Raw genomic sequence first — 461,373 nt, 5'->3', positions numbered from 1 at the left:
CACAGAATACGGTGTTTAAGGAATTCCGTATTACATTAAAGAAATAGCGGCCTGCAGGCTTTACATATCATTATTCCCGATAACCCTGTTGATAATTCCTAGAGCCACCAGCACCTTTACGGACGTCTGGTGGCTATTGTTTTTGTATATGCCCGCTCAATTTTGCTTAGGTTTGCAGCCGGTAGATTATTAACAGCGTATGCGTATAGCAGTAAACGCCGCGAGTCTGTTACAAGACAGTGCAGCGGATAATGGCAATGTGGCGACAGAGATATTGTTTCGCCTTTGTAGTGATCATCCGGAGCATCAGTTTATTCTGATCACGGACCGGCAGTTAGCGTTGGACAGGATATGGCCGGAGCATGTATCCTGGGTGGTGCTTCCTTTGACGGGGAGTACTTTGTTCAGTCAGTACCGGTGGAGAGAGTGGTCTTTGCCTAAGGTGCTGAAGGCCCAACGTGCTGAGATGTTATTGGGAATGAACGGTAGCCTGCCATTGCGGAGTAAGTTGCCCGGTAGTTTGTTGATCCGGGATCTTTCTTTTCTGCATGGGGTAGCCGGGGAGTCTGCCAGTGCACAACGCAGGAAAAAGCAGCAGTTAGACCGGTCTATTCGTGCGGCACAGCGGATCGCTGTGGTGTCCCAATACCTGGTGGATGATCTGCGTACGCATTATCCCACTTTACAGCAGGTGGAGCGGGTTGTTCCGGCGGTTCCGGCGGATTACCGGCCATTGGAGTGGGAGGAGCGGGAAGCGGTGAAGCGTGCCCATGCAGGTGGTGTAGAGTATTTTATTGCGGTAGGCAGTATGCATCCCCGTAACAATATATTGCCCTTGTTAAAAGCATTTTCGTTTTTGAAGAAGCGTCACCGGTCGAATATGAAGCTGGTATTGGTAGGGCGTGCTATGGCGGCAGGTGCGGAGCTGATCGCTTCGCTGGAGAGTTATCGTTTCCGGCAGGATGTGGTGTGGTTGAAAGAGGCAGATCATGCTTTGCTGGCGCAACTGATTGGGGGCGCCTATGCATTGGTACATACGGCGCGATTTGATGGGCTGGCTATGCCGATATTATATGCCGGCGCCTGCCAGGTACCGGTGATCGCGATTGACAGTGCAGCGGCCCGTGAAGCGGGAGGGGAGGCGGCCTTATATTGTAATCCTGCCCAGCTGGAGGAATTGGCAGATAATATGGCCAGGGTATATAAGGACGAAACGCTGCGTAACGGCCTGTTACAGAGGATCTCACCTCATGAAGGCAGTAGTATGGACGTATTGCTGGGCCGGTAATTGGGAACCTTTTGCGTTGGCTGATAGGATACGCTTATTAAATCATTATTTTTGCGATCTAAAAAAAGAGAAGGATTACTATGGGAAAGACATCGACCATTCAAATACAGGTAGGGCTGGATGATAATAAAGTGCCGGAGAAAATCCAGTGGAGTGCGACTGACAGTAGTGCGGAGCGCTTGAACGAGGCTAAAGCCATGATGGTGGCTTTTTGGGATAGTGGAGAGAAGTCTGCCCTTCGCATTGACCTTTGGACCAAAAGCATGATGGTAGACGAAATGGCTGATTTCTTTTATCAGACGTTGATGACGATGGCTGATACTTACAAGAGAGCTACTAACTATACCGATCAGGCGGATGATCTGCGGGCTTTCGCCAAAGATTTTCTGAAGAAATTCGAAGACAAGCAGGCGAAGGAGCAGTAAGGCTCATTAATCTGTTCATCCGATTAACCGTAAAAAAAATACTATGTCACTGGAATTAACGATAAACGACGCCATTAAGAAGGCGATGCTGGCCAAAAGCGAGGCGGAACTGCGTGCATTGCGTGCCATTAAGGCGGCTATTCTGCTGGCTAAGACAGCAGAGGGATCTACGGGCGATCTGTCTGAGGCGGAAGAGAGCAAATTATTACAGAAGCTGGCAAAGCAACGGAAGGATTCTCTGGATATCTTCCGTCAGCAACAGCGGGAAGACCTGGCAGTGAAAGAGGAAGAGGAGCTGGCAGTGATAGAGCAATATCTGCCGAAGCAGATGAGCGAAGCTGAATTGCGTGCTGCTGTGGCGCAGATCATCAGTGAAAGCGGTGCATCCAGCCCTGCCGATATGGGTAAGGTGATGGGAGTGGCTACCAAGCAACTGGCTGGAAAAGCTGACGGTAAAGCTATCTCTGCACTCGTAAAGGAGTTGTTGGCTAAATAGGCCATCCTGCTGCTGTTATGGGCATAGATATCATTTTTGCCATCCTACTTGTGCTGGCTATTTATAAAGGATTTACCCGCGGCCTTATCGTCGCGGTATTTTCTTTTGTAGCGGTACTGTTAGGGACGGCAGCGGCATTGAAGCTGACTACTGTCGCTGCTTTGTATGCCCAGGAGCACTGGGAGATACAAAGCCGGTGGTTGCCTGTACTTTGCTTCATTTTATTGTTCCTTGCTGTGGTAGTGGTGGTGCGTATAGGCGCTATTGCCATTCAGAAAATAGTAGAGGCTGTGATGTTGGGATGGCTTAACAAGCTGGGGGGTATCTTACTATATGCCGGTATTTTTACTATTCTGTACAGTGTATTGTTGTGGATCGCTAATCAGCTGTACTGGCTGAGCCCCGAAGTGAAACTCCAATCTGTCGTTTACCCCTACATTTCTCCTATTGGACCAGCTGTGATGAATGGTGTCGGTAAATTGATCCCTGCATTCAAGGACATGTTTACTACACTTGAATCTTTTTTTGACAAGGCAGCGGCGGCTATTCAGGCAAAATCATAGCACAGGTTGGTATACTTTGTGTGAAAATATATGCGTTAATGGTATTGGCGGATTAATCACACGGTGGAATATTCCCATTCTCCCAGGGATTATGCAGATAAATAGCCAGGAAATTTTACACGCCTGCAATCTTTAAGCTGTGATTCAACGTAACTTTAATAGGAAGAGCTACTAACGGACAGGGATAAGCGAATGGGCATTGTTACCATAATTTCACATCTATTTTGTACGCTATTGGAATATTCTTTGTTATTATTGTAGAAGAATAGAATTGTATCATGCTGGCACGTGAACTCATATCGACGGTTATACCGGTGTTACATCCGATGGATGCTGCATCCAGGGCGTTGCGCCTGATGAATGAATATCATCTTACGCAACTTCCGATGGTGGTAGAGAACCGTTATATGGCGTTGGTGGAAGAAGATGATATTCTGGACCTGGAAGAGCCGGATACCTTATTGGAAGCTATGGAGTACAATGGGGTGAAGCCTGCCATCCTGGAAAATGCGCATTTGTTTGAGGCCCTGAAGTTGTTTTATGACCTGAAGCTCAGTGCCATACCTGTGGTGACCAAGGAGAATGAATACCTGGGTATGATCACTAAGGATAATCTGTTGGGTACTTTAGCGCAGCTGAACGGGGTGAAGGAGGTCGGGGGTATCCTGGCACTGGATCTTGATCCCCGTGATTACAGCCTAAGTGAGATTGCCCGTATTGCTGAGTCAAATGATGTTTCATTGTTAAGTGTTAACACTATCACTAACCCTAGCACCGGCCGGCTGGAAGTACTGCTGAAGACGAACCGTCTGGAGCTGCACAGCCTGATAGCTACCTTCGAGCGATTTAACTACATTATAAAATACACGATCTCAGAAGAACAGGAGGAAGATCTGTTGAAAAAGAACTATGACCTGTTGATGAACTATATCAGCATGTAAGGTCGGGAGCTTGTCCGTGTATCGGTGCACATCTTTCTTTATATAACTACCTCACTGTTTACTGTCGGACCTACAATGAATAGTTTGCGATATTGGATAAGCCTATGTTGCCTCCTGTTTGGACCCTTGCTTGCTGCTGCCCAGCAGACGGAGCCATCCCCCGCCGCCACTCCGGTCAGGCAGGACACTTCTTATATTGTAGTTCGTGAAGTACTTATCCAGGGAAATAAGAAGACCAGGACCTCTATTATACTCCGGGAGTTAAGCACAGTACCCGGGGATACCATTTATCTGCGTGAGTTATCGGAAGTATTGGAAGAGCGCCGTAAGCAGCTGCTCAACACGTCCCTGTTCCTGAATGTGACGGCAAATATCAGGAATTGGTCGGGGGATCATGCGGATATTGTATTCGAGGTATGGGAGCGGTGGTATACGTTTGCGTTTCCGATATTCAAGTTGGCAGATCGAAACTTTAACCAATGGTGGGTGGAGCAGAAGAGGAGTCTGGACAGGGTGAACGTAGGGGTGAAAGGTTACCAGGAGAATATGACCGGCCGTAACGACCGGCTTAGCGCCGAGGTACAACTGGGCTATACACAACGTATCGGCGCCGCTTACAATTTGCCGTACATAGACAAACGGTACCGGCATGGGTTAGGATTTTCCTTTGCCTATTCCCGCAACAGGGAAGTGAATGACAGTACGGTCGAGAATAAGCAGCAATTTTTCAGGAAACGGGAGTTTCAGCGACAGCAATATACAGCTGCGCTTACCTATACTTACCGGCGGGCGATCAATACCCGGCACCAGGTGATCCTGTCTTATAATTTTGAGAAGGTGAGCGATTCTGTGGTGATCCGTAATCCGGATTATCTGGGCAATGGCCGGCACCGGGTGCAATACCTGGATCTGATGTACCGGGTAAGTTATATCAAGGCAGATAGCTGGCAGTATCCGTTGAAGGGGGTTAGTCTCGAAGCGGATATCAGCAAGCAAGGTATTCCGCCTTTTGATGATATCAGTCATGTACGTATTCACCTGAAGGCGATAAGATATTGGGAGCTATTCAGGAAGACCTATGCGGCATTGGGCATACGGGCACAAGCCAAATTTCCGGCAGACCAGCCTTATATCAATCAACGGGCGATCGGGTATATGGATGATTATTTGCGGGGGCTCGAATATTATGTGGTAGATGGTACCAGTTATGCGATTTTTAAGTCTACCTTGCGACGTGAAATGGCGGCATTCAAGATGCATTTGCCGATCGTTCCGAAGAAATTCAATACCGTACCTATTCGTCTGATGGCCAAAATTTACGGGGATGTGGGATATGGCTACAGTAAGTTTCCTGGTGGTCCTCTGAACAATCGTCTGTTATATACCGGCGGGGTCGGTTTAGATATTGTCACCTTTTACGATGCTTGTCTCCGGCTGGAGTATAGTATGAACCAGTTAGGTCAAAAAGGGCTATTTTTACACGGTCAGCTAGATATGTGAGATAGCCATGGCAGGCCTGTTGTAACGGGCTGGCCTTTCCGGAGTATCCAATTATCCGGTATTAATATTCAGCCAAATAATTATGCAGATAGCGTTATATAGTCGAGGGTTTATTACAGAAGATCTGGGAAGTATACAGTTTTTGCTGGATCAGTTGCTACGGGAGGATATAGAGATCCTGGTATATGAGCCGTTTTACAGTAGTATTAAGGCCCATATAAAATGGGGAAAGGAACCGGCATTATTTTCCAGGGCGGAGGATCTGCATGGCAGGATCGATCTGCTGATAAGCCTTGGGGGAGATGGGACATTACTGGACACGGTATGTTATGTACGGGATAAAAATATACCGGTGGCGGGGATCAACTTTGGTCGTCTCGGTTTTCTGGCATCTATTGGTAAAGAGGAGATACATACGGCGGTACAGGCTTTGTTGAACCGTACCTATATGGTGGAGAAGCGGGCACTGCTGCACTTGGATGCCAATATTCCCTTATTCGGCGATGTACCTTATGCGTTGAATGAGTTTACTATTCATAAGAAGGACACCTCTGCGATGGTGAAGATACATACCTATCTGAATGGTGAGTTCCTTAACACCTATTGGGCGGATGGTCTGATCGTATCGACGCCTACCGGTTCTACTGGTTATTCTCTAAGCTGCGGTGGGCCTATTGTTTTTCCCGAGGCTGGCAGCATTGTTATTACCCCGGTTGCTCCTCATAATCTGAATGTGCGACCTATTATTGTTCCGGATGATAATGTCATTTCTTTTGAGGTAGAGGGGCGAAGTGATCAATTCCTTTGCACATTGGATTCCCGTATGGAAACAATTGATAACACGGTACAGCTGGCTGTTAAGAAGGAACGGTTCACGTTTAATCTGCTGCGGCTGGAAGAGGGTAACTTCCTGAATACCTTACGAAATAAGTTGCTTTGGGGGATTGATGCAAGAAATACCTCCTGGCGTGTATAGCTGTCAGTAACATGTCACATTTTTTTAATTACATTTGTTTAATTTTCTTAATACCAAAAGTAGGGACTATTGCGTTTTTAAGAAGGACAGTATGAAGCAGATACCTATTTTTAATCCTAAGCGGATATTACTATCCGGTCTTTTATTGGCGGGATCCCTATTTTCCCTCCCTTCTTTTGCGCAGAATGAATTGGAGTATACGGGGGAGTTGGGATTTTCGGTAGGAGGCGCCCATTATTTTGGAGATCTTAACACCCGGGGGGCTATCAACCGGCCTAAACCTGCTATTGGGGTGTTTTACCGCAAATACCTGAATGATTATGTGGGCGTAAGGGCGCATCTCCGGTTTATGCAGCTGGGGTATTCTGATATTTACAATAAAAATGATTTTCAGCGTCGTCGTAACCTGAGTTTTAATACTAACCTAGGGGAACTGGCTATACAAGGGGATTTTAACTTTTTCCGTTTTGAGCCAGGTAGCCAGGAGTACAGGTTTTCGCCTTATTTCACGGGCGGGGCCAGTGTTTTCACCTTTAATCCCTATGCTTACCTGGACGGCACGAAGTACAGTTTACAGCCTTTGCGTACGGAGGGGCAGGGTTCTGCTATGTATCCGGACCGTAAGCCTTACAGTTTAGTCTCTTATGCCTGGCTGTTGGGAGGGGGATTTAAATATAATATTTCCCGTAGCGTCAATGTAGGGTTGGAGGTGCTTTTCCGGTTTACGCAGACGGACTACCTGGATGATGTCAGTACGACTTATGCCGGGCCGGCGGTATTTCCCAATAAACCTGACGGAACGCCGACGGTAGCATATCTGTTGCAGGATCGTTCTTATGCGACCGGCGACCGGATCGGGGTAGCGGGGCGGCAGCGCGGGAACAGCCGTGATAAGGACCAGTTTGCTACTATTGAATTGACTTTCAGCTTTCTATTCACAACATATCGTTGTAAGTTTTAATAAAATTATTTAAGGAGGTGTCTAATTGTGTGAGTGGCTACCTATCGTTAAAAATGGGTGGCTCATCGGTTTATTTGCCTGAAATATCTAGAAAAATTCCCATGTAAAAGGAAGGTAAAAAGGGGTTTTTGTAACATTTCCGTGGGAGGTCGATTGCTCGATAATGCCCACTGGTAGGGGATTCCGCTGTTAAAACTACGTTAAAACACCTTTGCCTGTTTTGCCAGGAAAGGCATATATCTATTTTTGTATCTTTGCACACTTTTAGTGAATCTGTTATTACCAGTTTTAATACGCCTGAACACTCATGAGCTTGAAGGATTCTTTGGACTTACAACGGTTACCACGCCATATCGCTATCATTATGGATGGCAATGGGAGGTGGGCGAAAGAGCGTGGACAGGACAGGCTGTATGGTCATCATGAAGGGGTTGAAAGTGTGCGGACCATTGCGGAAACCTGTGCGGAGTTGGGTATTGGTTACCTGACTTTGTATGCTTTTTCGACCGAAAACTGGGACCGCCCAGAATACGAAGTAAACGGTATTATGGAGCTGTTGGTCAATACTATCCGTAAGGAGGTGGCCACGCTTACCAAGAACAACATAAGGCTGCATGTCATTGGGGACATGAATATGTTGCCTCCTCACTGCAAAGCAGAAATGGATGAGGCGATTGCATTAACGGCAGGCAATACCGGCCTGAATCTGGTGATGGCGTTGAGTTACAGCGCGCGTTGGGAGATCGTTAATGCTGCCCGCAACATTGCGCAAGACGTAAAAGACGGAAAACTGCAACCAGCAGATATATCACCTGATATGTGGCAGCAATACCTCTGCACTGCAAAATTGCCAGACCCTGAACTTATCATCCGGACTAGCGGAGAATACAGGATCAGTAACTTTTTATTATACCAACTGGCTTACGCGGAACTGTATTTCACAGATACCCGCTGGCCTGACTTTCGCAAAGAAAACCTCTACGAGGCTATTTTGAACTTCCAAAAAAGAGAAAGGCGTTTTGGCAAAACAAGCGAACAAATCCAGCAGAATGAAGAAATTATTTCCTAAGAGCCTATTGGCCATAGCATTATGTTGCTGTGCAGGCATACGTGTATCCGCTCAACAGCAGGACACCGTACCATCCCCCGCACAGGTCAATCCGCCCGCAGGAGCGCCTTTTGCTTTGGGAAACCCACAATCGTACGAAATAGCGGACATCACTGTATCAGGGACACAATACCTGGATAAATCACTGTTGGTCTCTTTATCAGGCCTTAACGTAGGAGACAAGGTAATGTACCCCGGCGGCGACCAGTTTTCCAAAGCTATTCAAACTCTCTGGGGACAAAGACTGTTTGCCAACGTAGCGATCTACGTTACTAAAATACAGGATGGTAAGATCTGGCTGGAAATCTCTCTGGTAGAGCGTCCCCGCCTTTCTTCCTTTATATTCAAAGGAGTTAAAAAATCCGATGCTACGGAGATCTCCAACAAAGCCGGACTCAGAAAAGGGAGTGTGGTAACAGAGAGTATGAAACAAAATGCTATCGCTGTTATCAACAAATTCTATGGTGAGAAAGGTTTCCGTAATGTTACCGTTAAAATTGAAGAAACCCAGGATGCCAAGCAGGTAAATGCTGCGGATCTGGTATTCAATATCAACAAAGGCGGTAAGGTGCGTATTAATCAGATCAATATCGTGGGCAACGATAACATATCTGATTCCAGGATCAAGAAAAAGATGAAGGGCACCAAAGAGCGCTCTCACTTTACCTTACATCCGGATGTAGAGCATGTATATGAAGATTCTTCCAAACTGGTCAGTAACTACTGGAGCACTTTCGGATTCCTGCAGCCTACCCGTACCCTGGAGGAGCTAGACCCTTATTTCCGTTTTAAATTGTTTGCTTCTGCGAAATTCAATGAAGCCAAGTATAACGAGGATAAGGAGAAAGTGGTAGGACTTTATAACTCCAATGGTTATCGCGATGCGGTAATCGTGAGGGACACTACTTACAAATCCCAATCCGGCAATCTGAATATTGATATGCAGATCAAGGAAGGTAGAAAGTACTATTTCGGTGATATTACCTGGAAAGGTAATACCCGTTATAACGACTCTTTGCTGACCCGTGTACTGGGTATCAAAAAAGGAGATACCTATAACCTTGAATTGCTGGAAAAGCGCTTAGGTAAGCAGCTTTCCCAGGAGGGCGGTGATATCAGTGGTATGTATATGGACTTCGGTTACCTGTTCTTCCGTATTGAGCCGGTAGAAATCGGGATCCGCGGCGATACCATCGATTATGAGATCCGTATCACGGAAGGTCCGCAGGCGACTATTAAAGAGATCCGTATTGCGGGTAATGATAAGACCAATGAGCATGTTATCCGTCGTGAGCTGCGTACGATCCCCGGTGAGAAATTCAGTCGTCAGGATCTGATCCGTAGCCAGCGTGAGATCGCGAACCTCGGTTTCTTCAACCCGGAAAAGATCACGATCAATCCGGTACCTAACATCCAGGATGGTACGGTAGATATAGATTATGGTGTGGAAGAAAAAGCCAATGACCAGCTGGAGCTTTCTGCCGGTTGGGGTGGTTATATCGGTCTGACCGGTACACTCGGGGTCACCTTTAACAACTTCTCTATCCGTAACATCTTCCGTAAGGAAACCTGGGATCCGCTGCCTAGTGGGGATGGTCAGAAATTGTCCGTGAGGGTGTCTTCCAACGGTAAAGCTTACCGGAACTATAACTTCTCCTTTACGGAGCCATGGTTGGGCGGCAAGAAGCGTAACCAGTTTTCTGTGAGCTTCTTCAGCAGTTATCAGAATCCGAATGCTTACCGTGATTATATATATGGCACTGCCAGTAACAATGCCTACTTCAAGGTATTGGGTGGATCCGTATCGCTGGGTAAACAGCTGAAATGGCCGGATGACTATTTCACCTTGATCTACTCCCTGAACTATCAGCAGTATTCACTGAAGAACTATAACTACTTTAACATCCCTGGTTTCGAGAGCGGTACATCCCGCAACGTGAACCTGAAGATTACGTTGGCCAGGTCTTCTGTGGATCAGCAGATCTTCCCCAGAAGTGGTTCCAACTTCATGATATCCGGTCAGTTTACGCCACCGTACTCTATGTTCAACCCCGGTAAGGATTATACTAAAGATCCGATTTCCAAACAGTTTAACTTCATTGAGTACCAGAAGTATCGTTTCAATGCGGAGTGGTATGTGCCATTGAGCAAGCCGAAGGGAGCTGATAATAAGGCTTTTGTACTGAAAGTAGCGGCTAAGTTTGGATATATCGGCCGTTATAACAATCGTACTACCTTGTCACCTTTCGGCCGTTTCGAATTGGGTGGTGATGGTCTGAGTAACTTTGCTATCTATGATAGGGACATTATCTCCCAGCGTGGTTACCCGGTATATTACACTTCCGATCCGAGAGACAACCGTGATCAGGGACAGCCTGTGGGATATGAAGGATTTACCATCTTCAACAAGTATGTGATGGAGTTGCGTTATCCGTTCAGCCTGAATCCAAGTTCTACGATCTTCGGTCTGGCATTTATCGAGGCGGCAAATGGTTACCGTGACTTTAAGGAATACGATCCGTTCCGTCTGCGTCGTTCTGCTGGTGTGGGTATGCGTTTTTACCTGCCGATGTTTGGTCTGCTTGGATTTGACTATGGCATAGGATTTGACCGCATCAAGTCCGGCGGCGGATTGAAGGATGCTGCTAAGTTCACCTTCATGCTGGGCTTTGAACCTGAATAATAATGTTAAAATAAACTATATATTGCAAAGTTGGAAGTGACGGTTCGGGAAGGCGATATATAACCTTTAAATTACGATACATGAAAAAACTATTTATCATCCTAGGAGTAGTACTGACCACTAGCTTTGCTGCCAGTGCACAACGGTATTGCGTGATTGACACCAAATATATATTGGAAAGTATCCCTGATTATAAAGATTCTCAGAAGAAGCTGGATGCTATTGCTGAGCAGTGGCAGAAGGAGATCGACGCGAAATTTCAGGAGATCGACAAGATGTATAAGTCCTATCAGGCGGAGCAGGTAATGTTGACGGAGGAGTTGAAGCGTAAACGTGAGGATGAGATCGTTGGTAAGGAGAAAGCGGCGCAGGAGCTGCAGAAGAAGCGTTTTGGTTATGAAGGGGATTTGTTCAAAAAGAGAGAGGAGTTGATAAAACCTATACAGGATAAGATATATAATGCTGTACAGAAGCTGGCAGCCAGCAGGATGTATGATTTTGTGCTGGACAAGGCGAGTGGAGCTACTGTTATGTTCGCTGATCCTAAACTGGATAAGAGTGCGGAGATACTCGGTTCACTGGGTATTAAAAAGTAAGTGGTAAGAGATATTATAGTTATATAACGGGTCACACAGAAGAGCGAAGACGAGATAAGCATTACACGAAGGGGGTATAAATTATTGGCAATATTTCATGTAATTCGCCTTTATTTTCCTGAGGGGGAATTGTACTGTCAATAGCGGCTCACGGAGACCATCTAGGCTGGTAAACTATTTTTAACCAATAAGTATTAAAATTTTTTTAAACACAGACAACATCATGAAGAAGTATGTAATTATTGCTTTCGTGGCAGTTTCAGGATTGTTTAGCGTAAACGCAATGGCACAGGCAAAAGTGGCCCATATCAATGCGCAGGCGCTGATAGAGGCAATGCCGGAAGCAAAAACAGCTCAGACTACCCTGGATGCTTTTGCGAAGGAGCTGGAAAAGGATGGTAAAGCCCTGGTAGATGAGTACACTCGTAAGATGAAGGAGTTTGATGAGAAGGCAGCTAGCATGACCGAAAACATGAAAGAAATCAAAGGCCGGGAAATACAAAGCGCACAGAAGAACATTCAGGACTACCAGGCAAATGCCGAACAGAAGATCGACGCTAAACGCCAGGAAGTACTGAAACCGATCTATGACAAAGCGCGTAAAACCATCGAAGATGTAGCGAAGGAGAAAGGTTATGGTTATGTAATTGACAGCTCTGCTGGTATTCTGTTGGTTTCTCCTGCCGGAGATGACCTGATGCCTGCTGTTAAGACTAAACTTGGTATTAAATAATTCAGGCTTATAGGCCTCTTAAATCCCAGATTCCGTGAATGTTACACAGTGTCTTCCGGAATTTGGGATTTCTTATTTGTATTTTGAATTATTTACGCTACCTTTGCCTTCCGTTTTAAAAACAGGATTCAATCCCGTACTGCAACTATGCGGGATTACCAATTAGTATAGTACAGGTAAAAAACAAAAAGAAATGAAACGTACTTTTCAACCGCATAACAGACGCAGAAAGAGCGTTCATGGGTTCAGAAAGAGAATGCAAACTGCCAACGGCAAGAAAGTATTGGCTTCCCGTAGAGCTAAAGGTCGTAAGAAATTGACTGTTTCTGATGAAAGGAAGCTGAAATAAGCATTGGTAGATTAGTATTATAAATCGTAATCGCCATAAAAACTTATTCTTTTACAAAGGAAGAAAGGTTAAAAAGCAGAAAACTTATTGAAACGCTTTTTCGGGAAGGAAAAGCGTTTTCTGTTTTTCCATATAGGGTTGTGTATATGCCGCTGCCACCAGCGGATAGTAAGTACCCTGTACAAGCTGGTTTTAGTGCCAGCTCCCGGCATTTCCCCCATGCTGTGGATAGGAACCGCGTCAAACGGCTGACCCGGGAATGTTACCGGTTACAGAAACATTCCCTTTATACTCACCTGGAACAACAAGCCACTCAGCTGGCGGTATTCTTCATTTATACCGACAAAAAAATAGCGGACTTTTCCACCCTTCAACACAAAATTTCGGTAATTTTAAATCGTTTGAAGAAGGAAACAGGTATCACTAAGGCTTAACCGTATTGGGATACCTGGTGTGATCAACCGGAAAAGATTACTTATGAGGATTTTGCGCTGGCTGGGGTACCCTTTAGTGGGGCTCATCAAAATATACCAGTGGTGTATATCACCGCTTCTGGGCAGTAAATGCCGATATGTACCCACCTGCTCCCAATATGGCATAGAAGCCCTTAAGAAACATGGGATCTTTAAAGGAGGATATCTCACCATCAAACGTATCCTCTCCTGCCATCCCTGGGGTGGCCATGGATATGACCCTGTACCATGACCGACCTACTAATTACCGCACCATTTACCATCTACTTATAAAACCGATCTGCCACTATGCATAAAAAAGGAACGATACTGCTGGTCCTCCTGTTACTGACCGGAGCAGGGATCTTCGCGTTCAATGAGAGCGATAAATACTTCCAGATCGCCAAGAACCTGGATATTTTCGCCGCTTTCTACCGCGAGCTGAATACCTACTATGTAGATGATCTCTCGCCTGAAAAGGTCATGAATAAGGGCATTGAAGCGATGCTGGAGGAGACAGACCCCTATACCGACTTTGTACCGGAAGAGAACCTGGATGAGCTGAAGTTTCTGGCTACCGGCAAATATGGCGGGGTGGGAGCTTCGATTAATACGATGGGTGAATGGACTACCATCACGGATATTTACGAAGGGGGACCTATGAATAAAGCGGGTGTAAAAGCCGGTGATATTATCGTATCCCTGGATGGTAAATCAGCGAAAGGGCTGGAACATGAAGCGGTTAGCCGTCAGCTGAAAGGTGCTCCGGGCACTATACTCACTATGGTAACGCGTAATCCGTCTACTAATGAAGAGCGCACCAAAAAGATCATCCGTGAAGAGATCAACGTACGGCCTGTAAGCTACTCTGGGTTGCTGAGCAAGGATATCGGTTATATCAAAATGACCCAGTTTACAGAGAATAGCGGCGCCCAGGTACAGCTGGCATTTGAGCAGCTGAAGCAGCAGAATGCCGGTCTTAAGGGGGTGATCCTTGATCTGCGTGGGAACCCGGGTGGGTTACTGGATGAAGCGGTGGTAGTATCTAATATCTTCATCGATAAGAATAAGCTGGTAGTAAGTACCAAAGGCAAAGTAAAGAACTGGGACCGGGAGTATCGTACCTCGCAGCCCCCGGTGGATGTGCAGATGCCGCTGGCGGTGTTGACTAACCGTTCTACGGCATCGGCGGCAGAGATCGTAGCGGGTGCCATTCAAGACCTGGATCGTGGATTGGTGATAGGACAGCGATCATTTGGTAAAGGACTGGTACAAACGACCCGTCCGCTGCCTTATAACGCCAAACTGAAAGTAACCACTGCCAAGTATTATACACCCAGCGGCCGTTGTATACAAGCTATCGACTATTCGCACCGTAACTCTGATGGAGAGGTGGATTATGTGCCGGATTCCCTGAGACGTTCCTATAACACAGTATCCGGACGTGCGGTAAAAGACGGAGGCGGTATAGAGCCTGATCAGAAAGTGACGCCTACGTTCCTTAGCCAGGTAGCAATCACCTTACTGCGGAAACAATACATCTTCGACTACGCTACTGATTATTTCTACAGTCATAAGACGATCGCAGCGGCCGGAACGTTTGCGCTTACCGAGCAGGAATTTGCTGACTTTGTACATTACCTGGAGAACAAGGATTACAGTTATAAAACACATAGTGAAGAGGCGTTAGAGAATTTTCAGAGCACTGCCCGTAAGGAGAAATATTACGATGCAGTAGCAAAGGAGTTTGAAGTGTTGCAGCAGAAGATGAAACACGATAAAAAACAGGATCTGCTGAAGAATAAGCAGGAGATAAAAAGATTGCTGGAAGAAGAGATCGTTAACCGTTATTATTTGCAGAAGGGGCGTATTGAGAAAGGGCTGGCTTGGGATGATGATGTGATCGCGGCAGTAGACGTTCTGCATAAACCGCAGCAATATCACCAGTTGCTGAAATCCGGTAAATAGTCGTTATTCGACCAAGTTATACACTGGCCTGTCCTTTGGGATGGGCCTTTTTTTATGACTATTGCTCTGATGAAGCTTAGCGTTTCATTTTGCCGGGAGGAATACCGAATTTCTTTTGGAAGGCATTGCCAGAATGCTGGACGGAGAAGTAACCTAGTTCATAAGCCAGCTTTTTGATGGAAGTGGTGCTGCTGTTTAGTGCGCAATAATATCCGTATTGGTAAACCTGGCGCTACGGGTTGCATCATAAGTTGTGGCACTATCAGCAGCAGTTGGGAGGATGGAAGATCAATCGCTCTAATAAAAATACCGGGCGCGAAAGCCCGGTATTGGTAGTCTAACCTGATCTGTGTATGAATCTGTATACTATCTAGTTGCTTGGATAAAGTGCTTTCGCTGCTTTTTTGTCTTTGTCGGAGAATACGGTGGCGCCGGAGTTACATTGTCCGCCGTTCATGAGTGATTTGCTGTCGGTACCGCCAACGCCGGGAACGGGATCACCATCGTTGGTACCGGCATTGGTATGGGTGAAGGATACGTTGTGTCCCATTTCGTGAGTGATGGTACGCTGGCGTTGTTCGAAGCTGTTGTTCGCGATTGCGGACTTGTTGATCCAGATGGAATCGCCTGCTTCGCCGCCGGATGGGAATGTTCCCCTACCGCAGGTAACGCGTCCCGGAGGGGCAGCCAGTGCTTTATTGGTCATATATACATCCCAGGAGGAAGCACTGGACGATACTTTCACCCAATGGATGTTACAACCGTCGATGCGGTTCCATCTCGCGATGGCGGTGTCTATTTCTGCGGACATGCTGCTCAGGCTGGCATCTACCTTTAAGCGGATGTTAGATACGCGGGTATCATCCACCAGGTCACCTGTGTAGTATTGTTCTGTGCGCGGTTTACTGTTGTCAGGTACTTTCATGTTTTTAGGGAATACCATATCATCTTCTACGATGAAGGCATTACCTTCTTCCCGGATGACGGCAGACTTAAATCCGAGGGAGTGTATGTAGGCCAGTACTTGCTTGGCATTGTCCGGTTGCAGGTTGCTGTTGGACGCAGGCGTGTCGGCATTTTTGTTACAGGCAGCCATAATCATGCCCAGCCCGATTGCCCAGGCAATGGGTTTGAGGAGTTTTTTCATGTTTCTTGGAATTTAGATTTTTAGTTGATTAAAAGATGTTTGGTTAATAAGCGAGATGACTGAGGTGGTGATATAAATTTGATTGGGTAAAAGCCGCCTCCTGAAGAGGCTGGCTTTTTTATATAGGGTTTTCGTTTTTACTTATGGATACATGTGTTCTACTGCGTCGAGGTCACCTTGTGACAGGGCGCGGCGTTGTGTGGTGTAAGTAGTGCCGTCCTTTTTGGTGATAGTGGGCTTTCCGTTTTTGCTGAAAGCATTATAAGGATACATCATGATAGAACCGAAATCCAAGGTATCCAATTCGAAGCCATTACCGGAGGCATACTTGTTAAAGTTGCCGGCTTTCCCACTATCAATATTGGCGGTATAAATAATGATGTATTTATCGCGATCTCTCCTGGATTGTTCGTGGTAGAGGCCCACGGCATGTCCTATCTCGTGGATGGCATTGCCGGTGCTACAACCGCTACCTATGCTCAGATCCTGTGCGCCTTTTACCATTCCAATGCTGGAATAACAGCCATCATCCTGGATGACGTTGATGTAATTGCTGATACTTTCCGGATCGTCGAGGGTGTCTTTGTTAATGAACACCAGGTCGGTGTTGTCCATCCAATGTTTGACGGCTGATTTGAATTTGGTGCGGGTGCTTTCGTCTGTGCTGCTGGAGTCGAAGGAGAAATATACCGTTTTGTTCGGCCACTTTTTCAGGGCGCTGGTAATGCCGGTGCGTTCTCCGCTTACAGCGGCATTGGTTAGTTGGCTGGGATCGATTATGATGTCGCCTTCCAGGAGCAATTTATCATCGGCTTTCACGAGGGTAACAGGATCGCCGTTAAAGTAGCTGTCCATGGTCCCTTTTATCAGTTTGGGTACATATTGCTCTACGATACAGGCCTGACAGGACGGATCGTATTGTTCACTGATTGGCTGGTCAGATGATTGTTTACAAGAAAATAGCCAAATAGCGGCGGTTAACAGCAATAGGTTCTGTTTTTTCATGTGATATGATTTTGCGTTGATAAAGGCTCAGATCTTGGTTATACACGGGTTTTAGGAACAAAAGATATTGTTCACACGTGGAGTTGTTCCTACTTGGTGTTACTATAATAGATACAAGTGTTATTGCTTTTTTACCCAGCGAAATAAAAAAAACTGAAAATATTATTTTCAGGGCTGATCTGATTTTCACTTTTCATGATAGAAACGTAACCGGGTGTATCAATCATAATCTTTTTGTAGGAGATTAGAGATACAGTGGACCGTACTAATATCATCTACAGCCAGGAATAAGGGGTAAATAAGGAGCACCAGGTATCTATATCAACAGGAGTATACATCTACCAAAGACCTGTAACGTTACGTCTGAAGTGACTTGACGCGTATATTAAACACGTTTGCATGCATGCTTTACCGGAGGGAGATGAACAATGGGAACGCCTGAGACAGGGCGAAGAGAGTGCATTGTTTTCCATTTATCAGCAGTATTACAACCAGCTTTACAAATACGGTCTGCGTGTTACGGGCGATGCGTCGCTGGTGGCGGACCATATCAACCAGGTATTTATGGAGTTGTGGGAGCATCACGGCAGTCTTAAAGAGGTGCGGAATGTAAAAGGTTATTTGCTGACCTATCTGAAGCGGAAGATATTCCGGGATCAGGAGCAGCGAAGGCGACATGATCTTTTTTTGAAGGAGCAGGTAAACGAGGATCTATCGTTTCAGCTATCTGTGGAGGAGCATATGATACAGTTGCAGTTGCGGGAAGATCAGCGGCGGCAGCTGTTAGCGGCTGTAAATAACCTGAGTTTACGGCAGCGAGAGCTGATACGGTTACGGTATTTCGATGAGCTGAGTTATGAAGAGATCGCGCGTAAGACCCGGTTATCAACCCGGACGGTGTATAATAACATTTCGTTGGCTATCCATGCATTGAAGAAGGCGTTGCTAATAGGGTTGCTGATTTAATAGTATTTTCGCTTCATTTTAATATTCTAAATTATTTCCCAATAATTTTATATGTAAACAGGTAAATCTGTCGCGATCGTTGCACTATTAGATACAACCCAATCGCTTATGCCGGACTATACTCAATTTGATGTAGCAGATTTCCTGGAAGATGCGGCGTTTATTGCCTGGTGTAAGGGAGATGTTATTGCATCAGGGCATGACTGGGAGGCCTGGTTAGCGGCCTACCCGGAGCGGCGACCGGATGTGGAGGCTGCCCGTACGCTTTATTATGCGATGAGTGGTGAGTTGCCGGCGGATATTATTGAAGCGAGAGCGGAGGGTCTCAGGCAATTGATGTTGGCGCAGCCTGTTGCGCCTGCCCGCCTGGGAATGAGGCGTGTACTACGCCGGTATGCTGTACCTGTTGCTGCTATGTTGGCGGGGTTGGCAGTTATGGTGTTGTATTACTGGCAACGACGGGATAGCGGACACGTGTACCGTAGCGATGCCGATGACCGGCGGACGTTGCAACTGTCGGACGGGAGCCGGGTGACTTTATATCCTAACAGCCGGTTGACAGTACCGGCGCATTATAATACTACTGATCGCCGCATCAACCTGGATGGGCAAGCATTTTTTGAAGTGGCGTCTGTACCAGACCGGCCTTTCACCGTTGTTACTAACCAACTTTCTACGACCGCACTGGGTACTTCTTTTATGGTGCGAGATTACAATGACCAACAGGGTACGCGTATATCCCTGATGACCGGTAAAGTAGCAGTCGCCGGTATACCTGGGGCGCAATCTTCTCTTATCCTTACACCGGGGGAACAATATATACAAGGTGATCCTGTTAAGGGATCGGGTAAGCATCTTTTCGATACACTCAGTGTGCGTGCGGTGGAGCGGGGGCTGTTAACTTTTAAAGATGCCAGTTTCAACGAAGTAGCAGAAAAACTAGCCGCCTTTTATGGCGTAACGATCCATGTTGATCCGGCACTGCATGATATTAAACATTTTACCGGCCAATTTGAGCACGAGCCTTTGTCACACGTACTGGAAGTGCTACGTATCATCAACGGTTTTACCATTCTTCAGGAGGGGAGTACTATATACATTTCAACAACAGTGAAACATTAGTCTTACAATTTCTGTCGCTTCATTACTCATTAAAAATCAGTCCATGTTATCAGCTTTAATTCCACTATGCAGGAAGCACTATTACCTATGGCTTTTATGTTGTATGCTATTGTCTTACCGTTCAGCATTTGCCGGTGATGAGGTACAATGGGAACAGGGTAATAATCCCACGCTAACACTAGGATTTACGAATGCATCTGTGCTGGAAGCATTCCGGCAGATCACGGTGGTGACGGGTATGCAATTTTCCTATAACAAGGAGGATATTGATACCGGTCGCCGGATACGATTGGTCAGTCAGAAAAGGAAGTTGACCGAGTTATTAGATGCTATTGGTCAACAGGTACATTTAAAGTTTACGCAGGTCAACAAGACGATTGCGGTAAGTGTGCCGGAGCCGGAGCAGTTGCCTGCCTCTGCGGCGGGACCTATGTTGACACCGCTGATGGCAACAGATACGGTGCCTGCAGGTGTTGGTAATATGACGATCAAGGGGCGTATTACTACGGCCCGTAATGAACCATTGCCAGGGGTAACGGTAAAAGTGAAAGGCAGCAATGCGGGTGCTGTGACCAATGGAGAAGGGTACTATACGCTCTCTAATATATCACGGGATGCGATGCTGATATATTCGTTTGTCGGTTATCTGCAACAGGAAGAGCGGGTATCGGGGCGTCAGACCATTGACGTGCAGCTGCAGGAAGATACCAGGAAGATCAACGAGGTGGTGGTGACGGCATTAGGTATCAAAAGACAGAAAAAGGAAGTAGGCTATTCCACGGAGAAAGTGACAGGTGTGGAGATTGCACAGGCAGCGGCTCCTAACATTGTGAATGCGCTGAGTGGTAAGATGGCGGGTGTAAACGTTGTGCAGCCGGGCGGTGTAGAGGGAGGCAAAACGCGTATCACTATACGAGGTAATACGAGTATCAAGGGGAATAATGAGCCATTGATCGTTATCGACGGTTTGCAGTTTGAAAATGACGGAGGGATATCCAACAGTATAGAGTCTGGTAAGGACTGGGGATCTGCTATCAATAACATTGACCCTAATGATATAGAAAGCATAGATGTATTGAAAGGGCCGACAGCGGCGGCATTGTATGGTGCACGCGGTGCCAATGGGGTGATCATGATCACGACGAAAAAGGGACGTAATAAGAAGGGATTGGGTATTGAATATGCCGGTGAGTTTAAGCTGACGAAAGCTAACATGTTTCGCGATGTGCAGAATGAATTTGGGATGGGCGGACCTGCCTGGGGGGATGTGGAGCCACGGTTGCTGAAAAACAGTGACGGTGAAAATGTGTTGCCGAAGTTCTGGGGGCAGTCGCATACGGGAGATGGCAATACTGCTACTTCGCTTGGTAAACGGGCTACCTGGGAGAACTTCAGCTGGTATTATTCTGGTCTTTCCTGGGGACCCCGGTTGGATGGTTCGCCGGTACGCTGGTGGGATGGACAGGTACGGTCTTTTTCTCCGCAGCCGGACAATGTGAGTTTGTTCTTTAAGACGGGTACTACCATCAAACATAATGTCTCCTTCAGCAATGCCGGAGATTTCGGCAGTTTCCGGGTGTCGTTGGGGAGAATGGATAATGATGCGGTGGTACCTAATAGTAACTTCAGCCAGACGTCTGTGAATATTGGCGCCAGTCTGAAAATATCTAGCCGGCTGAAAGCGGATGTGGCGATGAACTACCTGCGATACGACCGTAAGAACTCGCCTACGCTGGGTTCGGATGCTAATTCCTGGGGGTATCAGTCCTTATATGGTTATCCGAGGGAGTGGCGGCCTATAGAGCGCGATACCTATGAAAATCCGGATGGTAGCAAGAATGCCTTCAATAACTACCCGAATATGGGTAAGTATACTTCCTATGCTGACTATATCGGTACGGCGGGTAGTCCGGGTAATTTCTGGTGGAATACTTATAACAACAACACGTTCCTGGGGCGGGATAAGATATTCGGTACTATCACGCTGAACTATGAAGCTACTTCGTGGTTGAATGTGATGGGCCGTTTGGGGATAGACCGCCAGTTTGACCTGCTGGAGTATAAGAATAAGCCTACCAGCATCAATGGGATCACTGATGGGAAATATGGCATCAATGAGAATAAACTATTTGTGCAGAATCATGAGTTCCTGGTGACGGCACATAAGGAGAATATATTGCCGGACTTTAATGTACGCCTGTCAGTAGGCGGTTCTACCTGGCAGCGTAAGATCAATAACTTCAACGCCTCTACGGGCAACAATAACTGGAGTGCGCCGTGGGTGTATGCATTGAACAATGTAAAAGACAAGAATGCGTTGGAGCTGGCCGATATTACCAACCTGGGATATGGGCTTTACAACAAGAAGCTGAATTCATTGATGGGATTGCTGGATCTGTCATACCGGGATATGTTGTTCCTGCAGTTGAGTGCCCGTAATGACTGGGCTTCTACTTTGCCTAAAGGAGCTAATTCTTATCTGTATCCTTCTGCCACTTTGAGTTGGGTATTTACGGAGCTGGAAAGTCTGAAGGGGATGAAAGGGCTCAGTTTTGGTAAGCTGCGGCTGGCCTATTCGAATGCTGCCAGGGATGCGGACCCTTATAAGGTAACACCTACTTACGGTGTGGGTACTTCTGCTAATCAGTTGGTGTTGTCGTTGCCGGTGATCGTGCCTGCCAGTAACTTGAAGAATGAGACGACCCGCGGGATGGAAGCGGGTGTACAATTAGGGTTCCTGGATGGAAGGTTAAACCTGGATATGGCTTATTACCGCAACCGGTCTTATAACCAGCTGCTGACCAGTAACCTGCCTTTGTCTTCTGGCGCGGGGCAGTTCTTATTCAACTCTGGTGTGTTGCAGAATACGGGACTGGAGGTGATCCTTGATGCGAAGATACTGGACCGGAAGGAAGTGTCCTGGAATTCAGGGTTGAGGCTGTCGAACAACAAAACGAGGGTGGTGGCATTAGATCCGAAGGTGCAATACCTGAGCCTGGGTGATCTGTGGGGGCGTTATGGTCCTTCTATCAATGTGAAAGAGGGAGATACGTACGGTACTATTTATGGTTATGATTACCAGTATGATGCCAGTGGCCGGAAGCTAGTGAGTGACGATGGTACCCGTTACCTGACTACGGCGGAGAAGGTACCTATTGGTAATGCCAATCCGAAGCTGACCGGTGGATGGACGAATACGATCAGTTATAGGGGCATTACGTTGTCTGTACTGACAGATTTCAAGTGGGGTGGTGACATTTTCGCCGGTTCTTATGCCTACGGTGTGTTTTCCGGGCAGAGCCCGACTACGCTGGCAGAGCGTAATGGCGGCGGATTGCCATATACAGATGCCGACGGGGTGACCCGCAATGTGGGTGTGATACTGGACGGTGTGACCCGGGACGGCAAAGTGAATGACAAGGTGGTGCATTATCTCTGGAAGTATATGGGTAACATCGGTTCGGGTTGGGGTAACTGGAGTATCAAAGAGAAGGACCCTGTCACGGGTGCGGAGGTGAATAAGGAATATGGTTTCCTGCACAAGCCAGCCATTTTTGATAACAGCTGGGTGAAGTTGCGGGAGGTATCTATTTCTTACCAGGTGCCTTCTAAAGTGGTACAGCGCTGGAAGGTGATACAAGGTTTGAGTGTGTATGTAACGGGCAGGGACTTGTTCTACATCTACAAGAACCTCCCGGATAATATCAACCCGGAAGGTAGTATCAGTGCGGGCAATGCGCAAGGTTTTGAGTGGGGCGGTTATCCCAACATGCGTTCTTTTGCACTAGGAGTAAGATTATCACTGTAAGATCAAACCATCAACTATTATGAAACAGATCAAACAATCCATACTATTCGTGTCGTTGTTGTTGCCGATGACGATCTCCTGTAATAAAGACCTGGTGGAGATGAACAAGAATCCGCAGGAAGTGGAGACGCCTAGTATTCCGGGCCTTTTCAACAAGGTGGTATCGGAGTCGAGTTTTACGCTACACAAGAACCTGACCTTACTTTATAACGAGCTTTATTTTCCTTACAGTCAGCTGACGGCAACGTCGAAGAAACTGGGTGTAGATCCTATATTAGGCAGTAATACCAGTAACTGGACCAGTTATTATACGATGTTGGCGCATCAGCGGAAGCTGGAGGACCTGTTGAACAATTATGCTGGTGATAAGGCATCGCTGGTGAATGTGCAGGCGATGTTGAAGGTGATCAGTGCGATGAAGACGCTGGAGGCGGTAGATGTATTTGGTGACATTCCATATACCAGGGCTGGCTATGCATATTTTACGGGTACTCAGCAGGTACTGCGGCCGGCATTTGACGATGCGACCGGTGTTTACAAAACGGTGTTGACGGATCTGAAGTGGGCATCGGATCATATTGTGACGGACCCTACGGCGCGTACGCCATCGGGCTCGCTTTATTATACGCTGGATGCAGCGGATGTATTATTTGGCAACAAGATGTTGCTGTGGCAGAAATTTTCCAATGCCTTACGATTAAGGTATGCAGCACGCATATATGAAAAGGACGCAGCGACTGGCGGGGCTATCATCAAGGAGGTGTTGGATAACAACCAGCCATTGCCTGCGGAGGGTGAGGATGTACAGTTCCTGCGATTGGCCGGGGACCGGCCACAGGTATCTTTTGCGGCGGCGGGGAGTAATGGTGTAAGGATGGGTACCAATATCTGGAAGTGTGTGTCTTCTTCTAATGCGACTGATGGCAGCGGGATCTTTGATCCACGGGTGCCGGTATTTTTCGAGACGAATAAGCAAGGCCAATGGAAGCCTTATCCGCAGGCACCTGGTACGGGAGCGCCTGTTGACAATGGGGACCCTTATAACGGTGATCGTAACAACCGGATCAAGTCTGATTTCTCCGCCGTGAATTATGACCTGATCATGGATGTGAAAGCGTTGCCAGACATTGCGATCTCTACGGCGGAAGTGAACTTTCTGAAGGCAGAAGCTTATCAGCGGGGGATGGGAGTAGGCAAGGATGTGAATAAGGCCGGGCAGGCTTATTTGCAAGGTATACGGGAGTCTGTCAGCTTTTGGTATAAGGTGGTAGCGAAGGTGGAAGTGTGGAATAACCGGCCGGTGGCGCCGGATGCTACCAAACTGGATGCTTTTTTACGCCATCCGCAAGTGGCGTTTCCTACAGGGGATGATCAGCAGTTGCGCGCCATTTACCGTCAATACTGGCTGTCGTTGTTCTGGCAGCCTAATGAGGCTTTTTATCTGCTGCGGCGGACGGGCGGTATGACCCCTACGGATGCTCCTGTGGATATGAGTTTCAGCCGGCTGAACTATCCTGCCAGTGAGCGATTGGATAATACCGAGTATTATAATGCGCAAGTCAGTAAGATGGGAGGAGATGATATCGGCAAAAAGATCTGGTGGATGAAATAACAGAGGACTACCATGTAGGCTTTAGCTAAGGCACATATAAGGGAGGGACTCACAACGATGCTCATTTTTTCATTATTAACCACAAATCTTAGCGTATGAAAAAAGAGAAGACCTTATTATCCTGGATGGTTTCCGTTGCGCTTGCGGCCGGGTTGTTAGCAGGTTGTAGAAAAGACCTGGCAACGACGGACGCTGCGGAATCCGCCATTCAAAAGAAAGTATCTACAGAAGCCGTGAATACTGCCCAGACGGTCAGTCTGGAGAAGGGGGTGCTTTACTATCCGAAGGGGCAGAGTGCGAATACTAACAGTAAAACTTTGATGATCGATGATGCTTATGACCTAGGCGCGTATGCACATATGTTGACAGCTGCGGAGAAGCGGGGGTTAGGTAATAATGTGCGACTGAAGCTAAAAGTATATCCACAGTATGCGCAAACGGAGCCTTTCGGGCATTTCTATTATGTGAAGACGAAGGCGACCGACACCATAGGTAGTATTACCGCTGCGAGCCTGAAGAGTATCTATTATGACAAGCGGGTATTGATGTCTATTTATATCCTGCCTTACCTGTCTATAGGATGGGGGCCGGTGACTGCCAATACATCTCCGACGCCTTACGAAATAGATATCAGTCCTTTTGCCAGTGCGTTACGTGATCCGGATTCTACTGTTTGGATCGTATCAACGATGGGGCAGCCAGCGACGCCGGATGGCAAGGCTACCTATAAAATGGATGTGGATCTTTACAGCGACGGCAGTACGGATAATACGACGTGGCTATATAACTATGTAAAACGTATTTATAGTAACATGCCTGGTCCTTCCGGCTGGCCAACGATTACTAGTACTATTACGCAAAGTTTTGTACTGGAGGCAGACATTACCAATCCGGTAATCAGGATCAATTCTACATACGACGAAGGTGGCTTTACGGAGAATGTACTTACGATTGACAATGCGAGTACTTATAACTTTTCTACCCGGATGACCTGTACACCGAATAGCTATTATGCTAACCGGAACCCATCGGTGACTGCGTCTACCTATGAACTATGGAATTATCCTACCCGCAACTATTGCCAGGGAGCGGAGGTGACTCCACGTATGGTGGCGCTGAGCGGGACGCTGAAGAAAGGGACCCATACGCTCAAGCTAGATATGAGCAAGGGGTATGAAACGGCGTGGACAAATCCTCCCGGTGTAAGTGCGTCTACTTCGCAAAAGCCGAGGCAGGTAGGCATTTCGATCATTGGCAAGCGATAGATCAATATAGCTGATTACATAGAACAATGAACACGGCCGTCGCTTTTATTGAGCGGCGGCCTTTTTGTCTATATCCGGTTAATATTCCGTTTGTCTAAATAATTATGATTTTCAGAATATTAATTTTAAATTAACCATCCTCCAACATGATCTGTTAAATAGAAAAAAGAAAAAGCATGCCATTAAATCCTAATGAAAGCTCCCGCAGGGGCTTTATCAGTAAACTTGCTAAAGGTGTGGTGGGCGCAACGCTTCTGCCAAACATCATTACAGCAGCAGACAAGCAGCGAAACATCCAGTCACTATCACGGGCAAACGAAAAGTACGGTCCCAATGACCAGATCCAGGTAGCCCTGATAGGTGCAGGGGGGATGGGTACTGCGGATGCCAATACGGCGATGACGGTACCTGGTGCGAAGATCGTAGCTGCCTGTGACCTGTATGATGGTCGTCTTGCAGATGCAAAGAAAAAATGGGGTAATGATATTTATACAACCAGGGATTACCGGGAGATACTGGAGCGTAAGGACATAGATGCGGTGATCATTGCTACGCCTGATTTCTGGCATAAGGAGATCTCTGTGGCGGCGATGAACAAAGGTAAGTCCGTGTATTGTGAGAAGCCGATGGTGCATGATGTAACGGAGGGGCCGGCTGTAGTAGAGGCGCAGCAACGTAACAGCAAGATCGTATACCAGGTGGGTAGCCAGGGTATGAGTTCGCTGGGTAATGAGAAGGCGAAGCAGCTTTTGAAAGAAGGTGCTATTGGTAAGCTCAACTACGCAGAAGGTTTCTGGGCACGTATGTCTCCATTTGGCGCCTGGCAGTATCCTATTCCGGCAGATGCATCTACCAAGACGGTGGATTGGGATGCTTACCTGAAGAATGCTCCAAAGCGTAGTTTTGATCCATTACGTTTTTTCCGCTGGCGTAATTATAAGGATTATGGTACCGGTGTTTCCGGCGATCTTTTTGTGCACCTGTTTTCGAGCCTTCATTTTGTGACGGGTTCTATCGGGCCGGACAAGATCATGGCTACGGGTGGGTTGCGTTACTGGAAAGACGGACGTGAGGTACCTGATATCATGCTGGGTATGTTTGATTATCCGGAGACGGACATACATCCTGCTTTCAACCTTTCGCTGCGGGTGAACTTTGTGGATGGTACGGGCGGTACTAACTATCTGCGTATGGTGGGAAGTGAAGGGTCTATGACGGTCGAGTGGGATAAGGTGACGTTGTATAAGAACAAGATATATGAGGCGGAAGATGATCCGTTATTACAGACGAAAGCCGGACAGGAGAATGGCAAACAATATGTATACGACCGTAAGAGCATGTTGCCGCCTGATAAGCTGGAGTATGTGGCTGATAAGGGGTATAAGGGAGCGCACTTTGATCACTTCTACAACCTGTTTAACGCGATGCGTACTGGCGGTAAGGTAAGTGAGGATGCGCTGTTTGGTTATCGTGCAGCGGCACCTGCTTTGCTGTGTAATGATAGTTATTTCAATAACAAGATCATACATTGGGATCCCAAGAATCTGAAACAAGTGAACAAATAAAAACAGTAACATCATGAAGAAACTAATCATTCCTGCGCTGTCTGTGATGACCATGGCTGTAGCGGCTTGTGGGGGCGGTGCGGGTACGGAAACCGGCAAGGATTCGGCGGCGGTTACTGTAGATACTGCCGGAACGGTCGTGCCTACGGACACCAGTGCTGCGAACACGCTGACGGACGCGGAGAAAGCGGAAGGGTGGAAGTTGCTCTTTAACGGGCAGAACCTGGATGGCTGGCGTATGTACAAGAATAAGCCATCCAATAGCTGGACGGTAGATAACGGTACTTTACACTGTCTGGGTAGTGAGACTGACAAAAGCGATAAACGCGGGGACCTGATCACTACAGATGAATACGAGAATTTTGAGTTTGCGACGGATTGGAAGATAGCGCCGAAGGGGAACAGTGGTATCCTGTATATGGTGAATGAGGAGTACGATGCGTCTTACCTGAGTGGCCCTGAGTACCAGCTGATAGATGATGAAAATTTCCCAGAGAAGTTGGAGAACTGGCAGAAGACGGGTGCTAACTATGCGATGGATCCTCCGTTGAAGCTGGCAGCCAAGCCAGTGGGTGAGTGGAACCATACCCGTATTATTGTGAATAAGGGGCATGTGGAGCACTGGCTGAACGGGGAGAAGGTAGCGGAATATGATATGAACAGCGATGCCTGGAAGAAGCACAAGCAGGAAGGTAAGTGGAAGGATGCGAAGGGATATGGCGCTAAGCAGAAGGGGCATATCTGTGTGCAGGATCACGGCAGTGAGATCTGGTTTAAGAATGTGAAATTAAAGCAGTTGTAGGTCGTTGGGGTAAGACATCCTTTCTACAGCTGGAAATAACGGACAGGCTGGCCAATGGCCGGCCTGTTTTATTTGGTGGACAAGAAAAAGGGGGGATCATGATAAGCAGTAAGGGGAATGATATGTTATTGACAGACAGTAAGTTGCATACTTGTTGCATATAGGTTGTATAAGCGTTGTATAAGCATTGTATATGCAACTATATGCCTAGCTTATACAATGGTTATACGAATGCTATAGGAATGATACAGGAGAGCTATAGGAGAGATTGGGGTATGTTATCTAGTGAGGGGGTATAAAAAAGGCTGATCTGCGGATCAGCCTTTTTTGTTATGATCGGTACCCTGTGGAGGGTATCGATGGTTATTATTTGCCAGCTGCTTCGAAGTGTTTGGATACTTCGTTCCAGTTTACCACGTTCCAGAAAGCTTTGAGGTATTCCGGGCGGCGGTTTTGGTATTTGAGGTAGTAAGCGTGTTCCCATACGTCAACGCCGAGGATGGGGGTGCCTTTTACTTCGGCTACATCCATGAGGGGGTTGTCTTGGTTGGGAGTGGAGGTTACTTCCAGTTTGCCATCTTTTACGATGAGCCATGCCCATCCGGAGCCGAAGCGGGTAGCGCCGGCTGCGGCGAATTTTTCCTGGAATGCTTCGAAGGAGCCGAAAGCGCTGTTGATGGCATCTGCCAGTTTGCCGGAGGGGGTGCCACCAGCGTTGGGGGCTAATATTTGCCAGAAGAAGCTGTGGTTCCAGTGACCGCCGCCATTGTTTCTAACGGCGGGGCTGATTTTACCGGCTTGGGCAACCAGTTCTTCGAGGGATTTATTTTCGTTTTCGGTACCGGCTACCGCTTTGTTGAGGTTGTCTACGTAAGCCTGGTGATGTTTACCATGGTGGATTTCCATAGTGGTTTTATCGAAGTGTGGCTCCAGTGCGTCAGTAGCATAAGGTAAGCTCGGAAGTGTAAATGCCATAACTTATTTTTTTTATGGATTAAATAATAATGTTCCTTTTTATAGGCCATCAAATTTAACGCCTAATCTATTAAATATCAAACGCGGGCGTGGAGGAGGCGCTATTATGCTGCGCTGATGCCGGGTTTTATGTACCTTCACGGTATAGTACTGTGGCTTTTAGGGAAGGAGACTTTAGGGTATTGACGGTGAGGAGGGTAGTTTTTGCCTCATCGGGGTGTAGGTCGGTTTCCTGTGTTTGTGACCCCTGGCCTGCCTGTCGGGGAGACGTTGTACATATTGGATTTTATTTTATATTTACGTATATACGTTATCACAACTAAAAGGGGAATAGGGTACAAGCGTATGTCTTTTACCAGGGTCGAGCAACCCTTTGGTAGGTTTTTTTCGTAAGTAAGGGCGTGTATGCCTGTTGTATCTTCTCAAGGAACTGGCGGAGCTGATTTACTGTGCGTGTATGGATTGTTCACTATTGTTTGTTTAAAACTTAATGTATGCAGACAGATTCGGATATGGAGCGGCACCAATCCCTCAATGCCTTAATAGAGCAAAATGAGCAATTAAGGACACGCATTCAACGACTGGAAGACATCCTGCATCATGTGCCGGCTATGTTGTATACCTCAGATAATGCCCAAAAGACGGTCAACTGGTGTAACCAGGGGATGGAAGAAGCGACCGGGTTTAGCCTGGAGGAAATGGCTGATATGGGGATGGGTTTTTTCCGGGAGATCATGCATCCTGATGATTTTGAGTTGGCGGCGATTGCGCAGCAGTCATTTAAGGACAACAAGAATTTATTTGGCGGGGTGACCCGTATCCGGAAGCGGGGTCAGGATGACTGGCGATGGCTGGTGGGGTTGGCGGTTCCCTTTACGCGGGATGAGTATGGTGGGGTACGGGAGGTGATCTGTGCTTTCCTGGATCTTTCGGTAGCTATCGATACGAACGAGCAGCTGGCGGAGGCGATGCGGGAGGTGTTACGCCGGCAGAATGAGAATTTACTTAATAAATTGACGGCCCGGGAGAAGGATGTACTGGAATTGGCGGTAAAGGGGCTGAATAACAAAGAGATTGCACAAACGCTTAACCTTAGCCGTTATACTGTAGAGACCCATCGTAAGAACATCCGGTTAAAGCTCAAGGTAAGGAACACTACTGAGCTGATTGCCCTGGCCCGGAAGGTTGGTTATCAATAGATTGCCCCCCAGCAATTTTCAAAAGTGTCTGATTTTGACCATTTTTTATCAAAAATACCCAAGGTTGGGTATTTGCCCGCTTTTTAAAGTCTACTAATTTAGTGCACACAATCAAAGACTGAATTTTATAGTTTTTTTATTAACCAAGGGAAAGATTTTTAGATGTAATACCCCTATCACTATGATAACCGACGAAAGAGCATTTATTATCCTACAACTGGACGATACTGCGACAGCAGAAGAGATCGTAACACGGTACCAAACGTTAAAACTTCAATACAGTAAGATTAAAGAGGAGACAGAAGATCTCAGGACGCGTTTGGCTTACCAATTAAAACAAATAGAACTAGACGACGCTTTTATATATTTCAGAAGCAAGCAAAGGGTCTGAAAAGTTATTGTATTTTTCATTCGTTGTATTTTTAAGCTCAGCCTTTTCGTCCATTGTTTGTCTTTTACCCCAAATCTTATTGACGGTGTCCTTCTGTACGGTGTGCTGGTGTGTAGTCTTTCTTCAAATGCTTCACCAGTATTAATTTTTATTATATTTATGTTGTCATGGCCCCGATTCGACGAGTGCCTGTAGAAAAGTTTTGTCGTAGACACCACAAACATTATTCCCTATGTTGAATGTATTTATGATGGCCGGCCTGTTGCTGGTATTGCTGGTCATACTGACCAGTTTTGTTACGGTACAGCAAGGTACGATTGCTGTGACCACTATTTTCGGAAAGTATAACCGGATACTTTCGCCGGGGTTGAACTGGAAGGTGCCGTTGATAGAAAAGGTGTTCAAGCGGGTATCGATCCAGAACCGGTCGGTAGAGTTAGAATTTCAGGCGATTACGATCGACCAGGCCAATGTATATTTTAAGGCGATGCTGTTGTATTCTGTATGGAACCAGCAGGAGGAGACGATCAAAAATGTGGCGTTCAAGTTTATGGATGAGCGTAGTTTCATGCAGGCGCTGGTGCGTACGATCGAGGGATCTATCCGAGGTTTTGTGGCTACCAAGCGCCAAGCGGAGGTATTAGGATTAAGGCGCGATATTACGGAGCATGTGAAGGAGCAGATTGACAAGACGCTGGAGGACTGGGGGTATCATTTGCAGGATCTGCAGATGAATGATATTACTTTTGATGATGTGATTATGAAGTCGATGGCGCAGGTGGTATCGTCTAATAACCTGAAGGCTGCGGCAGAGAATGAAGGGCAGGCATTACTGATTACGAAGACGAAAGCGGCGGAAGCGGATGGTAACGCGATCAAGATTGCGGCGGAAGCGGAGCGGCAAGCTGCGCAACTGCGTGGACAAGGGGTGGCATTGTTCCGTGAAGAGGTCGCTAAGGGTATGACTATGGCTGCCAAGGAGATGCAGCAGGCTAACCTGGATACCTCTGTTATCCTGTTTTCCATGTGGACGGAAGCGATCAAACATTTCTCTGAGAACTCCAAGGGGAATGTGATCTTCCTGGACGGTTCTTCTGAGGGGATGGAGCACACCATGCATCAGATGATGGGTATGAACAAGCTGATGGAGCCGCAGAAGGGCAGATAATTGCTATGTTATTATAACAAAGGGCCTCATGATGTAAGCGATCATGAGGCCTTTACTTTTTTTATATACGGTTGTTATCATAACGGTTGTGCTTGTACGCCGTCTTTGGTCATCTTCACCGGTAGTATTCTGCCATTGTTGTCGAAGTGCATTTCGTCGATGCAGGTGGCGCGGTGGTCGCGATGTGTATCGCCCAGGGGGCGTCTGTGATAGACGATATACCATTTGTCTTTCCCAGGTACTTGTATCACGGAGTGGTGGCCGGCGCTGGTAGCTACCTCTGGGTCCTGCTGCAGGATTTTATCCAGCCGTTTGAAGGGGCCCATGGGGGAATCGGCGATGGCATAAGAGACGCTGTAGTCGGGGCTGCCCCATCCGCCTTCTGACCACATGAAATAGTATTTGCCGTTGCGGATGAACATAAAAGGCCCTTCTACATATTTTTCCGGTGTGATCTCTTTGTAGGTGGTACCATCGGGGAAGGGGAGCAGGCCGGTAAAATCGGGTTTGAGCCGGGCGATGTTGCAATGTCCCCATCCGCCGTAGATGATATAGTACTGTCCATCTTTATCTTTAAATACAAACTGATCGATGGGTTGTGCGCCATTGTAGATTTCGCCGATGAGGGGTTTGCCCAGGTAGTCTTTATAGGGACCTTGTGGTTTATCACTTACGGCTACACCTATACCGCCGACCTCTTTTTTAGGATTGTGTATGTCGTTGGCGCCGAAGAAGAGGTAGTAACGTTTATCTTTCTCTACGACGGCGGGCGCCCACATGGCTATTTTAGCCCAGGATACGTGTTGGGTATCCAATATGTGTTTGTGTTTTTTCCAGTTTACGAGGTCTTTGGAAGAGAAGGCGTCGAAGAATACCTGCTCTTCGTACCGTGCGGAGTAAGTAGGAAATATCCAATACTGTTTGCCAAAGACGATGCCTTCGGGATCGGCGTACCAACCCGGGAACACGGGGTTGCCGGACGTCTTCTTTGGAGCCGGTGCTTGCGCGGCTGCGGAGGCATACATGATGATGGAACAAAGCCCAGACAAAACATACTTCTTCATCATAAAATCATTTGCACTAAAATAGAAATTCTCACAAGAGAAGATGAGAAAGTTTTATGGCTGGCGGTTCTCTGTTTTCCAATGGAAGGTATTGGAATCTACTTGAGATTTATGGAGCAGACGGTTCAGTTCGTATATGGCGGTTTGAAATCTTTCTTTGCTGATGTTGTGGCGAGCCTGGCCGACCATATAGATATGGAAGGAGGGTCGTAGCCGTGCCTGGGCCAGCAGGATATTAATACCCGGGAAGCTTTTGGCAAAGGCGGTGTTTAATTGAGTGGTATCGTGCAGGGGGATGCTCCAGTTGACGCGGAAGGGCATGGTGGTGGTATCGTCGGTGAGGCGGGATACTTTGATGCGTTGTTCCGGATCGTAGGCGCATAGTAGCAGTTGCTGGTCGCTGCTATCTGAGTAGGCGGTGATGCCTTTATGCAGCCGGATGACGGCGGAGTCGACGGTGATGAGGTAGGGATATAATGGTGCTGAGCGGGGACTATCCAGGAATTTCCGCATGTCGGCGTTGGCCTGTGAATATTGAAACAGCTCGATATTGAGCGGATTGTCGGTATTTATGCGTGGCAGGAGCCGGAGGGTAGCGGCCGTGTCGTTCGTATACAGGAAGAGTTCTCCTTCTGTTTTCATGCGTTCCCGGAGGGAGTCCTGCATTTCCTGCCGGTAGTAATTGAACATGTATTCGGAGCTACGTTTAAGTTTTCCGATATCGGGCTGGCTACCGAACCATTTGGGGCCGCAGGCCCTGATCATGAAGAGGACGGCTAATATAAAGCCCAGAGGTACTGCCCAGGTGATTTTGCCACCTTTGGCGGTAATGTCTTTGAGTTGTCCGGAGACGGGGGTGGGAGTGGTTTGTTTTTTTGTTGTTACTTTTTGTGGGGAGGGTATTTTTTTGTTATCCAGTTTGGCCATGTGTTTTTCCAAGGCGGTGAGGAAGCTCCAGAAGGTGTCCAGGTCTTCTTTGGTGTTGGCTAGCAGGCCGCGGTTGGAGCTGTTGAGGTACCAGGCGACGGAGCGGCTGTTGTTGAGTTTGAGCTTCAGGGAAGGTTTGGAATAGGCCCAGGGTGAATATGCTTTTTTGATATCTTCCAAGGGGATGTCGCCATAGCGGGCGGAGGTGATATAGTGTTGATCGAGGGTGATCTCTTCTTTCAGGAATCCGTAGCGTAGGAGGAGTACGGTAAAGGCCAGCAGTAGGGTGATGGCGAAGCCTATGATCCAGCCTACGTTGATCTCAACTTCGACGGAGAGTACTGCGGAGCCCAGTATGAGCAGGGGTATGATCGCTACGGAGGACCATACGAGCGGCATATTGATGATGGGAAAGGAAAAATGTTGTTGCGCCATTGGCTACAGATTGCATATAGTCCCGGTCGTACATTGGCGGATGAACGACCGGGTGGTGATGAGATCAGGTTTTTTCTTCGGAGGATATCCACTTGGGGACATTGGGAGCTTTATAGGCTTCCATCAAGGCAAGTAATACGGGGATATTGTCTGCAGACAGCATCATGTCGCGGTTGATGGGTTTGAGGAGGCCGGCCTGCGTCATGTTGTCTGTGAGTTGCAGGAGGCCATCGTAGAAGCCATTGATATTGAGTAATGCTACCGGGTATTTATGTAGTCCCAGCTGGGCCCAAGTGAGCATTTCGAAAAATTCTTCCATGGTGCCGAATCCGCCGGGGAGTGCGATGACGCCATCGGAGAGTTCGTGCATTTTGGTTTTACGTTCATGCATGGTATCTACCATGATGAGTTGTGTGAGGCCGGTATGAGCGATCTCTTTGCTGCCGAGGAAGTGTGGCAGTACGCCGATCACTTTTCCGCCAGCTTCGAGTGCGCCGTTGGCGACGGCGCCCATGAGGCCTACTCGGGCGCCACCGTATACTACAATGATATTTTGTGTAGCCAGTGTTTTGCCTAAGAGGTAGGCTTGTTCTTCATATATCCTGTCGTTGCCTGAGCTGGAGCCACAGAATACGGTAATGCTTTTCATATTTACGTCACATTTTACGTTGAGCTATTTCCTGCGTTGGGTGAAGAAGGTCTTCACGAGTTGCAGGCTTTGTTCTTCACAAGGGCCTTTTTCCAGTTTGGTTTTTGGATGGAAGGGGGAGTTGTCGCCGGTGCTGCGGCGATAGCTGTTCTTTTCGTCTGCTGCGGCGTATACGATACGGCCTATTTTGCTCCAATAGAGTGCGCCGGCGCACATGAGGCAAGGTTCCAGTGTGACGTAGAGGGTTGCTTCCATCAGGTATTTGCTGCCAAGTGTATTGAAAGCTGCTGTGAGTGCTAACATTTCAGCATGGGCGGTACAGTCATTGAGCAGTTCGACCTGGTTGTGGCCTCTGCCGATGATTTGTCCGCTTTGTACGACTATAGCGCCTATGGGTACTTCTCCTTTGTCGAATGCGAGGCGGGCTTCCCGGAGGGCCTGCTGCATGTAGTGTTCATCTGTCATGCCTTATTATTGAATGAGTTTAAGGAACTCATCTTCTGTCAGGATCTTAATGGTATTGATTTTTTTGGCTTTTTCCAGTTTGCTGCCGGCATCATCGCCAACGATGAGGTAATTGAGTTTGCTGCTGACGCCGCTGAGGATTTTGCCACCCTGCTGTTCAACCATTTCTTCGGCATCGCTACGTTTGAGTTTATGAAGGGTGCCGGTGAAGAGGAATGTTTGTCCGCTGAGGGTGCCTTCGGCGCTGAGGGATCCTTTGGTATTGGTCAGGCTGATACCCAGTTGTTCCAGTTTTTCGAGCATATGGATGTTATCATGGATGCTGAAGAACTGGCGGATGGAGCCGGCTACTTTAGGGCCGATATCTTCGAGTGCGAGGATGGCTTCTTCGGAGCGGTCTTTAAGTTCTAGCAGGTGGGAGACGGAGTTGGCCAATGTTTTGGCGGTGGTCTCGCCTACGTATCTAATGCCCAGTCCGAATATGAGGCGGTGGAGGGGTTGTGTTTTGGATTGTTCGATAGCGGATTGCAGATTGGACAGTGATTTTTTGCCAAAGCCCTCCAGTTGTTCGAGTTTGCTGAAGTCCAGTTCATAGATGCCCGGTATGTCTTTGAGCAGGCCAAGCTGGTAGAACTTGCGCACGTTGCTTTCGCCGAAGCTGCGGATATCCATGGCATCTTTGCTGACGAAGTGGATGATGCGTTCTACGACTTGTGCTTCACAGTTGATGTTGACGCAGCGCCATACGCTTTCTCCTTCGGGTTTGTAGAGGGGGTCTTTACAAACGGGGCAATGTGTCGGGAATACGATGGGTGCTTCGGCGCCATCGCGTAGGTCGGCGATCGACTTAACGATGTAGGGGATTACGTCGCCGGCTCTTTCTACGAGGACGGTATCGCCGATCATGAGATCTTTTTCGCGTACTACGTCTTCATTGAAGAGGGAGATGGAGCCTACGGTTACGCCGCCGATGGGAACGGGGTCTATCTTGGCTACCGGTGTGATGGAGCCGGTGCGGCCTACCTGGAATTCTACTTTGCGTAGTTTGCTGGTAGCCTGGCGGGCTCTGAATTTGTAGGCCATAGCCCACCTGGGGTGGTGGGTGGTCATGCCCATTTTATCTTGCAGTTCGTAGTCATTGACTTTGATGACCATGCCATCTATTTCGTAGGGCAGGTTATCGCGTTCGGTTTCGAATGCGTTGCAATAGTCGATGACGGCCTGTATGCCTTTGAGGACCTTCTTTTCTTTGGCGGGGCTGCGGAAGCCTAGGTTGGAGAGGAGGTCGAGTGTATTGCTATGGGTTTTTATTTCTTTGGGTGCTGTCGTTCCCGGCTCCATGGTATGATAGCTCATATGATAGAGGAATGCTTCGAGGCCTCGTTTGGCTACTTCGCGGGGATCTACCATGCGGAGGGAGCCGGAGGCGGCGTTGCGGGGATTTGCCAGTGGCGGGAGGTTGTCGGCGGCACGCTGTTCGTTGAATGCTTTGAAGGTATTTTTATTGATCAGCACTTCGCCTCTTATTTCGATGGTATGTATGCCGAAGGAGGAGAAGTTGGCAGACAGGGGGATGGATCGTATCTGTTTGATATTGGTGGTGATGTCGTCGCCGGCTACGCCATCACCGCGGGTGGCGCCCCGTACCAATTGATCATTTTCATAGATCAGGGAGATGCTGGCGCCATCGAATTTAGGTTCGATACAGTATTCGATCTCGGAGAGGGCACTGATCTCGCGATTTTTACGATCCCAGTCGTTGAGGTCGTCGGCATCGTAGGAGTTCTCGAGGCTGAGCATTGGCACGAGATGTTGTACGGTGGGGAAGTTTTTGGTAAGGCCCAGTGCGACCCGTTGAGTAGGGGAGTCGGGGCTGACGAGGTGAGGGTTTTCTACCTCCAGTTTTTTGAGCCAGGCGAACAGCTGATCGTATTCATAATCGCTGAGTACCGGATCGCTCTGTACGTAATATCTCCAGTCATTATAGGTGATCACGCGGCGCAGGGCTTCCATGGTGGCGTTGTTATCCTGTAATAACTGGTCCTGCTGTAATTTTGCCAGCAGGTCTTTTGCCAGCTGCGCGAGGGTGATTTCTATTTCCTTTGTATACATAATTAATCAAAACTGTGCGTAAATTTAATCTTTATCGCCAACGCACCGGTTTACCAGGTGTATTTTTTTACGGCGTATGTCAACCAAAATAAACAACACACTATGAAATCAATATCCGGCATCCTGTTACTAGGAGCTTTATTTGCCTGTAATACCCGTCAGCAGGCGGACCTTATCATACATCATGCGACTATTTATACGGTTGATTCGGCCTTTGGCAAAGTTAGTGCTATGGCTGTGAAAGACGGTAAGATATTGGCGACGGGCAGTTCGGAGGATATATTGGCCCGGTATGATGCGAAGGAGGTGAAGGATGTGCAAGGGGCTTTTGTGTATCCCGGCTTTATTGATGCGCACGCGCATTTCCAGGGTTATGGTTATGCCTCGCAGCAGGTGGCGCTGGAAGGGACGAAGAGTTGGGAGGCGGTATTGGATAAGGTGAAAACATTTGCCGCTGCGCATCCTAGGGGATGGATCGTTGGGAGGGGATGGGATCAGAATGATTGGCAGGATAAGGTATTTCCGGATAAGGCGGCATTGGACAGTTTATTTCCTGACCGGCCGGTAGCGTTGGGGAGAGTGGATGGTCATGCGGCTATTGCCAACCAGGCGGCGTTGCAGCTGGCGGGTATACAGCCCGGGCAGCAGGTAGCAGGCGGCGAGATAGAGATGCGGCAGGGGAAACTGACCGGTATATTGGTGGATAATGCGGTGCGGCTATTGCTGGAGAAGCTGCCTGCTCCTGATGTACAGCAACAATCGGAGGCGTTGCTGGCAGCGGAGCGTAATTGTTTTGCGGCAGGATTGACCTCTGTGACGGATTGCGGATTGATGTACAATGATGTATCGGTGATTGACAGTCTGCAGCAGGCGGGTAAGTTGAAGATGCGTATTTATGTGATGCTTTCGGATGTACCAGTGAACTATGACCGTTATTTGAAGCGGGGGCCTTATAAAACGGCTCATCTTAATGTAGGTGGTTTTAAATGTTATGCTGACGGAGCCTTAGGGTCGCGTGGAGCATGTTTGATACATGCATATACGGACCGTCCGGGTTGGGTAGGTTTCCTGCTGAAGGATAAGGCTTATTTTGAGGAACGTGCGGAAAAGCTGGTGAATACTGGTTTTCAGATGTGTACACATGCTATAGGCGATTCTGCGAACCGGGAGATATTGCGTATATACGCGAAAGTGTTGAAAGGGAAGAATGACCGGAGATGGCGTATAGAGCATGCGCAGGTGGTGGATAGTGCTGACTTTGCGCTCTTTGGTAATTACAACATTGTTCCATCTGTGCAGCCTACCCATGCGACCTCTGATATGTATTGGGCTGCTGAGCGGCTGGGGCCGGTACGTGTGAAGGAGGCCTATGCTTATCAGCAGTTATTGCAGCAGAATGGATGGATACCGTTGGGGACTGATTTTCCGGTAGAGGATATTAATCCGTTGAAGACTTTTCTGGCGGCGACTGCCCGTATGGATGCTTCGGGGTATCCGCAGGGAGGGTTTCAGCCGGAGAATGCATTAAGCCGGCAGGATGCGTTGCGGGGGATGACGATATGGGCGGCCAAGGCTGGATTTGAGGAGCATGAGAAGGGGAGTTTGGAGAAAGGAAAGTATGCGGACTTTGTAGTCCTGGATCAGGACCTGTTGGTAATACCATATGATAAAGTGCTGAAAACGCGGGTGGTGGCTACTTATAGTGGTGGGAAGGCTGTTTATGAGCGTGGAGCAGGAAAATAATTTTGTGAAAGTTCCATGTTTATTCTTTAAAATATCCTAACTTTTTGTTGTGTTAACAACATGAAGTAATAGGGAACTTATCACCAGAACAGCAGCATAATACGGACCACATTTCACCCTGTTATTTGCGACAACCAAAATCTAATCTAGCCGCTATGAAAACTCAGAGGAGCGAACCATCTGTCGGGTATTGCGTTTTGTAAAGCCGGTTACTTGCTGACGTTTGTGTATCGGTTATTATTCCACGACTATGTTATCAACGCAGAGCAAAAACATTAACAAGCATTTTTCCGAGATCAGGGATTATTTTAAGATCGCCATCTCTGTGGATTGTGTCATTTTCGGTTTTGACAACAGCGAGTTGAAAGTACTGCTGATCAAGTCTGACCTGGAGGAATTCAAAGGTAAATGGTCGTTGGTGGGCAATATTGTCCATCCGGACGAAGAGCTGGATGTAGCGGCCTACCGGGTACTCAAGGACAGGACGGGGCTGGAGAACCTGTATATGGAGCAGGTACAGTCGTTTGGTCGGGTAAGGCGTCATCCGGCGGGGAGAGTCGTCACGATCGCGTACTATTCGCTGGTCAATATTGAGCATTATGACATACAGGGAGGGGATTATGATCTGCATTGGCATTCGGTGAAGGATATCCAGCAGTTGGCATTTGACCACAAGGAGATCCTCGATGTATGTTACGAGCGATTACAACGCAAGGTAATTGAGCATCCTATTGTATTCAACCTGCTACCACGTAAGTTCTCTCTACGGGAGTTGCAGTGTCTTTATGAATCGATATTGGATGTAAAGCTGGACCGCCGGAACTTCCGGAAGAAGTTTCTGTCTACGGGATTGTTGACGGACTTAAATGAAGAGGAGGAAGATGTGCCACATCGTCCTGCGAGATTATATGAGTTCAATGCAGAGAAGTTTGACCCCAGGAGAAAAGGATATTTAGGCATCGATTTCTAGTGTGACCACTCTCTTTACTTTATAGTGACCCCTTCAGAGAACAATAATTCAGCAATGTTAATTAAGTACAAGTGCCGCGTGTGTAATTAGCTCAGATCAGCTGTTTGGTGTCTTAAAAACAGTATTTCCATCGATCGACATTAAGAATAGTGATGTTTTGCCGAAAAAATTGAGAGAATTGTGTTGCGCCATGCTAAAGGGGTGTGCAGGAATTATCATGTTGATATTTTTTTGACCCGCTATTGCTATGTTTTTTTGGCGTAAAAGTGTACGGATAATAGTTGAGCCAGGGAATGTAGTGCTGTGCTGCATCTTGCTGTGCGTGCAGTTTGCGGGGCGATATGTTTTGTGAAAAACCAGTAGAAAAGTTTTTTTTAACAAAATATTTTAATTAAGATTGTGTAGAAGTTACGCATACATTTACATGCAGAATGATGTGGTGACCCAAGTGACATGAAGACCAAACTATTTCAACCAAGATCAAAAAAAATCCGTCTACAATAACTAACAAATAGTTCCTATAGGAAGCTAATGTGCTGCTGAAGAGTCTCACTATAGAACAATTGTTGGCAATTCCAGAATTAATACAGGACAATGGCTCCTGTTCATTATAGCTTATTATAATTCCACGTCATGAAATCCCAAAGTTTACTAAGCATTCTTGCCTGGTGTTCTATTATGTTACTTTCCCTTGCACAGCAAAGTCTGGCGCAAGGGAAAGTAATCTCGGGAAAGGTTAGCGATGACCAATCCGGAGATCTGTTACCAGGGGTAACCGTAATGGTAAAAGGCACCAACACAGGTACTATCACTGCTCCGGATGGTACATTTAAATTAAACATTAACAACAATGCCTCTACGTTAGTATTCTCTTTTGTTGGTTATGATAACAAAGAGATTGCTATCGGTAATGAAACCGTTTTCAATGTAACGTTGAAGAATGGTAAAGCACTGGAGGAAGTAGTGGTGGTTGGTTATGGTACACAGCGTAAGAAAGATGTGACCGGTGCTGTAACCAAGATCAGTACGAAGGAATTCAATACCGGTGTTATCGCTAACCCGTTGCAGCAGGTGCAGGGTAAGGTAGCAGGTTTGGTTATTGTGCAGCCCGGTGCTGATCCGAACTCCAGTATGACGGTGCGTTTAAGAGGATCTACTTCTCTGCAGGGACAACCGCCGCTGCTGGTGATAGATGGTGTTGCCATGGATGATTTTAACCGAGGTATCAACTCTGTTGCACCTGGAGATATTGAATCTTATGACATATTAAGGGATGCATCTTCTGCTGCGATCTATGGTGCACGTGGTGCCAATGGTGTTATCATTATTACCACCAAGCGTGGCCGTAGCGGTAAGGCTTCTTTGGAATACAGCGCTTTTGCAGCGGTGGAGCGTGTATCCAACCGGTTGAAAATGCTAAGTGCGGATGAATGGCGGAAAGCGGTATCGGATCTGGGTTTGAGTAACGCAGCTGATAAAGGCGCCAACACAGACTGGCAGAAAGAGATTACCCGGGATGCGGTGTCTCACTCCCATAACCTATCTGTAAGTGGCGGCTCTGATAAGCTGAACTACCGTGCTTCCTTTAACTATCTCAAGCAAGACGGTGTAGTGAGGAATACGGGTAAAGAACTGCTGACAGGCCGTATCAACGTGAATCAGAAGGCGCTGAACGACCGGCTTACCATCAACTACCAGCTGAACACCAGCCTGACCAAACGTGATCTGCTGCCGGATCAGCGCGACTTCGCAAAAGAAGATGGTAGTACTATCTTTAACCTCACCTATAACTATCTTCCTGTATATCCTGTCAGGAATTCCGACGGCTCCTATTTTCAGCTGATAGACTTTGAGCTGGAGAACCCGGTAGCCAGGCTGAACCAAATCTATCATAAGAAACGGGAGAACTTTACCCAGGGTTCTGCTAAAATAGATTATCAGGTGGCACAGGGGCTTACGCTAGGTACGTTGCTTGCCAACTCCCGTACCAATGAGTTGGAAGACTATTTTGAACCACGTATCCCGGAGAAAAATAACAAGTCATATGCGTCGAAGATCAACTTCGATAAGGTATTTACCACCTTTGATGTGCACGCTAACCTTAAGCGGACTTTCGGCAAACATAACATCGATATTACGGGTGTGTATGAATATAATAAGTATGTGAACCAGGGATTTCAGGCAGGTGCGAGAGGTTTCCTGCTGCCGGATCTCCTGAATAATAACCTGGGGTTGAATACGGATATCCAGCCGAATGACATTGCTTCTTTTAAGGATGAGAACCTGTTGATATCCTTTTTAGGACGTGTGGTGTACAACTATGCGGATAAATATCTCGTGACTTTCAACTTCCGCAGAGACGGTTCTTCCCGCTTTGGCAGCAATCATCGTTGGGGTAATTTCCCCTCTGCGGCGGTAGCCTGGCGTATAAGCGGAGAAGAATTTATGAAGAAAGTGACGGTGGTCAATGACCTGAAGTTCCGTATCAACTACGGTACTACGGGTAACCAGGAAGATATCGGCCAGTATCCTTATCAGCTGTTGTATGGAAATGTAGGAGCATATTACAACAATGGTAATGTGTCGAACGGTTATGGTATCACCCAGTTGAATAACCCCGATCTGAAATGGGAGGTACGACAATCGTTTAACATTGGTTTAGACTTTTCCTTGTTTAACAGCCGGTTGAATGGTACGGTGGATGTGTTTAACGACAGGACGAAAGACCTGCTGTTCCAATACGACCTGCCGCAACCGCCTTTCCTGACGAACCGTGTGATCGCGAATGCGGCTAATGCAACGAATAAGGGGATTGAGGTAACATTGAACGGTGACATTATCAGGAGTAAAAACTTTACCTGGAATGCTTCACTTAACGTGGCTTCCCTGCGTAACAAGATCACTAACCTATCCGGTAAATTCCAGGGTGCTGACTTGTCTATTACAGCGCGTAACTATGGATTTGCAGATGGGCGTGGGCTTTCGAATGCTTACGTAACCCGGTTGATCGTAGGACAACCTGCGGGCGTATTCTGGCTGCATCATTTTGAAGGATTGGATGCAAACGGTAAGCAGCTATTCACCGACTACCAGGATGGTAAGCGGGTGGGGACTACTACCAGCCCGACAGATGATGACCGCATTTACATTGACCCTACGCCTAAGTTCACATATGGTTTTACCAGTAACTTCTCCTTTAAACAGTTTGATCTCAGTTTCTTCCTGCGAGGCGTAAGTGGTGCGAAGATATTCACCAACACCTTACTGAACCTGGAGAGTGTTACCCGTTTGCCGGGGAACAATGTTACCAAAGATGCGCTTAGTAATGGATTTAAGGAGCAGCCGCAACCCTCTGACTATTGGCTGCGAAATGCTTCTTATCTCAGAATGGAAAACTTGACGCTGGGATATAACTTCAAGGCTAATGCAATAAAAGGTATCAACTCCTTCCGTATTTATGTGGCATCGAACAATCTGTTTGTGATCACCAAGTATCCAGGGATAGATCCTGAAGTAAAAGTGGATGGTAACAAGCGATACATTGATCGTAACTACTATCCGAAGACCCGATCTTTCTCATTTGGAGTGAACGTGAATTTTTAACAGCCGGTAAGCCCTCTAATCATGAAACACAATCAGACATTGAAACTGCTAATAAGTATTTGTTTCCTGTTGGTGACCATTTATGGCTGTACCAAACTGGACTCTAAAGTATACAATCAGACGACCACTTTCTGGAATACGCCGGAACAAGTGGAAGCCGGTCTGGCACCTGCTTATATATCCCTACGTGGTTTTGCTAACGGAGATATATTCAGTTTGCAGGAGGTGACCTCCGATGAAATCATTGTCCCTACCCGTGGTAGTGACTGGTACGACAATGGTCAGTGGCAGCAACTTTGGTTACATACCTGGACTTCCAACCTGGGATTTATGAATGGTGCCTGGGAGTTTATTTACAGTGGTATTGCCCGTATCAATCTGATCAAATATACTGTCAGTAACCTGAAGCCTATCCCTGCGGGACTGGATACCACTAAGGTATTTGCGGAGTTGAACACGCTGAGAGCATTTTATTATTACCAGGCGCTGGATCTGTTTGGTAATGTACCTGTTGTTACTGATTTTAATGCTGATCCGGCATCGTTGAAAAACAGACCAAGAGCAGAGGTGTTTGCCTTTATCGAGCATGAGTTAAAAACGAGCCTGCCTTATTTAAACAGGACTGTTGATAAAAGTTCTTACGGCAAGGTGACGAAGTGGTTTGGGTTTGCACTGTTGGCCAAACTATATCTTAATGCGCAGGTGTATACCGGTGCTCCCCGGTGGAATGAATGTATGGTAGCCTGTGACTCGATCATCAATGCCAACATATACGGGTTATCGAATAATTTCTTTGACAATTTTGTGATTGAAAATGAGAAGTCACCGGAGAATATTTTTGTGATACCATACGATGCTAAAAGAGGGTTGAATGGCTTTAACATACAGATGTTCACGCTGCATTATCAAAGCAATGAGACATATGGTCTAGGGGCATCGCCCTATAATGGTTTCTGCAGTCCGGCTGATTTCTACAATTTATTTGATAGCCAGGATAAGCGCAGAGATATGTTCCTGGTGGGGCAGCAATATGACCGTAGTGGTAATCCGTTGCGTGATAAGCAGGTGAACCTGCCGCTGATATTTGATCCGAACATTGAGGTAATTTCCAGTACAGATCCTAAATTCAGGTTAGTAGGCGCCCGCTCACGCAAGTATGAGTTTACACCTGATACGCCCGGAGATATGAGTAATGATTTTGTAGTCGTGCGTCTGGGGGATATTATTCTGATCAAAGCAGAGGCTGCTTTGCGTAATGGGGCTGCCGGAGATGCTATTGCTACGCTGAACCGCAGTTATGGCGGTTTGCAGGGTGGCGGTGCATCGTTGCGTAGCCGGGCGGGATTAGCGCCTTTTGCGGCACTGACGCTGGATGATATGTTAAAGGAGCGGGCCAGGGAGATGGCCTGGGAAGGATGTCGTAGAACGGATCTAATCCGTTTTGGGAAATACCTGGATGCGAGAAAGCCTGCTAAGCAGGTGTCCGGCGCCTTCCGTACACTATTTCCTATTCCTAAAGCTCAACGCGATAAAAACCCTAGCCTTGTGCAGAATCCAGGTTATGCGGAATAGCCCCTGGGCGCAACCGGTTGTAAAAGACATATTAAAAAAGGCGTCGTATGGCGCCTTTTTTAATATGGGATAGCTACCAAATATTTGTTAACCATTTTATGTCCTTCTTGAATTTTATCCAATCTCCGGAAGTATATGTTTTAAAACCGCCAAAGTATGCCTGTGTCCGCAGGTACAGCAAGCTTTTTCCGTAAATTGCATATCCTGACCCGGATCATTTTCGGACCGGGTTGTAAATGAAAGGAAGATGTCATATACACCACAACATAAAGTACGTATCGTTACCGCGGCTTCTCTTTTTGATGGTCATGATGCGGCTATTAATATTATGCGTCGGATCATGCAGTCTAAAGGGGCGGAGGTTATTCACCTAGGGCATAACAGGTCCGCCGCTGAGATCGTGGATTGTGCTATACAGGAAGATGCGCAGGGGATTGCTGTTACCTCCTACCAGGGGGGGCACGTGGAATTTTTTAAGTATATGTTTGATCTTTTGAAAGAAAAGGGATGCGGACATATCAAACTATTCGGCGGCGGTGGGGGGACTATACTGCCATCAGAGGCGGAGGAACTGCATAAATACGGGATCAGTCGGATATATTCGCCGGATGATGGCCGGCAGATGGGGTTGGAGGGTATGATAGAAGACCTGATCCGTCAGTGTGATTTTCAGACAGTAGCTTCGCTGAATGGTCATTTGAAAGAGTTGCCTCAGCGTGATTATAAGATCATTGCGCAGGCGATAACAGTGGCGGAGAATGATCAGCTGCCCGAATTACCGGCTGATCAGACAAGCGCTCATCCGCCGGTACTGGGCATCACCGGTACGGGAGGTGCTGGTAAAAGTAGTGTTACAGATGAGCTGGTGCGTCGTTTTCTGACCAACTTTGAAGATAAAACAGTGGCGGTGATCTCAGTAGACCCTTCCAAGAAAAAGACAGGAGGTGCTTTGCTGGGAGACCGTATCCGGATGAATTCCATCCATCATCCCCGTGCTTACATGCGGTCCCTGGCAACAAGGGAAAGCGATAAAGCGATCAGTCTTCATATTCAGGAAGCGATTGACATCTGCCGGCAGGCAGGATTCGATTTTATTATCCTGGAGACATCCGGTATCGGGCAGAGCGATACTGCTATTACGGATTACTGCGATGTATCCATGTACGTAATGACACCTGAATACGGTGCTGCTTCTCAACTGGAGAAGATCAACATGCTGGATTATGCAGACGTGATAGCGATCAACAAGTTTGATAAGGCTGGTGCACTGGATGCGTTACATGATGTGCGCAAACAATACAAACGTAACCATACCCTGTGGGATGCGAAGGATGACGACCTGCCTGTGGTAGGTACTATCGCATCGCAGTTCAACGATGCCGGGGTGAACCTGCTGTTTGAAAAGCTCATACTGGTCATTGCATCCAAAACATCTACTGATTTCGGGCCTGTAACCCATGAAAGGATCAAATCCACCAGTACCAAATCGCAGATCATTCCGCCTGCCAGGATAAGGTACCTGGCAGAAATAGGAGAGACAATTGCGGAGTATGAAAAGTGGGTGACGGAGCAGTGTGCTATTGCCAGGCAGTTATACCAGTTAGCAGGTGTACTGGCCATGGAAGGGGTGAAGGGTAAGGAGGAACTGGAGGCAATTAAAGTACATCTGCAGCAGCAACTACATCCTGAATGCAGGCAACTGGTAGAGGGATGGTCCGCATTGAAACGTCAATATACAGCAGAGTTTTATGAGTTCAAGGTACGTGACAAGGTCATTAACCTTCCTTTGTATACGCAGAGCCTTTCTCAGTCTAATATTCCTAAAATAAGTCTGCCGAGATATACGGATTGGGGCGATATTTTACGTTGGCAGCTGACGGAGAACCTACCGGGCGAATTCCCTTATGCTGCAGGGGTATTTCCGTTGAAGCGGGAAGGGGAAGACCCCACGCGTATGTTTGCCGGAGAGGGTGGCCCAGAGCGTACCAACAAGCGTTTTCACTATGTGTCGGTAGATCAGCCGGCCAAACGTCTAAGTACTGCTTTCGATAGCGTGACGCTCTATGGAGAAGATCCTGCACACCGGCCGGATATCTACGGTAAGGTCGGTAATTCCGGGGTGAGCATTGCCACAGTAGATGATGCCAAGAAACTCTACAGCGGTTTTGACCTTTGTGATGCCAAGACCTCCGTATCGATGACCATCAACGGACCTGCCCCTATCTTGCTGGCATTCTTTATGAACGCAGCGATAGACCAGGAATGTGAAAAATATATTGCTGGGAATGGTTTAACGGATCAAATAAAACGTACGATCCGTGAGAAATTCAAAGATCACCCGTTGCCCACTTACAATGGCGGGCTGCCTCATGGTAATAATGGATTAGGTCTTCAGTTGCTGGGTATTTCCGGCGATCAGGTATTGGAAAGCGAGGTGTATGAGAAGATCAAAGCTTACGCCCTGAGCACCGTACGTGGTACGGTACAGGCCGATATCCTGAAAGAGGATCAGGCGCAGAATACCTGTATATTCTCTACGGAATTCGCGCTTAAACTGATGGGGGATGTGCAGCAATATTTTATAGAACGTAAAGTGCGCAACTTCTACTCTGTCAGCATTTCCGGGTATCACATCGCAGAAGCGGGCGCGAATCCTATCACGCAGCTGGCATTTACCCTGGCTAATGGCTTTACTTATGTAGAGTACTATCTGAGCCGAGGTATGCATATTGATGATTTTGCTCCTAACCTGTCTTTCTTTTTCAGTAATGGTATGGATCCTGAGTATGCAGTAATCGGTAGGGTGGCGCGCCGGATCTGGTCCAAAGCGATCAAATACAAGTATAAAGGGAATGACCGTTCACAGAAATTGAAATATCATATCCAGACCAGTGGCCGTAGCTTACACGCACAGGAGATAGACTTCAATGATATCCGTACCACCTTGCAAGCGCTATATGCCATCTATGATAACTGTAATTCATTGCATACAAATGCTTACGATGAGGCTATTACGACGCCTACCGAAGAAAGTGTGCGCAGGGCAATGGCGATACAGCTGATCATTAACCGGGAATTGGGGACCGCCAAAAATGAAAACCCCATACAGGGTTCTTTCTTCATTGAGGAGTTGACCGACCTGGTAGAAGAGGCGGTGATCGTTGAATTCAACCGTATTACGGAGCGTGGCGGCGTGTTAGGTGCTATGGAGCGTATGTATCAGCGTAATAAGATACAGGAAGAGAGCCTCTACTACGAGTCTTTGAAACATACGGGAGAGTATCCCATCATAGGGGTGAATACGTTCTTGAATAAAAACGGCTCGCCTACGATCCTGCCGGCTGAAGTAATTCGGTCTACCAGTGAAGAAAAAGAATTCCAGATCGATACCTTGAAAGCGTTCCATGTACGTCATGCGGATAAGAGTGCAACGGCGCTCAAAAAGCTGCAGCAGGTAGCTATAGCTAATGGTAACCTGTTTGCTGAACTCATGGAAACGGTAAAACATTGTTCGCTAGGGCAGATCACCAATGCGCTTTATGAAGTAGGCGGACAATACAGAAGAAGCATGTAATTACATTCACCAACTTTAATACCCGTATGGGCAGGATATCCGGTTATTGGAAATATCCTGCCCATTTTGCTTATTTTAGACCCTCGTAAAAACTTATCAAAGACCTGTAAAATATAAAGGTGATGTCATCGAGAAGAGATTTTATACGCAATAGCAGTGTATTGGCCGGCGCTATCGGTTTAGGGTTTCCCAAGGCGGTAATGGCCTGGGATGGTTATAGTTCGCAACGTCCTCCGTTGACGCAGCGTAAATTTACCAGTACAGCAGTAGAGAAAACGATACTACGTATAAAGAAACAAATAGCGGACCCTAAGCTGGCGTGGATGTTTGAAAACTGTTTTCCGAATACATTGGATACGACGGTTAATTTCAAGCAGGACGGTGGCAGGCCTGATACTTTTGTACTTACCGGAGACATTCACGCGATGTGGTTAAGGGATTCTTCGGCACAGGTATGGCCTTATCTGCCACTGGTAAAGGAAGATAATGCTTTGCAGCAGTTGATAGCAGGGGTGATCAATCGACAGGTAAAATGTATACTGATCGATCCATATGCCAATGCCTTCAATGATGGTCCTACAGGAAGTGAGTGGGAAAAGGACCTGACCGATATGAAACCGGAGCTGCATGAACGCAAGTGGGAGATTGATTCCTTATGTTATCCTATCAGGTTGGCTTATCATTACTGGAAGATAAGCGGTGATACGCAGATCTTTGATGAGAATTATAAGAAAGCTGCCCGCCTTACCGTACAGACCTTCAAGGTGCAGCAAAGAAAAGAAGGGAAAGGACCTTATAAATTTCAGCGTATAGGTTCCTGGCAGCCTGATGCAGTAGCTAACTCCGGTTATGGGGCGCCTATGCAACCTGTAGGCCTGATTGTGTCTATCTTCCGTCCTTCGGATGATGCTACGCTGTTCCCTTTCCTGATCCCCTCCAATATGTTTGCGGTGGTATCCTTAAGACAGCTGGCAGAGATCAGCCGGGATGCGCTGCGTGATACGGCTTTCGCCAAGGAGTGCGAGGCGCTGGCTGAAGAAGTGGACCGGGCTATCAAAGCCTATGCTATTGTAGAGCATCCGCAGCTGGGTAAAATGTTTGGTTTTGAAGTAGATGGTTATGGTAACCGGTTGTTCCTTGACGACACCAATGTGCCAAGCCTGCTTTCTATTCCCTACCTGGGATATACTACAGCAGATGACCCTCTGTATAAAACGACCAGAAACTTTGTTTGGAGTAGTTTCCATCCCTGGTTTTACAAAGGTAAATACGGAGAAGGGGTAGGAAGCCCTCATACGGGTGAAGATTATATCTGGCCTATGAGTATCATTATGAAAGCATTGACCAGCCAGGATAAGGAGGAGATAGCCAGCTGTTTACGCACCCTGCGTAATACGGATGGCGATACTGGCTTTATCCATGAGTCTTTCCATAAAGAAGACCCCAAAAAGTATACCCGTAAATGGTTTGCCTGGGCGAATACGCTTTTCGGTGAGCTGGTGATGAAGGTAAGCGAACAGTATCCGGAATTACTGAAAAGACAATATAACTAATACGTTCTGTACTATTACTAATGACACTTGAGGTTACATACCGGCAATTGATAGCCGATTTTGGGGAGCAGGCCCGGCACTCGCAGCAACAATTGCGGGTGCTGGCCTGGACGCGATTGTTCTTATTTATTGGGTTGCTGGTATTTGGCTGGCAATATATTGCCAGATCATTTGAGACGATCTGGCTGCTGGCTGCTATCGGGGCAATTGTAGCATTTGTATTCGTGTTGATACGGTATCAACGCTGTCAGGACCGGTTACGATTGCAACAGGCACTGCTGACCCTGAATGAGAAGGAATTGAAACTGGTAACCATCAACCAGGCCGATTTTGAGGACGGTAACCGGTTCGTAGATGAGGAACATCCTTTTACCAGTGATCTTGACGTATTTGGACCATCATCCTTATACCAGCATATTAACCGGACGGGTACACTGATGGGAGCGGAATATCTGGCAGAAACCCTGAGAGCGCCTCTGCAGGATGTGGCTGCTATAAAAGCAACCCAAATGGCGGTGGAGACGCTAAAGCCTATGGTGGATTTCCGGCAGCAATTGTCCGCCCATGCCGTTTTGTCTAATGAGACAATGGAAGACCGCCGGTCCCTGCAGGCCTGGTTGGTATCCCCGTATGACTTCATTACAAGAAAAGGATTGCGACTGGTCAGCTGGATAATGCCGCTTCTGTTAATGGGGACGTTCCTGTATTACCTGACGAGTAGCACTTTGTATCCGATGCTGATCGTGTTCTTTTCGAATGCAGGTATATTGCTGATGAATGTAAAAAGGGTCAATGCGCAGCATCAATGGATGTCTAATAAGGAGAAAGTCCTCCATAAGTTCTCTGCATTGTTGGAGTTAATCCGGCAACAGTCTTTCGGAGCCGCTTCTTCATTAAAGGAGCAGCAGCAACTGGCTGGTCAGGCGGGCAAGGCGCTGTATGAGCTAGCACGTATCAGCAATGCGCTGGACCAACGGATGAACATCCTGGTCGGGCTTTTCCTGAATACGGTATTGCTATATGATCTTCACTGCATGTTCCGGCTGGAAAAGTGGAAGATGCGTTATCAGGCGGAGGTCATGCAATGGCTGGACGTGATTGCCCGGATGGAAACCTGGAATAGCCTGGCGACTTTTGCCTATAATCACCCCGGATATGTATCGCCGGAAGCGGATGAGGCATTTTCCGGTTTGGAGGTAATACAGGCGGGGCATCCATTGATACCAGCAGCTACCTGTGTCACTAATGATCTGGTTATAGAGCCGGGCACACAGTTCCTGGTGATCACCGGGTCTAATATGAGCGGCAAGAGTACTTTTTTGCGTAGCGTAGGCAGTAACCTGCTGCTGGCTATGTGCGGAGCGCCGGTTTGCGCCGCCTCTTTTCGCTTTGCACCGATGCATATTATGACTTCCATGCGGATAAAGGACTCCATTGCCAAACATACCAGTTATTTTCAGGCGGAGCTATTACGCTTACAGCAGATCGTAAAAACCCTGCAGCAAGGTAGTAGGGTATTTATATTGCTGGACGAGATACTGAAGGGTACCAATTCGGAAGACAAATTATCCGGTTCCCGCAAGTTGATTGAGCATTTTCTTCAATACAACTGCCTGGGAATGATCGCTACGCATGATCTGGAGTTGGGGCATATGGAACATGCTTATCCCATACAGGTACGAAACTATTGTTTTGAAAGTACCATAGATAATAACCAGCTGTACTTTGATTACCGGATGCGTCCAGGTATCGCCCGGAACAAAAACGCCACTTTCCTAATGCACCAGATGCATATTATATAGTCTTTTCCTGGCCCCGCTTATTTTACATTTGCAATGAACTAATATTATTAGTAGTTTTACTAAAAATATTAGTCATGACGTTGCCATTTCAGGAAGGTGTGCCTGATAATTCCTATTATAAGGGGCGCGGTGCACAGATAAATCCTAAGAATAAATATCTCCAGGGGGAGTATATCCAGGAGCATGCGGAGGGAATAGACGAGTGGTGGCAGGCAGATGTACCTACCCAGATATTAGAGGAGCACGCAAAGACGCTGGTGAATAAAGTTGACAGTCCGGATGTGGGCATGTGGTATTCCATGAACCCTTACCAAGGTTGCGAACATGGTTGTATATATTGTTATGCCCGTAATGCGCATCAGTACTGGGGGTATAGTGCTGGTCTGGATTTCGAGCGAAAGATCATTGTTAAGAAGAACGCTCCGGAGCTGCTCCGGAAGTTCCTGGAGAACAAAAATTGGGTACCGAAACCGATCTCGTTATCGGGTAATACCGATTGTTATCAGCCATTGGAGCGTAAGATGTGGATCACCAGGCAATTATTGGAGGTTGCGCTGGAGTATAAGCAGCCTATAGGTATTATCACCAAGAACTCACTTGTACTCAGGGATAAATACCTTTTGCAGCAGCTGGCGAAAGATAATCTGGTATGTGTGTATGTATCTATTACTACGCAGCAAGAAGAGCTGCGGACTAAGATGGAACCTCGTACCACTACTGCGGCGCAACGGTTCAAGATCGTAAAGGAGCTAAGCGAGGTGGGAATACCGGTCGGAGTAATGACCGCGCCAATGATACCGGGGCTGAATGACCATGAAATGCCTGCTTTACTGGAGGCGGCAGCTTATAATGGTGCGAAATTCGCTGGGTATACGGTAGTCAGATTGAATGATGCGGTGAAGCTTATTTTTAATGATTGGCTCTATAAGAACTTCCCGGACAGGGCGGACAAGGTCTGGCATTTGATCGAAAGTATGCATGGCGGAAATGTGAATGATAGTAATTTTGGCCGGAGGATGAGGGGAGAGGGGAATATCGCAGAGTTGATCCGGCAGCAATTCAGGGTACATACTAAAAAGTATGGTCTCAATATGGAGCGTTTTGAGTTTAATACGGAAGCTTTCCGGCGTCCCAAATCTCAGCTAAGTTTGTTCGATTGAGTGGTTCGGCCCCTATTTATGAAAAAAGAGTTAATTCTGCAAAAAAAAATGGTAGGAATTTTGTGTAATCAAAAAAAATAAAATTACCTTTGCAACAGCAATAAGAAAAAATGCAACATAAACCATCATATACGATTATCGCGATGTCCTGCAAGCATGAGAAGCAGGTCAGTGGCTGGTTGCGGGCGTGTTGCACCAATTGTTAACGAAGAAATAAGTTATCAAGAGTATAAACAAAGGTCCCGCAGGAAACAGCGGGACCTTTTGCTTTATAAGTTGCTTGTAATGAAGATAGTGATAGAAGAAATGATCGAGATAACCGAGCGGCATGTATATACATCATCCAAGAATGGTGATATAATGCGAAAGGAGGGCTTTACCTTAAAAAAGCCTAATGGGCATCGTATGTAATAATATAAGCTACGCACTTATATAATTTCACCCGGCGCCGTTAGCGAGCCGGGTTTTTTATTTGAAAAATCCGCGGATCAACCCAGGAAACAATTTTTATGAATACTGTTATGTACTAACCGATGTCAGTCAGGATAGTGCATAACCCCAAAAATAGATAGTAAGATGAGAAACGTAATTCAAGTTGTAAGAGAGGCTTTGCTAACGAACTTCCGGGAGTTGGATACCTGGTTTGAAAAAGAATCCGCTTTATTGCATTTCAAGCCCAACCTTGATAATTGGAATGCCAGAGAAGTGCTGGAGCATATTAGCTTAACCAATTATTTTTTGCTGCTTATTGTTAATAAGAGCACACGTCGTGCGCTAGACCGTAAGCGTAATGGTCATACCGTGATAATAGCCGCCGACTATGAAGAAAAGTTCCGTGAGATAGATGTGATCGGTAGTAAATCATTCGGATGGATCAGACCGGAACATATGGAGCCTACTGGTCTGAAAGATCTCAGCGAGATCCGCGTGTTGTTGAAGCAACAATATGCACAATGTATGTACAATCTGAGTCTATTGAAGAATGGCGAAGGTACGTTGGTATTCACTAATATGTCAGTAAATCACTTAGGCAAGTTGGATATATATCAATACATCTATTTCCTCACGAAGCATATTGAACGTCACATCCGCCAGATGCAGCGTCTCGAAAAGCAACATGAAGAAAGCCTTGTAATGATATAAACCGGTCAACCTGTTCCTCATCCGTTGTTAACCTTTCAGTGAAATGTAAATACGGATGTAACATCTGCGTTTGCCCGCGATGATATTCGCGGGCAAATATTTACCTCACCAGCAGTCTGGATAGAACGAGCGTAAGGTATTAAGTGTCAAACAGAACATTTAACCGGATATTGCCCATTATGATACGTAAATACGATAACATGCACCGCATTGGAACAGACACTGATGTTTTATCTCCGGCCCTTGGGAGTTGGCGTGTGTGTTATGTCATCATATAAAAGAACACGAGTTTATATAGTGAAAGCCCGGCACTGACAGTCGGGCTTTTTTATTGAAAAGCATCTTCAAACGGGAATAATGAGTACACTGGGTACCAGCACTACCAGATATTGCGTAGATGGGATTGCTGTTAGTTACATAAACTATCGTTACGTTTGTGGTTAAATTAGGACGTTTTTATAGTAATAGTAATTTATGAACAGAGAACCGGAAAGACGGATCATTACTACCAATAGTATCTTTAATGACAATTACCTGGATAGCAAACAATTATATATGTACACTTTCGAAAGCATTCCAAGTGTACACCTTACCCAGGATATAGATGACAGGAGAGCCTGGGACGAATTCAGAAAAGTATTTTCAGCAGATATCAAGTCAGTGCACCAGTATACACAAATAGAGCCCCGCAAAAGCGAGCACACGTACAGTACAGGAATTGTAATCTTGAAAAAAGCATTTATCCTGGAGTTTGGGTCTGGCTATTGTGAGATATTACATAATGAAGGTGATAAAGCATATTTTGAGCAATTGGCTGCCTGGGTAAAGCGGTTTCGCCAACGGAAGAAGAGAAAACGTCAAGAGATCAACCTCATTATCAAAGATGCTTATGGTGAACTGGCGCTTAAGCATATGGACATACGCAAGCAAGAACTTGATCTGAGTTTATACTATGAGGATAATTTTGCGGAGATCGATAATACGATTCGGCAAAGATTGAATAGACATAATGATAAAGGGATCGTATTACTGCATGGCTTACCTGGCACAGGGAAAACTACATACCTGCGTTACCTGATAGGAAAGATTAAAAAGAAGGTGATGTTCCTGTCGCCGGGTATTGCTTCGAACCTGATGCATCCGGATTTCATTGATCTGCTGATCAATAATCCTAATAGTGTATTGATTATTGAAGATGCGGAGCATATCATTATGGATCGGAAACTGAATAGCGATTCGAGTGTTTCGGGACTGCTGAACATATCAGATGGGTTGATGGCAGATTGTCTAAATGTACAGGTGATCTGTACATTCAACAGTGATCTGTCTGCAATTGACAATGCGTTGTTGCGTAAGGGGCGCCTGATCGCCAGGTATGAATTCACTAAATTGTCTGCTACTAAAGTGCAGCGATTGTCAGCACACCTGGGATTGGGAGGGAATACCCATGAGCCAATGACCTTGGCGGAAGTAGTGAATCAGCAGGAGCAGGCATATGAGGTGCACAAACCTGTTATTGGGTTCCGCGCCTCTCTTTAAGTTTACGGGAAATATCTAAAAAAAGGGGACATGCAGACCGTATGTCCCCTTTTTTTATTCCGGTATTTAGTCTGTTGGTCTTTAATGGTTAAACAAACCCTAACATTTTAATGCTAGATGAATATTGAAAATAAAGCATGTATCTTGTGCTCATAGTAGATGAAAAGACCGCGAACTAGATAACCTATGGCACAACAGTTATATCTATGAAAGTTAATACTCTATAAAATTTGTAGACTTATGGCAAAATATTTGTAATATTGCCTTCGTTTACCACCAGAATAAACAACATCCCTGTTTTATGGTGCGCAATAGTTGCTCCTGTAAGACAATGGGGAATACTGAAATTCCAAATCATATTGACGTGCATCTAAATTACATGGCGTGGGCACTCCCGCTTTTTCTTGCCCTGATGGGTGTAGAGTACCTGTATGCCCGCAAAACGGGTAAACGTTATTTCAGTCTGACTGGTTCTATCAGTAATATTAATGTTGGGATAGCTGAGCGCCTGCTGGATACTTTTACTGTTGGGGTCTTTTACTTTGTGTACGATTACCTTTACCGGCACTTTGGCATGTTTGATATCAAATCCAGTATACTTTTATGGTTGACGCTGTTTATCTGTACAGATTTCATATGGTACTGGTATCATCGGCTGGCGCATGAGGTAAATGTGCTTTGGGCTGCTCACGTAGTGCATCACCAAAGTGATGACTTTAATTATACAACATCTGCCCGTATTACGGTTTTCCAGGCTTTTGCGCGTATGATGTTCTGGTCGATTTTACCTGTAATTGGCTTTCCGCCAGCTATGATAGTAAGTGTACAGTTAGTACATGGTTTGTATCCCTTTTTCATACATACGCGCACAATCGGCAAGCTTGGTGTGCTGGAATATATATTTGTAACACCCTCTCACCACCGTGTGCATCATGCAAGTAATCCAAAATATCTGGATAAGAATTATGGAGATGTGCTTATTATCTGGGATAAGATATTTGGCACGTTCGAGGTAGAGGAGGAAGAGCCGACGTACGGACTTACAAAACCATTGGAAAGTCATAGTTTTCTCTGGCAGCATTTTCATTTCGTACTGGAGGTATTGTATGCATTTCGTCAAACCAGTGGTTGGAGGAATAAAGTGAAGGTTTTGTTCGGCCGGCCGGATAATATCGATCCGAACATCAGGGCTAAGTTAGAGGAGATCTTTGTTTCACGTAACAGGAGTGAGGTAGCTAATATTCATAAGTTGCATAACTATGTGATAGCGCAAGTCATAATGGCGCTAGTGGTTTTATTTAGTTTCCTGTTATTGGAGTATTATGTTCCGCCGTTTATACAGGTTTGTGTGGCGCTCCTTATTTTACTGACGTTGATCAATTGCGGTGCTATTCTGGAACAGCGGGGTTGGGTGCTTTATCTGGAATATGCGAGAATACTGGTACTTTTCTCTGCAGCTTTTTATATGTGGCCGCACCCAGTCTTGCTATTTGCCTTTACTATCATGCAATTACCGGTATTTTATTACCGTACGGCCATACAACAGCGATATTTACGACTAGTATACGGAGTGGCCCGACAATAAAGGCGCTTTGTCTATATCAAGAGTCAGTGGAATTTCCAATAGCTGATCGGAAATTCCACTGACTCTTGCCGTTATACCCGGATATATATGCGGCGTTTATCCATCCACCAGGCTAATAAACCGAATAATGTGACATGGAAAAGCGCGAATAACAAAGAGCCGTTCATATTACCTGCGATTGGCTGGAAGATGTGTGTATACAGCCAGGAGTAGGCGTCATCATCATCTGGCCCTATCCGGAAGACGAAATAGGTTTTTACCAGCACGCCCGCCATGATGTAGATAAATAACGGATTTTTGCCGAATGCCTCGAAAGGATAGGTCCATTTTGTTTGATTCCGCATTTCGATTACATACAGCAATATCGAAATGACTACTAACGCCAGGCCGCTTGTATAAAGGACATAGGAGCTAGTCCATATCTTTTTATTAATGGGGAATACCATGTTCCAGCATAATGCAGTAAATATGAGTAGGCAGCCCGTGATCAGCAGTCCGGTAAGCATTTCATAGGTTTTACCCTTTTGCTGTATATAGGCACCTGCGAGATAGCCGAAAATAACATTCACCACTGCTGGTATAGTACTTAACAGTCCTTCCGGGTCAAACGGTACTCCTTCGCCTTTATATAAGTGATTTTCTCCCAATAACCATTTATCGACGGAGAGGCCTGCGAATCCTTCCAGGCTATATGGATCTCCCTGGCCGAAAGCCAGTAATATCCACCAATATCCTAAAAGTAAAGCGCCCACCCAGACAAATGATCCCCGATCTTTAAAGAAATGTATGATAAGTGCGGCAAAGCCATAACAGAGGGCTATCCGTTGTAAAACTCCCATGATGCGAAGCTGTGTAAAAGATTTGGTCACCAATGCTCCATCGTTCCATCTCACAAACGGGAACCAGTTGAGGAATAACCCGATCAGGAATATCAGGAGGGTGCGTTTGGCTATCTTCCGGATCACAGCGCCATTTCCCTGGGCTTCATACTTCTTCATCGAAAAGCTCATGGCATTGCCTACTGCAAACAGGAAAAAAGGAAATACCAGGTCTGTAGGGGTGCATCCGTGCCAAGAGGCATGTTGTAGGGGTGGGTAGACGTATGACCAGCTACCAGGGTTATTGACGAGGATCATGCCTGCCAGGGTAAGTCCCCGGAATACGTCTAGGGATAAAAATCGTTGGTTATTCACGCGGATAAATTTTGACTAAAGTGATAAAATACGGATAAAATATGAATTTTAGTAAGCGCTATTGGGGTGGATGTATTTGATTTATATTAATATGATTTTATAGGATTAGCGTGATCTTAGCATAATCTTTGTGTTTAACACGGCTTTTATCTGGGGAATGGACTTATACCTATTTTGATAATTGCGATAATGAATTGATATTCAATTTTTTGTGTTATAACGAAGGAAAGAATACGTTTCTCTGGAATGTATATTTATATCTTATTTTTAATAGATTTGCAGCTGATTTCCAAAAAAGAAGTGATTGGCTTGTGAGAGGGGTTATATTTTATTACTCGAGAAGAAGAATTATACCATATTTCATGCTTAAAAGGATATTGCTTTTACATCTATTGCTATTTGTTAGTTGTTGTGCATTTGCTCAGTTTCAATCCTTGTCCAAGGAACAAATGAAGCAAGTGAAAATAGACAACCTATCTGATGATCAGGTAAGACAGCTGGCAGCAGAAATGAAGAAAAACAACATTCCCTTTGATGATATTGACAAATATGCTGTTGAAAAGGGAATTTCCGCTGATGAGGCATCAAAATTAAAAGATCGGATGCGTGTACTTGGCTTAGATAAAGAGTTGACCGCCAAGGGTGATAATGCTCAATCTGGTACCTCAAAACAATCAAGTGGTGACAGAGAGTATGAAATAGAAACGGATCAATCGGCGACGGCTGGTGTTCAGCGTAAATTGACACCAGCAGAGCAGGAAAAGGAAAAAAAGAAGAAGAGGATCTTTGGAGCGGAATTATTTTCCAATAAAAATCTGACATTCGAGCCTAACCTGAGAATGGCTACTCCCCCTAATTATCGTATAGCATCAGGAGATGAAATTATAGTAGATGTGTATGGGTATTCAGAGGTACAACATAAATTGAAAGTGACTCCTGAAGGGTATATCAGAGTACCCTATCTGGGACCTGTTTATGTTAATGGTTTGACGATGAAGGAGGCAACGGATCGTCTTACCAAGCAGTTGTCATCTATTTATGGAGGAATTAAATCCGGCAATACTTATGTGCAGGTATCTTTAGGTAATATAAGAAGTATTCGGGTATTGCTAATAGGTGAAATTGAATCTCCGGGATCTTATACGCTGCCTTCGCTGGCATCTGTTGCCAATGCTTTATATGTAAGTGGTGGCCCTAGTGAAAACGGTTCGTTCAGGGATATTCAAGTAATTAGAAATGGAACACGTGTTGCCACATTTGACCTGTATGATTTTCTACTAAACGGAGATCTGTCTAACAACATTATATTGCAGGATCAGGATATCGTTAAGGTTAATCCTTATAAAACGCGCGTAGAGTTGTTGGGTGAGGTAAAACGTCCTGCTATTTTTGAAGCCAAAGACAACGAAACGTTGCAAACGATCCTCAATTATGCAGGTGGATTTACTGATAAATCCTTTCCGGGAAATATCAGGGCATTTAGAGTGAACAATAAGGAGCGGGAAGTTGTGAATGTTCCTGCAGAGCAGATTGCTACATTTCATTTGAAATCGGGCGATCAATTTTTTGTAGATTCTATCCTGAGTAGATTCAGTAATAGGGTGATTATATCCGGTGCTGTTTTTCATCCCGGGCAGTATGCACTAGAGCCAGGTATGACAATAGGAGATCTGATTCGTCGGGCAGACGGGATACAAGAAGTGGCTGCACTGACGAGGGGAGTAATAAGAAGATTACAACCCGATTTCACGCCAGCGATGATTAGCTTCAATGTACAAGAGGCTGTCGAAGGCAGAAATAATCTGGTTCTGCAGAAGGAAGATAGCGTCGTTATATTCTCTAAGTTGGGCCTCAGACAGGAATACAATGTGAAGATCTCGGGTGAGGTAAATAATCCAGGGGTCTTCAATTTTGCCGATAGTATGCAGTTGGAAGACCTTATTTTACTTGCCGGAGGTTTGAAAGATGCTGCTTCTTTAAAACATGTAGAGGTATCTCGTCGTATACGTAAGCAAGGTAGCTATGATTCTACCGATACGCGGATGGCCATTATACAACAGTTTGACGTAAATGCGGACCTGAGTTCTGGCCTTGCTGCAACGTTCACTTTGCAGCCATTTGATGAAGTCAGTATCAGAAGAGCCCCAGGTTATGCTGAGCAGGCAAATGTCCAGTTGGATGGTGAAGTGCTATACAGTGGACAGTATGCTATCAATTCAAAGAGAGAACGTATCTCTGATCTTATAAAAAGAGCGGGAGGGCTCAAGCCTGAGGCTTACGCAGAAGGTGCCGTATTGTTAAGGAAGACGTATGTAAATGTATCAGATAGTGCATTATTAACCAATAAGCTGGAGGTATTTTACAATAAATTACAGGATAGCTCTGATATCGCCCGCATGAAAAATGCTGTAGAGCGTAAGGAACAATTGCTTGGAATTAATCTGGACGAGATATTGGCAAAACCTGGATCCAAATATGATCTTCTTTTAGAAGAAGGGGATATTATTAAGGTTCCTAAGAAGTTGCAAACGGTACAACTATTTGGTGAAATATACTTCCCCAAAAAAGTCAGGTTTGATAGGAATGCTACTTTCCGGGATTATGTAAGGGGAGCGGGAGGATTCACGTCATCCGCATTACGTCGTAGGAGCTATATAGTATATGCGAACGGCGAGGTTAAAAGTGCACGTAAAGTGTTAATGTTTACCGGCTATCCAAAAGTTAAGCCAGGAGCTGAGATATACGTTCCGACTAGAAAAGAGAGAAGAGGATTGAGTGGTCAGGAGATACTTGGAATGGGAAGTGTGGTAGCCTCTATTGCGCTTGTTATTGCTACTATCATCAACAACCGCAGATAGGGACGAAAAACCAGCTATTTATTCCAATTGCCATTAAATTAAGTTAAAGACATTTAGATGGAGCCAACCAGGCAGACATACGATTCCCCGAATGCGGGAAAACAGATATCACTGAAAGAAATCATACTTAAGCTGCAGCAGTGGTATCGTTATTTGTTAGCTAAATGGTGGCTAATTATCATAGTAGGCCTTATCGGGGCAGGATTGGGATTGGGTTATGCGATAATAAAACAACCTAACTATGTCGGGGAAGTGACCTTTGTATTGGAAGAAAGCAAAAATAGCCCATTGGGTGCATATGCTGGTATCGCCAGTCAATTTGGAATAGATCTGGGAGGTACCGGTAGCGGTGTTTTTGCAGGAGACAATATTCTGGAGTTCCTTAAATCTCGGCTGATGGTTGAGAAAACATTGTTGTCTCCCGTTAAGGTTGACGGGCAACAAATCTCATTGATAGAGCTGTATATCAGAACATATAAATTGAGAGACAGGTGGAAGAAATTTCCATCGCTTGCCCAACTAAGCTACCCCATAGACAAGGATCGCTCCTCTTTTTCTTTGCAGCAAGATAGTATCTTATACGATCTGTACAATGTGATTACGAAAGCTAATCTCAAGGTAGCCAAGCCGGATAAAAAGCTAAGTTTTATCTCTGTTAAATGTGTGTCGAGGAATGAATTATTTTCCAAAATTTTTACGGAACGTCTTGTATCAGAAGCGACCGATTTCTATGTAAAGACAAAAACGCAGCGTTCCAAGAAGAATGTAGATATGTTGCAGCATAAGGCCGATTCATTGGAAGCCTTGTTAAATAGAAAAACATATTCTGCTGCTGCGACCCAGGATCTAAATTTTAACCCAGCCAGAAGAGTTGCTACTGTTGGAACAGAAGTCGCATCTAGGGATAAGTTAATGTTGCAGACTGTTTATGCTGAAGTGGTTAAAAACCTGGAAGTCAGCAGGGTAGCAATGGCTCAGGAGGCGCCTATTATACAGATTGTGGATACGCCTATTATGCCTTTAAAGAAGGAGCAGCTTGGTAAGCTAAAAGGGATAGTGTTTGGAGGTACAGGAGCGGCTGTGCTAATGATGATATTATTATTGCTCAATAACATCTACCGGGAATTGATGAATAATTTATAGGTAGAGACTAAATAAAAACTGATGCACCTGATAAGCGATATACAGACAATTAACTTACCTAAAATACTTGATGACAGAGGTAATCTTTCTTTTTTGGAAAACCTCAGCCAGCTGCCATTTGAAATAAAGAGAGTTTATTGGATATATGATGTACCCGGTGGTGAGGTTAGAGGTGGGCATGCATTCAAGCAGCAGAATGAGGTATTAGTTGTGCTTAGTGGGAGTGTTGATATCGTTGTACATGACGGGCATGAGGAACAACGGTTCTCCCTGAATCGTTCTTATATCGGATTGTACGTTCCTAATATGCTATGGCGGCATATTGAGAACTTTTCTACTAATGCAGTAGTACTGGTAGTCTCCGATACAGTTTATGCGGAGAATGATTATTTAAGAGATTTTGAAGAATATAAACTCATAAAGAATGGCAAATAAGATTACTGTATTCGATTGCTCGATCCTTACTTTGCCTAGAATAAGTGAGCGCTCAGGTAATATTACTTTTGTAGAAAATAATCAGCATGTTCCTTTTGATGTGAAGAGGGTATTTTATCTGTATGATGTTCCTGGCGGAGAATCCAGGGGAGCCCATGCACATTATGAGTGCCATCAATTTTTAATCGCTGTAAGTGGAAGTTTTGAAGTTTTACTGGATGATGGCAAAACAAAACGCCAGGTTCAGTTAAATCGTTCTTACTACGGCTTGCATATTCCTCCGGGAATATGGGCCTCAGAAATTAATTTTTCCTCAGGGGCTATCTGCCTTGTATTGGCTTCACATACATATGATCCGAAGGATTATATAAGAAGTTATGACGAGTACCTGCTAAAATTTGGTCAATCATGAGTACTGGTATTCATCCTTTATCCGATGTTCAGAGTAAAAACATTGGAGAGGGCACTACAATATGGCAATTTGTCGTAGTTCTGAAAGGAGCTAGGATAGGTGCAAATTGTAATATAAACTGTCACTGTTTTCTCGAGAATGATGTGAAAATGGGTAATAATGTAACGGTAAAGGCCGGTGTTTATCTTTGGGATGGCATTGAAATAGAAGATGACGTATTTATTGGTCCCAATGCGTCTTTTACTAATGACACGATGCCCAGATCGAAGCGATACCCTGACAAATTTGAAAAGATTGTTATTCGGCAAGGTGCTTCTGTAGGAGCTGGCGTAACTGTTATTGCTCCTATTGAGATCGGAAAATATGCATTAATCGGGGCAGGAAGTGTTGTGACAAGGAATATACCTCCCTATACAATATGGTATGGTAATCCGGCTAGACAGAAAGGCTATATAACAAAGGAAGGCAAAATTCTGGATATGGAGTTGCGTGATAGTGAAGGAAAACAATATACGTACAAAAATCTTGATATATAAAATTTTATGATCAAATTTCTTGATTTATTGAAAATCAACCAGCTACACGAAAAGGAAATCAAAGATGCTATGAATAAGATCTTTGATTCGGGTTGGTATATTCAGGGAGAAGCGTATAAAACTTTTGAAAATGATTATGCCTCTTTCTGTGGTGCCAAACATTGTATTGGAGTAGCTAACGGACTAGACGCATTAATACTTATCATACGTGCGTATAAAGAATTAGGTGTTTTTTCTGAAGGGGATGAGGTGATTGTTCCATCGAACACTTATATCGCGAGTATATTAGCCATTTCTGAAAATGACCTTGTTCCTGTATTGGTAGAACCTGATGTACGCACTTTCAATATTGATCCTGTAAATATTGAGGCCAGAATCACTAAACGGACTAAAGCTATTTTGCCTGTGCATCTTTATGGGCAGCTAGCAGATATGAACGCTATTAATGAGATTGCTAAAAAATACAATCTGAAAGTGATAGAAGATGCTGCGCAATCCCAGGGAGCTAGTCTGAAAGGTAAGCGTGCCGGTAACTGGGGAGATGCTGCGGGACATTCATTTTATCCCGGTAAGAACCTTGGAGCATTAGGAGATGCGGGGGCCATTACTACAAATGATGATGAGCTGGCTTCTGTACTTAGAGCAATATGTAATTACGGTTCACATAAAAAATATCTGAACCAATACAAGGGTGTTAATAGCCGTTTAGATGAATTACAAGCTGCAGTTCTTAGCGTTAAATTGAAGTATTTGGATGCTGAAAATGACAAGAGGAGACAAATCGCCAAAATATATTTGGATAAAATTACGAATCCTGCGATAGTGTTACCTGCATTTCCGTCGGACGAACTATCCCATGTATGGCATCTTTTCGTAGTGAGAGTAGAGGACCGTCAGCATTTCCAGGAATATCTTACCAGCAATAGTATTCAATCAGTGATACATTATCCTATTCCTCCTCACAAACAGGAGGCTTATGTGGAGTGGAAAGATGAGGCTTATCCTATTAGTGAGAGCTTGCATCAGCAGGTTATAAGTATTCCCATGAGCCCTGTTATGGATGATGATAGCATCTTTCAATTGATTGAATGTCTGAATGGCTATATCAAATAAGAAGCTATCGTGCAGCGTGTAATAAAAATAGGAAAGAGACTAGGACGAAAGTTGCTGAGGATCGTACGTATCCAAAAGTACCTCTTTTTGTCTGATGCTACGGTTATAGGGCAAAAACCCTCCATTATACAGCCGGTGCTATATACAGGCAGGGGGATAATAACTATAGGAAGTAATGTTATGTTCGGCTGTAATCCATCTCCTGGTTTTTGGAATACCTATCTACATATTGAAGTTAGGAATCCTGAATCGCGCATTGTAATAGGTAGCAATGTAACTATTAACAACGCATGTTCAATAATAAGTGAAGGAGCTACTATCAGTATTTCAGATAACTGTTTGATCGGTATAAATTGTCAAATCGTAGATACGGATTTCCACACCATTAATCCTTTTCAAAGATCAAGCGGTTTGCACGAGAAGGCAGATGTTATCATTGGTAGGAATGTATGGATCGGGAATAACGCTATCATACTTAAGGGTGTTACAATTGGAGAGAACTCTGTGATAGCGGCTGGATCAGTTGTAAATAAAAATATTCCTTCCAATAGTGTTGCAGGAGGCGTACCCGCCAGAGTTTTGAAGCATATTGAGATCAATGAATGAGTTTATAAAAAGAATATTTGGATCTGATCTGATTAAATCATCATTTTATTCAGCCGTTGCAACTTTTGTCAAAATTGTAACGGCCTTTTTGATGAGCAAAATTATTGCGATTAAGCTTGGTCCGGATGGAATGGGGTTGATAGGCCAGTTAACCAATTTTATTTCAATAGTTCTTATACTGTGTGGTGGTGCAATTACCAACGGAATAGTGAAATATCTGGCAGAGTACAGAGCCAGTGCTCCGGAGAAGATAGCACCATTGATGAGTACATCATTTAAATTGACGATAATTCTATCAGTATTGGTAGGTGCCGGGCTGATTATTTTCTCTAAATATCTATCGACGTTCGTTTTGTTCTCCCCAAGTTATGCTTTTGTGTTTATTGTATTCGGAGTAACAATTGGGTTATACGGACTGAATAATTTGCTGCTATCCATAGTTAATGGATATAAGGAGTACAAAAAGTTTAATATAATAAGTATTAATACAAGTATACTAAGTTTAATTGTCTCCCTGTTTTTTATTTATCGATGGCAAGTTAACGGAGCACTGATAGCATTGGTAGTTAATCAGTCCGTAGTTTTTATTGCAACGCTTTTCTTTTTAAGGAAGGAAAAATGGCTAATCCGCGGAAATTTTGCTCAATCGATGAGCCGGCAGCAAATAAACAACTTGTCCAGATTTGCTTTAATGGCTTTGGTTTCCACGGCTACAGTGCCCATCAGCCAAATGTATATAAGGGCTCACATTATACACCATATATCGTTGGAAGCCGCTGGTATATGGGAGTCCGTGAATCGTATTTCAAACATATATTTGATGTTTGTGACAACATCTTTAACGACCTATTATTTGCCAAAATTGTCGGAGCTGAGCAACGAAAGAGATGTACGAAAAGAGGTATTGAAGGTCTATAAAGTATTAATGCCTATTGTGATTGTCAGTTGCGCTGCCATTTATTTATTCAGGATGCTAATCATCAAGATATTATTTACGGGGCAATTTAATGAGGCATCTGAATTATTTCTTTTTCAGATGATAGGTGATATGTTGAAGATTGCATCCTGGATTCTCGGATTTCAATTAGTTGCAAAGGCCAAAACAAAATTGTATATCACTGTTGAGGTAATATTCAGCTTTTTATTTGTCGTATTTTCTTTGGTCTTTATAAACAAATATGGCTTGATTGGTACAACCTATGCGTTTGCATTAAACTATCTGTTGTGTCTAATATTTATGATTGTTGTTTTTCGGAAGATGTTATTCAACAGGTGATAGTATCGCCAGCAATTAAAATATAATAAAAATGACTATTTCTGTCGGCGTATTGACTTATAATCAGGAGGCTTATATAGCGGAAACATTAGACGGTATATTAAGTCAGGATACAGATGATGCGGTAGAGATTATAATCTGCGATGACTGTTCGTCTGATAAAACGGTTTCCATTATCAAGGAATATCAGCGCCGGTATAATAATATAAAGCTGTATGAGACTGAGATAAACCTGGGGTTGATCAGGAATTTCAAAAGGCTATGTGATCATCTGGATGGTGATTTTGTCGCTATTTGTGCGGGCGATGATTATTGGCATGACAAACACAAATTGAGGAAACAAGCAGATTTTCTGAAGCAGGAGCTGGATTACGCATTAGTCTATACTGATTTTGACTATGTAGATGAACAGTCGAAGATATTAATGCAAAGCCAGAATAAGAGGTTTTCTTTGCATACGCCATCCGGATTTATATTGGATGATATTCTGGAAGGGAAATGTCTGATTTTGCCTTCGACCGTAATGTATAGAGGGATTCCTTTCAGGGAGGCCCGCATCATATTGGCTGACTGTGTAACACACAACCTGGTAATTGAGGACATTCCGCTTTATACGATGTTAGCATCAAAATGGAAGTTTAAATTCCTACCAGACTCAACCACTTCTTATAGGATTGTACAGAAATCATTAAGCAGGCCCGGCTCTTTCGAAAAAAAGATTAAGTTTTATGAAGGGATATTGAGAACTTTTTTCTTTTTAAAAGAAAAAGGATTGATACAGGATACTGCTTTACAATATCAAACGATTAATTGTTACCGTAACAGCTTAAAAGCCAGTGGAATTTTTCAGCGGGCAGTAACGGGTGAGGAGTATTATAAAAAACTAAAAGAGAGCGGCAAGAATGGCCGAAAGGATCTTCTTTTTTATTTAGCAAGTCAATATAAGCCATTTCACGCATTATTTATGTTGATCTTACGGCTCAGACTAGGCAAACAATTTAAAAATTATTATAGCTAGTTAGTCAGTTTAAGTTACTGGAAATGTTTTATCTCGTCCCATTTATAGGTATATCCATATTTTGTCTCTTTGATATAGAGGCGAAGGATACACGTACATTGGTATTTGGGGGAATTTGTATATGTCTCATATTACTGGCTGGTTTTCGGGGTGATTCGGTAGATAAAGATTATCCGCTTTACCTGGAATATTTTAATGCAGTACCGGCTGGTATTACATTTACAGCACCCGAAGGGTATTTGGCAGAACCTTTCTATACTTTTATTCCTTCTCTAGTTAAACTTATAGGACTGAATGTAGCTTGTGTTTTTTTTATCTATGCTCTTTTGGGAGTTTCCATAAAGTCAATTGTAATCGTCAGATCTACACCGTTTATCTTTTTAGCTCTTCTGGTTTACTATTCGAATTTTTTCTTGCTGCATGAAATGACGCAGATAAGGATAGGAGTTGCTTTTGGCATTTTTCTACTTGGCATTCCGTTTATTATTGAACGAAGACTATTTCCATACACTTGCTTGATACTTTTAGCTGTTTGTTTTCATTTTTCGGCAACTATATATTGGGGGATTTATTTTCTAGGTCACAGGCGCTTTAATAAAATCTTTTACACTTCACTATTGGTGCTTGTATTGCCAATTGCTATATTGAAAATAGATATGCTATCTATTCTCCGAGTGTTGCCTTTAGGTGTCTTTACGGAAAAAATTGAATTTTACTATGGAGCCATGTCAGATGGAACTTTTGAATCTACTATCAATGTATTAAATGTGATGACTTTGGTCAATATTTTTCTATGCATCATTTGTGTATGGAAAATAGATCTTTTACAGAAGCATTTTGTGTATGCAGCGCTATTTGTTAAAATGTATATTATATCACTGTTGCTGTTCGTGTGTTTTAGTTTTATGCCTCCATTGGCTTTCCGGTTTAAGGAGTTGTTTGAGGCCGTTCAGATACTTTTGATCCCTCAGCTGGTTTTTCTTTTTAGGGAGAAATATACTGGTCGTTTAGTTGTCGTAGCGATATCTTTTATATTATTCTTTATAAATGTATTTCACACTGAATTAGTAAAAGCATACTTCTAATGAAATTGAACTTATCTATAGTCGTAGTTACTTATAATTGTGCTGAATTCATTGAGCGATTTCTGACAGAATTGAAAACATCGCTCAGCCCATATGAGGATTTTGAGCTACTAATTAATGACAATAAATCTACAGATACGACTTTTGAAATATGCAAACAATTTGAAGCCTCGTTTGCGGGAAAGTTGATATTGTCAGCATCTGATAATATCGGTTTTGCAAAGGCAAACAATATCTTAATCAGACAATGCAGATATGACGGGGTTTTACTTTTGAACCCGGATGTGTTTGGTTTTACAACGGAATTCTGGAGCGGGGTAGTTAATCTTTGGGATACCACCACTCCTATGTTTATTAAATTGTTGAATGAGGATCTTTCCATTCAGGAAAATGTTGGAGATGAATTATCAGTAAAGCGGAGATTTAAAAATGCTTTAGGGATGAAAACCAACTATCCTTTCTTTAAGGAGAGAGTGGAAGTGCAGTCGGGGATTATGGCATTTGTTTTAATTCCCAAACAATGCTTTAATAAGGTTGGGTTATTATCTGAAAAATACTATATGTATGCAGAAGATCAGGACTGGTTTTTAAGAGCCCGACGTGCTGGTTATAAATTGTGGTTTGAACCATTACTGGTGCTTGTCCACATTGGAGGAGGCTCTGCAAAAGGCAGATGGGAGGCAAAGGATCTTAAACTTCGTAAACTTAAGGTGGAGAGAATGCTTATAACGGAGCACTTCACAGGTATTCATAAACAACTATTATTATTTATGAATACTCTTCAGAAAATTTATTTTACTAATCGAAAAAAGTAAATATGCTGTACCAGATAAATAAAAGGATTATTGTCCTGACCCTTTTTTTATTAGGAGCAATAATAACAAAAGGGCAGGTCGCTCTGAACGTAAAAACGTTTGGTGCTAAAGGCGACGGTCTGTCCGATGATTCGAAAGCGATAATAGCATGTATCAACGCTGCTAAGCAGACTAACGGTAGGGTCTTAATCCCTTTTGGGCGATATAAGCTATCTTCCGCGATCGATATAAATATGGAAGGTGTTAATAGTATTGTTATTGAAGGGCAATTGGATAAAAATGGAAGTAAGCCATTATTGTTTGCTACTTCTTTTACAGATGTACTTGTATTTAAAGGGAGTACATCTGTTGCAAAGGGTGAACTTATTATTCGGAATATAAGTGTGAAAGGTAATAACGTACCTTATTCAAGTCAACATCCATATTACGATAAGGCAGCAATTTACAAATTTGGCATTGGTATTTTAAATTTAAGAACTGTTAAGGTCAGTAACTGTATCATAAGTGATATATATGGGGAAGGCCTTTATGTAGGTAGTAAACTTTTTTACAAAACACCGATTGAAAACCGCTTTGTTAATTGCGAAATTGATAATGTAAAGATTAGTGATACTTGGGGACTGAATCCTAATGCAGATGGCGGGGAGTATGATGAGTACGGCGATGGCATATATATAAGCCATGTGAAAAAAGGCTTTATCAAGAATTGTCAGGTGATTAATAACCTGTCAAAAACTAAACAAGTAGGCCGCGCTGGAATTGTTTTGGAATATAATGTTGAAAATTTCCTTATTCAGCATAATACTGTGAGCGGATACGACCGGAATATACATTTGGAGGCGGATATTGGAGGTAACCGTATCATTGGCAATAAGATCCTTGGCAGTGATCTTGGAATTTATATTGTCGGGTTCCCGACTGAAGTCCCTAATAAACCATTGGAGATCACGGGGAACTATATAAGCAATGAAGGCCTTCCGAGAAATCTATCTCTCACTTCTATTGTTGCAAATGAACATCGGGCACTGTTGTCCTTTTATATTAAAGACAGTATCTGTCGTATGAATTCAATTGTCAAGAACAATACTTTCGTGATTAATTCTGAATTTGCAGGTGGGAATAGTGTTATAGCGCGATATGTAGGTAACAATCTGCAGATTGATGGGAACGTCTACCGTACGAATACCAAACTTAAGGCTGCTCAGGTACAAATTATAGGGCAAATAAAAAGTTTTCGTAGTAATAAACTGAATAATACTAAGGTGGAGGCATCTGGAGCAGCTAGCCGATTGATTAAGCAATAAGTCAAATCAGTTTATCAGGCCAAAAGTTTTAAAAATGTAATAAATACATGAATTCAAGGAAGAGATTGCTATATATCATACATGATATAAATATAGGAGGTGTGGAGGTGGCATTTTTATCTTCACTTCCGGCTTTGAATAAAACATTTGATCTTCGAGTCATAGTGTTAGGAAAAATAACTCCCGGTCTTGAGGCTACTATTAGTGAAGAAGATCGGGCTTGTTTATATTCGTTTGATTATGCGTTATGGCTATTGCCGGCTTGTTTGTACAGGGTACTGTCCTTCGCTCTGAAATTTAGACCTGAAATACTTATATGTTCTCTTTGGCGGTCTTCCCTAATGGGGACATTCATAAAAAGATTCATGCCTCGTACGCATTTTATTTCGTTTATTCATAATACTTTCTTTTTCCATAAGTTAGATGCCTTTTTTACCAAGTCTGCGATCAGAGCGGCTGATAGCATATTTGTTGATGCAATATCGACCGCAGATTTTGTCAAAAATATCCATCAGGTTGAAGCTCCTGTCTGCGTGATATCATTTTTGAAAACTTCTACTGGATCATATCAACGAAAATCGCCTGTATTTGCACAAGAGGTTAAGTTTTTGTCATTGAGTCGAATCAATAAAGTCAAAAATATTCCTGCTGCTGTTGAATTGATCCATATGTTGCGACAACAAGGGATTAACGCCCGCTTCGATATATATGGCCGTGATGACGGAGATATCGAAAATGTACAAAATACTATAGGACGATTGCAGTTGCAGGATGTAGTTCATATAAAAGGAGAGGTAAGGCCTGATTTGGCAAATAAGCTATTTGAGCAATATGATTTTTTCCTGCAGTTAAGTGTGGTAGAAGGAATGGCAATGAGTGTGGCTGAGGCCATGCAAAATGGGCTGGTCTGTATCGTTACTCCTGTAGGCGAAATAAAAAATTACTCACGTGATATGGAAAGTGCTATATGGGCTGACGTGGCTGACGGAAAGAGCATGCAAGCCGTCGTTAGCAAAGTGATGAAGGTCATAGCAGATACCGGGCTATATAGCCAGATTTCGGAAAACAGTCATGCCAAGTTCGAGAACGCGCTGGAGTATAAAAGTTCATTAATATCTAACATAACAAAAAGAATCCCGTAGGAGGCAATATGGAGGCGAATAACAATGTTGTATTAATGGTTGCGAATACTGCATGGAGTTTGTTTAAATTCAGGAGGGGACTTATAAAACATTTAATCGGGAGTGGATACGAGATAATACTGCTCGCTCCTGCTGATGAATATGTACCCCGACTGGAACAAATCGGTGCGAAATTTGTTTCATTAGAGCATTTGGTTGCAAAAGGGATCAATCCATTCAAAGATGTTTTTTTGATTAGAGAGCTTGTATCCCATTATCGTTCCATTCGTCCAGGGCTTATATTCCATTATACTATTAAGCCAAATGTTTATGGTAGTATAGCTGCTCGTATAGCAGGTATACCATCTGTAAGCGTTATAACAGGATTAGGCTATACGTTTATCAACAACGATCTGGTATCAAAGATAGGAAGGATGGTATATAAGTTTGCCCTGAGATATACTGATGAAGCCTGGTTCCTGAATTCTGATGATATGGAAGTTTTTCTTTCCAGGAATATCATACCTCGTGGAAAGGCCCGGCTGCTGTCTACTGGAGAAGGCATTGATGCAGAAGAGGAGTTTAACCCCACAAATTATACCGTTGATAAGTGGCAGGGACTTAATTTTATTTTTATTGGCAGGTTATTGTTTGATAAGGGAGTAGAAGAATATATTCAGGCAGCCAGAGAAGTCAAAGCCACTCATCCTGATGTACATTTTCATTTATTAGGTTATATCAATGTAAACAATCCTAGTGCTATTGGAGAAGATACTGTAAAAGGATGGGTTAAAGAAGGCCTTGTAACCTATCATGGGAGTGTAGATGATGTAAAGCCTTTTATTTTATCTTCCAGTTGTGTGGTGCTTCCATCTTATAGAGAAGGTATGTCGACGATACTGATGGAAAGCGCGGCGTTAGGTCTTCCAATTATTACGACTAATATCCCGGGTTGTAGGGAATTGGTAGAGGATAAGGTTACCGGTTTTCTTTGTGAAGCCAAGGATGCAAAGGGCCTGGCTATGCAGATGGATCACTTCATTAATATGAGTGATGCGGATAGAGGACAGATGGGTAGGCTGGGCAGGATAAAGATTGAGCGACAGTTTGGCCTGAAAAAAGTTTTCGAAATATATTCGCAGATAATTACCAGATATGTAAAGGCCTTTAGGTAAGCATTTATATTAGGTCATGTTTGAGTAGGTTTGGATTGTTAACACAAAAAATAGCTGTTCAAATGCAGAAGACTGCCCTTATTACAGGTATCACCGGCCAGGATGGTGCCTATCTTTCAGAATTGTTACTCTCCAAGGGATATTTTGTACATGGTGTAAAACGCCGTAGCTCTTTGTTCAACACCAGCAGGGTTGATCATCTTTACCAGGACCCCCAGGACGATAATTTACGCTTTAAACTTCATTATGGTGACCTTTCTGACAGTACCAATCTGATACGTATTATACAAGAGGTTCAACCAGACGAGATCTATAATCTGGGAGCAATGAGTCATGTGCAGGTAAGTTTTGAAACGCCTGAATATACGGCTGACGTCGACGGGATTGGGACATTACGTATACTGGAGGCAGTCCGTTTGCTAGGGTTGACCCAAAAAACGAAAATATACCAGGCATCTACGTCTGAATTATATGGTATGGTACAGGAGATACCTCAATCGGAAAAAACACCCTTTTATCCCCGATCGCCATATGCGGTAGCGAAGTTATATGCCTTCTGGATTACCGTCAATTATAGAGAAGCGTATGGCATGTTTGCTTGCAACGGAATACTTTTTAACCATGAAAGTCCATTGCGTGGGGAGACATTTGTAACCCGGAAGATAACGAGAGGGGTGGCTAAGCTGGTATTGGGGATGCAGGATAAATTATATATAGGTAATTTAGACGCGAAAAGGGATTGGGGCCATGCGAAGGACTATGTAGAGGCTATGTGGAGGATACTTCAGCAGGAAAAGCCGGAGGATTATGTAATTGCTACTGGTATTACAACGACAGTAAGAGAATTTATACTGATGTCTTTTGCTGAGGCCGGTGTTGAGATTGTTTTTATTGGTAATGGTCTGGGCGAAAAAGGCATTGTAAAAAATATTACTAAACCTGATTGTGCATTGCAATTGGGTCAGGAAGTGGTTGAAGTCGATCCCAGGTATTTTCGTCCTACGGAGGTTGACTTATTGATAGGTAATCCGGCAAAGGCACAACACCAATTGGGCTGGCAGCCTCAATATGATTTTCAGACTCTGGTAAAAGAGATGACTATGGCGGATGTCGAACTTTTTAAACGTGAAAGAATATTGAGAGATGCCGGATATACTGTTTTAAACCAGTTTGAATAACGTATATGGAGAAACAGAATAAAATATACGTAGCGGGGCACCGTGGGATGGTGGGTTCTGCAATTACGAGGAGATTACAGGCCGCCGGTTATACTAATCTAGTTAAGCGTACATCTGCAGAATTGGACCTTCGAAATCAGCAGGCGGTGCATACTTTTTTTCAGCAAGAGAAGCCCGAATATGTATTTCTTGCTGCAGCCAAAGTGGGGGGGATAATGGCTAACAATACTTACCGTGGCGAATTCATATATGATAATATTATGATCCAGAATAACGTGATTCATGAGTCTTATCGTAATGGTGTACAAAAGCTGATGTTTCTAGGATCTTCCTGCATTTACCCAAGACTGGCTCCTCAGCCGCTTAAAGAAGAATACCTGCTTACAGGGTTGCTGGAGCCGACGAATGAGCCATATGCAATTGCCAAAATAGCCGGTATAAAAATGTGCGATGCATATAGGTCCCAGTATGGTTGTAATTTTATTTCCGTGATGCCGACCAATCTTTATGGTCCTAACGACAATTACGATATCCAAAATTCTCATGTTCTTCCTGCGCTGTTAAGGAAATTTCATCTTGCGAAAAAGAACCAAGAAAAAGAAGTAGTACTTTGGGGTACCGGTCAGCCTTTAAGGGAATTTCTTCATGCGGATGATATGGCGGCTGCCTGTGTTTTTCTGATGAAGCATTTTAATGAAGAAGGTGTCATCAATATTGGTGTTGGCAAAGATATAAGTATTAGGGAGCTTGCATATATGATAAAAAATATCCTGAAATTTGAAGGGGATATTATTTTTGATGCTACTAAACCGGACGGCACCCCGCGTAAATTAATGGATATTAGTAAGCTTCGAAGTTATGGATGGAAGGCAACAATTGAACTCGAGAGCGGTATCCGTGATGTTTATGAGCATGCTGACAAATCATCCTGGTAATGTGATCGTAATAATCGTGTTCTTTTGTTGTCTGGGATTTACGTTGACGTCTATATTGAAAAAATTCTAAACACGACCTTGTCGCCTTATTCCTTATCACTGTCGCTATTTCAAAACCATTATCTTTGCCCCTGGCAAGCAAAATTCTATTTATGCTACAAAAACCTTATGTTTTTACCCTGTTGACCCTCTGTGTGCTTATGGTATGCTCTTCTGCCAGTGCACAAAGCGTGGGGCGTCAATATTCACTTGGATTCTATCAGCCAATGGCAGATACAAACGGTTATCACTCGTCACTGCGTGATTACATGGTACAGTCTACGTTTGAATTACCTCAAGGAGACACTATGCGTAAGCGTAGTTGGTTTCATCGGATCTTATTTAAGGAACACCTATTGGAGTTTAACAAGGATGACTATGAGTTTTATGGCGATTTTCTTCCGGATCTGATGGTAGGACGTAGTAATGATAACGGTACAACGTGGTTGAATACCAGGGGGGCTCAAGTTGGAGGTCGTATTGGCAAGAATTTTACGTTTCGATCTGAGTTTTACGAAAACCAAGGTAAATTTCCGAAATATTTAGATGCTTATGGCAGAGCTAATCAAATTGTTCCTGGGCAAGGGGAATGGAAAGACTATAGCAATGGAAAAGCATTTGACTTTGCCTATGCCTCTGCATTATTAAATTATCAGGCTGGCAAACATTTTACTTTCCAATTGGGATATGACAGGAATTTTATTGGTGATGGTTACAGGTCCATGTTGTTGTCAGATAACTCATTTAACTATCCATTCTTCAAGGTAGTTGCCAATGTGGGAAAGGTGCAGTACACGACTATGTGGGCGCAGTTTATAGATATGAGATATCCTAAGGCATCATACGATAATGGATATAGGAAAAAATGGGGCGTATTCAACTATTTAGACTGGAACATCAGTAAAAAGATATCATTAGGTTTATTTGCATCAATTATTTGGCAGGATTCAGACTCGTTGGGAAAGCGTGGATTTGATGCTAGCTATTTAAATCCTATTGTATTTCTGAGGCCGGTTGAGTTTTCTGTAGGTTCTGCAGATAATGCATTATTGGGCTTTAATCTGAAATATGCTGTTAATCATAATAGTGCATTTTATGGTCAATTTCTGTTGGATGAGTTTAAGTTGAAGGAAGTATTTGGCGGAAAAGGCTGGTGGGCCAATAAATTTGCCGGCCAGGTAGGTTTCCGGTCCAATAATATTTTCAAAGTACCTCATTTGAATATATTGACGGAGGTGAACGCTGCGCGTCCGTTTACTTATTCTCAACGAACTACCCTTAACAACTATGGTCATTATAATCAGCCATTGGCACATCCTCTCGGAGCCAACTTTGTAGAGTGGGTAACGATCGCAGATTACCAGTATAAACGTTGGTTCCTTCGTGGGCAAGTGAACGTTTCGAGGTATGGATTGGATTCTTCTGCAACGAACTATGGTAAAGATATTTTCAAATCTTACTTTACCCGTACGCCGGATTATGGTAATAAGATAGGTCAGGGTGTGGGCACTACATTGGTATACTTGCAAGGAACACTGGCGTTTTTGCTGAATCCCAAAAACAATCTTCGTGTTGAGGCATCTGTGATCGGGCGGCAGGAAAAGAATGATCTCGGAAAGAATAGGGACCTCATTTTCCAGATTGGCCTACGTAGTACTTTCAGACAATTCTATTACGACTTCTAACGAGTCAATATCTATTTCTAATAAGAGCGCAGCCCCCTCATCACTACTGAGGGGGCTGCGCTTTTTATGATGGGTCTTGCATTGCTGAAAGGGGGGCCGCCCCCTCCCTGAAGGAGGGGGATTACAGGCCAGAGATAAACAGATGGATAAAGGCCGATCTTCCAATGGGTACTACATCAGTAGCAACCATCCGGTGGCAAGTAATACGAGAGATGTATTACGCTGTTTTTGGTGACAGTGTCTTTATTCAGCGAGGTAGAGGGTATAAAAACCTTAAGGGAACGGCTTTATGGCCAACGTGTTTCGTATAGTAAAGATATTTCCTCCGGGTTTCTATTTAGGATGCACCGGCACTTGCCAGTAAAATATCAATAGGATATTCATATGATCACTTTTATGAAAGTACGGAAAAAAATAATACCAGCAAATTTGTATAAGTGATTGATTTGTAATGATGTTTCATTTTTGCGAAATTTCTTATCGTTTTTAACGATGGGAAGAGGCGGTAAGGCTGCTACCTATAGCATCCGCACTTTTTACTACCTTCGCGCCATGCATTACGTAACAGTAGAAGGGCTTACAAAATCATATGGCGCGGCGCCATTGTTTCAGGATATTTCTTTTCATATTGAAGAAGGGGATAAAATTGCCCTGGTGGCTTTAAATGGTACCGGAAAGTCAACGCTGTTGCGTATTCTTTGCGGGAAGGAAGCGCCGGATGAAGGTAAGGTTTGGATCCATAAGGATGTTACTGTCGTAATGCTGGAACAGCGGGCGGATTTTGATATGTCGAAGTCTGTGCTGGAGAACATCTTTGACCATTCTCATCCGGTGCTGAATGCAATCAAAGAGTATGAGTTGCTTACGGAGGAAGGGCATGAGCCGGACCTGGAGTTACTTACGGCGGCTATTGCCAAGATGGACGAATTGAATGCCTGGCATTTTGATACGAAGGTGAAGGAGATCCTGGGGAAGTTGAATATACATCACCTGGATCAGGCTGTTGGTACCCTTTCTGGGGGGCAACAAAAGCGGGTGGCACTGGCTAAAGTATTGATAGATATAGGGTTTGAGCATAAGCATACGTTGCTTATCATGGATGAGCCTACGAACCATCTGGATGTAGGAATGATCGAATGGCTGGAGAGTTATCTGGACCAGGAGAAGGTGACGTTACTGTTGGTGACGCACGACCGGTATTTCCTGGACAGTGTTTGTAATGAGATCATGGAGTTGGACCGTCAACAGCTGTTCATCTATAAAGGGGATTATGAGCATTATCTGGAGCGTAAAGCGGCACGTGAGGAAAGTGATCGTTCCAGCATCGAAAAGGCCCGTAATACGTATAGAAAGGAGCTGGAGTGGATGCGTCGTCAGCCAAAGGCACGAACGACCAAGTCGAAGGCCCGGCAGGATGCATTTTATGATGTGAAGGAGAAAGCTACTACCCGTATACAGGAGCAGCAGCTAGAGCTGAATGTAAAGATGACCCGTATAGGGGGGAAGATATTAGAGTTGAAGAAGGTGTATAAAGCCTATGGTGATCTGACCATTTTGAAGGGATTTGATTATACATTCTCCAAGGGGGAAAGGATTGGTATTGTTGGTAAGAATGGGGTGGGTAAGTCGACCTTTCTGCATTTATTATTGGGGCAGGAGACTGCAGATTCCGGTAAGATCAACGTAGGGGAGACCATCGTATTTGGTAATTACTCGCAGGAGGGATTGATCCTGAAGGAAGATATGCGCGTGATAGAATTTGTGAAGAGTATTGCGGAGAACTTTCCGCTGGCGGATGGTACGAAGGTAAGTGCCGCACAATTCCTGGAATTGTTCCTGTTTCCGGCGGAAAAGCAATATACATTTGTATCCAAGTTGAGCGGTGGTGAGAGACGGCGTTTACATTTGCTCTCCATCCTTTTCAGGAATCCCAACTTCCTGGTACTGGATGAACCGACCAATGACCTTGACCTGCCTACCCTCAGTATACTGGAGGATTTTTTACTGGATTACCAGGGATGTGTGATCATTGTGAGTCATGACCGTTATTTTATGGATAAGCTGGTGAATCACCTTTTTGTTTTTGAAGGAGCTGGAGCGATTCGTGATTTTCCCGGTAACTATACACAGTACCGTGAGTGGCAACGTGAAGAGGATAGGAAGTCAAAGGAGCGGGTGGAGAAAAAAGAAGAAAAGAAGCCGGAAGTTATTAATACAGCAGCCCCTGTAAGTAAGGATAGTGGCAGGAAATTATCCTATAAAGAAAAGCGGGAACTGGAGTTGCTGGAGAAAGAGATCGGTGACCTGGAACAAGAGAAAAAAGACATTGATGTACAGCTTTCTGCTGGCACCTTACCATATGAAAAATTAGAGCCGCTGACACAGCGGATTGGCGTAATACTGGAGCTATTGGATGAAAAAGGGCTCAGATGGCTGGAGTTGAGTGAGTTGAATGGTTAAGTTAAGGTATAACGGTTGTTCACCGAAAATAGCCACGTTATGAGACGGTCTGTAATGCATGCCTGGACGGCATTGCTGTTACTGTTATTTGTTGCCCAGGTCAAAGCACAGGACCTTCATTTTATGAAGGTAGATAGTGTTAACCCCTGTCTGACATTACGAAGTAATACAACATTTTATTGTCCGGTAAGGAAAGCAGGAGTGAGATGGGAGGAGAAGGATGTGTTTAATCCAGCTGCTGTGGTGAGGAATGACAGTGTGTACTTGTTATACCGGGCGGAGGATAGTGTAGGCCGGTATGCAGGTACGTCCCGTATCGGAGTGGCTGTCAGTGCGGATGGTTTACACTTTTCGCGATATGAAACGCCTGTATTATATCCGGACAATGATGCATTCAAGGAGTATGAATGGGAGGGTGGTTGTGAAGATCCTCGTATTGTAGAGGATGAGCAAGGGGTTTATTATCTTACCTATACGGCATATGACGGGCATACTGCCCGGTTGTTCGTAGCTACTTCATCAGATCTTTTTCACTGGAAAAAACACGGATCGGTATTTCGGGATGTGTATAATGGGAGGTATGCGGAGGGTTGGTCTAAGTCTGGTGCTATTGTGTGCCGGCAGCAAGGGGATAAGTTAATAGCGCAGCGTATTGGCGGGCGATATTGGATGTATTGGGGGGATACGAACATTTACCTGGCGCATTCGTCAGATCTGTTGCATTGGACGCCTGTACTGGCGGATGATGGTGGTCTATTACCTGTGATCCGGCCGAGGCCAGGGATGTTTGACAGTGACCTGGTAGAGCCGGGACCTCCGCCATTATTGACGGCGGAGGGTATTCTTCTTATATACAACAGCAGGAACCATCCGGCAACTGGTGATACGGCATTGCCGGCTGGAACCTATACAGCAGGGCGGGTGGTGATGGACAAGACGAGTCCTTCCCGGATGATCTCCCGGGGTTCTTCTTATTTTTTTGCGCCTGATAAGTCATATGAGCTTATCGGGCAGGTCAATAATGTTTGTTTCCTGGAAGGTTTGGTATCGTTTAAGGGTCACTGGTTTTTATACTATGGCACGGCAGATTCCAGGATCGCTGTTGCGGTTGGAAAGTGATCCTCTTTAGTGAACATACTTTGCCTGCGGGCATTGCTGTCCGTTGCTACAAGAGGTTTTGCCAGATAGTAATTGATAGGAATTGGTTAACTACTGATAGCTTTTAAGGGGCTTGCTCTATAAACAGGAAAAAAGTCGGCTTGTCTAGGTTCGTTATTCAGTTGTTGCAAGATATTCTGATACTTCACCTGATCATGTACGATCTGCAGGGTACTATATCTGCGTTTCAGTTTACTGAATCCCTGTTTGAAAAGCAGCAGGGAGTCTGTGGGAGAGCCTCTTCCGCCACCGAGGTTCATCCATCTGCATCTTGTTTGTTTGCCCCATTTAATGGCTTCGTAGAAGACTAGTTTTACTGGTGCGAGTTGCAGATATTCTTGTCGGGTAGCTACGAGGTGGCTTTGTATGATGCCGTTGTAGTGGGTAAATATACCACCGGAGCAGATATTACCATTTGCATCTTTTACCACGAACAGTTGCAGATGTTCTTGCAGTGTAGCTTTCAGCATCATAAAGTAGTGTTCATCGAAGTAATAATAGTTATTGGCCTGATTACGATCCATGGTACTATAGTACATATCGACGAACTCCTGGTAATATTTCCAGTTTCCTTTTATGACTTTGAATTTATCGTTTTGTAGAGATTTAATATTAGCTCTATGATTTTTTGAGAAGGAGGTAAACAGTTCTTTCATGTCATGTTGTAAATTAATCCACACAGTGTGGCCATGTGTGACTTGTCTGACATGTTCTGTTTCCATGAACATCACGTTATTGTAATATGGATTAAGCCTGATCACGGTAGAGACCAGTTGTAATTCCCCTGCATCTTCGATGAATTGTCCGAGGAAATCGTCCATTACGTTATAGTCGAATGATCTATTGAAGAGGATACCTGGATAGCCATATGGGCTACCGGCATCGTACAATTCTCTAGGTTTGTTGTTAAGTGGAGGGATCTTCCGTCTGATAAGTGGAATCAGCATTTTATTTTTTCCTTCCTGATGAAAATAGGCGATCGCTTCTCCCTGCAACATTTTGGATTCGATAGAGACATATTCCGGAAGATGGTAAAAGTCGTAATCGCTTTCTTCCAGCATGCTGCTCCATATGGGGTTCATCACACCAATAAAAATACCCATACAACTATTGAATTTTAGATTAACTATTCATTGCGGTGGCGGATTTGCTGACTACAAAAAATGAGCATAGGTCGACTACCCCTAAGGGCGATAATAACGTCTAAAAGTTATTGCATAGATATTGACTGGCCGGTATCAAACATCGATGGATAAAAACATTTAGAGACTGTTACATGTTGACAGCATTTAATAGTATTTGCAAAATGCGTACCTAAAAAAGTTATACCTGTATAAATATTTTTATATGATTAAATGAAATGTCGCACCGGTGTATTAACCAATGGATTATATATATAATATGAGTTGTGTTAACGAGTGGTTAAAGGTGTAATTAAATTAAGATCAATGCACATTTATTTAGCATTTACCCTTGGTACGTTTGGGGAAATCGCTAAAGTTAGCCAGGCCGAAATGAAAAAGAATATCAGTAATTATATACGGTTTAAAGAGACAAAAGGATTGCTTATCTGGCTGAAGTAATTTGTTCGTTCTTCTGCTTATTACCTTATTTGTTACGGGAATTAACGAGCTCTACTGATGTGGTCCTGATGTGGTAGAATAAGGGTAGGAATGATGATAATACCGGTTATATATAGACATAAAAAAGGCGTTCGATCGAACGCCTTTTTTATGTGTCTGTGGTCTCGGCAGGAATCGAACCTGCATCTAGGGCTTCGGAGACCCTCGTCCTATCCATTGTACTACGAGACCGGAAAAGGAAGGCAAAGCTACATTTTCTTACGGTGAATAGCAAAAGCCGCCAATTATTTTTTTATACTTTGAAAATCAGAGGTTTACATTGCTTTTGAAGATCTTCACGGCTATGGCGAGGAGGATAACCCCGAAGAATTTACGTACTACCATGAGGCCTGCTTTGCCTAATATTCTTTCGATGTAACTCAGTGATCGCAGTACTATATAGATAACAACGAGGTTGATCAGAATGCCGGCCATGATATTGTACTCTCCGAAATTCGCTTTGAGGGACATGACGGTGGTGAGTGTTCCGGAGCCAGCGATGAGGGGGAATGCGATGGGCACTACGCTGCCTGACTTTGCATCTTTTTCGCTTTTGAAGAATTCGATACCTAGGATCATTTCGAGGCCTATGACGAAAATCACGATGGAGCCGGCTACGGCGAAGGAGTTGACATCAACGCTCATGAGCTTCAGAAAGGGCTCACCTACCAGCAGGAATCCGATCATGAGGAAGCCAGAGGCGAGTGTGGCTTTACCAGCATCTATATTGCCTAGTTTCTCCTTGAGCGAGATGAGTACCGGGATGGAGCCCAGGATATCAATCACGGCAAACAGGGTGAAGCTGATGGCGAGGATTTGTTCGAAGCTAAACATTTGGTTGATACATTTTTAACAAATATAATGTTTTGATCTGACCGTAGGTAGTGGAAAGATTGGCTTCGTTAAGTTTTGGGCGGCCTGTAAAAAGCTGTTGGTAGTTGCTTTCCAATTTCCGTTCTTTGTTGCTTATTGTGGTAGTGCGCCAAGCAAATAAAGCAGTATGACAGAAGATATAATTATTCAGATCAGTAATAAAATCAAAGAGAAGCGGAAGGCCAAGGGTATCACTATTCAGGAGCTGGCAGATAAAGCTGATGTCAGCAAAGGTTTGATCTCGCAGATCGAAAATAATCGTACGGTGCCATCTCTTTTGGTATTGATCAATATTATCCGTTCGCTGAACCTGGATATGAATGAGTTCTTTAACGAGATCGATCAGCAGCAGCAATCCGGGAAGGTGATCATACGGCAGCAGGCCGACTACCAGGAATTTGAGAAAGAGAATGCGAAAGGGTTCCTTTACAAACGTATCCTTACAAAGAATGTAAAGAACTACCCGGTTGATATTGTGATGCTGGAGTTAAAGAAGGGAGCGAAGCGTGCGCAGACCGTTAAGACGGATGCCTATGAATATAAATATATAGTAAAGAGCATGGTCGAATACCAGGTAGATAATGAGAAGTACCTGCTGAAGGAAGGAGATTCTCTTTTCTTCGATGGACGCCTGGGCCATAAGCCTGCTAACATAGGGGAGGAGGATGCGCTGATCCTGGTCGTTTATTTCTTTATGGAAGGGAATTAATCCCTGTTTTTTTAGCCCTTAAGATCCCCTCTTTTATACCTATTGTACTGTTTTAGTTTAGCTAAACATTTAGCGGATTTTTCCTTAATTCGTGCCTGTCAACAGGTTAAGCTGTTTTACAAATACTTAACAATTCCTTTAGTAATACTTAACAATTAGGTTACATTGTACTGCAACATTTGCATGGGAAAACAAACCATTCTTCGTTTTTAATCTATACTCCATGCAACATTATTTACGCAACCAAATCAAATCAGTTGGTTGGTTATTGGCCTTATGTCTGAGCGGAACGGCCGCCTATGCGCAACAGGCAGTTACCGGACATGTGGCAGATGCCGACAGTAAGCAACCGGTGATCGGAGCTACCGTCAAGGTCAAGGGGACTTCCCGTGGAACGTCGACAGACGTTTCAGGTTTGTTTAAGATCACTGCGGATCCTGCGGATACGCTGATCGTTACTTTTATAGGATATACACCTGTCCGTATACCCGTAAACGGGCAACATGATATAGAGATCGCCTTGCTGGCGGATAAGAAGGCATTGGATGAGGTGGTGGTAACAGCGTTAGGTATACGGAAGGAAGTAAAACGCCTGGGTTATGCGGTGCAGGAGGTAAAAGGTTCTGACCTCATAAAAGCGCGTGAGCCCAATCCTATCAATGGATTGGTGGGTAAGGTAGCGGGTCTTACGGTAGGTGCTTCCGGTGAGCTGTTGGGTGCACCGCAGGTATTATTGCGTGGTAGCAGTATTAACCTGTTTGTCGTGGATGGTGTGCCTATCAACTCTGATACCTGGAATATTTCTCCGGATGATATAGAGAGTTATACGGTACTGAAAGGTGCTACTGCCAGTGCGTTGTATGGTTCCCGTGGATTGAACGGTGCTATTATGATCACTACAAAAAAGGGTTCTAAAGATAAGCGTGGATTCTCTGTGGAATTCAACTCCAGTACTATGTTTGATCGTGGTTTCAATGCTATTCCGAAGGTACAGGACGAATATGGTCCTGGTGACCACGGGAAATATGCATTTGTAAACGGAAAGGGCGCGGGTACTAACGACGGTGACTATGATATCTGGGGCCCTAAATTTGAAGGGCAGTTGATTCCTCAGTATGATAGCCCGGTGGATCCTGTTACAGGTGTTCGCCAGGGGACGCCGTGGATTGCCCGTGGTAAGGATAATCTTAAACGTTTTTTGCAGACAGGCGTGTTGTCTACCAACAGTATAGCGGTATCTTCTCATACGGAGAAATCAGATCTGCGATTCTCGCTGTCTCACAGTTACCAGAACAGTATTGTTCCCAAAAACAATTTGAACATTACGAACTTCAATATCTCTGCTGGTCATAGTTTTTCTGACCGTTTACGTCTGGATGCTTATCTGAATTACAATCGTCAGTATACGCCGAATTTCCCGGATGTGCAGTATGGTCCCAACAGTATGATATACAACATGGTGATCTGGTCTGGTGCAGACTGGAATGTGGACGATATGCGTAATTACTGGCAGCCAGGTAAGGAAGGTATACAGTCATTGTTTGCCGAGTATCAGCGTTACCAGAACCCCTGGTTTATGGTGAATGAGTGGAAGCGTGGGCATTACAAGACGGATGTGAACGGATACGCCAAGCTGTCTTACAAGCTTAGCAACCATCTGGACCTGCTGGCCCGTACGCAGGTAACCAGCTATGATCTGTTACGTACGGAGAAGGTGCCTTATTCTGCGCATCCTTATGGTATGGAGGACGGACTGGGTAACTACCGAGAGGATAAGCGGACTATGTTTGAGAATAATACGGACCTGTTACTGACCTACAACAATACCTTTACCGGCAATATCAGCCTGCGTGCTTCTGTGGGTGGTAATGCGCGTTCTTTCTCTTATAAATCCAGTTTTGTAACGACAGACTACCTGAACGTACCTGGATTGTATACTTTCTCTAACTCTCTGAACCCGCTGAAGGCCAGCAATTTTACTTCAAATATGTTGGTGTTGAGTACTTATGGTTATGCGGATGTGACCTTTAATAAATATGCGACCTTATCACTGACAGGTCGTGTTGATAAGCTGTCTACACTGCCTAAGGGGAATGATGTTTATTTCTATCCTTCTGTGTCGCTTAGTACTGTTGTATCTGATTATGTGCGTCTGCCGGAGGTGATTTCCATGTTGAAGTTCAGAGGTTCTTATGCGAATGTGAAGGGTGGTTTGACTTCTCCTACTATCGGTGCTACTCCTCAGGGATCTTATCCGATCGGTTATGGTGCGGAGTACCAGTCTTCTTATGATGGACCTTCTTTCGAGAATTTCTCCGGTTATAGTGTACAGCCGGTGTATGATACGAAGATCGGTGCGAAGTTTACCAGGACTATTGCCAATCCTCAGTTGAAGCCATTCTCCAGTACTGCTTACGAGGCTGGTATGGACATTCGTTTCCTGCAGAACAGGATCGGTCTGGATGTGACCTATTTCGTAACGAAGAACGGTCCACGTATTTATTCGCTGCCGGTAACGGATGCTACTGGTTATGAGAAGATACTTGTGAACGGTGTAGTGACCCGTAAGAAGGGATGGGAGATTTCGCTGACGGGTTCTCCATTGCGTAGTTCCAACGGATTGAACTGGGATATCATGGCTAACTGGTCTACTTTCAAGGAGCGTTATGTAAGTTTTTATCCCGGTGTAAATACGATCAATACTTACTTTAAGGCAGGGGACCGTGTAGACGGATTTTATGGGTCTACGTTTGTTAAGACGCCGGATGGTCAGCTGATCTACGATTTCGCGATGCAGAAGAACCCTGACGGTACTGAGACACGTGTGTCTACTGGTTTGCCGTTGAAGTCGCCTAAAGACAGGTTCCTGGGTTATACGAATCCTGACTGGGTATGGTCTATCAACAACAGTTTCCGTTATAAACAATTCAACTTCAGCTTCCAGTTTGACGGACGTGTAGGAGGTAAGATGATCAACTACATCCAGCAGCAGACCTATCGTGGCGGCCGTAATATCAAGACGGTACAAGGTGCTATGGGTGAGGCCCGTTACAACGACTATAAAGGTGTGAAATCCTGGAATGGCGGTGGTGTATGGGTATCTAACGGTGTGCCTATTCAATATGACAATGACGGTAATGTAACTAACTATAAGGACCTGGTATTTTCTCCTAATACTACCAAGACGTTCTTACAGGATTACGTGAGTGTTTATTACAGCACTAACGAGGCTAATATGATCAGCAAGACTTTTGCTAAACTGCGTGAGGTGGTGATTGGCTATACTTTGCCACAGCGTATGCTGGGCCGGAGCTTTATCCGCCAGGCGAATATCTCCTTTGTGGGCAGGAACCTGTTGTATTTTGCTGCTAACAAGGACCTGGATATTGACCAGTATGCCGGTGACCAAGCTTCTTCTTCTCTGCAAACGCCTGCTACCAAACGTTATGGTGTGAACATTAACCTTACTTTCTGATAAATACCCGCATTTAAAAAGCATTATTATGAGAACATTAAAAATAGTTGCCTTTTCCGCTTTGCTGGGTGTTGCATTCAGCAGCTGTAACAAGCAATTTACTGACTACGAGAAAAACGAGAATAAGCCTTCCCAGGTACCTCCGGGGTTGGTACTGGCCAATATACTTTCTGATGTGAACCTATACAAGCCGTGGAGTGATGTGACGCGACTGAACCAGTTTGACGCCTGTAACTATAACTATTATGGCGATCAGCGTTATGATAACAAGGTTGCTAACCTGGGTGATTACTACTTGTTGGAGAATGTGGTGAAGATGGAGGGTGAGGCGACGCGTCTTGGTGGTGGTAAGGTGAATCCATACGCTGCTATTGGTAAGTTTTTCAAAGCGTTTGGTTACTACCGTATGAGCAGCCTGGTGGGTGATCTTCCGATGACGGAGGCGTTGAAAGGGCAGGATAACCTGCGTCCGGCTTATGATGAGCAGCGGAAGATATTTGTGCAGATACTGCAATGGCTGGATGAAGCGAATAATGACCTGGATCAGCTGATCAACAATCCAGATAAGAGCAATACGTCTCCCGGGCAGACGCTCAGTAACGATTATACTTATGCTAACCGGCTGGAAAGCTGGAGGAAGCTGGTGAACACTTTCCGTTTGCGTGTGCTGATCTCCCTGAGCAAGAAAGAGTCGGATGCGGATCTGAGGCTGGCGCAACAGTTCCAGACTATCCTGAGCAATCCTGCGAAATATCCATTGATGGAAAGTTCGCAGGACAACTTCCAGTATATCTACAACAACATTAACAAGTATCCGAGCAATCCCAGTAATCTGGGTAATGATGCTACCCGTTATAATATGACGGCTGCTTATCTGAATACGCTGGTATCTTTGAAGGACCCCCGGGCTTATATTACTGCGGAGCCTGCGACTGGTCAGCTGAGACAAGGTAAAACGCCTGCGGATATTACGGCTTATGTAGGTGCTGCTTCCGGCGAGAGTTTGGAGGACATGTCGTCTAAGATGTCTGATGTAAACAACGCTGCTTATTCTGTACGTAGCCGTACCCGTTATTATTCCAGCAATGCGGGGGAGCCCGGTGTATTTGTAGGCTATCCTGAGCTGTGTTTTAATATTGCGGAAGCCATCAACCGCAGATGGGCTACCGGTGATGCAGAGCAGTGGTATAAAAAGGGTATTAAGGCATCGCTTTCCTTCTATAACGTACCTGTAAGCGGTGCGGGTCAGATCAGGAAGATCTACCCTTATGATAGTAAGGATGCCAAGGATACTTATACTATTCCTTTTGACTTTGACGGTGTTTATTATGCCCAGGAGGCGGTGAAGTATAAAGGTGACAATGCGGACGGTCTTAAGCAGATACTGACGCAGAAATACCTGGCTTTCTTCCAGGGCTCTGACTGGGAAGGTTATCTGAACTGGCGCAGGACGGGTGTACCTGCTTTCAGTGCGGGGCCTGGAACTGGTAATAACGGGCGGGTACCTGTACGATTCAGGTATCCTGATAACCATCGTGCATCTAATGAGGATAACTGGAAGGCGGCGTTGCAGCGGCAGTTTGGGTCTGGCATTGATGATATCAATGGTGTGATGTGGCTTATCAAGTAAAAAATACGATTGTATAACTGGGTCCTCCTTCCGGGCGAATAAAGCCGGGAAGGGGGATCTTTCATTTTTATGATATGGATTATCAGCAAGCATTAGCGGTTACTACGGAGATTTTCCGGTTATATGAATTACACGGTGCGGAGGATTATATCGGGGAGCCGGTATCCCAGTTGGAGCATATGAGTCAGGCTGCGCAGCTGGCGGAGCTGGCAGGTTGCCGGGATGAGGTGGTCCTGGCTGCTTTTTTCCACGATATCGGGCATTTATGTGCGGCGAATGATGCGGCCTCTATGCATGGGTATGGTGTGGTGGATCATGAGGGGCTGGGAGCCGCTTACCTGGAGGAAAAGGGGTTTCCTTCTACGCTGGCGCAGCTGGTAGGGTCGCATGTGGAAGCGAAGCGTTATCTCACGTATAAATTCCCATCGTATTATGAGCAGCTGTCTGTGGCCAGCCGGGAGACGCTGGCGATGCAGGGCGGGCCTATGACGGAGGAGGAGGCGCAGGTATTCGAGTCTCATCCTTTGTATACGGACATGGTATTATTGCGGGAGTGGGATGATCAGGCGAAAGAGACGGATATGCCGGTGCCGGACCTGGCGAGGTATAAGGAGATGGCGATTCGGGTGCTGACTCAAAAGTAAGGTAATACTATACTTTGTATGATATAATTAACTTTAAGTTCAGTATTTGTTAACATTCGGTTCATATTAGAATCTCACTTTTGGTAGATTAACAGTGAACTATGTTACAAATCCCCTGGTTACGTAAAAGATTGGAGCGGGCCCACTACCTTACTTTCTCTATTTATGCGGCGTTGGTGTCGTTTGGCACTTATTCGTGTATGTATGCTTTCAGGAAGCCGTTTACAACGGGCATATTTGAAGGGGTAACCTTTTTGGGTATTGACTATAAGATATGGTTGGTGATTGCGCAGACGGTGGGGTATGCGGCGAGTAAGTTTTACGGCATACGGTTTATTGCGGAGATGAAGGGGAACCGGCGTGCGCAGAGTATTTTGTTGCTGGTAGCTATTGCGTGGTTGTCATTGTTATTATTTGCGATCGTACCGGCGCCTTACAATATTGTATTCCTGTTTGTGAATGGGTTTCCGTTGGGGATGATCTGGGGGTTGGTGTTTAGTTATCTGGAGGGCAGGCGTAGTACGGAGTTTATGGGGGCGGTGTTGTCTATCAGTTTTATATTTTCTTCGGGATTTGTGAAGTCTGCCGGTAAGACGGTGATGGTGGACTGGCATGTGACGGAGTATTGGATGCCTTTTGTGACAGGCTTACTATTTTCCTTACCGATTGTACTGTTTGTATTGTTACTGGAGCAGATACCGCCGCCCAGTGTGGAGGATGAGCGTATGCGAACTAAACGTGCGCCGATGAACAAGGAGCAGCGGCGGCGTTTTGTGCAGCAGTTTTTACCCGGATTGATCTTGCTGGTGGCTACTTATGTGTTGTTGACGGTGTTGCGGGACATACGGGATAATTTTGCGGCGGATATCTGGACGGACTTGGGGATGGGGCAGCAGCCGGCGGTGTTTACGCAGACGGAGATCCCTATTTCGCTCGCTATATTGGCGATCATGAGTTTGCTGGTATTTGTAAAGAATAACTACAAGGCATTTATGTTGAATCATTTGCTGGTGATCGTGGGATTTTTGATAGCGGGAGGTAGTACGATGTTGTTCCAGCGGCAGCAGATCGATCCTGTTTGGTGGATGATGTTGACGGGGTTGGGCCTTTATATGGGGTATATTCCTTTTAACTGTATCTTTTTCGAGCGGCTGATCGCGGTGTTCAAGTATGTGAGCAATGTGGGTTTTATCATTTATGTGGCTGATTCTTTTGGTTACCTGGGCAGTGTGGGGGTCTTGTTGTTCCGGAATTTCAGCGGGATGAAGATTTCCTGGAGTCAGTTTTTCGGCGACCTGGTGATCGGGGCGATGGCGACGGGTATATTGATGATGTGTATATCAGCCTGGTATTTCCGGCGTAAGAGTCAGCACGGGCGTGTATTGCCCGGGGATGTAGCCGGTGGTACGGCGCCATCGGATCTGCGTATGATCACGAACTAATTGTTGATACTTACTACTTCTGTTTTTCCTTCCTTTATTTTCAGGTGTGCGGTGCGGCCGTATTCCACCCTGATGTCGAAAGACTTATCCAGCGGGGTGTTGGTGGCATACGCCAGTATGGCGCGTATTACGCCGCTGTGTGCTACTATGATGGCATCGCTGTTTTTTCCTACTATTTCGTTGAAGCATTCGATGCTGCGCAGGTATAGGTCGTGGTAGCTTTCGCCACCAGGTACGCGTGCGTATACGTAGTTATCCATCCAGGCCTGGAGGGCATTTTCTCCCAGTGAATCCCATGTTTTCATTTCCCAGTCTCCGAAGTTGAGTTCTTTGAGGCGAGCGTCGCGGGTGACTGTTTCGCCGAATAGGTGTGTGGCGAGGCGTGCGCAACGTTGTAGGGGGCTGGTATAGATATCAAAGCTGCGGGTATCTGGCAGGATGGTGCTGATGCGTGCTGCTTCTTCCTGGAAGGAAGGGGCGACATCGAGATCGGCGAAGCCATAGCAGGTACCCCGGGATATTGCTGGTGTGGTGTGACGGATCAGGTAAATTTCCATTGTATGATACAAAAGCACAAATATATAACTGTTTCTGCAACCTGTTGTGTGGCGCCGAGGCAGTCGCCGGTGTAGCCGCCGATCCATTTACGCATGAGTCGGACGAGGTAGGTGCGGGCGATCCAGATGGCGGGGATGGTGATGAGTAGCCAGTATTGGTGTTGCCAGCTGATCCATGCCAGGAGTGGGAGTAGTCCCAATGCGGCTGCGACCAGGAGGGCGGGCGTGGTGATGCCTTTGGAGACGGGTTTGGCTTTGCTGTCTTCATTTTCCCTGACGTAGGGGAGGCTATAGATGACGGTTACTGCCAGTAGTCTGCTGAGTGGGTGTGCGATCAGTAAGGCGGCGATGGCTGTGGGCAGGGGTAGTGATTGCAGGCAATAGAATTTGAGTAGCAGCAGGATGGTGAGTCCTGCCATGCCATAGGTACCTATACGGCTATCTTTCATGATATCCAGTATTTTGGCTTTGGTCCAGCCGCCGCCGAATCCATCGCACATATCTGCGAATCCATCTTCGTGGAAGGCGCCGGTGATCCATATGCCGCTGGCGAGTGTGAGTAGCAGGACGACGGGTATGGGAAGTATGAAATGGAGGCCGTAAGTTATGGCGGCCATGGCGCCACCTACTATCCAGCCGATAAGGGGGAGATAGCAGGTGGCTTTGTTGAGTCGGTCGGCTGCATGGTCTATACCGGCGGGTACGGGTATGCGGGTATAGAACATGACGGCGGTCCAGAATAGCTGGTATTGTTCTTTCATGTTGTGTGTGTCGAGTGTATTAGTGTTTACCGGCGACGCCAGCATCGCTGAAGCTGGCCATTTCGCGGAGGAATGCGACGGCGTTTTGTATCAGTGGCATGGCGATGGCGGCGCCGGTGCCTTCGCCTAGTCGCATGTCGAGTTGCAGTAGTGGTTGTGCTTCCAGGTAATGTAATAATTGTTCGTGTCCTTTTTCATTGGAGGTATGTGCGAAGAGGCAGTAGTCGCGGGAGGCTGGTTGCAGTTTGACGGCGGCCAGCAGGGCGGTGGTGACGATGAATCCATCTATTACGACGATCATATTAAGGGATGCGGCTTTGAGTATGGCACCGCTTATCATGGCGATTTCGAATCCGCCGAAGGTGGCCAGTACCTGGAGGGGATCGGTGGGTATGCCCTGTTTGTTGAGGGCTTGTTGGAGGATGGCTTTTTTTTGCACCAATTGTTGGGCGTTGCTACCGGTGCCGGCGCCGATGCAGTTGGCGAGGGGGATGCCGGTATAGCAGCACATGAGGAGGGAAGCGGCGGAGGTGTTGCCTATTCCCATTTCGCCGAAGCCGATGATATTGCAGCCTTCCTGGTGTAGTTGCTGAACTACGTCTGCGCCTGCTTGTATGGCCAGCAGGCATTGATCTCTGCTCATGGCAGGTTCATGGAGGTAGTTGCGGGTGCCCATGGCTATCTTTTTATCGATGAGCAAGGGATGTTGTGTAAAGGAGTGGTTGACGCCGGCGTCGACGATTTGGAGGTTGAGTTGTTGCTGACGGCAGAATACGTTGATGGCGGCGCCGCCGTTGAGGAAGTTGTATACCATTTGGGTGGTGACAGCCTGAGGGAAGGGGTTGACCTGTCCATCGGCGGCGATGCCATGATCGGCGGCGAATACCACGATGGCCGGGTGTTTTAGTTCCGGGAGGGTGGTTTGCTGGATGAGGGCAATCTGGAGGGCTGTCTGTTCGAGTTTTCCGAGGGAGCCCTGAGGTTTTGTCTTCTGATCGATCTTGTCCTGTATGGATGATAGCAGTTGACGGGATATGGAGGGGATCGCTGGAATATTCATGGCCTGTCATTAAAAAAGCACACCAGGCATGATTGGGATATGACGGGGCCCATATAGCCTGGTATGCGTTATGATGGAATAATATTATGATGCGGCGGTAGCGGCTTTGACGGATACGGCGAGGCCGGATACCATTAAAGTTACTTCTTGAGCGAGATGGGCGATGTATTGGTTGGCCCAGCCCTGGAGGTCGGTGAATTTACGTCCGATGGCTGTTTCTGCGTGTACGCCCATTCCTATTTCGTTGGTGACGATGATGAAGTTGCCTTTCATTTCGGCGAGTTTGCGTACTTCCTGTTTGATGGCTTCGAGGGAGGGGGATACTTCGTAGCTGTATTGCATGAAGAAGTTGGTGAGCCAGAGGGTAACGCAGTCTATTACGACGGTTCGGCCTTCGATGGGGAGGGTGCTGACCTGCAGTTGTTCTTCGAAAGTGGTCCATTCTGGACCGCGGTCGTTTTTATGGCGTTGTACTCTTTCGCCGAAGTCCTGGTCCCAGACTTTGGCGGTGGCGACGTATACGGGTTCCGGGGACAGGCGGAGTGCGAGTTCCTGTGCGTACCTGCTTTTTCCGGAGCGTGCTCCGCCGGTGATGAGATAGATCATGATTCGGTCGGCGTTATTATTTAACGTTGATCTGGTAGTCGTATGCCAGTTCGCCGGCTGTATTGAATGCTTTATAGGTCACTCTGTAGTTGCCGGCGGATGGCGGTGTGAAATTATAGGCGGAGTCTACGCTGGCTTTGCGGCTGTTGACGATCCACATGTAGGTCATGCCGGCTGTGCTTTCCAGTTTAGGGTACAGCTGTAATGTTTGGCCTACGTTGATGGTATCTTTTCCGTCTTTGATACCTGAGTCTTTCATTTTAGGAAAGGGGTATGTGGGAACGGTGTTGTTATTGCTTTTACAAGCGAGGAAAGCGGTGGTAATGATTGCTGTGATGGCCAGGTAGCGTTTGATCCCGGATAATTTCATTGCTATATCTTTTTATAAATAGTTATCAGTTAATGCGTTGCTACTTGTTGTGCATACAGGGCTTTATATTTCTGTTGCAAGTGTGAAGGTACGGTAAATATTTCCGGATGGAAAAGGCCGGCCAGTAGTTCTGAGCCATCGACGAGGGTGGCGGCGCTGGGTTGTGTGAACAGGTCGTAGTCGGCGACGAATACGGCGTTGTTTTTTACGGCCTGTAGTTGGTGCCATTCGGGTTTATTGGAAAGTAGTTCGAGTTCCTGGAGGGATCTGTCGACGTTGAAGCCGCAGGGGGCGATGACGAGGACTTCCGGGTTGTACCGGACGATCTTGTCCCAGCTGGTGACGATGGAGTCGCCTGCGGGGTTGGAGAGCATGTCTACGCCGCCTGCGTAGGCGATCTGATAGGGTATCCAGTGTCCGCAGTTGTAGATGGGTGCGATCCATTCGAGGAGCATGACGCTGCGTAGCGGTGCTTTATTGGCGCGGAGGGTATCTACTATTTTATCGAGGCGTTGCTGGAGGGCGGCGAGGTATGTATAGGCTGCTTCTTCGTGACCGAGGGCCTGTGCGATGGTGATGGCGCAGGTGAATACGTCCTGCAGGTTGTTAGGGCTGAGGGCGACGAGTTGTGGTTGTTTGGGCAGTTTATAGATGGCTTGTTGGGTGCAGTGGGTATCGATCTGGCATACTTCGCAGACATCTTGTGTGAAGATGATGTCGGGGGCGATGTTTTCGAGCAAGGGTTCATCTACATAGTAGAGGCTTTTCCCCTGGGCTTTGGAGGCGGAGAAAATGCGATCTATTTCCTGGCTGGAGTAGTTATGTCCTTCCAGTACACAGCGGACGATTTTGGGCTGTTCTGCTGCGATCTGAGGGCATTCGAAGGTAACGCCCTGCAGGAGGTGTTGCAGGCCCATATCGTAGATCATTTGTGTAGCTGCCGGCAGGAAAGAGGAGGCTATCATATGTTGTTGTTTATAATAACTATCCCCGGTTGATGCCGGGGATAGTCACCTGAGTATTAAAATCGCTTAAAGATAGTTAAAATCAGGGAAGCAGGGAGAGGTCGGCGGCGCCGGCTACTTCTGTGGATACTTCGCCGAGGGTGCCATTCATTTTCTGGATGCCGCTTTGCACTTTCACGAAGTCGATGCTGGCGAGGCTCACGGGGTTACCGCTGGCGTTAACGGCCCAGGAGATATCGATTTTATCGCCATCGGGGGTGGAGTCCGCATATCCTGTGATGGTAGGTCCGCCGGCGTAGTTGTCGGGGAGGCGGGTACCACCCAGTGCGTAGGAGTTTACGCCCAGCCAGAGGGGGTAGTAAGAAGCCTGTGTATGCCAGGAGTTGCGCAATACGAGGCCGTTATCGCCGGTGTTGCTGGTCCAGGGTACATCTGCGTTTTGTGGGGAGGGCAGTGTGTAGGTTACTACATAGTTGTGTTTAGTAGCGGTGTTGTTGTAGTAGGAGCCTTTGATCTGGTACCAGGGATCGTCTGCGAGGCCGTTGGCGTTGACATCTCTGGAGACCCATACTACGCCGGGTTCGCTGAAGTAGTTGCCATTGGATTCGAATGCGTTGCCGTAGATGATAAAATCTGTTTTGTTGGCCTGGTTGGTGATGCTGTGATCGAATCCGAAGATGATGTATCCGCCGTATGCGCCGAGGGTTACGATCTTTTGCCAGTTGGCGGGGTCATATACGCCGATAACGTTCTGGGCATCGGACTGGGAGCCATAGGTAGCGTTGATAAACTGGCCAGGTGCTGGTTTGTATTCCAGTACACGTGTTACATAGGGGCTTACTACTCTTTCGGTTTGGGATTTGTTGTTCTGACCGGTGAGGGCAGCAGCGTCGGGGCTGATGGCTTCTTTCTGACAGGCGGCGAAAGTCAGGGCCAGGGCACTGGCTGCGATCAGTACGCTTTTTTTTGTGTTCATACTTTTAGTTTAGAATAATGAAGGAAATATGGATTTGGGTAATTCTGTACAATTTAGTGTTGCACTCCGCAATAGAATGGCGTACCGGGTTTAGTTGGAGTTTAAGGTTTACACAGGGGGTGCGGGTTCGCGTTCACGGCTCCTTTTAGGTGGCAAAGGTATCAGGGGCAGTTGCGGAGTACTGCCCCTGATGTGGTATGGTGCTATTTTCTATAGAAAGCAAATGATGATGCGAAGTCGCCGGATGTTTTAAACCAGTTCTTCTTAGTGCCGGTGGCAGAGAGAACATATACCTGTGTGGGATATACGCCGCCATCGGAGAGGTATATATCGGAGGTAACAGGATCTACTACTATGCCGTAGGGTACTTTGATGGATTTGTCTGTGCCATCGGTGATAAAGTTGTCGGATATCTTTGTTTCGGTAGCGACATTGAATTTGATATAAGTCGGTTTGCTGGTTTCCCAGTTGTAGTTGATGAAGAAGCCGTTGTCGTCCTGGATGGCTATTGCTGTAGCGAGGAAGCCCAGTTTTTTCTTGACTGTTTCGGTTTTGGTATCGAATACGTATACATCGCCCGGTGCTACGACTACGGCGCCTGCGTATTGATCCTGGCCGACGCAATAGATATCGCCATATTTATCTGCTACGAGCCGGCCCATGTTTTTGGTTACGACTACTTTTTTGATCTCTGTCAGGGAGTTGAGGTCGATGACAGAGAGTGTGGAGTCGTACTGGCCAACGGTGCCGGGGGGAGCGTATACGACATCCTGCCAGCCGGCGTTGGCTACGTAGAGTTTATCACCTACTACGGTCATGCCTTCGGGGGTTTTACCGACTTTGATACTTTTTACGATGGAGAGGTTGCCGGTATCAATTACGGTTACGGTGCCATCGTATGCGTTTACGAAGGCTTTGTCTTTATAGAAAGCTACGTAGCGTGGTTGTTTTTTGGGCAGATAGATGGTTTTGATAGATTTTACTGTTTTGGCATCTACTACTTCTACTTTGTTACTATTGTTTACGACGATATACATTTTGCTGCCGTAAACCTTTACGTCCTGTCCTACGTCGCCCAGTTTGTTACCCAGTCTGTTATTGAGTGAGTCTGTTTTGTTGGGGTTTGCGGCGGTGAAGATGTTGAAGCTAAGTCTTTGTTGTTTGAAGTCGAAGTAATCGAGGGTAGCACTGTTGGTACCCATGTTGCCTTCATTGAGGATGTATATGCCTTCATCTACTACGGGAGGTTCCGGGATGGGGGCATCTTTTTTACTACAAGCGGTGACGAAAAGTGCTGCGGCGGTGAAGAGGCTGAGCAGTTTTGCGTGTTGTTTAATAGAATTGTTATTCATACTGTTCAATTTTTAAAATGAGAATGATGCCATGAAGCGGAAATTGCGACCTGGCATCGGGTAGTTGTAGGCGACATCGTAGTACTTGTTCAGGATGTTGTTGAGTTCTGCGGTGAACCGGATGTCTTTGAATTTGCGGGTACGGAGATTGTAAGCGGCTACTATATCTGAAGTATACCACGCGGGCATATAATTTTTCGGCGGGTCTGCGAAGTCGGCAAACCGGTCGCCGACGTAGTTGAATCGGTAGGTCAGTTCCCAGGTGCGCCATTCCAGTCCGAGGTTTACAGCGCCGCTATGTGTGGGCATGTATGGGACGGGGATTGGGTTGTTGATGCCGAAAGAGAGTTCTCTGGCGTGCTGCCAGGTGTAATTGATATCTGTATGGAGGGTGATGGTAGCTGGTAGTTGCCAATCGTTTTTTTGTGTAATGTCGACGCCTTTGATATCTACTTTGCCCAGGTTGATCATGGTCCAGCGGAACATGTTGGCGGTGGGGATGGCGACTATTTTGTCGGTGACGTTGTTGTAGTATGCATCTACCTGGATGGAGAAGTTTTTAAGGGCGCTGGTGGTCATTTTTCTCCAGGTGAGGCCCAGGTTGTATTGTTTGGTATATTCTGGTTTCAGCTTGGCGTTTCCTATCAGGAGGTAGTAGAGATCGTTGAGGGTGGGCATCCGGAAGATGTCTTTATAGAAGGCCCTTATGTAGAACTCTTCGTGTTTCAGAGGTTGATAGGCGATCGATATTGCGGGTGTGAGTATTTGTTTGTTGGGAGCTGCGGTGCCGAACTTCACGGATTCGCTGACGGCGGTACCGAGGAGATTGGCTTGCAGTTCGAGTTGTGGTAGTTTGATGGCGGTGGCGAGGGCGCCGTACCCGGTGTAGCGGGTTGGGAATGCGAATCCTACCTGGGAGCCTTTTACATAGTTGTAGATGAAGTCTCCGCTGAGGGATAGGTCCCACCAGGATTTGATGCTGTATTTGTTGGCCAGGGAGAGGTATAGTTCCTGTTGGGTATACCTGTTGTCCTGGAATTTGGCGGTGTTGAGTACATCCGGGTCGGTGTATCGCATATAGTCGTTAGCGAATTTGGCGTTGACCAGGAGGCTGTATTTGGGGTGGAATGTTTTTTTGTAGTGTGCCTGGATGAAGATGTTGCGGTCTTCCTGTCTTTGTCGGTGGTCGAAGTTATCGACGAGGATATAGCCCGGTAGTCCGCGTTCGGACTGGTAGTGATACAAGCGGAGGGACCAATCGCTGCTATCTTTCATATTGCCGTTGACGGCGGCTTCTACGCGGAAGGCGTTGATATCGGCGTTGGTGCGGGTGAGGGGTGTTTTATCCGCTTCATCTCTTTTGAATTTATAGCGACCGTTGGCGTTGATCCATTCGGTGCTGATGGAGGCGGAGATGCGGTCATTTATTTTTTGCTGCCAGAGGAGGCCGGGGTTCAGGAGGCCGAAGGAGCCGGTTTTGAAGGTAGCTTTGCCATGTATGTTTTCGCCTTTTGCGAAGGAGGGTTTGATGGGTTTGAGGTAGAGGGTGCTGGCGGCGGAGAAGTTGCGGGCGGGGAGGAAGATGTCATTGCTTTGGCCATTGAAGAGGGTGATCATTTCGAGGTTGTCGAGGGAGAATTTGCCCAGGTCGATGCTTCCATTTTGTGGGTTGCCTACTTGGATGCCATCGTAGAATACGCCGACGTGGTTGCTGCCGAGGCTGCGGACGTTGACGGTTTTGAGGCCGCCTATGCCGCCATAATCTTTTATTTGAACGCCGGAGAATGACTTGATGGCATCAGCGACGGAGGTAGCGGTTAGTTTTTTGAGTTGTTCGATGTCGAGTGTTTGTGCGGGGGTAGGGGAGCTGGTGTTGTCCAGCAGGTATTTGGCGTTGACATTGATTTCCCGGAGGTGCCGGGAGGTATCGTTAGGGGTATTTTGAGCAGTCAGCGACTGCGGTATTAGGCAGGCGATGAGAAGTGAGTAGTAGCAACATGCTGTAAGCAAACGTTTCACGTAGCGCATTTTTTGGTATTGACAGACAGCGCTACGGGGAGGGGAAAGTACGTGCCAATCGGGGTACGCTGGGGGGCGTAACCGGGGCTATCGTTGCTTTTCACCCGAAAGCGCTGAAAGTGATTGATATCTGGCAGGTCTTCTGGCTTACTGTTTTGAAGGCCGTCTTCCCACTTTTTGAGGAGCAGTGACTTTATTGGCATTCACTTCCGCTTACGGGCGGAGCAGTATTACAGCTACGGGGATAGCTCCGGATTTGCACCGGATTCCCTTTTAAGATCCAGGTTTGTTGAGGGCCGGGATCACCAGGTATTGGTATGTGTTAAGATACCGGCAGCGAGCCGCCGGTTTGTTATTGTTTATGAATGAGCTGCTGCAGCGGGGTAGCTACGTTGTACGAGTTCGAAACCTCCGAAGAAGAGGATGCTGTACACGAGGTTACCGATGAGCATATTTTTCATGTAAGGGATGGCGAGTGCGAGGCACTTGGCCAGTCCGGCAGCATTTTTTGGGAAAGGCTGGCCGGTGGTGATATCGATGCCATAGAGGAATGGGCCGATATCGGCGATGATCCAGTGGGCTACTACGGCGGCGACAGCTGCGACGAGTACGTTGGTAGCGTTCACTTTGCGGATGATCAGTTGTCCTACGAGGACCATAGCGGCGAAGCTAAGGTATGTCCATATCCATCCGCTATAGAGGAGGCCTTGCATGTGTTCTTTGTAGAACAGTTCCATCATGAGAACGTCGCTGACGAAGAGGGTGAGCAAGGGGAGGATGTATGATTTCCATTTATCGGAGAAGTAGGCGCCGCCGAAGAGGGCCATTGCACCGATGGGGGTGATATTAGAGAATGGAGTGAGTTGTCCGCCATTTAGTACGCGGAGGACGCCGGCTGCCAGGATGAACAGCATCAGGATACTAAATCTTGGATTTAGGTTCTTGATAGACATATCAGATATTTAGGTAGTTTGGTTGGATTAAGTCTGATTATTAGTGTAACAATACTATTGTCAGCAGGCTTAATGTGAGCGCAAACCTACATTTTTTTATCGAAACTCTTTCTTATAAAGCGAAAGGCTGGAGGATATGTGTCCTTCAGCCTTTCATTATCAATGATATATGAAGGTCATCAACCCGGCATACGGGAGATGTACTTATCCATTTCTTTTATTTGGCTTACGAGTTGTTCTGTGGTTGGTTTTTGTGCTTTAGCGCGGCGGAAGAAGTCTTTTGCTGTTTTGAAGTCGCGGCGGCTCATGGCGATGGAGGCCAGTGTGAGCAATGCTGCGGCGGTATTTTCTTTATCGGGGAGGCCCATTCGCACGGCTTTTTTCAGGTTTTGGTCGGCGCCTTTGAGGTCATTTTTCTGATAGGCGATGGTACCTAGCTGGAAGTATTGCATGCCTTCGTATTCTTTCATGGGGCTACCGGACTTGATGCTTTGGCGGATAGTGGCTTCGGCTTTGTCGAGGTCTTTATTATACATGGCCATGTTGCTCTGCATGAAGTAGTATACGGAGCGGATGGGTTTGTAGAGTAGTTTGGGGAATGCTACTTTGTTCATGAGGGCGGTAGCGCGGTCGATGTCGCCGGCTTCTACGGCTTCTTGAACGAGGCGCATGGGGCCGAACAGGAAGTGGGTGACGAGGCAGATCACTGCCAGTAAGAGTACGATGGTTGCTTCCCACCAGCCTACTGTGAAGCCCAGGGCGATGCCGCCTAACAACAAAACGATACCGATAGGGAAGCGATATAGCACGAAAAAATTAAATGCCTTCATGGGTGGTAATAATTCTATTTAATGTCCTAAAATCCAGGGGAGGGCAAAGATAAACAAAAAAATTCGCGGTGTAGCAGGCTGTTGTAAAAGCGCTGTTATCCCTATGAGGTTTGCGTGGCGGTGTTGCCATTGCGCCGGACGAGGTTGGCGGTGATGATGGCGCCGAGGATGACGGCGATGCCGGTAGCTTGTATCCAGGAGACGGGTTCGTGGAGTATGATCATGGCGGAGGTGACGGCTACGGGAAGTTCGACGGTGCTGAGGATGGCGCCGAGGGCTACGCCGGTCTGGGGCATTCCTTTGGCGAACAGGAATGGGGGCAGTACGGTGCCGAATAGGGCGAGGGGGATACCCCAGAGGAGGAGGGGGCTGTGGAGGAGGCGTCCATTGATGAGATATGCTGGCGGTAGTATGCAGCAGATGAGTATGAATGCGCCGGTGACCATCCAGGCGCTTTTGAGTACGGGGGAGAGGGCTGTGCCGGTACGGCCGCTGACTACGATGAATACGGTGTAGCACATGGCGGCGAGTAGTCCGAAGGCGATGCCTTGCCATTGGAGGGGTGGCATATCGCCGTTGAGTGTACCGCTGGCGAGGAGGGTACCTGCGAGGATGAATGCGACGCAGGTCCATTGTATGGCGGTGGGTCTTTTTTTATAGCGTACCCGTTCGGCGACCATGCTCATCCAGGTGAACTGCATGAGGAGGATGATGGCGATGCTGGCGGGGATGTATTGCACGCTTTGATAGTAGGTGATGCTGACGAGGCCGGTCGAGCTGCCCAGCAGGAATGCCTGCCGGGCGTTACGATCTTTGAGGGAGAAGGTGGGACGCCGGGAGAGCAGGTGTATGGTCCATAAGGTGATCATACCCAGTCCTGCCTGGATGCCACATAGTTCTGTGAGGGTAAACCCTTCGTGATAGCCTGATTTAACGATGGTGGACAGTACGCCGAAGCTACATGCCCCCAGTAATACCAATAAGATTCCTTTCCACATGCTGCTGATTGCTTTGGGCCGGCGAAGTTACGTCAGGCTTTTTATTTCCTTTCGACATTTGGCAATAGTCCGGTGAGCAGTCCTATGAGGGGGAGGTATGCGCAGACATGGAATACGTAGTTGATGCTGGTTCTGTCGGCGAGTTCGCCCAGGAGTGCGGAGGCGATGCCGCCCATTCCGAAGGCAAGTCCGAAGAACAGGCCTGCCATCATGCCTACTTTGCCTGGTACGAGTTCCTGCGCGTATACGAGGATAGCGGAGAATGCGGACGAGAGGATGACGCCGATGAATACGCTCAGTACGGCGGTCCAGAACAGGTTGGCATAGGGGAGTAGTAAGGTGAATGGAGCTACGCCGAGGATGGATATCCAGATGACGTATTTGCGGCCGATGCGGTCGCCGAGGGGGCCACCGAGGAAGGTACCGGCTGCGATGGAGGCGAGGAAGATAAAGAGGTACATCTGTGAGCTTCTTACGGGCACATGAAACTTATCGATGAGGTAGAAGGTGTAATAGCTGGTCATGCTGGCCATGTAGAAGTACTTAGAGAATACCAGTATCATGAGTAAAGTAAGGGCGAAGACTACTTTCCCACCAGGGAGTTGCGGGTTTTGCAGGTGGGTGTGGGTCTTCTTTTTAATGCGATGGGTATTTCCCTTGTACCATTTGCTGATGTTGAACATGACGATGATGGCGAGGAGTGCGGCCAGGGAGAACCAGATGATATGGAACTGTCCGAAGGGGACGATGATGAGTGCTGCGAGGAGGGGTCCGAGGGAGCTACCGGCGTTGCCACCCACCTGGAAGAGGGATTGGGCCATGCCATGTTTGCCACCGGATGCCATGTGAGCGAGCCGGGATGCTTCGGGGTGGAAGATGGCGGAGCCGACGCCTACGAGGCCTACGGAGAAGAGTAGCATGACGAAGTGGTGAGACATGGAGAGGCTGATGAGGCCTAGGAGGGTGAAGGCCATGCCGATGGCGAGGGAGTGGGGCAAGGGATGTTTGTCGGTGTAGAGGCCTACCAGTGGTTGTAACAGGGAAGCGGTGAGTTGGTAGGTGAGGGTAATGAGGCCGATCTGGGAGAAGGACAGATTGAGGGAGTCCTTTACGATCGGGTAGATGGAAGGTATCAATGACTGGATGGTGTCATTGAGGAGGTGGGAGAAACTGAGGGCCAGCAGCACGGAGTAGACGGTGTTTTGAGCCAGTTTTTGTGCGGTGGCGGCAGCCGTAGGTTGTGTTTCCTGGAGTGTTGTTTCCATTACAGAGCGTTTGTAATCAGATCATCTGACGTTTGGTGATAAAAAGATAGCGCTGTGATAGGTGGCCTGCGCTAAGCTGTTGATATTATTTTCCTCCCGCGATTTTTCCGGCCCAGTACAATGCCTGTTTGGGTTCCTGATCGGCGATGCTTTGATACAGGGATTCGTGCAGGTGTTGTGACATGGTGAAGGTGGTAGTGTCCGGGTATAAATCGAGGAAGGAGTTTTTCAGGTGTTTGGCGACTGTTTTGTACAGGTCGGCGAGTACGTCATTTTTGCCTGCTTCGGCGATGGCGGTATGGAAGTTGATATCGGCGTCGATGCAGGCGGTTTTATCGCCGGCGTCTCCATATTCTTTGCGGAGTTGGAGGAAGCGGCTGATTTTGTTCAGGTCTTGTTCGGAGCGCCATTGGGCGGCTTTTTCGGCGATCTTTTGTTCGAGCATGAGGCGTACCTCATTGAGATCGGAGAACATGGCTCTCTGGAGGCGTTGTCCGAGGGGTTCTGCGATACCTTGTATTTCTTCTACGAAGGAGCCGACGCCTTGCTGGACCCTGATGAGGCCTGCGTTGCAGAGTATTCTGACGGCTTCGCGGATGGTAGATCGGCCTACGCCGAACTGTTGCATGAGTTCTGGTTCGGTGGGCAGCTGTTGTCCGGCCTGGTATTGACCCAGGGATATCTGCTGTTGCAGGCGGGTAGCTACCTCGTTGGCGAGGCTTTGGCGTTTTACCGGTGAGTTGAGATTATTCATCATATCATCAGATGAATGCAAAGGTACATAAAAAGAAACGGGAATGACAAGTGATCTTGAAATTTTTTAAGAGATTGATAGACAGCTTTTTAGATGGTTTATTGTATGTAGTGTGTTGATTGTCAGGATATTGGGGAGGACTTGTATAAGCGTTGTATAAGCATTGTATAGGCATTCTATAGTCATTGTATAAGTGAGGTATACGTAGGGTATAGCCGTTGTATATCCTTTGTATAAGTTTGGATAGGTGTAGCTTATACAAACACTATACGCATGTTATACGAATGCTACAGGAGAGTTATAGGAATGGTATGCGGAGGGGAGGAAGGGGATGTTTTTCAAGTAGGGATCTTGAAGTTGCGGCCGTGGGAGGATAGATAGGGGGTAGGGTTGCATCAGGTGGTGAGGTGAGACAGGGGCTGTGAGAGGGGCGATGGCTGTCAGTGGTGGTGCTTAGCATAAGGGGGTAGTATGGGGAAGTGGCGGACATATTGTATATTTATACAAGATATCCTGAAAACTAAACCTGTTATTATTTGCCTTATGGACCATGATGAAGATATGCAGGCATTACTGGACCTGCTGGAGGAAGCGTTATTGTTAGCTTCACAATATAGCGGTGGATATTCAGAAGGATTTATGTCTGCCGAGGCTTTTCACACGACACTGGCTGCATCGGTAGAGCGGCTGAAGGCTGGTGATCATACGGAGTTGGATCATTTGTATCTATGGTTTGCGCCGGCGGGTGTATGGGAAGATCTGACAGGTCATGTGGCGTTGGGGGATATTATTTTTGAGAAGGCGGGGGATCTGCAGCACCGGTTGTTGAATAATTCATGATTTATTAATCTCTGCTTAATGGTAAGTTCATATGGTCAGGGAACATTTGCTGACACAAATGAACCACTATATGAACTCATTTTACCGCGTTGCCCCATTGGGGTTGCTTTTGTTTGCCGCCTGTAATAAAAATGATAATCCCGGAGGCGGTGGAAATCCTACTATCAATTATCCAGCATCGGCGCGTTTGGTCGGCGCGAAAGTGATTGCTACCAATGCTGCCGGTGTGAAGGTGTATAATGGTGGTTATGGATCTGCGTTGGCGCAGGTGCCTAATGAGCCAGGTTCTTTCTATCTGATGACGGACCGTGGGCCTAACGCTGACGGTATTATTAAAGATTCCAAGATATTTCCGGTACCCACTTTTAATCCGCAGATAGGTAAGTTCCGGTTGAGTGGGGATACGATGGTACTGGTGGAGACGATTGGGTTTAAGACGGCATCTGGTGCGATGATGACGGGGCTTCCCAATACGTCGACGACTGGCGGTACGGGAGAGCTGGCATTGGACGCGCAAGGCAATACTTTGCCTAATGATGCGGAGGGCATCGACAGTGAGGGGCTGGCGGTGGCGCCAGACGGTTCTTTCTGGATCAGTGATGAATACGGTCCACATTTGTTGCACCTGGACAGGGGAGGTAAGACGATAGCGCGTATCAACCCTTTTGGTACGGGTACGGGCGGCAAGAGGATACCAAAGGTATTTGCTACGCGCCGTGCTAACCGTGGGATGGAAGGGCTTGCGATCACCGCGGATGGTAAGACGCTGGTAGGTATGATGCAGTCGCCTATGTATAATCCTAACAAAGATGCGGTAAAGAACAGTGTGTATACCCGTTTGCTGACTTATGATATTGCCAGTGGGCAGACGAAACAATACCTGTATAAGTTGGAGGATAAGAATACGGCTAACAGTGAGATTGCGGTGGTGAGCAATACTACTTTCCTGGTATTGGAACGGGACGGTGATTTTCCGGGTGGGGCCAAGCCCAGCATTATCAAGCGGGTTTATAAGATCAGCCTGGAAGGTGCTACGGATGTATCAGACCCGGCTGACGGAGAGAATGGTAAACTGGTAAATGGTAAGACGCTGGAGCAGCTGACAGATGCAGAGCTGACGGCAGCCGGTATAAAGGCGGTGAGTAAGGAATTGGTAGTGGATCTGATAAAGGATGTAAATGGGTATCCGCATGATAAAGCAGAAGGTTTGGTGGTGATTAACAGTCAGCTGATTGCGGTAAGTAATGATGATGACTTTGGTATTGTCTCTCCTGATCCTGTTAACAACCAGTATATTCAGAAGGTGTTGCCGTTGGTGAGCAAGACAGATTTCAACACGGTTTATTTCATCAAGCTGGCGAAGCCGTTGTTTTAATTTTCGTTACGAAGCGATATAGCCGGTAACCTGGCTGTTATGATAAACAAGCCCGTGCCTGTCTAGGGGTGCGGGCTTGTTATTTGTAAGCGTCCTTCCTTTTTATATCGCCGTTCATCCTGCTGTATTTGTTCCTGCGCGGCAATCTTTTTATTTTGATGGCTGACGCGGTGGTGTCATACTGTTCCGTAATGATGTTTCAACAAAAACTATAGAAGTATTGCTATGAGGAAACTTTTATTTTCTTTTTTCAGTCTGTGTATTGTGCACGGTGCGCTGGCACAGGATGCGCTGACGTATCGTACGCCGCCTGCGGAGATCGCGGAGCTGGCATTGGCGGCGCCTACGCCAGCAGTATTAATTGACGGCAAGGGGAAGGTGATGATAATATTGTCCCGAAGTACATATCCTACGGTAGAGGATTTGGCGAAGCCGGAGTATAAGTTGGCCGGTATGCGTATCAACCCGGCGATCTCGGGTCCGAGCCGGGACGTTTATTATACTGGTATGCAGTTGCAGGCGGTGGGAAGTAAGCCGGCGACGGTGGTGAGTGGATTGCCTGCGAGTCCGCATATTGGTAATCTGAAGTGGTCTCCATCGGGGAGGCAGGTAGCTTTTACGAATACGACGGATGATGCTATTACGGCTTGGGTATTGGATATAGGGACGGGTATTGTGCGTCAGTATTCGGACCGGGCGTTGAATGCGACGATGGGGAATCCGCTGGAGTGGTTGGATGAGGAGCATTTGTTGGTGATGGCGATCCCATCGGGCCGGGGAGTGGCGCCTGTGCCACCGGCTGCACCTTCGGGGCCAACGGTGCAGGAGACAACGGGGAAGGCTGCACCTGCGGCCACTTACCAGGACCTTTTGAAGAACCCCTTTGACGAGCAGTTATTTGATTATTATTTCAGTGCGGAGCCTGTGATCCTGAGTGGCAGTGGTGCGGAGCGTATAGGGGAAGCAGCTGTTTATACTGATATTAAACCTTCGCCGGACAAGCAATATTTGTTGGTCCGTAAGGTGCACCGGCCTTATTCTTACCTGGTGCCCTTGCAGCGATTCCCGACGACGGTGCAGGTGTGGAAGCGTAGTGGGGAGGTGGTGAAGACGTTAGGAGAGCATCCGTTGGATGAGATCCGTCCGACGGGATTCGATGCTACGGTGAGTTTTCCCCGATCTTATGGCTGGCGGAGTGATGTAGCGTCGACGGTGACCTGGGTGCAGGCATTGGACGGCGGTGATCCCCGTCGTAAGGTGGCGTTCCGGGATGCGGTGTATATGCAAGCGGCGCCTTTTGATGCGGAGCCGGTGTTGCTGGCGCAGACGACGTTACGTTTCCGCCGGATGGACTGGGGGAACGGTCAGCTGGCGTTATTGTCCGAAGGGATGAACAGTACGCAGCAGGCTAAGATCAGCCGGATTGATCCTTCTCATCCGGGTCAGGAGATGAAGGAGTTGATATCGCGGTCGACGAATGACCGTTATAATGACCCGGGAGAGCCTATTTATACGAAAGGTGCGAATGGGCAGTATGTGCTATATATATCGAAGCGTAACGAGTTGTTATGGAAATCGGACGGCGCGTCTCCGGAAGGGGATCAGCCTTTGCTGGCGTCCTGGAAGGTGGACGGCGGCAAACGCCAGATATTATGGCGGAGTAAGGACCCTTACTATGAAGAGGTGACGCAGGTGGTAGATCCGGAGAACCTGGTGGTGATCACTACGCGGGAGTCGACGGAGGAGCCGCCTAATTATTATCTACGTGATCTGAAGAAGAACAAGTATACGGCGTTGACGGCATTTACACATCCGCAGGCGAGTTTACTCGGTGTGCGGAAGCAGTTGCTGAAGTATAAACGTAAGGACGGGGTGGACCTGACGGCGATGTTGTATACGCCTAAGGGGTATGATGCGGGGAAGGACGGCCGTTTGCCGGTATTGATGTGGGCATATCCCCGTGAGTACCGTTCTGCCAGTGATGCTGCGCAGGTGCGCGGTTCGCGTTACCGTTTTACGCGGGTGGGTTATGGTTCTCCTTTGTTCTGGGTAGTGCGTGGGTATGCGGTAATGGATGCGACGGAGATGCCGGTGGTAGGCAGTGGTGACAAGGAGCCTAACGATGACTTTGTGAATCAGGTGGTGATGAATGCAGAAGCGGCGGTGAGTAAGATCACGGAGATGGGTATTGGTGATCGTGACCGTATTGCTGTAGGCGGTCACTCCTACGGGGCTTTTATGACAGCGAACCTACTGGCGCATACCAATTTGTTCCGGGCGGGTATTGCCAGGAGTGGCGCTTACAACCGTACGCTGACACCATTTGGTTTTCAGAATGAGCAGCGTACTTACTGGCAGGCGCCTACTGTGTATTATGAGATGTCGCCTTTTTCTTTTGCCAATAAGATCAAGACGCCAATATTGCTGATACATGGAGAGGCGGATAATAATTCTGGTACTTTCCCGATACAAAGTGAGCGTTTATTCAACGCGCTGAAAGGTAACGGGGCTACTGCACGGTTAGTATTCCTGCCTTATGAGAGTCATGGTTATGCAGCGAAGGAGAATATCCTGCATATGTTGTGGGAGATGGATCAGTGGCTGGAGAAATATGTGAAGCAGCCAGCCGGTAAATCAGCCAGCAAGTAAGCAGTGACTGTTATAGTTATTTATGTCATCACCGGGAAGTAATACTGATGTTCAGTGTGCTTCCCGGTTTTATTTTACTCTGGCGGAAAAACGATAATTTACGCTTCTTTAATTAGTACGTAGCTTATGGCACATCGCATGTATTTATATAACCTGGACACTGTTGGTACTCATGACGACAGTGTGGTGTCTATGATGGAATGGAACTATGAGTTTCCTCTTTTATTACAGCCGTTATTTGCCGGTCATTGTTTTACCGGTACGCCGATATTGAATGGTGAGGAAGGAGGATTATATGCGGAGGCGAAGACGGGCATCAGTTATTTACTAGCCTTTTATGATTTGTTGGAGCGGCATGCCGGTGAGTTGATCAATGATCTAGCTGCTTTTCAGCAAGCGAGGCACCGCATCTTCCGTTTCCTGTCGCAGAAGGCCCGGGGGGCTTATTTTCACCTGGATGCCTGGGATGTGTTCAATATGGAGGCGACGACTTCTCACGAGGAGCAGGCGACAGCCTTGCTGGGTGAGATCAAAGCGAATACGGATATTATGATATCTGCGATTGCAGCGGATGATCCTGTGTTGCTGGATAATATGCCCGGTTTGCAGCAATCGGGTGTATCCTATAGTTTCAGGGAGTTGTTGAATCATCCTGTATATGCTTATGGGTGGGAGGTATTGACATCCGGCGGTCCTGGGGTGGGGGATGTGGAAGTGTTTGAGACTGGTGGCCGGTATGGATTGAAGGATGTAGACGGTAATGTGTTGCTGGCGCCTATGTATTTACAGTTGTTTGGTTTTGGCGATCATCATGAACATTCGGTGGTGGAGGATGAGCAGCACCGTTATGGTTTTATAGACAAGTTAGGCCGTGTGGTGGTGCCCTGTGTTTATGAGGATGCGTATGATTTTGAAGGTATGTATGCTGCGGTGAAGAAGGACGGTAAATGGGGATTGATCAATACGAAGGGGGGGGCTACAACTGCATGGGTATATGAGGACCTGTTGCCGTTGCCTACGGGAGGTCATTACTGGGAGGCGGTGCGGGAAGGAAAGAGAGGTGTGATCGATATGAACGGGGAGGAAGTGTTACCGTTTTTGTATGAGGAGATCGTGCCTAATGAAGATCATAGTCCCAGCTACTATACGGTGACGTTGTCTGACGGTAATAAACAATACCTGACGACTAGCTGGCAGCGGATACAGTTTGACGCTATACATGAAGTGGAGGGTGTGAGTACGATTGTGCCGGATGGCAGTATGGGGCTTGCTTATGTCGTACAGCAGGTGGTATCGGGTATTCCCCGTTATGGGTTGGCGGATGAATCGGGTGTAGTGTTGTTGCCTGCTTCGTATGATCATATCGGTTATGATCATCATCTGCAGGCTTTCATTTTACAATTGCATCAGCAGCAGGGATTGTATACGCCCGGCCGGGGATTGATACTGGATATTGTCTATCAGCATATAGAGGCGGTGATGATGAACTGGCATGAAGAGGGAGATGCATTTGGTTTTGTGTTGCAAGGGGAGTGCTGTGGTATTGTGCGTACGATGCCGGTATTGCGTTGGGTATTACCGTTAGCCTATGAGCAGTTGCAGTGGTTGAAGGAACGTTGTTTCGGATTTAGGGAGCGGGGGAAGTGGGGTGTTGCGGATGTGCGAGGGACGGTGATCACGGCGCCGCAATTTGACAAATTGAATAATAAGATGGGGAGTGTGCAGTGGGGATTGGCGATTGCTTTTAGCGGCGAGGCTATTTATGTGATAGCGAAGGATGGGCGGGTGCGTATGTTGAGTGGAGAGGAGGCGCAGGCTGAGTTGGAGTATGATGCGGATTCTTTTTATACCCAGGCGGAGATCGTATTGTTGCAGGCGATAGCGGAGCAAGGGGAGCGGGCGGCGGCTATATTTCTGAAAGCGGGTGCGGCGGATGATGCGGGGGAATATACGGCTGCTATTTCCTTGTATGAGGAAGCGGCGGCGTTGGGGCATGCCGGTGCGATGGTGAATCTGGGATATATGTACAGGTGGGTGCCGGAAATGGAGGATGTGGGGTTGGCGCTGGCGTGGAACAGGCAGGCGGCGGAGCACGGTCATGTGATGGGTTATCAGCAGTTGGGGGATGCTTATCTGAACGGGTGGGGGATGGCGGTAGACTTTGACCAAGCGCGGTATTGGTATGAGCAGGCGGCGGAGCGGCATTATGGTCCTGCTTTCCGGGAGTTGGGGCATTTGTATTATGAGGGGCATGTGGAAGGGGTTGCTGATTATGATAAGGCGATGGAGTATTACCGGATGGCTCATTATTTGGGGGAGCAGGTAGCGGTGGAGTTGGGCTGGATCTATGGGGTGATCAAGCAGGATGCGGAGGAGTCGTTCCGGTTTTATACGATCGCTGCGGAGCGGGGGGAATCTTTTGCGCAATGGCGGTTGGGGGTGGCATATATGAGTGGGCTGGGTTGTGAGCAGGATATTGTGCAAGCGCGTGCTCACCTGGAGGAAGCTGCGCAAACGGGTACGGTGCAAGCGTACCTAGACCTGGTGACGTTATATATGGAGTATACGACACCTGCAGATACTGTGCGGGCGCGGCAGCAGCTGGAGGCCGCCATAGCGGCTGGTGCTGCCGGTGTTGAGGAGCGGGCGGCGATGTACGGATTATGATAGTAATCCATTTTCCCGGAGTACTTTTTTTTCATCGCCTGTAATGAATGCGAAAATTTTGATCTGATCGTTCAGGTGTTGGGTGAAATAGATGACTTCGAAGGGGATGACGACGGTGATGCCATCTTTGCGGGTATTCTGAGACACCCAATGTATGCGGGTCATGCAGTGGAGGTCGTCGAGTTCTGTGACATGGATAGTGTCTATTTTCATGCTGACGGTGCCTACACTTTTATAGAATTCGAATCCTTCGGGCAATGAGGTACCGAAGGATTCGTCGTTTTTGCTACCGGCTATACCGGCGGGGCTTGCGCCTACGAAGTAGTCTGCGAATGCGGCGGTGCTTTCTTCGATATCGATATCGCCGGAGAGGCCCTGTTCAAAACGTTTTTCGTAATCGCGGAAGAACGGTATGAGTTGTTTTTCCCTGATTTCCATGATGCCAATCATTTGATGATATGAATTTATATCAAAAAGTATGCAGGGAAGGTATTATGGGTGGATTGTTGTTGATTTTCCCCACTTGGGTGGCGGTGGAATTTTTTAATTAGTGCCAGTTGGCCTAATTTACAGGTTGTACGATGATCAGATGAAAGCCTTTTAGGACCTATGCAACGCTATTTCGAACAAATTGACATAGATATTCCAGTAGTGTGGCGGTAGTGCTGTCGTTTCCGGGATGAGTTGTTTTCCCAGGAGTTTAAAACCAGCTGCTATGTAGTAGTTAGTAAGTCTTTCATTGTCGGCCCAGGTATCCATGCGAATAAAATGTTTATTTTTTTGCTGCGCATGGGTATGGGCCCAATCTACGATACGGGTGATGCAGTTATTGCCTTTGAATCCGGTGTGGGTAGCAATTTTGTGGAGGTATATGGCAGGATCGTGGTCGTGGCCTTTCCATATGATAGGGTCGATATATGCGACGGCGAATACGGCGGCGATCTGGTTATCGATGTTGATATGCCAGCGGCGTTGTTCCCTGATCTCGTTGTTGATGACGGCTTCGTCGAAGAGTGGCCAGATATTATAGCCATTGGCGATTTGGTAGTTGATGGCCTGTTGGTAGATGTCCATGATAGCAGGGATATCTGAGGTGGTGCTGGGTGTGATGATCATAGCTATCTTTTTTGATATAATTCCATGTTGATGACAAAACTCTGAAAACGGGCTGGAATAAAACAGAGCCAGTTTTTTTATTTTTTACCAGATCAGATGACATATATATGAGTACTATACCAGCATTATTGGATCTAGCGCGGAAGGTGCGTAAGGAGCGGATGGCGGCGATGACGGATGTTTTTGCGGCGGAGGGGTATGGGGAAGAGGAGGCGAAGAAGGCGGCAAGGGCGGCATTGAAGGTGGGTGTTAAGAAGGCGGAGGAGCATAACGGTTATATTTGTACGTTGCAGCAGGAGGTACACCGGCCATTGTCGGCGATGTTGCGGGAGCGGTTTGCTCATTCGGGAGGTTGGCAGCATCATAGTGGGGAGTATTGGCTTGGGATGGGGGAGATTGTGACGGCGATCCTGCAGCCATCTTTTGACAAGTTGATCAAGGGGTACCGGAAGCAGCGTAAGCAGTCGGCGCCGGCATTATTTCCGGATGAGCAGTTGAGTGTGTTTTCGTTGGTGAATGAGGGGCGTGATGGTATTACTTTCCTGGTATGGAATAAGCAGGAGGAGCCGGAGTGCTGGCGATATAGTGGTACGCAGGAGCAGCGGTTTGCGAACCTGTCGTTATTCCTGGACTGGTTTAATGAGCATGAGCGATAGTTACCCTGGTGATTGTTAACCCAACTGATAGCGTAGTTTACTTTTTCTATAGTCGCGGAGGAGGTGTTCTTCCTGACAGAGCCTGGCGCTATCGAGCTGATGTGTATCTATATCGGAGAGTATCCTTAGTTTTTCGTGCCAGCCATGATTTTTTACGAACATGACCAGGTTGAGGTTAGGTTCGTAATGGTCTTCTATGCTGTATTCTTCTCTGCGGCAGAGGAAGCAGAGGGTTTCCTGTGGTTTGATATGGAGGGCTACTTCATGGCGAGGGAAGTCGGTGGAGACGATGCCTTCGGCGTTGACGTCGAGGATATTGAAGTGATGTGGGGTGAGCGTACTGGCGGTGGCGAAGCGGAGTTCTTCACTGCAGTCGGGATGGTATTTATTGACTTTCCATACTTCCTGTGTGCGGTACCAGTGTTTGGTATAGAGGTCGTAGTATTCGCCGGCGGTGCCGATGACGAGGTTGGATTGGTTGGTAAAGAATTTTTCGCCCTGGCGTTGGAGTAGTTTGGCGGTGATGGCGGGGCCATCGTTATCGAATCCGGAGATGCGGTCGTGTTGGGTAGAGAGTTGGACGGGGCCTTTATTGGTTTGATAGAACCGGTATCCGGTGGCTTTGGAGGGGCCGGTGTAAAAATTGGCGTCGGCAGGGAATTTACTACGTTTAACGCCTTTTCCGGAGAAGGTAAATTCCCGGGTAAAGAATTCCAAAAAAAGCACAGGTGCGGGCAGCAGGTAATATTTCCCCCGTTTCATACACAGACCGATTTTTACGACTCTAAAATAGATTTTATCGGGCAGTGATCCTACTGCCCGGATAGTTATTTGTATGTGAAGTATCTTTTACAGGCTTTGCAGGGTGAACTCGGTATTGTTTTCATCGAGGAAGACGTATACGAGTCCGGAGTCGCCCCAGTTGAGTCCCGGGTGTGATTCGGAGTCCAGCTGGAAGAGTAGCGGCATGGGATGTCCGGCTGTGTTGGCCGGGTCTGCTGCTGCTTGTAGCCATTTGGGATATCCGCCCAGTTGGGAGCGATAGGATTGTTCGCCGATGAGTTGTTTGACGGCTTCGTCGTAAGCTTCCCAAGGTTCGGCTTCGTTGATGGTGCCGGCGATTGCTTCGGCATTTTTGTTCCAGTGGGATATTCCTTCCCAGTCGGGGAGGCTTTTTACTTGTTCGAAGGTGATGTTGCAGAATTTTACGAGTCTCCTGGTATATGGTTTTTCTGCGATGGAGGGTGCCTGGGGGTCTATCTGGCGGTAAGTTTTGACAAGCCATCCATCTTCCGGGGTATCCCAGGGGCCATTTTCCCAATCGTAGTAGAACTGTAGTACTTTAATAGATTCGGGGAGGCTGATCTGCCCATCGTTGATGATCTGGAAAATGAAGGCTAGGGGGGTACCCTTTTCGGTGACGGGCCATGCTTCGCCCTGTTCGAAGTAGGGGGTACCTCCGAAGTGGGAGGTCAGGTGTGAGCTGGCAGGCATCCGGAGTGGGGGGTGAGGAATGATGCGAGTAGCCTCTTTGATAAGGGGTGTAAGCAGGTCAAGTAATTGTTGTTGAGAGGACTGATCAATTTGGCTCATGATGGTATTCGATATTTTAATAGTTCGTCTAATCGGTTATTTATTTGCAGCAATGGTGGTACCAGGACAGGAATCCTGCAATGAGTTCGGGCGGGTTGGCGCTTTGTGTCCAGCTGACCGGTAGTTCATAATATTCGAGTTCGTGAATGATCACGGGTACTTCTTTGCCGAGGCAGGAGGTAAATATTTGTTGTTCTTTTAGTTTATGTGTGATGCTGATGATTTCTTCCATGAACATTTGCTGGAGGGCATTGCCTTTGGATTGGGTGGATTCGAAGAGGTCGTCATTTCCGATAGCATCTTCTTCGTCATCATCAGAATAGTAGTAGGGAGTTTGTTGTAGCCAGCGGGATAGTGTTTCATCTTCGCCGCCGATGACGGTTAGTTCGTTTTGCAGCCAGTAGGCGAAGTTCCATTTGGCTTCTTGTTCGGAGCATTGTCTGTTGCGGGTGGCGGCGACTTGGGAGAGGGTGTTGAACCCGACCTGGATGAGCGGTTTGCGCAGGTCGTCGTCGATATTATCCTTCCAGAATGAGATCGCGTAGATATCATCGGGAGGTTTGATACCGGTGAGGGCTTGTTTTACCTGTTCATAGCTCTTCTCGCTGAAATACTTCCGGAACTCCATACGCCAGGTGATTGTACCCATCTGCTTGTGGCGGGATGGGAGGTGTTTTCAAAAGGTGCGGACATCCGCAAAATATTGCTAATGTATAAAAAAAGGCTGTACAAAGCGTCCGTTATTTTACGACGGAGGATAGGGACGGCGGTGGGAACAGATTTTTACGATTATTTTTGCTTATGCATATCCTGATCATAGAAGACGAAGAGCGTATTGCCCGGTTAGTGCAGCGGGGGTTGGAGGAGAGTGGTTACCAGGTGACGGTTGCTTATGACGGTTATACCGGCAGGAAGCTGGCGCTCCAAGATACTTATGCGCTTATTATCACTGATATTATACTTCCCAAAGTGAATGGGATAGATCTTTGTAAGGAGATCCGGCGGGCGCGGCCGGATCAGCCTATTATCATGCTGACGGCTATGGGAACGACGGATGACAAGGTGGAGGGTTTTGATGCCGGTGCGGATGACTACCTGGTGAAACCTATTGATATGCGTGAGTTAATTGTGAGAGTGCGTGCATTGATCAAGCGATATCATGGCCGTAGCGAGGTACAACCTGACGAGGGTATTCTGTTATATGCCGGTATTACGCTGAACCGGCATACCAAGTTGGTGATGCGGGATGGGCAGGAGATCCGGCTGACGCCGAAAGAGTTCAAGTTGCTGGAGTATATGCTGCTACATCCGGAGCGGGTGCTTTCCCGGGCGGAGATTGCGGAGAATGTGTGGAACACTTTTGACACCGGTACTAATTTTATCAATACCTATATCGACTATTTACGGCGAAAAATAGACCGGAACTTTGCTACCAAGCTGATACATACCCGTAGTGGTATGGGTTTTATCTTTAAGGAGGAACCTGATAAACCATCTGAATGAAGATACGTAACAAACTTACTTCTTTATTTACCTTGTTATTTGCTGTGTTGCTGGCGGTGTTTGCGCTGTTCATCTACCTGTCTGCGGCGCAGGCGCGGAAGGCTTCTTTTTATAAACACCTGCAGCAGGAGGCGGTTACGAAAGCCAATTTGCTGCTGGATGCGAAGGTGCCGGCGGATGTGTTGCATGTGATATACCGGAATGCGAAGGGGAAGGGTTCGCAGGAGGAAGTGGCTATTTACGATACGGCTTTTCATTTGTTGTATCATGATGCGGTGGATATTGACAAGGTGAAGGAGACCCGTGAGATGATCCGGCGGATTGCTGGTGGCGGTCCTATTGCTTTTGAGCAGGCGGCTTTGCAGGTAACGGGTTTTGCGTATCCGCACAACGGGCAACTGTATGTTATTACGGCAGCGGCTACGGATGTGGATGGGCTTCGTGGGGTGCGTTACTTGCTTTTCAGTCTTGTGGTGGGATTCCTGGGGATCATTACATTGACCTGGATAGCGGGCCGGTTCTTTGCGCGGAAGGCGTTGCAGCCGGTGGCGGAGATGGTAGATAAAGTGGAGGATATCACAGCTACACGGCTGGACCTGCGTGTACCGGTGCAGAATGAGAAGGATGAGATCGGGGAGTTGGCGGTGACGTTCAATCATATGCTGGACCGGTTAGAGCAGTCTTTTACTGCGCAGAAGCAGTTCGTTAGTAATATCTCGCATGAGCTGCGTACGCCATTGGCGGCTATGACGGGGGAGCTGGAGCTGGCTTTGCAGCAGGTGCGCAGTGTTGCCACCTATGAGGAGGTGATCAATTTAGCGCTGCTGGATGCCCGGCGGATGGCTAAATTGTCGAACGGGCTGCTGGACCTGGCGAAGGCCAGTTTTGATCCGACGGCTATCAGTAAGCGGTCATTTCGGGCGGATGAGTTGTTGCTGGATGCGCGTGACCAGGTGTTGCGATCGCATAGCAGTTATGGGGTGACTATTGTATTTGAGCAGGAGATCGATGATGATGATCGTATATCCGTGAACGGTAATGAGTATCTGTTAAAGGTAGCTTTTGTGAACCTGATGGAGAACAGCTGTAAATTTTCTGCGGATCACCACGGTACGGTGACGATCGGCTACGGGGGGGATGAGCTGGCGATCTCCTTTACAGATGAGGGTATTGGTATTACGGCGGAGGATCTGCCTTATATTTTCGAGCCATTTTTCCGCGGGGATAATAAGCGATATGCAGAGGGGAATGGTATTGGGTTGTCATTGACGCGGCGCATTATTACTTTACATAAGGGGGACATACAAGTGGCGTCTAGGCCCGGAGAGGGGACTACGTTTACTATCCTGCTTCCACACCTATGATATTTTCTCTGTAGAAATTCTGTAAAAAGTCTATAGAACATCTGTAGCCTTCGGTGTTGCTATTCCGGAGGAGGGACATACCTTTGCCCAGCATTTAAAAAACAATTGCATATGGACGCAGGACCCGGTACTGACCGATACGCGCAACATTATTTTTTCATCTCCTGCTGACGGGCATAGTATTGCTAGCTTGTCGGTAGGGCAACAGCAGTATTATGTTCAAATTTATCACGCTTTTTAGCAAGAAAAAAGCCACCTATTATTTTGATCCTGAGCAATGCCCTGGCATAGATATGATGCCTTATACCGGTGACGGGCGTGCGACTACGAGGAGTATTCCCTGGATGTCAGTACCCTACCGGCTGCGTAAGCGGATAAAGACGGGCCGGCATCTGCACATTTAAAAATCCAGATACATGAAGAGGACACACACAGCGGGTACCATGCTACGGTACTGCCTGGTCATGCTATGCCCGGTCGTAACCTATATGGGATGCGGATCTGCGGCGGAGGCGACGCACACTACGGATTATGTTTTACAAGGCGACACGGTGGTGTTGAAAGAGGGATCGTTGTTAGCGGCGCAGCTGCAACTGGATACGGTGCGTGCGGTGCCTTATCGTATGCAGTTGTTTACGGCTGGTACGGTGAAGGCGATCCCTAATGATTATGCGGAGATAGCGCCTCCTTTTCCCGGGCGGGTATTGAGATCTTTTGTGCGCCTGGGGATGAAGGTATCGCCGGGGACGGCTTTGTTTGAGATCAGTTCGCCGGATTTTACGGAAGCGCAGAAGGCCTGTTTGCAGGCGCAATCGCAGTTATTGCTGGCGGAGAAGACGTGGAAGCGTCAGCAGGACCTGTTGAAACACGGTGTGGGCATACAGAAGGACCTGGAGGAGGCGGAGACTGCTTATGAAGTAGCGAGGAAGGAGTATGAGAATGCCAGTGCGGCTATCCGTGTATTTAAGGCTGATCCTGGCCAGCTGGTGTTAGGGCAGCCGCTGGTAGTTAAGTCGCCTATCGCCGGTGAAGTGGTAGATAACAAGATCGTGGTGGGACAGTTTATCAAGGACGATGCGGCTGCGGTAGCTACTGTTGCTGCATTATCCTCTGTATGGGTGGCGGGGCAGGTCAAGGAGAAGGACCTGAGCTATATAGCGTCGCTGGATAGTTTTACGATCGATGTGGCGGCTTATCCGGGTCGTTTTTTCTCCGGTAAAATCTATCATATCAGTGAGTTGGTGGATGAGGATACGCGCAGTGTGCAGGTGTTGGTACAATGTGATAATGAGGCGCACCTGCTGAAGCCCGGTATGTATGTAACGGTGCATTTTATGGAGCGGCCTGAAACGGTATTGCAGGTACCTGCCCGTGCGGTATTGCAAAGTGCGGATGCCAGTTTTGTATATGTGCGGTCGGGTGCCGGAAGGTATGTGCGCCGGAAGGTGCAGACCGGTAATACGACCGGCAATGATATAGTGATCACGGCGGGATTACAGGCCGGCGATCAGATACTTTCTCAAGGCGGTTTTTATCTGCTGGACGCCAAATAAAACGATACGATGAAACGACTATTCTATTTTACCATCCCACAGCGATGGTTGTTGCTGGCGTTATTTGTGCTGCTGGCTTTATTTGGATATTATTCCTGGCAGCAGTTGTCGATAGAGGCTTATCCTGATATTGCGGATGTGACATCACAGGTGGTCACCCAGGTGCCCGGGCTGGCGGCTGAGGAGATGGAGCAGCAGATCACTATACCTATAGAACGTGCTTTGAACGGGATGCCCGGTATGCATGTGATGCGTAGCCGGAGTACGTTTGGCTTGTCGATGATCACCCTTGTATTCAAGGACGGAACAGATGATTACTGGGCCCGGCAGCGGATACAGGAACGGCTGAACGACGTGGAGTTGCCGTACGGCGCGAAGCCCGGACTGGATCCGCTTACATCGCCGGTAGGGGAAATCTTCCGATACATTATTGAAAGCCCGAATCATGATCTGCGGGAGATCACCGATTTGCAACGGTGGGTGATCATTCCGCGGATCAAACAAGTCGCCGGTGTGGCGGACGTGACTAATTTCGGTGGTATTACTACGCAGTACCAGGTGGCGATAGATCCACGTAAGCTGGAGCAATACGGGTTATCGCTGGCAGATGTGCAGGGTGCCATCAATAATAACAATGCCAATGCCGGAGGCAGTGTGATGACACGCGGTGATCTGGGGTATGTGGTGAGGGGGATCGGGTTGGTCAATACTTTAAGAGGGCTGGGGGATATCGTTGTGAAGTCGAATAACGGTATGCCTGTATTTCTTAAAGATGTGGGCGAGGTGAAGTTCGGTACGCTGGAACGTAAGGGTACCTTGGGCTATACGGACCGTCAGGTGAGTTATACGGACGGGATAGAAGGGATTGTGTTATTGTTGAAGCATGAGAATCCATCGGAGGTGCTGGCTGGTATACATGCAGCAGTTGCTGATCTGAATGAGCACCTGTTGCCTAAGGGGGTACGTATACGTCCTTTCCTGGACCGTACGGCGCTGGTATCTACGACACTGGATACAGTATCACATACACTTTTAGAAGGTATGGCATTGGTGATCATCGTGCTCATATTATTCCTCGGTAGCTGGCGGGGAGCTTTACTGGTGGCTATTACGATTCCGCTGTCATTGATGATCGCATTTATCCTGATGCATTTTACGCATATTCCTGCTAACCTGTTATCGCTAGGCGCTATTGACTTCGGTATCATTGTGGACGGTGCGATCGTGATGTTGGAGACGATCTTACGTAAGCGGGAGGATTCGCCGGAGGATTCGCTGGAGGAGATGACTACCGGTCAGCTGGCGATGGGCGTTGCCAAACCTATATTCTTTTCTACTATTATCATCATTACGGCTTATCTGCCTTTGTTTGCCTTTGAGCGCGTGGAGAAGAAGTTGTTTACGCCAATGGCATTTACGGTAGGCTATGCTTTGCTCGGTGCGTTGGCGGTGGCGTTGTTATTGATTCCCGGGTTGGCTTATGCGGTATATCGCCGACCGCGCCGTCCCTATCATAACAAGTGGCTGGAGCGGCTGACCGGCGCGTATGACCGGCGTATTCACCAGCTTCTGTTGCATCCGCGGCGGGTATTTATTCCATTAGGGGTGGTGTTGGCCGGAGCGATTGTGTTGACGGTATTTGTGGGGAAGGATTTTTTGCCACCGCTGGATGAAGGATCTATCTGGTTGCAGGTGCAATTACCTCCCGGGTTATCGCTGGCGAAGTCGAGAGAGATGAGTGATACATTACGTGCCCGTACGTTGAAATATGGGGAGGTGACCTATATGATGGTACAGGCTGGGCGTAATGATGACGGTACGGACCCCTTTACGCCATCGCATTTTGAATGTTCGATCGGGTTGAAACCTTATAGTCAGTGGCCACGAGGAAAGCGTAAGGCGGATCTGATCAATGAGTTGTCGCAGGAGTATGCGACGATGCCCGGGTATACGGTGGGTTTCAGTCAGCCGATGATAGACGGTGTGATGGATAAGATTGCGGGGGCGCATAGTGAGTTGGTGGTGAAGGTGTATGGGGATCATTTTGAGGAGACGCGCCGTATTGCCAACAATGTGCTACGTACGTTGAAGACGGTGCCTGGCGCTGTTGACCTGGCGATCGACCAGGAGCCGCCATTGCCTCAATTGCAGGTGAAGGTGGACCGTGATGCGGTGGCTAAGTACGGATTGAATGTGGCGGATATTTCGGAGTTGATAGAGGTAGCGATTGGAGGTAAGGCTATTTCGCAGGTGTTTGTGAATGACAAGGTATATGATGTGATCTGTCGTTTCAATGAGGAAAGCCGGGATACGCCGGAGAAGATCGCGGGGCTGATGCTTACTTCCGGTACGGGGGCGAAGATACCCTTGTCGCAGGTGGCGGAGATAAAGACTGCTACGGGGGAGAGTACTATTACGAGGGAGATGAACAAGCGTCATCTGACGGTGCGGTTGAACCTGCGCGGTAATGACCTGACCCATTTTCTGGCTGCTGCGCAGGATAGTTTGGCGCGGCATGTACAGTATGACCATAACGCTTATAAGGTGCAGTGGGGCGGTCAATTTGAGAATCAGCACCGGGCATATGCCCGGCTGGCGGTGATAGTGCCGTTAGCGTTGGCTATCATGTTCGTGTTGTTGTACGGAGCGTTTGGTCGTTTCCGCCAGGCCGGTCTTATTCTGTCTATTGTACCCTTGGCGTTGTTTGGTGGGATGGCAGCTTTGTGTGTACGCGGGATGACGCTGAATGTGTCGTCGGCGGTGGGCTTTATTGCTTTGTTTGGCGTGGCTATACAGAACGGGGTAATTATGATCTCCCGTATCAATGAGTTGCGGCGACAGCGGTATGCCTTGTCGGAGGCGGTATTACAAGGGGCGAAGGATCGCTTCCGGCCGGTGCTGATGACGGCGACGGTGGCGGTATTAGGTTTATTGCCTGCCTCGTTGGCCACTGGTATCGGATCGGATGTGCAGCGGCCATTGGCGACGGTGATCGTATACGGGCTGCTGGCGGCGACGGTTATCACCTTATTTGTATTACCTGCACTTTACTACCTGGTGGAGCGGCGCTGGGGTAAACATGATTTTACGGCCCCGGAGGCTTAAACTGATTTTTATGCTAAGAGTTATTATTTTCTGTTCATTGATATTGACGGTGGTATCGCGTGTTACTGCGCAGGTGGACACCAGTTTTGCACGTAAGCCGCTGGGGTATGCGGAATATCTGTCGCTCATTGCGCAGCACAACCTGAACTATGCGGCAGAGCAATTCAATGTAAATATTGCTGCTGCGAATGTAGAGGCTGCCAAGGTGTTTTCTGATCCCAGTGTGGCATTTAACTACAATAACAACGAACACTGGATCAAACAATTGGGATACGGGATAGGCGGGACGTTGAATTACACGCTGGAATTGGGCGGTAAGCGGCGGGCACGTATACAGCTGGCGAACAACCAGTTGTTGCTGGTACAGTACCAGTTGCAGGACTACTTTCAGCGATTGCGAGCGGAGGCAACGCTGGCTTATCTGGAGGCGATAAAGCAGCAGCGGCTGTTGTATGTGAACATGGATTCTTACAATACGATGCGCCGGTTGGCTGTTGCGGACAGTGTGCGGTTCAGGTTAGGAGCGATCATGGCATCGGATGCCCGTCAAAGTAAGCTGGAAGCCGGTGTGATGCTGAATGATGTATATGCCGGTGCGGCTGAGTTAAAAGGTGCGTTGGTGAGTTTGCAGTTATTACTCGGGAGCACGGTACGTGATACGTTTTATATGCCGGTGGGTGATCCACGGGGTTTTGACCGGGAGTATGGATTGGAGGCGCTTATTACGGAAGGGCTTAATAACAGGGCGGATCTGCTGGCGGCCCGTCAGCAGCAGGCGGTGGCGCAGCGGGCATTGCGGGTAGCGAAGGCGAACAGGGTTATCGACCTGGGATTAGGAGCTGGTTTTACATCCAATGCGGAAGCTACCAATGAAATTGCGCCGACGCCGGCTTACAAGGCGTATACGGCCGGTATTTCGGTTCCGATCAAGTTGTCTAACCGGTATAAAGGGGAGTTGCATGCGGCTAAATTTGGTATTGCTCAAAGCGATATACAGTATCAGCAAGCTTGTGTGCAGGTGCAGACGGAGGTGACAGCGGCTTATCATAAGTACCTGGCTGCCCGCCGGCAGGTGGCGCAGTTTGACAGTGGATTGCTGACGGAGGCGAAGCAGATATTGGATGGAAAGATCTATAGTTATCAGCGTGGTGAGACGGGATTGCTGGAGGTGTTAAATGCGCAGCGTACGTATAACGATGTACGGCAGAATTATTATACGACTTTAAATGCTTATGCGGGAGCGCTGGTCGAATTGGAACGATCGGCGGGGATCTGGGATATTAATTTCTGAGGTTTATACAAGGCTGCCCCTTTTTTGAGACATCAAATGGGATAAGCCTTTGTAAATAAAGAGGGTGTATCAAAAGTATTGGTACACCCTCTTTTGTTGGTTATGGGTTAGTAAGGAAGAAGAAGACAGAGCGAACGATATAGTCGGGAATGGCACCCGGATGGTCTTTGCCAACGATGATATCTTTAGAGAGGTGGGGTACTCCATTGCTGATAAACTTGCTAACGGTATTGTAGTAGTTCAGTAGGGGTACGTGTTTGTCGCCATCTGCGTGTAAGAGCAGGATGGGGCGTTGTGGTGTCCAATCGTAGAGGTTATTCTTTTCGAAGGCATTGAGGAACTGGTGATCTGTGCCGTTGAAGATGCCATCTTTAAAAGGCTGTGAGAATAACAAGGTAGGATTGGCGGGTACCACGGTTTTGAAGATGGGTTTGGTGGCGAGCTCTGTATCATAGGGCGCATTGAACAGCTGGTTGAGTGGTCTGTTGATATGTTCGGCCCTATTGATGGTGGTTAAAGTCCAGGCGTAAGTTTGTACGAAGAAGGTGTCGATATCTTTATTGTTGGAGAGTACGTATTTGGCGGTATTGGTGATATCGTAGGCGCCTGCTCCGCAGGTTACTGCGCGGATGTTATACTGGTTGGGGTATTTTTGTTCCAGTAGTTTGTAGGCTGCCATGGTAGCGTATCCACCTTCAGAGTATCCGCTGAGATATAGTTTGCCATCCCAGTTGATATTTTTTTCTTTGAGTAATATTTTGGTGGCATCGATCATGTCTTTGGTGGCGGAGGCGAGGGTGCCTGCGTGTTGATAGGGATGTTCGATGTTGGAGGTGCTGCCATATCCGAGGAAGTCGGGGGCGATCACGACATATCCGAGTGCGGCGACGATGGGACCATAGTTAGTGAGTAGGGTACCCGGTGTGTAGAGGGAGGGGGCACCGAGAGGGTCGGTGAGTGTACCATGCTGGAAGCTGATGAGGGAGGGGTTTTCTTCTCCGTTAGGAATGAGCATCAGTCCGCTGGCGGTGATGGGTTGACCATCGATGTCGGTGGTGGGATAGGTTACTTTGTAGACTTTGACCAGCAGGCTGTTGATGATGGGGAGGATGTCGCTGATGCGTTGATTGGGGGAGGAGAGGCGGCGTTGGATATCGTCTTTGCTGACGGTGATCTCGCGTACCAGTTCCATGGTAGGTTTTTCTTTGCCTTGCGGAGGTGTTGTTTTGTCCTGGCGGCAGGCGTTGGCAAACAGGGCGATGACGAATAGGGAGGCCCAGAGGACATAGTTGGGCTTTCTGAAGCAGATTTTCATACACTGATCATTTTAAAAATGGTTTAATAAGAAGCCCGGTTGCCGTATGGGATATACGGTTAAACATGATGTTTCCTGTACGGGCATGAGACAGGGAACAAGTCTTTATGGTGGCCCGAAGCGGGAATATTTATAATCAATATAATCCGGGTATTGGTATATCAGCAGGACAAGGGGTCATAAGATCTTCTTTGGTTGACGAGGGTTAAAATTTGAGGTTGTTGATCAGGTCTTCAGGTGGAAAAGAATGATAACGATATGAAGATACGAAAATGTACTGAAATGCGTATCGGGGTAGGAGGTGTTGTTATGTTTATGGAGGTGCAGATATAAGGCATTGTTTTTGGGGTAAAAAGTATCGTTAAATAAATAGTTGTTTGTGTGGAATATTAATACTTTTGCATTACCGGAATAAAAAGCTGGTATCATTTGAAAAACAAACAAAGTGCTATGTCAAAGTTACCCAAGTTTATGATCGCAGATGATCCTGTTACGGATGCTGACAACGAGTATATCATTCATACGCAGCAGCCACGTTTTTATGCCAAGCGTGTAGAGGAGGATGAGGAGATGGCTCATATTGACATTGTGGAGGAGATTGATGATGTGGAGGCTTTTTTCAAGGATGCTCCGGAGCAGAAGGAGGAGTTGTTACAGGAGTTGGAGGATTGGTATTATGCGTATATGGAGTGGTTGGAGGAAGATGAGGATGAGGACTATGAGGATGAAGATTGATATTATCTGATCTATAGTCGATTACTTACCCATTTATATTCAGAGAAGCAGGCAACAATTAGCGTTAAGCATATTGTTGGCCTGCTTTTTCTATTCTCCTTTTTATGCGACTTGCGAGGATTCGGGGGGCGAGTATTTTGACGGTTTCGCCGAAGCCCAGTATTTCCCGTTCCAGTTCGAAATTGAGGACGACGTTTATGCTGATGATGGTGCCGGAGTCGTCTTGTTTGAGTATAGTTTGGGAGTGGTGGAGTGGTTTGGTGGTGATGTAGGGGGCCGTTTGGGGATCGAACTGGAGGATAACTTTGTGTGGGGTGTCTTTGACGGTTTTGGTGACACCGAGGAGGTCGCTGTAGTAGGTTTCGAAGTCGGGGCCATTATATTCGATGAAGGGTACTTTTGTTAGTTCGTGGAAGGTGATGATGCGATCGAGGGCGAGGGTGATGAGGGCGGTATTTTTTTGTGGGCGTGCGATAAGGAACCATCTGTTGCGGTATTCTTTGAGTAGGTAGGGGTAGTATGTGGCATGTTGGGCATTTTGTGCCTTAAAGGATTGGTATTCGATGAGGAGGGTGGTTTTATTGAGGATGGCTTGATAGAGGGGGGATATGTGTTGGAGGCCTCGGAGGAGGTGATTATTTTCGAATTGGATGAATGTTTGGTTTTGGTGGGTGGATCTATATATATTGTTTTCGAGGCGGGCGATCATGTCGCTCATGTCCTGGAAGTAGTTGAATCCATTGAATTGTTTGAGGATGGCGACGATTTCTTTCATTTTGTCGACGTCGGCGTTATTGATGGGGGTGTTGGTGATGCTGTAGTTAGGGTCGTCGTAGCAGTAGTATTTTTTTTCTTTGACGATGATGGGGGCGTTGTATCCGAGTTTGTCGCTGCGCATGAGTTGGATATCGGCCTGGATGGTACGTTTGGAGACGCCGGAGGTGATACCTTCTTGTTCGTAGAGGACGGAGCTGACTTTATCGATGAGGGTATCGAGGGTCCATTTTTTGTATTTGTTGCGGAGGCAGTCGTCGATGGTTTTGTAGCGGATGAGGGCGAGTTTGTTGACGGACATGATAGTGTTGTTGATGATGGGGTAAATATACTAAAGTATCTGCGCAGTACATTTGCGTACTTTTAATTTCTTTTCTCTCTCTCTTCCTATTTTTGATTTTATAATATTGGTTATCAAATATTTGTAAATTATTTTCCTTCTTTCCCATATCTGCGCACTTGCTTCGCGCACTTCCTCTTGCATATTTGCATTATCGAAGCGGTCAAGCAGAAGTTACTTCCATGTTTTTGATACACAACTTCCACAATTATCGCTTTGGTAACTAAGCAGTAGCTCAATTGGTAGAGCAATGTCTAATAGTGTGATAATTACCAGGTTTATGATGTACTGTATGATCATTTAGCCTAACTTATGATAAAATAAGTGACCTGGTCAAACGACACTTACGTCAAAAGGGGTTACATGGGTTGTTGGTTCGAGTCCAACCTGCTTAGCTGATTCAGGTCAATTGTTGCTTACTTCCTGAACAACACCAAATTGTATTAGCAGCAAGATTATCTAATCATATTAAAAAGAGATTATGAACCAATTATTAAAGGCAGGACTTCGTCAGCGGGCGATATATATACCACAGGGTGTGCGGGTAGGGGGTGCAAAGGAGATCACGCCGACTACTTCTTTGCTGGTGGCTAATTTGTCGAAGCTGGGTTATGCGGTAACGGAGGAGTTGCTGCATATATTGAATGGCACTACGCCTGGTTATCAGGCGACTATACTGGAGGTATTCCGGGAGGTGATGGGAGTGGATAAGAACTGGACGCCATTGGTAAAGGGATGGGATGTAGCTACGGAGGAAGGATGGGCGGATCATGTGATCACATTTTTTGCGAATGCGTTCAAGACAGGTGGAACGAAATTGCCTTGCGGGCATGTGATACCGGCCAATACTTTTGCGCTGGAGCGTTATAATGGATGTCCTTATTGCGGGACGCCTTTTGTTTTTGCGCAATTGAAATGCAGTGGTAAGCAGCATAGTGTGGAGCGTTTATTATCTTTTTGGGATGAGGAAGCTGAGACTGGGTTCCTGCGGGATCTGTTGATATCGAAGACAGCGCTGGATGCTACGCAGCTGGATAGTTTGCGGTTATTATTATCTGTACTGCCATTGCCGGTTGTGAAGATCGGGATGAAGGAGACGTTGATGGTGGTGATTGATAAGTACGTGGAGATGGGGCAGGCGGACAAGGTACAATTCTGTTTTGTTACTCCTACGGATGTGTTGCGTTACTTGTGGTATAAGCATACCGGGTTCTATCAGTTGATTGCACCTAAAACTATTGTGGAGCGTAAGGTTCGTAACAACCGGTACCTGCGTGTGCCAGGCGAGCAGGGGGCATCAGATCGCCTGCAGGCGAAGGCGGCATTGAAGTTGAAATATAACCGTGCGCAGTGTATGATGGTGGCTCAGTGGCTGAATGGATTGGAGATGGAGGTGCCGCAGATGTGTGAGGTGATGCATAGCCGGAGAGGAATGTGGATACGCTTTATAAGAGCATTACGGTTGCCGGAGTACAGCAAACGGGCTGGTATGGATAAGTTACGTGCATTACTGGATCATTTCTATAATGGTAATTATGAAGTGTGGGGAGGAAGAGTGGAACATTTCCGTTTGCGAATGGATGTGGAGAGTGCGATGTATTTGTTAAAGCAGCGTCCGGGGTTATTTGCCCGTAGTTTGTTTGCCAATATGTTATGGTTTGGTGCGGAGCGGGTAGTTGCTGCTTTCTCTGAGATTGCGGATAAGGTGCCTGCCCGTCTGTTGCTGACGTTGGGTATGTATGCTGATCAGTATTTTGATAAAAAGAACGACCGGGTGGTAAAGCCGCTGGGAGGTACTAATAAGCGTATACCGGCAAACAGGTTATTGTCTTTGTATGAAGAGAAGGAGTTGGTGGCGATGCGGAAGGCGGTGGATGGTTTGTACAAGGAACGGATGGCGCAGCGTTTTGCAAAGGAACGGCAGGAAGGTAAGCGGATGTATATAGAGCCGATGTTGTATAATATTCCGTTGGCGATAGGAGACCGGAGTGAGCAGGTGCAGGATATGCCTGCAGCATTAATGGGTACGAGGTTCGCGTTGCAGGGAGACCGGGTGCGTTTGTTCATGCAGTGGGGAACCGGATTACCTGCTCAGCATATGGATATGGACCTGAGCTGTATGATCCTATATGAAGACAAGTTGGAATATTGTTCTTTTTCCCGGTTATCACCAGCGGGTTGCCGGCATAGTGGGGATATACGCTCTATACCTCATAAGGTAGGTACTGCAGAGTATATTGAGATCATGGTGGATAAGCTGGAGGAGCTGGATGCGGTCTATGTGGTATTTGCCTGTAATGCTTTCAGTGGAGGAGCATTGACCCCGAACCTGTCGGTAGGATGGATGGATAGCCGGTATCCTATGGAGATATCTGCCAAAAGCGGGGTTGCATATGATCCTGCCTGTGTGCAGCACCAGGTGCGGATAACGCAGGGATTGACAAAAGGATTGGTATTTGGTGTGCTGGATATAAAAAGTCACGAGATCATATGGCTGGAGATGGCCTTTGCCGGACAGATAGCGAATGATATGGATCATGCGGGGGTGAAGGTGTTGTTGCAGAAACTGCGTAACAAGACCAGTATCGGGGAATTGCTGGAGATAAAAGCGAAGGCGCAGGGTATGGAATTGGTAACGGAAGCAGCGGCCGGGGAGGAAATATATACGATGAGCTGGGCGCAGAATACGGCGGCGGTCACGCAATTATTAGTAGATTAAAAAAAAGAGAGAAGTATCATGAAACAGGAAATAAATGGTAAGGATCTGTTGGCACTGGGATTCCAGGAAGGAAAGGTGCTGGGGTTAGCATTGGGGGTAATCGCGCAGCATTTTGCTACGCAGGAGCGGGAGGAAGTATTGACGAAGTTGCAGGCGTTGGTGAGGCAACCGGAAAACTACCTGGATGACGAGGTATTGGAGGAGCTGGCGACAAAGGTCATAGAGGCAGCTAATGCACCGGTGGATGATACGATAGCATTGAAAGAGGAAGGTGAGCGGTATGCTATTTACGGGGCGGATCATATTGATCCAGGTGCCCGTCAGCAGATGGCGGTGGCGATGAAGCTGCCGGTGACGGCAGGGGGCGCTTTGATGGCGGATGCACATCAGGGATATGGTTTGCCTATCGGAGGGGTGTTGGCTACTAAAAATGCCATCATTCCTTATGGGGTAGGGGTCGATATTGGATGCAGGATGGCGTTGTCCATCTTTGATATACCGGCTGCTCATTTCTATGCGCATAAGGATATTTATCAGCAGGCATTGATGGCGCATACTAAGTTTGGTGCTGGTCATGGTTATCATGGGAGCTACCGGTCCGAGCATGTTGTATTGGATCGTCAGGAGTTCAGGGATATTGCTGTAATAAAGTCCCTGCATGAGAAGGCTTATTCTCAGCTGGGGACTTCCGGTGGGGGGAATCACTTTGTGGAATGGGGGATCATCACTTTTGCGGAGCGGGACGAGGTGTTGAATATTGAGGCCGGGAAATACCTGGCGTTATTGACGCACTCCGGATCGCGTGGGATGGGGGCGACGATTGCGGGTTACTATACCCGCCTGGCTAAACAGCTGTGTAAGTTGCCAAAAGAAGCGGCTAACCTGGCTTACCTGGACCTGGATTCGGAGGCTGGCCAGGAGTATTGGCTGGCGATGAACCTGGCGGGTGATTTTGCTTCTGCCTGTCATGAGGTGATCCATAACAAGCTGGCTGCGGCTACTGGCGCTACGCTATTGGCGAAGGTGGAAAACCATCACAACTTCGCCTGGAAGGAGGTCTGGCATGGTGAAGAGGTGATTGTACACCGGAAAGGGGCTACGCCGGCAGGTAAAGGTGTGATGGGTATTATTCCGGGCTCCATGACTGCGCCGGGGTTCCTGGTACGCGGTAAGGGGGAGGAGGCGTCGTTGCACTCTGCTTCGCATGGTGCCGGCCGGCAGATGAGCCGTACTAAAGCATTGCAGCATATATCCAAAGAGGATATGCGGGCTGTACTGGCGGCAAATGATGTGACATTGATCGGTTCCGGATTGGACGAAGCGCCAATGGCATATAAGGATATTAATCTGGTAATGGCTGCACAGCGGGACCTAGTAGATATTGTTGCGCAATTTGATCCTAAAATAGTCCGTATGGCGGACGATGGTAGCGCAGAAGATTAACCGGTGAATAGGGTTTGATATAGGGGCTGTGAGCGATCACAGCCCTTTTGGCTCTTGTAAGAGTGGGCTAGGGTAGGGACGAAGAAAGAAGGTTGCATCATTTTTGGTGATTAATACTTGTAAATCACTGCATATGCCATCATCTGTCATTGCTGCGATAAAATATGATGTAACGACTGCTACCTTGCGACTGATCTATGTATCGGGAAGTGTATATGATTATCGCGATGTACCGCCGCAGGTTTATGAGGATATGCGTCATGCAACCTCAAAAGGCCGCTATCTAAACCGGTATATCAAAGGCAAATATGCCTATACGCAGATAAAATAGCGTACCCTACCATCGAATCATAAATTTTGTATCTTAGTGAAGCGAACCAGTGACGGCCCTGTAAACCATATACCGACAAAGAGAAGAGATCGCATTTATTTATTATTTCCACGTAATGGCAGTTTAAACGGTCCTATTGTACCCCGTTAAACTCCTTATTTACTTTCTGGCCAGTGTTGCCCTACGTCTACATATTGTAGGCCTGGCGGAGCTATTCATTATTCAACCAATCTTATTCATTATTCAATATTTATTTAACCCAAAACCATCCTTTATCTCACATTAAACCCAATTCTATGCACAAAAAGTTACCCTATTTTCTTCTTAGTGTCTTATCGTTATTGACCGGTCTCTCGTCGTTCGGGCAGGAGAAAGCTTATCCGCTGGGGAGTACCCGTGCCCTATTGCAGGAGATATTGGCGCAGTCTACACCGGGACAACGTGTATTGCCGGAAATTTCTTTGCCGGTATCATCGAGTAAACGATTTCGTGCCCGTTTAAATGTGCAGGAATCTAATGGTGCCAATAATGGCCGTTTGATCGGTGAGGTGAGTGGTGTTGCCCATTCTAACTTCTTTATGCAAATCGCCGGCAATGAGTTGAAAGGGCATATCATGCTAGCAGATACCCGGGAGGCCTATCGTTATTATTCGGATGCTGCGGGGAATGCGTATGTCACCAGTGTGGATATAAACGAATTGATCTGTATGAACCTGGAGCAGCCGGCGGGTGCAGGACTTCAAGGGAATACGGCCGCTGCTGCTGCGTGGTTGCCGGAGACCTTTTCTTTTCAGAGTTATCCCGGTGGTAATGGTTGTGTATTGCTGGATTTTGACGGGCAATATGTAGCCGGTACGCCCTGGAACAATGGTAATCCTATTGATGCTTTGCCTGCTAACCTGACGGATGCAGAGGTACGGGAGCTGTGGGAGCTGGTTAGTGAAGATTATCGTGCTTTGCACATTAATATTACTACCAGCGAAGCTGTGTTTAACACTTATCCCAAGAACCGTCGTATGCGTTGTATTATAACGCCGACGAACACAGCTGCTCCGGGAAGTGGTGGTGTTGCGTTAATCAGTTCATTTAACTGGAATGATGATTCTCCTTGCTGGGTGTTTAATGGTGGCGCTAAAGCGGGTGGTGAAGCTGCCTCTCATGAGATTGGTCATACATTGGGGTTGGGACACGATGGCCGCCCGGGGGAAGGCTATTTTGCAGGTCATGGTAACTGGGCGCCTATCATGGGTGTTGGTTATTACCGGCCTATATCGCAATGGAGTAAGGGAGAATATGCTAATGCGAATAACAAGGAAGATGATCTGGCTATTATGACCGACTCCAGATTTGGTGTAGGTTATCGCATCGATGATTATGGTAACACACGTCAGCTGGCGGCTAACCTGCCAATCGGTCGTGGAGATACGGTGAAGGTAAGCGGTGTGATAGACCGTACGGGAGACATTGATCTATTTACTTTCAAGAGCCATGGTGGCCGTATTAAGCTGGACTTCAACCCCGTGGCCAGGCATGCTGATCTGGATATACTGGTAACATTATCCAATCAGCAAGGTAATGTGATCGTGCAGTCTGACCCTGCAGGTCTGTCTGCACAGATAGATACTATTATCACAGCGGGTAACTATTACTTGTCTGTAACGGGCACCGGCGCGGGAGATCCGGTTACCAATGGTTATTCCAACTATTCTTCCCTGGGTGCCTATACTATTGCAGGTACTATTAAGGGCGGAAAGAGTAAAGGGTATGCTGCTACGGTGTATCCGGCATGTGGATGTGATGCAGGCGCTGGTATCGGGCTTGATCCTGGTAATTATACCCGCCTGGAACTGCAACAAAAAGGTATTGCGGATAAGGACATTTCTTCCCTGGAGATCAAGGGTGGGTATGAAATATTGCTTTATAAGAGCAGTGATCTGTCCGGTCCTTATAAGGTATTCCGTGATGATGTGTCTTGTCTGACAAAATACCAACTGAATGATTCCATCTCTTCCGTTCGTGTAAGATCATTGATCAACCAGGCGCCTTTAGTGAAGATCACTTCGCCGCTACCTTCGCTGGTATACGCCGCTCCTGTCTCAAAGATTACGATAGCTGCTGAAGCAGAGGATGTAGACGGTACTATCGTGAAGGTGGAATTCTTCAATGGTACGACCAAACTGGGTGAAGATTCTGTGGCACCTTATACGTATGATTGGCTGAATGTAGGTGCTGGTGCCTATAACCTGGTGATAAAAGCTACTGATGACCGGGGAAGTGTAAGCACTACTCAGCAGTCTTTAACGGTAAGCAGCGAGGGTGCAGCTACTTTCTACCAGGATTGTTATTATGGTGGTGCTGCAGTGGCGCTGGTGGCTGGCAGCTACGACTTGGCACAGATGAACATCATGGGTATACCTAATGACTGGGTATCTTCTATTAAAGTGAAAGCCGGATATGAAATACTTGCTTACCGGGATGCCGGATTCAGCGGACCCTCCTATGTATTAGGCAGCGATATTGATTGTATGGTCAATACGGTAGTAAATGGTGAGACTGTTAACCTAAATGACTGGGTGTCTTCTATGGTAATCCGGCCGGTGGCATCGGCTGCACGTATTGCTGCGATCAAAACCGATGTTGAGAAAGAGGCGGATCGTACTGTATTGGTCGCTCCTAATCCTGTGGTAGACCGGGTAACGGTACGGGTAATAGGTAAGGCCAATCATCTCTACATCCGTGTGTTTGATATAAATGGTAAAGAGACGCTGGCACCACAGCGTATCGGCAACGGACAGCAGCTGAATCTGTCTCAGCTGAAGCCAGGTGTATATGTGATCAGTATTACTGCTGATCAACAGGTTATCACCAGAAAGCTCATTAAACAATAATTATTGCCGGAGCAAAAGCATTGCTTTTGCTCCGGCTTTTACCTTTAAATACCCCACGTTTATGAAACTATTATCTACATTGCTCAAAAGATATTGTGTGTTAGCGGTATCATTGCTGCTATCCTGGAATACTTCGCTGGGTCAGTCGGCCGTATATGGACCTGTGGCAGAATCATTACAGAACAGTGCGCATCAACTTTTTATTTCTGCGGATGGAAATTATTATAAGCAGAACAATACGAATAATGACAACTTCAACTATTGGTGGAATGCGCATGCTGTGGACGCATTAGCGGATGGGTATCTGCGTACCCGTGCTGACGTCTATAAACAGCGGATGAAAAACATATTGAGAGGGATCAAGATCCGGAATGGGAATACATATATCAATGAATACTATGATGATATGGAATGGTTGGCGATATCCAGTTTACGCAGTTATGAACATACCGGTGATGCGGAATATCTGAATGTGGCTAACCTGCTTTGGACGGATATCAAAACCGGGATACATCCTGAGCGGGGAGGGGCTATCCAGTGGAAGAAGGACTCGCCCGGTTCTTTCAATGCCTGTGCGAATGGGCCTGCCATTATTTTTGCCGTGCGGTTGTATCGTACGAATGGTAATGCCCAGGATCTGCAGATCGCTAAAAACATTTATACCTGGCAGAAGAATGTACTGGTGGACCCGGTAAATGGTGCAGTATGGGATTCTTATAATGCCAACACCAACGAAACCAACAAAAGCTGGATATTCTCTTATAATGTAGGGACGTGGATAGGCGGATGTCTGGAGTTGTACAAGGCCACCGGTGATCAGAGCTATTTAAATGATGCGGTCAAAACGGCTGATTATGCGGTGAATACCCGGTTGGCTAATGGCGTGTTCTGGACGAATGAGACGGGTGCCGGAGATGGTGGTCTTTTCAAGGGGATTTTCGTCCGTTATTTTGCTTTGCTGGCCCGAGAGGGGAATCTACCTGCTACCACCCGTGAGCGATATGTAAATGCGCTAGCATCCAGTGCTGCCGGGTTGAAAAACCAGGGTATCAATACGACCAACATGTTAGTAAACCCTAACTGGACGACTCGTCCGGGTACTACTACTGACCACTCTACGCAGCAGAGCGGGGTAATGTTGATGGAAGCTGCGGCTACCCTGGATCAGTCTTTTTTCTACAAAGATGTTAACTATGGCCGGGCTGGTATTGGTTTAGTTGCCGGCAGTTACCGGCTGTCTGACCTGATGGCCAGGGGTATTGCGAACGATGATATTTCATCATTTACTTTGCCGGCCGGGTATACTGTAACATTTTATGAGCACGACAATTTCACAGGTGCTAATACGGTACGGAATAGTTCTTCGATGTGGATCGGTACGGATTGGAATGACCGGGTTTCTTCACTGATCATTACGGCGCCGCCACCGGCAGCAGCCAGGGTGCAGGCAAAGGTAGATCAACAGCCAGCTGCGGGAGATAACAAACTGCAGGTATTCCCTAATCCGTTTAAGGATCAGCTGGGGATCAGTGTAGCAGATAGCAAAGGGCAGCAGCTGGAAGTGCATGTGTATGATGCCAATGGACGCAACGTATTGCCATTGAAACATATCCATAGCGGGCAGCAACTGGATCTTTCTTTGTTGCCGCCAGGCGTATATATCCTTACTGTAAAAACAGGTAAGGGGGTGTTGACCACAAAAGTATTAAAGCACTAGTACTGATCGATATAAAAAAGAGCGGGTGATAATTCCCGCTCCATTTGAGGTTAGCCAGCGTCGTTATGCTAATCGAAGTGGGGTTAAATGTTTAACTGGCTTGTTACATACAAAGGTATCCGGCCGGATGGGTATGTAGCTAGTATAAAAGCGACATAGTTATGCTATGTCGCTTTTACTCATTCGTTATAGGTGATTGTTATTAGCTGTTAGTAGACAGTATCTTCGCTTTGTGTTTTCCGGGTATCTTTTATCTTATTGAACTCTTCCAGTCCCGGGCTGGCGCCGACGAGTGCTAATGAGGGTCTGCCAACGAAAGCGCCCATGTTAACGCCGCATTTCAGGAAATATACTTTACCTGGCTGGATATTCAGCTGTACTTCGTCTCGCCCTTCGGTACGGGCCCATAGTTTGGTATTGCCTTTATTGGTGAGTTTTACGATGAATTTGCTACCACTTTTTATGCGACATACTACGGAGTCTTCTACGTGCAGGTTGTATTGCACTACTACTCCCATACTTGAGCTGGGTCTGTAGACATATAACAAGGCATAGTCTGCATTTTCGGGGATCAATGTGCTGACAATTGAATCTATTCTGTGCTGGCTGCTGACATTCACAGACGCCAGGTCGTCGAGTTTGTAAACATCTGCCCACAAGCGGTAGCAGGTGCTCCACATGTCTGGTGTTTTTAGCTCGGTGATCTTGATGAGATTAGCACCTTTTTTGCGTGCTTTTTCCTTGGCTGCTGCGATCGTTTGGTCATAGGAGCATTTTATCTTGAAACCTTTGTCTGTAACTTTTATGTTGCCAAGCAACTGTGCGCCTGACGGTACTACGTCTTCCATTTTTAGGATCAGGATGTTGCTCGTGTCGCTATCCTGTTGTGCCTGGGTATTAATAAACAGGTGTAGTGTAACATACAATAAGGAAAGGAATCGTATCAGCGATTTCATAAGTTGGCATTTTTTTTATTGTACAGGGATCTTTAGTGGAAGATACAAAAAATGCCGGTGAGACAAATGTGGGTTAAAAAGTTGCGAGAGGCTGGTATAATTGGAATGTGATGTTTAACTTTCGTATAAATGTGTAATTATGAGCAAGAGAAAAGGTACAGGTATTAGTCTGGTGCTATTCATGATAACGGGCTGGGCCTATGGGCAAGGACTGGATACTATCCCAGTGGTGGCAAAGGGTGCTACGCTGCAGGAGGTGTCCCGTCAGTTTTCTTTTACGGAAGGTCCTGCTGTAGACCGGAAGGGGAATATCTACTTTACGGATCAGCCGAACAATAAAATCTGGGAGTATGGTGTAGATGGCCAGCTGCGTTTGTTTTCGGATAAGGCGGGGAGATCTAACGGAATGGTTTTCGACCGGAAGGGTAACCTGTTGACCTGTGCGGATGAACACAATCAGTTGTGGTCTATTAGTCCTAAGGGAAAAGTGACGGTGTTGCTGGATAATTTTGGTGGTAAGCAGTTTAACGGACCTAATGATCTCTGGGCGGATGCAAAGGACGGTATTTATTTTACGGACCCATATTATCAGCGCGACTACTGGACACGGCAAGCGCCGGATATCAAGGAGCAGCGTGTGTATTATTTACCGAAGGGGGCGAAGCAGCCTATTATTGTAGAAGAGGGATTGAAGCAGCCTAACGGCATAGTAGGCACGCCGGATGGTAAGTATCTGTATGTGGCAGACATTGCGGCTAATAAGACGTATAAGTACGAAATACAGGCCGACGGGCATCTTGGGGGGCGTCAGCTTTTCCTGGAGCACGGTAATGATGGGATGACACTTGATGCACAAGGGAACCTGTATATTACAGGAAAGGGGGTTACTATTTATAACCCGCAAGGGAAGAAGCTGGGATATATTCCTATCACATCGGGATGGGTAGGGAATATCTGTTTTGGTGGTAAAGACCGGCAATTGTTGTTTATTACGGCGTCGCCGGCTATCTATACCTTGAAAATGAGTGTAAAAGGCGTAGAATAAAAACTATCATGTTATGTGGCAATTCGGTCCTACGGGCACAAAAGTGTTAAAGACGGTACATATCTGTTGTGTGACGTTGTGGATGGGTGGATTATTGGCGTGGTTACCGTTGATCAATAGTATGGAGCTGACTGATCTGGGAGCTTCCCGTACCACTTATCAGAATCTGCGTACCATTGCCTGGAATGTCATTGGCTGGGGAGGTATTGGCAGTTTCTTTACCGGGTTGTTGAATGGTATGCTGACACATTGGGGATTGTTCCGTCATCGTTGGATTGTATTGAAATTGTTATTAACGATCGGTATGATCCTTTTCGGGATGTTCTATACGGAGCGTAAGATGCTGGTGAATCTTTCGTTGCTGGACCAAGGTGATCCAGCGATATTACAAGATCCTTTGTTCCTGACCAATCACCATACGCTTCAGCTAGTAGTACCGATGCAATTGATCGTATTTTTCCTGATCGTATTGATCTCTGTGGTAAAGCCTCCATTGAGGTAGGTTTTCAAGTTATAGTGCTTTTATAAGTTATTGGGCGTAGTGGTGTCACTACGCCTTTTTATTGTCAGGATGTTTGCAAGTGTATTTTCAACAGGTTTTTTTAACAAAGTGAGGAAGTGTGGTTCTATGGGATTTCCAGCAGTCAGCGCGACTGCTGGAGGTTATTCATATCGTATGGGAGGTACCTGGGATGTGATCTATGTGGTTCTTTCCAGCAGGAAGACATACTCCAGTCCATCTGTTTCGTCTATTGCTTCATCAATCTTTTTGAAGCCGAGGGATTTTACCAGGTTAGTGGAGGGTTCATTGTCTGGCGATACAGATGCGATGAAGCGATGTACCTGGAATTGTTCCTGTGCCCAGTCCATCATGGCGAGGACGGCTTCTCTGGCATATCCCATTCTCCTATAGGAGGAGAGGATACGATAGCCAAATTCTACCGCATCTTTTCTGTATTCTTTTTCTGTTTCGGCGTGAGGGCGTTCGTGGAAGCGTATCAAACCGATCGCTTTCCTTTCGCTTTTTAGTATGATGGCCCTGGAAGACCATGGGCGGTATGCTGGGTCTTGTTGTAGCTGATACTGGTCGTGTCTCAAGCTGCTGGGGTGTTCCAGGAACTCCTCGGAGATGTCGGCATGTAGCAGTTGAGTTGCGGTAGGAAGCTCTTCGTTGAGGCAGGCTGTCGTTACATCGTCGCCTAATAAACGGAGGGTTAGCCTGGGGGTATTGATATCATTTAGTGCAATGGGCATTTACGTGAAGGTTTGCTGATCCTGCAAAGTCGGTAATTTGCTGCATCTTCCCAAGCTTTTCGAGTATTTCGTGTTTATCTTCCGTTATAGGTTTTTTGGGTGGTATCGAAGGTAAGTGAAAAGAGCGGGACATATTTATTCCCGCTCTTTTCGAGTTTTATCGTAATCGTTCCTGTTATTTTTTATCAACGCGCGCTCCTTTCCAGACACCATAGTATTGGGACAGGCCATATACACTGGCTCCGGATATTTCATAGCTATATGCGGCACCCTGGAAATCACCCAGATTCACGGCTCCACCGTCAGGGTTCCACTTGATAGTGATACCTACGTTCCAGTCGAATGTTTTGGTGATTTCGTTTGTGTTTTTTACTGATTCTTCATATCTGCCGAGGGCTATTACTACCTCATCTTTATATACTGCTTTGAAAGCCTGGACATATTGCTTTTGATTACTGAACTGCGCAGGTGCCAGTGCGTTGGTTACATAATCCCAAAGGTATTTGACACCATTTCTATATTGGCCTTCCAGTGCGCCGTGCAATGCTTGTTGTGCTTTCTGTGTCAGACTGATGCCGGCAACACTAATAGATTCAACATCGAGGTTGATATTTCCGAGTTTAAGTTTGCCGAAATCTACTTTGGGTATTGGTGGTTGCGGCATATTTGGGATCTTGAATTTTAGGGTGAGGCCGTCCCATCCTAGTCGTAGTTCTTCTGTTTCCAATTTGCGCCAGATGCCGGTCCAACCTTTTGTCTGCATTTTTACGTTGACACCTGCTGCTGCGTAAACGCCAAAGTTCACGTTATAGAAATTCACCTTTACGCGATGGGTATTATCAAAATATTCGAAATGTGGTTTCGTTCTTCCGAATACGTCCTGGATCAATTGTCCTGCCCATGTTTGGGCATCGAATTCGTAGGTAGGCAGCCCGTCGTATACGGCAGGCGCGAGCGGAGTAGGAAGAGGTGGTGGGGTAGTACTGCCACCCACTGGCCTGTCTGGGCGAACATATCCGCCTGCGGGTTCATTTTCTTCCGGATCATTATCAGCGGGATTGCGAGGGGTCCTTGGTGGGCGTACACCGCCGCCACCGCCGCCGGTATTGGTGGTATCTCCACGGACAGGTCTTTGATTTCCGCCGTTACCGCTCATTATGACTATGCCTGGTTCTACCTGTCTTACTGGTCTGCGTTCATTACCTGCTGGTACCGGTCCGTTTTCTGTGGAAGGGGTTCGCTGGTTAAGGTCAGCACCATCCTTTTTGTCCATTTCGTGAATGATCTCATTGACACGAGCGAGCTTTCCCGGCATACACATGAAGGTGCCGTATTTAGTTACTTTATAGACCGTATTTTCTACCTGTACTTCCAGTTTATCGTTCAGGATACTGGCGAAGTATTGGTCTGGGACGAGATCTTGTCCGTTATACGATGTGATGACGGTATTCGCTTGTTCCGTTCTTGCATTTGACTGCATTGGTGCCTGCTTGCTATTGTACAAGGACTGGAATCCTACGGGGGCCTGGTATCTTTGTAAGATAGCAGTGGCATTACTGAGGTTGTCTGAGGTCAGGTCTTCTATACAGCGGCGTAGTTTTTCCTTTGAATTGAAGATCATATAATCTCCTTTGGAATTTACCGGGTCGCTGGCAGGGGGTTCTTTATAGTCCTTTTTGCATCCGGCAAGGGTAAACGCAGCAATTAGTATCGAGCCTGCCATTGCAGACCGAAAGTGTCTTTTAGTGCTCATACGGTAATTTAAAATTAACAGTACACGGTTAACGGAGTAGCGCTACTCTACCTATTTACAGTGCAAAGGTATCCGGTAAGATGGGTATGCAAATAGTACAAAAGCGACATAAAGGTTAGTGATGTGCCAGTTGGCGATACATACGCAGGTTTGTCTCAGCTAACGCGGTGACCATTTAAGAAAACGAATTGGCCGGTGTTGAATATTTATCGGTAGATGGGGTGAGTTGAAGGGAGATAGCAAAAGTTATCCTTTTTTTCTACTCAATAGCTTACCGAAGCAACTTTTTTACTGAAGTTGGTAAGCGTTGGGTTTTGTTATATTCATCCGTACAAAATTTATATACCATGAAAAAAACAATTCTGTTTCGTCAACTAGAAAGTACATCTAATGCTATACTGGACCGGATGGCTCTTAGCAAGCTATCGGGCGGAGGTGTAGGTAGCTTTGGAAGCCGTCCCTGTCCCGGCCCAGAAATATTGGAGTGTTTTAACGGGTGTCAGATAGAGGGCCTGCGTTGTGAGGTCCGCACCTGTACATGTGTCTAAAAAAGCCATATCACCATAATGCTTCTTATTTGCTAAAAATAGGTAGGCATTAAATATGGCTACAATCATCCGTACAAAATCTATATACCATGAAAAAAGCCATCTTGTCCTATCAACTATTTCACAGCTCTCATGCTATACTTAGCCGGGTAGCACTCAGTAAACTGTTTGGTGGTGGTGTAGGTTCTTTTGGCGCTGTTGCCTGTCCGAAGGAGGATCTATTAGAGTGTATCCGGGTCTGCCGGGAAGAGGGCATGCGATGTCAGACCCGCACATGTTCCTGTATCTAAACAGGTTATCATTAAGAGACTTACTAAAACTTTCACTGAAGTAGGTAAGCATTGAATTTTGCTACATTCAGCAGTACAAAATCTACATGCCATGAAAAAAACGATCCTGTCTTGTCAACCAGCCTGTAACTCTACTGCTATACTTAGCCGGGAAGCGCTCAGTAAGCTGTCTGGCGGTGGTGGAGGCCATCTTGAGAACTTTTCCTGTCCCACTTCGGATATACTTGAATGTATAGACGCGTGTACGGAAATAGGTAAAATCTGTAATACCCGTAGTTGTTCATGTTTCTAAGAACATGTTTTTATTCTATTGAGCGGAAGCCTTGTGATAACATCACAAGGCTTCTTAGTATCAGGCATTTTTTGTGTTGCGGCGAGCAGGTCGAAGTTGGGTGGCTACCCCAATTCTATTCCATGCATTAATTGTTACAATGATCATTATTATTTCTGCTGTCTGTGTTTCGCCAAATGAGGCGATCGCCTTTTCGTAGGTGTCTTCGGTTAAGCCCTGCTGGCTGATATGTGTGATCTCTTCCGTCATTTTGAACAATACTTTTTCTTCATCAGAGAAAATATTGCCCGCTTCTCTCCAGGCGCTTACCAGCGCGATGCGTTGCAATGTTTCGCCCTGATCACAAGCATCTTTGGTATGTGCATCGACACAATAAGCACAACCGTTGATCTGAGATGCTCTGATCCGGATGAGTTCCTGGTATTGTTTACTTACGGTAGTAGTTCCTACATATTGATCGAGTGCATCCATGGCGTTATAAGCGGTGGGTTGAACGCTATTGAAATTGATCCTTTTTTTCATGTTATACTGTTTTTATTGGTTTGAAAATGTAAGGCAAAAGGGTACGTGGTCGCGTTTTTGCGCGTGTTTAATTGTTTGGTAATAAATAAATTAAGATTTTATTGTTAGGCGGGGTGCTTTGTATATTCCCCATCTGATGACACAAAATTAGCCTGTTACGCGTGTCAGAAGAATAGAGAATTTTCGGAAAAGCATGTAATATCTACAGGCTATTTTTGCTTTGGTAGGATTTAGGGGACGCGTTGGTGTATTTCTTAAAGAAATTGGAGAAATAGAAGGGGTCATTGAAGCCTAGCTTGTAGGCGACTTCTTTCACAGAGAGTTTCTGATAGATCAACAGCCTTTTGGCTTCCGAGATGACCAGTTCGTAGACGACGTTTTGGGCTGTTTTACCGGTATGTAACTTTGACTGTTCATTGATTTTAGCCTCAGTAGTACCTAGTATCCTGGCATAGTCTTTCATGGTGTAATTTTTCTCAAAGCTAGATCGTGCTATTTCGAGGAACTTGAGGAATAGGGCATCGGGTTTCCATATTTCATCGCCTCTTTCGACTTTGGCCCTGTTGATAGCGACCAGTATCAGCGTTATCCTGGAGTGAATGGAGATGAGATGTTGGTAAGGTTGTTCCTGTAGTTCCGCTTCGATAAGTTTGAGTTGGTCTTCTATGATCTGATATGGCTTTATAGGGATCACTTCATTCATATCGAAATGGCAGAAGAGTCCATTGTGGAAGATCAGTTCTATGTCGTTATCATCTTTACAGAAGAAGGCTAGTGGAAATTCCAGTATATATCCTTCCGCATTGGTTGTATTTTTGAAATAATGTACCTGTCCGGAGGTAATGGTGAGGACGTCATGTGGTTGAAGGGTCAATTTCTTTTCATCGACCACTATGTCAATGGTTCCTGAAGAGCACCAGATCAGCAGGTAAGCAATCGTGCGTTTGGGCTGATCGGCATCTGGATAGCCTGATAGGGTGTTAAGTTTGACCATAGTGTTTGGTAAGGGGAAATGGGTGAATTCAGCCTTGTTGTGTTGTATATTTTTCTATAACGGTCCTTAAGGTTTTTAATGTAAACGGTTTTGTTATTGTGTCGTCTGCTCCGGCCTGCCTGGCGGAAGTTACAATGTCTGGGGAGGCGGAGAGTATAACTACCGGGACCAGGTGGTATTGCTGGCTTTTTTTGATAAAGCGGCAGATATCTAGGCCATTGCTGCCAGCGATACTTTTATCGAGTACGAACAAATCGGGTACTTCGGTTTGGCCTGCTAATAATGAGTCACCTCTTTCGTAGGTGAGTACCTCATACTTTTCTGGATCGAGGGCCATAGAAAATACATCCCGGATGGCGGCATCATCTTCCACTAGAATGATCTTTTTCATGTATTATTGTTTTGAAACTGGAATGGTAAATGAAAAAGTGGCCCCATCTCCCGGTTTGCTTTTCACGTTGATGGTACCCTGGTGTCTATGAATGATCTGTGCGGAGATATACAATCCAAGACCCATGCCGGGGAATGTATCGAAGTTATCGCTGGTGATGCGATAGAATCTGTCGAATATTTTTTCCTGTTCTTCTTCTGAGATGCCATATCCTTTATCTGCTATACTTACTTTTATATAATCGTTTTCTTTTTCTGTTTTTACTGTAATGGTTGTGTCGTCGGGGGAATACTTTACGGCATTTGACAAGAGATTTGTAATTACCTGTCCAATACGTTCTGCATCTGCATAGACCATTGGTAGTGGTTGTGTCTGTATTTCAAACTGGTGATGGCTGGTACGTTTGATTTCTTCTGTTCGTTCTACCAGTAATTTATTGATATCGAATGTTTCGGGTGTTAGTTTTAATTGGCCTTCTGATATCCTGGTAGTATCCAGCAAGGTGTTGACGAGGGTAGTGAGCCGGTCTATCTGCGCATTTAATCTGGTTAGCAGGTCGACATCTTTACTATGTCCGCTTTGTGCTATGTTTTCCCTGATTATCTCTGCATAAGCTTTCATGCTAGTGATAGGGGTTTTTAGTTCATGGCTGGCGATGCCAATAAATTCGTCGCGTATCCTTAGCAGGTTTTTTAGCTGTTGTTCGCTTTGGCGGAGGGCTGCTTCGGCTTGTGCTCTTTCTGTAAGCTCCGTATGGCGGGAAATAATGATAGCTGCTGCGTAGGCAACAATTCCTGCCAATTCTAATTCGCGTGGTTTAGGTTCCCTTGGCTCGTTGAAATACACGGCGAAGGTGCCGACGATGGGTCCTCCGGTGGTACGAACGGGGAAGGACCAGCAGCCGCGGTAGTTAAATTCTTTGGCTACGGATTTCCATAATTCCCAGCGCGGTTCCAGTTCTATGTCGGGAGTGATGACTGGTTCGCCGGTATGCATGGCTAGGCCACAAGCCATTGATTCGGGGCCGATTTTGAATCCGTTGATCTTAAGGGCGTAGGCGTCGGACATACCTACGATATGATGCAAGCCTTCCTGACCTGCGGGTGTCATATAGAAAGCGAACCTTGCATCGCCACCTGTTTGTGTTACGACGGTGCGGCCCAGTGCGCTGAGTGACTCTGCCAGTGGTTGTCCATTCATGGCGGCCTGGAATGCTTCTTTTTGACCATCGAGCCAGGCTTCGTTTTCGCGCAGAACGATCTCTGCTTTCTTGTGTTCGGTCATATCGATAAAGGTCAGTACTACCCCATTGATGCGGTCTTCTTCTGTGCGATAGGGTAGTACCCGCATTAGGAAGATACGGCCATCGATGGCACCTATTTCGCGTTCTACGGTCTGTAATTTATCCAATACAACTTCTGCATCGGTGATGATATCATCATAACTGAGTTTGTTAGTGATGTCAGAGAGTGGGCGACCGATATCGTTAGGAATGAGGTTAAAGATGGTACGGGCAGGAGGTGTGAACAAGGCTACCCTGAAACTGCGATCGAGGAAGATGGTACCTATTTATGCTGAGTTGATGAGGTTTTGTAGATTATTGCCGGCCAGGGTGGTCTCTTCTACTTTGACTTTCAGTTCCTGGTTGACGGTTCGCAATTCTTCATTGATTGACTGTAGTTCTTCTTTGCTGGTTTCGAGTTCTTCGGCGGCAGAGCGGAGTTCTTCGTTCATTGCCTGTAGTTCTTCATTGGAGGCTTTGAGTTCTTCCTGCTGGAATTCGTGTTGTTCGATGGAGGCGCGGAGTTGTGCTTTCAAACGTATCAATTCTTCTTCCAGCTGTCTTGCTACGGGTTCGTCGGAGGATAATATGACTTCCTGTTTGGCGTCGTCATCGGCGCTGCGTTCGAAGATAACAAGTATAAGTCCGTTTGTCACATCGCCTTGGCGAAATACCGGGCGTATATGTATGGTCAGGTTTTCTTGTTGCCCGTCGATATTTACCCTTAGTCCTCTTGCTTCTACTGCTGTTTGGCGTTGTACTGCCTGATAAAGGGCCGAACGTAGTTCGAGCCTTAGGTCCTGGCGAACGAGTTTGAGTAGGTTTTGGGAGGGTTCTCCTCCCGTGATTTGCAGGTAACGGCCGGCGCGTTCTGATAGATGGAGTATCTCGTATTCCTCATTTAAGACCATAGAAGGTGGTGCATATTCTTCCAGCAGTCGCTGGTGGAGATCGTTCATCGTGACTCTTTCGCGTGTACGGTTCTCTTGCGAGATTACTGCAGGGGATATCGTTGGTTCGGGGAACTTGAAATTGGGTACTGACTCAGGGACCGGATAGTTGCTTTGTGTGATATGTTTGGATTGGAAGACATGAAACTCCCGATTGAATGTATTGTAAAGATCGCTGGCACTTTCAGCGGATTCGGATAGTCCTAAGAACAGGTATCCTCCTGGTCTCAGTGCGAAATGGAATGTTTCCATGACACGTTCCTGTGCGGTATGGTTGAGGTATATCAGCACATTCCGGCAGGACACAATATCCAGATGAGAGAAAGGCGGATCTTTGAGGAAGTTGTGGCTGGCGAAGAGGATCATTTCCCTTATCTCTCTTCTGATGCGATAGCCTTCACCTTCTTTATTAAAAAAGCGTCTTAATCGTTCTGGGGATACGTCAGCAGCGTCATTGATGGTATAGTAACCTTCTCTTGCGACGGCAATAGCTGTTTCATCAATGTCTGTTGCAAACACTTGTATTTTAGGTGCATCTATGGATCCTAATGTTTTTTCGGCGAAGAGCATGGCCATAGAATAGGCTTCTTCTCCGGTAGCGCAGCCGGCTATCCATATTCTTACCTGGTCTTCTGCTTTTTTGTTATTAAGTATGGTAGGGATGATATCCTGTTCCAGTACTTCGAATGCTTTTTTATCGCGAAAGAAGTTGGTGACTGATATCAGCAGGTCTTTGAGTAGTGCTGTTACTTCATCCGGATTATGCTGAAGGTAAATGGCATATGCCTGCAGGCTGTTCAGGTTACGGATATTTATGCGTCGTTCTATGCGGCGGAGGAGGGTAGGTCGTTTATAATTAGAGAAATCGTGACCAGTTCGCAGGCGAAGATGAGAGAAGACTTCGCGGAGGGCATGTTGTTGTTCTTCTACTCTTTTTTCGCTATCGACGGGTATTTCCACGGTACCGAGGCTCAGTTTGTAGGCGATGATCTTTTCTGGTATTTCAGCTACTGGTAGTACATCATCTATCAATGCTGTAGCGATAGCGTTGCGCGGCATTTCATTAAATTCGGCTTCGCGAGGATTTTGTACGAAAGCTGCGCCACCGCATTCTTTTACCCGTTTGAGACCCATTGAGCCATTGGCTCCTGTGCCGGAGAGGATTACACATACGGCCCGTGGGCCGAGAGAGTTAGCAAGCGTTCTGAAAAAGATATCTACGGGCGCCCGTCTGTCTTCTATTTCTGTGTTTTCAGAAACGAGGATATGGTTGTCAGACATTACCAGATGGCGGTCTGGGGGCACGACATATACATGGTTGGCTTGTACCTTGGTTTTTTCTTTTACCTGCATGACTTTCAGATGGGTAGCCTGTTGTAGGATCTCTGTCAGTTGGCTGTCGTAATCTGGCGACAGATGCAGGATCACCACGTATGCCATAGATGGATTGGCGGGGACATTTTCAAAAAAAAGCTGTAATGCATGTACGCCGCCAGCGGAAGCCCCTATGCCTACTACCAGCAGATCATCTTTGTCGGGGCGGCCTGCAAGAATGTTATTGCTATCTTGATTGGGTTGTGCTTCTTTCATATGACAATATGGTAATGGCTAATAACTGTGTAAGTTACTATAATGTCAGCCGCCAGAGGGAATATTCTCTTTTTTATCGCCGGCTTGCTGTAGGACAATTTCTGTATTTAACTGTTCATGATCAAATACTGCTTTTCGTACCAGATCAGCTCGTTGCATAGCTTCTTTGGCTTTTCTGAAGTACATGGCGGCTATTTTAGGTTGATTAGCTTCTGCAAAATGATCGCCCATGTGGTTCAGTAGTAACATGCTCTCCTGTACGCTGCGGATCGCGTTCCATAATGTTTCCTCGATATTTTCGGTGATACCAGCCAAGAGACTATCAGCTGAAAACGCATGACCTGTATGGCAGCGAAAACGGATACGGTCGCCTTCCGTGATGGCGGCAAGTACGCCATGGCATTCGGGGCATGTAAACGGTGAGGGCGCTGCATGTTCAAATATATTCTGATGGAAGGTTTTTTCTTCCATAGCAATCTGTACCTCCATCCAGGTTCTTTTGATGTCGCCTGTTTCGGAGCCATTATTTTCCGGGATTTCTTTATTGATGAGTGTGTCGAGTAAAGCGCCGATGCGTGTTACTGGCACTATATGATCTACTCTGACGGCATTGATGGCGTTGTCAGGCATTGAGGAGACCTCTGCGTCGGCGGGGTCTTGTACTATTGCCAGTCCGCCCTGTTGTTTTACTGCCCATAGTCCTGCGGTGCCATCATCCAGTGCACCGGAAAGTACGATGCCGATCACGCGTACTCCATAGGTGAGCGCTGCAGAACGGAATAAAGGATCTATAGCGGGGCGGAAGCGATTTTCTTTGGGGCCATGTGTTACTCTTACCCTGCCTTTTTCCAGCAAGAGGTGGTGGTCAGGCGGAGCGATATAGATGCGTTTGGGCCGGATGGGTTCTCTATCCATTGCATGCGCAGCGGGTATTTTGCCTATACGATTCAATACCTGGGGGAGTATGCCGCGTACATTCGGAGACATATGCCACACAATAAATATGGAAGCATTGAAATTTGATGGCAGATCTGCGACCAGCTGTTGAATTGCTTCAAAGCCTCCTGCTGAGGCCCCTATTACGATGATGTCGCGTTTACCCATTATTATCGTTTGAAATATTGTACAACTTGATTGCCTGTTGCAGTCCGCTGGCGTGTACAGAAAGACCTCTAATACTATGCCATAAGGTATGGTTGAGTTGCTGGGAGTATGTGGTAATACAAATAAAAAACCACCGGAAGCCGGTGGTTATAGATGAGTGAAGTGGTAGCCCCGCCAAGAATCGAACTTGGATCTAAAGTTTAGGAAACTTCTATTCTATCCATTGAACTACGGGGCCATTCCGGGTGGTACTGATGGGTACGGAATCCCGAAAGGGAGAGCAAAAGTAAGTGTTTTCAATTAAAATTACTCATAAATCTCGTCTATTTCTTTGCTGTACTTCTCCAGGATAACCTTACGCTTCAGTTTAAGCGTAGGGGTCATTTCGCCGCTATCGACGGTCCATTCATGGGGCAGGAGTTTGAACTTTTTGATTTGTTCTATGTGGCTGAAGAGCTGGTTATATTTATCTAATGCCTGCTTATAGAGTGCTATTACTTCCGGGTTTTTGATCAGCTCTTCATTAGAGGAGGCGGAAATATTACGTTTAGCGCACCAGTTCTTCAGGTTGGAATATGCTGGTACGATCAGGGCGCCGGTGAATTTGCGGTCTGCTCCTACGACCATGATCTGCTCTATATAGGGGGATTCTTTGAATTTGTTCTCAATGGGTTGTGGTGCTACGAACTTGCCGCCGGAAGTCTTGAACAGTTCTTTTTTGCGGTCGGTGATCTTCAGGAATTTGTTGTTGACGATGACACCGATATCGCCGGTATGGAACCATCCATCTTCTATCGCTTCTTTGGTAAGATCGGGGCGTTTATAGTAGCCAGGGGTAATATTAGGGCCTTTGACGAGGATCTCTCCATCTTCGGCTATTTTCACTTCGACATTGTCCAGGATGGGGCCGACGCTGCCGAAAAGACGATCTTTTTCGGGCATGCGGTTGACGGCGATCACCGGGGAGGTTTCTGTGAGGCCATAACCTTCCAGTACGGGAAGGCCTGCAGCAGTGAATACTTTGAGTAGTCTTATCTGGCAGGCTGCTGCTCCGTTGATAATGGCTTCGATATTACCACCAAGCGCTTCCCGCCATTTATTGAAAACGAGCTTGTTGGCGATGCCTAATTTAAAGCGATACCACCAGCCCAGGTCTTTGTTGACATCGTACTGTTTTCCCAGTTCGACAGACCAGAAGAAAAGGGCTCTTTTTATGCCTTTGAGCTCTAATCCCTTTGACATGATCTTTTCATAGACCTTTTCCAGGAGGCGGGGAACGGTGGTAAAGATTGTAGGTTTTACTTCGCGCAGATTATCGGAGATGGTGTCCATACTTTCTGCGTAGTAGATGGGGACGCAGGCAGTGAGGTACACATAGGTGACCATCCGTTCGAATATGTGATTGAGCGGGAGGAAGCTGAGTGCCCTGGAGCCTGTATGTACAGGTAAATAGGGCCTGGATGCTGCTACGTTGCTCATGATATTATGATGGGTGAGCATTACTCCTTTGGGGGTACCGGTGGTACCGGAGGTATAGATGATGGTGACCAGTTCGTCTGGTTGTATCTTGTCCCTGATGGCAGCCACTTTTGCGAGCGTTTTAGGAGTGGCTTTTTCGGGTATTTCTGACCAGTGCGGGAAGCCTTCGATCTGGTCGTAGGCGTAGATATGTTTGAGATTGGGTAGCTTGTCTTTAACGGCTTGTACTTTCTCGAGGATGGTGTGATCTCCGACAAAAAGGATCTTAGCGCCTGCATCTTGGAGGACGAATTCCAGTTCTTGTTCGCTAATGGTTGGATATATGGGGGTGAGTACGGCGCCTGCCTGCTGGCAGGCGAAGTCGGTGAGCAGCCATTCGGGTCTGTTGGCCGACATGATAGCTACTTTGTCTTTGCCTTCTATGCTATTATCGTTGCCGCTGATGCCTAGTTGGAGGAGGCCTGCGCTGAAACGTTGACTGAGTTCTGCTACTTCTTTTGTGGAATATTTTTTCCACTGACCATTTTCCTTTCTTGCGAGCATATCATCGTTGGGATGTTTCTCCAGCTGATAGGCTATTGCGTCAAATAATCTACTCGGTTGCTCCATGCTACAATTGGTTTGGTGGTACGATACAAGTCAGCAATGCTGATGGTGTTTACAGTGCGCCACGGCGATGTTGTTCTTCCTGTAGTTTTTCATATTCCTTCAGCGTGTCGCCAAACGGGTCACGATGATAAGCGTTGAAATACTGGAAGGCCAGTGCTATTCCCCAGGCTAATGCAGGCCATACAGGCCATGGCGTATGATGAGAGGAATTGTCTGTCAGGAACCATAATACCCAGAAACCGGCATTGATGACAAGATAAGTAATGAGATGGGACTTGAAGCCAGCTCTGGCTTTGGCGATGCGCCACAGCCTTTCATCTTTTTGCTGTATCGTTTCCATGTGAATGGTATTAAAATGTGATGCGGTATGAATTAAATATAAAAAAAATTAGCGGAATGGCGAAACTCCACCTATACGGACGGATAGATGCAGTGGTATTATATAGCTATATTATAGTGTACTTACTTCTCTGCTTTAACGGTAAACTGGATATTGACCAGGGAGTTGATCAGTTTGTCCTGTACGGATTTATCGGCGCGGTAGGTCATTCCCCATAATGTACGATCGATATTGAAATTAGCTTCAGCTATGAGTATACCATCGTCGATGGTGATCTTAGCGGGGAAGGAAACGTTTTTGGTCACCTCTTTCATAGTGAGGTTGCCACTTATATTGTGTGTGGCATCTTTCATCAGTACTTCTGTGCCGGCGACGGGTTGGAATATGCTGATATCGGTGATCTCGAAGGTTGCGGCAGGAAATTTTTCAACGTCAAAGAAGAGGGGGCCTTTCAGCTCACTTTCGAGTTTGGCTTTCATATTGGCATCTGAAGCCAAGTCGATGTTGCGGAGGGATTTCATATTCACTTTGAAAGTGCCTCCGGTGACTTTGTTTTCTTTGACATATAGTGTACCACTACTGAGGGTGAAGGAGCCCACATGTTGTCCGGTAGGTTTGGTGCCTATCCATTTCAACAAGCTTTGTGCGGTGTCCACTTTATAAGCGACGCCTTCTGGTGCTTTCACCGATTCTGCCTCGGTGACGCGTGCTTTATCAGCTTTCGGGGCTTGTTCGCAAGCGACGGCCCAGCAACATATCAGTAGTAAAAATGTGTACTTCATATGCCTATTATTTGATACTGCCAGGAACAACGACAAGCGGCATTGTTCCTGGCAGGGATATAACTCAACTGCTGATCAGTTCTCTGTTGCCTACCCAGACGAATCGTTTGATCACGAATTCCTGGTTAGTGAAGCTGGCGTTACCTGCGGGATTACCACCGGTGACGTGGAAATCTGAGAAGGCGGCATGCTGGTTGACCCAAATGAAGCCTGTCAGGTTGAAAGATACGGGTGCAAATACGCTATTCATTTCTTCTGCTATCTTTTCTTTGATCTCTTCACTGGTGGTATATGCTGCGCAGGTGATGGCGCCGTGATCTTTTGCCATTTGTCTGGCCAGTTCTATAGCTTCATCGGTATCCCTAGTCTTCACGAGGAGGATGACGGGGCCGAATAGCTCCTGTTCGAATATATTAGCGTCCTTGCTGCCCACTTCGAGGATAACGGGTGCGCAAACGCGTGCTTTACTAAACTCTTCATTCACAACAGTTGTGCCATTGAGAAGGACTTTGCCTCCTAGGGTATGGGCGTTCTGGGCACGTTGCAGGGTGGTGTCGTTCTGTACGGCTCCCAGTGTACCTGCTCCCATTTTGGGATTGTTGACCAAAGCGAGGACGGCTTCTTTTATTTTTTCTGCGACTTCATCGAAAGAGAGTGTTCCGCTGGCGGTTTTCACCGTTTCGGGTATGAAAAAGTTCTGCGGTGCGGTACACATCTGGCCGGAATAGAGCGATACGGAGAAAGCGAGGTTCTGTACTACAGGTTCGATATCCTGTACGGAATCGATGATCACGGAGTTAACACCTGCTTTTTCTGTGAAGACGGTTTTGCCGGGTATTGATTCGACGTAATTGCCGAACTGACTGCCTCCTGTATAGTCGATCAGGGCAACAGCCGGATGTTCGCATAACTTTTTGGCGATGAGGTGTTCCTGGCTATCAACTGCCAGCTGGCAGAGATTAGGATCAGCGCCATTTTCCTGTAGTACCTGTTGTATGGCGGCTACGGCTATGGCGATGGGTAGTATTGCGTTAGGGTGTGGTTTGACGATGACTGGGTTGCCGGTAATGAGGTCTGCATATATTCCGGGGAGGGAGTTCCATACCGGGAAAGTAGAGCAGCCAATCACCACCCCTATCCCTTTGGGTACTGGTTTGAATGTCTTGTCCAGTTTGATGCTGAATTTGCCCATTGGTTTTTCCCATACCTGTTGGGAGGGGAAACGTTGCAGTTCCTGGTAGCCCATAGCGATTGCTTCCAATGCTCTGTCGTTGGCATGTGGGCCGGAGGCTTGGAAGCTCATCATGTAGCTTTGTCCAGCGGTGTGCATGGTAGCGTGAGCGATTTCGAAGAATCGGGTCTGTACACGATCGAGGGTTTCTACGAGTAGGGCAGCGCGTTCGGCTACAGGTGTTTTAGCCCATTTTTTGCCAGCGATGGAAGCTTTAGATATCAGGTCTTCTATGGTGAATACAGGATAGGTGATACCTAATTTCTCCAAAGTATAAGGAGATACCTCTTCGCCAGACCAGCCGGTTTCGCCTGTTTGCAGCAATTGTTTGAAGGGTTGTTGGAGCATTTGCTGGAAACTGGCGACGCCGTTAGCGGGGGCTTCTTCGCCGTAGGCTTTGGGGTGTTCCGGGTACTGCGCGTAAAATGTCCTTTCGTGATTGGCCTTTACAGCGTTGTCAATCGTGTTTTGGTGTTTGGCAGTGAGCATAATTAGTAATGAATGATGAACAATTAATAATTAAGCGGACTTTCCGGTATAACGTGGAATTTATGCAGGCTTCGGATAGTGTCACTACATCTGGTGCAATGCCTTGTTATTTATCTGCCGAGTGATACTTTCCCATCATTATAGTATTCGTCCGGGCGTAGTTTTAACGGATTGTTGCGTTGATATTGCAGAAACTCATCATATTCTTTTTTATGGAGTCCTGACCAGGCTTTAAACGCGGCCTGATTGCTTACCGGACCGAACAACCACTGATTGTATGCTTCATACAGTCCTTCTTTGAGCAATTTGCGTTGAAAATCGAAGAGTGCGTAAGGAAATTTGACGTCATTAAAGTTATACCAATCCAATATGAACCGGGTACGTAACATCAGCAGGGATTCGGGTTCGATACCGACGTTGACCACACTGATCTGTTTTGCCATTGATTGACGATAGGCTTTGTCAAAGCCACCACCTGTGGATTTACTCTTTTTACCCTTTTTGCCTTCGAGTTCGGGTACTTGTGCATTGAAGATAGCGGGATCGTTGAAGAGCTTTTTATAGGATTCCAATACGATATCACGCATCTCGGCTGTACGAGTGGTATAACTTTCCAGGTTAATGAATATTTCTCCGTAGAGGATGGCCCATACGGGTTCTTTGGATAAATTATATGCCCTGGCGGCGTTGTAGTAATTGCCAGGGAAATTAGGGTCCATTTCAATGCCTTTCAACCAGTTGTACAGTGCGCCGTCAAACATTTTCATAGTAGCGAGCAGCTGTCCGTTGTCGTTGTATAAGGCGCCGTTGTCGGGGAACTTGCGTATGCCGCGATCATAGATTTTTTGTGCGCCTTTCCATTCCTGTTTAGACTGGTATATATTTCCCGCAATCTGGTAGGTCTGGGCATCTGCGTCCTTTTTGTCGAGTAGGAGGTCTATCAGGGTTTTAGCCCTGGAGACGTCTCCTCTCAGGTAGTATGCGAAGGCTAATTGTTTTTTGAACTGGGTGTTTTCCGGGTCCAATTGCAGGGCCTGGTTGAATACAAGGATAGCATTGGCGTAGTCGCCACTTCTAATGAAGTTATTGGCGGTATTATAGAGATCATTTGCATCTTGTCCGTGTGCCAACTGTGTCAACAATACTCCTGCTACTAATAAAAATTTCTTCAATAAAGAAAATCCCCTGTTCATGTACTGTCCTTGGTTTGTTGTAAAAATAAGGAAAAATTGTGCGCAGCGGTGCAAAAGTGGGGCCAGACTGGGCAGGCGAGCAGGGATACGTAGTAAAGTGAAGCCTGTAGCGGGTATTGATTTATGAGGTGGCTTGGCTGACCTGGGGGCATATCTGAAAAAGGCAGATTATACGTAGCTTATAGGATAAGCAAAGGTGTGCTATAGGAGATGTATGAGAAAGGTGGAGGTGAGGTGGACTTGAATGTTGTAAGTATTTTACAAACAACGTGTTGTAGTGAAGGGTTAGTGTGTAATAATAATATGGTATAGTTGAGAATATATAAGTGATAATTTATCTAATTATCAAAAAGGCCCTGCCAGTAGTTCATAATAGGCTACGGGCAGGGCTCTAATATTGTAAATGAATCAGATGGTGTGCGTAATGAGACCGTCGCGCAGTTTAGGTTCGAACCAGGTGGATTTCGGTGGCATAACGTTACCGCTATCGGCGATGTCGAACAACTGTTGTATAGTAACAGGGTAGAGGGCGAAGGCTGCTTTCATTTCGCCGCTGTCTACTCTTTTAACCAGCTCCTGCAGTCCGCGGATACCTCCTACGAAATCCACGCGTTTGTCGGTACGCTGATCTTTGATACCCAATAACTTATCCAATACATTGTTAGATAGGATGGTTACATCGAGGATGCCGATGGGATCGGTAGTATAGGTACCTTCACGGGCTACGAGACGGTACCAGCTACCTTCCAGGTAGAGGCTAAACTCGTGTAGCATGGCTGGTTTTTGAGCCAGATGGCCGATCTCTTCCACGATAAAATCGTATTCGAGGCGGGAGAGCAGTTCTTCTTTGGTCAGGCCGTTGAGATCTTTTACTACGCGGTTATAGTCTAGGATTGCCAACTGGCTGGCAGGGAAGATGGTAGTCAGGAAGTAGTTAACAGGAGCATTGGTATCCTGGTCAGCGCCCAGTTCTTTTTGTACCAGTCCAGCTGATGCGGCGCGATGGTGGCCGTCGGCTATATAGGTACAAGGTACTTTTTCCTGGAACAGGCCGGTGATCTGATCTACGGTTTCCGCTGCGTCTACTACCCAGAGGGTGTGTTGGATGCCATCTTCTGCCGTGAAATCATAGGTAGGCGCATGGTGTTCCTGCCAGCTGGCAATCAAGGTGTTGAGTTCCGGTACATCATTGTAAGCCAGGAAAACATTGCCTGTTTGCGCGCGGGTAGTTTTGATATGATTGATCCGGTCCAGTTCTTTTTCCGGACGGGTAAATTCGTGTTTTTTGATAATACCGTTATTGTAGTCAGCTACGGAGGAAGCACATACGAGGCCTACCTGAGAGCGACCATCCATTACCAGTTTGTAGATATAGTATGCAGGGGCGTCTTCCTGGAAGAGCGTACCATCCTTAATGAATTGCTGGAGGTTTTCTGCAGCTTTCTCGTACACTGGTTGGCTGTGAACGTCGGTGCCTTCGGGGAGGTCAATTTCTGATTTGGAAACGTGGTAGAAAGAGTAGGGATTGCCGTCAGCTTCAGTTTTGGCTTCTGAAGAGCTGAGCACATCATAGGGGCGTGCCGCGACTTGCGCTGCCAGATTTGTTTTGGGTCTTAAGCCTTTGAAGGGTCTAATGATGGCCATGATCTTGTATCTTATTAATATGAGTGAAAAGTGTGTAGGCGTAAAAGTAAATAAATAAAAAGGAAATAACAGGTGGGTTATGTGACAGGAATGGTAAGGGGCTGCAACATGGTGGCGTGAATGCCTGTTTGCCGCGGGTAGGGTGCTTTATTATGAAGCTGTTATTTTTGGCTAAAAATAAAGGCCCTGGATATTTTCCAGAGCCCTAGAGAATTATAGTGGTTAATCAATAAACGAGATGAATAATTGATATTTATTATTATGCTTTTTTAAGACTGAAATATTTCATGGCTTCTACAAGTACTTCGACACTTTCGAGCGGAAGTGCGTTGTAGACAGAGGCGCGGAAACCTCCGGACAGGCGGTGGCCTTTAATGCCAACGATATCTTCTTTTTTGCAGAATTTGAGAAATTCTTCTTCCATCTCCGGTTTATCCATGATGAAGCAGATATTCATTTTGCTACGGTCTTCTTTGGCGACGGTGCCGCGGAAGAGCGGGTTCTGATCTATTTCATCATACAGCAAAGCTGCTTTCTTGTTGTTGAGCTTCTCCATGGCCGGAGCGCCGCCCTGTTCTTTAAGCCAGCGTAAAGTGAGCATGGATATATATATAGCGAATACCGGGGGGGTATTCAACATAGATCCGTTCTCAATATGCAGGCGGTAGTCGAGGATGGAGGGTATGTTGCGAGATACTTTACCTAGCATGCTTTTTCTTACTGCTACCATTGTTGCACCTGCGGCTCCCATATTTTTCTGTACACCGGCATATATCAGGGAGAACTTGTTATAGTTCACCTGCCGGCTCAGGATATCGCTACTCATATCAATTACCACAGGTATTTCGGAGTCTGGGAAGGACTGCCATTGGGTACCATAGATGGTGTTATTGGAAGTGAGATGCAGATATGACGCCGTTGGCGGTATATTGAATTGCTTAGGGATGTAATTATAGTTGCTCTCTTTGGAAGAAGCAATTACATCGGCGTAGCCAAAGTTTTTGGTTTCTTTAATAGCTTTTGAGGACCAAACACCTGTATCTACGAAGGCAGCGGCGGCTCCATTTTCGAGCAGGTTCATAGGTGCCTGCATGAATTGTGTGGTAGCGCCACCTTGTAGGTATAGTACTTCGAAGTCGTCATCCAGCTGCATCAGTTCCCTGACGAGGCTACGGGCTTCTTCCATTACGGCGATAAATGGCGCTGTCCGATGGCCTATTTCAAGTATAGACATCCCTGTTCCTTCAAAGTCGATCAAGGCTTTGCTGGCCTTGTATAATACCTCGTTAGGTAATACAGAAGGACCCGCGTTAAAGTTGTGCACCTTCATGTTGCGTTCTTGATTAAATTCTATGTTTTCTCTTTCCACTTTGTTTGGTTTTTCTAAGGAACGGCAAAAATAGCAGGTATTTCTTTTACCAGTAAGACGCGGTGTAGGATATGCTTAAAAGCTAGGTAACAAAGATAGATTTTTAATTTCGAATTAGGAAGCCACCAGCGCTATTTATCTGAAATGCCGGCTGACAGGAGCCTTTAGCTGTATTGTCATTCGTGTTGACCGCTGTTATTGTCACCTATTTTCCATTGCAGGTCGAGTTGTTTGAAAGCCTGTTGGTCTTCTTCGGAGAACCGGACTTTGGTCATCTTATACAGAGAGGGCTGTCCTGCGTTTACCCATGCTGTATACCAGCAGCTGGCTACGCGATGGATGGATTGTTGCATCCGGCGTTCTACCATCCCGTTAAGCAGCTGATGATAGGCCTTGGCGTATTCGGTAGCATAATTACGTACGAGCTTACCGTTTCGTTGTTCATAGGCATAGCGATGGGCTGGATTGAAACGGACGCTTAATTGTTTTTCGAATGTTAATACGCTATCGGCTGCTGTGGCGCTTTCCAGTATGGTTTGCCAATTGGCCTGGTCGGTATTATTCAGATACGTGGCTTTGCCTACCCAGTAATTGAAGGTCGCATCTGCTAAGAGTTCAGGGATGCGGGATTCCCAAAGGGCATGAATACCCTGTTGACCGGTGAACTGGCCGTTATAGTTAGAGCAGGCATGGAGTGGGACATGTGCATCGGCTACATAGTGGCCCAGGTCTGCAGACAGTTTCAGGATCCGTGCCGGGTCTTTCTCTTCAAAGGCCTTGGTAAGGCGGTACATCATGGTATTGAGATGCCAAGGGAGAATTCCATGTCGTTGCAGTGTATCTGCGGTATACCGGCTTACTGCATCCTGCCAGGAGTGGGGTAAACTATCGTAGGGAGGCGTAGTATAACGGTCAATATCGATATAGTGGCGGGGAGCTTCTTCTGGTACGACATACCTACGTTTGTCGGGATCTACTGAGTGTTCGGCAATGAAGGTGATATTAGCTTTATAAAAGACCAACATTTCGGGAGGTAAACAAAATACCGCCAGTTTGTTTATTCGCTGATGGGCAAAGAAGCCCCAGCTTTTTGCGGTAGCAGGTATCAGTAAAAAGAAACAAAATAGCCAGCTGGTGCTGCTTTTATGCATTATGTGTATTTGGGGTCGGGGGAATAGATTTAGTTTGTTTTGCCCGTTTCTTCTTTATGAAGGTGGTGGGCTATATTGGTAACGCCACCGCTGACGGCGAATTTCATTGCTTCACCAGCGGGCACATTATCGAGTGCTTTGATCCTGTCTTTGGGGACCAGGAATACTTTACCGGTGATAGCATAAGCATGGGGGACGTATACGGCGATGTGGTGTTCAAGTCCAAGATGGCTAACATCGGATTGGGTGATAAATCCCATTTCCCATACATCCTGGCCATATATCTGTACGAGTACGGGGTGGTCAAACTTCTTTTTTTCACCTACGAAGGCATCGAAGACATCCTTGACAGACGTATATATGTATTTAATAAACGGTGTTCTTTCGAGGAGATGGTCGAAAAGGTCGAAGATGCGGCCAACGATAAACGAGGAGCTGAGGTAGCCTACACTGAGGATCAGGATAAGTACAAGCAGGAATCCTACACCTTTGTAACGAAGGTATTTAAGTGGGGTTTCCAGGGGGATCAGCTCTTTGGGGATGAGGTTGTCAATGGTGACGAATGCCCAATAGATGGTAATAGCGGTGATACCTATAGGTGCCAGGATCAGTAGTCCTTGAAAAAAATAACGTAATAACCGTGCTGCCAGTAGTTTGAATTTGAGCTTAGGAGACATGATCGAGTAATATATGTATGTAGAAAGCCTGGTGCTTCCCTATACCTGTGAGCGATACAGGGTGCAAATTACTTAAATCTACTAAGTAAGTCGGTTAACATATTATATAATTGGGCAGGGAACCCCGATATAGAAAAAATAATACTGGAAACTATTAAAGTTTAAAAAGTTTCCATAGTTTTGTTCTACGGGCTGTAAATTCACCAGCACCTCCCAAAATGGAAGTACAGGAACGCATATTAGATACCGCATTTGGTTTATTCCGGCAGTACGGTACCCGATCTATCACTATGGATGACATAGCTATCAAGATGGGTATTTCAAAAAAGACGCTCTATGCGCATTTTGAGGATAAGGATGACCTGGTGATGAATGCGATAGCCCGTTATCTGCAGCATATGCAGGATGCCTGTGTGGTAAGTCACGAGCAGGGGAAGGATGCCATTGAAGCCCTATTCCGGTTAATGGAGATACTGGAAGAGCATACCCGAAATATGAACCCTGTAATATTGTTAGACCTTCAAAAGTTCCATTCCAGGGCCTATAGATTGTTTCAGCATTATAAAGATCATTATTTAAAAGGAACTATACGAGAGAATCTCCAGCGTGGTATATCCGAGGGATTGTACCGGGCGGATATTAATGTAGAGGTGTTAACAGAGTTCCGGACTACGTCGTCGCTATTGTGTTTTCAGCCGGAGTTATTTTCAGTCAGCGGTTTTGATATGTCACACGTGCAGAAGGTACTGTTGGAGCACTTTTTATATGGCGTAGCCTCTTTAAAGGGTTTCAAGCTAATAGAACTATATAAGGAACAACTATTGAAAAAATAAATAACAATTATGCAACTAAGACGTAGGCTTATTATGCTCGCCGGCATAATAATGCTGCTTGCTATCAACCAGGCTATCGCTCAGCAGGGAACGCCGCAGGCATCGGTAGGTCCGATTCAGCTAAGTGCCCAACAGGCGGTCGAACTAGCGTTGGCTAATCAGTCGGCTATCAAAACAGCTAAGTTGGACGAACTGATACAGTTGGCGAAGAATAAGGAGGTGAGCGGCCAGGCATTACCCAATCTTTCTGCCAGCGGTCAGTACCAGGATAACCCCATTATCCAAAAACAATTGATTGATGCATCCAACTTTGATCCCAGCGTACCTAAGGGAACGTTGGTACCTTTTGCATTTGGTCTTAAATACAATGCTGTAGGCGAAGTAAAGCTGCAGCAGGTATTGTTTGATCCAAGTGTACTGGTGGCTTTACAGGCACGTAAGACATTAGAGGAGCTGGCAAACCGGAACGTCAAGAAATCTGAAGTAGATGTAAAGGTGGCGGTTTATAAAGCTTACTACAACGTATTGTCTGCACGTAAGGCTCTGAAGATCATGCAGGATAACCTGGTCACTATGGATAAAAACATGCGTGAGACCAGTGAAATGTATAAAGCAGGTACGGTAGAGAAGCTGGATGTAGACCGTTTGCAAATACAGATCACGAATCTTCGTACGGAAGAATCCAAGCTGCTGAATGCTGATGAGGTAGGTGTGGCCGCGCTGAAGTTCCAGATCGGTATTCCGATGGCACAGGATGTAATACTTACTGATAGTCTTAGCACAGAAGAGATAGCAGCGGTGCCGCAGACGGAGAGCGAGCAATTCGACTATACGCAGCGTGTAGAATTTCAGGCGCTGCAATCACAGAAGAAGGCTTATGAGTATGATCTGAAGCGTTATAAACTAAAGGGTATTCCTTCTTTATCTCTTTTCAGTACTGCGGGCATTTCCCGGGCAAGTAATACGTTCAATTATTTCAAACAGGAGACCTGGTATGGTTATGTAAACTACGGTGTAAACCTGAGCATCCCCATCTTTAGCGGATTACAACGGAGACGGCAGGTGGATCAGGCGTTTCTAACGGTAAAGAAATCAGAGGTGTCCCTGGAGAATCTGAAGCTCAGTATTGATATGGAGCGGCAGCAATCTAATAGTACTTTCCGGTATAACGTAAAGACATTGGAGGCACAGGAACGCAATATGAAACTAGCCAAGGAAGTATATGATGTATCCGTTATCAAGTACCAGGAAGGCGTAGGTTCCAGTCTGGAGGTAAATACAGCAGAAAAGGATCTGCTGACGGCACAAAGTAATTATTTCACTGCGATGTACAATGCGATCGTAGCCAAGATCGATTATCTGAAGGCTAACGGCAAGCTTTAATCATTAACTGCTCTATTAAATCTCATTATATGACCAAAAGATATTTCGCTATCCCGTTTATAACATTTATGCTGGCTGCCTGTGGCGGCGGTGGTGGCGATAAAGCACAGCAACTGCAAACACTTAAACAACAGAAGGCAGACATCGATAAAAAGATCACCGCACTTGAGAAAGAGTTAGGTGGTGATTCTGTCAAAAAAGTAAAATCAGTAGTGATCACTACAGTGGCTGATACTGTATTTGAACACTATATTGATGTACAGGGAAGTGTAGATGCCCGTGAAAACGTGAATGTGTATCCCCGTTCACAAGGTGTGATCACTGCTATTTACGTGAAAGAAGGACAGCAGGTGAGCAAAGGCCAGACATTGGCACAAATAGATGATCAGATCGCCAAAGCAAATATTGCGGAGGTAAAAACCCAGCTGGAACTGAACACGACTTTGTTTGAAAAGCAACGCAGGTTGTGGGAACAAAAAATCGGTTCTGAAGTACAGTATCTGAATGCCAAGAGCCAGCTAGAAGCAACGCAGCGTAAGCTGGCAACCCTACAGGATCAACAGTCGCAGTCAAAAATTATCTCTCCGATTTCCGGTACTGTAGACGCAGTAGTTGCCAAAATAGGTGACTTTGCGGGTTCTACTGCAGGTGCTGCTCCTTTCCGGGTAGTAAATGCCAGCAATCTTAAGGTGGTAGCCGATGTGGCAGAAGCGTATGCCGGTAAGGTGAAAACCGGTGACGCTGTATTGATCGAATTCCCAGATATTAATAAAGAGCTGCGTACTAAGATTGGTTTTGCTGCCAAGACTATCGATCCACTAAGCCGCACTATCCGGGTAGAGATCCCTTTGCAAACAGATGCTGTTTTAAGACCTAATATGATCGCTAAACTGCGTATTGTAGATTATACGGCTAACAATTCCATTACTATTCCGGTGGGCGTGATCCAGTATTCTCAAGGTAAGCCTTATGTGATCCTGGCGCAAGGCAGTGGTAAAAACATGACGGCTAAACGTAAGGATATTGAAGTAGGTCGTACTTACAATGATAAAGCACAAGTTGTAAGTGGATTACAGGCAGGAGATAGGGTTGTAACAACTGGTTTTCAGGGGTTGAATGACAATGACGCTATTCAACTGTAGGATGACCCAACATGTAGAAAGACTGCGTAACAGCTGTCTTTGGATCACTAACAATTTAAGTTATGCAAGACAACCTGAATAAAGAATTTAAGCCGACCAGTTGGGCTATCGATAATAAGGTAAGCATTTATGTTGCTACCATTATCCTGGCGATCGCAGGTATCATGGCTTATAATAGTCTACCTAAAGAACAATTCCCGGAAGTAGTATTTCCTCAGTTTTATGTTAGTACGCAATACTATGGTACTTCTCCGGAAGATATGGAAACACTGGTGACCAAACCGATAGAAAAACAATTGGGTGGTATATCCGGTGTGAAATCTATCAAGAGTACATCCATGCAGGATTACTCTGCCATCACCATAGAATTTAATGCCGGTGAGGATATGGAACGTGCGAGGCAGGAGGTGAGACAGAAAGTAGATGATGCCAAGCCAGATCTTCCGACTAACCTTAGTACGGATGGTAAGGAGCCACAGATCACCAAGGTGGATGTATCGCAGATACCTATTATGAACGTAAATCTGTCCGGTGATTTTGATCTGCAATCCCTTAAACGTTATGCGGATGAAATGCAGGATCGTATAGAGGCACTGACAGAGATCACGCGTGTGGACATCGTAGGGGCACTGGACCGGGAGATACAGATCAACGTTGATAAATACAAAATGGATGCTGCCAAGATCAACTTTGATGATCTGATGGGCGCTGTAAGGTCAGAAAACCTGACTATGTCTGGTGGTTTGGTGAATATGGATGGTCAGAAACGTACACTCAGTGTAAAAGGGGAATATAAAGATCCCACTAAGATTGCCAACATCGTTGTGCGGGGACAATCCGGAGCAATTGTTTACCTGAAAGACATTGCTGAGATAAAGGACGGATTTAAGGAGCAGGAGAGTTATGCGCGTCTGAACGGAAAGAATGTGATCACTCTGAACGTGATCAAACAGAGTGGTAAGAACCTGATTGATGCCAGTGATAAGATCCGAAAAATCATCGATGAGATGAAAGAAGACTACCTGCCTAAAGGGTTGGATGTAACCATTACAGCAGACCAGTCTGATTCTACACGGGTGACCTTACACGACCTGATCAATACGATCATCATTGGTTTTGTATTGGTAACGTTGATCCTGATGTTCTTCATGGGGGCGGTGAATGCAATCTTTGTGGCACTGTCTGTACCTATATCCATGTTCATTGCGTTCCTGCTGATGCCAGCGTATGGGTTCACACTCAATATGATGGTGTTGTTCTCCTTCCTACTGGCCTTAGGTATCGTAGTGGATGATGCGATCGTGGTGATTGAGAATGTGCATCGCATATTCTATGAACGGAAGGATATCGGAATTGTACGAGCGGCGAAGGTAGCGGCGGGAGAAGTGTTCCTTCCCGTGTTCTCCGGAACGCTGACGGTGTTGGCACCGTTTGTACCGTTGTTATTCTGGCCTGGTGTGATCGGTAAATTTATGTTCTTCCTGCCGGTGACGCTGATTACTACATTGGGAGCTTCATTGATAGTAGCTTATATCATTAACCCGGTATTCGCCGTTGACTTCATGGATCGTCATGAAGGTGAAAACCATCCTAAGCCTACTTTTAACAGGAAGTTTGCTATTCTTACCGGTGTATTTGCCTTTATCGCACTTATTGGCTATGCAGCCAGTGGTGCAGGTGTCGGTAACTTTGTAGTGTTCATTTACCTGATGATTGTGCTGGAGCGATTTTGGCTGGGAGGAGTTGCCCGGAAATTCCAGAGTAATATATGGCCTCGTGTACAGGAGCGTTACAGGCGCATATTAAAATGGTGTATGATAGGGTGGCGTCCGATATGGATATTGATTGGGACTTTCGGTCTGCTGATATTCAGTATTTTCCTGACAGCTGTGCGTAATCCTAAGGTGGTATTCTTCCCTTCAGCGGATCCTAACTTCATCTATGCATATATCGAATTGCCTAATGGTACAGATCAGCGATATACGGATTCTATCACAAATATCATTGAGCAGCGGATCACAAAAGTGGTAGGTAAGAATAATCCTATTGTAAAATCCATTATATCGAACGTAGCAGTAGGCGCCGGAGATCCCAGTCAGATGGACATGAGTGTGCAGCCGCAGAAAGGTAAGGTGACAGTTGCTTTCGTGGAATTTGGACAGCGCCATGGTCAATCCAGTAAAGAATACTTAGGTAAAATCCGTGATGCTGTAAAGGGTATCCCGGGTGCAGATATTACCGTTGAACAGGAGCAAGGCGGGCCTCCGACTGGTAAACCTATTAACATTGAGATATCCGGTGATGAATTTGAGGAGCTCACTAGCGCATCTGAGCGTTTGAAGCGATACTTGGATTCCTTACAGATTGCTGGTGTCGAGGAGTTGAAGACGGACTTCCAGAGTAATAAGCCTGAGATCCTGGTGAATATTGATCGTGAAAGAGCGAACAGGGAGGGTATCTCTACCAAGACTGTTGGTGATGCCTTGCGTAATGCATTATATGGTTTGGAAGTATCCAAATTCAGAGATCCGGATGATGACTATCCTATTATGGTACGCTTCCAGGAAAGCCAGCGTAATAACATCAATACACTGATGAGTACGAATCTGACCTACCGGGATATGAACCATGGCGGTGTGATCAGGCAGGTGCCTTTGTCTGCGGTAGCTGATATCCGCTATTCCAATACTTATGCAAGTATTAAACGTATAGATCAGAAGCGAGTGGTGACGTTGTATTCTAACGTGTTGACGGGGTACAATGCAAATGAGGTGGTACAACAAATACAGACGGCCATGCAGGAATTCCCTAAACCGACTGGTGTGACGATGAAGATGACCGGTGAGCAGGAAGATCAGCAGGAGACATCCAACTTCCTATTAGCTGCGATGCTGGGTGCTTTTGGTCTGATCCTGATGATCATGGTGACGCAATTTAACTCAGTAGGTCGTCCGTTGGTAATATTTATGGAGATATTGTTCAGTATCATCGGCGTATTCTTAGGATTTTCCATTTTCGGTATGGACATCTCCATTGTAATGACGGGAGTAGGTATTATGGCGTTGGCTGGTATTGTGGTACGTAATGGTATCGTGTTAGTGGAGTTTACGGATCTGCTGGTACAGCAGGGTACGCCGGTGTACGATGCGGTGATTGAAGGTGGCCGGACCCGCATGACGCCCGTATTACTGACTGCTATTGCGGCTATATTGGGTCTGATCCCATTAGCGGTAGGATTAAATATTGACTTTGCCACATTATTCTCTGAGTTTAATCCACATATCTTCTTCGGTGGTGACAATGTCGCCTTCTGGGGACCATTGGCCTGGACGATGGTGTACGGGTTGGTTTTTGCGACCTTCCTCACTTTGATTTTGGTGCCTGTGATGTATGCGATGAATAAGCGGTCTATCGATGTATTGGATTACCTGGGCTGGCCGAGGGGACTGAAGTATGTGCCGTTCCTGGTGTTGATCGCCAAGCTGTTTTTGAAGAAGGAAACGGTGAAGAAGCTGCATGATCCTCATTATGTATCGTCTAAGCCATATGAGTTTTTCAGAAATCCAGAAGGCGCTTCGCCGGTAAATGCCGGCAGTAAGGAAGGCAACGGCGTAAGTGCACATCATTGATATATATAATATGCGTATATAAAGTTTGTTTTGAGCTAAGGCTCATACAGTGTAACAGTTGTAGGTAACAGACACCGTCCCGAATCTTCGGGACGGTTTTTTTTATTATTGGGGGAGAGGAGTAGGACGCCATTCGTAACAATAGGTTGTTTTTTCCGGTAAATACGTAGTATATTCGGGTGGAAATATTCAATGCCAGATTAAATTTTTTGTCAAAATCTGTTTTTTTGAGAGCAGCAAAGGCGAGGTGATCAATTGGCATAGATCAGTTTAGATGCTTATCTGTAGCGGAAAAGCGATTTAAGATGGCCCTCCGAGGTTAGGCAAGGAGGCTAAAAAAGGGAGCAGCATTAACAAATTTTAACAATTGCGTGCGCTTGCAATTCAGAGGGGCTTTGTTATTTTTGAATTTATAAAGAAATTTTACGCCCGAAAGAATATCTTTATAAAAGAAAACCAAAAAGCCTAATAATTGTTAAAAAACAGGCAGGAAGTTTTGAAACTTGATTTGTAATATTGAAAACCGGTAATGAAAGAAGTTTAATTGAGCCTATGTCCTGAGCTGTAATGTGGACATTAAAAATGAGAAATAAGTAAAGTTGAATTGAGTCGCCGTTGTTTTTACATTTTTTAGAAATGGGTGAGATGCCCAAGGCCATTTAGATAAAGAGCAACAAATAATACAATTGTCAACATCTGGTCATCCTTTACATGAAACAGTCTTGCTTGAGAGACAATAGGTTATTTAAGAAAATGGGGATTACAAATACAATTTGAAAAGACAATACAACAGATAAGATTTAGAATCCAACAGACCAATCTGCGCTCCTGCCACGGAAAAAGCATGAAAAAACAAACGAGATATGGATATGCTAACCCGGCCTTAATGAGGTGGCCGCACTGTGTGTTGATCATAGGCGTGATGCCGTGACTATGAAAGAAAACTAAACAATCAAATATTCCGCTTTTAAATACGAGCCTGTTATAACGAGACAGGGATTGCGGACCATGTACCATGTAATATATGCCTAATAATCACGAAATAGACTACCGAATATTTGGGGAAGAAATGCAGATCGTAGAGGTGGAATTAGATCCTCAAGAGACTGCTGTAGCTGAAAGTGGCAGCTTTATGATGATGGACCAGGAGATCCAGATGCAAACCATGTTTGGCGATGGTTCACAGCCTTCCCAGGGATTTTTAGGTAAATTATTATCTGCCGGTAAGCGGATACTAACGGGAGAGAGCCTGTTTATGACTGCATTTACAAATATCGGACAGGGTAAGAAACGGGTGAGTTTTGCGGCTCCTTATCCCGGGCGGATCATTCCAATGGACCTGGGGTTAATGGGGGGTAAAGTGATCTGTCAGAAAGATGCTTTCTTGTGTGCTGCTAAAGGAGTAAGTGTAGGAATTGAGTTCCAGCGTAGGTTAGGTACAGGAATATTTGGTGGCGAAGGGTTTATCATGCAGAAACTGGAGGGGGATGGGCTCGCTTTCGTGCATGCAGGTGGTATGGTGGTAGAGAAAGAGTTGCAAGCAGGAGAGGTGTTAAAGATTGATACGGGTTGTGTGGTCGCATACACACAGAATATAGATTTTGATATAGAATTCATAAAAGGGGTCAAGAATATGGTATTCGGCGGTGAGGGATTATTCTTCGCTGTGCTGAGAGGTCCTGGTAAGGTATGGATACAGTCATTACCTATCAGTCGTTTGGCCAGCCGTATATTGGCTTATGGAACAGGGCCCCGGAAAGAAGAAGGAAGTATACTGGGAGGTCTGGGTAATTTACTGGATGGTGATTGATGAGCAATTAAAGATAGTGGCGGCAGATAACTTGCACCTTATCTGTATGCCTGGAAATAAATAAGCAAATACTGGATATGTATCTGGCGACATTAGCATTTGCCGAAGAGCAAGATAGACTGGACACTTTACGGCCTTTCCGGGACGCGTTTCATTTTCCCCAACGTAATGGTAAGGATGCCATTTACTTGTGTGGAAACTCGCTGGGATTACAGCCTAAAGGAGTGAAAGGGGCTATTGATCAGGAGCTGAAAGATTGGCAAGAGCATGCGGTAGAAGGATACTGGAAGGCGCAGCATCCATGGTTATACTACCAGGAATACTGCAGTAAGCCGATGGCGGCAATTGTCGGAGCAAAGGCAGGTGAGGTAACAGTAATGAATACACTTACAGTGAACCTGCACTTGTTGATGATGACATTTTACAAGCCTACGCAGCAGCGATTCAAGATATTAATGGAGGCAGGAGCATTTCCGAGTGACCAGTATGCAATTGAAACACAGGTACGTTTACATGGATTTGATCCGGAGACAGCAATAATAGAAGTAGCTCCCCGAGAAGGCGCGCATTTGATTGAAAGCGAGGATATTTTACAAATTATTAACGATCAAAGTAGTAGCTTAGCTTTAATATTATTGGGGGGAATAAACTATTATACCGGCCAGTTGTTTGATATACAGGCTATTACTGCGGCCGCTCATCAGGCAGGTGCCATTGCTGGGTTCGACCTGGCGCATGTGGCAGGAAATGTTCCAGTATCACTTCATGATTGGGGTGTAGATTTTGCAGTATGGTGTTCGTATAAATATCTGAATGGAGGACCCGGCGCCGCGGGAGGCGCATATATACATGAAAAGCATGCATCGGACCCAGGCTTAATCAGACTAGGCGGATGGTGGGGCAATGAAGAGACCACCAGATTTAAAATGGAGAAAGGCTTTGTGCCTAAGACCAATGCCGGCGGTTGGCAGATCAGTACAGCACAGGTATTTAATATGGTATCGTTGAGAGCATCATTGGCTTTATTTGAATCTGCAGGGATGTCTGCACTACGCGCAAAGAGTATTTCATTAACCAACTATTTACGGTTTTTGCTGGAACAGTTGACAGGTATAGAATTTGAAATAATAACACCAAAAAATTGTGAAGAACATGGTGCACAATTATCTTTGTTGTTCCGCAACAGGGGTAAAGAGGTACATCAACAAATGACAAATGCCGGTATTATAGTGGATTGGAGGGAACCCGGAGTGATACGGGTATCGCCGACGCCCTTATATAATTCGTATACAGACGTATTTCATTTTTATGAAATCATTGCAAATATTGCTTCAAACGCTTAATTAAGTAAGATGAATTTTGAGAGAAACGAACGCCCCCGTAAGTACTCTTCTGACACTAACAAAGAGAATGATTCCCCTAGAGAAGAGAATCCGGGAGGTTACAGCAGGCCCAACTTCAATAATGAAAGGGAAGGCAGACCAGCCTACAACAGGGATCGCGATGACAGATCCGGTGGCTATAACAGGGACCGTGATGGAAGGTCCGATTACAATCGCGGAGACCGTGATCGCCCAGATTATAACAGGGGAGACCGTGATATGAGACCCGACTATAACCGTGGAGACCGTGATGGCGGTGGTGGTTACAACCGTGACCGTGATGGCGGTGGTGGTGGTGGATACCGTGACCGTGATGGCGGCGGTGGTGGATACCGTGACCGCGATGGCGGTGGTGGTGGATACCGTGACCGCGATGGCGGTGGTGGTGGATACCGTGACCGTGATGGCGGTGGTGGTGGATACCGTGACCGTGATGGCGGTGGTGGTTACAACCGTGATGGCGGTGGCGGTGGTTACAACCGTGGCGGCGGCGGCGGTGGTTACGATCGTGGTGGTGGCGGTGGTGGTTACAACCGCGGTGGCGGTGGTGGTTACGATCGCGGCGGCGGTGGTGGTGGTTACAATCGCGGTGGCGGTGGTGGTTACAACCGCGGTGGCGGTGGTGGTTACGATCGCGGCGGTGGTGGTGGTTACGATCGCGGTGGCGGTGGTGGTTACAACCGCGGCGGTGGTGGTTACGGCCAGGGTCAAGGTGGCCGTATGCGTCGCCCCATGCCTCCAAAGCCAGATAATAAAATATACTTTATTGCGCTATTGCCAACCGCTGAAGTTGGTAAGGAGATCATCAAAATAAAACAAGAGTTTGCAGAAAAATATGGTCCGGTATACGCCTTAAAAGTGTTGCCGCATATAACGCTGCAGGTACCGTTCACTGCTGATCCTGCCCTGGAAAAAGCGTTCTGTGACGAGCTGGCTGAATTTGCCAAAACTCAGGCTCCTTTTGAAGTATCGCTCAATGGTTTTGGTACGTTCCCGAACAAACAGAACCGTGTACTCTTTATCAATGTAGAGAAGAGTGAAACGATTTCTGCTATGCATCGTCAACTGATAAACTTCTTACGTAAGGAGTTCGGCTTTAGTACTATGCTGGCTCGTACCGGATTTACGCCACACGTGACCGTATCTTTTAAAGATCTGACCGATGAGCAGTTTAACGAGGCATGGCCTGAATACGAGAACAAAGAATATACTGCTTCCTTTAAGGTGAATAACCTTTACTTCCTGCGTCACAATGGTAAGTCATGGGAAGTATTACAGAAATGTAAGTTAGGCGGCGCCTGATCATAATATTATCCTTTGTAAAGGGATAAGGTAAAGTGTATGCGATCATATCATATGTCGTATGTGCTTTATCTTATCCCTTTTCGTTTTTTGGAAATAAATGAAGAAGAGACGATAGGTGGAGTAATGGGGGATAGTGATTATGTATTGGGGAAACGTATTAGGGGAAAACTCAGGAAAGGGACGGCAGTACAGATGAGGTGACTGTACAGATGAGGTGAATGTGACATTAGTCAAGAGAAGTATGATGGTACGGAAGGTGTGATATAGGCGATACAGGCGGTATTGGTATTATTGATATCGTAAGAATTGCTACAGTACAGCTAATAGGTATAAAGGTAAAATGCGGGGGGAATCTGCTATACGGGAAGCGTTTATAGCAGGGTGCTTTTGTAGATATATTGGGTTAGTAAGTAGTGTTGTGTAAAGTTCTATCATTGATACGATTTACTGTACTTGTTTGCTTAATACATATTTATCCTGGATTTTTTTCCAGTTAAGGTCCGTGGACTCGCTTACTACTTCCAGTACTTCTTCCAGTTTGGGGTGGTCGAAGGTACCAGTATAAGTGTAAGACAGTAATGTATCGTTCATCACTTCTATGTCGATATTGAAGTATTCTTCCAAGTTTTTGATGACCACGGAAAGTGGGGTATCACGGAAGATGAGTTTATTTTCTTTCCATGCCATGAAGTTGGGATCTGTGATCTTACTTTCCTGGACTGGTTTATCGGGGGTGGCGATACCTTGATTGCCCTGGGTGAGTACCAGTTTCCTTTCGTTGCCGGTAGCGGAGAAGGCTACTTTTCCTGTTACTACTGATACGGCTACATTGCCTGCTTTATCATCCCGGATATGGAAGGACGTGCCCAGTACTTGGGTGCGGGTATTGCCGGCGTTTACGATGAAGGGTTTATCTACCTGTTGGGATACGTTGAAGAAGGCTTCTCCTTCCAGTTGTATTGCTCTTTCGTTGCCATTGAAGTTGCTGGCATAGCGAATATGGCTATTTTGATTGAGCGATACCTGTGATCCGTCGGGGAGGGTAATATTCTTTTTTTCATGAGCGGCGGTGGTAATGTCGATCATGGGATGATAGAAGAAGGTATGCCAGATGGTGGCTGCTGCTGCTATTACGATGAGGGTAGCAGCAATGCGGATGGCGTTGCGGTATTTATGTATGAAGGAAACCTTGGCTGGCATGATCTGTTGGCGGAAGCGTTCCCAGTTGCGGGCGGTATCCGGAATGAAATCGTTGTCGGCCTGGCCTGCGATGGCCCAGGTTTTTTTGATGAGGTTATAATATTGCTGGTTGGCAATATCCTTATGCAGCCATGCCTGCAGGTGCGCCTGATCTTCCGGGGTGAGGCTATTGTCGAAGGACCTCACGATCAGCGTTTCTATATGGTCATTGTATTGAGGCATAACATTAGAATTGTGCGAAAAATGATAATAATAGTGCTATGGCTACCGGCAGTATGGTGGCCAGGTAATCCTGCAAGGAGACTCTTAATTTTTTCAATGCGGTGATCATCTGGTTTTCTACTGTTTTAACAGATATTTTTAAGGTATCTGCGATTTGCCGGTAGGTCATTTCTTCAAACCGGCTAAGGATGAATATTTCTCTGCATTTTTCCGGCAGTTCATTGATAGCTTTCTGGACACGGGCGTTGGTTTCTTTCAGGCTTTGGTTGGAGGAAGGTGCGTCTGTGAGGACGATGCTTTCTTCCAGGGGCATGTGTTGACCACGGCGTTTATTTTTATCCATATAGTCCAGAGCCATGTTAATCGCTGCTTTATGTAAGTATGCTTTAAAATATACGTCATGCAGGCTATCGCGACGATTCCATATTTTAATGAACACTTCCTGCGCTAGGTCTTCCGCGGTTTGTGTATCCTGTACCAATCGGTAGATGGTTTTACAAACCAGCGGAAAGTAGGAGTGGAACAAGACTTCCATAAAAGTCTGTTCATTTTCCTGTAAAAGTTGAAGCAACCTGGCATTTTCGGGCATAGTGCAAAAATAGCGTTTAGTAATCTTATTGCCGCTACTATTGACCGGCTGCGTCAACATAGTAATACCCTTCATGTGACAGTAATTAAGAGAAGAAATAAATGCGGCGGATCCTATATCCGGATGAGCCTACCGGAGCCCATGATACTGGAGCGGATAGTGGGAGATCCTTTGTATCTGATGTCCCCGCTGCCGAGTATCCTGATATCCATTAGTTCTTCGACGCTAATGGAATGGTTGCCGGATCCATGTATACGGATGCGGGCTTCTTTTGTCTGCAATCCGTGTGCGATAACATCTCCGCTGCCATTGATCTCGCTTTTATAAAGGCGGGTTTGGCCTTCGAGTCTGGCGTTACCGCTGCCATTGACCTGTACGTCTAGTCTGTCTGCCTGCAAGTTAAGCTGCGTGGCTGCGTTGCCATTGATCTCACAGAGAAGATCGGTGCAGTGCAGGATATCCGGTGTAGTCAGGGAGCCCGAACCGGAAAAACTTACCTGTTCATAAACAGGAGATTGTACGTATACTTTGATTTCACGAAAGTGACGGAGATTAACTCCTCTTCTCAGCCTGATACGAAGCATGGTTCCGCTTACGTAAGCTTCTATTGCTGGTACGATATTGTCTTCTGCTTCTATGCGTACAGGTTCCCTTAGTCCTTGCAGTAGCTCCACATGGAATGGTCCGCTTACACTGATAGCGGTGAAGCGATCTACTTCCCGTTTTTCGGTGATGATCCTTCCAGAGCCAGAGATATTGTCCCGTTCGCAACTATTGGATACGAAACTGATGATGCACAGAATCAGCAGTATCCAACGTAGGTTTAGGTTACCTTGAAGGGGTATCTCTGTTTTTCTCATGGCGCTTTATAAATAAAACGGCAGAAGCGAAAAGTACCCCTATATGGGTAAAAAAAAGTCATCAAGTTGGGAAAACTGTGGAAGTGTGGAGCGATCTGATCGCGCAAACGGGGAGACAGGATATTGTGTGGAAGGTCGGGAAAGGGGGACTGAGTAACCAGATAGGAGACAGGTGAATTGTTGCAGGACCTGGAAGGATAGATGAAAAGGGGAGGTAGGATGGTTGAAAGGGAGGAAAAATGGTAAATGGGTAAGTAAGCGTATGGGAGACAGGGGCGAATGAATGCAGGATCATGTAGTATTAGATGAAAAGGGGAGGTGGATGGTTGAAAGGGAGGAAAAATGGTAAATGGGTAAGTAAGCGTATGGGAGATAGGGGCGAATGAATACAGGATCATGTAGTATTAGATGAAAGGGGGGGTAGGATGTTTGAAAGGGAGGAAAAATGGTAAATGGATAGTAAGTGTATAGGAAACAGAGGTAGAATTAGTGCGGGACCAGATCCAGATAGGAGGTGTTGAAAAGGGCGATAGATGAAAAGAAGGAAAAATGGTGAACGACTAAGTAGCCGGATGGGAGATAGGGAAATTAGTGCAGGATCATGTCGTGTAAATGAAAAGGATGGTAGGATGGAGGGAAAATGGAGAAAAAATGGAGAAAAATGGAGAATGACTGAGTAGTTATAAAGGAGACAGGGGTAGAATTAGTGCGGGACCAGATAGTACAGCTGAAAAGGGAGGAGAGATCTGCTGGAGATTGTGTTGAGCAGGAAAGGGGACTGTCAAGTATGACGATAGGAGCACGGAAGGATGGGGCGGTAAGGAAAAGGGGGCGACTTGGCGCAAAAAAATAAGCCGGCCATACGGAAGTATGGAACCGGCTTTTTGATTAACCCCTATGAAAACCAACTATTGCTATCTTAATTATTGAGCTAATTTAATTTCGCCGAGGTCGGTGGCTTTTCCGTCTTCCACTTTCACGTCATTTACTACTGCGTCTTTAAATGGATCCCTGGCATCTACTACGATAGTGTAGGTACCGTTTTTAGCATCCTGGAAGGAGAAAGCACCATCATTTACAGCTGTTTTTAAGGTATCTGTACCTTTTATGGCCCATGCTTCGGTGGCTGCATCTGCGGGCGTTACTTTACCCGTAATTGAGCCATTTTCGATGCCTTTAAATGAAAATGTTCCTACTGCTGCTGCGGCCAATGCTATCAAGCCTACTTTAATCCTGTTCATAGCCTACAATTTTAATGGTTTAACAATAAAAGAATGGTTAGTGAGTAGCGGGAGTTCTGAATGGCATCTCCCTATTCTTACTCTTAAAAACTAAACGCTTGCTTCACTTTTCAAACATTCATCTGTAGGGATAAAATTCAATTACCATGCCATAAGGGCGGTCCATCTCGTTGTGAGAATCCTTTAACAATTCTTTACAAAAGACTTAACAAGAAAGGATTACAGCTTTAACAAAGTAGTAATGGTTAGAGGCGAACTGTCGAACCGACAGTGGGGAGAGGCATAGTGGGGCGTGCAATAAGGAGTGGAATATGCAATAGGGAGCTAATAAGCAAGGCTGCCTTTCCGGGGCAGCCTTGTAATCATAATCTTATGATCAGGGATTATCTTCTGTTAAATTTAGCCAGCAGTCTGAGTATTTCCAGGTAGAGCCAAACCAGGGTTACCAGGAGGCCGAAGGCGGCGTACCATTCGAAATACTTAGGTGCCCCATGTGCTGCTCCTGTTTCGATCAGGTCGAAATCGAGGATGAGGTTGAGTGCGGCGATGGCTACTACTACCAGAGAGAATACGATACCGATGGTGCTGCCTTCATGGAGCATTGGAATATCGATGTTAAAGAAGCGCAGGCCCATAGCGATCAGGTAGAATATTGCGATACCGGCAGTTGCGGTGATGATGATCGAGCGGAATCGTTCTGTAGCGCGTATGATGCGTGCACGATACAAGATCAGCATGGCCAGGAAAGTGCCGAATGTAAGTCCTACCGCTTGCAACACCACTCCTTCATAGAGGCTGGCAAACATGGCAGAGATGGCTCCGAGGAAGAGACCTTCAGCCAATGCGTAGGCTGGGGCCAGATAAGGCGCCCATTCCTTTTTGAAGGTGATGATCAGTGCGAGTACGAAGCCGCCGATTGCGCCTCCAATCAGGTAAGGCATCACGGTGCCGGGTTCTTTTGTGAATGTTCCCCAGGAGAATACGGCTGCGGCCATTACCATGAGCAGCAGGAATATCATCTTATTCACAGTGCCTTTGATGGTCATAGCGCCTTGTGAAAAGGACTCGGATGATGCTTGTTCGAAAGTACGCTGCTTCAGTACAGGGTTATTGGATTCAAATAATGCCATTTTAAAATAAAATTTGGTCTGCTGCTAAAATACAATATTCCCTGTAATGGTGGATAGGGTAAACGTGGGATAGTGGTCGGAAAATAATGAATATGGTTATAACCTGCGGTTATTGGGCATAACAAATTGCTATGTCTGTATGGCTTTACGCCACCCAAAGTCTACTGGCTTTGTGTACTTTTGCGGTCAGGAAGCAGCTAATCTGCCGGTGGGTGTGGTTACTAGCCGGCGAATTGCTAAATTTACAGCCTTAAACAGATCATCAAATGTCTAATACTTCGATTCAACAGATAGAAGATGTAGTGATAAAGTTTGCGGGAGATAGTGGGGATGGTATGCAATTAACAGGGACCCAATTTTCCAATAATACAGCGCTGATCGGTAATGACCTGAGTACGTTCCCGGATTTTCCGGCGGAAATACGCGCTCCACAGGGGACATTGCCGGGGGTAAGTGGATTTCAGCTGCACTTTTCTTCAAACCGGATATTCACTCCCGGGGATGCCTGCGATGTGTTGGTGGCTATGAATGCTGCCGCGTTGAAGGCCAATCTTAAGGGATTAAAGAAAGGGGGGATCATCATTGCGAATACGGATGGTTTTGATGCCAAGAACTTGCGTCTTGCCAATTACCCGGATGGGGTAAACCCATTGGAGGACGGTTCATTGGTTGATTATCAGCTGCATACGATGGATGTGACCAAGATGACGCGGGAAGCGCTGAAGGAGATCAACATGGGTATGAAGGAGAAGGACCGTGCGAAGAACATGTTTGTGCTTGGTTTCCTGTATTGGTTGTATGACCGTGATATGGAGAGTACGGAAAATTTCCTGAAGGAGAAGTTTGGTAAGAAAGAGGAGATACTGGACAGTAACCTGAAGGCGTTGCATGCGGGATATAATTTCGGGGATACGGTAGAGGCTTTCAGCACCCGTTTCCGGGTAGAGAAAGCCCGTATGGAGCCCGGTACTTACCGGAGTATTACTGGTAATACTGCGTTGGCTTACGGTTTGATTGCCGGTTCTCAGCAATCCGGATTGCCTTTGTTCCTGGGGACTTATCCTATTACGCCTGCTTCGGATATTCTGCATGAGTTAAGTCGGTATAAGAATTTCGGGGTGCGTACGTTCCAGGCGGAAGATGAGATTGCGGGTATTACATCGGCGATCGGTGCTTCTTATGGCGGGCATATGGGGGTAACGACTACTTCCGGTCCGGGTATGGCCTTGAAGGGTGAGGCGATGGGATTGGCGGTTATGCTGGAGATCCCTTTGCTGATCATCAATATACAACGGGGTGGCCCTTCTACTGGTTTGCCAACAAAAACAGAGCAATCTGACCTGTTGCAGGCATATTATGGCCGTAATGGGGAGTGTCCGATGCCTATTGTATCTGCGTCTACTCCATCTGATTGTTTTGACGGTGTTTTTGAAGCGTTCCGTATTGCGGTACAGCATATGACGCCGGTGATCTTCCTGAGTGACGGATATATTGCCAACGGTGCGGAGCCGTGGCGTTTTCCGAAGACTGCAGACCTGCCTAAGATCGCGGTGAAGTTTAAGAAGGGATTGGAGGAAGGAGAGGAACATTTCCTGCCTTACCATCGTGATGAGAACCTGGTACGTCCGTGGGCGGTACCCGGTACGCCGGGGCTAGAGCACCGGATCGGTGGTCTTGAGAAGCAGAACATTACCGGTAATGTGAGTTATGACCCGGAGAATCACCAATTGATGGTGAAGATCCGTCAGGAGAAAGTGGATAAGATCGCGGATCATATTCCCGCGCAGCAGATCGAGATAGGACCGGAGAAGGGGAAGGTACTGGTACTTGGATGGGGCTCTACCTATGGTTCTATAAAAAGTGCTGTATTGGAATTGCTGGCGGAAGGTCATGCGGTGGCGCATGCGCACCTGCGGCATTTGCGTCCGTTCCCTAAGAACCTGGGTGACATCTTACATAGCTACGACAAGGTTTTGATCCCTGAGATCAACAATGGTCAGCTGATCAAGATCATCCGTGACCAGTTCTTGATAGATGCACAGGGGTATCATAAGATCATGGGGGTACCGATCACCAAGGGTGAACTGGTTACGAAGATCAAGGAATTACTGTAAGTTGAAGTGATATGTTATTGAAGCGGCTGTCTTGCAAAAGGCGGCCGCTTTGTTTTGTGCAGGATATAATAGATCGGCGTTATAAGGAGTTTAATGGATACAGGGTATATAAAGGGTAGGGGTATAAGGGATATGCGGATACTGGGCATACCAGCGATAGGGATATAAGGAATATACGGATACAGGGTATATATAGGGCATATGGATACAGTGTATACAAGGGATAGGAGATATATGGGGTATTGGGGTATAGGGCATAAGGGATATATGTATATAATGATATAGGGATATAAGACGGGGTATCTAAAAACTGTGTGAAACTTAATTGAACATTCATACGGCGATATGAGAGAAAAGATTTTTATTTGTGATGCTGTAGTAATACGGCTATTGTCGAACTTAATACTGTATGTAGACTAATTTATCCTTAACAAGCTGTTATACCGGCAGCTAATCACGAATTTATTTATGAAAAAGATCTCTGTACTTATCAGCGGAATGCTGGCCATGGGCTTGCAGCAGACGGATGCGCAATATATCCGGGAGAATCCGATACCTAATAATACGCCCCAGATTACTGATATAAATATGACTGGTGGTGTGCGGGCAACATATTTTCAGTCAGTACTGGCTTCGGATAATGGGGAGTAGGTACTTTTCACCTATTGCATGGCGATGGCAAAACCCGTTGGGCGGTCGGTATGAAAGGAGCTGAAAACGGCGTAAATGCCACTGGCGCCAACTTTACGATTTTCGGTTATAACAATGATGGTAGTCTCAGAAGCGATTATGTTTCGATTTTGCGGCAGGATGGCAAAGTAGGACTACTTACTAGTAATCCCAGAGCGGCCTTACATATAGGTAATATACGTGCTAATAGTCCCTATGCGGCATTGACGTTTGGAGTAGCTAATGATGCTGGTAACCAAGCGGTACCTTACGGTGGTTCTTCCGGCGGTTACAATATTGACTTTCATACCTGGAGGGATATTGAACAGGACCAGATCGGGGCTCGTATACGTGCTGAGCGGATCAACAATTTTGTGCCTAACAGTGCGCTGGTGCAGGGAATGGATCTTGTGTTTTCCACTTCGACGGGTAGTACGGCTGCAGATCTAAAGGAGCGGCTGCGTATCAAAGATAACGGGCAGGTAGCGATCGGTACGGATAATCCGGGTGGCTATAAGCTGGCGGTAGGCGGGTCTATAGGGGCGCAGCGATTGAGAGTAACGATGACAGGCTGGTCGGACTTTGTATTTCATCCGTCCTATAGCCTGATCAGTTTACAGGAGTTGCAGCAGTTTATCCGGGATAACGGGCATTTGCCTGGTATACCTACGGAGCGGGAGGTATTAGCGGACGGTGTGGATGTAGGAGAGATGAATAAACTATTGTTGCAAAAGATAGAGGAGTTAACGTTGTACCTGATAGAGGTGAACAGGAAGGTGGAGCAGCAGCAGGAGCGGATCAAACAACTGGAATCCCGGCAGGAGCGATAGGTATTAGCATGAAAGTATTTTAAAGCCTGTGAAGTATACTTCACAGGCTTTTTTTATTTAGTATTCGGAGATCTTATATCCTTTGGGCAGCTCAAACAAAGCGTTTGGAACCGTTACTTCCCGGGCGGTGACAGCTTTGATGCCTAGCTGCGTTCCTCTTGATTGTGAGAGTATGGCCAGGGCGCAACCTGGTATGTGAGCCAGGTAGTTGTATTTGTCCCAATACATCTGCGGCAGATTGGGTGCGTACCATACGAAGATATCGCTGTCTTTGTCTGCCAGTGGTAGGATCTCTATGCGGGCTTTTTTGCACACTATGCCGGCGAATGAGGCGGTATCTTCTGTCAGGGTGATACGGTAGCTGCTATCATCCAATACGATCATAGAATCGCCTACATAGGCCAGATTAGGGCGTAGTAGGGTTGTTTTAGTGACGGAGGAGTCGCCCACGTTGAGAATGAAGGAGGTGCTATCTTTTTTATTGCCCAGTTCGATCGTGTGGGACATATCGTTGGTTTCTATTCGTAAGCGGGTGTCGGCCAGGAAACAGTGCAGTGCCGGTGCTGAATCTTTCTTCAGATAGGCCGCCAATTCTTCTGTAAACGCTTTAATAATAAAGTCGCTGCTGTCCGAATCGGTTGTGGCATTTGACTTTTGCATTTCCATTACGGGCCGGTAGGTAATTTCCCAGGCTTTGGTGGTAGTTGTTTGGGCATTTAGGGCGCAAGAGCAGGCAATACAGGCTAGCAGGAGCAGGCAGGTCTTTCTGATACGGTAGTTCATATTGTTAAATGATCGTTTTAGTTTGCAAGTTAGGGTAGCAATTTGTAATGTGTACACGCAAAAAAATAAATACCTGGAAGTAGGGGTTCCGGCTTTTGAAACGTTATATGTAGGAACTAGGTACAGACACCCTGCCTGGCCTTACTTATTGGTTAACTGAAGAAATAAAGGCCGGGCGGGTTTTTTCAATCAGACAGGAACAAGGGAGCAACAGCGCCAACCGTTAAGAGTGCCATTACATTTTAAATACCGGATAAGTATATAATTTTCGTATTTTCAGATAACATCCTGCGGAGCAAGTTTTAGTAGGCGTGGACGTTTAAACGCGTATATATGAGAGGCATATTTCTTATAATACTGTTGACTTTTGGAGGTATCGTGATGACATCATCGCTGTTTGCACAGACCCATACCTTTGACATTCGAATTGGCAGTAATAACACTATTGGTACTATTGAGGTACAAAAGAAGGAGAATGGATCTGTCCGGCATATATTGATCAAAAGCCGGGTACAGATGATGTTGTTGTCCAAGATGAACAGTGATCTGAGTGTGGAGTTCAGGGATAATTTACTGTTGCAGGCCCGTTCTGTACGTCAGAGCAATAAGTCTGGTGAGGACAAGGCTACGATCACCAAGCGGGAGGGGAATGACTATGTGGTGGTACACAATGGGGATCGTTCGGTATTGAGTAATACGAATATTCAGCATACGGTCGCGGAGTTATATTTTTCTGAGCCGCGGGATGTGTCGCGTATCTTTTCGGAGACGTTGGGTCAGTTCCTTACCTTGAAGGCTTTAGGGAATGGGCAGTATGAGCTGAATTTGCCGGAGGGGAAACGTAATATTTACAAGTATATTAAGGGCTTACTGGTAGAAGTAGAGGTGAATCATACACTTGGGAAAGCATACTTCAAGAAGACCAGTTAATGTTCGTTTTTTTAGGTTTATTGGGGAACTATACCTGATTAGCAGGCGATAGTTCCCCAATTTTTATTCCGGAGGCGTGTATCAGTCTACTTTTTCGATGATTTGTCCGGTTTTTTTATCTTTCAGGATGAGTTTTTTGGCGCCGAAGTGAGTCATTTCTTCTTTAACGAGGTAGTATTGTTCGTTGTATTCGGTGAGTGTTTTGTCTTTACCGATGCCTTCTTTTCCTCTCCAAATATCGAGTTTAACGGGTTCCCACTGTTTGCTGGCGCTGCTGCGGTAGGCGGCGTCGAGTACGGCGTTAACGACATATCCGTCGTAGAATGTTTCTTGTGGGGGGCGGCCATTTTCCATGGCGTTGAACATATCGGCGAACATGTGGTTGTATCCCAGTTCGTTGAGTTCGTCGCCTACGGGGAATAGCCAGCCGCTGTTGCTTTCTGCTTTTTCTGCTACGTAGTCGGCGCCTTTACCGGTGGTGAACATATCGAAGCCGGTGCGTAGGAAGCTATTGAGCCAGATGGTCCCTTCTGTGCCCATTACTTCGTCGCGGAGGTCGAGGCCTCCGCGGAAGGTCCAGCTTACTTCGAACTGACCGATGGCACCGTTTTCGTATTTTACGAGGCCGATGGCATGGTCTTCTGCGTCGATGGGTTTAACCTGTGTATCGGCCCAGCACATTACTTCGATGGGTTTGATGTCTTTACCGATGAAGCTACGTGCGATTTCTACGCAATGGCATCCGAGGTCGAGGATACATCCACCGCCTGCTTGTTCTTTATCCCAGAACCATTCGCTGTGGGGGCCGGGATGTGTTTCTCTGGATTTGGCCCAAAGTATGCGGCCGAGGGCGCCATTTTTAACGCTATCGAGGGCTTTGAGGAATTTGGGGGTATATACCAGGTCTTCGAGGTATCCGTTGAAGATACCGGCTTTTTCCACTGCTTCGAGCATCCGTTTGGCTTCTTCGGCGTTGCGGCCCAGGGGTTTAGTACAGATTACCCCTTTTTTGTGTTTGCAACATAGGTTTACTGCTGTTTCATGGAGGTTGTTGGGCAGGGAGATGCAGACAACATCTACTTCCGGGTGTGCGATTGCTGCTTCCATATCGGTGGTCCAGTGAGCTACCTGATAGTCTGCTGCAAACTTTTTGGCGCTTTCTTCGCGGCGGGAGTAGATGCTAACGATCTTGTCTCTGCTTCTTTGTCCTTGCAGGGAGTCTGCGTAAAATCGCCCGATGAAACCCGAGCCTAGCATGGCAATCTTTTTCATAATCTCGGTTTATTATTAGGTGACTACGGCTGCCCGTTGGGAGCAGCCGTAGATAAGAATCGTGTGTGATTATTTTATTTCGTTTGTGTTTTGGTATTGGTGTCTTTGAAGAAGAGGAGGAACAATACCAGTACAACGGCGGCGATACCGGCGGGTATCATCCAGATACTGTGCCAGTCGTGTGTTTCGCCTGTTTTGAAATTATCTACGATAGGGCCGGAGATGAGGAATCCGATCAGCATTCCGACGCCATATGTTGCTAAGGTAACGAGGCCTTGTGCGGCGCTTTTAAAGCGTTCGCCGGCGAGGTTATCGGTGTATATCTGACCGGTTACGAAGAAGAAGTCGTAGCAGATACCATGTAATACGATACCGCCGATGAGCATCCAGTAGTTTGCGTCTACGTTGCCGTATGCGAACAGTCCGTAGCGTACTACCCAGGCGAGCATGCCTACTGCCAGCATTTTCTTTACGCCGAGGCGTGCGAAGAAGAGGGGCATGAGGGCCATGAACAGGAGTTCGGATATCTGTCCCATTGATTGTTTACCGGCGGCGGAGCTCATACCTACTTCATTGAGGAATGGGTTGGTGAAGTTATAGTAGAATGCCAGTGGGATACAGATGGCTACGGAAGACAGGAAGAACAGGAGGTAAGATTTATTTTTCAGTAAGCGGATAGCGTCGAGGCCGAGGATATCGCTTACGGATACTTTCTGGTCTTTTTTCAGTGGAGGTGTGTGTGGCAGGGTGAATGCGAATACGCCGAGTATGGCGGAAGCTATGGCTGCCATTTTGAAGGTAAGGGCGAGGTTGCCATTTTTCTCCCACGCGAGCCATCCGATTACGAGGCCGGCGATGATCCAGCCGAGGGTACCGAGGAGTCGGATAGGAGGGAATTCTTTGCTAGGGTCTTGCATTTGTCGGAATGAGATAGAGTTGACTAATGCGAGGGTGGGCATATACAGGATCATGTATACCAGGAGCAGGGGGTAGAAGCCATCGAAGTCGACGGCGGTGCTGGCTACCCAGAGGAGGATAGCGCCGGCGATGTGCAATATACCGAGGATGATCTGGGCTGCGATGAATTTATCGGCGATGAGGCCGATGATGAAAGGAGCGACAATGGCGCCGATGGATTGTGTAAGGTACGCTACACCTACCTGGGTACCGGAGGTATGCAGGTGCGTGAGCAGGAATGTGCCCATTGTTACGAACCAAGCTCCCCAGATGAAGAACTCGAGGAACATCATGGTAGACAATTGCACTCTGGTAGTTAGTTTCATAATGCTGATGCTTGTTGGATCTGAGAAAAATAGATTAATAAAGGTTTAAGATAATAAAAATACTTTGCTGTCAATGTGTTGACAAATAGCTATATAGCTGCTGTTCAGTTGTATAGTAGCCAATAAGAGTCAAGATGACGGCATAACGTGGAAATATTTTTACGGGCAGTAAGATACATAAACCGACTTGATGAAGCAAGTGGTGTTTAGAAGCCTTTCCGAAGGTTTTGCTGATAATATTTGCAGACGGGTCTGAGGCCGCATTCTTCGCATTTTGGCGAGCGGGCGAGGCAGATGTACCGGCCGTGCAGGATGAGCCAGTGGTGGGCTATATGTACCTTTTCTGTGGGTATATATTTGAGTAGTTGTTGTTCGGTCTGGAGGGGTGTTTTGGCGTTGGTGGTAAGGCCGATGCGAGCGGATACCCGGAATACGTGGGTATCGACGGCCATATTGGGTTGGTGGTGTACGACGGAGGTAATGACATTGGCTGTTTTGCGGCCTACGCCTGGTAGTTTGACCAGTTCTGGTACGGTAGCGGGTATTTCGCCATTAAAGTCTTCGATGACCATTTGGGCCATTCCGATGAGATGTTTGGTTTTGTTATTGGGGTAGCTGATGCTGCGGATGAGCGGGAAGAGATCGTCGAAGGTGGCGTGGCTGAGGCTTTCGATATCCGGGTATTGCTGAAAGATGGCGGGGGTGGTCATGTTGACCCTTTTATCGGTGCATTGGGCAGACAGGATTACGGCTACCAGGAGTTGGTAGGTATTATCGTAGATCAGTTCTGTTTCGGCGTTTGGTGCATGTTTTTCGAAGTAGTCCAATACGAATGCGAAGCGCTCTTTCTTTGTCATGTTGTAAAGATAGAAAAAGTCGATGATGGACAGGCCATGTGGATGGCTGACAAAGGGTGTTAAAGCGGATCGTATGTTGGTCTTACCGGTGTTCCGGTGTGTTATTAGAAGTGTGGGTCTCTGCGTATTTGAAGATGGCTTCGAGTGTGGATGCTCTTGGGGAGCAGATCAGGGAGTCGAGGGCCTGGCGCAGGCAGACTTGTTCTTCTGCTGAGAGCAGCTCTTGTTGGGTTTTGGAGTTGGAGCGGCTATCAGTGATTGGGGTGGTAGTGGAATGTGTAAAATTACTCATGCAGTAAAAAGTTTGGTTAATAGTATCGCACTGTATTAACGGTGAATGGGCAAAAGTATTGTCATTTCCCTGCAAAATCTATGCAAAAAACGTATAAATACGTGAAATAGATAACTGATGTCTGTTGATGTCCGGGTCGTTTTATGGACGGGGCAAGGGGTAGCGGGTGATGACTATTTTTTTTCTTTGGGGGTTTCTGTGACGATGAAGAGGTCTTCATTGTCTTTTTTCATGAGGTATTTTTCGCGGGCGAATTTCTCTAATTTTTCGGGGCTTGAGAGTAGTTCCTGTTGTTCTTTGCGGGTATTATCTATTTCTGATTTAAAGAATTCTTTTTGTCCTTCGAGGGTATTTACTTCTGATTGTAGCTGGTATTGGGACAGGAGGTTATTTCGGTCGAGGAACGCGAGCCAGATGACAAATGCGAGTGCTGCCGCAAAGTATTTGTTGCGTAGGTAGCTAGGCACTTTGAATGATTTGATCGCTGGCATGACAGTTTAATAAGGTTGTCTAAAAGATTCCGGGTCCTGGAGTGACCCAGTACCCGGAAATATTGACCACTAATTATAGCTGGTGTTGCTATTAAGCCGGCTTATGTTGGTAAGCGGCGGCTTACTTAGTTGTAGTATCGTTATAAGCGGAAGGCTTATCTCTTACCAAATTTAACGGAATTTTTCGGAAAAAAGGCCGTTTCGCCCAGTTGTTCTTCGATACGGATCAGTTGGTTGTATTTGGCCATACGATCTGTACGGGAAGCGGAGCCGGTTTTGATCTGGCCGCAGTTGAGTGCAACGGCGAGGTCAGCGATGGTGGTATCTTCTGTTTCGCCGGAGCGGTGGCTCATGATGGAGGTATAACCAGCTTTGTGGGCCATGTTAACGGCATTGATGGTTTCGGTGATGGTACCGATCTGGTTTACTTTGATGAGGATGCTGTTGGCGATATCCTGGTCTATGCCTTGTTTGAGGCGGTTTACGTTGGTTACGAACAGGTCGTCGCCTACGAGTTGTACGTTAGCGCCGATTGCTTCGGTGAGTTTTTTCCAGCCGTCCCAATCGTCTTCTGCCATACCATCTTCGATGGAGAGGATGGGGTACTTTTTGCACCATTCGGCCCAGTAGGCGACCATTTCGTCGCTGGTGATGATTTTGCCGGAGCTTTTGTAGAATTTGTAAGTTTTGTCGGCGTCGTTGAACATTTCGCTGCTGGCGGCGTCGAGGGCGATACCGATTTGTTCGCCTGGTTTGTAGCCGGCGGCTTCGATGGCTTGGAGTACGGTTTCGATGGCTTCTTCGTTGCTCTGGATTTCGGGAGCGAAACCGCCTTCGTCGCCTACGTTAGTGCTATATCCTTTCTTTTTGAGTACGGATTTGAGGTGGTGGAAAATTTCCACGCCCCAGCGGAGGCCTTCGGAGAAGGTTGCTGCACCTACGGGTATGATCATGAATTCCTGGTAGTCGATTTTGTTATCTGCGTGAACGCCACCGTTGAGGATGTTCATCAGGGGCAGGGGCAGTGTGTTGGCATTAACGCCACCGAGGTAGCGATAGAGGGGGAGGTTGGCTACTTCTGCGGCGGCTTTGGCAACGGCCATGCTCACAGCGAGGGTAGCGTTGGCGCCCAGTTTGGCTTTATTGTGAGTACCGTCGAGGTCGATCAGGAGTTTATCGATTCCTGCCTGGTCGGTTACGTCGAGACCAATCAGTTCTTCAGCGATGATGTCGTTAACATTGCTCACTGCCTGGATAACGCCTTTACCCATGTATACGCTCTTGTCGTTGTCGCGTAGTTCTACTGCTTCGTGCTTACCTGTGGAGGCGCCGGATGGAACAGCAGCGCGGCCGAACTGGCCATCTTCTGTGGTTACATCTACTTCTACTGTAGGATTTCCGCGGCTATCCAGTATTTGCCTGGCATGGATCTCTGAAATGATACTCATGATATTGTAAAGTTTAAAGATTTAAGATACAGTTTTATAAGAGCTACTACCGGTATTTACGGTCGTTTACCGGGGCTATTGTTGCGTGAGCTGCCTGAAGATAGCTTCGAGGCTTTGCGAATTGCTCTGCAAAGAAAGTATGTTCCGGTTATTAATCAAAGCGAAATGTAGCAGGTTTTTACGGATGGCTTCCAGTTCTGGTCCGTAGAGCTGCCAGGTATTATTTTCCAGTGGGATGACTTGGGTGATGCCGGGCAGTTGTGTCAGTTCGATCAGGGTGATGGGTTCGCCGAAGGCTACCTGGATGTGGGCGGAAGTGTTATTGCCTTCCTGGAGGTGTTGCAGGGTATCGTCTGCTACCAATTTGCCTTTGTTGATGATGATGGCCCGGGTGCACATGGCGGTGACTTCCTGCATGATGTGTGTGGAGAGTATGACGGTTTTGTCACTACCCAGGTCTTTGATGAGGGAGCGGATATCTGCCAGTTGGTTAGGATCGAGGCCGGAGGTGGGTTCGTCGAGGATGAGTACTTCCGGGTCGTGCAGCAGGGCTTGTGCTAGGCCTACGCGCTGTTTGTATCCTTTGGAGAGGGCGCCGATCTTTTTACCGCTTTCGGGGCGGAGGCCGGTGAGGCCTATCATTTCGGAGATCCGCTGTTCTTTTTTAGGGCCAAGGAGGTGTACATCGGCGATGAAGCCCAGGAACTCACGTACGTACATGTCGTGGTACAGTGGATTGGCTTCGGGGAGGTATCCTAGGCGGCGGCGTACCTGTAGTGGCTCGCGGGTGACATCGAAGCCACAGACGCTGGCGGTACCTGAGGAAGGGGGGAGGTAACCGGTGATCATCTTCATGGTAGTGGATTTGCCGGCACCGTTGGGACCGAGGAATCCGACGATCTCCCCTTTATTGAGCCGGAATGAAATATTGTCTACGGCTTTCTGTTCCCCGTAGTTCTTACCCAATGCAGCAACTTCTATTGACATGGCTCTTTTTTTGGAGACACTAAAGTAAAGAAATAACGCATCTATTAAATTGTGAAAAATCGTTATTTGTATAGCGAATTGATTGTCAGTTAGTTGTCGATTTGTTGCATATAGGTTGTATAAGCGTTGTATAAGCATTGTATATGCAACTATATGCCTAGCTTATACAATGACTATACGAATGCTATAGGAATGATACAGGAATATTATAGGAATGGGTATGGCGAAAAGATGTGCAGACGTTAGAGATATGTTAAAAACGGTGATACTGAATGAGGTAGGGGCAGGTGTTTTTGAACTAAGGGCAGGTAATTAGTGTTAAGCACTTACTTTTGCAATTATGTGTATGAAAAGAATAATAGCAGGTATTTGTTGTTTGCTACCACAGTTATTACAAGCACAATATTTACCAGGGAAGAGTTATCCGCAGGGGTATTTTCGAAATCCGCTGAACATTCCGATCGAGTTGGCGGGCAATTTTGGGGAGTTGCGTCCTAATCACTTTCATTCCGGTATAGACATTAAGACTGCGCAGCGGGAGAATCTGCCTGTTCATGCGGCGGCTGACGGTTATGTAAGCCGGGTGAATGTATCTCATTCGGGATTTGGTTATGCCTTATACCTTACACATCCGAACGGGTATACGACTTTGTATGCGCATTTGAACGGTTATTATCCTGCTTTGGCAGCTTATATAAAACAGCAGCAGTATAAGCAGGAATCCTGGGCCGGGAACTTTGAGATACCGGCGGGGATGTTTCCGGTGAAGAAAGGGGATTTTGTGGCCTGGAGTGGTAATACGGGTGGATCTGCCGGTCCTCATCTGCATTTCGAGATACGTAATACTAAATCGGAGAAGCCATTGAACCCGATGTTGTTTGGTTTTGATATTCCTGATACGCGGACGCCGGAGGTATTTCGTGTAGCGGTGTACGATATGGAGAAAAGCATTTACGAGCAGACACCTGTGATGTTGCCGGTGAAGAAAGTGGATGGGGAGTATGTGACGACGCAGCCGGTGGTAAAGGTGAGGGCTTCGCAGGCTGGGGTTGCGATTAACGCGATCGACCGTCAGAGTAATTCGGCCAATGCGAATGGGATATATGAGGTGTTGTTGTTTGATAATGATGTGCCCAGCATTGGCTTCCAGCTGGATGACATCGGTTATGAAGAGACCCGTTATATCAATGCACATGTGGACTACAAGGTGAAGAAGGGTGGTGGGCCTTATTTGCAATTAGTTTTTTCCCTGCCAGGCAATAACCTGGGTATTTACCATGATATCAAGGGGGATGGTACGATTGATCTGTCTGACGGTGCTGCGCATCCGGTGAAGTTGTTGGTAAAAGATGCTTACGGTAATAGTTCTACGGTGAAATTTTCCCTGCAACAATCGGGGGAGCCGACGGATGCTCCTGCTTGTGCGAATACGATGTATCCGGAGTCGAGGAATATATTTGAAAATAACCAGGTGGAATTTTACCTGGATGAAGCGGCGTTGTATGACAGAATCTGTTTTAACTACCGGGAGTTGCCTAATGCTAATCCGAAAGCTTATTCCAACACTTACCGGCTGCATACGGCGCTGGTACCTATTCACGATTATTATACCCTGCGTATGAAGCCTACCAAGGAGGTGCCGGCTTCGCTGACCAATAAGGTGATCATGGTGCGTAGCGGATTGGGAGAGGGTGTGTCTGCGACGACATTGGTGAATGGCTGGTATGAAGGGAAGTTCAGGGATTTCGGCGATTTTCACCTGGAGATAGATACGGTCGCACCTAGTGTGACGACTGTCGGCGGACTGAAAAACGGCAGTAACCTGGCTAAGGCGGCAAAGTTGTCGTTTGCGATGAGTGATGCGAGTGGTATCAAAACTTACCGGGCTACGCTGGACGGTAAGTGGTTGTTACTATCCAGGAGGGGTAATGTGCTGACCTATACATTTGACGAACATTGCGGGCCTGGCGCACATGCCCTGCAGCTGACCGTTACGGATGAAGTAGGGAATGAGAAGGTACATACATTTACATTTAAACGTTAATCAGCTATTATAGGATGATGCATTTAAAAGAAGGGGATAAAGCTCCTATATTTAAAGGGACGGACCAGCATGGTAATACCGTTTCGTTAAAAGACTTTAAGGGTAAGAAGGTGGTGTTATATTTCTATCCGAAGGATATGACGCCGGGGTGTACGGCGCAGGCCTGTAATCTGCGAGATAACTATGCAGCTTTGCAGCAGGCGGGGTATGTGGTGGTAGGTGTGAGTGCAGACAGTGCGCAACGGCATGCGAAGTTTGCAGAGAAATATGAGCTACCTTTTCCTTTGCTGGCGGATGAGCAGCGGGAGATCATTGAGCAATATGGTGTATGGGGCGAGAAGAAGTTTATGGGACGTGTATTTGACGGTATACACCGGGTAACGTTTGTGATCGATGAAAAAGGAGTGATTGAAAGGATCATTACCAAGCCGAATACAAAGGATCATACTGCGGAGATATTAGGTGCTTAGTGAGGTGTGGTATGGTGTGTTAATTTACACAGCAGATACGATAGGGTGAGGCAACCATTTACGATCAGGTGTCGTATACGGATAGGAAGACCACTCTATTGTTCATTTAATTAAGTGTATTTATGAAGACACGCCTGCCCCTGTTGTTGGCATCGTTATCACTATTATTGCTGTCCTGTACCAAAAAAGAGGCGCCAGCACCTACTCCCCCTGAGGACCCCAATGTTGTGACTGCTAATAATGTTAGCTATACCAACTTTACGAAAGATCTTTTGAAGACCAATTGTTCTGGCTGCCATGGTGGCACGGGGGGTGCTTCGCGGGCGTGGAAGTATGAGGATACTTACGATAATGCGAAGACGAATGGTGCACGTTTGAATGATGCGGTACAATCTGGTCGTATGCCGATAGGCGGCCGTACGCTGACACAGCAGCAGAAGGAGCTGTTGAAGGCATGGATCACGCGGAATATGCCGCAATAGTTGCGGATACTGCGGACACGTAAAAAAAATTATTAAGCATGTAATGCTATGATGCTATGCATACGGTTATCTGCGGATGACCGTATTTTTTTGTGTATAGCGATAAGGTATACCAGCAAAAAGCCTCCCGGTCGGGGAGGCTTTTCTCGTTCCTATCGTAAAGTTGGCGTTATCTCTTTTGACGCTGTTTGCGGAAGAGGTTACCGGTTTTGAAGCGGTTACCTTCCGGGCTACCTACGCGGTCCATTGCGCAACGGAATCCGACAGTATTGGTGGCCATATCTTCTTGCATGAAGCGGCGGCTGCCTGGAGAGAGCCAGTAAGCGCGGTCGTTCCAGCTACCACCTTTGATCACGCGTGATTTATCATTCACGAGGGAGGTGATACCGTAACCATATTGTACCTGGGAGAGGGAGTCACCATCGAGGTAGTTGATCACATCTCCTTTCTGGTAGTTCAGACGGCCGGCACTTTCTTCGTCGGTGATGGCACGCATTTTCAGCATACCGAGGCTATCTTTTTCGGGTTCATTCTCACCATTCATAAGTACGGTTTCGAACTTATTACCGCGGAAGTAGTTGAAGTCATCGCCATCGATAGGGTTGAGGGGACGATATACGTCGAGTACCCATTCGGCTACGTTACCGGACATGTTATAAATACCAAATGTATTGGGGAAGAAGGAGCGGACAGGGCCAGGGATGGAAGCGCGGTCGTTCAGACCACCGGCCATACCCATGTTGTCACCAGATCCACGTTTGAAGTTGGCGAGGAACTGACCTTGCCAGTTGCCACGGCGGATGTCGCGGAGGCCGGCGGTGTTGGTACCCCAGGAGTAGATCTGTTTGTTCATGATCAGCTCTTCTCCACGTTTACCTTCTTTTTTGGAGGAGGAGGGGTTCTGCCCAATGTAACCGAGGGCAGCGTATTCCCATTCTGCTTCAGTGGGGAGGCGGTATGCCGGGAGCATGATACCATCTTCAAACTCTGCGCGGCGGGGGGTGCCATCTGCATTTTTGAACTGGCTTTTGGTGCCTTTGGACATTTTACCAGGGGTGCCTTCATAGAGACCGGCAGTATATGCTTTGGTATCGAAGGTGTTGTCATCGGCCTGGTTGGCTACGTCTGCTTTGGAGAGGAGGCCTTTGTCCATGAGGAGTTTTTCGTTCACCCGGTTGGAGCGCCATTTACAATAGTCGGTGGCCTGTTTCCAAGTTACACCTACTACTGGATAGTCGTTGTATGCCGGGTGGCGGAAGTAGTATTCTACCAGTGGTTCGTTGTATGCCAGTTCGCTACGCCAAACGAGGGTATCGGGCAGTGCTTTGCGGTATACTTCGGGGAAGGATTCGTTGTACACCCTTTTAATCCAGAAGAGGTATTCGCGGTAGTGTACGTTGGATACTTCGGATTCGTCGATGTAGAAGGAGGATACGGTAATACGGCGAGGGATATTATTCCAGTCGCCCATTACATCCTGTTCTGTGGCCCCCATTGCGAAGGTACCACCCTGAACGAATACAAGACCCGGGCCGGTTTGCTGGTCTTTATTTTTAGCTACGGTGAAGCCACCCATCTTTGGGTCGTTATAGCTCCAACCGGTAGCGGAAGATTTATCTTTTTTCTTGCCGAAAAGCCCACCGCCGCCGTCTTTGTTACAAGACGTCATGGATAGCAATATGCCGGTGCCTAGGAGCAATGATACAGAGGTTAATCTACGCATGCGATTCAGCTTTTGTATTTTTCTTTTGATAAACGCAAATGTAATTCTTTTTATTTTATAGCGAAAAAAATTAATCTGTAATTGACCGTTGAAAATGGCCCTGTATCTAGCAGGGAAGCGGCCTTTGCCATTGTTGTGGCGGATCGTTTACGTAAAGATAATATACCATTATCCTAAGTAAAACCAGGTACCGGGAGTGGTTTGATGTTGGTTGGAAACGACGGTTGTGACCGGGTCGTGAAGCGCATCAATGGCCAAGGATATGGATTACACTGGTAGTATTTTATCTAAAGTGTGACGATTACAGCTTTTTCGCAGCCGCTGTAAACATATATATTTTATTTCATTATTTACAGTAGGTTTGTAAAAATGCCAGGATTTCCCAGATGAAATATGTTGTGTTGCTATGCCTATTGATGACCAGCGTTGCGGCGGCGAGTCCTTCAGATGTGTTACGGGGGGATACGTTAGCAGGCGGTGGACGGCCCTATGCGGCGCATTCTGTGCTGGCATCCGGGAGCTGGTATAAGTTAGGGATAACAGCTGGCGGGGTGTATAAGATAGATATTTCCTTATTACAAAGTTTGGGGATCAATACCAACCGGTTGTCTGCCGGAACGATCAGACTATATGGGAACGGTGGGCAGCTATTGCCGGAAGATAATCAGCGCAGCCGCCCGGATGATCTGCGGGAGGTGGCGTTGCAGGTATCGGACGGAGGGGACGGGATATTGGACGGGAATGATTACTTATTATTTTATGCTCCCGGGCCTCATCGCTGGCAATACCAATCTTTTGATGGCAGTTACAGTCATACTTATCATCTCTATAGCGATACTGCCTATTATTTCCTGACGACCGGCGGTGAAGGTAAGCGGATTGCGCAAGAGGGTACTACCGCCGCAGTAAACCGTCGTGTAGACAGTTATGATTACTACGCCTTTTATGAGCAGGATAGTGTGAATCTGCTGAATAGTGGTAAGCAGTGGTGGGGGCGCTCTTTTGGTGACAATGGGGGGCTTACCCGTTATTATCCTTTTACGCTGCCGATGGTGGAAGGGAGCAGTGGTTTGCGTGTGAAGGCGCGGGTAGCAGGTAGAAGTGGTGTCGGGAGCCGTTTTGAGCTAGCGGTGAATGAGGAATTGGCCGGGACTGTTTTTATAGCGCCGGTGAGCGGTAATATTTTTGAAGGGGTGGCCAGTGTGGCCAGTGGTAGTTTTCAGACGGCGGTCCGTACGAAGGACGTGAATATTCGGTTGCGGTTCATACCGAGAGGTGCAGGTGCGCAAGGGTGGCTGGACTACCTGGAGGTGCAGGGGAGGAGTATACTGGCGATGCCAGCGGCGGGGCAACTGGCTTTCCGGGATGCGGGCAGTGTCAATACCGGCGGGGTGGCAGCTTACCAGCTGCGGGTAAAAGGGATGCCTGTGTCGATCTGGGATGTAAGTACTATTGATCAGCCGGTGCAGTTGGAGACGCAAGTGTATGCGGACTCGGTGACGTTCCGCCGAGACTGCGGGCTATTGCGGGAATTTGTAGCGTTTACGCCAGGGGCGGCCATGCGGCCTTTTCCATTGGGGGCGGTAGCGAATCAGGACCTGCATGGCAGCAGCGGAGCGGACATGATCATTATTACCACAGCGGCCTTACTACCGGCGGCGCGGCGGCTGGCGGCCTATCATCAGGCCCATGATGGGCTGAGTGTGCAGGTTACAGACGTGCAGCAGGTATACCTGGAGTTTGCCGGCGGCACTCCTGATCCGACGGCCATCCGGGATTTTCTGAAGATGTATTATGACCGGGGGCAGGCAGGTAAGTACCTGTTACTTTTTGGGGATGCCTCCTATGATTATAAAAACCGGGTAGCAAATAATACTAACCTGGTGCCTACGTGGCAGAGTGCAGCTTCTACGGATGCTATTAATTCCTATGGTACGGATGATTATTACGGGTTCCTCGATGATGATGATGATATCCTTGATAGCGGGCGTAAGAACCTGTTGGATATCGCTATCGGGCGGATACCGGTGCGGCAGTTGGGAGAGGCGGAGCAGGTTGTGGACAAAATAGCAGGATATCACTCGCCGGATCACTTTGGCAGCTGGCGTACGCGGATGATGTTTGTAGCGGATGATGAGGATCACAACCTGCACCTGGAAGATGCGGAGGCGGTAAGTGCAGTGGCTGCTAGGCAGGCGGCGGTGTTGACCGCTGATAAGGTATACCTGGATGCTTTCCCGCAGATAGCGGGAGCAGGGGGGAGTCGCTATCCGGCGGTGAATGAGGCGATCCGTCGTGGGATGAGTAATGGGATGTTGATCTGGAATTATTCGGGGCATGGTAGTTATACGCGGTTGGCAGAGGAGGCGGTGGTAACAGATGCGGCGTTGACAGAATGGAAGACGGCCGGTCATTTACCATTGTTAGTAACGGCGACCTGTGACTTTGCCCCCTTTGATAATCCTGCGATCTTATCGCTGGGAGAAAAGCTACTATTGCAACCTGATGGTGGTGTGATAGCGCTCATGACCACTACGCGTGCTGTATTAGCCTATTCCAATCGGGTGATACACATGAATTATCTACATGCAGCTTTGACACCAGGTGCGTCGGGACGTATGCCCAGTATGGGCATGGCGGCGATGCGGGCAAAGAATGAGACTTATCGTACATCCGGTGATATTGCCAACAACCGGAAGTTCCAACTGCTGGGTGATCCGGCGTTGACATTAGCATTTCCTTCTTATAAGGTGGTAACGGATTCCATCAATGGTATGGCAGTGGGAGCTGGTGTGGATACTTTGCGGGCGTTGGGAATGTATGAAGTAAGCGGACATGTGGAGGATCTAGACGGCAAGCCTGTGACTGACTTTACGGGAATGATCTATAGTACAGTGTATGATAAGCCTTCGGTGAAGCGGACGTTGGGAAATGATCCGGAGAGTGAGGTGGCGGATTATACGGTGCAGCGTAATGTGCTGTATAGCGGCCGGCATACGGTGGCCGGAGGAAAGTTCCGTTATACTTTTGTGGTGCCTAAGGATATTGATTATAAGGCAGGAGAGGGGAAGATCGTGTATTATGCAGCAGGGGAAAAGGTGGACGCCGCTGGTGTGCTGGGCGCTGTGCAGATAGGAGGTACAGCTGTAGCAGATAAGGATGAAACGGGACCTGCTATTAGGGTGTACCTGGACAATGAGTGGTTTAAGGATGGAGGGATCACAGGTGAAAATCCTGTGTTGCTGGTACACCTGGCGGATAGTAGCGGGATCAATACGACGGGATATGGTATTGGGCATCAAATGACAGGAATGTTGGATGGCACAGGTGAATATTTCATTTTAAATGATTATTTTGAAGCATCTTTGAATAGTTACCGCCGGGGAAGTATACGTTATCCGTTGTACAACCTGCCGGAAGGGTGGCATGATCTGGAGGTGAGAGCATGGGATACCTACAACAATTCAGGGAAGGCCAGGATCCGCTTTAAAGTGGTAAAAGCATCCACGCTGGCGATAGAAGAAGCGGGCAACTATCCGAATCCCTTTTATGATGTAACCCGATTTTTCTTTCATCACAACCAACAAGGTCAGTTACTGGAGCTCCATTTAGAGGTATTTACCGGTGCCGGGCAGCTGGTAAAAAGTAAACGAGAGACAATAAAAGTGTCCGGTCAACGTTATGAAGGCATGCTTTGGGATGGTACCTCAAATTCCGGAGCACATGCTGCACCCGGCATATATTATTACAGGCTGACTGTCTCGCAGGAAGGGAGGAAAAGAGTTTTAAGTGGAAAATTAATGCGATTATAGCCTATGCGAGTGTGGTAGGAGCTGATACCAGGTATCCCTGACCTAACCCCAAAATCTTGAATATTACAAATTAGACATTATTTTTACATCCTGTCAAAATATAGAAACTGCATGATCCGTAAGGTAACCTTGAGCCTTGTGTTCATTTATAGTACTTTCGCCAGTTTTGAAACCTCAGCGCAAGACCCAATCAATACCGGACAATTGGACGGTAGGACCAATACTATTAATACCGCTGTTCCCTTTCTGCGAATAGCTCCGGATGCCCGAAGTGGTGCAATGGGGGATGTAGGTATTGCAACTGCTCCAGATGCGAACTCTATTTACTGGAATCTGGCGAAGCTGCCGTTTGCGACTGCGAAGTCGGGGATTTCGGTTACGTATACGCCCTGGCTGAAAGAGTTGGTAAACGACGTCTTCCTGGCTACGGTGAGTGGTTATACCCAACTGGACGAATATCAATCTATTTCTGCTTCCCTGCGATATTTTTCACTGGGTACTATCAACTTTACGGACGTAACCGGTAGTGAGACCGGTTCTTACAGGCCCCGGGAGTTTGCACTAGATGCGGGGTATGCCCGTAAGCTGAGTGAAAACTGGTCTGTTGGTCTGGCCGCCCGTTATATCTATTCCAACCTGGCCAGTGGAGATATTGCCGGTAGGGTAGTACGTCCTGGTAAGGCTTTCAGCACGGATCTGTCTGCCTTTTATACCAAAGAGTATGAAAAGGACGATGGGAATGTAAACAAATGGAACTTCGGGGTCGCGATCACTAACATCGGTACCAAGATATCTTATACACAATCGGCACAATACAAGGACTTTATCCCTACTAACCTGGGTATTGGTACTTCTTATACTTTTGGTCTGGATGAGGCTAGCAAGCTGACTTTTGCGCTGGACATCAACAAGTTGCTGGTGCCTACGCCGGACAGTACAGGCAAATACCGTGAGAAAGGGGTGATCGAAGGGATGTTCTCTTCTTTCGGTGATGCTCCCGGAGGTTTTAAGGAAGAGCTGCAGGAGTTGATGTATTCAGTAGGTGCTGAGTACTGGTACAATGACATGTTTGCGGTACGTGCCGGTTATTTCAATGAAAACAAGAACAAGGGTAACCGGAAATACTTTACGGCAGGTATTGGAATTAAATATGACATTTTCGGGTTGAACTTTTCTTACCTGGTACCTTCTGGTACGGGTATACAAAGAAATCCACTATCTAATACACTGAGATTTAGCCTTACCTTTGACCTTTCACGGTCGGAGGACTAGTATAATAGCATTCAGTATAACTCTTTTTATAAATCCTCCACGCCTTTAGCGGGAGGATTTATAATTTGTGGTAGATTTAGCCGTTGATAGTTGAAAAGCAAGATATTAAAAGAAGGAATATAATATGAGTAAGCTGCGTATCGGATTAGGAGTAGATTTTCACCAGCTGGTGGAAGGCAGGGATTTTTGGTTAGGCGGAGTATTGGTACCGCATTATAAAGGCGCTCTTGGGCATAGCGATGCGGACGTATTGTTACACGCTATCTGTGATGCCTTGTTAGGCGCTGCGAGCCTGGGGGATATCGGTGTACATTTCCCGGATACAGATGCTACCTATAAAAATATCGACAGTAAGATATTACTGGCCCGTACGATGGCATTGATAGCAGAGAAGGGGTACCAGGTTGTGAATATAGACTGCACGTTGTGTTTACAAGCGCCTAAGATCAAAGGGTATGTGCCGCAGATGCAACAGGTTATTGCAGGTATACTGGGGGTGGAGATCGGTGATGTATCAATTAAAGCGACGACTACTGAGCAGTTGGGTTTTGTAGGACGGGAGGAAGGTGTGACGGCGCATGCGGTTGCATTGCTGGAGAAAACCAGCAGATAAGCGGAGATAAATGGGTAATTGGAGTAATTTTGTGTTTAGTATGAGTGTACAAGTAAAGATCATTAACAAATCAGATAATCCGTTGCCGGCCTATGCTACACCGGATGCAGCAGGGATGGACCTGCGGGCGCATCTGGAGGCACCGGTAATACTGGCACCTTTGGAGCGTACGTTGATCCCTACAGGACTGTATATGGAATTACCGGCAGGCTATGAGGCGCAGATAAGGCCGCGTAGTGGGTTGGCGTTCAAACAAGGTTTGACGGTATTGAACACGCCCGGTACTATTGATGCCGACTATAGGGGAGAGATCAAGGTGATATTGATAAATTTATCCAATACGCCACAGACAATCGCTCCGGCAGACCGTATTGCGCAGATGGTGATCGCACCTTTTGTGCAGGCGACCATGGAAGAAGTAGCTGTACTATCTGATACGGAAAGAGGTAGTGGTGGATTTGGACACACTGGAAAATCCTGATACATGCGTGTATGGGTTACCGCTATAGCGATAGCGTGGATGGGTTGGGCTAGCGCCTGTACCGGCGGCAAAAAGGTGGCGTCGCAGCAGGATATTATCCTGAAAAATCCTGCGTTGGTAGAGCAACGGGCTGATAGCTTGTTTTTTGCAGCACAGCGATCGAAGATATTGGGCGATTACCGAACGGCGATCACTCAGTATTCCGATTATCTGCGTTTGAATAAGCGGAATCCCACCGTTTATTATGAATTATCCCGTCTTTTTATTGAAGTGCGTAATCCAGGGTATGCGCTGGCATTTGCCAAACGTGCCGTAATGTTGGATAGCAGCAATAAATGGTTTCAACTGGCATTGGCGGATGCTTTCGGTGTCAATGAGCAATTTGACAGCGCAGCTATCATTTATGACCGGTTAAGCCGGTTATATCCGGAAAGCGAAGACTACCTGTTCAATAAAGGATTATTGCTTTCAAAAGCCAACAAGACTGACCAGGCATTGGCTGTGTTTAATGCGCTGGAAGCTAAAACCGGTGTGGTAGAAGAGCTTACTTATCAGAAACAGCGGTTATTACTAAAGCAAAGCCGGGTGGACGATGCAGCTGCGGAGATCCGCAAGCTGATTGCTTTGTATCCGCAGGAACTGCGTTATTATCATTTGCTGGCAGAAGTCTATGATGCCAATGACCGCATAGCGGATGCCCGTCAGACCTATAAAACCATTCTGTCAAAGGACCCCAATAACCCCCGGGCATTGATCGCCATTGCCAACTATGCCAAAAAGGACGGCGATACGGCTACTTACTGGGGTAGCCTGACGCGGGCGTTTGCTAATCCGGACTATAGCATTGATGATAAAGTGGCTTTTGTATATCCCTACCTGCAGATGTTGCAGATGGATACTTCTAAGTTGCAGGATGGCCTGGAGCTGGCCGGACTGTTGTTGAAAGCACATCCGAATGAAGCGAAGGCCTATGCGTTGATCGCCGATATGTATTCCCAGGTGGACATGCTGGACAGCGCATTGGTCAATTATCATAAAGCGATTACGCTGGACGATACCCGGTTTTCCGTGTGGTACCAGTTGATGTGGATCTATTCCCGGAAAGATGACCCTTCTGCTTTGCTGCGTATCAGTGATACGGTTACGCGTAAGTTCCCCAAGGAATTTATGGGTTTTTATTTCCTGGGGGTCGCCGATTACCTATTACAGCGTTATCCGGCAGCTGTAGCGGCTTTGAACCAATCACTGGTGCTGGGTAACGGAGATAAAAAGTTTGTAGCGGACATTTATTCACTATTGGGGGATGCTTATCATGCTACGGGGCAGCATGCACTTTCAGACAGCAGTTATGAACACGCCTTGATATTGCGGCCCAAAGATGCCGTCGTATTAAATAATTACAGTTATTATCTTTCGTTACGGGGAGAGCATTTAGAGCGGGCGGAAGAGATGTCCAGATTGTCATTGGAGTTGGAACCGGAGAGTGCTACTTATATGGATACTTATGCCTGGGTATTGTTCCGTATGGGGAAATATGATCAGGCACGTATTTGGATAGAGAAGGCATTATCTTATCCGGTAGCACAGCAAAGTCCGGGAATATTGGAACATTACGGGGATATACTATTCAATCTGAAAGAGGTGACCAAAGCCCTCGAATATTGGCAGAAGGCAAAGGATAAGGGTGCTTCTTCCGTAAAACTGGCAAAAAAAATAGCAGAGAAAAGATATATTCACGCTACCGAGCCGGAGTAAAGGCTACCGCAGGGGTAACTGCATTGAGACAAGCTGCTCAAAACAACTAACTACATGAAGCAAACAACAGGCGTATATACATTACTATTGCTGGCAGGTACCTTACTTTTTTCCTGTCGTAGTACCAAGCCGATCGTTCGTACACATTTCCCGGCAGCTGACAGCGCACATATCGTGAAGGACAGCAGTTCCAATGAAGAAGCTGTTGCGTTCAACCGTAACCTGCTTTCCAAGATCAGAGAGCGGCATATTGATTATACTACGTTTTCGGCCAAACTGAAGGTGGACTTCGAAAATGAGAAGCAAAGCCATCAAAATGTCAATACAGTGATCAGGATGAAAAAGGATAGCCTGATCTGGATATCTGTTTCTTTTCCGGTATTGGGGGAGGTTGCGAGGGCTATTATTACGCCGGATAGTTTGAAGGCGTATGACAAATTCAACAAGCGGTTGTATCTGAGAGCATTATCCGATGCACAAGATGTGTTGAATATTCCCTTTGACTTCAAGACGTTACAGGATCTTATCATCGGTAATCCTGTATTCTTGACAGACAGTGTATACCAGGTTGTAAAGACGCCGGCGATCATTTCTTTTAGTTGTGACAGCAGTGCTTTTACCAGTCTTTTCAATGTATTTGCGGATGACTATGTATTGCAGCAAAGTAAGGTAATGGATAAGGGCGCAGGTCAGCAGCGTTCCTGTGAACTTACATATGGAGAGTATAAGGATGCGGGAGGATATAAGTTTGCTACCCGGCGTCGTTTATTTGTGGAGGAGAAAAATATTACCCGGATAGCGATGGAATTCAATAAAGTTGAGTTTAACCAGAGTCTTTCTTTTCCGTTTACAGTGCCTACTTCCGGCTATTCTTTGCAATAGTGGGGGAGAGATTGAAATGGGATCGCGAGGAGGCTATTTGTAATTATCGTTGTATATTTAGCGTTTATAGCAGGAATACATATTACGTCATCTAAAAATAATTATGTTTTGTATCTGAAGAAGTTTATCCCGTTAATATTATTGCTATGGTCGGTACCTGCGTTTCTGCATGCTCAGAATAGCAACCAATCGCGGGAGGAACTTGAGCACCGGAAGAAAGAGTTGCAACGCGAGATAGACGAAGCCAATGCTGAGCTGAGAGATACAAAAAAGTCCACGAAAGAAAGTTTGGGGCAGTTGAGGGCGTTAAAGGACAAGATTGTTTTACGTAGCCGGCTTATCAATAGCATTAACGAAGAGATCAATTTTATTAACGGGGACATCAATACTGCCTACCGGGATGTGAAAACCTTACAAAAAGACCTGGACACCTTAAAGGCGCAATATTCCCAGCTGGTAGTGTATGCTTATAAGAACCGTAGTACTTACGATATATTGAACTTTGTTTTTTCTGCCCAGAGCTTTAACGATGCTGTAAAGCGGTATCAATATCTGAAGCAGTACCGGGAATACCGTCACCGGCAGGCCAGCAATATCATGGAGACGCAGGAGCTGCTGAACAAAAAGATCGCCAGCCTGCAGTCGCAGAAAGATAAGCGGGCGAACACACTGAAAACAGAACAGGACCAACGGGCTACGCTGGAACAGGACAAGAAAGAGAAAGATGAGGTGTTGAATAAACTGAAAGGCCGTGAAAAAGAGCTGGTAGCAGATATTAATCAGCGTAAGAAAGATGCGCAGAAAGTGCAGGCGGCTATCCGGGCAGTTATCCGCCGGGAGATAGAAGAGGCAAGGCGTAAGGCAGCAGAAGAAGCGGCGGCCCGTAAGAAGGCTGCGGAGGAAAAACGCAGGAGAGAAGAGGAAGCCCGTAGAGCGGCGGCTGCAGCAGCGGCGGCAGCGGCCAAAAACAACAATAACGCGTCCAACAATAATCCACCTGTTACAGCTGCTAACCCGCCTGTAACCAAGCCGGTAGAAACACCTACGTCTACCAAATCTCCGGAGCCGGAAAGACCTACACGTAGTGAAAACGTGCTGGAAGCTACCCCGGAAGCACTGGCATTATCAGAGAGTTTTGAGGCCAATCGTGGTAAGCTGCCATGGCCTGTTGACGCCGGTAAGATCACTGGTTACTTCGGGCCTCAACGGCATGCCGTGATCGACCATATCAGTGTAGACAACGATGGTATCATCATCGGTACCCGTAAAGGAGCTAATGTAAAAGCGGTATTTGATGGGGAGGTAATTATCGTACACGTTATACCGGGGGCCGGATATATGGTCACCCTACGCCATGGACAGTACTTTACCAACTATGTAAGGCTGCAATCAGCGTCCGTAAGGAAAGGTGAAAAAGTACGTACGGGGCAGGTGATCGGTACTGCCAGCACCAACGAATTGGAAAATATGGGAGAGGTGGAGTTGCAGATATACAAAGGAGCCTCCAGACAGAACCCACAATTCTGGATACGGAGCAGATAACGCATAATATTTAAGGAAAAATAAAACGGGGCTGTCTCTATAAGAGACAGCCCCGTTTCTTTGTGATATCTGATCGTTATCCTCTGATTACTTTTTCATAAAGGGCTTCATACTGAGGGATGATATTGTCAATATGGAAGCGGCTGGCTTGCGCTAATGCGCCTTTACGCATTGCTGCCAGCTTTTGATCATCTTTCAGCAAACGGATAGCATGAGCCGCCATATCATCAACATCTCCGACGGGGCTCATATAGCCTGTTTCTCCCTGAATATTGATCTCCGGCAAACCACCTGCATTAGAAGAAAGTACCGGCACTTCAGATGCCATTGCCTCTAATGCTGCAAGCCCGAAGCTTTCATATTCGGAAGGAAGTACGAAGAGATCACTGATCGACATTACATCTTCCAGTTGTTCCTGTTTGCCGACAAAACGGATGTCGTCACAGAGTTGTAACTCCCTGCACATGCATTCGATAGTAGGGCGGTCCGGACCATCACCCACCAGTAATAATTTTGCCGGCATTTGTTCTCTTACCTGCTTGAATACCTTTACCACATCGGGTACGCGCTTTACTTTACGGAAGTTAGAAACGTGGAGCAGTATCTTTTCATCATTTGGAGCGATCGCTTTTCTGAAATGAGAAAGGTCGCGGCGTTTGAAGCGTTCTGTATCCACGAAGTTGTAGATAACGTCTATGTCCTTTTGAATCTGGAAGGACTTGTATGTTTCTTCGCGGAGATTTTCTGATACTGCTGTGATAGCATCTGACTCATTGATGGAGAAGGTGACTACCGGTGCGTACGTTTTATCTTTCCCTACCAGTGTGATATCTGTGCCATGCAGGGTGGTGATAAAGGGTACTTTCATTCCCTGTTTGGCTACGATCTGTTTGGCCAGGTAGGCGGTAGAGGCATGCGGGATGGCATAGTGGACGTGTAGCAGGTCGAGCTTTTGGTTCAGTATGACATCTACCATGGTACTGCTCAGGGCAGATTCATAGGGGGGAAAGTCAAAGAGCGGGTAGGTAGGTACTTGTACTTCGTGATAATATATATTGGCGTGAAAGGCGTTAAGTCTTACAGGTTGTTGGTAGGTAATGAAGTGCACCATATGGCCTTTATCAGCCAGTGCTTTACCTAATTCGGTTGCCAGGACTCCACTTCCGCCGTAAGTGGGATAGCATACTATTCCTATGCGCATTTGTTTCCTTTTTTATGAACGCGTAACGTGTTGTTTTTTAGCGCTTCTGCCTGTCAGCAGGTACCCGGTCAGTTCATTTAGCCGACTAACTATTTGGGTCTTTACTTCCAGCTTTGGCGTGTCGAAGGTAGTTTAAAAAATGAATAAACGCATCTTTGCCCTTTTGGGAGGGTAGGATGCTGGCAGTAATCATTTTTATTGCTAGATTTAATGCTGTAATGGAAACCACCTCCAACTTTTAAGCAACCAAATATATTCCCTGATGAAACAGTTTTTTTTACCACTACTTTTAGTATGGGGGATGCCTGTCACGCAAGCCCAGCAGCAAAATGATTCTCTCGCTATTCGTCAGTTGGCGGATGAAGTGCTGACACATAGCACCGCATATGAAAATTTAAGGACGCTAACTAAAAAGGTGGGAGGCCGGTTAGCCGGTTCCCCGCAGATGCTTCAGGCAGAACAATGGGGTGTACAGGCGTTGAAAGCTGCCGGTGCAGATACGGTGTATCTTCAGGCTTGTCAGGTACCCCATTGGGTAAGAGGGGCCAAAGAAGAGGTACGTATCTTAAGTGGAGACAAGAAGAATGGTATTCCCTTACAGGTACTGGCGCTGGGGAATTCCCTGGGTAGTGGTCCAAAGGGCGTTACAGCATCGGTATTGGAAGTAGCATCATTTGATGATCTGGAGACAAAAAAGGATCAGATAAAAGGTAAGATCGTATTCTATAATTATGCGTTTAATCCCAAATTCATTAAGACTTTCAAATCTTATGGAGATGCGGCGCGATATCGTGCGCAAGGTGCCAGCAGGGCGGCTAAATACGGTGCGCTGGCGGTTATCGTACGTTCGATGACACATGGAGCGAATAATTTCCCGCATACTGGATCGATGGTTTATAACGACTCTTTCCCCAAGATACCTGCTGTAGCGATTGGTTTGGAGGATGCCGGTCGTCTGAGCGAGCATATTAAACAGCGACCTACGGATAAGGTATACCTACGTACGAACTGCGAAATGTTGCCAGAGGTGACAGGGCACAATGTGATTGGGGAGTTGAAAGGAAGCGAGTTTCCGAATGAATATATCACCGTGGGGGGCCACCTGGACTCCTGGGATGTCGCCGAAGGCGCACATGATGATGGCACGGGATGTGTACAATCGATCGAGGTATTACGCGCTTTTAAGGCGTTGGGAATAAGGCCGAAACATACTATCCGTGTTGTACTTTTTGCCAATGAAGAAAATGGTGTAAGAGGCGGTCGCAAGTATGCAGAAGCGGCCAAGGCAGCGGGAGAAAAACATCTCTTCGCATTGGAAAGTGATGCAGGTGGATTTTCACCAAGAGGCTTTTCGTTGACTATACCATCGGAAAAACGGGAGAAGGTAAAATCCTGGCGCCCGCTGTTCCTGCCCTATGGCGTATATGATTTTGACGAGCCAGGCGGTGGGACTGATATTGAACCATTGGCTCGTACGTTTAATACTACCATCCTGGCTGAACTTTTACCGGATTCGCAGCGTTATTTTGATGTGCACCATGCGGCCTCCGACGTATTTGAAGCAGTGAACAAAAGAGAGCTGGAGTTAGGCGCTTTGAGCATGGGCGCACTTGTTTACCTGGTAGACAGATACGGTCTCTAAATAGGGTATGGTTATTGATTATTAAGGTCAGAAAAAAATCTATATGCGCAGATTTGTATTCCTGGTTGTCAGTATACTGATATTGGTGGCTGCCGCCTTCGCATTCTACAAATACTACTTCGTATTTGGTAAGGGAGTGAAGGCTGGAGAACTTAACTATTTTGTAGAGAAAGGTTATGTCTTCAAGACCTATGAAGGTCGCCTGATCCAAAGCGGATACAGGTCCAAACAGCCAGGGGCTATACAGTCCAACGAGTTTATGTTTTCTGTAAAAGACGAAAGGGTAGCTCAGCAGCTGATGAAAGCCAGTGGTAAGTCTGTAGAGCTGCACTATAAGGAGTATCTGGGGGCATTACCCTGGAGAGGCTTTAGCAATTTTATCGTTGATAGTGTATTGACTGTCAGCGAACCAACACAATAAATAACATATTGTTAATACGGATCGAAGGTCACATAGCGAGTAGTAACAAGTCGCTATGTGACTTTTTTTATCAGAAGGACTAAAGCATCAAGAAGATAGCAGGACGTTTATGCAGTTCGGGTAGGGATTTTTTCCAGTCTTTGACTGTCTTTGTTTTGATATATTCTTCCGGTCCTGTTATATCTGCTGCAATACACAGCTGGGTGAAGTCCTTACAATTATCGAGAATATCTTTTAGAAGCTGATTATTCCGATAAGGGGTCTCTATAAATATCTGGGTCTGTTTCTTTTTATGTGCGGTAGCTTCCAGGTCGCGTATCGCCTTTACCCGTTCGAAGGGTTTTACTGGCAGATAACCGACAAACTGAAAATGCTGTCCATTCATACCCGACGCCATTAAGGCCAGCAATATGGAACTGGGGCCTACCATAGGAATGACCGGCGCATCTACGCTGTGCGCAATTTGTACGATCAGATGGCCAGGATCAGCGATGGCGGGACACCCCGCTTCACTGATAATACCAACATCCGTACCGCTCAGCAGTAATTTTTTAGCCAATTGTGTATCCGGAGGATGATTTTCATGCATCATATGCAGCTGAAGCTCGTCGATATTAATGTTTCGGTCCAGCGCTTTCAGAAAACGACGGGCGGTTCGTTCATTCTCTACAAAAAATACACGTAACTGCTGTGCGATGCTTGTAATAGCAGCTGGCAACGTATGGAGCGCATCACCGCTTAATACGGTAGGAATAAGATATACTTTACCTAAAGATTGCATCAAAGCAGTTTTTTATCATGGATATGAATAGTGGCGGCGATAACGGCATAGGACGGTGCTAATATCCAGCCAATGACAGGGACGAACATGAACAGGTAAAATACCAGGCCATTACCAAAGGCCATTCCTCTATGCTGTTTGACAAACAAAATACTGTCTTTCATGCTGAGACGATGTCTTTCGCAACTATAATCCAACATAGAAAATCCAAAGAAGTAACACTCTATAAAGAATGCGATCATCGGCGTGATCCAACCAACCAACGGAATAAATGACAATAGGAATATTGCCAGTAGGGAAAGTGTTTGGTACAACAGGTTCCGGAATGACAGCCGTACTCCCCGTACAATATCTTTCATGAATTGTGAGGTGCTGAAGGGGAAATCCTGGTGTTGGAGGATGGCTTCGGTCTTTTCCGAGAGATAAGCAAATAAGGGAGATGCCACTATCAGGAACAGGTACTTATATAAAGAAAAATATAAGACCAGGAATATGATCCGGATGGAGAAACCCAGCAAAATGAAGAAGAAACTAATCCAGCTGCTTTCCATATCCTGGATCCAGGTTTTTACTGGCAACAGATTGAACAGGAATTCCACGAAATCACCAGAATAGCCCCATACAAAGTAAATACCTGTAATAAAGAGCAGACAATAAATGATGCCAGGGACTAAGATCCACTTCCATAGCTTATGTTGCAGAATAAATTGATGTGCCTTACCGTAGGCCTGCACTGATCCAAGTATTTCTCTGAATGAAAACAAGCGCCTTTTTTTTAATGGTAACAGGATAATTATCCTAAGTAACTAATTATCAAGGCAACTAAATTAACAATAAATCGGCAATAGTCGGCAGGCGAGCGCGGGAAAACAAGGGCCTGCACATGGATTTAGGGCGCTAAAGACAGAAAAGCGGTGTTCTGCCCGGTTGGTTCAAGCAAACACCGCTTTTTATATAACGGATTAAGATTGTGTTATTAGAATTTCGGACAGAGGGTTTTGTACTTACTGTTTTCGTTACGCTGACGTATGTAGATAACAGATATCTCCATACCACCCCGGTAGTTGGATGCCGGCTTTAACGTAGATACGTTGGTATCGTAAGAAAGGCCGAATTGAAATCCCTTAAATTCCAAACCTATATATGGGTTCACCGCATCTTTCAACCTGAACCAGCTACCGATATAAAATACGGTAGGGTCATCGCTCATCCCATTTAAGAGGAAACCATAAGCAGCACCCAACGATGTCTCGGAGGCTGTACTCTGTTTCATATATAAGGCACTGGCGTGGATGCGGTTACCGTTGCTACCCACCGGGAAAGAACCGCCACCATGGATGGTCCAGCGGTAGCTCAGCCGGTTGTTGTTCTGCCCCATGAAGGTCTCCGTAGGTTGGGTGACATGATAGTAAGAAGCACCTGCATAAATGTTTGAAGCTTCGCCTACAAGTCCATTATATAAAATACCGACATTCGGATCAAAATAAGAGATCTTAGGATTGACCAGTACCTCGTTGCTCGGAATGGAAGGGTTGAAACCATTATTATCAATCTGATTTTCGAATATCAGTTTGGACATATCCACCCTTTTTTGCACGAAGGCGCCTTGTAGGCCGATAGCCAGGGTATGGTTACCCTCAGGGTCCAATCCTTTATGATAAGCCGTACTAAAAGCAATATAGTTGGAGGTGAGTGCACCGGCCCCACTCCTGTCGTACATCGCCATAATACCTACTCCCCATATATCAGTATAGGAAATAGCATTTTTCAGGATGCCGAAGTCAGCGGCCAGTGTCCCTGTTACATAGGGACTGGCAATGCTTCTCCATTGTGATCTATAATTACCTGAAATACGATAATCACCAGAGAAAAGGCCGGTAAATGCAGGATTGAGCGTCAACGGGGAGGCAAAGAACTGCGAAAAATGCGGGTCTTGCGCCCGAAGCGGGTTTAAATAGAATAGGATGGCTAAAACCAGTAAAGCTTTTTTCATAATAATTTAAGCTTTTCGTATAGGGAGCACATGGCACCGCGTGAAGGTACAAACAAGCATTCATATTTCAAATTAAAACTATATAATAGTTTGTAATTCATTCACAAAGCCTTCCCCGGTGTATGTGCCAAGTGTGATGAGCGCAATGTTGTTATTCAGCCACTTAATAGATAAAGGTTTTCAATTTTTCTTCTTAAGTCGGCTATCTATACCTTTTTCCTTACTTATACTTACTAGTCTTTGCGGTGTTGAAGCGGTAGGTTGGCGCTTATTGTTGCAGTTTATTGCCAAATGCAAGATCTCCTGCATCACCCAGGCCTGGTACAATATACCCTTTGGCAGTTAATTCATCGTCAATATCACCTGCCCATATGCTCAGGTTGGTACTGTCGGTGTTACGTAGCACGTATTCAATGCCAACGGTACAGGCAATGGCTACTACCAGGTGGATATGCTTGGGCTTGCCAATATCCTGCAGGTGTTCGATGGTTTTCACCAGAGAAGCACCGGTGGCCAGCATAGGATCGGACAGAATCACCACTTGTCCATCTATTGATGGACTGGAAACGTACTCCAGGTTGATATCAAAAGAGCCATCTCTGTTGTGTTTGCGGTAAGCAGAGATAAATGCATGGTCTGCTTTATCATAATAATGAAGCAGCCCCTGGTGAAGCGCCAGTCCAGCCCTGAGGATAGTAGCCAGTACAGGTTGTTCTTTTAATACACGGCAGGTTGCGAAGCCCATAGGGGTCTGTACTTCTTTGTCCACATATTCCAGCGTCTTGCTGATCTCGTATGCGGCAATTTCGCCCAGACGTTCCATATTACGACGGAAGCGCATTCTGTCCGTTTGTACGTCAACACTCCTGATCTCGCTTAGCCATTCTCCTACAAGCGAGTTGGTATCACTCAAGTTTATTATCATTTGCTTCTATTTCGAGAGGCAAAATAACAATTTTTTAGGGAGTTCTGGGCATATCTCTGTGTGAAGAAAGTTCACTGCCGGTTGACAGAAGAGGAAGTGATGAATAGGATGACCGCCAGGAGGGTTTATTACGCATATGTACACGTAATAAACCCTGGAACCTTTGCGGAGTAGCTACAGTCTTACTTTTTCAATAATGCGGCCTTTTTGACCAGCTGAATGAATTCCGAGCGATACCCTTCTGGGTCGTTTTCTTTTGACTGGGTCGCTAATGCCAGCACTTCATCAAAGCTGGCATCTCCTTTAAAAGCTGAATTACGTAATAACATGCCAAAGGAAGCTACCGCAGCTGCCATACGGAAATCTGCCGGGGCCTGCTGGATTTGCTGACGGTTAAGTGGTAAGATCTGACTGATCAACTGGCTCTTGTTCGAATCGGGTTGTTTGTACCTGAGTTTTACGGTGAGGACTTCCTCCTTATTATTACGGGTTATATATTCCTGGTATTTTAAAGGGTCTACGGGTGCATTGTCGATACGGCGGGCCTTATTCGTCGGTACGATTTCATATAATGCTGTCACCGTATGCCCGGCTCCCATATCTCCGGCATCTTTTTTATCATCATTGAAATCCTCGTCATGTAGGAGACGGTTCTCATATCCTACCAATCGGTAAGAGCTGACAAAACGTGGGTTAAATTCTATCTGGAGCTTTACATCTTTGGCGATGGTAAATAACGTACCGCCAAACTCAGTAACAAAAGTGCGGCGTGCCTCCTCGAAATTGTCGATGTATGCATAGTTGCCATTGCCTTTGTCTGCCAGCAATTCCAGTTTGTTATCCTTATAATTACCCATACCAAAGCCGAGCACTGACAGGAAAATACCTTTCTCTTTTTCTTTTTCTATGATACGTTGTAATTCGCCATCGCTGGACGCTCCTACATTGAAATCGCCATCAGTAGCCAAGATAACCCGGTTGTTGCCTGACTTGATGAAATGTTCGGCTGCTGTACGGTATGCTAGCTGTATGCCGGCCCCTCCTGCTGTAGAACCACCTGCTTCGAGTTTGTCCAATGCATCGAGGATCGTTGTCTTTTCGTTACCAGCTGTACTCGGTAATACCAGCCCTGCGGCACCTGCATACACCACTATAGATACGTGATCTGCCGGGCGAAGTTGCTGTACCAGCGCCTTGAAGGCCTGCTTTACAAGTGGCAGTTTGTTCGCCGATTCCATAGAGCCTGACACGTCGATGAGGAATACCAGGTTGGACGCGGGAAGTTTATCCGTAGTCACTGACTTACCTTTCAGTGCAATACGTACCAGCTGATTGGATTTATTCCAAGGGCATATAGCCATATCCGTGTAAATAGCCACCGGGGCACCGTCAGTAGGATTTTGATATTTGTAGTCAAAATAATTGATCATCTCCTCCACCCGTATCGCGTCTTCAGGAGGAAGCTGACCGCTGTTGAGAAAACGCCGAACGTTGCTGTAAGATGCCCTGTCTACATCTACTGAGAAAGTGCTGAGCGGCCGGTCCGTTACTTTATGGAAGATGTTTTCGTTTACGGGGCTGTAATCTTCCGTATCTGCTTGCCTGGGTGCCGGGTAATATTCGCGCAATTGAGCTTTCGTGACCGTAACACAGGAATACGCTGTCGAACGTTTGTGCTGAGACGCATAACCTGTTACCACGACCTCCTGCAGCACTTCCCGGGAAGGATCTAAGGTAATGTCGGCCTTGGTCTGACCTTTACGGATCTTGATGGTTTTGGTCTGAAAGCCAATAAAGGCTACTTCCAGGGTGATGGTCGTATCTTTCTGTAGTGCCAGCTGATAATATCCGTCATTGCCACTCACCGTACCCAGACTGCTACCAAGCATGCGTATGGTAACATGCGGAAGCGGATTGCCATTGTCGGAGGCAGTGACCCTGCCCTTTAGCAGGTGTTGCTGTGCGAATACAGAATAGGCTGTCAACAGCACTAGTGATAGGAGAAGGGCATATTTTTTCATGGTGAGATTGCTTTGTTACAGGGGCATGATGCAGAGTAAATACATAATTCCATAAGCACAATCAAAATTTTTGAAAAGAGGATATCGCAGGAATTCCTAAAGCTTTCCTCAATTTTTTACTTTTGCACAAAAAAAGCATGGTTTATAATGTGATAGGCATAATGTCGGGTAGTTCACTGGACGGGCTGGATATCGTTTTTGTTGAGCTGACAGAAGTGCGTGGGAAGTGGGAATATAAGATCAAAGCTGCAGACTGTCAGCCTTATCCGCAGGAATGGGTCGCACAACTGTCTACCGCAACGACAATGCCCGCAAGAGACTATTTGTTATTGCATAGCCGGTATGGCCATTATATAGGACAGCAGATCAATGCATTTATCAGCGCTCATCAGCTGGATCACCAGGTGCATTTTATAGCCAGCCATGGGCACACCACGTTTCATATGCCGGAATCACAGATGACGGCTCAGTTAGGGGATGGAGCAGCTATTACCGCAGAAACAGGACTGCCCGTGATCAACGACCTGCGTGGGATGGATATCGCATTAGGCGGACAGGGAGCTCCGATCGTACCTATGGGAGAAAGATTATTATTGCCCGGATATCAGTTTTACCTCAATCTGGGGGGCATCGCTAATATCTCCGCCCAATCAGAAAACAGTTTTGTCGCCTTTGATGTATGCCCTTGCAATCGCGTACTAAATGCCTTAGCCGAACAACTTGGTAGACCCTATGACGAGGGAGGTCAACTGGCAGCAGGTGGCGTCGCTGACGAAAAACTCAGCACAGCTTTGCAGGCATTACCTTACTATCAGCAGGAATACCCCAAGTCCCTGGCCAATGATTTCGGAACGGATACCATCCTGCCGTTGATCCAGCAATATAAGATATCAGTACAAGGCAAACTCGGTACCTATACACAACATATTGCCGCCCAGGTGGCCGTTGCGGTGGAAAAGATCATTGCCCGTGAAGGATTACCGGCAGGACCGGCTAAAATGCTGGTAACAGGGGGCGGTGCAATGAATAGCTTCCTCGTTAATAGCTTGCAGAAAGCCTTGCAACACCTGGATATAGAAGTGATAGTACCCGATGCACAGACGATCGAATATAAAGAAGCGGTGATAATGGCCCTGATGGGTGCACTCCGTTGGAGACAGGAAAGCAATGTGTTGTCATCCGTAACAGGCGCCTCGAGAGATAGTATCGGAGGCGCATTGTGGGTGATATAGCTACCAAAAGATATATAGCACCGGGCATTACAGGAAACTTCCTGTAATGCCCGGTGTTTTTTATTGTGCAATCACAGGCGTAAAGGCAAAAGCATCCCCGTCAAATAACCCCTGGTCACTGAGTTTGAGGTGAGGGATCACCAGCAGTGCCATAAAGGATAATGTCATAAAGGGGGCTGAAAGCGTACTGCCCAACGCTTTGGCAGCTTCATCAAGCGTGCTGTATTGCGCTGCTACCGTATACCCATCCAGGTTACTCATTAACCCGGCTACCGGTAGTGGTAATAACTTTAACCCTGCACTGCCATAAGCACTGATACCTCCCCGGTAACTGATCACGGCATTTACCGCCTTGCACAAACTATCATCATCTACGCCCACTGCAATGATATTATGACTGTCATGTGCCACAGAAGAGGCTATCGCTCCTTCTGTAAGACCAAAATTGCGGATAAAGCCTGCCGCCACCGGTGCATGATGATAGCGGTTTACCACCGCTATTTTGAGTATATCGCGCGACACGTCCGCTTTTAGCATACCATCAGTTACAGACAACGGCATCTTACTGGAATTCGTAATGAGCTGGCCATCTAATGCTTCCATGACATGTATGGTGACCATATCTTTGCCGTCCGTAGCAGGAATGACGAAGTCCGATGGTACTTTGGGCGTGCATTCAAAATTGTTCACAACAGCCTCATTGATAGAGGAAATAAGGGTTTCCCCTTGCGTAGCTACTTTGATGCCATCAACATAAGTGGTCAGGATATTGAAATCCTGGATGTTGTCGATCACAATGAAGTCAGCAGGATCACCAGGTTGTAACAGTCCTACGTCCAGTTTGTAGTGAGTAACCGGGTTGACACATGCTGCCTGTAGTACCTTGTAAAGGTCCATTCCGAGTGCCAGTGCACGTTTCACCAGCAGGTTGATATGTCCTTGCACCAGGTTGTCCGGGTGCTTGTCATCACTGCAGAACATGATGTGATTATAATGTTCAGGCAACAAAGGTATAAGCGCGTCAAAGTTGAGCGCCGCGCTGCCCTCCCGGATTAATATATGCATACCATGAGCCAGTTTATCCAATGCTTCTTCGGCGGTAAAACATTCGTGGTCTGTACTGATACCAGCTGCAATGTATTGCCGGGCGGCGTCTCCCCGTAATCCCGGAGCATGCCCGTCTACTGGTTTTCCTACAGCCTGGGCAGCAGCGATCTTAGCCATTACCTCCGGCTCTTTTTGCAATACACCGGGAAAGTTCATCATCTCCGTCAGATATCTTATGTCCGGACGTCTTAACAATGCGGCTACCTCCGCTACAGACACCTGTGCGCCTGCAGTCTCAAATGTAGTGGCCGGTACGCAGGAGGGCGCCCCAAAGTTGAACTTGAAAGGTACCCGGCTGCCATTCTCCAACATGTACTCCACACCAGATACGCCCATCACATTGGCAATCTCATGCGGATCGGAAATAGTTCCTACCGTACCATGTACTACCGCAAGCCGGGCAAATTCCGACGGAATCAGCATAGAACTCTCTACATGCACGTGGGCATCAATAAATCCCGGCAGCAGACAGGTATCATAACTTTGTTCATCAGCCTCGATACGGCTGATACGTCCCTGCTCTACGTAAATAGTACCAGGATAAGTACGCCTCCCCCGGACGTCAATGATATTACCAGAAATGTGAAAGGTGTTCATAACGACAAAACTAAGGCCCTTAAAGGGGGTGACAAAACAAATAAACCTGCGAAAATAAAAACATAGGCAAAAAAGAATAGATTTGTGACCTAAACCTCTAAAAACAATACAAATATGAAAAAGCTCAAGACGTTAACCCTGTTACTGGGAGCACTGGCGCTAGCATTTACCACACAAGCACAAAGCGCAGATGAGATCGTAGCCAAATACGTTGACGCTATTGGCGGGGCTGAAAAACTGAAAGGGCTGAAAACACTGCAGCAAGAGGTGGTAATGGAAATCCAGGGTATGGAGATCCCCATGAAAACCTGGTCCATCAACAACCAGGCTACCCGCGTAGAATTCGAAGTAATGGGTACTACTAACGTACAGGTAGTTACCAAAACTGGCGGCTGGAGCCAGATGCCCGTTCAGAATCAACCGGACCCTAAAGAAACAGATACCGCTACTCTCCGTCTCGGACAGGCACAACTGGACCTCACCGGCTTATATGACTATAAAACAAAAGGTAAAAAAGTAGAATTCAAAGGCAAAGAGACCGTAGATGGTAAAGAACTGTACAAACTACAGGTGACAAACACTAACGGCGTTACTGCAAACATGTTTATCGATCCTGCCACGAACTACCTGGTTAGAATAGAAACCAAAACTGCCATCAATGGCCAGGATATTCAAACCGTTACCACACTCAGCGACTATCAGAAAACTGACTACGGTTTCGCTTATCCGTCTTCTACCAGCGTAGAACCTTCCGGTATGAAACTGACAGTTAAAAAAGTAGAAGTGAATAAACCAATCGATGAAAGCATTTTCAAAATGCCAGCTAAATAATTTTTAGTATATTCGAAATACATACAGGGAGTCCGACACACAGCGGACTCCCTTTTTTATTACCGACTGTCTGTGAACCATATACCCCTCAAACCTGTTCTGATCTTATGAAAAGCTATACTATCACTTGCCTGCTGGCAGTAGGCTGTCTGCAGACGCTACATACGCAGGCACAAACTGCCGATGACATCCTGAAGAAATATATCGCCGCCAGGGGAGGAGAGCAGCTGCTGAAAGGAGTAAAGTCCCTCTACATTGAAGGAGAGTGTAAGGTAAAAGGTATCAAAGGCTCCATCCGGAGCTGGGCCGTAGATGACGCGGGCAGGCGTATCGAAATGAGCATCCTGACAACCAGGTTCACAACCGCTGTCACAAAAAACAATGGCTGGACACAAATAGGAGAGAAGGGTACCGCCAAAGTCATGACAGACAAAGAATTAAATAATAACAACAAAGGCCTGGACCTCTCCGACCTCGCCGGCTATAAGGAGAAAGGGAAGGTCGCTACCCTGAAAGGCAAAGAAACGGTTAATGGAAAGCCGGTATATAAGATACTGGTGACTGGTGGTAATGAACCCGCGCGCGAGATGTTTATAGATGCCGTCAGCTACCTGCCGGTGCGGATACAAACCAATAAGATGGTCGATGGAAAAGAGACCTACGAAACAATGGAATACGGCGAATATAAAAAGACTCCTGGAGGATATGTATACGCCGGAAAATCATATGCTAAAGAAGCAGGGTTATCCATCACTGTTACTCGCGTAGATGTAAATCTACCAGTCAATAATGATCTCTTCAAGGCTCCCAGATAATGGAAGAGGTAAAGGGAATAGCGGTATATCCCCTTTACACCACTCAGGAGTATTGCGCCAGCATAGCTTTTGCCTCAGCGGCGATCTTATCCGCCAGTTCCCGGGGCTGTAATATTTTTACATTGGCACCATAACTTAACAGCATCATAACCAGCTCATGATTGATGACTACGTTGAGCGATACACGACATTCCTCTTCATTGTCAATGATCACCTCCTGTGAGGTATGGATGGGCTGGGATTTGATATAATGACCCTGCTTGGGCGTGAAGGCCAGCAATACCTCTTCAGGTTTCCCTTCCGGAACGGTGATACCAATGGCGTGTTTGTAATAGTTGGCGTCGTCGAAATTCTTTTCGTCAAAATGTTTGTTGGTCGGCCACATATCCACAATACGATCCAGTGCAAAAGTGAGCAAAGTACCCCCCTTAGCCCGCTGGCTCTTCCCGATCAGGTAGAACCGGTGCTGGTATTCACGTACATGATAAGGCTCCACCCAGTGCTCCTTCGGCTCTTTCCGCTCAAAACTATGATAGGCAATACGGATCACTTCCAATTCCTTAATGGCTTCCACAATGGTCGGAATATGTTCCGCTCCCTTATATTGGTTCGTTCTCGCAAACTTGATCAATCCCTTATGTTGCAGCGCCTCCCGGTTCATCTTCAGGCTGGCAGCTATTTTGAGAATCGCATCTTCAAATTGCTGCACCACCGGCAGACTTCTGAATTGTTCCAATATACCAATTGCTATTTCCAACCCCTGCAGATCCGCTTCATCTATAGGCATGTTGCTGATCGAAAAACTATCGTCTTCATAGCTATAGGTACCCGCACTCCGGTTGTATACAATAGGGGCCATATAATTAAGCTCCGGATCATGGCGCATATCCTGTATATCCTTCTGTATAGTGCGGGTCGAAATAGCAGCGCCCATCTTTTCAGACACAAACTCGATCAGGTCCTCCAGCTTGGGTTTGGAAAGCCGCTTGTTGCGTAGCCGTTCATCTATCCATCTATAGCGGGATACCGCATCCTTATTCTTGGGCATGAGGGTTTTATTTTGACTGGCAAAATACGCATTCAGTCGCTGAAATAACCATTTTTTGATCAAATTATCACTACGCATATCCCCTGCGTGATGGCGTAAGATATTTGTACTGTTATCACTATAAACCTGACAGTTATGAGTAAGGTAAAAACAGTAACAGTAACAGCCTATCAAGCCATCTCCATCAGCCAGATCATCCTCGATGAATCTAACTACCTGACCTTTTGGGGACACCTCAAAAAGGACAATGAATGGCACCCTTGTGACTTTGTAACTACCTACGAAGTACTCAATACTATGTTACGATACGCGCAGGATACCTCCGATGACATGCAAATGAGCATCGTTAAACGACTGGAGGAAATGCACCAAATACCCGAAATGATCGACCTGGAAGCCGAACTAGGATACCCCGTCGTCTTCAGTCAGCTGGGTTTCTCTTTCGCCCGCCCCCGCTATCAGCAACAGGACGACTGGGTAGAATACACCGGAGAAGAGTGCTACTTCATAGAAAAAGTAACACCTGTCATCCCCATCCACCCCCCAACACCTGCTGCCAACAACAATTATGACGAACGAATAGATAAATGTATGGACCTCTTATCCAAAAACTATGAACTCTATCTGGGCTATCTCGAACTCGAATTCGAAGAAGAAACCGCCCGCGTTAAATCCGATCTCTCCGACGATCTCAAGTATACTATGGCCTACTGCGCCTGGCAAAAGGCGAAGGCCGCTTAAAACTACCAGTAACCCGTAATCGTACGTAGCAGATCTTTCATCCATTGAACAATAACCCACAACTCATCCGTTTAATGTCCCCCGTCCCCCTCATCCTGCGTTGGACCCCCCGGATTCATCCATAATCCCCAATGCATTGGATGTTGATTAATGATCCCTACCCATTAATCAATGGTTGACTGCTTGTTGACCCCCTCACCGTCCCTGGCCACTCCAGCCAGGGACTTTTTTTGAAAAAACTCCCCTAAAGTCTATAAAATTTGTAGGAAATCGTTATTTTTGGTAACCTAAATGGCAAAATTATGAGCTTAAGACTAGGAGATATAGCGCCTAACTTCCAGGCCAAAACCACCCAAGGAGATATAGACTTTCATGAATTCCTGGGTGACAGTTGGGGTGTCCTCTTTTCCCATCCGGCAGACTTTACCCCCGTTTGTACCACAGAACTGGGTAGAACAGCCCTCCTCAAAGAGGAATTTGCTAAAAGAAACGTAAAAGTCCTCGCACTCAGCGTAGACCCCCTCGATAAACACCAAAGCTGGATAGGCGATATCAACGAAACCCAGCACTGCGACGTTACATTCCCCATCATCGCCGATGAGGATAAAAAAGTCGCTAACCTCTACGACATGATCCATCCTAACGCTTCAGAGACCTTCACCGTAAGATCCCTGTTCGTAATCGGACCCGATAAAAAAGTGAAACTTACCATCACTTACCCTGCCTCTACCGGTAGGAACTTCCATGAAGTACTGCGCGTGATCGACTCCCTGCAACTGACCGCTAAATATAGCGTAGCCACCCCTGCAGACTGGAAAGATGGCGAAGACGTGATCGTCGTACCCGCCGTCCCCACCGAAGACATCCCCGCCAAGTTCCCGAAAGGACACAAGATCATCAAACCTTACCTACGTACGACGCCACAACCTAATAAATAGGTCATTCATGAAGCGATTCGTTCAGTGGTTGGTTAATTGGTTGAGGCCCAAACAAAAGGACGCTCAACAAAACAAGAGAGTAGAGCCTCCTCGCTATAAATGGGTAGAAGGCTTTTATTCATAAATTTTTTTAATGGTTGGTTTTTGATTTTTACGAAACGGGGATTTCTCCCCGTTTTTCTTTTAATACCACCTCCCAAAACAAACACCAACATAAAAAGGAAAGGCGCCGTATCATACAGCGCCTTTCCTTTTTATGAACAGATAACAAATTATTCCCCCTGATCCTCTTGCACAACAGCCGACACCGCAGCACTGCCACCACCACGCTTACGCAGCTGGGTAAGCACCGCCTGGATGTCTTTAGGCAATGGAGCTTCCACTACCATCTCCTTACCACTCATATCCGTAAAATGCAACTGCCAGGCATGAAGTCCTAACCTGCCCAACAATGGACGCTCCTCTTCCGTGAACTTGCCCATCTTGTATTTCTTCTTAATAGCAGAGAGATAAATACCCTTAGGACTACCATACAGCTCATCTACCACGATCGGATGCCCCACATGTTTCATATGCACACGGATCTGATGCGTACGGCCCGTATGTATCTGCATCCTCACCAGGCTGTACTGACCAAAAGTCTCCAGCGTCTCATAGTCCGTATGGGACGGCTTCCCCTTAGCATTGGTCACCATCTTACCCTTCTGCACCGGGTGCTCCATAATAGGCACTTTTATGCTGCCCACAGGAGGCTCCGGCTGACTATGTACAAGCCCCAGGTAAAACTTCTTGACCTGCCGCCCCTCAAATAGTTGCGAAAAGTATTTATGTGCCTCCTCATGCCGCGCAAAAACCAACACCCCACTGGTGTCCTTATCCAGTCGGTGCACCGTAAATATATCTCTGTATAATTTTCTCAGTAAAGTTAGCAACGCCGGTATCTCACTATCATGACGATCCTGGATGGTCAGCAAACCCGCCGGCTTATTCACCACAATATAATCTTCCGTTTCTGCTATAATATGATCTTGAATTCGCATAGATGTTGCTGTCAGCCTATTTAAAATGCTTCAGTAATATGATTTCCTTCTCTGTCAGGAAACGCCATCTGCCCCTGTTGACATTCTTCTTGGTAAGACCGGCATACATCACACGATCCAGCTTTTCCACACTGTACTCCAGGTGCTCGAATATACGGCGCACAATACGGTTCTTACCACTATGGATCTCTATCCCTACTTCGGCTTTGTTCTTAGGATCAATATATCCCAACGCATCCACCAACGCCACACCGTCTTCCAGTGGTACACCGTTCAGTATCTTTTCAAAGTCTGCTTTGGTAAGCGCCTTGTCCAGCCCTACCTGGTAGATCTTTTTGATATTGTGTTTCGGATGCGCCAGCTTCTGCGCCAGCTCTCCATCATTAGTCAACAATAATAACCCCGAAGTATTCCTGTCCAGACGTCCCACAGGATATACCCGCTCCTCAGTCGCATCAGCGATCAGCTCCATCACCGTCTGGCGACCCTCGGGATCATCTGTCGTAGTAATATACCCCTTAGGTTTATTCAGCAGTATATATACCAGGTTCTTCTGTATATGTATTTTCTTACCTACCAGTTTTACATTATCCTTGTCCGTTACCTTGAAAGCGGGTTCCATTACCACCTGATCGTTAACCGTTACTTTGCCCGCTTTGATATGGTCTACCGCTTTCCTCCGGGAACAAATGCCGCAGTGAGCAAGATATTTATTCAATGGCATTTCCCCAGCCACTCCATTTCCTTCAGCCGATTGCTTCCTGGCAGTCTTTTTATAAGGGACCGTCTCTTTCACTTCTCCATCATGCTCGCTGCGCTGCTGCCTGCTGGCTTGTTTACGATCTTGCTTCTCCGCAAACCGCTCATTGGTATTGTCAAAATATTTCTTCCGGTTAAATCCGCTGGGCGTCTCCCGCGGAGTATCCTTGAAGCTTTTCCCTGCACCACCACGCTGAACAGGCGTTTTTTCCCTCTTTTCAGATTTGTTATCACGGAAGCTCTCCGATTTGTTACCATCGCGGAAGCCCTCAGATTTATTATCGCGGAAAGTGTCAGGCTTATTACCACGGAAACCTTCTGATTTATTACCTCGGAAACCACCCTCAGTGCCTTTGCCACGAAAGGTAGGTTTGTTACCTCTTTCTGTACCAGCACCTTCGGATTGCTCCCGTTTCTCCCTTCTCTCAATTTTTTCTCCCTTATCTCCTCTTTCCCCTTTCTCTAATAGACGGGCAGGTTTGCGCCCCGCACGCTCAACACCAACGTCCGGACGACCTGGCTTGTTGCTATGGGATTTATTCTCTTTAAATGGAGAAAAGCCTTTCACGGCAGGTTTGTTCTTTTTCATGTATGTCTTTTAAACTTTGCTGCATTACTGCAGTAATAAACGTCAATTTGATAATTATTTGTTGGCTAGCTGTCCACAGGCTGCATCGATATCTTTACCACGGCTGCGGCGCAAACGGGCATTCACCCGGTTCTTACTAAGGTATTGCATGAATGACTCCGCAACATCCTCGTCAGGCTTCTGGAACCGTGCGTTGTCAATAGGATTGTACTCGATGATGTTAACCAGGTCGGCAGGGACCTGACGATATACCTTGATCAGTTCATCCGCATCCTTCTGGGAATCGTTAAAATCCCTGAATAGAATGTACTCGAATGATATCTGGTTCTCCGTCGCTTTATAAAAATAGTTAAGCGCCTCGATCAGTACTTCCAGGTTGTTGGTATCATTGATCGGCATGATCTCACTACGCTTTTTGTCATTGGCAGCATGAAGCGATAATGCCAGGTTGAACTTCACCTGGTCGTCGCCCAGCTGTTTGATCATCTTAGCCACACCGGCAGTAGATACAGTAATACGTTTGGGAGACATCGCCAACCCTCCGTCCGGAGAAGTGATACGGGCAATGGACTGCAATACGTTCTTATAGTTCAGCAACGGCTCTCCCATACCCATGAACACAATGTTGGTCAGCTTCTTACCAGATGCCGCCATCGCCTGCTCATTCAACAATACCACTTCATCATATATCTCGTCATAGTCCAGGTTACGTTTCCTGTCCATATAACCGGTCGCACAGAACTTACAGCTCAGGCTACATCCCACCTGCGACGATACACAAGCCGTCTGACGGGTATCCGTGGGAATAAGCACCCCCTCCACAAAATGACCGTCATGCAGCTGGAACCGGTTCTTGATAGTGCCGTCCGTACTCTGCTGTGTGGCATTTATCCGCACCGCCGGCAACTCAAAATGCTCCTGCAAAGTGGTCCGCAACTGCTTGGATAAATTCGTCATCGCCTCAAAACTGGTCGCATGCTTCACCCAGATCCATTCATACACCTGCTTGGCACGAAAGGCCTTTTCATTGATCGTCACAAAATAGGCCTGCATCTCCGACAGGCTCATATGACGTATGTTCTTTTTAACAGACTTCATCAGATTGTTATAACAAGTGGTCGTAAACAGGTTCCCCCGCCTCGTATGTATTGTAAATTGTAAACTTTCTATTGTACTTTCTTTAGCGCTAAGCTAATAACCATTAGATCATTTCATTATATGAGTAAGTGGCTACCTTACGGCAGTCGGAAAGCAACCGCAAAGATAAGGTAATTTAACCACAGTCGGCCAGCCAACCCCCTCACCCCCTCCGTCCCTTGCCGATGGACTAATTTCCCTACATTTACAGCCTCAATTTTAATATCCATGCAAGCAGCATATATAGTAGACGCAGTCCGTACACCTATCGGCCGCTATGGCGGCGCCCTCAGCACCGTTCGGCCAGATGACATGCTGGCCCATATGATCAAAGCATTGGTCAATCGCAATCCCTCCCTAGATACTGCAGCCATAGAAGATGTAATCGCCGGCGCTGCCAACCAGGCGGGTGAAGATAACCGCGACGTAGCCCGTATGGCCGCCCTGCTGGCTGGCCTGCCCGTAACAGTCGGGGGCAACACCGTCAACCGCCTCTGCGCATCCGGCCTCCAGGCCATCATGGATGCCGCCCGCGCTATCATGTGCGGCGAAGGAGATGCTTACCTCGCCGGTGGCGTGGAAAGTATGACCCGTGCCCCCTTCGTCATGGCCAAATCCGATGGCCCCTTCTCCCGTAAAACAGAAATATTCGACTCTACCATAGGATGGCGCTTTAACAACAAAAAACTGACAGATCTATACTATCCCTATTCCATGGGAGAAACCGCAGAAAACGTCGCCAGACAATGGAACGTCAGCCGCGAAGACCAGGATCAGTTCGCCTTCGACAGCCAACGCAAATACAAACAGGCACTCGACGCTGGTAAATGGACGGAAGAGATCATCCCCGTAGAAATCACTCCCAACAAAGAAGAACCCGTGCTCTTCTCTAAAGATGAACACCCGCGCGAAACTTCCCTCGAAAAACTGGCTGGCCTCAGACCTGCCTTCGCCAAAGATGGCAGCGTTACCGCTGGCAACTCCTCCGGGATCAACGATGGCGCCGCGATGGTGATGATTGTATCCGAAGCCGCCCTCAAACGTTTCAATCTTACACCGCTGGCACGGATAAAAGCAATGGCCGTAGCAGGTGTAGACCCATCCATCATGGGCATCGGCCCGGTACCGGCTTCCCGTAAAGCACTACAAAGAGCCGGCATCACCACCGCCAGCCTCGACCTCATCGAACTCAACGAAGCTTTCGCTTCACAATCCCTGGCTTGCATGCGCGACCTCGAACTCGATCCGTCAAAAGTAAATGTCAACGGAGGGGCCATCTCTATCGGCCACCCGCTCGGATGTAGCGGCGCCCGTATCACCGCCACCTTATTGCACGAGATGAAACGTCATGACAATGCCCGCCTCGGACTCGCCACCATGTGTGTAGGAGTCGGACAAGGCGCCGCCGTCGTATTCGAAAAATGCTGACGCAACAGCAGGAACCCATTCCTATGGCCGCAACACAACGTTCCCGTTTTATATGGGGAGTGACAATCGTTTTTATCGGCGCAGTATGCTTCTCCGCAAAGGCCATTCTGGTTAAGCTGGCCTACCGCGCCGGAAATATAGATGCGGTAGCAGTGCTCATGCTCCGCATGCTCTTCTCCTTGCCCTTTTATGCAGCCACCGCCTGGTACCTCGCCCGGCATACCAGCAATGTGCGCCTTACCTCCCGCCAATGGCTGCAGATAGGCGTACTGGGCCTGGTAGGCTATTACGCCAGCTCCATCCTCGACTTCATGGGCCTGCAGTATATCTCCGCCGGCCTCGAAAGACTGATCCTGTTTACCTATCCCACCTTCGCATTGCTGATGTCCGCCTTCTACCTGAAGAAAAAGATCAGCCGCACTCAGTGGCTGGCGCTGGCAGCCGCTTATACCGGTATCCTCATCGCCTTTACCGGCGACATACGACAGGAAGGATGGGGCCCCGGTCTCGTCACCGGTAGCGTACTAATGGTAGGATGCGCGCTCGCCTATGCCTTTTATATCGTAGGCAGCGGCGAACTGATCCCACAGGTAGGGGTGATGAAGTTTACCGCCTATGCCCTTATGTTCTCCTCCATGGGCGTATTCATCCATTACCTGGCCCGCTATGGCTGGCAAATGCCGGATACCAATGCCCACGTCTACTGGCTCTGCCTCATAATGGCACTATTCGCTACCGTACTACCCACATTCATGATATCGGCAGGCGTAAAGAGGGTGGGCGCTAATAACGCAGCCATCATCGCTAGTGTAGGCCCCGTAGCGACAATCATACAGGCTTACTTTTTCCTGGGAGAAGCCATCACCGTCAGCCAGCTAAGCGGCACCGCCCTCGTACTCGCCGGCGTATTGATAATAGGTTGGAAAGGAACTGAAAAGGGGGGAAAATAAAACGAGCGGTCGTATATACGGCCGCCCGTTGATGGCAAGCAAAAAAGGATTACAAACAAATCTGTTTCTCCGTCATCATCTTTCGGAGATTTATTAAGCCGTAGCGCATACGACCTAATGCCGTATTGATACTCACCTGCGTGAGATCAGCAATTTCTTTAAAACTCAATTCCGCATAATGACGCAGAATGATCACCTCCCGCTGCTCCTCCGGCAACATATCCAGCATCTTACGCACCCGGTCATGGCTCTGACGCATAATGAGCTTGTCCTCCGCACATCCATCACTGAAACTCAGCACATTAAAAATATCCTTGTCATCTCCGGTCTTGATCACCGGCGTCCGCTTGATCTTCCGGAAATGATCCACACATAGATTGTGAGCAATACGCATAGCCCACGGCAGAAACTTCCCCTTCTCCGTATACCTTTCTGCTCGTATAGTATCAATCACCTTAATGAAAGTATCCTGGAAGATATCCTCCGCCAGAAAGGGATCTTTTACCAATAATATAATGGAAGTGAATAACTTATCTTTGTGCCGGTGAACTAATTCCTCCAATGCCGAAGTGTGTCCTTTCTTAAAAAGGGTGATTAATTGCTCATCACTCAATTTGTACATTATTTGCATAAACTTCTACAATAGACGGGTTAGTAAATACGTATACGGACTTATCTGTCTGTAGGTTGTTTTTTTGTGTAGAGTTTATGCTATAGCAAGTAGTTTATTTGTTAAAAAGTGTAAACGTCTGTCTGGTCTAAGGTATAGGAACTATTCTTGATGCGATCTAATGCAAATATAATCGAATAGTTGAGAAAAACAACTGCAGCAAGGGCAAATTTGACCGCTTAGTAACGTAAAATAGCACAAAAGTTGTGGGTCTAACTTCACTGCGAAATTTACGCGGAATCCGTTACTTTCGAACTCTCAAAAAATGCATTCCTCGCTTTCGGTTTTTTCGAGGAACTTTGCTACAGAATCATGCGTACAAAAAGTAAACAAAACGAGACTGCAATTGATCCACAATCAGTTAGCACACAAGATCATATCTTCATCAAAGGGGCCCGCGTCCATAACCTTAAAAATGTAAGCGTCACCATACCACGAAGCAAACTCGTCGTGGTAACAGGCGTATCCGGTTCCGGGAAATCTTCCCTCACCATGGATACCCTCTACGCGGAAGGCCAACGACGTTATGCCGAAAGCCTTAGCTCATACGCCCGTCAATTCCTCATGCGTATGAACAAACCCGATGTCGACTACATTAAAGGAATCTGCCCGGCCATCGCCATTGAACAGAAGGTCATCACCCGCACCCCACGGTCTACCGTAGGGTCCATGACAGAAATATATGACTACCTCCGACTCCTCTACGCCCGCGCAGGTAGAACTTACTCGCCCGTATCCGGCCGCGAAGTGAAAAAACAGGAGGTCAGCGATGTCGTAGACTATATCAGCAAACTGCCCCACGGCGCTAAAGTGCTGGTACTCGTACCCTTCCGCAGACATGCCAAACGCGATGTCAAAGAAGAACTCAACATCCTCATGCAGAAAGGCTTCTCCCGACTTTACATCTACAACAAGAAAGAAACAGAACTGGTTCGTATAGAAGACCTGCTGGAAGAAAAGAAACCTGCCGTACCAGAAACCGCTTACGTGCTGATAGACAGGCTGGTAGTCAAAGAATTCGAAGAAGAAGATAAACACCGTATCGCAGATAGCGTACAAACCTCCTTCTATGAAAGCGAAGGCGACTGCCTCCTCGAAGTAGATGGCAAACAGGTACACTTCTCCAACCGGTACGAACTCGATGGCGTACAGTTCGAAGAACCCATGCCTAACCTCTTCTCCTTCAATAACCCTTACGGCGCCTGCCCCACCTGCGAAGGCTTCGGACAAGTGCTGGGTATCGATGCCGACCTCGTTATACCAGACAAACGACTCAGCGTCTACGAAGGCGCCATTGCCCCCTGGAGAGGCGAAAAAATGGGCGAATACAAAGAAGCTCTCATAAAAGCATCCCGCAAATTCAGCTTCCCCGTTCATAAACCCATCGCCGAACTGACAGACGAACAATACAACCTCCTCTGGACCGGTAATGACTTCTTCTACGGCCTCAACGAGTTCTTTAAGATGGTAGAACAAAACCTCTATAAAGTACAATACCGCGTGCTGCAATCACGCTACAGAGGTCGTACCGTCTGCCCTGACTGCCACGGTGGCCGCCTCCGCAAAGAAGCCCTCTATATCAAAGTAGGAGGCAAAACCATCTCCGAACTCGTACAACTCCCCGTACAAGACCTCAAAAACTGGTTCGATCAACTCGACCTCAACGAATACGACGCCCAAGTAGCAAAACGTATCCTCATTGAGATCAACCACCGGCTCAAAACACTGCTGGACGTAGGCCTGGGATACCTGACACTCAATCGTGTCGCCAACACACTCAGCGGCGGCGAAAGCCAGCGTATCCAGCTCACACGCTCCCTGGGCAGCAACCTGACCAACTCCCTCTATATACTCGATGAACCTAGTATCGGCCTGCACGCACGCGATACCCACCGGCTCATCTCCGTACTCAAAGAACTCCGCGACCTGGGAAATACCGTCGTAGTCGTAGAACACGACGAACAAATGATGGAAGAAGCAGACCATATCATCGATATGGGACCCCTCGCCAGCCACCTGGGTGGAGAAGTCATCTTCTCCGGCTCCTATCCCGAAATACTCAAAGATGGTAAAAGCCTCACCGGCAAATACCTCAGCGGGCACATGCGTATCGACCCGCCCGCCAGAACCCGCAAATGGAAAAAAGCTATCACCCTCGAAGGCTGCCGCCAGCATAACCTGAAAAATATCGATGTCGATTTCCCATTAGGCGTCCTCTGCGTAGTCAGCGGCGTAAGCGGCTCCGGTAAAACCACCCTCGTAAAACAAATACTCTACCCCGCCCTCATGAAACTTAAGGGCGAATTCGCAGAAAGAGTAGGACAACATCGCGCACTAAAAGGGGCCATGGATGATATCACCCAGATCGAAATGATCGATCAGAACCCCATCGGCAAATCCTCCCGGTCTAACCCCGTTACCTATATCAAGGCATACGACGAGATCCGGGACCTCTACGCCAAACAGCCACTCAGCAAAATGAGAGGCTTCCAACCCAAACACTTCTCGTTTAACGTAGATGGCGGCCGCTGCGACGCTTGTAAAGGAGAGGGCGAAGTGATCGTGGAAATGCAGTTCCTCGCCGATGTACACCTCACCTGCGAAAGCTGCGGGGGCAAAAAGTTTAAAGAAGAAGTACTGGAAGTAACCTATAAAGGCAAAAATATCTACGACGTACTCGAAATGGGCGTCGATGAAGCCCTCGAATTCTTCGCAGATGAAAAGGATGTCATCAATAAGATCCGCCCACTCAACAGTGTAGGCCTCGGATATGTCAAACTGGGACAAAGCAGCGATACCCTCAGCGGTGGAGAAGCACAGCGCGTAAAACTGGCCTCCTTCCTCGGCAAAGGAAAAGCCCAGGGGCATATCCTGTTCATCTTCGACGAACCCACCACCGGCCTCCACTTCCATGATATCAAAAAATTGCTCGACTCCTTCAATGCCCTCATAGAACAAGGACATTCCGTGCTCGTCATCGAACACAACCTCGATGTCATCCGCAGCGCCGACTGGTTAATAGACCTCGGCCCCGAAGGTGGCGCCGGCGGCGGTAACCTGCTCTATGCCGGCGTACCCGACGGCCTCAAAAAGGTAAAAGAAAGCTATACCGGTCAGTTCCTCTGATCAGGATACACATAACAAAAAAAGACATGGGCAGATCCGATCAGGTCTGCCCATGCCTTTTGGATACCTATATCATTCCTATAACATTCCTGTATCATTCGTATAACATTCGTATAATGTTTGTATAAGCTACGCCTATCCAAACTTATACAACGGGTATACAACAGGTATACCTCGCCTATACAATGACTATAGAACGCTTATACAACGCTTATAGAATGCTTATACAAGCCTGCTATAACGTATTGATTATTAGTTTTTTAGATTATTTTTTGAACGTAACTGGTTGACAGTCAATTCGAAATAGGAGAGGGAGGGGGAAACAAGCTGCCCATGGCCATCCCACGGGCAGGTATAAAACGATCGCAGGATTAACGCAACCTGTCCAGTGATTTAATAAGCTTTTCATCCTTATAGATACCCCGCGCCGCCAGGAACAGGAATATCAGGATCAGGATAGGCAAAAATGCCGCAGGCAGGTAGGTTGCAGACGTAATCACTTTGCCCTGGGTGCCCAGCGCATTGGCATGATCCTGCACCTTGAAGTACTGCAGCACAACAGCGCCAATCGACAATACCACATTAAGCACCGTCAGGCGAAACTGCAACTTACGGTTCTTAAACAGGAAAATGCTGATCACCGCCAGTAACACAATCACCATATACAACACAAATACAAGATAGCTGGACTGGGCATTGAAGTTACTCGTCGAACCATCGCTCAGCTTAGCCGTCCACAGATTGAAAAACCAGGTGGCCACACCAGCCCCCGCTGCCAGTAGTAAATAAAGACTCTGAATGCGTTGTATCATGATATTCCTAAATGTTTAACATCGTAAAAGTAAGTAATTCCTATGAACCTACTCATTAGTTGTACCCCTGTTCTTTACATACTTCGTATATTGCACCCCCAATAACAATCTTTATATGGCCAAAAAACTGAATAAGCAAGATGCGTTAGACTATCATGCTTTGGGGCGTCCCGGTAAGATAGAAGTGATACCTACGAAAAATACCAAAACACAATGGGACCTTTCCCTGGCCTACTCGCCGGGTGTTGCAGAACCCTGCAAGGAAATCCATAGAGACGTAGAAAATGTTTATAAGTATACAGCCAAAGGTAACCTCGTTGCCGTGATTAGCAACGGTACCGCCGTATTGGGCCTGGGCAACATAGGCCCCGAAGCCGGCAAACCCGTAATGGAAGGAAAAGGCGTATTATTCAAAATATTCGCCGATATCGATGTGTTCGACATCGAACTCAATACCACCGATGTAGACGAATTCGTGAAAGTAGTAAAAGCAATGGAACCTACTTTCGGCGGTATCAACCTCGAAGATATCAAAAGCCCTGAGTGCTTCGCCATCGAAGAGCGCCTGCGCAAAGAGCTCAAAATACCCATCATGCACGACGATCAGCACGGTACCGCCATCATCTCCGGCGCCGCCCTGCTGAATGCCCTCGAACTCGTAAAAAAGAAGATAGAAAAAGTAAAGATCGTAGTCAACGGTGCCGGCGCTGCCGCCATGGCATGTGTCAGACTATACGTAGCACTCGGCGCCAAACACGAAAACTTCGTCCTCTTCGATAAAGATGGCGTGATCAACCACGATCGTAACGATATTACCGATATGCACCGCCAGTTCGCCACCTCCTCCAAGGTGAAAACACTGGCAGATGCCATCAAAGGCGCCGACGTATTCATCGGCCTCTCCGTAGGCAATGTCGTAACACCCGAAATGGTGAAAAGCATGGCCAAACACCCCATCGTGTTCGCAATGGCCAACCCCGACCCCGAAATCGCCTACGAAACCGCCAAACTGGCCCGCCCAGATGTTATCATGGCGACCGGCCGCTCCGACTACCCTAACCAGGTCAACAACGTACTGGGATTCCCATACATCTTCCGCGGTGCCCTCGACGTAAGAGCTACCCAGATCAACGAAGAAATGAAACTGGCCGCCGTAAGAGCACTCGCCAGCCTGGCCAAACAACCCGTACCCGATATCGTAAACCTGGCATACAACGAACGTAACCTCTTCTTCGGACCTAATTATATCATCCCAAAACCGCTCGATCCCCGCCTGCTAAGCGTAGTAGCGCCGGCTGTCGCTAAAGCGGCAATGGACAGCGGTGTCGCACAACACCCCATCACCAACTGGGAAGCATATCGCGAAGAACTCAATAACCGCCTCGGCATCGATAACCACCTCTTCCGCGTGATCGGCTCCAAAGCCCGTAAAGATCCGCGTAAAGTCGTATTCGCAGAAGCAGATAACCTGAAAGTACTCAAAGCAGCACAGGTAGTACGCGATGAAGGTATCGCCTATCCTATCCTGCTGGGTAATGAAGCACGTATCCGCGCACTCGCAGAAGAAAATGGTATCGAAATAGACGACACCGTGATCATCGATCCCAAGAGCGATGAAATGCACGACAAACGTCACGAATACGGTGAACTGTTCTTCAAAAAACGCCAACGTAAAGGATTCAACCTCTATGAGGCCAAAAAGATCATGCGCGAACGTAACTACTTCGGCTGCATGATGGTCGAAACAGGCGACGCAGATGCACTCATCTCCGGCCTCACACGCAAATACCCCGATACCATCCGCCCCGCCCTTCAGGTGATCGGCATGGAAGAAGGTACCAAACGTGTAGCCGGTATGTATATCATCAATACCAAACGCGGCCCGCTCTTCCTCGCAGATACCACCATCAACTTCAATCCTACTGCCGAAGAACTCGCAGATATCACCTTACTCGTCGCCAAAGAAGTACAACAGTTCAATATCACACCACGTATTGCCATGTTGTCCTATTCTAACTTCGGCTCCAGCCCCACTCCCGAAGCACAGCTGGTTGCCAAAGCACGCGAAATAGTAAAACAAAAAGATCCTACCCTCATCGTAGATGGTGAAATTCAGGCGGCAATGGCTTTCAATAAAGAAATACTGAAAGATAACTATCCCTTTACCGAACTGATAGGCGAAGAAGTCAATACTCTCATCTTCCCGAACCTAACCGCCGGTAACGTAGCCTACAACCTCCTCCAGGAAGTTGCCGGCTTCGATTCCATCGGTCCCATCCTGCTAGGCATGAAAAAACCAGTACACATCCTCCAGCTCGGAAGTAGTGTACGCCAGATCGTTAACATGGTGAATATCGCAGTAGTCGATGCACAACACAAATGTTGCAAAGAAGCAGTAGCCGCAGATATAAAGAAAAAGAAAAAGTAAAAAGATAACAACGTATAGCAAAAGCCGTCAGTTCCATCACTGACGGCTTTTGCTATCGCATACTAGAAGCATACCTAATATCGCCATTCTCCGCTTTTTCGTATATTGAGTATCATACATTCCATATACTATGGGCTTTGCACAAATAACCCCCAGCAGCTTTAATAATGTGCGGCTGAATGACCATATCACTAACTACCCTGATTGCATACATCTGTCTGATTATGTATACAATGAACTGTTCCACACCTCGGAGAATGATAATTTCTATTTTATACCCAATACAAATGTCCAAAGCACGGATATCAATGTGAAATATGCCTTCGCCTTTGTCAACGGCAACGGCTTCATCAAAGGACTAACCCTCTTTATTGACGATCACGACAGAACCTCCCTGCCTAAACTGGAAGCCATTTTCGGCGTTATTTACTCCGTCGGCCTGAGCGGACTGCAAGGCATGGCTCACTATTTCTGGTGTACCAGCGATGGTACCCAGGTCGGATTTGCTAACATCGATATAGATTGGAGCGTCGCCGGTTTTATGGTATCCATGTTAAATATCATCCCGCTGCCAGCCACCCTGGATGATCAGCAGCAACCCGCTATTTTTTTCCGGTCCCGGAAATAAGACCAGTACCTAACCCCGCTCATATTACCAAATTGTTAACCCTGAAAATCGAATAGGAATACCTTCTTTCTCGAACGTACTCTTTGTGTAAATACTCCTTTCCCGGGATCTATGAACAAACAACTATTAGATAAATTCTTTAAAGGACAATGCACAGAAGAGGAAGCTGAACAGGTAGAGACCTGGCTTTCCGGACCTGACACTGCTCTGTTAGATGAGTTAATGAATGAGAAATGGTCTGAGGCAAACGAACCCGTGAGATTGACCCCCAGAAAAAGCAAGCGTTGGTATGGAGCCGTAGCGGCAGCGATAATAGGTACACTGGCACTCGTCACACTTTGTTGGCAACCACGTACACCGCACCAGCCATTTGCCCTGAAATGGGATACCCTCGTTAACAAGACCAACACTATACAACAACTCCGACTGTCAGATGGAACTGAAGTCTGGCTCAATTCCAACTCCTCTCTTACTTACCATCAATATTATAATGGTCTGCAAAGAGAATTGTGGTTAAAAGGAGAAGCCTACTTCCAAGTGGTCAAAGATGATAGACATCCATTCCTGGTGCACGCCGGAAGTTTGACAACCACCGTACTCGGAACTGCATTTAATATATCAACAGCTAACAAAGCTGACGGAAGTATCCAAGTGAGTTTGATAGAAGGGAAAGTAGCAGTAAGCTCAAAAGATGTATTTAGAGAAATATTGTTACCCGGACAAATGTTGCAATATGCAGAAGGTAAAACTCCACAGTTACTCAGGTTTGCTAAAGACGAAGTGCTGGATTGGAAACGTAAAAAGATCTTTTTCGATAACACCATGCTTGGCGACGCACTCGCCAGATTACAACAACGGTACAATTGCCGTATAGTACTGGAAGACTCAATACTGTGTAAAAAGAAGATCTCAGGGGAGTTCAGTAGGGACATGTCGCTCGAAAATATTCTATCAACTATGGAATATGTACACAACATCACGTTTGTACGCGTGAATGAAAGTACATATCAGGTACAAAAAAAATAAACCTCTGAGCAGGAACATTTAATTAAACAAATATTATAAAGTACAATCGTATGCAAAAATCTACTAACAGATTTTGTACAAGGAGAATTATGTCATGTAGTGTCATCTGCCTCGTAGTTTCACTGATCAGCCTAGTGCCAGGCAAAGTGATGGCACAATCGTATAGATCCCTTACCGATAAAGTACAGCTGTATATGGCAAAAGCTACTGCAGCAGAAGTGGTAAAGTCATTACAACAACAAACACCTTACACCTTTATCTATGATCCTGAGTACCTGCAACAATGCACACTCAGCGACCTGAAATTTCAAGGTGCCGCCCTCGGCGACGTATTGGCTTATATAGACAATAACGCACCGCTGGACATCGAACTGACTAAAAATAATACCATTGCCATCCGTAAAGGAAATGCCGATAAACCCGCTGCCAAAACCAATGGCCATGTCGCCGGTAAAGTAGTGGACAGCAAAAATGAACCCTTACCCGGTGTAACCATCACCACCCAAAGCGGACAAGGCACCGTCACCAACGTAGATGGTACCTACAACATAACATTACCGCCTGGAGTATACAACCTCACCTTTAGCTATGTGTCGTTTGATACCCGCAAAGTAACAGAAGTGACAGTAGACGAAAAAGGAGTGACACCACTCGATATCGTGATGAAAAGCAGCAGCTCACAGCTGAAGGCAGTAACTGTTACGGCTAACTACCGCAAGACTTCCATCGAAGGACTGTATGCTATGCAAAAAAATAATCCTGCTATCTCTGATGGTATCAGCGCAGAACAGATCGCACGCACACCAGATAAAAATATTGGTGAAGTGCTTAAACGTGTAACTGGTCTGGCCACTATGGATAATAAATATGTAGTAGTACGCGGACTCAGCGAACGCTACAACCAGGCCGTATTGAATGGCCAGGTAATGCCCAGCACAGAACTAAACAGAAAAAACTTTAGCTTCGATATTATCCCTTCTAATATCGTAGAAAACGTAACCGTTGTAAAAACAATCACCCCTGATCGTAATGCTGATTTCGGCGGCGGTCTCGTAGAAGTAAATACCCTGGATATCCCTACTGAAAACTTTCTTAACCTCTCCATAGGCGCAAGCTATAACGATAAAACAGTAGGAAAGGACTTCCTGGCCTTATCACTCAGCAACAGAGAATATACTGCACAGGCCGGCAAACATCGGTTCCTGCTCGGTACCCTCGACTGGAAAGATCGCGACGATATAGTAGCAAGCTATAACAAACAGGGAAAAAATCCATCCCTCTTCAGCAATAACTGGGGCGTTGCTAAATTCAAAGCACCCATCTCCCCAAACTATCAGGCCTCATTCGGACGTGTTATACGCACAGGAGCTGGCCAACAATGGGGAATCGTAGCTAGCGCCAGCTATAGAAATACATTGGCAACCCAAGACGTAATCCTGGGTAGAGAAGGATTTGAAGAGGCTGCCGATTCAGAAGAAAGCAAACGCCGCCAATTCAAAGGACAACGATATGGATTCACCACCAACCTCGGAGGAATGATTGGAATAGGTTACAGAAATGAAAAGAACAGAATAGGATTTCAATCCATGTACCTCCGCACACTGGATCAGCAGTTCATACTAGGAACAGGACAGAATGGAAAATTCGGCTCAGATAATACATTGGGATATTTTGACCTGGCTATGCAAACCACTCTTTGGCAAAATCAGTTAAAAGGTGAACATGCCATCGGTAACAAAGGAGTGAAGATCAAATGGGTAGGTAGCTATCTGAAGTTAGACAGACAGAAACCCGATAATCACATGATGTTGGCCGATTATAAACAAGCAGATGGCGCCGGCATCAATGACTATAATATTTCTACTTTCGGAAGCAACTTCGCTGAAGGCGCCCTCCGCTGGTGGAGCCGCGCATTGGAAAATAACTATAACTGGGACGCAGCTGTGTCCGTACCGTTTAAATTCAATGCAGGTAACGTAGCCTTCGAAAATACATTCAAAGGAGGTTATGCCGGGTGGAATAAAGACAGACTGTTCTTCGTACTGAATACTGCTTCTAAAATAGATAATAAAGAAACAAATTACCTGCCTTTAGGCCAGGTATTCACTCCCGCCAATAATGTACAGGTAGATATCATCCGCTTCGGCGATAATTTTAAAAAACGCTCCGCATCTCTGCATGCATTGTATGCCATGCTGGATAATAAGATCGGTAATAAATTCAGATTGGTATGGGGCTTAAGAGCAGAGTATTATAACCTGAACCGCGTAAATGATAACCTGGATTCACTATTCCAGGGCCTTACCAAAGGCCGTCCTGGCTTCGATTACTCCGACCTCACAAACAGAGAACCCAACTGGCGCTTCTTCCCATCTGCTAACCTCACCTATTCACTAACACCGTCCATGAACATCCGGGCAGCATACTCCCAAAGTATCATCCGGCCTGACCTGAGAGAGCTATCCGTTTTTAAAGAATATGACTTTGAATTAGGTGGCGATTATACCTCTCAGATCGTTAGGTCTACAACAATCAAACATATAGACCTGCGATATGAATGGTACCCAGGACCAGGTGAAATACTTTCTGCTTCATTGTTCTATAAACACCTGGACTACCCCATGGAAATATACCGGATCAATACCCTGAATAGCTATGAACTGAAAAATAGTAAAATGGCAAAGAACTATGGTGTCGAGCTGGAAGCAAGAAAAACACTCGCCTTCACAAACATACCGGTAATCCGTAACCTGACACTCTACGGAAACTTTACCTACCTCGATTCCCGCGTAAAACGTATGGATATTACTACCGGTTTCTTAGACCCTAATCAGCCTAATAAAATTTTGTTGAGAGAAGTAGTAGGTAAAGAAGAAAAACGCCCTCAGATGGGAGCCAGCAACTATATGGTCAATGCAGGCATATTCTATGATAACAATCCGGTATCTGTTAGCGTAAGCTACAACAGCGTAACCAATCGCGTCTTCGTACCAAACACTGATTATGAGTTTTCTTTGATGGAACGCCCCCTACAGGCACTCGACGCGCAGGTCGCGGTGAGATTACTCAAGCAGAAAGCGGAAATAAAATTGAATGTAAGCAACCTGCTGAATAGTTACTCAGTACTTTATAGAAACCAATATACAGCTGAAGAATTACAATCCTTTAAAGATGGTGGCGCACCGAGTGCCGCTCAGCTGAAATATAACCCGAAAACCGACCTGTTGAACTTTAAAGCATCACCAGGAAGGACAACTAGTGTAACCTTTAGTTATAGATTTTAAGTTCTTACGCGCGTACGTCGAAATATACCCTGATCAGGTATGTAGTCATTTATCCAATTTCATTATTTGTTTAACTTAAAAAATTGACAAATCCCATGAACAAGAAGCCCTTAGTTGTAACCCTTATGTCAACCGCCGTGTTGGGCATGATGTTGGCTACTTCCTGTAAGAAAGACAACACCGATCTGACAAATGATCGCACTGTTTCCGCCGCAGGTCCTTCTGGCCCTTCCGGTAGCTGCCCTGATAGCACCATCACTGGTGTGATCACCGCTAACCTGAACCTGAAAAGCTGCAGAGTATACAAACTGCAAGGCCTGGTTTACGTTGCAAACAACGCTACTCTTACCATCGAACCAGGTACTACTATCAAAGGTATCAAAGGTGCTGCCGGTCAACCAGGTGGTGGCCTGATCATTACCCGCGGTTCTAAACTGATCGCTCAAGGTACGGAGACTGATCCTATCATCTTCACTTCTAATGAAGCTGTACCTGCTTCCGGCGATTGGAGCGGTATCGTACTGCTAGGTAAAGCACCTACCAACCACCCATCTGCTGTAATCGTAGAAGGTATCACTAATAATCCTCCTGCTGATGCTACTTATGGCGGCCCTACCAACAACGATCCTAACGACAACTCAGGTATTCTGAAGTATGTAAGAATCGAATACGCTGGTTATGAACTGGCTACTGATAACGAACTGAACGGTCTGACACTGGCTGGCGTTGGTAAAGGAACTACCCTGGATTATATCGAAGTATACAAATCTAATGATGACGCTTTCGAATTCTTCGGTGGTACTGTAGACGCTTCTCACCTGCTCGCTATCGACGCACTGGATGACCTGTTCGATACAGACAATGGCTACTCTGGTAAAATCTCTTATGCACTGGGTGTATCTGACCTTTCCCGCGCTGACAAAAGCCAGTCTAACGGTTTCGAAAGCGATAACAACGCTAATGGCGATCCACTGAGCCCTTACACTCACCCTACTTATGAGTTCGTAACCATCGTTGGTCAACCTTCTCAAGCTGCTGCTTCTATCACTAACGGTGCTCCTTCTACTACTGGTAGATATGGTCGCGCTGCTCACCTGAGAAGAAATGCTGAATTCGCAATCAACAGATCTATCTTCCTGGGCTTCAACTACGGTATCTCTCTGGATACTCAAAGACCAGTTGGTGCTGCTGTTAATACCAAAACCAAATACGATAATGGCATCTCTACCCTGACTGCTAACTTCGTTCAAGCCTTCATCCTGCCTTATGCTACTGAAGTGAATGGTTCTGGTTATACTGCAATCACTCCGACTTCTGGTAACGCAGGTTTCACTTCTGCTAACCCGAACGCTAACATCGGTCTGAACAATCCTTTCGGTACAACTCGTACTGTTAATAACTACATTCCAAATGCACTGTCTTCTGCTAAAGCTTTTGGCGCATTCCCCACAGGAAGCACCACATGGGCTAACGGTTGGAGCAGATTCTAACCTCTTTTCATCAAAACAACGTATAGAACTTGCTTCTATACGTTGTTTCCATTGAATGTTAATTCCAGGATTTTCATAAAACAGTACTCCGGTAATAATGAAACATCGATAGGTACAAAATCAATTTTTAATAATAATCTGAATTTCTGAATTATCAATTTTTAAAGTATGCATCTGTTTATCAAACGCCTTTCCCTTTTCGTTGCTGTATTAATATTGGCAGTTTCCTGCCGCAAGGGCGAATTAGCTGAAGATCACTATTTCGGGAAAGTAAAACTAAACTTATTGAAACTTCCCGGAACCCCAGATGTAATAGTACGATTCAATGATAAACAACTCGATACCGTACTCCTTAACGGTACTACCATCGATAATGGTCAATTCATAATTCAGGCAAATCAACAGGGCAAACTTTCCATTTTCGATGCCAGAACAAACAAGTTTATTATTGATACATTAATAACGATCCCCTCTAATAGCTCGCAGGACTTCAGACTGGCCTACAGCCCCGAGCTTGGTTTATGCACCTTTGTAGGCACAGGAAATACCACCTTGCCGGCAGACTCCGTGTATATCCAGTTTTCAAATAGACTGAGCCAGAAATTTTATCCCAAACCGAAATACAATATTCAATTCGTTTACATCGATCCGAATACAGGAGAAATAGTACCCTCTCCGGTTGAAATAAAAGGCCTGGAAAGAGGCGCGCTAAGCAAAGGCATTACCAAATTCAGGGTGCAGGACGAAAAGGGACAGGGAATTACCTATGGCGCTAGGATCGTAGATGCCGAAACAGGAGATCCTATATTCCAGCCTGGTATAGGCACCGACCTGTTCCTTTTGGGAATAGACCAAAGCGTAGCAAGTAAAACCGTTATAGTTTTCCTTCAAGACGATGAATCAGGCGACCTCACCAGAATCTCCGTCATAGAACTATAAACGATTACATCGCAACTTTCTTTGCTTGTTGACCCCCTTTTCTTTCCCCTTTCCTAATGGAAGCAACCTGCTATATAGGTTAACCCCGCCTGTGCCGTTGTACGCCCCTTCTAACAAACCCATATTTTGCCGATTAACTTCGGCGCTGTCTATACCCATCGTAACCTACATATACTTTAATGAGTTTAAACCCGCTAACAATGAAATACAACATCTTTTCATTACCGCTATTAATGCCCGCCTTATTAAGTATCACTCTTACCGTTTCCTGTAAAAAAGACAACAAACAGGATATCCAATCAAATCGTGTAGTATCGGCCGGTGGCCCCTCCGGCCCGGCTGGCGCATGTGGCGAAACTACCCTCACAGGAGTGATCACTCAGAATACGACACTCAAAAGCTGCATGATATACAAACTGAGCGGCATCGTTTATGTCGCTAATAACGCCGTACTTACCATTGAACCCGGTACGTTGATAAAAGGCATAAAAAGCACCACTCCAGGTAATCAAGGCGGAGGCCTTGTTATTACTCAAGGCGCTCAGATCATTGCAGAAGGGACCGTTACAGATCCCATTGTCTTCACCTCTTACGAAGCAACGCCGGCATCCGGCGATTGGGCTGGAGTAACGATCGTAGGTAAAGCACCTACCAATTACCCCGCTCCGGTATTACCTCCAGGTATCGGTAGCGCAATTGTGCCGGGTGTAACATTTGGCGGTGCTGGCAATAACATCCCTAATGATAACTCCGGTATGCTAAAATACATCCGCATCGAATATGCAGGGTATGAATTGAGCACCGACAATAGCATGAGTGGTCTTATCCTGGCTGGCGTCGGTAGAGGTACCCTGTTAGATTATATAGAAATATATAAATCTAAGGGAGATGCTTTTAGCTTTCTGGGCGGCACGGTAAATGCTTCACACCTGTTAGCAATAGACCCACTGGATGAACTGTTTGTAACCACAAGAGGATATACAGGAACATTGAACTTCGCGCTAGGCGTCATGGATATTGGCAGAGCAGACAAAAGCCGGTCAAATGGCATAGAAAGCGATAATGCCCCCGGTGGATCCCCACTTTTACCAAATACGCATCCGGTGTATAATTACTTCACGATAGTAGGACTTCCTAACCAGTCAGCAGCTTCCATTACCAATGGTATCCCATCAGGCATAGGTCGATATGGTCATGCTGCCTATTTGAAGAATAATACAGAGTTTGATATTAATAAATCCATCTTCCTGGGCTTCAACTATGGTATCGTGTTAAGCAGTACCACACCACTGACAGGTCCTAACACTAAAACAAAATATGACAATGGTATATCAACATTAACAAACAATTTTGTACACGCCTACATCGCTCCGTATGTGGAAGAAACAGCTACCGGTCTCATACCATTTATCCCGATGCCTGGTAATATCGGCTATACTACACCCGCGCCTAATACCGATCTGCTACTGGCTAATCCATACGGCTCAACACGTAGTATCAGCAACTTCATTCCTACTCCTCTTTCTCCTGCTAAAACAGCCGGTGCATTCCCTACCGGCAACATTACTTGGGCTAACGGATGGACAAGGTTATAACATATCAGCAACAACGTACAGGGCATAGCCCTGTACGTTACTTCGGTAATATCATGATACTGTTAACCGCCGCTTTATCCCGGGAATCATAAATAGACGAGCGAACGGCTGCAGGTATATTTTCATTACTCACCCGCCCATTGCCATCGATAAGCGACAGCGCTTTGGCCAGCAACGGGTCTCGCGTATCTCCTAAAGCAGCTAGCGGCAACACACTCAACTCATCCAGTTTGTACTGTGGCGTAATACCTTGTGTATACCCTCCCTCCCCATTCGCATTGGCTAACCGGTAGGTCAATGGATGCATGATCCAGGAAATACGTTTGGTATTCCGCATGTCACTGATGATAACAGCCCCCTTATCCTTCCCCCAGGTAGTCGCACCTATCTGTATAACGGTCGTATATGGTTTCAGGTTATTGATCAGTAACTCCGCAGCAGATACCGTCTGCCGCCCGCTCAGGATAAATACCCGCGACAGATTAAGCCGCCCTCCGGACAAACTATTGAATGAAATAGGGTCACCGGTCTCCGGCACAGATAACGTAGTCGCAAAACTCAAAGTCCGCGTCGGAAAACGGCTATTGCCCGTGTACTTCACAAAAGGGCTGCCCTCCTTTACCCCCGGGGCAATCATCGCAGCCATCATCGCAGCACCAGCCAGACTACCACCCGCATTATAACGCAGATCAATGATCAACTCCTGTACCCCCTTACGCTTAAAATCCTCAAAAGCCGCCAGCACATAGTTATTATACCCGTCATTAAACGCATTATAAAATAGATATCCCACTTTGACAGCACCACTGTTAAACACCTTAGTCGTATATAAAGGGCTCGCCGTCTGTCGCTGCCGTTGCAACTGTACCAGCGGCTGCTCTACAAAACTGCCGTTCGTCAAGATCGCCGGCGTCAGCGTACTTATCTCGGCCTTCAACATCTCATCACTCAGCCTCACGGCATTATCAGCGGTAAGCACCGTTTCATTAATGCGGGTAAAATAATCCCCTCGCTTTAACCCTCCGGCCGCTGCATAAGAACCCGGTACCACCAGCTTCACCACACCGATCACTCCACCAGTAGGTGGCCAGTTGACAATAGTGTAATCAACACCATACTTGTTCAGCATATCATAGGTGATCGTTTGCGGATCTGAAGGATTGTAAATAAAGGAGAACAGGTCCTCCCGGTTCTTAAGACCATTGAAAAATACCTGCGTCTCTTGGTTCTTATCCGGTTGACCAGGTAACTGATCATTCCACAAATAGAAATAACGCATGCTGTCTAATACCCAACCGTTGATCTCCTGCTGTGTGACAGGACCCGTAGGTACATAGGGGACATCGTCTTTTTTACGGCAACTGATGAGTAAGATCAGGCTGAAAAGGGCTAAAGGGAGGATAACAGTATTTCGCATAGGAAAGCTCTTTTGCCGGCGACAGCCGGAAGATATAAATATAAGCGTGGTATGTTATATCAATGTTAAGTAGGAGAATGTTTTTTGTCTTAATTTTCAGTAACTTATAGACGACTATGCAGCATATTTCCCGGAAAAAGATATTCTTCCCGCTCAATCCAGCCTTTCGCAAATACCTCAAGCTATACGAACGGGAGGTGAAACTCCCCGTATCGTACGAGGAGTTGAAATATTATGATAATGGCATACCCGTATATGATAAGGACGGAAAAGATACCCTTTGGGAAACCGTCTTCTATCCGCAAAGCATGATGACCAACCTGCACGCCGGCTTGAAACGTATCTATTCCATCCTCAAAGCTGGAGGCGATGAAGGCGCAGAAGAACACCTGCATATCGAACGGATCGACTACTGCACCTTCGGTAATTCCCACCCTTTCCGTATTAAGATCGTTAACAACTATAACGAGGTATACGACTATTTCTATATAAAAATAGCAGATGCCTCCCGCATCTACGGGCTCGAACTGGAACACATCCTGTCTCCCTACTGGATGAACTTCCTGGTAGATGGTAATACCCTGGTGGAAGAACATATAGCAGGTGTACCCGGCGATCAGTTCATCCTGCACTACCTGCATCGCCCAGAATTCAACCCCAAACGTATCGCTAAAGAGTTCGTCAAATTCAACGAACGCTGCTTCGTCCGCCTGCTGGGCGACATGCGCTCCTACAACTTCATATTCGATATCACCCCCGATTTCGATGACGTACAATTCCGGATCCGTGCCATAGACTTCGATCAGCAGTTCTACGAAGGCAAACGGACCCTCTATATGCCCCAGTACTTTAAGGAAAACAGGGTTTTTGTAGAGCTGGCTATGCAACACCTCAATGCCGAAGTAGTGAAACAATACCAGCAGGAAGAAAGGGCCCTGATCGCCCGCCGGATGAAAGTGCAACGCCACCGCATCAAAGATCTTCGCGACGTCATCATGGCAGATCGTGTATCCTTCCCCGAAAAGATCCAGCAACTGGGCGATGAACTGGCCCAATACTACGGCGACAAAGTGTTCGCCCGGTGTAAAACCATGGGAGAGATCATCGAACGGAGCCTCAAACGTTTATTGGTACAAAGCCTCAAATAAGAGGGCCGATAAAAAAATCCCAGCCCCGGACGCGGTACATTTACTATTTCCTATCTTTGGTCAGTTATGGAGTTCAAATTCTTCTATCATTTCGGGAAATACCTCCTGATGCTGAAAGGTATGTTCTCGAAACCCGAGAACGGCAAGATGTACTGGAAACAATTCATGCAGCAATGCGTGGAAATAGGTATAGGCTCACTGGGTATCGTATTTATTATCTCCCTGTTCATGGGAGGCGTAACCACATTACAGACCGCCTACCAGCTGATAAGCCCCATCATTCCCAAAAGCACCATCGCACAGATCGTTAGGGACACTATTATATTGGAATTCGCCCCCACCCTCACTTGTATCGTACTGGCAGGGGTGATCGGCTCCAAAATTGCCTCCGAACTGGGGAATATGCGTATATCCGAACAGATCGATGCCCTGGAGATCATGGGGATCAATACCAAAGGATACCTCGTTCTTCCCAAGATAATGGCAGCACTGCTCACCATTCCCTGCCTGGTCATCATCGCCGGATTCCTGGGTATCTTCGGTGGTAAACTGGCTGGGGTAGTAGCCGGTATCATCTCCAATGAACAGTTCTTGAGAGGTTTAAGGCAGGAATTCAAAGCATATAACGTATTCTTCGCCTTAAGCAAATCATATACTTTTGCTTTCATTATTGCCAGCGTATCCGCCTACTATGGCTACAACGTGCAAGGTGGCGCCCTGGAAATAGGAAAGGCGAGCACCACCTCAGTAGTAGTAAGCTGCGTGCTGATCCTCTTTGCCGACTATGCACTTTCAGCCGTACTGCTCTGATGAGTAGTAAGCAACGAAGATATTGAGAACGTTTTTTAAATACCGCCAGGCCCTACCTGCCGGTTAGTCCGAAATAATATGATCGAACTACAGGACATTAGAAAAGGATTTGGAGATAAAGAAGTACTTAAAGGTGTCTCCGCTACCATGGAGGCCGGAAAAGTAAACCTGATCATCGGCTCTTCCGGTAGTGGTAAGACCGTAATGATGAAGTGCATGGTAGGCCTTATCGAAGTAGATGAAGGCAAGATCCTGTATAATAACCAGGATTTTACCAGCATGCAGGTAAACGAACGAAAAGCAATCCGCCAGGAAATAGGTATGCTTTTCCAGGGTTCCGCCCTCTTCGATAGTATGACCGTAGAGCAAAACGTGATGTTCCCGCTCGAAATGTTCGGAAAAGGTTCCTCCCGGGAGAAAAAACAACGCGTTATGGAGTGCCTGGACCGCGTACAGCTCAAAGACGCCGCCAAAAAATACCCGGCAGAGATCAGCGGTGGCATGAAAAAAAGAGTCGGTATCGCCAGGGCCATCGTACTGAATCCTAAATACCTCTTCTGCGACGAACCCAACTCCGGCCTCGATCCACAGACCTCCCTGCTCATCGATAACCTCATCAAAGAACTGACCGTCGAATACAATATCACCACAGTGATCAATACCCACGATATGAACACCGTAATGGAACATGGAGATCATATCGTCTACATGTACCAGGGTAAAAAACAGTGGGAAGGCAGCAACAAAGACATCATTTTCAGTAAAGATAAACTGCTGAACGACTTTATCTTTGCCTCCGAATTCTTGCAGGAAGCTAAAGAGATCCGCCAGCAGGAAATGTTCCAGGATAAAGACTGGCGCACTAAACTGGGCAAAAAAGACTAGGATATTAATTCTCTGTAAGGCATTCGCCTGGCAGGGGGTGATTTTTGTTTAATCTTTGTACTTTTGCCGCACCCCGTTCAGGGGGGAACTAGTAAATCAATAAATATTAAACCAATAAACCAAGCGCGATGAGTGTTTTAGTTAATAAGCATAGCAAAGTGATTGTGCAGGGATTTACCGGTACGGAAGGTACATTCCATGCTACTCAGATGATAGAATACGGTACACAGGTAGTAGGCGGCGTTACACCCGGTAAAGGAGGCACTTCCCACCTGGAGCGTCCGGTGTTCAATACCGTAGCAGATGCGGTAAAGGCCACAGGAGCAGATGTTTCTATCATTTTTGTACCACCGGCATTTGCCGCTGACGCGATCATGGAAGCTGCCGAAGCTGGCATCGCCCTGGTAGTATGTATCACCGAAGGTATCCCCGTACAGGACATGGTAAAAGCAAAAAGCTTCCTCCAAGGCCGTACTACACGCCTCATCGGGCCTAACTGCCCCGGTGTGATCACCGCAGAAGAAGCTAAAGTAGGTATCATGCCCGGTTTTATATTCAAAAAAGGCCGCATCGGTATCGTATCTAAATCCGGTACTCTCACCTATGAGGCTGCTGATCAGGTAGTTAAAGCTGGTTTAGGTATCTCTACCGCTATCGGTATCGGTGGCGACCCCATCATCGGTACACCCACCAAAGATGCCGTGGAACTGCTCATGAACGATCCCGAAACAGAAGGTATCATCATGATCGGTGAGATCGGTGGTAGCATGGAAGCCGAAGCCGCTCAGTGGATCAAAGCCAACGCTACTAAACCCGTAGTAGGCTTCATAGCCGGTCAAACTGCCCCTCCCGGCCGCCGTATGGGACACGCCGGTGCCATCATCGGTGGCGCAGATGATACTGCCGCCGCTAAAATGAAGATCATGGCAGAATGTGGCGTTCATGTAGTGGAAAGCCCCGCTAACATCGGTAAAACAATGGCCGAAGTACTTAGCAAAGCCACCGCTAAATAATCCGTAAAAAGGTTCAATAATTATACTCCCTCTGGTCACCACCAGAGGGATTTTTTTTGTCTTTTTGTAACTAAATGCTTGGTAAAGCGCTGAATATGTATAAATTACTGTTGTGGATATTGTGATATAAGTGATTGTTTGCCCCGTTTTATGGAAACTTCACTTACCTTGGCATCATAACCTATAAAAAAGCAAAACATATTACTGTAAATAAAGCTCCATTATGCGTCTGCTATCATTATTGTGTGCTATTGTTTTAATAACCGCTATAAAACCCGCTATGGCCCAGTTTAACTACGAAGAACGATGGAAGGCAGTCCTCTCCCTCGAGGAAAAAGGATTGCCCCAGTCTGCCCTGGAACAGGTCGATAAGATTTATACTCAGGCCGTTAAGGACAAAAAAGAAGTACAACAGATCAAAGCATTGATCTTCCGGATCAAATTCACCGAAAACCGGATTGAGAATAGCAATATTCAGCAACTGACCGAAATAGACCGGGAAATAAAACAACGGACCGGTGCCCCCAAAGCCATCCTGCAAAGCATGAAAGCCGAAATGCTCTGGATATACCTGCAGGATAATCGCTACCGGCTCTACAACGTCACCGCACAACCTTCCGGTACCAGCACCGATATCACCGCCTGGAGCATCGACCGCCTGCACCGGGAGATAGCAGCAACTTATGAGGCCTCCCTCAAAGACAAAGCCCTGCTGCAAAAGACAGACCTCACCGCCTACGACGACATCCTCGTTAAAGGAAAAGATACCCGGCACCTGCGCCCCGTCCTGTTCGATCTGCTCACTCACCGTGCCCTCAACTACTTTGCAAGCGGAGAAAGGGAACTGCTGGAACCTTCCAATCAGTTCGAACTGACGGACGAGGCAGCCTACGCGCCTGCCGCCGTCTTTGCCGCCCATAAATTCACCACAGGAAATAAAGAATCACAACAATATCGCGCATTACTCCTGCTTCAGGAATTGATCAGCTTCCACCTCAATGGTAACCGTACCGCATTGCTGGATGCCGACCTGGCAAGAATGGAATTTGTGCAGCTCAACGCAGTAATGCCAGATAAAGACGCTCTCTACGAAAAAGCATTGCTGAAAATGCAACAGGACTATAAAGGCGAAAAAGAAGTGACACGCGCCTATTTCCTGTTAGCACAATACCTGTATGGACAGGTGGCCGAACGGCCGGATGAAGACGCCCCCTCCGCTCCCAAAGAACAAAAAGAAAACCTGGGCGCCCGCGCACTGGCGCTCTGTGAACAGGCAATAAAACTTGCCCCGGAAAGTAACGGCGGTAGCAGCTGTGCACAACTGCGCTGGCAGATACTCAGCCAGAACTTACAATTGCAGACAGAATTCATTAACCTGCCAGACAAACCCTTCCGTACACTGGTATCCTATCGCAACACCAGTAAAATATACCTGCGCGTAGCAAAAGTAGACGAGACCTTTCTTCAGCAACTACGCAAAACCCAGGCTGACTACCGGAATGGCGACGCACAGGCTAACTATTGGAAACTCATCCTCTCCCGACCCGTACTGACCGCCTGGGAACAACCAGTGCCCGACCCGAAAGATTACCGGGAACACAATACCGAAATAAAGATCAATGCCCTGCCCCTGGGACAATATATGATCGTTGCCAGCATAGCCGCAGACTTCCCTATGGAAAACAATCCGCTGGCCATGCAACTGATCCATACCTCCAACATCAGCTATATCGGCAACCAAACCAACCAGTATTACGCACTGCATCGGGAAACAGGCGAGCCTCTCGCCGGCGTAAAACTGAAAGTATGGGATAATGCCACCTACTACAACCAGAAAGATACCCGTGCCGTAATCTATGAAGGCACCACCGACAAACAGGGACTGGTTACCCCCAAAGTGGCCAAGAACAACCGGTATGTCCGATATGAGTGGACATGGGGAAATGATCACCTCTTCCCGGACGAAAGCAGATATATCTATGATAACAGCTATCGCCCGAATAAAGAAGAAGAAAACAAGATACATACCTTCCTCTTTAGCGACAGAGGCATCTACCGTCCCGGACAAACAGTGTACTTCAAAGGGATCGTAATCAGAAAGGATAAAAATGAAAAGAGCCGCATAGTACCTAATTACAAGACGACGATATCCCTCACAGACGCAAATGGAGATGAAGCCGACTCCGTTGTGGTAACTTCCAACGAATATGGCGCTTATTCCGGCAAATTTAAATTGCCCGAAGGCCGGATGAATGGAGAGTTCACCATCGCCGATAGCGACGAGACCGGACAGATCACCTTCGCAGTAGAAGAATATAAACGACCCAAATTCAAAGTAGCATTCGAACCGGTAAAAGGTACTTACCGTGTAGGCGATAAAGTAAGCGTACAGGGGAATGCTACTGCATACGCCGGCAATATCATTAACGGCGCCAAAGTAAAATATCGGGTAGTACGTACCGTAAGATACCCTTACCCATGGCTCTTCGGATACAGGTCAATACCCTATGGTAACAGCCAGGAGATCATTTCAGGCGAGGCGGAGACAGACAGTGCCGGTACCTTTACAGTCACCTTCCCTGCCATGCCCGATAAAAAGGTGAAACCATCCGATAAGCCAGTGTTCACCTACCAGGTATCTGCCGACGTGACGGACCTGAATGGAGAAACCCGTACAGGAGAAGTAAACGTAGCTGCCGGATACCAGGCTCTGGATATCAGTGTGGGACTGGGAGAAGAGATCACCCGCAAAGACCTGCAGAAAGTAGCTATCGTTACGGCCAATCTCAATAATAACTTTGAACCGGCAGATATACAGGTAGCCTTACTGCCCCTGCAACACCCGGATAGACTCCTACGCAAACGTTACTGGCAACAACCCGATCAGTTTACGCTATCCCAGGAAGAGTATGTGCGTTTGTTCCCGCTGGATATCTATAAAGATGAAGACAAACCCGCCAGCTGGAAACGTAATGCCGCTGCCTGGCAAAAGAACTTCCGTACCGTAAAAGACAGTACGACAGATCTCTATGCCGCCGCAACCACACCGGGATGGTACGAACTGCAAGTGTCTGCAACCGATAAGTATGGCGAAAAAGTAATACAGAAAAAGGTATTCCAGCTGATAGACGAAAGGGCCGATAAATTGCCTTTCCCGGCTTATATGCAGGTGGCAACCGAAGATAAGACATATGAACCTGGCGAACAGGTGAATGTAGCCTTCGGCACAACAGCAGGTAAAATACACCTCCTTCAGCAGGTAGAAAGGACGGAAGATGACGAGGAGATCAAGTTCCTGACACTAAACAGTGGTATTAAAAGGATCAGCTATCCGGTAACTGATAAAGACCGGGGCAACTTCTCCATCTCCTACACCTTTGTAAAAGACAACCGGGTATTCAGCTGGAAAAAACAAGTAGCGGTGCCCTGGACCAATAAACAGCTAAAGATCGAGTTGGCAGCCCATCGGGATAAATTGCTGCCTGGTGAAAAAGAAAAGTGGACCCTGAATATCAGCGGTAGTAAGAAAGAAAAAGTAGCCGCCGAACTGATGGCTACCATGTACGACGCATCCCTCGATGCTTTCCGCACGGCCAACTGGAGCCTGCCCGATCTCTATCGCACCTACTATGGAAAAGATGTCTGGAACGGCGCCGACAACTTTAAAAGTATCTCAGCCGTTATCTGGCAAAGAATACAACCACCTCCGGTTAAAGAAGGCGATTCCTACGATGCCCTCAACTGGTTTGGCTGGAGAGGAAGAGGAGAGGGAGTATATGAAAGGCAGATACGTATCCGTGGTGCGGCATCATTAGGCAGATCAGGTGGAAAAAACCTAGCTATGCCTCCTCCGGCACCCGAGGCCAGGATGATGGAAAAGAGCGTGGCAGCATCCGCTCCAGCTATGTTAGAAGGTAAAATGGCCGGTGTGCAGATGGCTGACAATGCTACCCTGAATGAGTCTGTTGTGGTAGGCTACAGTAGTGGTCCGAAGAAAAAAGAAGAAGTGCCTGTACAGCCTCGTAAGAACTTTAATGAGACCGCTTTCTTCCTGCCCGAGTTACACACAGATGCCAATGGCAATATCGCGTTTGACTTTATTGTGCCGGAAGCATTGACTACCTGGCGCTTTATGGGACTGGGACATACCAAAGAACTGTCATTTGGATATATAGAGAGCAGCATCACCACCCAGAAGCCGCTAATGGTACAACCCAATGCACCGCGTTTCCTCCGCGAAGGCGATCGTATGGAGTTCAGCGCCAAGATCAGCAATCTTGCAGACAGCACCCTGATCGGGCAGGCACGCCTGGAACTGATAGACGCAACGACCATGAAGCCAGTAGATGGCTGGTTCCAGAACCTGTTCCCCGTTCAGCACTTTACCGTACAAAAAGGACAAAGCACCGCTGTAAGTTTCCCCTTACAGATACCTTACAGTGTGGAAGCACCCCTGTTATACAGGGTGGTGGCACAGGCCGGTAACTTCAGCGATGGAGAAGAAAATACCATCCCGGTACTGACCAACGCCATGCTGGTGACAGAGACGCTGCCACTGCCTGTGCGCGGAGATGGTAAACATACTTTCCGGATGGACAAACTGCTGAACAGCGGGAAATCTTCTACACTCAGACAACATGCACTTACCGTAGAGTTTACCAGCAATCCCGCCTGGTACGCTGTACAGGCCCTCCCTTATCTGATGGAGTACCCTTATGAATGTTCAGAACAGGTATTCAATCGCTATTATGCCAACACACTGGCTGCACATATTGTAAACAAAGTACCGGGTATCAGGACTGTATTTGAGAAATGGAAGACGACCGATACTGCTGCACTACAGAGCAACCTGGAGAAAAATCAGGAACTGAAATCCCTGTTGCTGCAGGAAACACCCTGGGTATTGCAGGCTAAAGATGAAAATACCCAGAAGAAGAACATTGCATTGTTGTTCGATCTCAAACGTATGGATGCAGAAGCAGGACATGCCTTGGAACAACTGCAGCAAAAACAATTACCTTCTGGCGCATTCCCTTGGTTTACCGGCATGTGGGAAGACCGTTACATCACACAGTATATCCTGGCAGGTATTGGTCGTCTTGGCCAGCTCAAAGCCGCCCAGGTGGCAGCCGGAGATATGGTGGCAAAAGCACTGGGATACCTGGATACGCAGATAGACAAAGACTATCACCAGCTGAAGAATGGAAAAGCAGACCTGAATAAGCAACAGATCGGCAACTTACAGGCACATTACCTGTACCTGCGTGGCATGTTTGCAGACCAGCCCGTGCCAGCGGATATCAAACCTGCATATGATTATTATCTCGGACAGGCCAAAAAATATGGGCTTAATCTTTCCCGCTACTCACAGGCAATGATTGCCATTGCTTTGAACCGGGCAGGTGATGCCAATACAGCAAAACAGATCATCGCCTCCTTGAAGGAAAACGCGATCGTGTCCAAAGAGCAGGGTATGTATTGGAAAGAGATACGTGGTGGATACTATTGGCACGAAGCACCCATTGAAACACAGGCAATGCTGGTAGAGGCATTTGAACTGGTTACCAAAGATGAAGTAGCCGTAGCGGATATGAAGACCTGGTTGCTGAAAAACAAACAGACCAACAACTGGTCTACCACCAAAGCAACCGCCGACGCTTGCTACGCCGTGCTGTTATCCGGGGATAACTGGCTGGCAGCTGCGCCGCAAGTGGAGATCGATTTGGGAGGTAAAGTAATCAAACCTACTACCGGCCAGGCCGAAGCGGGGACTGGTTACTTCAAGGATCGGGTGGCATCCCAGGAGGTAAAACCTGCTATGGGAAATGTGACCGTGAATATTAAAGACAGCAAAGGACAGCCCGCCTGGGGAGCTATCTACTGGCAGTATTTTGAGCAGTTGGATAAGATCACACCAGCGCAGACACCGCTGAGCCTGCAGAAACAACTGTTCATCCAGCGTAATAGTCCCAAAGGGCCGGTACTCACCAAAGTAGAAGAAGGAAATCAGCTGAAAGTGGGCGATAGGGTGAAAGTACAGGTGATCCTGAAAACAGACCGGGACATGGAATACGTACACCTGAAAGATATGCGTGCCGCCGGTTTTGAACCGGAGAACGTGATCAGTGCCAGCAAATGGCAGAATGGCCTGAGTTACTATGAGAGCACCAAGGATGCTGCTACCAACTTCTTCTTTAGCTATCTGCCGAAAGGTACCCACGTATTTGAGTATACGTTGTTCGTCACCCATATCGGGGATTATTCAAACGGCATCAGCACGGTACAGTGTATGTATGCACCGGAGTTCAGCGCGCATAGCGAAGGCATCCGGGTGAAAGTAGTAGAGTAAGTACGGTTATACTTTTAAAAATGAGAGGGCGGCCACAAGCGTGGTCGCCCTCTTCATATACAGCCGGTGCTAACGTGCTATATAACATCGGCGGGGCAAATAGTATATTCGCAGCTGATCATGCAAGTAGATTATATCATAGTAGGACAGGGGATCGCCGGTACCATGCTTAGCTGGCACCTCCTGAAAGCCGGCCAGACGGTGCTGGTAGTAGATGCCCCCAAGGAAAACAGCGCCTCCCTGGTCGCGGCAGGTGTTATTAACCCGGTGTCGGGACGGCGGCTGGAACTTGGATGGCTGTATGAAACCTTCTATACCTACGCTGCCGGATGTTACCGGGATATGGAGCAGCAACTGCAAAGCTCCTTTTTTACGGAGCGGGATATCTGGATGGTGATGCCTTCGGAACAACTACGTACTGCCTTCCGGGAGCGGTTGCCGCAATTTCCGGCGTTGTTAAAGGGATATGAGCCCGATGCAGCGAAATATGCCCCCTGGCTGGATCAGCCATTTGGTGCCGGAGTAGTAGGAGGTGCCACAGTGCAATTGAACGCTCTTATTCCTGCCTGGAAACAGCGACTAAAGGACAGTGGGATATTGCTGGATGAGCGACTGGACCCGGCAAACCTGATAGAAACTACCGATGGCGTCACTTACAGGAACGTGCAAGCGCGTAGGGTGATCTTTTGCGAGGGCGCTGCTGTAGGGGCACATCCCTGGTTCTCGGGGTTACGCTGGCTGCCAAGTAAGGGGGAGGTGTTGATGGTCCGAATCCCGGGGTTTGAAACGGCGGATATCATCAAAAGGAGCATTACGCTGGTGCCGCAAGGCGGAGATCTGTACTGGGCGGGGGCCACTTTTGCCTGGACGGACCCTGATGAGCTGCCTACCCCGGCACAGCGGGATAAGCTGGAAGAAGGGCTCCGGCAGTTGCTGAAAGTACCCTACGAGGTAGTCGGCCAGCTGGCCGCGATCCGACCCTCCTTGCAGGAGCGGCGCCCGGTGATGGGGATGCTGCCGGACCGGCCGTCTATCGGTATTTTTAATGGAATGGGGACCAAGGGAAGCTCCCTGGCGCCCTATATGGCCGCTCATTTTACCACCCACCTGGAAGAGAACGTCCCCTTATTGAAAGAAGTAGATATTAAAGAATATTTCAAGAAGTAAAGAGGCAGAAATGCGGGCGCAAAACGTATCTTTGCCCCCCAGTGAATTATTCAACATTTGAAATATCTTATATAAAATGTACAGAACGCATACATGTGGCGAATTAAGAATGGAGCACGTGGGTCAGCAAGTGTCGCTGGCCGGTTGGGTACAGACAGTTAGAAAGTTTGGAAGCATCACCTTTGTGGATCTGCGTGACCGTTACGGCATTACCCAGCTGCTGTTTGGTGAGGACCTCAATGCACAACTGGACGCACAGCCTTTGGGCCGTGAGTTCGTGTTACACGTGACTGGCGCCGTTACCGAACGCTCCAGCAAAAACAAGAACATCCCTACCGGGGATGTGGAGATCACTGTACAACAGTTTACTATCCTCAATTCCTCTAAGACTCCTCCTTTTACTATACAGGATGATACAGATGGTGGTGATGAATTGCGTATGAAATACCGCTACCTTGATCTCCGTCGTAATATCGTAAAGCAGAACCTCGAACTGAGATACCGGGTGAACCGCTCCGCGCGTAACTTCCTGGACTCCCGTGGTTTTATGGAGATCGAAACGCCATTCCTCATCCGTTCTACGCCGGAAGGCGCCCGCGATTTCGTGGTACCCAGCCGTATGAACCCTAATGAGTTCTATGCGTTGCCACAATCTCCGCAGACCTTCAAACAGTTGCTGATGGTAAGTGGTTACGACCGCTACTACCAGATCGTGAAGTGTTTCCGTGATGAAGACCTGCGTGCTGACCGTCAGCCGGAATTCACGCAGATCGACTGTGAGATGAGTTTTGTGGAGCAAGAAGATGTATTGCAGACTTTTGAAGGTATGGTGAAACATGTCTTCCAGGATATCAAGGGGATTACCTTTAACGAGCCATTCCCCCGCATGACCTGGGAAGATGCCATGGAGTACTATGGTAATGACAAACCGGATATCCGCTTTGAAATGAAGCTGGTAAATCTGGGTACCGTGGTGAAGGATAGTGGTTTCAAGGTGTTTGACGAAGCAGAACTGGTGATAGCTATCTGTGCGAAAGGTTGCGCGGAGTATACCCGTAAGCAGCTGGATGAACTGACCGACTGGGTAAAACGTCCGCAGATAGGCATGAGCGGCCTTATATACGCCCGTTACAATGCAGATGGTACTATTAAGAGTTCCGTAGATAAATTCTTTGATGAGACGAAGCTGAAAGCCTGGGCAGAGAAATGCCAGGCAGAGCCGGGAGATCTGATCCTGGTGCTTGCTGGTAAAGAAGAGCGTACCCGTAAGGCGATGAGTGAGCTTCGCCTGGAAATGGGGGAGCGTATGGGCCTTCGTAAGAAGGATGACTTCAAGCCACTATGGGTGATCGACTTCCCGCTGTTGGAATATGCGGAAGAAGAGAACCGCTGGGTAGCCCGTCACCATCCGTTTACCTCACCTAAACCAGACCAGATCATGCTGATGGATGATACCTCCAGGTATGCGGAGATAAAAGCCAATGCTTACGACATCGTACTGAATGGTACGGAAGTAGGGGGCGGTTCTGTACGTATCTTCCAGCGTGACCTGCAGGAGAAAATGTTCTCCGCATTGGGCATGTCGAAAGAAGAGGCACAGCATAAGTTCGGCTTCCTGCTTGGCGCTTTTGAATACGGTGCACCACCTCACGCAGGTATTGCCTTTGGGTTTGACAGGTTATGTTCACTGCTGGGTGGCAGCGAGAGTATCCGTGACTTTATCGCTTTCCCGAAAAATAATTCCGGCAGGGACGTGATGCTCGATGCGCCATCTGATATTGAACAGCATCAGTTAGATGAGTTGAAGATCAAGCTGGTAAAAGAATAGCCCCGGGAATATCCCAAATTACCGGGATAAGAACGGTGCTCATTTGTAATTAATTTTGCGGGCCTTAGGTATAGATCCTTCCCGTTACAATATGATCCCACACCCGCCAGGTGTGGGATCGATAATTACAGTCGAGATTTGGTAATTCAGGAAAATATATTATTTTTATTTTTAAACTAATCACAATCTGTACGAAACGGGAGTGCAATTTTAGGTAAAGTGCAGTGCAGGAAAGATGCCTATGCAGGATACCAAACGATCTATAGCCATATCTGAAAGCAACGTTACTGCTTGTAAACGCTTCTTCTTTGGATGCGTATTTATTTGCTGTCTTTTCACCAGCCAGCTTTTATCTGCTCAACACAGTACCAGTAGTTATATCCGGAAGTACTCACCGATATCTGTACGGCTGATGGAGGAGACGGGTGTACCGGCCAGTGTAATACTGGGGGTTGCGATGCTGGAATCCGGAACTGGGACCAGCCGTAATGTGAAGCTGTTGAAGAATCACTTTGGGATCGTAGGGCGTAATAGTCTCGGTAAGTTAAAGACCAAGTACCGTTCCCGCTATAAGCAATATGAAACGGATACGGCTTCTTACCGTCATTTTGTGAAATTGCTGATGAAGCGGAAGTGGTTCCGGGATATGAAGGGTAATATGGAGTATGCGGTATGGCTGAAACATATGGATCATGGCGGCTATTCTTCAGCCGGGCATGTGTGGATCAAACGGGTTTCCGACATTATCCGCCGTTATAAGTTGTATAAGATGGATAAGGAAGATCACCTGACTTCAACTAATAAACAATAAAAAAAGAGCAACGATGTAGCCCAACTTTTTTGTCTGTGAGCAATTGCGGAGATATCCGCAGAACAAGGGGACACCACGAATGTGGTATTTTATTGAAAAACGCTGCTATACTGCATTATAATAGTGACTTTAGGAGTTCATTAACAAATCTCCTGTATAGTTTTGCGTAACCAACAAGAGTACATTTTTACCCGTTTTAAGTGCGTTTTCTATGTCTGGTAAAAGCAAACACGCATATCCCTTCTATATTATTTCAGGTACCCTGATTTGTTTGATACTGCTTTCGGTGGTCAGGAACACCTTTTCATTTAACGGATTTACTTTCCGGCCGCTGAATGTATTGTCTGATCTCCAGCAAAGTGATCCGCCGCCACTTGTTGAGAAGAAGGCGGTAGCGGCTACCAAGCAGCTTAAGGCAACGCCTGGTCAGCCGGCAGGTTCTACTGCTGTACTTACCCATGAGCCTCCTGCGGACTTTATGTCTTATACCGGTATCATTAATTATCCGGCGCCGGTGGAAGCAAGTACGGTGGCACCCGGCATGCAGCATTTCGTGCAGGCATTGACGGACCTGCGGCATGGGCAACGGAAGAAGGTGCGTATTGCTTACTTCGGTGATTCTATGATCGAAGGTGATCTTATCACGGAAGATCTGCGGGATAGCTTGCAAACGATGTTTGGCGGTATGGGTGTGGGATTTGTTCCCGCTACCAGTATTGTAGCTACGTACCGCACGACGATATTGCATAGTTTCTCTGGTAATTGGAAAGATTACCACTATAAGAATAATCCACCGGAAGATGTGATGCTCGGCATTTCGGGGCATACTTTTATTCCTGGTGCTGATAGCTGGATCAAGTATACGCCCGTGAAGAAACCTCGCCTGAACCGGTTTGATGAGGTAAGTATCCTGTATGGGCCTGCGGAAGGCAACAGTGCGGTGGCGGTAAATGACCGCAATATACCGCTGGGTGGTACTGCCGAAGTAAATATGGTCACCTTTAAGCAGGATACTGCTATGCCTGGTTTGTTGCTGAAGTGTGCAGCTGGTATGAATACACCATTGTATGGGCTTTGTTTTGAAAGCGATAGTGGTGTGTTCGTGGATAATTATTCTTTTCGCGGTATCAGCGGGATAGAGCTGGCTAAGTTATCATCGGGAATGTTGCAGCATTTGCAGCAGCAGCGTCCTTATGACCTGATCGTGCTGCACTATGGCGCCAATGTATTGTTCCGTCCGGAGCTAACGGACTACAGCTGGTATGAGCGGCCGATGGCGAAGGTGATGGATTCTTTGCGGCATCGCTTTCCGAACACTTCTTTCCTGATCATCAGTACGGCGGATAAATCCTATCGTAAGGGAGAGGAGTATGTGACAGCACCGGGTGTAGAAGCATTGATCAAAGTACAACATGATATGGCTGAGCGGTTTGGTACCGGGTACTGGAACCTGTTTGCCGCTATGGGCGGTGAAGGGGCGATGGTGCGTTGGGTGGAAGGAGATACGGTATTAGCCAATAAAGACTATACGCACTTTAACCGACAGGGCGCATCGAGGGTAGGCGCATTGCTGTATAAAGCAATCAAGCATGAGTTTGAACATCCGGCTTTTTCAAATTAGCGCGGCGCTGGCCTTATTCGCGGGTAGTTTGTTAGGAACTTCCCGGAAGGTAGCTGCACAATCATCATCGGCATATCCACATAACCAGATATTGCAGGATACGGCGTTGTATTCCTTTTTCGCTTTGCTGGAGCAGAAGGACAGTATGGTGATCCCAGTACTGCACCTGGGAGACTCGCACATACAGGCGGGCTATTATCCCGGCGCGGTGGCAGAAGGATTACAGGCACGCTTTGGTAATGCGGGGATGGGATGGGTATTCCCTTTTAATCTCGCCGGTACGAATGGACCGGAGGGATATCGCTGGCATAGCCCGGTGAGATGGCAGAGCGAACGCCTTGTTGACAAGCGAAAGACGGATCCGTTGGGCCCTGGCGCTATTACGATCTATACCGCTGCCGCTACTCCTTCCTTATCGTTTAATAACCGTACTACACAGCAGATAAAGGAGGTATCCCTGTTTTATGACACGGGTGATGTAGCGGATACTTTACAGTCCGGTGGGGCTACGGTTACCTATACGCCGATGCCTTATGCTACTTCTACCGCCATGCAGGCTACCTTGTTGTACCCGATAGGGCAACCGGAATTCCAGGTGAGCTGGCAACGTTCCGGTACGGCGCCGTTCCGGTTTTATGGCGGTATTATCCGGAATGGGCAACCCGGTATTTTGTATAGTGCCGTGGGAATAAACGGGGCGCAGTACTTTCAATATAATGAGCTGAACAGTACCTTGCAACTACAGATGGCGACTATGCAGCCCCGGTTGGTGATCATTTCCCTTGGTACCAATGAGGCATATGGCAGTCGTCCTGATGCGGCACAGTTTACCGCAGAGATTGACAAGACGGTACATTGGCTGCGCCAGGAGGACCCGAACGTCACGATCCTGTTAACTACTCCACCCGCCTGTATGCGTACGGTACGCACCGCATACCGCCGTAAAGTGGGAAAACGATATAAGACCTTGTACCGTAGCAGCCTATCGCCATGCCCGGGTATCACCCTGGTCACGGAGGAGATCAGAAAGTACTGTAAGGAACAGGGATTAGCCTGCTGGGATTTCAATGCTGTGAACAATGCCCGCGCTGCACTTTTCCGTAGCGGATGGGCACCTGATCATGTACATTTTAATCCGGCGGGATACAGGCAACAAGGTCAACTACTGTATGAGGCTTTGTCGGCTGCATACGACCGTTATATCCGTCTTAAGAAATCACTGCCATAATAAAATGATCGACATCAGTAAGCTGTTATCACAGCTGCTCTACAACCCGAATGACCCGGTATTGTTTAACAGTGCCTTTTTCATTTATTTCTTTGCCTTCTTTCTCCTTTGTTATCAGCTGGTAAGCGGCAGCAAGACCGGTAGGGTATGGGTGTTTACCCTATTTTCCCTGTACTTTTTCTATAAGGCATGTAACTACTACGTAGGATTGGTGATCCTGTCGGCGATCGTGGATTATAACCTGTCGCACTGGATACACCGTTCTACCAGTGCAAGTAAGAAAAAGGCATTGTTGGTGTTCAGTATCCTGATCAATATCGGTATGCTGTTTTACTTCAAGTACACGGACTTTTTCATTGGTATCGTCAACGATATTGGCATGGGACATTTCCGGCCTTTGCACCTGTTGTTGCCGATAGGGATATCCTTTTACACGTTTGAGAACCTGAGTTATACGATAGATGTGTACCGGGGAGAGTTTGAGCCTATCGAGGATTTTATGGATTACCTGTTTTTCCTGTCCTTCTTTCCCAAGCTGATGATGGGGCCTATTGTACGTGCTGCTGATTTTATCCCGCAGATATACAAGCCCTATCACCTGGATGCTACGGATGTCGGGAAAGGGATGGCACTGATCATTAGTGGGCTGTTTAAGAAAGTGGTGATCTCTGACTTTATCTATCTCAATTTTGTACAGTATATTTTTGACGATCCTACCAAACATACCGGCTTTGAATGCCTGATGGGGGTGTATGGGTATGCGCTGGTGATCTACTGTGACTTCTCGGGTTATTCTGATATGGCGATTGGTATTGCCCGCTGGACTGGGTTTAAGATACCGGCCAACTTTGATTCTCCTTATCAGAGTGCTTCTATTACGGAGTTCTGGCGTCGCTGGCATATTTCCTTGTCGTCCTGGTTGCGTGACTATATATACATACCATTGGGTGGGAACCGGAAGGGGACGGTGCGGCAGTATATCAACCTGGCGTTGACGATGCTGATAGGCGGTTTCTGGCATGGCGCCAGCTGGAATTTTATCTTTTGGGGAGGAATGCACGGTTCGGCGCTGGCGGTGGACAAGGTGCGGCTGACCTGGTTGAAAGCGACGGGGGGTATTCAACGCGCGGGGTTGTCGAAGGTATACCGCTTACTGGGTATACTATTTACTTTTCACTTTGTATGTTTCTGCTGGATATTCTTTAAGGCGACCACATTCGAGGCGGCCTGGACGCTGATCCGGCAGATCGTTTATAACTTCCAACCGGATGTGTGGCTGGAGTTTTACCAGGGATATGCGCAGGTGGTGTGGTTGATGTTATTGGGGTATTTCCTGCACTTCCTGCCGGTGCGCAGTGAGGATTGGTTTGAGCGCTCATTGTCGCGGGTGCCGGTATGGGCGGGAGTATTGATCATGGTATCCTTTATCTGGCTGCTGGCGCAAGTGAAGACCTTGCAACCGATGATCCCGATCTACTTCCAGTTTTAGTATTTTTACGGTAGTATCTCCGGGGAGGTACCTTGTTATTATGCTGGATTTTTTATTGCATTTATCTACGCCTGTATTATGGGTGTTGTTCTTTTTAGAGAACCTGCTGATCACCGTATTGGTATTGGCAGTGGGGCGTGTTATACAGCGATATGCAGCCCCGGCGGCGCTTCCATACCAATATACCCGTCGTGAATGGTTATGGTGTATCTTCACCAATGTACTGAATACGATTGTTACCTATATTGGGTTCTGGTGCTGGCGGAAGGGATGGATCACTATCAGCATCGCTTTTTCCTGGCGTATTTTGGTAGACTTCTGCCTGCTTTTCCTGGCGATGGACCTGTTGATGTATGCCTTTCATTTTATTGTACACAAGACTTTCCTGTATAAGGCGATCCACGAGCTGCATCATGCGGCTATTGACCCCAAGCCGATCGACCTTTTCATCCTGCATCCTGTGGAGACGTTGTGTTTTGGAGCGTTGTGGATATTGTTGCTGTTGTTATATCCGTTCAATATTTATGCGATCGTCATTTACCTGGTGGTGAATGTGGTGTTTGGTATGGTAGGGCACCTGGGAATAGAGCCTTTGCCTGCAGCTATTCTGAAGCGGCATTCCTGGCTGAAGTACCTGGGTACTTCCAGGTTTCATCATGATCATCACCAGGATGTGCATGCTAATTTTGGTTTTTATACTTCTCTCTGGGACCGCTTCTTTGGTACCTATAAGCCCTAATTATCCGGTGCTTTGAAGTAACGGACCGGACTGTAAAAAGGCTGTTCCGGACTGCAAAAACATTTTTTCATTAAATGTTTCCCGTCTACTTTTGCGCAAAATTCCTTTTTGCGCATGCGAACGATTAAGTCATTACTGGTATTGGGTGGCCTTGTGCTGCTATGCCAGGTTGCCAGGGCACAGTTCCTTATGGATATGATCGATACTACTACGAGCGTTGGCAAGGGGATGTTTTCCCTGTATAAGACTTACGATGCCTTGCGATTCAGCGGTTATTTGCAGCCGCAGTTCCAGTACGTTCAATCTAAGGGGGCGGATAGTTATGCCGGCGGGGATTTTCCGGCGCGGGTGAACAACCGGTTCATGTTGCGGCGGGGGCGATTGCGGGTGGATTATGCGCGATATAATAAGTCGGGGTATCCTATAGTGCAGTTTGCGTTCCAGTTTGACGGTACGGAGCGGGGAGTGGCTATTCGTGATTTCTGGGGACGTTTTTTCGAGAATAAGTGGAATGTGTTTTCATTGACGGCGGGGATGTTTGCCCGGCCTTTTGGCTATGAGGTGAACTTTTCTTCTGCGGACCGGGAGGCGCCGGAGCGCGGGCGTATGTCGCAGATACTGATGAAAACGGAGCGGGATCTGGGGGTGATGGCTTCATTTAATCCCAGGGACAAGCATCATCCGCTGGCATGGCTGGATGTGGACCTGGGTGTGTTTAACGGGCAGGGCTTGGCGGGGCCGGCGGATTATGACAGCCATAAGGATATCATCGGGCGTGTCAGTCTGAAGCCTATTGCGATCAATAGTGCCGGCTGGACACTGTCGGCCAGTGTATCCTGTCTGTATGGAGGGATGGAGCAGTTTTCGAAGTATGTATACCGGATGGATGGTGGTAATAATGCGACAAAAGGGTTCCAGGTGGATTCGACGGAGAGTAATGACGGCAAGATTGCGCCCCGGCATTATTACGGTGCGGATGTGCAGCTGAAGATACCTAATGGTAAGGGGAAGGGGAGTACGCAATTGCGGGCGGAGTATATCAGGGGGGTACAGACGGCTACTTCGCTGACTAGTGAGACGCCAGGTACTATCCCTATGATCGGTTCTAAATACGCCCCTTTATATATCCGTAATTTCGATGGTGCCTACTTTTATTTTCTGCAGAACCTGGGCAGTGACCGGCACCAGGTGGTGTTGAAGTATGATTGGTATGACCCTAATACCCGGTTGAGTGGGCGTCAGATCGGGGTGCCTAATACGAACACGTATGCTGCCGATGTACGATTTGATACATGGGGTGGTGGTTACGTCTATCATTTCAGCGATCAGCTGAAGATGACGCTTTGGTATGATGTAGTGCGGAATGAGTCTACTGAGCTGGAGGGATTCCAGGATGACATCCGGGACGACGTGTTTACCTGTCGTCTGCAATACCGTTTTTAATTGCTGAGATTATTCTTTGCCTGACTCGAGGGTGAAGCCGAAGGTAGAGCCTACTTCCGGTTTGCTTCTTACGTTGATGGTCTGGTTGTGTGCTTCGATGATGTGTTTAACAATCGCGAGGCCCAGGCCGGTACCGCCGATGTCGCGGCTACGTGCTCTGTCGGTGCGATAGAAACGTTCGAATACCCTGGGGAGGTGTTCTTCTGCCATACCGATACCATCGTCTGATATTTCTATCAGCACGCGTTTATCATCCATATTGTAGATGCTGGCGATGGTGTGGCCATCGGGTTTGCCGTACTTGATGGAGTTGTCTACGAGGTTGATGAGTACCTGTCTTACCTTTTCTTTATCGGCCTGTACATGTACGGGGGCTTCGCAGCCTTTTTTGAAGCTGAATTTAATGCCTTTGCTATTGGCTTTAAGGGACAGGGTGTCGAATACATCTTTGATGAGATCCTGGATGACGAACAGTTCTTTGTTGATCGTCATTTCGCCGCTTTCGAGTTTGGATATTTCGTCGAGGTCGTCGATAAGGCGGCAGAGGCGGTCGATATTTTTGGTAGCGTTCTTGAGGAACAGCTTATTGACATTTGGATCTTCGATGGCGCCATCGAGGAGGGTGTGGATATAGCCCTGTACGGCGAAGATGGGTGTTTTCAGCTCATGGGAGAGGTTGAGGAGGAATTCTTTGCGGAATGCTTCGTTGCGGCGGAGTATTTCCAGTTCTTCTTTCTTTTGGCTGGCCCATTTTTCTACATCTTCGCTTACTTCGTCGATGGTTTTGAGGGGGAGGATATTCTTGTTGAAGAAGTCTTCCCTTTTGGAGGCTTTGGTTTGATAAATGAACTTGTAGATGATCTTGATCTTTCGGTAGATGAAGTTCTGCAAGGTATAGAGGTAGAGGTAATAGGATACGAGGAAGGTCAATATGAATGCTACGAGCATTATTTTCCAGCTTCCATCTACCAAAAGGCTGCCTAACGATATGATGATCGATATAATAAGTGCAGTAAAACCCGCCAGTTTCTGGGGGGAAAGGTTTTTTGCTTTAAACATACTCCAAAGTGAGTAATTGGTATAATAGAGGGAAATTAATCTAATTTTTTTACTTGACATACAAGGTGGTGCTGTGCGTCATGTTGCGTGCGGACGCGAGCTGCCCTGAAAAGGGGGCAGTTATTATAAAAAATGAAGAACAGATAGTAAGGCGATGTGCCGGTGGTAAGGCGGAGCGCCGTTATTGCATTATAAAAGAAGGGGACGCTGGAGGCGTCCCGGGAAGTATTTTACATTTCAAATTTGTAACCCACGCCTTTTACGGTAGTGATCAGGTCGATGCCTATCTTCTGGCGTATCTTACGAATGTGTACGTCGATGGTACGATCGCCTACGATCACTTCTGTACCCCATACCTGGTTGAGTATTTCGTTGCGAAGGAATACGCGGCCTGGTTTGGAAGCCAGTAATTGCAGCAATTCGAATTCCTTTTTAGCGAGAATGATCTCCTGGCCTTTATAAGTTACTGTGAATTTCTCTCTGTCGATGATCAGGTCGCCGAGTTGTACCTGCATTTCTTCCGGCTTGTGCAGTCTGCGGAAGAGGGCATTGATACGGCTTACGAGTAGTTTTGGTTTGATTGGTTTGGCGATGTAATCATCGGCACCCATGTTCAAGCCGTCTATCTCGGATTTTTCATCGTTCAGTGCCGTGAGGAAGAGTACCATGGTGTCTTTGAACTCTGGTATTTTCCTGATCTCGCGGCAGGTATCTATTCCGTTCTTATTGGGCATCATGATATCGAGCATGATCAGATCGGGACGAAATATTTTAGCTTTCTGGATAGCCTCGCTGCCATCTTTTGCAGTTACGGTATCGTAACCTGCTGATTTTAGATTGTAGCTGATTATTTCCAATATATCCAACTCATCATCTACCACTAAGATTTTACCTGCTACCGCTTGGTCTATCATAAAATTTGACTTTTTAAAAGACGGCACAAAAGTATAAAGCCGCCGGGTGGATTAATGGAATGATAACATTATGAAATTGTTAATTCACCATTCATGGGTAGGGAAAAAGGATAGTACAAAGTTAAGCTATTTCAGCCGTATGCCGCCATGCCAGCGGCGGAAGGTGGGGCCGGTACCCTGTTCAGGAAGTGCCGTGGTCGCCTTTATTTCCTTTGTGTACATCCTGGTGGATAAGCTTGAGGGCGTGGGTGATCTCCCGTAGCGTATCCATCTGGGCCTGCTGGAGTTCCATCATATCTTGCTGCTGACGGAGCAGCAGGTGGTCGATCTTATCGTGGAGGATGCGCACTTCCAGTTCTGATTTGAGGTTGATCATATAGTCGTTTTTAGCCCGCTGGCGGTCTTTAGATTCCTGTCGATTCTGGCTCATCATGATGACGGGCGCTTGCAGGGCGGCCAGACAGGAGAGGATGAGGTTGAGCAAGATGAAGGGGTAGGGGTCGAAACCTTTGTTGGCCAGCAGGTAGATGTTGACCGCCATCCAGGCGCAGATGAAAAAGAGGAAGATCAAAATGAATGTCCAGCTGCCGCCGAAATCGGCGATCTTATCGGCGAGGCGTTCGCCGTAGGTAGCGGGCAGGGATTCTTCTCCGGTATCGAGCTTGTCGGTGATGGATTCGTGGTCTTTGAGTTTGGCCATGACCTGTTTTTCCATTTCGGTGAGCTGACCTATTTCGTGGGAGAAGAAGCCTTCGTAATAGCGTTGTTTGTACTCAGTGAGCTCGCTGAGGGCGAGGTGGCATTTGTTGTTGAAGTGCGGATGATCCTGGCGGATAAGGTCGTAAAGGCCTTTACGAATGGATTTGCCGCTTACTTTTTCGGCCGATGGGAACTCATTGCCCGAGAGGTCGCTTTTGAACGTTTCCATGCTTGATGACTGATTTTGACTGGAAATTTCCATTATTTCCCTAACAGCACGGCATATACTTTTGTTCTGACATATATATCTTTATCTGTAATTATTAATCATTCGTTCACAGTAGTGAATCAGACTCAAGTTTTTTGGTAGTAAATTTGTAGCTAGTACAGCGAAAAGTATAAGTATACATGAGAAAAATTCTAATGCTATTAGTACTGGCCGCCTTTCAAGGAGGTTGGGTATATGCGCAAAACGGGGGAAAATTAGATATTCCAATCGGCCGACAGGGGTTTCACGATAACATAGATAAGGAGCAAGCTGCTGCCGCCAAATTTGACGGTAAGGCGGACGATCTGGTGAAGGTATCGGATGATGAGACGATCAACCTGCAGGTATCCAATGCCATCATCAAGCAGGTGGATGCGATGCAGGCCGAGATAGAACGTAATGATGCGTTGGACCACCGGCTGAAGGTGAAGTACCTGACCGGCCTGTATTACATGCTGAAAGATTTTAATACTAAACGTGCTTACCGTAAGATCGATGCTGCGGAAGGAGCTGCCATGGTGCAGGCCTTCAAAAGCATGATGGATGCGGATATTAAAGGGGAGAGCATCCTGCCTGCGATGCGTAACCTTTCTTTTGAGGCGGGGGAGAAAATGATCGACCAGTTCCGGGAGAATCCGGGTTATAAGGAAGCGAAGGGTCTTATGTTCACCAAATGGGCCTATAACAACCTGGAGACGGTGATGACGCAGATAGGCGGCTATCTGCAATACCCGGCTACCGACTCAATCATTGCTGCGGTAGCGCGTAAATATCCTAACCAGGTACTCACGTATGCGACTTCCTATACACCGGTAGCGACGGCGATAAAAAAGAACCAGGACCCGCTGGTACAACAGATCGTACGGATCGGTAACTCCCCACAGTCCACCAAGATATTACCTTTTATCGACGAGCTGCTGGATGGCAAAATGACCATGGAACAGCTGGAGAAGACCGTAGATAACGACGACCAGTATTTCAAACAGATGGTGAAATCATCCGTTGCCTTGCAGGTACGTAAATCTAATGGTGAGAATCCGCTGGGCCTCAAGGCGATGATTGAGAACCTGCACGCCAAGTCGCTGAAATATATCCGCGAAGTGGATGACCTGCATGAGGAGCCGGCGCCGGTGCGTTTCCGTATTGTAAAAGACTTTAGTCCGGAAGAGTTGTATTACCTGATCATCAACGGTCAGGAAGAGCTATATACTTCCAGTTATACCAACCCAGCCAAAGCGGGCTTGTACGACCAGATGATGCTGCGTATGAAACCACCGCGTGGCGACAGTTTGCTGATGCTGGTGGCATTTGACCGCTTTAAGAAGTTCATTGCCATGGCTGCAGGCTTTAACACCCTGGACCACTTCCTGAAGTCTATGGCGCCCGATAATGCCAACTATCTGATGAAAAAGTATGTGAGCAGCCTGGAGAAGACAGAAGACCTCGAAGATGCGGTGGATGTGGCTAACTCCTTCGGCAGTATCCGCGATCCCAAATTGCTGGATTTTCTGCGGGAAGAGGTGAAGAAGAACTACAACTTCGTGAACAGTAAGGGCGACCGTCGTGGTAAGGTGATTTACAGCCTGCTATCTAACCTGTTCGAAACAGAGGTAGGCGGTGGTAATGACTCTTCCAAAGCGAGCGATATGGCCAGCAAATTCCAGCTGCCGCCCGTGAACTATGTCGACTTCAACTCTCTCCTGAGCGACAGCGGCCGGGTATATCAACAGGTATTTTTCTACGGAGATAAAGACGGATCTGACTCCTACGGCAGCTTCATGGGTAACTTCCCCGGCGGCGACTGGAAAGTGAGCAAGGGTAAATACTGGACTACCATCACTTCCGTGAAAGGTAAACCGATCACCATCTATGCCAACCTGCCATTACCGGAGCCGGAAGATAAAACCGCTATCGAGAAACTGAGCGAATACCTCGACGAGAACGATATCCATCCTACCGTGTTTATTCACCGTGGTCACAGCTACCACGTAAACACTACCCTGGACAACCTGCAGAGCTCTGCCAAGATAGTTGTACTGGGTTCCTGTGGTGGCTATCACAACCTGGCGACAGTGCTGCAGAAGTCACCCGAGGCACATATCATCTCCTCCAAACAGGTGGGTACCCGCTTCGTCAACGAGCCTATCATCCGCGTGCTGGACGAAACCATCCGCGCCGGTAAAAAAGTAGACTGGGTGGATATGTGGTCTGTCCTGGGTAAACGCTTTGCGGGTGATGCCCGTAACCGGGAGCTGTTCAGCGACTACGTGCCGCCACACAAGAACCTAGGCGCCATCTTCATCAAAGCATACAAACAAATCATGAAAGAAGACAAATAAGGCTTAGCCATCATTGTATCATACAGGGGTTGTTCCTACCGGGGCAGCCCCTTTTTTATTGCATTGATCCTGAGGATGTTGTGCATTTTGTATGGTTTAAGTGGTTGGTTGTTAGTACGTTGTGAGATGTTTGTATAGCCGTTGTATAGGCGTTCTATAGTCATCGTATAGGCAAGGTATACCGGGGGTATAGTCGTTGTATAGCGATTGTATAAGGTTGGATAGGGTTAGCTTATACAATGACTATACGAATGCTATAGGAATGATACAGGAGAGCTATAGGAAGGAGGGAGGGGAAAGAGGCGCTAGATAAAAAGATAAAGGCTGCAATACATGTATAGGTATTACAGCCTTTATCTTTAGAATAGCTATTACATTATACCTATCATACTTAGTCTTCGGAGTATTACCCATTGTTTTTCACCTAACGTTGTACCATTTTTGAATAAGGAAGATTGTTTAATTGTGTTCTTCAATCTCCCTAGTGACGGGTTTTGTCTTAGTTGTTGGCTATTTATTGTTTTTAGAATACTATCTACTTTAGGGCTATGACGTGTGGTGTCGGGCACGACAGGGATTTTTTGAAACTCAAATGGCTCGTTCCGGCAGAGTTGTAAATCGATATAAATAGGGAGGAGTACATTGATAGCGGGCCCTTTGTATGCTAGCCCTCCTTTGATATTAATAGTATCAAGTTCCTTCGTTATCAAGTCTCTAATGACTGGAACTAATTCCTTCGAATAATCAATGTTGGATATTTTGCCATGTGAGTCTACTGAGAAGGTGATTTGGAAATAGCCTATTTCGCAAATTGGGGAGATGAGGTATTCCGCCCTCTCCTCCAGGTAAGATGAAAGGTTATTTAACGCTACTTTTTTATCCTGCGCAATGCCAAAAATTGGAAAGAAAAGTAATGTTAATAAACAATACCTAAAGTATTTCAGAGGTGAAAATGTATTCATATTTTTTACTGACATCTTGTTCCAAGTTTAATATTATTATCGCCGACGCTATATTTTTTATAAGTGCTTTTACATTCGTCTAAAGTTAAATTTAGCTCTTTTAGCTTTTCCTGGAAGAGCTCAGCAGAGTCTTCAAAATTCAATAAACGAGTTAACCCAAACATAGCATTTGCATAGGCATCTTTTATTGGATAATTTGGAAATATCTCCCTGTCTGCATTTACCAGAAACTTTAACATGCTATTTATCATCGTTATGTGGTCATCACGATCCGGGTTAGGCTGTCGGGATAACCACGCATGAAGTATTTCATGATGCATAAGCTGTACTTGTAACTCTTGAGAGAATGTTGAAACGATATTGCCGCTAAAGCGGATGTTTGAACCAGTATACTGGTATTTATCGTCAAATTGTGGATAGGTGCGTGATGGACTTTCTACGGTTCCTTCCGGATAGACGTCATAGAATGTAAATTTATATTTTTTGTCATCATGTAGTTCTTGTAAAAAGACATTAATATTGTTAGAAAGTTTTTCATTAGATACTTTGGCAAATGTTTGTTTGATACCTCCGCCACCATTTCCACAAGGTATTGAAACGGTATAGTCATAAAAGCATTCTGTAATTCCACCGAAGTTATTGCAAGTGTAATGATCTGCCTCTAAAAAACAAGGTTCATATTTCTCTGTTAAGACAGGTCCTTTTTTTCTGATACCTATATTAGGGATGAGGGTATATTGACCATCATTGAATCTATACCCTCTTATAATTTTTCCCCGCCATTCCTGAATAAGTATTACACCAGAAAAGTGCTTGTCATTGTTATCAAGATATTTATCTGAAGGTAATACCAGCACTACCTCGTTGTGAATTTGACCTATAGCATCTTTCGATATTAGCAAATAGCTATAATCGCTTAATGCAGTTTTAGTATTTAACTTGTTGGTAGAAAAGTAGTCACTGTTAGTGAAGTTTAAAGGAACGGCCACTACATTTCCTATGTTTGTATGCTTTGTATATGCGCGATCCCACGAAGGTTCTTTTTCAAAGTAGGTAAGCGGCGTACTTTCAGGTGACACTTTGCTATTAATGCCAGCCTTAAAGTATTGCTTAGCTTCGTCTATTGTTAGTGCTGTTTTATTCTGTGGCAATGGCTTGTCGTTTTTTTGACAACTCTGCAACTGTAGAATAGTAATTACAGAAAATAGGATACCGAAAAGGTAGCAGGTGAGTTTCTTCATAGATTTCTGTTTGGGGTAATTGCTACTTATAGCGAATATAGATTTAGCCGAATGTCGGGGTTTTACATTATATTGAAAAGTATTTTTAAATAGACAGTAGGGTTATTTTTTTTGTTTAGACTTGCCTGTACGTTTACCTTGTTCTGCTAAAATTTCCAGTTCCTGTAATAACTCTTCTTTTTCTTCGGGGGTAATATTTTTGGTGGAAACAAACAGATCCTGCAGGTCTCTGTTAATGACCAATGCGATACGGAAAAAAGTAGATAGTGGTGGTTGTACTGTATTTGTAACCCATTTAGAAACCGTTGCTTCTTCATAGCCAATAGCCGCTGCCAGTGCACGATTTGTAATTCTGCTTTCCTTCATGACAACTGCCAGGCGGTTCATGATGATAGGGGCATTCTTAGGTTTTGTAGAGGATATTAATTTACTCATCAAGGGTAATACTTTGTTCTTGAGGACAAATCTAATAATCTCTCATTTCTCATAATGCCTCCCTTATTATCCTTTAAGAAAAAATATTTGTTCTTGTGGGTCATGTATGATATCTTTGGAGTAGTATTTTAATAAATTAATTTTATTTGTCTGAATGTTCTTTTTCGTGTTAAACAGCGGGAATTAAAATTGCATCACCCTGATCCTCCTTATTGGTAAATCCGCTTTTTAACACCTAAATTTTATTAACCTCATGAAGAAACAAAATGTACCGCAGCCCTATGTAAACATGCTCCAGGACCTCCACGCCAGATTGTTCGAAGTACCCATCACCTTTAGAGATCAAGTATGCGAAGAATGCGGATGGAGTATCCCTACTTTCTACCGCAAGATGAAAAGCATTGACCGGATGAGCGATACCGGGCGTAGACGGTTAATACCCGCGCTGAGCAATGCAGAGAAAGAAAAGATCATGAGTGTGTTAGATGAAGTGTACCTGGAGTTCTGGCAATACTGTGAAAAGTACCGGCCGGAAAAGAAATAACCAACCAGTGAAAGGGCTGCTCTGATGGAGGAGCCTTTTTTGTGTTCTTTTAAGTGTGAATATTATATCTGCTTCCTTAAAAATATAGTCTCGTTATTAGTATGAAAACAATAATATCAAGACTTTATGATAGCTCATTTAAAATCCTATTTAATCACGCTTAAATAAAAAACACAACTATGAAAGGACACCGTGTATCCCTGCAATTACCTGTGACGGAACTAGGTAAAGCTGATGCCTCTTTCCAGATAAAAAAAGATGGGAAGTTATTAGGCACGATGCATATCTCCCATGGGGCCTTCTCCTATCAGCCAAGTGGCTTTATGAAAAAAAATGCGATTAAGATTTCCTGGCTGGAGTTTGATAAAATGATGAAGGAAGCTAAGTAACAGCGCTTAGTTTTTAATAATCCTATGAAAAACCGTATCCTCTGCTTCCCATTATTCACTTTGGTCTTATCCAATTGCCAAGGGGTCAATACACTCATGAAATGAGAGAAGTTTAATATTATATCGGAGCTCTCCTCACTACCTATGGAAAACTAAAATTTTGAGCATCTATATAAAACAATACTTTTGTATTCAAATAAAATTAACCTGAAAGTATTCTAGTAATCCAAATAATATTTTACTTTCGGGCCTGGAAAAGAGTCATTAATTTAAGAATCGAAGAGAATTCTGTACTGTTAAACTCGATCTATGAGGTAATGTCACCTTTTCAAACCTGTATCCTATACCATATGAACAGGGGAGGAAATCAACCGATCCATGTGTACCTATGAACAGTGTTGATAATGTCGGTAGTGCTGGAAGTCGCGCTCATAAAGGCTTCAAATTATTTTGTTTGTTCTGGAAATTAGTGAACTGTCACTGTCTTGTGGATACAGGAAGGATTCCTATTACCTATATCCGCGTGCTGTATTCATGTTGAATGACAGTTACTGATTCCTGTTAAAATCATTTTGTAATCACTCTTACATGCTAAAGTATATACTGCTTACGGGCAGTGGTGTACTCCTGTGTGTCGCCTTACGTGCACAACAGGCTGCGCCTTCCCCTAAAGTTCCATCTGAACCGCTGAACATAAAAGAGCAGGCACAAACACTGTGGAAACAAACGCCGTTGAATAAGGCGATCGCTGACTCGGTAAATGCACGCTCCGGTAAATGGCTACAGGCTCCGGATACAGTGTTGCGTGCGGTTGGCCAGCAATCAAAGGCACTGATGTCGGCCTATCTGTCGCCCGCCGCGACTAACCAGTTTATGCAATACATGGCTAATACCGGTGGTAAAGGCAAAGTACAGCAACTGCAACAGGCCCTGCGAGTTGTAAAAGATACGGGTAAGATCAACCATTACTTTGACAATAAGTTAAGAGGATTCTATGCCTTGCGTCAGCAGCTGCCGTTGCCTAAAAAAGGGCAGGATCTGCTGAAGGTAAATCTTAAACAGGTGCAGGCAGGTGTAGTCACGGATAACACACCGGCTGCCATCGCCCGTACTTACAGTAACATACAGATCAACGGTAGCGTGGCATTGGCAGGTATTCCGTTCGCAGTGAATGGTACTAACCTCAATACTGCGGCACCTGTCTGGGATAACAGCCGCATGGCGCAGCTGGTGAAGGCTGGCTTTGATAAACAGGCATTCCTGGAGCAGCTATCGGCACGAGTGAGCAAAGACTACGACCTGCGTAAATATTTTCTGGACGATATAGATGTAAAGGCCGCAGTAAAACAGTATGCTGATGCCCGTGTAAAAGAAATACATGGCAAACTGGATAGCCTGTACAAAGGTGGTACTGCATTAATTCCCTCAGAAGAGTTGTTGCAGCTGGATAGTGTACAGCTGAAAAACCTGGTAATGAACTCTGGTAAAGGTCTGCAACAGTGGGGCGACAGTACATTGAGCGAACAGCAGTCTCGTAATAAATACCTACAGGAGTTGTTGCAGATGAAACAAAGCCTGGGTAGGGAACTGGACCTGAAAAATACATTGACAGGTAGTTTCGATGCCAAACAGAAACTTACGGGCCTTATGAATAGTATGGAAGGCCGTAAGCAGGCCGCTAAAGACCTGCTGCCGCTGAATGGTTTGGAAAAGCTGTTCCTCAAAATGAAAACACTCAACATCGGTGATATTGGTGTAGATGCGAGCAAAGGAAATGTGTCCGATCTCTTTATGACGGGTGCAGCGGGAACCTTACTGGACAACAACCGTCTGCTGATGTTAGGGATAGGTAAACGTAAAGATGCGGCTGGTATGAGAGATGCAGCATTTACTTCTTCCCTCGCGCCTACTGACTACAGCTTACAGTTCCTGCGTATGGGTAAAGGAGATATCGGTGAGAAACACTCCCATATCGGGATAGTGAACGCCAATACTAAAGATGCCAACCGCAGACAGTTCAATATGCCGGCGCTACCGCGTAATGCTTTTAACCTGTCTTTCTCCAAACAAATGAGCCTGGGAGAATACGGTACGCTCGATGCGGAAGTCTCCAAATCCAACAACGTATTTGCCGGAGGCACCGGCAAAGATGGATCTGCACTCGGGTCTAAAGCAGCGGCTTTTAGTCTGATGGATGATTTCTGGAGTACCTTCTCTGCCGGATTGGGGTGGAACGGAGATGTAAAAGAATGGCAGTCTACACACCGGGTGTATGTGAACTATGCCGGTCTTGGTTATAACAATCCTGCCAGCCCTTATGCTGCTCGCGGTAGCTGGCAGTATGGATTCAAGGTTAAGAAACGTTTCCAGCGCAACCGCCTGCAGGTGGGTGCCAGGCTGGACCAGAAAAATATGAGCACTTCCACGGTGTACAATTCCAGTTGGAAGAGTACCCAGATCGGATTTGACGGTAGGTATAAGCTGGACAAACATGTGTCTTTCGATGCCCGCTACAGTCAGGCCGTAATGAAGCACAAAGGTGGTAAGGGCGATGGCGGCGACTTTGTGAACAGGTTACTGAGCATGTCGTCCATGATCAATGGGCGCTTGTTTAATAAACCGTCCAATAGCCATGTAATGCTGGCTTTCCAGCAAATGGAACAGCAGAGCGCTACCATACCGCTGAACTCCCTGATGACCAACATCAACCTCACACAAACACTTACGTTCAAAACTAACACGCTTGTGATGAACGTATTCTACAACCGCGATATAAAGGATAATGCACTCTACGGTAATCTGCTGACAGCAGAGGCTTCCTGGAACTATCAACTGTGGGAACGGGTATCCTGCTCCAGTGGACTTACCTACCTGAGTAATACGGGTATTGTAAAACAGGCAGGTGTTAAACAGCATGTGCAGACCATGTTACTACCCAAGCTGTCCATGAATGCTTATGTAGATTGCCGCACTAGTTTTCTGAACTCCGCTCAGAACTACCTGTTTGGCAACTTCCGCGGAGAACTCTCATTCCTTTATACGCTCGATTAAACATGACTATGATGAAGCGAATAATATTATTACTGCTGGTACAGCTGTCCTGGCTGACCAGTTTCTGCCAGGTGTCTTTTGTGTTCCTGCCGGAAGTACATGGCCGTACACTTGACGGGCTGATGATGACAAGAGTGGTAAATGCTGCCGGCAGTCAGCGCGTGATATTGACGATCACCGTAACGGAACAACAGAGCGGCCGTGTATTACAAATGCGTACTAACCCGTTCCCGTTGACGGAGGGCACACAATCTTTGCCTCCGGCGCTGATACGTAATGCGAAACTCACCTTCTCCAACAACCCGGCAGCGACGATCTGCAAGCAGACCGGTACCTTCCCCGAAGGAGACTATGAGTATTGTTTTGAGTTGACTAACGAGGATAAGAATGCCGGAGAATTGATAGGAGAGCAGTGTTTTAACTATCAGCTGCAGCCATTTTCTCCATTGCTATTAATGTCTCCCGGTGACGGCGATGCGATATGTGATAAGCGCCCACAGCTCTACTGGCAGCCGCTGTTACCCGCTATTGCAGGCATGCAGTACCGTCTGGTACTAACAGAGATAAAACCAGGTCAGTCTAAGGTAGAAGCGCTGAACTATAATACCCCACAGGTGCAACAAATGGGTATACCCTCCCCTATGTTGTTCTTCCCTCCTGGTGCCAGACCGTTGGAAGAAGGGCATCAATATGCCTGGCAGGTAGCTGCCTATAGAGGAACGCTATTACTCGCTAATTCAGAGATATGGGAATTCACCGTATCATGTGAGGACAGTACCAAAGCATTGCCTGTAACAGGCTATCGCGACCTGGAAGACCTGACCAAAGGAAACTTCTATATCGCCAACGGCAGTATTTTATTCTCTACTCACAACGCGTATGCGGAGGGCCCGTTGCCTTATACCATTACCTGTCTTACCAACCCGGAACTGAAGATTAAAAAGTTGCCTAAGGTAAGATTGGCCAGAGGGGCGAACCAGATCATTATCGATCTGTCCGACAATCCTTCCTTTACAGATGGATACTTCTATATTATGACCATACAGCTGCCGAGCGGAGAGCAAAAGCAATTACGTTTCCTTTATAAAGTGCCGCAATGATGAAGAGTATACGAAAAAGCTATCAGCGGATAGCCATAGCAATGATGATGTTGGCTGCTTGTCATCAGACTGCATCTCAACAGGATGAACTGGCCCTATGGGATTTAAAACGTGAGAAAAATGTACAGGGTACGGATATGCAATTGTCATACATGCCGGCATGTGAGAAGAAAGCTGCCGCCGGACAAGGGGGCGTAACCGGAGCCGATGAACTGGGATTCCGTCTGCGGGTGATGCCCCCCAAAGATCAGGATCATGCGCCAGTGACCATGCATACGAATGTCGACACTTTATTCAATGTAGTGGTAGGCAAGGATACTATCACTCCGTTATTTGCGCAGCAGATAGCGAATGGTAACATCGGTGGTACCGAATACCTGGTGGTGTTCGATCGTGCTCAACTGAAACAGGATACTGCCTGCACGTTCCTGTTCCGCGATTGGTTGTTCACGAATACGCACCTGTCTTTCCGATTCAATCTTACCAACACCAAAAAATTAGACGCAAAAAGCTGCAGCATATGATACGTAGTAAAAGGATAAAAAAGTCTGTTGCTCTTTTCTTTTTAGGGCTACTCGTAGCAGAGAATATATTGCCATTGAGAGTGTGGGCACTGACCAGCGGACCTGTACAGCCGGAAAGTAAACAATTCCAGCAGGCAGGTACCACTGATATGGTAGACCTTTTCACAGGTGACTTTAAATATAATATCCCACTGCTGGATATAGATGGTTATCCTATTAATCTGAGCTATCAGAGCGGTAGCGGTATGGATGATGAGGCCAGCTGGGTAGGATTCGGATGGAGTCTGACGCCTGGGGCCATCAATCGTCAGCTGAGAGGATTGCCGGATGATTTCGCGGGTGATCAGGTGGTAACACAGCATTATGTAAAGCCGAAGGTAGTGGTAGGGGGAAGAGGTACTGTGAGATTGGAGTTAAAAGGACGAGGTATCGGTAATATCGGAGGGTCATTATTCCTGGGCGTATTCAGTGATAATTATACTGGTATTGGTGCTGAAGTAGGCGCCAATGCGGGCCTTTCCCTTAGCCTGACAAACGGAGGTGTACTAACGGGGCGATTAGGGATTGGGGTAAATTCTAATACTTCCAGCGGGGTCAATGTCAGCCCTCAGGTGTCGTTAGCCATCAGTAATAAGATGACAGAGGCGATGACTGCCAGCTATGCCGTCTCTGCTCAGTTGGGTTATAATACCAGGAATGGATTGAAAGATCTTACATTGGGCCAGTCTTTTGGACTGTCAGGTTATGATATTAGCGGGAGGAATCTGAAAACAGGTAGTGCTAATTTTGATATATCGTCGAGTAACATCAGCTATAATACACCTCCCTTTTACCCCTCTGCTGGTGTTGCTTTTAAGAGCAAGGACAGAACATACAGCCTTGATGTAGGAGGGACTGCTTTTGCGCTTTTTGCAGGTGGCGGACTCTCCGGGTATAAATCTGTCCGGGAGGTTGCTTCAGCAGATCCGATTGCTAAGCCGGCTTTTGGTTTATTATATGCGGAACAGGCAGCTAAACAGGGTGGAGCTTTAATGGATTTTATGCGGGAGAAAGACAACCCTGCCATTCCCAATCTGCCTAACTTACCGATGCCAATAGCTACGCCGGATCTGTTCTCTTATAGTGGACAGGGGTCTGGTGGACAATTCCGTTTATACAGGGGAGGGACTGGTGTTTTTTATGATGCAGCAACAAGAGATGTGTCTGATAATGCTTCTGCCGGAGGAGACTTTGGTTATGGTGGATATTTTCACGGCGGTGTATCTTTTTATAACCAAGATGTGGTAACACAAACAGGAAAATGGGAGAAAGACAATGCATTTTTGTCGGCGGGCGATTTTGCTGCCAATAAAAAGAATCCTGCGGATGAAGCTGCCTATTTTAAACAGGTGGGAGAAAAGAATCTGCCGGATCAAAATTTTTCACGTCGTATAGTGGATGAGAAGCCGGTGGCTATTACGCTTTCAGGTAAAAGCGCGCAGAACTTATTACGCGATGACTACAATACATATGCTGCAGCTGATGCTTACAAAAAGGATGGTCGACAATCAAGGCGTACTACTGTTACTTATCTCACTGCAGGTGAGGCTGCTGCAGGTGCAATAGACAGAAAAATAAAGAGTTATGCATTTAATAATTACGGTGCTTTTAATAATCCAGAGGGGTGTAGCCCGAGAAATCCTGTATCTATAAACAGGGAAGGAGGATATAGAAAGAAACATCACATCTCAGAGATCACGGTACATAATGATAATGGTGGGCGTTCCGTATATGGAATACCTGTTTACAATATCAGTCAGCGGGAGATGTCTTTTGCTATTGATAAGGCAAAGGTTATCTCAGGGAATACTGATATTGCAAAAAACCTCATAGCTTATAATACGAAAGGTGATGGGAGCCTGGATAATAAATTGGGTATCGATCATTATCTGCATGATGAGACGCAACCTGCATATGCCTCGTCTTATTTACTGACCGGCTATTTATCTCCGGATTATGTAGACCTTACCGGAGATGGTATTTCACCTGATGATAACGGTACCGCCGTTAAATTCAATTATACCAAAGGGGTAGATTATGGATGGAGAACTCCTGGTGAGGAACAGAGGGCCGCGTTGAACCGGGGGCAACTCGCTGTTCCTGAAGATGATAAAGGCAGTATAGTGTTTGGAATGAGAGAGTCTTGGTATACCCATTCGATAGAAGGCAAAAACTATATCGCCTATTTCGTAACAGAAGACAGAGACGATGCCCTGGGAGTCGCCGACTGGAAAGGTGCAAAAAACACCGCAATGGCACCTAAACGGCTGCGTGAAATCCGTTTGTATAAGAAGGGTGCAGTACCTCAGCTGATCAAAACCGTTGTCTTTGAATATGATTACAGCCTCTGTGTTAATGCTCCTAATCATCGTACGGGCGCAGGAAAGCTGACATTGAAGAAGATTTATTTCAAATATCAGTCTTCAACCAAAGGAGCACGTTATCCTTATGCTTTTGAGTATAATCCTGGGCCGGAATACACCCGTGTCTCTACAGACAGATGGGGTGTACTCAAGCCGGTGGCAAATAATGCGAGTGATGGCTTTGGTGCATTAACGAATGACGAGTTTCCCTATGCAACAAGCAACAAAGGTACTGCTGATCTTAATGCCAGCGCATGGCAGTTGTCTAAAATCGTACTGCCAACCGGAGGAGAAATAAAGCCTGTCTACGAATCTGATGACTATAGTTATGTACAGGATAGACGTGCTATGCAGATGACTAAGATAACAAGGATGCTCAATATAAAAGGTGATCAGGTATTTAGTCTGGCAGACGCCAAGGCCTTACGTATTAGTATACCTGGTGTTAGTTCCAGTAGTGGTGCTGATAGAAGAGACTGGTTTATACAACAATACCTGGACGGTAAGCCATATCTGTATGCGAAATTATCTGTAGATGTCACAGACAATCCAGGGAATAATACCGGTATTCAGAAGGAATTTATACCCGCTTACGGCAAAGTGATAAAAGTGGTCACCGGTGATGGATATGCGGATGTGTATTTTGAAGACCAGCAAGAAAGCGGAGGTGTGAATCCTTTCCAGTTTGCGGCCTGGCAAAAAATGAGATTAGAGTACCCCCGCTATGCATTCCCCGGATATCGTAACCGCATTTCTGACGATGCTCCTATTCAGGCAGCATTATCTGCTATCGTTAATGCAATAGGTAACCTGAGCGAATTAAAGGAGAATTTCTATCAACGTGCCAAAAGGAAAGGTTTTGGTAGCCTGGTGGATCTTGATCGTAGTTTCGCGCGTATTGTTAAAGCAGATGGATTCAAGTTGGGAGGAGGTATCCGTGTGAAAAAAATAGTGTTGTCGGATAGTTGGAGCAGTATTGCGCAGGGTGGCACCAATGCAACCTATGGACAGAGTTATGAATATACTACAGAGGAAGGTGGTCGTACCATTAGCAGCGGAGTAGCCAGCTACGAACCTTATATCGGTGGTGATGAGAATCCAATGCGTCAACCAGTGAACTACTACACACAGGAAATGAAATGGGCGCTTAGCAATTATTTCTATCTGGAGGAACCGTTTGGCGAATCTTTGTATCCTGCACCTGTAGTTGGTTATCGAAGGGTGACGACCAGAAGCCTTAATGAACAGGGAGAGCCCGATCCGTTAAACAAAACGGGGAGAGTTATTGATGAATTCTATACAGCGAAGGAATATCCGGTATCCTGTACCTATACAAGTCCCAGAACTTGGAATTATCAGCCAGCCAGTTGGTTCTCCTTCTTTGGAGGCCAGATTACACATGAAATGGTAATGAGCCAAGGGTATGCCATTCAGCTTAATGATATGCATGGTAAGCCTAAAGCGCAACGCATCCTGAATCAGTCAGGAGCAGAAATATCCTCTACCGTCTATCATTATAATTCTGAGCGGATGGGAGCCAATACTTATCGCCTCGCCAATAAGGTAAGTGTAGTAAATGATAAGGGGCAAATTACCCGTGACCAGATCATAGGCCGTGAGATAGAGATGTATACTGATATGCGTGAACAGGAAACGTCTAATACCGGTCGTTCCATAAACATAGGTTTAGATGTGATACCCTTCTTCTTCGGAATTGCATTACCGATCCCTCACTGGCCGACCAGTTCGAACGATGAATACCGGCTTTTCCGTTCTGCCAGTACCTTGAAGACCGTACAGTACTACGGAATACTTGATAAAGTTGTGAAAACTGTCAATGGTTCTTCTATCACCACTAATAATTTATTATATGACCAACTCACAGGTGACCCTGTGGTAGTACAACAAGAAAATGAATTTGGTGATCCTGTGTATCAGGTGAATATGCCTGCTTATTGGAAGTACGATAAAATGGGCGGTGCATATAAGAATGAAGGGTTGCTGATGATTGATTTAAAAAGTGACAATACAGGCGCGATCACCAATGCACCGTATGAATCCTCACTAAACCCTGGAGACGAGTTGATTGATCTGAAAAATAGTTCACGGATGTGGGTTGTCAAGGCGCCTATATCCAGTGGGAACACTACGCAGATACTTCGACTAGTAAGAGCTGATGGTTCTTCCGTAGTGTCTTACACAGGGAATGTAAAAGTGTACCATTCTGCCTACCGCAACCAGTTGCAGCCGGGAACGCTGAGTATAGTTTGTAAGCAAATGCCCTACAATAATAATAAGTTGAGTATACTGGATAATGCGGAGCAGTCTGCTTTTCGCATTGTGGACGCAAAGGCAACATTGTTTAACGAAGAATGGAGTATGAGCAGTACCTGTAATATCTGTCCGCCGGGTTATACATTGAACTCAGCGGGAGATAAATGTGTAGGTGCGCCAACTGTGAATAATGATAGTGATCTGAACGTATGTACGATAACAAAAAATGCTAATTATGGCATTTCCGGTGGGCGTTTTTACACAGAATCCGGTACTGTTTACAACAATAGGGAATACTGGGCTCCGGCTTGTGTGCATGGTGGTGATTACTGTTCTCCCTTAAATCGTTACGGCGTTTGGCTATGTGTAAATCAGATAGTAACCCGTGGGACATGGCTAGGAATGGAGTCATGTCTTACAGTACCGGAAACTAGTTGGTATTCTCTGGGATACGGCGTGTCGACGGATGTAAGAATATATATAGACGGTACAGAGGTAAAAGGAGCCGCTGGGCAAATTGAGGATAATTATAAATATTGGAATGTTCGACCGATCTATCTTACGGCTGGTAAGAAAAAAATAACAATTGAATCTCTGAAAACAGCAGATAACAATGCAGTAGCGGTAGAAATTTATAAAGGGCTTCCCGCTGATTTAATAAATCTGAATTTTGGACAAGTACAGGAGAGGCGTGTCTTCTCTACGGAATCTCTTGCAGGAAGTAATATATCTACATATGTTTTTACCGCGTTCGGTTCCAAATTTAGATACCAGTGCAGCGCGGGTAATTATGATGTCTGCACCGGTAATTGTGTGGCTGATGCTAATAATACTGTAAATCCTTACTTATTAGGATTCCTGGGTAACTGGAGACCGGTAGAAGAAAAGGTGTTTAAAGTAGGCCGGGACAACAGTCAGGCATTTGCTTCTGCCGGATCAGGAGCGAATGTACGTCACAGTGGCTATTATACCAATTTTACGCCTTACTGGTATCCGGATCAAGCTGGTATATGGCAGTCGGCAACGGTCAATGGTACTGCATGGACTACTGCACGTTATGTTACCTTATATGGAAAGCAAGGAGAGGAATTGGAAAACAAAGACGTATTAGGCCGCTATAGCGGTGCCAGGTATGGGTTTTACAATACTGTACCATTGGCGGTATCATCCAATGCTATGAATCGTGAGATATTTTATGACGGCTTTGAGGATGATGTACCAGGTACCGGGTGCCTGCAGAATATTTGTAATCCCGATGTATTCAGTATCCGTAAAGCGATACTTAGCAATAGTACCGGTACATTAGACGTCTCCAACGCACATACAGGTAACTTCAGCCTTAAACTTACAGGGCCATTGGGAATGCAGTCACTCGTGCATACCATAGTATATGGATCACAAAGCTACCTGGACAATTCTTCCGGTGTATATAAGCTGAAAGGAGTGAACGGTCTTTATCCGGCAGGATTTTCACCTTTACCCAATAAGAAATATGTCTTCTCTGCCTGGGTGAAAGACAATCAGTCTGCGACGTCCACTAGCACAGGTATTACTGCTACGATCAACGGCGTAAATATAGCCTTGCAACGCCGGGCTATGGTAGAAGGATGGAAGCTGGTCGAGGGTATTATGGATCTATCGGCTATTGGGAGTGCCGCCAACTTCACTGTAAACTTAAGCCCTCAGGGAACCGTGTGGGTGGATGATATTCGCATTTTTCCGTTTGATGGGCAACTAAAATCATACGCATATGATAGCAAAACACTACGTCTGATGGCGGAATTGGATGAAAATAACTTTGCCACTTTCTATGAATATGATGATGAGGGATCGTTGATACGTCTTAAGAAAGAAACTGACAGGGGTATTATGACATTAAAAGAAAATCGTTCTGCGTTTCGCCGTAATCAGTAATGAGTAAAACAGAAGTAATGAAAAGTAAGAAGACAAATATGAGATTTATAAAGGTGCTCATCCCATTTATGTTGGTTGCTGTTATTGCTATGACTGTATGGGCATCCAAACAGCATGGCGACTGGATGAAAAATAGAGAAAGGAGTAGTCTGGATTCAATAGCGGATGTTCAGCTCGATCGCATGAAAGATGAAGAGATATTAAATGAACTGGCTAGCGTTTACAGACAGTTAGATAGCGTGAAGACTTTTTATATGAAGGGTATTGTAAATACTACAGATCCACGCGACAGCAGTAACGTAGTGAATACTGTGTTTGCCTACCACGTGAAAGGAGCAGAAATGTATTGTCAGCTGGCAGATCAGGAAATGTATGCTTCGCCCGAACATTTTGTTACTGTTAATCATGGGGTGAAGAAGATTTTTTTGTCTGGTCCCAAAGCTATGACTATGCCATTCAGGATCTCTTCCGATAGTTTGAGGAATATGGTGCAAGGAGATGGGTATAAGGTTACCAGAACTGTGATTAACGGTACGGCTGTCATCAGGTTGCTGCGTGAAACACATATTAATTGCAAAGAGTATGCGGTGACTTTCGATCCTCATACCCTGAGAATGAAGCAAGTCTTTATGCGCCTGTCGGATATGGATGAACCGGAGAGCGCAGAAAAGGATAAGACGATAACTGTTCGGTTTGATCAATGGGAACTCGAGCATGTTACAGAAAAGATGCCAGCAGTTTATAGCTGGTTGAAAAATAAGAATGGCCACGTAGTGCCATCTGCCCAGTTGACCGGATATGAAGTGATCCACATGGGAAATATGAATTAATTCCATTCCAATACCTATAACGATGATGCGTCCGTTCAAATATAGACCCGTTATTAAATTATTATTGATCCCCTTTTTCGTACTGTTATACATGCACGTATCAGCAGGGGTGGAGCCTTATCAACATATGCTGAGGGGCAAACTGAAGAAAGGAGATACTTTACTTGTGAGAGATGAGAAGTTCAGAAACCCCTCCTGGAGCTGGAATGATATCCGTAATGCACGGGTCACAAATATTGTAACCTTTGAGTTATTTACAGACACTACTGTCGCATTGACCAAAGCTTTCAGCTGTGAACTTGATCTGAAGATAGAATATTGGAGCCAGCCGGATCAGCGGGAACCTATCGTCAAAGATCATATTCCACTGAAAATTAACTTTAGCCCGGACTCCGGTGCTGTGTATCAGCGTAGTACATTATATGAGTTCCTGAATGGACATCAGGTGAAAATTACTATTAATGATATTAAGAATGAAGGAGGAGATGGAAAGACACCGTCTGTACTACAGCTGAAATCTCAGATAATTGTAGACCGTACATATACCTTGAAGTCTAAGGAGGTGATACCTTACGTTGTACCGGTGACAGATGGTGGCTCATCAGGAAATAATGGAGGTGTGGCTGCACGTGCTTTTAATCAAACTCCATATGCTGTAGATCTTATCTGGGGGACAATAACAGGTGCAGATGCTTATGATATTGAGTGGACATTTATTGATGATGAGTCTGACAACGGAAGGTTGTTGAATACGCAGGCAAACAGGACAGATGACCTAATGGCATTAATGATGCGCAATAACGCCTCAAGGGTTACTGTTCAACAAGAAAGTTTTAGGGTGTCATTGATCCATGATACCAAATATCTCCTGTTTCGCATGAGAGTGGTTAATTACGATGCCAACAATAATCGTATAGAAGGCCCGTGGAACTATAAGTTCAATAATCAGGGAACGGTAGAGCAGGGTGTGGTAGAACTAACGACTCTACGGCATCAGCCGGGGATGAACTGGCAGTATGCCGCTACCTATGCAGAAGATGGCAAAAAGAAAGAAGTAGTCAGTTATTTTGATGGCTCCGGGCGAAATCGCCAGTCTACTACACTCAGCAATACGTCGGGGATTGCCGTTGTACAGGAGACAATATATGATGAGTTTGGCCGTCCTGCGGCGACTGTACTTCCTGCGCCGGTAAATTCGCCGAACCTCACTTATTACGTAAGTCAGAGTCTCAACCTTAATAAGCAACCCTATAACTTTAAGAATATTTACAACGGGGCAACAGGGTTTTGTGTAGTTAAGCCACAGATGATGGATCCCACTGGAGGTGCAGCACGTTATTATTCGTCTAATAATGATTTTCTTAATGCGGCAGGGGTTAATAAGTATATTCCAGCCGCTGAAGGCTATCCGTTTGCCGTAACACGTTATACTCCAGATAATACAGGAAGGATAGCTGTACAAGGAGGTGTTGGTAATCAATTACAACCCAGTGCAGACCTGACGGAGAATAAAGCAACGAGATATTACTATGGCAAACCGGAGTCGTGGGAGCTGGACCAACTGTTTGGTAACGATGTTGGATTAGCTAATCACTACACAAAAGAAATGGTAGTCGATCCCAATAGCCAGGTGAGCGTGAGCTACAAGGATGCTGCTGGTAAAGTAATTGCAACTGCGTTAGCGGGGGAAGTGCCCTTGGCCACAGATAAAATTTCTACAATAAGAGATAATGTTACCAGAAAATCCCGTTTGCTGGAGCCTGAGCAGTTTGTATTTGATAATGCTACATTGAAACTGACGGGCACTACAACCTATCTCTCTTCCCTGATAGGTACGGCTAACTTAGAGTATAGTATTCAACAGTTGGTGAAAAACTATAGTCAGAACGGTGTGAATATCTGCAGCAATTGTTATTATGAATTACGTATCAGTATGTATGATGATTGTAAAAATCAGGTATATAATACTGCTCAACCGATACAGATAGGTAGTCTCCTCAGTAATTGTAATGCTCCTGCTACGGCAACCGGTAATTTCGGGGTTGATCTTTTGAAAATAGGTGAATACTATGTCACTTTCGAATTGTCGCTTTCTCCCGATGTAATTCGTGATTATACCAATGATTTTATTCAACGTAATACCAACCTGAAGACGGAGTTGCAAATGGTGATGGACCAGTTGAAGGCAATTGATTTTACTGGTTGTTTTGGTGACTGTAAGACCTGTCGGCAGTCTTTGGGTGAAAGGGCAAATTTTTTGCAGCGATTGAAAGAAAAAGTACTTACAGTCTGGCCAGAGATGCCGGTAAATGATGCCGTATTCACTGGTTGGGCAGATGGTTTGTATACTGCATTAAGTAATAACTGTACTGCATTACGCCAATCCTGCGTTCCTTCTCCCTGTGTTACGCTGGAAAAGCAGATATTGGACGATGTTAGCCCCGGTGGACAATACGCATTGTTTGATGGCGCTGCGCCTTTGGAAATACCGACAAATATTTTAAATAAATATTGGCGTATAAAATTCCCCGAAAGAAATCCTGGTAATGTAGATTATGAGGCAGAAAGTTTGATTATCGATGGAGAGGTAACTTCCCCTTATGACCCATCGTTTACTATCGGAATGTTAATTAAGTACTGGAAACCGGAATGGGCGTCCAGGTTCAAAGAATATCATCCCGAATATTGTGCGCTAAGGTTCTGTCAGAGTAACACATCTTATTACGCATGGGATGAAAAAGTCAAAATGCTGGCAGAAAAAGTAACTGATATTCCTGTTGTTCTACCCGGATATAATTATAATGCTGCTGTAGCAGATTGGCTAATGTCTGCAGATCCATTTTTTAATGGAAATGGTAGTGGATATGCATCTGATTTCAGGAATGATCTGTTATTCTATTCCGATCGTATACTCAAAAGGTACGATAGTCGTCTGGTAACTAAAAGTGTAACTGCATTCGTGGCTTATTCTCTGTACTGCGCAGATGACAGAGGCAATACGAATAGTAATATAAATGATAAGTGGAATAACTGCAGCCCTGTTGCTTCTTGTCGCATTCCTGACAGGGAATGGACTGCTTACCGCGACATCTATTTTGATCTGAAAGCAAAATATTATCAGTACGCCAGACAAAATGAGTTCTACTGTGGAGCGCAACCCCAGGTCGGCCAACCGTATTCTCCGGATAGTCCTGGTAATTGTAAAGGTGGTGTGATAGAGAATACCGCCGATTCATTAAAGATAATTCAGTCTGCCTGGGATGAAAATTATACGTTCAATGGAGCTTTCTTTCTTGATGCAAACGGGCAGGTCGTAACGAATGCTGGTTATGGTTATTGGGGTAATTGTAGTGAAGATAAAACTGTTAACTGTAGTGTGTTGAATAGAGTTGGTATTGGCTGGGGCTGGTTGTCTCAAAGTAGAAATTGGAAGGGCTTAGATGCGTGCTTTACGGCTCCTTCCACAAAGACATATTATATTGGTTTTGCAGCGAAGAATTATATAAATATATATGTTGATGGAAAGTTCATATACTCAATGGGAGGACATGCTCCACAGGAGAATTATACTGGCTGGTTGATGTTGCCAATACAGCTTTCCGCAGGTGCGCATAGGATAAAAATCGAAGCGCAGAACCATGAACCTGGTGGTGCCGCCGGTGTTGAAATATATAATCTTGATTATAATAATCTTACAACGGGTAGTTATGATTTGATAGAGCAAAGCCGGATATTCACCACTGCAAATCTTCGCAATAAAAACGTAGCCTCTTATGTAATTGGCCCATCTGGTGAAATCACGAGGCGCTATACCTCTTGCAACGGCGGTGATGTGAATCCCTGTAATCCTGTGGGTAATATTGCGGATACTCCGGAAAAGGTAATTTACCAGACAAAGATACCCCGGGAACCAATTATCAACTATGATAATATCAATACAGATACCACCAATCTGAAGCTGGAATATGGGAAACTATTGAGCCAACAGTTGGATTCCGCTTGCGCTAAAAACATTTCAGAGCGGAAGGCACAATTAGCTGATTACTTTAATGCTCGAGGAGTAAGTCAGGCGACAATTAGTCTTCTTGAAAGCCAATTGCTGGCAGTGTGTAAGCGAGGAGGAGATATAATGCATCCAAACGGTGCCAGCACAACAGATCCTTCTGCACCAAATTATAGTACTTTCAAGGCTGTACTGAAAAATGTGTTAGGGATATCTTCCTGGAGTATGATATGCAATCCTTGGCTACAGGAATCTCCATATCCATTTCAGGTTAATCCACAGACTGCACAAACTCAAGCCGGGTTTACCAGCCCAGAGATTTGTGCAAGATTGAATGCACTTAAACAGGATCAGCAAAGCCAGAATATTGGTGGGACATTTTATGCGTATCTCACAAATCGTTTTGGTACAGCTATGAACATTATGTCTGCAGAACTAGATGTTTTGCTTAAAGGATGTACTAACTGCCGATATCTTCTTGAAAAGGAAATTCGTCTGCCGGTATTTGTAGATGGGAAAAAGGGATGCATTAATGGCCAGGAATATACTGCTGCGGTAACTGCATTTAATCAGGAAGGTTGGAGTGATCTTAATGCTGGACATCCAAATTACAAAAGAGTATTTACGACCTATCTCAATCATAGATGGGGATTTTCGCTAGGTTATGCTGATTATGAGACCTATGCAGTACAATTAGCGAGTTCTTCAACAGCTACGTTATGTAACCAGCCATTTTTTACTAGTCAGGATGCAGATCCTTATGCTTGCCTGGTGAGTCTGGCAGAAGGTGCCGTAGCACAAGGTCGTAGGGTGTATGCAAAATATATTGATTCTGTTCGGCAGGATTTCAGCCGTCAGTATGTGAACGTCTGTGCTACTACCAAGTCAGCGGTAAATATTACAACAGCACAGCGGTTATATCATTTTACCCTCTACTATTATGATCAGGCAGGCAACCTGGTTCGTACTGTACCACCTGAAGGAGTAGAGTTGCTGACCGATCAGGAATTGAGCTTGGTACAAGCTGCCAGAAATCAAGATCCTGCCACCTGTAACTATACAGGACCCGCAAATAATACTGATCCGGCCGTATCGTTGCAACAGTTTTCAAATACGTTGTCCGGTACGAATAGGTCTATGGAAATGTGGTTGCATAGTCCTGATCCGGGAGCGAACCAGGTACTTGTAACGACAACGGATCGTAAATATATTTTTAATGCCTGTATCGACGACCGCTACCTGAATATCGATATCTATTCTACGATACCTGTAGATGCCAAAACAGCGGATATTACCTTGTCCAATAATGTCAGTGTTGATATTAATCAGTTGTTGCCGTTAAAACAGTGGACTCATTTGGTATTACAAGGCGCAGATATTGATAGCATTCCATTTAGTGTATATGTGAATGGTACGCTTTGCCCTGCGGCGACGAATGCTCCTCCTGGAGGTTGCGGTTGGGAATTGGGGCCGGATGGAAGTGGTAATTTGATCTGGCCGCAGCAGCTTTCTTCGCTCAAGCAATTACGTATGTATAACCGCCTGATGACACAGGCGGAGATTACTGCCAACGCCGGAGAGCAATGTCTGGGTATTAATGCCAGCTACCTTGCAGCATTAAATCCGGTACTGCAACACTGGGCTCGCTTTAACACGCCTGTTGAGGGAAGCCAGACGACGATGCAAGGCAAAGGAACAACAGAGACACAGTTGTCCCCGGTATATCCCAAACACCGCCTATTAACCAACTATGCCTACCACTCTCTGAATCAGGTGGTACAACAGCAGACTCCGGATGCGGGCGGTAGTAACTTCTGGTATGATCAGGCCGGCAGACTGTTTGCTTCCGTCAACGCGAAACAGGCTGCCAACACTGGCACTTATAGCTATACACGCTATGACGCCTTAGGCCGCGTGACAGAAGTGGGAGAGAAAGTAGGTGCCGGTGGGCTTACTGTAGGTACACCTTTTTATGACCCAGGAATAATCAGTAGTTTCCTCGGTAGTGGCAACAATTCTCAGGTCACCCGTACCTATTATGATAATGCCTATATGCCGGCCGGTGTTACGGGCATCTCACAAGATAACCTGCGTAAGCGGGTTGCTGCTACCACTTACCAGCCTACAGTTGGAGGAGCAGAGGAACAGGGTAGCTATTACAGTTATGATGCCTTGGGTAACGTAAAGACGTTATGGCAGCAGCTGAAGGATCTAGAGCTGAAGCGGATTGACTATAACTACGACCTGGTGAGTGGCAAGGTGAATAAGGTTCGCTATCAGTCAGGAAAACCTGATCAGTTCTTCTACCAATATGAATATGATGCAGAGAATCGTCTGACAAAAGCGCGTAGCGGTATACTGTCCTCCAGCAGTGACGGCTGGACAGTAAGTAACCCTGTCACCGATGCTTACTATCAATACTATCTGCATGGCCCGCTGGCCAGAACAGAAATAGGACAGGACCTTAGCAACATCCAGCGACTGGACTATGCGTATACGCTCCAAGGATGGCTGAAGGGACAGAACGGGCATTACCTGCAACCCAATACGGAAATGGGAACAGATGGACCTAATGGACCGACATCCTTTGCCAGGGATGCAATGAGTTTCAGCCTGGACTATTTTAACGGGGATTATAGACCAATCGGAGGTACAAATGCACCTGCATTCCCTTTAAGTTGGCAGGCACAATCGGGAGATCTGACGGGGCAATCATTGTACAATGGTAATATTAGCCGGAGCACCCTGGGGCTCAATCGTTTGAATAATGGTGCGCTGACAGGATACAGCTATCGGTACGACCAGTTGAATCGTCTGACACGTATGCGGCAGCATAATATTGGGACTGGCCTTACGAATTGGGGCGCTGCACAGCAAACCGAAGCCTATGCAGAAGATATCTCCTACGACGGTAATGGTAACATACTGAAATACAAACGTAACGGCGCCAATGCCAGCGGAATGCCGCTGGATATGGATAACCTGACTTATCAATATAACAAGAGTGGAAATAAGCTGATAAACAATCGTTTAGCCAGTATCAGTGATGCTGTCAATGCCGGAAATTACGCAGTGGATTTGGATAGCCAGTCAGATAATAACTATATTTATGACCAGATAGGCAATCTTGTTCGAGATGTACAGGGTGGAGTGAATAACATCAATTGGAACGTCTACGGTAAGATCAGTTCTATTCAGAAGAGTGATGGTAGTTCTTTGTTATATAGGTATGATGCCGCGGGCAACCGCATATACAAGGAGTATTCCTCTGGTGGAGTGGTAAACAAAGAATGGTATGTCCGCGACCCACAAGGAAATGTGCTCGCCATCTATGGCAACAAAAATGGCGACGCGCAGCAATACTGGAAAGAGCAACACCTTTACGGTAGTAGTCACTTAGGGATGTGGACACCTAATATGAATGTTGGCAGCGGAAATGCTACTTCTATCTGGGGACAATCTGGTAACAGGCGATATGAACTGTCCAACCATCTGGGTAACGTACTGGCTGTTATGACTGACAACCGTCGCGGTATCGATGCTAACGGAGATGGCACCATCGACTATTACGAACCGGAAATCGCTTCTGCACAGGACTATTATCCTTTCGGTATGTTGCAGCCCGGAAGATCATATGGAACGGGAGATTATCGTTATGGGTTCAATGGGAAGGAGAATGATAATGAGGTGAAGGGCCAAGGTAATCAGCAGGATTATGGGATGCGTATTTACGACCCGAGAGTAGGAAAGTTCTTGAGCATTGATCCATTAACTAAAGACTATCCATATTATAGCCCTTACCAGTTCGCCGGAAATACGCCCACGAAATTTATTGACTTAGATGGTGCAGAACCGGCATTAGCACCTTCCGCAGGTCCTCTAATGCGGCCTATTTTAGGAGGCGGTACCGCTATGCCTATGGCACCATATGCCAGGTATGGGGTGAGTGCGGCCGGTTATGTAAATGAACGGAATCCGTTAAGTACTATTGAGCAAATAAATCAGGCGGAAGAGTTTAGGAGAGAAGAGTATTTGCGAAATACTACAATGGTTGGCGGGAAATCAGTTCCCAGATTTGAGGATGAAGCGAGGGACTTAAGGAATAAACAGCTTGGAAGTCTAGGAGAGGGCAATGCAAAGAATGCACTATTTGGGACTTCTAGTGTTGCATTAAATATCTCGTTAACAGATTTTGAGAGGGGATACATCAGCACATTTGTAGAGAACCTCAGTAAGATACCTGCTAATTATGGAGTTCCTAATTTTAACAAGCCATTAAGTACAAACGCTATGAGGGTATTGTCAAACGAATTGGGAGGAGTTGAAGTAGCGCAGATATTTGTTAAGCAAAAAAGTGGCGGTTATTATAGTACTATCTATGGTACAAAAGATAGAATTTCTATTCCTAGTTTCTCAGATGGGACACCGTACTTGATTAACCACGTTCATCCGGGGGGGACGTCTGTACCGAGTAATGCGGATAAGTTGATATTGAATAATTTGCAAGAGATTCAAAGGAGTAAGGGGATGCCTATACAGAGTTCTTCCCAAATCATACCAATAGGTAATTCCAATTCTAAATTTAATACAGAAGGTCAAACAGATATACAATGGAAAAAGAAATAGTTATTAATACATATCCTGAAGTATTTAGTAATCTTCAGGACTACGCTCTTATGAAGTATGATAAGTTACCTCCATTTGAATATGTTATAATTTTTAAACCAACCAAGGGGTTTGAAATATTGGAATTGTATTATGAAGATGCTGTCTCATTAATGTTAGAAATGGGCGTTGATATATATGAGAATTACGATGATATGATGAATAGTTAAGATGACAATGTTTGTAAAAGATAAGCCCCGATCAGCTGGTTGGGGCTTATCTTTTACAGTATTTTGTGGTTTTTATAAGTCATTGTAAATGAGTCTTATCTGTGTATCAAGTCCACCTTTAGTCCATCTTAAATGCGCTCTTCCTTCGATGAAGGTATAACCATCCTTCGGTATAGATAGGGTGATAAAATAATTAGCCCCGGCCGACGGCCGGGGCTAATTATTTTATGGTATTTATGTTATTACTATTTAGAATAGGCTTGTTTAGTTTTAACGTCCCTGATAAAAGCGGCTATTACGCGGAGCAGGGCAGCTTTATCCTCTTCTGGTAGCGGTCGATGAGAGTGCAGCGCAGACCAAACGTATTATAGCCTACCAGGATAGTAAAGCCAGTGGCGCCGCCGATAGCCGCAAGGAACAGTCGACCAAACATTTTATCGGTAACCTGGTGCGGGTACTACACCCCTATGAAGTAGTAAATCCCTATGCCGGCAGGCTAAAGCTACCAGAAGATGCACATAAGATCAGGCGATTACACGACCTGTTTTTAAACTTTGTAAAGCTGGTGACCTTACTGCATCAATACCAGCGTCAGCGGGATAACCAGGGTAGATTAATCGCTGATATCAGCGACCTGGAGACGGCAGTATTTATTATGTTCGATAGTATAGTATTGAAGGTAGACGAACTAGATGGAAGTCTGCGTCAGTTTTATGAGCAGTTAAAAGACGTGATAGGCAAACACGGACAGAACTATGAGTTTACACGGTTCGAGGTACGGGATGCTACCGGGGTAGGTAAGACGCAGCAACATCATTACTTAAACAAGCTGGTGGAGTTAAGTTATATCCGCCAGTATGGTCATGCCAATCGTGGATTTAAATACCGTATTGCTTACTGGGACAATTATACCGGTCTGCGAGAGCGAATCAAGACCGATCTAAATAATCAAATTGCCACTCTCCGTGTCAATTTAGAACTAACAAGTACCGAACGCCAGCCTGCCCGCCAGACGGGCATGCCGAACGCCAGCGAACACCAGACCGAACGCCAGAGTGCTGTACAGTAGCTAAAAAGGGGTTAAAAAGATGCTGGCGTTCGGTGTTCGGGAAAAATGCTCAAGCCCCTTTTTAAAAAAGTGTCATAGTGATATAAAAATCGGCATAGCGTTACCCCTCTCTTTTTATTTACGTTAAAAAAATATTGGTAGTTATGGAGTTGATCGTAAGTCAATTTACGAGTTACCTGTCCATACTCGGCTACGGCGCAAGTACGCAGCGGATGCTGCCTGCCTGTGTGCGGGAGTTGCTCAGCTATGGACAGTATAGCCATGTGGATGCAATTAGTGCATCCGGTATCCGGGACTTTTATGCCTGGTTGCAGGTACGCCCGTTGAAACGCGGAGATGGTGGCGGACTGAGTAGTATGATGATCAGTCATTACGTGTATGCGTTGCGCGTGTTCTTTGACTGGTTAGAGGTGAGCGGTCAGTTATTGCATAATCCGATGAGCGGGTTAAAGTTCGGTCGCGGTAAGGCAGGCGTACGCGAACCGTTGAGCGTGGAGGCAGTACAACAGTTGTTTAACTGTGTGGAGGATTTAAAAGAGCAGGCATTACTACACCTGTTTTATAGTTGTGGGTTACGTCGCGGAGAAGCGGTTAGTCTACATATCCGGGATGTATCGGTGCGCAGCCGGTTGTTATACGTGCGTTCTGGTAAAGGTGCAAAACGGCGGGTGATCCCGCTGACGGCAGGGGTAGCCGCCAGCCTGGGTGTTTACCTGTCGGAGATACGGTTGCAGGAGTGGGGTAGTAGCAGCGCCTTTATGCTGAACCGTTTAGGCAGACCGATGAGTGGTGATAGCTACAACCGTCTGTTGAAGGTACTGGTAGATCGTGCGGGTTTACCCGGTCATGTAAGTCCTCATTACCTGCGCCACAGTATCGCCACGCATCTGTTACAAGGTGGTATGCACCTGGAGTACGTACGGGATTTTTTAGGGCATAGCCATCTGGAGGCGACACAGTTATATGCTAAAGTTCACCCTAAAAAACTACTTGTATGATGACCTTACAGCAGTATTTAGCCCAACACTACACCCCCGGCACCGCTGCCAGTTATGAACGGGAGATCAGCTGTTTTTTATCGGGTTGCCCTGGAGCAGAAACGGCTTTGTATAGTGACCTGATAGCTTATGTGGGTCAGTTACGTCAGCGCTACAGCAATGCCAGTACGTTAAACCGTATCGTGAGTAGCATCAAGGCTTACTATGATTACTTATGCCAGTCAGGCATCCGGGAAGATCATCCTGGACGGGCGTTGTTATTAAGGGACCAGCGTAGCCGTGATATACAGTTACAGGACTTATTTACGTCCGGAGAGTTAGCGCAGTTATTAGCACGTACGTCCCGTTATAGTCTGCTTGCTTACCGTAATAAGGTACTGATCAGTTTACTGGTGTACCAGGGATTACAGACACACGAACTGGCAGGATTAAAAGTTACGGAAGTCAACCTGGAGGCGGGTAGTATTTATATCCGGAGCAGTGCGGCGGCCAATAGTCGTACGCTGTCTTTACAGCCTAACCAGGTGTTGTTATTATACAGCTACCAGGAGTATGTTCGTTTACGGCTATTACGGGGCAAAATAAGCGACTTACTGCTGCTTGGGCAGCGAGGTGAGGGAATGAGTGCGCAGGACATTAGTAAGCATATAAAGCGTCTTTACGGGGATATGTACGCCCCTCGTGCGGTGACCGCGCAAACGATCCGTCAAAGTGTACTAGCGAACCTGTTTAAACAAGGGCATGATATAGCGACGGTACAGCAGTTCGCGGGACATAAATACCCATCGAGTACGGAGCGTTACCGCCAGGAGCAGGTAGACCGGTTACAATCTGCTATAGATACTTATCATCCGATGAAATAAAAATCCTATCCTTGTACTGTAATCGAACCGCTGGTTCGAATCCCTTCCATAGCGGACCGTTATCAGGTTCGAATCCTCTCCTCGCTACAAGTTTGAATGCCGTTCTCCGCACTGCCAGCAAAAGTGCTAACCACTGCAATGTAGAGATTATAGACAGTTGCTAGTTAACCGGCAGTTCGAATCTAATGAGAACCGCAGCCAGTATTTACATAGAAAATCTACCTGGTTCGAATCTAGTCATCCCGACTGTTAAGGAGTTCGAATCTCCTCCTCCGCCCCCGAGTGCAGGTATTGTTCCTGTTCTGGGAACGGGTGCGACAGCGGCAGTAAATAGCGTGGAGTCGGCGGGAATCGAACCTGCGTCCTGCTGTACTCCCCGGCGTCAGTGCAGAGCTAATCTGCATCAAAAGACCTCATCATCAGGATAAAGCCAAACAGGAAGATCGGTCTCCCTTCGCCCGGCTGGGAATAAAAAACCGCGCCAGGTAGGCTTCGCCGTACCTGTCACGGTTTTGCTCACGCTTCGGGCTCCGGTCGTGGCAGCTCCCGGTCTGGCGCGCCTCGCACAGTGGCTTAACTGGCGCCATCCCTTTGCTGCCTCACTGCGTCCGCCACCTGCCGTACCGCCCCGGCCTTGTTGATACGTCTATGCCGTCCGCTTCGCTCCCGGCGAATAATAAGGACTAGCGGCGGCCAGCTGTGGCTCCGTGCTCCGCTTCGCTGCGCACTCTCGCCCCAGCGGCCGGGGCGTCATGGCGGTGGTGGCGGATAGCTTCGGTTGATCGGGAGATTATAGCACTATGGGTTAGTTCCCTGATCGCTGAGCAGTAATACAAGACCTGCCGCGAACGGCTACATTAGTTCGCTGCCCCGGCATTAGTATGATCTTGGCGCGTCCGTGATAATGCGGCGCTGAGCGTTAGATACTCGCTCCCGGCGTTAGTAGTTGCGCCGCTATTATCCCGGACGTGTTCCCCTTGTACGCACGTATTTATTTACTCACTTTATAAATGAAATCAAATGAGAAGAAAACATCTTCCTGCTCGTCTGCGCAACTGCAACAGCACGTGGGAACGTTACGAGTTGCGTTTACCGATCCAGTTCCGGTTATTATGCCGTTTAGTGGGTGTAACTCCTCAGCGGGTACTACAGGACTTTATCCATCATGTGTGTATGGATACGTGGGGTTATAGCAGCGATGAGCGTCTTATGGCGATGAGTTATTTTACTTGCTCCCGTTATGGGTGGGATCGTTACCGCCCTGATCAACAGCGTCAGATGTTACGTGAGCTGGATAGCTTACGGAGCGGGTGGCCAGGTTATGAGCTGGAGTACTACTACGGTCGTTTAGATAAGGAGTATCAGTTGCAGGTTCGTTACCGGCTAGCGGCGTGGTATGTGAAGTGGCGCGGTCGGATGAAAAAGCCCGGGCAGTGAGATGCCCGGGGCAAAGGTTGCTTTTAATACGGCTAAGCATTAAAGCAACTGTAAAGTAGTGAAAAAATCCAGGTCAATCGTGATCTGGATTTTTTTGTTTCTATTGAATGGATAGGAGAAACGCATTAGGAAAAAGGTATCTTTATGGTGGGTTCTTTGATTATCCTTTTGGAATGTTGCAGCCTGGTCGGACGTATGTGTTGGGTGGGGGAGGAGGTTATCGTTATGGGTTCAATGGGAAGGAGAATGATAATGAGGTGAAGGGCGTTGGAAATCAGCAGGATTATGGGATGCGGGTGTATGATCCGAGGGTAGGGAAGTTTTTGAGTGTTGATCCTATTACGAAGCAATACCCTGAGTTAACCCCTTATCAGTTCGCAAGTAATAGTCCTATTATGGGAATTGACCTTGACGGATTGGAATTATTACCCGTTAATAGCTCTATGTATAGGATGGCATTTGTTGGTTCCAAGTCCAAACTGGGTATTTCGGACGAACTACATATAGTTCAGACAGTTGTTGATAATATTCCAGTAGCATTGAATGATGGCGCTGGAGATCTTAAGTATACAAAAGGAGGCCCTGTCGGTTCTGATGGTAAAGATTATAAAGGTGCTATTATTTACAGTCCTGGAAGATATTATAATTCTGGTCCAGACTTTAATGGCAAGTATGGAGATGAAGGAAGGGAGGATCCTGGAGAGGCTAGGAAGAATGATTTCGGTCGGTTAGGAGTGAGACCTATAAAGAGCTCGAATTATAGAACGCGGAACAATATTGCAACCGGAGGAGGAATAATTGATCAGATATCAAAGTTAAAAGGGCTTGTCGATAATCAACTAAATGTACCGGAATGGAATGCTTCGGCATTAGAGCAAGCACAAAGAAGAACTTTTTATCAGGCAACCAATTTGATCAATTCGTATATCAAGGACGGCATGTTTGTTAGGCTTGATCAGACATTTAGAACCGGTCAAGGCAAGGCAGATCTTATCAACTTTATTAACGATGGAACAATACCCCTAACAGGTAATTGGGCGCAAGGATTAGGTAGTTCCCAAGTTAGATCAATGTCGGAATATTCATTGACTGTAATGCACGTGGGAATTCAGATACTTAAAGATCAAGGTATTCCATTAAAGGAGTCAGTATCAAAATCTTTTTCGAATCTGAAAGATATCTATCAACGTAACGGAGGTGAAAAAAAATACTAAAAATAATTATGATTTATATGGTCAACAGATATAAATATTCTTCCATCCTGATAATGGTAACTATTTTGTTCTGTATTGTTTCCTGTCGCTCTCAGGATCGTAAGAATGAGGTGAAAATCAATACAGCTAATAAATTTATGAAGTACTTAAAGAACAATGAAGTAGATAGTGCAAAAAGTATGTTAGGGTTTAGTTTAGCTGACTTAGGAAAAGATGAAGAAATATTCAGGTTTGAGATTAAGAAAGCATCAGATATATTAACTATTTACGGGATACCGGATACCTCCGTTTTTTTTGCTGAAAAAGATAGTTTAGGTTTAATGCAGCGCACTTATATAAATGTTCCCATTTCAGTAAAAGAAAGCCCAGATAATAAACTTTTAAAAGTGACAATTCGAGTATCGTTTTTGGATAGAATTGGGGATTATAAATTAGCTAGTTATGAAATTATTACTGATTATAGGAAGTCAATAATTCGACCCTTTAATTAATGGTTGCAATATTTAGCTTTATGAGTGAAATCATATGTAAATTAAAACTCCGGGTTAAGTGAGACCTGGAGTTTTGATTTATATAAAGAATATGAATTGAGTTATTTTAGCGAATTGGCCTACAACTGGCGACGCGAATATATATTGGGAGTCGGTATCGTTATGGGTTTAATGGGAAGGAGAACGATGATGAGGTCAAGGGAGTGGGTAATCAGCAGGATTATGGGATGCGGGTGTATGATCCGAGGGTTGGGAAGTTTTTGAGTATAGATCCACTTACACAACAATATCCAGAGTTGACTCCCTATCAGTTCGCAAGTAATACTCCAATATGGGCAATAGATATAGATGGTGCAGAAGGCGGGATACCTGTTAGCTACAGTAGCATAATTCCTGAGATTAAAGAATGGTGGAATGCTTCTAGTAAAACGGGTTCCGACTTAGCTCATGGTTGGTATAATGCCGCAGGAATCCCCGCACAAAGGAAGAATTATACAAATGGAGATGCGGTAATATCATTTTTAGCAGTTAGTGGAAAAGCATATACAGAATATCGTAGTGGGGGATTAATGTCAGGTGGAGGTGCGAACAGGAACTTTAGAAGGGCGCCTCAAGAGCCTATGGTAGAGGTGCATGTGAGTTCAACACCTCAAATGCCTAAGACTGCTATTAAAGCAGATGTGACAAGACCATTGGTGCGGGTAACTACTGTGTCAGGGAGTGAATCATTGGATATTCCTCCAATGTATAATAGTAGATTACGTGGCCGTGAGCTTATCGTAGACGATAACTTGTCGCCTAAACTGATGAGACCATTAGAGGAGGCTGGTTTTAGTGTAAAGAGATTCCCTAAGGTTACTTTAGATGAAGATATTATTAAATATGCCCAACAAGGAAATTCTATAATACTTACTAATAATATAAAAGACTTCAGAGGAAATAATGGTGTTACAGCTATAAAGGTCACTTCCAAACAGCAGCAGAATTATCAGCAAATTGTTCCTTTAATGAAGTCTTTGGATGCCAAATCACAAGCCAATCCGTCAATATTAAAGCCTGGTAAAGTTGTATCTTTAGCCAATCCCGAATAAGATATTATGGATTTTGTAGAACGTAATGCTAATAGAGGTTTTGGCCAGCCTGTTATTAAGGGAAGGCGCTTAACTGTGTTTAGTGCCTTATCTCACGCGAATTATGCAATAAGTCTTACTAGTTTTTTAGAAGATTTTGAATTATCGCTTGAGGAGTTAGTATCTGCTGTTTCTTATTGCAAGAATAGAGTATGCCATGATCTTAATAGTCCAACAGATCAGTATTGTGATGGTTGTATCTTACGGAGTATTAGTAGTGGATGGAAGTCAATTAAGGATGATTTTGTTGAGAAGAATGGAGTTTCTATCTCAAGGGACGGGAAAATTTTTTTCTTGGGTTCTTTAGATGAGTTAGAAGAATCAGAGTTTGGTATTATGGGATGGTTACTAGCAGAGAGGGTAGAAAAGAGATTGCATGAGATTTAATTGATTCAGTTTGTGTACTTTTAAGGTATTGATAATTAGTCAATTACCTGCTCAGGTCCACCTTAGGTTCGCTTAAGGTTCGTCTAAGGTATAACTGAGGTATAAGTAAGATATAAAATAGCCCCGGCCATCGGTCGGGGCTATTTTAGTTTTATATATTGATAATGTGTTCGTTATGAGTTTTCTAAGTTCTTTTTAAAGAAGTCTTTGAACTTGGAGATGGTGAGCGTGGTATCGATGATGCGGTATAGTATTGCTTGTCCTCTTCGTCGAGTTGCTCGATGAGCCTTGGCTTCTCATAGATTGTTTTATTTTCTACTTTGACCTCCTGGGGTATCTAGCTGTTCGTGTTGATAAGTTCATCGATGGTGATGCCGAAGAGGTGTGCGATCTTGATTAAGGCGTAGATGGAAGGTTTCCGTTAGAGGTGTGTATACCGGCAACGACTTCTTTTTGCATCGCTTGGCAGATAACATTTTGACTGCAGGATTGAAAGAGTTTCGTAGTTATTTTCTTCTTGGAAGAAAATTAAAAAGCTTCTCTAATTTCAGTGATGCTGATAATACAATTTCTGGCTTAAAGGTACTTGGCATTCTATAACCTCCTATAACTCCCCGTAAAAATACCCTATTATGAAACCTCAAATAATACTAAATTAGTAGTAAAGTATCCTGGAAGAATAGCTGAATATCCCTTATATCCAATCCCTTAACCATTAAGTTATGTTCTCTCAAAAGACTGTTACACAGCAAGCTGATGAAAAGAATGTTATCCGTGAACAAGGAAATGCTGGTAAGTCGATGCCGGCGGTAGCTATACAGAAGATGGCTAATTCCTCAAATGACAGCGCAGAAGAAAGAGAAGAGCAGTCAAAGCCTTTTCAGTTGAGGGCTGCTGGTCCTTACCGACCTAACAATACCGGCCTGCCTGATCAGTTAAAGACAGGTATTGAGGCGACATCAGGTTTCTCGATGGACGATGTGAAGGTCCATTATAGCTCTGATAAACCCGCGCAGTTGCAGGCGTTGGCTTATGCGCAAGGTACAGATATACATATAGGGCCCGGTCAGGAAAAGCACTTGCCACATGAGGCCTGGCATGTGGTGCAGCAAAAGCAGGGGAGGGTACAGCCTACTATACAGCGAAAGGGAGCTAGGCCGATCAATGATGATGTAGGGCTGGAGCAGGAGGCGGATGTAATGGGGCGACAAGCATTGAGCGGTGTTGCGCAGGTGGGAGTGTTGAAGCAGCAATCGGTGAGCAATCCGACGGTACAGGGGATTTTCGGTATAACAAGGGACTTGCTGAGCGCAGCAGTACCATTGGCCGGTATATATAAGGGAGCTGTTACTGGTGCGGCTTTAGGATCGTCGTTTGGTATGCTGGGCAGTTTGGCAGGAGGAGCAATAGGTGGCGTTGTTGGAGGTGTTGCGGGGCTGGTAGGAGGGTATGGTGTTCAAAATGCATTGAATTACGGAAGGAATGCTATGTTCGGTCCTCCTTCCAATGTCACAGGTCAAAGTATGCCGGGGCCATTTGATCAAATGGCTTATCGACTTTGGAAAACGGATATCACCGAGCAAAATGAAACAATTGGTATGCTTTCCCATGCAGAAAAGCTAAAGGCTGAAAAGCAACCATTGGAATCGGGGAAAGTATTTAGTGAGCATTTTAAGGATCAGATTGCAAAACCTGGTGATCACCAGCGGAAAGCAGCGGCATACAAAAATGATCTTAGTGAGGTGTTAAAGAGTACGGATTATATACAGATGATTTTTAAAGGTGGGTTACACAAGGCAGCCCAGGACGGAAGTAGTAGCGCTGGAGGGGGAAATCTGCAATATCTTCCGGGAAAAGTTCCCCAACATGCGGAGGAGGCCAGGAGGATGTTTAATAAACTGGTGACAACCAAAGTTACCAATGTAGGTGTGAAAAGAAATAAGTTAGATCCCGTGTCGGCGATGGGTATGAATGCAAAAGAAGAAGGAGGGAGATTAGATGGCATATTACATGTTGGGACGGTTGCTACCAGGGGAGTGCTCTTACATGAGTTAGGCCATCATTTGGAGAATAACTTGTCACCATTGGATTTCGCTTCATTACACAATTTCCTGAGAGCCCGAAGCAAGGGGGATAACTTACGAAAGGTCGGCCAGGGTAGTCTGGTCGGTCGGGAGAATAACGAAACCGGGTACGACACAGAGAATCCCGAATTGGGTATTACACCGTCGAAATCCCTATTGAAAATGGCTGCATTGTCAGTTCCTAATGCCTTCGGAAATGAGGCGGCTGGTAATGCGATCAATCACTTTGTGATGGCAAATAGCAGCACCGATGAATCAAGCTATCATTCCCTTTCAGATCGCAGGGGTGGTACGGAATTTCTTTCCACGACCATACATTTTTTCAGTACTCCTGAAACAGCCCTGAAGTTAGTAGAAAACGATCCTTTTAGGGTAGCGCTGTTTATTATGACTGCTAATAAAGCCGTTTATGAAGAAGTAAGAAGTAAGTTCGATAAGAAAACAGATCAGCACCTGGATGAACTTATCCACAGAATAGGGTAAAGAAAGTAACCACCTATATGGATGTTCAAATATTATTTATTTGTTGGCAAAGGTTAGGGAAGTGAAACTATGCTATTGAAAAATTATAGTACCAGTATTGTAACATTTCCTCCATATCCATATCTAAAGTAAAACCATTAACAATGGCCACTGTCGGGGCTAAGCTTGATGATGATCATACTGATCTATGCCGTTACTGCGGTGTTTCCTTTTTATAGGGCTGTTTGTCCGGACACGTACCAGGAGAAACAACAACAGGAAATAAATAACATGATAGAATGGCTCCAACAGTACTTGTCACAATTAGATGAACAGATGTAAATAAAAAGTGGCTGCCATCAACAGAAGACAGCCGCTTGACTTTTCATCAGCAACTAAAATCCTATGTGGTCAACGCAATAATAGCCGCTTCCGGCTGAGGGCCTCTACCCGCTGTCACCGCATCTGCATTGTATTTTACTTCAATGTCAGGAACTACGCCGCTACCTTCGAAAGATACTTTGTTACGATCTCTGAATACGAAGGACGGCGCATAGATTTGTGTAAACAAGCAGGTCGCAAATGCGCCACCGTTTACTGTAATGTTTTCTTCCATGATGGCGCCGCCAACACCACCCAGGTGTTTTCACCATATGACGCAAAGCTCAACAGCAAAATTGGGATCGGGCAGAAAAGAGATCAGAATAGGGATACTGCGATAAGGGTCGGTTTCACGCACGTTTTCATAGTTGATTATTGTTGATGATTAAATGATGTTGGGTGATCACAAAAAAATAATACGGAACACTGGGCGAATTTTTGATTCAACGTACAGGGAATTATTCCTGATAAAGGGGGGATGTGCATGGTAAATTTATCTAGCCTTCGCATGCAGGATACACCTGCATGTATATTCGATAAGCAGATCGCATTTTTTTTGCCTTCATTGCGCCATTAATCTTATATATTTATTATAATAATGGGTTGGTTGTTAACCGTTGCTACTTTCTCTCTTTTTTGCATTCCGTAAAAAGCAGTAGGTTTGTTAGCGCTTTCGTTTCGGCTATGAACGGCAGCATTTTTGGAAATTGAAACCTGGATTCCTTGGACAACTCAGCGCAAAAAAAAGTTTTTGACTTCAGTTTATTGCGGCGCATATTCTCATTTGCAGCGCCCTACCGAAGATCATTCTACACCTCTATATTTTTAACGGTCGTATTGGCCCTCCTGTCGCCTATACGCCCTTACCTCATCCAGCTGACGGTAGATAAATATATCACCAACCAGTGGATGCAGATGCTGATCATCGTGACAATCGTACAGGTGGTATTACTACTCCTCGAAACAGCCGTACGGTTTTTCTTTTCCTACCTGACAAACTGGCTGGGGCAATCCGTGATCAAAGACCTGCGAGTGGCGGTTTTTAAAAAGGTAGTGCACCTGAACCTGGGCTTTTTTGACAAAACACCGATCGGAACCTTAACCACCCGTACGATCAATGATATTGAAGCTATCAACGACGTATTCTCAGAAGGTATCATCTCTATTGTGGCCGATCTGTTGATGATCGTGGCCATCCTCGGGGTAATGGCTTACGAAGACTGGCGGCTGACCCTGATCAGCCTGTCACCTTTCCCGGTACTCATTTTTGCTACCTACCTGTTCAAAGAGAGCGTTAACAAATCCTTCCACCAGGTGCGTAATGCCGTGTCCGCCCTGAACGCTTTCGTTCAAGAACACCTGACCGGCATGGTCGTAGTACAGGCCTTCTCCGCGGAAAAAAGAGAACATGCGCGCTTCCGGACCATCAACAAAGAACACCGGAAAGCAAACATCGATGCCATATTTGCCTATTCCGTATTCTTTCCAGTAGTGGAGATCATCCTGGCTATTTCACTCGGCCTCATGGTATGGTGGGGCGCTAATAAGGTCCTCAACTATGAAGTGACCCAGGGGGTAATGATCGCTTTCATTATGTACCTCAACATGCTGTTCCGTCCGCTACGCGTGCTGGCAGATAAATTCAATACCCTGCAGATGGGGATGGTAGCCAGTGAACGGGTCTTCAAAGTATTGGATAGTGACGATTACATGCCCAATAAAGGTACCCATACCACCCCGGTAACCAAAGGGAGCCTGGATTTCGAACATGTATACTTTGCTTATAAAGAAGAGCATTACGTATTAAAAGATATTAACTTTAGTGTAAATGCGGGAGAGACGGTCGCCATAGTAGGGCATACCGGTTCCGGTAAAACAACCATCATCAGTATCCTCAACAGGCTGTATGAGATCAATAAAGGCCAGATCAAACTGGACGGGGTCAACATCCAGGATTATGAACTATCTGCCTTACGTAGCAGGATTGGGGTCGTATTGCAGGACGTATTCCTGTTCTCCGGCTCCGTGTATGAGAACATCACTCTTCGTAATCCGGGCATCAGCCGGCAGCAGGTAGAAGAAGCCGCCCGACTGATCGGTATGCACGATTTTATCATGCAATTGCCGGGCGGATACGACTACCTCGTTATGGAAAGAGGGAGCACCCTCTCCCTCGGACAACGGCAGCTGATCTCTTTTGTACGGGCATTGCTGTATGATCCCGCCATCCTCATACTGGATGAGGCCACTTCTTCTGTAGATACTGAATCTGAACAACTTATACAAAATGCGATCGATAAGCTGATCTCAGATCGTACCGCTATCGTCATCGCACACCGCCTGTCTACTATCAGTAAGGCAGATAAGATCATTGTGCTCGACAAAGGAGAGATCAAGGAAATGGGCAACCATGAGGAATTGCTGAAACTGGAGGGCTTCTATGCCAAGTTGCATGCCATGCAATTCACCAAAGCGGGCCCGGCCGTATAGTAATGAAATCATTCATATAACAAAAAGGCGCATATAACTATGCGCCTTTCTTTTCTCCTGTTGGAGAGTTACATGCGATCTTTCGGCAGTATCTCAATTGCTTTACAGTGTGTACTTTGGACACATTTTAGCAACCTTTTTTAGCGCGCCCCGTTTTTTTTCCTGATCCGTTTAATTTTTGACTTAAAATCGACTATCTTTGCGCAAAATTTCAGAAAACGGTGATTTCCTATAAAGCGTTCAAACATAGTCTGGTAGCCCTTATGATGGCTTTTTGCCTCGGTGGATTTTCTACTGCTGTAAATGCCCGGGAGCATACCCCCCAGGAAGAGCATGCAACCGCTACTGCTCATGAAGGTCATGAAGCAGCTGCTGGCCATGAAGCCGAAGCTGAAAAAGGCGGCTTTAATGCGAAGGAAGTATTACTGGGCCACGTAAAGGATGCCCATGACTGGCATCTCCTGAGCATCGGCGACAACCACGTTACCTTGCCCCTGCCCGTTATCATCTACAATCCTGCCAGAGGTACTGCTGTTTTTTCCTCCTCAAAGTTTGAACATGGCCACCACGCCTACGAAGGCTACCGCCTCGTAAATGCACACTATCTGCATGAAAAAGGCCTGGATCCGGCTCAATATACCGAAGGTAAGATCATCGCCGTAGACGCGAATGATATGCCTACCGGTGAGAAGATCTACGATCTTTCCATCACCAAGAACATCACTTCCATGATCATTGCCGCTATTCTGCTGGTGATCCTCATGCTGGGTGTCGCCAAAGCATACCGCACCCGCGGTTCCAAACAAGCGCCTAAAGGATTCCAGGGGCTTATCGAGCCGGTCATCATCTTTATGCGTGACGAAGTGGTAAAACCTAATATCCCTGGCAAAAGCGCGGCTAAATACACCCCGCTGATCCTGACTATCTTCTTCTTTATCCTGATCAACAACCTGTTAGGACTGTTACCGGGCTCTGCCAACGTAACCGGCAACATCGCCGTTACCGCTGCCCTGGCTATCATCAGCTTCATCGCCATCCTCTTCAGCTCTAATAAACACTACTGGGGGCACATCCTGAACCCTCCGGTTCCTTTCCTGGTTAAGTTCATCCTGGCGCCTGTAGAGTTGATCGGTGTATTCACCAAACCAGTATCCCTCGCGATCAGGTTGTTTGCCAACATCCTCGCAGGTCACATCATCATCCTGAGCATCATTTCACTGGTATTTATATTCGGCTCCCTGAGCAAAGCGGCCGGTTACGGCTTCCTGCCCATCACTGTTGCATTCAACATCGTAATGATGATGCTGGAGCTGCTAGTTGCCTTCATACAGGCCTTTATCTTTGCCAACCTGACCGCCGTATTTATCGGCCAGGCAATGGAAGGTGCACACGATGATCATCACTAATAAATGGTGATCTGGCCCCTGTAAAAGGCCGGCCAACAGAGATAACGTATTTTTAATAACAACATATATTTACAATTATGGCAATTTTGACTGTTTTATTGCAGGCTGCTGCTACTTCTGGCCTGGCTAAAGCTGGTGGTGCTGTTGGTGCTGGTATCGCTGCTATCGCAGCTGGTATCGGTGTAGGTAACATCGGTAAGAGCGCGCTGGAATCTATCGCTCGTCAGCCCGAAGCTGCTAACGACATCCGTGCAAACATGATCCTGGCTGCGGCGCTGGTAGAGGGTGTTGCCCTGTTCGGCGTTATCGCTGGTCTGCTGGCAGTAGTACTCTAAGCCAAAATTATTACTGCATCCGGCGCACAGGGCAATGGATGCAGTATTATTTTGACCGTTGCCTGTAAATATCAGTTTCCGCAACTTAGCTTATCAAATCCAAACTCAATAATTACTACAATTTATAACTATGGATCTGTTGCTGCCCGAATTAGGCTTGTTTACAATCTCATTCCTGATCTTCATTATTGTTTTCCTCATCCTGAAAAAATTTGCCTGGAAGCCTATCCTGGCTACCTTGAAAGAAAGGGAAACATCTATCGCCGATGCTATCTTATCAGCCGAAAGGGTGAAAGAAGAAATGGCGCAGATGAAAGCAGAGCATGAACACGTCCTGGCCGAAGCTAAAGCTGAGAGAAGCAAAATTCTCAAAGAAGCAAAAGACGCCAAAGATCAGATCATTGCTGAAGCTAAAGCCCAGGCTCAGGCAGAAGCTAAAAAGATCATCAACGAAGCCTACACCGCTATCGATAACCAGAAAATGGCTGCCCTCACCGACGTGAAAAACCAGGTAGGCGCCCTCGTAATCGAAGTAGCAGAAAAAGTATTGCGCAAAGAACTGGCAGACAAATCTGCTCAGGAGCAATATGTACAACAACTGGCTGGAGAAATTAAACTGAACTAATGTAGCTGTGGTCCCTACCGGACAACTTTACATTTTAGCACTTATAATAAATTTATGCAAAATCCCCGTTTAGCATCCCGGTATGCAAAATCTCTGGTGGACCTGGCAGTAGAACAGAACCAGCTGGAACCTGTACAGCAGGATATGCTTGTATTGCAACAGCTCTTCAAAGGCAATCGCGATGTGGTGGCTTTGCTCAAAAGTCCCATCATCAAAGCCGATAAAAAGCAGAAGATCCTGGCAGCCGTTCTGGAAGGTAAAGTGAGCAATCTCACCGCGTCCTTTATCAACCTGCTGATCTCCAAAGGCCGCGAAAGCTACCTGCCCGAAATGCTCTCCGCATACCTGCAGGAATACGATGTGATCAAAAAGATCAATAAAGTAAAGATTACTTCCGCCGTTCCCTTGGATGCTGCTACACTGGCACTGATTAAAAAACAGGTAGAAGCTGGCAGCGATGCTTCCATCGAACTGGAAACATCAGTAGATGAAGCGCTCATCGGTGGATTTGTACTCGAAACCGGTGATAAACTGGTAGATGCTTCCGTTCTCCGTGACCTGAAAGACATCAAAAAACAATTCGAGAAAAACATTTACGTTCCGAATATTCGCTAAAAGCAATATAAACAGCAGCCGCTGCGTACACGCCAAGCTGTCTGTCGTTATACTATAGTTTTACTTTAACGACCTTTCTAAAAAAACAATATATGGTTGAAATCAAACCTGATGAAATTTCGGCGATACTCCGCCAGCAGTTAAGCAACTTCAATGCTTCTGCCGACCTCGAAGAGGTAGGTACCGTATTGCAGGTGGGTGATGGTATTGCCCGTGTATATGGACTGAACAACGTGCGCGCAGGGGAATTGGTGAGCTTCGAAAACGATGTGAAAGCAATCGCCCTCAACCTCGAAGAAGATAACGTTGGTGTGGTATTGATGGGTGAATCAAAAGGAATTAAAGAAGGTGATAAAGTACGCCGTACCGGTCAGATCGCTTCCATTAAAGTAGGGGAAGGTCTCGTTGGTCGCGTAATCAATACGCTGGGCGAACCTATCGATGGTAAAGGCCCCGTAACCGGCGAACTGTATGAAATGCCCCTGGAGCGTAAAGCTCCTGGCGTTATCTACCGCGAACCAGTAAAAGAACCCCTGCAGACAGGTATCAAAGCGATCGACGCCATGATCCCCGTAGGCCGTGGACAACGTGAACTCGTGATCGGTGACCGTCAGACCGGTAAAACTGCCATCTGCCTGGATACCATCATCAACCAGAAAGAATTTTTTGATGCAGGCAAGCCTGTATATTGCATATACGTAGCTATCGGTCAGAAAGCATCTACCATCGCTGGTGTGATGAAGACCCTGCAGGACAACGGCGCTATGGCTTATACCACCATCGTAGCTGCTTCCGCTGCTGACCCGGCTCCTCTCCAGTTCTTCGCTCCATTCGCCGGCGCCGCTATCGGTGAATTCTTCCGCGATACCGGTCGTCCTGCTCTCATCGTTTATGATGATCTGTCCAAACAAGCCGTTGCGTACCGTGAAGTATCCCTGCTGCTCCGCCGACCTCCCGGACGTGAAGCATACCCTGGTGACGTATTCTACCTCCACAGCCGCCTGCTCGAACGTGCTGCTAAAATTATCTCCAAAGATGAGATCGCACAGCAGATGAACGACTGCCCGGATTCTATCAAACACCTCGTAAAAGGTGGTGGATCCCTCACCGCATTGCCTATCATCGAAACACAGGCAGGTGACGTATCTGCATACATCCCCACCAACGTGATCTCCATTACCGATGGTCAGATCTTCCTGGAATCAAACTTGTTCAACGCAGGTATCCGCCCCGCTATCAACGTAGGTATCTCCGTAAGCCGCGTGGGTGGTAACGCTCAGATCAAATCCATGAAGAAAGTATCCGGTACCCTGAAACTGGACCAGGCTCAATATCGCGAGATGGAAGCCTTCTCTAAATTCGGTGGTGACCTCGATGCCGCTACCAAATCCGTACTGGATAAAGGTGCCCGTAACGTGGAAATCCTCAAACAAGCTCAGTTTAGCCCTTACGCAGTAGAAAAACAGGTAGCTATGATCTACCTGGGTACCAACGGTCTGCTCCGTGAAGTACCAGTGAAAAATGTACGCGCATTCGAAGAGGCGTTCCTCAACGAAATGGAAGTACGTCTCCCTGAAGTACTGGGTGAGTTCAAAAAAGGTAACCTGCCAGAAGATGGTATCAAACGCATGGTGACCCTGGCCAACGAACTGAAACCAAGATTCGCCTAAGTTCAATGACTAAAAAATAAAAAAAGCCCGACGCCCCCGGCGTTGGGCTTTTTTATTCCCATCACCTTCAACCCATCACCTTCAACTCCATCACCCAATCCCATCAAAATTTTTTCTTCTTTTTAAACCCTATGCTGACTTATGCGTTACTAATTATACCGCATAGCAAGAAATCATGTTGAATGGCTGAGGAATTTATTACCGCATAATCGCTATCTGATAGACCAAAATCCGCATTAACGGAGTACCCTTCCGTGTGTGTCTCTAAGAACCATTAAAAAGCATATCAACTGCGTAACAGTTGAATTAGGTCGTTGTATGTCATCTACTGCCGGTGAAAACCCAAACAAGCAGCAAATGCCATAGTGAGCCTTCGTGCCCCGGTGTCCCATTCCAACCACTAAAACGAGCATTGCATGGATAAAAAGCTACCCGCGTTACCGAGTGAACAAAAAGATTGTTTGACCCTCCTCCACATCCGCAGAAGGATCACCACCAACACCGCTATCCTCCTGATGGCCTTTCTTTGTTTGCTCTGCTCACAAAGCTCCTACGCGCAGTTTACCATTACCGAGAACTTTAAAGGCAATTCCGCCGGCAACGTTACCCTGGGTGGGGGAGCGAAACTTACCTCCGGATCAATAGATCCCAATGGAGATGGCTGGCTCCGACTTACAGAAGATGAGCTGAACCAGGCCGGTTTTGCCTATGTAAACCAGAGCTTCCCTTCCTCGCTCGGTATACTCATGGACTTTGAATACACCGCCTGGCGCCGTAGCAACCCCACTTTCGGTGGCGCAGATGGTTTCTCTATATTCCTGTTCGACGCTACCACCAACCCATTTCGTATTGGTGCTTCCGGTGGTAGCCTTGGATATGCACAGTCTACCAATCAACAAGGTCTCGCTGGTGGATATGTAGGCATCGGGATCGATGAATTCGGAAACTATGCCAACAGTGGTGGCGGTAAAGTAGGTGGCGCACCGATCGGTACTAATACCACCGACTTCATTTCTGCCCGTGGCCCAGCGTCTTCTAGCTATAGCTATCTCAGCGGCTCGGCAGCAGGTGTCAGCATTGACTATGACGTACTCACCCAGACCCGGCCTACCAGCACCCAGTTCTATCGCCGTGTACAGGTAGAGATCACACCGTCCGGCGCTAATTATTCCATTACCGTTCGGCTTAAAACCAGTGAGACCGGCGCATTCAGGACCGTATTCGGCCCTACTACTCTCACCAGTGCTCCCCCGGCTAATCTTAAACTGGGATTCGCTGCTTCTACTGGTGGAGGCTTTAATAAACATGAAGTAAGAAATCTGATCATTACCACCCCCGGCAATGTTCGTGTCCAAAAGACAGTTAATCAACCCCTGGCGAAAGTGGGAGATCTGCTTACCTATAAGGTGACTGTTTACAATGAGACCGGTTCTGCATTGAATGGTCTGCCACTGACAGATGCATTTACACCGGCTAACGGATTTAACATTAGTTCCGTTAGCTTTTCCAATGACGGGTTCACAGGTAATACCGCATCAGGATATAGCAATACCAGCTTTGCCAACATCACCATGAATATGATCGCGAAAAGTTCGATGACCTTTACGGTCTCGGGTACGGTGATGAATAAACCGGCCAACGGTCAGTTGCAGAACAAAGCTTACGTCAGCCCCTCTTCCATAGGCATCACAGATCCTGATAACTCGAATGATACCTCCCTAGCCATCACACAGATCATCAACCCGGATCTGCAGCTGACAAAAGCTAAAACAGGAAATCTGCGGCCCGGAGGCACCGGCAGCTACCTGCTCACTGTTACCAATGTGGGTACGGATGCCAAACCTAATCTGAGCACCGTCAGCATACAGGATAACTTACCCACAGGTCTTACCCTGAATGGTAGCCCCTCAGGAACCGGCTGGACCTTTACGCCCGTAGCAGGTGCAGTAGTGGCCAGTCGTACAGATGCACTGGCGATTGGCGCCGCTTATCCGTCTATTACTGTCCCCGTATCAGTGGCGGCAAATGCACCTAATACCATCGTCAACCTGGCAATCGCTTCCAATGAATACGATGCCAATTCGACCAATAATGTGGCGACAGATACGGCAGATACCCGCAAAGTCGCTGATCTCGAACTGGTATCTATCACGCCTGCACCAGCCACCGTCTGTGTAGGAGGTACGATACAGTATACTTTTGTGGTGCGTAACAATGGGCCGGAAGCAGCTTCCAACGCACGCATCAACTTCAGCGTGCCGGCCGGTTTTACTAACCTTACCCGTGTGAGCCGTACCCTGGCTACTACCGGCACAGGCTCATTTGGTGCCGGAACTACCAGCGGAACTTCCTATGTAGATAGCGTGAACCTTAATAATAGCGCTTCTGCTACTTATGTCTTTACAGCAGTAGCAGCCACCAGGCCCGCCAATGGTATCGGCATCGCCAATGTCTCCGTTATGCGTTCCGCAACAGATATAGATCCGGATGCGACAGATAACATGGTGGCCAATCCTACCGATCCGCAGCGGGAATGTGATGGCGCCCCCTCCGGAGCTGGTTGCAACAATATCAAATCAGGTTCCGTAACGATATCTGCCGCACCTACCACATCGGATGCAGGACCGGATCAAAGCCTATGTGTCGCTACTTCCGCCACACTTGCAGGTAATACGCCATCTGTAGGAACCGGTACCTGGACCCAGTTGGCCGGTGGTCCCAATACCGCTACTATCACTAATCCCGCCCAGGCAAATACTACCATTACCGGTCTGGTACCAGGAGTATATAACTTCAGGTGGGCGATCAATAATGGTAGCTGTGCTGCCAGTGCGGATACAGTGAGGATCACAGTGGTACCACAAACTACTACGGCTAATGCCGGCCCTGATCAGGTATTGTGTAATGCGACTACTGCGACACTGGCGGGTAATACGCCTACCAATGGTGCCGGTGCCTGGTCTCAACTCAACGGCCCTAACACAGCGGCGATCACTAACCCCGCACAAGGTAACACCCCTATCACCGGACTAATACCTGGTACCTATCGCTTCAGATGGGCAATCACCAACGCCCCGTGTGCTACCAGTGCGGATACCGTTGATATTACGGTACAGGCATTGCCGACAGCTGCCAATGCGGGCGCTGACCAGACTAACTATAACTCAGGAATATTTAATATCACCGGCAATACGCCTACCACCGGTACCGGCCAATGGAGTGTGGCAGCAGGGAGCACCGCGACTATCGCTAACGCTAATAATGCCACAACGATGGCCACCTTACAGCCTAATACTACAGCGGCACTGGTGTGGACCATCTCGAATGGTAGCTGTCCGCCTTCCAGGGACACCGTCATACTCACCTTTACCCGCCGGGCAGATGCCAGGATCACCAAATCTGATGCGGGCAATACCTATCGCACAGGTAGTACGCTGACCTATACACTGACCGTAGAAAATGATGGTCCTTCAGATGCATTGGGGCTGGTTATCCAGGATTTGTTGCCTGAAGACATGGAGAATATCAGCTGGACAGCTACAGGTACCGGCGCCGGCGTATCTTTCTCCCCGGCAACAGGTACCGGTCGCGTTATCGACATCGATGCAGATATCCCATTTGGAGCAGGTAACAAAATTGTAGTGACCATTACCGGCAGGATCAAAACTACCTCAGTAGGCGGCAAAACCATTACTAATACAGGATCAGTAGCGACCGATATCACCATCCCTGATCCTAATAACAACAATAACGCTTCTACGGTAACTGGTACAGTGCCTAATAATCCACCGGTAGCTGTAGACGATAACTTCAGCACACCGCGCGATGTGGCAGTAAGCGGAAATGTAAAGACCAATGACAGCGATCCGGAAAATGATCCGCTTACCGTTACTACCACTCCTATATCCGGCCCTTCAAATGGTACCCTCACCTTAAATGCAGATGGTACTTTTACCTACACTCCTAACGCCGGATTCACAGGCACGGATAAGTTTGTATACAGCATCTGTGATAATAAAAATGCCTGTGCACATGCCACAGTAACAATCGCTGTACTGGCAGCTACTGCCGACCTGAAAGTGAGGAAGACCGCCAATCCGGCAACAGTAGTCGCCGGTCAGAATCTTACCTATACTATCACCGTTATCAATAACGGACCCTCTACCATACAAAGCAGTGAAACGTTTTTCGTAAGAGATGATCTGCCAGCTAACTTTACAGCAACTTCCTATACGGCGTCCGCAGGCACCTTCAACAGCAGCAATCATAGCTGGACAGGCGTAACCCTGGCACCTGGTGCGAGCGTAAGCCTTGCTATTGCAGGTAGTGTAAGCAGCGCCGCCAACGGAACGATCGCCAATAGTGCGACCACCACACCGCCCACAGGCGTAACCGATCCGACACCCGATACCGCTACAGTAACTACGCCGGTCTCCCTTACCGGTGATCTGTCTGTTACCAAAACGGATGGTAAAACTACCTATACACCTGGTACCGGTATCGAATATACGATAGTAGTAAAGAATGCAGGGCCTTCCGATGTGAGAGGCGCCAGGGTAACAGATGCTTTGCCAACCGGTATCACAAGCGCTACCTGGAATGCAGCTGCAGCCGGTGGTGCAACACTGCCTGCCTCCAGTGGTAACGGAGCGATCGATCAGCTGGTAAATATACCGGCAGGAGATTCCATCACATATAACTTTACGATCCAGGTACCGTCATCCTATGCCTCGGTTAATACGGATGGCTCACTATCTAATACAGCAAGTGTTACCGCACCTAATGGTTTTACCGATAACAATACCAATAACAACAGCGCAACAGATACGGACCAGGCCAGCACGGTCAACAATCTTAATATTACTAAGACAGGTCCTGCTTCAGCCGTTGCGGGAGATAGTATTATCTATAATATCGTAGTGGTCAATAATGGCCCGTCTGATATGGTGAACGCTGCTGTAGCAGACGTGCTACCCTCAACCATTATCGGCGCCAAATGGACGGTTACTACCGCCGGAACCGCCACCGCCAGCGTTACTAGCGGTACCGGAAATGTCAGCCTGACGACCACCATTCCCGCAGGGACTGCTAACAGTATCACCATTAATATCAGGGGTAAGTTAAATACTGCTGCTGTGGGCGCCGTCAGCAATACAGCTACCGTAACACCTGCCGGAAAGACACCGGTAAATTCCAATACCGTTACGACTACTTTAAATACGCAGACAGGAATAAATGTAGTGAAGGTAGGACCACCAAACGGAAGGGTCGCTGCGGGGAGTACGATTAACTATACCGTTACTGTAACGAATGCAGGACCATCTGACGCAACTGGTGTCAATATCTCGGATATTATCCCGGCTGATATTACAGAGGTGGTTTGGAATATCACTGCCAGCGGTAGTGTTACGCCGGCTTCCAATGCGCCATTCAGCGGTACCGGCAATAATATCAGCACTGCTGCCAATATACCTGTTGGCGCAGGTAATACCCTTGTTATCAATGTAAGTGGTAGGGTACGTCCCGGCGCCACCGATACATTGGTGAATACTGCTACGGCGACCCCTTCGGGTGGCATAGCCGTAACCGGTACGAACAAAACAGCGGTGATCAACCAGCCAGGATTGGTGATTACCAAGTCCGGACCGGATACCGTCAGTGCAGGTGCGGCGATCGTGTATACACTGAACGTAACTAACAACGGGCCTTCTGATGCCGTAAATGCTACGATAAGCGATGTTTTATCTAACCTGATAGATGCCGGCGTATCATGGACGGCAACCGCCACCGGTACGGCTACCGTCACCAGTGGTGCTACCGGCAATGGATATAATCTGCAGGTGACAGGTAATATCCCCGCCGGCTCCGGTAATGCGATCAACATACGCATAAGCGGTATCGTTAAGCCAGCTGCCAGCGGTAGCTTTGATAATGCGTCAACAGTGAATGTACCGGGCCAGCCTGATATTACCTCCAATACTATTATCACCAATATCAGGTATAGCCCTGACCTGACTTTAAGTAAGGCAGCAGACGATACCGTAGCTGCCGGCGCACCGGTGATATATACACTTACCCTGAGCAATGCAGGACCTTCAGATGCATTCAATGTAACGATTACGGATACCATACCTCCGCAGGTATTGCTGCCAGATGTACATACCGCTATTCAGGGAAATGCACGCATCCTTTCCGGCGACATCAACACGGATGCGGCGGGAAACAATATCCTGACGGTAGTCGCCAACGTGGCTGCAGGAAGCGGCAACCAGGCGATCATCACTGTGGATGGCGTTGCAGATCCGGCCTTCGAGGGCAGGATCATCAACCGCGCCTTTGCAAAAACTGGCAACCGGCCAGTTGTACCTTCTCCTGAAGTACCTACTGTTATCGTCAATGAAGCAGACCTTCAGGTAGAGAAAGATGCACCGGATACTATTGCCGCAGGTACGGATATTACCTATACCGTATCTGTCAACAATGAAGGACTTTCTGATGCGAAAAATATCACGATCAGAGACCAGGTGCCTGTACAGATCAGTAATGTAAGATGGACCGCTACGACAGTAGGAAGGGCTACTATTACAGGTAGCACCAGTGGTACCGGCAATGCCGTTTCCGTACAGGGAACAATACCTACCGGCCCGGCCAATGAGATCACTGTTACGATCACTGGTAGAGTGGATGCCGCTTTTACTGATACCTTGAAAAATGTGGCTACCGCTACTATTCCTGGTAAGCCTGCTATTACGTCGGATACGGCTAAAACCAAAGTGCAGAATAAATCCAATGTACGGATATCCAAAGCCGGACCATCGACATTAGCTGCAGGCAGCAATATTTCATATACTATAGATGTAACGAATGCCGGTCCCTCTGATGCCAAAAATGTGGCTATCAATGACCAGTTGCCGGCGGGTGTAACCATGACAGGCTGGAGTGCAACCGCTACCAATGGTGCGGTGATCAACAGTGGTAATTCGGGTACTGCCAATCCGGTAGCTGTAAATGCCGATATCCCGGCAGCAGGAGCGGCAAAAGTAACGATCACGATCAATGGCAAAGTGGGGGCAGCGGTAGAAGATACCATCAAGAACGGTGCTACTGCACAGCCGGCAGGCCAACCTATTGTGACAGACACCGTAAGGACATTGATCACCAATCAGCCGAATCTGATCATCACCAAAGTAGGAGCAGATACACTCGCAGCAGGAGATCCGATCACTTATCTCATCACAGTGATCAATAATGGTCCTTCCGACGCGAAGAATGTACAGCTTACAGATATGATACCGGCTGCTATACAAAATCCCGCCTGGACTACCACGGTAGCAGGTGGGGTAACGATCACTACCGGTGCTACCGGTACCGGATCTAACCTGGTACTGAATGCCAACATCCCGGCGGCATCGGGCAATAAGCTGACGATCAATATCACCGGGATGGTGGCACCTGACTTTACAGGATCGCTGCAAAATACCGCCACCGGTACGCCGGCTGGTAAAACACCGGTACAGTCCGATACCGTAATCACTACCATCGTAAACAGGGCGGCACTGCGCGTGACTAAGTCAGCTCCGGATACCTTAGCTGCTGGCACCCGCATATCTTATACAATAGACATCGTCAATGCCGGTCCATCCAATGCCAGAAACGTAAGGATCGAAGACCTGGTAGACGCAAACATCGACAATGTAACCTGGGATATTACTACGGCTACCAATGCAACAGTGACTTCCGGTGCTACCGGTACCGGCAGCAATGTAGTGGTGGTGGCAGATATAATGGCGGCTGCCGGCAATAAGCTAACGATCAGAATACAGGGTAGTGTAAAGGCTGCCTTTACCGGAAAGATCAATAACAGTGCTACCGCTACTCCTGCGGGTCAGCCGCCGGTAACCTCCAACATTACTACTACGGAGATCGTCAACCAACCAGCGGTGAAAGTGGTGAAAACCGGTCCTGCCAGCATCGCTGCCGGCGAAAATGTAGTGTATACGATCACACTAACCAATGATGGCCCGTCTGATGCGCCGAATGTACAGCTGCAGGACATCGTACCTGCTGCGGTGATCCGGACCAGCTGGAGCACTAACGCCAACGGTGCAGTGATAACCAGTGGTGCTACCGGTACAGGCAATAACGTACAGCTGGTCGCCAGCATACCTGCCGGTACAGGCAATAATGTGGTGGTGACGATCAGAGGAACGGTGGATTCATCATTCACCGGCACTTCCCTCGTGAATACTGCCACTGCAACACCCGCCGGAAAAGATCCGGTTACCTCTACGATCACTACTGCGGTGACTAACAAGCCATCCCTACTGGTGACTAAAGCAGGAGCTACGGTCGCCAGGGCAGGAGACAGCCTGATCTATACGATCACGATCCGCAATGCAGGCCCTTCTGTAGCCGGCAACATAAGTATTGCAGATAACCTGCCTGCTGGTCTATCCGGTAGTAACTGGACCGCTACGGCGGCTGGTGCAGGCACTACTGTCAGCGCCACCAGTGGAACAGGTACCGCTATCAATATCACCGGCACATTGCCCCCAGGGGCTAACGATGTGATCACATTGGTGATCAGGACGAAGATAGATGCTGCCTTTACCGGCGCCAGTGTCAATAATACTGTTACGGTTACCCCAGCCGGACAACCATCGGTGCAATCACAGATAACCACTACGGTAAGCCGCGAGGCTGATCTGGTAGTACTGAAGAGCGGTCCCGTTAATGCATTGGCAGGAGACAGCATTTTCTACACGATCACTGTAAAGAACAACGGTCCGTCTGATGCCGCCGGCATACAGATTACGGATAATATGCCGGCTGAACTGACAGGCGCTACCTGGTCGGCTACGACTACCGGCACCGGCGTAACCATCACGCCTGCCAGTGGCAGCGGTAACATCAGCGCACTGGCCACCATCCCTGCCAATGCAGGTACGGTTACTATCCTAGTAAGAGGCAGAATAGCGCCGGGTACTAATAGCATGACTATCACGAACACGGCTACAGCAGTACCTCCGGCAGGAGTGACAGATCCTTCACCGGCGACCGGTATCGTGGTGACCAATCTTTCCAAAGATGCCGACCTGGTAATCGTTAAGACCGGCCCGGCCAATAAGGCAGCGGGTGAGCAGATCAGTTATGAGCTGCGCATCACCAACAGGGGGCCGTCTACAGTAACAGGGGCCACCATCCAGGATGTATTGCCATCCGGCATCACCAATATTTCGGCTACCACTGCAACAGAAGGTACCGCCACTGTCACCCCGGTAGTTATCAATGGGCAGATGGTATCGCTGACAGCAACCATCTCGCCGGATAATGGTGACGCTGTAAGGGTGACTATCAGGGGGATAGTCGATCCGGCGGCAACCGGCCGGATAGTGAATACGGCGTCCGTAACGCTACCTGCGGATGTACATGAAACAGATCCATCTACCAACAGTAGTGAGATAGGTACAGATATCACCACAAAGGTGGGCATACTGATCTCCAAGTCAGGTCCTGCCAGTGTGAATGTGGGCGATGAGATCGTGTATACGATGGAGCTAAGTAATAACGGACCTTCTGACGCCAATGGTGTCGTGGTAACGGATGCTGTCCCTGCCGGTATTGACCCGGCGACCTGGTCCTGGACAGCTACTGTGCAGGGAGTAGCCGGTGTATCTGCTACCAGCGGTACGGGTAATATTTCGGTGACCGCCAATGTAGGCGGCAGTAGTTCCGGCAAGGTGATATTTACCGCCAGAGGCCGCGTAACTGCCGCTGCCAGCGGCGCTATCGTGAACACAGTAGTAGCTTCATTCGGTGGCGATGAGTCCAGCACATTTGTCACTACAGTGAATAATTCAGTTGACCTGCGTATCTCGAAAACAGCACCGGCAACAATTGCAGCGGGAGATACCATCGTATATGTGGTGAATGTACGGAATGTTGGTCCGGCTTCCCTCACCGGAGGTACGATCAATGATGTCGTGCCGGCAAATGTACAGGGAGTGACCTGGACAGCAGAAACTGGTGGCGGCGCTACGGCTAATCCTGCTAGTGGCAGCAACAACACTATCAATATCAACACTAATATACCGGTGAATACAGGCTTTGTAAGGATCACGGTAAAAGGGAAGGTAAATCCTGCCTTCACCGGTACACTCACGAATACTGCTAGCGCTACGCCGCCGGCAGGTGTTGTAGACCCGTCTCCTGCACAGGTGAGTGTGAATACCATCGTTACTGCAAAAGCCGGGCTGCGCGTTGTGAAGAGCGGTCCTACTGCCATAGCGGCCGGTAATGTGATCCAATACCAGGTAGCGGTGCATAATGACGGTCCTTCCGATGCGACCAATGTGAACATCACCGACCAGGTGCCGGCAACGATACAGGGTGTCAACTGGAATGCGTCAGCTGGTAGCAATGCTGTCCTGACAGGCACTGCAACGGGCAATACCAATGCCGTAGCTACAGCCGCCAATATCCCCGTGGGAGGTGTCGTGAACATTACGGTTAGCGGCACAGTAGCACCGGACTTTAGCGGTGCTATCAACAACACGGCCACGGCAAGTGCGAATAATATATCCGTCAATAGTAATACGATCACGACTACGGTTACGAACACCCCATCGCTGAGAGTTGTTAAGTCCGGACCTGAGGTGCTGGATGCTGGCGCGCCGGTACATTATACGATCACTATTTCCAATAATGGTCCATCTACGGCACTGGATGTACAGATCGCCGATATATTACCAGACTCTGTGATCAATGCCAGCTGGTCGGCTACAGCCAACGGCACAGCGGTTATCAATGGTGGTAACCTCGGTGGTCAGCAGGGAGATGTGGCCTTCAGTGCGACTATTCCTGCCGGTAGCGATAACACGGTTATTGTGATGGTGGATGGTATCATTCATCCGGATGCAACTACGTCGGTGATCAATACCGCTACTGCAACACCTGCGGGCGGAACAACTGTTACTTCCACACCGGTGGTGACCCGCATCCGCAATACTCCCGGCTTACAGCTGGTGAAAGCGGCTCCGCCGGTGATCGACGCGGGTAATATACTGACCTATACGATCGATGTGTATAATAACGGCCCATCCAATGCGAGGGGTATTACGATCACGGATCAGCTGCCGGTACAGTTAGACCCGGCTACCAGGACCTGGTCTGCCAATACCGAAGGCGCCGCGACCATTGCAGGTGGTAACCTGAATGGACAGACCGGCAATGTCAACCTCACCGCAGATATGCCTGCCGGTAGCGGTAACAGTATCCGCATTACGATCACCGGCCGGGTAGCTCCGTCCTTCAGTGGTACTATCAGCAACCAGGCAACTGCCACCTTCCCGGATGGACGCGTGGTACCTTCTAACGAAGTAAGTACTACGGTCAACAATACGCCCGGTCTCCGGATCAGTAAGTCCGGCCCGGCCAGAGGTATAGCAGGCGGCCCGATCACTTATATGATCAACGTTACTAACAATGGTCCGTCAGATGCGGCCGGTGTAACCATCGCCGATATACTACCGGCACAATTGCAAAATGCTACCTGGTCTGCCACTGCTGCCGGGTCGGCTGTCATTCAGGGCGGCAATATCGCTGACCGCCCGGGTAATGTGAACCTGGTAGCGAATGTGCCGGCAGGTACCGGAAACAGTATTGCGGTGATGATCACCGGTACTATAAACCCGGCCTTCACCGGAACATTCAGTAATACGGCTACCTACACCCTGCCGGGTGGCACCGCGGTAAGCAGTACACCCGTACAGACCACGGTTACCAATCAACCAGGCTTGCGGGTAAGTAAAAATGGTATCGGTACGCTCGCTGCCGGTAGTGAGATACGATATGTCATTACAGTAAGTAACCTCGGACCATCTGATGCGCCAGGTATCAGTATCACAGACAATATACCGGCGGCAATACAGCCGGTCAGCTGGACCGCTACGGCACAAGGGGCCGCCGTGATCAATGGCCCCGCCAATGGCAACAGCAGTACTATCAACGTGGGCGCTGATCTGCCCGCAGGCAGCAATAATGGCGTTACCATCAATATAGTAGGTACGGTGAGTGCCGGATTCGAAGGGCAGCTGAAGAATCTGACCAGTGTAAGTAAAGGGGGTGTTGTACAAACCAGGGATTCTGTGACGACTACCGTGACTAACAGACCTGGTATACAATTCACCAAATCCGGCCCGACAACGATCGCCGCCGGTACGCCTATACGATACACCATTGATGCGGTCAATATAGGACCTTCTGATGCAAGCGGCGTTGTCATACAAGATATCGTGCCGGTTACCGTACGTAATGTTAACTGGACGGCTACGATACAGGGCGCTGCGGTGATCAACGGGGCGGCCAACGGTACAGGCAATAATGTATTCATTAATGCAGACCTGCCTGCCGGTAGTGCCAATACAGTGCATATCACCGTAACGGGTGATGTAGATCCTGCTTACCAGGGTACATTGACCAACCTGGCTACCTTGAAGCATCGTGACAGCGTGTACACATCTGATATCAGCACTATAGTACGGAACCAGGCTAATGTAACGGTATCGAAGATAGGACCTGCTAATGTAGCTGCCGGTGCGCCGATCACCTATGTGATCAGTGTAGGCAACCAGGGACCGTCTAATGTGAGTGGGTTGCAGATCAGGGATGTGGTACCCGCTGTGGTGCAACAGGTAGGTTGGACAGTAACGGCGAGAGGTAATGCTACCGTAACGGGCGCCAGCAGTGGTACCGGTAATAATATCGTCATCGCGGGCAACGTCGCAGCAGGTGCAGGTAATGAATTGCAGATTACAGTGACAGGAACGGTGAATGCAGATGCGACATCTGGTGTGATCACCAATACGGCCAGTGTAGATAAGCCGGATGGCACGACCGTTACCTCAGCCCCTGTGACTACACAGATAGATGCGACTGCCAGCAGGATCTCGCTGAGTAAAGTAGCTGCTACTACTGCCAATGCAGGGGAGACGCTGACCTATACGATCAATGTCGCCAATGCAGGCCCGGCTAATGCGAAAGGGCTGACGATACGGGATACGGTGCCGGCACAGCTGCGCAACGTTACCTGGACCGCAACTGCTACCGGTAATGCTACGGTACAGGGAGGCGCTACGGCTAATGGCAGCGGCAACATCATCGGTATATCCGCTGACCTGGCAGCCGGCAATGCCAACAGGATCACCTTACAGATAACTGGTACGATCGATCCTGCATTCAGCGGCACGCTGAATAATACAGCATATGCTATCAACGGAACAGGGGTGACCACCTCCTCCAATACGACCGCTACCCGGGTAGGACGTCAGGCTGACCTGTATATCAATAAGACCGGTCTGGACCAGGTGATCAACAAGGATAGTATGTATTACAGGCTGGAGATTGGTAACCGCGGAGCTGGTGCTGCGGACGGTGCTACCGTCACGGATCAGTTACCGGCGGGTATCCGGAATGCCAGAGCGGAGGTACAATCCGCTACAGGGGGCGCTGCTAATGTAAGCCTAGCTGTGAATAGCAATGTGTTGCAAGGAACCATCGGTACGTTGCCGGCAGGCGGCGTGGTGCGGATACTGATCAGGGCGATCGCGGATGGTAGCGGACAGCTGGAAAATACTGCCAGCGTACAGCCGCCGCCGGGAGTGACCGATCCGATTGTGACAGATAATACAAGTGATAAGGTGGTAACTCCTATACTACCGCAGACGCCATTGCAGATCACGAAGGAAGTGTTGACGGCCGGCCCATATGCCGTGGGCAGTACGGTGCGTTATCGCCTGACGGTGAGTGCACCGGGGGTACTGACGCTCAATCCGGTTAATGTGACCGACCAACTGCCACCAGCTAATAAAGTATCTGATCCGGCTATTTCGGCGCCTGCCGCCGGCAGCGCCTCTTATGATGCGGGTACACGCAGGATCGCCTGGGTGATCGGTGTGATGCGTCCGAATGCGACGGCCAGCCTGGAATATGAAGTGACGCTGAGAGAAAGCGGCAACATTGTAAATACCGCCATAGTGAAAGTGACTGGAAGAGATAATCAACCTAACCCGGCGATACCGGATACGGCTATCTCTACGCTCAATAACGAAGAACTGGCAGACCTACGGCTGGTTAAAACGCTGGATAACAATACCCCGATGCGCGTAGGAGGTAAGGCAGACTTTACACTCACGCTAACCAACACCGGTCCTAATACGGCTACCAATGTAGTGGTGGATGATCAGCTGGTGAGCAACCTGGATCAGACCGGCAGCTTCGATGCTACCGTTGGGGTGGCTACCTACGATGTGATCAACCGGCGGATCTCCTGGCGTATACCATCGCTGGCGACAGGGCAGAATGCGGTATTGAAATTCAGTGCCCGCATCAATGGGCCGGGTACTGTCGTCAACGAGGCGACAGCGACGGCGAAAGAGCGTGACCCTGATCCATCGAATAATAAGTCCCGTACGAGAGAAGAACAGGTGACGGGCGACAACATATATGTTCCTAATGTAATCACCCCCAATGGCGACGGTAAGAACGATAAGTTCGTCATCGTCGGTATAGAGCGCTTCCCAGGATCATCCCTGCTTATTTATAACCGCTGGGGCAATCAGGTGTTCCAGTCCAAGAACTATCGCAACGAATGGGATGGCAACGGTCTTAACGAAGGCACTTATTACTACCTGCTGGAACTCAAGATGCCGGAGGGTACTAAAGTGTACAAAGGCTGGATCGAATTGTTACGATAGACAAAAAAAGCAGTGATGGTTTTACCAAAAAGAGAATGTATGCGACTTAAAAGAGCAATAAAAATGATGGCAGGTATGGCGGCGCTTTGTGGATGCACACTGGGCGCTGCTGCCCAACAGAATGTACAGTTCAGCCAGTATGTATTCAACGGGCTGAGTGTAAACCCCGCATATGCCGGTTATAAAGGCGACTGGTATCTGAATGCCATTTACCGGCATCAATGGGCCGGATTTCCGGGGGCGCCGCGTACAGGTGGTATATCTATCGATGGGTTGACAAATGCGAGGGAAGACCGGGTAGGGATAGGTTTACAATTGATGATGGATAAGCTCGGACCACAGGAAATACTCTCCGGATACTTCAACTACGCCTACCGTATCCCGCTGGATGAAGATGACACCCGCCGCTTATCTATCGGTATTGCAGGAGGTGTAACGCAATACTCCATCGACGGTACCGCATTGCAGGCACTGGATGAAAATGATCCGGCCGTACCGGTTACTAAAACGTCCGTACTTATACCGGATGCGCGTTTCGGTATATACTACTATACGCCGAAGTTCTACCTGGGCGTCTCCGTGATGGACCTCTTTTCCCTGTATACAGATGCTACCCGGTATTATTGGGGAGGCTATAACTATAAGACCATCCGTAAGACACAGCATCTGTATGCGACAGCGGGATACCTGGTAGACCTCGGAGAAAACCTGAAGCTGAAGCCTTCTATCATGGTAAAAGAGGACTTCAAAGGACCTACCAATGTCGATCTTAACGCTTTCTTGCTTATTGCGGAGAAGCTATGGATAGGCGGCTCTTACCGTACAGGGGTACGCCTATGGGATAAGCCGCACCTTGACCGGGACCTCGACCCATTGGATGCCGCCAGTGCGATCGTGGAGTTTTATGCTACCCCACAACTACGTATAGGATATTCTTATGACCTGACGATCAACAAGCTAGCCAGTTATCAGCAAGGCTCTCACGAGATATCTGTGGGATTCCTGTTCAACAACAAAAACAGGAAGTTGCGCATTACCAGCCCACGATATTTCTAATACACTGACCAGCACGTTTTACTCCATTAAACAATGGCCCAATGAACAGACTGACTACAATATTCCGGTATAGCTGCAGATGGATCCTGATGGCGAATATATGTTTTGCCGGTACAGTATCGGCACAGGAGCAACCGTCGTTGCTCTCCAGGGCAGAGACGCATTTTGCCCTGCAGGAGTATGCACCTGCTGCCGCCTTGTATGAGCGCATATTGCGTAAAAAAAACAACCTGCCGTTGCTGGAGAAGCTGGCTACCAGCTACCGGGGTCTCAACCTTTATCAGCAGGCTGCTGCGACATATGCCCGCATTATACAGCAGCCTGAAGCATCGGTGGAGAACTGGTTATACTACGGCGATATGCTGAAGAGCCAGGGAGATTATGCCGGTGCTAAAACAGCCTACAATACTTACCGGGAGAAAGGAGGGGCCTCTCCGCTGACTGCTAACCGGATAGCGGGGTGTGACAGCGCACTGGTATGGCAGCAACAGCCATCTGGTGTGATGATATATAATATGGCTTCACTGAATTCCGGGGGGGCAGACTGGGGCGCTGCTTTGTATCATAAATCGCTGGTCTTTGTGTCAGACAGTATGCGTAAGGAAGTACTTTTTGCCACGTCGAGGCGGAATAAGCGGTTCTATGCCCGTAATGAGCATGCATACCTGAAGTTGTATAGTGCGGCCCCTTCGATCAACGGCTGGGGATATGTCAATGATTTTTCACCAGTGATCAATCAATACCGGTATCATGTGGGGCCTGCTGTTTTTTCAGGTAGCGGGGATACGGCATATGTGACGGTGACGGATCCGTTTAAGATACCTTTCGACAAAGGCACCCGGTTGCTGGTATATGGGGTAAGAAGATTGGAGCTGCTGGTATTTGTAAAGAAAAATAATCAATGGCAGCCGCCGCAACCATTTCCGTATAATAAGCCACAGGAATATTCTTTGGGGCAAGCTGTTTTAAGTGCCGATGGTACAACCATTTATTTTACGTCGGACATGCCCGGAGGGCAGGGGAGTACGGATATCTGGTTTTGCCGCCGGATTGCAGACGGTAGCTGGGGAACACCACAAAACTGTGGTAGCCAGCTGAATACTGCCGGAGCGGAAGAGTTTCCTACTATTGGAGGGGATGGGCAACTGTACTTTTCCAGTATGGGGCATATAGGAATGGGTGGCTTTGACCTCTTCCGGGCGGTTGGCAGTGGGGATCAGTGGGGAACGCCGGTGAATCTGTATCCGCCGTTCAACTCTCCGGGAGATGATTTCTATTATGTGTCTACAGCTGACGGGAAAGGGTTCCTGTCTTCCAACCGTAGTGGCGGAAAAGGGGGGGATGATCTGTATAGCCTGGCTTTGCCGGCGACGATGATCACACCGGTCACTGTGCAGCCCCTGTTGCGTATCCCGTTTGAGGCTACGATCTGTACAGACCAGGTATGTGTGTATCTCTACAATAAGAAGCGGGATATGGGCTGGTGCTTTATGCCGCAGCCGCCGGAGCGCAAGATCACAGCGACCCTGGAAGCAGATACGGAATATGTGATCCGGGTATATGCAGGTGGCCGTCTTATCAGTAGTACAGACTTCAATACCAATGGGTTAACAGGAGCGGAAGTGCTGCGTAAAGAGATCTGTCCGGGGGCGCGTAAGTAGCGATGGCAGGAGGAGATGGGCGATTTTACCGGCGGCGGGTATTTTCACCGGCAATGCATCCGTATTTTACCGGTAGCAACAGTACATTTACCGAATTGTTCCTTTGATAATCTGCTTTGTTCATGAAAGCCAATAGCTTTGTGGTACAAATCATCGCAGATATATGTGGAAATTTATCAACCTCCTTGCCTGTGTTTTTCTCCCGATGTTTCTGATGGCGCAGCATAAAATAAGCGGCCGTGTCACGGATAGCAAAAAGAAGCCACTTCCTGGAGTGAATGTTTTTATCAAAGACACCTATGACGGCGCTACTACAGCCGCAGATGGTACCTACAGCTTTACCACTTCTTCCAGCGGACAAGCAGTGATTGCTGCTTCGCTGATGACCTACAAAACAATGGAGCAGCCGATTACTATCAATGGTCCTGTACAGCTGGACCTGGTGCTGAAACCTTCAATCAGCGAATTACGTGTGGTGACTATTTCTGCCGGCAGTTTTGAAGCCAGCGGAGAAAAGACAAATACGGTATTGAAGCCGTTGGATATCGTGACGACAGCAGGCGCGGGCGCCGATATCGTCAATGCACTCAAGACATTACCCGGTGCACAACAGACCAACGACCGCGAAGGCTTGTTCGTAAGAGGTGGTACCGGTTATGAAACACAGACCTTTATCGACGGATTATTAGTAAGGAATCCTTTCTTCAGCGGATTGCCTGATATCCCGGGACGCAGCCGTTTTTCCCCTTTCCTCTTTAAAGGTACGACCTTCAGTAGTGGTGGTTATTCTGCTCAATACGGACAGGGGCTATCTTCTGCTTTGATATTAGAATCCAGTGATCTGCCGGATCGTTCTTCCTATAGCCTGGGTGCCTCTGTGATAGGCGTGAATGGCGGCATGGAGAGGCTATCCAAAGACAAAAAAGGATCTTACGGTATAGAAGCCAGTTATACTAACCTGCAGCCCTATATACAAGTGACCAAACCTAAATGGGAATCCAGTATATATCCTGAAAACTGGGGTGGCTCCTTTAACTTCAGGAGACGGACCTCTTCCACGGGTATATTAAAATTTTATGGCTATGCCAACTGGAACCGTTCCGGGATCTTACGTCCCAGCCTGGATTACCCCGGTAGCCAGGAGATGTTCAACAACAATAACATGAATATGTATACGAACCTGACCTACAAGGAAAGTCTTGGAAAGGGATGGCGTATCAACACAGGTGTTTCCTATAGTATCAATGACGATAAGATTGAGACGGATACTTTACCCAAATCGGCTCCCGGCAGGATCAAAGCACGATCGGACCTCGGACAGGTAAGAGTAGTGCTGACCAAATCGCTGGGTGTGCTTTCTCAGATACGTTTTGGTGGAGAGCAACAATATGCCGTAGAAAAATCAAGCTTTAATAGCTATAAAGCTGACTTTGTAGATAATTACACTGCCGCGTTTGCTGAAACGGATATTTATTTCACCCCGCAGTTTGTAGCCAGGGTAGGTGGCCGCATGGAATATTCTTCCGTGATCAGTAAGACCAATTTTGCACCTCGTGCTTCCCTGGCATACAAGCTGGATAATCAGGGGGAGATATCCCTGGCCTATGGTGATTATTACCAGAAGCCGGAGCAGCAATATATCCGCTTTAAACACAACCTGGGATACATGAAGGCGACGCACTATATTGCCAGTTACCAACGTATCGCCAATGGCTATACTTTCCGTACGGAAGTGTATTACAAAAAGTACCATGATCTGCTGAAAACAACTCCTGATACCAGCGCGAGCGGTACGGGTTATGCCAGGGGAGTAGAGTTCTTCTGGCGGGACCGTAAAACCATCAAAAATGGTGATTACTGGATATCTTACTCTTACCTGGATACCAAACGTAATTACCTGAACTATCCATACGAGGTGCAGCCTGATTTTGCAGCAAAACATACCGCTTCTATCGTATACAAACAGTTCTTTCCAAAGATCATGACCAATATCGGGTTGACGTATACCTTTGCTACAGGCCGTCCTTATTTCAATCCGGCACAGCCTTTGGATAAGTTTATGAGCGATCGCACGATCAACTATAATACATTGGGATTGAGTGTCGCCAAACTGGCTACGTTGGGTAAAGCACATACGGTGTTTGCATTGGCGGTGAATAACCTGCTAAACTTAAAACAGGTATATGGTTACCGGTATTCCAGGGATGGCCTGCGCCGGGACGAGATAGCGCCGGTGATACCCCGTTTTATCTTTGTCGGAATGTTTATGAACTTCGGTATAGACAGAAGTCAGGACGTTATCAACAGTCTTTAATAGTTTATTTTAACATCATTCTAAATCTCAATATAATATGAAAAGAGTAACACTGTCCTTTTTACTATTGCTGGCTGTAGTATTCACTGCCGGTGCGCAGAGTGCGCAATACGAATCAGCTATGACGAAACAGGTTGCGTTGCTGGACGATCCTGCCAGCTTCAATCCTGCTAAACTGGGAGAGATCTCGAATACTTTTGAGCGGATCGCAGCAGCAGAAAAAAGCCAATGGTTGCCTTATTACTACGCTGCTTACAGCCAGGTGATGGCTGCACTGATAGAGCAAAACAAAGACAAGGTAGATGCTATTGTAGATAAGGTAGATGCGAATCTTGCCAAAGTAGATGAGCTGAGCCCTAACAATGACGAGGCGGCCTGTATCAAGTCGCTGGCTGCTACTGCCCGCCTGATGGTAGATCCGCAGAGCCGTGGTATGCAATATGGTATGGCATCTGCACAGGAGTTGCAGAAAGCACAGACTATCAATGCGGAAAATCCGCGTGTGTACCTGTTGCAAGGACAGTCCCTCTTTTACACACCGGAGCAATTTGGTGGTAGCAAGGCAAGGGCCAAGGAGAAGTTCCAGGCGGCCATCGAAAAATACGCCAGCTTCAAACCTGCCAGCAAGCTGGCGCCACACTGGGGTGAGAAACGTGCCAAGGAGCTGCTGGCAGAAGCCAACAAATAATGGCGCTGATAAGATGCAATGATATTAATAGCAAAGCGGCTGATCAATACCTTGATCAGCCGCTTTTTGTTGCACTTGGGATGATTAGATACCGGTGGTACAATACCTGGAGCCATCCGGACGTCTGAAGATAGAACACTTACAAGTAGAACCGATGATAGGTCCACAGGCGAACGGATTCAGATCGCAGCGGGTAAAGGTGAAACAGAAAGGCTGTGCATGCATAGCGCCACCACCATAAATGTCTTTTAGTGCTTGACGTGAAACTGATTCAAATTTGCTGATTTTTTTCATTACAGGTATTATTTGGGTTAAAAATGAACGTAGCTATAGACCGGTAGCTGAAAATACAATTACTCACTGCGATGGATATACGTTTGGAAGGAGCGGGGATGTGATTATTATGGTTAAAATTATCATGACAAGATGAAGAACTGACGTTTAGGGATAAAGGTGGGTGTTATAAACAGTAAGGCCGTCTCTTCATTTGAGACGGCCTTACTGTTTAATTCAATATGATGTTGGTGGCTATTCGGAAGCCAGTTCAGTTTTCTTGAGCGGGTTGGCGGTGTTTTCGTCGTATTGTTCGCGTTGTGCCATGATCTCGAGGCAGGAGAAGATCGCTTGCCGGAAGGAGGAAGGATCTGCGATGTTTTTGCCTGCGATGTCGAAGGCGGTACCATGGTCGGGCGAGGTCCTTACGATGGGCAGTCCTGCGGTGAAGTTGATACCATGGCCGCTGGCCAGTGATTTGAAGGGTATCAGGCCCTGGTCGTGATACATAGCCAGTACGGCGTCGAATTCGCGGTGCATATAGCGGGCGAAAAAGGCGTCGGCGCTATAGGGACCGAAACAAAGGAGGCCGTTATCCTTGGCTTTATTGATAGCGGGGATGATCTCTCTGATCTCTTCATCGCCGATCAGGCCATTGTCGCCGGCATGTGGGTTGAGGCCCAGTACGGCGATACGGGGAGCATCTATACCGAAGTCTTTTACAAGGCTGTCGTGCATGAGGTACAGTTTGCTGAGGATGTTCTCCCGGGTCACGTGCTTGGCGATCTCGGCTACCGGTATATGTTCGGTGAGAAGGCCTACCCGCATATCGTCGGCGGTCATGAACATCAGTACTTCCCTGGCTTCAAAAGCATCTTTGAGGAAGGGGGTATGACCGGTATAGTTAAAGTCGTGCCGTTGTATGTTATGTTTATGAATAGGCCCGGTAACGAGGCCATCCACGTGCCCGTCTTTCAGGCATTCTAGCGCTACTGTGAGTGAGCGGGCGCCGTATTTACCGCCTACATCATTCAGTACACCCGGTGTGATCTGTACTTCTTCTTCCCAGCAGTTGAATACGTTTACCTGCTTATGATTAAGGCGGGTAAAGTCTTTAATGCTCTGGTAGTTGAAGTTGTTCTCATTCATCAGCTTCCGGTAGAAGTTGATGGTTTTATTCGACGCGAATATTACGGGCGTACAGAATTCCATCATCCTGCTGTCCGCAAAAGTTTTGATGATGATTTCCATGCCGATGCTGTTCAGGTCTCCGATGGAAATGCCAATTACCGGTTTATTTATCTGGGCACTTGTACTCATAGGCAGCAAATATACACAAACGCAACACAATCAAGGCATACTATACCCGAAAGGCCGCTTAAATGGCAGAGGGATAGGGGACGGGGAGTTACAGAAGTGGTAGACCGGATGGGTATGGTGCGGGTGTTTTTTACATAAGTTATTTATTATCATTACATTATGAAGGACTTGTATAAGCGTTGTATAAGCAACCTATAGTCCTTGTATAGGCAAGGTATATCCGGGGTATACGCATGATATACCCATTGTATAGGTTTGGATAGGCGTTGCTTATACAAACGCTATACGAATGTTATACGAATGTTATAGGAGAGCTATAGAAAGGAAGTAATCGGCTTGATTTCACTAACTTTGCTCTCCAATCATGTATACATTAAAAAAATCATTAGGTCAACACTTTTTGCACGATGAGAACATGTGTAAAAAGATCGTGGCCGCCCTACCGGTTTCCGCAGGACAGCAGGTAGCGGAAGTAGGCCCCGGCGGAGGGGCTATTACCAAGTATTTGTTACAGTTGCCGGATATTCAATTTAAGGCGATAGAGCTGGACAAAGAAAAGGTACAATATTTGGAAAAAACTTATCCGGCGATACAGGGGAAGCTGGTGAATGAGAGTATCCTGGATACGCATCCGCCATTTGACGGCGCGTTTAGTGTGATCGGCAATTTCCCTTACAATATCTCTACGCAGATATTGTTCCGGATATTGGAGTGGAAGTCGCAGGTACCGGTGATGGTGGGGATGTTCCAGAAGGAGGTAGCACAGCGGGTGGCGGCTCCTCATGGGAATAAGGAATATGGGGTACTCAGTGTATTGATACAGGCATTTTACAAAGTAGAATATCTTTTTGAGGTACATGAGAACTGTTTCACACCGCCGCCGAAGGTGAAGTCTGCGGTGATCCGGCTTACGAAGCTGGAGACGCCTTATGACATTGCCAATGAGCGGAAGTTTTTCAACCTGGTAAAGACCGCGTTTAATCAACGTCGCAAGCAGCTACGTAATCCATTAAAAACATTATTCGACAAAGCGTTACTTCAGGACAGCCAATTTACCAAGCGGGCGGAGGCCCTTACGGTGGCTGACTTTGTAGCCTTATCCCACAAGATGATATGAGTCGTAAAGTACTGATCACCGCAAAAGCGCATAACTATCTGATAGAGAGACTGGAAGAAAAGGGCTATACCATCTCTTACCAGCCCTCTATTACTTATGACGAGGCATTGGCCGTTATGCACGATTATGTCGGGTTGATTGTCACCACCCGTTTGAGTATTGACAGCCGATTTATAGACCAGGCTACTCAGCTGGAGTGGATAGGCCGTTTGGGTTCCGGGATGGAGCTGATTGATGTGCCTTATGCGAGCAGCAAAGGCATCCGTTGTGTGAGTAGTCCGGAGGGGAACTGTGATGTGGTAGGGGAGCAGGCGTTAGGAATGTTGTTGTGCCTGATGAACAATATACTGAAGAGTAACCTGCAGTTGCGGGAAGGGGTGTGGGAGCGGGATGGTAACCGTGGATTTGAGCTGAACGGGTTGACGGTAGGTATTATTGGCTATGGGCATACGGGCAGTGCTTTTGCCCGTAAGCTGGCGGGATTTGATGTGCAGGTGCTGGCCTATGATAAGTTCAAGCAGGGGTTTGGGAATGCTTATGTGCGGGAGGCTGGTATGGATGAGTTGTATGAGCGGGCGGATGTGGTGAGCGTGCATTTGCCGTTAACGTCGGATACGTTTCATCTGGCAGACGATGCTTTTTTCCGGTCTTTCCAGCGTCCGATCTGGTATTTGAATACGGCGAGGGGGAAGGTAACGGATACGGCGGCGGTGATCCGCGCACTGCAGGACGAGCGGTTACGGGGAGCATGTCTGGATGTGTTGGAGAATGAGAAGATGGCAACGTTCAGTCAGATAGAGCGGGAGCAGTTCCAGTACCTGTTGCAGGCACCTAATGTGGTGTTGACCCCACACATAGCCGGGTATTCTCATGAAGCCAGTATAAAGATGGCTAAGATCGTGCTGGAGAAGCTTTTCATCATTTAAACAGTAAGCCTACGAATAGCTGATTTTTATCATATTGCAACCTATTTTTTCGCAAACAAAAAATAATTATATTTGCGATATACCAGTCACAACGCTTCTATGCAAATGGGGGCGTTGATTTTTTTTTCTTATTACTAAAACAAGAAGTATATGTCTGGCATTAACTATGTTACGAAAGAGACCTTGGAGCAAATGCGCGAAGAGCTGACCATGCTGAAGACAAAAGGCCGGTCGGAGATCGCGAAGGCTATTGCAGAGGCCAGGGAGAAGGGGGATTTGAAGGAGAATGCGGAGTACGATGCTGCCAAGGAAGCTCAGGGGCTTCATGAAGCGAAGATAGCTACGTTGGAAAATGCCATTGTTACTGCGAGAGTGGTAGAAGCTGACACGATAGACACGTCTAAAGTATCCATACTATGTAAAGTAACGATCACCAATATGGCGAATAAGAAGACCGTGACTTACCAGTTGGTATCTGAGACGGAGGCTGATTTGAAGGCGGGGAAGATTTCGGTATCTTCTCCTATCGGCAAGGGCTTGTTGGGCAAGCAGGTAGGTGAGATTGCGGATGTGCAGGCACCCAATGGTCACATCAAGTTCAAGATTGAGCATATCACGGTATAGCAGGTAGCTGATATTATTAGGAAGGCCCCTGCTACGGCAGGGGCCTTTTTCATGTAGCAAAGTAAAGAACCGGAAATCCCTTTTGGTCAGCCTTTGTAAGAATGGATAGTGATTTTTTTGTTTGCACTCCGGATGGCGAACCGTATATCTGTGTCCGTACATTTGCGTACCTTTAGTCCCCGCTGGCCGTTATGGCCATATTTGTTAAAACCTATCTATATGTCCAGCATTTTCACAAAGATTATACAAGGGGAGATCCCCAGTTACAAGATTGCAGAGAACGACCGTTTTTATGCTTTTCTTGATATTTTTCCGTTGGTACAGGGGCATACGTTGATTGTACCGAAGGAAGAGACGGATCGTTTTTTTGATTTGTCGGAATCGTTATTGCAGGAGTACTTGTTGTTTGCGAAGCCTATTGCGCTGGCAATAGAGCAGGCGGTCCCCTGTAATCGTGTGGGGATCAGTGTAGTAGGATTGGAGGTGCCACATGCGCATATGCATTTGGTACCGATCAGTTCTGCTGATGATCTGAACTTCACCCGTCCTAAGCTGAAGATGACTCCGGAGGAGTTTAAGGCAGTACAGGAGCGTATAGTAGCGGCGCTTACGGCACATTAAAACGGAAGCCGACCCCATGTAGGGTTTCCAGCTTGATAGTGGGGTCTGGCTTGAAGTACTTCCGGAGTTTGGTGATGAATACGTCCATGCTTCGGCCCAGGAAATAGTCGTCCTTGCCCCATACATTGAAGAGGATCTCTTCCCGTTTCAGGGTTTTGTTAGCGTTATCACAGAGGTACTTCAACAGGTCTGCTTCTTTTTGGGTCAGCGAGACGGCGATCGCTCCGGTAGGGTCTGAGAGGCGGAGGTCGTTGTAGTCGAAGGTGACGTTGCCGATTTTGTACTGGGTACGTTTGGTAGCAGGTGTGTTTTTGGTGCGTTTCAGGAATACTTCGATGCGCATGAGCAGCTCCTGCATGGAGTAGGGCTTGGTGATGTAGTCATCGGCGCCTGTTTTGAACCCGGCGATCTTGTCTTCGTCGAGTGATTTGGAGGAGAGGAAGAGGATCGGGATCAGGTCGTTCTTTTTGCGGATCTGTTGTGCCAGGGTAAAACCGTCTTTTTTGGGCATGACGATGTCCAGCAGACAAATATCGAAAGTACGTAACTGGAATTGCTCCCAGGCGATTTGCCCGTCTATGCTGTGTACTACTTCATAACCGGCTTCTTCCAGTCTTTTTTTAGTTACCGCACCAACATGCTGATCATCCTCCACCAGTAAGATTCTTGCTTTCATAGTTGACCGTGATGCTGATTAATACAATATACCATGTCCCCGTTATGGTAAGTTTTCATAGTTTTTGTTTGAATGGATAACCCCTTTCTATCACTATGGGCAGTTTTGGAGATTTAAGGTCAAAATAAATACAATTTCCCAAATTTAGAAATCCCTGCGTTTCAGCATACATTGCAATATATTACCATCCATTGATCCTTTCGGGATGTTGTTGCATGAATTGCTCCCAACCTTTGGCCTTCGTTCCGGCAGGTAAGATACTGGATTCCTGGAAGAAATGGCAGACAGCAACGGCGAGGGCATCGGAAGCATCGAGGAACTCGGGTCTTTCATTGAACCGGAGTATGCGTTGCAGCATTAGCCAGACCTGCTCTTTGTCTGCATTACCGTTGCCGGTAATGGATTGTTTGACTTTTTTAGGAGAATACTCTGCTACAGTGACCCCTGCATGCATCGCGGTAGCGATGGCGACACCCTGGGCTCTACCCAGTTTGAGCATACTCTGAACATTCTTGCCGAAAAAAGGGGCTTCGATGGCGCAGCAGTCGGGGCGGTGTTGTTGGATCAGTTCTTGTACCCGGGTATGTATCAGTTGTAGTCTTTCGTAGTGGTCCTTATGACGGGATAGTTTCAGTACATCCATCTGCACGAGGCTGGCTTCTTTGCCATTTATAGCGATGATCCCATAACCCATCACGAGTGTACCAGGGTCTATCCCCAGAATTATTTTTGACTTGTTTCCCAACCGCGGTTTATTTTTGCCAAAATCTTGATGTCTGAACAAAAGTACCAAAATAATTCTCAATTATCTGTTAGGAGCGGGGCTTTTTGCGTGGTTGGGCTATTCCATTTACGATCAGTTGAAACACCAGTCTAATCTTAAGTCCGCGCTTTGGCAGATGTCAGGGGCGCTGGAACAGAAAGGACTGATCACCCTGACATTGGTGTTAATACTGATGTTATTCAACTGGGGGCTGGAAGCCCGTAAATGGCAGATGCTGGTCCTTCCGTTGGAAACCATTTCTTTTGGGCGGGCCTTCCGCGCGATCCTTACCGGCGTATCCCTTTCCGTTAATACCCCTAACCGTATCGGGGAATATGGTGGCAGGGTCTTATACCTGCAGCACCGTAATAAGCTGAAAGCGATAGCAGCAACGATAGTAGGAAGCTTCAGCCAACTGATCGTAACTATTATATTTGGGTTAATTGGATTGATTTTTTATATCAATAACTTCCCGGCACTCAACGCAGGGGAGCACTTTGCCCCCTTTTTCTGGGAAAAAATCCTGTTGACAGTGCTTATAATAATTTGCCTGTTAACGATATTATTATATTTTCGGTTGCAGATCATCGTAGCAGTATTTGAAAAGATACCCTGGCTACGGAAGGCAAAAGTGTTCGTTCAGATCATAGCACGTTACTCCCCGGCTGAACTGAGCAATCTTCTCGCCCTTTCGGCCTGCAGGTATGTGGTCTTCTCGGCACAGTATTTGATTTTGCTTCACACGCTGGGAGTGGAAATACTGTGGTGGCAAGGGTTTCTGATGAATGCCGTCGTTTACCTGGTGATGGCGCTGGTACCCACAATAGCCATCGCAGAATTAGGCCTCCGCGGTAAGGTTAGCCTGTATTTCATGGGTTTGCTTAGCTCCAACACAGCAGGGATCATCGCCGCTACCGTGAGTATCTGGTTGATTAACCTGGTCCTCCCGGCAGTACTTGGAAGTGTGTTATTGCTCGGTATTAAGATTTTTAAGGACAAATAGCTTCTCCAAATGAGGTATGTTTTACTCTTACTATTAGGGTTGACCTGTATCTATCCTGCCCGTGCACAACAAGAATTCTGTGGTGTCACTAACTCCAGCTTTAAAACCGGCGAAAGTATCACACTCAAAGTCTTCTATAACCTCGGACGCCTATACGTTGGCGCCGGCGAGGCTACCTTTAACTGTTCACTGGAAAAACTTAACGGCAAAGACGTTTATCATGTAATAGGGGATGGTAAGACCTACCGTACCTACGACTGGGTGTTCAAAGTACGCGATCGTTACGAAAGCTATATCGACACCGCCACCATGCAACCCCTTAAATTCGTCCGTAATGTAAGCGAAGGTGGATATAAGATATACAATAACGTTGTCTTCAATCAACAGCAGAACACCGCCACCAGCACCAATGGTACCTTTAAAACGCCAGATTGTATACAGGATGTGATCAGCGCTATCTATTACGCACGTAACATCAACTTCGACAAATACAAACCAGGCGATAAGATCCCCTTTAATATGTTCCTGGATGACGAAGTATACAATATCTACATCCGGTACGTCGGAAAAGAAGAGGTAGACACCCGCTTCGGCAAGTTTAAAGCGATCAAATTCAAACCATTACTGATCAAAGGAACAATGTTCCAGGGCGGCGAGCAAATGACGGTATGGGTCAGCGATGATGCAAACAAAGTACCTTTGCGTATAGATAGCCCTATCTCCGTAGGCAGTATCAAAGTAGATATGATCGACTATAAGAACCTGCGTTATCCGTTTACTTCCCTGCTTGGAAAACGATAGCTATCTTTATCATCGTCAGCATTTTAACATTTCCATGCTGTAGAAAGCTTTATATTTGTTATCGTTAATTTATATGATAGATCATGGAAGAGCATAAACCCAAAATCTTACTGGCCGAAGATGATACCAACCTCGGCATGGTACTGAAGAACTACCTGGAATTGAACGACTATGAAGTAGAATTGTGCCGGGATGGTATTCTGGCGCTGGCAGCCTTCCGCCGTGAGAAATTTGACATCTGCCTGCTTGATATTATGATGCCTAACATGGATGGCTTCAAACTGGCGGAAGAGATCCGGGATGTAGATCCGGATATTCCGCTCTTCTTCCTGTCTGCCAAGACCATGAAGGAAGATATCATCCAAGGATATAAGCTGGGTGCGGACGATTATATCTCCAAACCTTTCGACAGTGAACTGCTGTTGCTCAAGATCAAGGCCATCCTGAAACGTAACCAGGAGCTGACCAATAAAGAAGAAGAGCAGCATGAGTTCAAAGTAGGCCGTTACGCTTTCAATTCCCGTCTGCGTACCCTCACCAAAGATGGTGGAGAATCGCATACCCTCTCTCCGAAGGAGAACGAATTGTTACGCATGCTTTGTGAGCATAAGAACGACCTGCTGCCGCGTGAGCTGGCATTAAAAAAGATCTGGGGTAGCGATACTTACTTCAACGGTCGTAGTATGGATGTATACATTGCTAAACTCCGCAAGTACCTGAAAGAAGATCCGGAGATCGAAATCGTGAATATCCATGGCAATGGTTTCCGACTGGTGGTAAAAGACTAGTCCGGCTATCGCCGTTTGTATAAAAAGTAAAAGCCTCGTCTGCGGACGAGGCTTTTACTTTTTATGGATGTTAGCATCAGAATAGCAGGTTGGTGCCTGGCTGTCCGGGAGGTTTCTTACCTAAATGCATATACGCTTTCTCTGTTACTTCCCGACCTCTGGGGGTACGTTTGATGAAACCTTCCTGTATGAGGAATGGCTCATATACTTCTTCCAGCGTACCAGCTTCTTCCCCTACGGCGGTGGCGATGGTAGTGATACCTACAGGGCCGCCTTTAAAGTTCTCTATGATGACGTTGAGGATACGATTGTCCATTTCGTCCAGCCCATATTCATCTACGTTGAGGGCTTTGAGGCTGAACTGTGCGATCTCCAGGTCAATGACACCATTGCCTACCACCTGGGCGAAGTCGCGTACCCGTCTGAGCAGGCCATTGGCGATACGGGGGGTACCCCTCGAACGCCGGGCGATCTCCATAGCAGCATCAGAGGTGATCTTGGAGTTCAGCAGTCCGGCCGCCCGCCAGATGATCTTCTGCAATACCGGCGCCGTATAATACTCCAGGCGGCTTTTGATACCGAAGCGCGAGAGCAGGGGAGCGGTGAGCAGTCCTGACCGGGTGGTAGCGCCAATGAGCGTGAACGGCTGCAGATTGATCTGTATGGAGCGGGCACTGGGGCCAGTATCGATCATGATATCGATACGATAGTCTTCCATGGCAGAGTACAGGTACTCTTCCACGACAGTGCTGAGACGGTGTATCTCATCGATGAACAATACATCTTTTTCTTCCAGGTTGGTGAGTAGACCTGCGAGGTCGCCGGGCTTTTCGATCACCGGACCAGAGGTCTCCCGGATATTCACACCCAGTTCATTGGCCACAATACGCGACAGGGTAGTCTTACCCAATCCCGGAGGACCGTGGAACAGGATGTGATCCAGGGCTTCTCCCCGCATCTTGGCTGCTTTGATAAATATCTTGATGTTCTCAATGATCTGTTCCTGCCCCGAAAAATCTATGATTTCGCGGGGCCGTATGCTGTTTTCGAATTCCTTCTCCGCAGCACTTTGCCGTTGCTCGTCTGGTCTTAAATGTGGATTAGACATACAGACCAAAAGTAATAATAATCTGCGTTACAGCAGGTGGAAGCCTGGTGGGAGGAATCATTTTTTTCTTACATTTATCCCACTATGAATGTACACAAGTCTCTCCTGATACTATGCCTGGGCACACTGTCACTGCCTGTTGCCGCACAAAAGAAAATCGAACGATCTGAAGTATCCCGTATCATCCGTACGCTGGCAGCCGATGATATGGAAGGCCGTAAAGCAGGTACTGCCGGCTCAGAAAGGGCGGCAGCCTTCATCAGTAAGGAATTTGCCAAAGCGGGCCTGCAGCCTTTGCCCGGCGCTGCCAACTACCGGCAAGAGTTCAGCCGTTACAACGCTACCGCAACAGCTACCGCTTTACAGATTAATGGTAACACCGTACCTGCGGAAGGTAATATCATTGCCTACAGCAAAGACAGTGTGATCAGCTGGAACGCCGATAGCCGTATCGCTATCACCCGTATCAGCGCTACCGACGACTTCCAGGCCCGCCTCCGGCAGTTACGCAAAGAAACACGCAACACGCTGGTATGGGTAGATGCTGCACATAAAGAGCTATTTACCAAAATGAACGCAAGACCCCGCAAAACCTGGTTGCAGGAAGAGGGGAATGCCGCGAGCCTCATCCTCGTATTGCAGCCGGCAGATATCACACAGATAGATAACTGGTCACTGTCATTACAATGCCGCACCGGCAGCGAACGGCTGACCAATGTAACAGGTATGATCAAGGGCGCGGTACACCCTGACGAATATGTGATCTTTTCCGCGCACTATGACCACCTGGGTATCATTAAGCCTTCTGCGGAACTGGATAGTATCGCCAATGGCGCCGACGATGATGCCAGCGGAACCACCGCTGTGATGTTGCTGGCCAAATACTACAGTAAGAAAAAACCTGCCAGGAGCCTGCTTTTCGTGGCTTTCACCGCCGAAGAGATAGATGGGGCGGGGTCCCGGTATTTTTCACAGCAGCTGGACCCCGAAAAGATCGTAGCGATGTTCAATATAGAGATGATCGGCAAACAATCTAAGTTTGGTGGCAACAGTGCATTTATCACCGGCTTTGAGCGTTCTGACCTGGGGCCTATTCTGCAACGTAACCTGCAAAATACCAACTTCCGGTTCCATCCGGACCCTTATCCGGACCAGAACCTCTTCTATCGTTCCGATAACGCTACCCTGGCGGCATTGGGCGTACCGGCACATACCATTTCTACTACCCAGATAGACAAGGATAAGTTATACCATAGCGTAGATGATGAATGGGAGACGCTGGATGCGGAAAACATCCGGAGTATTATTGAAGCGATCGCATGGAGTGCACGTTCTATCGTCGATGGCAAGGATACGCCGAGCCGCATACCTCCGCTCAATAAGTAATACCCGCAGAGATATGATAAAAAAAACGGAAATGACCATTTCCGTTTTTTTTGTGTTAAACATTAAGGTTTTAATGTAATTATTTAAAAAACGCCTATATTGCAGGCGTGATGATACACTTTGTCCGTGTGAAAAACCTAAGAACCCCCTAAGTCATCTAAAACCATATCGATAATGAAAACCAATTTCCTCCATCTCTGCGGAGCTGTGGCCTTGTCTGCTGTAATGCTTACCGCCTGCTCAAAAAAAGATGCCTCTTCACCTGCTCCCAATCCTGATCCAACGCCTGTTGAACAAGGTGGTGCTTCATTTGGTTACTCTATCCGTGGTATTGGTGCCACTGGTCATGTGAACGGTGAGACCGCCGCCCGTATCGCCAACGTAACCGGTAACCCGGAAATGGCTAAAGGTGCAGGTTTTGACTGGACCTGGACAGAAGCTACCGTTCGTCTGCGTGAAATACGCATAGAAGCTAAACGTGGCCAGGATGAGCTGGAATTCGGCCTTAAAACAGACCGCAATTTCGACCTGCTGGCTGCAGTGAACTTCATCGGTTTCATCAAGATCCCTAAAGGCACTTATCAGCATGTACTGGTATATGCCCGGGCAGAAGGCGACAAAGCAAAACCACTGGCTATCCTGAAAGGTAAGATCACCTGGAACGGTACTATCATCCCCCTGGAAGCCAGACTGTCTGGTAAAGCATCGATCAAAGCTACTGGCAGGGATATCGTGGTAACAGATACCACTATCCAATGGAAAGGCGACCTGGTACTGGATTTCAAAGCAATCATCGACAAGCTGAAGCTGGGTAATATCACCCTCACTTCCGGTAAAGGTGCTGGTCAGCAGCAACCTGTGTTGATCGAAGCTGATCTGCAGAATGAAGGAGAGCTCCGCAACACATTCGAAAATGCAATGACAGTGGAACACAGCCACAAATAGTCATCGCGTCCACCATTGTCTCAAATTACTAGGCCGCTTGTCAATTCTGCTTGCAATAAAAACAGAAGTGACAAAGCGGCCGTCTTATTATAAAGAATACCTTGTTTTATTGGAGCAGTAACCTGCTCAACACCGCGAAGTGATCAGAGGCATATCGACCTTTCCAGGTCTCAGAAATAGTAGCGTGTTGCTGTACTACAAAACGTCCTTTTAAGAAGATATAATCGATCGGTTGGTCTTCCCGCTCAGCGATATGCCAGCCGTTAAAAGTGCCATCAGGTCCGTAATGCGGTGTGCGGGACAACGATTTACTGTCTGTCAGGTGTAAAGGGTCCTGCTGATCCACTACTACACGGATCGGCTCGTCATCAGGAGTGGCATTGAAATCACCGGTGATGATAGCGGGTGTCGTCCCGGCTATCCGCTGTACCTGCTTGAGCAGGAAATGAGCACTTTCGCGGCGAGCCACCACGCCCATATGATCAAAGTGGGTATTGAAGTGGAAGAAGATCTTTTTGGTGATACGGTCCCGGAACTTACCCCAGGTGACGATACGGGTGATCGCCGCATCCCATCCTTTACTACCTGCCACTTCAGGGGTCTCTGACAGCCAGAAGGTATGCCCTTCCAGTAGCTGCAGGCGTGTGGTATCGTAAAAGATAGCAGAATATTCCCCGGCCGTCTTACCATCTTCCCTGCCTACACCCAGCGATTTGTATTGAGGTAACCGTTGCTGCAGATCTACCATCTGGTCGTGTAATGCCTCCTGCACCCCCAGCAAGTGCGCCTGATGAAAGAATACCTGGCTGGCTACCTTATCTTTCCGGTAAGGCCATGCGTTCAGGCTGTCGGAAGAAGTGTTCATCCGGATATTGAAAGTCATCACCTGCAGCGCACTTTGCGCCATCATCATACCGCTGATCGATAACGAACAGCAGAGCAATAGTATTTTTTTCATGTTCCCATATTATTTATACGGCGAAAGATAATAAGCAGCAGGCACTTATCTATATTATAAACTGATTAAGCCTTAAGAGCAGGTCCGGGTCCGGACAATTGGCGAGGTATTTCTCCCGTTCACTGAAGCGGCATACGCCGGGATAGTCGCCGCGGAGAGTGCCTATATGGTCGATGATCTGGAAATGCAGGTGTGGCGGCCACTGCCCGTTTTCGTGAGGGGGACCGAAGGTACCTATTTTCTGCCCGGCGCCTACCGGCATATTCTCATAGAGGCCATACAGGCTGGAGAGCGACAGGTGGCCATACAGGGTATGAAAAGTATATCCTTCGAGCTGGTGTTGCAGGATAATGGTAGCGCCGTAGTCGCCCTGCACATCGTTGAAGCGGAAACTGTGAATGTGGCCCTGCAACGGCGCATATACCTGTGTACCGGCATCGCCCCAGATATCGATGCCCAGATGCAGCCGCCTGGGTTCTTCCCCGGCATCAAAATGAGGACTCATCGCATAGATCGTTCTGTGCTCACCATAACCGCCGATACCATAACGGGCCGTGGCATGCTGTATCTGCTGTGTGATATAGTCACAGAAACGATGGACATTTTTCAGAATGGGAGGCGTAAGCGTAGTATTGCCACTACTGAAATCCATCAGTAACAGCCGGTCGATGGCGGGATCGAAGTCGACGACAGGCATATATCTTGCCTGGTTTTTTTCCAGTAATTCGTGTAGCATACCTGGAGGGGGCTGTAAGGCAGCAGTAGCTGCTGCCTTTTGTTATATCACTACATTGATCATTCTGCCTTTTACGATCACTACCTTTTTTACCGGTTTGCCTTCCGTCCATTTCTGTACGACCTCATTGGCCAGTACGGCGGATTCCATGACCGCATTATCCGTATCTACCGGGAATCCCATCTCGGTGCGTGTTTTACCGTTCACTGCTACCGGGTAGTTAAACTCGGATTCTTTTACATGCTGCTCGTCAAATACAGGATAGGTAGCATCCAATATGCTGTCTGTATGACCCAGGAGTTGCCACAGTTCTGCTGCAATATGTGGTGCATACGGCGTCAGCAATATCAGCACCTGTTCCAGGATACTGCGTTTGTTACACTTCAGGGAGGCCAGTTCATTCACACAGATCATAAACTGGCTGACGGCGGTATTATAAGAAAAGCTGTCTGTAGCGGTATCTATCTTTTGGATGGTCTTGTGCAATACTTTCAGTTCTTCTGCGGTAGGAGCTGCCTCTGTTACGATCACGCCCTTCTGCTCATCCACATACAGCCGCCACAGCTTTTTGAGGAAGCGGTGAACGCCTTCTATTCCCTTGGTATCCCAGGGCTTGGACTGCTCTACCGGTCCAAGGAACATCTCGTACATGCGGAAGGTATCCGCACCGAACCTGTTGACGATATCGTCCGGATTAACAGTGTTGAACAAACGCTTACTCATCTTCTCCTGGAGCGTACCGCAGATATATTTGCCATCTTCCAGGAGGAAGGTAGCATCGCTGAAGTCGGGTTTCCAGTTTCTGAAGGCAACGGTGTCCAGTTCCACGCCATCCACGATGTTCACATCAACGTGCAGCTCGTCGGTGTCGTACTGATCTCTGAGATTATAGGAAACGAACTGTTGCGTACCGCGGATACGGTATACCAGGCGGGAGTTACCGCCTATCATACCCTGGTTGATCAGCTTCCGGAAAGGTTCGTCGAATCCGATATAGCCGAGATCAAATAATACTTTGGTCCACAAGCGGGAATAGAGCAGGTGGCCTACGGCGTGTTCGGTACCGCCGATATAGACATCTACCTGGTTCCAGTAGTCGGTGGCAGCACGGTCTGCGAAGGCAGCGGTATTATGAGGATCCATGTAGCGCAGGAAATACCAGCTGCTACCGGCATAACCGGGCATGGTATTCGTTTCCCGCTTTTCGCCAGGGGCTACGTTTACCCAGTCTTTGATGTTGGCCAGAGGGCCTTCGCCTTCTTCTCCTGGTTTATAGTTTTCTACAAATGGCAGCTCCAGTGGCAGGGACGATTCGTCGATGGCATACGGCACATCATCCTTGTAAACGATAGGGAAGGGTTCTCCCCAATAACGTTGACGGCTGAAGCCTGCATCGCGCATTTTGTAGTTGATCCTGCGTTTGCCGATGCCCAACGTTTCTACTTTATCGGCAGCCACGTCCATAGCGGCTTTCATCTCCAACCCATCGAGGAAGCCGCTGTTCTGCAGGGTAGCTTCTTTGGTAGGGTTGGCTGCCTCACCGGTAAAGGCATCACCGATGATATTGGTAATATGGATATCGAAATGACGGGCAAACAGAAAGTCGCGCTGATCGCCGCAAGGTACGGCCATAATAGCGCCGGTACCATATCCGGCCAGTACATATTCTGATATCCAGATAGGTAGCTGTTGGCCGCTGAATGGGTTGATGGCAAAGGCGCCGGTAAAGGCACCAGTTACCTGTTTTACTTCTGCCAGCCGTTCTCTTTCAGAGCGGCTTTGCACATAGTCCAGGTATTGGGTCACTTCATCACGCTGGCCATCGGTGGTAATAGTCGTGACCAGTTCATGTTCTGGGGCCAGTACAATGAAATCAACACCAAAGATGGTGTCTGGACGGGTAGTATATACATCTATGACAGCAGTACTGTCTGTCACCTGGAATTTGATCTCAGCGCCCTGGCTCTTGCCGATCCAGTTACGTTGCATCTCTTTCATGGCGTCGCTGAAGTCAACAGTTTCCAGCCCCTCAAGCAAGCGGTTAGCGTACTCAGTAATACGCAAGAACCACTGGCGCATTTGTTTTTTGATCACCGGATGACCACCGCGTTCGCTTACACCGTTCACTACTTCATCATTAGCCAGTACGGTCCCTAATGCAGGACACCAGTTCACCTCTGCGTAAGCCAAGTAGGCCAGCCGGTAGTGCATCAGTATTTCCCGTTGTCTGGGGAGATCTAATGTTTTCCATTGTTCGGCACTGAAATGCAGCTGCCGGTCGCCGGGACACTCGTGAGCAGTATTACCCGCAGTCTCGAAGATCTTTACCAGCTCGCTGATGCGGGTGGCCTTCCGGGTGCTGCGGTCATACCAGCTGTCGAACAGCTGAAGGAATATCCATTGGGTCCATTTATAATACTGCGGATCGCTGGTACGTAACTCCCGCTCCCAGTCGTAACAAAAACCGATATTGTCCAGCTGCCTGCGGAAGGCATTGATATTTTGCTCGGTAGTAACAGCAGGATGCTGCCCTGTTTCCAGTGCATATTGCTCGGCTGGCAGCCCGAATGCATCATATCCCATCGGATGCAGTACATTATAGCCTTTTAGCCGTTTATAACGTGCATATATGTCAGAAGCGATGTAGCCCAGCGGGTGGCCTACATGCAGACCTGCTCCCGATGGGTAAGGGAACATATCCAGTACGTAAAATTTGGGTTGGGGGCTGTTATTGCTTACCCGGTAAGCATGCGAATCTTTCCATTGTTGCTGCCATTTTTGCTCAATAGCCCTGAAGTTGTATTCCATAATCTAAAAATATAACCGGTACAAGATAAGCGTTAGTAAACGCTATACTTTATCAGTACCAATAAAAATGTTAAAATCTCGTTATGAATGGCAAAAGTAAACATAACTACTAATTTTTATTATTTTCGCCGATAAACGGTAGATTAATGGCTCAATCCGGGAAATCATCAGCAAAAAAGTCCAAACCATCCTATTTGTATTCCATAATAGGTGTGGCCCTGGTACTCTTCCTGCTGGGAACACTGGGGATGATAGTGATTCATGCTAACAGACTCAGCGCTTACTTTAAGGAGAGTATAGAGGTACAGGTAATCCTGCGCGACAACGTAAAGGAAAACCAGGCATTGGCCCTGAAAGACTCCATTGCCAAAAAACCTTACGTCAAATCTATTGAATATGTCTCTAAAGACATGGCTGCCCAGCGTTTCAAAAAAGAATTCGGCGAGGATTTCATTAACCTGCTGCAATATAACCCCTTATACGCCAGCATCAACATCAAAGCCAACGCCGGCTATGTCAACTCCGACAGCCTGCGCATTATAGAAAATGTACTTACCCAGCAAAACATAGTAAGGGAGATATCCTATCAACGCCTGCTGGTGGATAAACTCAACGAGAATGTCCGTAAGATCGGTATCGTAATACTGGCGATCAGCGCCCTGCTAGCCCTGATCGTGATCATTCTGATCGATAATACCATCCGCCTGGCAATGTTCAGCAACCGCTTCCTGATCAAAACGATGCAAATGGTAGGCGCTACCCGTTGGTTCATTGCCAAGCCGTTTGATATAAGGAGTATCATCAATGGGGCGCTTAGTGCCATCCTCGCCATCGCTGGCCTGATGGGATTACTGTATTTCGCAGATAGACTGCTGCCCGAACTGAGTGGCATGAGAGATTATTTTATGATTACCCTCATGTTCATCGGCATGATAGTGATCGGTATATTCATATCTTTGGTAAGTACCCATCGCTCTGTGATGAAGTACCTGCGCCTGAAACTAGATGATCTGTATTGATCCCGGATAAAGTGACAGCTGCTTAATTTTGACAACCTTGAAACTTATTCCCACATGGCTATAGAAGCTAAAAAAGCAGGAGAAAAGACAGCGGAAGATACCCGCCCTGTTTTTGCAAAAGATAATTTCAAATTCATGATAGCAGGATTGGCGCTGATCCTCATCGGTTTTTTCCTGATGATGGGTGGCAACAGCAACGATCCTAATACCTTCAAACCTGAAGAAGTATACAGCTTCCGCCGTATTACCCTGGCCCCGATCGTGATCGTATTGGGCCTGCTGGTAGAAGTATACGCTATTATGCGCAGACCTAAGGCCTGATCCCGTATCAGATAGCTGGTGAGGTCCCTGCGGAATGACCTTCCCTTAGCGATGAGCAGTCATCGCTTTTTTTTATGGTACAATGCTTGCAGCAGCGTGACCGTCATTATCATTCATATTCTATAATTCTTTTCATTTCACGCTCATGAGCATTCTCGAAGCGATCATCATCGCCATAGTTGAAGGACTGACAGAGTTTTTACCGGTATCATCCACCGGTCACATGATCATCACCAGCGCCTTGCTGGGCATCAATAAAGATGAATTTACCAAACTATTCGAGGTATGTATACAATTGGGCGCTATCCTGGCCGTAGTGGTACTCTACTGGAGAAAGTTCCTGGTGTTTGACAAAAACCGGCTCTTCTTCTATTTTAAACTGATCATCGCCGTCATCCCCGCTTTGATATTCGGATACCTGTTCAGCGATAAGATCGATACCCTGCTGGAAAGCCCACTCGTAGTAGGCGTCATGCTACTGCTGGGTGGCATCGTACTGCTCTTCGTAGATAACTGGTTCAAAGATCCCAAAGTACATTCCGATGAGCAGATGACCGTATTCCAGGCACTTCGCATCGGCTTCTTCCAATGTATTGCCATGATCCCGGGCGTGAGCCGCAGCGCCGCCACTATCATCGGCGGTATGCAGCAGAAACTCACCCGCGATGTAGCCGCCGAATTCTCTTTCTTCCTGGCAGTGCCTACCATGGCCGCAGCCACCGGATACAAACTCCTCAAAGGCCGTGAACTACTGATGTCGAATATGGACAACCTGAAGCTGTTACTCGTAGGTAATGTTGTGGCTTTTATCGTAGCAATGCTGGCCATTAAATTCTTTATCGGCGCCTTGAAAAAATACGGATTCCGGGTATGGGGATATTATCGTATCATCGTCGGCATCATTATATTGATCGCTATCTTCATGGGATATAAACTCGAAGTATAACTTCTTCCATAAACGGACCTTACTGTAGCAATTTTTAAAACAAACATAGATGAGAATTTTATTCCTGTACCTGTTACTGGTATGCATGGGCAGCAATGCTTTTGCACAACGTAATTATGTGCCCGCCACTATCATTACATTGCAAAAAGATTCATTACCGGGCTACATCGACTACCGGAACTGGAACATTACCCCCACAGAGATCCGCTTTAGAACTGCTCCCAATGCCCCCATTCAGACATTCAGGCCACCGGCGATCAGCGGTTTCCGCATTAGCAGCACGAATGAGCTGTACCTGAGCAAATGGCTAAAACTGGACATTACACCACATACAATGGATTACCTGTCCAACCATACGGAAAGAGTATACCAGCAGGATACCGTCTTCGCCATGCAGCTGGTACAAGGGAGTCTGAGCCTGTATAGCTTCACAGATGAACACAACCGGGAACACTATTTTTATGACGGAGCAGACCGGCAACCAGAAGAACTGAAAGTCATAAAACAAATGATCAATGCCCATGCAGTAGGTACATCACTGCAAACAATGGACTACTACCATGAACAGCTAGACCTGCTCTTCAACGATTGCCAGGAAGTACGCAAACGCACAGCAGCAGTAAGCTATACTGAAAAGTCATTGAGCAATATATTCCTGCGTTATAATAACTGTAAAGGAAGCGAAGCTGCTACCCGGACCATCGTACAGGCTTCCACTAAAAATAAAGTACATTTCGGTATACAGGCAGGTTTTAGCCAGAATAATATACGCTTTAAAGGTAATCATCCCCTGGTGGCCGATGGCTATAAGAATGGCAGCAGCCCCTTACTGGGCGTGTGGCTGGATGTGCCTTTTTCCCGTGGTGTACGTGACTTCTCACTGCACACGGGGCTTACCTACAAGTCAGTAAAAACAGAATGGCAAGGTACACCCGCCAGCGGTCGATATACAGAAAGAAAATTTGACCTTTCTTATATACAGCTGGACCTGCTCTTCCGCTACACCTATCCGAAAGGCAAATGGCATCCCTTTGTAAATGTCGGGGTGGCCGGCGCCGCTGCATGGAATGCCAAGACGGAGCAGAAGGTGGTATACTCGTCCACAGACACAGAAATAAAAGAGGCGATCGAAGGACCGCGCAGACTGGAACAATCACTCATATTCGGCGCCGGACTGGAATATAGCCGCTTCCAGTTAGAGTTAAGACATGCCCGCAGTAATGGATTTTCTTCCTACAACAGCCTGAAGATCTCCGTGGCCAGCTACCAGGCCATGCTGAAATATCGTTTATTCTGATCCGCCTGCCACTAAAAAATAAAAAGATAACCCCAGTAGCCAGACTACCGGGGCTATCTTTTGTATGTTGGTATCATATTATCCTTTAACGGCCAGCAGAAGCTCCAGGTCCGTATACTTCAACTTGAACTTTTCACTGAGATGGTAGTTCGTCAACGCGCCTTTATATAAGTAAATACCATTCCGCACTCCTCTCTTTATCCATACCAGGTTCTCAAAGCCACCGTCGTCAGCCGCTTCGATCAGTAACGGCATCAGCACATTACTGATCGCTTCACTCGCTGTACGCGCAAAGCCCGAAGGGATATTAGGCACACAGTAGTGTAGCACATCGTACTTTTTAAATACCGGGTTCTCGTGCGTAGTAATATCCGAGGTCTCAAAACAACCGCCACGGTCTATACTTACATCCACAATAACAGAACCAGCTTTCATATTGCTGACCATCGCTTCCGTAACTACCACCGGCGTACGGCCACTCTGGGAGGAGAGGGCACCTACGGCCACATCGGCATTACGCAGCTGCTCAGCCAGCACCTTGGGTTGGATAACGGAAGTGAACACCCGCACCCCAATATTATTCTGCAGCCTTTTCAGCTTATAGATATTATTATCGAATACTTTCACAGACGAGCCCAATGCGAGAGCCGTACGGGCAGCAAACTCCCCTACGATGCCTGCTCCGATGATCACCACCTTAGTAGGGGGAATACCGGTAATGCCACCCAGAAGGATACCTTTACCACGATTATCATTACTCAGGTACTGACCGGCGATCAGCATCACAGCTGCCCCGGCAATTTCACTCATGGCGCGCACAATGGGATAAGTCCCCGCATCGTCCTTCAGGTTTTCAAAAGAGAGCAGCGTAATACGCTTGTCCATCATCTTCTGTACCTGCTGGGCTTTAAGGGCTGCCAGGTGTATGGGAGATATCACAATCTGATGAGGACGCAACAGTTCGATCTCCTCATCATTCAGAGGCGCGGATTTTACAATGATTTCCGCTTTAAAGACCTCCTTCTTGTCATACACGATCTCAGCGCCTGCCTCGGAATAATCCGTATCATAAAAGTGTGAGCCATCGCCAGCTTTATGTTCTACTACCACATGGTGTCCGTTACTCGCTAAGATACTAACCGCATCTGGGGTTAGGGCAATACGGTTCTCCTGGAAGGAGGTTTCCTTGGGAATACCTATGAATAAACGGGAATTTTTTTGAGGAATATCCAGCGTTTCTTCCAGTGGTGAATAGGTAAAGCCAGCACTCACAACAGGTTTTTGCCTTTGCTCCATATGGGTGTCAATATTGATACATTGCTTTATGTGATGTTGTCATCTGTCCTTAAAGATGTTGTCGCTGTACAGCTATCCAAAGATACACTATTTGTCAGACGGAACCCCGGCTGTCAGCCGCCTTTTTTGATCCGGTAATACCTCCAGCTGCAGCCTTACACTGCCTGGGGGTAATATCCTTAACACGATATCCGGCCACTCTACGAAGCAGGTGGCCCCTTCGTAAAGACAATCTTCTACGCCGGCAGCTATCGCTTCTTCCTCATCCCGTAGCCGGTAAAGGTCTAGGTGGTAAATAAGCTGCTCCTGCCCGGCAGTATCCTCGAAATGATATTGGTTGATAATGGCATATGTGGGGCTCGCGGTAGTATCCAATACCCCCCTGGCAGTACATAGCGCATTGACCAGCGTAGTCTTGCCGGCGCCCATCTGCCCCTCCAGCGTAAACACGTGCGACCCGGTAAACGTAGCCCAGAAAGATGTCGCTACTGCCGGTAACTCCTCCACGGAAAATATCCATTCCATCCGGTAAAAATAAGCATTTCCACTCCGCTCTCAAATAAGCAATTCCGTTGCATTAATATTTTACAGCCGTATCCCGTCCATCACTACCTTTGGTAACATCCAGCCGCCGACCCTTACAGGCTGCGATACTATCCTGATGCCGGCTGCTATATTTGTAATACCGCTATTTTTCTCTCTATATGGAAACGATTAGTTGTAGAGTACGAGGAATGAACTGCACCAGCTGTGCCCGGACCGTCTCCCGGTACCTGGAAGAAAAAGGCATGCAAGATGTCAACGTCAGCTTTGCCACCGAAGAACTGAGCTTCACCCTACCCATAGGAGCCGATTCAAAAGAAGTCCTGAAAGGCATCGACCAACTTGGATACCAGGTAGTCCGCCCGGAAGATAAACCGTCGCCTACAGACTTCCTGCGCACTCTCTCCTTTAAATTCATATGCTGCGCCATATTTACCGCACCACTGCTATTACACATGTGGGTAGACTGGCCCTGGCTACACAACCCTGTCGTACAGCTGGCCCTTACCACCCCCGTTTTTGCAATAGGCATGTGGCACTTCGGACGCAGCGCCTGGCGCTCCCTGACCAACAGAATGGCCAATATGGATGTATTGGTTACCCTCGGTGCCGTCGCCGCCTATGGCTATAGCCTCACCGGCCTCCTCCTGCACCTGGGCGAAGACTATCTGTTCTTCGAGACCGCAGCCGCCATCATCACCCTGGTATTCCTGGGTAACCTGCTGGAAGAACGCTCCGTAAAACAAACCACTACCGCCCTCACCGCCCTCGCCCGATTACAGGTCACCATCGCCCGCAAACTGACCGTCAACACCAATGGCGATGAAGAACTTACACATATCGACAACCGAGACCTGAAACCAGGAGACCGGGTACTGGTCAACACCGGCGACAAGATCCCAATGGATGGTAGCATCTACTGGGGCAGCGGCCATGTCGACGAATCTATGATCACAGGAGAAAGCCTGCCAGTCGCCAAAAAAGATAAAGACAAAGTAATAGGAGGTACCATATTGCAAGAGGGTAGCATCAAAATGTTCATTACCGCCACCGGCAAAGACACCGTATTGTCCTATATTATCGAACTGGTCAAACAGGCACAGACCAATAAACCTCCCATGCAAAAACTGGCTGATCGTATCAGCGCCATCTTCGTACCCTCCGTACTGGCGATCGCACTGGTTACCTTCCTGGGATGGTGGCTGATTGGTCATGTCCCCGCCGATACCGCCATGATGCGCAGTATAGCCGTGCTGGTGATCGCATGCCCCTGCGCCATGGGATTAGCCACCCCTGCAGCAGTAATGGTCGGACTGGGACGGGCTGCCAACAATGGCATACTCATCAAAGGAGCACACACCCTCGAAGCTTTTAAAGATATCTCCCAGGTAGTATTCGATAAAACAGGTACACTGACCACCGGCAAATTGCAACTGGGTAATTACCAGTACTTTGGAATGACAGAGCTGGACTTCAAACGCACCGTATATAGCTTGGAGAAATTCTCTTCCCATCCGATTGCCCGCTCCATCACATCCTGGTGGAAAAGTAATGGCGATGCCGGACTACAACAAATCAGGGAGCTGAAAGGAAAAGGTATGCAAGGACGGGATAAAGAAGGGAACGAATGGCTGCTGGGCGCTTATGCCATGGCACAACATGCCACCGACGACGATCATCATAATATCTACCTGCTCAAAAATGGGCAGCTCGCCGGCTGGATAGATTTCTCCGATGAACTGCGCCCGGAAGCTGCCGCAGTAGTGAAACAACTTAAACAGGCAGGTATCAAACCTATCCTGTTAAGTGGCGATACCGCCCGGAAATGCCAGGAACTGGCTGCCGCCGTCGGTATAGAAGAAGTCTACGCCGGGCAGTCTCCGGAACAAAAACTACAGAAAATAGAAACCCTCATGAAAGAGGCGCCAGTAGCAATGGTCGGAGATGGTATCAACGATGCACCGGCACTGGCCAAAGCTACCATCGGGATTTCCCTCAGCGATGCCTCCCAGGTCGCCATGCAAACCGCCAACGTCGTACTGCTCAGACATAGCCTGCAATCCCTTCCACTCGCATTGGGCCTCGGCAAACACACCTATCTCACCATCAAACAAAACCTCTTCTGGGCATTTGCATACAATATAATAGCCATCCCAGTAGCAGCACTCGGATTCCTGAACCCCATAGTTGGAGCAGCAATCATGGGAGTGTCTGATATCGTACTGGCCGTCAATTCCGTAAGACTACGCTATAAAAAAGTAAGCTGACAGCTACACCTTTCTCCTTACTTTTACGGTTCAATAAATCAGTAAGGCTTGTCGTCACCGGTATCCGTATTACAACAATATTGGGGATATAATGCTTTCAGGCCCGTCCAGGAAGATATTATCCGCGCTATCTTGGATGGACATGATACGTTAGCCCTGTTACCAACCGGTGGTGGTAAATCGATCTGCTTCCAGGTACCAGCCATGATGATGGATGGCCTCTGCCTGGTAATCACCCCACTGATCGCCCTGATGAGGGACCAGGTCGATAATCTGCGCCAGCGCGGGATCCCGGCAAGAGCCATCTACGCCGGGATGTACTACCAGGAAGTGGAAAAAGCAATGGAAAGTGCCCGCCGTGGCGCCTATAAGTTCCTCTACGTCTCCCCGGAAAGACTACAAAGCAAATTATTTAAACAGTATTGTGATGGCCTGCCCGTATCCCTCATCGCAGTAGATGAATCGCATTGTATATCGCAATGGGGATATGATTTCAGACCGGCCTATCTGCAGATAGCAACGATACGTCCGCTTTTCCCCCAGGCAAAGATGCTGGCGCTGACAGCTTCCGCTACGCTGGAAGTGCAACAGGATATCTGCGATAAGCTGCAGATGGTAAATACCCGCACTTTCTTCAAGAGCTTTGCCCGGCCCAATCTCTCCTATACCGTGCTGCCAGAGATAGCCAAACCAGCGAAAATATTACATATCCTCGAACGGGTGCCGGGGTGCGCTATCATCTATTGCCGCAATCGTAAACGCACCCGGGAAATAGCCGGACAACTGCAGGCAAAGGGTATAGCAGCCAATTATTACCATGCAGGACTGCCCGCCCAAGAAAGGACCATACGGCAGGAAGATTGGATGAAAGACAGGATCAGAGTAATGGTCTGTACAAATGCATTCGGTATGGGCATCGATAAACCCAATGTAAGATTAGTAATACACTACGATGCCCCGGATAGCCCGGAAGCATATTACCAGGAAGCTGGACGTGCCGGCAGAGATGAAATGAAAGCATATGCGGTACTTCTATATCATCAACAGGAACTGCATGATATGCTCGAAAAAATACCGCTGCAGTTCCCCGCCCTGCAGGAGATTAAAGAGGTATATCAATGTATCGTCAACTACTTACAAGTGCCTGTAGGGGAAACAGAAGGCGTATACTACAACTTCGATATCAACAGCTTTGTAAAGACCTTCCAGCTAAATATTACGATGGCCTACAGCGCTATCCGGATATTGTCCCAGGAAGGGATACTCCAGCTGAGTGAAAGCGTTTTCCTGCCCTCCCGTGCAGAAGTCATCACAGGAAGAGAAGGACTACACCTCCTGGAAGAAAAACAACCCCGGCTGGACCGCCTCTTTAAATCCTTACTACGCACCTATGAAGGGATCTACGATACCATGGTACCGGTATACGAAAAACAACTCGCCCGCATACTGTATAGCACGGAAGAAGAGATCATACAGGGTTTGGAACAATTACACCAGATCGGTATGATCGCCTACCATCCACGCCGGGAAGAACCACAACTGAGCTTCCTGCAGGAAAGAGTACCTGCCCGGCACCTCCAGGTAGACATGGAGCATGTAGCCGCCCGCCGTGCCGCCTACACCGCACGGGTAAAAGCAATGATCACTTATATAGAAGATAATACGAGCTGTCGTACCCGCCAGCTCGTAACATACTTCGGTCAGCAGGAAAGCGAAGATTGTGGAATATGTGATGTATGCGTAAAAAGAAAGAGCACCAGTATCACCAAAGAACGGTTTGATACAATCGCGGCACAAATCACCATAATCCTGCAACAACAGGAAATGTCATTACAGGATTTACTGTTAAGATTACCAGAAATCGAAGAAACACAGGTACTGGAAATACTACAGTTCTTGATCACAGAAGGAAAAGCATTTCGTAATAAGGATGGGATATTATCAGGAACCATTAAACCTGGTTAAATGCGTATTCCCCACGCGTCCGTGAGGAATAGCAGAATGGCGGAAAGAAAGACGGAGGGACTATTTTGAATCGTTGATCTTTTTAAAATGTTTCATGCCGTTGATGTTCATACCATTAGCCAGTTTGCCGATCTCACTGAGATTGATATCACCGGTAAGGCTCATCGCCACAAATTCTTTTTCTCCTCCTACAAGCATCACCAATTCAGAAATATTACCCCGGCCGTTTTCTTTCACCATGAAACGCACATCATCTTTACCATCACGCACCGTGAGCAGATCTTCAAAGTCTTTCGTCAGGAAAGAATAAGCCTCTTTAAACATTTGCTTGCCGCGATCAGTATTCTCCTTGGAGATCAACCGAAAACCGCTGATCTGCTTCAATAACTGGTTGATCTGCTGACCCTCCTTACTGTCGATATCCAGCTTGCCGAACATAGTAAAGGTTTTAGGCGGAATGTTCACCACAGTAGAGCCCTCATCTCCTTCATATTTCTGGAAAAATTGATCAATAGCACTTTTTTGTTGTGCAGAGAGTTGCAGGCCGCTGAATACCAGCAGCGCGAGTACGATATACCTTTTCATAAAATGAGTTTGTGTTATTAGTTAATTCGGAGTCCTATAGGTATTAATAGCGCGTTATAGAAAGGAGACGACCCGTAAAATACTTTGTTACAAAACCGGCTCATTTTTTTTGAAAAAAAATAGATAGCCCTAAAAGGAGCTGGTCGTAAGTGCATAATTATCTAATAATTATGCACTTACGACCAGCTAAAAAAAAGTGATATTTTCTGTCAGAGGGTAATGACTTTTCCTTCTTTGCTACTCTCAAAAGCAGCAGTAATGATGCGAATCACATTCAATCCATCTGTCGGTGCTACCGGGTTACTTACCTTGTTACGTAAAGTATCATAAATACCCTGGTAATAATCCAGGTAGTTGCCATTGGTAGAAGGAAGATATTGTTTAACGATCTTACCGTCTATCTCGGTATGTAGCAGTCCCCATTCATGTGGTGCTTCTGCACCCCAGTCCGGGCTATTGGGCATTAAACCTTTTAATAGCATCGCTTCCTGTGTATCCGACTTCGTTTTGATGAACGAACCTTTTCTGCCATGTAAGGCATAAGCAGGTAATGCTTCCCGTATCAGGTAACTACATTTTAACCGTACCCGCAGCTGTTCATAGTACAACACTACTTCAAAATAATCGTCTACTACCGAGTCTTTCCGAATGATACGGATATCTGCCCACAAGCGTTGTGGCATCCCAAACAGGGTCAACGCCTGATCGATAAGGTGAGAGCCCAGATCATATAAGGCACCGGTACCTGCCTGAGCGATCTCTTTATGTTTCTTGTAACTCAACTCCTCTTTGAAACGGTCATAATGTATTTCTACTTCCAGCAGGTCTCCTAATGAACCCGATTCAACTACCTTACGTACAATCTTGTAATCGCTGTCATAACGCCTGTTATGATATACACTCAGTAACAATCCCTTCTCCGCAGACAGTTGGATTAATTCCTCGCCTTGCTTTACATCTACCGTAAATGGCTTTTCTACGATCACATGTTTGCCGGCAAGTAATGCCTGCTTGGCATAGTCGTAGTGTGTATAGTTAGGCGTATTCACAACGATCAGTTCCAAAGAGGCGTCCTGCAACATATCCTCCACACTGCCATACACCTTCACCTCGGGATAACGCTGCTGCGCCAGATGTTTACTCCTTTCCACTACTGCCGTAAATTCAAAGCCCGGATGCACATGTAAAAAAGGGGCATGAAACACCTGCCCGGACATACCATAAGAACAAATTCCTGTTTTGATCACTTTATCCATATCTGAAAATTTTGCTGTATTGTAAGACATCACACCTAAGTACGCTGTCTGAGTTTACGTTCTGTAAGATAAACAGGAACAAAGCCAAATACAAGTGTAATAAAAGCAGAGGTTGTAAACGCCATTAATTCAGTACCCATCCACGGAAGGGCCGTGTCCGGCAACAGAAATAAAGCCAACGCCAGTATCGCTGCTGAGACTCCGCTGTAAAACGGCGCGTACGGTAGCCCATTAACTTGTAGAGCTTTTTCGGAGGATAATACCAGTGCCTAAAACCAGCTGCTGCCTTTCTTTTTACTTTTACCTCCCAGACCCAGCGCGCCCAGTAAGGTTCTGGTGATCATACTCGCCGCCGTACGCCCTACCTGCCGTGCCACCGAACTATCCAGCACCGTTTCCAGCATGCCTTTCTCTTCCTTGGTCTTACCACCATTACCCTTGGCAGCAGGCGCTGCCGCACTCTTTTCCGCCGCTTCTTCCAGTTTGGCAGTTAATATTTCATAAGCACTCTCGTTATCGATCTCTTCATTATACTTCTTCACCAGTTTAGAACCGTCTGCCAACTGGTCGATCTCCGCAGACGTCAGCACATCCATGCGGGACCGGGGAGATACCAGCATAGTAGCTGCCAATGGAGTAGGAGTGCCCTTCTCATTCAAACAGGTGATCAGCGCTTCGCCAATGCCTATCTGTGTCAGGAGCTCATCCGTTTTATAGTAGTCAGACAGTGGATAGTTCTCCGCCGTTTGTTTGATCGTTTTGCGGTCATTGGCAGTGAAGGCTCGCAAGGCATGCTGCACCTTCAACCCCAACTGCCCCAACACAGAAGGAGGCACATCCATAGGATTCTGCGTACAGAAAAAGATACCTACCCCTTTGGAACGGATCAGTTTTACAATAGTCTCTATCTGCTGCAACAATGCATCGCTGGCTTCCTGGAATATCAGGTGCGCCTCGTCGATAAACAGTACCAATTTAGGCTTATCCAGGTCTCCTTCTTCCGGCAACGTAGCATATAGCTCGGCCAACAAGCTCAGCATAAAAGTGGAGAACAACTTAGGCCGGTCCTGTATATCCGTCACCCGCACAATAGAGATCACCCCACGCCCATCATCACTAATACGCATCAGATCATCCACCTCGAAAGACTTCTCCCCGAAGAAAATACCCGCACCCTGCTGCTCCAGCTCTATCACCTTGCGCAAGATCGTACCTGTCGATGTCGTAGAGATCTTACCATAGTCCTTCTCCAGCTCCGCCTTGCCTTCCGCACTGGAATATTGTAATACCTTTTTGAAGTCCTTCAGGTCTAGTAACGGCAGTTTATTATCATCACAGTATTTAAACAACATAGCCACCAGCCCGGCCTGTGTATCGTTCAGCTCCAGTATTTTGGACAACAGTACCGGACCGAACTCACTAACAGTAGCACGCAGACGTACCCCCTTCTCATGGCTCAGCGATAACAATTCCGTAGGATAGGCACTGGCCGACCAGTTGCCGCCTATCTTATCATATCGCTCTGCTATCTTCGCATTGGAAATCCCCGCCGCAGCAATACCACTCAAGTCTCCTTTTATATCCATCAGCAATACAGGCACACTGGCATCACTTAACCCCTCCGCGATCACCTGCAGCGTTTTCGTCTTTCCAGTACCCGTCGCCCCGGCTATCAACCCGTGACGGTTCAGCGTCTTTAATGGTAAATTGACGTCGGCCCCTGCTACTACAACGCCGTCAAGCATAGCACAACCCAGCTTGAAAAATTCTCCTTTAAATGTATAGCCGGCTTTGATGTAGTCCAGGAATGCTTCTTTGTTTGCCATGGTTTAATGTTTTACGGTAGGTGTTCACAGTAAATAATATCTCGTCACATGCAGCCCGTATGCGGATAAAAAGGCCCTTCGACTTGCAGGGGTAAGTTATTAAAAAGAAGGCAAAGTCATCACTGACGGCAGGGGGAAAACAAAAAAATTCCAGGAAGCTACCATATCGGTGAGATATGACATACTGCCTGGAATCTGATATATGGAGATCCGGATATGATCCGGAGATAAAGTCTGTATATAACGGATCAGAGATCTTCTTCGCGCTCCAGCATCAGGATCGCGTTCTGAGGTACGATAAAGTACTTCTCTCCCTGATATACCACCTCGGTAGACCCACCTAGTAAAAAGATGGCTAAATCACCTTCTCTGGCCTGCAAAGGAATGTATTTCACCTTTTCATCTGCCGGCTTCCACACTTCATCATCCTCCGCCGGAACAGGGATCGCATAACCGGGACCGGTTTTGATCACATACCCCTGCTGCACCTTCTCCCGATCCTGTACACCAGGAGGCAGATACAACCCGCTTTCTGTCCGTTCATGTGGGGTCGAAGGCTTTACCAGCACCCGGTCGCCTACTACGATCAGCTTCTTCAATTTGTTGTCTATTGTAAGATGAATCGCCATTTCACGTTGCTTTTCCTGGCTTACATTATAGCAAATTGTATGCAGGAGCAGTTTTAGTGCCATATTGACACCAGAGACTGCTTAAATTTCATTCAGGGAAAAAGTCTCGCCCACCCGTATACCACGATCTGTTAGCTGTAAAGTGCAACATGCATGAAGCGGATCATGCTCCAGGTAAAGAATATATTGCTGCTGCTGCGCCTCCTCCAGGAAACGTTTCTTTTCCTGTAATGTAGTAAGTGGGAACATGTCATAGGCCATCACATAGGGGAGAGGGATATGCCCGGTAGAGGGCAGGAGGTCTGCCATGTAAACGATCGTTTTGTCCTTATAGCGTAGCTGCGGCAGCATCATAGCATCAGTATGCCCGTGCGCAAAACGGATCTGCATATGATCTGTAAATTTGACACCTTCTTCCTGCACCACAAACTGTAGCTGACCGCTTTCCTGTATAGGCAGGATATTCTCTTTCAGAAAAGAAGCCTTCTCACGGTCATTAGGCTGAGTCGCCCATTTCCAATGCGCTTCATTACTCCAGTAAGTAGCGTTCTTAAACGCAGGAAGCAACCGCTCTCCCGACCGGATAATAGAACCACCACAGTGATCAAAGTGCAGGTGAGTCAAAAAGACATCCGTAATATCATCCCGGTGAAAACCGTGTTGTGCAAGCGATTTATCTAACGTAGCATCTCCATGCAGGTAGTAATGGCTGAAGAACTTTTCATCTTGCTTGTCACCTATGCCATTGTCTATCAATATTAACCGGTTACCGTCTTCTATCAGCAGACAACGCATCGCCCAGGTGCACAGGTTATTCTCATCCGCAGGGTTCAGCTTGTTCCAGATACTCTTAGGCACTACGCCAAACATTGCGCCGCCGTCCAATTTAAAAAAGCCCGTATCAATCGTATATAGTTTCATAGTCTGACATTTTAGATGACTATAAAACTAACGAATTGCATACACCTGTACAAAAGACAACCGCTATGCGTTGACCCTCGCTTCCTGCCGCTGCTTCACCAACGCAGAGACAATCCAGATCAAACCAATAGCAAAGAATAACATCAACGCCAGCACTGAGTTACGCATGCTGCCCGTCAACTCCTCTATATAACCAAAACTGAACATGCCGATCACGATCGACAACTTCTCCGTTACATCATAATAACTGAAAAAAGAGGCGGTGTCCTTCGTCTCCGGCATCAGCTTGGCATAGGTACTGCGACTAAGTGACTGCACACCTCCCATCACCAGGCCTACCGCTGTAGCCAGTATATAAAAATCATTGGCAGTACGCATATGATAACCTGCAAAACAAATACCTATCCAGGCCAATACCACACCTATCAGTACTTTCAGGTTACCGAAAATGCCGGACAACCGTGCCATACCCCAGGCGCCTAAGATAGCCACCACCTGTATGATCACCACCGTGATGATCAGGTTCGTTGAGGGAAGATTCAACTCCTTACTGCCAAACAGCGTAGCCGCCAGCATCACCGTCTGCACACCCATGCTGTAAAAGAAAAAACCACGAAGAAAACGCTTCAGCACAGGCATCACTTTTACCTGCGCATATACTTTCTTCAACTCCGTAAAACCTTCCGTCAATACACTACCACCATGTGTCTGTATACTACCCACGCTGTCCGGCAACCGGCGCAGGGTGAACTGCGCAAAGCCGATCCACCAGATACCTACCAGCAGGAAAGTAACCAGCACCGCACTACCGTCCGTCAAGCCAAAAGGTTTCACCGCTACCAACACAAAACCAATCAGCTGCAAGATCACACTGCCTACATAACCTAATGCAAACCCCTTCGCACTAATACGGTCCCGGTCCTCCGGAATCGCGATCTCCGGCAAATAGGAGTTGTAAAACACTAACCCTCCGCAATAGCCCAGCGTCGCCAGCAAAAACAAAATAACACCATACTCCACATTGGCACCGGTGAAGAAATACAATGCCGAACAGGATATACCTCCCAGCAACGTGAACATGCGGAGAAAATTCTTTTTATTACCTCGCGTATCCGCAATTGAAGAAAGGATAGGAGACAGGATCGCCGCCAGTAAAAAGGCCGCCGCCAAGGCATAATCATAAAGGGCAGAATTCACAAACAACTTCCCGAAAAAAGGAATGTTCTCACTGCCAAAATGAGCATGCGTCGCACTCGTAAAATAAATAGGAAAGAAAGTAGTAGTGATCACCAGGTTGTAGACAGAATTGGCCCAGTCGTACATGGCCCAACCATTGATGACTTTTTTACTGGCAGTTTGCATCTAGGAGAGTTATTAGTAGCTGTGAATATAACGCGCAAATAACAAATAACAATCTACCCCACAAATAATTATAATTCGGAATTATTTATAATCCTGTATATGGATATGCTGCTCGCAAAGAAAATACTCCTGCTCGTCGTTAGAACTGACGATCAGTAACCGCTCTCCCAGGTGATCCCGCAATAACTGCTGATAAATGGCCACACCGGCAGCATCCAGATTGGTACACGGCTCATCCAGCAACAATACAGGCACATCTGAAAAGATCGCCAAAGACAGCTTGATACGCTGCTTCATGCCGGAAGAAAAATAACGGATCTGCTTATCCATCGCTTTCTCCAGCCCTACCGCCGCAACGGCTTGCTGAATAGTAATACCAGGAAGGAAAGTCTTGAATTTTAAATGGAAGTCAATACACTCCGCTAGGGTAAACTCCTCTACCAGTTCCTGGTAAGGGGCGGAAAGTGCAAAATACCGGAAAAATGCATCGTTGCCAATAGACTTTTCCGGTGTTTGATATTGAATCGTCCCCTCATTATGATGCAGATGGCCGCTGATCACTTGCAAAAGCGTCGACTTGCCGGATCCATTGGAACCTAGTATCGCATATCGCCCGCCTCGCTCAAAAGTAGCGGTAACCCGACGGAAGATCCAATCGTAGTTAAATCGCTTGCCAACCTGATTAAGGGAGATCGTCATTATTAGATCGCGTAGTATAACCTTTCATGATACCTCGGCCGGAATCACGGATGAATGATAAGATCTCATCCCGCTCATCAGTAGCCGGAAACTCAGCCTCCAGAAGACTGATCGCTTTAGAAACGTTGTTGTTCTTTACAAAGATCACACGGTATATATCCAGAATATGATTGATCTTCTCAATAGAGAATCCACGACGCTTCAGCCCTATAGAGTTCACACCCACATAAGACAACGGCTCACGCGCAGCCTTTACATAAGGAGGTACATCCTTCCGTACCAGCGAACCACCAGTCACAAAAGCATGTTGCCCTATCTTACAGAACTGCTGCACAGCAACCATACCCGCCAACACCACATGATCACCTATAGTAATGTGACCAGCCAGCGTCGTATTGTTCGAGAAAATACAGTAATCCCCGATGATGCAGTCATGCGCAATATGGCAATATGCCATGATCAGACAATGTTTGCCAATTGAGGTCTTCCATTTGTCTTTAGTACCACGGTTGATCGTCACAAACTCACGGATAGTCGTATTGTCACCAATCTCCACAATCGTCTCTTCCCCTGCAAACTTCAGATCCTGCGGAATAGCAGAAATAACAGATCCCGGAAATATACGGCAGTTCTTGCCGATACGGGCGCCTTCCATAATAGTAACGTTAGAACCGATCCACGTGCCCTCGCCGATCTCTACGTTTTTATGAATGACCGTGAACGGATCTATCTTTACATTTGGCGCCACCTTGGCATCCGGATGAATGTATGTAAGCGGATGAATCATTAGCTGTTATTTGTGCCTTCTCTTGTTTTTATAATCTGTGCCACCAGATCAGCCTCGGTAGCTATTTTGTTTCCAATAAATACTGTTCCCCGCATTTCTACAATACCCCTCCTGATCGGACTTAACAGATCCATCTTCAGGATCATCGTGTCGCCGGGTAATACCTTTTGCTTGAATTTACAGTTGTCTATCTTTAGAAAATATGTGTCATAGTTCTCCGGGTCCGGTACCGTATTCAATGCCAGCATACCGCCTACCTGCGTCAACGCCTCCACCTGCAACACCCCAGGCATTACAGGATTACCTGGAAAATGCCCCTGGAAAAATGGCTCGTTGATCGTCACATTCTTAATACCAATTACCTGGTTGTCAGACAACTCGATGATCTTGTCCACCAGCAGAAACGGATAACGGTGCGGCAACGTACGCTGTATACGACGAATGTCAAACACCGGCGGTTGATTCGGATCATAAATAGGAATATCCCGGGCATGTTTGTTCTTCTTGATATAAGCCTTGATCTTTCGGGCAAACTCCACATTCGAAGCATGACCCGGACGATTGGCAATAATATGCGCCTTGATAGGAACACCAATCAACGCCAGATCTCCTACCACATCCAACAACTTATGACGAGCCGGCTCATTCGGAAAACGCAACTCTATATTGTTCAATATACCTTCCCGTTGCACAGATATCTTCTCCCGGTTGAACGCCTTCGCCAGCCGTTGCAACTCCTCCTCACTAACAGGACGGTCCACCACCACAATCGCATTGTTAATATCACCACCCTTAATCAGGTTCAGCGACAACTGATACTCTAACTCATGCAGAAAACAGAAAGTACGACAAGGAGCAATCTCCTTGTTAAACTCCTGTATGCCCTTCAGATTCGCATGCTGCGTACCCAACACCGGAGAGTTAAAGTCGATCAGACACGTGATCCGGTAATCGATAGCCGGCAAGGCCACCATCTCTACCTGCTTCCCCTCATCGTTATAACTGATATTCGTATCTATAGAATAATAGATCTTCTTCGCATCCTGATCCTGTAACCCTACCTTTTCTATCGCCTCCACAAAAGGTTGTGCACTGCCATCCATAATAGGGATCTCTCCCCCATCCAGCTCTACCAGTGCATTGTCAACACCAGTGCCGGCCAGTGCTGCCATGATATGTTCTACCGTACTTACCCGGGCTCCGTTATGCTCCAGGGTAGTGCTACGGGTGGTATCTACTACATAGTCTACATCCGCCTTTACAACTGGTTGACCAGGCAGATCGATGCGCTGAAACTTAATGCCAAAACCGGGATTCGCCGGCTTGAGCGTCATATTTACGTGGGCTCCCGTATGCAATCCAACACCCGAAATAGTAATTGCCTCCTTCAGGGTGTGCTGGTTTTGCAACTGTTGATTTTCCATCATAATGTAACGTATAACTATATTAGGTCTACAATATCCTTCAAACTCCTTCCCGCTCGGAAAGTAATTGTTTTACCATGGCCTCCAGCTCCTTCACCCTGCGGTCAAGGTCCGGCAAATTTCTAAAAATTGCCTGACTTTTTAGTGAACTTTTGTAATCAAAAGCCGGTGAACCATTCAACGATGTATTCTGATCTACAATGGACTTGGATAAACCACTCTGCGCATTGATCTTCGTACCATCCGCAATCTGGATATGACCTACCATACCCACCTGGCCCCCAATCACACAATTCTGACCCACCTTGGTACTACCCGATACACCCGTCTGCGCAGCAATAACTGTATTCGTGCCGATATCCACATTGTGCGCCACCTGAATCAGATTGTCCAGCTTAGCCCCCTGGCGGATAACAGTAGAACCCATAGTAGCACGGTCTATGGTCGTATTCGCCCCTATCTCCACATCATCATGTATCACTACATTGCCGATCTGAGGTACCTTCTTATAAGTCCCGTCAGGTTGCGGCGCAAATCCAAAACCATCCCCGCCTATCACACAACCCGCATGCAAGATCACTCGCTTACCCACCACACAATTGTCATACACCTTCACGCCCGGATAAATCACCGCATCATTATGCACCACCACATGATCCCCTAAATATACCCCTGGATAGATCTTCACATTGTCTCCCAACACCACATGCTCACCCAAATAAGCAAAAGCACCCACAAACACATTAGAACCAACCTTCACACTGGATGGAATATAAGAGGGCTGCTGTATCCCCGTCTTATTACCCACCATCTGCTTGTATTTCTCCAATAACAAAGCAAAACTGCTGTAAGCATCCTTTACCCGGATCAACGTAGGCTTCACCGGACGCTCCGTTACCAACGTCTCATTCACTATCAGTACCGATGCCTGTGTAGTATAGATGAATTCTTCGTATTTAGGATTCGCAATAAAGCTCAGCATGCCCTCAGCTGCTTCCTCTATCTTGGCTATATTGCTCACTTTCACTTCGGGATTCCCCTCCAGCTTACCATCCAACATGGTGGCTAATTGTAATGCGCTAAATTGCATAATTGATGAATTGAAAAGTTTCCTCACAGGCAAACCGTCCGGATTGTATGAAATTATTCTTTAACATTTTATTTACTAATAAAAACGTCGTTTGCCTAGATTTTTGGATGACAAATGTAGAATTTTTTTACTGGTATAGCCAAGGTATGGCTAACTAATGCATTATCTATAGAGGATATGTCCTTGACCGTACCATCTTTAAACAAGATGTTGATCTTCTCGTCACTTACGTTATATGCCCGCAAACTGGCCGTTCCCGTAAATACAAAGTAATCCAGATCAGGACCCGAAATCCCCCATTCCTTCGCTACTTTCTCCTTAAGCAGCGCAATAGCATCCTCCCCAAATGGCTCACTGTGAAGAATGCATTTTAATAACTTCCTGTTAATTAAAGACTTACATAGTAACGACAGCACCTTGTCCGTATGATTAGCCCACACCTTGATCGCCCCCATAATGTCATAATCATCCAGGAGACAGAACTGTTGCAGACAAGCCGGCTCTTCTTCAAAATTAGCAGCTGTGATCGTATTATAAAGAAAATATGATAATGCCGGAGAGGCAAACAATGGCTCACCCGCTAAGGCCAGTTGCTTCGCCCGCCGCAATATCTTCACCAGCATATTCTCCGCACTGAGCACCGTCTTATGCAAATACACCTGCCAGTACATCAGCCGCCGGGCCACAATGAACTTCTCAATCGAATAAATACCCTTCTCCTCCACCATCAACTCCCCATGATGTACCGTCAGCATCTTGATGATCCGGTCATAACTGATCACCCCCTCCGATACACCCGTATAAAAACTATCCCTGTTCAGATAATCCATCCGGTCTACATCTAATTGGCTGGAAACCAATTGATGAAGAAACTGCTTGTGGTACCTGCCGTTAAATATCTCCAATGTCAGCGTCAACGCCCCGCCCATCTCCCTGTTCAAATCCTCCATCAGCCATTGCGAAATCTCCTCATGAGAAACTCCCTCTATAATCCCGTTCTCCAAAGCATGACTGTAAGGACCGTGACCCACATCATGCAACAATATAGCCATTTTTGCCGCCACCTCCTCCTGCTGCGTAATATGCACCCCCTTACCCCGCAACTCCTGCAAAGCACAACTCATCAGATGATACGCCCCCATACTATGATGAAAACGCGTATGCATCGCCCCCGGATATACTAAATGAGCCAGGGCCATCTGGTGTATCCGCCTTAACCGCTGATAATAGGGGTGGGAGATAAGGGTGAAGATCAGTGGATGATCGATAGTAATGAAGCCATATACCGGATCATTTACAATTTTACGCTTGCGTTCGGTCATGCTGTATGGCTAAAGGTTTATGGTCAATTACAGGTCAAATGATTGTTCCCAACGTTTACAAAACTACACTAGGAATTACTAATATGTAAATTTTTTATTTATAAAGACGCGTTAAAACTCGTTTACTCCTATGCACCCGCCGCAGATTTTTAGACATTCCCATCCGGATACTGCCATATCACCTCATCACCAACGCCTACTTTAACAATATATTAGACCACTTACCCGCTCAGGGAATGATTTTTGCCAAAATATGGTGCTAACTTGTTTTTAGTTTGCCTTTTAAGACCGGCAAAGCCCTTTTTTCATTCTTAAACATTGCTAATGAGTCAAATAAATATACTCTGGGTTGATGATGAGATAGAGTCCCTAAAATCACAGATACTGTTCCTCGAAAATAAAGGCTATAAAGTAGCAGCCCTCACCAATGGCTACGACGCACTCGAGTTCCTGAAAGAACAAATGGTAGATGTCGTCCTCCTCGACGAATCCATGCCCGGCATCACCGGCCTCGAAACCCTGGGAAAGATCAAAGAGATCGACCAGCAGATACCCGTAGTTATGATCACCAAAAATGAAGCAGAAAACGTCATGGACGAAGCCATCGGCTCCCAGATCACCGACTACCTCATCAAACCGGTCAATCCCAACCAGGTACTACTCTCCCTCAAAAAGATCATCGATAATAAACGCCTCATAGCAGAACGAACCACCACCGCCTATCAACAGGAATTCCGCTCCCTCTTTATGGCCCTGAACTCCAACCAGGACCATCGCGAATGGATGGACCTCTATAAAAAACTGGTCTACTGGGAAATGGAAATGTCCAAAAGTAACAGCCCGGAAATGATGGAGGTCTTCAATACACAAAAAGCCGAAGCCAATACCGAATTCGCCAAGTTCATCAGCCGTAACTACAGCAGCTGGGTACATCCTAAAGCCAAAGGCACCGATGTCCCCGTCATGTCTCATACCCTGTTCTCCGAAAAAATATTACCCGCATTGGATGAAGAAGCATCTAACTTCTTCATCCTCATAGATAATCTGCGCTACGATCAATGGAAGGCCATCCTTCCCATCTTCCTCGAATCCTTCCGGCTCCTGGAAGAAGATACCTTCTACAGCATCCTGCCTACCTCCACCCAATATAGCCGCAATGCCATATTCGCTGGCATGATGCCCGTAGATATAGAACAGAAATTCCCGGTACAATGGAAAAATGATGACGAAGAAGGAGGAAAGAACCTCTATGAAGAAGAGTTTTTTGCCGCCCAGCTGGCCCGGCACCGTAAAGACATCCGGTTCTCCTATACAAAAGTCATCAATCACAGCGACGGACAACACCTGCTTAATAATGTCCATAACCTGATGGACTACCAGCTGAATATCATCGTATACAACTTCGTAGATATGCTCAGCCATGCCCGTACAGAAATGGAAGTGCTCAAAGAACTGGCCAACGACGAAGCCTCCTACCGCTCCATCACCGCCAGCTGGTTCGAACACTCCCCCCTGCACCAGGCACTGAAACGTATCGCCGATAAAAAGATCAACCTCATCATCGCTACCGACCACGGCAGCGTAAGAGTGAAAACACCGGTAAAAGTGATCGGCGATAAACAAACTACCACCAACCTCCGCTATAAACATGGCCGTAACCTCAACTACGATCCCAAGGAAGTACTCGCCTTCCGCGATCCGAAAGAAGCAGGCCTGCCCAAACCCAATGTCAATTCCTCCTATATATTCGCCCGCGGAGATGGCTACCTCTGCTATCCAAATAACTATAACTACTTCGTAAACTATTACCGCAATACCTTCCAGCACGGGGGCATATCCCTGGAAGAAATGATCGTACCGGTCGCCCGGCTCGTCAGCAAATAAGAGATTTGCTATGATTATATATATACAAAGGCTGCTCTTCAAAGCAGCCTTTGCTGTTTTATCTTATAACTTCCGCCCACCTTTCCCATAGCTCTCCTATATCATTTGTATAGCTTCCGTCCACCTTTCCCATAGCTCTCCTATATCCATTTGTATAGCATATCCCTATTCCTCCTGCTTGTCAAATCTCCCCTCCATAATTCAGCCATCAAATTTATATTTGTAAAATGAACATCAAGATCACGCCAAATAATCTGACCCGGCTGGAAAAGATATTTGAGGAAGCGAAATATGTGCTGCGTTTTGAGAAAGGTACCTTTAACTCGGGTTATTGTATACTGGAACATAAAAAAGTGGTAGTGGTGAACAAATTCCTGAACCTGGAAGGTCGCATCAATACCCTGCTCGATATATTGCCGACCATCCAACTGGAAGAGGAACTCCTTACCCCGGAATCCCTCAAACTATACCGGCAGGTGTTACAAAGTAAAATTGTCGCCGACAATACCTCCAATACAGGAGACGACACAACGGCTACTCCTTCACCCGAACAATCAGACGACCATTGAAAGTGACATTCCTGGGCACAGGTACTTCTCAAGGCGTACCCGTTATCGCCTGCAATTGCGAAGTATGTACCTCTGCCGACAAAAAAGATACCCGGCTACGTAGTAGCATATTAGTAGAATCGCCTATCGGCAACATCGTAGTAGATACCACCCCGGATTTCCGCTACCAGATGCTGCGGGCACAGGTAAAACACCTGGAAGCAGTACTGATCACCCATTCCCACAAAGACCATATCGCCGGGATGGATGACATCCGCGCATTCAACTATTTCCAACAACAACCCATCGATATCTTCGCCACCGAACCTTCCCAGCAAGGTATCATGCGCGAATTCGCATACGCATTCGCCGAATTCAAATACCCCGGCATCCCCGATCTGAACCTCCGTACCATCACCGATGAGCCTTTTGATATCAATGGCTACCCCATCATCCCGGTCCAGGTCATGCATTATAAGATGCCCGTACTTGGCTTCCGCTTCGGCGACTTTACCTATATCACCGACGCTAATTTCATCGCATCAGAAGAGAAAGAAAAGATCAAAGGCTCCCGTATCCTCGTCCTGAACGCCTTGCGGAAAGAAAAACATATCTCTCACTTCACCCTCGGCGAAGCGATAGCACTGGCACAGGAACTGGAAGTACCAGAGGTCTACTTCACACATATCAGCCACCAGATGGGCAAACATGAAAATGTTACTAAAGAGCTGCCTGCCGGCATGGCACTGGCTTATGATGGCCTCACCTTGTCTCTCGGCTAACCGCTACCCATTAGCATCCAGTTAACGAACGGCCGGATTTATTTACTGAAATTCGGCCACTATGAAAAATAACCCCTGGAAGGAATACTTCCGCTTCTCCCGCCGCGAACAAACCGGCATCATCATACTCATTATATTAGTAATAGGTGTCCTCCTGCTGCGTATACACAGCAACAGCCCGGCCACGCATCCGCCGGCAGATGATACCGCCTTCCTCATCGCCGCCCGCTCACTGGATACACTCACCTCCCGGTCAACGCCATCATACCGCACATATCACCAGGCACCCGCCGCCAATACCTATGCCCTGTTTCGCTTCGACCCCAATACTTTACCCGAAAATGAATGGCTGCGCCTGGGCGTTTCCCCTCGCACCGCCCGCACCATCCAAAACTACCTGGCCAAAGGTGGCCACTTCCGCCAACCCGCCGACCTGCGTAAGATATATGGACTGCCAACCCCCGTTTGCGATCGCCTGATACCATACGTACATATCGCTGGCAGCACCACCCCGCACCCCCGGGATACACCCTCCTATACCCGCTATACACCACACTATACACCGCGTAAAGTGATCGCAATAGATATCAATAACGCAGATAGCGCAGCCTGGGAACAACTGCCCGGCATCGGCCCCGTACTCGCTGCCAGGATCATAAAATTCAGAGATGCATTAGGCGGATTCCATCGCCTGGAACAGGTCGCCGAGACTTATGGATTGCCCGATTCGACGTTTTATAAAATTCAACCTTCATTACTCCTCGATAAGGTTTCTCTAAAAAAAATTGACCTCAACCATACAGATGAAAAATCTTTATCACAACATCCCTATATCCGGAAGAAATTGGCTATGTTGATATCCCGTTACCGTAATGAGCATGGCCCTTTTCACGATATAACGGAGCTATATCACCTCCCGCTGGTCGACGAGGAAGTATACAAAAAACTAATGCCATACATAGACATCAAATAATAAATTCCCCATTATGAATTTTGAGCTATCGGATACACAGCAGCAGATCGCGCAGATGATCCGGGACTTTGGAAAAACGAATATGCTGCCGTATATCATGGACTGGGATGAAAAACAGGAATTTCCGGCAGACCTGTTTCGTAAACTAGGCGAACTGGGCCTGATGGGCGTATTAGTACCACAGGAATACCAGGGCACCGGCCTCGGTTATCCCGAGTATGTAACCGTAGTAAGTGAAATAGCAAGAATATGCGGCGCCATTGGCCTGAGCGTAGCCGCTCATAACTCTTTATGCACCGGACATATATTACAGTTCGGCAACGAAGAACAAAAACAACGCTACCTGCCTAAACTGGCCACCGCAGAATGGCTGGGCGCCTGGGGTCTCACCGAACCCAACACCGGGTCCGATGCCATGAACATGAAATGTGTAGCCAAACAGGAAGGAGACGAATGGGTCATCAATGGCACCAAATGCTGGATCACACATGGCAAAAGCGGAGACGTAGCAGTAGTGATCGCCCGTACAGGTGATGTAAGAGATAGCCGCGGTATGACCGCCTTCGTAGTAGAAAGGGGCACACCAGGCTTCAGCGGCGGCAAAAAAGAAAATAAATTGGGCATGAGAGCCTCCGAAACAGCCGAAATGATATTCGATAACTGCCGCATCCCCGATGCTAACAGGCTCGGACCCGTAGGAGAAGGCTTCATTCAATCAATGAAAGTACTCGACGGCGGCCGTATCTCTATCGCAGCACTATCACTGGGCATCGCCAAAGGCGCCTACGACGCCGCACGCAAATATGCCAAAGAAAGACACCAGTTCGATCAGCCCATCGCCAACTTCCAGGGCATCTCCTTCAAACTGGCAGACATGGCCACCCAGATAGAAGCCGCAGAACTATTGACCATGCAGGCTGCCGACCTCAAAAGCAGGAAACAGCCCATGACCAAACAAGCCGCCATGGCTAAATATTATGCCTCCGAAGTAGCCGTTAAAGTAGCAAATGAAGCAGTACAGATTTTCGGCGGCTACGGCTACACCAAAGACTTCCCCGTAGAGAAATTCTACCGCGATGCAAAATTGTGTACCATCGGAGAAGGTACTTCAGAAATACAAAAAATAGTAATAGCCCGAGAAGCACTGAAGGGTTAAAACAAAATAGAACGCTTGCTTTTATAACTTCCACGAAAAACAACACCGGCACGCTGCATGCGTGCCGGTTATTCAATTAGCCTCTATAATTTCCACTCACATAGCCCGGACACCTTCCGGGCTTTTTTATGCAGCTAACACCCCACACTCACATGCTGCGCCACCACTCGATATAACTGCCCTTCTCCCGCATCCTTCGATAAATATAGCGTAGGTACATAAGCGTTATAGTTATTCGTAGCGTTCAATATCAGGTCCGGCACCTGGTCCCCGTCCAGGTCTCCAATAAAAATGATAGATGGAATCGAATCATCATTATGCGGACTGTTGATCAACAACTGGCTAACCAGCTTGCCAGCCTTCATCGCAGTAATATACATCCGGTAATCCGAAACATTCCAGCTATCCAGCTCAGCTATACGCTGCTTCTTGCCAGTCACCGACAAACGATAACTGTAATCCCCTCCATACCGGAATACCAACGAGTCTCCTGGTATCATCCGGTCATCTCTAATATACGCCGGAATAGCCACCGGTACCACCAACCCCTTCTGCAACGATATCTTGCTAACAAGCACGATCGTCGTATCCTGGATCTCCGGTGTCACCAGCCAGCCCGAAGCCTGTGTGCTGTCCTCATCCAACACAGGATCATAATCCTGCTGTATAGTCACCCGCGTATCCGCAACATAATAAGCACCGTCCGCACTCTTGAACACCCCCAGCCAGGCTTGCCGGTCCATCCCCTTTTTTACCTCATCCCAATGATACCCGCCCGCTCCCAACAAATCACCGCCATAACTACTGTCATAAGATGGGAAAAAACCGTCGTTAGGAGAAAAAACCTCCTCCCCAACTGCTGCAGATAAAGTGTCTTTGACCGGAACAGTCGTATCAGCTGCATTACCTTGATGAGCCGGATCACTACTGCCTTGCGGATTACAGGCAGCCAGCACCATAAATACACAAAGTGCTGACAGTAAAAATGATCGCATATAGGGATTTTTTAAGCGGCCAAAATAGCAATTTTTTAACTCAGGAGATATCAAGGTTATCAGGTATTTACTTAAATTGTGTTAAATTCACACAAATATAGATGGGGTACAACATTCATCCCTTGCTATTGTAAAGCCCATGGCTATTTCTAATATAATCAACTCAGAAAAACTATGTCTTTCGAAGAACAATTACATAACCTGTTTCCGCAGGCAGGTACCATACCTGAAGAACACGCCCTGCCAGGCGAATTACACCAACGGGAATATCTCGTAGATGGAGAAATGAGATCCTGGAATGGAGACGTACACACAGTTTACTCTCCCATATGCGTACACACACCGGAAGGCCTCAAAAGGGTAGAGATCGGCTCTTACCCGCTATGTGGGGAGAATGAAGCAATGGAGGCCCTGGATGCCGCCGTATTAGCTTATAACGATGGGAGAGGAGAGTGGCCCACCATGCCGGTATCAGAAAGGATCGCCTGCATGGAAAAATTCACGGGCAAAATGATCGAAAAGAAAGCCGAGATCGTTCGCCTGATCATGTGGGAGATCGGTAAGTCCGTAGCAGATTCCGTCAAAGAATTTGATCGTACCATCGAATACATCAACGCTACCATCGACGCACTCAAAGACCTGGACCGCAACTCCTCCCGCTTCGAGATCGAACAGGGCATCATCGCCCAGATCCGCCGCAGCCCACTGGGCGTAGTGCTTTGCATGGGCCCGTTCAACTATCCGCTGAACGAAACATTCACCACCCTGATCCCCGCACTGATCATGGGAAATACAATGCTGTTCAAACCTCCGAAACATGGTACCTTACTGCACTATCCACTGCTCGAAGCCTTCAGGACCTGCTTCCCAAAAGGTGTCGTAAACACCATTTACGGCCGTGGTAACGTGATCGTCGCTCCGCTGATGGAAACCGGCAAGATCAATGTACTCACACTGATCGGCTCCAGTAAAGTGGCCAACCAGCTGAAAAAAATGCATCCCAAAGTGAACCGCCTCAGAGCTATCCTCGGACTAGATGCCAAAAACGCAGCGATCATCACCGAAAAAGCAGATCTCGACCTCGCAGTGAAAGAATGCGTACTCGGAGCCCTCTCCTTCAACGGACAACGTTGCACAGCCATCAAGATCATCCACGTACACGAAAAAGTAGCAGCCCCCTTCCTCGAAAAACTCAGCGCAGCAGTCAGCAAACTGAAATTCGGCATGCCTTGGGATAAAGACGTGTTCCTCACACCACTACCCGAACCTCAGAAACCCGCTTACCTCAAAGAGTGCCTCGAAGATGCCGTAGCCAACGGTGCAAAAGTGATCAATCCAAATGGAGGCGATAATTATGAATCATTCGTATATCCGGCAGTGGTATACCCGGTAAACGAAAAGATGAAGCTATACAGAGAAGAACAGTTCGGCCCGATAGTGCCCGTACTACCTTTCAGCGACATCAACCAACCAGTCGAATACCTGATCCATTCCGATCACGGACAACAAGTCAGCCTGTTCTCCAACGATCCCGATGAACTGGCATCCCTCGTAGACCCGCTCGTAAATCAGGTAAGTCGCGTCAATATCAACTGTCAGTGCCAACGGGGCCCGGATATCTTCCCGTTCACCGGTAGAAAAGATTCTGCGGAAGGCACATTGAGTGTACCAGATGCCTTGCGCGCATTTTCCATCCGCTCCATGGTAGCTACCAAACAAACGGATGAAAACAAACAATTAGTCAATACAATCGTTAGCACGCAGACATCCAATTTCTTGTCAACTAAGTACATATTCTAATCAAGGCGTATACAAAAGTGTTGAATAAATACAGCGCTAAAGATTTTTGGAAAAAAATCAACATTAACCCTTTTGTGTTATTAGTAAATTGAAAAAGGAACGTTAAATTTGAGTTAATTCATCACTCTTTACCTTTTTATCAACCTAAACACAAAGGACAACGAAACACTTTTACGCACAAAAAAAGCATTCTCTCTCCGGGAATGCTTTTTTATTTTATCTATAACACACCTGTTAATCAAGGAAATCTGCCTCCTGCTGACCAGCCCCACTTTTATCCCCCTCTTTGCCCGACATGTTGGCAAACCAGCTGTCTACAGTGTCCGCAATAAATGGCGGTAATTTACTCTTAACATACTCCTTGACAATTTCAATGGACTGTACGGCCTGCTCCGGCGCAAGACCGGCTTTCTCCTGTAGTTGCTGAATGAGTTCCTGCATAAGATAGTTATTTAGGTAATAAAGTTAGGAAATAAAAATCCCGGACAGCAACAAGGCCGTCCGGGATGGGAAAAAGGTATCGCTGACCTTAGGCTACTTTCAATTTTACCAGCATGGATTTGTCCAGTCTTTCCTCCGCATACGCTTTGGTCAGTGTAAAGGACTTCTCACTGGTAGAGGGCAGTTCGAACATGGCCTCACTCATCACCACTTCACAGATAGAACGAAGACCACGCGCGCCCAATTTATATTCCATGGCTTTATCCACGATGTAGTCTACCGCATCTTCTTCTATCAACAAATTGATATCTTCTACTTTAAACAGCTTCTGGTACTGCTTAACCAACGCATTTTTAGGCTCAGTCAGGATCGCCTTCAATGCATCCTTATCCAGTGAATTCAGATAAGTCACCACCGGCAGACGGCCCAGCAACTCAGGGATCAAACCAAAAGTCTTCAGATCCTGTGAATTAACATAACGCAGGATATGTTTCTTGTTCTCCTCCTCTTGCTCTTTATTCACATTGAAACCAATAGAATGCGTCTGCACCCTTCTGCTGATGATCCGGTCAATACCATCAAAAGCACCACCACAAATGAACAGGATATTTTGCGTGTTTACCTTTATCAGCTTTTGCTCCGGATGCTTACGGCCACCCTGAGGGGGAACCAGTACTTCCGTACCTTCCAGTAGCTTAAGTAAACCCTGTTGCACACCTTCACCGCTTACATCACGGGTGATAGAAGGATTGTCACTCTTACGCGCGATCTTATCGATCTCATCGATATACACAATACCACGCTCAGCAGCTTCTACATCATAATTACACACCTGTAACAGACGCGTCAGGATGCTCTCCACGTCCTCACCTACATAACCAGCCTCCGTAAATACCGTAGCATCTACAATCGCAAAAGGCACATTCAGGAGTTTGGCAATGGATTTGGCCAGAAGGGTCTTACCCGTACCCGTTTCACCTACCATGACAATGTTGGATTTTTCAATCTCCACTTCATCATCAGTGATCTCCTGGTTGAGGCGCTTATAGTGATTATATACGGCTACTGCCAGTATCTTCTTGGCATCGTCCTGGCCGATCACATACTCATCAAGGAATTTCTTGATCTCTACCGGCTTGGATACTTTGGGTACAAAGTGGGAAGAAGAAACCTTTTTATTCTGCTGGAATAGCTCCTGCTCAATGATTTCCTGAGCGTTGGCTACACAGTTCTCACATATATGTCCTTCCGCACCGGCGATCAATATCTGCACCTCGTCTTTAGACCGGTTACAAAAGGAACAGCGTATTTTGGATTCTTTCATAGCTATCAAAGTTAAGTTAAAACTGAAAAAGGGAGAAAAGGAAAAAAGGAGAACCGGGTCAGGGACCCTTTCTCCTTTTTTCAATTATTACTGTTTCTCCAGCAATATTATTGCGGATTATTCTCTGCTTTTTTGCGGGGATTTCTGTCCAGTACGTCGTCAATGATACCATACTCTTTGGCTTCGTCGGCAGTCATCCAGTAGTCACGATCGGAATCCTTCTCCACCTTCTTCACGGGCTGTCCGCAATGAGTGGCGATGATCTCATTCAGTTCCTTTTTAAGCTTTATGAACTCCCTGGCTGTGATCTCGATATCGGAAGTTTGACCTTCAGCACCACCATGAGGCTGGTGGATCATCACACGCGCATGCTTCAGAGCGGTACGTTTACCTTTTGTACCAGCTACCAGCAGTACAGCACCAAAAGAGGCAGCCATACCAGTACAGATAGTAGCCACATCAGGCGCAATGATCTGCATCGTGTCATAAATACCCAGACCCGCATATACACTACCACCAGGGCTGTTGATATACATCTGGATATCACGGTTACGGTCTGTAGACTCCAGGAACAACAGCTGTGCTGTGATCACATTCGCTACATAATCGTTCACCGGGTCGCCCAGGAATATGATACGGTCCATCATCAGGCGCGAAAAAACGTCCATCGTAGCCACATTCATCGGACGCTCCTCAATGATATAAGGCGTCAAAGCGTTGATCTGATGGCGGGCATAGCTATCTACTACCAGGCTGCTGATTCCGCGATGCTGGATCGCATATTTCCTGAATTCGTTATTATTAATGTTCATGATGGTGATGTTTATGAGGTAATTTTACAAATTCATCTGCTGTAATTTCCTCTTCCTTCACGTTCACCTTGTCCTCTGCCCACTCAAACAGTTTCTGGGTGATCATTTCACGATAAGTCTGATCCACAAATTTCTCGTCCTGCATCAGACGGTCCAGGTAGCTATCCAGCCACTCTGCACCATCCAGACCCGCTCCTCCGTAGTAACCGAGGAGTTTCTGCTTGGCGCCGGCTCTCACCTCTTCATAGGCTACTTCCAGTTTGTTATCACGGATCAGTTTGTCGCTGATTAATGTCCAGCGCAACTGATGGTCAAAGTTCGGATATTCTCTTTCAGCTTCCTCAGCGGTCTTGGGCTTCTCGCCGCCAGTCTGCAACCAGCGTTTGAGGAAGTCTACAGGTAATTCGATCGGTGTTTCGTGTACCAGCACTTCAAACAGGTCGTTGTGCATACGGTTACGGCTCTCGGAACTCCAGTATTTTTCTATTTCTTCTTTCAGTTTAGCACGGAAAGCTTCTTCAGTAGTAATCTCCTCAGTAGGATAAACCTCCTTGAAGAACTCTTCATTCAACTCCCGCTTTTCAATCAGACCCACCTTGTTAATGGTCAGCTTGAAGTGCTTGTCAGCACCTTCCTGCCCAACACCAAGATCCTTCAGGATAAACTCCAGTTGCTCATTGTTAAAGGCAGCACCCAGCGTAGTAACAATCGCATCGTCTTTCTTCTTACCCTTCAGTTGCTCCTGAACAGCAGGCGTGAAATATTTAAAAAGGAAAGTATTGTCCTTGCTGATACCGCCTTCTACCACATTACCGTCAGCATCGCTTTCAGCCAGGGTCACAGTCAGTACGCTGTCGTCAGAAGTAGGAGAGTCCTGCTCTACCTCTTTACCGCCCTTCAGCTGCAAACGGTTCACTTCCTCATTTACCGCCTCCTCAGATACACGCACCTTGTAACGGGTCAGCTCAGTTTTACCGGGCTCCAATGGAGTCACCGCAAATTCAGGCTTAAGACCTACTTCAAAGTCAAAATCATAAGAAGCCGGAGTATTAAAATCAAAGGCTTTGGCTTCCTTATCCAGGGATATCGGCTGACCGAAGATCTCAAGCTTCTCCTGTTGCAGATAACCTACCAGCTCTTTCTCCACAGATTTCAACACCTCATCAGCAAAAATTGCCTGACCGTGCATCTTTTTAACCATACCGGCAGGCACCATGCCCTTACGGAAACCCGGAATGTTGGCAGATTTGCTGAATTGCTTTACTGCTTTGTCAAAATTAGGAAGGTAATCTTCCTGGCTCACTTTCACAGTGATCTTATCATTCAATAAACCAATGTTTGCTCTGGTTACGGTTGCCATAATTATTTAAGATAAAAGAAATTTTATGAAGCAATAATAATTCCGGTAATTTTTTTCTGCCATGAAGTCATAAAAGGCACGAAGGAATGGCAGTACTGAAAACAAGTGTGGCAATGTGCTAATCTGTCAAAAAGGACGATGCGTGCGGTCTAAAGCAGTAACATGGTCGCGTTTGTCAGATTGTCACATTGCCACTTCTGATTTTGTTGTGCGGGTGATAGGACTCGAACCTACATGCCGTGAAGCACCAGATCCTAAGTCTGGCGTGTCTACCAATTTCACCACACCCGCAGGCGTAAAACAAAAAAATAAAAGCTCCCTTTTGCTTTTCAAAAGGATTGCAAAGGTATTCTTTTTTAGCAATTAAAAAAATGACAGTAACCTAATTTTCAAGGAATCCTAACGCCCCGCCCTCCCCCTTTTACAGGAGTTTTAAACCTCCCTCCTCCACTCATAAATCATCCCTGGATGGCATAAATACCCCCCTAAGCCTCTGCAGTAAACATGCCCCGCGCGGCATTCCTCCCCCAAACCTGTTGTAGATGTAGCCGCTAGTTGCTTTTTTATGCACTGATAATCAATTTGTTGATTCGATTGTAGATGCCTTGTAGATGCCATTTTCCCCGCCCGTAGATGACGGGTAGCTACCCCAAATTAGGCAGCACCCAACAGCCAGAATACTTTTGCCTCGAACAAAAAATTATCACTATGAATCAGAAAACTTTAGCCATCATCTCCTACGTTTCTATCATCGGCTGGCTCATCGCCTACTTCCAATACAAAAACAGGGAAGAGAAAAATAGCCTGGTAAGATACCACCTGGGACAATCCCTCGGCGTAGTATTGCTCTCTGTTATGCTCAACATCGGACTCTATGTTATAGTGACAGTAGCCCCCGCATTAGGTACCCTAATGGCGCTGGCCGGCGTAATCCCACTGATCCTCATGATATTGGGTATCATCACCGCCGCTGGCGAACAATGCAAACCAATACCCGTAATTGGTAAGGCCCTCGAAGGAAGATTCGTCTTCCTCAACTAGCAAAAAAGGTAAAAATCTGCTAAGAATGATCCGTATTCAACCTTACATGCTAAATTTGCAGTGTGTACATTATCATGCTGTATATACCAAAAGGTATATTCAAAGCTTATCATTTAACTATAATATGAGAACATTTATCCTGACTGTAGCATCCTGCACGTTGCTATTGTTACAAGCTCCATTACTGATAGCCCAGCAAGCCGGTATCCGTTTCGAAAAAGCAACTACCGTGGCGGCTTTAATACAGAAAGCCAAAACACTCAAAAAGCCAATATTCATAGACGCTTACGCTACCTGGTGCGGCCCCTGCAAAAGCATGGATGCCGAAGTATATCCCCAAAAACTCACAGGCGATTACTTCAATAAGAACTTCATCAACGCAAAATTTGATGTCGACGCCGGAGAAGGAGCAAAATTGGCAGAAAAATATAAGATCTCCTCCATCCCCGCCTACCTGGTCATCTCACCAGATGGCAAATTGCTGCACCGCGGCATGGGATACAAAGCAGCCGAAGAACTGGTCGCTTTCGGAAAACAGAGCTTGGACAATACAGGCAACTACGCCTATTGGGAAAATACCTATACCTCCGGTAAATACAAGCCGTCCTTCCTGCTGGCTTACGCTCATATCATGCTGAACGAATTCACAGACCTGGAAAAAGCAAAACCGGCCTTCGATAAATATATCGCCCAGCCAGATATCGCATACAACGACAGCACCTTGTTCGTACTTAACCAGCTACTGAGCACAGATATCGCTAACGAAAGCTACAAGAACCTGTATGCCGCTCATGCGAAAGACTTCACCGCAGGCGTAAAAGAAAAACGCCAGCTGTATATGGCATATGCCGGCTACTTCCTGGTAACACATACGAAGGAAATATTCGGTGACCAAAGTGATCTCAACAAATTGGAAAATGATGTAAAAGCAGTCCTGCCGGAAGCAACAACACCAATAATGAGCATGATCCGCTACTCACTCGCCAGTGATAAAGAAAATCCGGATATGCCTAAAATGCTGGAACTCGCAGACAAAGTAGCCGGACTACTCTATGATACTGATGAGGAAAAAGCAGCCTTCTACAACGACCTGAGCTGGAAAACCTTCGAATTAAATGAAGAAAAACCCGATGAAGGAATGGTAAAAGCCGCATTGAAGTTATCTTTATTATCCATCGCACTGCGCCAGGAATTTGCCAACACAGATACCGCAGCGCAACTGTACGGATTGCTGAAAGATAAAGCCAATGCCATAAAATATGGCAAACAAGCCCTCGAACTGGCCGAAAAGGAAGGAATGGCCGCAGAAGACACACAAAAGACCCGCGACCTGGTCAACCAGCTAGCGGCTAACTAATCGCACAGTTGTTTTGTTTTATAATTGTTTGTTTTAACTAACGCCGGCTTATGCCGGCGTTAGTGCTTTAAAGTGGGCAGCAAGAATAAATAAATGGTTGTACCTTTTTTGAATCATCTGTGCCATATTATAAAATCAGATCGAGCTGCACAACATATCAACCACGCCTAATTCAGTATAAGCGAAACACATGAATATTTTATTGATTGGCAGCGATGGAAATACCGCTGGTCATAGAAAGGAAAACAGACAATAGCTGTTTGCTGCTAATGAGGAACTTAGATGACTGCACCACATATCACCCGGGTAAGGCCACAATGGTAAATACCCTATCTTCGCAATGAAGGCACTTTACCGTCGATATCTATGCAGCAATATTTCGATGCACTCATCCGTCATGCGGACAATTACAATCCTCTTACGCCCGACGAACAGGCCCGCCTGCCACTTTACTTTACATACAGAAAGATAAAAAGGAAAGAACTGCTGGTCAAAGAAGGAGAGGTCGCTTGTTGTACCTACTTCGTAGTAAAAGGTTGCCTGCGGTCATATCGGATCGATCCGCATGGCGTAGAGCGTATCAATTTCTTCGCAATAGAGGATTGGTGGATATCCGATCTGCATAGCTTCCTCACCAAACAACCGGCAACCAGTTTCGTAGAAGCACTCGAAGATACACACCTGCTACAACAGACCCGCGACGAACAACTGTGCATGTTTGATGAAATACCCAAATTCGAACGCATCTTTCGCATATTGCACGAAAACTATTCCGTAGCTATGCAAAACCGGATACTGGAAACCAACTCTATATCTGCAGAACAACGCTACGAAAACTTCTCCCTGAAATATCCACAGTTCGAACAACGGATCCCACAGAAATACATCGCCTCCTACCTGGGTATCACCCCCGAATTCCTCAGTATGATACGTAGCAAAAAAGCAAAACGGAGACACCAATAAGCCCCCATTTTTCTTAATCTACTTTATTTTTTGAACCTCCTACAGATGACAACTTTGCATCACAAAAAGAAGGCAATGAAAAACGTTTTGTTTCGAACAGGAGACCATCTCTCCGGACCTATTTTAAGATTGACCATATTCATAGCAATACTCCCGCATGGATTACAACTGGCATTCGGCTGGTTGGGCGGATCAGGTTACTCCGCTACCATGGAATACCTGCATGGCAGCATGCACTTACCAGTTATCATCGCCTTCCTGACCATTGCCCTGCAGGTTATCGGACCTCTGGCATTACTGGTAGGTTTTGCCAGCCGCCTGTTCGCATTCGCGATGACCATACTCTTTATCGGAATGATCCTGACAGCACACCTGCACAATGGTTTCTTCATGAACTGGTTGGGCAACCAACCGGGCGAAGGTTTTGAATACCATCTACTGGTAATAGGGATCTTATGTGGTATCCTGGTGAGCGGCGCCGGCAAATATGCCGTAGACCGCTTACTGTCAAACGACTGATGAATTATTCCGTACGCAGGTTCTTGACAGGGTTGGCCAACGCTGCACGTACCGTCTGAAAACTCACCGTAAGCAAGGTGATCAGAATAGCGATCAATGCGGCCATCAGGAATACCCCCGGGTGTATACGGATGCGATAGTCATATTGGTCCAGCCACTGCTGAAGGAAATAAAAGGCAAGCGGAGAGGCGATCAGGCAACTGATACCCACCAGCAATAAAAAATCTTGCGTTAACAACAACCATAGCTGGGAGACAGAGGCCCCCAACACTTTCCGTAAGCCTATCTCCTTCGTACGTTGCTCCGCAGTATAGGTGGCAAGACCAAATAACCCCAGACAGGATATAAATATCGCCAATGCCGCAAACAGTCCCGAAAGACGCCCGGTGAGCACCTCCTGCTTGAACTTTTCATTGTAATCGTTGTCCGTAAAATCGTATGTATAAGGAAAGGCAGGCTCATATTTGTTGAATATCCTCGATAGCTTTTCCATCGCTACACTGGTTTGCACATTGGCAGAAAGCCGGTATAACATCACGTCATCACTCGCAGGGTGGTCCACTGCAAGGAACATAGTTGGCTCAGGAGTAGTAAAAGGAGACGACATCAGCGCATCATTCACCACCCCGGCTATATGCCTGGATTTCCCATTCCAAAGAATAGTCGTACCGATAGGATCTTTTAACCGTAATCGGGTCACCGCAGTCTGGTTCAGGATAATGTCCATAGAATCCTGCCCGGCCCGGAACGGATGCCCCTGCAACAACTGGATGCCCATCGTATGAAAGTAGTCCCTCGTTACACTGATCACCCCCATCTCTATACTTTCATTCTCTATCTTGCCGGGCCATTGTTCTATGTTAGTATGCCAATAAATACCGGTAGGATGGCTTGAGGAAGCAGATACATGCTCCACAAGGCCGCTACTCAGCAACTCTGCGCGTAAAGCATCGTAGCTACCGCTGAGCTCATTGTTCATATTGGTACTTACCAGCCGCGCTATGTTATATCCCGTCGGTCGCTGCTTCACATACTGCATCTGCTGGTATATTACAATTGTACTGATGATCAGGATGATCGAACAGGAGAATTGTACCACCACCAATGCCTTCCGGGAAAAACCGGCAGCCTTCCCGTTTTGTATCCGGCCCTTCAACGTCTTGATAGGATGAAAGGAAGAAAGATAAAAAGCTGGCCGGCTACCCGCTAGTAACGCAGTGACAATGATACCGCCGGCTATGGCTACCCAAAATAATGGCGCCCTTAAAGGAAGAGACAAAATAGCACCCGTGAGTTGATTAAAGGCAGGCAACACCAGCTGTACCACGATCAACGCAATACCAAAAGCCATAACAGTATAAAGGAAAGACTCCATAAGCAACTGAATGATCAGTTGAGCACGCAATGACCCGATAGCCTTACGGATACCTATCTCCTTGGCCCGTTTCTCCGAGCGTGCAGTGGTGAGGTTGATAAAGTTGATACAGGCAATGATCAATACCAATATACCGATGATACTGAATATCCGCACATACTCAATAAAACCACCAGCTTCCTTTCCATTCTTGTGTTGTGAATACAAGTGCCAACGGTCCATACCATGCAGTATCACCTCCGAATGCTGTGCATTGAAACTTTTCTCCGTCTTTTCGATATGCTGGATCTTAGCAGCTACTTTTTCAAGAGAAGCGCCAGGCTGTAAAGCAATGAACTGCTGAAATCCGTTGTCACCATAACTACCATTGATCGTGGCCTTTACATTGGCATTGATCTGTACAAGATACTTGAACGGTACCAGGTACTGGAATTGTAATGTCGAATTAGAAGGAATATCCTTTAAAATACCCGTCACCTTCAGATCATGCAGATTATCTACCCGCACTGTCTTCCCGATTACGTCCTCACTGTCGAACAGCGCGATAGCAGTACTGGCACTGAGCACAATAGAAAAAGGATCTTTTAGCACCGATGCAACGTCACCTTGTAAAAGCGGAAACTGGAATATCTTAAGAAAATCTTCACCTACGATCATACCGCGCTGATAGAATTTCCTGTCACCTACTTTAAGCCCGTGATGAGACGACCAGTCTGTCTCTGCCAGGTATTTGATTTCCGGTATCTCGTTACGTAATGTATTGGCCAGCTTCAATGACGTAGTATTGAAAGTCAGTATGTTGCCATTGCTGTCAAAATTCCTTTTTACCTGGTACACCTGTTGATACCCGGGTAAGAATTTATCATAAGAATACTCATGGTACACCCATAACCCTATCAGTATTGTTACTGCCACACCAATAGCTAATCCCAGGATATTGATAGCACTGTATATTTTGTTCTTCAACAGGTTGCGCCAGGCTATTTTAATATAATTGAATACCATAATGAGTGATTGATATGTTTGAAAGCCACTACAATGGCTGTGCTGCCCGATCCAAGAGAATGCCAGTTTGGTATAAATTTAAGGATCAATTGTTTATGATTATGGATAATGGGGGAAGTGTCCGGTTTTGAGACATAACGTGTTCATTTCTGAGGCATTAGGGCAAGGTACTGTCGTCTGCTCGCAGAAGGATAGGTTAGATTGTTGTAAAACCAGTTTATGAAAAACACACTCCGGAAAACCCAGCTATGGTGTCTGTCCACACTGCTCATCAGCACACTTGCATGTACTAAATCGGTTGTCACAGCACCCACTGACAACACCGCCCCCTCACCAGAAACAGAACAGGCTGCCGCTGCCAGAGTAAGCTCCCCCGTACCGGGTTATAGCGTAACCTATCGTTACGGAATCAAAAATCCCAAATATGCAGCCGGATATCATACCGGCGACGACTACGCAGCGCCCGTCGGCACGAAGGTAATAGCCGTACGCAACGGTACCATCGCCTGGTCCAATAACAATGGCGGCGCCTATGGCCGCTGGATAGGGCTACGCGCCGATAATGGCCGCGATTACATCTATTGCCACCTCTCTGTCCGCTCAGTAAGTATGGGCGCAAAAGTTACCGCAGGACAGAAATTAGGCGAAGTAGGCGCCACCGGTAATGTAACAGGCCCTCATCTGCACTTCGAAGATCGTCCCAAAGGAGGCGGTTATGGCAATGATCGCAAACCAACCTGGTAACGCCTCACCAAAGACAACAAGGCCCGGCAGTACTGACACCGCCGGGCCTCGCCCTTAGTAAATAATAAACTCAATGTCCTTCATCTCCTCTTATCGCCTGATGTTTTACATCTATACGCAGTTGATGAGTATTAAATACATGGGAATAAGGCGCCACGCTCTTCGTGAGAAACACACTGCCGCCAATAATACTGTGATGCCCGATTACCGTATTGCCTCCCAGGATGGTGGTCCTGGCATAGATGATCACATCGTCTTCCACCGTAGGATGCCGCTTTACAGCAGATAACTCCTTACTGACCTGAGCAGCTCCTAGCGTAACGCCTTGGTAGATACTCACGTTACGGCCGATCACCGCCGTCGCCCCTATGACTATACCCGTACCATGATCAATAAAGAATGGCGCCGCTATACTGGCATCAGGATGAATATCCACCCCCGTCTTACCGTGCGCATGCTCGCTGAGTATACGGGGCAATATCGGAATATGTAGCTGCGATAACCGGTGAGCAATGCGATACACCGCAATAGCATAAAAACCCGGATAAGAAACAATCACTTCCTGTATACTCGTAGCAGCAGGATCACATGCATAAGTCTTGGATGCATCCTGCCGCAGCTGTTCGTATATAGTTGCCAGTGAACTGTAGAAATCAGTCACTATCTGCTCTATATCGATATCCTTGGGGTCCAGATAACTCAATAACAGGTTGATAAGGTCTATCTGGTTCTTCTTCAGTATACCAATATACTGCGATTGTTTATTCAAATGATCATTAGGAAACAGGAACTGGTAAAGGTTGGTCAGCCACCGGATCGCATCCTGCGCAGAGGGACTGGCTTCCCACTCCGCCCGGTGATTTTTATGCAACAACGCAATGAACGCGTGTAGGGGCTCATTTTCCATCAGGAACGTTTTCGTTGAACAAGCTGATGTAATACATGTACCAACAGATCAATATCCGCACAGGTATTATAGAAAGCCAGCGAGGGCCTTACCGTACTTTCCACACCGAACCTTCGCAGGATAGGCTGCGCACAGTGATGTCCGGATCGCACGGCAATACCTTCCGCACTAAGTGCCTCACCTACCTCCTCCGTACGGAATCCCCGCAGCACAAAAGACAATACACTGGCTTTTTCGCTGGCAGTTCCGATCAGTCGCAGACCAGGTACCTCCTGCAGCAAGCGTGTCCCATACTGTAACAAAGCATGCTCATATTGATAGATATGATCTATTCCGATCTTGCCCACGTAATCAAGTGCTGCACCCAGCCCTACCGCATCGGCAATATTACCCGTGCCGGCCTCAAACCTGGCAGGAGCAACATGATACTGGGTATGCGCAAAAGTCACATCAGAGATCATATTACCACCGCCCTGCCAGGGAGCCGTCTCGTTCAATAATGCCTCCTTGCCATACAAAACCCCTATACCAGTAGGACCAAAGACCTTATGCCCGGAAAACACAAACCAGTCAGCATCCAGCTGCTGTACATCCACCTTCATATGCGATACCGACTGAGCCCCATCCACTAGCACCTTGGCGCCTGCCGCATGTGCCAATGAAACGATCTGCTGTGCCGGCGTGATCGTCCCCAGCGCATTCGATACCTGTGTGAACGAAACCAGCTTGGTCCTACTGTTCAGCAGACGGGAATAAGCCTCCAATATCACCTGCCCATCCTCATCAACCGGTATCACCTGCAATTTGAGGCCTTTCTTTTGTACCAGCTGTTGCCAGGGTACAATATTGGCATGGTGCTCCAGGTGGCTGACAATGATCTCATCACCGGGTTCCAGGAATTGCTCCCCCCAGCTTTTCGCCACCAGGTTGATAGCTTCTGTTGCCCCGCGCACAAATACAATCTCATCGGGAGAACGGGCATTGATGAAATGCTGCACTTTGTTACGTGCCCCCTCATAGGCATCCGTAGCCCTGGCTGCCAGCGTATGAGCAGCCCGGTGAATATTCGAATTCTCATACTCATAAAAGTATTTGATCCGGTCTATCACCTGCTTCGGCTTCTGCGTGGTCGCCGCATTGTCGAGCCATGTTAATGGCCGCCCATTCACACGCTGCTGTAGAATAGGAAAATCCTGCTTGATCAGCTGCACGTCAAATGGTGGCCTGGCCAATGCCTGCTGCCCCGCCAGGAAGTAATAAAAAGGTCCCGGCTGGACCGGTACCTGCTGAGAGGGAATATATTCCTGCCGTACATAGGGTAGCAAGTGATCTAATACATGATCATACTGGTAAGGAAGCGTCGGCGATACGCCACTGCCAGCTATAGAAGCGGGGATACCGTCGTTTATCCGGCCAGGTAACCCCGTCGCAAGTCCGGGCTGTGCCGGTGACTGCGAATAACCAGGACTCACCCCCTTACCCGATACATGTGGATCCGGAAAACTAGTCTGCGGATGCGCCAGGTTCACCCCATTACCTGGATGTAATAACGGGTCCTCAGGTGGCGCAACAGCAGGTAAAGGGGCCACAGGTACCGGCTCTCCAGGTAGCGAACGGAAAAATTGGTTCGCCAGCTGCTCCAGCGCCTCCAGGTTAATATTTGTACTCATGGTAATGATCTATTACAACATCATCCAATACAGCAATAGCGTCATCCACCAGCACCGCCAGCGAACAATACAGCGATACCAGGTAAGACGCAATAGCCTTGTCATTAATGCCCATAAAACGCACAGAAAGCCCTGGCGTCTGCTCCCCCGGCAAACCTGGCTGGAACAGCCCCACCACACCCTGACGACTCTCACCGGTACGTATCAGCAATATCTTGGACAAATTACCTTCAATAGGCACCTTGTCAGAAGGGATCAGAGGAATACCCCGCCAGGTAATGAACTGTGAACCAAATAGAGATACCGTAGGTGGTGGAACCCCCCGACGCGTACACTCCCGGCCAAATGCCGCAAGCGTAAGAGGATGTAATAGGAAAAAACCGGGCTCCTTCCATACTTTAGTGATCAGCTCATCCAAGTCATCCGGCGTAGGAGCTCCCGTACGGGTCCTGATACGCTGCGTCGGCGCAATACTATGCAATAACCCATACTCCCGGTTATTGATCAACTCACTCTCCTGCCGCTCCTTGATCGTCTCAATAGTAAGACGCAACTGCTCGCTGATCTGGTTGTAAGGCTTACTGTAAAGGTCCGATACCCGCGTATGTACATCCAGTACCGTATTGACCGCGCTCAATAGATACTCCCGCGGATTTTCAATGTAGTCAACATAGGTGGAGGGCAGTTCCCGCTCATCCCGCGCAGAACAATCTACCTGCACGCTGTTAGCGTCCTTTACCTTATTTACACGATAAATACCCGATTCTACCGGTATCCAGCTCAACAAATGTGTTAGCCAGCGAGGACTAATCGTAGACAATTGAGGTACCGTCCGGGTGGCAATGGCCAGCTGCCTCGCAGCTACATCACCTAAGGCTGTCTGTTTGATAGGAGTTTGTGCCATAGTGTTATGAATAAAGGTGAGATTATGACACAATATAGTCTATAAAATTGGTAGACTAATTACATGCGTGAAAAATATTTCAACACAAGGGTAGGAGTGGGGCCGTCAGCAACAATAAAAAAAGCCATCTGCAGGAGAGCCTGCGAATGGCTTGAGCATTGGTCGCATTGAGAATGTAATTAACTGGAAATAACCAGGTTAGTATGCGGAGGCAATACTAACCCGGCCGAGGGACAATAGGGCATCATACGGGTACTACATCGGCAAATTTAACCTTCTGTACCTTCGCGTCATTAATGGTTATCTTGGTTCCATCTTCAAAATAGCTGAATGTGGCAATGCCTGCCTGCCAATGGGCGTCAAGCCGCATATACAACTCCACATTCGGATGAGGTACTACGTTATTTAATGGATGAGGGATAAAAGGAAGACCTGTTAAATGTACACTTAGTGAATGCTCCTGCGGAGGCAATATAGGAAGCACAAAATAGTTACCACTTAGATTGGTTTCTAGTTGTACCGGACGATGTCTGGTTTGCGTAATAGTACCTATTCCCCCTACCTTCTGGGTAACGGTCGATACCGTCAGGTTCACATGGAACACTGGCGCACCGATCAACCCACTGCTGATACGATAACTTACCTGGAATAAGCCTACTTCATTATGTTGTGTCTCATTGGATGTCTGGCTCATCTTAATTCGATTTAGGATGATTATTGCGGTGTACTGATGCTGGTATAGATGGATGGCCATGACTCGTTGGCTGGCCGCTTAGTTACTGTAATACAAAATAACTGCATCGGCGAAAAAAGTAATACCGTAAAAAAGCCCATTCTTCAACCAGGTAGAAATACCTGGTCCGAATGTGGGAGAAAACAAAACAGCGCTGTGATAAACATCATAGCGCTGTTGGAAAGAAAGATTTGTTTTAGATATCATTTAATTATAAGACGGCTGGCTCAGGATGGCGGTAACTCTATGTACCACTCCTGGTTTTCACTGTTGAGATGATAAGAATATATCGTCACCTCATTACCTGGCGAATTAGAGGGGCTGGTCAGCGCATAGTACTGAAATCCGGGTTTAAGCACGAAACGACCATTGTATCTATCCTGGATCCACCATGCCTGAAGTAGCGGGTGAATGCTCCAGGCATTATTATCTTGAATCACAAAACTGATTGGCCCGTTCGGCCCCTTCAAACCAGTTAATACCTTACCGCTAAAGCCGTTTGTTATCACGTAGCTGCCGCCGTTGTTCCATATGGGGGCTATCGTCCATAACTGAGCGGCATCGCCGTTCCAGGTTCCCTGTATGACCGCCTCTTCATTGTAGGACTTTACTTGTAAGACAAGATTACTACTGGAATTTCTGATTCTATAATACTCTCCGGGACTCGGATCCCATCTGTTAACGGATACAGGACCATTTTTTTCTCCCGACAGGGAGGCCGGTCGCGCCAACACAGGTCGCACTTCTTTCTTACACGATAGCAATAAGGATATGCACAACAATAGTGCAAGACTAAATGCCTGATGGATGATTGTTTTCATGGTGATTGATGTTTGGGGTTTTTATAAATGGGTGATGCGCTGGAGATAGCTATTAGGAGTACATACCATGGGGTTGGGTTGGCAAAAGGGAACAATTTAAATACGATACAGCCTGTTTATGGTAAGCGCATAGACCTGTAATTAACTACTATTACATAAACTAATATAACAAAACTATAGGGGAGTTCAAGTATGAATTTTCTTGTCAGCGCACTGCCGAAATAAGACCTGTCAGAAAAGTAGGAGCAAAAAAAAGCCCGCTACCAGAGCGGGCCTTTAAAAGAAGTGGAGGATACCGGAGTCGAACCGGTGACCTCTTGCATGCCATGCAAGCGCTCTAGCCAGCTGAGCTAATCCCCCTTGTTTTTAAGAACTGGAGTGCAAATTTATAGTTTTTCCTGTAATTACAAATTTTTTATTGAAAATCTTTGAAGATAGCCTGGACGGTTTCTTTCAGATCCTTTATCAGTAAGGGCTTACGAAGTAGTTTGACCACAAGTGGATTAGCATTGGTACGGCTGATATCACTAAAATCCAACGATGAAGATACCATAATGATGTTGCACTGCGACTTGATCTTCGCAGGGTAAGCGTCAAACGCCTGCAAAAACTCAAAACCGTCCATCTCCGGCATCTGTATGTCCAGCAAGATAAGGGTAGGAGGTATTTTGGGAAGCGTTATATTCGACGACAAGTACTCCAACGCCTTATTTGCATTGGTAAATGAAAGGACCGTACGGCTGATACGCTGAAGAGTAATAAGCTTCTCGTGCAACAGCAGATCTATTTCGTTGTCATCTATCAGTATAACGCGCAGATCAGGTATCGAAATCATTTCTGTTGGGAATAGTTATTTCAAATTGAGTGCCCTCTCCATACTTGGATTCAACATTGATAGTCCCTCCGATCTTATTCAGGGCCTCCTTCACAATATACAAACCTATCCCGCTGCCCGGCTTGTTATTGTTCTTTGATCGGAAAAACATCTTGAAAATGTTGTTCAGATGCTCACTCAGAATGCCTATACCATTATCTGCAATAATGATAGAAGCCTTATGGGGTTCCACTTTTACCAGCAGGTTTACCCGCGGATGCGCCTCATCCGGCTTTTGGTACTTGACAGCATTGGAAATAAGGTTGTTTAATATCACACTGATCCGAAAAGTATCTCCCTTGAAGTCAAAAGACTGATCCACCTGCGTGTGAAACTCGATAGCCGTGTTCTGGTGTTTAAAAGCATTGATACAATCCTGTAGCAACAGCGAAAAATCAATCTTCTCATATTCCACTTCCAGCCTGGAGTTACGATAATATTCGATGATCTTCTGAATAAATCCGTCCAGCTTAAGGATACAAGACTCTATCATGTCCAGGTAACCATTCGGGTCCGTAACCGAATTATCCAATCGGGTCAGGTTAATAATACCCAGTACAGACATCAGCGGAGAACGCAGATCGTGAGAAGTAGAATAAATGAACCGGTTTAGCTCATCATTCGTCTTTTCCAACTCTTCTATTTTCTCCTTTAACTGCTTACGCGCCGTAAATATCTCAAAAGCATTGTTTATCGTACGGTGCAACTCATTCTCATCCCAGGGCTTCTTAATATACGAATAAATATGCCCCTTGTTGATCGCATCAATGATATCCTCTACATCGGTATAACCGGTCAACAAAATGCGTATAGGGTCAGGTAATACATCCTTGATCTCGTTAAAAAAATCTACACCGGTAGAAATAGGCATCTTCTGGTCAGCAATGATAATATGTACATCAATGCTACGAAGCAGTTGCTTGCCTTCCTGGGCTGAGTTGGCAGTATAGATCTCATAACTCCGGCGAAAGCTGGCTTTAAAGGCGTTGAGGTTATGCACTTCATCGTCTATGTACAATATTCTGATGCGGTTATCTTTCATTAACAGGGAGGATTCAGATTATTAAGACGGTAGATTATCAATATTTAAAGGTAAATATATAATAAATTCTGCACCTTTGCCCGGCGCCGATTCTACTACTATACGGCCATGATGTTTCTCTATAATGCTGAATACGATTGACAATCCAAGTCCCGTACCCTCGCCGACATCCTTGGTGGTAAAGAAAGGATCAAAGATCTTCTCCTTTACATGATCAGGCATCCCGATACCCGTATCCCTTATCCCAATTGATACAAACCCATTTGACTCCCGGCGTGTCGTGATCGTGATCGTCCCTTCTCCACTGGCATCCTTCATTTTTATAGCATTCAACCCATTCGTCAGGATATTCATAAATACCTGGTTGATCTTCCCCGCATAACATTCTACCTTCGGCAGATCCCCATAATCCTTTACCACCGTCACCGTAGGAGGAATACTATTTCGCAGCAACACTAACGTAGAATCAATCCCCTCATGTATATCCACATACTTTACATCACTCTCATCCAGCCGGCTGAATGTCCGCAACCCCTTCACGATTTCTGCCGTACGGGCAGCACCGTCCTCAATGCCTTTCAGCAATGACGAGATCTCTTCATGGATATAATCTATGTCAATCTGCTTTTTAAACGAATCAATCTCCTGCAGGGAAGGAGCATCCCCCGATTGATTACCGTATTGCTCGTACATACTCAGCAAGGTTTTCAGATCTTCTATGTCGAGCTTCAGGGGTTTGATATTGGAAGTTACAAAATTAATGGGATTGTTGATCTCATGCGCAATACCAGCCGTCAACTGACCAAGCGATGCCATCTTCTCCTTCTCCACCAGCTGCGTCTGCGCCTCCTTCAAACTACTCAACGCCACATTCAAATCATTATTGGCCATCTGTAACGCCTCCGTACGCTCGTTCACTTTAGTCTCCAATATAATATTCTGCTCCCTCACCAATCGCTCATTCTCCTGCGATACCGACAGCGCCATCGCCTGCGAATCCTCCTTCTCCTTCTTGTAAGTGTTGATCTTATCCGCCAGCGCCAAAGAAAGTAATATCACCTCCAACGCCGAACCAATCAACACGATATTGGTAGTAAGAAAATTATAAGGTACTATACCCGTATCCTTTAACACAAAGACCATCACCGCCAGGATAAAAATAAACCACGCAATGATGAAAAAACGCGCCGGACGATACCTCTTAAATACTTGCGTCAACGCAAATCCCAGGATATAACATACACCAGTGATCGCCAATACATCAATAAGCAGGTAAGATAACGCGTAAAACCTCAACAACGCCAGCACTACCGCCAACACATACAGGTAAATGAAACCATTGAAGAACTTATACGCCAGCGGAGCACGCTCTTTCACATGCAGGAACCGCTGCACGAACAACGCTACCGTAATACCCGATAGCGCACCCGTCCAAAACACACTCTGCTCCGTAATGAAAATATTGTTATGCCACAAATACCGGTAGCCAAACCCATGCAGACATACCTGCGTTAACCCCACCCCAGCGATATAAAGAATGTAATAAAAATAACTCCAGTCCTTTACCGTGCTGAATATGAACGTATTATAGAATATCATGACGATCAGTACCATGATGTATAACCACATCACCAGATCGTCAATATTATTCTTCTTCCTCACCTCTTCTTCCGTACCGGCAAAAATGGGAATGATGATCGACTCATGACTCTTTACCCGCAAATAAAATGTCTGCGTTTGCCCATAAGGGATATGAAGGTTGTAAATGAAATTCTGATGTTTGATAGGCCTTAACTCAAATGGGGTTAACTCCCCACCCTTGATCACCTCATACCGGCCACCCACACCCGGATAATAAAAATCCACATAATCCAACACCGGGTTACCCACCACTAACTGTAATGGCTGCCGTGTCTGATTGTGGATCGTGAATTTCAACCAGACCACCTCCGAACTGACACCAAAATTGGCAATCTGCTTGTCCAAAGGTTTAAACTGTTTGCCCGATAAAATATCCTGGAGTTGTAAACTCGTATCCTTCTCAATATGGACCTGCAATTGCTGGAATTCAGCCAGCTGTAATGGCTGGGCATCAGAAAGTTCAATGACTTGCTCCTGTGCTGCTGCAGGTAACAGCCAGCACACATAGAATAGGGCAGTTAGCAGCGTATACCTGCTACGGATTAGTAATAATAATAAAGCCTTCATATAGCCAGAGGATCCTGTACAATATAGAACTTAATATCATTTCGCAGCAAAAATCTGCGCAATGTCTACGTAATATCTGCCCGATGGCATCGCATGCCCCAGACAGATCTCCCTTCCAACGAAGGTAGCTACAGCACCTCCCAATATCACCTCAGACGCCAGCTGCGGCCAGGTGCCAATGGTTTTACCAATCTCCGGCAACGAATCCCGCAACCGGGTAGAAATATGGGTAGCGTCAGCAATCGCCGCCGCCAACCCGAAACGCTCCTGCGGATTCATCGCCCGCACCGCCGCAGAAGATAACTCAGGCACCGTACCATGAAAAATAGGACGCCCCGGCTCCAGGTCAAATCGCTCCACATCCATCATCCCACGATCACTCGTATCCATAATCACCGGAATACCAAATGCCCGCGCCCTGATCCGGCTCAGCAACTTTATATCCAGCGAATCACATTCCTCCACTAACAGGTCTACAGCGCCTCCTTCAGTCAGAAACACGTCAATATTCTCCTCCGTGATGCCCGCCGGATAACAACGCACCGTCACAAAAGGATCAATCTCCGCAATCTCCCTCGCCGTCAGTACCGTCTTTGGCAACCCCAGGTGATGAACACCCGTACGTATACGATTCATATTACTCAGATCCAATAGATCAAAATCAGCAATCCTGATCTCTGAACAAATTCGCTCCTGTACCATCGAAATAGCAGCCGACTGCCCCACAGACAAACCTATCACCGCCACCTTTTTCGTAGAAAGTACCGCCAGCTCCGCCGGCGTGATCTTATACATGTTACGGTTCGTCCGCAACGCAATGAACTCCTCCCGCCCCAATATATGCACCAGCCGCTCCGCCCAAGGATAATACACCCATAGCCCGTAAACATGCCGCGGCACACCTCCCAGGTGCTGCCCGATACGCTCCTCCAGCGCATCCCCCTCCAGCCGCTCCGATATATGATACATCCGCATCAATTCCTGTAACTGACGATCGATCTGATCGTACACACCGATATAAGGCTTGCTTTGCAATAGCGCAGCTAAACCCTCCTCATCCGCCGCTTGCTGCAGATCAAAAAAAAGCGGCTGATATAAATGCTGTTGCTGTAATGTCCGTTGGCTGGCGTCGTTTAATATCTTCATGTCTTATACCCGCTCCGTTGTAAACCTCGAGCAATTCAATTCTTTCGATTGGAATAATTATGCATTGTTAGGAACAGCCAGTGCTGTATGCTGTATGCGGATGTTATAGTCCAGGTCCATCTCCCCTTTAGGCCCCTTTTCATGCGTACGCTGTATCGGCTCATGCCGTAAATCCATAATCCGGTCCCGCACCTCCGGATGAGCACTCGAAAGTGTATCCGGATCCTGTATAATAAGGGCCGTCGCTATCAGGTCCTCCTTCGGGTAATAAAAAGTCCCGTTATTCCCCAACTCCGTCTTAATCGTAAAACCTAAACGCTGACAGTTCTTAAAAGTCGCCTGCGCACAAAACGCCACCATCGTCGTAATCGGCAACTGAGTAACCAACGCCACACCTACCTGACCCATCACAATACTCCCAATTCCCCAACCCGCAATCTCCCGCGAATTCCATAACCCACACAACTCAGCCGTACCCCCATTCTCCCGCAAATGCTCTATCATACCAAAAATACGAGTATCCAACGTATTAATGGCCGATTCTATCGGCAATGGCAAATCCCCTCCAGCCACCTGCACACGACAGCCCGCGAGTACCTTCTCGTCTTCCGTCTCCACCGTCGAAATATAAGAATGAGGCTCGTACATCCAGTCTACATTGGCAGAAGTAACTTTCGTAACACCATATGCTTCTAGTACCTTCCTGTGCCCATTAATGTACCTCATACATTCTTCCGGAAAATCCATTGCCCTGAATACTCTGATCTTAAGCATGTATAGGAAAATGCGTTAAATAAATTCTAACCTCCAAAAAATGGTTGTTAATTATAAGTATAATGTATTATTATGTCTGCTATAAACTGCCTGGTCTAGAAATCTTACTATATATGAAAACATATACAATCCGCTGACAATTTATCCTATATAATTGTACTTAATGATATCTCTGCGTCGTAGTATAGGTATCTGCAACGATGTGCCAGGTATTGAAAAATGATTCTATTCTAAACAAAGCGATCAATGCGACCCACTTAGTTGGCAACCGTGCAGCTAACGTACGTCCTATGGGCAGGAGTAACAAATTGCACGCCTGAAGTGTGCACCGCCCGGGATAAATAGTCAATACTGCGAATTCGTTGTAATCCAGCAACTTCCCATGAAAAGCAAAAGTAAAATAGTACTAATTTTAAATAATTTCACCAAACATTCACCCATTTTGGACAAAATGGTGAAATATGCAATATTAATCCCGTGATATACGAAATTAAGCCTATTCCTATTAATTTACCATTAATAATGGTGTAATATTTGATAGGGAATTCAGCACTATCCGTTAGATTTGTGTGCTTCATTAATTTACCAATTTTTAATAATTCGTATATGGATAAAAGAGAATTCATAAAGCTGGCTAGCCTGGCAGGCGTAGCTGCTTTAAGTAATCCTTCCGGCTTGTTCGCCAATGCCCACAACTCCCGGGCCGCCAACATCGACGGAACATCCAAGGCGCCATTCGAGCTGCCCGCACTGCCGTACGCTACCAACGCATTGGAACCCAATATCGACAAAATAACCATGGAAATACACCATGATAAACACCACGCCGCTTACGTCAAAAACCTCAACGACGCGCTAAATGGTACCACCATGGCCAGCCTTTCCCTGGAACAAATCCTGGCCAAAGTCACCGAAAAAGACAAGGCCATCCGCAATAACGCCGGCGGCCACTATAACCACTCCCTCTTCTGGACCCTGCTCTCCCCGGAGAAAACAACACCCTCCGACAAACTGCAGGCCGCCATCAAAAGCCAATTCGGCTCCTGGGAAACATTCCAACAAAAATTCAACGACGCCGCTAAAGGCGTTTTCGGCTCCGGTTGGGCCTGGCTCATCGTAACGCCCAATAAAAAACTCTCCGTCATCTCCACCCCCAACCAGGATAACCCACTCATGCACCAGATCGTTAAAGAAAAAGGAACACCCATCCTCGCCCTCGACGTCTGGGAACATGCATACTACCTCAAATACCAAAACCGCCGCCCCGATTATATCACCGCCTTCTGGAACGTCATCAACTGGAAAGAAGTCGATAACTTATATACCGCCGCACTGAAATAGTAACCTAATACATACCTTACATACCATCGGGCTCCACAATATTAATTTGTGCAGCCCGATGCCTTTTTTAAGAGATTAATATTCCTTTTTGGAATAAATACCTCCCAACCGCTTGTAAATGAAATAGATAAGGCTCAAGTCCACCTCTCCCTTAATTAACCTATAGCTCTCCTGTATCATTCGCTTATCCAACCCATATACCCGCACCCCATACATCACCCCTAAATAAAAAACGGCCGCCTCCAAAAGGAGACAGCCGCCCTGATTATTTTGTCTAAAAGCTATTTACGTTTGAAAAATACAAACCCGTTTTTCTCCCCAATCAGCTCCAGGTTAGCATTAGTGCGGTAGGGCTCGCTATCCGTAATACGACAGATGAAATACGTCGGCTTGTCAACCGGACCAGTCAGCAACCAGTCCTTATTGTAATAATTCGGATTCTTAGCAGGCAACTTCTTCGTATAGAACAAGTGAGCATAACTGTGATAACTCAATACCTGCACATACACATCCTTCCCCACAAAAGACTGGAAATATTCAATAGCAGCATGCTGGGAATATTTCTCCACTTTAGGTACAAAATGCACCACCGTTATCTGTATCGCCAGTATCGTACTGATGAATAAACAAAGCAACCCCTGCTGTACCTTCCTGCTGAATAACAATACCGCACTGATAATAACAAGCAGGATATAACCAGCCCCGTAAGCCGCTTCCCAGGCATTCCAGGGCACATCCGCCTGCAAGTTAGCCACCGCAAACTTGTCCCCGATATACGGGATCAACTGCGCCTTGTAAAGCCCCACCAACGGTAATAAAGCAATAGCCAGCCCTAATACCAGCCCGATCAGCAGCAAAAGGACCGTATTCCAGGCCTTAAGCGTACGTTTCCCACTGGTAAACTGGTAGAGCTGCCAAGCAGCCAGGAACGTCAGCGGGAAATAACACAAGGACGAATAATGCACAATCTTCGTCTTCACAATCGAAAACAAAATCAGCACCACCCAGAACAATACCCACATCCAGGTCTTGAAATCCTTCGCTTCCAGCGATTGATGCTGGTAAATACTCTTCTTCCGCCCCTGTAAATAAGAAAAAAGGAATACACTGGCAGGAAAACACCCGATCAATAACACGATCCAGTGATAAAAGAAAGAACCTCCATGCCCCGCATCCTCCGTCTGGAACAACCGGATCTGGTATTTGATGAACTCCGTAGTAAACCACCAACCGTGAGAAACAATCTCATAACCAAACCACAATGCCGTCGTCAGGAACGCAAACAAAGTGATCCAAAGCAAATGCACGATCCGGATGTTGATCCGCCCCTTGTTATACAACCAGTAGGCAAGCAATGTCAGCAATGCCACCAGGATAGCCACCGGCCCCTTCGTCAATACCGCCAGCCCAAGGAATATCCCGCTGAAAATAGCCATCCTCGCCGGACGACTGTTGTAAGCAATACGGTACGCAAAATAAATAGCAAGGAATATGAAAAGATTAAAAGTAGGATCTATAATGCCCGACTTGAAATAGAAGTGAGGCAACCAGGAACCAGCGTACACCAACGCCCACCAGGCACCCAGCCTCTCATCCGCCAGCTTCTTGCCAATACCGAACAACAACACGATCGTCGCCACACCTACCATCGCATTTGGAAACCTCGCCGCAAATTCATTCACGCCAAACAAACGCATACTCCCAGCCTGCATCCATATGAACACAGGAGGCTTCTCCCAGAACGGCTGGAAATCAATCTGCACCTGAGAAAAATTACCAGTCACCAGCATCTCCCTGGCAGCTTCAGCAAAATTGATCTCGTCCCAGTCAAACAAAGGTACGGCCCCCAAAAAGGGAACAAATAGGATAGCGGCCACAATGGCAATCAGCAGGTATTTCACTTCGAATAATGAATTTTTCTTAGTCCCGTTAATTTGTTACTTACTAAATAAAGCAAACCATAGCATCGCTGCCATGGTTAGCCAGATCTTTATTATTAAGTACTTAATAATCCCGTAAAATCGAATAACGCAATTATGCTCCCCCCTTCGTCTCCGCCAGCTCTAAATGCGAGGCCCGCTGCTGCGGACACACCGCCGGCGTAAGCGTATTGTTCCTGAACTCAAACAAACAGTACACCAAGATACTGCTCAAACTACCTATCACACTACCCGCATATACATCCATAAAGAAGTGCTGCGCCAGGTAAATACGCGAATAGGCCGCCAGCAACGCAAATGTAATAAACAAAAAGCCCCACTTTTTGTTGTTCACCACCAACGCCAGGTAGCAGAACATCGCAAAAGCCGTCGCCGTATGCCCCGACGGAAAACTATTACTACTATGCACATTCACCCAACTCACCATATGCACCAGCCCCGTATCGCCAAAATAAGCCAGCGGCCTGGGCATATCATAATAATGTTTGGCGATCTGCACAATCACCGTCACTAGCAGAAAAATAGATAAACCAGCAAAAAAGAGACGAAATCGCTTCGCCACCAGTATACCTATCAGCAACACGCCAAAAGTAATCCCGTCACCAACATACGTCAGCACGGTCATCATCACATCAGCTACCGGATTGTAGGCCCCGTTTATAGCCAGAAACAACTCTTCATGCGTGAAGAAGATTTGTAATACTCCACCCGCTATTAGCCATAACAGCAGTGGCAGAAAGAACAATGCGTTCTTCCTGAACAGTGTAAGCAACGTTTTCAAATTCTAACGTTTTAGGTTGTAGGTTTTGCCTTATACTTCTGTAAGAACTTTCGTATTTTATGCAATATCCGAAAATAATATTCTTTATTGAACAGTTGCGAGTCATTCATGGCCTTATAAATGAGGAACGCAGCTATGGGTAGGAGCACAATGTTAGACAGCCACATCCCGCTCCACGTGGTCATCACGTCCTTCCGGGCCATCTTTTCCCCTACCATAAAGAAAATGTTAAAAATTACAAAAAAGATCACCGCAAACACCAATGGTGTACCCAAACCACCCTTCCGGATGATAGACCCCAGCGGAGCACCTATCAGGAACATCACCAGACATGCCGCTGCCAACGTAAACTTACGCTGCCATTCTACCTTATGTAGCAACATAATAGCGTGCTTGTCCTCATAACTTTTGGCAGGAGTCTCCAGGTTACTCTGCAGGTCCCGGATATTCTGCTCCGCCCGGTCTATACTATAACGCCTGGATTTGATCGGTATTATGTCCTCAAACCGCGACACATGCAAGGGAGCCACCGTCTTCGCCCATCCCGTATCCTTCCACTTGTAAAAAGGATAACGTGACGTCACATATGAGTTCACTGTCCGCGAAAATACCTTCTCCTCCTTCACCAAAGAATCGATCGCCTTGTCCAACTGCCGCACATTCAACATCTGCTGGTTAGAAGCAAACAGGTTCACATCCAATCGGTTAAAGGCAAAAGAAGCCAGGTCAAACGCCTTCCGGTACTGCTTGAACCCTATCCGGATCAACTCCCCCGGCGTACCATAACCCCGGTTGTTCCGCTCCTCATAACGCCAGCCATCCTCCAGTACAAAATAAAGGAAACGCTTATCCTTCGATAACATCATCGTCCCCTTCTTCGCCAGTATCAACTTACTGCCACCCCCCGATTGCTGATCATAGATCATCACCTGGTGAATGGTCTTGTTATCTTTCTCCTTCTGAGCAACCTTGATCGTATAACCCGGAATATCCGTATAGAATACCCCGGCCTTGATATTAAAAGCAGGTTTGGAATTGGTAATGTCGTACAACAACGACTTGGCGCGCAGGTTCGCCACCGGGATCACATAGTTGGCAAATAAAAAAGCCAGGAAGGAAATAAAAGCACACACAAACATCAACGGCCGGATAAATCGTAACAACGAAATCCCCGACGACTTCAACGCCACCAACTCAAAACTCTCCCCCAGGTTACCAAAGGTCATGATCGAAGCCAACAGCACCGCCAGCGGCAACGCCAACTGCACCAGGCTCGCTCCCGTATACGTCAGCAACTCAATGATAACCGGCGTATCCAACCCCTTACCAACCAGGTCATCAATGTATTTCCACAAAAACTGCATCACCAAAACGAACAGGGTCACAAAGAATGTAGCCACAAAAGGCCCCAGGAAAGTTTTTATGATGAGTTTGTCCAGTTTTTTCACGAGTAATCAGTTAATCAGTTGGATAGACGGGAGTAACATACCGTTCTTGAAATCTACGTAACAACCGCTATATCCCAATGGCGTATTTTTACAGAATGGCAAAGGTAGTACGATTTTACACAAGGGATGCCTTCTGATAGGCGAAAAAACAGTTAAATTATTATGGATAATTATTTGTTATCGGAACAAGAATGGGAAGTGGCTGCCAGCGCAGATTTCATCTACCGTAAGAATAGCGTGATGAACAAGGTGATCCTCCTCCTCGGCCAGGTCCAGCAGGAACTCGCCTCCACCATATTACCACCGGATATTACCCTGCCCGCCGTTTGCGCGCAGCAAAGCCCCAAAATATCGAAAGGAGAGAAGTACCAGGAATTGCCCTACGTCATACTCGACTACCCACGCTACTTCAGCCAGGACGCTATCTTCGCATTCCGGACCATGTTCTGGTGGGGACACTACTTCTCCTGCACCCTCCACCTCGGCGGTACCATAAAAGAGCACTACTTACCAGCCCTACTGGCAGGTAAAGAACAACTATGTGAGATGGAAATATACGTGTATAATCAGGAGGACCCCTGGCTACATGATTTTGAAAACGGTAATTATCAGCCGATTAGCAGTATCTCAACGAAAGAATGGCAAAATATTATCTCACACCGCTCCTTCGTAAAGCTGGCAAAACCGTTTTCACTAAATACGTGGGAAAATATAATACCTGAAGCAGCAAAAGTCTATACAACCTTTTTAAAGGTACTGGGACCTGGGGGCTGAACTAGTTACCTATACGGTGGAAAAGATCCTTTACCTGGTAGTCCCAAAGCTGGCTCTGGTCAGCAATCTCCTTCTTTTCCGCAAAGTCCTTTACCACCAGGATCGTTTCATTCGTTACCTCGGATATCTGTATCCGGAACTCAAAAAACTCCTCCTTCGGAGCATGCAGCCAATGTAATCTTATAAATTCCTCCTCTTCCTGCTCCAGCACCTCTGCCTCCTCTACCGACCCATTCCAGGAAAAAGAAAAAACATTATCCCTGAAATCCACTTTGTCGGCAAACCACTCCTGCAATCCAGCAGGAGTAGACAAGAATTCGTATAAGATACTTGGAGAGCACCGTACCGGGAATTCCAATTCATATTGCACTTTCTTTGACATCGCTCAATTAATTAGTAAATCAAATTCATCATCATCCGGCTGCAATTATAGAAAAATATTTATTCTATCAAAATAATTTAACGCTTTTTTTTAAGATCGCCTAATCTTTCCGCTAACGGGTTAAAAAACATTATATTATTATTTTTTTAATTAATATCCAGCTGCTACATAAGTGTTGTGACTACACTTCATTATACGAAAAGCCCATGCTGGTGCGTTTTTAGACTAGGTACGTGCATTAACAATCGATTTAATTTGAAAACGATTTAATAACCAATTATTTTTTTTGGGCACTATCTAAAAAAACTTATTTTTGTCAGGCATTCATCAAAAAGGTAACTTTTTAATAACCTGTAACTGTTCCGACACTATGTCAATGCGCCAACTCAAAATCACTAAATCCATCACAAACAGGGAATCACAATCCCTGGAAAAGTACTTGCAGGAAATCGGTAAGGTGGATTTAATCACACCAGAGGAGGAAGTGAATCTGGCGATCAGAATCAAACAAGGCGATCAGCGCGCATTGGAAAAGCTGACAAAAGCAAACCTTCGCTTTGTAGTGTCAGTGGCCAAACAGTATCAGAACCAAGGCCTCTCCCTCAGTGATCTCATCAATGAAGGAAACCTCGGTCTGATTAAAGCTGCCCAACGCTTTGACGAAACAAGAGGATTCAAATTCATCTCCTACGCCGTATGGTGGATCCGTCAATCCATCCTCCAGGCACTGGCCGAACAATCCCGCATCGTACGCCTCCCACTCAATAAAGTGGGCCTCAGCAATAAGATCAGCAAAGCATACTCCCAGCTCGAACAGGAATTCGAAAGAGAACCTTCCCCGGATGAACTGGCCACTATCCTCGAAATCAACACAGAAGAGGTAGAAGCCACCCTCGGTGTAGCTGCCCGCCACGTTTCCATGGACGCGCCCTTCATCGATGGCGAAGACAACAGCTTGCTAGACGTACTCGCCAATCCAAACGCCGTTAACGCAGACGAAGAACTGGACCACCACGACTCCCTGCGCCGGGAAATAGAAAGATCCTTGTCCACACTCACCGACCGCCAGAAAGATGTGATCATCCTGTACTTCGGCATCGCCGTAGAACACCCCATGTCCCTCGAAGATATCGGCGAGAAATTCGGCCTCACCAGAGAACGCGTAAGGCAGATCAAAGACAAGGCAATCACTAAACTCAGAACTACCTCCCGCAGCAAACTGCTGCGCAACTATCTCGGTAGCTGATAACCACTCTCCCTTGAGATTATTTCGCTAAAAAATATATTTTTGTAGCCCAAATGGTGAATATTCCAGGATATTCACCATTTTTGTTTCCCGGCTTATGAAGGGATAATCCCCCCATAACCAATAACACACCTAAAAACTAACTGACAAATAATGTTTGAATCATTATCAGAGAGGCTCGATTCAGCGTTTAAACAGCTGAAAGGAGAAGGACGGATCAGTGAAATCAACGTGGCCACTACCGTAAAAGAGATCCGCCGCGCACTGGTAGATGCGGATGTTAACTACAAAATAGCCAAAGAATTTACCGATAGAGTAAAGGATAAAGCCCTGGGCGAAAAAGTAATTACCGCCATCTCCCCAGGCCAACTCATGGTCAAGATCGTAAAAGATGAACTGGCCGAACTCATGGGCGGCACAGAAGCAGAACTCGATCTGAAAGTAAACCCAGCTATCATACTCATCGCAGGGCTGCAAGGTTCCGGTAAAACCACCTTCTCCGGCAAACTCGCCAGCTTCCTCAAATCCAAAAAAGGAAAGAAACCCCTCCTCGTAGCCGCAGATATCTACCGCCCCGCAGCGATAGATCAACTGAAAGTACTCGGAGGCCAGATCGACGTCGAAGTATACAGCGAACCCGAAACTAAAGATGCCGTACAGATCGCCGAAAATGCGATCAAACAAGCCAAACAGAACGGTAACAACGTCATCATCATCGATACCGCCGGCCGTCTCGCCGTAGATGAAGCCATGATGACCGAGGTCGCCAACATCAAATCCGCCGTAAAACCAACCGGTATCCTCTTCGTCGTAGACTCCATGACAGGACAGGATGCCGTTAATACCGCCAAAGCTTTCAACGAAAGACTTGACTTCACCGGCGTCGTACTCACCAAACTAGATGGTGATACCAGAGGTGGAGCCGCCCTCACCATCCGCTATACCGTCGAAAAACCCATCATGTTCGTCAGCATGGGGGAAAAATTGGACACCCTCGATGTGTTCTATCCCGAACGTATGGCCCAGCGTATATTAGGGATGGGGGATATCACCACCCTGGTAGAACGCGCCCAGGCCCAGTTCAATGAAGAACAGGCCAAAAAACTGGAGAAAAAAATCCGCCAAAACCAATTCGACTTCGAAGACTTCAGAGAACAACTCCAGCAAATTAAAAAAATGGGTAACCTCAAAGACCTCATGGGCATGATCCCCGGCGTCGGAAAGGCTATCAAAGATATCGATATCAGCGACGATGCCTTTAAAGGCATCGAAGCCATGATCAACTCCATGACTCCCCAGGAAAGAGCCAACCCCGATCTCATCGACGGGGGCCGCCGCCGCCGCATCGCCGCAGGTGCAGGCAAACAAATCCAGGATGTCAACCAGTTTATGAAACAATTCGACCAAATGCGCCAAATGATGAAAATGATGAATAAGTTCGGCGCAAGCGGAAAAGGCCTCAAATCCTTAGGCCGGTAAGCCATTTCAATAATGAAATCCCGCCACCAGCGGGCAAATACATAAATATTTTGACATTTTCATTTTATGCTTTACATTTGCAACCCTATTAAAATTATTTTTTAACTCGCAACAAATAATTCGACTTATTTATGCCAGTAAAGATCAGATTACAGAGACATGGCGCTAAGAAGAGACCATTCTATTTTATTGTTGTAGCCGATGCACGTGCGCCCCGTGATGGTAAATTCATCCAAAAGATCGGTACCTACAACCCTTTAACTGTTCCGGCATCTATCAACATAGATACCCAAAAGGCACTCCGCTGGTTACAGAAAGGTGCTCAGCCTACTGACACAGTTAGAAGGATCCTCTCTTTCAAAGGTGTATTATACCTGAAACACCTCCTGAGAGGCGTGAAACTCGGCCTGTTCGATGAGCCCGTTGCCTACCAGAAATTTGAGCAATGGCAAGCCGAACACGAGCAGAAAGTCGCTGCACGCCGCGATTCTCACAAAAAAGCTAGAATAGCTCAGCCTGTTGTAAGAAAAGTAGAAGATGCTCCGGCAGCTCCTAGCGCTCCTGCAGCAGAAGGCGAAGATGCATAATCTTTTGACCAAACATATTGAAGAGGAAATGTCTGCCTGCAGATATTTCCTCTTTCTTTTTTACTTAATAGCTACCTCATAGCCCAACGTGACCGCATGAACAATTACTTCAGCATAGGAAAGATAGTCGCTACCTTCGGCCTGCAAGGCGAATTGATCCTCAAACACAGCCTGGGTAAAAAAACAACCCTCAAAGGCGTAGAGGCCATTTTCCTCGAAGAACGCAGAGATAGCTTCATCCCCTATTTCCTGCAGAAAACAACCGCCAAAGACGTCACCCAGACCTATATCAAACTCGAAGGCATCGACAGCAAAGAGATGGCACAAAAACTGACGCAAACAACCGTATACCTCGCCGAATCCGATTTTAAACAACAGGCCGCCGCCGCCGCCCCCCTGTCACTACTGGGATATACCGTAGAAGACCAACAGCTCGGCCTCCTCGGAATTATCGAAGAAGTCATCGAAATGCCCCTCCAGGTACTGGCTAAAGTGACCATCCAGGACAAAGAAGCCCTGCTGCCACTCAACGAACAGTCCCTCGTCAAAGTCGATAAAAAACAACAACTGGTAATTGTCAACCTGCCCGAAGGGCTGCTGGATATATACTTGAATAGCTAAACAGACAATCTGACAAACAACATGCGGATAGATATTATTACCGTACTGCCGGAATTACTGGAAAGCCCCCTTTCCCATTCCATCATGAAACGGGCACAACAAAAAGGATTACTGGAAGTACACGTACACCACCTCCGGGAATTCTCTACCCTGAAACACCAACAGGTAGATGACTACCAGTTCGGGGGCGGCGCAGGCATGGTCATGATGCTCGAACCCATGGTCAAAGCCATCGAACACCTCCAGTCACAAGTCACCTACGATGAGATCATCTATCTCACCCCCGATGGCAATACCCTCAACCAACGCATGGCCAACCAGCTATCCCTCAAAGGAAACCTGCTGATGATCTGCGGACACTATAAAGGCATCGACGAACGCATCCGCGAACACTTCGTCACCATGGAAATATCCATCGGCGATTTCGTCCTCTCCGGCGGAGAACTCGCAGCTGCCGTACTCGTCGACGCCATCGGCCGCCTCCTGCCTGGCGTACTCAACGACGAAACATCCGCCTTGTTCGACTCCTTCCAGGACAACCTGCTGGCACCTCCCGTATACACCCGCCCCGAAGAATTCCGCGGCTGGAAAGTGCCGGAAGTACTGCTCAGCGGCGATCACAAAAAAATCGACGACTGGCGCCACGAAAAAGCCCTGGAACGAACCAAACAACGACGCCCCGACCTTTTACACTAAAAATCAACTCATAAAGCAAAAATATATATAGGTAAAAATTTTGCTGATAATGAGACAGTTATAATAATTATGCAGAATTACCCGCCGCTTTATTTGGAATTTGTTGAAGGATAGGTTACTTTTGCACTCCCTTAAATATTTGAAAGATGAACGCTATTTCTTTTGTTCACGAGCAGTTGACTGCTAAAAAGCAATACCCGAAGTTTAAAGCCGGTGACAACGTTACCGTTAACTATAAAATTGTGGAAGGTAACAAGGAGAGAATCCAGTCCTTCAAGGGTGATGTATTAAAGATCCAAGGTAACGGCGCTACCGTGTCCTTTACCGTAAGAAAGATCTCTGATGGAGTAGGGGTGGAAAGAGTGTTCCCCTTATTTTCACCTAACATCGATTCTATCGTACTGAATAAAGTAGGTAAGGTGAGAAGAGCAAGACTGTTCTACCTGCGTGAACGCGCCGGTAAAGCAGCCCGTATTAAAGAGAAAAGGGTTTAGTATTAAAATACAGGGAAATTAGTGATAACGGGAGCCTTCACCAGCTCCCGTTTGTTTTATTTCCGTAAAGCACTGAGGAGCAGTTACAGACAACTCATCTGTAACCGCTCCTTTGATTTTTGATCAAAAATCAGCGTCTTAAAATAGTATTAAACTAATTTTCTCGGCTATGAATAACCAATATATAAGCTATCTTTGTTAGCTGAACTTTTAAAATTGAGAAAATGACTGCTGTTTTTGTAAAATCTCCACTTTTACTGTTCCAGGATCTGGGTATGACAGAACTGCTTTTGATAGCTTTAGTAGTGTTGCTGCTGTTCGGTGGTAGAAAAATTCCTGAACTGATGCGTGGGTTAGGTAAAGGTATCCGCGAATTCAACGATGCCAAAAACAACGTGCGCCAGGAAATTGAAGATGGTATCAAAGAGCGCCCAGCCGCCACAGATACTCAGAAAAACGCCTAAGTAGCAGCGTACCAGCTGCCGGTGGATGAAAACAAAGAATAGAAGGAGAGGCCTGTTAAATGATAGACCTGATCTTCCTATGTCCACCTCAAAACATAAAAATTAGTAAAAGGGGAGCCATTCCCCTTTATTTTTATTCTGAAATTAACCGAATTAGGGCCCTTGTCAGCATTCAGTAGCATCACAGGTCTGCACAAAGCACTATACGCCGGCAGCATCACCTGCACAGAGATAGTACAGCACTACCTGGACCGCATCGCGGCATCCAGACAGCTGAACGCATACCTCGAAGTATACGAAGATGAAGCCCTGACCCGTGCCGCCAGCCTCGATGCCCGCATCAAAGCCGGCGAACAACTGGGCCCGCTGGGCGGTGTAGTAATAGGCATCAAAGACGTTATTTGCTACAAAGGACATGCCGTTAGCGCAGCATCAAATATGCTCAAAGGATTCATCTCCCTCTACTCCGCTACCGCAGTAGAAAGACTCCTGGACGCCGACGCTATTATAATAGGTAACCTCAACTGCGACGAGTTCGCTATGGGCTCCACCAACGAAAACTCCGCTTACGGTCCCGTCCTCAACGCACTGGACGAAAGTAGAGTACCGGGTGGATCTTCCGGTGGCTCCGCAGTAGCCGTACAAGCAGATCTCTGCCTCCTCAGCCTGGGTAGCGATACCGGCGGCTCCGTACGGCAACCAGCCGATTTTTGCGGCATCGTAGGCCTTAAACCTACGTACGGCAGAATATCCCGGCACGGACTTATCGCCTACGCGTCATCTTTTGATCAGATAGGCATTTTTGGCAAGAATATTGCAGATGTTGCGGCTGTTCTACAAGTGATCGCAGGCCCTGATGAATATGATAGCACCGCCTCCACAAGAGAAGTGCCAACATATATCACCGGCTTACACAATAAAACCCTTAAATTAGCGTATTTAAGGGATGCCGTTCACCACAATGGCCTGGATCCCGAAATGAAAGCGGGATATCTAAATTTCTTTGAAGAGCTGGAGGCCGCTGGCCACTCCATCACCGCAGCGGATTTCGAATACCTCGACTACATAGTCCCGGCATATTATGTCCTGACTACCGCCGAGGCCTCCTCCAATTTATCCCGTTACGACGGCGTTAAATACGGACACAGAACCGCACAAAACCATCTCGATCTGGCTGATTTCTACAAGAAAAGCCGCTCAGAAGGATTCGGACTGGAAGTGAAACGACGCATATTGCTGGGAAGTTTTGTATTAAGCGCAGGCTATTACGATGCCTACTATACAAAAGCACAACAGGTAAGAAGACTGGTAGTAGATAAATTAACAGGAATACTGTCACAATACGATGCAATAGTAATGCCAACTGTTCCATCCACAGCATTTAAGATAGGAGAAAAGACCAACGATCCAATAGCGATGTACCTGGCCGATATCTATACCGTATTGGCCAATCTGGCAGGTATGCCAGCAATATCAGTACCGCTGAACAGGCACTCGAACGGAATGCCTTATGGTGTACAGATCATCACAAAGAAGTTTGATGAAGCAGGCTTGTTGAACACCGCACAACAAATAATGCAACTGAAACAGGTTGATATGCAAGCATAACAACTTGTTTTTTTATAAAAAACAATATGTGTATGAGGAAAATCTTTTTACTAGTGCTGTTGCCCGCGTTGGGAATAGGAAGTGTGAACGCGGCCACAGGCAATAGCAATCCTAAAGGGATCCCAACTTCACCACGACAGGAAATGTCCGATACATCCATCCTGGTGCATAAAGTGAAGTTACCCAAGGACACTACTGTTAGGGCTTCCGCTACCTCCATAGCGGTAAAGAAGGCCGCTGAAAGCCTTCCTTCTAGCATCCGCAGTGCAAAAGTCTATGAGCAGATCAATAACAACATCGTAGCCGGTTACGTAAGCAACTACGCCACCCGCTATAGCCAACATCTGCAATTAATGGTCTCCAGAGGAGAACCCTACTTCGTAATGATCGAAAAGATCTTCCGCGAACATGGTATCCCGGAAGAAATGAAATACCTGGCCGTTATCGAATCCAGCTTCAACACCAGCGCACGCTCCAGAGTAGGCGCCGTAGGAACCTGGCAATTCATGTCCGGTACAGCCAGGATCTTCGGCCTCAGCGTAGGTAGAAAAGTAGACGAACGCAAAGACTTCTACAAATCCACCATCGCCGCCGCCAAATACCTCAACGAATTGTATGACCGCTTCGGCGATTGGCTGCTCGTAGTAGCCGCATACAACTGCGGACCCGGTGGCGTTCTCAAAGCCATGAAAGTAAGCGGCCGCGAAGACTTCTGGGGTATGCAGTATTTCCTGCCCACAGAATCCCGCAACCACGTATACAAATTCGTCGCTACCGGTTATATCCTCGACAGATTCAACAACTTCTTCGGTGTAGGCGCCGCTGAAAATGCCGCTATGGCCATCGCCACAGAAGCTCCTAAAGCAGCTCTCACAGAAGATGAAATATACAGCACCGTAGAATTTAATATCAGCGGTAAGTATAAACTGGAAGCAATCGCTAAGAAACTGGACATGGAAGTGGCCGCACTCGACCACCTCAACCCAGGCTTCGCCAAAACAATGTCCGGCCCGGACAATAGCTATGATTTGCGGATACCACAGGAGAAGATGAAACTCTTCATGGCACAGAAAGAAGAAATACTGAAAGAGTCACTACAAATGACCCTCGACGACAAAGCCGTAGCAGCAGATAAATCTAAGTTCCCCCCACCAGCCAAACGTCCGGCTGTTAGCGAGAACACAAAGAAAACTACCGCTACCCACAGCCATAAGAGCAAGAAAACAACAAAGCATACCACTGCTGCCAGAAAAAAACGTAGCACGTCTGCTAAAAAGAAATAGGCAACGATCTGACAAATTTCAATAAGTGTCTGGGGCCGGCAGAAAAGGATACTCTCCTTTTATGTCGGCCCTGGTTTTTTTACCCCTCAAGATAAAAACACCAGCGTACGGGAACGAACATAAACATATCAAAATCGGACAATAGATCAGTAAGAAAGGAACGTAAAAGATTGATTATTAATATTAAATAATTTGGCACCCCCTTCGCTAACAAGAGCATATAAAGCAATGACCTATGTTCAGAAAATATTTGAACCAAATAAAGAAAAGTAAGGCTAAAACCCATATCAGCCTGGCCATATTAATAGCCACCATAGCTACCCTTACCACCCTGGGCACACAAAACGCTCAAGCCTATAGGGTGGCCGCCAGAAAAGAAGCCTGCACCGGCAGCAGCCATACATGGAATTCCGCTATCCCCGGGCATTTTGCCGTTATATGGCTCTCCCACATATTCGAAAAAACAGTCGACTACCTCTTCCGGGAAGGAAAAATAACATCCGGCTGCGCAGAAGACAAACAACCACCCGCATTCCCGTATCCGAATGCCATTAAAACAATCTCAAATAATTACCAGGCAGCTAATTCACTATAAAGAAGAACGGCTATGACTCATCTGCGCACTACCCAAGCGATCCACCAGATCCAGTAATGGCCCCGTCATAAAGGTAGTAGCTATTGCCATCAACACCAATATAGCAAAGATCTCAGGAGACAATATCCCCAGATCATAACCAATGTTCAGTACAATTAACTCCATCAACCCCCGCGTATTCATCAAAGCTCCAATAGCAAGCGCATCCGTCCAGTTTTGACCTACCAGCTTGGCCGTAATAGTACTGCCTCCTAACTTACCACCCACCGCTACCAGCATCACCAGCCCGAAAACAGTCCACAAATGCCCCTGGGATAATAATCCGATATGCGTCCTTAAACCAGTAAAAGCAAAAAAGATCGGTAACAACACCAACACACTGATGTCCTCCACCTTATCAGTCAACTTATGTTTGATCTCTACCTTATCAGGCATAATCACCCCGGCCAGGAATGCACCAAAAAGAGCATGTATACCTATGATCTCCGCGACACAGGCAGATGCCAGCAACACCAGGAAAATCAGCGAAATAACTGCCTTATCTCCTCCCTTGGCACTTAAACGCTGCTCCGTACGCTGTAACCATGGCTTCACCCATTTTATCATCGCCACCACAAATACCAGCGCCAATACAATCGTCACCGCCGCACTCCACAAACCACTGGCCTTTACAATCGCTACTACTACCGCCAGGATACACCAGGCCGTCACATCATCCGCCGCCGCACAGGTAATAGCCAGGATTCCCAATGGCGTACCTCCCAGCTTCCGCTCCTGCACAATACGCGCAAGCACCGGAAACGCCGTAATGCTCATCGCAATACCCATGAACAGCGAAAAAGATAAAAAGCTGACATTAGCCGGCGCAAACCGGTTGAATAAGAAATAAGAAAGCGTAATGCCCAGGAAAAATGGAAACACAATACTGACATGACTGATCATAATAGCATCATGCGCCTTCGTCTTCACCTGATGCGTATCCAACTCCATCCCGATCACAAACATGAAAAAGGTAAGCCCTATCTGACTCAGGAACTGTAACGAACTAAGCCCTTGCGACGGAAATAAAAAAGCGAATACATCCGGCGCCAGCCAGCCAAGTAAAGAAGGCCCCAAACAAATACCCGCCACCACTTCACCTACCACCGCCGGTTGACGTATAGTACCCGCCAGCCAACTGAAAAAGCGGGAGGCCAGCATGATCACGATTACCTGTATCAATAAAATACTAAGGGGATGTTTTACATTATCGAATAACTGACGCCAATTGAAAGAACCTCCCAAAAGAGTGGCATGGGATGGCGGCACTAACGCCTTAAAAGGCAAATGCTGCCCTTCCCTGATAATCCACCAGCTTAATCCGCCAAATACACCAATGATCAACAGGTACAGTAGTATTCTTCTATTCATAAGCAAACTTAATCAGTCGAAAAAATAGACAAAATATCCGGCAAAATTAAAATATCAAATTGTTACACCACCAACCACTTCTGCCATCCCGAATAATTTTTAGTGTGATATGACCCTTTTTTATTATTTTCGGGAACGTTCCCGGAATGAAAGAATGACCCGGATCATATCGTTACCCGATCGTCCAATCAACCAGTAAGCAACTGCCAATACAGTTATCACAACTATTAAATAGACCCACGTATGAAATGTAATCTCTACTCACATTATCTAAAGAGAGGCCTTTGCATATTAAGCCTCCTGACGGCAGCGGCGACCACCACCCGCGCCCAGAACGATGTCATGATGCAGGCCTTTTACTGGAATGTCCCCGTAAACGAAGCCGCCAAAAATGGCACCTGGTGGGATAACCTCCGCGGTAAAGCCGCAGAACTCAAATCAGCAGGCATCACCGGTATATGGGTACCCGCCCCCTCAAAAGGAAATTGGGGGATCACCGACATGGGATACGGCGTGTATGATCACTACGACCTGGGCAACTACCTGCAGAAAGGCTCCACCGAAACCCGCTTCGGCAGCAAACAGGAACTGGTCAATATGTTGAATGAAATGCATATCGCACCCCGCATAGACGTCTACGCCGATATCATCCTCAACCACGTCTATTCCGGAGATGAAAATGAAGAAGTTAACCCCGCCGTAAAAGCATATGTATTCGGCGAAGCACACAATGGCGCTAACACCGCCTTCCCTACCAATGAGGTGAAATGGGTAATCCCCAACGCACAACCCGGAGATTACTACATCCAGATCAAAGGATATAACCTCAACTGGGGAGCCGCAGAAAGCGAAAGAGGATACGACGTCAATATCAATTGGACAGGTGCACCAACAGTAGATAACAACTTCTGGGAATTTGAACCAAATAACGGAAATGGTCAAACGAATAACTTCCCGGGCTCCGGACATACCGTTCGCGCACACATCAGCAACACATCCGACATCGATGAGTTCAAAGTGACCGTCACAACAGCTGCCAACATCGTTATTAAACTGACCTCACGCAAAGAACTAAGCAACCCTTTCAAATGGGAATGGGCAGACCAAACCAATGGCTATTATCCAGTAGCAATTTGGTACAATACCGCTAACCTCGCCAGCACCACCCTGCAAGCAAGAACAAATACCGGCATCACCTATGTTAATCACACCGGAACAGGAGAACAAAACTACTCCTGGAACTACAGCCATTTTCATCCGTCCGATGCAAATGACTGGTTAGGTGGCCCAGGAAGCGATGAGATCATTACCAATACCAAGTTCTTCGGAAATGATTTTAATACCTTCAATACCACCGTACAATCCCGCCTGAAAACCTGGGGAGCATGGCTGGCCAGCACAATTGGCTTTGACGGTTTCCGCCTCGATTTTGTAAGAGGATACCAGGAGACATTCGCTGCCGATTGGATCAAGAACCTGCCCAAACTGAATAATAAACAACGTTTCATCGTAGGAGAATACTGGGGCTCCGGTTTCAGGATCAAAAACTGGGTAAATACCCTGAAAACAAATGGTGCCGTAGCAACAGGTTTTGACTTCCCGCTGAAGTCCACACTCACAGACATGTGTAATGGCACAGAGTCCAGCTATAATATGGCCTGGCTGAATAACGCAGGCCTCATACGCACCTCCGATGGTAATAACCTGCCAGATTCCTCCGTAGTAACCTTTGTCGACAATCATGACACCGGAAAAGAACACGATAAATGGGTCACCAAAGATTTTAGAATGGCATACGCCTACATGCTTACCCACCAGGGACGCCCTTGTATATTCTATCCGCATTACTATGGTGTTAAGCAGGAAGATGCCGCAAATGCAGCAGTATCAGTAACAGCCCCCGCTTCCCTTCGTACAGATATTAACACGTTGATCTATATACGTAAAACATACCTCGGCGGCGGACTGTCCGTATTGAGCCAAAGCGGCAATCCCGTACCTTCCGGTGATACCTATAATGTATACATTGCCCGCAGACAAGGCAACGGTACCAAAGGTGGCGGTATCGTTGTATTGAATAACCATGGCACCAATACAAAAGGGCTATGGATAGACTCCTCACCGGCCGGATATGAGAACCTCGCAGGAAAGAAACTGGTGAACGCCGCCAATGGCCAGGATACCGTGACCGTACAGGCGGATGGCCGCGTATTCCTGTCAGCTCCCGCCAGAGGATACAGAGTATATGTGAAAGCTACAGACTATGTAAATCCGCAAGCCCTGATGGTCAGCGCACAACCGGTAGAAGTAATGAATAAGGTAATGAACGATACCTATATCAAGGAGGGTGTTAGTATCTTCCCTAACCCAACCACCACCAGGGCTGATATCAACTTCCAGCTGAATAAACCTGCCGCCGTATCAGTGGCCATATTCGATATGTCTGGTAAAGAGATCACTACCTTGTATCGTGGTAACCGCGAAGCAGGAAGAGTAACCTTGAACTGGAACTGCTCCGCAGCACCCGCTGGCACCTATATCTGCCTGATTAAAGCAGACCAGGCCACCTTCAGGAAAATGATTATGGTAAGCAAGTAATAGCCTTATAAAAGTCACAAATGCAACAGCGGCTGTCCATCTGGATAGCCGCTGTTGCTTATCACTGCCGTATTCAATATCCCATTAGCAAGTTGACTTTATATCAACTGATCGAAGAATTGCCCGATTGCCCAGATGAACTATAGCATAGCCATAATGCCCGAAATGTTCATCAGACTTAGTTGTTAATCCTTCAATAATGGCGAAGACCGAAAAGATTAACATACCGGTTCCAAGTATAAAACATAATAAAATCAATAACTCAAAAAATTGTAACCATACCTGCTGAAAAGAAGATTGGCCCTAAAAGCTATAAACATTCCCATTATAATGTTTGCATAACCATAGTGATGTTCCATTCAGGAGAAGATGGAGCAGGTAGCAAATGATTTGTATTGGTTGATTACAATGGCCACAAATATGTGGTCAATCGTATGGTGACAGTTGCCATACCTCATTGTATTAGTAAGCTATAGCAGGGATAACTGATGTTAATGGTAAAGCAGATCGTATGTTGATTTTATAATTAATTGCCTGGCTGGGAATTTTTACAAAAGAAAAGACATGCTCAGTAGGTTATTTATCAGCGAGAATCCGGGAAAACTCGAAAGATAGGCAGCAGATAAGCCTTTGCTCCCATATGAGGTTAGAAAGATCTTATAATTTTTGCGGCGCTCTGTTGTAATAGAACTTCTCACTTTCTATAAGTCCGCCGTGCCAATGTTGTACAGATACCTGTGTCCGCTTACTTGATTTCGTCGTTTCCTTATTGGTGATTGTCATCTCCCATTCACTGAAAACTACATTTCTCTTTTCATCAATTGCCTGGTCTATCAGTATGCTGTGGATATCGAACATGTCAAGCAGCATTTTCTCGTATTCCATACAGGCATCTTTTCCTTTTCTTGGACCATCCTCATTTTCCTGCATCTGTACATCATGTGCATAGAATAACTCCATTGCCTTTAGCGTTTCATTGTTGGTAATAAGGTCATTCAGTGCACGTACGTTCTCTGGTAATGTAGTCATAGCGGAAAGTTACGATGAATAAGTGAATGAAAACGGCGACATTACCGGATTTCTGATGTAACAGATGGTAGATAGTGAAACAGCGGATGTAAACGCCAGTATCTTACTGACAGATACCGGGTTTCCAACTGGTTCCCGAACTCTTCCTCTCCATCACCCAACTGGCGCATGAAGTACCACAAAACAAAAACGGCAACAATACTTTCGTATCGTTGCCGTCTTCTTTCGTACCGCGTACGGGAATCGAACCCGTGATTCCTCCGTGAAAGGGAGGCGTCTTGACCCCTTGACCAACGCGGCGAATAAAATTTCGCCTGGAGCTCCGTTTGAATATTTCGATTTGAAAGGTTTTCTCCTTTGTACCGCGTACGGGAATCGAACCCGTGATTCCTCCGTGAAAGGGAGGCGTCTTGACCCCTTGACCAACGCGGCGGTTGTTTATTGGGATTGCAAAGGTAATACCTGTTTCCGTAATTCCAAAAAAAATTTACTTAACGCAAAATTCTATTGAAAAATAACACTATCGTGTGTAAATTCGCTACTCAATTTTTATCATCTCAAATCACAGTGTAAAATGGGTACTACTCTTAAAATTGGTATTAATGGTTTCGGTCGTATCGGCCGTTTGGTTTACCGCCAGATCTATAAAATGCCTGGAATCGATGTGGTGGCAATCAACGACCTGACCAGCCCCAAAGTTTTGGCACATCTGTTAAAGTACGATTCTGCCCAGGGTAGATTTGATGCCGAGGTTACACATACTGAAAATTCTATCTCTGTAAGTGGAGAAGAAGTTAAAATATACGCTCAAAAAGATCCTTCCCAGATTCCCTGGAAAGAACACGAAATCGACGTGGTGATCGAATGTACCGGCTTCTTTACCGACAAAGATAAAGCCGCCGCTCACATCACCGCTGGCGCTAAACGCGTAGTAATCTCCGCTCCGGCTACCGGCGACCTGAAAACCATCGTTTTCAATGTCAACCACGAAATCCTCGATGGTAGCGAAACAGTTATCTCCTGCGCTTCCTGCACCACTAACTGTCTCGCCCCAATGGCTAAAGTACTGAACGACAAATTCGGTATCGTTTCCGGCCTCATGACAACCATCCACGCATACACGAACGACCAGAATACCCTGGATGCTCCTCATGCTAAAGGTGACCTCCGCCGTGCCCGCGCCGCAGCCGCCAACATCGTGCCTAACAGCACAGGCGCCGCTAAAGCAATCGGCCTCGTTCTGCCAGATCTGAAAGGTAAACTCGATGGTAGCGCACAACGCGTTCCAACCATCACCGGCTCCCTCACAGAACTGACCTCCGTACTGAGCAAAAAAGTATCCGTAGAAGAAATCAACGCCGCTATGAAAGAAGCCGCTAACGAATCCTTCGGATACACAGAAGATGAAATCGTAAGCAGCGACATCATCGGTAGCCACTTCGGATCCCTGTTCGATGGTACACAAACCCGCGTACAAACAACCGGAGACCTCCAACTGGTAAAAACAGTTTCCTGGTACGATAACGAAATGAGCTACGTATCCCAGCTGGTACGTACCGTTAAATATTTCGCCGGCCTGATCAGCAAATAATGGCTGCCGCCAAGAAAAGGTGAAATGTGAAGACCGGTCTACCATTATATCGGTCCTCATATTTCACCTTTCGCTTTTAATCGCCTACCTACCTTTCACTTATCTCAAGCAATTACAATGAGCAAGTTCTCCAACTATAACTTTAAAGATAAAAAAGCCCTGATAAGGGTAGATTTCAACGTACCACTCAACGATGCATTCGACATCACCGACGATAATCGTATGCGCGCTGCCGTACCCACCATCAAAAAGATCCTCCAGGATGGCGGTGCCGTAATCCTCATGTCACACCTCGGAAGACCTAAAGATGGCCCTACCGACAAATACTCCCTCAAACACCTGGTAAATCACCTGGTAAAACTGCTCGACGGCGCCACCGTTAAATTCGCAGAAGACTGTATCGGCGAAGTAGCCGAAAAAGCAGCCGCCAACCTCCAAATGGGCGAAGTACTCCTCCTCGAAAACCTCCGCTTCCACAAACAGGAAGAGAAAGGGGAGGAAGCATTCGCAGAAGCCCTGTCCAAACTGGGAGATGTATACGTAAACGATGCATTCGGTACCGCCCACCGCGCACATGCCTCCACAGCCGTAATCGCTAAATTCTTCCCAGTAAACGAACGTATGTTCGGCCTGCTGATGGAAGCAGAAGTGAACAACGCCGAAAAAGTAATGCACAAAGCTGAAAAGCCATTCACTGCCATCCTCGGCGGCGCTAAAGTGAGCGATAAAATACTGATCATAGAAAACCTTATGGAGAGAGCCGACAATATCATCATCGGTGGTGGTATGGCCTACACCTTCCTCAAAGCCCAGGGCAAAGAGATCGGTAACTCCCTCTGTGAAAATGATAAACTGGAACTGGCCAAAGAGCTCCTCGAAAAAGCCAAAGCCAAAGGCGTACAGTTCTTATTACCCGTAGACTCCGTGGCCGCAGATAAATTTGCAGCAGATGCCGCTACCCAGGTAGTGTCAAATGATAACATCCCCGCCGGCTGGATGGGCCTCGATATCGCCGGGAAATCTATCACCCTCTTCGGGGAAGTGATCAGCAATTCTAAAACCATCCTCTGGAATGGCCCCATGGGCGTATTCGAAATGAAAGCCTTCCAGGGTGGCACCAAAGGCGTTGCAGATGCCATCGTAGCTGCTACCGCAAACGGCGCTTTCAGCCTCGTAGGGGGCGGAGACTCCGTAGCCGCCGTAAATCAGTTCGGACTGGCCGACAAAGTAAGCTACGTGTCCACCGGCGGTGGCGCCATGCTCGAATACTTTGAGGGCAAAGAACTGCCAGGTATCGCTGCCGTAAACGCTTAATAATTATATCCATAATATTAACAAGCCCTCCTGTATGTAATATGCAGGAGGGCTTGCTACTTTAGATAGAATAACCCCATATATACAGCCAATAGGAATTTTGTATATTGTATGTTGGGCGCACTGAACGCCGATCGCAGAAAACGTATGAATAAACTATTTAACCATCTCTATTTTCAGGTCGTTATCGCCATCTTCGTGGGTATCATCGCTGGACTCACCATACCGGGCATCGCCGGACCAGCCAAGCTATTGAGCGAAGTCTTTATCAACCTCATTAAAATGCTGATCGCCCCTATCATCTTCCTGACCATCGTCCTGGGTATCGCCCGTATGGGCGATATGAAAAAGGTCGGCAGGGTAGGAGGGAAGGCTATCCTATACTTTGAGATCATATCTACATTGGCCATCGTCATTGGCCTCATCGTCGCCAACGTCATAAAACCAGGACATGGCGTCGCCTTTTCTCATGTAGACGTCTCTAAAGTCGCCAAAATCAAAGAAGATGCCTCACATATAGACTGGTGGCAATTCGTGCTCCACCTCGTACCTTCCAACGCTATAGATGCCTTCGCTAAAGGAGATATCCTGCAGGTACTGGTATTCGCTATCCTGTTCGGATACGGCCTCACCCACATGAAAGATAAAGGACAGGCCCTCCTCCAAACCTTCGACAGACTATCAGAGGTGTTTTTCAACGTACTGAAACTGGTGATGAAATTAGCCCCTCTCGGCGCTTTCGGTGGCATGGCTTATACCATCAGCACGTACGGTGCCGCCGCACTGATACCATTGCTCAAATTGATGCTTTGCGTATATCTCACCATGTTCCTCTTCATTACCCTGGTACTCGGAACTGTCGCCTACATCTATAAATTTAGCCTATGGCACTACCTGAAGTTCATCCGCCATGAAATACTACTGGTACTCGGAACCTCGTCCTCCGAGTCCGCATTACCGGGCATCATGGAACGCCTGGAACAGTATGGCTGCAGCCGCTCTGTCGTAGGACTGGTCATACCCGCCGGCTACTCCTTCAACCTCGATGGTACCAGCATATACCTCTCCATGTCCGTCATCTTCCTGGCCCAGGTATTTAATGTAGACCTGACACTGGAACAACAACTATCCGTTATCGCCATCCTCATGGTCACCTCCAAAGGCGCCGCTGGTATCACCGGCAGTGGCTTTATAGTACTGGCATCTACCTTGTCCATCATCAAAGTAATACCGGTAGAAGGCCTCGCCATCCTCATCGGCGTAGATCGCTTTATGTCGGAAGCAAGAGCGATTACCAACCTGATCGGCAACGGAGTCGCTACCATCGTCGTCGCAAAAAGTGAAGGCGAATTCAATAAACCAGCTTCCCCAAACACATTCACTGACATATAAAATTTAATTCGTTATGAAAACGCTGTTTATCTCACTACTGCTTATGTCCGGAGCAATAGCCGCCACCGCCCAGGATGAAAGCCCCTCCCTGAACAAACAATGGGCCACCGACACCAACACGGTGAAAGTGCCGGAATCAGTATTATTCGACGCTAAACGTAATGTACTGTTCGTCTCCTGCATAGGTATAGGTAGCCCCGACGCAAAAGATGCCAATGGCTATATCGCCCAACTAAGCCCCGATGGCAAAACCATCAACGCTAAATGGGTGACCGGCCTGAATTCTCCCAAAGGGCTCGGCCGCTATAAAAACAAATTGTATGTTGCTGATCAGACCGAACTGGTAGAGATCGACATCGCCAAAGCCGCTATCGTAAAACACTACCCCATCGATAGCAGCCGGTTCCTCAATGACATCACCATCGATGCTAAAGGCATTGTCTATGTCTCCGACTCCCACACCAAAAAAATACATCAGCTGAAAGATGGTAAAATAACCACCATTATAGAAGGCCTCAAAGGCCCTAACGGATTACTGGCAACACCAGATGCCTTTTACATCCTGGATGCCGGCGACGTATGTACCTGGGAAAAAGATGGATCAGTAAAACGCATCCTGAACATAGCTAAAGGAACCGATGGCATAGAAAAAGTAAAAGGCCAGGAATTCATCGTATCCTGCTGGGGTGGCGAAGTCTATTACGTAGACCTGGCCAAACAAACAGCAAAAAAACTGCTGGATACCAAAGCCGAAAAAAGCAATACCGCAGATATCGGATACGATCCCCAAAAGAAGATCGTTTTCATACCCACCTTCTATGCCAGCAGCGTAGTCGCCTACCAACTTAAATAATACTATCAGAAACAATAAACCGTCCCGGGATAAAGCACATTATTGCACTTTATCCTGGGACATTTTTTATATTGCACACTGTACCAGTCAATTATCTTTGTTCCAGATTTTATTCCTTTCTGACTAACTCGCTTTGGAGCGGCGCTGCCTTATAGAATGATTGCAAAATGTGCTCATTACCCATTGCCCTTGTGGAAATACTTTTACAGGTACATTACCACCTTATGCCTGCTACTGAGCACCTGTTGCTATACACATGCCCAGACCTGGCCAGTCACCACCTATAACATCCACTCCTACGCCTTCCGGCACCTGAGTATCAAAGACGGTCTGGCTAGCAATCACGTTTCCGCTATCCTGCAAGATAGAAGAGGCTTTATCTGGATCGCCAATACCGCCCTGCAACGTTATGATGGTAGCAACCTCGTGACCGTCGCCTCCTTCGATCGCGTCCCCGGCTCCATCTATTATGACGACATCTGCCTCTGCGAAGACCGGAAAGGCCGCATCTGGATCGGTGCACCCGACTACGTTAGAGTATACGATCCCGTTACCGCTACACTCCGGGCCATAAAAATGGATATCATCCCCGAAGAACAAAGCAACCTCCGCTGCAGCCGTATCATAGAAGATCATACCGGTACTATCTGGGTCACCACCCATGAAGGCCTCCTGCGACTCGACGAAAACTCCGGCCACCTGCAAAAAGCAGCCATGATACCAGAAGATATCCGCCGCCAGATGAACAGCGCCATCATGGAAGATGAACATGGCAACCTCTGGATCAGTGGCAACAAAGGGATATTCATGCTGGATAAAGATCGCAAAAGCATCTATAGCAAAGCAAACAATCCCGCACGCCATCCCCTGCTGGAAGTAGCCGCCAGCGTAAAAAAAATATACCTGGACAGCCGTCGTAATATCTGGGCCGCCGCCCGCAACGATGTCTTATATGCCTACGACCAGCAAGAAAAACAACTGGATACCTTCCTCTTCCCGGCGCCTCCTAATATGCCGGGAGATAACCAGCTGGAACGCGTCTTCGATATCACCGAAGACATGTATGGTAACATCTGGGTAGCTACCGAATTAAGCGGCATCTATCGCTATGATATCATCAGCCGTAAGTTCGGAAGTAATATCAGAGCCAACAATGCCGACGACCTCGGCCTTCACTACGACTACGAAACCAACTGCTTCCTTAACGACCGCGACGGACACCTCTGGATAGGCACCGATATCGGTATCAACATCCTCAGCGTTCACAATACCATGTTCCAGGTACTGGATCAACGTACCGCTTTCATCGGCACCAAAGAACACCTGCCGCGCGCAGAAGTAACCGGCCTGTTCCAGGCCAGCAATGGCGACATATACGCAGGCTACTGGGGAAAAGGAATGAGCTGGTTCAACGAACAGCTGCAGCTCAAACGTAACTTCCAGTTCACCGGCCGTGAGTCGGCTACCAGCCTGCCAGAAGAACGTAGCCTCGTGTGGAGCTTCGCAGAAACCAAAGATGGCAAAGTACTCGTAGGACAGGAAAATGGACTCCTCTCTGTCTTCGATCCGGCCAAAGGACTATTCACCGTACATCATCACCCCAACAAATTCCACGACCAGACCTTACTCAACATGGACGTCGTCAACGATACACTCGTATGGATAGGCCTCTATAAAAGAGGATTGGTCCGATGGAACCCGCAGAACAATATGTTCACCGCCTATCCCGAACTGATCACCGCCCTACATAGGCCCACATCCGTAATGGATATCATCCCCGCTGGCGATTCCTCACTATGGCTCGCTACCAGCACCTCCGGCCTCATTCTTTTCAATCGCTATACCCACGCCATTACAGATCGTACCACCTTTAAAAATGATTCCTGGAATATATCCAATGTAACCTGCCTCTACCGGTTCGATGATAGCACCCTCGTAGCAGGTACCGATCATGGCCTGTGGATATATAATACCAAAAGGAAACAATACCAGGCGCTAAAAGTAAATGGAAGACTGTTCGACGAATGGGTACTCAGCATACAGTCCAATGGAAAAGATAAACTGTGGTTTACCACCCAATACGGATTCTACCGATTCAATCGCAAAGATTTCCGGCTGGAAACTTTTGTACAGTCAGACGATATCATCGACAACGATCGTAAAGTAAGAAGGTACATCACCAGCCTCAGAAATGGACACCTCCTCGTAGGCGCCTCCGATCACTTTATGGCCTTCGATACCTCCGTATTAATGGTAGCCGCACCTCCGCCCGATGTCACCATATTAAGTATGAAGGCAATGGATAGCACCATCAACATCGATGCCGCTCCCAACGCCTATCGTAATGTATCCTTGAGCTATAAACAGAACTTCATCAGCATCGAATTCAAAAGCCTGCAATACCACCACGAAAAATTGCGCTACTTCTACCAGCTGGAAGGCGTAGACGAAAACTGGGTCAACGCAGAAGGCCTTTTGATAGCCAGGTATACTAACTTACCCCCCGGCAGCTACACCTTTAAAGTAAGAAGTGTCAACTCCGCTGGTACTTTCTCCCAACACATCACCGAAATAAGAATCAATATACGCCCCGCCTTCTGGCAGACAGCCTGGTTCAAATTATTATGTTTCCTGGGTGCTATGGGACTCGCATATCTCTATTTCCGCATGCGCATCTATTATGTGAAGAAAGAAGAAAAGAGAAGAGCCGCCATTCAACAACAAATGGCACAACTGGAAATGAAAGCACTGAGAGCACAGATGAACCCGCACTTCATCTTCAACGCCCTCAACTCCATACAGACCTTCATGATGAAAAGCCAGACCGAAGAAGCATTGGCCTATCTCGGCCGCTTCGCCAGGCTGATAAGGAACGTACTCGATAACTCCTCCCTCAACAGTATCCCCATATCAAAAGAGGTCGATATGCTGGAAAACTATATGGAACTGGAAAAACTACGCTTCACAGATCAATTCGAATACACCATAGAAGTAGACCCCGAACTGGATGCAGACTTCGTAGAAATACCCAGCATGCTCATACAGCCGTTCATCGAAAATGCTATCTGGCACGGACTGCTACACAAAAAAGAAAAAGGAAAACTATTACTCGCATTCCGTAAAATAAATGATCGCATACTATGCATCATTGAAGATAACGGACTGGGAAGAGAACGCTCACAGGCAATAAAACAGATGAGCGGACACACCCACCACTCAAGAGGATTACAAATTACAAGGGATCGCCTGTCTATCTATAACAACCGGTACAACATGGATGCCTCCTTTGATATTCAAGACCTCTACGATGAAAATGGAAATGCACTGGGTACCCGGATCAACTTGTGGTTCCCACTCATAGAAGAATAAAAAAGGCGAAGGCCCGGCTGCATATACAACCGGACCTTCGCCTTTTTTTATTTAATAGCAATCAGGTAAGTCCTATCTCATAATGCCTGTCTGGTATCTCTACATCATGATAACCCTTCTTCACCAGCCAGCTTTTAAATATCTGCTGCACATCATACTCTCCATGTACCAGGAATAATTTTTTTACACCACGGGTATCCTGACAGGATAACCATTGACTCAGATCTTCATAATCTCCGTGAGCACTCATAGACCGGATCACACCTACCGATGCCTTCACCTCGTGACGCGTGCCGTATATAGATACCTCTTTGGCACCTCTCATCAGCCTGCCTCCTAATGACTGAGGCTCGCAATAACCGACAATAAGAATGGTATTGCGCGGCTGATCGATATTGTTGGCAATATGGTGTTTTACACGGCCCGCTTCCGCCATCCCTGAAGCAGAGATTATCACACATGGCTCCTTGCGGAAGTTAAGCGCTTTCGATTCATCAACGCTCCGTATGTAATGCAGACCAGGAAAATCAAAAGGATCACTATCCGTCTCCAGCAGCTTCGAAATGGTTTTGTTAAAACACTCAGGATGACTCTTAACTACCTCCGTTGCCTCCATAGACAAAGGACTGTCTACGAAAATAGGCACCTTAGGTAACCTGCCTTCCAGCTCCGCCTGGTTCAAAGAATATAATAGCTCCTGCGTACGACCTACGCTGAATGCCGGGATGATCAATTTACCTCGCTTGCCAATGCAGGTATCTTGGATATGTTGGATCAGCGCAGCATCAGATGGCGCCGCCTCAGCATGCAACGTACTGCCATAGGTCGACTCCATAATGATGAAATCCGATTGCGGAAAAGGAGCTGGTGAACGTAATATTGCATCCCCATAACGACCGATATCACCGCTGAAAGTAACCTGTTGCGTCTTGCCATTTTCTGTAATCCGCAGATGAACAGCTGCACTGCCGATGATATGTCCCGCATCAGTGAACAATATCTCCACCCCGTCCATAATTTTCGTCCATACCTGGTATTTGATGGCCTTCAGCCGCGTTACCGCCCGTTTTGCATCTTCTACCGTATAAAGCGGCGCAATAGCAGGTAACCCTTCCTTCGCCCGCTTCTTGTTGGTGAACTTGATATCGTCTTCCTGTATCTCGGCAGAGTCCATTAGCAATATCTCTGTAAGATCCCGCGTAGCAGGTGTACAATAAATAGTACCCCGGTAACCCATACCCACCAGCCGCGGTATCAGACCAGAATGGTCAATATGCGCATGCGACAGCAGCATCACGTCCACCTCCGTAGGATCAAATCCAAAATCGTGGTTCAACGCATCCGTTTCCCTGCCCATACCCTGGAACATTCCACAGTCTAGTAGTATCTTCTTGCCGTTCTTTAGTGTGATCAAATGTTTGGAACCCGTAACAGTGCGGGCCGCCCCGTGAAATGCTATCTTCATAGTGGTGTATTATGGAACTGTAATTACGATTTGCTCTTTGCTTTAAAAGACCACGTCACAGCAAACGACGCAATTAATGTGCCGTCTTCCGATTTACCATGACTGTTTACAACGATACTCACCGCTTGCTGCGTAGCAATAGCCGTCGCTATCGCATCACGGATAGCAATACCCTCATCACAGGTAAAGTAAGTACGCCCAACCGCCTTCTTGTGAAAACTTGCCTGCAACCCCGTCACCAGCATAGACACCTGCACCGGCGCACTCTGTATGTAAAGCATCGCCAGCAATCCTGTGCTTAGCTCCGCCGCCATCGCCAGACAAGCAAAATAAGTACTGCGAAAAGGATTCTGAGATAACCACTTGTAAGGCACCGATGTCGTAGCCCCATCCCGCTGCACACGCCGCACACGTACACCGGCAATATACGCCGAAGGCAACTTGCTGAACATAAACAAGGAAAACTTCAACGGATGAGACACCATCCGGAGAAAACGCTCGATCCGGCTCTCAGAAAAATTTGCAGACGAAATAGCAGTAGACATAAGCACTCAATTATTGTTGCGTATAATGTACAGGATCTAAAGCAGTAGGAGACCATTGCTTGAAAAACGCCAGTATCTTCTCCCTATCATAAGAACTGCCGGACTCCAGCAAACCGCTGTTCTGCGTATGCAAACGCGTACCCTTGCCATCCAGTACCACTAACACCGGAAACCCAAACCGCTGCGGGAATCCCAATTGCTTCAATACCGGCAGATTCTGATTCTCTTTACTGTAATTAAGATGATACACCACATAATTGCTGTCCAGGTAACCCTTCAGATTACTATCATCCTCTATAAACTTGTGCAACCGCTTACACCAAATACACCAGTTACCGCCAATCTGTAATAACACATGTTTCTTTTCCTTCGCAGCCTGCTGCGTAGCCTTCTTGATATCCGCCGCCGCATTCGCAGCCGGGTTATAAAGATTAAACGTAGCAGATGTCTGCGCCGCCGCCGTCGCCACAGGCTGCTGTTGTGCATAGGTGGCCGGAATAGCCAGTGTCAAACCTAATACAAGGGTGCCTAAGAACTTCATCTTTAGTCGGTTTTTGATCTGATAATGATAATAATAGCACATCCCTAACCTGTATAGCCGCAGGTTGGAATACCGAATGTAAGTAAATGTGGGGAGAATATATGCCAGCAGCAGACAGAACCGCTAGGATAAATGCAATACGTAAGCATGCGTGTCCCGCTGAGCATTCACCTGCTCACTGCCAGGTGCCGCCGCTACAGGGATGTTTTTAAGCTGCGCATTTAGCATCACAGCATTCGTATTGTCGGATAATTGTAAGGCAATGATATGCCGCACCTGCTCCGCCAGCACCGCATCATAGATCGGAAAACATACCTCAATGCGCCGGTGTAAATTGCGATTCATCCAGTCCGCCGATCCCATAAAGGTCTCCGGCATCCCATTGTTGTGAAAGATAAATATACGCGCATGCTCCAGAAAACGGTCCACAATACGCCTTACACGTATGTTACCACTCTCCGGCTGCTCCGGTTGCAGACAACAGATACTACGAACGATCAGGTCCACCTGCACACCCGCCTGACTGGCAGCATACAGCTTCGCAATCATCTGCTGCTCCTGCAGATTATTCAGCTTGATGATAATATGTGCCGGACGCCCCGCCTTCGCATGCTCAACCTCCCGGTCTATCAACGCACTGAACCGGTCCACCAGGTTGAACTGAGCCACCAACAGATGCCGGAAAGGCAGAAATTGATACGCCAACGGCTGCTCCCTGGTCTGCAGGTAAATGAATAACAACTCCATCTCCTGCGTAATACCACCGTGAGAGGTCAACAACACATGATCCGTATAAAATCTCGCCGTATTCTCATTGAAATTACCCGTAGCCATCAGGCTCAGATAATCATAGTGATAGCCCCGCCTCCGCTTTACAAGCGCAATCTTCGCATGCACCTTCAACCCCGGGATACTATACACGATCTTCACCCCGGCCTCCTTCATTTGCTTAGACCATCGGATGTTATTGGCTTCGTCAAATCGCGCTTTCAATTCCACAAATACTGTCACCTGCTTCCCGTTTTTAGCAGCACTGATAAGTGCATGCGCAATCTGAGAACCTGCCGCAATACGATACAACGTTACATAAATCTCCTGCACATCAGGATCGATCGCCGCTTCATTAAAGAATCGAAGTATATAGTCATAACGCTGATAAGGGATATGCAATAACACATCCCGCTCCAGCACCAGGTCCAGTAAACTGGGCGCCTCATCCAACGCCGTCACCCGGGCCGCCGGCAACGAAGGATACGTCATCCCGATAGTAGATGCCGGCATCGGCAGATCAGCCAGGTCCTTCAGATTGTGATAACGACCGCCTTGTACCATCTCCTGCGGCAACACCTCGAAATAAGCCGCCAGCCATTGCTGCACCGGTAAGGGCATCTTAGCGTCAAATAGAAAACGGGTCGGAATACCCAACTCCCGTTTGGCAATCATCGTCTCCACCTGCTCCAGCACGTCGCCCTTCAATTCATCCATATCCGCTTCCGCATCCCGCGTGATCTTGATACTATAACTCCCGCTGACAGTATACCCCGGAAATACATAAGACAAATAATCCCTGACAATATCATCTAGCAATGCCACATATGTCACGTCATCTTCCGAGGGCAACTTGATAAATCGTGGCAATTGATCACTGGGAATATTCACAACAGCATGTAATAAGCCTTGTGCATCTCCCGGCGCCTGCATACACACCACCAGGTACAACGCATTATTCTCAAGAAAAACACGCTGACCAGGTTGAGATTGCAACCATACCGGATGCAGATAAGCTAACACCCGCGTTAAAAAATACGCCTTCGTAAAAGCATGATGCTTCAGATGTATAGCCTCATTATAGTACAAATGCAATTTCCGCTGCCGTAACTCAGGCAGTAACTGCGTACTCAATATACTACCAAACTCCTGCTGTTGCTGACTGATCATCAACTGTACCTGCGTAAGCGTATCTCTCGTAAGCGTCTCATCGCCGGACGCACTGGCATCCTTGTCCAGCAAACGGTTCACAGCAATTATAGCCGGCATCCTCACCCGGAAGAACTCATCCAGATTGGAAGAAAAGATAGAAAGAAATCGCACCCGCTCAAACAAAGGCACCCGCTCATCACGAGCCATAGTAAGCACCCGGTAATTGAACGAAAGCCAACTGAGATCACGGTTGTATAATGGAATACCTGTAGATGCCATGTGGTCGATAGAATAAGAGAATAGTAGAATAAATGCAGCTAGTCCTTGATAGGAAAGAAAATAACAGCGATCGTAAACGCCAGCACTGAAATAACAAGCCCGAACATAAACACATTATACGCAATACGCAATAACCGGTACTTGCGCCCTAACACCACTCCCAAGTGATAAATATCCTGTATCATACTCCCATAAAGATAATTGGCGTCCTGCATCATCTCCTTCATACCCCAGTCATAATCTTTCAACGCCATCTCATGAAAGTTACCAAAGAACAACAGGTTCGTACGCTTCTCACGTATATCGTCCTGCGTAAAACGACCATTGGTGACATTCGGACGCGTCGCCAGCACCGCAAAGATGATCGTCGTCACACTCGTACATAGAAATATAATAGCCGGAATCACCAGGTTGGGATTGTCCTCCAGCTTTCTCAACAACACCGACAGGATAATCGAAATGATGATCGAATTCACCGAGATCATAATGTTGGCCTTACTGTCTGCCATCGAACTAAGCCGTATATGATTGGAAGACGTAGTGCGGAACATCGTCTCAATACCTCGCTCCGGTTTTTTCTCTTTATCTTTTTTCTTGTCTTTTTTACCTTTTTTCCCCTCCTTACCCAATGTCATCAGCTGTGTCGCCGCCGGCACAGCCGCTAATGCCTCAGCGCTTACTACCGTCGGCAGGTTCGCAGAAGAAACCTCTGCAGTAGCAGCCTTTTGCTTCTCCAGCTTGTTACGTAACCGGTCCATATTTTCCTCCTTCTGCTGCTTCAATAACGCCTGCGCATAAGTAGTGTGGTAACGGTGCTGCTCCATAAACAACAACGTCGTCTCCGTCCACGTCGCAGAAGATATCTCCTTGCCAGCTACCATCTCCGCTTCCTTCCGTAACAACTTATTACGGTCCTTAAAGGCAGGCGATCCCAGGTGAAACAAATCCGCATCACAGGTGATCTGCTCGATCAGGTTAGTCGGCACCTGTGGCATACGGGTCGCCAGTATACAGCCAGATACTTTCTCTTGCAATGCCTCAGCAACACCTTGTTGTCGTAAAAAGCTCACAGCAGCTTCCGCACCCCGCTCCTCATGCTGCTGCCCCGGCCCCGATAAATAACCAATGTCGTGAAACCACGCCGCCACATATACCGCCTCCAGATCATCCCCCTCAAGATGATAATGCGCCGCTATCTGCGACGTCGCCTGTACCACCTGCCGGGTATGTATTAGATTGTGGTATATGAGCCTAGGATGTGGATGCTGCTGATACTGCGCCTCTACGAATTGTTGCGCCGCATCAATAATTTTACCTGTTTGCATAACCGATCATTGAAAAAACAAAGATGTGTAGGAGCAAGATACAGCATTTTTAAGTTAATTTTACTGTAGACAATAACTGTTAAGCGTATGCGTTATCTGGCTCTTCTGCTGATTATCATCCTCTCCTGTAATGCTAGTTCCGAACAGGAAAAAAAACAACCCTCCACCCCAAAAGGTTATCAGCTGCAAGACCCCCAACGTTTCCGCGTACGTGAGTCCATGCAGGAAATATCAGGACTGGTACTCGATCCCGACGAAAACAATATATACGCAATCAACGACGAAGAAGGCCGCATCTATAAAATTGACCTCTCCGCAGATGAACCATACCCATACTGGAAATTCGGCCGCTCCGGCGATTATGAAGATATCGTTAAAACATATAAGGGTTGGATGGTGTTAAAGAGTAACGGCACCCTCTATCACGTACATAATATGTTCACAGATAGCACCTCATCCTCCGAATACAAACTATCCATCCCGGGCAAACAAGAGTTCGAATCTGCCTACATAGACTCCTCCGGCCAGGGCGTCATCCTCCTCTGCAAAAACTGTGAAGACGATAAAAAGAAAGGAGTCACCAGCGCATACCGCTTCGATCTCAACAGCATGCAATACGACCCTGCTCCCGTATTCCAGCTCTCACTCGACGACATCTCCCGCCTCGCAGGCAGAGAAATCAAACACTTCAGACCCTCCGCCGCAACCATTCATCCTATCGATAAAAGACTGTATATCATCTCCAACGTTAATCACATGTTGGTAATAGCCACCCAACAGGGAAAAGTATTGGAAACATATCCCTTTAAGAACAAACTGTTCCTGCAACCCGAAGGGATATATTTCGCCAAAAATGGAGATATGTATATCTCCAATGAAGCAGGAGAAGGCACCGCCAATATCCTGAAATTCGTCTACAAGCCATAACTGTGAATATATGTTCATCATCCGCAAGGCAATACTGCTGGCCTTCCTGTCATGGGGCTGGCAGACAGTAACTGCACAATCAAATACAGATAGCGTAGTACAACGTATCATCCTCATCGGCGACGCCGGAGAACTACACCATGATGGTAAAAATCCGGTAATAGATGCCGTACGCAACCGCTACAACCTACAGGAAGACAAAAATACCGTCCTCTTTCTAGGCGATAACGTATATCCCCTCGGACTGCCAGATGCCTCCGCCAGGTCATTCCCACATGCTAAAGAAATACTCGACTACCAAGCCAATCTCGTACGAGATACCAAAGCACAAGCCTACTTCATACCGGGCAATCATGACTGGCTCAAATCAAAACCTGGTGGATGGCAAACCATCCGCCAGCAACAACGATACCTGGATTCCCTCAACCTGCCTAACGTCCGCATGCTCCCGCAAGATGGATGCCCAGGCCCCGAAGAAATAGCCGTCGGCAAAAATATCACCGTCGTGATAATGGATACCGAATGGTGGCTATTCCCTTACGAAAAACCAGGGCTTACTTCCTCCTGCGACTGCAAAACAAAAGAAGATGTCCTGGCCGCACTCTCCGATATCGTCATCCGCAATCAGGATAAAATACTCATCTTCGCCGCTCACCACCCGCTTAGAAGCTATGGCATTCATGGTGGATACTATACCTTCAAACAACATATATTCCCCCTCACCGATCTTAAACCTTCACTATATATCCCGCTGCCGGTAATAGGTTCTATATACCCGCTCGCAAGAGGCGTATTCGGTACTCCCGAAGACCTCCCACATCCCCTCTATCAACAAATGATCAAAGGAATAGAAGAAGCCTTCAAACCTCATGGTCCCATGGTATATGTCTCCGGTCATGATCACTCCCTGCAGTTCATCCGCGACGGACAAAATGCCTACGTCATCAGCGGCAGCGGCGCCAAAGACACCCGCGTAAAAAAAGGTCGTAAATCACAGTTCGCCTCCAAAGAAAATGGATACGCCGCCCTCGAACTCCTCCAAGATGGCACCCTCCGCGTACAATACTACCTGGCACAACAAGACACACCCGCTTTCACCTCCCGGTTACTCAGCTTGCAGGATATCCGCAAACAGGTCGCCGCCAGCATCACCCCGGCAAAAACACTACCGCCGGTAATACACATGCCGATAGATCCACAGTACGAAAAAGTAGGTCGCTTCCACCGGTTCCTCCTCGGAAACAACTACCGCAACGTATGGGCCACTCCCATGAACTTCCCCGTAATAGATCTGCAAAAAGAAAAAGGTGGCTTGAAGATCCTCAAAAGAGGAGGTGGTAAACAAACCCGCAGCCTGCGCCTCGAAGATAGCACCGGCCGTGAATGGGTACTCCGGTCCCTCAAAAAATATCCGGACGAAGCAGTACCGGAAGAACTGAGAGAGACCATCGCCAAAGATGTCGTGCAAGACCAGATATCCGCCGCCAACCCATACGCCCCTCTCCCCATACCCATACTGGCCGACGCAGTAGGCGTACCCCATGCAAATCCTACTATGGTATTCCTGCCCGCAGACACGTCACTCGGCATATACCGCCAAAGCTTCGGCAACGACGTATACCTGTTCGAAGAAAGAGAACCCGTCACCAGCAAAACATACAACACCGAAAAAGTCCTCGACCAGATCAATGGCGACAACGATAATACCGTTCACCAGAAAGCCGTACTGCGCGCCCGCCTCCTGGATATATTCATTGCCGACTGGGACCGTCACGAAGACCAATGGCGATGGTACGCCGACAAACACAAAAAACAAAAAGAGTTCTATCCGATCCCTCGCGACCGCGATCAGGCTTTCTTTGTCAACGAAGGATTCATCTCCCGCCAGGCATCAAGACCATGGCTGCTACCCAAGTTCCAGGGCTTCCGCGAAAAAATACCTTACATACAGGGATACAACTTCAACGCACGGCACTTCGACAGATCCTTCCTCAACGAACTCGACGAAAAACAATGGCAGACAGATGTCCGCCAGTTCCTAACAGCAATATCCGATAGCGTACTCCAAACCGCCGTTAACCGCTTCCCCGATACCATCCGGCACCTCGTCGGCGAGCGTACCCTCCGCGTTCTCAAAGCAAGAAGAGACATCCTCGAAAGAGAAGCCATGAAATACTATCGATTCCTCTCACGCGAAGTAGACGTAACCGGCACAGAGAAAAATGAGCTGTTCAACATAGAAAGACTGCCCGAAGGAAAACTCGCAGTCAACGTATATAAGATCAGCAAAAAAGGAGAAACAGAACAACGCATCTACTCCCGTACCTTCGACCCCGCCGTAACAAAAGAAATACGCTTCTACGGCCTCGGCGGAGAAGATAGATTCCAGCTCTCCGGCACACACCCTTCTCCTCTGCGCATCCGCCTTATCGGTGGTAAAGACGCAGATACCTATACAGAAACCGGTAACGCCCACGGTGGCAAAAGAGTCCATATCTACGACCTGAAAAATGGAAAAGATAGCTTCCTCCTCAATGGCGCTAGAGAAAGACTCTCCTCCAACCCCGGCGTCATACAATACAACCGCAGGGCATTCAAATACAATAAAACTATGCCTCTCATCACCGCTGGCTTCAACCGCGATGATGGCATCCTGCTCGGCCTGGGAGTACAACACATCGGCCAGGGATTCCGCAAAGAACCCTTCGCCGTCAAACATACCTTTACCGCCAGCCACGCCCTCGCCACTCGCGCATTCCAGTTCCGCTATCAGGGCGAATTCACCGACGTATTCGGTAAAACAGATGTGCTCCTCTTCGCGAGCGCACGTGCTCCTCACAATACCATCAACTTCTTCGGACAGGGCAACGAAACCGTATTCGATAAAAGCAATGGAAAAAATATCAGCTACTACCGCGCCAGGTACAACCTCTTCAACGTAGAAGCACTCCTCAAATCAAAACTAGCAACACATATATCCCTCGCATACGGACCAACGTTTAATTACTACGCACTGGATAAAGATGAAAATCAGGGCCGCTTCGTCACCAATTTCAAAACAAATGGTCTCGACTCCCTCACCGTCTTCCGCGATAAATACTACGCCGGCCTCCGCCTCGCCCTCCAGGTAGATACCCGCAACAGCCAGGTATTACCTTCCCGCGGCGTCTTCTGGACCACATCCCTACTAGGCAACCAGGGCCTGAATGAAGAAAAGAGAAACTACATGCAGCTCCAGACCGACCTGAGCTTCTTCACCAGCTTCCGCATACCAGCCAGCGTAGTCATCATCAGCCGCTTCGGCGGCGGCGTACAGTGGGGTAACCCCGAATACTTCCAGGGCATGATGCTCGGCGGTATTCAACACCTCCGCGGATACCGCAACTACCGCTTCAATGGCACCAGCATGGTATACAACAACATGGAAGCCCGTATCAAACTCCTCAAGTTCAAGTCATACCTCTTCCCGGCTACCGTCGGCCTCATCGCCTTCAACGACGTCGGCCGCGTATGGCAAAAAGGAGAAACCTCCCACGAATGGCATGATGGATACGGCGGCGGCCTCTATTTCGTGCCGCTCGATATGTTCATGATCACCGCCGTAGTAGGCCACTCCAAAGAAGAAACACTGCCATACATCACATTGGGCTGGCGATTCTAGCTATTTAATCACCCATCATACAGGCTGTCTGCCAATAGGTAGACAGCCTTTTTTATATAACACCTAACAGGTTGATTATCTGCTTGTAGGGGTTTTTTTATTAATTGTATGTATCTGATTGTTATTTGTTTAAGTGCTCAGGTCCACCTCTCCTGTATCATTCGTTTAATCATCCTGTATCACTCGTATAAGCATTGTATAGCTGGCTCCCTGTAAATCAATCACATATAAAAGGGGGTTATCCCTTATGGAATAACCCCCTCTATGGTAGCGTATCTGGATGATGGTTATCAGCTCTTCACCTTCACACGTAGCGCCTTAAGACCACTCACACCTTGCAAATCTTCCAGCTCCAGCGTCTCAACACCCTCCTGCAGTACACCCTTGTTCTGTAAGAACGTAATGTACTTCAGGTACTCCTCCATCTCACGTACATAAGCATATACAATAGAGATCGTCCCCGGCTGCGTCAGCCGCTGTCCCGTCTCTTTCACATGTACCTTATCAATACGTTTTTTGATGATCTCATAACGGATATTATAAGCACCCTCCACATCAAAACGACGTTCATCATTACGGAAACTGATATCAATAGGATTACTATGCGCAAGGATCAACTGCGTAGTCTGCAATGGCACCTTCAACTCCGGCTGCAGACGATGGGTCAGTTTAGCTATCTCCGCCATGGAAGATACCTGCCACAACCGAAGATTACGCAGATACAACATATCAAACTGCCGGTCACAGGAAATAGACTGCCCGATGTAAATATTATATTCCACCCCATCCGTACGGTACTTCTCAAAATAACAGGGGAACGAAAGCTGTATCTGGTCCTTCTCCTTATCGAAGAATTGACCCAATACCGTATTGATCCTGGCCAGACTCTCTTCATACTCCTGCCGGTGATGCAATACATGCCCCTCCGTTTGATCCACCGCCGTAAAGTACTGCTCCAGCACCGTCGATAGATCTGGATGACTTTGTTGCAAATGCCGGAACAAAGGAGAGATCTCATGCTCCAGGTAATCATTCACCCGTATCTCATCTTCAGCTTGCAACTTAACACGCGTACTTGCTATCAACTCCTTATTCTTGTACAACAATTCCTCCAGTAATGGCAGATGTATCTTGCTATGTACCTCCGTAAGTATACGGCCTATCAGCTCCAGCTGCTCCTGCAGATCCTCATGGATCGCATTGCTACGCTCAGTAGAAGAATTCCGGATATCTACCGCCCCATACAAAGGATATACATCGTTAAAGGTGATATTGTCAATATCCTTTCTCTCTTCCTCCGGTGCACTTAAATACTGCCACGCCGCTTCCATGAACTTCCATTCCACCGCCGGTTGCAACGCCGTGAACTGCTGCTTGATCACATTCGTTACCCGGTTCTTCAGCAACTCCATACTCTTCTTCAACAACATGATCACTAACGAATATACCGGGTACATAGTCCCCAGGCTTTCCAGGCTGAAACTATTCTCCTTCGGAGACGCCAGCTCCAACACACCGAGCAGCTTGTCCTCATGATACAACGGACAAAGCACAAAGCTCTTCACACGCTTCCTTGGCAGGAACTTCAGAAAAGGATACTGCGCCAGTATATCATCCGTTACCTCCGGAATTACCAGCGGCTCCGGATGCTTTTGCGCATGCTCCAGCAACTGCGCGAATAACTGCTGCTGCTGTTTGTTATTACCAGAAATACCCAGTATAGGACTATTCTCACAAAAACGGGACTCCAGCACCGGATGATTGTTCACCTCCGGAAATGGCGTAATATGCGCACTCGCATCCTTACTCTCCGCAATGATCTGTAATATCTCACCCATCCGCTCATAAGTAGCAACTTCATTCTCCTCACGCATATTCAATACCAGGTTCTTTACCCGGTTCGTAGTCTCCTCTTTCGTTACATCCTGTACCGTCCATATCACAAAACCCTCCAGCGTAAACAGGTCAAGTGGCAACAACTCCTGCAACGTCTGCACCGTATTGGTACAGTTACAGAAAGTATTGTAATCCAACGTCGGCAGCTTACCCTTCACCTTCACATCTACAAACTGAGGATCAATATGCACCTTCACAAACTTCTTCAACCCGCTCATCGGAGAAACAAAAGTGTGAATGATCTCGTTCTTATAAGTAACAGGGAAATTATATACCCGCTCCAGGATCAGCTTGTACAGCCACTCCATCTTATCATTCTTCACCTTGTCTATAGAAACACCCACCGGCACAGTCGCCAGCTGATCGCCCCCACCAGTGAATATCTGCCGGAACATATCCGAATAATGCAACAACGCAAACCGGAATGGTACGCCTACCCCGTAAATATCATGTTTGGTATCAATAGTCACCGGAAATACCGATGCTACTACAATGTCCAGGTACTCCTGGAAACGCGAAAGATCAGTGTCGTAAGGCATAGGCGCCAACGTAGCAGGCTCCGCCTCAAACTTGCGGATGATCTCCTTATATTGAGTGGTCCGGGCATCATTACCCTCCGCTACCTTCGTTTTCAAAAAACGAACAAAAGGCGCAAAAGATATCTGGCTATCAATGATTTTTTGATCTTCAAAGGTGCCCGGATGTGCAGTAAGTACTTTCATAAAATCCAAATTCTGGTATGCCTCGCTTATAGGCGATTGGCCGGTTGGACAAGGCAGAAAACGATAAAATTCAATCCATCAAATACCTTTATAAGTGTACCATTTGCAGGATTAAGTGTGACAGTCTATAATATGTGGACGATTAGGTCCCGCTTTTATTTCATTTGGTCGCTTCTTTTAACAGTTCCAGGAAGAAACCAATTACGTTATTATACAACAATAGTACGCCCCATCATGGCGTAGTAAGTCTTCAGCGTCAAAACAGTGTAGGAGAAGTATTGCAGGAGGTATGCAAAGATACTATGAAGTCGATTGCCGGACAAATTTCTGTTGCAACAAAAAGTAAGAGAGAAATATCTGTTTGAATGATAATAAGTTATTGCGCCGCCCGACAATAAAACCAGGTCGTTTTACCCTCCGCATCATCAAATGTCAGGATATCCCGGTGCCGGTAACTATGCATATAAGAACAAAGCCCGAAATCCCCGGCACAACAAAAAGTATGAAAGAATAAAGTACCCAACGACACCAGCTGCCATACCGGAGCCAGCCATATCAACGACAACAGGCAGCCCGCCGAAATCACCACACAGGGCGCTAACCCTATCCAGCGATACTGCCGGTAATTGGCAACAAACAAATGAGCCACCGCATAAAACATTAGGTACCTCGGCACCATCCCATACCGCACCTGCCTCGCCCCATAATACCGGAACATCAACCCGTGTATCAGCTCATGCAAAGGGATCAGTAAAAAAGTAATAGCTAAACCACCAAAAAAACCAAGAGAAGCAGTACCGAACGAAAGAAACCCCTGGTAAGAATAATAGGTCGATAATCCCAGGAAAAATAAAAAGAAAAGTAATAACAAACCTCTATAAACCGAAACATATACATTACGCTCCGCAAATCCCTGCCTGACGGCGCCGATCAGCTCCTCAAAGCCGAACTGCGCCGTCTGTACATATCCCTGCCCCAGCAGAGTAGAATGAATGGAACTACCGGCGGTCATACGTACGGGAAATATAAATTACATGGGTATCTCTATCTGGTTACGAAGCAAATCCTCCAGCACATCCCGCTTGCGGATCAAATGTGCCGCCCCGTCCTTTACCAACACCTCCGCTGGCTTCAAACGGGAATTGAAATTCGATGACATCTCAAATCCATAGGCGCCCGCATTGTAAAATACCAGGTAGTCGCCTTCCCGCACCTCATTGATCTTACGATCCCATCCAAAAGTATCCGTCTCACAAATATTACCAACCACCGTATAGATACGCTCCGTACCTTTCGCATTCGAAATATTACGGATCAAATGGAACGCCTCGTAAAACATCGGACGGATCAAATGATTAAATCCCGAATTAACACCCACAAACACCGTAGCTGTCGTCTGCTTGATCACATTCGCCTTCACCACAAAATAACCACTCTGGCTCACCAGGAACTTACCGGGCTCAAACCATACCTGCAACGGACGATTGTACGTCTTGCTGAAATTGTTGAACGCCTCAGACAACTTCTTACCCAACAACTCCATATCCGTCTCCGGATCACCTTGCTGATAAGGTACCTTGAAACCACTACCCAGATCAATAAACTCCAACTCAGGAAAATGCTGCGCCATCTCAAACATAATCTCCACCCCACGCAGGAACACATCCACATCCTTGATCTCAGATCCCGTATGCATATGCAAACCCGTCACCTTCAACTTCGTACTCTTCACAATACGCTCTATATGACGCAACTGGTGTATGGAAATACCAAACTTACTGTCCACATGACCGGTAGATATCTTGAAATTACCCCCAGCCATAATATGCGGATTCATACGGATACAGATCGGATAACTACCCCCAAACTGATTACCAAACTGCTCCAGGATAGAAATATTGTCTATATTGATGTTCACTCCCAGATCCTTCGCCGCAATGATCTCCTGCAAATCCACACAGTTAGGCGTGAATATGATGTTCCTCGGCTCAAAACCAGCCTTCAGACCCAATTGTACCTCCTGTATAGAGACCGTATCCAGCCCGCAACCCAGCGAATTAATATACTTCAGGATGTTAATGTTGGTAAGCGCTTTACAGGCATAGAAAAAACGGGCGTCAGTTTGCTGAAAAGCATGCTGTAACTTCTCATACTGCTGTTTGATCTTCTCAGCGTGGTATATATATACCGGTGTGCCAAACTCGTCCGCGATCTTTACAAGATAATCAGCGGATAGCACATCACTTTGTTTAGACATCTATGTAATAATGATTTATAATATGAAAGATAGATGAGCCCACGAAAATACAAAAAATGTGATAAGTCGCTATATCGCCGGAGCCCCATAGCACCTATTCTTCCTCTCCACCTTCCATAAACCCGTCCAGCTCACGTCGCTCCTTCTTCGTAGGACGCCCGATCTTACTGGGCCGCTTACCTGTATAAAAACTGGAAGTCGCCTGCTGCACCGCCAATTTATCCTCCTCCGGCGTATGATCTATATAATACTTGATCGCCTCACTGTAAGCCACCCGGTTCGAAAGCAACCCCGTCACCTCGATCTGCCACTTACGCGACTCCGACCGGATATCATACCGGTCCCCTATCCCCACCGTACGCGCCGCCTTCACCGACGCACCATTCAGCTTTACCTTGCCAGCATCACATGCCGCCGACGCCTGAGAGCGGGTCTTAAATACACGTATAGACCAGAGATACTTGTCAAGTCGTAATTTTTCTGCTTGCTGCATATACAATCTCCCTTTTAAATAAACACCGCAATTATACGTAAGCCCAAATTTGGCAACATCTACTGCCCGAATCCGGTACTTCCGCTCTTGCCCATGTTCCAATTATGATACAATTTTACGGAATAATTTAAAACACTTAGAGCAGATCGATCCCTTACAGTGTTCATTCTCCATTGCTGTCACAACCCACCATTATTTAACCACAAACCCCAAAAGCAACATGCGTACACACTTTATGTGGATACTGGCAGGCTGTGCCGCCATATCCCTGTTCTCCTGTCAAAAGGACCAGACATCGCCAACAGGACAATCCAATCTGTCCGCCAACAGTAATAATGTAAACGCCCGCGCCGCCAGCAGCGATGCCATGGACGCCATCCTCAAAGATCTGCCCCAGGAAGCATACCTGCTCTCTTTCGATCCATTGCCACAAAACCCCTACGTCACAAGAAATAGCTACGGCTCCTTGTCCGACGAAACATTGTACCCGGCAGACAAATTCGCCGCTCCGGATCTACTCAAATTGGGCTATAAATTCGTACCCATCAAAAAGATCTGGATCAAGACCTGCCCCACAATGATACCAGTATATGATATCGCCAACAGGGCCGCCACCCTGCTCCAAAAAGCAGATAGCAAAACCTTTGCCGACATCACCACACTCACCGTCAACGACAAACAGAACATCTTGGCAACCAAATCTTTCCTCCAGGCCGCTAGCCGCCTGCAAGCAGATGCGATCGACCTCAAAGTCACCGCCAACGCACCGCTGGATAAATTCCGGATCGCATTGCCGGATGATAGCAAACTGCCCTTCTTCACCCGTGGCTTCTACGGCTTCGGTGATATAGAGCAGACAGCACCTGCCGCCCGCCTCGCAGACGCTCGCCTCATGTACACCTGGAAAGACCTCATCCGCCGCAAATTCCCCAATATGATAGGCTGCTTCGATATCAAATACCTCAAAGATATCCGCGCTAACCTCATCTCATTGGATAAACGCTACACCGTACTGGGCATAGAAACAGTACCCGGTGGCGCCATCCTCGGCGCTCAACAACAACTCGTGTTCTAACCATCGTCGATTGATAAACAACCTGACAACATGCGCATTGCACTGCGGAAGGAATATGCGCATGTTGTCCCTTCTTCCCCAATTATACATACCATGAAACGGATGCAGTATTTCCTCATCACCCTGGCGACCGTCCATCTCGCCGTAGTGGCCCTCCACGCCGCACATATACGCGAATGGAACGTCAGACCTGCCTGGCTCCCCAAAATACTGGCCGCCTACGGCGACTATACCGGCGCCGGAAATATCTTCAGCTTCTTCGCCCCCCAAATAGGAGAGGAGACCACCGTACTTTACACCGTAGTCGACCCCCTCGGCAACCAGGAAGTATGCCAGCTCCAAACCGCCAACGCCGAATGCGACCGCCGCGTACAAACCATCTACAACTTCTTCAATATCACCGAAGCCCGCGACCTCCTCGCCCAAAGCTGCGCCTCCTACATGCTCCGCCAACACCCGCAGGGCCAATGGATAAGAGTCACCGTCGTAAGCCATGAAATACCAACCATGTCCGCCTTCAATAACGGCGCCCGCCCCAAATGGGTCCCCATCTTTATCAAAGACATGAAAAAACGTACCTGCAACGATACCCCGCTTACCTTAAACCTCGAACCATGATGTCACCAGGTCTATACCTCCGGCAACACCTGCTGCAACCAACATCCCCGGCCCCACTCGCTGTATTGCGCATCGGTACCGCCGCCATCGCACTAATACAGGTCATCTGCCTCTGGCTGGATATACCCTTGCTATACGGACAAATGGGCCTCGTTCAGTGGGGCCTTAGTAACGGCATCGTCTATTCGCACTTCCCACGCCTGTCATGGCTGCTCCCACTGGCCAATACCCTGGGCTGCCATCCCGACACCTGCGTATACGCCCTCGTAATAATATATACCGGCAGCCTCCTCGGCCTGCTATTAGGCAAGTTCACCCGCTATATGGCCCTCATCGCCTGGTGGCTCCATTTTATGCTCATAAGCACCGGCTTCCTCGGCGCCTATGGCGTAGAAACATTCCTGCACATCGCATTGGTATACTGCGTCGCAATGCCCGTAGCCCACACCGCATCCCGCGATGCCCGCTATCGCCCTCCCGCCATCCCGCATAGTAACTATACCCTCGCCCTCCGCATACTACAAGCCCACCTATGCGTCATCTACCTCGCTTCCGGTATAGAAAAGGCAATGGGCACACAGTGGTGGAACGGCGAAGCGATCTGGCAAACACTCATGCAAACCCAGTTCAGCGCCTGGAACATGAGCTGGCTCTCCCAATACCCCTGGATCGCTCGCATCATCTGCTGGAGCACCCTCCTCGTAGAAATAGGATACCCCGTCTGGATGTGCATACCCCGCCTCCGCCGATACGGATATGCCGCCACCGTAAGCCTCCACCTCGCAATAGCCGTCTTCATGGGACTGCAACTCTTCGCCGCCATGATGATACTCCTCAACACCGCCGCCTGGGGATGGCCATACCTCGCCCCCGCAATCGACCACTGGCAACGCAAACGCCACTCCCTGCGATTGCAACACATCGGCGCCATCGCCACCAGCGCCTGCTGCCATACCGAAGAAGCATAAAAAAAGGGAACCGGTACAACCGGCCCCCTCGTATAAAAATAAAATGGAAAGAATTATTTCGCGCTCAACGTCGTAAACTGCTGGAAGAAATAAGGGATCGTCTCAATACCCTTGTAATAGTTCTCCAGGTCATACTTCTCATTAGGAGAGTGCAGATTGTCATTGTCCAGACCAAAACCCATCAGGATCGTCTTCAATCCAAGCTCCTTCTCGAACAATGCCACAATAGGAATACTACCACCGCCACGTACCGGGATAGGTGCCTTGCCAAATGTCTCCTTGATAGCCTCACTGGCTGCCTTGAATGCAATATGATCAGTAGGCGTCACATATGGATTACCGCCATGATGCGCCGTCACCTTCACCTTCACCGATGCAGGAGCAATTTTCTCAAAATGTTTGGCAAACAGATCAGAGATCTCATGCCAGTCCTGATTAGGCACCAGTCGCATAGAGATCTTCGCAAACGCCTTAGATGGTAATACCGTCTTGGAACCCTCACCGGTATAACCACCCCAGATACCATTCACCTCCAACGTAGGACGGATACCCGTACGCTCGATCGTAGTATACCCCTTCTCTCCCCATACATCCGCAACTCCCAACTCCGCCTTATACGCCTCCTCGCTAAAGGGGGCCTGGTTCAATGCCGTACGCTCCTCCGCAGTCAACTCCTGCACATTGTCGTAAAAACCAGGAATAGTAATATGATTGTTCTCGTCATGCAAAGAGGCAATCATCTTGCACAGGATAGTAGCCGGGTTACCCACCGCACCTCCGTACACACCGCTGTGCAGGTCACGGTTAGGACCAGTTACCTCTACCTCCATATACGCCAGCCCACGTAAACCCGTATCCAGAGAAGGATGCTCCAGGCTGATCATAGAGGTATCAGAGATCAACACCACATCGCCTTTCAAACGCTCCTTGTTGTCCTTCAGGAAAATACCCAGGTTAGCACTGCCCACTTCTTCCTCACCTTCGATCATAAACTTAACATTACAGGGCAATGTGTTCGTACGGATCATCGTCTCAAACGCCTTCACATGCATGTAAAACTGCCCCTTATCATCCGCACTGCCCCGCGCATAGATCCTGCCGTCCTTAATAACCGGCTCAAACGGACCACTATGCCAAAGCTCCAGCGGATCCGGTGGCTGTACATCATAATGCCCGTATACCAACACAGTCGGTAGCGCCGGGTCTATAATTTTTTCTCCATATACAATAGGATGCCCCGCAGTAGGACATACCGCTACATTGTCAGCTCCTGCCTCTTGCAAACGCTGCTTTACCGCTTCCGCACATTTAATGGTGTCTTGATTATGGCGGGAATCCGCACTTACTGAAGGAATGCGAAGTAACTCCAGCAGTTCTTCCAGGAATCGCTCCTTATGTTGGCCCTGGTAATCTTTCCAAACTTGCATATCTAAAATATTAAGTTCATAATGGGGTGCAATTTAAGGGAATTTCCATTGCCCCAACATCACGTGTAACAATCCCTCCCATCAACCGTTACATGATCAGCACCGCCGCTTTATTGATAGCAACCTTCAGGGAACCATTAAATTTTCGCAGTGTATGAGATCCGTTTTTACTTACTTAATTATCCTGTTGATCACTGCCTCCTCCATCGGCTGCCAACCGGAGCGTGGCGCCAATTTCGACCCGTTCTTCCCCGTAAGTCCACCACCCGACTTCCGGCTCAAAGAATTGATTGTCAAACCCACCACCATCCAGCAGGACCAAAACATCCGGCACTACCAGCTCCATTATAATAACGCCAACAACCTCGACTCCGTCATCATAACCGAAGAAACACCCGGCACGCTCCGCGCAGGATACTATATCTCCTACGCCGGAGATAACCGCATCACAACAGTAGCCTATAAAGAAAAAGGAGAAAATGTAGCCACCGGCAACAAATACGTATATAACAACAACGGAAATATCATCGCGTACGACTACTGGGACACAGAATTATATATACTCACCCCCAAAATAGCCGCTATCCAAAGAGATGGCGCCGGCCGCATCACCGTACTCCCCGAAGGAGATTCCCTCTTCTACGACAATGGCTTCAACGTCGCCCGCATGAAACAAGCAGATGGTACCGTCGCCGCATACGAATATGAATACCGCGCTAACCCACTGTATTACGTACGAAACTGGTCCGCCATCCTCTTCAGAGAACCTTGGCTCTACCAACTCGCACTGTCCGCCAATAACGTCCACCTCATCTCACAAGGAAAAGACACCCTGGCTACCTGCAATAATAACTACGATGAAAAAGAAAGACTGATCAAAACAACGATCTCTGGCAGAAGAATAATCCCCGCAGCATCGATCAGCTATACCTACTACTGATTAGGATATCAGCTTCTGGCGAAGTAAAAATTCCAGCTTTTCATTTACATCCAGCAACTTGGCAGTGAGCTCCTTATTCTCCTTCCGCAGCGAATAAACCTCAAATGCCTTCTCGATATTATGCTTCAACTCCTCCTCATTCCAGGGCTTGGAAAAATACTTATACACCTGCCCCTTGTTGATCGCATCAATCACCGCATTAATATCCGCATACCCCGTCAGCAAAATACGGATCGGCTCCGGATACTTGTCCAGGATAGACTCAAAAAACTCTATACCCGTCATCTTAGGCATACGCTGGTCCGAAATAATAATATGAAATTCCTGCTCCTGCAGCAAGTGGGAAGCTTCTTCAGCAGAAGCGGCCGTAGATACACTATACATCCTCCTGAAGGAGGCTTTGAAAGCATTTAAATTGTGTATCTCGTCATCGATATAGAGAATATGGATGTGTTGTGCATTCATTTAGGCCCTTACTTAATTCCAAGTTAATAAAAATAAATGAGTTAGAAACAATGAAGCTGGTGTATTCTTTTATTACCTGGCAGCAGGAAACAGCCACAAAATTATACAGATTCATGCATAACTATGCGCTTTTTTTCGACAACGTGTATAACTTCTCCGTAAATGATACATTCTGTACTGTAATCGTTAATACCCCGTGTTTTTATGACCTCCACATGACCTGCCACACAGATAATTAAGCATATCATTTATTTATAACTAACCCCCTCCCCTAAAACAGTTGTAATTACTTCCGTTTATAGATGTCAAAAAAGTATCACCTGAGTTTATTGCTTTTTGCATAATTTCATGTACGTTTGAATAGCGCCTCGTAGAAAGCGCATTTAAATCACACTAAACCAACAGGATACATGGGCAGTATCCAGAGTCGAACCACAGGAAAAAAGTACTGGCAAGGTAGCTGTTACAGGCCCGGCAACAGCAGCCAGCCATAACAAGCAAATTGTTTCAGATGAAAAAAGGTATTATCGTTATTATCATCCTCGTATTATTGGGCATGTTCGGTTGCAGCAAATACAACGGTCTCGTAAAACAGGATGAGAATGTGAAAAATAAATGGGGTGCCGTACAAAGCCAGTACCAACGCCGGGCAGACCTGATCCCCAATCTCGTCAATACCGTAAAAGGTGCCGCCAACTTCGAACAGGAAACACTCACCAAAGTGATCGAAGCCCGCGCTAAAGCCACACAGGTCACCATCAACGCCGATGACCTCTCCCCAGAAAAAATCCAACAATTCCAACAAGCACAAGGTCAGCTCAGCTCCGCCCTCGGACGACTCCTCGCCGTAGCCGAAAGCTACCCGCAACTCAAAGCTAACCAGAACTTCCTCGACCTGCAGGCACAACTCGAAGGTACCGAAAACCGTATCACAGTTGCCCGCAACGACTTCAATAACGCCGTAAACGAGTATAACAGCAACGTACGTACTTTCCCGAATAACCTCGTTGCCGGCATCTCCGGATTCAAACAGAAAGGATACTTCGAAGCACAAGCCGGCGCAGAAAACGCCCCCAAAGTGCAATTCTAAAACCCTTTCCCCCGTGCCGGCATCAACTGCATCACAGCCGCCGCCGGCACGGGCAAACTTAATCCACATACAATGGGCATCTTCCCCTTCGGTAAAAAAGAATTACTGACAGAACCGGAAAAGTCCCGCCTCGTACAAGCCATACGCAGCGCCGAAAGACTCACCTCCGGAGAAATCCGCCTCTTCGTGGAAAGCCGTTGCGCTTTCGTCGACCCCATGGACAGAGCAAAAGAAATATTCCTCTCGCTCAACATGGAAAAAACAAAACAACGCAATGGCGTACTACTATACATCGCCCTCAAAGACCACCAGTTCGCAATACTGGGCGACCAGGGCATACACGAAAAAGTAGGCGACCAATTCTGGATGGAAGAAGCCAACCTCCTGGTACACCACTTCTCCAGGGCGGAAATAATAACAGGCATGGAAGCCTGCATCAAAGAAATAGGGGAGTCGCTCCAACACCACTTCCCCTACGAAGCCGGCGACGAAAACGAACTGCCGGATGATATCATCATCGGAAAATAATAGATAATGAGGGTACTACGCTGGTTATGTCTGGGAATGCTTTTATTAGTGGGAATCTCCACCTATGCACAACAAATACCCCCCAGACCCAATCCGCCCAAACTGGTCAACGACCTGGGCGGCGTATTGTTGAGAGAGGAAGCAGATGCCCTCGAACGTAAACTCGTCGCCTACAACGATAGCACCTCCTCACAGGTCGCCATCGTCACCGTCCCCACCACAGGAGACTACGATATCAGCGAATATGCCCTCAAAATCCTCAGAGACTGGGGCATCGGTACCAAAGAAAAAAATAACGGCCTCCTCATCCTGGTAGCCGTACAAGATCGCCGCGTCCGTATAGAAACCGGATACGGCATGGAAGGCGCCATACCAGATGCCATCGCCAACCGTATCATCGATCAGATCATCAAACCACAATTCCGCGATGGCCACTACTATCAAGGCCTCGACGATGCCATTGATGTCATCGCCAAAGCAGCGGCAGGCGAATACAAAGGCATCCCCCGCAAACCCAAAAGCATCGGCGGTGGCGGCGTTTTCGTCATCATCATCATTATCATCATCATCCTCGCCATTTCTAACAACCGCGGCGGCGGCGGTGGCACCACCATCAATCGCAGAGGCTGGGGCGGGTGGATACCCATCGGCGGCGGATTCGGTGGCAACAGCGGCGGCGGATGGTCCGGCGGCGGCGGTGGCGGTTTCGGTGGCTTCGGTGGCGGATCTGGTGGAGGCGGCGGAGCCAGCGGTAGCTGGTAATACCTCCGCTTTTGAACCCACGGCCCGGTAATTGTGTTAAGACGGGTGTAAAGCGCTAACTTATGAACTGTCTTCATGTCCTCAATGGCGATGCAACCCTCACCCAGTTCCGGGAAAGCGGCCTGCAAGGCCAGACCGTAGTCTGCCGGGAAATGATGTGCGAAGGAAAAGTCAAATATACCACCGACATGATGGCTTTCTTCGAAACCCGGGCCAAACACCTCGAATACCAATATGGTATCGATATGCAAACATACCATGCCAGCGTAGTCACAGAATTAGACAAACTAAACACAACACCGGATATCGACGAGATCGTCCTCTGGTTCGAATTCGACCTCTTCTGCCAGATCAACCTCCTCTTTATTTTACACTACCTGAAAACACAAAAGCCAGACTTTCACAACATCAGCCTGGTCTCCATCGACCACCACCAGGATATACCCGACTTCAGAGGCCTCGGAATGCTGTCCGCCAAACACTTCCCCCAACTCTTCGAAAACAGGGTATTCCTCGAAATACCAGACCTCGAACTGGCAGCCAGAGCTTGGGAAGCATACTGCCAGAAAGATCCACTTATGCTCGAAACTGTCAGCCACGTCGCCAACGATGGCGCCCTGGCACTGCTCGGCCCCGCTCTCAAAGCCCACCTCCAACGACTCCCCTCCAAACGGGATGGCCTCAACACCATCCAACGATTCTTCCTGCTCAAACTGGCATACGGCAACTACCGCTGGTACGACCTCTACTACCTCTTCTGGAACGAAATGAAAATATATGGCTTCGGCGACTTCCAACTGGATATATACCTCCAGCGAATGCTCAGAGCCGGCGTTATCGAACAAGTCGACCAAATGGTCACCATCACCGCCCTCGGCAGAGAAATCCTCCAAGGCGAAGAAAACTACCTCGACTATGTCCCCCTCCAACACCGGTGGCTCGGAGGCGTCCGGCTCCTCAACAGCCCCTGGAGATGGGACGAACTCGAAGATAAAATTATACAGGTCGCCTGATCCATTACCTCAAATAAAAAAAAGGGAAGCTCTTAACGAACTTCCCTTGTATAGACTAAAATTAAAAGCAACTATTCCTCTTCCTTACCACTCTCTTTCAACTCCTTGATCAATTGCTGCACATAGTCACTCTGCTGGGTCAACCCCTTGTCCGCCTTGTTCTTCGCAATAGGAGATAGCAACGTCACCAGGTAATTGTTCACCATCTTATTGTTGAATTGCTCCGCCATGCCACGGATCTCGTCTATACCCTTCTGGAAAACAGGCGTATCCTCCAGGTTAGCCAATACCTTCAGGTAAAGCACCGCCGCATCAAACTTACTCTGACCGGAGGCCTCCGCAAGCGCATGAGAGAAAAACGCCACATCCTTAGGATCAGCTTTTTTAGCATACACACCCGCAATAGCACTGTTAAGCGCGCCTTTAGAATCCTTCTCCAACTGCTTCGCCAGCCCATAACCCTTCTCTGTATCCAACTCAGATAACGCATTCAACGCCGCTCCAGCCACCGCATAAGACTTGTCCTTTACAGCCTGCTCAAACAATGCCACATTAGCCGCATCCTTTTGCTTACCCAACAACGTGATCGCTGCCGCACGTGCCTTTGACTGCGGATCGTTCTTCGCAATGTCGATCACAGTACTGTACACCGCTTCCTTCACCTTCGCATCCTTCAGGTTCAACCCCTTCAGCGCCATCGCACGCAACCCGTAGAACTTGTCTTTCAGCGCCGCCTGCAACGCCTTCAGCGCACTCGCATCAGTCGTCTGCTGCTTTAACAACACCTCTATCGCCTCCCTTCTGTCCAGGTACTGTGGCGCATGCATATACTGGAACACATAAGTGCTCAGATCCCGGTGATCATTCCGCTTGGCTAACACCACCTTGTCAGCATCCACATTCACAAAGTCCGGTTTAGTAGCATAAGAGAAAGTAAAAGTATCCACCTTGTTATACATCGTGATCTCATGCCTTTCCTTTTTACCGCCTGCATAAATATCCACAGCCATCGGCAACTGGAAGATCTTATCGCCCTTCTGCTGCTGCTGCAATATCACACGCACCGTCTTGGCCGCATCATCATACACATAGCTGATATCCAGCGTAGGATACCCCTGGCCAAAATACCATTGGTTGAAGAACCAGTTCAGGTCACGCCCCGTAACCTCCTCAAACGCCAGACGCAGATGATGCGCCTCCGTAGCCTTAAATGAATTAGTCTTCAGATATAGGTTCAGCGACTTGAAAAACGCCTCATCACCCACATAGTTCCGCAACATATGAAGAATACGACCTCCCTTCTGATAAGAAACCGCATCAAACATATCCTCCTTGTCATGATAGTGGAAACGGATCAGATCACGGTCACCAGCATACTGTACAAAATTCCAGTAGCTGTTCACCGCCTCATACCCGTGCTCATCTGCCATATCCTTACCATACTTCTGCTCAAACCACAGATACTCACTGTAATCAGCAAAAGACTCGTTCAACGACAAATTACTCCAGGACTCACACGTAGCCAGATCGCCAAACCAATGATGGAACAACTCATGTGCAATTACCGCCTCGCCAAACTTATCGTCCAGCAACTCACGGTCCGTCTGCTGCACAAAATCACCAAAGATAGTACCCGTAGTATTCTCCATAGCTCCCGACACATAATCACGGACTACCACCTGCGAATACTTCACCCACGGATAGTCTACACCCAATACCTTCGAAAAGAAAGTCATCATCTCAGGAGTATTGCCAAAAATGTTCTTGGCATAAGGAGCATACGCCTTCTCTACATAATAATTCACTTCCTTACCACGCCACTGGTCTTTCACAACGGCAAAGTCACCCACCGCCATCATAAACAGGTAAGGAGCATGCGGCAGATCCATCTTCCAGGTATCCGTACGCGTACCATCCGCATTGTTCTTCTGAGATACCAGCTTACCATTAGACAACGTTACATACTGCTTGTTCACCGTCATGCTGATCTCCTGCGTACAACGCTGGTTATTCTTGTCGATCGTAGGGAACCATACAGAAGAAGCTTCCGTTTCACCCTGCGTCCATATCTGTATCGGCTTCTTCGGATCCTTACCGTCCGGATTGATAAAGTATAAACCCTTAGAATCAGTAATCGCCGCACTGCCCTTCACTCCCTTCAACTCATCCGGCTTCGATACATAATCCACATATATCACATAAGACTCCGTACTGTTATAGGTCTTGTCCAGTTTTATAAGCACCTCCTTGCTATCATACTGGTACTTCAATGGTACATTTTTACCGCCTTTAACAACCGCTACCGCCTTAATGTCCATACCCTTGGCATCAAGCGTCAGAGAATCAGTAGCGTAAAAATGAGGACGCAGCGTAATCCAGGCCTTCCCGTACAGGTAACGCTTCGCATAGTCAAAACGTACATCCAGCTTGGTATGTACAAGGTCGTTGATTTTGGTAGGAGTGCTACGGTAGATCTTCAGCTTGGGATCATCCTGGGATTTTGTATCCCCGGACTGTGCCAGCACCGGCGAATACAATGCCAGCCCCGTCAAGCCTCCCAATAGCAGGTTAAATAGCGTGCTCTTAAGATGTGGATTCATGAAATCTATTTTAAACAAATCTAATTGCGAAAAAAGAAAGTAAGACGCCAAATTTAAACAAATGGACCAAATACAAGGTAAGTGGTTAAAAATGCTATTTTTGTTACGGTACAACAAGTACCGCCCATTTTATGATAAAAGCAATTGTAGACGGGAAAACGTCATTTAATATAGAAACTGGCGATCAGGTAACATGCAATGGCCAACAGGTAGCCTGGTCAGGAATAGAACTGCCGGGAGGTAACTTTAGCATCATACTCGATGGCCGAAGCTACGTAGCACAGGTCCTCCATATCAATAAAGAAACCAAAACCGCCGGCATTCAGATCGGACAACAGATATACGAAGTCAATATCGAAGAACCCATCGATCAGCTACTGGCCGCGATGGGTATCAAAGATGCACTCACCCGCAAAGTGAACGATATCAAAGCTCCCATGCCCGGCCTCGTACTAAAAATACTCGTAACGCCCGGACAGGAAATCAAAAAAGGCGACCCCGTCCTCATCCTCGAAGCCATGAAAATGGAAAATGTATTCAAATCCACCACCGACGCCGTCGTAAAAGATATTAAAGTCACAGAACGCACCGCAGTAGAGAAAGGAGAAGTATTGATAGTACTGGAATAATATTTGCATTATCCGGTTGTATAGCCACATTGCATTATGGGAAGATATTTTAAAAGAATTATATATGCACTGAGCCTCCTAGGGTTTATTACCTCCTTACAGGCACAGGATCAGCAGTATTACGTATATATTCAAAATGAAAAGCCTCAGCCTTTCTATGTAAAATATAATGGTAAACTGCTCAGCTCTTCAGATAGAGGTTACATCATATTATCCAAACTCGATGCCGGTACCACGCCCATCACCGTAGGCTTTCCCAAAAATGAAAGCCCCGAACAGGAATTTAAGATCAGGCTCGCCGGCAAAAACGACCAGGGATACCTGCTCAAAGCCGATGGCGATAAAGGGTATGCACTATATAACCTCCAGACTTTCCGGGTAACCAAAAACAATACTGAAACACCGCAGGAAACCGCCGCCACCGACAATACACCCGCGCCGGCCACAGAAGAGGATACCGCCAAAAAAGCAATGATGGCCTCCCTCCAGAAAGACCTGGAGACCTCCTTCAACGATAAAGCCCAGGTCAATGGCCCTCACAAAACAACAACAGACACCGCACCGGCAAAGAAGAGCGACAACCCCTTCTCCGCCGCCCTCGATAAAGTAGTAAGCGACGATCGCCCCTCCGATATCCCGGCAGCCCAACCCGTTACCACCGCACCGGTGGCCGGTACAGTAGTAGAACCTCCCTCCACAGAAGGAGAGGGGAGTAGCCGCAAATCCAAAAAGAAAAGGAAAGAAAAAGAACCACTCACCGCCGAAGAAAAAGCCATACTGGGAGATGTGATCGCGGAAGAACATAAAGAAGCCGCCGCAGCTGCCGTCACGACCGGCGATCCCGCCAACACAACTACTGCTGAGGAACCAGCACGCAAATCGCGTAAAGCAAAGAAAAAGAACGGTAACCCCGAATTCATCGAATTCGGCGAAGAGGCCGCCAAAACACCCACCGTCCCGGATGCCGCACCCGCCGCCGGCACCCTCCCCGTTACAACCGCTATCACCTCCGCTGGAGATAATAATACAGTGGTTAAAAGCAGCAGCAAAAAAGACCGCAAAAGAAAAAAGGTATCCGAATATCTCGGCGAACCAGAACATCCTAACAATATCATCACCGACAGCAGCGGCTATGGAGTAGGAGTGCAACCGGAAAGACTCACCTGGAAAGAACGTAGGAAAAAAGAACGGGAAGCCGCCCGCCAGCAAGATGCCAGTGCCGGCACTAACCTACCCGCCGGTACCATAACACCAGCTACCACCCCCGCAGAAAGCGATACTCCCAAAGAGAACGATAAAAAAAACAGCGCACTCAAAATGGTCAACTCCGATTGCGCCAACGTAATGGACGATGCCGCCTATCGTAAAGTACTCCGCCGCTTCGTCGCCGCCAAAGACGATGATGGCATGATCGACGCCTTCCGCAAGAATACAAAGAACTATTGCCTGGAAACCGCACAGATCAAAAGCCTCGTACAACTCCTGAGCACCGACGAGAATCGCTATAAACTGCTCGATCTCGCTTACCCTAAAGCATACGACTCCGAACAGTTCTCCTCCCTCTCAAGCCTGCTCACAGATAGCTACTACCAGAACCGGTTCAAGGCAATGGTCAAAAAATAATACACCCGCATATATATAACACAAGATATCACGGCCGGTCCGATGCTGAACCTACAGCTGGACCGGCCGCACTTTTTGTTTACTTTCGCGTCCGGAAGGTTATATATAGATATGAGGTATTTTATTGAGGTCGCCTACAAAGGCACCATATTTAATGGATTCCAGGTACAGGAGAACGCTCACACCGTTCAGGCAGAGATCGACAGGGCAATAAGCATATTGCATCGTACCACCATAGCAACCACCGGCTCCAGCCGCACAGATGCAGGCGTACATGCCCGCCAGAACTTCCTGCATTTCGACCTCGAACAACCCCTGCATCCACAATTCCTCTACAAGGTCAACGCCATCCTCTCCCCGGATATAGTACTCAACGCCGTCTATGAAGTGCCCGCCAACGCACACTCCCGCTTCGATGCCCTGGGCCGCGCCTACGAATACAGCCTGTATAAACATAAAGACCCCTTCCTGAAAGACCGCGCATACTACTACCCCTACAAACTCGACCTGCAGGCCCTCAACGAAGCCGCCGCCGTTATTAAGGAATATACCGACTTCTCTACCTTCTCCAAACGGAACACCCAGGTACATACCTTCAATTGCCAGATCCATACCTCCTACTGGGAAACAGCAGGCGATAGACTGGTATATTACGT

The 461,373-nt window shown here is 47.0% G+C and carries 360 protein-coding genes, 6 tRNA genes and 1 riboswitch (2 of these 367 only partly in view); of the genes, 220 read left to right on the top strand and 146 right to left on the bottom strand.

Features of this window, described 5'->3' with window-relative positions; genetic code table 11:
• The 17 genes from KTO58_RS22365 to KTO58_RS22285 form a co-directional block, all read left to right on the top strand.
• A protein-coding gene (locus tag KTO58_RS22365) for a hypothetical protein (RefSeq protein ID WP_095837263.1) crosses the window boundary here: on the top strand, positions 1-47 show its 3' portion. The gene continues 376 nt to the left of window position 1, outside the view; only the last 47 of its 423 coding nucleotides appear in the window; its start codon lies off the left edge, out of view; the stop codon is at positions 45-47.
• Positions 48-199: 152 nt separating this feature from the next.
• Positions 200-1,288 carry a glycosyltransferase gene (locus KTO58_RS22360; protein ID WP_095837264.1) on the top strand — a complete coding sequence of 363 codons (1,089 nt, stop codon included), beginning with the start codon at positions 200-202 and terminating at the stop codon, positions 1,286-1,288.
• 80 nt (positions 1,289-1,368) lie between these two features.
• Positions 1,369-1,713, top strand: coding sequence for a gliding motility protein GldC (gldC, locus tag KTO58_RS22355; RefSeq protein WP_095837265.1), 345 nt, complete (start codon positions 1,369-1,371; stop codon positions 1,711-1,713).
• A gap of 43 nt (positions 1,714-1,756) precedes the next feature.
• Positions 1,757-2,209 (top strand): GatB/YqeY domain-containing protein, encoded by a 453-nt coding sequence (locus KTO58_RS22350; protein ID WP_095837266.1) that lies wholly within the window; start codon positions 1,757-1,759, stop codon positions 2,207-2,209.
• Positions 2,210-2,226: 17 nt separating this feature from the next.
• Positions 2,227-2,772 (top strand): CvpA family protein, encoded by a 546-nt coding sequence (locus KTO58_RS22345; RefSeq protein WP_095837267.1) that lies wholly within the window; start codon positions 2,227-2,229, stop codon positions 2,770-2,772.
• A 278-nt stretch (positions 2,773-3,050) separates the two neighbouring features.
• Positions 3,051-3,713 carry a CBS domain-containing protein gene (locus tag KTO58_RS22340; RefSeq protein WP_095837268.1) on the top strand — a complete coding sequence of 221 codons (663 nt, stop codon included), beginning with the start codon at positions 3,051-3,053 and terminating at the stop codon, positions 3,711-3,713.
• An 84-nt stretch (positions 3,714-3,797) separates the two neighbouring features.
• On the top strand, positions 3,798-5,213 hold the full coding sequence (locus tag KTO58_RS22335) for a BamA/TamA family outer membrane protein (RefSeq protein WP_198315153.1): 1,416 nt from the start codon (positions 3,798-3,800) through the stop codon (positions 5,211-5,213).
• A gap of 82 nt (positions 5,214-5,295) precedes the next feature.
• Positions 5,296-6,189 (top strand): NAD kinase, encoded by an 894-nt coding sequence (locus KTO58_RS22330; protein ID WP_095837270.1) that lies wholly within the window; start codon positions 5,296-5,298, stop codon positions 6,187-6,189.
• 91 nt (positions 6,190-6,280) lie between these two features.
• The gene (gene porG / locus KTO58_RS22325) at positions 6,281-7,150 is read left to right on the top strand and encodes a type IX secretion system protein PorG (protein WP_095837271.1); all 870 of its coding nucleotides are present in this window, start codon (positions 6,281-6,283) and stop codon (positions 7,148-7,150) included.
• Positions 7,151-7,457: 307 nt separating this feature from the next.
• Positions 7,458-8,219 (top strand): undecaprenyl pyrophosphate synthase, encoded by a 762-nt coding sequence (uppS, locus tag KTO58_RS22320; RefSeq protein WP_095837272.1) that lies wholly within the window; start codon positions 7,458-7,460, stop codon positions 8,217-8,219.
• Positions 8,200-10,941 (top strand): BamA/OMP85 family outer membrane protein, encoded by a 2,742-nt coding sequence (locus KTO58_RS22315; RefSeq protein ID WP_095837273.1) that lies wholly within the window; start codon positions 8,200-8,202, stop codon positions 10,939-10,941. The genes uppS and KTO58_RS22315 overlap by 20 nt, the downstream gene beginning before the upstream one ends.
• A gap of 80 nt (positions 10,942-11,021) precedes the next feature.
• Positions 11,022-11,537, top strand: coding sequence for an OmpH/Skp family outer membrane protein (locus KTO58_RS22310; RefSeq protein ID WP_095837274.1), 516 nt, complete (start codon positions 11,022-11,024; stop codon positions 11,535-11,537).
• Positions 11,538-11,760: 223 nt separating this feature from the next.
• Positions 11,761-12,270, top strand: a complete 510-nt coding sequence (locus KTO58_RS22305; RefSeq protein ID WP_095837275.1) for an OmpH/Skp family outer membrane protein — start codon at positions 11,761-11,763, stop codon at positions 12,268-12,270.
• 193 nt (positions 12,271-12,463) lie between these two features.
• Complete coding sequence (rpmH, locus tag KTO58_RS22300) at positions 12,464-12,619, top strand: 50S ribosomal protein L34 (RefSeq protein ID WP_095837276.1); 156 nt, start codon at positions 12,464-12,466, stop codon at positions 12,617-12,619.
• A 23-nt stretch (positions 12,620-12,642) separates the two neighbouring features.
• Positions 12,643-13,053 carry a ribonuclease P protein component gene (locus KTO58_RS28955; protein ID WP_095837277.1) on the top strand — a complete coding sequence of 137 codons (411 nt, stop codon included), beginning with the start codon at positions 12,643-12,645 and terminating at the stop codon, positions 13,051-13,053.
• A gap of 43 nt (positions 13,054-13,096) precedes the next feature.
• On the top strand, positions 13,097-13,324 hold the full coding sequence (yidD, locus tag KTO58_RS22290; RefSeq protein ID WP_095837278.1) for a membrane protein insertion efficiency factor YidD: 228 nt from the start codon (positions 13,097-13,099) through the stop codon (positions 13,322-13,324).
• A gap of 56 nt (positions 13,325-13,380) precedes the next feature.
• Positions 13,381-15,039: a S41 family peptidase gene (locus KTO58_RS22285; RefSeq protein ID WP_095837279.1), complete on the top strand. Its 1,659-nt coding sequence runs from the start codon at positions 13,381-13,383 to the stop codon at positions 15,037-15,039.
• 370 nt (positions 15,040-15,409) lie between these two features.
• Here KTO58_RS22285 and KTO58_RS22280 read toward each other — a convergent pair whose 3' ends face one another.
• A complete protein-coding gene (locus KTO58_RS22280) occupies positions 15,410-16,186 on the bottom strand; it encodes a M57 family metalloprotease (protein ID WP_095837280.1) in 777 nt (258 codons plus the stop codon).
• A gap of 141 nt (positions 16,187-16,327) precedes the next feature.
• The gene (locus tag KTO58_RS22275; protein ID WP_095837281.1) at positions 16,328-17,191 is read right to left on the bottom strand and encodes a M12 family metallopeptidase; all 864 of its coding nucleotides are present in this window, start codon (positions 17,189-17,191) and stop codon (positions 16,328-16,330) included.
• Positions 17,192-17,590: 399 nt separating this feature from the next.
• Here KTO58_RS22275 and KTO58_RS22270 point away from each other — a divergent pair, with 399 nt between their 5' ends.
• From KTO58_RS22270 to KTO58_RS22240, 7 genes are all read left to right on the top strand, one after another.
• Complete coding sequence (locus KTO58_RS22270) at positions 17,591-18,157, top strand: RNA polymerase sigma factor (RefSeq protein ID WP_095837282.1); 567 nt, start codon at positions 17,591-17,593, stop codon at positions 18,155-18,157.
• Between the two features lie 108 nt (positions 18,158-18,265).
• Positions 18,266-19,279 carry a FecR family protein gene (locus tag KTO58_RS22265; protein WP_095837283.1) on the top strand — a complete coding sequence of 338 codons (1,014 nt, stop codon included), beginning with the start codon at positions 18,266-18,268 and terminating at the stop codon, positions 19,277-19,279.
• A 43-nt stretch (positions 19,280-19,322) separates the two neighbouring features.
• Positions 19,323-23,087 (top strand): SusC/RagA family TonB-linked outer membrane protein, encoded by a 3,765-nt coding sequence (locus KTO58_RS22260; RefSeq protein WP_095837284.1) that lies wholly within the window; start codon positions 19,323-19,325, stop codon positions 23,085-23,087.
• 19 nt (positions 23,088-23,106) lie between these two features.
• Positions 23,107-24,699 (top strand): SusD/RagB family nutrient-binding outer membrane lipoprotein, encoded by a 1,593-nt coding sequence (locus tag KTO58_RS22255; RefSeq protein ID WP_095837285.1) that lies wholly within the window; start codon positions 23,107-23,109, stop codon positions 24,697-24,699.
• A 95-nt stretch (positions 24,700-24,794) separates the two neighbouring features.
• Positions 24,795-25,964 (top strand): hypothetical protein, encoded by a 1,170-nt coding sequence (locus KTO58_RS22250; protein ID WP_095837286.1) that lies wholly within the window; start codon positions 24,795-24,797, stop codon positions 25,962-25,964.
• Positions 25,965-26,140: 176 nt separating this feature from the next.
• Positions 26,141-27,529, top strand: coding sequence for a Gfo/Idh/MocA family protein (locus KTO58_RS22245; RefSeq protein WP_095837287.1), 1,389 nt, complete (start codon positions 26,141-26,143; stop codon positions 27,527-27,529).
• 13 nt (positions 27,530-27,542) lie between these two features.
• Complete coding sequence (locus KTO58_RS22240) at positions 27,543-28,331, top strand: 3-keto-disaccharide hydrolase (RefSeq protein WP_095837288.1); 789 nt, start codon at positions 27,543-27,545, stop codon at positions 28,329-28,331.
• A gap of 366 nt (positions 28,332-28,697) precedes the next feature.
• On the opposite strand, the gene KTO58_RS22235 is transcribed toward KTO58_RS22240, so the two are convergent.
• Positions 28,698-29,306, bottom strand: coding sequence for a superoxide dismutase (locus KTO58_RS22235; RefSeq protein WP_095837289.1), 609 nt, complete (start codon positions 29,304-29,306; stop codon positions 28,698-28,700).
• A gap of 494 nt (positions 29,307-29,800) precedes the next feature.
• On the opposite strand from KTO58_RS22235, the gene KTO58_RS22230 reads away from it, so the two are divergent.
• From KTO58_RS22230 to KTO58_RS22220, 3 genes are all read left to right on the top strand, one after another.
• The gene (locus KTO58_RS22230) at positions 29,801-30,505 is read left to right on the top strand and encodes a LuxR C-terminal-related transcriptional regulator (protein ID WP_095837290.1); all 705 of its coding nucleotides are present in this window, start codon (positions 29,801-29,803) and stop codon (positions 30,503-30,505) included.
• A 181-nt stretch (positions 30,506-30,686) separates the two neighbouring features.
• Positions 30,687-30,896 (top strand): hypothetical protein, encoded by a 210-nt coding sequence (locus KTO58_RS22225; protein WP_095837291.1) that lies wholly within the window; start codon positions 30,687-30,689, stop codon positions 30,894-30,896.
• 232 nt (positions 30,897-31,128) lie between these two features.
• Positions 31,129-32,064 (top strand): SPFH domain-containing protein, encoded by a 936-nt coding sequence (locus KTO58_RS22220; protein ID WP_095837292.1) that lies wholly within the window; start codon positions 31,129-31,131, stop codon positions 32,062-32,064.
• A gap of 77 nt (positions 32,065-32,141) precedes the next feature.
• Here the strand turns inward: KTO58_RS22220 and KTO58_RS22215 are convergent, their stop codons facing one another.
• From KTO58_RS22215 to ligA, 5 genes are all read right to left on the bottom strand, one after another.
• A complete protein-coding gene (locus KTO58_RS22215; protein ID WP_095837293.1) occupies positions 32,142-33,128 on the bottom strand; it encodes a glycoside hydrolase family 43 protein in 987 nt (328 codons plus the stop codon).
• Between the two features lie 54 nt (positions 33,129-33,182).
• The gene (locus KTO58_RS22210; protein WP_225859873.1) at positions 33,183-34,490 is read right to left on the bottom strand and encodes a hypothetical protein; all 1,308 of its coding nucleotides are present in this window, start codon (positions 34,488-34,490) and stop codon (positions 33,183-33,185) included.
• 64 nt (positions 34,491-34,554) lie between these two features.
• Positions 34,555-35,139 (bottom strand): LOG family protein, encoded by a 585-nt coding sequence (locus KTO58_RS22205; RefSeq protein ID WP_095837296.1) that lies wholly within the window; start codon positions 35,137-35,139, stop codon positions 34,555-34,557.
• A 24-nt stretch (positions 35,140-35,163) separates the two neighbouring features.
• Positions 35,164-35,604 (bottom strand): nucleoside deaminase, encoded by a 441-nt coding sequence (locus KTO58_RS22200; protein WP_095837297.1) that lies wholly within the window; start codon positions 35,602-35,604, stop codon positions 35,164-35,166.
• A gap of 6 nt (positions 35,605-35,610) precedes the next feature.
• The gene (ligA, locus tag KTO58_RS22195; RefSeq protein ID WP_095837298.1) at positions 35,611-37,716 is read right to left on the bottom strand and encodes an NAD-dependent DNA ligase LigA; all 2,106 of its coding nucleotides are present in this window, start codon (positions 37,714-37,716) and stop codon (positions 35,611-35,613) included.
• Positions 37,717-37,818: 102 nt separating this feature from the next.
• Between ligA and KTO58_RS22190 the strand changes: the two genes are divergently transcribed.
• From KTO58_RS22190 to KTO58_RS22140, 11 genes are all read left to right on the top strand, one after another.
• On the top strand, positions 37,819-39,459 hold the full coding sequence (locus KTO58_RS22190; RefSeq protein WP_095837299.1) for an amidohydrolase: 1,641 nt from the start codon (positions 37,819-37,821) through the stop codon (positions 39,457-39,459).
• A 250-nt stretch (positions 39,460-39,709) separates the two neighbouring features.
• Entirely contained in the window at positions 39,710-40,429 is a 720-nt protein-coding gene (locus tag KTO58_RS22185) for an NUDIX hydrolase (RefSeq protein WP_095837300.1), read from the top strand.
• A gap of 633 nt (positions 40,430-41,062) precedes the next feature.
• Entirely contained in the window at positions 41,063-44,032 is a 2,970-nt protein-coding gene (locus KTO58_RS22180; RefSeq protein ID WP_095837301.1) for a SusC/RagA family TonB-linked outer membrane protein, read from the top strand.
• Positions 44,033-44,053: 21 nt separating this feature from the next.
• Positions 44,054-45,604 carry a RagB/SusD family nutrient uptake outer membrane protein gene (locus tag KTO58_RS22175; protein ID WP_095837302.1) on the top strand — a complete coding sequence of 517 codons (1,551 nt, stop codon included), beginning with the start codon at positions 44,054-44,056 and terminating at the stop codon, positions 45,602-45,604.
• Positions 45,605-45,851: 247 nt separating this feature from the next.
• Positions 45,852-49,178: a methylmalonyl-CoA mutase family protein gene (locus KTO58_RS22170; RefSeq protein ID WP_095837303.1), complete on the top strand. Its 3,327-nt coding sequence runs from the start codon at positions 45,852-45,854 to the stop codon at positions 49,176-49,178.
• 122 nt (positions 49,179-49,300) lie between these two features.
• Positions 49,301-50,731 (top strand): glycoside hydrolase family 125 protein, encoded by a 1,431-nt coding sequence (locus KTO58_RS22165; RefSeq protein ID WP_095837304.1) that lies wholly within the window; start codon positions 49,301-49,303, stop codon positions 50,729-50,731.
• Positions 50,732-50,751: 20 nt separating this feature from the next.
• Positions 50,752-52,533, top strand: coding sequence for a MutS-related protein (locus tag KTO58_RS22160; RefSeq protein ID WP_095837305.1), 1,782 nt, complete (start codon positions 50,752-50,754; stop codon positions 52,531-52,533).
• A gap of 74 nt (positions 52,534-52,607) precedes the next feature.
• Entirely contained in the window at positions 52,608-53,693 is a 1,086-nt protein-coding gene (locus KTO58_RS22155) for a PA0069 family radical SAM protein (RefSeq protein WP_095837306.1), read from the top strand.
• Between the two features lie 576 nt (positions 53,694-54,269).
• On the top strand, positions 54,270-54,836 hold the full coding sequence (locus KTO58_RS22150; RefSeq protein WP_095837308.1) for a DinB family protein: 567 nt from the start codon (positions 54,270-54,272) through the stop codon (positions 54,834-54,836).
• Between the two features lie 474 nt (positions 54,837-55,310).
• Positions 55,311-56,375 carry an AAA family ATPase gene (locus KTO58_RS22145; RefSeq protein WP_095837309.1) on the top strand — a complete coding sequence of 355 codons (1,065 nt, stop codon included), beginning with the start codon at positions 55,311-55,313 and terminating at the stop codon, positions 56,373-56,375.
• A 364-nt stretch (positions 56,376-56,739) separates the two neighbouring features.
• Entirely contained in the window at positions 56,740-57,960 is a 1,221-nt protein-coding gene (locus tag KTO58_RS22140) for a sterol desaturase family protein (protein WP_095841444.1), read from the top strand.
• A 71-nt stretch (positions 57,961-58,031) separates the two neighbouring features.
• Here KTO58_RS22140 and KTO58_RS22135 read toward each other — a convergent pair whose 3' ends face one another.
• Entirely contained in the window at positions 58,032-59,153 is a 1,122-nt protein-coding gene (locus KTO58_RS22135; RefSeq protein ID WP_225859872.1) for an acyltransferase family protein, read from the bottom strand.
• A 362-nt stretch (positions 59,154-59,515) separates the two neighbouring features.
• Here KTO58_RS22135 and KTO58_RS22130 point away from each other — a divergent pair, with 362 nt between their 5' ends.
• From KTO58_RS22130 to KTO58_RS22040, 19 genes are all read left to right on the top strand, one after another.
• Positions 59,516-62,011 carry an SLBB domain-containing protein gene (locus KTO58_RS22130; RefSeq protein ID WP_095837311.1) on the top strand — a complete coding sequence of 832 codons (2,496 nt, stop codon included), beginning with the start codon at positions 59,516-59,518 and terminating at the stop codon, positions 62,009-62,011.
• Between the two features lie 57 nt (positions 62,012-62,068).
• Complete coding sequence (locus KTO58_RS22125) at positions 62,069-63,154, top strand: Wzz/FepE/Etk N-terminal domain-containing protein (protein ID WP_095837312.1); 1,086 nt, start codon at positions 62,069-62,071, stop codon at positions 63,152-63,154.
• A gap of 21 nt (positions 63,155-63,175) precedes the next feature.
• On the top strand, positions 63,176-63,589 hold the full coding sequence (locus KTO58_RS22120) for a sugar 3,4-ketoisomerase (RefSeq protein ID WP_095837313.1): 414 nt from the start codon (positions 63,176-63,178) through the stop codon (positions 63,587-63,589).
• Positions 63,579-64,001, top strand: a complete 423-nt coding sequence (locus KTO58_RS22115) for a sugar 3,4-ketoisomerase (RefSeq protein WP_095837314.1) — start codon at positions 63,579-63,581, stop codon at positions 63,999-64,001. The genes KTO58_RS22120 and KTO58_RS22115 overlap by 11 nt, the downstream gene beginning before the upstream one ends.
• Positions 63,998-64,537 carry an acyltransferase gene (locus tag KTO58_RS22110; RefSeq protein WP_095837315.1) on the top strand — a complete coding sequence of 180 codons (540 nt, stop codon included), beginning with the start codon at positions 63,998-64,000 and terminating at the stop codon, positions 64,535-64,537. The genes KTO58_RS22115 and KTO58_RS22110 overlap by 4 nt, the downstream gene beginning before the upstream one ends.
• Positions 64,538-64,543: 6 nt before the next feature.
• On the top strand, positions 64,544-65,650 hold the full coding sequence (locus KTO58_RS22105) for a DegT/DnrJ/EryC1/StrS family aminotransferase (protein WP_095837316.1): 1,107 nt from the start codon (positions 64,544-64,546) through the stop codon (positions 65,648-65,650).
• Positions 65,651-65,737: 87 nt separating this feature from the next.
• On the top strand, positions 65,738-66,256 hold the full coding sequence (locus KTO58_RS22100) for an acyltransferase (protein WP_225859871.1): 519 nt from the start codon (positions 65,738-65,740) through the stop codon (positions 66,254-66,256).
• Positions 66,249-67,532, top strand: a complete 1,284-nt coding sequence (locus KTO58_RS22095; RefSeq protein ID WP_095837317.1) for an O-antigen translocase — start codon at positions 66,249-66,251, stop codon at positions 67,530-67,532. The genes KTO58_RS22100 and KTO58_RS22095 overlap by 8 nt, the downstream gene beginning before the upstream one ends.
• A gap of 31 nt (positions 67,533-67,563) precedes the next feature.
• Positions 67,564-68,550 carry a glycosyltransferase gene (locus KTO58_RS22090; protein ID WP_095837318.1) on the top strand — a complete coding sequence of 329 codons (987 nt, stop codon included), beginning with the start codon at positions 67,564-67,566 and terminating at the stop codon, positions 68,548-68,550.
• A gap of 23 nt (positions 68,551-68,573) precedes the next feature.
• On the top strand, positions 68,574-69,635 hold the full coding sequence (locus KTO58_RS22085) for an EpsG family protein (protein ID WP_095837319.1): 1,062 nt from the start codon (positions 68,574-68,576) through the stop codon (positions 69,633-69,635).
• Positions 69,635-70,450, top strand: coding sequence for a glycosyltransferase (locus KTO58_RS22080; protein ID WP_095837320.1), 816 nt, complete (start codon positions 69,635-69,637; stop codon positions 70,448-70,450). The genes KTO58_RS22085 and KTO58_RS22080 overlap by 1 nt, the downstream gene beginning before the upstream one ends.
• 2 nt (positions 70,451-70,452) lie before the next feature.
• The gene (locus KTO58_RS22075; protein ID WP_095837321.1) at positions 70,453-71,754 is read left to right on the top strand and encodes a glycosyl hydrolase family 28-related protein; all 1,302 of its coding nucleotides are present in this window, start codon (positions 70,453-70,455) and stop codon (positions 71,752-71,754) included.
• Positions 71,755-71,855: 101 nt separating this feature from the next.
• Positions 71,856-72,896 (top strand): glycosyltransferase family 4 protein, encoded by a 1,041-nt coding sequence (locus KTO58_RS22070; protein WP_157752790.1) that lies wholly within the window; start codon positions 71,856-71,858, stop codon positions 72,894-72,896.
• Positions 72,897-72,904: 8 nt separating this feature from the next.
• Complete coding sequence (locus KTO58_RS22065) at positions 72,905-74,050, top strand: glycosyltransferase family 4 protein (protein WP_225859870.1); 1,146 nt, start codon at positions 72,905-72,907, stop codon at positions 74,048-74,050.
• Positions 74,051-74,112: 62 nt separating this feature from the next.
• Positions 74,113-75,228: a GDP-mannose 4,6-dehydratase gene (gmd, locus tag KTO58_RS22060; protein WP_095841445.1), complete on the top strand. Its 1,116-nt coding sequence runs from the start codon at positions 74,113-74,115 to the stop codon at positions 75,226-75,228.
• Positions 75,229-75,233: 5 nt separating this feature from the next.
• Positions 75,234-76,163 carry a GDP-L-fucose synthase family protein gene (locus KTO58_RS22055; protein ID WP_095837324.1) on the top strand — a complete coding sequence of 310 codons (930 nt, stop codon included), beginning with the start codon at positions 75,234-75,236 and terminating at the stop codon, positions 76,161-76,163.
• Positions 76,164-76,315: 152 nt separating this feature from the next.
• The gene (locus KTO58_RS22050; protein ID WP_095837325.1) at positions 76,316-77,887 is read left to right on the top strand and encodes a hypothetical protein; all 1,572 of its coding nucleotides are present in this window, start codon (positions 76,316-76,318) and stop codon (positions 77,885-77,887) included.
• A gap of 465 nt (positions 77,888-78,352) precedes the next feature.
• Positions 78,353-80,347 (top strand): ABC-F family ATP-binding cassette domain-containing protein, encoded by a 1,995-nt coding sequence (locus KTO58_RS22045; RefSeq protein WP_225859869.1) that lies wholly within the window; start codon positions 78,353-78,355, stop codon positions 80,345-80,347.
• Between the two features lie 39 nt (positions 80,348-80,386).
• A complete protein-coding gene (locus KTO58_RS22040) occupies positions 80,387-81,466 on the top strand; it encodes a glycoside hydrolase family 130 protein (RefSeq protein ID WP_225859868.1) in 1,080 nt (359 codons plus the stop codon).
• An 86-nt stretch (positions 81,467-81,552) separates the two neighbouring features.
• Here the strand turns inward: KTO58_RS22040 and KTO58_RS22035 are convergent, their stop codons facing one another.
• The 3 genes from KTO58_RS22035 to KTO58_RS22025 all read right to left on the bottom strand — a co-directional run bounded on the left by KTO58_RS22035 (position 81,553) and on the right by KTO58_RS22025 (position 83,961).
• A complete protein-coding gene (locus KTO58_RS22035; protein WP_157752791.1) occupies positions 81,553-82,608 on the bottom strand; it encodes a GNAT family N-acetyltransferase in 1,056 nt (351 codons plus the stop codon).
• A gap of 639 nt (positions 82,609-83,247) precedes the next feature.
• Positions 83,248-83,319 (bottom strand) — tRNA-Arg (locus KTO58_RS22030).
• 75 nt (positions 83,320-83,394) lie between these two features.
• Complete coding sequence (locus KTO58_RS22025) at positions 83,395-83,961, bottom strand: MarC family protein (protein WP_095837328.1); 567 nt, start codon at positions 83,959-83,961, stop codon at positions 83,395-83,397.
• A gap of 166 nt (positions 83,962-84,127) precedes the next feature.
• Between KTO58_RS22025 and KTO58_RS22020 the strand changes: the two genes are divergently transcribed.
• The 5 genes from KTO58_RS22020 (at position 84,128) to KTO58_RS22000 (ending at position 91,900) form a co-directional block, all read left to right on the top strand.
• Entirely contained in the window at positions 84,128-84,709 is a 582-nt protein-coding gene (locus KTO58_RS22020) for a helix-turn-helix domain-containing protein (protein ID WP_095837329.1), read from the top strand.
• A gap of 223 nt (positions 84,710-84,932) precedes the next feature.
• Positions 84,933-88,184 carry a SusC/RagA family TonB-linked outer membrane protein gene (locus KTO58_RS22015; RefSeq protein WP_095837330.1) on the top strand — a complete coding sequence of 1,084 codons (3,252 nt, stop codon included), beginning with the start codon at positions 84,933-84,935 and terminating at the stop codon, positions 88,182-88,184.
• Positions 88,185-88,212: 28 nt separating this feature from the next.
• On the top strand, positions 88,213-89,814 hold the full coding sequence (locus KTO58_RS22010) for a SusD/RagB family nutrient-binding outer membrane lipoprotein (RefSeq protein WP_095837331.1): 1,602 nt from the start codon (positions 88,213-88,215) through the stop codon (positions 89,812-89,814).
• Between the two features lie 74 nt (positions 89,815-89,888).
• A complete protein-coding gene (locus KTO58_RS22005; protein ID WP_095837332.1) occupies positions 89,889-90,458 on the top strand; it encodes a phosphonate degradation HD-domain oxygenase in 570 nt (189 codons plus the stop codon).
• 101 nt (positions 90,459-90,559) lie between these two features.
• Positions 90,560-91,900, top strand: coding sequence for a DUF5690 family protein (locus KTO58_RS22000; protein WP_095837333.1), 1,341 nt, complete (start codon positions 90,560-90,562; stop codon positions 91,898-91,900).
• Here KTO58_RS22000 and cobC read toward each other — a convergent pair.
• The 14 genes from cobC to KTO58_RS21930 all read right to left on the bottom strand — a co-directional run bounded on the left by cobC (position 91,897) and on the right by KTO58_RS21930 (position 105,369).
• Positions 91,897-92,457 (bottom strand): alpha-ribazole phosphatase, encoded by a 561-nt coding sequence (gene cobC / locus KTO58_RS21995; RefSeq protein WP_157752792.1) that lies wholly within the window; start codon positions 92,455-92,457, stop codon positions 91,897-91,899. The genes KTO58_RS22000 and cobC overlap by 4 nt on opposite strands.
• Entirely contained in the window at positions 92,442-93,218 is a 777-nt protein-coding gene (locus KTO58_RS21990; protein ID WP_095841447.1) for an adenosylcobinamide-GDP ribazoletransferase, read from the bottom strand. The genes cobC and KTO58_RS21990 overlap by 16 nt, the downstream gene beginning before the upstream one ends.
• A gap of 19 nt (positions 93,219-93,237) precedes the next feature.
• Complete coding sequence (gene cobT, locus KTO58_RS21985; protein WP_095837335.1) at positions 93,238-94,278, bottom strand: nicotinate-nucleotide--dimethylbenzimidazole phosphoribosyltransferase; 1,041 nt, start codon at positions 94,276-94,278, stop codon at positions 93,238-93,240.
• A gap of 84 nt (positions 94,279-94,362) precedes the next feature.
• A complete protein-coding gene (gene cobU, locus KTO58_RS21980) occupies positions 94,363-94,884 on the bottom strand; it encodes a bifunctional adenosylcobinamide kinase/adenosylcobinamide-phosphate guanylyltransferase (protein ID WP_095837336.1) in 522 nt (173 codons plus the stop codon).
• Between the two features lie 16 nt (positions 94,885-94,900).
• Positions 94,901-95,254: a PKD-like domain-containing protein gene (locus KTO58_RS21975; RefSeq protein WP_095837337.1), complete on the bottom strand. Its 354-nt coding sequence runs from the start codon at positions 95,252-95,254 to the stop codon at positions 94,901-94,903.
• A gap of 29 nt (positions 95,255-95,283) precedes the next feature.
• Entirely contained in the window at positions 95,284-96,219 is a 936-nt protein-coding gene (locus KTO58_RS21970; protein ID WP_095837338.1) for an ABC transporter substrate-binding protein, read from the bottom strand.
• Between the two features lie 82 nt (positions 96,220-96,301).
• Positions 96,302-97,195 carry a cell surface protein gene (locus KTO58_RS21965; RefSeq protein WP_095837339.1) on the bottom strand — a complete coding sequence of 298 codons (894 nt, stop codon included), beginning with the start codon at positions 97,193-97,195 and terminating at the stop codon, positions 96,302-96,304.
• Between the two features lie 203 nt (positions 97,196-97,398).
• Entirely contained in the window at positions 97,399-98,547 is a 1,149-nt protein-coding gene (locus KTO58_RS21960; protein ID WP_095837340.1) for a YncE family protein, read from the bottom strand.
• 12 nt (positions 98,548-98,559) lie between these two features.
• Positions 98,560-100,566 carry a TonB-dependent receptor gene (locus KTO58_RS21955; protein WP_198315154.1) on the bottom strand — a complete coding sequence of 669 codons (2,007 nt, stop codon included), beginning with the start codon at positions 100,564-100,566 and terminating at the stop codon, positions 98,560-98,562.
• Positions 100,567-100,681: 115 nt separating this feature from the next.
• Positions 100,682-100,891, bottom strand: a riboswitch (cobalamin riboswitch).
• Positions 100,892-100,925: 34 nt separating this feature from the next.
• On the bottom strand, positions 100,926-101,519 hold the full coding sequence (locus tag KTO58_RS21950; protein WP_095837342.1) for a DUF6580 family putative transport protein: 594 nt from the start codon (positions 101,517-101,519) through the stop codon (positions 100,926-100,928).
• 179 nt (positions 101,520-101,698) lie between these two features.
• Complete coding sequence (locus KTO58_RS21945; protein ID WP_095837343.1) at positions 101,699-102,349, bottom strand: tetratricopeptide repeat protein; 651 nt, start codon at positions 102,347-102,349, stop codon at positions 101,699-101,701.
• Between the two features lie 101 nt (positions 102,350-102,450).
• Positions 102,451-103,347 (bottom strand): EamA family transporter, encoded by an 897-nt coding sequence (locus KTO58_RS21940; protein WP_095837344.1) that lies wholly within the window; start codon positions 103,345-103,347, stop codon positions 102,451-102,453.
• 41 nt (positions 103,348-103,388) lie between these two features.
• Positions 103,389-104,612 (bottom strand): MFS transporter, encoded by a 1,224-nt coding sequence (locus tag KTO58_RS21935; protein WP_095837345.1) that lies wholly within the window; start codon positions 104,610-104,612, stop codon positions 103,389-103,391.
• A gap of 85 nt (positions 104,613-104,697) precedes the next feature.
• Positions 104,698-105,369: a FadR/GntR family transcriptional regulator gene (locus KTO58_RS21930; RefSeq protein ID WP_095837346.1), complete on the bottom strand. Its 672-nt coding sequence runs from the start codon at positions 105,367-105,369 to the stop codon at positions 104,698-104,700.
• A gap of 540 nt (positions 105,370-105,909) precedes the next feature.
• On the opposite strand from KTO58_RS21930, the gene KTO58_RS21925 reads away from it, so the two are divergent.
• From KTO58_RS21925 to KTO58_RS21910, 4 genes are all read left to right on the top strand, one after another.
• Positions 105,910-106,206, top strand: coding sequence for a hypothetical protein (locus tag KTO58_RS21925; RefSeq protein WP_095837347.1), 297 nt, complete (start codon positions 105,910-105,912; stop codon positions 106,204-106,206).
• A 70-nt stretch (positions 106,207-106,276) separates the two neighbouring features.
• Complete coding sequence (locus KTO58_RS21920; protein ID WP_198315155.1) at positions 106,277-107,581, top strand: esterase-like activity of phytase family protein; 1,305 nt, start codon at positions 106,277-106,279, stop codon at positions 107,579-107,581.
• Positions 107,582-107,806: 225 nt separating this feature from the next.
• Positions 107,807-110,230, top strand: coding sequence for a S9 family peptidase (locus tag KTO58_RS21915; RefSeq protein WP_095837348.1), 2,424 nt, complete (start codon positions 107,807-107,809; stop codon positions 110,228-110,230).
• A 126-nt stretch (positions 110,231-110,356) separates the two neighbouring features.
• Positions 110,357-112,897 carry an SEL1-like repeat protein gene (locus KTO58_RS21910; protein ID WP_095837349.1) on the top strand — a complete coding sequence of 847 codons (2,541 nt, stop codon included), beginning with the start codon at positions 110,357-110,359 and terminating at the stop codon, positions 112,895-112,897.
• Here the strand turns inward: KTO58_RS21910 and KTO58_RS21905 are convergent.
• Both KTO58_RS21905 and KTO58_RS21900 read right to left on the bottom strand, forming a co-directional pair.
• Entirely contained in the window at positions 112,892-113,335 is a 444-nt protein-coding gene (locus KTO58_RS21905; RefSeq protein ID WP_095841449.1) for a DUF6841 family protein, read from the bottom strand. The genes KTO58_RS21910 and KTO58_RS21905 overlap by 6 nt on opposite strands.
• 162 nt (positions 113,336-113,497) lie before the next feature.
• Positions 113,498-114,013: a GNAT family N-acetyltransferase gene (locus KTO58_RS21900; protein ID WP_095837350.1), complete on the bottom strand. Its 516-nt coding sequence runs from the start codon at positions 114,011-114,013 to the stop codon at positions 113,498-113,500.
• Between the two features lie 107 nt (positions 114,014-114,120).
• Between KTO58_RS21900 and KTO58_RS21895 the strand changes: the two genes are divergently transcribed.
• Positions 114,121-114,669, top strand: a complete 549-nt coding sequence (locus KTO58_RS21895) for a hypothetical protein (protein WP_157752793.1) — start codon at positions 114,121-114,123, stop codon at positions 114,667-114,669.
• 15 nt (positions 114,670-114,684) lie between these two features.
• Here KTO58_RS21895 and KTO58_RS21890 read toward each other — a convergent pair whose 3' ends face one another.
• From KTO58_RS21890 to KTO58_RS21880, 3 genes are all read right to left on the bottom strand, one after another.
• Positions 114,685-115,431: a hypothetical protein gene (locus KTO58_RS21890; RefSeq protein WP_095837352.1), complete on the bottom strand. Its 747-nt coding sequence runs from the start codon at positions 115,429-115,431 to the stop codon at positions 114,685-114,687.
• Between the two features lie 87 nt (positions 115,432-115,518).
• Entirely contained in the window at positions 115,519-116,262 is a 744-nt protein-coding gene (locus KTO58_RS21885; RefSeq protein WP_095837353.1) for a DUF1963 domain-containing protein, read from the bottom strand.
• Between the two features lie 40 nt (positions 116,263-116,302).
• Positions 116,303-116,890, bottom strand: coding sequence for a hypothetical protein (locus KTO58_RS21880; protein ID WP_157752794.1), 588 nt, complete (start codon positions 116,888-116,890; stop codon positions 116,303-116,305).
• Between the two features lie 173 nt (positions 116,891-117,063).
• On the opposite strand from KTO58_RS21880, the gene KTO58_RS21875 reads away from it, so the two are divergent.
• From KTO58_RS21875 to KTO58_RS21850, 6 genes are all read left to right on the top strand, one after another.
• Complete coding sequence (locus KTO58_RS21875) at positions 117,064-117,765, top strand: response regulator transcription factor (protein WP_095837355.1); 702 nt, start codon at positions 117,064-117,066, stop codon at positions 117,763-117,765.
• Positions 117,762-119,129 (top strand): sensor histidine kinase, encoded by a 1,368-nt coding sequence (locus KTO58_RS21870; RefSeq protein WP_095837356.1) that lies wholly within the window; start codon positions 117,762-117,764, stop codon positions 119,127-119,129. The genes KTO58_RS21875 and KTO58_RS21870 overlap by 4 nt, the downstream gene beginning before the upstream one ends.
• A 215-nt stretch (positions 119,130-119,344) precedes the next feature.
• Positions 119,345-119,533 carry a hypothetical protein gene (locus KTO58_RS21865; RefSeq protein WP_095837357.1) on the top strand — a complete coding sequence of 63 codons (189 nt, stop codon included), beginning with the start codon at positions 119,345-119,347 and terminating at the stop codon, positions 119,531-119,533.
• A 12-nt stretch (positions 119,534-119,545) separates the two neighbouring features.
• A complete protein-coding gene (locus KTO58_RS21860) occupies positions 119,546-120,682 on the top strand; it encodes an efflux RND transporter periplasmic adaptor subunit (protein ID WP_157752795.1) in 1,137 nt (378 codons plus the stop codon).
• Positions 120,683-120,691: 9 nt separating this feature from the next.
• The gene (locus KTO58_RS21855; RefSeq protein ID WP_095837359.1) at positions 120,692-123,787 is read left to right on the top strand and encodes an efflux RND transporter permease subunit; all 3,096 of its coding nucleotides are present in this window, start codon (positions 120,692-120,694) and stop codon (positions 123,785-123,787) included.
• Between the two features lie 10 nt (positions 123,788-123,797).
• Positions 123,798-125,078 (top strand): TolC family protein, encoded by a 1,281-nt coding sequence (locus KTO58_RS21850; RefSeq protein WP_198315156.1) that lies wholly within the window; start codon positions 123,798-123,800, stop codon positions 125,076-125,078.
• A gap of 100 nt (positions 125,079-125,178) precedes the next feature.
• Here the strand turns inward: KTO58_RS21850 and KTO58_RS21845 are convergent, their stop codons facing one another.
• On the bottom strand, positions 125,179-126,393 hold the full coding sequence (locus KTO58_RS21845; RefSeq protein ID WP_095837361.1) for an alpha/beta hydrolase family protein: 1,215 nt from the start codon (positions 126,391-126,393) through the stop codon (positions 125,179-125,181).
• A 450-nt stretch (positions 126,394-126,843) separates the two neighbouring features.
• Here KTO58_RS21845 and KTO58_RS21840 point away from each other — a divergent pair, with 450 nt between their 5' ends.
• Entirely contained in the window at positions 126,844-127,128 is a 285-nt protein-coding gene (locus tag KTO58_RS21840) for a hypothetical protein (protein ID WP_157752796.1), read from the top strand.
• 64 nt (positions 127,129-127,192) lie between these two features.
• Here KTO58_RS21840 and KTO58_RS21835 read toward each other — a convergent pair whose 3' ends face one another.
• Positions 127,193-128,203 carry a helix-turn-helix transcriptional regulator gene (locus tag KTO58_RS21835; RefSeq protein WP_095837364.1) on the bottom strand — a complete coding sequence of 337 codons (1,011 nt, stop codon included), beginning with the start codon at positions 128,201-128,203 and terminating at the stop codon, positions 127,193-127,195.
• Positions 128,204-128,723: 520 nt separating this feature from the next.
• Between KTO58_RS21835 and KTO58_RS21830 the strand changes: the two genes are divergently transcribed.
• The 5 genes from KTO58_RS21830 (at position 128,724) to KTO58_RS21810 (ending at position 137,340) form a co-directional block, all read left to right on the top strand.
• Positions 128,724-130,961: a TerD family protein gene (locus tag KTO58_RS21830; protein WP_095837365.1), complete on the top strand. Its 2,238-nt coding sequence runs from the start codon at positions 128,724-128,726 to the stop codon at positions 130,959-130,961.
• A gap of 18 nt (positions 130,962-130,979) precedes the next feature.
• Positions 130,980-132,404: an RtcB family protein gene (locus KTO58_RS21825; RefSeq protein WP_095837366.1), complete on the top strand. Its 1,425-nt coding sequence runs from the start codon at positions 130,980-130,982 to the stop codon at positions 132,402-132,404.
• Positions 132,405-132,537: 133 nt separating this feature from the next.
• The gene (locus KTO58_RS21820) at positions 132,538-132,735 is read left to right on the top strand and encodes a KTSC domain-containing protein (RefSeq protein ID WP_095837367.1); all 198 of its coding nucleotides are present in this window, start codon (positions 132,538-132,540) and stop codon (positions 132,733-132,735) included.
• Positions 132,736-133,031: 296 nt separating this feature from the next.
• A complete protein-coding gene (locus tag KTO58_RS21815) occupies positions 133,032-135,623 on the top strand; it encodes a T9SS type A sorting domain-containing protein (RefSeq protein ID WP_157752797.1) in 2,592 nt (863 codons plus the stop codon).
• 61 nt (positions 135,624-135,684) lie between these two features.
• Complete coding sequence (locus KTO58_RS21810; RefSeq protein ID WP_095837369.1) at positions 135,685-137,340, top strand: glycoside hydrolase family 76 protein; 1,656 nt, start codon at positions 135,685-135,687, stop codon at positions 137,338-137,340.
• Positions 137,341-137,549: 209 nt separating this feature from the next.
• Here the strand turns inward: KTO58_RS21810 and KTO58_RS21805 are convergent, their stop codons facing one another.
• On the bottom strand, positions 137,550-138,296 hold the full coding sequence (locus KTO58_RS21805) for a hypothetical protein (protein ID WP_095837370.1): 747 nt from the start codon (positions 138,294-138,296) through the stop codon (positions 137,550-137,552).
• Positions 138,297-138,435: 139 nt separating this feature from the next.
• On the opposite strand from KTO58_RS21805, the gene KTO58_RS21800 reads away from it, so the two are divergent.
• Together KTO58_RS21800 and KTO58_RS21795 are read left to right on the top strand one after the other, a co-directional pair.
• Complete coding sequence (locus tag KTO58_RS21800; RefSeq protein ID WP_095837371.1) at positions 138,436-139,341, top strand: SMP-30/gluconolactonase/LRE family protein; 906 nt, start codon at positions 138,436-138,438, stop codon at positions 139,339-139,341.
• A gap of 13 nt (positions 139,342-139,354) precedes the next feature.
• Positions 139,355-139,843, top strand: coding sequence for a hypothetical protein (locus KTO58_RS21795; protein ID WP_157752798.1), 489 nt, complete (start codon positions 139,355-139,357; stop codon positions 139,841-139,843).
• 197 nt (positions 139,844-140,040) lie between these two features.
• On the opposite strand, the gene KTO58_RS21790 is transcribed toward KTO58_RS21795, so the two are convergent.
• Together KTO58_RS21790 and KTO58_RS21785 are read right to left on the bottom strand one after the other, a co-directional pair.
• Positions 140,041-140,595: a GNAT family N-acetyltransferase gene (locus KTO58_RS21790; RefSeq protein ID WP_095837373.1), complete on the bottom strand. Its 555-nt coding sequence runs from the start codon at positions 140,593-140,595 to the stop codon at positions 140,041-140,043.
• 175 nt (positions 140,596-140,770) lie between these two features.
• On the bottom strand, positions 140,771-142,348 hold the full coding sequence (locus KTO58_RS21785) for a hypothetical protein (protein WP_157752799.1): 1,578 nt from the start codon (positions 142,346-142,348) through the stop codon (positions 140,771-140,773).
• Between the two features lie 637 nt (positions 142,349-142,985).
• Between KTO58_RS21785 and KTO58_RS21780 the strand changes: the two genes are divergently transcribed.
• Positions 142,986-143,186 carry a hypothetical protein gene (locus KTO58_RS21780; RefSeq protein WP_157752800.1) on the top strand — a complete coding sequence of 67 codons (201 nt, stop codon included), beginning with the start codon at positions 142,986-142,988 and terminating at the stop codon, positions 143,184-143,186.
• Positions 143,187-143,538: 352 nt separating this feature from the next.
• Here the strand turns inward: KTO58_RS21780 and KTO58_RS21775 are convergent, their stop codons facing one another.
• From KTO58_RS21775 to KTO58_RS21700, 16 genes are all read right to left on the bottom strand, one after another.
• On the bottom strand, positions 143,539-144,000 hold the full coding sequence (locus KTO58_RS21775; protein WP_095837376.1) for a carboxymuconolactone decarboxylase family protein: 462 nt from the start codon (positions 143,998-144,000) through the stop codon (positions 143,539-143,541).
• Positions 144,001-144,202: 202 nt separating this feature from the next.
• Complete coding sequence (locus KTO58_RS21770; protein WP_095837377.1) at positions 144,203-144,994, bottom strand: helix-turn-helix domain-containing protein; 792 nt, start codon at positions 144,992-144,994, stop codon at positions 144,203-144,205.
• A gap of 28 nt (positions 144,995-145,022) precedes the next feature.
• Positions 145,023-145,385, bottom strand: a complete 363-nt coding sequence (locus KTO58_RS21765; protein ID WP_095837378.1) for a response regulator — start codon at positions 145,383-145,385, stop codon at positions 145,023-145,025.
• Positions 145,386-145,388: 3 nt separating this feature from the next.
• The gene (locus KTO58_RS21760; protein WP_198315157.1) at positions 145,389-146,915 is read right to left on the bottom strand and encodes a sensor histidine kinase; all 1,527 of its coding nucleotides are present in this window, start codon (positions 146,913-146,915) and stop codon (positions 145,389-145,391) included.
• A 39-nt stretch (positions 146,916-146,954) separates the two neighbouring features.
• A complete protein-coding gene (locus KTO58_RS21755) occupies positions 146,955-149,207 on the bottom strand; it encodes a CheR family methyltransferase (protein WP_198315158.1) in 2,253 nt (750 codons plus the stop codon).
• A 45-nt stretch (positions 149,208-149,252) separates the two neighbouring features.
• Entirely contained in the window at positions 149,253-150,311 is a 1,059-nt protein-coding gene (locus tag KTO58_RS21750) for a chemotaxis protein CheB (RefSeq protein WP_095837379.1), read from the bottom strand.
• Positions 150,312-150,474: 163 nt separating this feature from the next.
• Positions 150,475-150,549, bottom strand: a tRNA-Arg gene (locus KTO58_RS21745).
• Between the two features lie 68 nt (positions 150,550-150,617).
• Positions 150,618-152,399 carry an AMP-dependent synthetase/ligase gene (locus tag KTO58_RS21740; RefSeq protein ID WP_095837380.1) on the bottom strand — a complete coding sequence of 594 codons (1,782 nt, stop codon included), beginning with the start codon at positions 152,397-152,399 and terminating at the stop codon, positions 150,618-150,620.
• 49 nt (positions 152,400-152,448) lie between these two features.
• Positions 152,449-152,739, bottom strand: a complete 291-nt coding sequence (locus KTO58_RS21735) for a 2TM domain-containing protein (protein WP_095837381.1) — start codon at positions 152,737-152,739, stop codon at positions 152,449-152,451.
• 122 nt (positions 152,740-152,861) lie between these two features.
• Positions 152,862-153,521, bottom strand: a complete 660-nt coding sequence (locus KTO58_RS21730) for a YceI family protein (protein WP_095837382.1) — start codon at positions 153,519-153,521, stop codon at positions 152,862-152,864.
• 64 nt (positions 153,522-153,585) lie between these two features.
• Entirely contained in the window at positions 153,586-155,241 is a 1,656-nt protein-coding gene (paaN, locus tag KTO58_RS21725) for a phenylacetic acid degradation protein PaaN (RefSeq protein ID WP_095837383.1), read from the bottom strand.
• A 110-nt stretch (positions 155,242-155,351) separates the two neighbouring features.
• Entirely contained in the window at positions 155,352-156,434 is a 1,083-nt protein-coding gene (locus KTO58_RS21720) for a tetratricopeptide repeat protein (protein WP_095837384.1), read from the bottom strand.
• 408 nt (positions 156,435-156,842) lie between these two features.
• Positions 156,843-158,078 (bottom strand): DUF1015 domain-containing protein, encoded by a 1,236-nt coding sequence (locus KTO58_RS21715; RefSeq protein WP_095837385.1) that lies wholly within the window; start codon positions 158,076-158,078, stop codon positions 156,843-156,845.
• Positions 158,079-158,337: 259 nt separating this feature from the next.
• The gene (gene serC / locus KTO58_RS21710) at positions 158,338-159,447 is read right to left on the bottom strand and encodes a 3-phosphoserine/phosphohydroxythreonine transaminase (RefSeq protein ID WP_225859867.1); all 1,110 of its coding nucleotides are present in this window, start codon (positions 159,445-159,447) and stop codon (positions 158,338-158,340) included.
• A gap of 176 nt (positions 159,448-159,623) precedes the next feature.
• Positions 159,624-160,598, bottom strand: coding sequence for a zinc dependent phospholipase C family protein (locus KTO58_RS21705; RefSeq protein ID WP_157752801.1), 975 nt, complete (start codon positions 160,596-160,598; stop codon positions 159,624-159,626).
• Positions 160,599-160,627: 29 nt separating this feature from the next.
• Entirely contained in the window at positions 160,628-161,275 is a 648-nt protein-coding gene (locus tag KTO58_RS21700) for a DUF502 domain-containing protein (protein ID WP_095837386.1), read from the bottom strand.
• Between the two features lie 218 nt (positions 161,276-161,493).
• Here KTO58_RS21700 and KTO58_RS21695 point away from each other — a divergent pair, with 218 nt between their 5' ends.
• The 7 genes from KTO58_RS21695 (at position 161,494) to KTO58_RS21665 (ending at position 172,756) form a co-directional block, all read left to right on the top strand.
• Positions 161,494-162,108 (top strand): TetR/AcrR family transcriptional regulator, encoded by a 615-nt coding sequence (locus tag KTO58_RS21695; RefSeq protein WP_095837387.1) that lies wholly within the window; start codon positions 161,494-161,496, stop codon positions 162,106-162,108.
• A gap of 9 nt (positions 162,109-162,117) precedes the next feature.
• Positions 162,118-163,491: a TolC family protein gene (locus tag KTO58_RS21690; RefSeq protein WP_095837388.1), complete on the top strand. Its 1,374-nt coding sequence runs from the start codon at positions 162,118-162,120 to the stop codon at positions 163,489-163,491.
• Between the two features lie 29 nt (positions 163,492-163,520).
• Positions 163,521-164,633, top strand: a complete 1,113-nt coding sequence (locus tag KTO58_RS21685; protein ID WP_095837389.1) for an efflux RND transporter periplasmic adaptor subunit — start codon at positions 163,521-163,523, stop codon at positions 164,631-164,633.
• Positions 164,634-164,695: 62 nt separating this feature from the next.
• On the top strand, positions 164,696-168,262 hold the full coding sequence (locus KTO58_RS21680; protein WP_095837390.1) for an efflux RND transporter permease subunit: 3,567 nt from the start codon (positions 164,696-164,698) through the stop codon (positions 168,260-168,262).
• A gap of 1,024 nt (positions 168,263-169,286) precedes the next feature.
• Positions 169,287-170,072, top strand: coding sequence for a TIGR00266 family protein (locus KTO58_RS21675; protein ID WP_095837391.1), 786 nt, complete (start codon positions 169,287-169,289; stop codon positions 170,070-170,072).
• Between the two features lie 77 nt (positions 170,073-170,149).
• Positions 170,150-171,415, top strand: a complete 1,266-nt coding sequence (gene kynU / locus KTO58_RS21670) for a kynureninase (protein WP_095837392.1) — start codon at positions 170,150-170,152, stop codon at positions 171,413-171,415.
• Between the two features lie 9 nt (positions 171,416-171,424).
• On the top strand, positions 171,425-172,756 hold the full coding sequence (locus KTO58_RS21665; RefSeq protein WP_225859866.1) for a 2'-5' RNA ligase family protein: 1,332 nt from the start codon (positions 171,425-171,427) through the stop codon (positions 172,754-172,756).
• A 447-nt stretch (positions 172,757-173,203) separates the two neighbouring features.
• Here the strand turns inward: KTO58_RS21665 and KTO58_RS21660 are convergent, their stop codons facing one another.
• The 5 genes from KTO58_RS21660 to KTO58_RS21640 all read right to left on the bottom strand — a co-directional run bounded on the left by KTO58_RS21660 (position 173,204) and on the right by KTO58_RS21640 (position 178,001).
• Positions 173,204-174,181 (bottom strand): FecR family protein, encoded by a 978-nt coding sequence (locus KTO58_RS21660; RefSeq protein WP_095837393.1) that lies wholly within the window; start codon positions 174,179-174,181, stop codon positions 173,204-173,206.
• Positions 174,182-174,185: 4 nt separating this feature from the next.
• A complete protein-coding gene (locus KTO58_RS21655) occupies positions 174,186-174,845 on the bottom strand; it encodes an RNA polymerase sigma factor (RefSeq protein WP_095837394.1) in 660 nt (219 codons plus the stop codon).
• Positions 174,846-174,883: 38 nt separating this feature from the next.
• On the bottom strand, positions 174,884-175,630 hold the full coding sequence (locus KTO58_RS21650) for a head GIN domain-containing protein (RefSeq protein ID WP_095837395.1): 747 nt from the start codon (positions 175,628-175,630) through the stop codon (positions 174,884-174,886).
• A 923-nt stretch (positions 175,631-176,553) separates the two neighbouring features.
• Positions 176,554-176,871, bottom strand: coding sequence for a hypothetical protein (locus KTO58_RS21645; protein WP_095837396.1), 318 nt, complete (start codon positions 176,869-176,871; stop codon positions 176,554-176,556).
• Positions 176,872-177,254: 383 nt separating this feature from the next.
• Positions 177,255-178,001 (bottom strand): Bax inhibitor-1/YccA family protein, encoded by a 747-nt coding sequence (locus tag KTO58_RS21640; RefSeq protein ID WP_095837397.1) that lies wholly within the window; start codon positions 177,999-178,001, stop codon positions 177,255-177,257.
• A 266-nt stretch (positions 178,002-178,267) separates the two neighbouring features.
• On the opposite strand from KTO58_RS21640, the gene KTO58_RS21635 reads away from it, so the two are divergent.
• The 3 genes from KTO58_RS21635 to KTO58_RS21625 all read left to right on the top strand — a co-directional run bounded on the left by KTO58_RS21635 (position 178,268) and on the right by KTO58_RS21625 (position 181,614).
• A complete protein-coding gene (locus tag KTO58_RS21635) occupies positions 178,268-180,115 on the top strand; it encodes a 2-oxoacid:acceptor oxidoreductase subunit alpha (RefSeq protein ID WP_095837398.1) in 1,848 nt (615 codons plus the stop codon).
• Between the two features lie 468 nt (positions 180,116-180,583).
• Positions 180,584-180,766, top strand: coding sequence for a hypothetical protein (locus KTO58_RS21630; RefSeq protein WP_095837400.1), 183 nt, complete (start codon positions 180,584-180,586; stop codon positions 180,764-180,766).
• 50 nt (positions 180,767-180,816) lie between these two features.
• Positions 180,817-181,614, top strand: a complete 798-nt coding sequence (locus tag KTO58_RS21625) for a hypothetical protein (RefSeq protein ID WP_157752802.1) — start codon at positions 180,817-180,819, stop codon at positions 181,612-181,614.
• A 57-nt stretch (positions 181,615-181,671) separates the two neighbouring features.
• Here KTO58_RS21625 and KTO58_RS21620 read toward each other — a convergent pair whose 3' ends face one another.
• Entirely contained in the window at positions 181,672-182,397 is a 726-nt protein-coding gene (locus KTO58_RS21620) for a hypothetical protein (protein WP_095837402.1), read from the bottom strand.
• Positions 182,398-182,730: 333 nt separating this feature from the next.
• On the opposite strand from KTO58_RS21620, the gene KTO58_RS21615 reads away from it, so the two are divergent.
• The gene (locus tag KTO58_RS21615) at positions 182,731-183,327 is read left to right on the top strand and encodes a DUF6134 family protein (protein ID WP_095837403.1); all 597 of its coding nucleotides are present in this window, start codon (positions 182,731-182,733) and stop codon (positions 183,325-183,327) included.
• An 81-nt stretch (positions 183,328-183,408) separates the two neighbouring features.
• Here the strand turns inward: KTO58_RS21615 and KTO58_RS21610 are convergent, their stop codons facing one another.
• From KTO58_RS21610 to gldA, 7 genes are all read right to left on the bottom strand, one after another.
• Positions 183,409-184,599 (bottom strand): Gfo/Idh/MocA family protein, encoded by a 1,191-nt coding sequence (locus tag KTO58_RS21610; RefSeq protein WP_095837404.1) that lies wholly within the window; start codon positions 184,597-184,599, stop codon positions 183,409-183,411.
• 74 nt (positions 184,600-184,673) lie between these two features.
• Positions 184,674-185,882, bottom strand: a complete 1,209-nt coding sequence (locus KTO58_RS21605) for a nucleoside permease (RefSeq protein ID WP_095837405.1) — start codon at positions 185,880-185,882, stop codon at positions 184,674-184,676.
• 206 nt (positions 185,883-186,088) lie between these two features.
• On the bottom strand, positions 186,089-186,739 hold the full coding sequence (nth, locus tag KTO58_RS21600; RefSeq protein ID WP_095837406.1) for an endonuclease III: 651 nt from the start codon (positions 186,737-186,739) through the stop codon (positions 186,089-186,091).
• 82 nt (positions 186,740-186,821) lie between these two features.
• A complete protein-coding gene (locus tag KTO58_RS21595) occupies positions 186,822-187,031 on the bottom strand; it encodes a hypothetical protein (protein ID WP_095837407.1) in 210 nt (69 codons plus the stop codon).
• A 173-nt stretch (positions 187,032-187,204) separates the two neighbouring features.
• Positions 187,205-187,522, bottom strand: coding sequence for an FtsB family cell division protein (locus KTO58_RS21590; RefSeq protein ID WP_095837408.1), 318 nt, complete (start codon positions 187,520-187,522; stop codon positions 187,205-187,207).
• Positions 187,523-187,677: 155 nt separating this feature from the next.
• Positions 187,678-188,970, bottom strand: a complete 1,293-nt coding sequence (eno, locus tag KTO58_RS21585; RefSeq protein ID WP_095837409.1) for a phosphopyruvate hydratase — start codon at positions 188,968-188,970, stop codon at positions 187,678-187,680.
• Positions 188,971-189,045: 75 nt separating this feature from the next.
• Positions 189,046-189,957, bottom strand: a complete 912-nt coding sequence (gldA, locus tag KTO58_RS21580; protein ID WP_095837410.1) for a gliding motility-associated ABC transporter ATP-binding subunit GldA — start codon at positions 189,955-189,957, stop codon at positions 189,046-189,048.
• A 346-nt stretch (positions 189,958-190,303) separates the two neighbouring features.
• On the opposite strand from gldA, the gene KTO58_RS21575 reads away from it, so the two are divergent.
• The 3 genes from KTO58_RS21575 (at position 190,304) to KTO58_RS21565 (ending at position 192,953) form a co-directional block, all read left to right on the top strand.
• Positions 190,304-192,001 carry a M23 family metallopeptidase gene (locus KTO58_RS21575; protein ID WP_198315159.1) on the top strand — a complete coding sequence of 566 codons (1,698 nt, stop codon included), beginning with the start codon at positions 190,304-190,306 and terminating at the stop codon, positions 191,999-192,001.
• 14 nt (positions 192,002-192,015) lie between these two features.
• Positions 192,016-192,471: a thioredoxin-dependent thiol peroxidase gene (bcp, locus tag KTO58_RS21570; protein ID WP_198315160.1), complete on the top strand. Its 456-nt coding sequence runs from the start codon at positions 192,016-192,018 to the stop codon at positions 192,469-192,471.
• A gap of 122 nt (positions 192,472-192,593) precedes the next feature.
• Entirely contained in the window at positions 192,594-192,953 is a 360-nt protein-coding gene (locus KTO58_RS21565; RefSeq protein WP_095837412.1) for a c-type cytochrome, read from the top strand.
• Positions 192,954-193,122: 169 nt separating this feature from the next.
• Here the strand turns inward: KTO58_RS21565 and KTO58_RS21560 are convergent, their stop codons facing one another.
• Positions 193,123-194,676 carry an SUMF1/EgtB/PvdO family nonheme iron enzyme gene (locus KTO58_RS21560; protein ID WP_095837413.1) on the bottom strand — a complete coding sequence of 518 codons (1,554 nt, stop codon included), beginning with the start codon at positions 194,674-194,676 and terminating at the stop codon, positions 193,123-193,125.
• Positions 194,677-195,062: 386 nt separating this feature from the next.
• Between KTO58_RS21560 and porU the strand changes: the two genes are divergently transcribed.
• The 7 genes from porU to KTO58_RS21525 all read left to right on the top strand — a co-directional run bounded on the left by porU (position 195,063) and on the right by KTO58_RS21525 (position 205,033).
• Positions 195,063-198,488 carry a type IX secretion system sortase PorU gene (gene porU / locus KTO58_RS21555; RefSeq protein ID WP_095837414.1) on the top strand — a complete coding sequence of 1,142 codons (3,426 nt, stop codon included), beginning with the start codon at positions 195,063-195,065 and terminating at the stop codon, positions 198,486-198,488.
• Positions 198,489-198,599: 111 nt separating this feature from the next.
• A complete protein-coding gene (porV, locus tag KTO58_RS21550) occupies positions 198,600-199,760 on the top strand; it encodes a type IX secretion system outer membrane channel protein PorV (RefSeq protein ID WP_095837415.1) in 1,161 nt (386 codons plus the stop codon).
• 124 nt (positions 199,761-199,884) lie between these two features.
• On the top strand, positions 199,885-200,373 hold the full coding sequence (gene ispF, locus KTO58_RS21545) for a 2-C-methyl-D-erythritol 2,4-cyclodiphosphate synthase (RefSeq protein ID WP_095837416.1): 489 nt from the start codon (positions 199,885-199,887) through the stop codon (positions 200,371-200,373).
• Between the two features lie 40 nt (positions 200,374-200,413).
• Complete coding sequence (dut, locus tag KTO58_RS21540; RefSeq protein ID WP_095841454.1) at positions 200,414-200,854, top strand: dUTP diphosphatase; 441 nt, start codon at positions 200,414-200,416, stop codon at positions 200,852-200,854.
• A gap of 3 nt (positions 200,855-200,857) precedes the next feature.
• The gene (locus KTO58_RS21535) at positions 200,858-202,609 is read left to right on the top strand and encodes a tetratricopeptide repeat protein (protein WP_095837417.1); all 1,752 of its coding nucleotides are present in this window, start codon (positions 200,858-200,860) and stop codon (positions 202,607-202,609) included.
• 54 nt (positions 202,610-202,663) lie between these two features.
• Positions 202,664-203,491 (top strand): lipoprotein insertase outer membrane protein LolB1, encoded by an 828-nt coding sequence (lolB1, locus tag KTO58_RS21530; RefSeq protein WP_095837418.1) that lies wholly within the window; start codon positions 202,664-202,666, stop codon positions 203,489-203,491.
• A 108-nt stretch (positions 203,492-203,599) separates the two neighbouring features.
• On the top strand, positions 203,600-205,033 hold the full coding sequence (locus tag KTO58_RS21525; RefSeq protein WP_095837419.1) for a murein hydrolase activator EnvC family protein: 1,434 nt from the start codon (positions 203,600-203,602) through the stop codon (positions 205,031-205,033).
• 76 nt (positions 205,034-205,109) lie between these two features.
• On the opposite strand, the gene bshA is transcribed toward KTO58_RS21525, so the two are convergent.
• Positions 205,110-206,234, bottom strand: a complete 1,125-nt coding sequence (gene bshA, locus KTO58_RS21520; RefSeq protein ID WP_095837420.1) for an N-acetyl-alpha-D-glucosaminyl L-malate synthase BshA — start codon at positions 206,232-206,234, stop codon at positions 205,110-205,112.
• A 262-nt stretch (positions 206,235-206,496) separates the two neighbouring features.
• Here bshA and KTO58_RS21515 point away from each other — a divergent pair, with 262 nt between their 5' ends.
• Together KTO58_RS21515 and KTO58_RS21510 are read left to right on the top strand one after the other, a co-directional pair.
• A complete protein-coding gene (locus tag KTO58_RS21515) occupies positions 206,497-207,876 on the top strand; it encodes a M20/M25/M40 family metallo-hydrolase (RefSeq protein ID WP_198315161.1) in 1,380 nt (459 codons plus the stop codon).
• A 43-nt stretch (positions 207,877-207,919) separates the two neighbouring features.
• The gene (locus KTO58_RS21510) at positions 207,920-208,297 is read left to right on the top strand and encodes a hypothetical protein (protein ID WP_095837422.1); all 378 of its coding nucleotides are present in this window, start codon (positions 207,920-207,922) and stop codon (positions 208,295-208,297) included.
• Positions 208,298-208,376: 79 nt separating this feature from the next.
• On the opposite strand, the gene KTO58_RS21505 is transcribed toward KTO58_RS21510, so the two are convergent.
• From KTO58_RS21505 to KTO58_RS21485, 5 genes are all read right to left on the bottom strand, one after another.
• Positions 208,377-209,078: an SAM-dependent methyltransferase gene (locus KTO58_RS21505; RefSeq protein ID WP_095837423.1), complete on the bottom strand. Its 702-nt coding sequence runs from the start codon at positions 209,076-209,078 to the stop codon at positions 208,377-208,379.
• On the bottom strand, positions 209,078-209,842 hold the full coding sequence (locus tag KTO58_RS21500) for an EI24 domain-containing protein (protein ID WP_095837424.1): 765 nt from the start codon (positions 209,840-209,842) through the stop codon (positions 209,078-209,080). The genes KTO58_RS21505 and KTO58_RS21500 overlap by 1 nt, the downstream gene beginning before the upstream one ends.
• A 212-nt stretch (positions 209,843-210,054) precedes the next feature.
• On the bottom strand, positions 210,055-211,071 hold the full coding sequence (locus KTO58_RS21495; RefSeq protein ID WP_095837425.1) for a PorP/SprF family type IX secretion system membrane protein: 1,017 nt from the start codon (positions 211,069-211,071) through the stop codon (positions 210,055-210,057).
• A gap of 268 nt (positions 211,072-211,339) precedes the next feature.
• The gene (gene upp / locus KTO58_RS21490; RefSeq protein ID WP_095837426.1) at positions 211,340-211,996 is read right to left on the bottom strand and encodes a uracil phosphoribosyltransferase; all 657 of its coding nucleotides are present in this window, start codon (positions 211,994-211,996) and stop codon (positions 211,340-211,342) included.
• A 182-nt stretch (positions 211,997-212,178) separates the two neighbouring features.
• On the bottom strand, positions 212,179-214,017 hold the full coding sequence (locus tag KTO58_RS21485; protein WP_225859865.1) for a vWA domain-containing protein: 1,839 nt from the start codon (positions 214,015-214,017) through the stop codon (positions 212,179-212,181).
• A 137-nt stretch (positions 214,018-214,154) separates the two neighbouring features.
• On the opposite strand from KTO58_RS21485, the gene KTO58_RS21480 reads away from it, so the two are divergent.
• On the top strand, positions 214,155-215,249 hold the full coding sequence (locus KTO58_RS21480) for an anhydro-N-acetylmuramic acid kinase (RefSeq protein ID WP_095837427.1): 1,095 nt from the start codon (positions 214,155-214,157) through the stop codon (positions 215,247-215,249).
• 60 nt (positions 215,250-215,309) lie between these two features.
• On the opposite strand, the gene ade is transcribed toward KTO58_RS21480, so the two are convergent.
• Positions 215,310-216,953: an adenine deaminase gene (gene ade, locus KTO58_RS21475; RefSeq protein ID WP_095837428.1), complete on the bottom strand. Its 1,644-nt coding sequence runs from the start codon at positions 216,951-216,953 to the stop codon at positions 215,310-215,312.
• A 114-nt stretch (positions 216,954-217,067) separates the two neighbouring features.
• On the opposite strand from ade, the gene KTO58_RS21470 reads away from it, so the two are divergent.
• The gene (locus KTO58_RS21470) at positions 217,068-217,784 is read left to right on the top strand and encodes a LolA-like protein (RefSeq protein ID WP_095837429.1); all 717 of its coding nucleotides are present in this window, start codon (positions 217,068-217,070) and stop codon (positions 217,782-217,784) included.
• A 107-nt stretch (positions 217,785-217,891) separates the two neighbouring features.
• A complete protein-coding gene (locus KTO58_RS21465; RefSeq protein WP_095837430.1) occupies positions 217,892-218,599 on the top strand; it encodes a LolA-like protein in 708 nt (235 codons plus the stop codon).
• Positions 218,600-218,642: 43 nt separating this feature from the next.
• On the opposite strand, the gene KTO58_RS21460 is transcribed toward KTO58_RS21465, so the two are convergent.
• Positions 218,643-219,647, bottom strand: a complete 1,005-nt coding sequence (locus tag KTO58_RS21460; RefSeq protein ID WP_157752803.1) for a helix-turn-helix transcriptional regulator — start codon at positions 219,645-219,647, stop codon at positions 218,643-218,645.
• Positions 219,648-219,782: 135 nt separating this feature from the next.
• Between KTO58_RS21460 and KTO58_RS21455 the strand changes: the two genes are divergently transcribed.
• Together KTO58_RS21455 and KTO58_RS21450 are read left to right on the top strand one after the other, a co-directional pair.
• A complete protein-coding gene (locus KTO58_RS21455; protein ID WP_095837432.1) occupies positions 219,783-220,388 on the top strand; it encodes a hypothetical protein in 606 nt (201 codons plus the stop codon).
• Positions 220,389-220,690: 302 nt separating this feature from the next.
• Positions 220,691-221,326: a peroxiredoxin gene (locus KTO58_RS21450; RefSeq protein WP_095837433.1), complete on the top strand. Its 636-nt coding sequence runs from the start codon at positions 220,691-220,693 to the stop codon at positions 221,324-221,326.
• Positions 221,327-221,598: 272 nt separating this feature from the next.
• Here KTO58_RS21450 and KTO58_RS21445 read toward each other — a convergent pair whose 3' ends face one another.
• Genes KTO58_RS21445 through rlmN form a run of 3 tightly spaced genes read right to left on the bottom strand, consistent with a single transcriptional unit; the run spans position 221,599 to position 224,812 of the window.
• Positions 221,599-222,366, bottom strand: coding sequence for an RluA family pseudouridine synthase (locus KTO58_RS21445; protein ID WP_095837434.1), 768 nt, complete (start codon positions 222,364-222,366; stop codon positions 221,599-221,601).
• Positions 222,367-222,382: 16 nt separating this feature from the next.
• Complete coding sequence (locus KTO58_RS21440; protein ID WP_095837435.1) at positions 222,383-223,714, bottom strand: pseudouridine synthase; 1,332 nt, start codon at positions 223,712-223,714, stop codon at positions 222,383-222,385.
• A 54-nt stretch (positions 223,715-223,768) separates the two neighbouring features.
• Positions 223,769-224,812 carry a dual-specificity RNA methyltransferase RlmN gene (gene rlmN, locus KTO58_RS21435; protein WP_095837436.1) on the bottom strand — a complete coding sequence of 348 codons (1,044 nt, stop codon included), beginning with the start codon at positions 224,810-224,812 and terminating at the stop codon, positions 223,769-223,771.
• Between the two features lie 267 nt (positions 224,813-225,079).
• Between rlmN and KTO58_RS21430 the strand changes: the two genes are divergently transcribed.
• Positions 225,080-226,279: a thiolase family protein gene (locus KTO58_RS21430; RefSeq protein ID WP_095837437.1), complete on the top strand. Its 1,200-nt coding sequence runs from the start codon at positions 225,080-225,082 to the stop codon at positions 226,277-226,279.
• Positions 226,280-226,302: 23 nt separating this feature from the next.
• Positions 226,303-227,229, top strand: a complete 927-nt coding sequence (locus KTO58_RS21425; RefSeq protein WP_095841455.1) for a DMT family transporter — start codon at positions 226,303-226,305, stop codon at positions 227,227-227,229.
• A gap of 49 nt (positions 227,230-227,278) precedes the next feature.
• On the opposite strand, the gene KTO58_RS21420 is transcribed toward KTO58_RS21425, so the two are convergent.
• Positions 227,279-227,860, bottom strand: a complete 582-nt coding sequence (locus KTO58_RS21420; protein WP_198315162.1) for an RNA polymerase sigma factor — start codon at positions 227,858-227,860, stop codon at positions 227,279-227,281.
• Between the two features lie 351 nt (positions 227,861-228,211).
• Here KTO58_RS21420 and uvrA point away from each other — a divergent pair, with 351 nt between their 5' ends.
• A complete protein-coding gene (gene uvrA / locus KTO58_RS21415; RefSeq protein ID WP_095837438.1) occupies positions 228,212-231,025 on the top strand; it encodes an excinuclease ABC subunit UvrA in 2,814 nt (937 codons plus the stop codon).
• A 371-nt stretch (positions 231,026-231,396) separates the two neighbouring features.
• Here uvrA and KTO58_RS21410 read toward each other — a convergent pair whose 3' ends face one another.
• Positions 231,397-231,837 (bottom strand): DUF4293 domain-containing protein, encoded by a 441-nt coding sequence (locus KTO58_RS21410; RefSeq protein WP_095837439.1) that lies wholly within the window; start codon positions 231,835-231,837, stop codon positions 231,397-231,399.
• A 115-nt stretch (positions 231,838-231,952) separates the two neighbouring features.
• On the opposite strand from KTO58_RS21410, the gene KTO58_RS29005 reads away from it, so the two are divergent.
• The 7 genes from KTO58_RS29005 to KTO58_RS21375 all read left to right on the top strand — a co-directional run bounded on the left by KTO58_RS29005 (position 231,953) and on the right by KTO58_RS21375 (position 243,227).
• On the top strand, positions 231,953-234,265 hold the full coding sequence (locus KTO58_RS29005) for an NADP-dependent malic enzyme (RefSeq protein ID WP_095837440.1): 2,313 nt from the start codon (positions 231,953-231,955) through the stop codon (positions 234,263-234,265).
• Between the two features lie 130 nt (positions 234,266-234,395).
• Positions 234,396-234,893, top strand: a complete 498-nt coding sequence (locus KTO58_RS21400; RefSeq protein ID WP_095837441.1) for a hypothetical protein — start codon at positions 234,396-234,398, stop codon at positions 234,891-234,893.
• Between the two features lie 111 nt (positions 234,894-235,004).
• A complete protein-coding gene (locus KTO58_RS21395) occupies positions 235,005-235,919 on the top strand; it encodes a FecR family protein (protein WP_095837442.1) in 915 nt (304 codons plus the stop codon).
• A 194-nt stretch (positions 235,920-236,113) separates the two neighbouring features.
• Complete coding sequence (locus KTO58_RS21390; RefSeq protein ID WP_225859864.1) at positions 236,114-239,203, top strand: TonB-dependent receptor; 3,090 nt, start codon at positions 236,114-236,116, stop codon at positions 239,201-239,203.
• A gap of 95 nt (positions 239,204-239,298) precedes the next feature.
• Positions 239,299-240,693, top strand: a complete 1,395-nt coding sequence (locus KTO58_RS21385; RefSeq protein WP_095837445.1) for a beta-helix domain-containing protein — start codon at positions 239,299-239,301, stop codon at positions 240,691-240,693.
• Between the two features lie 285 nt (positions 240,694-240,978).
• Complete coding sequence (locus KTO58_RS21380) at positions 240,979-241,632, top strand: hypothetical protein (RefSeq protein ID WP_157752805.1); 654 nt, start codon at positions 240,979-240,981, stop codon at positions 241,630-241,632.
• A gap of 200 nt (positions 241,633-241,832) precedes the next feature.
• Positions 241,833-243,227 (top strand): beta-helix domain-containing protein, encoded by a 1,395-nt coding sequence (locus tag KTO58_RS21375; protein WP_157752806.1) that lies wholly within the window; start codon positions 241,833-241,835, stop codon positions 243,225-243,227.
• Positions 243,228-243,264: 37 nt separating this feature from the next.
• Here KTO58_RS21375 and KTO58_RS21370 read toward each other — a convergent pair whose 3' ends face one another.
• The gene (locus KTO58_RS21370) at positions 243,265-244,644 is read right to left on the bottom strand and encodes a S41 family peptidase (RefSeq protein WP_095837448.1); all 1,380 of its coding nucleotides are present in this window, start codon (positions 244,642-244,644) and stop codon (positions 243,265-243,267) included.
• Positions 244,645-244,760: 116 nt separating this feature from the next.
• Between KTO58_RS21370 and KTO58_RS21365 the strand changes: the two genes are divergently transcribed.
• The 13 genes from KTO58_RS21365 (at position 244,761) to KTO58_RS21305 (ending at position 265,175) form a co-directional block, all read left to right on the top strand.
• Complete coding sequence (locus KTO58_RS21365) at positions 244,761-245,792, top strand: hypothetical protein (protein ID WP_095837449.1); 1,032 nt, start codon at positions 244,761-244,763, stop codon at positions 245,790-245,792.
• Positions 245,793-245,858: 66 nt separating this feature from the next.
• A complete protein-coding gene (locus KTO58_RS21360; RefSeq protein ID WP_095837450.1) occupies positions 245,859-246,602 on the top strand; it encodes an MlaE family ABC transporter permease in 744 nt (247 codons plus the stop codon).
• Between the two features lie 78 nt (positions 246,603-246,680).
• Positions 246,681-247,487, top strand: a complete 807-nt coding sequence (locus tag KTO58_RS21355; protein WP_095837451.1) for an ABC transporter ATP-binding protein — start codon at positions 246,681-246,683, stop codon at positions 247,485-247,487.
• A gap of 128 nt (positions 247,488-247,615) precedes the next feature.
• Complete coding sequence (sucD, locus tag KTO58_RS21350) at positions 247,616-248,500, top strand: succinate--CoA ligase subunit alpha (protein WP_095837452.1); 885 nt, start codon at positions 247,616-247,618, stop codon at positions 248,498-248,500.
• A 280-nt stretch (positions 248,501-248,780) separates the two neighbouring features.
• Complete coding sequence (locus KTO58_RS21345) at positions 248,781-254,849, top strand: alpha-2-macroglobulin family protein (protein WP_198315163.1); 6,069 nt, start codon at positions 248,781-248,783, stop codon at positions 254,847-254,849.
• A 120-nt stretch (positions 254,850-254,969) separates the two neighbouring features.
• On the top strand, positions 254,970-256,016 hold the full coding sequence (locus tag KTO58_RS21340; RefSeq protein WP_095837454.1) for an NAD(P)/FAD-dependent oxidoreductase: 1,047 nt from the start codon (positions 254,970-254,972) through the stop codon (positions 256,014-256,016).
• 76 nt (positions 256,017-256,092) lie between these two features.
• Positions 256,093-257,844, top strand: coding sequence for an aspartate--tRNA ligase (aspS, locus tag KTO58_RS21335; RefSeq protein WP_095837455.1), 1,752 nt, complete (start codon positions 256,093-256,095; stop codon positions 257,842-257,844).
• A gap of 235 nt (positions 257,845-258,079) precedes the next feature.
• Positions 258,080-258,655, top strand: coding sequence for a glucosaminidase domain-containing protein (locus tag KTO58_RS21330; protein WP_095837456.1), 576 nt, complete (start codon positions 258,080-258,082; stop codon positions 258,653-258,655).
• 211 nt (positions 258,656-258,866) lie between these two features.
• Positions 258,867-260,276: an SGNH/GDSL hydrolase family protein gene (locus tag KTO58_RS21325; protein ID WP_095837457.1), complete on the top strand. Its 1,410-nt coding sequence runs from the start codon at positions 258,867-258,869 to the stop codon at positions 260,274-260,276.
• Positions 260,245-261,504 (top strand): GDSL-type esterase/lipase family protein, encoded by a 1,260-nt coding sequence (locus KTO58_RS21320; protein WP_095837458.1) that lies wholly within the window; start codon positions 260,245-260,247, stop codon positions 261,502-261,504. Before KTO58_RS21325 ends, KTO58_RS21320 begins: the two co-directional genes overlap by 32 nt.
• Positions 261,505-261,508: 4 nt before the next feature.
• Complete coding sequence (locus KTO58_RS21315; protein WP_095837459.1) at positions 261,509-262,993, top strand: MBOAT family O-acyltransferase; 1,485 nt, start codon at positions 261,509-261,511, stop codon at positions 262,991-262,993.
• Positions 262,994-263,033: 40 nt separating this feature from the next.
• Positions 263,034-263,732, top strand: coding sequence for a sterol desaturase family protein (locus KTO58_RS21310; RefSeq protein WP_095837460.1), 699 nt, complete (start codon positions 263,034-263,036; stop codon positions 263,730-263,732).
• A 114-nt stretch (positions 263,733-263,846) separates the two neighbouring features.
• Positions 263,847-265,175, top strand: coding sequence for a putative porin (locus tag KTO58_RS21305; RefSeq protein WP_225859863.1), 1,329 nt, complete (start codon positions 263,847-263,849; stop codon positions 265,173-265,175).
• A 9-nt stretch (positions 265,176-265,184) separates the two neighbouring features.
• On the opposite strand, the gene KTO58_RS21300 is transcribed toward KTO58_RS21305, so the two are convergent.
• The 3 genes from KTO58_RS21300 to KTO58_RS21290 all read right to left on the bottom strand — a co-directional run bounded on the left by KTO58_RS21300 (position 265,185) and on the right by KTO58_RS21290 (position 268,076).
• Positions 265,185-266,234, bottom strand: a complete 1,050-nt coding sequence (locus KTO58_RS21300; RefSeq protein WP_198315164.1) for a sensor histidine kinase — start codon at positions 266,232-266,234, stop codon at positions 265,185-265,187.
• A gap of 230 nt (positions 266,235-266,464) precedes the next feature.
• Complete coding sequence (locus KTO58_RS21295; protein ID WP_095837462.1) at positions 266,465-267,148, bottom strand: response regulator transcription factor; 684 nt, start codon at positions 267,146-267,148, stop codon at positions 266,465-266,467.
• Positions 267,149-267,329: 181 nt separating this feature from the next.
• Positions 267,330-268,076 (bottom strand): DUF1003 domain-containing protein, encoded by a 747-nt coding sequence (locus tag KTO58_RS21290; protein WP_095837463.1) that lies wholly within the window; start codon positions 268,074-268,076, stop codon positions 267,330-267,332.
• Positions 268,077-268,255: 179 nt separating this feature from the next.
• Here KTO58_RS21290 and KTO58_RS21285 point away from each other — a divergent pair, with 179 nt between their 5' ends.
• Positions 268,256-270,454: a hypothetical protein gene (locus KTO58_RS21285; RefSeq protein ID WP_095837464.1), complete on the top strand. Its 2,199-nt coding sequence runs from the start codon at positions 268,256-268,258 to the stop codon at positions 270,452-270,454.
• Between the two features lie 371 nt (positions 270,455-270,825).
• Here KTO58_RS21285 and KTO58_RS21280 read toward each other — a convergent pair whose 3' ends face one another.
• From KTO58_RS21280 to KTO58_RS21270, 3 genes are all read right to left on the bottom strand, one after another.
• Positions 270,826-271,431, bottom strand: a complete 606-nt coding sequence (locus KTO58_RS21280) for a hypothetical protein (RefSeq protein ID WP_095837465.1) — start codon at positions 271,429-271,431, stop codon at positions 270,826-270,828.
• The gene (locus KTO58_RS21275; RefSeq protein ID WP_095837466.1) at positions 271,422-272,657 is read right to left on the bottom strand and encodes a hypothetical protein; all 1,236 of its coding nucleotides are present in this window, start codon (positions 272,655-272,657) and stop codon (positions 271,422-271,424) included. Before KTO58_RS21275 ends, KTO58_RS21280 begins: the two co-directional genes overlap by 10 nt.
• Positions 272,658-272,759: 102 nt before the next feature.
• A complete protein-coding gene (locus KTO58_RS21270; protein WP_198315165.1) occupies positions 272,760-273,092 on the bottom strand; it encodes a helix-turn-helix transcriptional regulator in 333 nt (110 codons plus the stop codon).
• A 253-nt stretch (positions 273,093-273,345) separates the two neighbouring features.
• Here KTO58_RS21270 and KTO58_RS21265 point away from each other — a divergent pair, with 253 nt between their 5' ends.
• The 18 genes from KTO58_RS21265 (at position 273,346) to KTO58_RS21180 (ending at position 305,114) form a co-directional block, all read left to right on the top strand.
• On the top strand, positions 273,346-273,636 hold the full coding sequence (locus KTO58_RS21265; RefSeq protein WP_095837467.1) for a hypothetical protein: 291 nt from the start codon (positions 273,346-273,348) through the stop codon (positions 273,634-273,636).
• Positions 273,637-273,815: 179 nt separating this feature from the next.
• The gene (locus KTO58_RS21260; protein ID WP_095837468.1) at positions 273,816-274,025 is read left to right on the top strand and encodes a hypothetical protein; all 210 of its coding nucleotides are present in this window, start codon (positions 273,816-273,818) and stop codon (positions 274,023-274,025) included.
• Positions 274,026-274,613: 588 nt separating this feature from the next.
• The gene (locus KTO58_RS21255; protein ID WP_095837469.1) at positions 274,614-277,076 is read left to right on the top strand and encodes a hypothetical protein; all 2,463 of its coding nucleotides are present in this window, start codon (positions 274,614-274,616) and stop codon (positions 277,074-277,076) included.
• Positions 277,077-277,084: 8 nt separating this feature from the next.
• Complete coding sequence (locus KTO58_RS21250) at positions 277,085-278,176, top strand: DUF928 domain-containing protein (RefSeq protein ID WP_157752807.1); 1,092 nt, start codon at positions 277,085-277,087, stop codon at positions 278,174-278,176.
• Positions 278,176-278,700 (top strand): hypothetical protein, encoded by a 525-nt coding sequence (locus KTO58_RS21245; RefSeq protein WP_225859862.1) that lies wholly within the window; start codon positions 278,176-278,178, stop codon positions 278,698-278,700. Before KTO58_RS21250 ends, KTO58_RS21245 begins: the two co-directional genes overlap by 1 nt.
• Positions 278,697-285,290: a hypothetical protein gene (locus KTO58_RS21240; protein WP_225859861.1), complete on the top strand. Its 6,594-nt coding sequence runs from the start codon at positions 278,697-278,699 to the stop codon at positions 285,288-285,290. Before KTO58_RS21245 ends, KTO58_RS21240 begins: the two co-directional genes overlap by 4 nt.
• A gap of 17 nt (positions 285,291-285,307) precedes the next feature.
• On the top strand, positions 285,308-286,120 hold the full coding sequence (locus tag KTO58_RS21235; protein WP_157752810.1) for a hypothetical protein: 813 nt from the start codon (positions 285,308-285,310) through the stop codon (positions 286,118-286,120).
• Between the two features lie 22 nt (positions 286,121-286,142).
• Positions 286,143-294,749 (top strand): RHS repeat-associated core domain-containing protein, encoded by an 8,607-nt coding sequence (locus tag KTO58_RS21230; RefSeq protein ID WP_095837474.1) that lies wholly within the window; start codon positions 286,143-286,145, stop codon positions 294,747-294,749.
• Entirely contained in the window at positions 294,734-294,958 is a 225-nt protein-coding gene (locus KTO58_RS21225) for a hypothetical protein (RefSeq protein WP_095837475.1), read from the top strand. Before KTO58_RS21230 ends, KTO58_RS21225 begins: the two co-directional genes overlap by 16 nt.
• Positions 294,959-295,406: 448 nt before the next feature.
• Entirely contained in the window at positions 295,407-296,027 is a 621-nt protein-coding gene (locus tag KTO58_RS21220) for a hypothetical protein (protein ID WP_198315166.1), read from the top strand.
• Positions 296,028-296,170: 143 nt separating this feature from the next.
• Positions 296,171-297,025, top strand: a complete 855-nt coding sequence (locus KTO58_RS21215; protein WP_095837476.1) for a tyrosine-type recombinase/integrase — start codon at positions 296,171-296,173, stop codon at positions 297,023-297,025.
• On the top strand, positions 297,022-297,888 hold the full coding sequence (locus KTO58_RS21210; RefSeq protein WP_095837477.1) for a tyrosine-type recombinase/integrase: 867 nt from the start codon (positions 297,022-297,024) through the stop codon (positions 297,886-297,888). Before KTO58_RS21215 ends, KTO58_RS21210 begins: the two co-directional genes overlap by 4 nt.
• A 1,020-nt stretch (positions 297,889-298,908) precedes the next feature.
• Positions 298,909-299,325 carry a hypothetical protein gene (locus tag KTO58_RS21205; RefSeq protein WP_157752811.1) on the top strand — a complete coding sequence of 139 codons (417 nt, stop codon included), beginning with the start codon at positions 298,909-298,911 and terminating at the stop codon, positions 299,323-299,325.
• A gap of 107 nt (positions 299,326-299,432) precedes the next feature.
• Positions 299,433-300,539, top strand: a complete 1,107-nt coding sequence (locus KTO58_RS21200; protein ID WP_095837479.1) for an RHS repeat domain-containing protein — start codon at positions 299,433-299,435, stop codon at positions 300,537-300,539.
• A gap of 137 nt (positions 300,540-300,676) precedes the next feature.
• Positions 300,677-301,030 carry a hypothetical protein gene (locus KTO58_RS21195; RefSeq protein ID WP_157752812.1) on the top strand — a complete coding sequence of 118 codons (354 nt, stop codon included), beginning with the start codon at positions 300,677-300,679 and terminating at the stop codon, positions 301,028-301,030.
• 113 nt (positions 301,031-301,143) lie between these two features.
• Positions 301,144-302,121, top strand: a complete 978-nt coding sequence (locus KTO58_RS21190) for a DUF5615 family PIN-like protein (RefSeq protein WP_095837481.1) — start codon at positions 301,144-301,146, stop codon at positions 302,119-302,121.
• A gap of 6 nt (positions 302,122-302,127) precedes the next feature.
• Positions 302,128-302,547 (top strand): DUF433 domain-containing protein, encoded by a 420-nt coding sequence (locus tag KTO58_RS21185; RefSeq protein WP_095837482.1) that lies wholly within the window; start codon positions 302,128-302,130, stop codon positions 302,545-302,547.
• Positions 302,548-303,269: 722 nt separating this feature from the next.
• Positions 303,270-305,114 carry an eCIS core domain-containing protein gene (locus KTO58_RS21180; RefSeq protein WP_095837483.1) on the top strand — a complete coding sequence of 615 codons (1,845 nt, stop codon included), beginning with the start codon at positions 303,270-303,272 and terminating at the stop codon, positions 305,112-305,114.
• 382 nt (positions 305,115-305,496) lie between these two features.
• On the opposite strand, the gene KTO58_RS21175 is transcribed toward KTO58_RS21180, so the two are convergent.
• Entirely contained in the window at positions 305,497-305,709 is a 213-nt protein-coding gene (locus tag KTO58_RS21175; RefSeq protein ID WP_095837484.1) for a hypothetical protein, read from the bottom strand.
• Positions 305,710-306,197: 488 nt separating this feature from the next.
• Here KTO58_RS21175 and KTO58_RS21170 point away from each other — a divergent pair, with 488 nt between their 5' ends.
• From KTO58_RS21170 to KTO58_RS21120, 11 genes are all read left to right on the top strand, one after another.
• Complete coding sequence (locus KTO58_RS21170) at positions 306,198-307,964, top strand: ABC transporter ATP-binding protein (protein ID WP_095837485.1); 1,767 nt, start codon at positions 306,198-306,200, stop codon at positions 307,962-307,964.
• A 263-nt stretch (positions 307,965-308,227) separates the two neighbouring features.
• Positions 308,228-309,370, top strand: coding sequence for a F0F1 ATP synthase subunit A (gene atpB / locus KTO58_RS21165; protein ID WP_225859860.1), 1,143 nt, complete (start codon positions 308,228-308,230; stop codon positions 309,368-309,370).
• 77 nt (positions 309,371-309,447) lie between these two features.
• Complete coding sequence (atpE, locus tag KTO58_RS21160) at positions 309,448-309,705, top strand: ATP synthase F0 subunit C (protein ID WP_095837487.1); 258 nt, start codon at positions 309,448-309,450, stop codon at positions 309,703-309,705.
• 130 nt (positions 309,706-309,835) lie between these two features.
• Entirely contained in the window at positions 309,836-310,330 is a 495-nt protein-coding gene (gene atpF, locus KTO58_RS21155; protein ID WP_095837488.1) for a F0F1 ATP synthase subunit B, read from the top strand.
• 54 nt (positions 310,331-310,384) lie between these two features.
• On the top strand, positions 310,385-310,945 hold the full coding sequence (atpH, locus tag KTO58_RS21150) for an ATP synthase F1 subunit delta (RefSeq protein WP_095837489.1): 561 nt from the start codon (positions 310,385-310,387) through the stop codon (positions 310,943-310,945).
• A 92-nt stretch (positions 310,946-311,037) separates the two neighbouring features.
• A complete protein-coding gene (gene atpA, locus KTO58_RS21145) occupies positions 311,038-312,615 on the top strand; it encodes a F0F1 ATP synthase subunit alpha (RefSeq protein ID WP_095837490.1) in 1,578 nt (525 codons plus the stop codon).
• A 416-nt stretch (positions 312,616-313,031) separates the two neighbouring features.
• Complete coding sequence (locus KTO58_RS21140; protein ID WP_095837491.1) at positions 313,032-327,368, top strand: DUF7927 domain-containing protein; 14,337 nt, start codon at positions 313,032-313,034, stop codon at positions 327,366-327,368.
• A 39-nt stretch (positions 327,369-327,407) separates the two neighbouring features.
• Positions 327,408-328,424, top strand: a complete 1,017-nt coding sequence (locus tag KTO58_RS21135) for a PorP/SprF family type IX secretion system membrane protein (protein ID WP_198315168.1) — start codon at positions 327,408-327,410, stop codon at positions 328,422-328,424.
• A 41-nt stretch (positions 328,425-328,465) separates the two neighbouring features.
• Positions 328,466-330,085, top strand: a complete 1,620-nt coding sequence (locus KTO58_RS21130) for a tetratricopeptide repeat protein (protein WP_095837492.1) — start codon at positions 328,466-328,468, stop codon at positions 330,083-330,085.
• A gap of 163 nt (positions 330,086-330,248) precedes the next feature.
• The gene (locus tag KTO58_RS21125; protein ID WP_095837493.1) at positions 330,249-332,399 is read left to right on the top strand and encodes a TonB-dependent receptor; all 2,151 of its coding nucleotides are present in this window, start codon (positions 330,249-330,251) and stop codon (positions 332,397-332,399) included.
• A 37-nt stretch (positions 332,400-332,436) separates the two neighbouring features.
• Positions 332,437-333,087 (top strand): hypothetical protein, encoded by a 651-nt coding sequence (locus tag KTO58_RS21120; protein WP_095837494.1) that lies wholly within the window; start codon positions 332,437-332,439, stop codon positions 333,085-333,087.
• 84 nt (positions 333,088-333,171) lie between these two features.
• On the opposite strand, the gene KTO58_RS21115 is transcribed toward KTO58_RS21120, so the two are convergent.
• Positions 333,172-333,381 carry a hypothetical protein gene (locus KTO58_RS21115; protein ID WP_095837495.1) on the bottom strand — a complete coding sequence of 70 codons (210 nt, stop codon included), beginning with the start codon at positions 333,379-333,381 and terminating at the stop codon, positions 333,172-333,174.
• 234 nt (positions 333,382-333,615) lie between these two features.
• Positions 333,616-334,680, bottom strand: a complete 1,065-nt coding sequence (gene pdxA, locus KTO58_RS21110; RefSeq protein ID WP_095837496.1) for a 4-hydroxythreonine-4-phosphate dehydrogenase PdxA — start codon at positions 334,678-334,680, stop codon at positions 333,616-333,618.
• A 364-nt stretch (positions 334,681-335,044) separates the two neighbouring features.
• Between pdxA and rsmA the strand changes: the two genes are divergently transcribed.
• From rsmA to KTO58_RS21090, 4 genes are all read left to right on the top strand, one after another.
• Complete coding sequence (rsmA, locus tag KTO58_RS21105; protein WP_095837497.1) at positions 335,045-335,797, top strand: 16S rRNA (adenine(1518)-N(6)/adenine(1519)-N(6))-dimethyltransferase RsmA; 753 nt, start codon at positions 335,045-335,047, stop codon at positions 335,795-335,797.
• On the top strand, positions 335,794-336,723 hold the full coding sequence (locus KTO58_RS21100) for an NAD(P)-dependent oxidoreductase (RefSeq protein WP_095837498.1): 930 nt from the start codon (positions 335,794-335,796) through the stop codon (positions 336,721-336,723). Before rsmA ends, KTO58_RS21100 begins: the two co-directional genes overlap by 4 nt.
• 150 nt (positions 336,724-336,873) lie before the next feature.
• Positions 336,874-337,347, top strand: coding sequence for a transcription elongation factor GreA (gene greA, locus KTO58_RS21095; RefSeq protein WP_095837499.1), 474 nt, complete (start codon positions 336,874-336,876; stop codon positions 337,345-337,347).
• A 219-nt stretch (positions 337,348-337,566) separates the two neighbouring features.
• Positions 337,567-337,968 carry an HIT family protein gene (locus tag KTO58_RS21090; RefSeq protein ID WP_095841460.1) on the top strand — a complete coding sequence of 134 codons (402 nt, stop codon included), beginning with the start codon at positions 337,567-337,569 and terminating at the stop codon, positions 337,966-337,968.
• Here KTO58_RS21090 and KTO58_RS21085 read toward each other — a convergent pair.
• Together KTO58_RS21085 and ruvC are read right to left on the bottom strand one after the other, a co-directional pair.
• Positions 337,955-338,644, bottom strand: a complete 690-nt coding sequence (locus tag KTO58_RS21085) for a response regulator transcription factor (protein WP_225859859.1) — start codon at positions 338,642-338,644, stop codon at positions 337,955-337,957. The genes KTO58_RS21090 and KTO58_RS21085 overlap by 14 nt on opposite strands.
• A 181-nt stretch (positions 338,645-338,825) precedes the next feature.
• Complete coding sequence (ruvC, locus tag KTO58_RS21080) at positions 338,826-339,389, bottom strand: crossover junction endodeoxyribonuclease RuvC (protein WP_225859858.1); 564 nt, start codon at positions 339,387-339,389, stop codon at positions 338,826-338,828.
• Positions 339,390-339,420: 31 nt separating this feature from the next.
• Between ruvC and KTO58_RS21075 the strand changes: the two genes are divergently transcribed.
• From KTO58_RS21075 to KTO58_RS21065, 3 genes are all read left to right on the top strand, one after another.
• Positions 339,421-340,410: a lysylphosphatidylglycerol synthase domain-containing protein gene (locus KTO58_RS21075; RefSeq protein ID WP_095837502.1), complete on the top strand. Its 990-nt coding sequence runs from the start codon at positions 339,421-339,423 to the stop codon at positions 340,408-340,410.
• 9 nt (positions 340,411-340,419) lie between these two features.
• A complete protein-coding gene (locus tag KTO58_RS21070) occupies positions 340,420-341,211 on the top strand; it encodes a DUF3108 domain-containing protein (RefSeq protein ID WP_095837503.1) in 792 nt (263 codons plus the stop codon).
• A gap of 83 nt (positions 341,212-341,294) precedes the next feature.
• Positions 341,295-341,999, top strand: a complete 705-nt coding sequence (locus KTO58_RS21065; protein WP_095837504.1) for a response regulator transcription factor — start codon at positions 341,295-341,297, stop codon at positions 341,997-341,999.
• Between the two features lie 76 nt (positions 342,000-342,075).
• On the opposite strand, the gene ruvB is transcribed toward KTO58_RS21065, so the two are convergent.
• Complete coding sequence (gene ruvB / locus KTO58_RS21060; protein WP_095837505.1) at positions 342,076-343,107, bottom strand: Holliday junction branch migration DNA helicase RuvB; 1,032 nt, start codon at positions 343,105-343,107, stop codon at positions 342,076-342,078.
• Positions 343,108-343,191: 84 nt separating this feature from the next.
• On the opposite strand from ruvB, the gene KTO58_RS21055 reads away from it, so the two are divergent.
• Positions 343,192-344,493 carry a M28 family peptidase gene (locus KTO58_RS21055; RefSeq protein WP_095837506.1) on the top strand — a complete coding sequence of 434 codons (1,302 nt, stop codon included), beginning with the start codon at positions 343,192-343,194 and terminating at the stop codon, positions 344,491-344,493.
• Positions 344,494-344,667: 174 nt separating this feature from the next.
• Positions 344,668-345,438 carry a hypothetical protein gene (locus KTO58_RS21050; RefSeq protein WP_095837507.1) on the top strand — a complete coding sequence of 257 codons (771 nt, stop codon included), beginning with the start codon at positions 344,668-344,670 and terminating at the stop codon, positions 345,436-345,438.
• Positions 345,439-345,544: 106 nt separating this feature from the next.
• Here KTO58_RS21050 and KTO58_RS21045 read toward each other — a convergent pair whose 3' ends face one another.
• From KTO58_RS21045 to leuS, 3 genes are read right to left on the bottom strand one after another with little or no spacing between them, the layout of a single operon-like run.
• Positions 345,545-346,396: an endonuclease/exonuclease/phosphatase family protein gene (locus tag KTO58_RS21045; protein WP_095837508.1), complete on the bottom strand. Its 852-nt coding sequence runs from the start codon at positions 346,394-346,396 to the stop codon at positions 345,545-345,547.
• Positions 346,397-346,445: 49 nt separating this feature from the next.
• On the bottom strand, positions 346,446-347,132 hold the full coding sequence (locus KTO58_RS21040; protein ID WP_095837509.1) for a peptidoglycan DD-metalloendopeptidase family protein: 687 nt from the start codon (positions 347,130-347,132) through the stop codon (positions 346,446-346,448).
• 42 nt (positions 347,133-347,174) lie between these two features.
• On the bottom strand, positions 347,175-349,940 hold the full coding sequence (gene leuS, locus KTO58_RS21035) for a leucine--tRNA ligase (protein ID WP_095837510.1): 2,766 nt from the start codon (positions 349,938-349,940) through the stop codon (positions 347,175-347,177).
• Between the two features lie 194 nt (positions 349,941-350,134).
• Here leuS and KTO58_RS21030 point away from each other — a divergent pair, with 194 nt between their 5' ends.
• The 4 genes from KTO58_RS21030 (at position 350,135) to KTO58_RS21015 (ending at position 353,523) form a co-directional block, all read left to right on the top strand.
• Positions 350,135-350,959, top strand: coding sequence for a cell division protein FtsX (locus KTO58_RS21030; RefSeq protein ID WP_157752813.1), 825 nt, complete (start codon positions 350,135-350,137; stop codon positions 350,957-350,959).
• 54 nt (positions 350,960-351,013) lie between these two features.
• Positions 351,014-351,280, top strand: a complete 267-nt coding sequence (locus KTO58_RS21025; RefSeq protein ID WP_095837512.1) for a DUF3098 domain-containing protein — start codon at positions 351,014-351,016, stop codon at positions 351,278-351,280.
• Between the two features lie 145 nt (positions 351,281-351,425).
• Positions 351,426-352,226, top strand: coding sequence for an undecaprenyl-diphosphate phosphatase (locus tag KTO58_RS21020; RefSeq protein ID WP_225859857.1), 801 nt, complete (start codon positions 351,426-351,428; stop codon positions 352,224-352,226).
• A gap of 49 nt (positions 352,227-352,275) precedes the next feature.
• The gene (locus tag KTO58_RS21015; RefSeq protein ID WP_225859856.1) at positions 352,276-353,523 is read left to right on the top strand and encodes a porin family protein; all 1,248 of its coding nucleotides are present in this window, start codon (positions 352,276-352,278) and stop codon (positions 353,521-353,523) included.
• 78 nt (positions 353,524-353,601) lie between these two features.
• Here the strand turns inward: KTO58_RS21015 and KTO58_RS21010 are convergent, their stop codons facing one another.
• Entirely contained in the window at positions 353,602-354,819 is a 1,218-nt protein-coding gene (locus KTO58_RS21010; RefSeq protein ID WP_095837515.1) for an alanine dehydrogenase, read from the bottom strand.
• Positions 354,820-354,906: 87 nt separating this feature from the next.
• Positions 354,907-355,344 (bottom strand): tRNA (adenosine(37)-N6)-threonylcarbamoyltransferase complex ATPase subunit type 1 TsaE, encoded by a 438-nt coding sequence (gene tsaE / locus KTO58_RS21005; protein ID WP_095837516.1) that lies wholly within the window; start codon positions 355,342-355,344, stop codon positions 354,907-354,909.
• A 179-nt stretch (positions 355,345-355,523) separates the two neighbouring features.
• On the opposite strand from tsaE, the gene KTO58_RS21000 reads away from it, so the two are divergent.
• Positions 355,524-357,629, top strand: a complete 2,106-nt coding sequence (locus KTO58_RS21000) for a heavy metal translocating P-type ATPase (protein WP_095837517.1) — start codon at positions 355,524-355,526, stop codon at positions 357,627-357,629.
• 48 nt (positions 357,630-357,677) lie between these two features.
• Complete coding sequence (locus KTO58_RS20995) at positions 357,678-359,594, top strand: RecQ family ATP-dependent DNA helicase (protein WP_095837518.1); 1,917 nt, start codon at positions 357,678-357,680, stop codon at positions 359,592-359,594.
• A 60-nt stretch (positions 359,595-359,654) separates the two neighbouring features.
• Here the strand turns inward: KTO58_RS20995 and KTO58_RS20990 are convergent, their stop codons facing one another.
• The 11 genes from KTO58_RS20990 to KTO58_RS20940 form a co-directional block, all read right to left on the bottom strand.
• Positions 359,655-360,179, bottom strand: a complete 525-nt coding sequence (locus KTO58_RS20990) for a DUF4252 domain-containing protein (RefSeq protein ID WP_095837519.1) — start codon at positions 360,177-360,179, stop codon at positions 359,655-359,657.
• Positions 360,180-360,388: 209 nt separating this feature from the next.
• On the bottom strand, positions 360,389-361,435 hold the full coding sequence (locus tag KTO58_RS20985) for a Gfo/Idh/MocA family oxidoreductase (RefSeq protein WP_095841461.1): 1,047 nt from the start codon (positions 361,433-361,435) through the stop codon (positions 360,389-360,391).
• 269 nt (positions 361,436-361,704) lie between these two features.
• Positions 361,705-363,261, bottom strand: coding sequence for a helicase HerA-like domain-containing protein (locus KTO58_RS20980; RefSeq protein ID WP_225859855.1), 1,557 nt, complete (start codon positions 363,259-363,261; stop codon positions 361,705-361,707).
• Positions 363,262-363,509: 248 nt separating this feature from the next.
• Positions 363,510-363,890 (bottom strand): co-chaperone GroES, encoded by a 381-nt coding sequence (locus KTO58_RS20975; RefSeq protein ID WP_198315170.1) that lies wholly within the window; start codon positions 363,888-363,890, stop codon positions 363,510-363,512.
• Between the two features lie 81 nt (positions 363,891-363,971).
• Positions 363,972-364,811: an MBL fold metallo-hydrolase gene (locus KTO58_RS20970; RefSeq protein ID WP_095837520.1), complete on the bottom strand. Its 840-nt coding sequence runs from the start codon at positions 364,809-364,811 to the stop codon at positions 363,972-363,974.
• Between the two features lie 63 nt (positions 364,812-364,874).
• Positions 364,875-366,173 carry an MFS transporter gene (locus KTO58_RS20965; protein WP_095837521.1) on the bottom strand — a complete coding sequence of 433 codons (1,299 nt, stop codon included), beginning with the start codon at positions 366,171-366,173 and terminating at the stop codon, positions 364,875-364,877.
• Positions 366,174-366,254: 81 nt separating this feature from the next.
• Complete coding sequence (locus KTO58_RS20960; RefSeq protein WP_095837522.1) at positions 366,255-366,872, bottom strand: ABC transporter ATP-binding protein; 618 nt, start codon at positions 366,870-366,872, stop codon at positions 366,255-366,257.
• Positions 366,856-367,659 carry an acyl-ACP--UDP-N-acetylglucosamine O-acyltransferase gene (gene lpxA, locus KTO58_RS20955; RefSeq protein WP_095837523.1) on the bottom strand — a complete coding sequence of 268 codons (804 nt, stop codon included), beginning with the start codon at positions 367,657-367,659 and terminating at the stop codon, positions 366,856-366,858. The genes KTO58_RS20960 and lpxA overlap by 17 nt, the downstream gene beginning before the upstream one ends.
• Positions 367,659-369,086: a bifunctional UDP-3-O-[3-hydroxymyristoyl] N-acetylglucosamine deacetylase/3-hydroxyacyl-ACP dehydratase gene (locus tag KTO58_RS20950; RefSeq protein WP_225859854.1), complete on the bottom strand. Its 1,428-nt coding sequence runs from the start codon at positions 369,084-369,086 to the stop codon at positions 367,659-367,661. Before KTO58_RS20950 ends, lpxA begins: the two co-directional genes overlap by 1 nt.
• A gap of 37 nt (positions 369,087-369,123) precedes the next feature.
• The gene (lpxD, locus tag KTO58_RS20945; RefSeq protein ID WP_095837524.1) at positions 369,124-370,173 is read right to left on the bottom strand and encodes a UDP-3-O-(3-hydroxymyristoyl)glucosamine N-acyltransferase; all 1,050 of its coding nucleotides are present in this window, start codon (positions 370,171-370,173) and stop codon (positions 369,124-369,126) included.
• A 95-nt stretch (positions 370,174-370,268) separates the two neighbouring features.
• Positions 370,269-371,495: an HD domain-containing protein gene (locus KTO58_RS20940; RefSeq protein WP_095837525.1), complete on the bottom strand. Its 1,227-nt coding sequence runs from the start codon at positions 371,493-371,495 to the stop codon at positions 370,269-370,271.
• Between the two features lie 324 nt (positions 371,496-371,819).
• Here KTO58_RS20940 and porX point away from each other — a divergent pair, with 324 nt between their 5' ends.
• The 5 genes from porX to KTO58_RS20915 all read left to right on the top strand — a co-directional run bounded on the left by porX (position 371,820) and on the right by KTO58_RS20915 (position 376,838).
• On the top strand, positions 371,820-373,379 hold the full coding sequence (gene porX / locus KTO58_RS20935; RefSeq protein ID WP_095837526.1) for a T9SS response regulator signal transducer PorX: 1,560 nt from the start codon (positions 371,820-371,822) through the stop codon (positions 373,377-373,379).
• Positions 373,380-373,606: 227 nt separating this feature from the next.
• Entirely contained in the window at positions 373,607-373,948 is a 342-nt protein-coding gene (locus KTO58_RS20930) for a hypothetical protein (RefSeq protein WP_095837527.1), read from the top strand.
• Between the two features lie 2 nt (positions 373,949-373,950).
• Positions 373,951-374,709, top strand: coding sequence for an MBL fold metallo-hydrolase (locus KTO58_RS20925; protein ID WP_225860263.1), 759 nt, complete (start codon positions 373,951-373,953; stop codon positions 374,707-374,709).
• A 61-nt stretch (positions 374,710-374,770) separates the two neighbouring features.
• Complete coding sequence (locus KTO58_RS20920) at positions 374,771-375,682, top strand: ComEA family DNA-binding protein (RefSeq protein WP_095837529.1); 912 nt, start codon at positions 374,771-374,773, stop codon at positions 375,680-375,682.
• 13 nt (positions 375,683-375,695) lie between these two features.
• On the top strand, positions 375,696-376,838 hold the full coding sequence (locus KTO58_RS20915) for an acyl-CoA dehydrogenase family protein (RefSeq protein WP_095837530.1): 1,143 nt from the start codon (positions 375,696-375,698) through the stop codon (positions 376,836-376,838).
• A gap of 134 nt (positions 376,839-376,972) precedes the next feature.
• On the opposite strand, the gene KTO58_RS20910 is transcribed toward KTO58_RS20915, so the two are convergent.
• Positions 376,973-377,833, bottom strand: a complete 861-nt coding sequence (locus KTO58_RS20910; RefSeq protein WP_157752814.1) for a hypothetical protein — start codon at positions 377,831-377,833, stop codon at positions 376,973-376,975.
• 174 nt (positions 377,834-378,007) lie between these two features.
• Here KTO58_RS20910 and KTO58_RS20905 point away from each other — a divergent pair, with 174 nt between their 5' ends.
• On the top strand, positions 378,008-379,633 hold the full coding sequence (locus tag KTO58_RS20905) for an NADP-dependent glyceraldehyde-3-phosphate dehydrogenase (protein WP_095837532.1): 1,626 nt from the start codon (positions 378,008-378,010) through the stop codon (positions 379,631-379,633).
• Between the two features lie 234 nt (positions 379,634-379,867).
• Here the strand turns inward: KTO58_RS20905 and KTO58_RS20900 are convergent, their stop codons facing one another.
• The 5 genes from KTO58_RS20900 to KTO58_RS20880 form a co-directional block, all read right to left on the bottom strand.
• The gene (locus KTO58_RS20900) at positions 379,868-380,074 is read right to left on the bottom strand and encodes a hypothetical protein (RefSeq protein ID WP_095837533.1); all 207 of its coding nucleotides are present in this window, start codon (positions 380,072-380,074) and stop codon (positions 379,868-379,870) included.
• An 88-nt stretch (positions 380,075-380,162) separates the two neighbouring features.
• Positions 380,163-381,398 (bottom strand): ATP-dependent Clp protease ATP-binding subunit ClpX, encoded by a 1,236-nt coding sequence (gene clpX, locus KTO58_RS20895; RefSeq protein ID WP_198315171.1) that lies wholly within the window; start codon positions 381,396-381,398, stop codon positions 380,163-380,165.
• A 107-nt stretch (positions 381,399-381,505) separates the two neighbouring features.
• On the bottom strand, positions 381,506-382,210 hold the full coding sequence (gene clpP / locus KTO58_RS20890; protein WP_095837534.1) for an ATP-dependent Clp endopeptidase proteolytic subunit ClpP: 705 nt from the start codon (positions 382,208-382,210) through the stop codon (positions 381,506-381,508).
• Entirely contained in the window at positions 382,200-383,570 is a 1,371-nt protein-coding gene (gene tig, locus KTO58_RS20885) for a trigger factor (protein WP_095837535.1), read from the bottom strand. The genes clpP and tig overlap by 11 nt, the downstream gene beginning before the upstream one ends.
• 209 nt (positions 383,571-383,779) lie before the next feature.
• Positions 383,780-383,861, bottom strand: a tRNA-Leu gene (locus KTO58_RS20880).
• A gap of 417 nt (positions 383,862-384,278) precedes the next feature.
• Between KTO58_RS20880 and KTO58_RS20875 the strand changes: the two genes are divergently transcribed.
• From KTO58_RS20875 to KTO58_RS20860, 4 genes are all read left to right on the top strand, one after another.
• A complete protein-coding gene (locus tag KTO58_RS20875) occupies positions 384,279-384,611 on the top strand; it encodes a magnetosome magnetite crystal formation protein family (RefSeq protein ID WP_095841465.1) in 333 nt (110 codons plus the stop codon).
• A gap of 124 nt (positions 384,612-384,735) precedes the next feature.
• Positions 384,736-385,968 carry a thioredoxin family protein gene (locus tag KTO58_RS20870; protein WP_157752815.1) on the top strand — a complete coding sequence of 411 codons (1,233 nt, stop codon included), beginning with the start codon at positions 384,736-384,738 and terminating at the stop codon, positions 385,966-385,968.
• 366 nt (positions 385,969-386,334) lie between these two features.
• On the top strand, positions 386,335-386,931 hold the full coding sequence (locus KTO58_RS20865; protein ID WP_095837537.1) for a Crp/Fnr family transcriptional regulator: 597 nt from the start codon (positions 386,335-386,337) through the stop codon (positions 386,929-386,931).
• A 75-nt stretch (positions 386,932-387,006) separates the two neighbouring features.
• Positions 387,007-387,450, top strand: a complete 444-nt coding sequence (locus tag KTO58_RS20860; protein WP_095837538.1) for a DoxX family protein — start codon at positions 387,007-387,009, stop codon at positions 387,448-387,450.
• A gap of 4 nt (positions 387,451-387,454) precedes the next feature.
• On the opposite strand, the gene KTO58_RS20855 is transcribed toward KTO58_RS20860, so the two are convergent.
• The gene (locus KTO58_RS20855) at positions 387,455-389,830 is read right to left on the bottom strand and encodes an ABC transporter permease (RefSeq protein WP_095837539.1); all 2,376 of its coding nucleotides are present in this window, start codon (positions 389,828-389,830) and stop codon (positions 387,455-387,457) included.
• A 219-nt stretch (positions 389,831-390,049) separates the two neighbouring features.
• Between KTO58_RS20855 and KTO58_RS20850 the strand changes: the two genes are divergently transcribed.
• A complete protein-coding gene (locus tag KTO58_RS20850) occupies positions 390,050-390,574 on the top strand; it encodes a M23 family metallopeptidase (protein WP_095837540.1) in 525 nt (174 codons plus the stop codon).
• A gap of 70 nt (positions 390,575-390,644) precedes the next feature.
• On the opposite strand, the gene KTO58_RS20845 is transcribed toward KTO58_RS20850, so the two are convergent.
• The 11 genes from KTO58_RS20845 to KTO58_RS20795 form a co-directional block, all read right to left on the bottom strand.
• A complete protein-coding gene (locus KTO58_RS20845) occupies positions 390,645-391,481 on the bottom strand; it encodes a serine O-acetyltransferase (protein ID WP_095837541.1) in 837 nt (278 codons plus the stop codon).
• Positions 391,481-393,151: a family 2A encapsulin nanocompartment cargo protein cysteine desulfurase gene (locus tag KTO58_RS20840; RefSeq protein ID WP_095837542.1), complete on the bottom strand. Its 1,671-nt coding sequence runs from the start codon at positions 393,149-393,151 to the stop codon at positions 391,481-391,483. Before KTO58_RS20840 ends, KTO58_RS20845 begins: the two co-directional genes overlap by 1 nt.
• Positions 393,135-394,055 carry a family 2A encapsulin nanocompartment shell protein gene (locus KTO58_RS20835; RefSeq protein WP_095837543.1) on the bottom strand — a complete coding sequence of 307 codons (921 nt, stop codon included), beginning with the start codon at positions 394,053-394,055 and terminating at the stop codon, positions 393,135-393,137. The genes KTO58_RS20840 and KTO58_RS20835 overlap by 17 nt, the downstream gene beginning before the upstream one ends.
• A gap of 244 nt (positions 394,056-394,299) precedes the next feature.
• Positions 394,300-394,749 carry a DUF1842 domain-containing protein gene (locus KTO58_RS20830; protein ID WP_157752816.1) on the bottom strand — a complete coding sequence of 150 codons (450 nt, stop codon included), beginning with the start codon at positions 394,747-394,749 and terminating at the stop codon, positions 394,300-394,302.
• A 266-nt stretch (positions 394,750-395,015) separates the two neighbouring features.
• Positions 395,016-395,609 carry an RICIN domain-containing protein gene (locus KTO58_RS20825; protein ID WP_095837545.1) on the bottom strand — a complete coding sequence of 198 codons (594 nt, stop codon included), beginning with the start codon at positions 395,607-395,609 and terminating at the stop codon, positions 395,016-395,018.
• Between the two features lie 286 nt (positions 395,610-395,895).
• Positions 395,896-395,969: transfer RNA gene (locus tag KTO58_RS20820), tRNA-Ala, on the bottom strand.
• 55 nt (positions 395,970-396,024) lie between these two features.
• Entirely contained in the window at positions 396,025-396,444 is a 420-nt protein-coding gene (locus KTO58_RS20815; protein ID WP_095837546.1) for a response regulator, read from the bottom strand.
• Positions 396,428-397,525, bottom strand: coding sequence for an ATP-binding response regulator (locus KTO58_RS20810; RefSeq protein ID WP_095837547.1), 1,098 nt, complete (start codon positions 397,523-397,525; stop codon positions 396,428-396,430). Before KTO58_RS20810 ends, KTO58_RS20815 begins: the two co-directional genes overlap by 17 nt.
• A gap of 21 nt (positions 397,526-397,546) precedes the next feature.
• Positions 397,547-399,733, bottom strand: coding sequence for a sensor histidine kinase (locus KTO58_RS20805; protein ID WP_095837548.1), 2,187 nt, complete (start codon positions 399,731-399,733; stop codon positions 397,547-397,549).
• 36 nt (positions 399,734-399,769) lie between these two features.
• A complete protein-coding gene (locus KTO58_RS20800; RefSeq protein WP_095837549.1) occupies positions 399,770-400,879 on the bottom strand; it encodes a ThiF family adenylyltransferase in 1,110 nt (369 codons plus the stop codon).
• A gap of 57 nt (positions 400,880-400,936) precedes the next feature.
• Entirely contained in the window at positions 400,937-401,653 is a 717-nt protein-coding gene (locus KTO58_RS20795) for a hypothetical protein (RefSeq protein ID WP_095837550.1), read from the bottom strand.
• Between the two features lie 606 nt (positions 401,654-402,259).
• Here KTO58_RS20795 and KTO58_RS20790 point away from each other — a divergent pair.
• Positions 402,260-402,994: a superoxide dismutase gene (locus KTO58_RS20790; RefSeq protein WP_095837551.1), complete on the top strand. Its 735-nt coding sequence runs from the start codon at positions 402,260-402,262 to the stop codon at positions 402,992-402,994.
• 281 nt (positions 402,995-403,275) lie between these two features.
• On the opposite strand, the gene KTO58_RS20785 is transcribed toward KTO58_RS20790, so the two are convergent.
• The 3 genes from KTO58_RS20785 to KTO58_RS20775 form a co-directional block, all read right to left on the bottom strand.
• A complete protein-coding gene (locus tag KTO58_RS20785) occupies positions 403,276-404,895 on the bottom strand; it encodes an ArnT family glycosyltransferase (protein WP_095837552.1) in 1,620 nt (539 codons plus the stop codon).
• 133 nt (positions 404,896-405,028) lie between these two features.
• Positions 405,029-405,715: a phosphatase PAP2 family protein gene (locus tag KTO58_RS20780; protein ID WP_157752817.1), complete on the bottom strand. Its 687-nt coding sequence runs from the start codon at positions 405,713-405,715 to the stop codon at positions 405,029-405,031.
• Between the two features lie 11 nt (positions 405,716-405,726).
• Positions 405,727-407,163, bottom strand: coding sequence for an LptF/LptG family permease (locus KTO58_RS20775; protein WP_095837554.1), 1,437 nt, complete (start codon positions 407,161-407,163; stop codon positions 405,727-405,729).
• A 162-nt stretch (positions 407,164-407,325) separates the two neighbouring features.
• Between KTO58_RS20775 and KTO58_RS20770 the strand changes: the two genes are divergently transcribed.
• Positions 407,326-407,937 (top strand): hypothetical protein, encoded by a 612-nt coding sequence (locus tag KTO58_RS20770; RefSeq protein ID WP_095837555.1) that lies wholly within the window; start codon positions 407,326-407,328, stop codon positions 407,935-407,937.
• Position 407,938: 1 nt separating this feature from the next.
• Here the strand turns inward: KTO58_RS20770 and KTO58_RS20765 are convergent, their stop codons facing one another.
• Positions 407,939-408,319, bottom strand: a complete 381-nt coding sequence (locus tag KTO58_RS20765) for an START-like domain-containing protein (protein ID WP_095837556.1) — start codon at positions 408,317-408,319, stop codon at positions 407,939-407,941.
• 376 nt (positions 408,320-408,695) lie between these two features.
• Here KTO58_RS20765 and KTO58_RS20760 point away from each other — a divergent pair, with 376 nt between their 5' ends.
• The 10 genes from KTO58_RS20760 (at position 408,696) to KTO58_RS20715 (ending at position 417,392) form a co-directional block, all read left to right on the top strand.
• Complete coding sequence (locus KTO58_RS20760) at positions 408,696-409,565, top strand: sigma-70 family RNA polymerase sigma factor (protein WP_044218015.1); 870 nt, start codon at positions 408,696-408,698, stop codon at positions 409,563-409,565.
• A 153-nt stretch (positions 409,566-409,718) separates the two neighbouring features.
• Positions 409,719-411,044 carry a signal recognition particle protein gene (gene ffh, locus KTO58_RS20755; RefSeq protein ID WP_095837557.1) on the top strand — a complete coding sequence of 442 codons (1,326 nt, stop codon included), beginning with the start codon at positions 409,719-409,721 and terminating at the stop codon, positions 411,042-411,044.
• A 131-nt stretch (positions 411,045-411,175) separates the two neighbouring features.
• Entirely contained in the window at positions 411,176-411,631 is a 456-nt protein-coding gene (gene rpsP, locus KTO58_RS28835; protein ID WP_095837558.1) for a 30S ribosomal protein S16, read from the top strand.
• Positions 411,632-411,727: 96 nt separating this feature from the next.
• Positions 411,728-412,252, top strand: a complete 525-nt coding sequence (gene rimM, locus KTO58_RS20745; protein ID WP_095837559.1) for a ribosome maturation factor RimM — start codon at positions 411,728-411,730, stop codon at positions 412,250-412,252.
• A 21-nt stretch (positions 412,253-412,273) separates the two neighbouring features.
• A complete protein-coding gene (gene trmD / locus KTO58_RS20740; RefSeq protein WP_095837560.1) occupies positions 412,274-412,948 on the top strand; it encodes a tRNA (guanosine(37)-N1)-methyltransferase TrmD in 675 nt (224 codons plus the stop codon).
• A gap of 146 nt (positions 412,949-413,094) precedes the next feature.
• Positions 413,095-413,442 (top strand): 50S ribosomal protein L19, encoded by a 348-nt coding sequence (rplS, locus tag KTO58_RS20735; protein ID WP_095837561.1) that lies wholly within the window; start codon positions 413,095-413,097, stop codon positions 413,440-413,442.
• Positions 413,443-413,666: 224 nt separating this feature from the next.
• Positions 413,667-413,906, top strand: coding sequence for a Sec-independent protein translocase subunit TatA/TatB (locus tag KTO58_RS20730; RefSeq protein WP_095837562.1), 240 nt, complete (start codon positions 413,667-413,669; stop codon positions 413,904-413,906).
• A gap of 162 nt (positions 413,907-414,068) precedes the next feature.
• On the top strand, positions 414,069-415,514 hold the full coding sequence (gatA, locus tag KTO58_RS20725; RefSeq protein WP_095837563.1) for an Asp-tRNA(Asn)/Glu-tRNA(Gln) amidotransferase subunit GatA: 1,446 nt from the start codon (positions 414,069-414,071) through the stop codon (positions 415,512-415,514).
• Between the two features lie 32 nt (positions 415,515-415,546).
• A complete protein-coding gene (locus tag KTO58_RS20720) occupies positions 415,547-416,797 on the top strand; it encodes a lytic transglycosylase domain-containing protein (RefSeq protein WP_157752818.1) in 1,251 nt (416 codons plus the stop codon).
• A gap of 235 nt (positions 416,798-417,032) precedes the next feature.
• Positions 417,033-417,392 carry a hypothetical protein gene (locus tag KTO58_RS20715; RefSeq protein ID WP_095837565.1) on the top strand — a complete coding sequence of 120 codons (360 nt, stop codon included), beginning with the start codon at positions 417,033-417,035 and terminating at the stop codon, positions 417,390-417,392.
• Here KTO58_RS20715 and KTO58_RS20710 read toward each other — a convergent pair.
• Positions 417,387-418,802 (bottom strand): cation:proton antiporter domain-containing protein, encoded by a 1,416-nt coding sequence (locus KTO58_RS20710; protein WP_095837566.1) that lies wholly within the window; start codon positions 418,800-418,802, stop codon positions 417,387-417,389. The two genes, KTO58_RS20715 and KTO58_RS20710, sit on opposite strands and share 6 nt — an antisense overlap.
• 243 nt (positions 418,803-419,045) lie before the next feature.
• Here KTO58_RS20710 and KTO58_RS20705 point away from each other — a divergent pair, with 243 nt between their 5' ends.
• On the top strand, positions 419,046-421,400 hold the full coding sequence (locus KTO58_RS20705) for a T9SS type A sorting domain-containing protein (protein WP_225859853.1): 2,355 nt from the start codon (positions 419,046-419,048) through the stop codon (positions 421,398-421,400).
• A 657-nt stretch (positions 421,401-422,057) separates the two neighbouring features.
• Here KTO58_RS20705 and KTO58_RS20700 read toward each other — a convergent pair.
• The 3 genes from KTO58_RS20700 to KTO58_RS20690 form a co-directional block, all read right to left on the bottom strand.
• Complete coding sequence (locus KTO58_RS20700; RefSeq protein ID WP_095837568.1) at positions 422,058-422,429, bottom strand: nuclear transport factor 2 family protein; 372 nt, start codon at positions 422,427-422,429, stop codon at positions 422,058-422,060.
• Between the two features lie 228 nt (positions 422,430-422,657).
• Positions 422,658-422,729: transfer RNA gene (locus KTO58_RS20695), tRNA-Glu, on the bottom strand.
• Positions 422,730-422,789: 60 nt separating this feature from the next.
• Positions 422,790-422,861: transfer RNA gene (locus KTO58_RS20690), tRNA-Glu, on the bottom strand.
• A gap of 142 nt (positions 422,862-423,003) precedes the next feature.
• On the opposite strand from KTO58_RS20690, the gene gap reads away from it, so the two are divergent.
• From gap to KTO58_RS20665, 5 genes are all read left to right on the top strand, one after another.
• Positions 423,004-424,020 carry a type I glyceraldehyde-3-phosphate dehydrogenase gene (gene gap, locus KTO58_RS20685; protein ID WP_095837569.1) on the top strand — a complete coding sequence of 339 codons (1,017 nt, stop codon included), beginning with the start codon at positions 423,004-423,006 and terminating at the stop codon, positions 424,018-424,020.
• A gap of 117 nt (positions 424,021-424,137) precedes the next feature.
• A complete protein-coding gene (locus KTO58_RS20680) occupies positions 424,138-425,334 on the top strand; it encodes a phosphoglycerate kinase (RefSeq protein ID WP_095837570.1) in 1,197 nt (398 codons plus the stop codon).
• A gap of 147 nt (positions 425,335-425,481) precedes the next feature.
• Positions 425,482-426,726 carry a C4-dicarboxylate transporter DctA gene (gene dctA / locus KTO58_RS20675; protein ID WP_095841466.1) on the top strand — a complete coding sequence of 415 codons (1,245 nt, stop codon included), beginning with the start codon at positions 425,482-425,484 and terminating at the stop codon, positions 426,724-426,726.
• A 13-nt stretch (positions 426,727-426,739) separates the two neighbouring features.
• Positions 426,740-427,579, top strand: a complete 840-nt coding sequence (locus KTO58_RS20670; protein WP_095837571.1) for an SMP-30/gluconolactonase/LRE family protein — start codon at positions 426,740-426,742, stop codon at positions 427,577-427,579.
• A 189-nt stretch (positions 427,580-427,768) separates the two neighbouring features.
• The gene (locus KTO58_RS20665) at positions 427,769-430,948 is read left to right on the top strand and encodes a ligand-binding sensor domain-containing protein (RefSeq protein ID WP_198315172.1); all 3,180 of its coding nucleotides are present in this window, start codon (positions 427,769-427,771) and stop codon (positions 430,946-430,948) included.
• Between the two features lie 61 nt (positions 430,949-431,009).
• Here the strand turns inward: KTO58_RS20665 and KTO58_RS20660 are convergent, their stop codons facing one another.
• The 5 genes from KTO58_RS20660 to KTO58_RS20640 form a co-directional block, all read right to left on the bottom strand.
• Complete coding sequence (locus tag KTO58_RS20660; RefSeq protein WP_095837573.1) at positions 431,010-432,413, bottom strand: MBL fold metallo-hydrolase RNA specificity domain-containing protein; 1,404 nt, start codon at positions 432,411-432,413, stop codon at positions 431,010-431,012.
• Positions 432,414-432,436: 23 nt separating this feature from the next.
• Positions 432,437-432,958 carry a DUF4442 domain-containing protein gene (locus KTO58_RS20655; RefSeq protein WP_095837574.1) on the bottom strand — a complete coding sequence of 174 codons (522 nt, stop codon included), beginning with the start codon at positions 432,956-432,958 and terminating at the stop codon, positions 432,437-432,439.
• A gap of 10 nt (positions 432,959-432,968) precedes the next feature.
• Positions 432,969-433,499: a thioredoxin family protein gene (locus KTO58_RS20650; protein WP_095837575.1), complete on the bottom strand. Its 531-nt coding sequence runs from the start codon at positions 433,497-433,499 to the stop codon at positions 432,969-432,971.
• Between the two features lie 123 nt (positions 433,500-433,622).
• The gene (ppk1, locus tag KTO58_RS20645) at positions 433,623-435,698 is read right to left on the bottom strand and encodes a polyphosphate kinase 1 (RefSeq protein WP_095837576.1); all 2,076 of its coding nucleotides are present in this window, start codon (positions 435,696-435,698) and stop codon (positions 433,623-433,625) included.
• Between the two features lie 38 nt (positions 435,699-435,736).
• Positions 435,737-437,023: a Pycsar system effector family protein gene (locus tag KTO58_RS20640; protein WP_095837577.1), complete on the bottom strand. Its 1,287-nt coding sequence runs from the start codon at positions 437,021-437,023 to the stop codon at positions 435,737-435,739.
• An 87-nt stretch (positions 437,024-437,110) separates the two neighbouring features.
• Between KTO58_RS20640 and KTO58_RS20635 the strand changes: the two genes are divergently transcribed.
• Positions 437,111-437,950 carry a hypothetical protein gene (locus KTO58_RS20635; protein WP_095837578.1) on the top strand — a complete coding sequence of 280 codons (840 nt, stop codon included), beginning with the start codon at positions 437,111-437,113 and terminating at the stop codon, positions 437,948-437,950.
• Between the two features lie 10 nt (positions 437,951-437,960).
• On the top strand, positions 437,961-441,611 hold the full coding sequence (locus KTO58_RS20630) for a BamA/TamA family outer membrane protein (protein ID WP_095837579.1): 3,651 nt from the start codon (positions 437,961-437,963) through the stop codon (positions 441,609-441,611).
• A 290-nt stretch (positions 441,612-441,901) separates the two neighbouring features.
• Here the strand turns inward: KTO58_RS20630 and KTO58_RS20625 are convergent, their stop codons facing one another.
• The 4 genes from KTO58_RS20625 to KTO58_RS20610 form a co-directional block, all read right to left on the bottom strand.
• Positions 441,902-444,229, bottom strand: coding sequence for a GAF domain-containing protein (locus KTO58_RS20625; RefSeq protein WP_095837580.1), 2,328 nt, complete (start codon positions 444,227-444,229; stop codon positions 441,902-441,904).
• 376 nt (positions 444,230-444,605) lie between these two features.
• A complete protein-coding gene (locus KTO58_RS20620) occupies positions 444,606-445,241 on the bottom strand; it encodes a DUF3267 domain-containing protein (RefSeq protein WP_095837581.1) in 636 nt (211 codons plus the stop codon).
• 18 nt (positions 445,242-445,259) lie between these two features.
• On the bottom strand, positions 445,260-446,486 hold the full coding sequence (gene lysA / locus KTO58_RS20615; protein ID WP_198315173.1) for a diaminopimelate decarboxylase: 1,227 nt from the start codon (positions 446,484-446,486) through the stop codon (positions 445,260-445,262).
• 94 nt (positions 446,487-446,580) lie between these two features.
• Positions 446,581-446,979 carry an RNA-binding S4 domain-containing protein gene (locus tag KTO58_RS20610; RefSeq protein ID WP_095841468.1) on the bottom strand — a complete coding sequence of 133 codons (399 nt, stop codon included), beginning with the start codon at positions 446,977-446,979 and terminating at the stop codon, positions 446,581-446,583.
• A gap of 220 nt (positions 446,980-447,199) precedes the next feature.
• Here KTO58_RS20610 and KTO58_RS20605 point away from each other — a divergent pair, with 220 nt between their 5' ends.
• From KTO58_RS20605 to KTO58_RS20595, 3 genes are read left to right on the top strand one after another with little or no spacing between them, the layout of a single operon-like run.
• Positions 447,200-448,054 (top strand): hypothetical protein, encoded by an 855-nt coding sequence (locus KTO58_RS20605; RefSeq protein ID WP_095837582.1) that lies wholly within the window; start codon positions 447,200-447,202, stop codon positions 448,052-448,054.
• Positions 448,055-448,084: 30 nt separating this feature from the next.
• Positions 448,085-448,672, top strand: coding sequence for a hypothetical protein (locus KTO58_RS20600; RefSeq protein ID WP_157752819.1), 588 nt, complete (start codon positions 448,085-448,087; stop codon positions 448,670-448,672).
• Positions 448,669-449,640: an HTTM domain-containing protein gene (locus tag KTO58_RS20595; RefSeq protein WP_157752820.1), complete on the top strand. Its 972-nt coding sequence runs from the start codon at positions 448,669-448,671 to the stop codon at positions 449,638-449,640. The genes KTO58_RS20600 and KTO58_RS20595 overlap by 4 nt, the downstream gene beginning before the upstream one ends.
• 53 nt (positions 449,641-449,693) lie before the next feature.
• Here KTO58_RS20595 and KTO58_RS20590 read toward each other — a convergent pair whose 3' ends face one another.
• Positions 449,694-451,067 (bottom strand): dipeptidase, encoded by a 1,374-nt coding sequence (locus tag KTO58_RS20590; protein WP_095837585.1) that lies wholly within the window; start codon positions 451,065-451,067, stop codon positions 449,694-449,696.
• A gap of 154 nt (positions 451,068-451,221) precedes the next feature.
• Between KTO58_RS20590 and KTO58_RS20585 the strand changes: the two genes are divergently transcribed.
• Positions 451,222-452,007, top strand: a complete 786-nt coding sequence (locus KTO58_RS20585) for a hypothetical protein (protein ID WP_095837586.1) — start codon at positions 451,222-451,224, stop codon at positions 452,005-452,007.
• Here KTO58_RS20585 and KTO58_RS20580 read toward each other — a convergent pair whose 3' ends face one another.
• Positions 452,008-452,472, bottom strand: coding sequence for a response regulator (locus KTO58_RS20580; protein ID WP_095837587.1), 465 nt, complete (start codon positions 452,470-452,472; stop codon positions 452,008-452,010).
• Positions 452,473-452,983: 511 nt separating this feature from the next.
• Here KTO58_RS20580 and KTO58_RS20575 point away from each other — a divergent pair.
• The 4 genes from KTO58_RS20575 to KTO58_RS20560 all read left to right on the top strand — a co-directional run bounded on the left by KTO58_RS20575 (position 452,984) and on the right by KTO58_RS20560 (position 455,865).
• On the top strand, positions 452,984-453,562 hold the full coding sequence (locus KTO58_RS20575) for a LemA family protein (RefSeq protein WP_095837589.1): 579 nt from the start codon (positions 452,984-452,986) through the stop codon (positions 453,560-453,562).
• 72 nt (positions 453,563-453,634) lie between these two features.
• Positions 453,635-454,090: a TPM domain-containing protein gene (locus KTO58_RS20570; RefSeq protein WP_095837590.1), complete on the top strand. Its 456-nt coding sequence runs from the start codon at positions 453,635-453,637 to the stop codon at positions 454,088-454,090.
• 6 nt (positions 454,091-454,096) lie between these two features.
• Entirely contained in the window at positions 454,097-454,852 is a 756-nt protein-coding gene (locus KTO58_RS20565) for a TPM domain-containing protein (RefSeq protein WP_095837591.1), read from the top strand.
• Between the two features lie 62 nt (positions 454,853-454,914).
• The gene (locus KTO58_RS20560; RefSeq protein WP_095837592.1) at positions 454,915-455,865 is read left to right on the top strand and encodes a hypothetical protein; all 951 of its coding nucleotides are present in this window, start codon (positions 454,915-454,917) and stop codon (positions 455,863-455,865) included.
• Between the two features lie 71 nt (positions 455,866-455,936).
• On the opposite strand, the gene KTO58_RS20555 is transcribed toward KTO58_RS20560, so the two are convergent.
• Positions 455,937-458,465 carry a M1 family aminopeptidase gene (locus KTO58_RS20555; RefSeq protein WP_095837593.1) on the bottom strand — a complete coding sequence of 843 codons (2,529 nt, stop codon included), beginning with the start codon at positions 458,463-458,465 and terminating at the stop codon, positions 455,937-455,939.
• 131 nt (positions 458,466-458,596) lie between these two features.
• Between KTO58_RS20555 and KTO58_RS20550 the strand changes: the two genes are divergently transcribed.
• From KTO58_RS20550 to truA, 3 genes are all read left to right on the top strand, one after another.
• Positions 458,597-459,094 (top strand): acyl-CoA carboxylase biotin carboxyl carrier protein subunit, encoded by a 498-nt coding sequence (locus tag KTO58_RS20550; RefSeq protein WP_095837594.1) that lies wholly within the window; start codon positions 458,597-458,599, stop codon positions 459,092-459,094.
• Positions 459,095-459,130: 36 nt separating this feature from the next.
• Positions 459,131-460,717: a proline and serine-rich protein 1 family protein gene (locus tag KTO58_RS20545; protein ID WP_095837595.1), complete on the top strand. Its 1,587-nt coding sequence runs from the start codon at positions 459,131-459,133 to the stop codon at positions 460,715-460,717.
• 111 nt (positions 460,718-460,828) lie between these two features.
• A protein-coding gene (gene truA, locus KTO58_RS20540; protein ID WP_095841469.1) for a tRNA pseudouridine(38-40) synthase TruA crosses the window boundary here: on the top strand, positions 460,829-461,373 show its 5' portion. The gene runs 241 nt beyond the window's last position; the window shows 545 of its 786 coding nt (coding positions 1-545); the start codon lies at positions 460,829-460,831; the stop codon falls past the right edge of the window.

The organism is Chitinophaga pendula, assembly GCF_020386615.1.
In the GTDB taxonomy this organism is placed as follows: Bacteria; Bacteroidota; Bacteroidia; order Chitinophagales; family Chitinophagaceae; genus Chitinophaga; species Chitinophaga pendula.
The sequence above is the reverse complement of the archived record's forward strand: the minus strand, read 5'-3'. Positions and strand labels throughout refer to the sequence as shown.

Bases quoted from the DNA above. Each gene is read 5' to 3' on its own strand.
- KTO58_RS22360 (WP_095837264.1), top strand. From the start codon at position 200: ATGCGTATAGCAGTAAACGCCGCGAGTCTGTTACAAGACAGTGCAGCG.
- gldC (WP_095837265.1), top strand. From the start codon at position 1,369: ATGGGAAAGACATCGACCATTCAAATACAGGTAGGGCTGGATGATAAT.
- KTO58_RS22350 (WP_095837266.1), top strand. From the start codon at position 1,757: ATGTCACTGGAATTAACGATAAACGACGCCATTAAGAAGGCGATGCTG.
- KTO58_RS22345 (WP_095837267.1), top strand. From the start codon at position 2,227: ATGGGCATAGATATCATTTTTGCCATCCTACTTGTGCTGGCTATTTAT.
- KTO58_RS22340 (WP_095837268.1), top strand. From the start codon at position 3,051: ATGCTGGCACGTGAACTCATATCGACGGTTATACCGGTGTTACATCCG.
- KTO58_RS22330 (WP_095837270.1), top strand. From the start codon at position 5,296: ATGCAGATAGCGTTATATAGTCGAGGGTTTATTACAGAAGATCTGGGA.
- porG (WP_095837271.1), top strand. From the start codon at position 6,281: ATGAAGCAGATACCTATTTTTAATCCTAAGCGGATATTACTATCCGGT.
- uppS (WP_095837272.1), top strand. From the start codon at position 7,458: ATGAGCTTGAAGGATTCTTTGGACTTACAACGGTTACCACGCCATATC.
- KTO58_RS22315 (WP_095837273.1), top strand. From the start codon at position 8,200: ATGAAGAAATTATTTCCTAAGAGCCTATTGGCCATAGCATTATGTTGC.
- KTO58_RS22310 (WP_095837274.1), top strand. From the start codon at position 11,022: ATGAAAAAACTATTTATCATCCTAGGAGTAGTACTGACCACTAGCTTT.
- KTO58_RS22305 (WP_095837275.1), top strand. From the start codon at position 11,761: ATGAAGAAGTATGTAATTATTGCTTTCGTGGCAGTTTCAGGATTGTTT.
- rpmH (WP_095837276.1), top strand. From the start codon at position 12,464: ATGAAACGTACTTTTCAACCGCATAACAGACGCAGAAAGAGCGTTCAT.
- yidD (WP_095837278.1), top strand. From the start codon at position 13,097: ATGAGGATTTTGCGCTGGCTGGGGTACCCTTTAGTGGGGCTCATCAAA.
- KTO58_RS22285 (WP_095837279.1), top strand. From the start codon at position 13,381: ATGCATAAAAAAGGAACGATACTGCTGGTCCTCCTGTTACTGACCGGA.
- KTO58_RS22280 (WP_095837280.1), bottom strand. From the start codon at position 16,186: ATGAAAAAACTCCTCAAACCCATTGCCTGGGCAATCGGGCTGGGCATG.
- KTO58_RS22275 (WP_095837281.1), bottom strand. From the start codon at position 17,191: ATGAAAAAACAGAACCTATTGCTGTTAACCGCCGCTATTTGGCTATTT.
- KTO58_RS22270 (WP_095837282.1), top strand. From the start codon at position 17,591: ATGCATGCTTTACCGGAGGGAGATGAACAATGGGAACGCCTGAGACAG.
- KTO58_RS22265 (WP_095837283.1), top strand. From the start codon at position 18,266: ATGCCGGACTATACTCAATTTGATGTAGCAGATTTCCTGGAAGATGCG.
- KTO58_RS22260 (WP_095837284.1), top strand. From the start codon at position 19,323: ATGTTATCAGCTTTAATTCCACTATGCAGGAAGCACTATTACCTATGG.
- KTO58_RS22255 (WP_095837285.1), top strand. From the start codon at position 23,107: ATGAAACAGATCAAACAATCCATACTATTCGTGTCGTTGTTGTTGCCG.
- KTO58_RS22250 (WP_095837286.1), top strand. From the start codon at position 24,795: ATGAAAAAAGAGAAGACCTTATTATCCTGGATGGTTTCCGTTGCGCTT.
- KTO58_RS22245 (WP_095837287.1), top strand. From the start codon at position 26,141: ATGCCATTAAATCCTAATGAAAGCTCCCGCAGGGGCTTTATCAGTAAA.
- KTO58_RS22240 (WP_095837288.1), top strand. From the start codon at position 27,543: ATGAAGAAACTAATCATTCCTGCGCTGTCTGTGATGACCATGGCTGTA.
- KTO58_RS22235 (WP_095837289.1), bottom strand. From the start codon at position 29,306: ATGGCATTTACACTTCCGAGCTTACCTTATGCTACTGACGCACTGGAG.
- KTO58_RS22230 (WP_095837290.1), top strand. From the start codon at position 29,801: ATGCAGACAGATTCGGATATGGAGCGGCACCAATCCCTCAATGCCTTA.
- KTO58_RS22225 (WP_095837291.1), top strand. From the start codon at position 30,687: ATGATAACCGACGAAAGAGCATTTATTATCCTACAACTGGACGATACT.
- KTO58_RS22220 (WP_095837292.1), top strand. From the start codon at position 31,129: ATGTTGAATGTATTTATGATGGCCGGCCTGTTGCTGGTATTGCTGGTC.
- KTO58_RS22215 (WP_095837293.1), bottom strand. From the start codon at position 33,128: ATGAAGAAGTATGTTTTGTCTGGGCTTTGTTCCATCATCATGTATGCC.
- KTO58_RS22210 (WP_225859873.1), bottom strand. From the start codon at position 34,490: ATGGCGCAACAACATTTTTCCTTTCCCATCATCAATATGCCGCTCGTA.
- KTO58_RS22205 (WP_095837296.1), bottom strand. From the start codon at position 35,139: ATGAAAAGCATTACCGTATTCTGTGGCTCCAGCTCAGGCAACGACAGG.
- KTO58_RS22200 (WP_095837297.1), bottom strand. From the start codon at position 35,604: ATGACAGATGAACACTACATGCAGCAGGCCCTCCGGGAAGCCCGCCTC.
- ligA (WP_095837298.1), bottom strand. From the start codon at position 37,716: ATGTATACAAAGGAAATAGAAATCACCCTCGCGCAGCTGGCAAAAGAC.
- KTO58_RS22190 (WP_095837299.1), top strand. From the start codon at position 37,819: ATGAAATCAATATCCGGCATCCTGTTACTAGGAGCTTTATTTGCCTGT.
- KTO58_RS22185 (WP_095837300.1), top strand. From the start codon at position 39,710: ATGTTATCAACGCAGAGCAAAAACATTAACAAGCATTTTTCCGAGATC.
- KTO58_RS22180 (WP_095837301.1), top strand. From the start codon at position 41,063: ATGAAATCCCAAAGTTTACTAAGCATTCTTGCCTGGTGTTCTATTATG.
- KTO58_RS22175 (WP_095837302.1), top strand. From the start codon at position 44,054: ATGAAACACAATCAGACATTGAAACTGCTAATAAGTATTTGTTTCCTG.
- KTO58_RS22170 (WP_095837303.1), top strand. From the start codon at position 45,852: ATGTCATATACACCACAACATAAAGTACGTATCGTTACCGCGGCTTCT.
- KTO58_RS22165 (WP_095837304.1), top strand. From the start codon at position 49,301: ATGTCATCGAGAAGAGATTTTATACGCAATAGCAGTGTATTGGCCGGC.
- KTO58_RS22160 (WP_095837305.1), top strand. From the start codon at position 50,752: ATGACACTTGAGGTTACATACCGGCAATTGATAGCCGATTTTGGGGAG.
- KTO58_RS22155 (WP_095837306.1), top strand. From the start codon at position 52,608: ATGACGTTGCCATTTCAGGAAGGTGTGCCTGATAATTCCTATTATAAG.
- KTO58_RS22150 (WP_095837308.1), top strand. From the start codon at position 54,270: ATGAGAAACGTAATTCAAGTTGTAAGAGAGGCTTTGCTAACGAACTTC.
- KTO58_RS22145 (WP_095837309.1), top strand. From the start codon at position 55,311: ATGAACAGAGAACCGGAAAGACGGATCATTACTACCAATAGTATCTTT.
- KTO58_RS22130 (WP_095837311.1), top strand. From the start codon at position 59,516: ATGCTTAAAAGGATATTGCTTTTACATCTATTGCTATTTGTTAGTTGT.
- KTO58_RS22125 (WP_095837312.1), top strand. From the start codon at position 62,069: ATGGAGCCAACCAGGCAGACATACGATTCCCCGAATGCGGGAAAACAG.
- KTO58_RS22120 (WP_095837313.1), top strand. From the start codon at position 63,176: ATGCACCTGATAAGCGATATACAGACAATTAACTTACCTAAAATACTT.
- KTO58_RS22115 (WP_095837314.1), top strand. From the start codon at position 63,579: ATGGCAAATAAGATTACTGTATTCGATTGCTCGATCCTTACTTTGCCT.
- KTO58_RS22110 (WP_095837315.1), top strand. From the start codon at position 63,998: ATGAGTACTGGTATTCATCCTTTATCCGATGTTCAGAGTAAAAACATT.
- KTO58_RS22105 (WP_095837316.1), top strand. From the start codon at position 64,544: ATGATCAAATTTCTTGATTTATTGAAAATCAACCAGCTACACGAAAAG.
- KTO58_RS22095 (WP_095837317.1), top strand. From the start codon at position 66,249: ATGAATGAGTTTATAAAAAGAATATTTGGATCTGATCTGATTAAATCA.
- KTO58_RS22090 (WP_095837318.1), top strand. From the start codon at position 67,564: ATGACTATTTCTGTCGGCGTATTGACTTATAATCAGGAGGCTTATATA.
- KTO58_RS22085 (WP_095837319.1), top strand. From the start codon at position 68,574: ATGTTTTATCTCGTCCCATTTATAGGTATATCCATATTTTGTCTCTTT.
- KTO58_RS22080 (WP_095837320.1), top strand. From the start codon at position 69,635: ATGAAATTGAACTTATCTATAGTCGTAGTTACTTATAATTGTGCTGAA.
- KTO58_RS22075 (WP_095837321.1), top strand. From the start codon at position 70,453: ATGCTGTACCAGATAAATAAAAGGATTATTGTCCTGACCCTTTTTTTA.
- KTO58_RS22065 (WP_225859870.1), top strand. From the start codon at position 72,905: ATGGAGGCGAATAACAATGTTGTATTAATGGTTGCGAATACTGCATGG.
- gmd (WP_095841445.1), top strand. From the start codon at position 74,113: ATGCAGAAGACTGCCCTTATTACAGGTATCACCGGCCAGGATGGTGCC.
- KTO58_RS22055 (WP_095837324.1), top strand. From the start codon at position 75,234: ATGGAGAAACAGAATAAAATATACGTAGCGGGGCACCGTGGGATGGTG.
- KTO58_RS22050 (WP_095837325.1), top strand. From the start codon at position 76,316: ATGCTACAAAAACCTTATGTTTTTACCCTGTTGACCCTCTGTGTGCTT.
- KTO58_RS22040 (WP_225859868.1), top strand. From the start codon at position 80,387: ATGAGACGGTCTGTAATGCATGCCTGGACGGCATTGCTGTTACTGTTA.
- KTO58_RS22035 (WP_157752791.1), bottom strand. From the start codon at position 82,608: ATGGGTATTTTTATTGGTGTGATGAACCCCATATGGAGCAGCATGCTG.
- KTO58_RS22025 (WP_095837328.1), bottom strand. From the start codon at position 83,961: ATGTTTAGCTTCGAACAAATCCTCGCCATCAGCTTCACCCTGTTTGCC.
- KTO58_RS22020 (WP_095837329.1), top strand. From the start codon at position 84,128: ATGACAGAAGATATAATTATTCAGATCAGTAATAAAATCAAAGAGAAG.
- KTO58_RS22015 (WP_095837330.1), top strand. From the start codon at position 84,933: ATGCAACATTATTTACGCAACCAAATCAAATCAGTTGGTTGGTTATTG.
- KTO58_RS22010 (WP_095837331.1), top strand. From the start codon at position 88,213: ATGAGAACATTAAAAATAGTTGCCTTTTCCGCTTTGCTGGGTGTTGCA.
- KTO58_RS22005 (WP_095837332.1), top strand. From the start codon at position 89,889: ATGGATTATCAGCAAGCATTAGCGGTTACTACGGAGATTTTCCGGTTA.
- KTO58_RS22000 (WP_095837333.1), top strand. From the start codon at position 90,560: ATGTTACAAATCCCCTGGTTACGTAAAAGATTGGAGCGGGCCCACTAC.
- cobC (WP_157752792.1), bottom strand. From the start codon at position 92,457: ATGGAAATTTACCTGATCCGTCACACCACACCAGCAATATCCCGGGGT.
- KTO58_RS21990 (WP_095841447.1), bottom strand. From the start codon at position 93,218: ATGAAAGAACAATACCAGCTATTCTGGACCGCCGTCATGTTCTATACC.
- cobT (WP_095837335.1), bottom strand. From the start codon at position 94,278: ATGAATATTCCAGCGATCCCCTCCATATCCCGTCAACTGCTATCATCC.
- cobU (WP_095837336.1), bottom strand. From the start codon at position 94,884: ATGATCTATCTCATCACCGGCGGAGCACGCTCCGGAAAAAGCAGGTAC.
- KTO58_RS21975 (WP_095837337.1), bottom strand. From the start codon at position 95,254: ATGAAATTATCCGGGATCAAACGCTACCTGGCCATCACAGCAATCATT.
- KTO58_RS21970 (WP_095837338.1), bottom strand. From the start codon at position 96,219: ATGATAGCCTCCTCTTTCCTGCCGGCAGCTACACAAATGATCTACGAT.
- KTO58_RS21965 (WP_095837339.1), bottom strand. From the start codon at position 97,195: ATGAACACAAAAAAAAGCGTACTGATCGCAGCCAGTGCCCTGGCCCTG.
- KTO58_RS21960 (WP_095837340.1), bottom strand. From the start codon at position 98,547: ATGAATAACAATTCTATTAAACAACACGCAAAACTGCTCAGCCTCTTC.
- KTO58_RS21950 (WP_095837342.1), bottom strand. From the start codon at position 101,519: ATGTCTATCAAGAACCTAAATCCAAGATTTAGTATCCTGATGCTGTTC.
- KTO58_RS21945 (WP_095837343.1), bottom strand. From the start codon at position 102,349: ATGAAGGCATTTAATTTTTTCGTGCTATATCGCTTCCCTATCGGTATC.
- KTO58_RS21940 (WP_095837344.1), bottom strand. From the start codon at position 103,347: ATGTGGAAAGGAATCTTATTGGTATTACTGGGGGCATGTAGCTTCGGC.
- KTO58_RS21935 (WP_095837345.1), bottom strand. From the start codon at position 104,612: ATGGAAACAACACTCCAGGAAACACAACCTACGGCTGCCGCCACCGCA.
- KTO58_RS21930 (WP_095837346.1), bottom strand. From the start codon at position 105,369: ATGATGAATAATCTCAACTCACCGGTAAAACGCCAAAGCCTCGCCAAC.
- KTO58_RS21925 (WP_095837347.1), top strand. From the start codon at position 105,910: ATGGACCATGATGAAGATATGCAGGCATTACTGGACCTGCTGGAGGAA.
- KTO58_RS21920 (WP_198315155.1), top strand. From the start codon at position 106,277: ATGAACTCATTTTACCGCGTTGCCCCATTGGGGTTGCTTTTGTTTGCC.
- KTO58_RS21915 (WP_095837348.1), top strand. From the start codon at position 107,807: ATGAGGAAACTTTTATTTTCTTTTTTCAGTCTGTGTATTGTGCACGGT.
- KTO58_RS21910 (WP_095837349.1), top strand. From the start codon at position 110,357: ATGGCACATCGCATGTATTTATATAACCTGGACACTGTTGGTACTCAT.
- KTO58_RS21905 (WP_095841449.1), bottom strand. From the start codon at position 113,335: ATGGAAATCAGGGAAAAACAACTCATACCGTTCTTCCGCGATTACGAA.
- KTO58_RS21900 (WP_095837350.1), bottom strand. From the start codon at position 114,013: ATGATCATCACACCCAGCACCACCTCAGATATCCCTGCTATCATGGAC.
- KTO58_RS21895 (WP_157752793.1), top strand. From the start codon at position 114,121: ATGAGTACTATACCAGCATTATTGGATCTAGCGCGGAAGGTGCGTAAG.
- KTO58_RS21890 (WP_095837352.1), bottom strand. From the start codon at position 115,431: ATGAAACGGGGGAAATATTACCTGCTGCCCGCACCTGTGCTTTTTTTG.
- KTO58_RS21885 (WP_095837353.1), bottom strand. From the start codon at position 116,262: ATGAGCCAAATTGATCAGTCCTCTCAACAACAATTACTTGACCTGCTT.
- KTO58_RS21880 (WP_157752794.1), bottom strand. From the start codon at position 116,890: ATGGAGTTCCGGAAGTATTTCAGCGAGAAGAGCTATGAACAGGTAAAA.
- KTO58_RS21875 (WP_095837355.1), top strand. From the start codon at position 117,064: ATGCATATCCTGATCATAGAAGACGAAGAGCGTATTGCCCGGTTAGTG.
- KTO58_RS21870 (WP_095837356.1), top strand. From the start codon at position 117,762: ATGAAGATACGTAACAAACTTACTTCTTTATTTACCTTGTTATTTGCT.
- KTO58_RS21865 (WP_095837357.1), top strand. From the start codon at position 119,345: ATGTTCAAATTTATCACGCTTTTTAGCAAGAAAAAAGCCACCTATTAT.
- KTO58_RS21860 (WP_157752795.1), top strand. From the start codon at position 119,546: ATGAAGAGGACACACACAGCGGGTACCATGCTACGGTACTGCCTGGTC.
- KTO58_RS21855 (WP_095837359.1), top strand. From the start codon at position 120,692: ATGAAACGACTATTCTATTTTACCATCCCACAGCGATGGTTGTTGCTG.
- KTO58_RS21850 (WP_198315156.1), top strand. From the start codon at position 123,798: ATGCTAAGAGTTATTATTTTCTGTTCATTGATATTGACGGTGGTATCG.
- KTO58_RS21845 (WP_095837361.1), bottom strand. From the start codon at position 126,393: ATGAAAATCTGCTTCAGAAAGCCCAACTATGTCCTCTGGGCCTCCCTA.
- KTO58_RS21840 (WP_157752796.1), top strand. From the start codon at position 126,844: ATGTCAAAGTTACCCAAGTTTATGATCGCAGATGATCCTGTTACGGAT.
- KTO58_RS21835 (WP_095837364.1), bottom strand. From the start codon at position 128,203: ATGTCCGTCAACAAACTCGCCCTCATCCGCTACAAAACCATCGACGAC.
- KTO58_RS21830 (WP_095837365.1), top strand. From the start codon at position 128,724: ATGAACCAATTATTAAAGGCAGGACTTCGTCAGCGGGCGATATATATA.
- KTO58_RS21825 (WP_095837366.1), top strand. From the start codon at position 130,980: ATGAAACAGGAAATAAATGGTAAGGATCTGTTGGCACTGGGATTCCAG.
- KTO58_RS21820 (WP_095837367.1), top strand. From the start codon at position 132,538: ATGCCATCATCTGTCATTGCTGCGATAAAATATGATGTAACGACTGCT.
- KTO58_RS21815 (WP_157752797.1), top strand. From the start codon at position 133,032: ATGCACAAAAAGTTACCCTATTTTCTTCTTAGTGTCTTATCGTTATTG.
- KTO58_RS21810 (WP_095837369.1), top strand. From the start codon at position 135,685: ATGAAACTATTATCTACATTGCTCAAAAGATATTGTGTGTTAGCGGTA.
- KTO58_RS21805 (WP_095837370.1), bottom strand. From the start codon at position 138,296: ATGAAATCGCTGATACGATTCCTTTCCTTATTGTATGTTACACTACAC.
- KTO58_RS21800 (WP_095837371.1), top strand. From the start codon at position 138,436: ATGAGCAAGAGAAAAGGTACAGGTATTAGTCTGGTGCTATTCATGATA.
- KTO58_RS21795 (WP_157752798.1), top strand. From the start codon at position 139,355: ATGTGGCAATTCGGTCCTACGGGCACAAAAGTGTTAAAGACGGTACAT.
- KTO58_RS21790 (WP_095837373.1), bottom strand. From the start codon at position 140,595: ATGCCCATTGCACTAAATGATATCAATACCCCCAGGCTAACCCTCCGT.
- KTO58_RS21785 (WP_157752799.1), bottom strand. From the start codon at position 142,348: ATGAGCACTAAAAGACACTTTCGGTCTGCAATGGCAGGCTCGATACTA.
- KTO58_RS21780 (WP_157752800.1), top strand. From the start codon at position 142,986: ATGAAAAAAGCCATCTTGTCCTATCAACTATTTCACAGCTCTCATGCT.
- KTO58_RS21775 (WP_095837376.1), bottom strand. From the start codon at position 144,000: ATGAAAAAAAGGATCAATTTCAATAGCGTTCAACCCACCGCTTATAAC.
- KTO58_RS21770 (WP_095837377.1), bottom strand. From the start codon at position 144,994: ATGGTCAAACTTAACACCCTATCAGGCTATCCAGATGCCGATCAGCCC.
- KTO58_RS21765 (WP_095837378.1), bottom strand. From the start codon at position 145,385: ATGAAAAAGATCATTCTAGTGGAAGATGATGCCGCCATCCGGGATGTA.
- KTO58_RS21755 (WP_198315158.1), bottom strand. From the start codon at position 149,207: ATGAAAGAAGCACAACCCAATCAAGATAGCAATAACATTCTTGCAGGC.
- KTO58_RS21750 (WP_095837379.1), bottom strand. From the start codon at position 150,311: ATGGGTAAACGCGACATCATCGTAATAGGGGCCTCAGCAGGAGGCTTT.
- KTO58_RS21740 (WP_095837380.1), bottom strand. From the start codon at position 152,399: ATGGAGCAACCGAGTAGATTATTTGACGCAATAGCCTATCAGCTGGAG.
- KTO58_RS21735 (WP_095837381.1), bottom strand. From the start codon at position 152,739: ATGGAAACGATACAGCAAAAAGATGAAAGGCTGTGGCGCATCGCCAAA.
- KTO58_RS21730 (WP_095837382.1), bottom strand. From the start codon at position 153,521: ATGAAGTACACATTTTTACTACTGATATGTTGCTGGGCCGTCGCTTGC.
- paaN (WP_095837383.1), bottom strand. From the start codon at position 155,241: ATGCTCACTGCCAAACACCAAAACACGATTGACAACGCTGTAAAGGCC.
- KTO58_RS21720 (WP_095837384.1), bottom strand. From the start codon at position 156,434: ATGAACAGGGGATTTTCTTTATTGAAGAAATTTTTATTAGTAGCAGGA.
- KTO58_RS21715 (WP_095837385.1), bottom strand. From the start codon at position 158,078: ATGGCCATCATTAGACCCTTCAAAGGCTTAAGACCCAAAACAAATCTG.
- KTO58_RS21705 (WP_157752801.1), bottom strand. From the start codon at position 160,598: ATGCATAAAAGCAGCACCAGCTGGCTATTTTGTTTCTTTTTACTGATA.
- KTO58_RS21700 (WP_095837386.1), bottom strand. From the start codon at position 161,275: ATGTCTCCTAAGCTCAAATTCAAACTACTGGCAGCACGGTTATTACGT.
- KTO58_RS21695 (WP_095837387.1), top strand. From the start codon at position 161,494: ATGGAAGTACAGGAACGCATATTAGATACCGCATTTGGTTTATTCCGG.
- KTO58_RS21690 (WP_095837388.1), top strand. From the start codon at position 162,118: ATGCAACTAAGACGTAGGCTTATTATGCTCGCCGGCATAATAATGCTG.
- KTO58_RS21685 (WP_095837389.1), top strand. From the start codon at position 163,521: ATGACCAAAAGATATTTCGCTATCCCGTTTATAACATTTATGCTGGCT.
- KTO58_RS21680 (WP_095837390.1), top strand. From the start codon at position 164,696: ATGCAAGACAACCTGAATAAAGAATTTAAGCCGACCAGTTGGGCTATC.
- KTO58_RS21675 (WP_095837391.1), top strand. From the start codon at position 169,287: ATGCCTAATAATCACGAAATAGACTACCGAATATTTGGGGAAGAAATG.
- kynU (WP_095837392.1), top strand. From the start codon at position 170,150: ATGTATCTGGCGACATTAGCATTTGCCGAAGAGCAAGATAGACTGGAC.
- KTO58_RS21665 (WP_225859866.1), top strand. From the start codon at position 171,425: ATGAATTTTGAGAGAAACGAACGCCCCCGTAAGTACTCTTCTGACACT.
- KTO58_RS21660 (WP_095837393.1), bottom strand. From the start codon at position 174,181: ATGCCTCAATACAATGACCATATAGAAACGCTGATCGTGAGGTCCTTC.
- KTO58_RS21655 (WP_095837394.1), bottom strand. From the start codon at position 174,845: ATGAAGGGTATTACTATGTTGACGCAGCCGGTCAATAGTAGCGGCAAT.
- KTO58_RS21650 (WP_095837395.1), bottom strand. From the start codon at position 175,630: ATGAGAAAAACAGAGATACCCCTTCAAGGTAACCTAAACCTACGTTGG.
- KTO58_RS21645 (WP_095837396.1), bottom strand. From the start codon at position 176,871: ATGAACAGGATTAAAGTAGGCTTGATAGCATTGGCCGCAGCAGCAGTA.
- KTO58_RS21640 (WP_095837397.1), bottom strand. From the start codon at position 178,001: ATGGCATTATTTGAATCCAATAACCCTGTACTGAAGCAGCGTACTTTC.
- KTO58_RS21635 (WP_095837398.1), top strand. From the start codon at position 178,268: ATGTCTAATACTTCGATTCAACAGATAGAAGATGTAGTGATAAAGTTT.
- KTO58_RS21630 (WP_095837400.1), top strand. From the start codon at position 180,584: ATGAAAAAGATCTCTGTACTTATCAGCGGAATGCTGGCCATGGGCTTG.
- KTO58_RS21625 (WP_157752802.1), top strand. From the start codon at position 180,817: ATGAAAGGAGCTGAAAACGGCGTAAATGCCACTGGCGCCAACTTTACG.
- KTO58_RS21620 (WP_095837402.1), bottom strand. From the start codon at position 182,397: ATGAACTACCGTATCAGAAAGACCTGCCTGCTCCTGCTAGCCTGTATT.
- KTO58_RS21615 (WP_095837403.1), top strand. From the start codon at position 182,731: ATGAGAGGCATATTTCTTATAATACTGTTGACTTTTGGAGGTATCGTG.
- KTO58_RS21610 (WP_095837404.1), bottom strand. From the start codon at position 184,599: ATGAAAAAGATTGCCATGCTAGGCTCGGGTTTCATCGGGCGATTTTAC.
- KTO58_RS21605 (WP_095837405.1), bottom strand. From the start codon at position 185,882: ATGAAACTAACTACCAGAGTGCAATTGTCTACCATGATGTTCCTCGAG.
- nth (WP_095837406.1), bottom strand. From the start codon at position 186,739: ATGACAAAGAAAGAGCGCTTCGCATTCGTATTGGACTACTTCGAAAAA.
- KTO58_RS21595 (WP_095837407.1), bottom strand. From the start codon at position 187,031: ATGAGTAATTTTACACATTCCACTACCACCCCAATCACTGATAGCCGC.
- KTO58_RS21590 (WP_095837408.1), bottom strand. From the start codon at position 187,522: ATGCCAGCGATCAAATCATTCAAAGTGCCTAGCTACCTACGCAACAAA.
- eno (WP_095837409.1), bottom strand. From the start codon at position 188,970: ATGAGTATCATTTCAGAGATCCATGCCAGGCAAATACTGGATAGCCGC.
- gldA (WP_095837410.1), bottom strand. From the start codon at position 189,957: ATGTCAATAGAAGTTGCTGCATTGGGTAAGAACTACGGGGAACAGAAA.
- KTO58_RS21575 (WP_198315159.1), top strand. From the start codon at position 190,304: ATGAAAAGAATAATAGCAGGTATTTGTTGTTTGCTACCACAGTTATTA.
- bcp (WP_198315160.1), top strand. From the start codon at position 192,016: ATGATGCATTTAAAAGAAGGGGATAAAGCTCCTATATTTAAAGGGACG.
- KTO58_RS21565 (WP_095837412.1), top strand. From the start codon at position 192,594: ATGAAGACACGCCTGCCCCTGTTGTTGGCATCGTTATCACTATTATTG.
- KTO58_RS21560 (WP_095837413.1), bottom strand. From the start codon at position 194,676: ATGCGTAGATTAACCTCTGTATCATTGCTCCTAGGCACCGGCATATTG.
- porU (WP_095837414.1), top strand. From the start codon at position 195,063: ATGAAATATGTTGTGTTGCTATGCCTATTGATGACCAGCGTTGCGGCG.
- porV (WP_095837415.1), top strand. From the start codon at position 198,600: ATGATCCGTAAGGTAACCTTGAGCCTTGTGTTCATTTATAGTACTTTC.
- ispF (WP_095837416.1), top strand. From the start codon at position 199,885: ATGAGTAAGCTGCGTATCGGATTAGGAGTAGATTTTCACCAGCTGGTG.
- dut (WP_095841454.1), top strand. From the start codon at position 200,414: ATGAGTGTACAAGTAAAGATCATTAACAAATCAGATAATCCGTTGCCG.
- KTO58_RS21535 (WP_095837417.1), top strand. From the start codon at position 200,858: ATGCGTGTATGGGTTACCGCTATAGCGATAGCGTGGATGGGTTGGGCT.
- lolB1 (WP_095837418.1), top strand. From the start codon at position 202,664: ATGAAGCAAACAACAGGCGTATATACATTACTATTGCTGGCAGGTACC.
- bshA (WP_095837420.1), bottom strand. From the start codon at position 206,234: ATGCGCATAGGAATAGTATGCTATCCCACTTACGGCGGAAGTGGAGTC.
- KTO58_RS21515 (WP_198315161.1), top strand. From the start codon at position 206,497: ATGAAACAGTTTTTTTTACCACTACTTTTAGTATGGGGGATGCCTGTC.
- KTO58_RS21510 (WP_095837422.1), top strand. From the start codon at position 207,920: ATGCGCAGATTTGTATTCCTGGTTGTCAGTATACTGATATTGGTGGCT.
- KTO58_RS21505 (WP_095837423.1), bottom strand. From the start codon at position 209,078: ATGCAATCTTTAGGTAAAGTATATCTTATTCCTACCGTATTAAGCGGT.
- KTO58_RS21495 (WP_095837425.1), bottom strand. From the start codon at position 211,071: ATGAAAAAAGCTTTACTGGTTTTAGCCATCCTATTCTATTTAAACCCG.
- upp (WP_095837426.1), bottom strand. From the start codon at position 211,996: ATGATAATAAACTTGAGTGATACCAACTCGCTTGTAGGAGAATGGCTA.
- KTO58_RS21485 (WP_225859865.1), bottom strand. From the start codon at position 214,017: ATGAAAAAATATGCCCTTCTCCTATCACTAGTGCTGTTGACAGCCTAT.
- KTO58_RS21480 (WP_095837427.1), top strand. From the start codon at position 214,155: ATGGTTTATAATGTGATAGGCATAATGTCGGGTAGTTCACTGGACGGG.
- ade (WP_095837428.1), bottom strand. From the start codon at position 216,953: ATGAACACCTTTCACATTTCTGGTAATATCATTGACGTCCGGGGGAGG.
- KTO58_RS21470 (WP_095837429.1), top strand. From the start codon at position 217,068: ATGAAAAAGCTCAAGACGTTAACCCTGTTACTGGGAGCACTGGCGCTA.
- KTO58_RS21465 (WP_095837430.1), top strand. From the start codon at position 217,892: ATGAAAAGCTATACTATCACTTGCCTGCTGGCAGTAGGCTGTCTGCAG.
- KTO58_RS21460 (WP_157752803.1), bottom strand. From the start codon at position 219,647: ATGCCCAAGAATAAGGATGCGGTATCCCGCTATAGATGGATAGATGAA.
- KTO58_RS21455 (WP_095837432.1), top strand. From the start codon at position 219,783: ATGAGTAAGGTAAAAACAGTAACAGTAACAGCCTATCAAGCCATCTCC.
- KTO58_RS21450 (WP_095837433.1), top strand. From the start codon at position 220,691: ATGAGCTTAAGACTAGGAGATATAGCGCCTAACTTCCAGGCCAAAACC.
- KTO58_RS21445 (WP_095837434.1), bottom strand. From the start codon at position 222,366: ATGCGAATTCAAGATCATATTATAGCAGAAACGGAAGATTATATTGTG.
- KTO58_RS21440 (WP_095837435.1), bottom strand. From the start codon at position 223,714: ATGAAAAAGAACAAACCTGCCGTGAAAGGCTTTTCTCCATTTAAAGAG.
- rlmN (WP_095837436.1), bottom strand. From the start codon at position 224,812: ATGAAGTCTGTTAAAAAGAACATACGTCATATGAGCCTGTCGGAGATG.
- KTO58_RS21430 (WP_095837437.1), top strand. From the start codon at position 225,080: ATGCAAGCAGCATATATAGTAGACGCAGTCCGTACACCTATCGGCCGC.
- KTO58_RS21425 (WP_095841455.1), top strand. From the start codon at position 226,303: ATGGCCGCAACACAACGTTCCCGTTTTATATGGGGAGTGACAATCGTT.
- KTO58_RS21420 (WP_198315162.1), bottom strand. From the start codon at position 227,860: ATGCAAATAATGTACAAATTGAGTGATGAGCAATTAATCACCCTTTTT.
- uvrA (WP_095837438.1), top strand. From the start codon at position 228,212: ATGCGTACAAAAAGTAAACAAAACGAGACTGCAATTGATCCACAATCA.
- KTO58_RS21410 (WP_095837439.1), bottom strand. From the start codon at position 231,837: ATGATACAACGCATTCAGAGTCTTTATTTACTACTGGCAGCGGGGGCT.
- KTO58_RS29005 (WP_095837440.1), top strand. From the start codon at position 231,953: ATGGCCAAAAAACTGAATAAGCAAGATGCGTTAGACTATCATGCTTTG.
- KTO58_RS21400 (WP_095837441.1), top strand. From the start codon at position 234,396: ATGGGCTTTGCACAAATAACCCCCAGCAGCTTTAATAATGTGCGGCTG.
- KTO58_RS21395 (WP_095837442.1), top strand. From the start codon at position 235,005: ATGAACAAACAACTATTAGATAAATTCTTTAAAGGACAATGCACAGAA.
- KTO58_RS21390 (WP_225859864.1), top strand. From the start codon at position 236,114: ATGGCAAAAGCTACTGCAGCAGAAGTGGTAAAGTCATTACAACAACAA.
- KTO58_RS21385 (WP_095837445.1), top strand. From the start codon at position 239,299: ATGAACAAGAAGCCCTTAGTTGTAACCCTTATGTCAACCGCCGTGTTG.
- KTO58_RS21375 (WP_157752806.1), top strand. From the start codon at position 241,833: ATGAAATACAACATCTTTTCATTACCGCTATTAATGCCCGCCTTATTA.
- KTO58_RS21370 (WP_095837448.1), bottom strand. From the start codon at position 244,644: ATGCGAAATACTGTTATCCTCCCTTTAGCCCTTTTCAGCCTGATCTTA.
- KTO58_RS21365 (WP_095837449.1), top strand. From the start codon at position 244,761: ATGCAGCATATTTCCCGGAAAAAGATATTCTTCCCGCTCAATCCAGCC.
- KTO58_RS21360 (WP_095837450.1), top strand. From the start codon at position 245,859: ATGGAGTTCAAATTCTTCTATCATTTCGGGAAATACCTCCTGATGCTG.
- KTO58_RS21355 (WP_095837451.1), top strand. From the start codon at position 246,681: ATGATCGAACTACAGGACATTAGAAAAGGATTTGGAGATAAAGAAGTA.
- sucD (WP_095837452.1), top strand. From the start codon at position 247,616: ATGAGTGTTTTAGTTAATAAGCATAGCAAAGTGATTGTGCAGGGATTT.
- KTO58_RS21345 (WP_198315163.1), top strand. From the start codon at position 248,781: ATGGCCCAGTTTAACTACGAAGAACGATGGAAGGCAGTCCTCTCCCTC.
- KTO58_RS21340 (WP_095837454.1), top strand. From the start codon at position 254,970: ATGCAAGTAGATTATATCATAGTAGGACAGGGGATCGCCGGTACCATG.
- aspS (WP_095837455.1), top strand. From the start codon at position 256,093: ATGTACAGAACGCATACATGTGGCGAATTAAGAATGGAGCACGTGGGT.
- KTO58_RS21330 (WP_095837456.1), top strand. From the start codon at position 258,080: ATGCCTATGCAGGATACCAAACGATCTATAGCCATATCTGAAAGCAAC.
- KTO58_RS21325 (WP_095837457.1), top strand. From the start codon at position 258,867: ATGTCTGGTAAAAGCAAACACGCATATCCCTTCTATATTATTTCAGGT.
- KTO58_RS21320 (WP_095837458.1), top strand. From the start codon at position 260,245: ATGAGTTTGAACATCCGGCTTTTTCAAATTAGCGCGGCGCTGGCCTTA.
- KTO58_RS21315 (WP_095837459.1), top strand. From the start codon at position 261,509: ATGATCGACATCAGTAAGCTGTTATCACAGCTGCTCTACAACCCGAAT.
- KTO58_RS21310 (WP_095837460.1), top strand. From the start codon at position 263,034: ATGCTGGATTTTTTATTGCATTTATCTACGCCTGTATTATGGGTGTTG.
- KTO58_RS21305 (WP_225859863.1), top strand. From the start codon at position 263,847: ATGCGAACGATTAAGTCATTACTGGTATTGGGTGGCCTTGTGCTGCTA.
- KTO58_RS21300 (WP_198315164.1), bottom strand. From the start codon at position 266,234: ATGTTTAAAGCAAAAAACCTTTCCCCCCAGAAACTGGCGGGTTTTACT.
- KTO58_RS21295 (WP_095837462.1), bottom strand. From the start codon at position 267,148: ATGATAGACCAAGCGGTAGCAGGTAAAATCTTAGTGGTAGATGATGAG.
- KTO58_RS21290 (WP_095837463.1), bottom strand. From the start codon at position 268,076: ATGGAAACGTTCAAAAGCGACCTCTCGGGCAATGAGTTCCCATCGGCC.
- KTO58_RS21285 (WP_095837464.1), top strand. From the start codon at position 268,256: ATGAGAAAAATTCTAATGCTATTAGTACTGGCCGCCTTTCAAGGAGGT.
- KTO58_RS21280 (WP_095837465.1), bottom strand. From the start codon at position 271,431: ATGTCAGTAAAAAATATGAATACATTTTCACCTCTGAAATACTTTAGG.
- KTO58_RS21275 (WP_095837466.1), bottom strand. From the start codon at position 272,657: ATGAAGAAACTCACCTGCTACCTTTTCGGTATCCTATTTTCTGTAATT.
- KTO58_RS21270 (WP_198315165.1), bottom strand. From the start codon at position 273,092: ATGAGTAAATTAATATCCTCTACAAAACCTAAGAATGCCCCTATCATC.
- KTO58_RS21265 (WP_095837467.1), top strand. From the start codon at position 273,346: ATGAAGAAACAAAATGTACCGCAGCCCTATGTAAACATGCTCCAGGAC.
- KTO58_RS21260 (WP_095837468.1), top strand. From the start codon at position 273,816: ATGAAAGGACACCGTGTATCCCTGCAATTACCTGTGACGGAACTAGGT.
- KTO58_RS21255 (WP_095837469.1), top strand. From the start codon at position 274,614: ATGCTAAAGTATATACTGCTTACGGGCAGTGGTGTACTCCTGTGTGTC.
- KTO58_RS21250 (WP_157752807.1), top strand. From the start codon at position 277,085: ATGATGAAGCGAATAATATTATTACTGCTGGTACAGCTGTCCTGGCTG.
- KTO58_RS21245 (WP_225859862.1), top strand. From the start codon at position 278,176: ATGAAGAGTATACGAAAAAGCTATCAGCGGATAGCCATAGCAATGATG.
- KTO58_RS21240 (WP_225859861.1), top strand. From the start codon at position 278,697: ATGATACGTAGTAAAAGGATAAAAAAGTCTGTTGCTCTTTTCTTTTTA.
- KTO58_RS21235 (WP_157752810.1), top strand. From the start codon at position 285,308: ATGAAAAGTAAGAAGACAAATATGAGATTTATAAAGGTGCTCATCCCA.
- KTO58_RS21230 (WP_095837474.1), top strand. From the start codon at position 286,143: ATGATGCGTCCGTTCAAATATAGACCCGTTATTAAATTATTATTGATC.
- KTO58_RS21225 (WP_095837475.1), top strand. From the start codon at position 294,734: ATGGAAAAAGAAATAGTTATTAATACATATCCTGAAGTATTTAGTAAT.
- KTO58_RS21215 (WP_095837476.1), top strand. From the start codon at position 296,171: ATGGAGTTGATCGTAAGTCAATTTACGAGTTACCTGTCCATACTCGGC.
- KTO58_RS21210 (WP_095837477.1), top strand. From the start codon at position 297,022: ATGATGACCTTACAGCAGTATTTAGCCCAACACTACACCCCCGGCACC.
- KTO58_RS21205 (WP_157752811.1), top strand. From the start codon at position 298,909: ATGAGAAGAAAACATCTTCCTGCTCGTCTGCGCAACTGCAACAGCACG.
- KTO58_RS21200 (WP_095837479.1), top strand. From the start codon at position 299,433: ATGGATAGGAGAAACGCATTAGGAAAAAGGTATCTTTATGGTGGGTTC.
- KTO58_RS21195 (WP_157752812.1), top strand. From the start codon at position 300,677: ATGAAGTACTTAAAGAACAATGAAGTAGATAGTGCAAAAAGTATGTTA.
- KTO58_RS21185 (WP_095837482.1), top strand. From the start codon at position 302,128: ATGGATTTTGTAGAACGTAATGCTAATAGAGGTTTTGGCCAGCCTGTT.
- KTO58_RS21180 (WP_095837483.1), top strand. From the start codon at position 303,270: ATGTTCTCTCAAAAGACTGTTACACAGCAAGCTGATGAAAAGAATGTT.
- KTO58_RS21175 (WP_095837484.1), bottom strand. From the start codon at position 305,709: ATGGAAGAAAACATTACAGTAAACGGTGGCGCATTTGCGACCTGCTTG.
- atpB (WP_225859860.1), top strand. From the start codon at position 308,228: ATGATGGCTTTTTGCCTCGGTGGATTTTCTACTGCTGTAAATGCCCGG.
- atpE (WP_095837487.1), top strand. From the start codon at position 309,448: ATGGCAATTTTGACTGTTTTATTGCAGGCTGCTGCTACTTCTGGCCTG.
- atpF (WP_095837488.1), top strand. From the start codon at position 309,836: ATGGATCTGTTGCTGCCCGAATTAGGCTTGTTTACAATCTCATTCCTG.
- atpH (WP_095837489.1), top strand. From the start codon at position 310,385: ATGCAAAATCCCCGTTTAGCATCCCGGTATGCAAAATCTCTGGTGGAC.
- atpA (WP_095837490.1), top strand. From the start codon at position 311,038: ATGGTTGAAATCAAACCTGATGAAATTTCGGCGATACTCCGCCAGCAG.
- KTO58_RS21140 (WP_095837491.1), top strand. From the start codon at position 313,032: ATGGATAAAAAGCTACCCGCGTTACCGAGTGAACAAAAAGATTGTTTG.
- KTO58_RS21135 (WP_198315168.1), top strand. From the start codon at position 327,408: ATGCGACTTAAAAGAGCAATAAAAATGATGGCAGGTATGGCGGCGCTT.
- KTO58_RS21130 (WP_095837492.1), top strand. From the start codon at position 328,466: ATGAACAGACTGACTACAATATTCCGGTATAGCTGCAGATGGATCCTG.
- KTO58_RS21125 (WP_095837493.1), top strand. From the start codon at position 330,249: ATGTGGAAATTTATCAACCTCCTTGCCTGTGTTTTTCTCCCGATGTTT.
- KTO58_RS21120 (WP_095837494.1), top strand. From the start codon at position 332,437: ATGAAAAGAGTAACACTGTCCTTTTTACTATTGCTGGCTGTAGTATTC.
- KTO58_RS21115 (WP_095837495.1), bottom strand. From the start codon at position 333,381: ATGAAAAAAATCAGCAAATTTGAATCAGTTTCACGTCAAGCACTAAAA.
- pdxA (WP_095837496.1), bottom strand. From the start codon at position 334,680: ATGAGTACAAGTGCCCAGATAAATAAACCGGTAATTGGCATTTCCATC.
- rsmA (WP_095837497.1), top strand. From the start codon at position 335,045: ATGTATACATTAAAAAAATCATTAGGTCAACACTTTTTGCACGATGAG.
- KTO58_RS21100 (WP_095837498.1), top strand. From the start codon at position 335,794: ATGAGTCGTAAAGTACTGATCACCGCAAAAGCGCATAACTATCTGATA.
- greA (WP_095837499.1), top strand. From the start codon at position 336,874: ATGTCTGGCATTAACTATGTTACGAAAGAGACCTTGGAGCAAATGCGC.
- KTO58_RS21090 (WP_095841460.1), top strand. From the start codon at position 337,567: ATGTCCAGCATTTTCACAAAGATTATACAAGGGGAGATCCCCAGTTAC.
- KTO58_RS21085 (WP_225859859.1), bottom strand. From the start codon at position 338,644: ATGAAAGCAAGAATCTTACTGGTGGAGGATGATCAGCATGTTGGTGCG.
- KTO58_RS21070 (WP_095837503.1), top strand. From the start codon at position 340,420: ATGAGGTATGTTTTACTCTTACTATTAGGGTTGACCTGTATCTATCCT.
- KTO58_RS21065 (WP_095837504.1), top strand. From the start codon at position 341,295: ATGGAAGAGCATAAACCCAAAATCTTACTGGCCGAAGATGATACCAAC.
- ruvB (WP_095837505.1), bottom strand. From the start codon at position 343,107: ATGTCTAATCCACATTTAAGACCAGACGAGCAACGGCAAAGTGCTGCG.
- KTO58_RS21055 (WP_095837506.1), top strand. From the start codon at position 343,192: ATGAATGTACACAAGTCTCTCCTGATACTATGCCTGGGCACACTGTCA.
- KTO58_RS21050 (WP_095837507.1), top strand. From the start codon at position 344,668: ATGAAAACCAATTTCCTCCATCTCTGCGGAGCTGTGGCCTTGTCTGCT.
- KTO58_RS21045 (WP_095837508.1), bottom strand. From the start codon at position 346,396: ATGAAAAAAATACTATTGCTCTGCTGTTCGTTATCGATCAGCGGTATG.
- KTO58_RS21040 (WP_095837509.1), bottom strand. From the start codon at position 347,132: ATGCTACACGAATTACTGGAAAAAAACCAGGCAAGATATATGCCTGTC.
- leuS (WP_095837510.1), bottom strand. From the start codon at position 349,940: ATGGAATACAACTTCAGGGCTATTGAGCAAAAATGGCAGCAACAATGG.
- KTO58_RS21025 (WP_095837512.1), top strand. From the start codon at position 351,014: ATGGCTATAGAAGCTAAAAAAGCAGGAGAAAAGACAGCGGAAGATACC.
- KTO58_RS21020 (WP_225859857.1), top strand. From the start codon at position 351,426: ATGAGCATTCTCGAAGCGATCATCATCGCCATAGTTGAAGGACTGACA.
- KTO58_RS21015 (WP_225859856.1), top strand. From the start codon at position 352,276: ATGAGAATTTTATTCCTGTACCTGTTACTGGTATGCATGGGCAGCAAT.
- KTO58_RS21010 (WP_095837515.1), bottom strand. From the start codon at position 354,819: ATGGAGCAAAGGCAAAAACCTGTTGTGAGTGCTGGCTTTACCTATTCA.
- tsaE (WP_095837516.1), bottom strand. From the start codon at position 355,344: ATGGAATGGATATTTTCCGTGGAGGAGTTACCGGCAGTAGCGACATCT.
- KTO58_RS21000 (WP_095837517.1), top strand. From the start codon at position 355,524: ATGGAAACGATTAGTTGTAGAGTACGAGGAATGAACTGCACCAGCTGT.
- KTO58_RS20990 (WP_095837519.1), bottom strand. From the start codon at position 360,179: ATGAAAAGGTATATCGTACTCGCGCTGCTGGTATTCAGCGGCCTGCAA.
- KTO58_RS20985 (WP_095841461.1), bottom strand. From the start codon at position 361,435: ATGGATAAAGTGATCAAAACAGGAATTTGTTCTTATGGTATGTCCGGG.
- KTO58_RS20980 (WP_225859855.1), bottom strand. From the start codon at position 363,261: ATGGCAAACAAAGAAGCATTCCTGGACTACATCAAAGCCGGCTATACA.
- KTO58_RS20975 (WP_198315170.1), bottom strand. From the start codon at position 363,890: ATGGCGATTCATCTTACAATAGACAACAAATTGAAGAAGCTGATCGTA.
- KTO58_RS20970 (WP_095837520.1), bottom strand. From the start codon at position 364,811: ATGAAACTATATACGATTGATACGGGCTTTTTTAAATTGGACGGCGGC.
- KTO58_RS20965 (WP_095837521.1), bottom strand. From the start codon at position 366,173: ATGCAAACTGCCAGTAAAAAAGTCATCAATGGTTGGGCCATGTACGAC.
- KTO58_RS20960 (WP_095837522.1), bottom strand. From the start codon at position 366,872: ATGACGATCTCCCTTAATCAGGTTGGCAAGCGATTTAACTACGATTGG.
- lpxA (WP_095837523.1), bottom strand. From the start codon at position 367,659: ATGATTCATCCGCTTACATACATTCATCCGGATGCCAAGGTGGCGCCA.
- KTO58_RS20950 (WP_225859854.1), bottom strand. From the start codon at position 369,086: ATGATGGAAAATCAACAGTTGCAAAACCAGCACACCCTGAAGGAGGCA.
- lpxD (WP_095837524.1), bottom strand. From the start codon at position 370,173: ATGCAATTTAGCGCATTACAATTAGCCACCATGTTGGATGGTAAGCTG.
- KTO58_RS20940 (WP_095837525.1), bottom strand. From the start codon at position 371,495: ATGACCGAACGCAAGCGTAAAATTGTAAATGATCCGGTATATGGCTTC.
- porX (WP_095837526.1), top strand. From the start codon at position 371,820: ATGAGTCAAATAAATATACTCTGGGTTGATGATGAGATAGAGTCCCTA.
- KTO58_RS20930 (WP_095837527.1), top strand. From the start codon at position 373,607: ATGAACATCAAGATCACGCCAAATAATCTGACCCGGCTGGAAAAGATA.
- KTO58_RS20920 (WP_095837529.1), top strand. From the start codon at position 374,771: ATGAAAAATAACCCCTGGAAGGAATACTTCCGCTTCTCCCGCCGCGAA.
- KTO58_RS20915 (WP_095837530.1), top strand. From the start codon at position 375,696: ATGAATTTTGAGCTATCGGATACACAGCAGCAGATCGCGCAGATGATC.
- KTO58_RS20910 (WP_157752814.1), bottom strand. From the start codon at position 377,833: ATGCGATCATTTTTACTGTCAGCACTTTGTGTATTTATGGTGCTGGCT.
- KTO58_RS20905 (WP_095837532.1), top strand. From the start codon at position 378,008: ATGTCTTTCGAAGAACAATTACATAACCTGTTTCCGCAGGCAGGTACC.
- KTO58_RS20900 (WP_095837533.1), bottom strand. From the start codon at position 380,074: ATGCAGGAACTCATTCAGCAACTACAGGAGAAAGCCGGTCTTGCGCCG.
- clpX (WP_198315171.1), bottom strand. From the start codon at position 381,398: ATGAAAGAATCCAAAATACGCTGTTCCTTTTGTAACCGGTCTAAAGAC.
- clpP (WP_095837534.1), bottom strand. From the start codon at position 382,210: ATGAACATTAATAATAACGAATTCAGGAAATATGCGATCCAGCATCGC.
- tig (WP_095837535.1), bottom strand. From the start codon at position 383,570: ATGGCAACCGTAACCAGAGCAAACATTGGTTTATTGAATGATAAGATC.
- KTO58_RS20875 (WP_095841465.1), top strand. From the start codon at position 384,279: ATGAATCAGAAAACTTTAGCCATCATCTCCTACGTTTCTATCATCGGC.
- KTO58_RS20870 (WP_157752815.1), top strand. From the start codon at position 384,736: ATGAGAACATTTATCCTGACTGTAGCATCCTGCACGTTGCTATTGTTA.
- KTO58_RS20865 (WP_095837537.1), top strand. From the start codon at position 386,335: ATGCAGCAATATTTCGATGCACTCATCCGTCATGCGGACAATTACAAT.
- KTO58_RS20860 (WP_095837538.1), top strand. From the start codon at position 387,007: ATGAAAAACGTTTTGTTTCGAACAGGAGACCATCTCTCCGGACCTATT.
- KTO58_RS20855 (WP_095837539.1), bottom strand. From the start codon at position 389,830: ATGGTATTCAATTATATTAAAATAGCCTGGCGCAACCTGTTGAAGAAC.
- KTO58_RS20850 (WP_095837540.1), top strand. From the start codon at position 390,050: ATGAAAAACACACTCCGGAAAACCCAGCTATGGTGTCTGTCCACACTG.
- KTO58_RS20845 (WP_095837541.1), bottom strand. From the start codon at position 391,481: ATGGAAAATGAGCCCCTACACGCGTTCATTGCGTTGTTGCATAAAAAT.
- KTO58_RS20840 (WP_095837542.1), bottom strand. From the start codon at position 393,151: ATGAGTACAAATATTAACCTGGAGGCGCTGGAGCAGCTGGCGAACCAA.
- KTO58_RS20835 (WP_095837543.1), bottom strand. From the start codon at position 394,055: ATGGCACAAACTCCTATCAAACAGACAGCCTTAGGTGATGTAGCTGCG.
- KTO58_RS20830 (WP_157752816.1), bottom strand. From the start codon at position 394,749: ATGAGCCAGACATCCAATGAGACACAACATAATGAAGTAGGCTTATTC.
- KTO58_RS20825 (WP_095837545.1), bottom strand. From the start codon at position 395,609: ATGAAAACAATCATCCATCAGGCATTTAGTCTTGCACTATTGTTGTGC.
- KTO58_RS20815 (WP_095837546.1), bottom strand. From the start codon at position 396,444: ATGATTTCGATACCTGATCTGCGCGTTATACTGATAGATGACAACGAA.
- KTO58_RS20810 (WP_095837547.1), bottom strand. From the start codon at position 397,525: ATGAAAGATAACCGCATCAGAATATTGTACATAGACGATGAAGTGCAT.
- KTO58_RS20805 (WP_095837548.1), bottom strand. From the start codon at position 399,733: ATGAAGGCTTTATTATTATTACTAATCCGTAGCAGGTATACGCTGCTA.
- KTO58_RS20800 (WP_095837549.1), bottom strand. From the start codon at position 400,879: ATGAAGATATTAAACGACGCCAGCCAACGGACATTACAGCAACAGCAT.
- KTO58_RS20795 (WP_095837550.1), bottom strand. From the start codon at position 401,653: ATGCTTAAGATCAGAGTATTCAGGGCAATGGATTTTCCGGAAGAATGT.
- KTO58_RS20790 (WP_095837551.1), top strand. From the start codon at position 402,260: ATGGATAAAAGAGAATTCATAAAGCTGGCTAGCCTGGCAGGCGTAGCT.
- KTO58_RS20770 (WP_095837555.1), top strand. From the start codon at position 407,326: ATGGATAATTATTTGTTATCGGAACAAGAATGGGAAGTGGCTGCCAGC.
- KTO58_RS20765 (WP_095837556.1), bottom strand. From the start codon at position 408,319: ATGTCAAAGAAAGTGCAATATGAATTGGAATTCCCGGTACGGTGCTCT.
- KTO58_RS20760 (WP_044218015.1), top strand. From the start codon at position 408,696: ATGCGCCAACTCAAAATCACTAAATCCATCACAAACAGGGAATCACAA.
- ffh (WP_095837557.1), top strand. From the start codon at position 409,719: ATGTTTGAATCATTATCAGAGAGGCTCGATTCAGCGTTTAAACAGCTG.
- rpsP (WP_095837558.1), top strand. From the start codon at position 411,176: ATGCCAGTAAAGATCAGATTACAGAGACATGGCGCTAAGAAGAGACCA.
- rimM (WP_095837559.1), top strand. From the start codon at position 411,728: ATGAACAATTACTTCAGCATAGGAAAGATAGTCGCTACCTTCGGCCTG.
- trmD (WP_095837560.1), top strand. From the start codon at position 412,274: ATGCGGATAGATATTATTACCGTACTGCCGGAATTACTGGAAAGCCCC.
- rplS (WP_095837561.1), top strand. From the start codon at position 413,095: ATGAACGCTATTTCTTTTGTTCACGAGCAGTTGACTGCTAAAAAGCAA.
- KTO58_RS20730 (WP_095837562.1), top strand. From the start codon at position 413,667: ATGACTGCTGTTTTTGTAAAATCTCCACTTTTACTGTTCCAGGATCTG.
- KTO58_RS20720 (WP_157752818.1), top strand. From the start codon at position 415,547: ATGAGGAAAATCTTTTTACTAGTGCTGTTGCCCGCGTTGGGAATAGGA.
- KTO58_RS20715 (WP_095837565.1), top strand. From the start codon at position 417,033: ATGTTCAGAAAATATTTGAACCAAATAAAGAAAAGTAAGGCTAAAACC.
- KTO58_RS20710 (WP_095837566.1), bottom strand. From the start codon at position 418,802: ATGAATAGAAGAATACTACTGTACCTGTTGATCATTGGTGTATTTGGC.
- KTO58_RS20705 (WP_225859853.1), top strand. From the start codon at position 419,046: ATGAAATGTAATCTCTACTCACATTATCTAAAGAGAGGCCTTTGCATA.
- KTO58_RS20700 (WP_095837568.1), bottom strand. From the start codon at position 422,429: ATGACTACATTACCAGAGAACGTACGTGCACTGAATGACCTTATTACC.
- gap (WP_095837569.1), top strand. From the start codon at position 423,004: ATGGGTACTACTCTTAAAATTGGTATTAATGGTTTCGGTCGTATCGGC.
- KTO58_RS20680 (WP_095837570.1), top strand. From the start codon at position 424,138: ATGAGCAAGTTCTCCAACTATAACTTTAAAGATAAAAAAGCCCTGATA.
- dctA (WP_095841466.1), top strand. From the start codon at position 425,482: ATGAATAAACTATTTAACCATCTCTATTTTCAGGTCGTTATCGCCATC.
- KTO58_RS20670 (WP_095837571.1), top strand. From the start codon at position 426,740: ATGAAAACGCTGTTTATCTCACTACTGCTTATGTCCGGAGCAATAGCC.
- KTO58_RS20660 (WP_095837573.1), bottom strand. From the start codon at position 432,413: ATGAAGATAGCATTTCACGGGGCGGCCCGCACTGTTACGGGTTCCAAA.
- KTO58_RS20655 (WP_095837574.1), bottom strand. From the start codon at position 432,958: ATGTCTACTGCTATTTCGTCTGCAAATTTTTCTGAGAGCCGGATCGAG.
- KTO58_RS20650 (WP_095837575.1), bottom strand. From the start codon at position 433,499: ATGAAGTTCTTAGGCACCCTTGTATTAGGTTTGACACTGGCTATTCCG.
- ppk1 (WP_095837576.1), bottom strand. From the start codon at position 435,698: ATGGCATCTACAGGTATTCCATTATACAACCGTGATCTCAGTTGGCTT.
- KTO58_RS20640 (WP_095837577.1), bottom strand. From the start codon at position 437,023: ATGCAAACAGGTAAAATTATTGATGCGGCGCAACAATTCGTAGAGGCG.
- KTO58_RS20635 (WP_095837578.1), top strand. From the start codon at position 437,111: ATGCGTTATCTGGCTCTTCTGCTGATTATCATCCTCTCCTGTAATGCT.
- KTO58_RS20630 (WP_095837579.1), top strand. From the start codon at position 437,961: ATGTTCATCATCCGCAAGGCAATACTGCTGGCCTTCCTGTCATGGGGC.
- KTO58_RS20625 (WP_095837580.1), bottom strand. From the start codon at position 444,229: ATGAAAGTACTTACTGCACATCCGGGCACCTTTGAAGATCAAAAAATC.
- KTO58_RS20620 (WP_095837581.1), bottom strand. From the start codon at position 445,241: ATGACCGCCGGTAGTTCCATTCATTCTACTCTGCTGGGGCAGGGATAT.
- lysA (WP_198315173.1), bottom strand. From the start codon at position 446,486: ATGTCTAAACAAAGTGATGTGCTATCCGCTGATTATCTTGTAAAGATC.
- KTO58_RS20610 (WP_095841468.1), bottom strand. From the start codon at position 446,979: ATGCAGCAAGCAGAAAAATTACGACTTGACAAGTATCTCTGGTCTATA.
- KTO58_RS20605 (WP_095837582.1), top strand. From the start codon at position 447,200: ATGCGTACACACTTTATGTGGATACTGGCAGGCTGTGCCGCCATATCC.
- KTO58_RS20600 (WP_157752819.1), top strand. From the start codon at position 448,085: ATGCGCATTGCACTGCGGAAGGAATATGCGCATGTTGTCCCTTCTTCC.
- KTO58_RS20595 (WP_157752820.1), top strand. From the start codon at position 448,669: ATGATGTCACCAGGTCTATACCTCCGGCAACACCTGCTGCAACCAACA.
- KTO58_RS20590 (WP_095837585.1), bottom strand. From the start codon at position 451,067: ATGCAAGTTTGGAAAGATTACCAGGGCCAACATAAGGAGCGATTCCTG.
- KTO58_RS20585 (WP_095837586.1), top strand. From the start codon at position 451,222: ATGAGATCCGTTTTTACTTACTTAATTATCCTGTTGATCACTGCCTCC.
- KTO58_RS20580 (WP_095837587.1), bottom strand. From the start codon at position 452,472: ATGAATGCACAACACATCCATATTCTCTATATCGATGACGAGATACAC.
- KTO58_RS20575 (WP_095837589.1), top strand. From the start codon at position 452,984: ATGAAAAAAGGTATTATCGTTATTATCATCCTCGTATTATTGGGCATG.
- KTO58_RS20570 (WP_095837590.1), top strand. From the start codon at position 453,635: ATGGGCATCTTCCCCTTCGGTAAAAAAGAATTACTGACAGAACCGGAA.
- KTO58_RS20565 (WP_095837591.1), top strand. From the start codon at position 454,097: ATGAGGGTACTACGCTGGTTATGTCTGGGAATGCTTTTATTAGTGGGA.
- KTO58_RS20560 (WP_095837592.1), top strand. From the start codon at position 454,915: ATGAACTGTCTTCATGTCCTCAATGGCGATGCAACCCTCACCCAGTTC.
- KTO58_RS20555 (WP_095837593.1), bottom strand. From the start codon at position 458,465: ATGAATCCACATCTTAAGAGCACGCTATTTAACCTGCTATTGGGAGGC.
- KTO58_RS20550 (WP_095837594.1), top strand. From the start codon at position 458,597: ATGATAAAAGCAATTGTAGACGGGAAAACGTCATTTAATATAGAAACT.
- KTO58_RS20545 (WP_095837595.1), top strand. From the start codon at position 459,131: ATGGGAAGATATTTTAAAAGAATTATATATGCACTGAGCCTCCTAGGG.